400 protein-coding genes, 10 tRNA genes, 2 rRNA genes, 12 pseudogenes, 1 riboswitch and 2 other annotated features (1 of these 427 only partly in view) are annotated in these 449520 nt (G+C 65.0%); of the genes and pseudogenes, 223 read left to right on the top strand and 201 right to left on the bottom strand.

Going from position 1 to position 449520, the window contains the following annotated elements; genetic code table 11:
* A protein-coding gene (locus tag RSPPHO_RS04190) for a PAS domain-containing sensor histidine kinase (RefSeq protein ID WP_081581641.1) crosses the window boundary here: on the bottom strand, positions 1–735 show its 5' portion. 1620 nt of this gene lie to the left of the window's left edge; the window shows 735 of its 2355 coding nt (coding positions 1–735); its start codon is at positions 733–735; its stop codon lies off the left edge, out of view.
* Between the two features lie 306 nt (positions 736–1041).
* On the opposite strand from RSPPHO_RS04190, the gene RSPPHO_RS04185 reads away from it, so the two are divergent.
* The gene (locus tag RSPPHO_RS04185) at positions 1042–1938 is read left to right on the top strand and encodes a branched-chain amino acid aminotransferase (protein ID WP_041794128.1); all 897 of its coding nucleotides are present in this window, start codon (positions 1042–1044) and stop codon (positions 1936–1938) included.
* 109 nt (positions 1939–2047) lie between these two features.
* Here the strand turns inward: RSPPHO_RS04185 and RSPPHO_RS04180 are convergent, their stop codons facing one another.
* Complete coding sequence (locus RSPPHO_RS04180) at positions 2048–2401, bottom strand: phasin family protein (RefSeq protein ID WP_041794126.1); 354 nt, start codon at positions 2399–2401, stop codon at positions 2048–2050.
* A 272-nt stretch (positions 2402–2673) separates the two neighbouring features.
* Here RSPPHO_RS04180 and RSPPHO_RS04175 point away from each other — a divergent pair, with 272 nt between their 5' ends.
* The gene (locus tag RSPPHO_RS04175; RefSeq protein WP_041794123.1) at positions 2674–3126 is read left to right on the top strand and encodes a hypothetical protein; all 453 of its coding nucleotides are present in this window, start codon (positions 2674–2676) and stop codon (positions 3124–3126) included.
* Positions 3127–3235: 109 nt separating this feature from the next.
* On the opposite strand, the gene RSPPHO_RS04170 is transcribed toward RSPPHO_RS04175, so the two are convergent.
* The 3 genes from RSPPHO_RS04170 to RSPPHO_RS04160 all read right to left on the bottom strand — a co-directional run bounded on the left by RSPPHO_RS04170 (position 3236) and on the right by RSPPHO_RS04160 (position 6317).
* Positions 3236–4594: a cobyrinic acid a,c-diamide synthase CobB gene (locus tag RSPPHO_RS04170; protein ID WP_014414024.1), complete on the bottom strand. Its 1359-nt coding sequence runs from the start codon at positions 4592–4594 to the stop codon at positions 3236–3238.
* Positions 4591–5217: an SCO family protein gene (locus tag RSPPHO_RS04165; protein WP_014414023.1), complete on the bottom strand. Its 627-nt coding sequence runs from the start codon at positions 5215–5217 to the stop codon at positions 4591–4593. The genes RSPPHO_RS04170 and RSPPHO_RS04165 overlap by 4 nt, the downstream gene beginning before the upstream one ends.
* Positions 5218–5456: 239 nt before the next feature.
* Positions 5457–6317 carry a glucosaminidase domain-containing protein gene (locus tag RSPPHO_RS04160; protein ID WP_157879079.1) on the bottom strand — a complete coding sequence of 287 codons (861 nt, stop codon included), beginning with the start codon at positions 6315–6317 and terminating at the stop codon, positions 5457–5459.
* A 466-nt stretch (positions 6318–6783) separates the two neighbouring features.
* On the opposite strand from RSPPHO_RS04160, the gene cysD reads away from it, so the two are divergent.
* From cysD to RSPPHO_RS04145, 3 genes are all read left to right on the top strand, one after another.
* Positions 6784–7677, top strand: coding sequence for a sulfate adenylyltransferase subunit CysD (gene cysD, locus RSPPHO_RS04155; protein WP_422610589.1), 894 nt, complete (start codon positions 6784–6786; stop codon positions 7675–7677).
* Positions 7677–9584 (top strand): adenylyl-sulfate kinase, encoded by a 1908-nt coding sequence (gene cysC / locus RSPPHO_RS04150; RefSeq protein WP_014414019.1) that lies wholly within the window; start codon positions 7677–7679, stop codon positions 9582–9584. Before cysD ends, cysC begins: the two co-directional genes overlap by 1 nt.
* Before the next feature lie 68 nt (positions 9585–9652).
* The gene (locus RSPPHO_RS04145; RefSeq protein ID WP_051013638.1) at positions 9653–10333 is read left to right on the top strand and encodes an HAD-IA family hydrolase; all 681 of its coding nucleotides are present in this window, start codon (positions 9653–9655) and stop codon (positions 10331–10333) included.
* 38 nt (positions 10334–10371) lie between these two features.
* On the opposite strand, the gene cml is transcribed toward RSPPHO_RS04145, so the two are convergent.
* A complete protein-coding gene (gene cml / locus RSPPHO_RS04140; protein WP_014414017.1) occupies positions 10372–11574 on the bottom strand; it encodes a CmlA/FloR family chloramphenicol efflux MFS transporter in 1203 nt (400 codons plus the stop codon).
* 203 nt (positions 11575–11777) lie between these two features.
* Positions 11778–12857, bottom strand: coding sequence for a hypothetical protein (locus tag RSPPHO_RS04135; protein ID WP_041794107.1), 1080 nt, complete (start codon positions 12855–12857; stop codon positions 11778–11780).
* Positions 12858–13306: 449 nt separating this feature from the next.
* Here RSPPHO_RS04135 and RSPPHO_RS04130 point away from each other — a divergent pair.
* The 3 genes from RSPPHO_RS04130 to RSPPHO_RS04120 all read left to right on the top strand — a co-directional run bounded on the left by RSPPHO_RS04130 (position 13307) and on the right by RSPPHO_RS04120 (position 13616).
* Positions 13307–13383, top strand: a tRNA-Arg gene (locus RSPPHO_RS04130).
* A gap of 44 nt (positions 13384–13427) precedes the next feature.
* Positions 13428–13504, top strand: a tRNA-Arg gene (locus tag RSPPHO_RS04125).
* 35 nt (positions 13505–13539) lie between these two features.
* Positions 13540–13616 (top strand) — tRNA-Arg (locus RSPPHO_RS04120).
* 93 nt (positions 13617–13709) lie between these two features.
* Here the strand turns inward: RSPPHO_RS04120 and RSPPHO_RS04115 are convergent.
* Together RSPPHO_RS04115 and RSPPHO_RS04110 are read right to left on the bottom strand one after the other, a co-directional pair.
* A complete protein-coding gene (locus RSPPHO_RS04115; RefSeq protein ID WP_051013994.1) occupies positions 13710–15245 on the bottom strand; it encodes a Fic family protein in 1536 nt (511 codons plus the stop codon).
* Positions 15246–15365: 120 nt separating this feature from the next.
* Positions 15366–15977, bottom strand: coding sequence for an FMN-dependent NADH-azoreductase (locus tag RSPPHO_RS04110; protein WP_014414014.1), 612 nt, complete (start codon positions 15975–15977; stop codon positions 15366–15368).
* 107 nt (positions 15978–16084) lie between these two features.
* On the opposite strand from RSPPHO_RS04110, the gene RSPPHO_RS04105 reads away from it, so the two are divergent.
* Complete coding sequence (locus RSPPHO_RS04105) at positions 16085–16999, top strand: LysR family transcriptional regulator (protein WP_014414013.1); 915 nt, start codon at positions 16085–16087, stop codon at positions 16997–16999.
* Positions 17000–17229: 230 nt separating this feature from the next.
* A complete protein-coding gene (locus RSPPHO_RS04100) occupies positions 17230–18918 on the top strand; it encodes a methyl-accepting chemotaxis protein (protein WP_014414012.1) in 1689 nt (562 codons plus the stop codon).
* A gap of 48 nt (positions 18919–18966) precedes the next feature.
* Here the strand turns inward: RSPPHO_RS04100 and RSPPHO_RS04095 are convergent, their stop codons facing one another.
* From RSPPHO_RS04095 to RSPPHO_RS04075, 5 genes are all read right to left on the bottom strand, one after another.
* Positions 18967–21582 (bottom strand): MMPL family transporter, encoded by a 2616-nt coding sequence (locus RSPPHO_RS04095; RefSeq protein ID WP_041794102.1) that lies wholly within the window; start codon positions 21580–21582, stop codon positions 18967–18969.
* 99 nt (positions 21583–21681) lie between these two features.
* Positions 21682–22290 carry a hypothetical protein gene (locus tag RSPPHO_RS04090; RefSeq protein ID WP_041794099.1) on the bottom strand — a complete coding sequence of 203 codons (609 nt, stop codon included), beginning with the start codon at positions 22288–22290 and terminating at the stop codon, positions 21682–21684.
* Positions 22291–22476: 186 nt separating this feature from the next.
* Positions 22477–23574: a site-specific DNA-methyltransferase gene (locus RSPPHO_RS04085; protein ID WP_041796567.1), complete on the bottom strand. Its 1098-nt coding sequence runs from the start codon at positions 23572–23574 to the stop codon at positions 22477–22479.
* A 361-nt stretch (positions 23575–23935) separates the two neighbouring features.
* Positions 23936–24580 (bottom strand): ribonuclease HII, encoded by a 645-nt coding sequence (locus RSPPHO_RS04080; protein ID WP_041796564.1) that lies wholly within the window; start codon positions 24578–24580, stop codon positions 23936–23938.
* Between the two features lie 598 nt (positions 24581–25178).
* Complete coding sequence (locus RSPPHO_RS04075) at positions 25179–27023, bottom strand: O-linked N-acetylglucosamine transferase, SPINDLY family protein (protein ID WP_051013636.1); 1845 nt, start codon at positions 27021–27023, stop codon at positions 25179–25181.
* Between the two features lie 87 nt (positions 27024–27110).
* On the opposite strand from RSPPHO_RS04075, the gene cobA reads away from it, so the two are divergent.
* From cobA to RSPPHO_RS21455, 3 genes and pseudogenes are all read left to right on the top strand, one after another.
* Positions 27111–27974 carry a uroporphyrinogen-III C-methyltransferase gene (gene cobA, locus RSPPHO_RS04070; RefSeq protein ID WP_014414006.1) on the top strand — a complete coding sequence of 288 codons (864 nt, stop codon included), beginning with the start codon at positions 27111–27113 and terminating at the stop codon, positions 27972–27974.
* A gap of 2 nt (positions 27975–27976) precedes the next feature.
* Positions 27977–28303: pseudogene (locus tag RSPPHO_RS21660) on the top strand (urease accessory protein UreH domain-containing protein); the annotation flags it as partial.
* A complete protein-coding gene (locus RSPPHO_RS21455) occupies positions 28195–29040 on the top strand; it encodes an urease accessory protein UreH domain-containing protein (protein WP_339325408.1) in 846 nt (281 codons plus the stop codon). The pseudogene RSPPHO_RS21660 and the gene RSPPHO_RS21455, both read left to right, overlap by 109 nt.
* Here the strand turns inward: RSPPHO_RS21455 and RSPPHO_RS04060 are convergent.
* The gene (locus RSPPHO_RS04060) at positions 28979–30244 is read right to left on the bottom strand and encodes a M16 family metallopeptidase (protein ID WP_014414005.1); all 1266 of its coding nucleotides are present in this window, start codon (positions 30242–30244) and stop codon (positions 28979–28981) included. The two genes, RSPPHO_RS21455 and RSPPHO_RS04060, sit on opposite strands and share 62 nt — an antisense overlap.
* Complete coding sequence (gene thrC / locus RSPPHO_RS04055; protein ID WP_014414004.1) at positions 30241–31647, bottom strand: threonine synthase; 1407 nt, start codon at positions 31645–31647, stop codon at positions 30241–30243. The genes RSPPHO_RS04060 and thrC overlap by 4 nt, the downstream gene beginning before the upstream one ends.
* A 323-nt stretch (positions 31648–31970) precedes the next feature.
* Between thrC and RSPPHO_RS04050 the strand changes: the two genes are divergently transcribed.
* The 5 genes from RSPPHO_RS04050 to smpB all read left to right on the top strand — a co-directional run bounded on the left by RSPPHO_RS04050 (position 31971) and on the right by smpB (position 35418).
* The gene (locus RSPPHO_RS04050) at positions 31971–32333 is read left to right on the top strand and encodes a hypothetical protein (RefSeq protein ID WP_014414003.1); all 363 of its coding nucleotides are present in this window, start codon (positions 31971–31973) and stop codon (positions 32331–32333) included.
* Between the two features lie 122 nt (positions 32334–32455).
* Positions 32456–32749 (top strand): hypothetical protein, encoded by a 294-nt coding sequence (locus tag RSPPHO_RS04045; RefSeq protein WP_014414002.1) that lies wholly within the window; start codon positions 32456–32458, stop codon positions 32747–32749.
* A 2-nt stretch (positions 32750–32751) separates the two neighbouring features.
* Positions 32752–33882: an HD-GYP domain-containing protein gene (locus tag RSPPHO_RS04040; RefSeq protein ID WP_014414001.1), complete on the top strand. Its 1131-nt coding sequence runs from the start codon at positions 32752–32754 to the stop codon at positions 33880–33882.
* 161 nt (positions 33883–34043) lie between these two features.
* Positions 34044–34922 carry a 4-hydroxy-tetrahydrodipicolinate synthase gene (gene dapA / locus RSPPHO_RS04035; RefSeq protein ID WP_014414000.1) on the top strand — a complete coding sequence of 293 codons (879 nt, stop codon included), beginning with the start codon at positions 34044–34046 and terminating at the stop codon, positions 34920–34922.
* A 7-nt stretch (positions 34923–34929) separates the two neighbouring features.
* Entirely contained in the window at positions 34930–35418 is a 489-nt protein-coding gene (gene smpB, locus RSPPHO_RS04030; protein ID WP_014413999.1) for an SsrA-binding protein SmpB, read from the top strand.
* A 43-nt stretch (positions 35419–35461) separates the two neighbouring features.
* On the opposite strand, the gene recO is transcribed toward smpB, so the two are convergent.
* From recO to RSPPHO_RS04005, 6 genes and pseudogenes are all read right to left on the bottom strand, one after another.
* Complete coding sequence (recO, locus tag RSPPHO_RS04025; protein WP_041794091.1) at positions 35462–36181, bottom strand: DNA repair protein RecO; 720 nt, start codon at positions 36179–36181, stop codon at positions 35462–35464.
* Positions 36178–36336 (bottom strand): hypothetical protein, encoded by a 159-nt coding sequence (locus tag RSPPHO_RS19680; protein WP_014413997.1) that lies wholly within the window; start codon positions 36334–36336, stop codon positions 36178–36180. Before RSPPHO_RS19680 ends, recO begins: the two co-directional genes overlap by 4 nt.
* Before the next feature lie 36 nt (positions 36337–36372).
* Positions 36373–37290, bottom strand: a complete 918-nt coding sequence (gene era, locus RSPPHO_RS04020; RefSeq protein WP_041794089.1) for a GTPase Era — start codon at positions 37288–37290, stop codon at positions 36373–36375.
* Entirely contained in the window at positions 37280–37972 is a 693-nt protein-coding gene (rnc, locus tag RSPPHO_RS04015) for a ribonuclease III (protein WP_041794086.1), read from the bottom strand. Before rnc ends, era begins: the two co-directional genes overlap by 11 nt.
* A 2-nt stretch (positions 37973–37974) precedes the next feature.
* Positions 37975–38712, bottom strand: a complete 738-nt coding sequence (lepB, locus tag RSPPHO_RS04010) for a signal peptidase I (protein ID WP_041794084.1) — start codon at positions 38710–38712, stop codon at positions 37975–37977.
* Positions 38713–38867: 155 nt separating this feature from the next.
* Positions 38868–39542 (bottom strand): annotated as a pseudogene (locus RSPPHO_RS04005) (pyridoxine 5'-phosphate synthase); the annotation flags it as partial.
* A 132-nt stretch (positions 39543–39674) separates the two neighbouring features.
* Here RSPPHO_RS04005 and RSPPHO_RS04000 point away from each other — a divergent pair.
* From RSPPHO_RS04000 to RSPPHO_RS03985, 4 genes are read left to right on the top strand one after another with little or no spacing between them, the layout of a single operon-like run.
* Positions 39675–39890, top strand: a complete 216-nt coding sequence (locus tag RSPPHO_RS04000) for a hypothetical protein (RefSeq protein ID WP_041794081.1) — start codon at positions 39675–39677, stop codon at positions 39888–39890.
* Entirely contained in the window at positions 39887–41356 is a 1470-nt protein-coding gene (locus RSPPHO_RS03995) for a phage portal protein (RefSeq protein ID WP_014413991.1), read from the top strand. The genes RSPPHO_RS04000 and RSPPHO_RS03995 overlap by 4 nt, the downstream gene beginning before the upstream one ends.
* Entirely contained in the window at positions 41356–42501 is a 1146-nt protein-coding gene (locus RSPPHO_RS17540) for a head maturation protease, ClpP-related (RefSeq protein WP_014413990.1), read from the top strand. The genes RSPPHO_RS03995 and RSPPHO_RS17540 overlap by 1 nt, the downstream gene beginning before the upstream one ends.
* Before the next feature lie 9 nt (positions 42502–42510).
* On the top strand, positions 42511–42885 hold the full coding sequence (locus RSPPHO_RS03985) for a head decoration protein (RefSeq protein WP_041794078.1): 375 nt from the start codon (positions 42511–42513) through the stop codon (positions 42883–42885).
* On the opposite strand, the gene RSPPHO_RS03980 is transcribed toward RSPPHO_RS03985, so the two are convergent.
* The 22 genes from RSPPHO_RS03980 to RSPPHO_RS03875 all read right to left on the bottom strand — a co-directional run bounded on the left by RSPPHO_RS03980 (position 42837) and on the right by RSPPHO_RS03875 (position 58846).
* Positions 42837–43217, bottom strand: coding sequence for a Mu-like prophage major head subunit gpT family protein (locus RSPPHO_RS03980; RefSeq protein ID WP_157879078.1), 381 nt, complete (start codon positions 43215–43217; stop codon positions 42837–42839). The two genes, RSPPHO_RS03985 and RSPPHO_RS03980, sit on opposite strands and share 49 nt — an antisense overlap.
* A 3-nt stretch (positions 43218–43220) precedes the next feature.
* Positions 43221–43610 (bottom strand): hypothetical protein, encoded by a 390-nt coding sequence (locus RSPPHO_RS03975; RefSeq protein ID WP_014413989.1) that lies wholly within the window; start codon positions 43608–43610, stop codon positions 43221–43223.
* A 3-nt stretch (positions 43611–43613) separates the two neighbouring features.
* Entirely contained in the window at positions 43614–44636 is a 1023-nt protein-coding gene (locus RSPPHO_RS17535) for a Mu-like prophage FluMu I protein (RefSeq protein ID WP_014413988.1), read from the bottom strand.
* Between the two features lie 351 nt (positions 44637–44987).
* Positions 44988–46313, bottom strand: a complete 1326-nt coding sequence (locus RSPPHO_RS03965) for a PBECR2 nuclease fold domain-containing protein (protein ID WP_041794076.1) — start codon at positions 46311–46313, stop codon at positions 44988–44990.
* Positions 46306–47850 (bottom strand): DUF935 domain-containing protein, encoded by a 1545-nt coding sequence (locus RSPPHO_RS03960; RefSeq protein WP_014413986.1) that lies wholly within the window; start codon positions 47848–47850, stop codon positions 46306–46308. Before RSPPHO_RS03960 ends, RSPPHO_RS03965 begins: the two co-directional genes overlap by 8 nt.
* A gap of 12 nt (positions 47851–47862) precedes the next feature.
* Positions 47863–49260 (bottom strand): terminase large subunit domain-containing protein, encoded by a 1398-nt coding sequence (locus RSPPHO_RS03955; RefSeq protein WP_157879077.1) that lies wholly within the window; start codon positions 49258–49260, stop codon positions 47863–47865.
* Positions 49260–49811, bottom strand: a complete 552-nt coding sequence (locus RSPPHO_RS17530; RefSeq protein WP_051013633.1) for a phage protein Gp27 family protein — start codon at positions 49809–49811, stop codon at positions 49260–49262. The genes RSPPHO_RS03955 and RSPPHO_RS17530 overlap by 1 nt, the downstream gene beginning before the upstream one ends.
* Before the next feature lie 4 nt (positions 49812–49815).
* Positions 49816–50118 carry a VpaChn25_0724 family phage protein gene (locus RSPPHO_RS03945; protein ID WP_014413983.1) on the bottom strand — a complete coding sequence of 101 codons (303 nt, stop codon included), beginning with the start codon at positions 50116–50118 and terminating at the stop codon, positions 49816–49818.
* Complete coding sequence (locus RSPPHO_RS03940; RefSeq protein WP_041794074.1) at positions 50115–50534, bottom strand: DUF2730 family protein; 420 nt, start codon at positions 50532–50534, stop codon at positions 50115–50117. Before RSPPHO_RS03940 ends, RSPPHO_RS03945 begins: the two co-directional genes overlap by 4 nt.
* A complete protein-coding gene (locus tag RSPPHO_RS03935) occupies positions 50531–51148 on the bottom strand; it encodes a 3TM-type holin (protein WP_014413982.1) in 618 nt (205 codons plus the stop codon). Before RSPPHO_RS03935 ends, RSPPHO_RS03940 begins: the two co-directional genes overlap by 4 nt.
* 16 nt (positions 51149–51164) lie before the next feature.
* Complete coding sequence (locus RSPPHO_RS03930) at positions 51165–51725, bottom strand: glycoside hydrolase family 108 protein (protein WP_014413981.1); 561 nt, start codon at positions 51723–51725, stop codon at positions 51165–51167.
* An 81-nt stretch (positions 51726–51806) separates the two neighbouring features.
* Positions 51807–52241, bottom strand: a complete 435-nt coding sequence (locus RSPPHO_RS03925; RefSeq protein ID WP_014413980.1) for a hypothetical protein — start codon at positions 52239–52241, stop codon at positions 51807–51809.
* The gene (locus RSPPHO_RS03920; RefSeq protein WP_014413979.1) at positions 52238–52678 is read right to left on the bottom strand and encodes a gp16 family protein; all 441 of its coding nucleotides are present in this window, start codon (positions 52676–52678) and stop codon (positions 52238–52240) included. Before RSPPHO_RS03920 ends, RSPPHO_RS03925 begins: the two co-directional genes overlap by 4 nt.
* Before the next feature lie 231 nt (positions 52679–52909).
* Entirely contained in the window at positions 52910–53167 is a 258-nt protein-coding gene (locus RSPPHO_RS03915; protein WP_014413978.1) for a hypothetical protein, read from the bottom strand.
* A gap of 9 nt (positions 53168–53176) precedes the next feature.
* Positions 53177–53794, bottom strand: a complete 618-nt coding sequence (locus RSPPHO_RS03910; protein ID WP_014413977.1) for a DUF3164 family protein — start codon at positions 53792–53794, stop codon at positions 53177–53179.
* 1 nt (position 53795) lies between these two features.
* Positions 53796–54263, bottom strand: coding sequence for a hypothetical protein (locus RSPPHO_RS03905; RefSeq protein ID WP_041794071.1), 468 nt, complete (start codon positions 54261–54263; stop codon positions 53796–53798).
* Positions 54256–54534, bottom strand: a complete 279-nt coding sequence (locus tag RSPPHO_RS03900) for a hypothetical protein (protein WP_014413976.1) — start codon at positions 54532–54534, stop codon at positions 54256–54258. Before RSPPHO_RS03900 ends, RSPPHO_RS03905 begins: the two co-directional genes overlap by 8 nt.
* A complete protein-coding gene (locus tag RSPPHO_RS03895) occupies positions 54527–54859 on the bottom strand; it encodes a hypothetical protein (protein WP_041794064.1) in 333 nt (110 codons plus the stop codon). Before RSPPHO_RS03895 ends, RSPPHO_RS03900 begins: the two co-directional genes overlap by 8 nt.
* Positions 54852–55496 (bottom strand): hypothetical protein, encoded by a 645-nt coding sequence (locus RSPPHO_RS03890; protein ID WP_014413975.1) that lies wholly within the window; start codon positions 55494–55496, stop codon positions 54852–54854. Before RSPPHO_RS03890 ends, RSPPHO_RS03895 begins: the two co-directional genes overlap by 8 nt.
* A complete protein-coding gene (locus RSPPHO_RS03885) occupies positions 55496–56245 on the bottom strand; it encodes an AAA family ATPase (RefSeq protein WP_041794062.1) in 750 nt (249 codons plus the stop codon). Before RSPPHO_RS03885 ends, RSPPHO_RS03890 begins: the two co-directional genes overlap by 1 nt.
* 64 nt (positions 56246–56309) lie before the next feature.
* Positions 56310–58412 (bottom strand): Mu transposase C-terminal domain-containing protein, encoded by a 2103-nt coding sequence (locus tag RSPPHO_RS03880; RefSeq protein WP_014413973.1) that lies wholly within the window; start codon positions 58410–58412, stop codon positions 56310–56312.
* Entirely contained in the window at positions 58394–58846 is a 453-nt protein-coding gene (locus RSPPHO_RS03875; protein ID WP_041794059.1) for a hypothetical protein, read from the bottom strand. Before RSPPHO_RS03875 ends, RSPPHO_RS03880 begins: the two co-directional genes overlap by 19 nt.
* A 145-nt stretch (positions 58847–58991) precedes the next feature.
* Here RSPPHO_RS03875 and RSPPHO_RS19675 point away from each other — a divergent pair, with 145 nt between their 5' ends.
* Positions 58992–59639, top strand: a complete 648-nt coding sequence (locus tag RSPPHO_RS19675; RefSeq protein ID WP_157879076.1) for a hypothetical protein — start codon at positions 58992–58994, stop codon at positions 59637–59639.
* A 270-nt stretch (positions 59640–59909) separates the two neighbouring features.
* Here RSPPHO_RS19675 and RSPPHO_RS21450 read toward each other — a convergent pair whose 3' ends face one another.
* The 3 genes from RSPPHO_RS21450 to RSPPHO_RS21880 are packed head-to-tail and all read right to left on the bottom strand — an operon-like array spanning position 59910 to position 60819.
* The gene (locus RSPPHO_RS21450) at positions 59910–60041 is read right to left on the bottom strand and encodes a hypothetical protein (protein WP_014413972.1); all 132 of its coding nucleotides are present in this window, start codon (positions 60039–60041) and stop codon (positions 59910–59912) included.
* Positions 60038–60277: a helix-turn-helix domain-containing protein gene (locus RSPPHO_RS03865; protein ID WP_014413971.1), complete on the bottom strand. Its 240-nt coding sequence runs from the start codon at positions 60275–60277 to the stop codon at positions 60038–60040. The genes RSPPHO_RS21450 and RSPPHO_RS03865 overlap by 4 nt, the downstream gene beginning before the upstream one ends.
* The gene (locus RSPPHO_RS21880) at positions 60274–60819 is read right to left on the bottom strand and encodes a helix-turn-helix domain-containing protein (protein ID WP_081581837.1); all 546 of its coding nucleotides are present in this window, start codon (positions 60817–60819) and stop codon (positions 60274–60276) included. Before RSPPHO_RS21880 ends, RSPPHO_RS03865 begins: the two co-directional genes overlap by 4 nt.
* Here RSPPHO_RS21880 and RSPPHO_RS17525 point away from each other — a divergent pair.
* Positions 60720–61256: a helix-turn-helix domain-containing protein gene (locus tag RSPPHO_RS17525; RefSeq protein ID WP_081581639.1), complete on the top strand. Its 537-nt coding sequence runs from the start codon at positions 60720–60722 to the stop codon at positions 61254–61256. The genes RSPPHO_RS21880 and RSPPHO_RS17525 overlap by 100 nt on opposite strands.
* Before the next feature lie 144 nt (positions 61257–61400).
* Here RSPPHO_RS17525 and RSPPHO_RS03855 read toward each other — a convergent pair.
* From RSPPHO_RS03855 to rplM, 4 genes are all read right to left on the bottom strand, one after another.
* Positions 61401–61477: transfer RNA gene (locus RSPPHO_RS03855), tRNA-Pro, on the bottom strand.
* Positions 61478–61653: 176 nt separating this feature from the next.
* Entirely contained in the window at positions 61654–62265 is a 612-nt protein-coding gene (locus tag RSPPHO_RS03850) for a LysE family translocator (RefSeq protein ID WP_014413969.1), read from the bottom strand.
* Between the two features lie 68 nt (positions 62266–62333).
* Positions 62334–62801, bottom strand: coding sequence for a 30S ribosomal protein S9 (gene rpsI / locus RSPPHO_RS03845; protein ID WP_014413968.1), 468 nt, complete (start codon positions 62799–62801; stop codon positions 62334–62336).
* A gap of 3 nt (positions 62802–62804) precedes the next feature.
* Positions 62805–63269 carry a 50S ribosomal protein L13 gene (rplM, locus tag RSPPHO_RS03840; protein ID WP_041794050.1) on the bottom strand — a complete coding sequence of 155 codons (465 nt, stop codon included), beginning with the start codon at positions 63267–63269 and terminating at the stop codon, positions 62805–62807.
* A gap of 340 nt (positions 63270–63609) precedes the next feature.
* Between rplM and RSPPHO_RS03835 the strand changes: the two genes are divergently transcribed.
* A complete protein-coding gene (locus RSPPHO_RS03835) occupies positions 63610–64395 on the top strand; it encodes an enoyl-CoA hydratase (protein WP_041794048.1) in 786 nt (261 codons plus the stop codon).
* A 91-nt stretch (positions 64396–64486) separates the two neighbouring features.
* On the top strand, positions 64487–65008 hold the full coding sequence (locus tag RSPPHO_RS03830; protein WP_014413965.1) for a CHAP domain-containing protein: 522 nt from the start codon (positions 64487–64489) through the stop codon (positions 65006–65008).
* Positions 65009–65025: 17 nt separating this feature from the next.
* Here RSPPHO_RS03830 and RSPPHO_RS03825 read toward each other — a convergent pair whose 3' ends face one another.
* The 15 genes from RSPPHO_RS03825 to RSPPHO_RS03755 all read right to left on the bottom strand — a co-directional run bounded on the left by RSPPHO_RS03825 (position 65026) and on the right by RSPPHO_RS03755 (position 81296).
* Positions 65026–66441: a sigma-54-dependent transcriptional regulator gene (locus tag RSPPHO_RS03825; protein ID WP_014413964.1), complete on the bottom strand. Its 1416-nt coding sequence runs from the start codon at positions 66439–66441 to the stop codon at positions 65026–65028.
* Between the two features lie 650 nt (positions 66442–67091).
* Positions 67092–68894, bottom strand: a complete 1803-nt coding sequence (locus RSPPHO_RS03820) for an LTA synthase family protein (RefSeq protein ID WP_051013629.1) — start codon at positions 68892–68894, stop codon at positions 67092–67094.
* 76 nt (positions 68895–68970) lie between these two features.
* Positions 68971–69765, bottom strand: coding sequence for an ABC transporter ATP-binding protein (locus RSPPHO_RS03815; RefSeq protein ID WP_041794045.1), 795 nt, complete (start codon positions 69763–69765; stop codon positions 68971–68973).
* Positions 69762–70676 carry an ABC transporter permease gene (locus RSPPHO_RS03810; RefSeq protein ID WP_014413961.1) on the bottom strand — a complete coding sequence of 305 codons (915 nt, stop codon included), beginning with the start codon at positions 70674–70676 and terminating at the stop codon, positions 69762–69764. The genes RSPPHO_RS03815 and RSPPHO_RS03810 overlap by 4 nt, the downstream gene beginning before the upstream one ends.
* A 10-nt stretch (positions 70677–70686) precedes the next feature.
* Positions 70687–71658, bottom strand: coding sequence for an ABC transporter substrate-binding protein (locus tag RSPPHO_RS03805; RefSeq protein WP_041794043.1), 972 nt, complete (start codon positions 71656–71658; stop codon positions 70687–70689).
* 177 nt (positions 71659–71835) lie between these two features.
* Positions 71836–72315, bottom strand: a complete 480-nt coding sequence (locus tag RSPPHO_RS03800) for a CreA family protein (RefSeq protein ID WP_041794041.1) — start codon at positions 72313–72315, stop codon at positions 71836–71838.
* 81 nt (positions 72316–72396) lie between these two features.
* Positions 72397–72473: transfer RNA gene (locus RSPPHO_RS03795), tRNA-His, on the bottom strand.
* Between the two features lie 88 nt (positions 72474–72561).
* A complete protein-coding gene (locus RSPPHO_RS03790) occupies positions 72562–73368 on the bottom strand; it encodes a phosphoadenylyl-sulfate reductase (protein ID WP_014413957.1) in 807 nt (268 codons plus the stop codon).
* Complete coding sequence (locus tag RSPPHO_RS03785; protein WP_014413956.1) at positions 73365–73868, bottom strand: DUF934 domain-containing protein; 504 nt, start codon at positions 73866–73868, stop codon at positions 73365–73367. Before RSPPHO_RS03785 ends, RSPPHO_RS03790 begins: the two co-directional genes overlap by 4 nt.
* Positions 73855–75522 (bottom strand): nitrite/sulfite reductase, encoded by a 1668-nt coding sequence (locus tag RSPPHO_RS03780; protein ID WP_041794038.1) that lies wholly within the window; start codon positions 75520–75522, stop codon positions 73855–73857. Before RSPPHO_RS03780 ends, RSPPHO_RS03785 begins: the two co-directional genes overlap by 14 nt.
* Complete coding sequence (locus RSPPHO_RS03775) at positions 75509–75853, bottom strand: DUF2849 domain-containing protein (RefSeq protein WP_051013626.1); 345 nt, start codon at positions 75851–75853, stop codon at positions 75509–75511. The genes RSPPHO_RS03780 and RSPPHO_RS03775 overlap by 14 nt, the downstream gene beginning before the upstream one ends.
* Before the next feature lies 1 nt (position 75854).
* On the bottom strand, positions 75855–76793 hold the full coding sequence (locus tag RSPPHO_RS03770; RefSeq protein WP_014413953.1) for an SAM-dependent methyltransferase: 939 nt from the start codon (positions 76791–76793) through the stop codon (positions 75855–75857).
* 393 nt (positions 76794–77186) lie between these two features.
* Positions 77187–77480 (bottom strand): hypothetical protein, encoded by a 294-nt coding sequence (locus RSPPHO_RS03765; RefSeq protein ID WP_157879074.1) that lies wholly within the window; start codon positions 77478–77480, stop codon positions 77187–77189.
* A 323-nt stretch (positions 77481–77803) separates the two neighbouring features.
* A complete protein-coding gene (locus RSPPHO_RS17520) occupies positions 77804–80098 on the bottom strand; it encodes a methyl-accepting chemotaxis protein (RefSeq protein ID WP_014413951.1) in 2295 nt (764 codons plus the stop codon).
* A gap of 172 nt (positions 80099–80270) precedes the next feature.
* Positions 80271–81296 (bottom strand): MBL fold metallo-hydrolase, encoded by a 1026-nt coding sequence (locus RSPPHO_RS03755; protein WP_041794036.1) that lies wholly within the window; start codon positions 81294–81296, stop codon positions 80271–80273.
* Between the two features lie 183 nt (positions 81297–81479).
* Here RSPPHO_RS03755 and RSPPHO_RS03750 point away from each other — a divergent pair, with 183 nt between their 5' ends.
* The gene (locus tag RSPPHO_RS03750) at positions 81480–82403 is read left to right on the top strand and encodes an ROK family protein (RefSeq protein ID WP_014413949.1); all 924 of its coding nucleotides are present in this window, start codon (positions 81480–81482) and stop codon (positions 82401–82403) included.
* An 8-nt stretch (positions 82404–82411) separates the two neighbouring features.
* Here the strand turns inward: RSPPHO_RS03750 and RSPPHO_RS03745 are convergent, their stop codons facing one another.
* The 5 genes from RSPPHO_RS03745 to RSPPHO_RS03725 form a co-directional block, all read right to left on the bottom strand.
* On the bottom strand, positions 82412–82846 hold the full coding sequence (locus RSPPHO_RS03745) for a PaaI family thioesterase (protein WP_041794033.1): 435 nt from the start codon (positions 82844–82846) through the stop codon (positions 82412–82414).
* A gap of 81 nt (positions 82847–82927) precedes the next feature.
* Positions 82928–83179 (bottom strand): hypothetical protein, encoded by a 252-nt coding sequence (locus RSPPHO_RS03740; RefSeq protein WP_014413947.1) that lies wholly within the window; start codon positions 83177–83179, stop codon positions 82928–82930.
* A gap of 163 nt (positions 83180–83342) precedes the next feature.
* On the bottom strand, positions 83343–84536 hold the full coding sequence (locus RSPPHO_RS03735) for a ParA family protein (protein ID WP_051013623.1): 1194 nt from the start codon (positions 84534–84536) through the stop codon (positions 83343–83345).
* Positions 84533–85087 carry a pseudouridine synthase gene (locus RSPPHO_RS03730; RefSeq protein WP_014413945.1) on the bottom strand — a complete coding sequence of 185 codons (555 nt, stop codon included), beginning with the start codon at positions 85085–85087 and terminating at the stop codon, positions 84533–84535. Before RSPPHO_RS03730 ends, RSPPHO_RS03735 begins: the two co-directional genes overlap by 4 nt.
* Positions 85088–85103: 16 nt before the next feature.
* Positions 85104–85949 (bottom strand): 23S rRNA (adenine(2030)-N(6))-methyltransferase RlmJ, encoded by an 846-nt coding sequence (locus RSPPHO_RS03725; protein ID WP_041794032.1) that lies wholly within the window; start codon positions 85947–85949, stop codon positions 85104–85106.
* Positions 85950–86141: 192 nt separating this feature from the next.
* Here RSPPHO_RS03725 and RSPPHO_RS03720 point away from each other — a divergent pair, with 192 nt between their 5' ends.
* From RSPPHO_RS03720 to RSPPHO_RS03710, 3 genes are all read left to right on the top strand, one after another.
* Complete coding sequence (locus RSPPHO_RS03720) at positions 86142–87215, top strand: sulfotransferase (protein ID WP_157879073.1); 1074 nt, start codon at positions 86142–86144, stop codon at positions 87213–87215.
* Between the two features lie 420 nt (positions 87216–87635).
* Complete coding sequence (locus tag RSPPHO_RS03715; RefSeq protein WP_051013620.1) at positions 87636–89267, top strand: L,D-transpeptidase family protein; 1632 nt, start codon at positions 87636–87638, stop codon at positions 89265–89267.
* 241 nt (positions 89268–89508) lie between these two features.
* Positions 89509–90351, top strand: coding sequence for a LuxR family transcriptional regulator (locus tag RSPPHO_RS03710; protein WP_014413941.1), 843 nt, complete (start codon positions 89509–89511; stop codon positions 90349–90351).
* 129 nt (positions 90352–90480) lie between these two features.
* Here the strand turns inward: RSPPHO_RS03710 and RSPPHO_RS03705 are convergent, their stop codons facing one another.
* Genes RSPPHO_RS03705 through glgX form a run of 3 tightly spaced genes read right to left on the bottom strand, consistent with a single transcriptional unit; the run spans position 90481 to position 97376 of the window.
* A complete protein-coding gene (locus tag RSPPHO_RS03705; RefSeq protein ID WP_157879072.1) occupies positions 90481–92997 on the bottom strand; it encodes a DUF3772 domain-containing protein in 2517 nt (838 codons plus the stop codon).
* Positions 92994–95186: a 4-alpha-glucanotransferase gene (malQ, locus tag RSPPHO_RS03700; protein WP_014413939.1), complete on the bottom strand. Its 2193-nt coding sequence runs from the start codon at positions 95184–95186 to the stop codon at positions 92994–92996. Before malQ ends, RSPPHO_RS03705 begins: the two co-directional genes overlap by 4 nt.
* 18 nt (positions 95187–95204) lie before the next feature.
* A complete protein-coding gene (gene glgX, locus RSPPHO_RS03695) occupies positions 95205–97376 on the bottom strand; it encodes a glycogen debranching protein GlgX (protein WP_014413938.1) in 2172 nt (723 codons plus the stop codon).
* A gap of 312 nt (positions 97377–97688) precedes the next feature.
* On the opposite strand from glgX, the gene RSPPHO_RS03690 reads away from it, so the two are divergent.
* Positions 97689–98432 carry a PhoH family protein gene (locus RSPPHO_RS03690; protein ID WP_041794029.1) on the top strand — a complete coding sequence of 248 codons (744 nt, stop codon included), beginning with the start codon at positions 97689–97691 and terminating at the stop codon, positions 98430–98432.
* A gap of 81 nt (positions 98433–98513) precedes the next feature.
* Here RSPPHO_RS03690 and RSPPHO_RS03685 read toward each other — a convergent pair whose 3' ends face one another.
* Together RSPPHO_RS03685 and RSPPHO_RS03680 are read right to left on the bottom strand one after the other, a co-directional pair.
* Positions 98514–100088 (bottom strand): alpha/beta hydrolase, encoded by a 1575-nt coding sequence (locus tag RSPPHO_RS03685; protein WP_014413936.1) that lies wholly within the window; start codon positions 100086–100088, stop codon positions 98514–98516.
* Between the two features lie 93 nt (positions 100089–100181).
* The gene (locus RSPPHO_RS03680; protein WP_014413935.1) at positions 100182–100490 is read right to left on the bottom strand and encodes a cysteine-rich small domain-containing protein; all 309 of its coding nucleotides are present in this window, start codon (positions 100488–100490) and stop codon (positions 100182–100184) included.
* Between the two features lie 165 nt (positions 100491–100655).
* Here RSPPHO_RS03680 and RSPPHO_RS03675 point away from each other — a divergent pair, with 165 nt between their 5' ends.
* The 8 genes from RSPPHO_RS03675 (at position 100656) to RSPPHO_RS03635 (ending at position 113490) form a co-directional block, all read left to right on the top strand.
* The gene (locus RSPPHO_RS03675; RefSeq protein ID WP_157879071.1) at positions 100656–101411 is read left to right on the top strand and encodes a glycosyltransferase family 25 protein; all 756 of its coding nucleotides are present in this window, start codon (positions 100656–100658) and stop codon (positions 101409–101411) included.
* Between the two features lie 93 nt (positions 101412–101504).
* Complete coding sequence (locus RSPPHO_RS03670) at positions 101505–102485, top strand: TRAP transporter substrate-binding protein (RefSeq protein ID WP_014413933.1); 981 nt, start codon at positions 101505–101507, stop codon at positions 102483–102485.
* 61 nt (positions 102486–102546) lie between these two features.
* Complete coding sequence (locus RSPPHO_RS03665; RefSeq protein ID WP_157879070.1) at positions 102547–103518, top strand: TRAP transporter substrate-binding protein; 972 nt, start codon at positions 102547–102549, stop codon at positions 103516–103518.
* A gap of 46 nt (positions 103519–103564) precedes the next feature.
* Positions 103565–106906, top strand: a complete 3342-nt coding sequence (locus tag RSPPHO_RS17515; RefSeq protein ID WP_051013616.1) for a response regulator — start codon at positions 103565–103567, stop codon at positions 106904–106906.
* Between the two features lie 631 nt (positions 106907–107537).
* Positions 107538–107827: a sequence feature (16S ribosomal RNA rRNA prediction is too short), on the top strand.
* A gap of 163 nt (positions 107828–107990) precedes the next feature.
* Positions 107991–108551, top strand: a complete 561-nt coding sequence (locus tag RSPPHO_RS03650; protein WP_014413929.1) for a L,D-transpeptidase family protein — start codon at positions 107991–107993, stop codon at positions 108549–108551.
* A complete protein-coding gene (locus tag RSPPHO_RS03645) occupies positions 108548–109111 on the top strand; it encodes a GNAT family N-acetyltransferase (RefSeq protein WP_041794023.1) in 564 nt (187 codons plus the stop codon). Before RSPPHO_RS03650 ends, RSPPHO_RS03645 begins: the two co-directional genes overlap by 4 nt.
* 143 nt (positions 109112–109254) lie before the next feature.
* Positions 109255–110304: an efflux RND transporter periplasmic adaptor subunit gene (locus tag RSPPHO_RS03640; RefSeq protein ID WP_041794021.1), complete on the top strand. Its 1050-nt coding sequence runs from the start codon at positions 109255–109257 to the stop codon at positions 110302–110304.
* 90 nt (positions 110305–110394) lie between these two features.
* Positions 110395–113490 carry an efflux RND transporter permease subunit gene (locus RSPPHO_RS03635; protein WP_014413926.1) on the top strand — a complete coding sequence of 1032 codons (3096 nt, stop codon included), beginning with the start codon at positions 110395–110397 and terminating at the stop codon, positions 113488–113490.
* Between the two features lie 42 nt (positions 113491–113532).
* Here RSPPHO_RS03635 and RSPPHO_RS03630 read toward each other — a convergent pair whose 3' ends face one another.
* Positions 113533–114540 carry an ATP-grasp domain-containing protein gene (locus RSPPHO_RS03630; protein WP_041794018.1) on the bottom strand — a complete coding sequence of 336 codons (1008 nt, stop codon included), beginning with the start codon at positions 114538–114540 and terminating at the stop codon, positions 113533–113535.
* 210 nt (positions 114541–114750) lie between these two features.
* Here RSPPHO_RS03630 and RSPPHO_RS03625 point away from each other — a divergent pair, with 210 nt between their 5' ends.
* From RSPPHO_RS03625 to RSPPHO_RS03600, 6 genes are all read left to right on the top strand, one after another.
* The gene (locus tag RSPPHO_RS03625; RefSeq protein ID WP_014413924.1) at positions 114751–115329 is read left to right on the top strand and encodes a TerD family protein; all 579 of its coding nucleotides are present in this window, start codon (positions 114751–114753) and stop codon (positions 115327–115329) included.
* Positions 115330–115341: 12 nt separating this feature from the next.
* Positions 115342–115926, top strand: a complete 585-nt coding sequence (locus tag RSPPHO_RS03620) for a TerD family protein (RefSeq protein ID WP_014413923.1) — start codon at positions 115342–115344, stop codon at positions 115924–115926.
* A 28-nt stretch (positions 115927–115954) separates the two neighbouring features.
* Positions 115955–116842: a TerD family protein gene (locus RSPPHO_RS17510; protein ID WP_242390564.1), complete on the top strand. Its 888-nt coding sequence runs from the start codon at positions 115955–115957 to the stop codon at positions 116840–116842.
* Entirely contained in the window at positions 116817–117209 is a 393-nt protein-coding gene (locus RSPPHO_RS20850; RefSeq protein ID WP_242390563.1) for a hypothetical protein, read from the top strand. The genes RSPPHO_RS17510 and RSPPHO_RS20850 overlap by 26 nt, the downstream gene beginning before the upstream one ends.
* 28 nt (positions 117210–117237) lie before the next feature.
* A complete protein-coding gene (locus RSPPHO_RS03605) occupies positions 117238–117690 on the top strand; it encodes a tellurite resistance TerB family protein (protein ID WP_041794016.1) in 453 nt (150 codons plus the stop codon).
* 192 nt (positions 117691–117882) lie between these two features.
* Complete coding sequence (locus tag RSPPHO_RS03600; protein WP_014413920.1) at positions 117883–118896, top strand: TerC/Alx family metal homeostasis membrane protein; 1014 nt, start codon at positions 117883–117885, stop codon at positions 118894–118896.
* Between the two features lie 42 nt (positions 118897–118938).
* On the opposite strand, the gene RSPPHO_RS20420 is transcribed toward RSPPHO_RS03600, so the two are convergent.
* Together RSPPHO_RS20420 and RSPPHO_RS17505 are read right to left on the bottom strand one after the other, a co-directional pair.
* A complete protein-coding gene (locus tag RSPPHO_RS20420; protein ID WP_014413919.1) occupies positions 118939–120462 on the bottom strand; it encodes a methyl-accepting chemotaxis protein in 1524 nt (507 codons plus the stop codon).
* The gene (locus tag RSPPHO_RS17505) at positions 120459–120848 is read right to left on the bottom strand and encodes a hypothetical protein (RefSeq protein WP_014413918.1); all 390 of its coding nucleotides are present in this window, start codon (positions 120846–120848) and stop codon (positions 120459–120461) included. The genes RSPPHO_RS20420 and RSPPHO_RS17505 overlap by 4 nt, the downstream gene beginning before the upstream one ends.
* A 284-nt stretch (positions 120849–121132) precedes the next feature.
* Between RSPPHO_RS17505 and RSPPHO_RS03585 the strand changes: the two genes are divergently transcribed.
* From RSPPHO_RS03585 to RSPPHO_RS17500, 4 genes are all read left to right on the top strand, one after another.
* Positions 121133–122797 carry an NAD+ synthase gene (locus tag RSPPHO_RS03585; RefSeq protein WP_041794013.1) on the top strand — a complete coding sequence of 555 codons (1665 nt, stop codon included), beginning with the start codon at positions 121133–121135 and terminating at the stop codon, positions 122795–122797.
* Positions 122798–122806: 9 nt separating this feature from the next.
* Complete coding sequence (locus tag RSPPHO_RS03580) at positions 122807–124159, top strand: glutamate--tRNA ligase (protein WP_041794011.1); 1353 nt, start codon at positions 122807–122809, stop codon at positions 124157–124159.
* A 28-nt stretch (positions 124160–124187) separates the two neighbouring features.
* Positions 124188–125597, top strand: a complete 1410-nt coding sequence (gene cysS / locus RSPPHO_RS03575; protein ID WP_041796495.1) for a cysteine--tRNA ligase — start codon at positions 124188–124190, stop codon at positions 125595–125597.
* Between the two features lie 218 nt (positions 125598–125815).
* Entirely contained in the window at positions 125816–128515 is a 2700-nt protein-coding gene (locus tag RSPPHO_RS17500) for a putative bifunctional diguanylate cyclase/phosphodiesterase (protein WP_014413914.1), read from the top strand.
* Between the two features lie 39 nt (positions 128516–128554).
* On the opposite strand, the gene RSPPHO_RS03565 is transcribed toward RSPPHO_RS17500, so the two are convergent.
* The 5 genes from RSPPHO_RS03565 to RSPPHO_RS17495 form a co-directional block, all read right to left on the bottom strand.
* Positions 128555–129169, bottom strand: a complete 615-nt coding sequence (locus RSPPHO_RS03565; RefSeq protein WP_051013614.1) for a phosphatase PAP2 family protein — start codon at positions 129167–129169, stop codon at positions 128555–128557.
* A gap of 81 nt (positions 129170–129250) precedes the next feature.
* Positions 129251–130123: a 3-hydroxybutyryl-CoA dehydrogenase gene (locus RSPPHO_RS03560; RefSeq protein WP_014413912.1), complete on the bottom strand. Its 873-nt coding sequence runs from the start codon at positions 130121–130123 to the stop codon at positions 129251–129253.
* Positions 130124–130164: 41 nt separating this feature from the next.
* A complete protein-coding gene (locus tag RSPPHO_RS03555) occupies positions 130165–131100 on the bottom strand; it encodes an electron transfer flavoprotein subunit alpha/FixB family protein (RefSeq protein WP_014413911.1) in 936 nt (311 codons plus the stop codon).
* A gap of 2 nt (positions 131101–131102) precedes the next feature.
* Complete coding sequence (locus tag RSPPHO_RS03550; RefSeq protein WP_041794009.1) at positions 131103–131852, bottom strand: electron transfer flavoprotein subunit beta/FixA family protein; 750 nt, start codon at positions 131850–131852, stop codon at positions 131103–131105.
* A 261-nt stretch (positions 131853–132113) separates the two neighbouring features.
* Positions 132114–132404, bottom strand: a complete 291-nt coding sequence (locus RSPPHO_RS17495) for a hypothetical protein (RefSeq protein WP_014413909.1) — start codon at positions 132402–132404, stop codon at positions 132114–132116.
* A 384-nt stretch (positions 132405–132788) separates the two neighbouring features.
* On the opposite strand from RSPPHO_RS17495, the gene RSPPHO_RS18675 reads away from it, so the two are divergent.
* Together RSPPHO_RS18675 and RSPPHO_RS03540 are read left to right on the top strand one after the other, a co-directional pair.
* On the top strand, positions 132789–133289 hold the full coding sequence (locus RSPPHO_RS18675) for a toll/interleukin-1 receptor domain-containing protein (RefSeq protein WP_157879069.1): 501 nt from the start codon (positions 132789–132791) through the stop codon (positions 133287–133289).
* 404 nt (positions 133290–133693) lie between these two features.
* Entirely contained in the window at positions 133694–134119 is a 426-nt protein-coding gene (locus RSPPHO_RS03540) for a response regulator (protein WP_041794006.1), read from the top strand.
* Positions 134120–134153: 34 nt separating this feature from the next.
* Here RSPPHO_RS03540 and RSPPHO_RS03535 read toward each other — a convergent pair whose 3' ends face one another.
* From RSPPHO_RS03535 to RSPPHO_RS22135, 3 genes are all read right to left on the bottom strand, one after another.
* Entirely contained in the window at positions 134154–134732 is a 579-nt protein-coding gene (locus RSPPHO_RS03535; RefSeq protein ID WP_051013613.1) for a TetR/AcrR family transcriptional regulator, read from the bottom strand.
* Between the two features lie 222 nt (positions 134733–134954).
* Positions 134955–136316 carry a glutathione-disulfide reductase gene (gene gor, locus RSPPHO_RS03530; protein WP_014413907.1) on the bottom strand — a complete coding sequence of 454 codons (1362 nt, stop codon included), beginning with the start codon at positions 136314–136316 and terminating at the stop codon, positions 134955–134957.
* Between the two features lie 118 nt (positions 136317–136434).
* Positions 136435–139692: a methylmalonyl-CoA mutase family protein gene (locus tag RSPPHO_RS22135; RefSeq protein WP_081581636.1), complete on the bottom strand. Its 3258-nt coding sequence runs from the start codon at positions 139690–139692 to the stop codon at positions 136435–136437.
* A gap of 259 nt (positions 139693–139951) precedes the next feature.
* Between RSPPHO_RS22135 and ccrA the strand changes: the two are divergent.
* Both ccrA and RSPPHO_RS03515 read left to right on the top strand, forming a co-directional pair.
* A pseudogene (gene ccrA, locus RSPPHO_RS03520) lies at positions 139952–141233 on the top strand (crotonyl-CoA carboxylase/reductase).
* Positions 141234–141351: 118 nt separating this feature from the next.
* Entirely contained in the window at positions 141352–143043 is a 1692-nt protein-coding gene (locus RSPPHO_RS03515; RefSeq protein ID WP_041794003.1) for an acyl-CoA dehydrogenase family protein, read from the top strand.
* Here the strand turns inward: RSPPHO_RS03515 and RSPPHO_RS17490 are convergent.
* From RSPPHO_RS17490 to RSPPHO_RS03500, 3 genes are all read right to left on the bottom strand, one after another.
* Positions 142976–143599 carry a DUF924 family protein gene (locus RSPPHO_RS17490; RefSeq protein WP_014413902.1) on the bottom strand — a complete coding sequence of 208 codons (624 nt, stop codon included), beginning with the start codon at positions 143597–143599 and terminating at the stop codon, positions 142976–142978. The genes RSPPHO_RS03515 and RSPPHO_RS17490 overlap by 68 nt on opposite strands.
* Positions 143596–144765 carry a GNAT family N-acetyltransferase gene (locus tag RSPPHO_RS03505; protein WP_041793996.1) on the bottom strand — a complete coding sequence of 390 codons (1170 nt, stop codon included), beginning with the start codon at positions 144763–144765 and terminating at the stop codon, positions 143596–143598. Before RSPPHO_RS03505 ends, RSPPHO_RS17490 begins: the two co-directional genes overlap by 4 nt.
* 101 nt (positions 144766–144866) lie before the next feature.
* Entirely contained in the window at positions 144867–145328 is a 462-nt protein-coding gene (locus tag RSPPHO_RS03500) for a RidA family protein (RefSeq protein ID WP_041796479.1), read from the bottom strand.
* 100 nt (positions 145329–145428) lie between these two features.
* Here RSPPHO_RS03500 and serA point away from each other — a divergent pair, with 100 nt between their 5' ends.
* Positions 145429–146664: a phosphoglycerate dehydrogenase gene (gene serA, locus RSPPHO_RS03495; protein ID WP_041793993.1), complete on the top strand. Its 1236-nt coding sequence runs from the start codon at positions 145429–145431 to the stop codon at positions 146662–146664.
* A gap of 51 nt (positions 146665–146715) precedes the next feature.
* On the opposite strand, the gene RSPPHO_RS03490 is transcribed toward serA, so the two are convergent.
* The gene (locus RSPPHO_RS03490) at positions 146716–147246 is read right to left on the bottom strand and encodes a coiled-coil domain-containing protein (protein ID WP_041793991.1); all 531 of its coding nucleotides are present in this window, start codon (positions 147244–147246) and stop codon (positions 146716–146718) included.
* A gap of 224 nt (positions 147247–147470) precedes the next feature.
* Between RSPPHO_RS03490 and RSPPHO_RS03485 the strand changes: the two genes are divergently transcribed.
* From RSPPHO_RS03485 to RSPPHO_RS03465, 5 genes are all read left to right on the top strand, one after another.
* Positions 147471–148682, top strand: a complete 1212-nt coding sequence (locus tag RSPPHO_RS03485; protein ID WP_014413897.1) for a bifunctional cobalt-precorrin-7 (C(5))-methyltransferase/cobalt-precorrin-6B (C(15))-methyltransferase — start codon at positions 147471–147473, stop codon at positions 148680–148682.
* Positions 148683–148805: 123 nt separating this feature from the next.
* Entirely contained in the window at positions 148806–150368 is a 1563-nt protein-coding gene (locus RSPPHO_RS03480) for a cobyric acid synthase (RefSeq protein ID WP_041793985.1), read from the top strand.
* A 75-nt stretch (positions 150369–150443) separates the two neighbouring features.
* A complete protein-coding gene (gene cobF / locus RSPPHO_RS03475; RefSeq protein ID WP_014413895.1) occupies positions 150444–151202 on the top strand; it encodes a precorrin-6A synthase (deacetylating) in 759 nt (252 codons plus the stop codon).
* A gap of 196 nt (positions 151203–151398) precedes the next feature.
* A complete protein-coding gene (locus RSPPHO_RS03470; protein WP_014413894.1) occupies positions 151399–151608 on the top strand; it encodes a DUF3126 family protein in 210 nt (69 codons plus the stop codon).
* 46 nt (positions 151609–151654) lie between these two features.
* Positions 151655–152752, top strand: a complete 1098-nt coding sequence (locus RSPPHO_RS03465; RefSeq protein ID WP_014413893.1) for a M14 family metallopeptidase — start codon at positions 151655–151657, stop codon at positions 152750–152752.
* Positions 152753–152814: 62 nt separating this feature from the next.
* Here the strand turns inward: RSPPHO_RS03465 and RSPPHO_RS03460 are convergent, their stop codons facing one another.
* The 3 genes from RSPPHO_RS03460 to ettA form a co-directional block, all read right to left on the bottom strand.
* Positions 152815–153537 carry a PaeR7I family type II restriction endonuclease gene (locus RSPPHO_RS03460; protein ID WP_041793982.1) on the bottom strand — a complete coding sequence of 241 codons (723 nt, stop codon included), beginning with the start codon at positions 153535–153537 and terminating at the stop codon, positions 152815–152817.
* Positions 153538–153570: 33 nt separating this feature from the next.
* A complete protein-coding gene (locus tag RSPPHO_RS03455) occupies positions 153571–155178 on the bottom strand; it encodes an Eco57I restriction-modification methylase domain-containing protein (protein WP_157879068.1) in 1608 nt (535 codons plus the stop codon).
* Positions 155179–155276: 98 nt separating this feature from the next.
* Positions 155277–156956 carry an energy-dependent translational throttle protein EttA gene (gene ettA, locus RSPPHO_RS03450; protein ID WP_041793980.1) on the bottom strand — a complete coding sequence of 560 codons (1680 nt, stop codon included), beginning with the start codon at positions 156954–156956 and terminating at the stop codon, positions 155277–155279.
* 293 nt (positions 156957–157249) lie between these two features.
* Here ettA and parA point away from each other — a divergent pair, with 293 nt between their 5' ends.
* The 7 genes from parA to RSPPHO_RS03415 all read left to right on the top strand — a co-directional run bounded on the left by parA (position 157250) and on the right by RSPPHO_RS03415 (position 164522).
* The gene (gene parA, locus RSPPHO_RS03445) at positions 157250–157897 is read left to right on the top strand and encodes a ParA family partition ATPase (protein WP_014413889.1); all 648 of its coding nucleotides are present in this window, start codon (positions 157250–157252) and stop codon (positions 157895–157897) included.
* A 119-nt stretch (positions 157898–158016) separates the two neighbouring features.
* Entirely contained in the window at positions 158017–158793 is a 777-nt protein-coding gene (gene tpiA, locus RSPPHO_RS03440; protein WP_041793976.1) for a triose-phosphate isomerase, read from the top strand.
* Positions 158794–158832: 39 nt separating this feature from the next.
* Positions 158833–159471, top strand: coding sequence for a preprotein translocase subunit SecG (gene secG / locus RSPPHO_RS03435; protein WP_014413887.1), 639 nt, complete (start codon positions 158833–158835; stop codon positions 159469–159471).
* Between the two features lie 130 nt (positions 159472–159601).
* Complete coding sequence (locus RSPPHO_RS03430; RefSeq protein WP_014413886.1) at positions 159602–161230, top strand: CTP synthase; 1629 nt, start codon at positions 159602–159604, stop codon at positions 161228–161230.
* Between the two features lie 134 nt (positions 161231–161364).
* The gene (gene kdsA, locus RSPPHO_RS03425) at positions 161365–162207 is read left to right on the top strand and encodes a 3-deoxy-8-phosphooctulonate synthase (RefSeq protein ID WP_041793971.1); all 843 of its coding nucleotides are present in this window, start codon (positions 161365–161367) and stop codon (positions 162205–162207) included.
* A gap of 18 nt (positions 162208–162225) precedes the next feature.
* On the top strand, positions 162226–163503 hold the full coding sequence (gene eno / locus RSPPHO_RS03420) for a phosphopyruvate hydratase (protein WP_014413884.1): 1278 nt from the start codon (positions 162226–162228) through the stop codon (positions 163501–163503).
* 137 nt (positions 163504–163640) lie between these two features.
* Positions 163641–164522 carry a TSUP family transporter gene (locus RSPPHO_RS03415; RefSeq protein ID WP_081581635.1) on the top strand — a complete coding sequence of 294 codons (882 nt, stop codon included), beginning with the start codon at positions 163641–163643 and terminating at the stop codon, positions 164520–164522.
* A gap of 34 nt (positions 164523–164556) precedes the next feature.
* Here the strand turns inward: RSPPHO_RS03415 and RSPPHO_RS03410 are convergent, their stop codons facing one another.
* On the bottom strand, positions 164557–165423 hold the full coding sequence (locus RSPPHO_RS03410) for a LysR substrate-binding domain-containing protein (protein WP_014413882.1): 867 nt from the start codon (positions 165421–165423) through the stop codon (positions 164557–164559).
* Between the two features lie 106 nt (positions 165424–165529).
* Here RSPPHO_RS03410 and RSPPHO_RS03405 point away from each other — a divergent pair, with 106 nt between their 5' ends.
* The 3 genes from RSPPHO_RS03405 to RSPPHO_RS03400 all read left to right on the top strand — a co-directional run bounded on the left by RSPPHO_RS03405 (position 165530) and on the right by RSPPHO_RS03400 (position 167602).
* Positions 165530–166273: a TSUP family transporter gene (locus tag RSPPHO_RS03405; RefSeq protein WP_041793970.1), complete on the top strand. Its 744-nt coding sequence runs from the start codon at positions 165530–165532 to the stop codon at positions 166271–166273.
* 478 nt (positions 166274–166751) lie between these two features.
* Complete coding sequence (locus tag RSPPHO_RS19660) at positions 166752–166985, top strand: hypothetical protein (RefSeq protein ID WP_014413880.1); 234 nt, start codon at positions 166752–166754, stop codon at positions 166983–166985.
* A gap of 188 nt (positions 166986–167173) precedes the next feature.
* Complete coding sequence (locus RSPPHO_RS03400) at positions 167174–167602, top strand: Spy/CpxP family protein refolding chaperone (RefSeq protein WP_014413879.1); 429 nt, start codon at positions 167174–167176, stop codon at positions 167600–167602.
* 81 nt (positions 167603–167683) lie between these two features.
* Here the strand turns inward: RSPPHO_RS03400 and htpG are convergent, their stop codons facing one another.
* A complete protein-coding gene (gene htpG / locus RSPPHO_RS03395; RefSeq protein WP_041793967.1) occupies positions 167684–169609 on the bottom strand; it encodes a molecular chaperone HtpG in 1926 nt (641 codons plus the stop codon).
* A gap of 219 nt (positions 169610–169828) precedes the next feature.
* Here htpG and RSPPHO_RS03390 point away from each other — a divergent pair, with 219 nt between their 5' ends.
* From RSPPHO_RS03390 to RSPPHO_RS03365, 7 genes are all read left to right on the top strand, one after another.
* A complete protein-coding gene (locus RSPPHO_RS03390; protein WP_041793964.1) occupies positions 169829–170215 on the top strand; it encodes an HPF/RaiA family ribosome-associated protein in 387 nt (128 codons plus the stop codon).
* A 71-nt stretch (positions 170216–170286) separates the two neighbouring features.
* On the top strand, positions 170287–172251 hold the full coding sequence (locus RSPPHO_RS03385; RefSeq protein ID WP_242390561.1) for a helicase-related protein: 1965 nt from the start codon (positions 170287–170289) through the stop codon (positions 172249–172251).
* Complete coding sequence (locus tag RSPPHO_RS20835) at positions 172199–173281, top strand: Helicase-like (protein ID WP_014413874.1); 1083 nt, start codon at positions 172199–172201, stop codon at positions 173279–173281. Before RSPPHO_RS03385 ends, RSPPHO_RS20835 begins: the two co-directional genes overlap by 53 nt.
* A 9-nt stretch (positions 173282–173290) precedes the next feature.
* Positions 173291–173689, top strand: a complete 399-nt coding sequence (locus RSPPHO_RS03380) for an RNA-binding S4 domain-containing protein (protein ID WP_014413873.1) — start codon at positions 173291–173293, stop codon at positions 173687–173689.
* A 150-nt stretch (positions 173690–173839) separates the two neighbouring features.
* Positions 173840–174355: a coiled-coil domain-containing protein gene (locus RSPPHO_RS03375; RefSeq protein ID WP_014413872.1), complete on the top strand. Its 516-nt coding sequence runs from the start codon at positions 173840–173842 to the stop codon at positions 174353–174355.
* A gap of 73 nt (positions 174356–174428) precedes the next feature.
* A complete protein-coding gene (gene fdxA / locus RSPPHO_RS03370) occupies positions 174429–174767 on the top strand; it encodes a ferredoxin FdxA (protein WP_014413871.1) in 339 nt (112 codons plus the stop codon).
* A gap of 526 nt (positions 174768–175293) precedes the next feature.
* Entirely contained in the window at positions 175294–175791 is a 498-nt protein-coding gene (locus RSPPHO_RS03365) for a CarD family transcriptional regulator (protein ID WP_041793962.1), read from the top strand.
* Between the two features lie 174 nt (positions 175792–175965).
* Here the strand turns inward: RSPPHO_RS03365 and RSPPHO_RS03360 are convergent, their stop codons facing one another.
* From RSPPHO_RS03360 to RSPPHO_RS03345, 4 genes and pseudogenes are all read right to left on the bottom strand, one after another.
* Positions 175966–176208, bottom strand: coding sequence for an Lrp/AsnC ligand binding domain-containing protein (locus RSPPHO_RS03360; RefSeq protein ID WP_041793955.1), 243 nt, complete (start codon positions 176206–176208; stop codon positions 175966–175968).
* A gap of 216 nt (positions 176209–176424) precedes the next feature.
* Positions 176425–176910: a cold-shock protein gene (locus tag RSPPHO_RS03355; RefSeq protein WP_014413869.1), complete on the bottom strand. Its 486-nt coding sequence runs from the start codon at positions 176908–176910 to the stop codon at positions 176425–176427.
* A gap of 192 nt (positions 176911–177102) precedes the next feature.
* Positions 177103–178592, bottom strand: a pseudogene (glpK, locus tag RSPPHO_RS21445) (glycerol kinase GlpK).
* Between the two features lie 73 nt (positions 178593–178665).
* Positions 178666–180348, bottom strand: a complete 1683-nt coding sequence (locus RSPPHO_RS03345; RefSeq protein WP_014413865.1) for a tetratricopeptide repeat protein — start codon at positions 180346–180348, stop codon at positions 178666–178668.
* Between RSPPHO_RS03345 and RSPPHO_RS03340 the strand changes: the two genes are divergently transcribed.
* The 5 genes from RSPPHO_RS03340 to RSPPHO_RS22125 all read left to right on the top strand — a co-directional run bounded on the left by RSPPHO_RS03340 (position 180278) and on the right by RSPPHO_RS22125 (position 186728).
* Entirely contained in the window at positions 180278–181645 is a 1368-nt protein-coding gene (locus tag RSPPHO_RS03340; RefSeq protein WP_242390560.1) for an efflux transporter outer membrane subunit, read from the top strand. The two genes, RSPPHO_RS03345 and RSPPHO_RS03340, sit on opposite strands and share 71 nt — an antisense overlap.
* On the top strand, positions 181642–182742 hold the full coding sequence (locus tag RSPPHO_RS03335) for an HlyD family secretion protein (RefSeq protein ID WP_014413863.1): 1101 nt from the start codon (positions 181642–181644) through the stop codon (positions 182740–182742). The genes RSPPHO_RS03340 and RSPPHO_RS03335 overlap by 4 nt, the downstream gene beginning before the upstream one ends.
* A gap of 80 nt (positions 182743–182822) precedes the next feature.
* On the top strand, positions 182823–185609 hold the full coding sequence (gene rbbA / locus RSPPHO_RS03330) for a ribosome-associated ATPase/putative transporter RbbA (protein WP_041793952.1): 2787 nt from the start codon (positions 182823–182825) through the stop codon (positions 185607–185609).
* A gap of 4 nt (positions 185610–185613) precedes the next feature.
* Positions 185614–186117: an ABC transporter permease gene (locus tag RSPPHO_RS22130; RefSeq protein ID WP_479687244.1), complete on the top strand. Its 504-nt coding sequence runs from the start codon at positions 185614–185616 to the stop codon at positions 186115–186117.
* The gene (locus RSPPHO_RS22125) at positions 186090–186728 is read left to right on the top strand and encodes an ABC transporter permease (protein WP_479687243.1); all 639 of its coding nucleotides are present in this window, start codon (positions 186090–186092) and stop codon (positions 186726–186728) included. The genes RSPPHO_RS22130 and RSPPHO_RS22125 overlap by 28 nt, the downstream gene beginning before the upstream one ends.
* Positions 186729–186848: 120 nt before the next feature.
* Here the strand turns inward: RSPPHO_RS22125 and RSPPHO_RS03320 are convergent, their stop codons facing one another.
* A complete protein-coding gene (locus tag RSPPHO_RS03320) occupies positions 186849–187154 on the bottom strand; it encodes a BON domain-containing protein (RefSeq protein WP_041793949.1) in 306 nt (101 codons plus the stop codon).
* 58 nt (positions 187155–187212) lie between these two features.
* Positions 187213–187368 carry a DUF3309 family protein gene (locus RSPPHO_RS18320; RefSeq protein WP_041793946.1) on the bottom strand — a complete coding sequence of 52 codons (156 nt, stop codon included), beginning with the start codon at positions 187366–187368 and terminating at the stop codon, positions 187213–187215.
* Between the two features lie 764 nt (positions 187369–188132).
* Here RSPPHO_RS18320 and RSPPHO_RS03310 point away from each other — a divergent pair.
* Both RSPPHO_RS03310 and RSPPHO_RS03305 read left to right on the top strand, forming a co-directional pair.
* Positions 188133–188564, top strand: a complete 432-nt coding sequence (locus RSPPHO_RS03310) for a hypothetical protein (RefSeq protein WP_041793945.1) — start codon at positions 188133–188135, stop codon at positions 188562–188564.
* Positions 188565–188931: 367 nt separating this feature from the next.
* On the top strand, positions 188932–190038 hold the full coding sequence (locus RSPPHO_RS03305) for a lipid A deacylase LpxR family protein (RefSeq protein WP_081581632.1): 1107 nt from the start codon (positions 188932–188934) through the stop codon (positions 190036–190038).
* Between the two features lie 151 nt (positions 190039–190189).
* On the opposite strand, the gene RSPPHO_RS17485 is transcribed toward RSPPHO_RS03305, so the two are convergent.
* On the bottom strand, positions 190190–191068 hold the full coding sequence (locus tag RSPPHO_RS17485) for an OmpA family protein (RefSeq protein ID WP_014413858.1): 879 nt from the start codon (positions 191066–191068) through the stop codon (positions 190190–190192).
* Positions 191069–191083: 15 nt separating this feature from the next.
* On the bottom strand, positions 191084–191485 hold the full coding sequence (locus tag RSPPHO_RS03295; RefSeq protein WP_041793939.1) for a hypothetical protein: 402 nt from the start codon (positions 191483–191485) through the stop codon (positions 191084–191086).
* Between the two features lie 644 nt (positions 191486–192129).
* Between RSPPHO_RS03295 and RSPPHO_RS03290 the strand changes: the two genes are divergently transcribed.
* Together RSPPHO_RS03290 and RSPPHO_RS03285 are read left to right on the top strand one after the other, a co-directional pair.
* The gene (locus RSPPHO_RS03290) at positions 192130–192300 is read left to right on the top strand and encodes a CsbD family protein (protein ID WP_041793938.1); all 171 of its coding nucleotides are present in this window, start codon (positions 192130–192132) and stop codon (positions 192298–192300) included.
* A gap of 134 nt (positions 192301–192434) precedes the next feature.
* Entirely contained in the window at positions 192435–192824 is a 390-nt protein-coding gene (locus RSPPHO_RS03285; protein WP_041793936.1) for a PRC-barrel domain-containing protein, read from the top strand.
* Between the two features lie 67 nt (positions 192825–192891).
* Here RSPPHO_RS03285 and RSPPHO_RS03280 read toward each other — a convergent pair whose 3' ends face one another.
* Genes RSPPHO_RS03280 through RSPPHO_RS03270 form a run of 3 tightly spaced genes read right to left on the bottom strand, consistent with a single transcriptional unit; the run spans position 192892 to position 194750 of the window.
* Positions 192892–193242, bottom strand: a complete 351-nt coding sequence (locus RSPPHO_RS03280; protein ID WP_041793933.1) for a chaperone modulator CbpM — start codon at positions 193240–193242, stop codon at positions 192892–192894.
* The gene (locus tag RSPPHO_RS03275; RefSeq protein ID WP_041793931.1) at positions 193235–194188 is read right to left on the bottom strand and encodes a DnaJ C-terminal domain-containing protein; all 954 of its coding nucleotides are present in this window, start codon (positions 194186–194188) and stop codon (positions 193235–193237) included. The genes RSPPHO_RS03280 and RSPPHO_RS03275 overlap by 8 nt, the downstream gene beginning before the upstream one ends.
* Positions 194189–194192: 4 nt before the next feature.
* Positions 194193–194750 (bottom strand): general stress protein, encoded by a 558-nt coding sequence (locus tag RSPPHO_RS03270; RefSeq protein ID WP_014413853.1) that lies wholly within the window; start codon positions 194748–194750, stop codon positions 194193–194195.
* A 1198-nt stretch (positions 194751–195948) separates the two neighbouring features.
* Positions 195949–196196: a sequence feature (23S ribosomal RNA rRNA prediction is too short), on the top strand.
* 82 nt (positions 196197–196278) lie between these two features.
* Between RSPPHO_RS03270 and rrf (RSPPHO_RS03260) the strand changes: the two genes are divergently transcribed.
* A 5S ribosomal RNA gene (gene rrf / locus RSPPHO_RS03260) occupies positions 196279–196393 on the top strand.
* Positions 196394–196554: 161 nt separating this feature from the next.
* Here rrf (RSPPHO_RS03260) and hydE read toward each other — a convergent pair.
* The 7 genes from hydE to RSPPHO_RS03225 form a co-directional block, all read right to left on the bottom strand.
* Positions 196555–197586, bottom strand: a complete 1032-nt coding sequence (hydE, locus tag RSPPHO_RS03255) for a [FeFe] hydrogenase H-cluster radical SAM maturase HydE (RefSeq protein ID WP_277905262.1) — start codon at positions 197584–197586, stop codon at positions 196555–196557.
* A gap of 101 nt (positions 197587–197687) precedes the next feature.
* Entirely contained in the window at positions 197688–198917 is a 1230-nt protein-coding gene (gene hydF / locus RSPPHO_RS03250) for a [FeFe] hydrogenase H-cluster maturation GTPase HydF (protein WP_041793928.1), read from the bottom strand.
* Positions 198914–200329 carry an aspartate ammonia-lyase gene (locus tag RSPPHO_RS03245; protein WP_014413850.1) on the bottom strand — a complete coding sequence of 472 codons (1416 nt, stop codon included), beginning with the start codon at positions 200327–200329 and terminating at the stop codon, positions 198914–198916. The genes hydF and RSPPHO_RS03245 overlap by 4 nt, the downstream gene beginning before the upstream one ends.
* The gene (gene hydG, locus RSPPHO_RS03240; RefSeq protein ID WP_041793926.1) at positions 200316–201719 is read right to left on the bottom strand and encodes a [FeFe] hydrogenase H-cluster radical SAM maturase HydG; all 1404 of its coding nucleotides are present in this window, start codon (positions 201717–201719) and stop codon (positions 200316–200318) included. Before hydG ends, RSPPHO_RS03245 begins: the two co-directional genes overlap by 14 nt.
* A gap of 80 nt (positions 201720–201799) precedes the next feature.
* Positions 201800–203662 (bottom strand): NADH-dependent [FeFe] hydrogenase, group A6, encoded by a 1863-nt coding sequence (locus tag RSPPHO_RS03235; RefSeq protein ID WP_051013609.1) that lies wholly within the window; start codon positions 203660–203662, stop codon positions 201800–201802.
* 47 nt (positions 203663–203709) lie between these two features.
* Positions 203710–205410, bottom strand: coding sequence for an NAD(P)H-dependent oxidoreductase subunit E (locus RSPPHO_RS18665; protein ID WP_041793924.1), 1701 nt, complete (start codon positions 205408–205410; stop codon positions 203710–203712).
* Between the two features lie 371 nt (positions 205411–205781).
* The gene (locus RSPPHO_RS03225; RefSeq protein WP_014413846.1) at positions 205782–207482 is read right to left on the bottom strand and encodes a methyl-accepting chemotaxis protein; all 1701 of its coding nucleotides are present in this window, start codon (positions 207480–207482) and stop codon (positions 205782–205784) included.
* 122 nt (positions 207483–207604) lie between these two features.
* Here RSPPHO_RS03225 and RSPPHO_RS03220 point away from each other — a divergent pair, with 122 nt between their 5' ends.
* Positions 207605–209482: a mechanosensitive ion channel family protein gene (locus RSPPHO_RS03220; protein WP_162138082.1), complete on the top strand. Its 1878-nt coding sequence runs from the start codon at positions 207605–207607 to the stop codon at positions 209480–209482.
* A gap of 41 nt (positions 209483–209523) precedes the next feature.
* On the opposite strand, the gene RSPPHO_RS03215 is transcribed toward RSPPHO_RS03220, so the two are convergent.
* From RSPPHO_RS03215 to RSPPHO_RS03205, 3 genes are all read right to left on the bottom strand, one after another.
* Positions 209524–210141 (bottom strand): class I SAM-dependent methyltransferase, encoded by a 618-nt coding sequence (locus RSPPHO_RS03215; RefSeq protein WP_051013607.1) that lies wholly within the window; start codon positions 210139–210141, stop codon positions 209524–209526.
* A gap of 89 nt (positions 210142–210230) precedes the next feature.
* The gene (locus RSPPHO_RS03210; protein ID WP_051013606.1) at positions 210231–211448 is read right to left on the bottom strand and encodes an MFS transporter; all 1218 of its coding nucleotides are present in this window, start codon (positions 211446–211448) and stop codon (positions 210231–210233) included.
* On the bottom strand, positions 211448–213568 hold the full coding sequence (locus RSPPHO_RS03205; RefSeq protein WP_014413842.1) for a TonB-dependent receptor: 2121 nt from the start codon (positions 213566–213568) through the stop codon (positions 211448–211450). Before RSPPHO_RS03205 ends, RSPPHO_RS03210 begins: the two co-directional genes overlap by 1 nt.
* Before the next feature lie 228 nt (positions 213569–213796).
* Between RSPPHO_RS03205 and RSPPHO_RS03200 the strand changes: the two genes are divergently transcribed.
* The 8 genes from RSPPHO_RS03200 (at position 213797) to RSPPHO_RS03165 (ending at position 221706) form a co-directional block, all read left to right on the top strand.
* Positions 213797–214075: a hypothetical protein gene (locus RSPPHO_RS03200; protein WP_041793922.1), complete on the top strand. Its 279-nt coding sequence runs from the start codon at positions 213797–213799 to the stop codon at positions 214073–214075.
* A gap of 111 nt (positions 214076–214186) precedes the next feature.
* Positions 214187–215554 carry a phenylacetate--CoA ligase family protein gene (locus RSPPHO_RS03195; RefSeq protein ID WP_014413841.1) on the top strand — a complete coding sequence of 456 codons (1368 nt, stop codon included), beginning with the start codon at positions 214187–214189 and terminating at the stop codon, positions 215552–215554.
* 36 nt (positions 215555–215590) lie between these two features.
* On the top strand, positions 215591–216373 hold the full coding sequence (locus tag RSPPHO_RS03190) for a MetQ/NlpA family ABC transporter substrate-binding protein (protein ID WP_014413839.1): 783 nt from the start codon (positions 215591–215593) through the stop codon (positions 216371–216373).
* A gap of 304 nt (positions 216374–216677) precedes the next feature.
* The gene (locus RSPPHO_RS03185) at positions 216678–217016 is read left to right on the top strand and encodes a P-II family nitrogen regulator (RefSeq protein ID WP_014413838.1); all 339 of its coding nucleotides are present in this window, start codon (positions 216678–216680) and stop codon (positions 217014–217016) included.
* Between the two features lie 214 nt (positions 217017–217230).
* Positions 217231–218529, top strand: a complete 1299-nt coding sequence (locus RSPPHO_RS03180; protein WP_014413837.1) for an ammonium transporter — start codon at positions 217231–217233, stop codon at positions 218527–218529.
* A 333-nt stretch (positions 218530–218862) separates the two neighbouring features.
* Positions 218863–220881, top strand: a complete 2019-nt coding sequence (locus RSPPHO_RS03175) for a ribonucleoside triphosphate reductase (protein WP_014413836.1) — start codon at positions 218863–218865, stop codon at positions 220879–220881.
* Between the two features lie 41 nt (positions 220882–220922).
* Positions 220923–221111, top strand: a complete 189-nt coding sequence (gene nrdD, locus RSPPHO_RS03170; protein WP_041796452.1) for an anaerobic ribonucleoside-triphosphate reductase — start codon at positions 220923–220925, stop codon at positions 221109–221111.
* On the top strand, positions 221104–221706 hold the full coding sequence (locus RSPPHO_RS03165) for an anaerobic ribonucleoside-triphosphate reductase activating protein (protein WP_041793920.1): 603 nt from the start codon (positions 221104–221106) through the stop codon (positions 221704–221706). The genes nrdD and RSPPHO_RS03165 overlap by 8 nt, the downstream gene beginning before the upstream one ends.
* A 30-nt stretch (positions 221707–221736) precedes the next feature.
* On the opposite strand, the gene RSPPHO_RS17480 is transcribed toward RSPPHO_RS03165, so the two are convergent.
* Positions 221737–222693 (bottom strand): response regulator transcription factor, encoded by a 957-nt coding sequence (locus RSPPHO_RS17480; RefSeq protein WP_157879066.1) that lies wholly within the window; start codon positions 222691–222693, stop codon positions 221737–221739.
* Between the two features lie 173 nt (positions 222694–222866).
* On the opposite strand from RSPPHO_RS17480, the gene RSPPHO_RS17475 reads away from it, so the two are divergent.
* The 20 genes from RSPPHO_RS17475 (at position 222867) to RSPPHO_RS03060 (ending at position 242224) form a co-directional block, all read left to right on the top strand.
* A complete protein-coding gene (locus RSPPHO_RS17475) occupies positions 222867–224753 on the top strand; it encodes a diguanylate cyclase domain-containing protein (RefSeq protein ID WP_162138081.1) in 1887 nt (628 codons plus the stop codon).
* 437 nt (positions 224754–225190) lie between these two features.
* Complete coding sequence (locus RSPPHO_RS03150; RefSeq protein ID WP_014413831.1) at positions 225191–227116, top strand: methyl-accepting chemotaxis protein; 1926 nt, start codon at positions 225191–225193, stop codon at positions 227114–227116.
* A gap of 23 nt (positions 227117–227139) precedes the next feature.
* Positions 227140–228729, top strand: coding sequence for a chemotaxis protein CheW (locus RSPPHO_RS03145; protein ID WP_041793918.1), 1590 nt, complete (start codon positions 227140–227142; stop codon positions 228727–228729).
* A 65-nt stretch (positions 228730–228794) separates the two neighbouring features.
* Positions 228795–229895 (top strand): chemotaxis-specific protein-glutamate methyltransferase CheB, encoded by a 1101-nt coding sequence (gene cheB, locus RSPPHO_RS03140; RefSeq protein ID WP_014413829.1) that lies wholly within the window; start codon positions 228795–228797, stop codon positions 229893–229895.
* Positions 229876–230508: a HEAT repeat domain-containing protein gene (locus tag RSPPHO_RS03135; protein ID WP_041793916.1), complete on the top strand. Its 633-nt coding sequence runs from the start codon at positions 229876–229878 to the stop codon at positions 230506–230508. Before cheB ends, RSPPHO_RS03135 begins: the two co-directional genes overlap by 20 nt.
* 2 nt (positions 230509–230510) lie before the next feature.
* Positions 230511–231374, top strand: a complete 864-nt coding sequence (locus tag RSPPHO_RS03130) for a CheR family methyltransferase (RefSeq protein ID WP_014413827.1) — start codon at positions 230511–230513, stop codon at positions 231372–231374.
* Positions 231375–231379: 5 nt separating this feature from the next.
* Positions 231380–231811, top strand: a complete 432-nt coding sequence (locus RSPPHO_RS03125; protein WP_014413826.1) for a response regulator — start codon at positions 231380–231382, stop codon at positions 231809–231811.
* Complete coding sequence (locus tag RSPPHO_RS03120) at positions 231808–234387, top strand: chemotaxis protein CheA (RefSeq protein ID WP_014413825.1); 2580 nt, start codon at positions 231808–231810, stop codon at positions 234385–234387. The genes RSPPHO_RS03125 and RSPPHO_RS03120 overlap by 4 nt, the downstream gene beginning before the upstream one ends.
* Positions 234387–234623: a hypothetical protein gene (locus RSPPHO_RS03115; protein WP_041793913.1), complete on the top strand. Its 237-nt coding sequence runs from the start codon at positions 234387–234389 to the stop codon at positions 234621–234623. Before RSPPHO_RS03120 ends, RSPPHO_RS03115 begins: the two co-directional genes overlap by 1 nt.
* Complete coding sequence (locus RSPPHO_RS03110; RefSeq protein WP_014413823.1) at positions 234620–235420, top strand: ParA family protein; 801 nt, start codon at positions 234620–234622, stop codon at positions 235418–235420. The genes RSPPHO_RS03115 and RSPPHO_RS03110 overlap by 4 nt, the downstream gene beginning before the upstream one ends.
* Positions 235417–235791 carry a response regulator gene (locus RSPPHO_RS03105; protein ID WP_041793912.1) on the top strand — a complete coding sequence of 125 codons (375 nt, stop codon included), beginning with the start codon at positions 235417–235419 and terminating at the stop codon, positions 235789–235791. The genes RSPPHO_RS03110 and RSPPHO_RS03105 overlap by 4 nt, the downstream gene beginning before the upstream one ends.
* Positions 235792–235808: 17 nt before the next feature.
* Complete coding sequence (locus tag RSPPHO_RS03100; RefSeq protein WP_051013603.1) at positions 235809–236507, top strand: hypothetical protein; 699 nt, start codon at positions 235809–235811, stop codon at positions 236505–236507.
* Positions 236504–236905, top strand: a complete 402-nt coding sequence (locus RSPPHO_RS03095) for a response regulator (RefSeq protein ID WP_014413820.1) — start codon at positions 236504–236506, stop codon at positions 236903–236905. The genes RSPPHO_RS03100 and RSPPHO_RS03095 overlap by 4 nt, the downstream gene beginning before the upstream one ends.
* Positions 236902–237702, top strand: coding sequence for an STAS domain-containing protein (locus RSPPHO_RS03090; protein WP_014413819.1), 801 nt, complete (start codon positions 236902–236904; stop codon positions 237700–237702). Before RSPPHO_RS03095 ends, RSPPHO_RS03090 begins: the two co-directional genes overlap by 4 nt.
* Before the next feature lie 12 nt (positions 237703–237714).
* Positions 237715–238107, top strand: a complete 393-nt coding sequence (locus RSPPHO_RS03085) for an STAS domain-containing protein (protein WP_014413818.1) — start codon at positions 237715–237717, stop codon at positions 238105–238107.
* On the top strand, positions 238094–238507 hold the full coding sequence (locus RSPPHO_RS03080; RefSeq protein ID WP_041793909.1) for an anti-sigma regulatory factor: 414 nt from the start codon (positions 238094–238096) through the stop codon (positions 238505–238507). The genes RSPPHO_RS03085 and RSPPHO_RS03080 overlap by 14 nt, the downstream gene beginning before the upstream one ends.
* Entirely contained in the window at positions 238504–238932 is a 429-nt protein-coding gene (locus RSPPHO_RS03075; RefSeq protein ID WP_014413816.1) for an anti-sigma regulatory factor, read from the top strand. Before RSPPHO_RS03080 ends, RSPPHO_RS03075 begins: the two co-directional genes overlap by 4 nt.
* The gene (locus tag RSPPHO_RS17470; protein WP_051013602.1) at positions 238923–239513 is read left to right on the top strand and encodes a SpoIIE family protein phosphatase; all 591 of its coding nucleotides are present in this window, start codon (positions 238923–238925) and stop codon (positions 239511–239513) included. The genes RSPPHO_RS03075 and RSPPHO_RS17470 overlap by 10 nt, the downstream gene beginning before the upstream one ends.
* A 4-nt stretch (positions 239514–239517) precedes the next feature.
* A complete protein-coding gene (locus RSPPHO_RS03065; RefSeq protein ID WP_014413815.1) occupies positions 239518–240939 on the top strand; it encodes a sensor histidine kinase in 1422 nt (473 codons plus the stop codon).
* A gap of 4 nt (positions 240940–240943) precedes the next feature.
* Positions 240944–242224 (top strand): methyl-accepting chemotaxis protein, encoded by a 1281-nt coding sequence (locus RSPPHO_RS03060; RefSeq protein ID WP_051013601.1) that lies wholly within the window; start codon positions 240944–240946, stop codon positions 242222–242224.
* A gap of 51 nt (positions 242225–242275) precedes the next feature.
* Here RSPPHO_RS03060 and RSPPHO_RS21440 read toward each other — a convergent pair whose 3' ends face one another.
* From RSPPHO_RS21440 to RSPPHO_RS20820, 4 genes and pseudogenes are all read right to left on the bottom strand, one after another.
* Positions 242276–242614, bottom strand: a complete 339-nt coding sequence (locus RSPPHO_RS21440) for a divergent polysaccharide deacetylase family protein (RefSeq protein ID WP_081581630.1) — start codon at positions 242612–242614, stop codon at positions 242276–242278.
* 52 nt (positions 242615–242666) lie between these two features.
* Positions 242667–243173: pseudogene (locus tag RSPPHO_RS21435) on the bottom strand (divergent polysaccharide deacetylase family protein); the annotation flags it as partial.
* A 670-nt stretch (positions 243174–243843) separates the two neighbouring features.
* Positions 243844–245697, bottom strand: coding sequence for a copper-translocating P-type ATPase (locus RSPPHO_RS03050; RefSeq protein ID WP_157879064.1), 1854 nt, complete (start codon positions 245695–245697; stop codon positions 243844–243846).
* 32 nt (positions 245698–245729) lie between these two features.
* The gene (locus RSPPHO_RS20820) at positions 245730–246041 is read right to left on the bottom strand and encodes a cation transporter (RefSeq protein WP_014413811.1); all 312 of its coding nucleotides are present in this window, start codon (positions 246039–246041) and stop codon (positions 245730–245732) included.
* Between the two features lie 282 nt (positions 246042–246323).
* Here RSPPHO_RS20820 and RSPPHO_RS03045 point away from each other — a divergent pair, with 282 nt between their 5' ends.
* From RSPPHO_RS03045 to lexA, 4 genes are all read left to right on the top strand, one after another.
* Positions 246324–246899: an anthranilate synthase component II gene (locus RSPPHO_RS03045; RefSeq protein WP_014413810.1), complete on the top strand. Its 576-nt coding sequence runs from the start codon at positions 246324–246326 to the stop codon at positions 246897–246899.
* Between the two features lie 48 nt (positions 246900–246947).
* Positions 246948–247985, top strand: coding sequence for an anthranilate phosphoribosyltransferase (gene trpD / locus RSPPHO_RS03040; protein ID WP_014413809.1), 1038 nt, complete (start codon positions 246948–246950; stop codon positions 247983–247985).
* Positions 247982–248779: an indole-3-glycerol phosphate synthase TrpC gene (gene trpC, locus RSPPHO_RS03035; protein ID WP_014413808.1), complete on the top strand. Its 798-nt coding sequence runs from the start codon at positions 247982–247984 to the stop codon at positions 248777–248779. The genes trpD and trpC overlap by 4 nt, the downstream gene beginning before the upstream one ends.
* A gap of 141 nt (positions 248780–248920) precedes the next feature.
* Positions 248921–249646, top strand: coding sequence for a transcriptional repressor LexA (gene lexA, locus RSPPHO_RS03030; protein ID WP_014413807.1), 726 nt, complete (start codon positions 248921–248923; stop codon positions 249644–249646).
* Between the two features lie 42 nt (positions 249647–249688).
* On the opposite strand, the gene RSPPHO_RS21430 is transcribed toward lexA, so the two are convergent.
* On the bottom strand, positions 249689–250012 hold the full coding sequence (locus RSPPHO_RS21430; RefSeq protein ID WP_014413806.1) for a LysR substrate-binding domain-containing protein: 324 nt from the start codon (positions 250010–250012) through the stop codon (positions 249689–249691).
* Positions 249984–250571, bottom strand: coding sequence for a LysR family transcriptional regulator (locus RSPPHO_RS21425; protein WP_173391145.1), 588 nt, complete (start codon positions 250569–250571; stop codon positions 249984–249986). Before RSPPHO_RS21425 ends, RSPPHO_RS21430 begins: the two co-directional genes overlap by 29 nt.
* 133 nt (positions 250572–250704) lie before the next feature.
* Here RSPPHO_RS21425 and RSPPHO_RS03020 point away from each other — a divergent pair, with 133 nt between their 5' ends.
* The 4 genes from RSPPHO_RS03020 (at position 250705) to RSPPHO_RS03005 (ending at position 255754) form a co-directional block, all read left to right on the top strand.
* Positions 250705–252123 (top strand): form I ribulose bisphosphate carboxylase large subunit, encoded by a 1419-nt coding sequence (locus tag RSPPHO_RS03020; RefSeq protein ID WP_014413804.1) that lies wholly within the window; start codon positions 250705–250707, stop codon positions 252121–252123.
* Between the two features lie 33 nt (positions 252124–252156).
* The gene (locus RSPPHO_RS03015) at positions 252157–252513 is read left to right on the top strand and encodes a ribulose bisphosphate carboxylase small subunit (RefSeq protein WP_014413803.1); all 357 of its coding nucleotides are present in this window, start codon (positions 252157–252159) and stop codon (positions 252511–252513) included.
* Between the two features lie 71 nt (positions 252514–252584).
* On the top strand, positions 252585–253403 hold the full coding sequence (locus RSPPHO_RS03010) for a CbbQ/NirQ/NorQ/GpvN family protein (protein ID WP_041793908.1): 819 nt from the start codon (positions 252585–252587) through the stop codon (positions 253401–253403).
* A 44-nt stretch (positions 253404–253447) separates the two neighbouring features.
* The gene (locus tag RSPPHO_RS03005) at positions 253448–255754 is read left to right on the top strand and encodes a nitric oxide reductase activation protein NorD (RefSeq protein ID WP_014413801.1); all 2307 of its coding nucleotides are present in this window, start codon (positions 253448–253450) and stop codon (positions 255752–255754) included.
* 114 nt (positions 255755–255868) lie between these two features.
* Here RSPPHO_RS03005 and rrf (RSPPHO_RS03000) read toward each other — a convergent pair.
* Positions 255869–255983: ribosomal RNA gene (rrf, locus tag RSPPHO_RS03000) — 5S ribosomal RNA — on the bottom strand.
* A gap of 196 nt (positions 255984–256179) precedes the next feature.
* Here rrf (RSPPHO_RS03000) and RSPPHO_RS21420 point away from each other — a divergent pair.
* Positions 256180–256350, top strand: a pseudogene (locus RSPPHO_RS21420) (double zinc ribbon domain-containing protein); the annotation flags it as partial.
* Between the two features lie 9 nt (positions 256351–256359).
* A complete protein-coding gene (locus tag RSPPHO_RS02995; protein ID WP_242390635.1) occupies positions 256360–256875 on the top strand; it encodes a ComF family protein in 516 nt (171 codons plus the stop codon).
* 83 nt (positions 256876–256958) lie between these two features.
* On the opposite strand, the gene RSPPHO_RS02990 is transcribed toward RSPPHO_RS02995, so the two are convergent.
* Positions 256959–258626: a diguanylate cyclase domain-containing protein gene (locus tag RSPPHO_RS02990; protein ID WP_014413800.1), complete on the bottom strand. Its 1668-nt coding sequence runs from the start codon at positions 258624–258626 to the stop codon at positions 256959–256961.
* Between the two features lie 221 nt (positions 258627–258847).
* On the opposite strand from RSPPHO_RS02990, the gene RSPPHO_RS02985 reads away from it, so the two are divergent.
* Entirely contained in the window at positions 258848–260515 is a 1668-nt protein-coding gene (locus RSPPHO_RS02985) for a methyl-accepting chemotaxis protein (RefSeq protein ID WP_162138080.1), read from the top strand.
* A gap of 5 nt (positions 260516–260520) precedes the next feature.
* Here RSPPHO_RS02985 and RSPPHO_RS02980 read toward each other — a convergent pair whose 3' ends face one another.
* Positions 260521–261705: an alpha/beta hydrolase gene (locus RSPPHO_RS02980; protein WP_051013598.1), complete on the bottom strand. Its 1185-nt coding sequence runs from the start codon at positions 261703–261705 to the stop codon at positions 260521–260523.
* Positions 261702–262118, bottom strand: a complete 417-nt coding sequence (locus RSPPHO_RS18655; RefSeq protein WP_051013991.1) for an NUDIX hydrolase — start codon at positions 262116–262118, stop codon at positions 261702–261704. The genes RSPPHO_RS02980 and RSPPHO_RS18655 overlap by 4 nt, the downstream gene beginning before the upstream one ends.
* Positions 262119–262313: 195 nt before the next feature.
* On the opposite strand from RSPPHO_RS18655, the gene RSPPHO_RS02970 reads away from it, so the two are divergent.
* The 5 genes from RSPPHO_RS02970 (at position 262314) to RSPPHO_RS02950 (ending at position 265608) form a co-directional block, all read left to right on the top strand.
* Positions 262314–262388: transfer RNA gene (locus RSPPHO_RS02970), tRNA-Val, on the top strand.
* Between the two features lie 25 nt (positions 262389–262413).
* A tRNA-Val gene (locus RSPPHO_RS02965) sits at positions 262414–262488 on the top strand.
* A gap of 323 nt (positions 262489–262811) precedes the next feature.
* Positions 262812–263765, top strand: coding sequence for a cation diffusion facilitator family transporter (locus RSPPHO_RS02960; protein WP_014413796.1), 954 nt, complete (start codon positions 262812–262814; stop codon positions 263763–263765).
* A 35-nt stretch (positions 263766–263800) separates the two neighbouring features.
* A complete protein-coding gene (locus RSPPHO_RS02955; RefSeq protein WP_041793902.1) occupies positions 263801–264448 on the top strand; it encodes a TetR/AcrR family transcriptional regulator in 648 nt (215 codons plus the stop codon).
* A 248-nt stretch (positions 264449–264696) separates the two neighbouring features.
* Positions 264697–265608 (top strand): SphA family protein, encoded by a 912-nt coding sequence (locus tag RSPPHO_RS02950; RefSeq protein ID WP_041793895.1) that lies wholly within the window; start codon positions 264697–264699, stop codon positions 265606–265608.
* Positions 265609–265671: 63 nt separating this feature from the next.
* Here RSPPHO_RS02950 and RSPPHO_RS02945 read toward each other — a convergent pair whose 3' ends face one another.
* Complete coding sequence (locus RSPPHO_RS02945) at positions 265672–269172, bottom strand: FAD-dependent oxidoreductase (protein ID WP_014413794.1); 3501 nt, start codon at positions 269170–269172, stop codon at positions 265672–265674.
* 240 nt (positions 269173–269412) lie between these two features.
* Here RSPPHO_RS02945 and RSPPHO_RS18650 point away from each other — a divergent pair, with 240 nt between their 5' ends.
* Positions 269413–269826, top strand: a complete 414-nt coding sequence (locus RSPPHO_RS18650) for a methyltransferase domain-containing protein (RefSeq protein WP_014413793.1) — start codon at positions 269413–269415, stop codon at positions 269824–269826.
* The gene (locus RSPPHO_RS18645) at positions 269804–270214 is read left to right on the top strand and encodes a class I SAM-dependent methyltransferase (RefSeq protein WP_157879063.1); all 411 of its coding nucleotides are present in this window, start codon (positions 269804–269806) and stop codon (positions 270212–270214) included. Before RSPPHO_RS18650 ends, RSPPHO_RS18645 begins: the two co-directional genes overlap by 23 nt.
* A gap of 131 nt (positions 270215–270345) precedes the next feature.
* On the opposite strand, the gene RSPPHO_RS02935 is transcribed toward RSPPHO_RS18645, so the two are convergent.
* The 7 genes from RSPPHO_RS02935 to hisG all read right to left on the bottom strand — a co-directional run bounded on the left by RSPPHO_RS02935 (position 270346) and on the right by hisG (position 275488).
* Positions 270346–271491: a ribonuclease E/G gene (locus tag RSPPHO_RS02935; RefSeq protein WP_014413791.1), complete on the bottom strand. Its 1146-nt coding sequence runs from the start codon at positions 271489–271491 to the stop codon at positions 270346–270348.
* Positions 271469–272107 (bottom strand): Maf family protein, encoded by a 639-nt coding sequence (locus RSPPHO_RS02930; protein ID WP_014413790.1) that lies wholly within the window; start codon positions 272105–272107, stop codon positions 271469–271471. The genes RSPPHO_RS02935 and RSPPHO_RS02930 overlap by 23 nt, the downstream gene beginning before the upstream one ends.
* An 8-nt stretch (positions 272108–272115) precedes the next feature.
* Positions 272116–272334: a translation initiation factor IF-1 gene (gene infA, locus RSPPHO_RS02925; protein ID WP_014413789.1), complete on the bottom strand. Its 219-nt coding sequence runs from the start codon at positions 272332–272334 to the stop codon at positions 272116–272118.
* A gap of 147 nt (positions 272335–272481) precedes the next feature.
* Positions 272482–272967 (bottom strand): arsenate-mycothiol transferase ArsC, encoded by a 486-nt coding sequence (locus tag RSPPHO_RS02920; protein WP_051013596.1) that lies wholly within the window; start codon positions 272965–272967, stop codon positions 272482–272484.
* A gap of 28 nt (positions 272968–272995) precedes the next feature.
* On the bottom strand, positions 272996–273499 hold the full coding sequence (locus RSPPHO_RS02915) for a UPF0262 family protein (RefSeq protein ID WP_041796424.1): 504 nt from the start codon (positions 273497–273499) through the stop codon (positions 272996–272998).
* A gap of 17 nt (positions 273500–273516) precedes the next feature.
* Positions 273517–274821 (bottom strand): histidinol dehydrogenase, encoded by a 1305-nt coding sequence (hisD, locus tag RSPPHO_RS02910; protein WP_014413786.1) that lies wholly within the window; start codon positions 274819–274821, stop codon positions 273517–273519.
* Positions 274805–275488, bottom strand: a complete 684-nt coding sequence (gene hisG, locus RSPPHO_RS02905) for an ATP phosphoribosyltransferase (RefSeq protein ID WP_041796421.1) — start codon at positions 275486–275488, stop codon at positions 274805–274807. The genes hisD and hisG overlap by 17 nt, the downstream gene beginning before the upstream one ends.
* A 402-nt stretch (positions 275489–275890) precedes the next feature.
* On the opposite strand from hisG, the gene RSPPHO_RS02900 reads away from it, so the two are divergent.
* From RSPPHO_RS02900 to RSPPHO_RS02885, 4 genes are all read left to right on the top strand, one after another.
* Positions 275891–276241, top strand: a complete 351-nt coding sequence (locus tag RSPPHO_RS02900) for an NADH:ubiquinone oxidoreductase subunit NDUFA12 (protein ID WP_041793894.1) — start codon at positions 275891–275893, stop codon at positions 276239–276241.
* Between the two features lie 73 nt (positions 276242–276314).
* Positions 276315–276971, top strand: coding sequence for an MlaD family protein (locus RSPPHO_RS02895; RefSeq protein WP_051013594.1), 657 nt, complete (start codon positions 276315–276317; stop codon positions 276969–276971).
* Between the two features lie 2 nt (positions 276972–276973).
* Positions 276974–277462: an outer membrane lipid asymmetry maintenance protein MlaD gene (gene mlaD / locus RSPPHO_RS02890; RefSeq protein ID WP_014413782.1), complete on the top strand. Its 489-nt coding sequence runs from the start codon at positions 276974–276976 to the stop codon at positions 277460–277462.
* Positions 277459–277923 (top strand): DUF2155 domain-containing protein, encoded by a 465-nt coding sequence (locus RSPPHO_RS02885; protein ID WP_014413781.1) that lies wholly within the window; start codon positions 277459–277461, stop codon positions 277921–277923. The genes mlaD and RSPPHO_RS02885 overlap by 4 nt, the downstream gene beginning before the upstream one ends.
* A 57-nt stretch (positions 277924–277980) precedes the next feature.
* On the opposite strand, the gene RSPPHO_RS02880 is transcribed toward RSPPHO_RS02885, so the two are convergent.
* From RSPPHO_RS02880 to kdpF, 6 genes and pseudogenes are all read right to left on the bottom strand, one after another.
* Complete coding sequence (locus tag RSPPHO_RS02880; RefSeq protein WP_014413780.1) at positions 277981–278673, bottom strand: response regulator; 693 nt, start codon at positions 278671–278673, stop codon at positions 277981–277983.
* Positions 278651–281362, bottom strand: coding sequence for a sensor histidine kinase (locus tag RSPPHO_RS02875; RefSeq protein ID WP_041793891.1), 2712 nt, complete (start codon positions 281360–281362; stop codon positions 278651–278653). The genes RSPPHO_RS02880 and RSPPHO_RS02875 overlap by 23 nt, the downstream gene beginning before the upstream one ends.
* Before the next feature lie 141 nt (positions 281363–281503).
* The gene (gene kdpC / locus RSPPHO_RS02870) at positions 281504–282076 is read right to left on the bottom strand and encodes a potassium-transporting ATPase subunit KdpC (RefSeq protein WP_014413778.1); all 573 of its coding nucleotides are present in this window, start codon (positions 282074–282076) and stop codon (positions 281504–281506) included.
* Positions 282077–282103: 27 nt separating this feature from the next.
* Positions 282104–284088 (bottom strand): annotated as a pseudogene (gene kdpB / locus RSPPHO_RS02865) (potassium-transporting ATPase subunit KdpB).
* A 77-nt stretch (positions 284089–284165) separates the two neighbouring features.
* The gene (gene kdpA, locus RSPPHO_RS02860; protein WP_014413775.1) at positions 284166–285872 is read right to left on the bottom strand and encodes a potassium-transporting ATPase subunit KdpA; all 1707 of its coding nucleotides are present in this window, start codon (positions 285870–285872) and stop codon (positions 284166–284168) included.
* A 9-nt stretch (positions 285873–285881) separates the two neighbouring features.
* Positions 285882–285971: a K(+)-transporting ATPase subunit F gene (gene kdpF / locus RSPPHO_RS21875; RefSeq protein WP_041793890.1), complete on the bottom strand. Its 90-nt coding sequence runs from the start codon at positions 285969–285971 to the stop codon at positions 285882–285884.
* A gap of 213 nt (positions 285972–286184) precedes the next feature.
* Between kdpF and RSPPHO_RS02850 the strand changes: the two genes are divergently transcribed.
* Positions 286185–286964 carry an N-formylglutamate amidohydrolase gene (locus RSPPHO_RS02850; protein WP_014413774.1) on the top strand — a complete coding sequence of 260 codons (780 nt, stop codon included), beginning with the start codon at positions 286185–286187 and terminating at the stop codon, positions 286962–286964.
* A gap of 648 nt (positions 286965–287612) precedes the next feature.
* Here RSPPHO_RS02850 and RSPPHO_RS02845 read toward each other — a convergent pair.
* Positions 287613–287687: transfer RNA gene (locus tag RSPPHO_RS02845), tRNA-Val, on the bottom strand.
* Between the two features lie 106 nt (positions 287688–287793).
* Positions 287794–288681 carry an N-formylglutamate amidohydrolase gene (locus tag RSPPHO_RS02840; protein ID WP_041793888.1) on the bottom strand — a complete coding sequence of 296 codons (888 nt, stop codon included), beginning with the start codon at positions 288679–288681 and terminating at the stop codon, positions 287794–287796.
* A gap of 155 nt (positions 288682–288836) precedes the next feature.
* On the opposite strand from RSPPHO_RS02840, the gene RSPPHO_RS02835 reads away from it, so the two are divergent.
* From RSPPHO_RS02835 to RSPPHO_RS02805, 7 genes are all read left to right on the top strand, one after another.
* Positions 288837–288911 (top strand) — tRNA-Val (locus RSPPHO_RS02835).
* 110 nt (positions 288912–289021) lie between these two features.
* Positions 289022–289486, top strand: a complete 465-nt coding sequence (locus RSPPHO_RS02830) for a GNAT family N-acetyltransferase (RefSeq protein ID WP_014413772.1) — start codon at positions 289022–289024, stop codon at positions 289484–289486.
* Positions 289487–289526: 40 nt separating this feature from the next.
* Positions 289527–291035, top strand: a complete 1509-nt coding sequence (locus tag RSPPHO_RS02825; RefSeq protein WP_014413771.1) for a YifB family Mg chelatase-like AAA ATPase — start codon at positions 289527–289529, stop codon at positions 291033–291035.
* 81 nt (positions 291036–291116) lie between these two features.
* Positions 291117–292589: an MFS transporter gene (locus RSPPHO_RS02820; protein ID WP_041793887.1), complete on the top strand. Its 1473-nt coding sequence runs from the start codon at positions 291117–291119 to the stop codon at positions 292587–292589.
* Between the two features lie 198 nt (positions 292590–292787).
* Positions 292788–293345 carry a biotin transporter BioY gene (locus tag RSPPHO_RS02815; protein ID WP_041796417.1) on the top strand — a complete coding sequence of 186 codons (558 nt, stop codon included), beginning with the start codon at positions 292788–292790 and terminating at the stop codon, positions 293343–293345.
* A gap of 17 nt (positions 293346–293362) precedes the next feature.
* Complete coding sequence (locus RSPPHO_RS02810; RefSeq protein ID WP_041793885.1) at positions 293363–294508, top strand: thiolase family protein; 1146 nt, start codon at positions 293363–293365, stop codon at positions 294506–294508.
* Between the two features lie 2 nt (positions 294509–294510).
* Positions 294511–295758 carry an MFS transporter gene (locus RSPPHO_RS02805; protein ID WP_014413767.1) on the top strand — a complete coding sequence of 416 codons (1248 nt, stop codon included), beginning with the start codon at positions 294511–294513 and terminating at the stop codon, positions 295756–295758.
* Between the two features lie 29 nt (positions 295759–295787).
* On the opposite strand, the gene RSPPHO_RS02800 is transcribed toward RSPPHO_RS02805, so the two are convergent.
* Positions 295788–296345 (bottom strand): HNH endonuclease, encoded by a 558-nt coding sequence (locus tag RSPPHO_RS02800; RefSeq protein ID WP_041796415.1) that lies wholly within the window; start codon positions 296343–296345, stop codon positions 295788–295790.
* A gap of 142 nt (positions 296346–296487) precedes the next feature.
* Here RSPPHO_RS02800 and gluQRS point away from each other — a divergent pair, with 142 nt between their 5' ends.
* A complete protein-coding gene (gene gluQRS / locus RSPPHO_RS02795; RefSeq protein ID WP_051013990.1) occupies positions 296488–297393 on the top strand; it encodes a tRNA glutamyl-Q(34) synthetase GluQRS in 906 nt (301 codons plus the stop codon).
* 3 nt (positions 297394–297396) lie between these two features.
* Here the strand turns inward: gluQRS and RSPPHO_RS02790 are convergent.
* The 5 genes and pseudogenes from RSPPHO_RS02790 to RSPPHO_RS02770 form a co-directional block, all read right to left on the bottom strand.
* A pseudogene (locus RSPPHO_RS02790) lies at positions 297397–297913 on the bottom strand (Lrp/AsnC family transcriptional regulator).
* A 221-nt stretch (positions 297914–298134) separates the two neighbouring features.
* Complete coding sequence (gene groL, locus RSPPHO_RS02785) at positions 298135–299775, bottom strand: chaperonin GroEL (protein ID WP_014413763.1); 1641 nt, start codon at positions 299773–299775, stop codon at positions 298135–298137.
* Positions 299776–299842: 67 nt separating this feature from the next.
* Positions 299843–300130 carry a co-chaperone GroES gene (gene groES, locus RSPPHO_RS02780; protein ID WP_014413762.1) on the bottom strand — a complete coding sequence of 96 codons (288 nt, stop codon included), beginning with the start codon at positions 300128–300130 and terminating at the stop codon, positions 299843–299845.
* Between the two features lie 414 nt (positions 300131–300544).
* Positions 300545–300901: a cupin domain-containing protein gene (locus RSPPHO_RS20800; protein WP_014413761.1), complete on the bottom strand. Its 357-nt coding sequence runs from the start codon at positions 300899–300901 to the stop codon at positions 300545–300547.
* Positions 300902–301240: 339 nt separating this feature from the next.
* A complete protein-coding gene (locus tag RSPPHO_RS02770) occupies positions 301241–301807 on the bottom strand; it encodes a sigma-70 family RNA polymerase sigma factor (RefSeq protein ID WP_041793884.1) in 567 nt (188 codons plus the stop codon).
* 144 nt (positions 301808–301951) lie between these two features.
* Between RSPPHO_RS02770 and RSPPHO_RS02765 the strand changes: the two genes are divergently transcribed.
* Positions 301952–303289 carry an NAD(P)/FAD-dependent oxidoreductase gene (locus tag RSPPHO_RS02765; RefSeq protein WP_041793882.1) on the top strand — a complete coding sequence of 446 codons (1338 nt, stop codon included), beginning with the start codon at positions 301952–301954 and terminating at the stop codon, positions 303287–303289.
* Between the two features lie 845 nt (positions 303290–304134).
* Here the strand turns inward: RSPPHO_RS02765 and RSPPHO_RS02760 are convergent.
* Positions 304135–307788: a hydantoinase B/oxoprolinase family protein gene (locus tag RSPPHO_RS02760; RefSeq protein WP_014413758.1), complete on the bottom strand. Its 3654-nt coding sequence runs from the start codon at positions 307786–307788 to the stop codon at positions 304135–304137.
* Positions 307789–308085: 297 nt separating this feature from the next.
* On the opposite strand from RSPPHO_RS02760, the gene guaA reads away from it, so the two are divergent.
* The 8 genes from guaA to RSPPHO_RS02720 all read left to right on the top strand — a co-directional run bounded on the left by guaA (position 308086) and on the right by RSPPHO_RS02720 (position 316402).
* Positions 308086–309651, top strand: coding sequence for a glutamine-hydrolyzing GMP synthase (gene guaA / locus RSPPHO_RS02755; RefSeq protein WP_014413757.1), 1566 nt, complete (start codon positions 308086–308088; stop codon positions 309649–309651).
* A gap of 323 nt (positions 309652–309974) precedes the next feature.
* Positions 309975–310802 carry a nitrogenase iron protein gene (nifH, locus tag RSPPHO_RS02750; protein WP_041793880.1) on the top strand — a complete coding sequence of 276 codons (828 nt, stop codon included), beginning with the start codon at positions 309975–309977 and terminating at the stop codon, positions 310800–310802.
* A gap of 142 nt (positions 310803–310944) precedes the next feature.
* Positions 310945–312507 (top strand): nitrogenase iron-iron protein, alpha chain, encoded by a 1563-nt coding sequence (anfD, locus tag RSPPHO_RS02745; protein ID WP_014413755.1) that lies wholly within the window; start codon positions 310945–310947, stop codon positions 312505–312507.
* 29 nt (positions 312508–312536) lie between these two features.
* Positions 312537–312887: a Fe-only nitrogenase subunit delta gene (gene anfG / locus RSPPHO_RS02740; protein WP_014413754.1), complete on the top strand. Its 351-nt coding sequence runs from the start codon at positions 312537–312539 to the stop codon at positions 312885–312887.
* Positions 312888–312904: 17 nt separating this feature from the next.
* Positions 312905–314290: a Fe-only nitrogenase subunit beta gene (gene anfK, locus RSPPHO_RS02735; RefSeq protein ID WP_014413753.1), complete on the top strand. Its 1386-nt coding sequence runs from the start codon at positions 312905–312907 to the stop codon at positions 314288–314290.
* A gap of 96 nt (positions 314291–314386) precedes the next feature.
* A complete protein-coding gene (gene anfO / locus RSPPHO_RS02730; protein WP_051013593.1) occupies positions 314387–315073 on the top strand; it encodes a Fe-only nitrogenase accessory protein AnfO in 687 nt (228 codons plus the stop codon).
* Positions 315070–315459, top strand: coding sequence for a hypothetical protein (locus RSPPHO_RS02725; protein ID WP_041793878.1), 390 nt, complete (start codon positions 315070–315072; stop codon positions 315457–315459). Before anfO ends, RSPPHO_RS02725 begins: the two co-directional genes overlap by 4 nt.
* 139 nt (positions 315460–315598) lie before the next feature.
* A complete protein-coding gene (locus tag RSPPHO_RS02720) occupies positions 315599–316402 on the top strand; it encodes an NAD(+)--dinitrogen-reductase ADP-D-ribosyltransferase (RefSeq protein WP_242390558.1) in 804 nt (267 codons plus the stop codon).
* Between the two features lie 131 nt (positions 316403–316533).
* Here RSPPHO_RS02720 and RSPPHO_RS17440 read toward each other — a convergent pair whose 3' ends face one another.
* Complete coding sequence (locus RSPPHO_RS17440; RefSeq protein ID WP_051013592.1) at positions 316534–317277, bottom strand: helix-turn-helix transcriptional regulator; 744 nt, start codon at positions 317275–317277, stop codon at positions 316534–316536.
* Between the two features lie 528 nt (positions 317278–317805).
* On the opposite strand from RSPPHO_RS17440, the gene RSPPHO_RS17435 reads away from it, so the two are divergent.
* Positions 317806–319920, top strand: coding sequence for a methyl-accepting chemotaxis protein (locus tag RSPPHO_RS17435; protein WP_051013591.1), 2115 nt, complete (start codon positions 317806–317808; stop codon positions 319918–319920).
* A 59-nt stretch (positions 319921–319979) separates the two neighbouring features.
* Here the strand turns inward: RSPPHO_RS17435 and RSPPHO_RS02705 are convergent, their stop codons facing one another.
* From RSPPHO_RS02705 to RSPPHO_RS02695, 3 genes are all read right to left on the bottom strand, one after another.
* A complete protein-coding gene (locus tag RSPPHO_RS02705) occupies positions 319980–321605 on the bottom strand; it encodes a sigma-54 interaction domain-containing protein (RefSeq protein ID WP_014413748.1) in 1626 nt (541 codons plus the stop codon).
* Between the two features lie 158 nt (positions 321606–321763).
* Positions 321764–321970, bottom strand: coding sequence for a hypothetical protein (locus RSPPHO_RS02700; RefSeq protein ID WP_041793876.1), 207 nt, complete (start codon positions 321968–321970; stop codon positions 321764–321766).
* A 166-nt stretch (positions 321971–322136) separates the two neighbouring features.
* The gene (locus RSPPHO_RS02695) at positions 322137–323450 is read right to left on the bottom strand and encodes a DUF2125 domain-containing protein (protein ID WP_051013590.1); all 1314 of its coding nucleotides are present in this window, start codon (positions 323448–323450) and stop codon (positions 322137–322139) included.
* A gap of 56 nt (positions 323451–323506) precedes the next feature.
* Here RSPPHO_RS02695 and RSPPHO_RS02690 point away from each other — a divergent pair, with 56 nt between their 5' ends.
* The 3 genes from RSPPHO_RS02690 (at position 323507) to RSPPHO_RS02680 (ending at position 326314) form a co-directional block, all read left to right on the top strand.
* Complete coding sequence (locus RSPPHO_RS02690) at positions 323507–324076, top strand: gamma-glutamylcyclotransferase (RefSeq protein WP_051013589.1); 570 nt, start codon at positions 323507–323509, stop codon at positions 324074–324076.
* A gap of 434 nt (positions 324077–324510) precedes the next feature.
* Positions 324511–325035: a PAS domain-containing protein gene (locus RSPPHO_RS02685; protein WP_041793874.1), complete on the top strand. Its 525-nt coding sequence runs from the start codon at positions 324511–324513 to the stop codon at positions 325033–325035.
* Positions 325010–326314, top strand: coding sequence for a methyl-accepting chemotaxis protein (locus RSPPHO_RS02680; protein WP_014413746.1), 1305 nt, complete (start codon positions 325010–325012; stop codon positions 326312–326314). The genes RSPPHO_RS02685 and RSPPHO_RS02680 overlap by 26 nt, the downstream gene beginning before the upstream one ends.
* Before the next feature lie 80 nt (positions 326315–326394).
* On the opposite strand, the gene metZ is transcribed toward RSPPHO_RS02680, so the two are convergent.
* The 4 genes from metZ to RSPPHO_RS02660 form a co-directional block, all read right to left on the bottom strand.
* On the bottom strand, positions 326395–327591 hold the full coding sequence (gene metZ / locus RSPPHO_RS02675) for an O-succinylhomoserine sulfhydrylase (protein WP_014413745.1): 1197 nt from the start codon (positions 327589–327591) through the stop codon (positions 326395–326397).
* Positions 327592–327636: 45 nt separating this feature from the next.
* Positions 327637–327713: riboswitch (SAM riboswitch) on the bottom strand.
* An 82-nt stretch (positions 327714–327795) separates the two neighbouring features.
* The gene (locus RSPPHO_RS02670) at positions 327796–328779 is read right to left on the bottom strand and encodes an alpha-E domain-containing protein (protein ID WP_041793871.1); all 984 of its coding nucleotides are present in this window, start codon (positions 328777–328779) and stop codon (positions 327796–327798) included.
* 4 nt (positions 328780–328783) lie between these two features.
* Positions 328784–330202, bottom strand: coding sequence for a circularly permuted type 2 ATP-grasp protein (locus RSPPHO_RS02665; protein ID WP_041796394.1), 1419 nt, complete (start codon positions 330200–330202; stop codon positions 328784–328786).
* Positions 330203–330309: 107 nt separating this feature from the next.
* Entirely contained in the window at positions 330310–330504 is a 195-nt protein-coding gene (locus tag RSPPHO_RS02660; RefSeq protein WP_041793869.1) for a hypothetical protein, read from the bottom strand.
* Between the two features lie 253 nt (positions 330505–330757).
* On the opposite strand from RSPPHO_RS02660, the gene RSPPHO_RS02655 reads away from it, so the two are divergent.
* The 3 genes from RSPPHO_RS02655 (at position 330758) to RSPPHO_RS02645 (ending at position 334000) form a co-directional block, all read left to right on the top strand.
* Positions 330758–332719 (top strand): transglycosylase domain-containing protein, encoded by a 1962-nt coding sequence (locus RSPPHO_RS02655; protein WP_014413741.1) that lies wholly within the window; start codon positions 330758–330760, stop codon positions 332717–332719.
* 234 nt (positions 332720–332953) lie between these two features.
* A complete protein-coding gene (locus RSPPHO_RS02650) occupies positions 332954–333616 on the top strand; it encodes a hypothetical protein (RefSeq protein ID WP_041793866.1) in 663 nt (220 codons plus the stop codon).
* 174 nt (positions 333617–333790) lie between these two features.
* Positions 333791–334000: a hypothetical protein gene (locus tag RSPPHO_RS02645; RefSeq protein WP_014413740.1), complete on the top strand. Its 210-nt coding sequence runs from the start codon at positions 333791–333793 to the stop codon at positions 333998–334000.
* Between the two features lie 51 nt (positions 334001–334051).
* On the opposite strand, the gene RSPPHO_RS02640 is transcribed toward RSPPHO_RS02645, so the two are convergent.
* From RSPPHO_RS02640 to RSPPHO_RS02630, 3 genes are all read right to left on the bottom strand, one after another.
* Complete coding sequence (locus tag RSPPHO_RS02640; RefSeq protein WP_014413739.1) at positions 334052–334546, bottom strand: DUF721 domain-containing protein; 495 nt, start codon at positions 334544–334546, stop codon at positions 334052–334054.
* Between the two features lie 5 nt (positions 334547–334551).
* Complete coding sequence (locus RSPPHO_RS02635; protein WP_014413738.1) at positions 334552–335595, bottom strand: glycosyltransferase family 4 protein; 1044 nt, start codon at positions 335593–335595, stop codon at positions 334552–334554.
* Positions 335596–335967: 372 nt separating this feature from the next.
* Positions 335968–336237 carry a hypothetical protein gene (locus RSPPHO_RS02630; RefSeq protein ID WP_041793863.1) on the bottom strand — a complete coding sequence of 90 codons (270 nt, stop codon included), beginning with the start codon at positions 336235–336237 and terminating at the stop codon, positions 335968–335970.
* Here RSPPHO_RS02630 and dacB point away from each other — a divergent pair.
* Entirely contained in the window at positions 336223–337689 is a 1467-nt protein-coding gene (dacB, locus tag RSPPHO_RS02625; RefSeq protein WP_014413736.1) for a D-alanyl-D-alanine carboxypeptidase/D-alanyl-D-alanine endopeptidase, read from the top strand. The genes RSPPHO_RS02630 and dacB overlap by 15 nt on opposite strands.
* A 53-nt stretch (positions 337690–337742) precedes the next feature.
* On the opposite strand, the gene RSPPHO_RS02620 is transcribed toward dacB, so the two are convergent.
* Positions 337743–338564, bottom strand: coding sequence for an undecaprenyl-diphosphate phosphatase (locus RSPPHO_RS02620; RefSeq protein WP_014413735.1), 822 nt, complete (start codon positions 338562–338564; stop codon positions 337743–337745).
* A 392-nt stretch (positions 338565–338956) separates the two neighbouring features.
* Between RSPPHO_RS02620 and RSPPHO_RS02615 the strand changes: the two genes are divergently transcribed.
* The 3 genes from RSPPHO_RS02615 to RSPPHO_RS02605 all read left to right on the top strand — a co-directional run bounded on the left by RSPPHO_RS02615 (position 338957) and on the right by RSPPHO_RS02605 (position 346364).
* Complete coding sequence (locus tag RSPPHO_RS02615; RefSeq protein ID WP_041793861.1) at positions 338957–340405, top strand: NAD(P)-dependent oxidoreductase; 1449 nt, start codon at positions 338957–338959, stop codon at positions 340403–340405.
* 15 nt (positions 340406–340420) lie between these two features.
* The gene (gene gltB / locus RSPPHO_RS02610) at positions 340421–344992 is read left to right on the top strand and encodes a glutamate synthase large subunit (RefSeq protein WP_014413733.1); all 4572 of its coding nucleotides are present in this window, start codon (positions 340421–340423) and stop codon (positions 344990–344992) included.
* 160 nt (positions 344993–345152) lie between these two features.
* Positions 345153–346364 (top strand): NAD(P)/FAD-dependent oxidoreductase, encoded by a 1212-nt coding sequence (locus tag RSPPHO_RS02605; protein ID WP_242390557.1) that lies wholly within the window; start codon positions 345153–345155, stop codon positions 346362–346364.
* Positions 346365–346409: 45 nt separating this feature from the next.
* Here RSPPHO_RS02605 and rnd read toward each other — a convergent pair whose 3' ends face one another.
* Both rnd and RSPPHO_RS17430 read right to left on the bottom strand, forming a co-directional pair.
* On the bottom strand, positions 346410–347570 hold the full coding sequence (gene rnd / locus RSPPHO_RS02600) for a ribonuclease D (protein WP_014413731.1): 1161 nt from the start codon (positions 347568–347570) through the stop codon (positions 346410–346412).
* Between the two features lie 126 nt (positions 347571–347696).
* Entirely contained in the window at positions 347697–351986 is a 4290-nt protein-coding gene (locus RSPPHO_RS17430; protein ID WP_051013588.1) for a hypothetical protein, read from the bottom strand.
* 578 nt (positions 351987–352564) lie between these two features.
* Here RSPPHO_RS17430 and RSPPHO_RS02590 point away from each other — a divergent pair.
* From RSPPHO_RS02590 to RSPPHO_RS02540, 11 genes are all read left to right on the top strand, one after another.
* Positions 352565–352948, top strand: a complete 384-nt coding sequence (locus RSPPHO_RS02590; protein ID WP_157879061.1) for an STAS domain-containing protein — start codon at positions 352565–352567, stop codon at positions 352946–352948.
* 8 nt (positions 352949–352956) lie between these two features.
* Positions 352957–353322, top strand: coding sequence for a response regulator (locus RSPPHO_RS02585; RefSeq protein WP_041793856.1), 366 nt, complete (start codon positions 352957–352959; stop codon positions 353320–353322).
* A gap of 12 nt (positions 353323–353334) precedes the next feature.
* Positions 353335–355431 (top strand): chemotaxis protein CheA, encoded by a 2097-nt coding sequence (locus RSPPHO_RS02580; RefSeq protein ID WP_014413727.1) that lies wholly within the window; start codon positions 353335–353337, stop codon positions 355429–355431.
* Positions 355431–355958, top strand: coding sequence for a chemotaxis protein CheW (locus tag RSPPHO_RS02575; RefSeq protein WP_014413726.1), 528 nt, complete (start codon positions 355431–355433; stop codon positions 355956–355958). The genes RSPPHO_RS02580 and RSPPHO_RS02575 overlap by 1 nt, the downstream gene beginning before the upstream one ends.
* 184 nt (positions 355959–356142) lie before the next feature.
* On the top strand, positions 356143–358317 hold the full coding sequence (locus RSPPHO_RS02570; RefSeq protein WP_041796387.1) for a HAMP domain-containing methyl-accepting chemotaxis protein: 2175 nt from the start codon (positions 356143–356145) through the stop codon (positions 358315–358317).
* 256 nt (positions 358318–358573) lie between these two features.
* A complete protein-coding gene (locus RSPPHO_RS02565; protein WP_051013586.1) occupies positions 358574–360640 on the top strand; it encodes a HAMP domain-containing methyl-accepting chemotaxis protein in 2067 nt (688 codons plus the stop codon).
* Between the two features lie 72 nt (positions 360641–360712).
* Positions 360713–361237 carry a chemotaxis protein CheW gene (locus RSPPHO_RS02560; protein ID WP_069187537.1) on the top strand — a complete coding sequence of 175 codons (525 nt, stop codon included), beginning with the start codon at positions 360713–360715 and terminating at the stop codon, positions 361235–361237.
* Positions 361221–362096, top strand: coding sequence for a CheR family methyltransferase (locus RSPPHO_RS18640; RefSeq protein ID WP_014413722.1), 876 nt, complete (start codon positions 361221–361223; stop codon positions 362094–362096). Before RSPPHO_RS02560 ends, RSPPHO_RS18640 begins: the two co-directional genes overlap by 17 nt.
* 13 nt (positions 362097–362109) lie before the next feature.
* Entirely contained in the window at positions 362110–363240 is a 1131-nt protein-coding gene (locus tag RSPPHO_RS02550) for a protein-glutamate methylesterase/protein-glutamine glutaminase (RefSeq protein WP_041793855.1), read from the top strand.
* 56 nt (positions 363241–363296) lie between these two features.
* Entirely contained in the window at positions 363297–363803 is a 507-nt protein-coding gene (locus tag RSPPHO_RS02545; protein WP_157879060.1) for a chemotaxis protein CheD, read from the top strand.
* 129 nt (positions 363804–363932) lie between these two features.
* Positions 363933–365741, top strand: coding sequence for a methyl-accepting chemotaxis sensory transducer (locus tag RSPPHO_RS02540; RefSeq protein WP_014413719.1), 1809 nt, complete (start codon positions 363933–363935; stop codon positions 365739–365741).
* A 43-nt stretch (positions 365742–365784) separates the two neighbouring features.
* On the opposite strand, the gene RSPPHO_RS02535 is transcribed toward RSPPHO_RS02540, so the two are convergent.
* Positions 365785–366702, bottom strand: coding sequence for a cation diffusion facilitator family transporter (locus RSPPHO_RS02535; protein WP_242390634.1), 918 nt, complete (start codon positions 366700–366702; stop codon positions 365785–365787).
* 50 nt (positions 366703–366752) lie between these two features.
* Positions 366753–367357 (bottom strand): annotated as a pseudogene (pdxH, locus tag RSPPHO_RS18635) (pyridoxamine 5'-phosphate oxidase).
* Between the two features lie 141 nt (positions 367358–367498).
* Here pdxH and RSPPHO_RS02530 point away from each other — a divergent pair.
* The 5 genes from RSPPHO_RS02530 (at position 367499) to RSPPHO_RS02510 (ending at position 373256) form a co-directional block, all read left to right on the top strand.
* Complete coding sequence (locus tag RSPPHO_RS02530) at positions 367499–368437, top strand: DnaJ C-terminal domain-containing protein (RefSeq protein ID WP_041793854.1); 939 nt, start codon at positions 367499–367501, stop codon at positions 368435–368437.
* Between the two features lie 217 nt (positions 368438–368654).
* On the top strand, positions 368655–369497 hold the full coding sequence (locus RSPPHO_RS02525; protein ID WP_051013584.1) for a hypothetical protein: 843 nt from the start codon (positions 368655–368657) through the stop codon (positions 369495–369497).
* Complete coding sequence (locus RSPPHO_RS02520; RefSeq protein WP_014413715.1) at positions 369494–369775, top strand: circadian clock KaiB family protein; 282 nt, start codon at positions 369494–369496, stop codon at positions 369773–369775. Before RSPPHO_RS02525 ends, RSPPHO_RS02520 begins: the two co-directional genes overlap by 4 nt.
* Before the next feature lie 23 nt (positions 369776–369798).
* Positions 369799–371322 carry a circadian clock protein KaiC gene (kaiC, locus tag RSPPHO_RS02515; protein ID WP_014413714.1) on the top strand — a complete coding sequence of 508 codons (1524 nt, stop codon included), beginning with the start codon at positions 369799–369801 and terminating at the stop codon, positions 371320–371322.
* Positions 371322–373256 carry an ATP-binding protein gene (locus tag RSPPHO_RS02510; protein WP_014413713.1) on the top strand — a complete coding sequence of 645 codons (1935 nt, stop codon included), beginning with the start codon at positions 371322–371324 and terminating at the stop codon, positions 373254–373256. Before kaiC ends, RSPPHO_RS02510 begins: the two co-directional genes overlap by 1 nt.
* A 113-nt stretch (positions 373257–373369) precedes the next feature.
* On the opposite strand, the gene RSPPHO_RS19645 is transcribed toward RSPPHO_RS02510, so the two are convergent.
* A complete protein-coding gene (locus RSPPHO_RS19645; RefSeq protein ID WP_157879059.1) occupies positions 373370–373969 on the bottom strand; it encodes a hypothetical protein in 600 nt (199 codons plus the stop codon).
* Between the two features lie 196 nt (positions 373970–374165).
* Positions 374166–374753 carry an XRE family transcriptional regulator gene (locus tag RSPPHO_RS02505; protein WP_041796377.1) on the bottom strand — a complete coding sequence of 196 codons (588 nt, stop codon included), beginning with the start codon at positions 374751–374753 and terminating at the stop codon, positions 374166–374168.
* Between the two features lie 677 nt (positions 374754–375430).
* Here RSPPHO_RS02505 and RSPPHO_RS02495 point away from each other — a divergent pair.
* Both RSPPHO_RS02495 and RSPPHO_RS02490 read left to right on the top strand, forming a co-directional pair.
* The gene (locus RSPPHO_RS02495; protein WP_014413710.1) at positions 375431–376006 is read left to right on the top strand and encodes a glycoside hydrolase family 108 protein; all 576 of its coding nucleotides are present in this window, start codon (positions 375431–375433) and stop codon (positions 376004–376006) included.
* On the top strand, positions 376003–376368 hold the full coding sequence (locus RSPPHO_RS02490; RefSeq protein WP_051013583.1) for a 3TM-type holin: 366 nt from the start codon (positions 376003–376005) through the stop codon (positions 376366–376368). The genes RSPPHO_RS02495 and RSPPHO_RS02490 overlap by 4 nt, the downstream gene beginning before the upstream one ends.
* A 49-nt stretch (positions 376369–376417) precedes the next feature.
* On the opposite strand, the gene RSPPHO_RS02485 is transcribed toward RSPPHO_RS02490, so the two are convergent.
* From RSPPHO_RS02485 to RSPPHO_RS02470, 4 genes are all read right to left on the bottom strand, one after another.
* Positions 376418–377890 carry a cobyric acid synthase gene (locus RSPPHO_RS02485; protein ID WP_081581628.1) on the bottom strand — a complete coding sequence of 491 codons (1473 nt, stop codon included), beginning with the start codon at positions 377888–377890 and terminating at the stop codon, positions 376418–376420.
* Between the two features lie 190 nt (positions 377891–378080).
* Positions 378081–379733 (bottom strand): magnesium-protoporphyrin IX monomethyl ester anaerobic oxidative cyclase, encoded by a 1653-nt coding sequence (bchE, locus tag RSPPHO_RS02480; protein ID WP_041793852.1) that lies wholly within the window; start codon positions 379731–379733, stop codon positions 378081–378083.
* Between the two features lie 287 nt (positions 379734–380020).
* Positions 380021–380860: a cell envelope integrity EipB family protein gene (locus RSPPHO_RS02475; protein WP_041793851.1), complete on the bottom strand. Its 840-nt coding sequence runs from the start codon at positions 380858–380860 to the stop codon at positions 380021–380023.
* Positions 380861–381120: 260 nt separating this feature from the next.
* Positions 381121–381570, bottom strand: coding sequence for a c-type cytochrome (locus RSPPHO_RS02470; RefSeq protein WP_041793848.1), 450 nt, complete (start codon positions 381568–381570; stop codon positions 381121–381123).
* Positions 381571–381799: 229 nt separating this feature from the next.
* Here RSPPHO_RS02470 and RSPPHO_RS02465 point away from each other — a divergent pair, with 229 nt between their 5' ends.
* Both RSPPHO_RS02465 and RSPPHO_RS02460 read left to right on the top strand, forming a co-directional pair.
* The gene (locus RSPPHO_RS02465; RefSeq protein WP_014413704.1) at positions 381800–383572 is read left to right on the top strand and encodes a peptidase domain-containing ABC transporter; all 1773 of its coding nucleotides are present in this window, start codon (positions 381800–381802) and stop codon (positions 383570–383572) included.
* Positions 383569–384891 (top strand): HlyD family type I secretion periplasmic adaptor subunit, encoded by a 1323-nt coding sequence (locus RSPPHO_RS02460; RefSeq protein ID WP_014413703.1) that lies wholly within the window; start codon positions 383569–383571, stop codon positions 384889–384891. The genes RSPPHO_RS02465 and RSPPHO_RS02460 overlap by 4 nt, the downstream gene beginning before the upstream one ends.
* A 44-nt stretch (positions 384892–384935) precedes the next feature.
* Here RSPPHO_RS02460 and RSPPHO_RS02455 read toward each other — a convergent pair whose 3' ends face one another.
* Complete coding sequence (locus RSPPHO_RS02455; RefSeq protein WP_041793846.1) at positions 384936–386255, bottom strand: magnesium and cobalt transport protein CorA; 1320 nt, start codon at positions 386253–386255, stop codon at positions 384936–384938.
* 531 nt (positions 386256–386786) lie between these two features.
* Here RSPPHO_RS02455 and RSPPHO_RS19640 point away from each other — a divergent pair.
* Positions 386787–387005, top strand: a complete 219-nt coding sequence (locus tag RSPPHO_RS19640) for a hypothetical protein (RefSeq protein ID WP_157879058.1) — start codon at positions 386787–386789, stop codon at positions 387003–387005.
* 80 nt (positions 387006–387085) lie between these two features.
* Here the strand turns inward: RSPPHO_RS19640 and RSPPHO_RS02450 are convergent, their stop codons facing one another.
* A complete protein-coding gene (locus RSPPHO_RS02450; RefSeq protein ID WP_014413701.1) occupies positions 387086–390157 on the bottom strand; it encodes a sensor histidine kinase in 3072 nt (1023 codons plus the stop codon).
* A 315-nt stretch (positions 390158–390472) separates the two neighbouring features.
* On the opposite strand from RSPPHO_RS02450, the gene hpnC reads away from it, so the two are divergent.
* The 5 genes from hpnC (at position 390473) to RSPPHO_RS02425 (ending at position 397468) form a co-directional block, all read left to right on the top strand.
* Complete coding sequence (gene hpnC, locus RSPPHO_RS02445) at positions 390473–391396, top strand: squalene synthase HpnC (protein ID WP_157879057.1); 924 nt, start codon at positions 390473–390475, stop codon at positions 391394–391396.
* On the top strand, positions 391393–393456 hold the full coding sequence (gene hpnD / locus RSPPHO_RS02440) for a presqualene diphosphate synthase HpnD (protein ID WP_041793844.1): 2064 nt from the start codon (positions 391393–391395) through the stop codon (positions 393454–393456). The genes hpnC and hpnD overlap by 4 nt, the downstream gene beginning before the upstream one ends.
* Positions 393457–393460: 4 nt before the next feature.
* Positions 393461–394720, top strand: coding sequence for a hydroxysqualene dehydroxylase HpnE (gene hpnE, locus RSPPHO_RS02435; protein ID WP_014413698.1), 1260 nt, complete (start codon positions 393461–393463; stop codon positions 394718–394720).
* A gap of 104 nt (positions 394721–394824) precedes the next feature.
* A complete protein-coding gene (gene shc, locus RSPPHO_RS02430) occupies positions 394825–396798 on the top strand; it encodes a squalene--hopene cyclase (protein WP_242390555.1) in 1974 nt (657 codons plus the stop codon).
* A gap of 4 nt (positions 396799–396802) precedes the next feature.
* On the top strand, positions 396803–397468 hold the full coding sequence (locus RSPPHO_RS02425; protein WP_014413696.1) for a phosphorylase family protein: 666 nt from the start codon (positions 396803–396805) through the stop codon (positions 397466–397468).
* A 56-nt stretch (positions 397469–397524) separates the two neighbouring features.
* Here the strand turns inward: RSPPHO_RS02425 and RSPPHO_RS02420 are convergent, their stop codons facing one another.
* On the bottom strand, positions 397525–398508 hold the full coding sequence (locus RSPPHO_RS02420) for a LysR family transcriptional regulator (RefSeq protein WP_339325396.1): 984 nt from the start codon (positions 398506–398508) through the stop codon (positions 397525–397527).
* Positions 398505–398645 (bottom strand): hypothetical protein, encoded by a 141-nt coding sequence (locus tag RSPPHO_RS19635; protein WP_157879056.1) that lies wholly within the window; start codon positions 398643–398645, stop codon positions 398505–398507. Before RSPPHO_RS19635 ends, RSPPHO_RS02420 begins: the two co-directional genes overlap by 4 nt.
* An 87-nt stretch (positions 398646–398732) precedes the next feature.
* Between RSPPHO_RS19635 and RSPPHO_RS21870 the strand changes: the two genes are divergently transcribed.
* Genes RSPPHO_RS21870 through RSPPHO_RS21655 form a run of 5 tightly spaced genes read left to right on the top strand, consistent with a single transcriptional unit; the run spans position 398733 to position 403051 of the window.
* The gene (locus RSPPHO_RS21870; protein WP_157879055.1) at positions 398733–399302 is read left to right on the top strand and encodes a toll/interleukin-1 receptor domain-containing protein; all 570 of its coding nucleotides are present in this window, start codon (positions 398733–398735) and stop codon (positions 399300–399302) included.
* On the top strand, positions 399221–401629 hold the full coding sequence (locus tag RSPPHO_RS21415; RefSeq protein WP_051013582.1) for a phage tail tape measure protein: 2409 nt from the start codon (positions 399221–399223) through the stop codon (positions 401627–401629). Before RSPPHO_RS21870 ends, RSPPHO_RS21415 begins: the two co-directional genes overlap by 82 nt.
* A 3-nt stretch (positions 401630–401632) precedes the next feature.
* On the top strand, positions 401633–402061 hold the full coding sequence (locus tag RSPPHO_RS02410) for a phage tail protein (protein ID WP_041793833.1): 429 nt from the start codon (positions 401633–401635) through the stop codon (positions 402059–402061).
* Positions 402058–402738, top strand: coding sequence for a contractile injection system protein, VgrG/Pvc8 family (locus tag RSPPHO_RS20785; RefSeq protein ID WP_051013581.1), 681 nt, complete (start codon positions 402058–402060; stop codon positions 402736–402738). The genes RSPPHO_RS02410 and RSPPHO_RS20785 overlap by 4 nt, the downstream gene beginning before the upstream one ends.
* A complete protein-coding gene (locus RSPPHO_RS21655; protein WP_339325395.1) occupies positions 402695–403051 on the top strand; it encodes a hypothetical protein in 357 nt (118 codons plus the stop codon). The genes RSPPHO_RS20785 and RSPPHO_RS21655 overlap by 44 nt, the downstream gene beginning before the upstream one ends.
* Positions 403052–403496: 445 nt before the next feature.
* Here the strand turns inward: RSPPHO_RS21655 and RSPPHO_RS02400 are convergent, their stop codons facing one another.
* A complete protein-coding gene (locus RSPPHO_RS02400) occupies positions 403497–404018 on the bottom strand; it encodes a helix-turn-helix domain-containing protein (RefSeq protein ID WP_041793824.1) in 522 nt (173 codons plus the stop codon).
* 143 nt (positions 404019–404161) lie between these two features.
* Between RSPPHO_RS02400 and RSPPHO_RS02395 the strand changes: the two genes are divergently transcribed.
* Both RSPPHO_RS02395 and RSPPHO_RS02390 read left to right on the top strand, forming a co-directional pair.
* Positions 404162–404461, top strand: a complete 300-nt coding sequence (locus tag RSPPHO_RS02395; protein ID WP_041793819.1) for a helix-turn-helix domain-containing protein — start codon at positions 404162–404164, stop codon at positions 404459–404461.
* Positions 404458–404712, top strand: a complete 255-nt coding sequence (locus RSPPHO_RS02390) for an ogr/Delta-like zinc finger family protein (RefSeq protein ID WP_041793816.1) — start codon at positions 404458–404460, stop codon at positions 404710–404712. The genes RSPPHO_RS02395 and RSPPHO_RS02390 overlap by 4 nt, the downstream gene beginning before the upstream one ends.
* A gap of 21 nt (positions 404713–404733) precedes the next feature.
* Here RSPPHO_RS02390 and RSPPHO_RS19625 read toward each other — a convergent pair whose 3' ends face one another.
* The 4 genes from RSPPHO_RS19625 to RSPPHO_RS02370 form a co-directional block, all read right to left on the bottom strand.
* A complete protein-coding gene (locus tag RSPPHO_RS19625; protein ID WP_157879053.1) occupies positions 404734–405210 on the bottom strand; it encodes a hypothetical protein in 477 nt (158 codons plus the stop codon).
* Between the two features lie 15 nt (positions 405211–405225).
* Entirely contained in the window at positions 405226–405669 is a 444-nt protein-coding gene (locus RSPPHO_RS02380; RefSeq protein ID WP_014413692.1) for a hypothetical protein, read from the bottom strand.
* A 129-nt stretch (positions 405670–405798) separates the two neighbouring features.
* Positions 405799–406089 carry a HigA family addiction module antitoxin gene (locus RSPPHO_RS02375; protein ID WP_014413691.1) on the bottom strand — a complete coding sequence of 97 codons (291 nt, stop codon included), beginning with the start codon at positions 406087–406089 and terminating at the stop codon, positions 405799–405801.
* A 12-nt stretch (positions 406090–406101) separates the two neighbouring features.
* Complete coding sequence (locus tag RSPPHO_RS02370; protein ID WP_014413690.1) at positions 406102–406383, bottom strand: type II toxin-antitoxin system RelE/ParE family toxin; 282 nt, start codon at positions 406381–406383, stop codon at positions 406102–406104.
* 428 nt (positions 406384–406811) lie between these two features.
* Between RSPPHO_RS02370 and RSPPHO_RS02365 the strand changes: the two genes are divergently transcribed.
* The 5 genes from RSPPHO_RS02365 to RSPPHO_RS17415 are packed head-to-tail and all read left to right on the top strand — an operon-like array spanning position 406812 to position 411257.
* The gene (locus RSPPHO_RS02365; protein ID WP_041793810.1) at positions 406812–407057 is read left to right on the top strand and encodes a hypothetical protein; all 246 of its coding nucleotides are present in this window, start codon (positions 406812–406814) and stop codon (positions 407055–407057) included.
* Entirely contained in the window at positions 407054–409693 is a 2640-nt protein-coding gene (locus RSPPHO_RS02360; protein ID WP_014413689.1) for a toprim domain-containing protein, read from the top strand. Before RSPPHO_RS02365 ends, RSPPHO_RS02360 begins: the two co-directional genes overlap by 4 nt.
* Positions 409690–409920, top strand: coding sequence for a hypothetical protein (locus RSPPHO_RS02355; protein WP_014413688.1), 231 nt, complete (start codon positions 409690–409692; stop codon positions 409918–409920). The genes RSPPHO_RS02360 and RSPPHO_RS02355 overlap by 4 nt, the downstream gene beginning before the upstream one ends.
* 12 nt (positions 409921–409932) lie before the next feature.
* The gene (locus RSPPHO_RS02350; RefSeq protein ID WP_014413687.1) at positions 409933–410169 is read left to right on the top strand and encodes a MerR family transcriptional regulator; all 237 of its coding nucleotides are present in this window, start codon (positions 409933–409935) and stop codon (positions 410167–410169) included.
* A 5-nt stretch (positions 410170–410174) separates the two neighbouring features.
* A complete protein-coding gene (locus RSPPHO_RS17415; protein WP_051013579.1) occupies positions 410175–411257 on the top strand; it encodes a tyrosine-type recombinase/integrase in 1083 nt (360 codons plus the stop codon).
* A 92-nt stretch (positions 411258–411349) separates the two neighbouring features.
* On the opposite strand, the gene RSPPHO_RS02340 is transcribed toward RSPPHO_RS17415, so the two are convergent.
* Positions 411350–411424, bottom strand: a tRNA-Thr gene (locus RSPPHO_RS02340).
* A gap of 367 nt (positions 411425–411791) precedes the next feature.
* On the opposite strand from RSPPHO_RS02340, the gene pgi reads away from it, so the two are divergent.
* The 5 genes from pgi (at position 411792) to RSPPHO_RS02315 (ending at position 417280) form a co-directional block, all read left to right on the top strand.
* Positions 411792–413432 (top strand): glucose-6-phosphate isomerase, encoded by a 1641-nt coding sequence (gene pgi / locus RSPPHO_RS02335; RefSeq protein WP_041793809.1) that lies wholly within the window; start codon positions 411792–411794, stop codon positions 413430–413432.
* 36 nt (positions 413433–413468) lie between these two features.
* Positions 413469–415313 carry a DNA mismatch repair endonuclease MutL gene (gene mutL, locus RSPPHO_RS02330; RefSeq protein WP_014413683.1) on the top strand — a complete coding sequence of 615 codons (1845 nt, stop codon included), beginning with the start codon at positions 413469–413471 and terminating at the stop codon, positions 415311–415313.
* Between the two features lie 62 nt (positions 415314–415375).
* Positions 415376–415852, top strand: coding sequence for a hypothetical protein (locus tag RSPPHO_RS02325; protein ID WP_014413682.1), 477 nt, complete (start codon positions 415376–415378; stop codon positions 415850–415852).
* Positions 415853–415925: 73 nt separating this feature from the next.
* Entirely contained in the window at positions 415926–416729 is an 804-nt protein-coding gene (locus RSPPHO_RS02320) for a hypothetical protein (protein WP_041793806.1), read from the top strand.
* Complete coding sequence (locus RSPPHO_RS02315; protein ID WP_041793803.1) at positions 416726–417280, top strand: D-glycero-alpha-D-manno-heptose-1,7-bisphosphate 7-phosphatase; 555 nt, start codon at positions 416726–416728, stop codon at positions 417278–417280. The genes RSPPHO_RS02320 and RSPPHO_RS02315 overlap by 4 nt, the downstream gene beginning before the upstream one ends.
* Here the strand turns inward: RSPPHO_RS02315 and RSPPHO_RS19620 are convergent.
* From RSPPHO_RS19620 to RSPPHO_RS02290, 6 genes and pseudogenes are all read right to left on the bottom strand, one after another.
* Positions 417263–417694: a hypothetical protein gene (locus tag RSPPHO_RS19620; protein ID WP_051013578.1), complete on the bottom strand. Its 432-nt coding sequence runs from the start codon at positions 417692–417694 to the stop codon at positions 417263–417265. The genes RSPPHO_RS02315 and RSPPHO_RS19620 overlap by 18 nt on opposite strands.
* Entirely contained in the window at positions 417681–418481 is an 801-nt protein-coding gene (locus RSPPHO_RS02305; protein ID WP_014413679.1) for a HesA/MoeB/ThiF family protein, read from the bottom strand. Before RSPPHO_RS02305 ends, RSPPHO_RS19620 begins: the two co-directional genes overlap by 14 nt.
* 76 nt (positions 418482–418557) lie before the next feature.
* Positions 418558–419256: pseudogene (locus tag RSPPHO_RS20780) on the bottom strand (competence/damage-inducible protein A); the annotation flags it as partial.
* 129 nt (positions 419257–419385) lie between these two features.
* Positions 419386–419850, bottom strand: coding sequence for a (deoxy)nucleoside triphosphate pyrophosphohydrolase (locus RSPPHO_RS02300; protein ID WP_014413678.1), 465 nt, complete (start codon positions 419848–419850; stop codon positions 419386–419388).
* Position 419851: 1 nt separating this feature from the next.
* Positions 419852–421093, bottom strand: coding sequence for a bifunctional glutamate N-acetyltransferase/amino-acid acetyltransferase ArgJ (argJ, locus tag RSPPHO_RS02295; protein WP_041793801.1), 1242 nt, complete (start codon positions 421091–421093; stop codon positions 419852–419854).
* An 82-nt stretch (positions 421094–421175) separates the two neighbouring features.
* On the bottom strand, positions 421176–422033 hold the full coding sequence (locus tag RSPPHO_RS02290; RefSeq protein ID WP_014413676.1) for a peptidylprolyl isomerase: 858 nt from the start codon (positions 422031–422033) through the stop codon (positions 421176–421178).
* Positions 422034–422387: 354 nt separating this feature from the next.
* On the opposite strand from RSPPHO_RS02290, the gene lgt reads away from it, so the two are divergent.
* The 4 genes from lgt (at position 422388) to RSPPHO_RS02270 (ending at position 426411) form a co-directional block, all read left to right on the top strand.
* Positions 422388–423200 (top strand): prolipoprotein diacylglyceryl transferase, encoded by an 813-nt coding sequence (gene lgt, locus RSPPHO_RS02285; RefSeq protein WP_041793800.1) that lies wholly within the window; start codon positions 422388–422390, stop codon positions 423198–423200.
* Entirely contained in the window at positions 423197–424246 is a 1050-nt protein-coding gene (locus RSPPHO_RS02280; protein ID WP_014413674.1) for a class I SAM-dependent methyltransferase, read from the top strand. The genes lgt and RSPPHO_RS02280 overlap by 4 nt, the downstream gene beginning before the upstream one ends.
* A 301-nt stretch (positions 424247–424547) precedes the next feature.
* Complete coding sequence (pgeF, locus tag RSPPHO_RS02275; RefSeq protein WP_014413673.1) at positions 424548–425312, top strand: peptidoglycan editing factor PgeF; 765 nt, start codon at positions 424548–424550, stop codon at positions 425310–425312.
* 4 nt (positions 425313–425316) lie between these two features.
* The gene (locus RSPPHO_RS02270; protein WP_014413672.1) at positions 425317–426411 is read left to right on the top strand and encodes a hypothetical protein; all 1095 of its coding nucleotides are present in this window, start codon (positions 425317–425319) and stop codon (positions 426409–426411) included.
* Between the two features lie 39 nt (positions 426412–426450).
* Here RSPPHO_RS02270 and RSPPHO_RS02265 read toward each other — a convergent pair whose 3' ends face one another.
* From RSPPHO_RS02265 to RSPPHO_RS02255, 3 genes are all read right to left on the bottom strand, one after another.
* Positions 426451–426915 carry an Hsp20 family protein gene (locus tag RSPPHO_RS02265; RefSeq protein ID WP_041796352.1) on the bottom strand — a complete coding sequence of 155 codons (465 nt, stop codon included), beginning with the start codon at positions 426913–426915 and terminating at the stop codon, positions 426451–426453.
* 302 nt (positions 426916–427217) lie between these two features.
* On the bottom strand, positions 427218–428081 hold the full coding sequence (locus RSPPHO_RS02260; protein ID WP_041793799.1) for a DUF4743 domain-containing protein: 864 nt from the start codon (positions 428079–428081) through the stop codon (positions 427218–427220).
* Between the two features lie 290 nt (positions 428082–428371).
* The gene (locus tag RSPPHO_RS02255) at positions 428372–429208 is read right to left on the bottom strand and encodes a universal stress protein (RefSeq protein WP_014413669.1); all 837 of its coding nucleotides are present in this window, start codon (positions 429206–429208) and stop codon (positions 428372–428374) included.
* A 514-nt stretch (positions 429209–429722) separates the two neighbouring features.
* Between RSPPHO_RS02255 and hemA the strand changes: the two genes are divergently transcribed.
* A complete protein-coding gene (hemA, locus tag RSPPHO_RS02250; protein ID WP_041793797.1) occupies positions 429723–430940 on the top strand; it encodes a 5-aminolevulinate synthase in 1218 nt (405 codons plus the stop codon).
* 134 nt (positions 430941–431074) lie between these two features.
* Here the strand turns inward: hemA and RSPPHO_RS02245 are convergent, their stop codons facing one another.
* The gene (locus RSPPHO_RS02245) at positions 431075–432400 is read right to left on the bottom strand and encodes an ammonium transporter (protein WP_014413667.1); all 1326 of its coding nucleotides are present in this window, start codon (positions 432398–432400) and stop codon (positions 431075–431077) included.
* Positions 432401–432411: 11 nt separating this feature from the next.
* Positions 432412–432750 (bottom strand): P-II family nitrogen regulator, encoded by a 339-nt coding sequence (locus tag RSPPHO_RS02240; RefSeq protein WP_014413666.1) that lies wholly within the window; start codon positions 432748–432750, stop codon positions 432412–432414.
* A gap of 378 nt (positions 432751–433128) precedes the next feature.
* Between RSPPHO_RS02240 and RSPPHO_RS02235 the strand changes: the two genes are divergently transcribed.
* From RSPPHO_RS02235 to RSPPHO_RS17410, 4 genes are all read left to right on the top strand, one after another.
* Positions 433129–433902, top strand: coding sequence for a TerB family tellurite resistance protein (locus RSPPHO_RS02235; protein ID WP_041793795.1), 774 nt, complete (start codon positions 433129–433131; stop codon positions 433900–433902).
* 185 nt (positions 433903–434087) lie between these two features.
* Positions 434088–434945: a DMT family transporter gene (locus RSPPHO_RS02230; RefSeq protein WP_014413664.1), complete on the top strand. Its 858-nt coding sequence runs from the start codon at positions 434088–434090 to the stop codon at positions 434943–434945.
* Complete coding sequence (locus RSPPHO_RS02225; protein ID WP_014413663.1) at positions 434942–435658, top strand: N-acetylmuramoyl-L-alanine amidase; 717 nt, start codon at positions 434942–434944, stop codon at positions 435656–435658. The genes RSPPHO_RS02230 and RSPPHO_RS02225 overlap by 4 nt, the downstream gene beginning before the upstream one ends.
* Positions 435659–435812: 154 nt before the next feature.
* Entirely contained in the window at positions 435813–436367 is a 555-nt protein-coding gene (locus RSPPHO_RS17410; protein ID WP_157879052.1) for a Uma2 family endonuclease, read from the top strand.
* Positions 436368–436414: 47 nt separating this feature from the next.
* Here RSPPHO_RS17410 and RSPPHO_RS02215 read toward each other — a convergent pair whose 3' ends face one another.
* The 3 genes from RSPPHO_RS02215 to RSPPHO_RS02205 are packed head-to-tail and all read right to left on the bottom strand — an operon-like array spanning position 436415 to position 439002.
* A complete protein-coding gene (locus RSPPHO_RS02215; RefSeq protein ID WP_041793793.1) occupies positions 436415–437383 on the bottom strand; it encodes an ABC transporter substrate-binding protein in 969 nt (322 codons plus the stop codon).
* A gap of 24 nt (positions 437384–437407) precedes the next feature.
* Positions 437408–438184, bottom strand: a complete 777-nt coding sequence (locus RSPPHO_RS02210) for an ABC transporter permease (protein WP_014413660.1) — start codon at positions 438182–438184, stop codon at positions 437408–437410.
* Positions 438157–439002, bottom strand: coding sequence for an ABC transporter ATP-binding protein (locus RSPPHO_RS02205; protein ID WP_051013574.1), 846 nt, complete (start codon positions 439000–439002; stop codon positions 438157–438159). Before RSPPHO_RS02205 ends, RSPPHO_RS02210 begins: the two co-directional genes overlap by 28 nt.
* A 414-nt stretch (positions 439003–439416) precedes the next feature.
* On the opposite strand from RSPPHO_RS02205, the gene RSPPHO_RS20775 reads away from it, so the two are divergent.
* Positions 439417–439947, top strand: a complete 531-nt coding sequence (locus RSPPHO_RS20775; RefSeq protein WP_014413658.1) for a DUF192 domain-containing protein — start codon at positions 439417–439419, stop codon at positions 439945–439947.
* Positions 439948–439964: 17 nt separating this feature from the next.
* Positions 439965–440246 carry a hypothetical protein gene (locus RSPPHO_RS02190; protein ID WP_157879051.1) on the top strand — a complete coding sequence of 94 codons (282 nt, stop codon included), beginning with the start codon at positions 439965–439967 and terminating at the stop codon, positions 440244–440246.
* A gap of 129 nt (positions 440247–440375) precedes the next feature.
* Here RSPPHO_RS02190 and RSPPHO_RS02185 read toward each other — a convergent pair whose 3' ends face one another.
* Complete coding sequence (locus RSPPHO_RS02185; protein WP_051013573.1) at positions 440376–441002, bottom strand: SIS domain-containing protein; 627 nt, start codon at positions 441000–441002, stop codon at positions 440376–440378.
* A 210-nt stretch (positions 441003–441212) separates the two neighbouring features.
* On the opposite strand from RSPPHO_RS02185, the gene RSPPHO_RS02180 reads away from it, so the two are divergent.
* Both RSPPHO_RS02180 and RSPPHO_RS20770 read left to right on the top strand, forming a co-directional pair.
* The gene (locus RSPPHO_RS02180; protein ID WP_041793789.1) at positions 441213–441518 is read left to right on the top strand and encodes a hypothetical protein; all 306 of its coding nucleotides are present in this window, start codon (positions 441213–441215) and stop codon (positions 441516–441518) included.
* 48 nt (positions 441519–441566) lie between these two features.
* Complete coding sequence (locus RSPPHO_RS20770) at positions 441567–442721, top strand: divergent polysaccharide deacetylase family protein (RefSeq protein WP_041793786.1); 1155 nt, start codon at positions 441567–441569, stop codon at positions 442719–442721.
* Between the two features lie 947 nt (positions 442722–443668).
* On the opposite strand, the pseudogene RSPPHO_RS20765 reads toward RSPPHO_RS20770, so the two are convergent.
* Positions 443669–444430, bottom strand: a pseudogene (locus RSPPHO_RS20765) (glycosyltransferase family 39 protein); the annotation flags it as partial.
* Complete coding sequence (locus tag RSPPHO_RS02170; RefSeq protein ID WP_041793785.1) at positions 444396–445697, bottom strand: RsmB/NOP family class I SAM-dependent RNA methyltransferase; 1302 nt, start codon at positions 445695–445697, stop codon at positions 444396–444398. The gene RSPPHO_RS02170 and the pseudogene RSPPHO_RS20765, both read right to left, overlap by 35 nt.
* Positions 445698–446359: 662 nt before the next feature.
* On the opposite strand from RSPPHO_RS02170, the pseudogene RSPPHO_RS02165 reads away from it, so the two are divergent.
* A pseudogene (locus tag RSPPHO_RS02165) lies at positions 446360–447977 on the top strand (lysine--tRNA ligase).
* A 52-nt stretch (positions 447978–448029) separates the two neighbouring features.
* Here RSPPHO_RS02165 and RSPPHO_RS02160 read toward each other — a convergent pair.
* Entirely contained in the window at positions 448030–449481 is a 1452-nt protein-coding gene (locus RSPPHO_RS02160) for a glycosyltransferase (protein ID WP_157879050.1), read from the bottom strand.
* Between the last annotated feature and the right edge of the window lie 39 nt (positions 449482–449520).

The following is a 449520-nucleotide window of genomic DNA, read 5'->3' as shown; positions in this document are numbered from 1 at the left end:
CAGGGCCCGCATTTCTTGGCCCGCTCCCCCCGTTGCCAGTTCGCGGCGCTGGGCGGGGACCTCGTCGTCTTCGGGCTGATCGAGGGCCCGGGCAAAAGCCCAGTTGCAGTCTTGGATGGTCAGGCTGTCGTCCCGGGTCCACACCGGGGTGGGCAAGGTGTCGAGAACGGCGCGCAGGCGATCGCGTTCGGCTTGCAACGACGCCACGCGCTGTTCCAACTCGCCACTCACCCGGGCTTCATCCGTGACATCACGCATCCACACCACGTCGGCCACGGTTCGGCCATCCTGGCCGGTGGCGGCGACGCCGACGGTGCGCAACCATCGGCCGCTGGTCTCGCGCTCCAGGTCCAGCACGAAGCCCACGCCGGTGTCGCGCAGGCCGGCGATGGCGCGGCGCAAGGCCTCGGCATGGGGGGCCGTGAAGCCCGACAGCACATCCTCGAACGTGGAGGTCTCGCCCCCCGCCAAGCGCAGCAAGACGGCCAAACGGCGCGAACAGACAAAATCGTCCCCGACGGTCCACATCATGTAGCCGTCGGCACTGGTGACGAGGGTTTCGCGCAGGATTTCCACCTGACCCTCGACCCCCTGGCGCTCTTCTTGGACGGCAAGCCACGCCTGGCGCCAGTGCCACGCCAGCCCTCCGACCCCCACCACGACAAGGGCCAAGCCGATCAAAGGCGCCAACGCGGCCCAAACGGCAAGGTCGAGAACAAAATCATAGGGATACATGGATAGGCGGTCCCCGTCGCAAGCCAGAGGAAAGGCCCTGAACGCCAAAGGCACCCAACCCGGGCCCCAGCGCCTCAGACCGTTGTCATGACGCTCGATGGCTTGGAAGAGCGGTCCCCCTCCTCGAGTCTCGGGTCAAGGGTTGCCCGGTCCGACGTAAAACGCAAGGCCGCTCTCGTCAAAACCAAGCCGTGCCCTCCCCGAGCCCCATGGCCCGGTGGACAAAAAGCGAGCAGCCCGGCTACTCTCAAGGCAGAACGGAGCGCGGCGCGACGCGCCCTCGGGACGCGCAAGGAGGATCACCCCATGGCAGGTCATGGCACCGCACACGGGCGGCAACGGACCCTGGTATGCGTGGACGGCGACTGGCAGGAAGGCAACCCAGCTCTGCTTGGCCCCACCACTCACGGCGTATGGATGGCCTCTACCGTCTTTGATGGCGCCCGCTATTTCGACGGGATGGCTCCCGACCTTTTGCCCCATTGCGAGCGCCTGACCCAGTCGGCTCGGCTCATGGGGTTGGAGCCCTGCCTGACCGGCGCCGAGATCGCTGAACTGGCCTGGGAGGGCATCCGCCGCTTTCAGAGCCGTTTTGAGGCCGACGCCGATCTCTATATCTGCCCCATGGTGTATGGCGAGACCGGCTTTATCTTGCCCGACGCCGAGAGTGCCCGACTCGTGCTCTCAATCTGGGAGGCTCCCCTGCCCGCCCCAGACGGCTTCTCGGCGTGCCTGACCCCCTTCCGGCGTCCTGCCCGCGACCAAGCCCCCACCGGCGCCAAGGCCAGTTGCTTGTATCCCAACGTGGGGCGGGGCTTGCGCTGGGCGCGCGAGCGGGGGTTCGATACCGGGGTCGTGCTCGATCCCGCCGGGAACGTTGCCGAATTCAGCTACACGAATCTGTTCTTTGCTCGGGGCTCCCAGGTGATCAGCCCGGTGCCCAACGGCACGTTCCTAAACGGCCTGACCCGCCAGCGGGTCATCCGCCTGCTGCGTGACGCGGGGGTGGATGTGGTCGAGCGCGCCGTGGAGTTTGCCGAACTGCGCGATGCCGACGAAATTTTTGCCACCGGCAACTATTTCAAGGTCGGCCCCTGCCGCCGCCTGGAGGATCGCGACTTGCCCCAGGGCCCCTGGTATCGCAAAGCGCGTGACCTCTACTGGGCGTTTGCCCGCGACACCGCTCTGACACCGGCGAGCTGAACCAGCCGGGAGCGCCTGGACCCCATGGTGTCCGATAACCAGAGGGGTCCAGACAGCTTCGTCCCCCGGGGGCCTTGAGGGGGGGAGGTTCCGTAACCGTCGTAAGGTCTCACGCGGCCTTGACGGCAAACAGGGTCATCGCTTCCTTGGCGCGGGCGTTCACCGGCTCTAGCGCGGCCTTCAGGGCCTCGGAGGTCAGCTCGGTGACCTTACGCGACTGAGCAACAAGGGCCTCGACCGTCTCGCGGGCCACCTTGGTCTGCACGCTGGCCACATCCACCGGAGACTTGGCGGCGGCGATTTCCTTGCCGGCCTCAACGGCGGTCTCCAGGGCCTTGCCGGCAAAGCCGACGTTCTCGCGGTACAGGTCTTCCAGACCCTTGGTCAGGGTAGTGTTAAAGGCAACGGCAGCGTTAAGATTGTCCTTGCTGAACTTCAGCAGATCTTCATAGGTCTTCAACATCACGTGTTCCTTTTCATCTAGAAGCGCGGCGGGGACCGCCTAGTTTGGCGTGACGCCGCTCTTGTGCGGCGCAACATAACGCTAAAATGTGCATTGCCAGGGCGCCTGTCAAGAATATTGTGCGTCGCACAAATATACCCTCCCCGACACTCTCGTAGCGGCGCCGCACACGCATGTCGAGTTATTTGCTGCTTGACCAACTAAGGTTTTAATTTACGCTTCCTCGGTATCCAAGAGCATCCCTTGCTGGCATCGGCGCGCGGAGAAGCACCATGATCCTAGACCAACAGCTTCAGTCTYCCCCCTTTCTTGTCATCGCTCTCGCCTTTTGTGTTTTTTTTGTTGCGCCGTTTGTGATCATTAAACATCGACAAGCATCGCCGCCCATCATCCGCCAGCAAAATACCAGCTCATACAAGATAAATGCGCTAAACCTCTGGGAATCTGGAAATCAAACAGCGTTTAATGTCGTGACGCTTAGTCTATTAATTCAGTCACTGTTCTGGGTAGTGCTGGCAATAATGGTGGTGGTTGAAGCGTTTTTACTTGAAGGTGCGCTGCCAGCAGCCATCGCTCTGATCTCGCCGCTGTCGCCTCAGGAACTGAATGGGCTACGGATCCTTGGGAGCGGGCTTGCGGCTTTCCTTGAGATCCTGGCCTTGGTGTTTTTGGGGCGCGGCTTGGCGTGGCTGATCTGGTACCACGGCAAACGACCGTCCATCTGAGGGGGAAGCCCCCAGAAAGCGCATCGGTGCGGCAGGACAGGGCGGGGCGTTCCCCCCTCGCTTCCTGCCGACACCGGTGCCGCTCCTGGCCGCCGGCCGCAAGACGACCTCACGCCCGCAAGACCTCGAACGGTCCGGCGACCACATGGAGAAAACTCCCGGCCACCCGCCCGGCAAAGTGTCCCGCCGCCCCCAGGTCGGTTCCGGCCGCATCGCTCAGGCGCACCAAGCGGCCGACCGAGGCCTCGGCGGTCACGCTGGCATAATGGAACTCGTGCCCGCGAAAGATCTGCCCGGGCCGCCCCGGTCCAGCGTCGGTCAGCCAGCGTCCGACCCGATAGCCCAAGCACCGCTTGCGCACCTTAAAACTGGTCTCGACCGGCAACAGACCCGCCATGGCGTGGGCCTTGCCCTCGGCGTCGGTCAGGGTGCGGCCCAGCACCATATAGCCCCCGCACTCGCCATAAACCCGGGCCCCCCGCGCGGCGGCGCGGCGCAGGCCGCTGAGGAAGGTGGCGGCGGCGGCGAGCCGCCCGGCGTGTAGTTCCGGGTAGCCCCCCGGCAGATAGACCGCATCGGCGCTGTCCGGGGGGGCCTCGTCGGCCAGGGGTGAGAAAAACACCACCTCCGCCCCGGCGGCGCGCCACCCCTCCAGCAAGGCCGGGTAACAAAAGGCAAAGGCATCGTCGCGCGCCACGGCCACGGTTTGTCCCAGCGGCGGCCACATCAGGCGGGCCGCATCGCTTTCGCCATCGCGCAAGGGGCGGGCCAGGGCGGCCAGTCCTTCGAGATCGAGATGGCGTTCCACAAGGTCGGCGGCCTGCTCCAGATAGGCGTCCAAAGCGGGATGCTCGCCGGCCTGAACCAGCCCCAAATGGCGCTCCGGCACCGTAAGCGCCGGCGCGTGGGGCAGCCCGCCGAGGACACGCCCCTCGGGGACCGCTGCGACAACCGCCTGGGTCAGCGCCTCCAGGTGACGCGCCGAGCCCACCCGGTTGAAGATCACCCCCGCCAGCGAAACGTCGGGCCGATGCCGGGCAAAACCGGCAACCAGGGCGCCGGCGCTGGCGCTCATCCCCTTGGCCGGCACCACCAAGACCACGGGCCAGCCGGTAAGCGCGGCCAGCGCGGCCGACGAGCCATCGGCCAGGGGATCACCGACCCCCAGCGCCCCGTCGAACAGCCCCATGACCCCCTCGGCGATCACGAGGCCAAGGTCGGGGCGGCTGCCGGCTAGGGCGCGGACCAGCGGCCCCGGCATGGCCCAGGTATCCAGGGTCAGGCAGGGACGCCGGCTGGCGGCGGCATGAAAGGCGGGGTCGATGTAATCCGGCCCGGCCTTGGCGCCGGCCACGGCCACGCCACGCCGGGCGAGGGCCCGCAAGAGGCCCAAGGTCACGGTGGTTTTGCCCGACCCCGAGGCCGGGGCGGCGATTATGAGTCCGGGAGTGCGGGAGATCGGCGTCACGATGCGGGCAATCCCATCACCTTGCGCAGGACGGCTGCCATGGTCTCGGGCCGTGTGGCGTGCTCGAAGTGCGCAAGAAACCGGCCGTCGGGCCCCATCAGGTAGGTGTAGGCCGAGTGATCGATGGTATAAACCCCGCCGTTTTGCGCTTCTACCCGCTGATACTGGGCCCGATAGGCTCGGGTTACTGCCGCCACCTGCTCTGGGGTGCCGGTAAGGCCGATCAGGGCCGGGTGAAAGGCCTTGGCATACTGGCTCACGCTTTCAGGGGTGTCGCGCTCGGGATCAACCGAGATGAACAGCGGTGCCACCCGGCCCCGGGCTTCAGGGGGCAGCAGGTCCAAGGTACGCCCCAGAATGGCGAGATCAGTCGGGCACACGTCCGGGCAGAAGGTGTACCCGAAGAAGACCAGCAAGAAGCGTCCGGCATAGGTTTTTTCGGTCACGGTGGTCCCGCTCCCGTCCACCAGGGTAAAGGGCCCGCCAATGCCGGTCTGGGGCCCCAGGTCGAACCCGGGCAACAAAAAGGCGCGTCCCGCGAACGCGACGCCAAACAAAACAAGGAGGGCGAAAACGGCGCCGCCCAGGCGCCGGGCCAGCCCGGCCAATCGGCCTTGAGACATGCAAGATACTCCCCGCGAGGACCTGTCTGCTTCGCCTGAAAGCCTAAGGCTCTGGAGCGTGTTGGTCGAGTCTGCCGTCGCGCGGGAGCCCGGGGGGCGAAGGGAAGTCTGGGGAGGCGAGCCTCCCCAGACCCCTCGTTCCCTGAGGGCGTGGGCGGGTTACCAGGCCTGGGCCCAGCGCCGTGGCGTGACCCGACCGAGGCGGGCCCCATCGAGGCTGGCCATGGTGTTGTCGCGCATCAAGGCGCGCAGGTCGGCGACATAGGCCATGCCGCGGGTGGAGTAGCCCCGAAGGGTGGCGGCGAGGCGATCGCCGTCGAGGGTTTTTTCGCCCTCGGCTCGGGCCTGGGACCGCGCGAGGCGGAACCCCTCGTACTGCGGATGGGTGTTGAGGTTGTGGACGTAGGCGTGGACCGCGTCCAGCAAGGTGTCAAAGCGCCCGCCCCCGACGTGTCCGAAGAGGTTTTGGGTTTCCAGCACAAGGCGGGCGCCCCCCAGCCGGTTTCGAGGGCGGACTGCCCCAGGGCAAGAGAGGGGGGAACCGCATCAACCCGGATCAGGAGGGCCTCGGGGCTGGGGCTCGCGATCTCGTAGCGGTCGGCAAGGCGGGCCAGCCAGTCCTGGTCCAAGCGGGTGAGGGGCTGTCCCTGGGCGAGGCTGGCCTGAAGATCCAACAGGCGGGCCCGCTCCTCGGTGATGTCGGCGTTAACGGCCAGGATCAGGGGCAGCAGCACTTTTTGAAAGGTGGTCTTGCGGGTCTCTCCCCACCCCAGGGTGTTGAGGTCGGTGGGAACCCGGGCGAGGAACACCGGCGGCACTTCAACGAAACCATCGCGCACCGCGTCCAGACTATAGTCCAGGGCCTGGAGGGCTTCCTCGACGATGGCGGGATGATCCTCGGGGGCGATGCTCTCGCCTTGGATCAAGGGGGTCAGGGAGGCTTCCGGCGAGAGAGCCCGGAAGGTCTCGCCATTGGCGGCCCGGGCGGTCCCCAGTCCGGGGAGGGTCAGGGCAAGGGCTATAACGAAAGGCATAAGGCGGCGAGGAAGAGAGGCTCCTCTAGGCACTACGAAGAATCCAGCAACGCGAAGATCGCGCATGGCCGTATTCCTTCCAACAGGCGACCGCTCAGACAAAAACAGGGGGTCGTGAGAGGAGAGCTGACGGTCTGCGTGAATGGGGGGCAAGGATATCGCGTTGCTTATCCTTGCCTGGACGACGGGTGGGGTCCAACGAGCCGAAGATACGACTTTACGGACTTGGGGACCATTTGCCGGAAAGCGTCCTGTTCCGGCCCGGATTTATCCCGAGATTTATTTTCGATAAAAGACGATACGTTTCTCGGGATACCGCGTCAACCCTGACGCATGGCCAGGGCAGGGCATTGGGAAAAAAAGCGTAAAAAAGTAAAGAGAAGACAGGGGGGGCGGGGCCTCCTCAGACCCCGCCTTTCCTGGGGCATCAAAAGGGTGGGGCATGGACAAAATAGGCGCTAAGGCGCACAACAAGCGCTCCTCCAAGACAGCCAAGGCAGCCTGTTTCATGTCGGCGTCCCCCCCGGCCCCCCTGCCCTCCCTGCGCCAGCTTGAAGCCGAGAGCATCCACATCTTGCGCGAGGTGGTCGCTCAGTGTCGCGCACCGGTGTTGCTCTACTCCATCGGCAAGGACAGCTCGGTTCTGCTCCATCTGGCGCGCAAGGCGTTTTATCCGGGGCGTCTGCCGTTCCCGGTCTTGCATGTGGACACAACCTGGAAGTTTCGCGAGATGATCGCCTTTCGCGACGACCAGGCCCGGGCGCTCGATCTCGACTTGATCGTGCACATCAATGAAGACGGCGTGCGTCAGGGGATCGGGCCGGTCAGCCACGGCGGGGCGGTCCATACCGCCGTCATGAAAACCGAGGCGCTGAAGCAGGCCCTGGAGCGCCACGGCTTTGATGCCGCGTTGGGTGGCGCGCGGCGCGACGAGGAAAAGAGCCGGGCCAAGGAGCGGGTCTTTTCCTTTCGGACCCGCACCCACGCCTGGGAGCCGCGCGCCCAGCGCCCCGAGCTGTGGCGGCTGTACAATGGCCACGTCGCCCCGGGTGAGAGTCTGCGGGTATTCCCCTTGTCCAACTGGACCGAACTTGATGTCTGGTTGTACATTTATCAGGAAAACATTCCGGTGGTTCCTCTCTACTTCGCCCGGCCGCGGCCGGTGGTGAAGCGGGATGGGGCCTGGATCCTGGTTGATGACGAGCGCTTGCCGCTTCAGCCCGGCGAGATCCCGCAACAGCGCTGGGTTCGCTTTCGCACCCTGGGCTGCTACCCCCTGACCGGTGCCATTGAGAGCCACGCCGAGACCCTGGAAGCCGTGATCGAGGAAATGCTGGCCACCCGCACCAGCGAGCGCCAGGGCCGCTTGATCGACGGCGAGGGCGGCGCCTCAATGGAAGCCAAGAAAAAGGAGGGCTACTTCTGATGCGCGCCGGCTCTCCCCCCTCCCCCTCTTCCCCCTCCCTTGCCGCGCGCCTGGCTCAACGGGAGCAACGGCCCTTGCTGCGGGTGCTGACCTGCGGCTCGGTCGATGACGGCAAATCGACCCTGATCGGCCGCCTGCTCCACGACGCCCAAGCCCTCTATGATGACCAACTGGCAGCCCTGCGCACGGACTCGGCCCGCCACGGCACCACCGGCCCCGACCACTTGGATTTCGCCTTGCTGGTGGACGGCCTCGCCGCCGAGCGCGAGCAGGGCATTACCATCGACGTCGCCTACCGCTATTTTTCCACGCCTCGGCGCCGTTTCATCCTGGCCGACACCCCGGGCCACCCGCAATACACCCGCAACATGGCCACGGCCGCCTCAACGGCCGACGTGGCGGTGTTGCTGGTGGACGCCCGCCTGGGCCTGCTGGCGCAAACCCATCGCCACGCCGTGCTGCTGTCGCTGATGGGCCTGCGCCACGCGGTGGTGGCGGTCAATAAGATGGATCTGGTGGGCTGGGACGAGGCGGTGTTCCGGCGCATTGCCGACGACGCCCGGGCTTTTGCCGCCCGCCTGGATCTGCCCGATCTCACCTGTTTGCCGCTGTCGGCCCTGACGGGGGCCAATGTGACCCGGCCGGCCGACGAAGCCCCCTGGCATGCCGGCCCCTCCTTGCTGGACCACCTGGAAACCCTGGCGCCGCTCACCGACCCGGTGCTGGGGCCGTTTCGCTTTCCCGTGCAAGGGGTCAGCCGACCCGATGCCGGGTTTCGCGGACAGACCGGCTTGATTGTTGGCGGCATGGTCTCGGTCGGGGACCCCCTGGCGGTGTGGCCCTCGGGACAAACCTCGCGACTGGCCCGCATCGTCACCGCCGACGGCGACTTGGAAAGCGCCCGCGCCGGGCAGTCGGTGACCTTGGTGTTGCAGGACCCGGTCGATGTGGCACGCGGCGATGTCCTGACCCTGGCCCGGGCACCGTGCCCGGTTAGCGATCAGGTGTCGGCCCATGTGGTGTGGATGGACCCGGCCCCGCTGTTGCCCGGCCGCCCCTACTTGGCGCGGATTGGCACCGCCGAGACCGGAGCCAAGGTGACGGCGCTCAAACACCGCCTGGACGTCTCAACCCTCACCCCATTGGCGGCCCGGACCTTGGACATGAACGAGGTCGGGGTGTGTACCTTGTCCTTTGACCGGGCAGTGGCCTTCGATCCCTACCGGGAAAACCGGGACATGGGCGGTTTCATCCTGATTGACCGCCTGAGCAATGCCACCGTGGGGTGTGGCATGATCGACTTCCCGCTGCGCCGCGCCGCCAATATCCACTGGCAGCCAACCCGCATTGATCGTACCGCCCGCGCCGCCGCCAAGGGACAGAAGCCGGCCGTACTGTGGTTCACCGGGCTGTCGGGCTCGGGCAAATCCACCTTGGCCGATCGGGTCGAACAGCGCTTGCATGGGCTGGGGCACCACACCATGTTGTTGGACGGTGACAATGTGCGCCATGGATTAAACCGGGATCTTGGCTTCACCGACGCCGATCGCGTGGAAAACATCCGTCGCGTGGCCGAGGTGGCCCGGCTGATGACCGAGGCCGGGCTGATCACCCTGGTGAGCTTCATTTCGCCTTTCCGAGCCGAGCGGCAGATGGCGCGGGATCTGATGGACGAGGGCCTGTTCGTGGAGATTTTTGTCGATGCCCCGCTGGCGGTCTGCGAGGCGCGCGATCCCAAGGGGCTCTATGCCAAGGCCCGCGCCGGGCTGATTCCCAACTTTACCGGCCTGGGCAGTCCTTACGAGCCGCCCGAGGCGCCGGACTTGCGGGTCGCGACGGATCAGCAGGATCCTGACGTGTTAGCCGACGAGGTGATTGCGTTGTTGCGGGCGCGGGCGATGATTTGAGGACGGGCAAGGAAGGGAGTTCCCTCCTTTCCCTCCTCCCTGGGCGCCCCCCAAACGAAAGGACCCCCATGCGAGCGTTGTTGTTTGATTGCGATGGCGTGTTGGCCGACACCGAACGCGACGGCCATCGGGTGGCCTTTAACCATGCCTTTACCGATGCCGGCCTGACCGATCATTGGTCGGTGGACCACTACGGCAGCTTGCTCGACACCGGAGGCGGGCGTCATCGCCTGCGCCGCCACTTCGGCCCCGAACTCCCCGAACCGGTGATTGCCGATCTGCACCAGCGCAAAACCGACCACTTCATCGCCCTGGTGGCGAGAGGGGCGGTTCCCTTGCGGCCCGGCGTCGAGCGGCTGGTGGACGAGGCTCTGGCGGCTGGCTTGGACATTGGGGTGTGCTCAACGTCGGAGGAACGCTCGGTGCGGGCCGTGGTCGCTGGCCTGGGACCGGCCCGGGCCCAGCGGATCCACATTTTTGCCGGCGATCAGGTGGCACGGCGCAAGCCCGACCCCGCCATCTATCGCCTCGCCCTCTCCAGTTTGGGCCTGGACCCTGACCAAGCCCTGGCCATTGAGGACAGCGCGATTGGCCTGGCCGCTGCAAGGGCGGCTGGCTTGCAGTGCTTGGTCACCCGCGCCACCTACAGCCGGCATGAGCGTTTTCCCGGAGCGGCCCGGGTGGTGGACAGCCTGGAGGATATCCGCCTCGCCGACTGCCGGGCCCTGCTCACCGATCAACGGCGCTAGAAAACCACGGGGAGACGCGCCGTCCTGTCGGCCCCCGCTCAGGCGGGCCGCTCGCCGGGACGGACGCGCAGCAGCGCCAGCCCCGCCAGGACCAGCCCCGCCATCGTCACGGCGTACCCGATGATCGGCCATGCCGTGTCGCCGTTGAGCAGGGCGACCGCCCCCGTCCCGGCGAGGCTGACGATCAGGCTTTGGAAACAGAAGTAGAGGGCGACAGCCGATCCGGCGGTGTCGTCGAACCGTGCGAGGGCCCCGTTGGCGGTCACGGACACCGTAACCACAATGCCAACCGCCATCCCCCCCATGGGCAGAATGAAGGTCAGGACCGAGGGCGAGCCGAAGAGTTCACCGAGAGCCAGGAAGACGGCCCCGCACACAAGCAGCACCATCCCGCGCGCAACGCATCCCGCGATGCCCCAGCGGGCGACAAAGGCTTTAGCGAAACGGGTTGTCACGATCATGACGACCGCGACGCCCGCAAAAGCCACGCTGAAGCCGACCTCGGAAAAGCCCGCTTGGCCGATGAGCACACGAGGGGCGGTTGAAAAGAAGACGAAGAAGGTGCCCATGCCGGCACTGAAGCCCAGCGTGTAAACCCAAAAGGCCACGCTGGTGACGATCGGCAGAACGAAGCGGCGCGTCTTGGCGGCCACCACCGGGCGGGTTTCAGGCCATTGGACCCCAGCATTCACCAGCGCCGGCACGGCCAGGACAGCCAGCACCACAAAAATCGCCCGCCACCCGCAACACGCCCCGATCAACGCGCCCACAAGGGGGCCAAGGGCGGGCACGAAAGCCAGAATCGAACTGAAAAGACCGTAAATGACAACGCCCTCGGGCCGGCGGCCATAAACATCGCGAACCGTCGCGAAGGTCGCCACCAAGGCCGCCGAGGCCCCCATCGCTTGCAGCAGACGAAACGCGACAAAGGCCGTGGCCGTGGACGAGCACGCCGCGCCGAGAGAGGCGACAACGAAAACCGATCCACCGACCAACAGCACGGGCCGCCGCCCCAGCCGATCCGACATCGGGCCGAAGATCACCTGCCCCACACCGAGCATCCCCATGTACAGGCTCAGGGTGAGTTGGATGAGAAAGGGTGTCGTGTTCAAAAGACCGGGCATCGCGGGAACGACGGGGAGATACAGGTCCATCGCTAGCGACGCGAGAACGTCAAAAGGCGCCATCAGCAGCAAAGCCGCCGACAGCGAGAAAGCCCATGTCGGGCGCGGGGTGCTCATGAGATATCGTCCGCTCGATCAAGATACCGGGCGGCGTCTGTTGGTCGGTCATCGGAGAAAAAGAATCGAACAGAACGCCGCAACGACCCTCCTGGGTGTTGCGGCTTACCTGTCTGCTGACTTGGCGTTTCCCATGTGATGCTCCCTCACGGGCCCGAAGGGAAAGCCTGGGAAGGAGGACGGCCTCCCCAGACCCCTTGGTCTCAGCGGACGAAAACGCGGACTTCGTCGGTGCCCGAGCTGGTGGTCGCCGTCTGGGTGATGCGCCCGGGCGGGATACCAAGGCGCGAGAGCACACGCACGACCTGTTCGGCGCCCCGGGCGGCGGTGCCGGCGGCGCCGCTGGAAACGGCCACCACCGAGAACGACGCGTTGGGATTGCGGGCCAGCGCCGCCTGGGCGGCCCGGGTCAGGGGCTCCTCGAAGCGGACATTGGGTTGGTCGAAGCGCACGACGACCAGCGGCACGCCCGACGGCGCCATGGCGGCCGGGGTCGGGGAGGGGCCGGCCATGACCGGGGCGGTGCTGTACCCATCGGGCCCAACGGCGCCGAAGAGCTGACCATTGCGAATGGCGGTAGACAACGAGCCCAGGTTGATCTTTTCGTTGCCAACGTAGGCCGTCTGGCGGCGGATATCGGAGTTGAGTTCGCTCAACAAGCGGTCGATGAGCACGGCGGTTTGCTGGGCCTCGTCCTCGACGATGCGCAACTGGCGGTGATCCTCGTCCACGGCGCCGGGGATGGCATAGGACGAGCGCACGCTGGTCAACAGATAGGTCGCGGTGTCCTGGTTGACGGCGATCATCTGGCCCAACTGATCCATCAAGACCACATCTTGGTTGATGGTGTTGAGCTGGGCCTGGGCCGTTTCCCACCGGTTCATGAGAATGGGGTTGCCCGGGGTGGTCCCGAGCTGCAAGCGCGCGCGCATGCTGGCCACGTTTTCGTGGTAGCCATTGCTATCTTGAATGGTCTTATTGCGCAGGGCCTGCAACTGGGTGTTCTGGTTGCGAATGGTTTCCTGAAGCTGGGCCAGTTCCTGGCGATAGGAGACAACCTTCTGTCCCACGAAGGTGCCCGTGGGCTCGCCGGGAGTGACCCCCTCGGGTTCAAAGTAGGTGCTGCCGAGTTGCGGCGGCCCTCCCTCAATCGCGGTGGCGATGGACGAACCACCGGATGACCCACTGAGCGAGGGGAACAGGACGTTGTTCCCCGACTGACACGCCGCCAGGGCGAGACCAGCCGTGACGAGAACAAAATGCTTCCGTTTAAAGAACGCCATCGACCACGACCTTTTTTCCCCAGGGCTGCGCACCCCCTCGTAGCGAGAGCGGTGCGCGACGTCCGCACGTGCCGGGGGAGAACGACCACCGGGCACGGTTTGCCACCACACCGCGGACCGGCTCCGATCCCACGGCCCAGGGGACATGGCCGCCGGTGCGCGGGACGGCCGAGGTGGCCCGTAAATTTTTGCGGCAGTGTACTCAGAAGCCTTGGGGGTCACAAGCGGGAAGTGACCGGCCCGCCGGGCAATTGGGTGGCGCAGGGTGTGAAGGAAACGAGGGGGCTGGGCCCGCCGCGCCTTCCCAGCGTACCCTTCCTCCTGGCGCCGGCCGTGAAAAAAAGAGAGGGGGCGTGATTTTTTTCTTGCCTGCTCGGAGCCGTGCGGGTACAAAGCGCTCCTTCCAACGACGACCCCCCTCGGGGAGCGCGACGGAAGGCACCAAGAAAGCGCCCGTAGCTCAACTGGATAGAGCATCTGACTACGGATCAGAAGGTTAGGAGTTCGAATCTTCTCGGGCGCGCCACTGGTTTCAGGGCCGCGTCTTGGTGTGAGAAACCTGTGTGCAAGGCGCCCGTAGCTCAACTGGATAGAGCATCTGACTACGGATCAGAAGGTTAGGAGTTCGAATCTTCTCGGGCGCGCCATTGCCCCATCGGTTTTCGCGGTTGTCCCTGAGGTTGCGCCCGTAGCTCAACTGGATAGAGCATCTGACTACGGATCAGAAGGTTAGGAGTTCGAATCTTCTCGGGCGCGCCACCTCATTTCCCTCCCTGTCTGCTTTTGGAACGGTCCGCAATCGTGGGGCCGTTTTTTGCATTTGGGCGTTGATCGGGCCCCGGGATGACGCCCTCAGAAGACGCTCTGATACAGGTCCTCGATTTTTTGGACCTCCTCCGGGGTGAGGGCTCGGAATTCGTTGTCTCGTGCCCGCTTCGAGAGGACCCCGTTATTCTGCCGAAGGAAACGCAGCAGCCTCTCAAGGGTCCGCTCCGGCATGTCCACCAGCGCCGCCACCCCGTCCCGAAACGCATCATAGTTTTTGAGATAAGCGGTTTCCGCCGGGAGATCGACTTCAATGGTCCGCTGAACGCACTCATACAGAAACTCGGCATGGGGTGTGGCGTCGAAGTAGCGATAAAAATCTGCCGTGTCGTTGAGGACATGGACATTGCCCGTGGGTGTTGGTTCCCATTGGATATGCGGCAGGAGTCGGGCCGAGTAGCTCTCCAAGGTGAGGCGGTACGCATGCAGTTGGTCCAAAATGGCTGCGGAGACCGGAAACACCATGTCTGGCGGATTGAAGCCCCGCTCGCTCAGGGCATGATGGATCAAGTAGCGATGTAGGCGCCCATTTCCGTCTTCAAACGGATGGGTATAGACGAAGCCAAAGGCCAGCCCGGCCGCCGCAATGACCGGATCAAGGGTGCGACCGGCTGTTCGACTGAACCGGGTGATCCCTTCCATCAGGGAAAGGAGGTCCTCTGGCTTGGCACTGATATGGTCGGGCAAGGGGGCGCCGGTATTGCGTTCGTGTTCCCCGACAAAACCGCCTTCCTTGCGCAGTCCCAGCCGGACAAATCGGGCGTCGCCGATGACGATTCTTTGCAGCCGCAACAACTCGTCCAGATCCAGAGCGCGCCGCCCCGCTTCGCCAATGGCCTTGCCCCAGCGCTGGACGCGGTCATGAGCCGGATACTCCCGTTCAATGGCGAAGCTGGATCTCGAATCCTTGAGCAACAAAAAAGCGGCTGTTCGCGCCAGCAAATCCTTTGGCACGCTGGCGAGGGTGGCCCGGGCTTGGTCGGCGAGGTCAAGCGCCTGGAAAGCGCGGAGCTTGTCGGTGGTGAACACCAGGGGGCAGAAGGCCGGCGTTCCCGGCAGATTGTTTTTCACCCGGTGCCGGGAGGAGAGGAGGGCGGCGGCGCCCCATTGCTGTCGGGGATCGAGGACCTCGACATAGGCTCCCGCCGTGGCATTCGGCAGGTCGAGGGGGGTGCCGATCAGCCATTCGTACAAGAACCAGAGACGCCGGGCATAGCTCCCGGTGGGCGTGGCTTTGACCAAGGCCATGATCGGGCCGGGGCCGACGGCCTTGAAGAGCGCCTTGAGCACAAGAAGATCCACCCCCTCGTATTTGAGGGCAAAGGTCAGGTGCCCCTCAAGACTGGCGGGGCGAGCGTGCCGGGGGGTGAACAAGCGCCAGCCCTCCCGGTCATAGAGTTTGTGCTGGGAGCCGATGGCGGCCAGCGTTCGGGGCAGCGGGACCGCAAGCTGAAAGGCATCGATCAACGCGGCATAGCCCGTCAGGACCGCCCGTTCCGGCAACGCCCGATCCTGAAAAGCCGTCACCGGCCCTGAAAAACGATCCTGAAATCCGTCTGCCATGAAAACCAATACCGCGTCATGAATTCCTGTAACGAGCCCAGCGTATCATGAAAGACCATTCCCGCTCGATCTACCTCGAGAGGGGTCTGGGGAGGCCGCGCCTCCCCGGCCTTTTTCCCCTCAGACCAAAGCCTGAATCTGCGCCTCGGCGGCGGCCAGAGCGGCGGCGCGTGCCTCGTCGCCCATGGCAACCCCCTCGGCCCGAATGATCTCGACCTCGGGAATGCCAAAAAAGGTCATCACGGCCTTCAGGTAAGCTTCCTGGTGATCGAACGCGGTTTCGGCCGGTGTGCCGGCATAGCGTCCGCCGCGGGCCGAAGCGATGATCACCCGGCGTCCGCCCGCCAACCCCTGGGGCCCTGTTTCGGTGTAGCGGAAGGTGCGACCGGGCTGGGCCACGCGGTCGATCCAGGCCTTGAGGGGGGTGGGGATCGAAAAATTATACATGGGGGCGCCGATCACCACCGTTTCGGCCGCCAGAAACTCGTCCACCAAGGTGTCGGTCAGGGCCAATTCGGCTTGCTGGCGCGCGGTCAAATCGGTGAGGTCACGGAACTTGACCACCTTGATCAACTCGGCGTCGAGGGGGGCGGGCGGCTGGGCGGCCAAGTCGCGCCGAACGACCGTGGTCCCGGGGTGGGCCGCCGTCAGGGTGGCGACAATGCGCTGGGTCAGGTGGCGGGTGACCGAGGCGTCGCCGAGCAAGCTGGAATCAAGGTGTAAAAGGGTCATGGGGGCGGTCCTTTCGGGGAGCGGGTGAACACGCTAGAAACATGGCTTGTGGAGCGGTTCGCAACAATTCATCGTAGCAGCAAGACACTATTGCTGGATACGCAACAATGACCGACCGCTTGTTTCCCTTGCAGGCTTTCGTCCGCGTGGTTGAGGAGGGGTCGTTTTCCGGGGCGGCGCGCCGGCTGGGCAGTTCGACCTCGGCGATCAGCCGGCAGGTTGCCCAGTTGGAGGCGGGGCTGGGGGTTCGTCTGCTCCAGCGCACCACCCGCTCCTTGACCCTGACCGAAGCCGGCCAGGGCTATTATCAGCGGGTCTCGCAGGCCTTGTCCGATCTCGACGACGCTGATCGGGCGGTGCGTCAGCTTCAGGCCAGCCCGCGCGGCGTGTTGCGGATTAATGCTCCGGTCAGTTTTGGGGTGCGGCATCTGGTGCCGGCGCTGGGGGCCTTTCGGGAGGTGGCGCCCGAGATCACGCTGGATCTCACCTTGAACGACCACTTCGTGGATTTGATCGACGAGGGGGTGGATGTGGCGGTGCGCATTGGTCGCCTGCCAGAATCCGACCTCGTGGCGCGGCGCTTGGCCCCGGTGCGTCGGATGGTCTGTGGCAGCCCCGCCTATCTCGCGGCCCATGGCACGCCGGCCACCCCGGACGACCTCACCGGGCACGCCTGTCTGAGCTATGCCAATGTGAGCATGACCGAGGAGTGGCGGTTTGTGCGCTCCGACGGCACGTCCTGGCCGCTGACGCTCTCGGGTCCGCTGCGCGCCAACAACGGCGATGCCTTGCTGGAAGCGGCGCTGGCCGGACTGGGGCTGGCTGTTCTCCCGACCTTTATTGCCGGACCTGCCGTGCAGGCCGGGCGGGTGGTGGAGGTTTTGCCCGGGTTTTTGCCAGACCATGGCGCGGTGCATGCGGTGTACCCGACGCCTCGCCACTTATCGCCGAAGGTGCGGTGCTTTGTTGATTTTCTTGTGGAGCGTTTTTCGCCGGTGCCGCCTTGGGATCGGGGGGGGTGAAGACGCCGAGGAGGGRAAAAAAAGCAAGGCTGGGGAGGCGAGGCCTCCCCAGACCCCTCTCTCCCTTGAAAGCACCGGAGCATGACCCAAAGTATGCACTCAAAAGGTTCTTTCCCCGCGCCGCCAGGGGGAACCGTTATAAAGAAAAAATACACAGCGGTATTTGGGACATCGGAAGCAGGCCAGGGAGGGGATCCCAAAGGCCCGCCTCCTAACAAGGGTGCATCACCATGGCCATGCTGGATCATCTCAAGATTTCCCGCAAGCTCTTCTTGGTTTTCGGTGTGCTGATCGGTCTGATCGGCCTCAACGCGGCGGTTATTCTGGCGCTGGTCAATGAAATGGACCGGGCGACCAGCGAAATCACCGACAATTGGTTGCCCAGCGTGGTCACGGCCGGGGCGATGAAGACGCAAATGCTCGATACCCGCCGCCATGAACTGACCCACATCATGCTGACCGACGCCGAGGCCATGGCCAAAACCGATGTGATTATTACCGCCGGACGGCAAAAACTTCAGGAGATCCAGCGCGGCTACGAAATGCTGCAAGCGCTTGACGAGGAAAAGCTGGCCTACGATCGGTTCAAGGCTTTGTACGCGCAATACATTACGTTGAGCGATCAGGCGCTCGATCATTCCCGCAAAAACGAGAACGACGACGCCTTTCGCGTTCAAATCCAGGAAGCCCGGCCCGCGTTCCAAGGCGCCTTGGCCGAGCTTGACAAAATCGTTGACCTCAACGTGAGCGGCGCCAAAGAGGCCAGCACCCACCAGCGCGACATCGCCGGAACTGCCAAGGCGGGGATGTTGGGCGCCGTGGCGGTCTTTGTGGTTCTTGCCGTTGTCCTGGGCATGCTCTTGTATCGCGCCTTGGCCCTGCCCTTGGGGGCGATGACCGAGGCCATGCGTCGCCTTGCCCAGGGCGATCGCACCGTCGCCATCCCGGCCCAAGGTCGCCAGGACGAAATCGGGACCATGGCCGCCGCCGTTGCGATCTTTAAAGAGAACGCCATGGAAGCCGAGCGTTTGGCCGTCGCGCAGGAGACCCAACGGGTCCAGCGCGAGCGTCGGGCTAAGACCCTGGAAACCTTGACCCAGGGCTTCGATCAGGCGGTGGGCAGCATGCTTCAGGTCGTGGCCGGCGCCGCCACTCAGATGGAAGCCACCGCCCAAACCATGTCCGGCACCGCCGATGTTACCAGCGCAAAGGCCTCGACCGTGGCCGGGGCAACCGAGGAAATGTCCCACAGCGTTCAAACGGTGGCCAGCGCGTCGGAAGAACTGTCGTCGTCCATCAACGAAATCGGGCGCCAAGTCGAACAGTCCATCCGCATCACCCGCGCCGCCTCCGAGGACGCGGAGCGGACCAACACCACCGTGCAAAGCCTTGCCGAAGCGTCGTCGCGCATTGGGACCGTGGTCAGCCTCATCAACTCGATCGCCTCACAAACCAACCTGCTGGCCCTCAACGCCACCATCGAGGCGGCGCGAGCCGGTGAAGCGGGCAAGGGCTTCGCCGTGGTGGCCGGGGAAGTCAAGTCGCTGGCCAACCAGACCGCCAAGGCTACCGACGAGATCGCCAGCCAGATTGGCACCGTGCAATCGGCCACCGCCAGCGCCGTGACCGCCATCAGCGGCATTGTTGGGCGCATCGTCGAAATCAACGAAATCGCCACCGCCATCGCGTCCGCCGTCGAGGAGCAGTCCGCCGCCACCGCCGAAATTGCCCGCAACGTTCAGCAGACCTCGGAAGCGACTCACCTGATCGCCGGCAACATCGGCACCGTTCATCAAGCGTCGTCCGAAACCGGTGCCGCAGCCGGCGAAGTGCTGTCCTCTGCCCGCGCCCTGTCGCGCGAGGCCAACGATCTGAAGGGGGTCGTGGACCGCTTCCTGCGCGATGTGAAATCCGCCTGATTCGGCCAGGATCGAGGGATCTGGGGAGGCAAGCCTCCCCAGCCTTATTTACCGACGCAGCAAGGCCAGGATCGCCGGCAAAATCCCCAGGGTGCACACCAAGCCCAAGGTCAGGGCCAGGGTCAGCAAAATGCCCATGCTGGCGGTGCCCGGGTGGTCGGAGAGTATGAGCGAGCTGAACGACGCGACGGTGGTCAGGGCGCTGAACACGACGGCGCGCGGCGTTGAGCTGTCGAGCACGGCGCCAGCGGTTTCGTGGGCCCGGCCAATCACGTGGATGGCCCCGGCGACGCCCAGGCCCACCAGCAAGGGCAACACGATGACATTGGCCAAGTTGAGCGCCTGACCGATCAGAACCGCCGAGCCCAGGGTGAACAGCCCCGAGAGCAAAACCGGCACGAACACCAGCAGAATATCCCGGCGCCGGCGCATCACGGCTGCCAGCATGGCGGTGATCAACACCGTGGCCAGGGCGGCGGCCTCGGCAAAAGCGCCGATCACGGTGCGGCCGGCCTCGACAATGATCACCGGGGCGCCGGTGGCGTGCGGGGCCACGGGCCGCACCGCCGCAACAAAGGCCTGAAGAGCCCGGGGGTCGCGCAGGTCATCGCGCGGGAACACTTGCAGGCGCATCTGACCATCGGCGGCGCCGTAGCGCGCGCGCAGGTCGGGCGGAATGTCGGCCAAGCTGACCGGGCCAGCGCTCAGGCTGTCGCGCAAACGGGCGATCTGGTCGGGCAGGCCGTCGAGCAGCCGGGCCTGAAGGCGCTCCAACCCCGTCGGGTCGTCGCCCAGGGCGCCCAGGGCGGTGGCCAAAGCCTGGGCCGCCGGCGCCGCCGTCCCGGCGTGCACGTCCGCCAGCCGCGCGATCAACCGACGTCGGGCCTCGACCAAGCCGGCCGCATCGGGCGGCGCTTCTTGCGGCAGACTGAGCGAGGGCCCCACGGTGAAGGCGAGATCCTCAATGACTTGCAGCTTTTGGTCCTGCTCGGCCGGCACCAGGGCAGGCAGGCTGGCCACGCTGCGCACCGCCTCCAACTGGTTTAGCGCCTCGGTCAAGCGGGCCGCTTCGGCGGCATCAGCGGCCAGGATGTCGATGGAATAAGGATCGAGCCCCGGCTCCTTCATCACGTCATATAAGGTCGAGAGGGATTCGGTGGCCGGGTCCTTGAGGGCCAGCGGATCCACATCGAAGCGGATCTGCACCGCCAGCCACAGGGCCCCACCGACCAGGACGCTCGTCATCGCCAAGGTGGCGCGCGGCCGGCGCTCGGGCAGGTGCAACAGGGAAAACCGCAAGGCGCCGGCCGGCACACCGATCGGCTTGACCGGCCTAGCCGGCATCAAGGTCAAAATGGCCGGGAGCAAGGTCAGGTTCAGGAGCAGAGCAATGGCCATGCCGGCGCCGGAGATCAGGCCAAGCTGGGCCAGCCCCAGGTAGTCGGTGGGCAAAAACGACAGAAAAGCCAGCATCGCCGCCAGCGCCGAGAGCACCAAGGAGGTGCCCGTGCTGCTCGCCGCCTCGTCCAGCGCCGCCGCGTTGGCCAGCCCGGCCACTCGGGCCTCGCGATAGCGCAAGCCATAGTGCAGGCCAAAATCCACCGACAGGCCAATGAACAAGACGGCAAACGCCACCGAGATCAAGTTCAAGGTACCCACCGTGACGGCGGCAAAGCCGGCGGTGATCACCAAACCAGCGACCAGGGCCGCGTTGGTCGCCAAGATCAGCCGCCCGGAGCGCAATCCCCAAACCAGCAGCAGTGCCACAATGCCGAAGGACACGAGGTTGGACACCCCCATGCTGCTGCGCACCGTTCCCAGTTCTTCCTGGGCCAAGGCGGCCGAGCCGGTGAGGCGCACCCGCACCCCGGTGGCCTCGCTGAGTCCCGCCTCGGCGGCCGCCGCGCGCACCGCCGCCATGGCCGCTCCGGCCGGCGACAAGGAGGCGTTGTTCAGCACCGGCTTGATCAGCAAGAACCGCCGGGTGGCGGTGCCCCGCGCCGGCGAGGTGCCAAAAGCCGCCGACCAGTCCATGAGGGCCATCTCGTTGTGCTGGGTGGCGGTGGTCACCGCGGTCATGCGCTCCAGCACCGCGATCAAGATCGGGTCGCTCGGTGCCTCGGTGTGCCCCAGGGCCAGATCCATGAGGTCGGCGAGGCCGCGCAAGGACGGGTCCCGCCCCAGCCCGGCCAAGAAGGGCTGGGCCTGGGTCAAGGTGCCGGCCAGGGTATCAAGGGCCGCAGGGGAGAGGTAGAGCAGGCCGTTGCGACGAAAGAACGGCAGGCCGGCCAAGTCAACGGCGCGGGCAATCACGTCGGGGCGTTGGGTCAAGGCCTGGGACAAAGTCTGGGCCGCCCGCTCGGCCACCGCCGGGGTCAGGCCATCAATCACCACCACCAGATCGTCGCCGAGGTCGGGAAAGGCGGCCTTGAGGCGGGCGTGGTCTTGCTGAAAGGGCAGATCCGGCGACAGCATGGCCGAGGTATCGGTGCGGATCGACAGGTGGGTGGCGATTGCCCAGCCCGAGAGCAGCATCAAGCCCAGCGTGAGCCCCAGGGCCAGCCGGGGGCGGCGTTCGACGCCACGCACCCAGGCCCGCACCAGCGCGGTCATAAACAAATCCACCCGCCGCGCGGGATCGGGGGGAGGAGAGGCGGCAACCATCGGGGGCTCCTTCAAGCGGCGGATGGAGGGACGTGGGCCATAAAAAAAAGAAGGGCTGGGGAGGTTCGCCTCCCCAGACCCCTCATGACGGGTGTCCGATCAGCGGGATTGTCCCTGGGCGCCGAGCGGGCCGGGGAAATCGTCGAGCAAGCGTCGGGACAGCGGCGACAAGGCGGCCACGAGATCACGCGAGGGATCGAACAACACGGCGCGGCCCTGATACACCGTTTTGCCATCGGCGCTGATGGTCACAGCCAAGCGCTTTTCCACCGACGAGGCGGCGCCGGCCTGAGCACTCGCCGAGGTCACTTCCTGCCCGCCGCCCAGCACGCGCAAAGGCGGTTGGCCCCAGCCAAAGCCATAGGTCAGGCCGCTGCCAGCCGTGGCACCGCCGGCGCTGATCGAGGTCTCGAGGGAGATTTTCCAGGCGGCGCGCGCCGCCCCATCGCCCACGATACGGCGATGGCCCAAGCGCTCTAATTGCGCGGCCACCAGATTGGCCGCCACCTGAAAGGCCGGATCGGCGCTTTGGGCGCGGCTCGCTGGGACAATGGTGAACAGGGTCGGCGGCGGGGCCGACGCAAGCATGTGACTGCGCTCGACCTTGACGGCGGCTACGGGGGAGGGGGGCTCCTCGGCGCACCCTCCCACGACCAGCCCCAGCACCAGCGGAGCGATCACGAACAGAAAACGGGACGGACGGGACATGGCGACGATCTGAGCAACAGGAGGAACGGAGGATATCAAGCAACACCGTGCACCCGCAGCATACCGCGTCCTCCCACGGGAACCCAAGCCAGGACATCACGGAGGCCTGGTTTTCCCCGGCTCGAACGCCGCCCTTAACGACCACAAGCGGCAAACCTCCAAAGGTTCTCGCTTGGGCTCGAATTTTTACGCCACCGTCTCCAGTTCGGCCCGCACCTGCTGGCGCAGGACATCGAGCGGCACCGCCCCGTTCGGGCGATCGACATACCAGAACGTCCACCCATTGCAGGCCGGCGCGCCTTGCACGGCAGCCCCCACTTGATGGATCGACCCCTTGTGGTCGCCCCGCGCCGAAGTGGCGACCAAGGTGCCATCGGCCCGTACCCGGGCGGTCCAACGCTTGCCGGCGTCGCGCAGCACGGCGCCGGGCGACAGCAAGCCGCGCTCGACCACGGTGCCAAACGGAATGCGCGGCTCGGCTCGCTTGGACGGCGTGCGCAGCAAGTCGGGATCGGCGACCGGCTCCACGGCGTTAAGGCGCGCCTGGGCGGCCTCAATATAGCGGGTCTCTCGCTCGATGCCGAGCCAACGCCGGCCCAAACGCTTGGCCACCGCCGCCGTGGTGCCGCTGCCCAGGAAGGGGTCGAGCACCAAGTCGCCCGGCCGCGTCGAGGACAAGATCACCCGGTGGAGCAGGCTCTCCGGCTTTTGGGTGGCGTGCACCTTTTGGCCGTCGGCGTTGCGTAGACGCTCGGTCCCGCCGCACAGAGGCAAGGTCCAGTCGCTGCGCATCTGCACGCCTTCATTGAGGTTTTTCATGGCCTCGTAGTTGAAGGTGTACTTGGCATCGGCGGATTTGGCACACCAGAGCAGGGTCTCGTGAGCGTTGGTAAAGCGCGTGCCCTTGAAATTGGGCATGGGGTTGGATTTGCGCCAGACCACGTCGTTGAGGATCCAGAAGCCCAGGTCCTGAAGCTCCGCGCCCACGCGATAGATATTGTGATAGCTGCCGATCACCCAGAGCGTGCCGTTATCCTTCAACACACGCCGGGCCTCGGCCAACCACTCCCGCGTGAACGTGGCGTAGGCCTGGGGGCTTTCAAAGCGGTCCCAGTCGTCGTCCACGCCATCCACGCGGCTGTTATCGGGGCGGTGCAGTTCGCCCCCGAGCATGAGGTTGTAGGGAGGATCCGCGAAGATCATGTCTACGGATCCGGCGGAGAGCGTCCGCATCATGTCGATGCAGTCACCCTGGAGAATGCGGTTGCTGAGTGGTGCGTTCATCATGAGGCGACTGTGCCAGCCAAACCCTTACCGAGATATTAATGAGGAGAATCAGTCTGTTGGCGTCCTATCCACATAAATTGAGACCACCTCGGGCTCATCTCACGATGTTGTGTCCACAGAACCGTGTCGCCTACCGGATCTCGTGGTCAAGGACAAAGAGATATCCACAGAAAATTAACGAGAATCCTGTTTTTTTTAACCACCCTCTGGACGCGGAGCCGATTCTTATCCTGGAATATGATTTTACAAAACGTCTTTTTATTCTTTTAAATCAAATAGGTGTGGCGTTTTTCTAATAATACCCCCAGGAACCGGGGGGGCGCGACGCGGCCCGTGGGCTCCTTCGGCACCTGATACCTCACTCCTCCCGATTCTCCCCCCTCCCCTCCTCCAAGGCGGCCCGCACCGGGGCAAAGGAACGGCGATGATGAGGGGTCGCCCCAAGGGTGTTTAAACCCTCTTTATGCACGCGGGTTCCGTAGCCCGCGTTATGCTCCCACCCATACCCGGGATAGCGGCCGGCCAGGGTCCTCATGAGGTCATCGCGAACAACTTTAGCGATAATGCTGGCGGCGGCAATGGATAACGAAATGCCATCGCCCCCCACCACCGCCCGCGCCGGACAGGGCAAGACCGGCACGTGCCGGCCATCGACCAAGGCCGCCTCCACCCGCCCGCCCGTTGCCTCCAGTCGCCAGAAGGCCCGGCGCATGGCCAGCAAGGACGCCTGCAAAATGTTGAGTTGGTCGATTTCCGCCACCGACGCAGCCCCCAGGGCAAAGGCAATCCCCTCGGTCTGGCGCAAGGCCTGCGCCAGGGTTCGGCGGGCCCGATCGGTGAGCCGTTTGGAATCATCAATAGCCGCGGCCAGATCGCCGGCGAGGCCGCCTTGCGGCAAGACCACGGCCGCCGCGACCACGGGGCCGGCCAGAGGCCCCCGTCCCACCTCGTCCAACCCCGCCACGCGTCCGCCCAGGGCCCGCTCCAAGCTCAGATCCGGCATAGCGCCTCGCTTTGTTCGATATTGTTCATGATAAAACACGTCCTCATCGGTGTTTCGGTTTTCATTGTCCGATTTTGTCGGCGCCACAACGAGCAGGTCGAAACTCAATGACCAAAAGTGGCGCATCCCCCCCATTCCACTCTTGTGTTGGCCGCAAAATGTCCTAATGCTGTCATGAGATCCAATCCAAGAAGCGCTCTAGGATTGGGGGGTATTCCGGCCCTCTCGGCGAGAGGGCTGGGGTTAGGAAAGGGATCCGCTGCCTGGGAGGGACCACTGATGGACCCATTCGCCGCCGCCCACCCCGTGCACCTCGGCCCGTCGTCTCTTGACGGTGAGTCGGTTCGTCTTGATCTCGGCGACAACAGGACGGTGACCGTCCCGCGCGCCCTTTATACGCTCACGCTATGCTGTCCACCGGTGGAGCGCGATGCCTGGGAGACTGCAACGCCTCCTTCCTTCGCCGCGCCCTTCGATCCGCCTCCCGGCGTGAGATACGCCCCCTGACCCACGGGAGTTCCCGCCCCGGCCAGACGCGCTGTCCCCAAGGGAGCGTGGGGTCTGGGGAGGCCTGCCTCCCCAGCCTGTTTTTTTATCTTTAGTGCCGGCTTGCCCCGCCCCATCCCGGAGCCAGGGACAAGGCATGTGCCTGCCGGTAGAAGTCTTCCAGCGCCCGCACCGCGCCATTGTCTTCAAAAACATGCGCCCGGCGCGCCACGACGGCCTCGCGCATCTGGCGGCGCCACGACGAATCCTGACCCAGGCGCACGGCGATGCGCACATAGTCGTCAAGATCGCGGGCAATCAACTCGTTTAGTCCCATCAGCGACAGCATGGCGGCCGTATGGCGCCCGCGCATGAACCCCCGCGGCAAGGTCACGGGGGGCACGCCCCGCGAGAGCGCCTCTAAGGTGGTGTTACCGCCCGACCACTCGACGGAATCCAGGAAAACGTCGCCGGCGCCGTTGAGCGCCAAGTAGTCGCGCCAGTCCAGCCAGGGCAGGAACACCAAGTGCGCCGCCGGGTCGAGGCCCGCCGCCCGAAAGGCGCGCTCCAAGCGCTCGCGAAACAGGCGGTTGGCGACACTCATGGTGCCGTGCTCGATAAAGACAAAACGAGCCTCGGGCACGTGCCGGGCAATGGCCGGGAACAGGCCGTCGTAGGCCGGCAAGTATTTTTGCAGGGCCTGGACGCAGAGGTAGAGCACCCCCGAAGGCAGTCCGAGGGCGGCGCGGCTCTTTTCATTGTCAACCGGAGTCGGGGTATAGGCGATCGACAGGCGGGGCAGCCGCACAAGGCGCTCGGAATAAAACGCCTCCGCCCCGGCCGGCTCCATGGCCTCGGAGCTTAGGAACCAGTCGATCGACGGCAGGCCCGTGGTCACCGGGTGGCCCCACGACACCCCCTGAACCGGCGCCAGCGGCAGCGAGGCCAGCAGAAAACTGCGCGCATCCATGCCAAGGTCAGGATAAATCAGGATATCCAATTCATCGGCCCGCAGGGTTCGGGCATCGTCGCCGAGCGGCGCGGCCCGGAGATCCCGCCCCACGTCGGCCGCGTTGAGCAGGATTTCGGTGGCGCTGTCGCGCTTGCCGCCCAACACGTACACATGGACCTTGAAGGCCGAGCGGTCGAGCCGCCGGATCCAGGAATTGAACAGCAACGCGATGGTGTGGCTGCTGAAACACGACGAGGCATAGCCAATCCGCAGCCGGGGGTCGGCGCGCCCGGCCAGGGGACGGGCGGCGGGCCGCTGGGCCAGATCGGGAAAGGCGGCGGCCGTCACCCGTGTGACCAGCCGCCCCCACACCTCTTGCAAAGGGCGATCGTCTTGCCCCTGGTAGGCCAGCTCGAAGTTACTGCGCAGCAGCAAGGCGCGCAGCAGGGGCTCGGCCTCTTGCGGCGATTGCGGGTGCAAGGCAGCATCCAATCCCTGGACCGCCGTGGCAAAGCGCGCCCGCCAGCGCGCCATGTCTTCCGCCGACTGGTACACCCTGGGGAGTTGACGGTTGACCAGAAAGCGGGCCTCCGTCGTGAGTGGGTCGCGTACCAGGGCAGCCACGTAGGCTTCTCGGGCGCCGTGGGCGTCGCCGGCCTCGGCCAAGGCTCGTCCCAAGCGCATCAACCCCACCGGATCCTCGGGCCGCACGGTGCGCGCCACCGCCTCCAGCAACGCCTCGCGCGCGCGTGCGTCGCGGGGGTCCAGGCGCAGCGCCTGCTCCAGCAGGGCCTGGGCCGGCTCCCCCTGCCCCGCCCGCAAGGCAACGAGGCCTAGGCCGGTCAGGGCGCGCGGCGTCTGGGGGGCCTGCGTCAACACGGCGCGAAAGCACTGCTCCGCCTGGGCCACCTGTCCAGCGTCCAAAAAAGAAAATCCGTTTGCCAGAGTTGTCTCAAGATCCGCCATGGGGATTTCGCTCGCAAGGCCAAAGGAAGGCCGGATCATGGCGTACTTGCCCCCGCTTTTCCAGGAAGCGGATTTCCGCCACGCTGACCCTGGAAACCAGCCGTCGGGGCGTGTACGTATACCGCTATGGAACACTGTCTCTCTCTGTCGCGCCTGTCCCCCGTCCTGCCGCCGCTCAAGCCCGGCTGGGTGTGGCTGGTCGGCGCTGGTCCAGGCGATCCCGGCCTGTTGACCCTTCTTGCCGTCCACGCCCTGGCCGAGGCCGACGTGGTGGTCCACGATGCCCTGATCGACGGTCGGGTGCTAGGGCTGGCCCGTCCCGGGGCCACCTTGATCCACGCGGGCAAGCGCGGGGGCCAGCCCTCGCCCAGTCAGCCCGACATCTCGCAGCGCCTCGTCGAACTGGCCCGCGCCAACCTGCGCGTCGTGCGCTTGAAAGGCGGCGATCCGTTCATTTTCGGACGCGGCGCCGAGGAGGCCCAGGTTCTGGCCCAGGCTGGCGTGCCGTTTCGTGTGGTGCCCGGCGTCACGGCTGGCATCGGTGGGCTGGCCTATGCCGGCATCCCGGCCACCACCCGCGATACCAACGCGGCCGTGACCTTTGTCACCGGCCATGCCGCCAGCGGCGACGTCCCCGATGCGCTGGACTGGGCGGCCCTGGCCCGCCTGCCCGTCCTGGTCTTTTACATGGCCCACAAGCATCTGGCGACCATCGTCGGCCACCTGAAGGCCGGGGGCCGCTCCGGCGACGCGCCGGCCGCCTTCCTCGTCGATGCCACGACCGCCACCCAAAAGGTCTATCGCACGACCCTGGATCAGGCGGTGGCCGATCGTGACCGCCTGGGCGTGGTCCCCCCGGCCCTCTTCGTGGTCGGCGATGTCGTTCCGTTGGCCGATCGCTTGGCGTGGTGGACGCCGCCCGAGCCCGTGGGCGCCGAGGCCTGGGCCTCGCCCTTCCTCTCCCACGGCGCCCCAGGCTTGGATCCCTGAGCATGGGCGAGGTTGCGGCCCTTGTCGCTCTGGCCGGGGCCGGCCTCGCTCACTGTCGCGCCGTTGTCACCGGCCAGGAAGGCCTGTTTCTGGGGCTGGCCGGAGCGGGTTTTGCTGGCGGCCTCATGCACTGCACCGGCATGTGCGGCCCCTTCGTTCTGTCCTTCGTCACCTCCCGCCTGCAAGCCGTGCCGGCCGCGCGCATGCGCGAACACACCCGATGGCTCGGCGCCTTGCTGCTTGGCTACCATCTCGGGCGCTTGACCACTTACATGACCCTCGGCGCCCTGGCCGGCGGCGTCGCCGGGCTCATCGCGCGCGGGCTGGACGGCGTGTCGTCGCTCCTGATGCTGGGGGCGGCCGGCGTGTTCGTGGTCCAGGCCCTCGGTCGTCTCGGCGTCCCCCTGCCCCGCTGGAGGCGCGGCGCCCCCCCCCAAGGCCGCCCCCCGTCCTGGGCCGCCTCTTGCCCCGGGCCGGTCGCGGCTACGCCGTGGGCGTCGTCCTCGGCTTTCTCCCCTGCGGCCTCCTCTACGGCGCCATCGCCGCCGCCGCCGCCAGCGGCAGCGCCCTGGGGGGCGCCTTGGGCATGGCCGCCTTCACCCTGGGCACCCTGCCCGGCCTCTGGGCCATCGGCCTCATCGGCCACGTCGTCTCTCAGCACTGGAAAGCCTCCGTCACCCGCTGGGCCCCCGGCCTCCTCCTGCTCAACGCCGGGGGTTCTGGTTTGGCTGGCTCTCTGAGGCGGGGGCGTGGTGCTTCGCTTCGGCGATGCGGGGCTGCCGCCCCGCGCCCCGCCTGGGGCGATGCCCCAGCCCCCCTTTTTCTTCTGTTCATGGTCCTCCCATCCCCCCTCCCCTTTGAAAAGCGCGGCTTTTCAAAGGGGAGGGGGGAGTGGGAGGGACCAATTAATAAAAAGAAAGCGGAGGTCTGGAGGCGTCAGCCTCCAGGTGGGGTCCGGGGCGACAGTCCCCCGCGTTACCGAAGCGAAGAACCGCCTCCCCGCCCTAGAGCGTCAGCCGCGCCAGCATCCGGTCGTTGTCCTCGACGCGGGACAGGGGGCCGATGACGGCGAGGGTGGGGGCGGAGGCGAACAGGCGGCGGGCGCAGGCTTCCACGTCGGCGACCTGGACGGCGTCGAGTTTTTCCAGGGTTTCGGCCATGGGCACGGGGCGGCCGTGGACTTGGAGTTGGCGGGCGAGGTGCTCGCAGCGTGACGAGGTGCTTTCCATCGACATCAGCAAGCTGGCTTTGAGCTGGGCGCGGGCGCGGTTGACCTCTTCCGCCGTGATGCCCTCGACCACCCGCAGGGTTTCCTCGCACAGCACCGGGATCAGCTCGGCGACCTCGGCTTCGCCGGTTCCGGCATACACGCCGTACAGGCCAGTGTCCTGGTAGCACGATGAAAAGCTGTACACCGAGTAGGCAAGGCCGCGCTTTTCCCGGATTTCCTGGAACAAGCGCGAGGACATGCCGCCACCGTGCAAGGTGGCAAGGACCGACAGGGGATAGTAGGCGTCGTCGAGGTTGGAGACGCCCTCGAAGCCCAGTACCACGTGGACCTGCTCCAGGTCGCGTTCCTCGCGGTAGCAGCCGCCGCGATAGCGCCCGGGTTCCTCGACCAATGGCCCGCCGGTGGGCAAGGCGTCGAAATGCCGGGCGACCGCCTCAACGAAGGCGTCGTGCTCCAGGCGGCCCGAGGCGGCGACCACCATGCGCTCCGGGGCGTAGGTCGAGCGCAGGTAGCCATCCACGCAGTCACGGGTCAGGCTGCGCACGACCGGCACCGTTCCCAGCACCGGCCGCCCTAAAGCTTGGTCTGGGAAGGCCGCTTCTTGGAAGTAGTCGAAGATAATATCGTCGGGGGTGTCGAGCGCTTGGTGGATTTCCTGCACCACCACTTCGCGCTCGCGCCCCAGTTCTTCGGCATCAAATACCGAGTTCTGGAGAATATCCCCGAGGATATCGAGGGCTAGCCCCGTATCCTCGCGCAGGACCCGGGCGTAGTAGGCCGTGTTGTCGCGACTGGTGTAGGCGTTGAGATGCCCGCCCACCGCCTCGATCTCCTCGGCAATCTGGCGGGCATCGCGCCGACGCGTCCCCTTGAAGGCCATGTGCTCCAAAAGATGCGACACGCCATTAACCGCCGGCGCCTCGTGGCGGGTTCCGGTGGCCACCCAGGCCCCCAGGGTCACGCTTTCCACCGTGGGCACCACGTCGGTGGCCACGACCAGACCGCTGGGAAGGGTGGTGACCCGCACGTCCTCAATCATGCCCGGCCTCCGGCGATCCGCTGGCGCACCAAGGCCTTCACGGCCTCGACATCATTGGGCAGGTCGGTGAGCCGTTCGGGACGGGTCATCAGGTCGGCGAGTCTGGGCGGCAGGGCCGGGCGCACCCCGGTCGCGCGCTCGACAACCTCGGGGAACTTGGCGGGATGGGCGGTGGCCAGCGCCACCATGGGGGTGCCCAGGTCCCGATGCCCGGCCACCCGCCCGGCCATCACGCCGATGGCACTGTGGGGGTCGAGGATCTCGCCGGTCGCGGCATAGAGATCGGCGATGGCCTGCTCGGTGCCGGGATCGTCGAGGCGATAGCCCCGGAACAGACCCAGCAGCTCCTGATGCAGGGGCTCGGCCACCTTGTAGCTGCCGGTGGCGGCGAACTGGCGCAGCATGCGCTCGACCTCGGGAGCGTCACGGTCCACGATCTCGAACAACAGGCGCTCGAAGTTGCTGGAGACCTGGATGTCCATCGAGGGACTATAGCTCTGCTCCACCGGGCGGCGGCTCATGGTCCCGGTTTCCAGGAAGCGGGCCAGGATGTCGTTGCGGTTGGAGCCAACCACCAGACGCTCGATGGGCAGCCCCATCTGCCGCGCCACCCAGCCGGCGAGCACGTTGCCAAAGTTACCGGTGGGCACGGCAAAGCCCAAGGTCCGGTCGGGGGCGCCCAGGCGCAGGGCCGCCCAGAAATAGTAGACAGTCTGGGCCATCACCCGAGCCCAGTTGATGGAATTCACCGCCCCCAGGCCAACCTCGTCACGGAAGGCGACATCGGCAAACAAGGACTTCACCAGGGCCTGACAGTCGTCAAAGGTGCCGTCCACCGCCACGACATGGACGTTGGGGCTCTCGACCGTGGTCATCTGCCGGCGCTGCACCTCGGAGACCCGGCCCTTGGGCAGCAAGATCACCACATCGACGGCCGCGCGGTCGCGCAGGGCGGCAATGGCGGCGCTGCCGGTGTCGCCACTGGTGGCGCCCACCACCGTGACGCGCTCGCCCCGGCGCGCCAAGATCAGGTCGAACAGGCCGCCCACGACCTGCAAGGCGTAGTCCTTAAACGCCAGAGTCGGCCCATGGAACAACTCCATGACCCAATCATCGGGCCCCAGTTGGCGCAAGGGGGCAATGGCCGGGTGGGTAAAGCTGGCATAGGCGTCCTCGACGACCTGAGTCAGTTCGTCGTCGGTCAGCGCCCCGGCCACAAACGGCCCCATCACCTGGACCGCCAGCTCCTGATAGGACAGGCCACGCATGTCCCGGATGTCGTCGGGGGTGAAGGTCGGCCAATGGCTGGGCACGTACAGGCCACCGTCCTCGGCGAGCCCAGCCAGCAGAACGTCATCAAAGGTCAAGACGGGGGCGCGGCCCCGGGTGCTCACGTATCTCACCGGAAAAACTCCGATTGGGGACGGCGATCATGGAACCTCTTAGGATAAGCGTCCCGCCCGCCGCCGGCAAGCAAGGACAGCCGGGGGAAGGGTTAAGGCAGGCTGGGGAGGCGCGGCCTCCCCAGACCGCTTCGTTCCTCTCCCCCCCTTTGGTTCCAGGAGGGCGGGACGCGGGAAGCATGTCCCGCAGGGCGAGACCCAGACCAAAGCCCCCAAGCTCATCCTTTTGTAGCCCGACCGCTCAAGATCAGTTAGACTTCAGTTGGTTCCGTGGCCGCCATTTCCACGGGAAATAAACAATCAATGACGTGGGGAGTGAATAAATGGTTCGCAGAACTTTAGCTCTTGCGGCTGTTTTGGCGTGTGTTTCGACAGGCGCGCTGGCTCAATCCAAGCAGGATTTCGTTCTGGTCAACAAGACAGGCTATACCATTGACCAAGTCTACGTCTCTCCCTCGCGCAGCAGCGACTGGGAAGAGGATGTTCTCGGCCAGGATCAGCTCGGCAACGGCGAGTTTGTCACCATCCGGTTCAACCGGGCGACTAAAACCTGCAAATGGGACGTGAAGGTCGTTTACGACGACAACGAAAGCGCCGAGTGGGACGAGTTCGATCTGTGCACCACGTCGAAGATCACCATCAAGTACAACAAAAGCAGCGGCGAGACCTCGGCGGAATACGAGTAAAACCAACCCGAGACACCTCGTCTCCGGGGGCAAGGGGGGGGCGCAAGACCTGCGTCTTCCTCCTCCCCTCTCTGGGGCTGCCGCCCCAGACCCCGCCCGGCCTCATCGCGGCGCTGCGCCCCGTGCTTGACGCGATCACCAGCCTCCCTGTGCCGGCGCCGATCGCTTCGACAGCACGCCTCGGTCTTGAGGGGATCTGGTCGTTGATCGATCGTTTGCAAGGCCTGCTCACCAACGGCGATCCTCTGGCCGAGGATGTGGCGCGGGAGCTGTGTCCCCATCTTGAGGGGGAGGCGCGCGACGCGGCCGAGCGTCTGGCGACGGCCACCGCCGCCTTTGATTTCACGGATGCCCTGGTGGCGCTGGCGACCTTGATCCGTCCCGGGGGACCCCTTCCTCGCATTCCGGAGGCCTGATCATGATTCCGGCTGTTCTTGCGCCCCTCTCCGACCGCCCTCGCTTGTTGATTGTTGATGACGAGGCTATGAACATCAAGGTGTTGGTCGAAATGCTGCGCGACGATTATGCCCTCACCGTCGCCAAGAACGGCGTCCAGGCCCTGGAACGCATGGCCATGGACCCGGCTCCTGATCTGGTCTTGCTTGATGTCATGATGCCGGGCATGGACGGTCACGAGGTCTGTCGGCGCATGAAGCAAGATCCCCGGTTGGCGGACGTGCCCGTGATTTTTGTCACCGCCTTGGGCGATCCGAATGACGAGCTGCATGGCTTCGACCTGGGCGCCGTGGACTACCTGACCAAGCCCTTGACCCCCTTGTTGGCGAAGGCCCGGGTCCGCACCCACGTTCAGTTGGCCCGGGCCCAGCGCGCCCTTGAAAACTACAGCCATACCCTGGAGGCCCGGGTGGCCGAGCGCACCCAGGAGGTGGAGCGGGTGCAAGCGGTGACCATCCGCGCCCTGGCCTCGCTGGCCGAAACCCGGGACAACGAAACCGGCAACCATATCCGGCGCACCCAGCACTATGTCCGAGCCTTGGCCCTGCACCTGCATGCTCACCCGCGCTTTGCCGGACAGCTCGATGATCGCACCATTGACTTGTTGTTCAAGTCGGCGCCGCTGCACGACGTCGGCAAGGTGGGGATTCCTGATCGAATTTTGCTTAAGCCGGGGCCGCTCACCGACGAGGAATTCACCATCATGAAGACTCACACGGTGCTGGGGCGCTCGGCCCTGCGCGCTGCCGTGGAGGAGGGGGGCGAAAGCGAAATCGCCTTCTTGCGTCATGCCTGCGACATCGCCGCCTATCACCATGAAAAATGGGATGGAACCGGCTATCCCGAAGGCTTGGCCGGCGAGGCGATTCCTTTGTCGGCCCGCTTGATGGCCGTGGCCGATGTTTACGATGCCTTGATCAGTCGGCGGGTCTACAAGCCGCCGTTTCCCCATGCTCGCGCTCGGGAGCTGATTGTTGCGGATCGGGGCGCGCGGTTTGACCCCGACATTGTTGATGCCTTCCTCGCCCTCGAAGACGTGTTTCGCGATATCCGCAACCGGTATTGCGACGAAGACGAGATTGATCCGTCGTGAAAGGGAAGGCTGGGGGCCAGACCCCTCCCTTCCTTGGCACCGATCCTCGATTGTTTGTGTGACAAACCCGGGCTTGCCGGCGAGTGGGGGTGTGCTAAAACATCCCCTCCCCGATACGACCGCGTGCGGGGACAAGGATCACGCCCCCAGGGGAGAAGGCCATGCTTCAGGGCTCCATCACCGCCCTTATTACGCCGTTTAAGGACGGCGCCGTTGACGAGCGCGCCTTTCAGGACTTCGTGGCCTGGCAGATCGCCGAGGGCTCGGACGGCATCGTGCCCGTGGGCACGACCGGCGAGTCGCCGACGCTCAGCCACGAAGAGCACAAGCGCGTTGTCTCCCTGGCGGTGGAGGTGGCTAAAGGGAAAATTCCTGTGATCGCAGGGGCGGGGTCCAACTCGACCGCCGAGGCCATGGACTTCACCCGCTTTGCTGTCAAGGCCGGGGCCGATGCCGTGCTGGTGGTCACGCCCTATTACAACAAGCCGACCCAGGAAGGCCTCTACCAGCACTTCAAGGCCGTGGCCGAGGCCGCCGATGGCTTGCCGGTGATTGTTTACAACATCCCGGGCCGCTCGGTGATCGACATGAGCCTGGAGACCATGGAGCGCTTGGTCCGCGATCTCCCCAACATCCGGGGCGTCAAGGATGCCACCGCTGATCTGGCCCGCCCCCTCGCCACCCGCGTGGCCCTGGGCCCCTCGTTCATCCAGCTCTCGGGCGAGGATGCCACCGCCACCGCCTTCCTGGCCCAGGGTGGCGTGGGCTGCATCTCGGTGACCTCTAATGTCGCGCCGCGTCTGTGCGCCGACATGCAGCGCGCATGGCGCACCGGCGACCTTGAGACCTGCTTTGCCCTTCGCGACAAGCTGGCGCCGCTCCATGCCGTCATGTTCTGTGAAACCAGTCCGGGGCCGGTCAAGTACGGCGTCAGCCTGCTGGGCCGGGCCTCGGCCGAAACCCGTTTGCCCATGGTGCCCATCGCCGCCTCTTCGCGCGAGCGCGTTGAAGCGGCGATGCGCGACCTGGGCCTGATCTGAGGCAGCCATGGCCGAGCGCGGCGGATCTACCCTCATCTCCCATGGTCGGGTCGCGGAAAACCGCCGCGCCCGCCATGAGTATTCCATCGAGGAAACCCTGGAAGCGGGGCTTGTCCTTGCCGGAACCGAGGTCAAGTCCTTGCGCACCGGCCGGGCCAACATCGCCGATGCGTTTGCCGGCGCCGGTAAGGATGGCGACCTCTACCTCTACAACGCCTATATTCCCGACTGGCGCCAGGCGGTGAAGGCGTTCGCCCACGAAACCCGCCGGCCGCGCAAGCTGTTGGTCCACCGGCGCGAGGCGCGGCGCCTGTTGGCGGCCATCACTCGCGACGGCATGACCTTGGTTCCGCTGTTGGTGTATTTCAGCGATCGTGGCTACGCCAAGGTCCAGCTCGGTCTTGCCAAGGGCCGCAAGGCCCACGACAAGCGCCACGCAATAAAGGAGCGGGAATGGAACCGCGACAAGGCGCGGGTCCTGCGCGATAAAGGCTGAACGGAAGCAGGGGTCTGGGGAGGCAAGCCTCCCCAGCCTTTTTTTAACGCACAAGGCGGCCCACAAAACGCGTCCGAGCCTCGGGCAAGGGCACCTCGCTGACACGGCCCAAGAAGTGCCCGGTCAAGGTCAGGGCGGCGCCCACCGCCTCGGGCGTCTCGGGAACGCTGTCATCGCGTAAAAAGGCGGGCAGCACCAGCAGCCGCTCGATCCACGGCCCCGCCGCCGCGCGGGTGACGGCCCGCCCGGTGCGCGGCGATACATAAGCAAGATCCTCAAGGGCCCCGGTCAGGGCACAACTTTCCAGATCCAGGCCAAAGCCCAGGGCATCCAGCAGGTCGCGCTCGAAACAGGCCAGCGCCCCGGCCCACACCAAAAACTCCTCTTCCTCGGCCAGGAGGCCCAGGACCAGACGCAGTCCGTCAAAAACCTCGGGGAAGGGATCGCGCTCGGGCAAGAATACCTCGCACAGCGCACACACAGACGCCAAGGCGGCCAGCCGGTCCCGGTCGTTGAGCACGCGCGGAGCGACACTCTCCAAGGCCTCCAGGCGCCACGTGCCCAGGTGTTCTTCCAGCCGAGCTTGCCATGTCACCTGGACCACGGTGCCGGTCTGGGTCTGCGGCCGCAAAACCCGACCCTGGCCGCCGGGCAGGGCGCCGGCGTGGCGGCCATGCTCGGCGGTGAGGATCACCACCATGGTGTCGGTTTCACCCAGGGGGCGGGTCGAGAGCACCAGTCCCTCATCATCCCAGGCGGTCATGGCAAAATCAACACCAAGCCCAAAACAAGACACAGCGCCGCCGTGAACACCGCCGCCGCCAGGGCCCAGACGGGCAGGGGACGGCGGCGCCGGGCCCCAAGGAAGCCGACCACGGCCAACGCCCCCCACAGGAGGAAAATGCCGGTGACGTTCATCGAAGGGGGGGCATTGAGGGGGGGGCGCCGCTCAGGTTAGACATCGTACTCCAGGCCCCAAGCGGCGTACTGCTCCCGATCTTCCCAGAGGCGCTCGCTCACCTTGACGTGTAAGAAGAGGTGCACGGGGCGTTCCAGGATTTCCATCAGCTCGCGGCGGGCGGCTTGCCCCAGAGCCTTGATGCGCTGGCCCCCCTTGCCCAGGACGATGGCGCGCTGGGTGTCGCGTTCCACCAAGATGAGTTGTTCCAGGCGGACCGAGCCATCCGCGCGCTCTTCCCAGGTTTCCGTGACCACGGCGGCGGCGTAGGGGAGTTCGTCGTGGAGCTGGAGGTAGACTTTTTCGCGCGTGATCTCGGCGGCCAACAGGCGTTGCGACAGGTCGGAGAGATCGTCCTCGTCGAACATCCACGGGCCTTCCGGGGCGTGGGCCGCGAGGTACGACAAAATGTCCTCGCAGCCGCTCCCGGTGAGCGCGCTGATCATGAAAATGCGCTCGAAGGGTAAGACCGCGTTAAACTGGGCCGCGATCTCCAGGAGGCGCGGGCGTTCGATCACATCCACCTTGTTAAGGGCGAGCAGGCACGGGCGCCCCGCGTCCTTCAGGCGTTCCAAGATGCCCACGACCCCGTCGGTCAGCCCTTTGCGGGCATCGACCACCAACAAGACGCGATCGGCTTCCAAGGTGCCTTCCCAGGCGGCGGCGACCATGGCCCGATCGAAGCGCTTTTGTGGATTAAAAATACCCGGGGTGTCGATCAACACCACCTGGGACGACCCCCGCACGATCACACCGCGGACTCGCGAGCGGGTGGTCTGGGCCTTGTGGGTCACGATGGTGACCTTGGCCCCCACCAACTGGTTGACCAAAGTGCTTTTGCCCGCGTTCGGTGGGCCGATGACGGCGGTAAAGCCGCATCGCATCACGTCGGCAGAGGCGGTTTCAGGAGACATCAAGGGTCAGCCTTTCAAGGAGACATCGGGCAGCGGCCTGCTCGGCGATACGTTTGGAGGGGCCGCTGGCGGCTTCCGCCCCATGGCCCTGGACGGACACCCGCACGGTAAAGACGGGCTTGTGGGCGGGGCCTTCCCGGCTTTCCTCATCGTAGGCGGGCAGGGGCAGGCCTCGTCCCTGGGCCCATTCCTGCAAGGCGGTTTTGGCGTCGCGCGGCGGGGTGGGATCTTCCTCAACCAAAGGCGACCACCATTGGCTGATCACGCGCCGGGCCTGCTCCATGCCGCCATCGCGATACAGGGCCCCCAGAACCGCTTCGCACACATCACAGAGCAAGGAGGGGTTGGACTGAGCCCCCAGGTCGGCTTCGCCTCGCGCAACGCGCATGCGCTCGCCCAGGCCAAGAGCGCTTGCCACACGCGCCACCGTGTCTTGGCGCACGAGGTGAGCGTGGCGTCGGGCCAAGGCGCCCTCGTCCTCGTTGGGGAAGCGGGTGTAGAGGAGGTCGGCGACCACCAAGCTCAACACCCGGTCCCCCAGGAACTCCAAGCGCTCATACGACGGCCGTCCCTCGCGGGAGCGATGGGTCAAGGCCCGGTCGAGGAGAGTCACATCGGTGAAGCGATGGCCCAGCACGTTCTGGAGCGAGGCCAGATCCGCCGTCGTGTTTTTGGTGCTCATGGTCAGTGTATCGCCTGGAAGAAACGATCCCAGCGGATGGCATGAGGCCACTTCCAAGGTTCCCACAACGCGGCCGAGCCGTCATGTGAGAAAAACAGAAACTCGGCCCGACCCACGAGATTTTCGGCGGGCACGAAGCCGACCGACGTGCGGCTGTCCTGGCTGCTGTCCCGGTTGTCACCCATCATGAAATAGTGACCCTCGGGGACGAGAAAGACCCGGGTGTTATCCAGGAAGTAGTCATCCCCATGGATTTCCAAGATGGGATGAGACAGTCCCTCGGGCAAGGTTTCCAGATAGCGAGTCTGACGCAGGACACTGCCAGAGGGATCGCGGCGCACATAGTCTTCCATGCGCTCGCGTCGCACCGGCTCGCCGTTAACATGCAAGATGCCGTTGAGCACCTGAATCCGGTCGCCGGGCAGTCCTACCACGCGCTTGATGAAATCAACGCTGGTGTCGCTGGGCTCCTTGAACACGACCACGTCGCCCCGCTGTGGGGCCGATCCGAAGACCCGACCCTCGAAAGGAATCAAGCCAAACGGAAATGAATGGCGAGAATACCCATAGGCATATTTTGAGACAAACAAATAGTCGCCCACCAACAAGGTGGGGATCATCGAGCCCGAGGGGATTCGGAAAGGCTCGTAGGCGAAGGTGCGGATCAAGATGGCGATGAGAAAGGCATACGCCACCGTCTTGATGGTTTCCCCGAGGCCGCCGCCTTTTTTTCGATTCATGTACGGGCTCTCGTAACGCATAGAGAAAAAAGATGACGACGCTGGGGCTCCGGCCGCCGGGGGGGATCAAGCCCTCTACCACCGGCCTTGTCAAGAAGCCCGGCCCGAGGGAAGGAGGGGACTGGGGAGGCCGCGCCTCCCCAGCCGTCCCTTTTTCAGACCCGCCCCTGGTCCATTGCGGCCCGCATCCGCTTGATCGACTCGCTCAGACCGACAAACAAGGCCTCACCCATCAGGAAATGCCCAATGTTCAGCTCAACAAGGGTGGGAATGGCCGCGACCGCGCCCACGGTGTCATAGGTCAGGCCATGGCCGGCGTGGCATTCCAGCCCCAAGGCCTCGGCGTGGCGGGCGGCTTGTTGCAACCGGCGCAGTTCGGCCTCGCGCGCCGGGCCTGCGGGGGCGTCGCAGTAGGCCCCGGTGTGCAGTTCCACCACCGGCGCTCCCAAGGTTTTCGCCATTTCCAGGACGGCTGCCTCGGGCTCCACGAACAGCGAGACCCGGATCCCCGCGTCGCTCAGGGAGCGGATCACCGGCGCCAGGGAGGCGCGACCGCCGATGACATCAAGGCCCCCTTCCGTGGTGCGTTCCTCGCGCTTTTCGGGCACCAGACAAACGGCATGCGGCTGCACCGCAAGGGCGATGGCTTGCATCTCCGGGGTGGCGGCCATTTCCATGTTCAAAGGAAGGGCGATCTCGGCCTTCAGACGCTCAATGTCCCGATCGCGGATGTGGCGGCGGTCTTCGCGCAGGTGGGCGGTGATCCCGTCAGCCCCGGCCGCTGCCGCCAGGGCCGCCGCCGCCACCGGGTCGGGAAGACAGCCCCCCTGCCGACGAAGCTTTTGAGGGGCTCGTGCGCCACGCTGTCAGGCACGGTGACCCCGACGCTTGGCGCGCAATGGAAATGCACGCGCAGTTTGTTCGGCCGATGGCGCGCTCGAACTGGATGAATAGGTGATTTGATGGCAACGCTTGAAGAGTTGGAAGCGCAGCTTGCCGAGGCGCGGAACATTCGGCGGTCGCTGGTTAGTCAGATGAGTTATGCCGATGGATCGTCGGTGTCGTATCGAATCAGCGGCCAGGACGCGATCATCCGGGAGATTGAGGCGGAGATCGGCCGCCTCCAGTCGGTGAAACGTGTGCGCACGGTGCGCTTTTACGGAGGATCCGGGCTTTGAGCCTCCTTCGCCGCACCAAGGCCGCGTGGCGTGCCTTCACCGCCTCCTATGACGCCACCTCAACAGGGCGGCGTTCTCGTTCCTGGGGCGGGGTGAATGGTGGGCCAAACGCGCCAGCGGCCAGCCTCCCGACCTTGCGCAACCGCTCGCGCGATGCGGTGCGCAACGACCCTCTCGCCGATGCCGCCATCGACGTGGCTGTGACCAACGTCATCGGCACCGGGATCAAGCCTCAGTTCGCAACATCGGACGCGGGATTGAACAAGGATTTGGCGGCCCTATGGCTGGACTGGACGGACGAGGCCGACCCGGCCGGGCAACTGGACTTTTACGGCCTCCAGGCCTTGGCCGTGCGGTCGATGATTGAGGGAGGCGACGCCTTTGGCCGCTTCCGACTGCGCCGACCCGAAGATGGCTTGGACGTGCCTCTGCAAATCCAGGTCCTTGAGGGCGAGTTTTGCCCCGCTGAAAAGTCGGAGATGAACGGCGCCAACAGCATCATCTCGGGTGTCGAGTTCACGCCGTTCGGGTCGCGCACCGCTTACTGGTTTTACCGCGAGCACCCCTACGACGGCACCAATCCGCGTATGCAGGCCGGATTACCGGTGCGCGTCCCCGCAAGCGAGGTTTTCCACCTGATGCAGGTGCGCCGCCCCGGGCAGGTTCGGGGTGAGCCGTGGCTGACGCGCGCTCTGGTGAAGCTGAACGAACTGGCCCAGTACGACGACGCCGAGCTGAAGCGCAAGCAGATTGCCGCCATGTTCGTCGGCTTCCGCCGCCGGCCGGTACCCGAGGGCATGACGCCTGAGGATCTGGCCGAAGCCTGGGGTGGTGGCGCTGAGATCGAGGACGGGATCGGGCATGTGTCCTTGGAGCCTGGCACCATGCAAGACCTGGAGCCGGGCGAGGATGTCGAGTTCACGGCGCCCGTTGATGTCGGTGGGAATTACGAGGTCTTTTTGCGCGCGCAACGGCGCCTCGTGGCTTCGGCGGCGGGGGTTCTGTACGAGCAGTTGACCGGCGATTACAGCCAAGTCAACGACCGTACTTTCCGGGCCTCCGTCAATGAGTTCCGCCGCCGCTGCCAGGCGTGGCAGCACCACCTCGCGGTTTTCCAAATGTGCCGCCCGACGCATCGCCAATGGATGGCGGCGGCCGTTTTGTCGGGCGCTGTCCGACCCCCGCGCAGCATGACCGAACGCGACCTGTTGCGGGTCAAGTGGGTGCCGCAGGGCTGGAGCTATATTCACCCGGTCCAGGACGTGCAGTCGCAGCAAATGGCGGTGCGCAACGGCTTCAAGAGCCGGGCCGAGGTGGTCAGCGAGCAGGGCTATGACGCGGAGCAAATCGACGCGGAACAGGCGGCCGACAACGCTCGCGCCGATGCGGTTGGTCTGTCCTACGACAGCGACGGGCGTCGCGCGGTGAGCGACCCGACAAAGACGACAGAGACGGAGGGCGTCTGATGGCGTGCGTGGTGAATGGTACCGAGATCGTGCTGACTGGCACGGTCGGCCGGCTCTGGGAGGAGGATGATTGCTTCACCTTCGCCGATGTGCTGGCCGCTCTGGCTCAGGTCGGACGTGCCACGGACATCAGGGTGCGCCTGAATAGCGGCGGCGGGCTGGCAACCGAGGGCGCCGCCATCCACTCCGCCTTGTCGATGCACCGGGGCGCGGTTGAAATCGTGATCGAGGGCTGGGCGGCTTCTGCGGCTTCCTTGTTGGCGATGGCGGGCAAGACGGTGATGCGGCCTGGCGCTGTCATGATGATCCACGACCCCAGCGGGTGCACGTGGGGGACCGCCGAAGAGCACCGCGCATCCGCTGATGCCCTAGACGCGCTGGGCGACGCTTATGCTCAGGTCTACGCCGACAAGACCGGCAAGCCCGTGACCGAAATGCGCGCCCTGATGAAGCGTGAAGTCTGGTTGGGGCCTGAAGAGGCCGTGGCCCAAGGGTTCGCCGACCGCGCCGATGGCGCAACCAATGACAACAAGCCTGCGGACCCGGTCGCCTTTGGCGGCTGGCATCGGTACGCACACGTGCCCAAGGGCATTGCCGCGGTGGCGTCGGCGAACAAGTGGCCGGCGCGTGCCCTCATGACGACTCCCGCCCCCCAAACCGTCCACCCCCAGGAGACCCCCAATATGTCGGAAAACGGCACACCGCCGACGCCGGCCGCTGCCAGCGCCACCCCCGACCCCCTGGCCGCCGAGCGTGATCGATGCGCGACCATCGCCAAGATGTGCACCGCCGCCGGCGCTCCGGCCCTGGCGGACGGCTTCATGGCGGCCGGCCTGAGTGTCGCCGAGGTTAAGGCGAAGCTCGATGCGACCGGCGAGATCAGGGCGACCTGCGCCACGGCCAAGCGCCTGAGCCCGTCGCTCGATGCACAGGCGCTGGAGCGCGAGTTCCTGGCGGCCGGCACGTCGCCCGAGGCGGCGCGCAAGGCGTTGTGGGATCGCCTCGCCGCCGATAGCACGGCCACGGCCATCGTCAACACGCTGACGCCCGAAGCGGCGGCGGGAGTGGCCGCTGGAGGTGGCGCGACACACTCCCACGCCGACGCCATTGCGCGGGCCAATAAGCTGGCTGGCTTTGCCGGGTAAGGAGGCATCATGACAACTCTCACTGAAACCCTGCATGCCGGCGCGTTCCTCGTCTCCGAGGGCAATGGCTCCATTTCCCGTGAGCGCATTACTGTCGTATCCGGCCAGGATCTCCAGGCCGGCGCTGTGCTGGGTAAGGTCACGGCCTCGGGCAAATACGCCGCTTACGACAACGGCGCTTCCGATGGCACCCAAGCCGCTGCTGGCATTTTGTTTGCCTCTGTGGACGCTTCGGGCGGGGATGCTCACGGGGTGGCTGTCGTGCGCCTCGCTGAGGTTGCCAAGGCGGCCCTCGTCTTTGGCTCAGGCCAGGACGCCACGGCCAAAACGGCGGCCTACGCCGACCTGGCCGCCCTCACCATTAACACCAGCTCGTCGGGGTGAGTCTTGGCGTCTTGCGCCAATTGAGTGACCAGTGGCCTGTAGACACCAAGCTGATCGTCCTCGATGTCGTCACGGTTTACTTCGATGCTGTTTTCCCACGACTTGTTGGGAATCGCATACTGGTGCGCGCCCAGGTTCTGGTACACACGATCGCCGACCCACTCCCGGAAGCGGGTCGTGGTGCCCAGCCAGGCATAGGTCTGCTGGCGGGTGGTGCTGGGCACCTCGGTGGCGATCTTGTCCCAATCCGACGGCGCCGCATCAAAGGCTCCCTGGTACAGCACCCGAAAACCGGTCGTGATAGCGGACAGGCTGGCTTGGCTGATAATCATGGGTCAGACCTCCACCCACACGCCTAAGGCGTCGATGTCGCGGATAACACCACACGCTGACCGTCCGGTCGCGGTGGCGGAGACGGTCTGGTCATCGACGGCGTAAGCGGCGGACCCGGTGTGGGTGCGGGTGATGTCGCCGGCATTGCCCCACCGGAAACACCCGCGCTCGACCGTGACCGATGCGTCGCCGTCAGCCGAGCCACCCGTCATGGCGTAAGCCGCTCGGCCCGCCGGCTTGAGGGTGGTGGCGGCACTCGCCGGCACGGCGGCGCCGGTCGCATCAAGCATGACCAAAGCCCCGGCGTAGATCGCCACACCCGCCTTGACGGGGTGAACAAACAGCCGGCCGTCGCGGGCGGGCGTGTCGCGGTCAGAGGTGAGGGCAGCCATGACTTACGCCTCCTTGGTGGCGGGGGTGGTGAGCGCCTTGGGGTCGAGGCCAAGCTGAGAGCACACCGCCGTAACCGCCTGGTCGCCGACCCCGGGAGCGGCCGGGGCCGGGCCGGACGGCGCAAGCGTGCCTGGGGCCACCAAGACCGGCGCCGCGCTGCACCAAGCGGTAAACCCCTGTGGGTCCTTGGCGGCATAGCCCAGAGCCCAGTCGCGCATAGCCGGCGTCACCTTGCCCTGCGCCTGGGCGGCCGTGACCGCTTGGCCGGCCGCGTCGGTATCCAGCCGCTGGCGCATGGCGGCCAAATCGGCGGACAAGGCGGTAAACTGGCTCATTGGCACGTACTGACTGGGGTCGGGCGGGTTGGAAGCGGCGGGGGGCGAGGTCCGCGCCTGGGTGGCGGCGGTGATCTGGTCGGGCGTGGCAGCGTCGGGGAGACCGAGCGCCCGCGCCACCCCCGTCAGTGTCTGCGCTGCCTGACGGCTCTGGGCGGCGGCGGCGGTGATCTGGTCGGGTGTGGCGCTATCGGGCAGGCCGAGCGCGGCCCGGATCGGGACAAGGAGATCCATGGCGTCCAGTTGCTCCTGTGAGGCAAGGGCCGTGAGGGCGGACAGGTTGGGGGTGTTGGTGAGGCCGGCCATGCGCAAGCGCAGCACGTCGCCGGAGCGGGTGTGGTCAATCACAGGAGAGAGGTAGCGGTACTCGCGGGCGGTCAGGTGCGCCGCCGCCGCCGTGGTCCACTCGACCCTCCCCCAGATCCCATCGGGTCGGGCGTCCAGGGCCTTGATCCAGCCCGCTGCAATGGGCCGGCGCCCGTTGGGCAAAATGGCGTCGTGGTCATAATCAATGGGCAGATCCACGCCGGTGCCACTGGCAGCAATCACCTGGGCGGCATGGGCTTGGTCGCGCAGCACATAAGGGCCGCGCCCGTCCACCCCGCGCACCGTCCCCATGGGCAGTAGGTGCACCCACTCCGGGGGAGTGCTCTGGTCGGGCAGGCTCACTTGGCAGACGGCACGGGGCATGGGTCGGCTCCCTGGTAGCGGTGAGCCGACACTAGCGGGGGGCGGGAGGTGGGGGAGCCCTGAAGCCGTTCAGGGGGTGGTCACGGGGAGGAGGGGGGGAGGAGGGCGATAACGTCGCCGCTGACGGGGGTCTGACGGGGGCTGTGTGCGCCTCAGACCGGGAGGCTAGGCAACCCCACTTCAAAGGGGGCGCACGCGCCAGGGACGGATTTTTTGAGGGGGACACCCGGTATTGCCCGCCGGGCGGTGGTGCGGTATATTGATCCCCAGAGATCGCCCTATGCCGAAGCCGCTGTCGGCTGCCCTAGGGGGGCGATTTGGCCCGCACGGGGGCAGCACCGCCGGGCCAATTTACCTGCCGCCATCTATCCTCTTGCACCATAGCAAGACACCGTGTCGCTGGCCTTCTGTTTGTTGGTTGCGGGCCGAGGGGTGGATGGTGGTGCCCGTCCACCCAAGATGGGTCCACTCAAACGCCGCAACAGCACCGGCTGTCATGGGCGCTTCAGGGGGGAGCAACAGCCCCTCGAAGCGGCGCAGGTAACGCCGCCGCAATACCGAGCCACCCTTGGCCTCGAACCAGTCCAGCCAGATTTCGTCGGGGTCTTTTAAGGCATAGGCCAGTAGCGGTAAAATCAGGTGCCGGCCATTTTTCTCGACCTTCCACACAGGCGGCGCGTCAGGAGATATCTTCCGCGCGGCCGAAGTTGCCCTGCGATCAATAAACAACTCCTCCCCGATCGCCAGCAAATTCCCGACGGCATCCCGAAAAGGCACGGGCTTGCCGATATCACCCCCAAACACGCCCAAAAACGCCTTGATATAAGCCTCGTCGCCCAGCCCATCCGCGAGCGGTGTGGTAACCTCAGGCGGCACCGGGCGCGGGGGAGGCAACGGGGGGAGGTCTGGGGCGGGCCGCAGGGGCGCGGCGGGTGGCGGCAGTGGCCCTGACAGCGGCGGAGGCACCGCGCCCTCAAGCCAGCTCTGGCCGACGTTATAGTCAAACCCCGGGTCGATGCCGCGCGGGGTCTCCCAGGTCTCATAGGACCCGTCCGCCAGTCGCACTTGGCGCGGCACCAACTCGGTGGGCGGGACTTGGTCCTCAGGCGTCGGGGTGATGCCGTAGCGCTTGAGGTCGCGCTCGGTCAGGGATTGGACGTCACACCGGCAGTTCCAGCCGTTCGGCGGATAATGCGCCCGCCACCACGGGTGATCGTGCGGCAGCGTGACCCCGTGCCATGCTGCGTGCTCGGGTCGGGTGTGACCGTCCAACAGCGCCACATAACGCAAGTAGAGGGGCCGTCCGGCCTGCGCCTCACGGTCTGCCTGGGCTTGGATTTGCTCCCAGCGGCCCGCCGCGTGGGCCATGCGGAGGTTCGTGTCGTAGATCAGCGCCGCCCGCCACCGTCGCTCGCCATAAAAATCCCAGCCATGATGCGCAACGATGGCGTCGAAATCCTCCAAAAAATCGTCCTTGGTGTGCCCAGACTTGAATGTGGCAATCAAGGCACGGTGCATGTCTGACAACAAAGCATCGCGCGTGGCGCCGGCCATGGTGAAACTGCGGGCGTGGGCACCGCCTTTGATGTCGGTATAGGCGCGGGTTGGCAGGCGAGTCTTTGACTCGAAAAAGCGGATCGCCTCCTTGAAGGGAAGCCCATCGGACACCTCAGGCATCCCCACCTCCCGGGACCTCGGCCGCTCCTCCCAGAGCCTGGGCCAGCAAGGCGTCTTGCATCAGGCGTTGCAGAGCCTCAAGGGACGCGTCCGGTCTCAGGGCTGACAAGCGGTCGATCGCTGTTTCGAGGTCCGGCGAAGCCTCGACCAGGGCACGGATCTCGCCGAGCCAGCCCTGGAGGGTGGGGGTGCTCGCCTCCAAAAGCTGCGCCACCGCTCGGTCGGAGCTATCTCGGGGAGCGGTGGAGGTGGGGAGGGGTGGCTTTTGGGAGTGGGCCGCCGTCAGCACGGGCGCCGGGGGCGTCAACACCGCCTCGTCAGCATCGGGGTCGGCCAACCCGAGCTTATCGCGCACTTCGGACGCACTGACCCGCAGCCCCAGAGGGACTAGGACCTGGAGGGCTCCGGTCAGCTGGGCAAGGTCGGTCTCCTCAGTCCGCCCGATGCGGACGCGGGGGTATGCGTCACGCGGTCCGAGGTTGATATCCACCAAGGGACGCACCGCGTCTCGGTTAAGCGTCCCAGCCAACGCCTTGGCGTCCGCGCGCTCAATGTCCTCGCGCACGCCGTCATGCACCTTGCCTACGGCGTACCCCCCGGCGATGGCGTCGGTAGTGCCCACCTGCCCGAGCACTAACTTGGAGACCTGCTGGTCCCAGTACGTGACCAACCGCTCATACAACTGGCCGCTCGACGTAATCTTGGTGTCGATAAACTCGATCTCCACCCCCTGGGGGATGATCGCGGCAGTGTCCTGGGCGATGCCTCGCACTGCGCGCATCAGCGTGTCTTTGTCCTTCTCGCTGGCGCCGGTGTCGTACTTACCAAGACGCAAGGGGTGGCCATAGACCTCGCAGAGGATCAGCCACGCCTTAAGATCGAAACTCTTGAAGCACCACGCCCAAGCGGCGGCCCGAGCCAAGCCGGAGCGCAAGGGGATTCCGGTTTTGAAACGCCCTCGGTGGATTACGAACTTCCAAGGCGGTAACGGGCGCTCTTGCCCACCATCGTCGAGGAGCAGGGGGGTGCGGCCGTCGCGGCGGTCGAAGCGAAACCAAGCGGGGTCGCGGGCCTCTAGCCGGGGCCACAGGCGCTGCCCTCCCGCCGACAGCTCCCATAGCAGCTCCGCCACGGCGTAGCCCTTGCCCAGCGCATCGAGCAAGTCGAATAGGTCATCCTCCAACTCATCGCGGGCCAGCCACTCCCGCACCAAGTCGGCAGCGGCTACGTCGTCGCGCGCATCGCTGGCGGCCTCGACCGCGATCGGGAGCTGGGAGACTTGGCGCTTGCGCACCCCGAGCACCGCCGCGTAGTGCAGGTCGCGCTCCTCAATGTCGTCGGCCAGGGCTAGATAGGCGGCGCCATCACCTTGGTCGGCAGCACGCAGCAGCCGCGCCACCTTGCGCGGCGTCACGTCAGAGGCCATGGCCTCACGCCAGGGCGAGCGCACGCCCGTCAGCGTCGGGCCGCTGATCTCGTCTTGCAGGTCTCGGCGCCGGATCGGCTCGCCATCGGGGCCGTAAATCGTCGCAGGCATGGCGACTCCTTGTTAATAAGTCCCCGGGCCAAACAGGCCGGGGGCGTCGTCTTGGTCGTCACCGTCTGGCGTGGGGGCGGGTGGGGGAGCGGGGTCGTAGGCGTAGGTAATGCCCCCTCCAGCGGCAGCGGCTAGAGCCATGAAACAGGCCCACGCCCGGTCAGCGTGACCCGCTCCATCCCGGTCAGCCAACAGGCGCGGTGCGCCAGTCGCTCCCACCACTTTTTTGATCTTGTGCAGGTCGGCGCGCAGCACGACGTTGCCTGCTGGGATGCGGATCTTGCGATCCTCGAACGCCTGCCGGGCGGTCGTAGCAACATTCAGGGGTGTCGCGCCGGTCATCAGCACACCTTCAACCCGCAAGCTACCGTACCGCCGCTTGGCGTCTTCCACCGGCTTTTCGCCCATGCCGGTCTGGTCCATGGCGATCCGCCGCACCCGGTAGCGGGCAACAAGGTCATCCAGGATAGCGTCTTGTTCCGCGAAGCTGATGCCTTTGCACTCGACGATCTCGCGCGTCCAAAGCACATCCCCCACCCGCTCCAGGACCCACGCCACCCAAAGGTCCCGGCGCCGCGCAATGTCATTGCCGATGTACACGTCGCCGCCCTGGTAGGCAGTGGCTTGACCGGCGTCGGCGTGTTCAACGGCCGTAATCAAGTCAAAGGACAGCCACGCCCCGGCCTCCTCAAGAAACTGTAATTCGTACTCCTGCGCCCAAGCGTCGTCATCGTTCAAGGCCGCCCGCAGGGCCTCAATGTCCCGGTCCAGACCCTCGGTGACAGCCTGCCTCAACGACACCTCATGCCGGCTCCATCCCGTGTCCTGGGCCGTCCAAAGCTCGTAAAATTTGTTGGCCTTACCGTTGGGCGTTGACGTGATGCGCAGGCGCAGCCCAGCCTTGGACACCACCGGGAACAAGGCTCGCCAGATCTCGCGACTGTCTTTATGGAAGGCGAATTCGTCTAAGAAGACATTGGCTGAGTAGCCGCGTGCCGTATCGGGATTGGCGGGTAGGGCGGTGATCCGCGACCCTGACGGGAAGCGCACCTCAAGTGCCTTGTAGGTCACGCTGCCACCTTCCGGCTTGTCTACTACGAACGCCTCAGTCGAGAACGTGGGGGCCTGCCGACCCGCCAACACCGTGCGGTAAACAGCGTAAAAGGCTTTGCAGAATGGCTTAATAGCCTCATCCATGGCCTCGGCCGCCTGCCGCTCGCCGCGCGACAGAATGACCCATCGCACGCGCCGCCCCTTGATTTCGGCTTGGATGCAGTCGTCCACAATTTCGGCGCAGGTGGTGTATGTTTTGCCTGTCTGGCGCGCGAACATCCCGATTTTGAAGCGGGCGCGGTCTTCCAGCCATTGCCGCTGATAGGGCAGGAACGCGATCAGTGGTGGCGCAGCCATCACGCAAACCCAAGAATGCGCCGCGCCTCCTCGGCGGCGGCGGCGTCGAAACCGCCCTTGCCGGCCGCCTCCTCGATCTTGCGCTTTAGCTCCGCCTCATACTCCCGGCGCGTCTGTTCCTTGAGTTTGGCCACCTTCTCTTCAAAGTCCTGATCCAACCTCGCCGCCCGGCCCAACTCGGCGAACGCTTTGCCCAGGGCCTGGATATCTTTGGGCGCGGCGTCGCCCTCGGCTTGCATGCGCTCCAAAAGGTCGAAGGCGAGCCCTCTGGTCATCTCGACCAAAAGACGGCCTTGCTTGCCTTGGGTGGCGGCATCGGGTAGTTCACGGGCCAAAGCCTCGACCACCTCGCGCGACTGGCGCAGGCGCTCCGCGACTTGGGAGTAGGATTTGACATGGCGCCCGACCGCCGACCGACTGATGTCGTAGCCCCGTGCCTCCAGCCAGTCTTGCAGGTCGTCAATGGTCAAACGTCCACCCGCCAGCAGACGGTTGAAGGCCTCCAAATCCTCCGCCGACAAGTCGGTTTGAATGCGCGATTTCCGGGGCATCCAGTCAGCCTCCGGGCCTAGGGCGCTTGACGCCGGGCACCGTCGCCTTGCCCTGGGCCACGTCGAGCCCCCTCCCAAGCAGGCGCACCACAATGACCTTACCGCCGCCGAGACTTTCTCGGGATACTAAACCCTGCTCCTCCAGCCAAGCCGCATCGCTTTCGACCACGTCGCGCGCGATGCCGTGGCCCAGATCGGTCAAGGCGGACTGCAAAATGGAGGTGTTGAGGGTGTAGTCGGCATCCTCGGCAAGGAGGCGCAGCACACACAAGCGGCGGTCCTCGCGCACACGCTCTTCCAGGGTCATGGCCGGCGCTCCTGCTGCAAGTGGTGCTCGGTCAGCATATCAACGACCCTCTCCAGCCGAGCGGTCAGACCCTGGGCCCCCTCCAGTTGACCGGCCAGCCGCGCCACATCGGCACGCAGGTCGGCCACTTGCTGGCCCAGAGCACGGACATCCGCTTGCGAAGGGAGCGCGTTGATCGTTGCCTCCAGGACAGCAAATCGCCGGGCCCCTTGGTCGAGGCGCTCCGCCACCTCTTCGTACCGGGCGTCGTGCGTACCTCGCCACGCCGCTTCGTGTTCGGCGTGGCGGTCCAGCGCTTCACGCGTCACAAATACCCGAGACAGACGCCAGAGCACCGCCCCCCCGAGGACCGTTGTCCCCAAGGAGACGAGCGGCACCGCCTGAGTCAGTAGGTCCCATGCTTCGTGCATGCTCATCCCTTCCCCCCTTTGCGGGTCAGGACTCCTCCCACCACCTCCCACATCGTGGGCGGCGGCGAGCCCTGGGCGGCCTCTTTGTCACGGGTGCGCTGCTGGACAGCCACGCCCAGCACCGCCAACGCCACACCCCACTGGAGCGTCAGTGCGCCCGCCAGCTCTGACGCCCCGGTCAGGAGCGCCGTGACGGCGGCGGTCTTGCCCTCGAGGGTGGCGACCACGGCACCGACTAGGGCGGCAAGCACCCCCACGCCCTGGACCGCCCAGGTGGCGGCGGTGACGTACCCCCAAGTCGGGCGCCAGCGCCGGACATAAGGGTCTTCGGACCGACTCTCGGTGCGGGCCGTCTCGTTGATGGCTTGGAGTCGGGCCGTGTCCTCGCGGGCCAAGTCAGCTTCGAGCCGCGCTAAGGCCTCTTGCACTCGGGCGGCGGTCTCGGGGGTGGCGCGGACGGCTGCAAGAGCCTCATCGGGCGACGCGGCACCTGTGGTCCCTTGGGCGGCCTGGACCACCCGGCTTGCAACAAGCCCGGCCTCGTCACCCAAGACCCTAGAGACTAGCCAGGGCGCGGCGGCCTGGGCGATGCCCAGGGCAATGGGGATCAGGGGGAGCATTGGACTCTCCTCACACCTAAGGGCGCCAGCGCGCGCGGCGCGTCCAGCCTATGAGGTAGACAGCGCGGGCCGGTATGCGAGCGACCAGGGTGCGGTAATAGGCCTCTTGGGCGACGCACATATCCGCCACCACATCGGCAATCCTGATCGGCAAGATGCCTTGGGCCTTGCCCAGCGTCTCCGGCCCTACCTTGCCGTCCACCGCGACCGGCGGCAGTCCCCCGGTCACGTTGAGAGCGGTCTGCAAGATCGTGATCGCGGGGCGCGGGCCGACATTGACGGCCGTGTCAAAGAGTTTGATGGCGATGGGAGGAGGCATTGCCGCGCACCGCAGGGGTACCCACCACTCCTTATAATACAGGGCGCCAGCCTGGGTCGGCGTCAGCGCCTTGACGTCGTCGGCGTCCACATCGCCGTCGCCGTCGGTGTCGCCAGCACCGCCTTCAAGGGCGCGCAACCAGCGCAGCGAGACCCCCCATTTTGTCGCGCCTCCAGGGTCGCGAGGGTCATTGACGTAGCCCCCCTCGTGGGCGAGCACCGCCGCCAGTGCGGCGGCCCAGACTTGGTCGTCGGCCATGACACCCCCTCCTCTATACCAAGGGGAGTGTGCGTGGGTGGCGGTGTCGGACTGAGCCTGAAGCCGTTCAGGGGGCGGGGGTTAGTCGCCAAACAGGGTGAGCTGACGGCTATCGGGCCGGGCCGCCCTGGCCCGAGCCAAGGCAGCCCACACCCCCCGCTCGGTCATGCCGACGCGCTGGGCGATGGCGGCGATGGTGGCGCCATCCCGCCGGAGCTGCTCGATGTGGCGCCGCCGTTGGAGCGCCCAGGCGTGCCCTAACATAGGGACAGCCACGCGGCTATAGCCCTGCGCCCGCAAAGCGTGCACGACGGCATAGGCCGCCACCGGGTCGGCGATGGCCTGACCCAAAACACTGGACTCAACGTGGTCGTCGCGCGCGGGGACGGTAATCTCCCGCCCCCGGCACGCGGAGACTAACCGCAACATTACCTCGTCGCCAGCCGCCTCCACCACCGTCACGAGGACGGCGGGGAGGTACCCCCAGCGGTCGCGGTAAGAGGGCGTGGTCATCATGCGTCCTCAGGCTGCGACGGACACCCCCGCGCCCGCCACGCCTTGAGCGCCTCGGCGCAGGCGCGGGCCTGCGCCACCGTCAGCCAGTCGGGGTCAGAGACGCCGGTCTGACGCTCGACCCATGCCCGGCAGGCGCGGGGGGAGGCATCGCGGATCAGCCCGGCCTCGTGCAGCCCGCGCCACAGGCCAAAGAGCAGCCGCACGTCCGCCCGCGCGCTCGTCGGCCGTCGCCACGCCTTGCGTACTTCCGGCCCGCGCAGCCGGTCATACTCGGCCAGCACCGCCCGGAGCTGGCCGGCCGACATGTCCTTGCTGCTGTCCAGGCCCGTCACCCGGCGCATCAGTCCGCGCCTGGCCTCCTCGTCCAGGCCCAAGGTGCGCGCGCCGGCGTGGAGGGCGCGGCGTAAGGCGGGGAGATCGTCAGCGGGGCAGGTCATGACGTTGCAACTCCGGGCAGGGCGGGCGACTAGTAATGATGGTCACCAAGTCCAAGAGGGGACCCGCTAAAGCAGCTCTACTTACCCCAACAAGTACGCATTGCTTGGCCATCAGGGCAGTAGCAGCCAACAAGAGAGCATAGGCACGGACGGACCCGCAGGGAGTAAGGCTCCCCCCAACTTCCACCCAAACTGACGCAGCAACGCGAGACGCAGCATTCCGGTAATCGCTCATCGCACCCTCCCCACCAGCACCGCCCGGCCCTCATCCGTCAGCACCAGCCGGTCCAGATGATCGGCCAAGAGCCCGCTCTCAATGAGGGCGAGCAAGGTGGCGGGGGCGTAAGCCCCTCCACTTGGGGGGGGCTTGGGGCTCCGCAGGTGGCCCGACGACGTCAGCGTGACGGCGAGGGGTGCGGCAGCGGCTTGCCGCAGAGCGCGGCGCCGGGCGCGAGTGAGGTGGGGGTGGCGCTTAAAGGGGTGGGACATGGGGACCTCCTACGCCGACGCCAAATCGACGGTGATCGCTTGCCACGGCGCTTGCGCGTTCGCGCGGCGGTAGAACCGGATGTAGCTCTTGCTGCCCACAATGCGGATGCTGTCGGTGATCGCCTCCATCGCCCGCTGCCAACGATCATCGCCGATCTCGACCCGACGCAGGGCCAACACTGCGTCGGGGCTGACTTGGCCCTCCTTGTCGGGCCGGAAGGCGTGCTCTACCAGGGCGCAGATCTCATCTCGCGCGCCCTTGCTCCAGTCCACAATGCACTCGTCGATCAACGCCTTGGCGACCTGCAACTCGGGGCCAAACGTCAGTCGGTCCGCTACCGCAACCTGGACCTTGAGGGTGCCGTCATAGCTGGTCAGGGTGATATTGCCCTTGGCGCCGCCGATCTTGGCGCCGTATTGGTCAGCGGCGATCGACAAAAACGATGCGATATCGTCGAACGAATGGCCACGGAACCGAGCAATCTGGGCGCTTAACGCCTCGGCATGACCGATCAGGGCGCGCACGGCCTGATCCATTAGCGAGTCCAGGGGTTTGACCAGATGCTCGGGCACCAAACGTCCCTTGGCATCGCGCATATACCCGGCAGGGGTGTCTTGGTTGCTCATCTCAGTGTCCTTGCATAATCGGAGGCACAGCCTCTCCCGGCAGGGTCGCCAGGAGAGTGAGGACGCGCAGGGCCCCGGGCAGCCGCTCGGGGTGGTCCTGGGCGATGACGTCGAGGGCGTCGTGCCCTCGCGTCAGGTCAGGCAGTCCGCTGACGGGACCCTGGGGGGTGGTCAACGCTAGGACGGCCAGGGCCAGGGCTGGGGCGTCGCACGCCAGCCGGCCGGCCAGCACTCCCTCGGCGTGGCGCCGGGCCTCGGCTGGGCTCGGGGCGTGAGCGTGGACGCGCAGGGCGCCACGCTCGCGCGCCAGCAGCGCTTGGCGCCGACCGGCGGAGGTGTCGAGCGTGGCCACGACGTAGCGGCCCAGGTCGAGGTAGCTGCGCAGGGTCCCCGACAGAGGGGCGCCGGCCTCGGTCGGGAGGTCGAGGGGCTCGCCCAAGCGGAGGTGGAGCGCCGGGGGGTTACTCATGGGCGCCCCCCCAGATCGGGATGGCGCGTGGCAGGACCCGCTCGACGGCGCGCGGCCCCAGCTCGGCACCCAGCAGGCCCGTAGCGCACAGCAAGCGCCACAGCCGCTCGGCCTCCACGCGAGCGTCACCGAGTGCCCACAGCAGGGCAACAGCCTCCCCCGCAGGCAGGGGCACCACGGTGACGCCGCCGGGTGCGAGGGCGGCCTCGGCGACGAGGTCGTCCAGCGTGTGATAGGCTTGGGAGAGGGTGCGGCGCAGATCGTTAGACATCGCCTTGGCCCTCCCAGTGGGGGCAGGCGCGGCAGGCGCGGTACATCGCCACCCGCTGTCCGTTGGTTGCTACTAACGCCCAGGCCTTGTCTCGCCAGTCGGCGCAGACCTCTGGCGCCACCTCGCCCCCGAGACCTGGGCAGACCCGGACGTCCAGCGCAGCCAACACCCGGGCCGCCATAGCAGCGGTGCTGGTGGCAGGGTAGGTGCCACTCAGGAGGGACGAGGCGGCCGACCTCGAGACACCGACCCGCCGGGCGGCGGCGGCGATGGAGCTGCGCTCGGCCTCGGCCCGCAGCAGGACCAGCCAGCGGGGGTCAGTCATGGCCACCCTCCACCACGCCCTCGCCCATATGGCAGGAGAGGTTAGGGTCCCACACGGCCCTGATCCGTTGGATCTGCGGGGCAAGAGGCCCCGTGCACCGGGTCAGCCGGTAGACCGTCCGCTTGCCGGTGCCCGGCTTGTGGCCAGGGCGCCCCGCCTCGACCACCGCCAGATAGCCGGCGTGGTGCAGCGCACGGAGGTAGGCCGCCGCCGCTCCGAGGGCGACAGGGTGCTCCTCGGTCGAGGCAGTCACCGACAACTCGCGCGCGTCCAGGCCAGGCGATGCCATGCGCAACACCCGCCACATCTGCTCCGTCCCCAAGCACAGGGCGGCCGGGCTGCCGTCGCGGCGCAGACGCGGCGCCTCGGGGCCGGGGTCGGCCACGAGGCGGTAACGCATCGCACCACCATCCACCGCTAGACCCTCGCGCACCACGATACCTCCGGCCTCCAGGCAGCGCAGATATGTCCGCACCGTCTCTTTGGACCGCTCGGCGCTGCGAGCCATGACCTCAGGAAGCGTAAACGCCCCTCCACCACCACCAGCCAGGGCCCGGATCGTCTGCCATATTCCCTGTCGTCCGCGCGGCACCCGCACCGAGAGCCGCGCCACCTCGTCCACCGGTAGCCGCCCCATTACTCAGCCCTCCGGCGACCTGGGACGGCCCCGGTATACAACTCCCGCCCTCCCCACAGGGCGGCGTCAACACGAGTCCAGCCTTGCACAGCGGCCTCGTCGGCGACCTTTTGCAGGTTGACAGCCACGCGGCGCGCGCGCCCGCCAGATGCCCGCACCAGCACATCCAGCAGATCCGGGGTGAGAGTGAGACCCGGGTGGTAGAGGCGGGCCAGCACGGCAGCATCGTCGGCCCCCATGGGCTGGGCAGCCTCGGACACCAAGATGCGGTTGTGGAACCGCTCGGACCTCTGGGCGATCAGCGACGGCGAGAGCTCTTCGCCGATCAGAGCGAACGGCGACCCGCTTTTGTCGTGGACCTCCCGCAAGGTCTCGAGGTACCCCCGGCGGATGACGTGGTCGCACTCGTCCACGATCACCGGGCGGCAGTTAAGGGCCAGGGCCTCGATCGCCTGCTCGACCATATCGGCGGCGGTACCTCGGGGCTGACGGCCCAACTCGGCCAGCAAGGCGCGCAAGAACTTAGCTTTCGTCCAGCTTTCACCGACCTCCAGGTAGTAAGCGCGGTGCTTATTGGCGGCGTACCGGGCGGCAAACGTCTTGCCGTAGCCCGAGAACCCGTAGAAAAGCCCGATGCCGGGCAAGTGACGCTGACGATCAACAATCCGGGTCACAACAGACCCAAACAGGGCCACATTCGTGAGCGGTGCGATCGTGCCCGTGTTGACAGGGGGTGTTTGGTCTGACATATCCATCCTCAGTTAGGTTTGGTTTTGCTCGGTGCGGTTGCCTCCCGCTCCCGGCGTTCTTTATTCAGGCCCTGACTGCCGTTTCCTCCGGCAGGTACAGCGCGCCAAAATCCTTGTGCATCTCCTCTTGCGTGCGGTATTCCGGGGTCCGGCGGTATCCGTCCGCCCAGGTCAGGGCGGCCGTGTCCACCGGCCGCCCGCCCGCGTGGGCCGCCGTGATCATCAGACACTTGCGGTACCTTTCCTTAGGCGTGGCCGGCACCCCGGCTGCGATCTCTGGCGCCGCCATCTCGGCACGCAGGTCGGCCAGGGCGCGGGCCGTCTCGGCCGAGACCAGCGGCACCACGGTCGGCTCGGCTATCAGCGCCGGCAAGGCGTCCTCACCTCGCCGCGCGCGCAGGTCCACGGCCGTGGCGCGGGTGGCGCGGGCCAAGGCGACGTCCTCGTCTTGCTGGTAGGGAGTAGCGTTGCCGTCGCGGATCGCCTCGCAGATCAACCGCCCCTCCAGGTCACGCACCCACACCCGGCCGAGGTCGTGGGCGTCGTAGCAGACTTGGACCCGCACCCCGTGCAGGTCGCACTCCTCCAGCACCCGGCTGTAATAGGTGGCGCCACCCAGGCTGACGGTGGCCCGGCGCACCGTGCGCTCCTCGTGCGGCCTAAACAGGTCGCGGGCCTCGGCCTCATCCACTCGGGTTGGTGCCACCCCTTGGGCCTCGGCCTCCACCGTCTTGGCGGCCCACGCCTCGGCGGGGGTCTGATGGCGCACCTTGCCGGTCTCAGGGTCGCGCACTTTGGGGAGCGACGAGTGAGGCCGGGCGTTGTAGCGGACCTGCATTTCGTCAACCCACCCGACAAACTCGTCCCAGGGTTGAACGATGGGGCTGGAACCGTACAACCGCAGGTCCCGGCGCGAGGTCTTGTAGGCCAGCTGCCGGGCTTGCCGATCCATATCAACACCCATGTAGGCCATCGACTCTTTGGCCGGCGCGACAAGGGCGGTTTTGTGAAACCGCTCGATGACGCCCCGCGCCTGGGAGTTGTAGGGGATGGAGTGCTTGGGAGTGACACCCAGTCGCCCCAACAGCCCCGTGACCGGTGCTGCGTGCGCGCGATTGCGGAAACCGCACCCATTGTCCACGTACCAGATCGCCGGGACCCCATAGGCCAGGGTGGCCACACGGAGCGCCGCCGCCACCAGCCACGCCGCCTCGTCTAGCCACGCTGACCACCCCACCCACAAACGGGTGGAGACATCGACAATGCTCACCACCTCGGGTCGAGCCGGCTTGCCGGTCAGCGGGTGCATGACCTCGCGGTCCAGGCAGTGGCCGTCCGCCGTCCACACATCCCCAGGTAACAGGTGCTCAAATGTCCGCACCCGGTGCGCCCGCAGCGACTTGAGCTCGCGCGGCCCCATGCGGCCCGCATTGCGCGCGAGCGCGCCCAGGCCGCCGATAAACCGGCGCGCTTGGTCGTAGCTGGGGGCCGGTCCAGCGCCCTCAGGCCACAGGGAGAGGGCGGCGGCGATCGCCGGCTTCTGGGGGCGACGGTAGAGGTCGAGAAGCGTCCCCGCCCAGTCCGGCCACTCCGGCGGGGCCGGCGCGGCGGGCGCCAAGGCGGCAATGCCCCCCGCGTCACGCTCGGCCAGCCAGCGGTAGAGCGTCCGATACGATAGTGTGCGCGCCCCGACCTTGCCTCCCCGGGCGTTGGCAGCCGGGGCCAGGGCGGCCAGATCGGGACGCAACGTCCCGGCCTGAGCGTGCTCGACCAGCACCAGCACGGCTTGGCGTGCCGACAGCCCACCCTCGGCCCGCAGGCGGTCCACCTCTGTCAAGAGGGCCGCTCGTGCCGCCATGGTAGCCCGGGCCGCGTCGGTCAGGCGGCCAGGGTCTACGGCCACCAGGGGCGGGGCCGCATCCACCGCCGTCACCGCCCGCGCCTCGCTCACCCGCCGCTTGCCCAGTGCCACCCGGGCCACCTCCGGCAGCGCCGAGGCGGGGTACTCCCGCCCGCCGCCCCGGCCCTGACGGTCGCGCGCAGGCCAGGACTCGCGGGTGGCCAGCTTGTTCACGCCCTGTTTGGTCCTCGGCAGCCCGGGCAGCCCGAGCGCCGCTAGCTCGGCGGTGGTGTAGTAGCGCTCGGCTGTCACGACACAGTCCGCCACAACGCTTCTTCCTGGCGCGCCAATCGCGTCAGCTCCGCTGCCCGCTGACGGGCGAGGCTCGCACGGACCGCGTGCAAGTGCCTCGTCTCGACCACAGCCCAGCCTAGCGGAGCCAGCTCATCGGCCAGAGGTCGCGGGTCGTGGGTGGCGGCAACTAAAGCCACTGCCCGGGCCAGACTAATGCAGTGCCCTTCCTGGCCGGCGCTCGCGTAATTGTTGAGGGTGGCCACGGGGACCGGTCGCCCAAGGTATGCCGCCATGGCGGCGGCGACCTCGTCACGCGGCCGGCCGCAGTCGCGCAACGTCTGGGCGACGGCAAGACTAACTCGCGCGTCCACGTCCGGGTGTGCCCGCACCACCTCACCCCCCACCGCCACGCGCGGCGGGGTCCAGTCGGCAAAGAGGTCGAGCGTCCGTTTATCTAGCTGCGCCATAGTACCCCCCAAACGAGACGATTGCTCGTTGCTGTGGTATTGGTGATGGTAGTGGCGGAGGGGTGCTCGCAACACCCACTCCGCCCGTCCCCTAACCCCTTGAACGACCAGGAGACGTTTCGATGAGCAACGACAGGACACCCCCATGCCCGCCAAGCAGGACCACGACAACAGGGACGCAGCAGCTTCCTCGGGATGGGGTTGCGATCAACACGATGCTGATCGTTCCCCCGCCCCCACCCCCACCCCCACCCTCTCCACCGAGCAAAGAGAAGTAGGTCGAGCAAAGGCTTGGGATGCTGGTTTTCGACTTGGTGTTTCGCGTCGCTACAATGCGCGCTTGGCTGCCCATTATGCTGGCCTGGCTAACTTGGCGACGGTCACGTCCCTGGTCGGCGGTAGCATGGCATTCGCCAATGCAGTGGGGGGCGTGTCCGGCGCCCCCATTGCCGCCAGCTTGGCCGTCGCCTTGGCCTCTGCGTTTAGCCTGGTGTTTCGTTGGGCCGACAAGGCCCGGTCTCACACAGACCTGTATCGGCAATATACTCGCCTGCAAGAACGCCTTGTTCGAGCCGGAGATCAGCCAGAACCAAGTATTGTTCATGAGGTGTTGGCCGACTTTTTGCTGGTCGAAGAAAGCGAACCCGCGCCCAAGGCTGCCCTGATTGTCTTGTGTCAGGCGGAAGAGGCGCGCAGCCTTGGTGCGCAGCCGGACCCCCGCCTGAATTTGCGTTGGTGGCAGCGGTGGGCTGCGCCCTTTATCACTTTGCCTCCCAAGGGGTGGGAAAAGTGAAGTTGCTGCCCGCGCCTCAAGCATCTTCGCGGCCTCCGCGCAGGTAATGCCGCAGATCTTGGTTGAATGACGGCGCGGATAGGTAGCTCAACAGAACCAACCAGCCATCTCTGGTGATAGCTCCTCCATCCGCCCAAGCGAGGAAGGCGCCGCACTCATCTCCGCAAGCCAAACAAGCCAGCACCTCTTCTGGTAGGTTGGGCAAGTGAGAGCCAGACTTACGCAGAGCTGCAATAAGGGGCGAATCATCCGTCCGTTCTTTGTCACCCATTACACCAACCCCCAAAGCACCGCGTCATGGCGGCGCAAGTTCCAAACGTCACGCCACACCCTGGCGACGTACCGGGCGGCGCGGCGGTTGCCGCGATAGGCGCGGCGCAGTAGAGGCCGCCCCACCGTCACGACACACCCTCCAGGCGGTAGACGGCCACGCCGTCAACCATGGTCCGGGCGACCGCGTAACCGTCTTCCTTTAGCTCCGAGACCCGCGCGGCCAGCCGGCGGACGCCGTATGCGGCGCGAGCCTCGTCGGCCGTCAGGGGGCCGACGTGCCGCAGGTGGCCGAGGATCAGGTCTTTTTGGGGTTGCCTCCGCCGCCGGGGGAGTGGTGGCTGGGCAAAGTCCATGCTCGTGCTCATGAGTCCCTCCGCTTTTGACTGGTCGTCCGGCGGCGCGGCGGGGCATAGTTGGCCGGTGGTTGAGGGCGGCGACGCGCTCCATCCGCTCGGTACCGCGAGGGCCACAGCTCGCGAGGGGACCGCGCCAGCGTTTCGGCGAGGGCGAGCTCTCCAGCAAACACGGGGTACCGGGCTGCCTTGCGGCAGGTCCCTTCGGGGAGCCCATAAGCTCGGTCCACGTCAGCGTAGGTCAGCCCCTGACGGTCCAAGAGCCACCTAACTGTCTCCGGTGGCAGGTCTCCCCTCGGGGTGTCCGCAGTGTCCGGGGTGTCCGATAGGTGCGGGTGCGTGCGTGTCACGGGTCCTCCTCCGCCAGCCGGCCCCGCAGGCCGGTTAATTTTGGGTGTCTGTTTTGACGTTCGGGATATGACAATGGCACCAAAAAAGCTCTCAGGCAAGAGCGATGAAACCTTTTTTGGTGTTTCCACTTGTTTTGTTTGGGTGTGCGGCGTCGGAAATGATTTTGTTTTTAAAAACAAAGGCTTATCTGATGTGTAAACCATTTACAGATAGCGATGCGGGAGTTTCCAGAATGACTTTGGAACCGGAAACGGTCGGTTCTCGCCTGCGCTCGGTGCGAGGCGATATGAGCCAAGATGACTTTGCTACCTTATTGGGTGTCCACAAGCAGACGATCGGCAAGTATGAGCGTGGTATCGTCGTGCCTGGAGGCGACGTTTTGGCGCGCTTGCGCGCCGTGCTGGGGATAGATGTCAACTGGCTCCTGACGGGGAGGGCAGTAAAGGATGCGTACGAGCCGACTCTCGAGGTAGGCGCCGTAACTCGCGCGGCGCCGTCTCAGCTCCTGGATGAGGATCTGTTTTCCCAAGTTATCGACGGTATTTCAAAGGTTTATAAAGATGCCGGTGCTCGCATCGCCCCTGTGGATTTGGGGCGACTTGCCGCTCGCGTCGTCCATTTTGGAGGGAGTCTTGCCTAAAAACTTAGAACGCACCCTAGAATTAATCAATATCAAGAGCAGCTAAGTTACAATGCCCGAGGTTCCCTCAAGAATCCTTAAAAAAATTGGAAGATTCCATGAAAAAAGGCAGGCCCCCAGAGGGATCTGCCTTTTCATAAAAAATGGTCGGAGCGACTGGATTCGAACCAGCGACCCCTTGACCCCCAGTCAAGTGCGCTACCAGGCTGCGCCACGCTCCGACCGAAGAAGCACCGAAAAACCGAGGAATTTCGGTGACTTGGGGGCGGACAGCGAAGCCGCCGTCCGTCGGGAGGCGCAATGTAGCCAGCCCCCCTTCTCCAATCAAGCACAAAATGCGGGGCCTTGGAAAAAAGGCCGGGGAGGTTGGCCTCCCCAGACCCCTTGATCCCTGGGCTCAGGTCAGGGCGAGACGCAGGGAAAACAGGACGAACACGGCGGCGAAGCCTCGGCGCAAGGCGGTCATGACCGAGGGGCGGGTGAGGATCGCCTGACGGAGCCGGGCTGCCAAGCAGCCATACATCAGCAACACCGCCCCCATGATCGCCATGAAGATCAGGCCCAAGCCCAGCACGGCTGTTGCTGTCGCGGTTTCAGCCGGGAGAAACTGGGGCAGGAAGGCAAAGAAGAAGAGAGGAATCTTGGGGTTGAGGAGGTTGATCACCGCGCCCCGCCCCACCACACGCCCCCAGCGTTCGGGCACGGTGGCCGGACTCAAGGTCAAGCCGCCGCGTTGGCGCCACAAGCCCCAGGCCAGGGATAGCAAAAACACCACCCCCACCCCCTTCATCACCAACAAAGCGGTGGAATTGGTCTGGAGCAGGGCCGTTACTCCTCCCAGAGCCGCCACCCCATGGGGGAGGATGCCCAGCACGCACCCGAAGGCGGCCAGCAGACCGCCCCGAGTCCCTCCGGCCAGACTGCTGACCAGGGTATAGACCACTCCGGTGCCGGGCAGCAGGGCCAACACCAAGCAGGTCAGCAAAAACTCCGGCGATGGCAGCGGCATGACCGTCTCCTCGACGAAAAAAAAAGGCCCGCCAGGGAGGGCGGGCCTTTTCGCTTCGGGGATCCCCGTTAGCGCTTCGAGAACTGGAAGGAACGACGCGCCTTGGCGCGGCCGTACTTCTTACGCTCGACGGCGCGCGGGTCACGGGTCAGGAAGCCCACGGCCTTCAGCGCCTTGCGCATTTCGGGATCGTAGTCGCACAGGGCGCGGCTCAGGCCATGACGCAGGGCGCCGGCCTGACCCGACAGACCACCACCGGTCACGGTGCATTCCACGTCGAAGTGATTGACCGTGTTGGTCACCACGAACGGCTGGTTGATGACCATGCGCAGCACGGGACGCGGGAAGTAGGTTTCCAGGTCACGGCCGTTCACGGTGATGCGGCCGCTACCGGCCTTGATCCACACGCGGGCCACGGCGTCCTTGCGTCGGCCGGTGGCATAGCTGCGGCCCAGGGCATCGCGCTTGGGCTCGCGCACTTCAGTCGCCGATCCGGCCGCCTTCAGATCCTCGAAGGACTTGATTTCGTCGGCCATGGATCAGGCGCTCCTCTTGTTCTTCGCATTCAGGGCGGCGACGTCGATCACCTCGGGCTGCTGCGCCTCGTGCGGGTGCTGGTCGCCACCGTACACACGCAGCTTGCTGAACTGGGCGCGGGCCAGCGGACCGCGGGGCATCATGCGCTGCACGGCCTTGAGGATCAGACGATCCGGGTGCGCGCCGTCGCGGATCTGGCCGAGAGTGCGGCTCTTGATCCCGCCAGGATGCCCGGTATGCCAGAAGAAGCGCTCGTTGGCGGCCTTGTTGCCGGTCAGGTGAACCTTCTCGGCATTGATGACGATCACGTGGTCGCCGGTGTCGATGTGCGGAGTGTACATCGGCTTGTTCTTGCCACGCAGGATATCAGCCACGATCACGGCAAGACGGCCGAGAACGACGCCCTCGGCGTCGATCACGTACCACTTCCTTTCCACCTCGGAGGGCTTCGCGGAATAGGTTTTCATCGGTTCTTTCTTTTTCCTTGCCCCCCTCTCGGAGGCTTCCCTTGAGGGAAGCTCCCAGGCAGGACGGCGCGGCGGTGAAGGGACGATCCCCTTCGCAAAAAGCGGGGGGATGTGGCGGGGGAGTATGCCAGGATCTGTGTGGCTGTCAAACAAATTTAATTGTTTTATATCAATGAGTTAATTGATTGGTATCAATTTACCTCACTCCCAACACCTTGATCTCACCCTCTTTTGCCCTGTCGCGGCTGCCCCTTGCGGATCCGGGAGTGACGTTGTCTTGGATCACCTAGCGGCGCTATCCTCGCTCTCCCCCCAAAAATGCAATGCAGGTGAGGACCAGATGACACCAGGGGATCCGATTCTCCTCTCCCGGCTCCAAGACGGCCTCCTGACCCTGACCTTGAACCGGCCCGACGCCCGCAATGCGCTCTCCCGCGCCTTGATGAGCGCCTTGGAAGACGCTTTGGAGCAGGCCGCCGCCTCTTCCGAGGTCCGGGTGGTGGTACTCGCCGCCAACGGCCCCGCGTTTTGCGCCGGTCACGACCTGCGCGAGATGCGCGCCGATCCGTCGCTCGCCTCCTGTGAAGCGCTGTTCACGCAATGTTCGCGCCTGATGACCCGCCTTGTCCGCCTGCCCCAGCCCGTGATTGCCCGGGTACAAGGCATGGCCACGGCGGCGGGCTGTCAGCTTGTGGCCTCTTGCGATCTTGCCCTGGCCGGCGACAGTGCCCGCTTTGCCACGCCGGGCGTGGCCATTGGCCTGTTTTGTTCCACGCCGATGGTCGCCCTATCCCGCGCGGTAGGCCGCAAGAAAGCCTTGGAGATGCTCTTCACCGGCCACCCGGTGTCAGCGGCCGAGGCCCTGACGCACGGGCTGGTCAACGCAGTGGTTCCCGACGCGACCCTGGAGGCCGAGACCCAGGCCCTGGCCCGCGAAATCGCCGCCAAGTCGCCGCTGACTCTGCGTTTGGGCAAAGCGGCCTTCTATCGGCAACTTGAGATGCCCCTCGATGACGCCTACGCCTATGCGAGCGCCATCATGACCCGGAACATGATGGCCGAGGATGCCCGCGAGGGCATTGATGCCTTCTTGGAAAAGCGTCCCGCCGTCTGGCGCGGGGTGTAGGAGAGACGGCAGCGGCGAAAAGGAAGCCTGGGGACAAGCACACCTCCCCAGGCCCCTCGTCCTCTATGAGAGATGACGTATTGAAGGAGATATGATGCGTGCCTTCCGCTCTCCCAGCTCTCTCGCCCGCGTCGCAGGGGTGGCGGGACTGCTCGGGCTCGCGGCCTGCGCCCAGCAGCCCAGCCTTCCCGCCTCCCCTCGCATGGCCGTGCCCCCCTATCCGGCCCAGGGTTTTGTGTGGTGCGTTCCCTATGCGCGCTATGTTTCGGGCCTCAACCTTCAGGGCAACGCCCGCACGTGGTGGGATCAGGCCGAGGGGCGCTATCGCCGGGGGCGCGAGCCGCGTCTGGGCTCCGTCTTGGTCTTGCGCCCTTCCCCGCGCCTTCCCGATGGCCACGTTGCGGTGGTGACCACCCTTGAGGGCCCCCGCAGCCTGCGGGTCAGTCATGCCAACTGGGGCTGGGACGGCAAAACCCGGGGGCGGGTGTATGAAAACATGCCCGTTGTCGATGCCTCTGCCGCCAATGACTGGACCGAGGTTCGCTTTTTGCACCCGGAGATCGGCAGTTATGGCCGGTCCTATGCCGCCTATGGTTTTATTCACGGGGACTAATCCCCGCGGCCTCCCTTTTAGGAAGGCTGGGGCTTGCGAGTGCCCGAAGAGAAGGCGGCGTGCTTGCGATAAATGGTTGAAGGCGACACATCCAGAATGCGCGCCGCTCGTGTGACGTTGTTGTCCGTCAGGCGCAAGGCGGCCTCAATGGCCATCGCCTCCAACTCGGCCAAGGGGCGGGCCAGGAGGGTATCGAAGGCGAGGCGGGCGTCGGCCACCTCGCCGCGCAGCTCCTCCCCCTGGTCGAGCGGGGGCGGGAGCATGGTGAGATCAACCACGGGCCCTTCGTTCAACACGACGATGTTGCGCACAACGTTTTCAAGCTGGCGCACATTGCCAGGCCAGCGAAACCCCTTGATCCGAAGCAGGGCCTCTGGGGTAAAATCATGAAAGACCTTGCCTTCCAGGCGACCGAAATCGGCCAGAAAACGTCGGGCCAACAAAACAATGTCCTCGCCACGCTCACGTAAAGGGGGCAAGTGGATGGGGACGACGTAAAGACGGTAGTATAAATCCTCGCGGAAGCGTCCTGCCTTGACCTCCGCCAAGGGGTCGCGGTTGGTGGCGCACACAAAGCGGATATCGGCCGGTCGATCGGCGCCATCGCCGACGCGGTGATAGGTGCCCGTCTGGATGAAGCGCAGGAGCTTGACCTGGAGTTCCAGGTCCATTTCACAGATTTCGTCAAGGAACAAGGTCCCACCATCGGCCCGGCTGGCGGCCCCTTCGCGATCGGCAACCGCCCCGGTGAACGCGCCCTTGCGATGACCGAAGACCTCGCTCTCCATCAGTTCCCGGGGGATGGCCCCGCAATTCAGCGCGATAAAGGGGCCATTGCGCCGGTCCGAGAGATTATGAATGGCATTGGCACACAGCTCCTTGCCGGTGCCAGTTTCCCCGGTGATGAACACGCTGGCGCTGCTGGAGCTGGCCGCCGCTTCAATCAGGCTGAAGACGTTGGACATGGCGGGCGAGGTGCCGAGAAATCCCGAGGGCCCGCGGCGCGGGCGGGTGCGGCCCGGCTCCGGCGGCTCTTCTGGCGCCGTGGTGCGGGTGTGATGCGGACGTCGCCGCTCCAGCGCGTCATCAACGGCGTTGCGCAGCTTATCCGGCGCGCAGGGTTTGACGAGAAAATCAAGGGCGCCTTCGCGCATGGCCTCCACGGCCCGCCGTACCGAGCCAGTTCCGGTGAGCACAATGGTTGGAGGCGTGGTGTCCGGGTCCAGGCGGCGCAAAATGTCAAGGCCATCCATGTCGGGCAGCCCCAAATCCAGGACCATCAGATCATAGCGGTCCTCAGGGGCCGAGAGGCAGGCCAAGGCCTGTTCGCCTGTCGTGGCAACCCGAACCGTCATGCCGACGGTTCGCAAGAAGGCGGCGTAAAGTTCGGCGTTAGAGGGAGAATCCTCCACCATCAGGATCGTGCGCGCCATGCCCCAGTGCCTCGCCGCTTGCTTCAGAGAGAGACCAACCCTCCTTTATAGATAGCGACGCCTCCCTCGTCCTGTCCACCATCCTCGCCCCGAAGTGGAGGATCCGGGCTTTCCTCGGTAAAAAAAAGGCTCCCCGGAGGGAGCCTGATTTTTTATCGACGAATGCCGGAAACGGCGACGTACTGGGCTCGCCGGAAGGCGTTATCCAGTCTGGCCTGCCGTTTGTCCAACCTCTCCTCGATCAGACGGACCACAACGGCCATAAGAAAGACAACAAGGAGCAGTTCAACCATAAGACTTCCCCAATGCCCCAATGCGCGCAAATTATTTATGGGAGGACTGTGGGTGTTTGAAACCCATCCACAGGGCACCCTGCCCGCTCCCCAACCATCACCGAAATTCCGGCAATTGATCGAGAACGAGAGACACGGCAGCCCCTTTTTCAGTTGCCCCCGATCCTAAAGGGGGAAAGCCCAGGTTTCAAGGCACGGAGGCGGCGCCATAAAAGATTCAATAACCCCTTAACACCGCCTCCCCCAAAAAGAGGGAAAAACAGCGATCCGTCCCCCGAAAAATACAGCCGAAGATCCTATAATCCGAAGGGATGCACCCCCCAGAACTGAAGGCGGTCTCGCCTGCCCAGCCTATCTTCATCCCCCTGAGATCCCCTGCCCTCCTTCCCCTGACAAGACATATCCGTGTCCCGAAAAAAGATCGCGCGAAAGGGTCCCCACTGCGTCCAGCCACGCCTGGTCCTCGGCGCACCTGTCGGAGACCAGCGCGGAACGGCATACCGTGAGGCTATCGTCTTGATGTTGCACAAAGTGCATTCCCGGCAAGGGACGGAGGCTCCCCTCGGCCCTGTGCAGCAGATCCATGGGGGCGGAGGTTGTCAGACCGGCCAGGGTGCGAATCAGCCCCGGAACCTGATAGAGGGCCAGCGTTCCCACCGGCAGGGCCCCCCGGGGACCATCGATGATCAGCAAAGGGGTCGCAACGAGATCGCGGAACATCCGGTCATCAAAGTCGGCGCGGTCAGCGGCAAGCACCCCGGACTCGCGGTATCCTCCAAAGTTTGGCCCCAGAAAAGGCAGATGATCGCCGACAGCCACGACCAGAGCTTCTGGATCGCGCGCTTGAAGTTCTTCAAGGAAGTCCATAAAAGAGCGCGATTTTTCCAAAACCGTCGAAGCATAGCGCTCCACCAAGGGGTCGGCGCTGGTGGCCCGGACGCGCACCAAGGCGTCGTCGAGGGGATAATCAAGGTGACCGAAAAACGTGAGGATATAGGTAAAGCTGGGCGTTCCTGACTCCTGCACGGGTTTCAGGGTTTCCAACACCTGCCGGTACAAGGACGCATCGCTCAGGTACTCGCCGTGCATCTCGTCGAGGGTGAAATCGGCCAACGAGCGGTAGACGTCAAAACCGATGCGGCGATAAGCGTTCACCCGGTTCCAGAACACCGGCACATTGGGGTGGGACGCCGTGGCGGCATAGCCCGCATCGCTGAACAGGCGCGGCAGACAGGGCACGTCGTTGTGCAGGCGCGTTTCAAAGAACACCGTGTCCTCGGCCACGGGAAACCCACACAGGACCTCAAACTCGGAATTTGCCGTATAACCGCCAAATACCGGCACCAGGGCCCGCGAGTCCCCCGCTTGTCGCCACAGGGCACGAAAGCGAGGATCCAGGGGGTCGTCCGACAGACCGGCCGCCGACAGAGCCGAGGGATCCCAAAACGATTCCAAAACAACCAGCACTACCGAACGGGGCTTGCCCGCCGCCATGCTGTCCAGGGCCGACGCCTGGGCCGGCTGAACATCGGAGCGCAAGGCCGCAACGGCATTGCGCACGCCGGTATCATCCGGGGGGGGCTTTTGCCGGGAGCCGTGGCGGGCCAACTCTTGCACCAGATGCACAAGAGGCCCCCGGCTTTCGTAATTGGTCCGTTGGTTCCACACAACGTTGCCGAAGTGATCATCGAGCAGCGCCACCACCGCGGACGGTGCCACGATTCCCGGAACCGGTAACGCCAACAGCAGCAACAACGCGATCCCGGCGCCGCGCGCCTTCAAGGAAATCGTCCGCCCCAAGGCCAGGGCCAGGACAAGTGCTCCCCCCAACGCCATCACGCGCTGGCCATCGGTCATGATCAGGAACAACGAGCGGGCGGCAAAGAGATCGTCGGGCATCAAGGGGCCACCGAGAATGCGGATCTTCACCGCATTTCCCCCATGGAGCAGCGCAAGTCCCAGGGTCATCAGCAGCAAAAAGTGTCGGCGCGAGCGCGATAGCCATAGCAAGGGAATCGCCAGCCCCAAGGTTAAAAGCAGATCGACGCCCAAGGCCTGGGTCCATAAAGCGACTCCCGTCGCTTGCTCGACGATGGCCACGATCAGGACGTAAAGCCCCGTGAGATACAGCAGGGTCTCGACCCGTCCTCGGATGGTCACAAACACTCCTCCGGTGTCAAAAAGAGAGCAACGGCTGGGGAAGCACGCCCTCCCCAGCCCCTTCGTCGCGAGAGGGTTACCCCAACAGCAAGGCGTCGTCGTCGAGGTCCTCGCCGCGCTGGTGGGAGAATTGGGCGAGCAATCCTTCCACCGTCATGCCGGCTCGTTCCGCGCCGGTGAGGTCGAGGACCACCTTGCCCTCGTGCAACATGACGGTACGGTCCCCAAAGTGCAGGGCCTGCTTCATGGAGTGGGTGACCATCAAGGCTGTGAGGTTCAGCTCGCGAATCAGGTCTTGGGTCAGCCGCAAGATAAGATCGGCGGTCCGGGGATCGAGGGCCGCCGTATGCTCGTCGAGCAGCAAGATGCGTAAAGGCGCCAAGGTGGCCATCAGCAGGCTGACCGCCTGACGCTGCCCGCCCGACAGCAGGCCCATGCGGTCCTTGAGTCGGTTTTCGAGGCCCAGCCCCAGGCGGGACAGGCGCTCGCGCAGGTACTCGCGCTCGTGACGCCCGAGCGCGGGCCGCAAGCCCCGCACCCCGCCCCGGCGCAAGGCCAGGGCCATGTTTTCCTCAATGGTCAAGCGCTCGCACGTCCCGGCCAGGGGATCTTGGAACACCCGGGCCACCAGGGCCGAGCGCTGGTGGGTCGGCCAACGGGTTACGTCCTGGGAGCCGATGAGAATCCGCCCGGCGCTAAGGCGGATGTCGCCGGACAAGGCATTGAGCAAGGTGCTCTTGCCCGCACCGTTCGAGCCGATCACCGTCAGCCACTGGCCCTCGGGAATGTCGAGAGTCAGGCCGCGCAGGGCGTGGTTTTCCAGCGGCGTACCGGGATTGAACACCACCTGAAGGGCATCCGCGGAAATCATCGGGGACCTCCTTGGGCCAAACGGGCCACCCAACGCCGCAAGGGGCCTTTCCAGCGCGGCAACACCAACGCCAAGGCCACCAGAGCCGCCGTGATCAGGTTAAGGTCCTGCGCCTGCAAGCCGAGAAACTCGGCGTTGAGGGCCAAGGCGACGGCCAAGCGATACAAAATGGCGCCCACGACGCATGCGATGGTCGCCAGCACAATGGTCCGCGTGGACATCACCGCCTCGCCGACGATGACCGAGGCCAAGCCGATCACAATACAGCCCACGCCCATGGAAATGTCGGCCCCTCCCTGGGACTGGGCAAACAAGGCCCCGGCCAGGGCCACCAGAGCATTGCTCATGGCCATGCCGAGGATGATGGCGCTCCCGGTGGCGATGCCCTGGGCGGCCGCCATCCGGGCGTTGGCCCCGGTCGCCCGCAAAGCCAGCCCGGCTCGGGACGCCAAGAACAGATTGAGTACCACTACGGCCACGACCACAACACCAAGCAAGAGGCCCGGCGTGGTCCACTGGGCCGCCGGCCACCCCGGCCCCTGAACCCAGGTGAAGACGGTGGTGTCGTTGAGCAGGGCCACGTTGGGGCGGCCCATGATGCGCAGGTTGATGGAGTAAAGCGCGATCATGCTGAGAATCGAGGCAAGAAGATGCAAGATCTTCAAGCGAACGTTCAGCAGAGCGGTCACGCTCCCGGCCACGGCGCCGGCCATCACGGCAACCAGGGTGGCCGTGAGCGGGTTCCAGCCCCCGGCGATCAGGGTCGCCGCCACGGCGCCGCCCAAGGGGAAGCTGCCATCAACGGTCAGGTCGGGAAAATCCAGGACCCTGAACGACAAGAACACGCCAAGCGCCACGAGACCAAACACCAGCCCGGTTTCAATGGCGCCAAGAAAGGCTATGAGGCTCACCGCACGTCCCTCAACGGATCACGGTGGCGGCTTCGGCGACCATGTCTTCCGGCAGAGCCAGTCCCATCCGGGCGGCCGAGCCGGGATTGACGTAAAGGTCGAGCTTCTGAACCATTTCCACCGGCATGGTCCGGGGATCGGCGCCCTTCAGGATACGCGCCACCATCCGGCCGGTTTGCAAGCCCAACTCGTGGTAATCAAAACCAATGGCCGCCGCCGCGCCGCGCTCGACCGAGGCGGTGTCGCCGGTGAAAACGGGCAGCTTGTTGTCGATCCCCACCTTAATAACCGCCTCCAAGGAGGAGATCACGGTGTTGTCGGTGGGCACATAAACGGCATCGGCCTTGCCCACCAAGGAGCGGGCGGCGCCGAGAACGTCGGAGGAACGCGGCGCAGTGGCCTCGACCAGGGTCAGACCGGCTTCCTTGGTCAAGCCCTTGAGGGTTTCGACCAGGGTGACCGAGTTCGCCTCGCCATTGTTATAAATGACGCCCAGGCGGGTCAGGCCCGGCATGGCCCGGCGAATCATGGCCAGTTGCTTGTCGAGGGGCAGCATGTCGCTGGTGCCGGTGACGGGCCCGCCCGGCTCTTGCAAGGAGCGCACGAGCTTCGCGCCCACGGGGTCCGTCACGGCCGAGAACACCACGGGAATGCTGCCGGCGCTGGCGGCAACGGTCTGGGCCGAGGGGGTGGCAATCGCCACGATCACATCGGGGGCCTGGCCCGCGAATTTTTTGGCAATCTGCGCGGCGGTGGACACCGAGCCCTGAGCCGACTCGTAGCTCCAGTCCAGGTTCTTGCCCACGGTCCAGCCGGACTCGGCCAGGGCGTCTTGCACCCCTTGGCGGGTGGCGTCGAGGGCCGGATGCTCGACAATCTGGGTGACGGCGACCCGCTTGGCCGGGGCGTCCTGCGCCAGGGCGGGAGGAAGGGTGGCAAGCGAGAACGTGAACGCGGCGGCGATCGCGGCTGCAAGGCGCATGATCTTCTCCGGAAAATTGGGCAAAGGGAGGTCGCTACGGTGCCCGAGGATCGGGGCTGGGGTCAAGCAAGGCAGAAGGCTGGGGAGGCCCTCCTCCCCAGCCCCCTCTCGTTCCGTTGATTCCTTGGAACGGGGCAGCCTTCCCTTCCCTCCCGGAAGCGAGGCGGCCCTTTGGTGTCAGGGCGTCGCCGTCCAGGGCATGATCGGCACGGAACTGATGGAACTCTTGGGGCTTCCCTCGACCAGCTTATCGCTGACAACAAGATAGATCAGAACGTTACGATCTTTATCGAAGAAGCGGCGCACCCGCAAACGCTTGAACAACGCCGAGCGACGCTCGGAAAAGACCACAGCCCCCTGCTCGAAGTCCTTGAGGACCTTGATGGGACCGATCTGCCGGCAGGCCAGGGAGCTTTCCGAGGGATCCTCAGCCAGCCCGACCATGCCCTCCAGGCCGCCGGTTTGGGCCCGACTCAGGTGGCAGGCCACGCCCTGAACGTCGGGGTCGTCGAAGGCCTCGATACAAATCTTGTGGTTCGGTCCCAACATCTTGAAGGCGGTGGAAACACAGCCGATCTCATCGGCCAGCGCGGTACCGGGCAACAGGAGCGCCAACGCGACAGCCACCCCCTGCCCTGTTTTGCCAAAAATAGTCATGTTCGCTCCCCGATCTGGCGGAGTCTGACCTCCGCGCCAAAGGAAAAAGGCCGGGTTCCTGAGAACCCGGCCTTCATGACTTGGGGCGAGAGATGGGACTCGAACCCACGACCTCATGGACCACAACCACGCGCTCTAACCAACTGAGCTACACCCGCCATCAGCAGAGGGGAATTTTTTAACGGTTTGCGATCAGTCCGTCAACAAAAAAATTTTTGGGGCGATGCCCCAAACCCCCTTTGATTTTTATCGAGAAAAAGAAAAGGGGGTCTGGGGCATCGCCCCAGGCCGGGGCCCGGGGCGGCAGCCCCGCGTTACCAAATCTGGCGGCCAGCCCCGCGTTACCAGCCCCGCGTCAACAGCGCCCCAGCGGGTCGATGAAATCCCACACTCGGTCTTGGCCTGCCCACGCCAACGCCCGTCCCGCGCGTTCTCCCCCGCCTCGGCCCGCGTCGAGCAGGTATAGCAACCCACCGAAGCAAAGCCCTCCTCGGCCAGCGGATGCGCCGGCAGAGCATGACGGGCGGCATAGGCATCCAGGTCAGCCCGTGACCAGCGCGCCAGGGGGTTGAACTTGATCTTGCCGTCGATGTCCTGCTCGCCTTGGGGCAGGGCGGCGCGCGTGCCGCCGTGATGGCGCTTGCGGCCGTTGATCCAGGCGTCAAACCCGGTCAACGCCTCGCCCAACGGCTCGACCTTGCGCACCCGGCAGCAGGCATCGGCATCGCGCTGCCAGAGCATGCCATCGCCATCCACGGCCGCCACCGCCGCCGGGTCGGGCCGTAGGGTCCGCACATCGCAAAGGCCCAAGGTCTCGGTCAGGGTATCGCGATAGCGCAGGGTTTCGCCAAACAGCTTGCCGGTCTCCAGAAACAACACCGGGGTGGCCGGGGCGATGCCCGCGACCAAATGCAGCAGCACGGCGGATTCGATGCCAAACGACGACACCAAGGCGATGCGGCCCGGGAACCACTCGGTCAAGGCCAGGGTCAACAGGGCGTGGGTGTCCAGACTCTCGATCTCGGGACGCAGCGGGAACGGCACCGCGGTCATGACTGGCCTCCTTGCCGGCGCCGACGTTCGCCAATGGTCACCGCGCCATCGGCAGCGCCTTGATAGACAAACGGATAAGAGGGCAGGGGAGCGGTCAGCCAGGGCGTGTCCGCCGCCAGCTCCAGGGCGTCAAAACCGCAGCGCCGGATCAGGGGAATCTGATCGCGTCCCAGGGCCCCGGTGGCGCGCACCTGTCCGCGATAGCCAAGACACTCGCGCAGCAGCCGCGCTTGGCTATAGGCCCGGCCATCACGAAACACCGGAAACGACAGGGCGATCACCTGCGGCGGCTCCAGGCCCAAGGCGAAGAGGTCGTGCGGGTCCACGGTGTTGGGCAGGCTCACCCCCCATGCCGACCGGCCGGCCACGGCATCGGGCGCCGTGCTCAGACGCGCCCAGCTCACAAGAAGGGCGACGGAGGAGGCGGGCAGGGGCTCCTCGTCCCCTAACGTCCGCCACGGATCGGCCAGCGGCTGGCCCTCCAGGTCAAACAGCGGCATAAAGACTCTCCCGGAACGTCTCGAAGCCCACCCGGCGCACGGTGTCGATGAAGGTTTCGCCGGGCTGGCGCAGGGTCAGCGAGGTTTGAATCAAGGTGTGGATCTGTTCGACCACTGCCTCGGCTGGCACAGCGGGGCCGAGGGGGCGGGCCAGGGACGGGGTGTTCCCCGCCGCGCCGCCCAGCACGATCTGGTAGGCCTCCTCCCCCTGGCGATTCACGCCCAGCACCCCGATGTTGCCAATGTGATGATGGGCGCAGGCGTTGATGCAGCCCGACACGTTGAGCGTGATCGGCCCGATGGCGTGGGCCAGGGTGGTGTCGGCAAAGCGCCGTGCCAAGGCCTGGGCCAGCGGGATCGAGCGCGCGTTGGACAAGGCGCAGTAGTCGAGGCCAGGGCAGGCGATGATGTCGGTGATCAGCCCGAGCACCGGCCGCGCCAGCCCCACCGGGGCCAGCACCCGCCACACCCGCCCGAGATCGGCCAGACGCACCGAGGGCAGCACCAGATTTTGCTCGTGGGTGACGCGGATTTCGCCACCGGTGAAGCGCTCGGCCACCTCGGCCACGTACTCCATCTGGCTGGCCGTCGCATCGCCGGGGGCCGTTTCGCCGGCCTTGAGGGGAATGTTGACCAYCCCATAGCCCGCGACCTTGTGGGCGACCACGTTGGCCTTCACCCACACGGCAAAGGCCGGGTCGGTCTCCAAGGCGTCGAGCGCCGCGTGGTCCAGATCCTCCAGGCGCCGGGGGTCGTCGAGGGCTGGGGGCGGCGGGAAGGCGTGGGTGAAAAACGCCAAGGTGTCGGGCGTCAAGGTCAGCGGCCCGTCCTTCAACGCCTGCCACTCGGCCTCGACCCGCTCGCGGAAGGCCTCCAGGCCCATCTCGGTGACCAGGATCTTGATCCGTGCCTTGTACTTGTTGTCGCGACGCCCGAGAAGGTTGTAAACCCGCAAGATCGCCTCAAGGTAGGACAGCAGGTGGCGCTGGGGTAAAAAGCCTCGCAGTTGCTGCCCGATCACCGGCGTGCGCCCGAGACCGCCGCCCACGAACACCTCGTAGCCCGGCCCTTCCTCGGCGTCCTCGACCAGACGCAGGCCGATGTCATGCACCCGGATGGCCGCCCGATCGGTGGGCGCCCCCGTCACCGCGATCTTGAACTTGCGCGGCAGGTAGGTGAACTCGGGGTGCTGGGTGGACCACTGGCGGATGATCTCGCAGGTCGGGCGCGGGTCCGTCCCTTCGTCCGCCGCCACACCGGCCCAGGGGTCGGTGGTGACGTTGCGAATGCACGCTCCGCTGGTTTGCATGGCGTGCAGGCCGACTTTCGCCAGATCGGCCAGGGCATCTGGAATGTCGGCCAAGGCCATCCAATTAAACTGAACGTTCTGTCTCGTTGTAAAGTGCCCATAGCCCCGGTCATAGCGTCGGGCCACGGCGGCGAGCGCCCGCAACTGTGCGGCCCCCAGCGTGCCGTAAGGAATGGCAACGCGCAGAAGGTAGGAGTGCAGTTCAAGATAGACGCCATTCATCAGGCGCAGGGGCTGGAAGGCGTCCTCGCTCAAGGCGCCAGACAGGCGGCGCTGGACCTGATCGCGGAACTGGGCGACCCGCTCGTCCACCAGGGCTTGATCGAAGGCGTCATACCGATACATCGCGCAGCTCTCCAGGGCGGGGCAGAGGGGTGTCATGCGGCAAAGCGAGGGACGGTCCCTCGGCCCGCAGGCGTTCGCGCAGGCTTAGGGGCCGGGGGCGGCCCTGGTCCTCGGCGACCGGGATCAAGGTGGGCGCGACCACTCGGGCGGCGGCGACATCGGCGTCGGCCTCGGCCAGCAGGGCCTCGCGGGCGGCCAGCGGGCTTTCAATCCGCGCGTCCTCCAGGGACCGGGACCATTGCCCGTCTTGGGTCCGATAGAGAACGGCGCCATCGTGCAGCCGGTTGGCGGTTAGGACGTGGGGCTGATCGAGAGGGGGGCGGCGGGCCATGTCAGCGGCCTCCCCGCACGCGGGTTCGCACGGACACCGCACCGGTGCGGCGACGGATCAAGACAGCAGGCCGCCCGCTCCCCCGCCGCGCCAGTCCCTCCTGGCGCTCGCGGGGCGAGACCCCCGGGACGATCTCCACGGCAAGATCAGCGGCTTTCAGGGCGGCGATCTCGGGGCCGGTGTCGGCGGCGCCGACGGTGATCCTGACCACGGTCAGCCCGGCCCGGGCCGCTTCCACCACGCGGCCGACCACCTCGGCGCTGGAGAGGCCGGCCCGAGGGCTACCGTGACTCACTACGGGCACCTTGAGAGCCTCGCGGCGGGCCAGGGCCACGATCTCGGGGGGAACCGAGCGATCATACACCACCAGATCGGCCCCCAGCAGCACGCGCTGGGCCCGCAAGGTGAGGAGGTCGGGGGCGCCCGGGCCGGCGCTGAGGCGGTAAACCACGCCGGTCGGGGCGCTCAGGATGCCGTGTTCGGCTTGGTCCAGCAGCCGCTCAAAGCGCCGGTGGGCGCCGGTCTCGTCACCGCTCAGGATCCGTTCGGCGACCACCCCGCGAAACACTTCGTCCCACAAGGCGCGCCGGGCTGCGAATGTCGCCACCCGCTCCTTGACCACCGGGCGCGCCGCTGCCGCAAAGCGGACCAGGGCGTCCAGGCGCTCGGGCAGGGCGGCTTCCAGGCGTCCGCGCAGCAGCCGGGCCAAGGCCGGGGCCGCTCCCTTGGTGGACAGGCCGATCTCGATGTCGCCCCGGCGCAGGCGGGCCGGAAAGGCGATGTCTGAGAGAGACGGAAAATCAACGGCATAGACCAGGGAGCGGGCGGCCCGGGCCAGCGAAACGGCGGCGCGGGTCCGCGCTTCGTCCCCCGGATAAGCCACCACCACCAAGGCCGCCTCGGCCAGGTCTTTCGTTTGCGGATCACATGTCTCGCACACCCGGGCCCCAGCCTCCCTCCAGAGCGTGGGCCTTGGCGATGGCGGCCGGTCCGTCGCCCACCACCACCACGGGGCGATCGGTCAGGGTCAGCGAGACGAGCATGGGTCCCTCTTTCGCGATGCAAGAACGATGAGACAGACCATTTCACGGCGTCTGAGCGCCGTCAACCAAATTACAACACCGGTGCTATGTGTTAAATAGATCTATAACGTTGTGCTAGTGTAGTTTAGGAAAACTAAATTGACTTCTGGGTTATAATGTGAACGAGCAGGGGGAAAGGAAAGGCTGGGGAGGCGCGGCCTCCCCAGACCCCTCGATTCCCGGGCCGCACCAAGGGAAGGAGGGGTCTGGGGAGGCCGCGCCTCCCCAGCCTTCTCTTATAAAAAAAGCGGTTATCCCAGCGCTTTGGCAGAGCGGCGGGTTTCATAGCGCACCGGGACTCCTCGGAATACCGAGGGCATGCGCTCTAGGGGCAATCGAGTGCCAGGAGCCAGAAACACCACAATCTCATCCCCCCGCGGGGTGGGGTGACGGGCAATAGTCACCGTCCCCGCCGGAGCGCGCAGGCTAACGCCAAAGCGTTCGAGAATTGGCCTCAAGGGGAGGATATAAGAGACATCGGGAACGGTTCCAGCAAATACCAGCCCAATGGCGTGGCGCTCGCCGTTTTGGTCAAGGGTTGTCACCAGGGATCCCGAATCTCCCCCCAAGGAAAAGGGCCCCGAGTTGCCGCGCACGAGGTAAGCCGGCTCGAAATGAACCGTTCCCACAAACAGGGAAAACTCGTCCGACGAGTGTTATGAGGCGTCCTTTGTGGCACGAGGGGGTGTACCCCTCTTAGGCATTGTGGAGCCTCATAAGTTACCTTAAGTCACAAAAGTTCGTAAAGGGCGGAACCCGACACCCAGGGGGATCGAAAAAGAGAAGGCTGGGGAGGCTCGCCTCCCCAGGCCCCACGGTAACGTTGGCCCTGCCCCGAAGGGACCGGCATGTCCGCTCGCAACGCGTCTTACTGCCGCATCTTTCGCAAGAACTCCTCGACGCGCATCCCCAGTTCTCCGGCCTGTTGGGCCAATTCGGCGGCCGCGCCTTCCACCTGTTGGGCGGAGTGGCGGGTTTCCTGGGCGCCTTCATTGACAATCTGGATGCTGGTGGTGACCTCGGTCGTTCCCTGGGACGCCTGTTCGACGTTGCGGGCGATTTCCCGGGTGGCCGCGCCTTGTTCTTCAACAGCGGCGGCAATGCCCGAGGTAATCTGATTGATGCGGCTGATGGTGCCGCCGATGCTTTGGATGGCATCGACCGCGCGGCGGGTTTCGGTTTGAATCCCGGCGATCTGGGTGCCGATTTCGTCGGTGGCCCGGGCGGTTTGATTGGCCAGCGTCTTGACCTCGCCGGCGACCACCGCGAAGCCCTTGCCCATTTCACCGGCGCGGGCTGCCTCAATGGTGGCGTTGAGCGCGAGCAGGTTAGTTTGGCTGGCGATGTCGGTAATCAGACTGACCACCTCGCCAATGCGCTGAGCCGCATCGGCCAAGCCTTGGACCATTTCGTCGGTGCGTCGGGCTTCGACCACCGCATCACTGGCGATGCGGGCCGACTCCTGGACTTGCCGGCTGATTTCGGTGATGGAGGCGCTCAACTCCTCGGTGGCGCTGGCCACAGTCTGGACATTGACCGCAGCCTGTTCAGCGGCGGCAGCCACGGCGGTGGAGCGCTCGCCCGTCTGGTCCGAGGTTTCGGCCATGGCGCGCGACGAGGCCTGAAGCTCGGTCGCCGCCGCCCCGACCACGCCGACCACGGCCTTGACCGTGCCCTCGAAGTCCTCGGACAGCCTGACGTATTCGGTCACGTCCTTCCAGGCGAGCATGGTGCCGATGACTTGGCCGCGTCGATCGCGGATCGCCTTCACCTCGTTTTCAATGGTCACGCCCCCCATGGAGAACTTGCCGCGGTAGGGCAGCTTATCCGTTTGGGTCAGGATCTTATCGACGAACTCGGGGTTGGCGTGGAAATGGGTCACCTTCTGCCCGATCACTGCATCGGGATTACTGACTCTGGGGTGGTTCATGGCCCGGAAAATGTCGCGGGTTGCTTCGTTGAGGTACGAGATTTTCATCTCGGGGTCGCAGAGCATCACCGCGGTGGGCAGGATGTCCACCATCTGATTGAGGCGGAAGGCATCGGCCACAGTACCGCGCAGAGCGTCGAGCCCGCGTGCCATGGTGCCCAGTTCGCCACCATCTTGGGTTCCCTCCACCGTGAAGCGGGCCTCGCCCCGTGAAATGGCCTCCATGGCCTGCGTAAGGCGGCGGATCGGCTGAGTCAGGCTGCGGGCAATCACAAAAGCAGCCAGCAAGGCGAGCAAAACCGCCACGGCGGAGACCACGCTGCCCATGGTCTTGACTTCGGCGACCGAGGCCTGGATCTGCTCACGCAAGGTGGCCAGCCCGGAATTTTGCGTGTCTTTGATCTGGCGGGCCAGCTCGCCAAACGCATTGGCGTCGCGGGCCATGGGGCCCATCACCAGGGTTTCCGCATCAAAGGCGGCCTTGGATAGGACGTCAAACGCGGCTTGATAGGTCCGGGCCTCCTTTTCGGCGGCCAAGGCCTGATCGCGCAAGGAAGCATCGGTCAGGGTTTCGCGGATTTGGGTACTCCGCTGCACAAAGAGGGTGATATAGTCCTTGGTCTTGGTGACCAACTCGGCCGAGGGCTTGGACATGAAGGTGGCCGCAGCGACACGGGCCATCATCAGGGCTTCCTCGGCGCGGGCCACCGCCACCGCCGTCTGGAAATCGCCGTTGGCAGCCGCCTTATCGACCATGCTCGAGAGCAGGCCCAAGGCGCGGGGGCCGACCACGGTCAGGCCATCGCCGCCCATGCTGGCCTTGTCGCGGGCCTTGATCAAGGTTTGTAACTGACCAAACTGTGTCTCGTAGCTGACAACCAAGTCAAGAAGGCGCTGGGTGTCCTGGCGATTGTTGTTGTCCTGGGCATGGGACAACAAGGTATTCAGATCGGTCTTGAGCTGCCCCAGGATGGTTTGCACCAGGGTCGCATACTGGTCGCTGGCGGTTGAGGAAAACAGGTAGACGTTCCGCCGCAGGCGATTGACATTGCTGTCCACCTCGCTGATCAGCAAGGTTCGGCTCGATGTATCCTGGTAAATACCAAGCTGCCGTCCAATAAAAGCGCTGTCACGGTACGAGAGGAGGGCAACTGTCAGGAGCAAGGCCAGGACGATGGCGAAGCCCAAAAGAATTCTGACACCCACGGACAGCCGGTTGAGGAAGGCGGTCATGAATGGTTTTCCTTTACCCGGTTGACTGGCGCAAAAGAGTGCTTCTGCTTACGGATGTTTCACCCAAAATGAACCGTCATAAAGCAGAAGCAATGAGCCTTTTGATCCGAACGATTATAGTGTAATCGGCCCTCCCAGGGAACGCCATAGAAAGTATGGTCGTAAAAAGCAACTATATCCCTTTGAAGGTGTTTTTTTCGAGGAGTCCTTGGCGCTCTACCAGTCCTCGCTCCTCCAACCAGTGGAGATGGGCAATCGCTTCGCCCAGCGCGAAGAAAACCTGATGGGAATCCAAAGGACGCCGGAACAACACATCCACGGCCTCCAACGGCGACAAGGCCTGGGTCCGGCATGCACACAACACCTCGTCCAAGCGGTCTTGATGGTGGCCGGCTAGGGTTTCTAGGCGGTCATGCAGACCGAAAAACGGGCTGCCATGACTGGGCAAGACCAACGTGTCCGCATCCAAGGGCGCAAAACGGCCCAAGCTGGTGAGAAAGCCCTCCAGGGGATTGGCCCAGGGCTCGTTCGGCCAAACGCTCACGTTGGGGCTGATCCGCGGTAGGATCTGGTCGCCGCTGATCAGGATCTGGTCGTCGGCACACCACAGCGCCGCATGCTCGGGGGCGTGGCCGAGCCCCACGATCACCCGCCAGGACCGCCCGCCGATCGTCAGGCTTTCCCCGTGCTGAAGGCGGCGCACCTGCGTGGGAGGCGCAACGATGCCTCGGGCATAGGCGTTGCCCCGCTTGTCCACCAAGGCGAGGCGCGCCTCGTCAAGGCCGGCCCGGGCGTAAAAAGCCCGCGCCAGCCCCACGTAGGTCTCGTCTTGCTCCAGCCACAGCATGCGCGCGTAGGTCCATTCGCCCAGCGTCGCCCACAGCGGCACCTGATAGTCCCGCTCCAGCCACCCGGCGAGCCCCATGTGGTCGGGGTGAAAATGGGTGCAGATCAGCCGCGTGACCGGGCGACCGGCCAGGGGGCCGGCGAGGAGGGTGCGCCAGAGATCGCGCGTGGTCTCCGAGGCGAGGCCGGTGTCGATCAGCGTCCAGCCCGGCCCGTCCTCCAGCACCCAGAGATTGATATGATCCAGGGCAAACGGCAGAGGCATGCGCAGCCAGAAAACCCCGGGGGCCACGGGCCGCAGCGTTCCAGGGGGCGGGGCGTCGGCGTGGGGAAAAGTCAGGGTGTCGCTCATTATGGGGCCTGTCGGTGTGAAAGCGAAACAGCTTGCCTGTCTCGCCTGGGCGGTGCAAGTCTGCCTCAGGACGGTCGGGCAATCGGGTGAGTGGGGCATCCGGCGAAGGCAGGAAACGAGGGGCCTGGGGAGGCCGCGCCTCCCCAGCCTTAACCCTAAAGACAGGGCTCCAGGAGAACAGGGATGGGGTTGCGATTCGGTATAGATTTGGGCGGCACCAAGATCGAAATCGTGGCCCTTACCCCCGATGGCCAGGAGTGCCTGCGCCGGCGCATCCCGACCCCGCGTCACGACTACCCGGGGACCCTGGCCGCCATCACCGCCCTGGTCACCGACGCCGAGGTCGAACTGGGCCAGCGCGCCCCGGTGGGGGTGGCGATTCCCGGTGCGATCAGTCCCGCCACCGGTCTGGTGAAAAATGCCAATTCCACGTGGCTCAACGGTCGGGCGCTGGACAAGGATCTGGCCGCTTGCCTGGGTCGGCCGGTGCGGCTCGCCAACGATGCCGACTGTTTTGCCCTATCCGAAGCCCACGATGGTGCGGCCACCGGGGCGGCCACGGTGTTCGGGGTCATTCTGGGTACCGGGGTGGGCGCCGGCGTGGTGGTGAACGGGCGCTTACTCCAGGGGCCCAACGCCATTGCCGGCGAATGGGGCCACATGCCCTTGCCCTGGCCCACCGACGGCGAACGGCCCGGCCCGGCCTGCTATTGCGGCCGCCAGGGGTGCGTTGAGACCTTCTGTTCCGGCCCTGGGATGGCGGCCGATCACGCCTTGCACACCGGGCAAACGGCCAGCGCTCAGGAGATTGCCCAGGCAGCCGAGGCGGGCGATCGGACGGCCCAGGCCACGCTGGAGCGTCATGCCCACCGTCTGGCCCGGGCGCTTGCCGTGGTGATCGATCTCCTGGACCCCCATGTCATCGTCTTGGGGGGTGGGGTCGGCGCCATGCCCCACCTGACCGAGGTCTTGCCCCGCTTGTGGGCGCCCTTGGTGTTCAGTGATGCCATCGTGACCCGGGTGGTGCGGCCTCGCCATGGCGATTCCAGCGGGGTGCGCGGGGCCGCTTGGCTGTGGCCGTCAGACCCGGAAATGAAGGGACGCTAGGCTTTCCCTCACACAGCCAAACGGATCATGGTTGCTTGCATCAGGGCCACCTCGGTGATCCTTTCGCCCTGAAAGGCCAGGACCTCGGCCCGCACGACCGTAAGGGTGCGGCCCGGTCGATCCACCCGGGCCCGGGCCTCGAAGGCCTCGCCGATTGCCGGGGCCAGCAGGTTGATCTTGAATTCCACCGACACCACCCCCGAGTCAGCGGGCATCAGGGAAAAGGCGGCGTAGCCACAGGCGGTATCGGCCAAGGTGGTGGTGATGCCCGCGTGCACATACCCGTTTTGTTGGCAGAGGTCGGGGCGAAAGGGCAGGCGTACGGTGCAGGTGCCCGGCCCCACCTCCGTCAACTCGGCACCGATCAGGGTCATGACGGTTTGGCGGGCGAAATTGTCGCGCACGCGCTGCGCGTAGTTGGGATCTCGCGGCTCAAAGGCCATGGGTCTGTTCTCCGGGTGGCGCCGACTGAAGAGCCCCCTGCGGGAGTCCCCAAAACCGAGTGAGGACAAGATCGCGTGATGTCACGTCTTGCGCTCGCACCACTGAGTATAGCGAAAATGCCCCACGGTGGTCAGCCGAAAGGCTTCGCGGGTGACGGCGCCCGTGGGCTTGTACCCCGTGACGAACAGCGCCTCTTCCACCAGCCCTTTTTCGGCAAGCGCCATGCCAACCCGGCGGGGGATAGGCGCCGGACGTCCCGTGATCTCCTGCATGAACAGGTCCTCGATCACTCGGATCTCTGCCCGGCTCAACGTCTCAAGACTGGCGGTCATCGGAGGGGTTCTCCCTTGGCACGTCTGTCTCCCGCGTCCTCGCGGCGCATGCTGACCGGCTGCCGGTTCAGCTTCAAGAAAAAACTAGGATGGGGGGGGCGGGGCATCAAGGCGTCAGGACGGGAAAAAAAGCGGGTCTGGGGGTTTTCTTCCATTTTTATCGCTATGCGGGTGTCTCTTGCCAGAGACGCCAGAAGAGCAGGCCGAGCCCGAGGGTCACGCCCAGGCCCAGGAAAATCCACCAGCGCAGCCGTCGTAGCCAGGATTGGTCTGGATCCCACGCGAGGTCATCCTCCAGCAGATCCAGACTCGAAAGAGGGATGTCGGCATCGTCAAGCCCCGGGGGCATCTCGGGAGGGGGCTGGGGCGCGGTGTTGAGCGGGGGCAGGGAGGCGGGCTTGACGGGGTCCTTGCCCTCCCAGGTCAGCAAACGCTCGCGCGCCCGGCTCACGGCGTACTCGGGATCGCTGAGTGCCCCGGGCAGGGGGCCCGGGATCAGGGGCGGGACCGGGGCGTCCGTCAACGGCGGCAGGCGTTGGGCTAGTCGGTCGCGTAGGCGCTGCTCGCGCTTGAGGATTTCCACCGCGGCGGCAAGATAGGCGCGGCCTGCCGGGCTGTCCGGGTCGTGGGTGACCACCGGCCGGTCGGCCTCGGCGGCTCGGCCCACTTCAGGGTCGCGGGGGATCATCGCGGTGAGGACTTGGCGCTCAAAGGTGGCTCTTAGGGTCTGTTCCAGGGTCAGACCCACCCCTTCCGTGGAGCGCATGGTGATCAGGATGCCCAGGGTTTCCAGACCCGGGTTGAAGGTGGCTTGCAGGCGGTTCAGGCTGAAAACGGCATTGACCAAGCCGTCGTGGGCGAAGGTCTCGCATTGCACGGGCAGCAACACCGCATGCGCCGCCACCAGGGCATTGATAGGCAGGAGCCCCAGGGCCGGCGGGCAATCGATGATTACATGATCAATGGGGGCCCGCGCCAAGCCGAGGGCGCGGCGCAAGGCGTATTGGGGATGAGGGTGTTGGGTCAGTTCCAAGTCGAGTCCGGCCAGGAGCCGGGAGGCCGAAAGCAGGCGCAGTCGGGGATAGCGCGTTTTTTGCCACGCCTTCTCCAGGGGCTCGGTCCCCACCATGAACTCGTAGCTGCCGGGGCCCTGGTTGAACGGCCGCCCCAGCGCCGTCGTGGCGTTGCCCTGGGAATCTAGGTCGATCAGCAGGACCCGGCTTCCCGCCGCCGCCAAGATGGCAGCCAGCGAGGCCGCTGTGGTGGTTTTGCCAACGCCGCCTTTCTGGTTATAGACCGCAAGAACCCAGGGGACAGAGGGGGAAGAGGCAGGGGGAGAAGAGGAAGAGGCGTTCACGCTTTTGGTCTCCCCGTTGCCTCGCGCCAAGCGCCACTGTCGAGCCCGTCCAAGGTCCAGTCCCCCACCGACCAGCGGATCAGGCGCAGGGTTGGCAGGCCCACGGCGGCGGTCATGCGCCGGATCATCCGGTTGCGCCCTTCGGTCACGCTCAGGCTGATCCAGGTGGTGGGAATGCGGGCCCGGAAGCGAATGGGAGGGGTGCGCGGCCACAGTCCGGCCGGCTCGTCCATCACCGTCACCTCGTGCGCTCGGGCCGGGCCGTCGTTGAGGGTGACGCCTCGGCGCAAGGTTTCCAGGGCCGCGGGTGTGGGCACCCCTTCAACCTGGGCCCAATAGGTCTTGGGGGTTTTGTGGCGGGGGTGGCTCAGGCGGTGCTGCAAGGCGCCGTCGTCGGTGAGCAGGAGGAGGCCCTCGCTGTCACGGTCCAGCCGGCCGCACACGTACACGCCCGGCACCGGGATATGCTGGGCCAAGGTGGCGCGTCCCTCGCCATCGGTAAACTGGCTCAAGACATCAAAGGGTTTGTTGAAGAGGATCAGGCGGGCCATGCGGGGCCTTTTCGGGTCAGGGGCGGCCGAGGTCGGACAAATGCCAAGTCCCCTGTCCCGCTTCCCCCAGGGTCTCGGCCAGCCAGGGCAGCAAGGAAGGCAGGGCTTCGCTCAGGGCGAACGGCGGGTTGAGCACCAGGAGGCCCGTGCCCGCCAGACCGCTCCCCGCCGTGGCGGGTCGCACCTGTAAGCGGGCCACCAACCCGGGACAAGGCGCTTCCTCAGCGACGCTCGCGAGAAAGGCCGCCACCGCCGCCTCGTCCTTGATGGGATACCAGACCAGATAGGTTCCGCTGGCCCAGCGCTTCAAGGACTCGCGCAGCGCCCGCGCCAGGGCGGTAAACTCGTCGCGCCGTTCAAACGGGGGGTCGATCAGCACCAAGCCGCGCCGCTCGGTGGGCGGCAGCAGCGCCTTGAGCACGCTATAGCCATCGCGGGCCTCGACGCGCGTCTGCGCCCGTCCGCCCAGCAAGGCGCCCAGGGCCCGGACATGGACCGGATGCAGCTCGGCCACCACCAGCCGGTCACGCGGACGCATCAGGTGGTGCGCCAGCAAGGGACTGCCCGGATAAGCCCGAAGGGCGCCATTGACCCATCCCAGGGCGCGGACCGCGTCCACATAAGGGATAAGCGCGTCGGGGCGGGGGCCCGGCCGCGTCAGCAAGCGAACGATGCCGCGCGCCGCCTCTTGCGTTTTTTGCGCCTGGGGGCCAGCAAGATCGAAGCGTCCCTGACCCGCATGGGTGTCGAAGACCACGAAGGGCTTGTCCTTCTGGCGCAGGTGAACAAGGCACAGGCACAGGCAGGCATGCTTCAAGACATCGGCGAAGTTGCCGGCGTGGAAGGCATGATCATAATTCATGGAACAATCCGGGGGACAGACGATAAAAACAAGAGATAAACACCAGGACAGACCCTGCGTGACGCCTTGGCGACCCGGGCCGACCTCGTTACCATGACCCAGCCAGAGACAAGGGGCAAGGTGCCGGTGCGAGGGCGCAAGGCAAGAACGCACAGGGCGAGGGTGGGGGCGCGGGGCAGGGATGCGCGGAGTATGAGCCAGGACCAGACGGAACCGGAAGGGGAAGCAAGGCTGTTCGAGGGAATCGCGCCGCACGCCGTGGCTTGCCCGCTCGATCCTGGGGGCTTGGCCGCGCGGGCCAGGAGAATCATGGCCTCCCAGACACCGGTCTTTTTCGCCGCCCGGCGCAGCCATGGCGATCCCTCCCGCTTGCCGGTGTTTCTGGTCGGTCTGGCCACGCCCACGGCCAAGCGGATTCGGGCCGTTTTGTCGGCCCATTCCCACATTCACGGCGCTCCGTCGCTGGGGCTTATCCCCGCCTTGGTCGCAAGCCTCGAATCCTGGGATCGCCATTATGGCCGGGCACGTGTGTTCCCGGAAAGCTTGGAGGCCCTGTCGGCCGACGATTCCCTCAAAGCGGCGCAATGGGTTCTTCAGCGTCTGCAAGAAGAGGCTCCGGGGGCCGACCATGTCCTTGATGGCCAGGGGCTTGATGCTGCCTTGGTGGGACTGGTCCATCTCTTGTTGCCTCAGGCCCCCTTGATCGTCTGCCTGGACGCCGCTCACGCCGGCAACGCCGACACGAGGCCAAGGGAGTGGCGCCGCTTGCAGGCCGTTCAACAGCGTTTGCTCCATCACTGGCGGGCCGTGTTGCCCGGTCGGTTGATCGAGGTGTCCGGGGAGGACCTGCACGCGCAGCCGCGCGAGACCCTTCACAGCTTGTTCGCGCGCCTTGGCTTGGGGTTTGAGGAGCGCCTGCTCCAGGTCATGACGCCGCCGGCCGGGCCCGAAGTGCCAGGAGCGTTTGTGGGAGCCGCCGTCGCCCATATCCGGGCCGGGCGTCTTGCCCAGGCCGAAGCCACGTTGGGCGAGGTTTTACGCCAAGTGCCAGGCCATCCCGCCGCCGTTCATCTTCTTGGGGTTGTTCACTTTCGCCAGGGGCATCCCGAATCGGCGCTGCATCTGATGCGACAGTCTCTCGAGCTTATCGGCACGCCGGTGCGCGAGTGGCAACACAATCTGGCCGTCGTGCGCAAGGCGCTCAAGGCCCGGCTTCAGAAAGGAGCGGGGGAAGATCTTCCAGAGATCTCTGAGCCTCCGGGCTAGGTGTGTCGCGCTTCTTTGGGGAGCGGCCCCCAAAGGTCCCAAAGGCCTTAAAGAGTGTTGCCAATACGCATCATGGTGCCAAAAAGGCACGGGGCTCACGATCCAGGCTCCGACTACCCTGGACACCCCCTTCTTTACACCCCATTCTCCCCTCGTATCGTTCCACCGTTTTTTTGATGGTGTCGCCGGACGTCTATCGTCTGGTTTTTTTCGTGTCTCTAACGATCGCCCCTCAAGGGAGCGGACACGACGACAAGCGGATCCTTCCGTCCGCTGATCGGAGGTAGCCCATGTGGTATGGTCTTGGTTCTCAATCGGCGGGGTCTTCCGAGGCGCGTGGCGTGGTCCGGCGGCGTCTGGGCCGGGGCTCGCGGGGCTTGGTGGTGGGCTGTTTCCTGGTTGGAACCGCCTGGGGCGGGAATGCCGGTGCCACGGCCGCCGCCCCCGCCCCCGCCCCCGATCCGGCCCCCCCCCTCCGAGGCTCCGGCTCCCCTCAGTGTGCCCGAGGCCACCAGTGTGAGTGCCGCCCCACTGCTGGGCGCCCTGGGGCAAGATCCCCTGGGCAGTCATCTCGCCGCTCTGTATGCCGAGCGCCTCTACGCGCCGTTTTGGGTTGAGCCGGCTGGCTTGACCCCACGGGGGCGCTTGCTGCTCGACACCTTGGGCCGAGCCCCCGAGGAAGGCCTGGATTCTGGCGCCTATGATTTGGAGAGCATCGGCCAGCGTTTGCAAAGCGGAACGGTCGAGGATCGGCTGGTTGCCGAGGCCCTGATCAGCCGGGCCACCGCCCGCTTCTTTCTCGATCGCCTCCTGGGCCAGACCCGCCGTCTTGTCTCCTTTGACGAACAGCGCTCTCTCTTGCAGCGCGAGGAAGGCCGCACTCTCCAGGGCTTGCTGGCGGACGCCGCCGCCGCACCGTCTCTCCCGGCGATGTTGGCCAGCCTCGAACCCCGCTCGCTCCAGTACCGCCGCCTTATCGGCGCCCTCGCTCACGCCCATAAGCAACATGCCGCCGGCGCCCGGCGCCCGGCCTCGGGGGGCGAACCCGCCTTGGCCACCATGCCCGGCCCCTCCATTCGGCCCGGCGATCAGGATCCCCGAGTGCCCCTGGTGCGTCGGCGTCTGGGGGGAGGAGGCGGGGCTTCGCCCGTGTACGACGCCACCCTTGTGGACGCCGTGCGAGCCTTTCAAAGCGTCCATGGCCTGACCCCCGATGGCATCTTGGGCCGCGAAACCTTGAGCGAACTGGCGCATGGCCCGGCCGTGGGGGTCGATCGTCTGCGCCTTGCCCTGGAGCGCTGGCGCCTGCTGCCGCGCAACCTGGGGTCGATTCATCTCTTGGTCAATGTGCCGCAGTACGAGCTTTTTGTGTATGAGGGCCAGCGCGAGGCCTTGCGCATGCGCGTTGCGGTCGGCCGGCCCAATGACCCGACGCCGCTGTTCAGCGACGACATTGATTATATGGAATTCAACCCCTACTGGAATGTTCCCGCCTCCATCGCCCGGGAGGAAGTCTTGCCGCGTCAGGCCGAGGATCCGGCCTATCTCGCGCGCCGCGGCTTCACGTTGGTACCACGCGACGCCGGCCAACGCGAGGAGGACGCCGAGGCCGTGTCTGCCCGCTCCTACCGTCTGCGCCAGGATCCGGGCCCCAACAACCCCTTGGGAACGGTCAAGTTCATGTTCCCGAACAAATACGCGGTCTACCTTCACGACACCAACGCCCCAAGGGTCTTCGGGCGGTCCTTTCGGGCGGTGAGCCATGGCTGCGTCCGCGTTCAGGAGCCGGCAGCCCTCGCCGATTACCTCCTGGGGCGCTTTACGGCGCGACCGGGGCAAACGGCTCTGTCCTTTAAGGGGACGCGCCCCCGGGTGGTTCGGCTGGCTTGGCCGGCCCCCGTGCATTTGACCTACTTCACAGCCTGGATCGATGCCCCGGGCGGCCCCGTGCGCTATAGCCCGGATGTCTACGAACAAGATCCGCCGCTGGTGCGGCGCCTGGAAGACTCGGTCGCCAAGCCCGGCAGCAAGGAGACCATGGCTGCGCGCTGAAGAGAACGGAAGGCGGGGCGAGAGGCTGATCTCCCCAGCCCCGCCTTTGAACGAAAAAAGAGAGCCCTCTCGCCCTTAAAGGGCTTTCTTCTAACGAGAGGTTTCTTTACAAATGTTCCCTCCACATGGGTCGCATGACCCTGCGGACGGTATTGGTCCCTTGCTCCTGTTTCCCCCTCAGGGCAAAGTCCAAGAGCCGTGCCGTCGTGGGGGTGGTCGGTGAGGGAGCAGGGGAGCCGCCATGATCTCGGACGCTCCGATTGAACTGATCGTTACCACCTTTCAGACCCGTCTGGCCCGGTGCCAGTCCTCGGCGGCCTGCTGGAGCCTGATGCGCGCCAGCTTCGCCGATCTGGGCTTTCCGCATGTCTCCTATGGGGGGCTCTTCGCGCCCCATCATCGCGCCGATCTCCAGCGCGAAACCCTCTATCAATCTCACTTTCCAGAAGATTTCATCGCCCATTACGATCAGGCCCAGCATGTGCGCCACGATGTGGCCGTCCAGTGGGCCTTTCGGTTCGATGAGGCGGTCTCGTGGCTGCATTTGCGCACCAAGACCACGCAAACGCCGCGCCAAGCCGAGGTATGGCGCGATGGCATAGGGTTTGGCGTGCGCAATGGCATCAGCCTGCCCTTGCGCTTTGGGCGGGAAGCCAGCCCCGGCGGTCTGTTCCTGAGCGCCACTGGCCTTGATGATGCGGGGTGGGAGGCCTTGAATCGCACCCAGGGCCGCGCCGTCGTCGTCATGAGCCACGCCTTTCACGAGGCCATGCAGCGCTTCCCTTTGTTCAGCGACCGGGTCAATCCCTTCGACAAAGTCGTCCAGTTGAGCGAGCGTGAGCGTGAATGCCTGTTATGGGCGGCGCGTGGCTGCCAAGTGGGGGAGGTTGCCGATTGCCTGGGGGTGGCCGATCGCACCGTTGAGCACCATCTGGGCTCGGCCCGGCGCCGACTGGCCGCCCGCACCACTGCCCAGGCGGTGGCGCGAGCCATGGGTCTGGGTTTGCTCTATGATGGCATCGCCAGTCCGGCCCTTCCGGCTTTGTGGGAATCCGCTATTTCGGACGAACCATTGGCCGTATAGACTCCCGGACATGATGTGCGACGCTGCGTGCCGCTCATCGTGACTGCACTCTCTATCATCCCATGATACCTTGAAGGGGCCCTCTCGGACCCCTTCCTTTTTTTGCGCGGGGTCCCTGCCTCCCCCGCCTTATACCGTTTCCGCGTCCATCTCCCAGTCACCCGGCGGCCGTGACGCTGCCACCGGCCCCTCGACCGGATCGCCGGGGCGCGGCTGCCGGTGCAGTTGGACCGTATGCGGATAGGGAATAACGATCTTCTCCTCATTGAACCGCCGATTGATCTCCAGGCGAATGTCGCTGGCAATCGACCCCCGGTTCATGACGTTCGAGGTGTAGGCCCGCACCTCGAAGATGAGGGCGCTGTCGCCAAAGTCGGTCAACACGGCCCAAGGCGCCGGCAAGGACAGGACATGTTCGTGGGCCCGGGCAATCTCGGTCAGGATCTCCTTCACCCTCACCGGATCGGCGTCGTAGGCCACCCCCACCTTGACGTCCACCCGGCCCAGCCGGTTGCGGTGGGTCAGGTTAATAAAGGGGCGCGACAGGATTTCGGCGTTGGGCAGAATGATCGAGGCTTGGGTGAAGGTTTCAAGTTCGGTCGCCCGGAAGCTGATGCGCTTCACCAACCCTTCATGCTGGGCAATGATCACCCAGTCACCCACCTTGATCGGCCGCTCCACCAGAATGATCAGGCCCGAGACGAAGTTGTTGACGATGTTTTGCAGGCCAAAACCAATGCCAACCGACAAGGCGCCGGCGATGAGGGCGACGTTGGTCAGGTCAATGCCCATGGTCGCCACTGCCAGGGCCGAGGCGACCACGGCGCCCAGATAGCCAAGGCCGGTGGTCAGGGAGTGGCGGACCCCGGGGTCCATGCCGGTCTGTACCAACACCTTGCGTTGCAAGGTGCCCTGAACCATCCGGGTCAGGGCCATGGCCGCCAGGAACACCCCGATGCCGACCGAAATGTTGAGCACCGAAATGGTGACCGATCCCACCTTGATGCCGGTGAGTAAGGTCACCACGGTGTCAAAAACTTCCATCGCGGGGATGCCCCAAACCGGCGCAACCAGCAACGTGTAGCCCGACACCAAAAGAAGATCGAGGGCCGCATTCAGCCAAAACCGCGTGCGTCCCAGGGCCGTTTCTTCCCAGCCCAGGCGTGCCCGCAGCCAGGGGGCTCGGCTTAACAGGCCAAGAACATCGCGCAATACACCCCGGATCACCAGCCCCACGCCGGTCAGGGCGCAGGTGGCCAGCAGGCCGTTGATCAGGAAAGAGCCCAGGCGTCCATACCCGAACAGGCCGGCTCCCATGCCCACCAGGGCCACCAGAATCACCACCCCGCGTCCCAGGAGCAACAGCAAGCGGCCCTGACGGGCATCGTCGTCCTCAGCGACGGCGGCCACCTGGGCCACGGCCTCGCCCTCGGGGCCGGCTTGGCGCCGCCACAGATCGCGTCCGCTCAACCGGACCAGGATCACCCCCTCGGCCAGTTTGAGGGCTGACGTCACCAGCCACAGGGTTTCCGGCGCCGGATCCAAGTCGCCGGTGGTCTGCCACAGCATCAGGTCCACGGCCAACACCAGGGCGAGCCCCTGGATGATGCGGGCCAGTTTGCGGGCCTGAGTATCATCGTGGCCCGTCAGGCGCCAGTCTGGCAGGCCTGGCGCCAGGGCGGCCCGGGTGAAGGCCCGGGCAATCACCGTGATCAAGATCGCCGCTACCGTGCTCGTCATCAGATGGCGCAGCAGGTCCTGGTCGGCGAGCGCGCCTTGCGCCCACAAGATCACGCCCCCCAGCACCATGGAGGGCAGCAGCCCATTGCCCAGGCCCTCGGCCAGGGCCCCCAAGGTGCGCTGCGAGTAGGTGGGATGGACTAGGCCCGGCTTGCGTCCAAACTGGCGCAACACCAGCCAGCGTCCCAGCAGCCCTAGAACAATCCCCCCCAGCCCCCACAAGGCCACGAGGCCCAGGGTTTGTCCGCGGGGCTGGTCGGGCGGCGCCGAGGCGAACCAAGCGTCGGGAGCATCACCGATCTGGCCAAGTGCTCGCAGGGCGTCGTTGCCCGCCGTGGCGAGAACGCTCGCCGACCACGGCACAGGGGTGGGGTCGAACAAGGTTGTGACCAGGGTGCTGCGCCGCAAGGCGGCGATGCGTCCCATCAGGGCCTCGGCCCGGGTGGCGGCCAGTTCGGCCTTGGCCACTCGGGCTCGCCACGCGGTCAACTCGGTGGTGTAGGTGGTGCGACGCTGGCGAATGTCGGTGGGTTCGGTGGTCTTATCGCCCTCAGGGGCCGGCCCCAGGGCCGCCAGCAGCCGCTCGGCCTCGCCAACGCGCTCGGTTGCCTCCGTCAAAAGCGACGGCACCTGCTCGCGGATTTGGCGCAGCTTGGCCGCATAGTCATCCAAGCTGGTGTCGGTGGCCGCCACTCCGGGCTTGTTGAGCGCCGCATCAATGGCGTTGAGGGCTTTTTCCCAGGCTTTGACGCCGGTGTCCATGCGCTCCGCCAAGGGCGCGGCCGGCTTGGCCTCATCTTGGGCCCAAACCGGGGTGCCCCCGCCGGGCCCAACGGAACAAAGCGTTAACAAGACCACAAAACAGGCAAGGGGAGCAAAGCCCCTTGGTAACAATGGTAGGCTCATCCAGGCCACTCCACGGTGCCGCGTCGCGATGCGGCGAACAGGCGTGCGATCCGGTCCAAGCGGCCGTCCGCCTCCAGGTCTTCGACGGCCACCCCAACCCGGCGGCGCCAGTTGGGGTGCTCGTCCAAGGTGCCCGGAAGGTTCGCCTGCTCGCGTTCTTCCAAAACGTCCTCAATCTGAACCGTCACCAGCAAGCTGGGCGTGCGAGCCAGCCAAGCCGTGACCGCAGGCACCAGATTGGCCGGCGGTGTGAACCCCTCGGACGGGTCCAGCGGCTGTCCGGCCTGCGCCAGGGTCTCGCGGATCAAGGGACGGTCGTTGTGCCGCTCCATGCTCTCCATGTCCCGGATGGCGGGCGACGGAAACAGGCCCAGGGTGTTTTTCCACGCCAGATCCGTTCCCGACCAGAACCCGTGCAGGGTCGGCAGGTCGTGGGTCGAGGCCGACACCGCCGCCAGCCGGGGATAGGCCTCCGGGGCAATGAGCGCCCGGTGGTCCTGGCGCTCGAAATAGAACAAACGGCATGACAAGATGGCCGCTTCATGCATGCGGTCGCGAAAGCCATCGGGCACCGTGCCCAGGTCCTCGCCCACCACCAAGCACCGCGCCCGATGGCTCTCCAGGGCCAGCACCGCCAGCAAATCGTCAAAGGGCATCCGCAGGTAGAGGCCGTCGCGTCCGGCCATGCCGCGCGGGATGCAAAACAGCCGCAACTGCCCCAGCACATGGTCGATGCGCAAGGCGCCCGCGTGGCGCATGGTGGCCCGGATCATGCGGGCGAAAGGCTCGTAGCCAGCCCGGCGCAGCCGCTCGGGATGAAACGGCGAAAAGCCCCAGTTCTGGCCCGCCGCGTTCCACGGATCGGGGGGCGCCCCCACGGCCAGCCCGTTCACCAGCATGTCGCCCAGCATCCAGCTATCCGCGCCCGTGGGGTCCGAGCCCAAGGCTAGATCGCGATACAGGCCAAGGCGTTGTCCCGATTGGGCCGCCACTTCGGCCACCCGTCCCAACTGCCGGTCCGCCTCGAACTGGCACCACAAATGGAAATCCACCCGCTGCCGATGCTCCAAGGCGATCTGGGCGACGGCCGGGCTTTCGGGATCGTGCACCTCGGCCGGCCAGTCCCGCCACGAACAGCCCCGCTCGGCATACAGGTCGCCCAGGGTCAAGAACACGGCAAAGCGTTCCAGAATCACGCCCCCCGCGGCCACGAACTGGGCATAGGCCTGGGCCCGGGGGGTTGAGCGGCCCTGCTCGGTCGCAACAAAGCGGGCGTGGGCCGCTTCCAGCGCGGGCCCCTTGCGGGCCGCGACGGCTTCGTGGTCCACCAGATCGGGCGCGCGCACCTCTTCCAAGTCGGCGGCCAGACGGGCGATTTCCGGGCAGCCCGCCGCCTCGGGAATGTCATCGATACAAATGTACAACGGGTTGAGAAACAGGCGGGAATTGGGCGAATACGGGCTCGCGTGCAGCGGTCGGGTTGGGAACAAGGCGTGCACCGGGTTGATTCCCAGCACGTCACCGCCCTCGCGCCCCACCTGCCGGGCCAGCGCCGCCAGGGTGCCGAAATCTCCCATGCCCCAGTCGCGCCGACCGCGCAGGCCGTGCACTTGGCAGGTCAGTCCCCAGAGCCGGGTGGGGGTTTCAGGGTCTTCGGTCCCCTCGGGCAGCCAGCACCGTTCGGGCGTCAGAATCAAGGGGATGTCCTGCGCCGGCACTCCCAGGCCCTGCACCCGCAAGCGGTGGTAGCCCCAAGGCGTCGAAGGCAAGGAGAGCTCCAGCCGCCGGCAGCCGTCGTGATCCGGTCCCGCCGCCATCCAGGGCAGGGTCGCCGGATCGAAGAACCCCTCCGTGGCCGGCAGGGCAAGGCTCGCCTCCCACAAGATACTCCAGTGCCCGGGACCCGCCGTCTCCGGCCAGCCCAACGGTACCACCACCGGTCCCCGACCCACCCGGTGGACGATGACCGGTGGCAACAAGGGGACAGGGCGCGCGAGGTCCCAGTCATGCAGCACGCGCGGGGCGTCCTCCACCGCGGTCAGGGGCCAGCCCAACGCGGTGAGTGCCGCCATCAGCGCCGCGTCGGACGTGACCATGTGCTGGCCGAAGGCGTCATGATAGGTGTCGATCACTCCGGCCCGCGCGGCCAGACGGCGCAAGGCGCCCGAGGCGTCGTCAGACATCACCATGGTCTTTCTCGTTTAGGTTTAACCCCAAGGCCTGGATTCGTCGTCGCCGTGGTGGGGGCCGGGATCCCGGCGGAAGATGGTCAAGGAGCGGGACTCCACCGCATAGGTGTGTCCGTCGAGCGGAGCGGCAATGCGTTCCATCCCGGGGCGGGCCGTATCGAGCAGCAAGGACCACGCCGTGCCTGCGCTCAAAGGCGGCAACACCATGTCCACCGTGCGTGGGTGGGCATTGAACGCCACAAGGAAGCTGTAGTCGGGTTCGGGCTGGCCCATCTCGGTCAGGAAGTAGTCGCCCGCCTCGCCCCGGATCAGGAAGGCCAGGAAACGGTCCTCGGGGTCGCTCCAGTGCTCGGGTTTGAGCCGCTCGCGGCCCTGGGCATCGAGCCACGTCAAATCCTTGACGTCGGTTCCGCGCAGGGTCACGCCGTGGAAAAACCGGTTGCGATGGAACACCCGGTGCCGCTTGCGCAGCCGCAACAGCCAGCGCACGAGCCGGATCATCTGCCGTCCCTTGGGCCCGATCGCGCCCCAGTTGATCCATGAGATCTCGTTGTCCTGGCAATAGGGGTTGTTGTTGCCTTTTTGGGAGCGCCCAAATTCGTCGCCGGCCACCAACATCGGGACGCCCTGGGACAGGAGCAAGGTGGCCAGGAAATTTCGCATCTGCCGTAAACGCAACTCCTGAATGTTGACGTCGTTTGACGGGCCTTCCTCGCCATGGTTCCAGGAGTGGTTGTTGTCGGTGCCGTCGCGACCGTCCTCGCCGTTGGCCTGATTGTGCTTGTAGTTGTAAGCTGTCAGGTCGGCCAGGGTGAACCCGTCGTGGGCCGTCACGTAGTTGATGCTCGCCCAGGGACACCGCCCCCGGCGGTCGAAGAGGTCCGACGACCCGGTCACCCGTGTGGCCAGTTCGGCCACCTGGCCCCGGTCGCCTTTCCAGAATCGGCGCACGGTGTCGCGGTAGCGGTCGTTCCATTCAGCGAAGCCCGGCGGGAACCCTCCCAGACGATAGCCGCCATCCCCCACGTCCCAGGGTTCGGCGATCAACTTCACCGTCGAGAGCACCGGGTCCTGGCGCACGGCCTCGATGAATCCGGCATGGGGATCAAACGGCCCCTTGTCGCGCGCCAAGGTCGTGGCGAGGTCAAAGCGGAAGCCATCGACCCGCATTTCCTCGACCCAATAGCGCAGCGAATCCATCACCAGCTGTAAAACTCGAGGGTGACGCAAATTAAGAGTGTTACCGCATCCGGTGCTATCCTGATAATAGCGTTCGCGTCCCGGGACAAGGCGATAGTAGCTCGCGTTATCGATGCCTTTGAAGCTAAGGGTCGGCCCCAGGTGGTTGCCTTCCGCGGTATGGTTGTACACGACGTCCAAGATCACCTCGATTCCGGCGTCGTGCATGACCTGGACAAAAGTCTTAAATTCCCCCAATTTTCCACTGGCGAGATATTCTGTGTGCGGGGCAAAGAAACCGAGAGTATTATAGCCCCAGTAGTTGGAGAGGCCCTTCTTGACCAGATGGCGGTCATGGATGAACGCCTGCACCGGCAACAGCTCGATGGAGGTCACCCCCAGGGCCTTGAGGTAGCTTACGATCGCCTGATCCGCCATCCCGGCAAAGGTACCGCGATGCGGGCGGGGCACGTCTGGGTGCCGCACCGTGTAGCCCTTGACGTGCAGTTCATAGAGAATCGTTTCGTGCCAGGGCACCCGGGGCTTGCGATCCTCTCCCCAGGTAAAAGCCGTGTCCACCACCACGCACTTGGGCATGTAGGGAGCGTTGTCCCGGGTGTCGAAGGTCAGATCCTCGGCCGCCGCCCCCAGGCGGTAGCCGAAATGAGCATCCGTCCATTCCAAGCGCCCCCCCCACGCTTTGGCGTAGGGGTCGAGTACCAGCTTGTTGGCATTAAACCGGTGGCCGGCATCGGGGGCATAGGGGCCGTGGACCCGGTAGCCGTAGCGCTGCCCTGGTCGGGCATCGGGCAAGTAGCCGTGCCAGATTTCGTGCGTGTATTCGGGCAAGACCACGCGGGCGGTTTCCCGGCCGCCGTCTCCCTCGAACAGGCACAGCTCCACCTTTTCGGCGTTTTCCGAAAACAGGGCGAAATTGACCCCCCGGCCATCCCACGTGGCCCCGAGGGGGTAGGGGCGTCCCGGCCATACCCGGGGGCGGGTCAGAGTCATGGCTCAGGTTCCCTCTGTCATCATGGCATCACGGTTTCGCCACCAAAACGAGCCGGGCGAAACCCCGCGCTTGGTTCTTTGTACAGCGCCTTTCGCACAGTGACCAGGGGCCGTGCGCGGGGGGGCTTTGCGGTTTTGCGGATTGTGCGACCGCAGCATGATCAATGGTGCGGTCGCACAATTATCATGCGAGGGACGGGGCGGAGATCTGCTAGGGTGGGCGTGCAAGAGGCCGTCCCTCGCTTGGCCGGGGCGCTTGCGTCGTGTTCGCTGATACCCTGCCTCGTTTTCGGTAATGTCAGAGAGGTCGTTATGGCCAAACGCTCCCGCGCCGTTCCTTTCCGGCCCGACTCCGGCGACGATGCCACCGCGCCCGTGCATCCCCTCGGCCTGTGGGATCCCTTGCGCGGGGAGGAGGAGCGCCGCGACCAGAGTTTTCGCCGCACGGTGCGTCCCCATAACGAGAACCAGCGCCGATTGCTGGAAGCCATGGAGCGCTTTCCCCTGACCCTGGCCTTGGGACCGGCCGGGACGGGCAAAACCTATTTGGCCATTGCTCGGGCGGTGGAAGCCCTGGAGGAAGGCTCGGTCGATCGGTTGGTGCTCTCGCGCCCTGCCGTCGAGGCCGGCGAAAGCCTGGGCTACCTGCCCGGGACCTTGGAAGACAAGCTTCTGCCCTACCTGCGCCCGCTCTACGACGCCCTGGCCGATCGCCTGGGCGGCAAGCGACTGCGTACCTTGCTGGGCGACGGCACCTTGGAAATCGCCCCGCTCGCCTACATGCGCGGGCGTACCCTCAATCGAAGCTTTATCGTCGTTGATGAAGCCCAAAACTGCACCTATGCCCAAATCAAGATGGTCCTGACCCGGCTTGGCTGGCATTCGCGCATGGTGATCACCGGTGACCCGGATCAGACCGATCTCCTGCCCGGCCTTTCCGGTCTGGCCGAGGTCGCCCAGCGCTTGCAGGCCCTGGACGAGGTGGGGGTTGTGCGGTTGACCCAACACGATGTAGTCCGCCATCCCCTGGTGGCCTGCTTGCTGGAGCTGTTGTAGGGAAGGGCGTGTCTGTTCGAAGGACGCGGGGGGCTACCGCGCGCCCCGTGTCCCCCGAAACAAGCGCCCCGCCTGCGTCTCCTAATCCCCCACCACAGGAAAGATCGCGGCGATGGCCAGGGCGAACGCCACGGCCAGAGCCCCGGCCCCTCCCGCCACATGGCCGGTGCGTTGCCAAGTCCAGCGTCCGAACAGGCCAAAGACGATCAGCATCACTGCCAAGGCCGGGACCAGAATGATCAGAAAGAACAAAGACTCGAAATCGAGGGCAATGGCGAGTCCCAGCGAGAACAGGAACAAAACGCGCGTGAGGATGGACCGGCCTGTGTGGCGCCGGGGGCCGCGGACCAGGGTTTCATCGGCGAGGAAGTAAAGCCCGGTGCCCACCAGGGCAATCGGGATCAGGGGCAGGCGCGAGGCGCTGGGAGCAACCGCGGTGACAAACGTGTCAACCGGTCCCCCGAAGGCCAGCAGGGTATAAGCGCACACGAGGCTTCCCCCCACGCCCAGGCGGATCCAGCCCGCCCGGTCAAGACGCGGCCAGCCGGGCGGGATCCACCCGTGGGTGTGATGGAGCCACCAAAGGCCACCAGCAGTCAGCAGGCCATACACGGCGCAATGAACAATCAGATAGTCGCCGACCAGAGTGGGCAGAAAGTCGGTCGGCAGAGGGCGTAGAATAAGCGGGGTGAGGACCGCCGGTCCCAGCGCTACCGGGAGAAAATGGCGCCACGCCAGGGCGGGCCCGCTGGGCGGCGGGGCGACTTTGGGAAGAAGGGAAGCCAGCGGCCACGCCAGCAGGAGAACGCCGCCCAGCAAGAGCCCAATCCACGGGAGGCGGGCCGGGGCCGGACGCGCCTCGCCCCGGTGGAACACGTCGTTGAGCCAAGCAACCGCTTCGGCCGACGCGGCCCGGCTGAACAGCACCCCAATATGCTCGACCCCCGGGGCAATGGCGTAGCGTCGGGCGGTCCCTTTATCGCGGTTGCCATAGGTCACCGCCGGCTGGGGGGCGGCGAGACCCGCGACCATCGCAACCGCGCGCAGGGCCTCGCCTTTCACAAGGTCGGACTCCAGCCCGCCCACGAGGACCAGCAGGTTGGCAGGAGAGGTTTCGGTCACGGCGGGAGAGAACATGGAAACGGCGATGGTCGCCGCCACCGCCGGATCCTCGTTGGCGTAGCGGACCACGATGTCCGAGGCCATGGAGTGGCCCAAAACCGCCAAGCGGGGCTGGTCAGGCACCAAGGTGAGGGCATACTGGGCGACCTGATGCAATTGATTCAACAGGTAGACCGTGGCCCCATCAATGAGGGCGAGGTCGCCGCTCAACGGCTCCGGGTCGCGACCATGACCCAGGGCATCGAACGTCACCGCGACGTAGCCGTTGCGCGCAAGGGCAATGGCAAAGCTGTCCATCAATTGCTGGGATCCAGCAAAGCCATGAGCGATCACGACCGCCGGCCCCGAAGGACCCGCCGCAGGTCGGAAAATGGTGACCGGCGTCTGATCGACAACGGTTTTTTCGATGCTCAGATCGGCCAGGGGGGCGAGTAGCCGGGTCAGCCCAAGAACGATCAAGACCAAGCCGATCGCCGCAACCACGGCACGTCGTGCCCAAGAGGGCAGCGGAACGGCCCTGCGGGGTGGCGTCATTCCGTCATCCCATCCGTAGGCCCCATAAGGGGCGGGTGAAGCTGGGGAGGCGTCCCCAGGGGGATATCGTTGTTGCCCCCGGGCCGCGTCAAGTCAACGCCGCCGGCGGGTTTGGGGGTGACCGGCCCAGGGAACCGGTTTTGCCAGCCACTTCTGAATGAAGTTCCAGGAGGCATGGTAGCCATCGTGGGGGAGGGTGCAGGCGGTACAATTCTTGCGCACCAGTCCGTTACGATCGGTATACAGCTCATAGGGGCCCGGACACTCGTAGGCGATGAGCGGGCAATAGCAAAACAAACAATTGAACTCGCGCTTGATCCCCTGGTGGCATGGCAAAAAAGGACAGTTTGAATTCGTAAAACCCTTGTAAGCCTCGTTAAGGGTTGTGTCCTTGGGTTCCATGGCGCACTCCAGCAGGGCCTGGGGGAAGGCGATCCCGCACTGTCGCCTACCCCCCGCCCCGGTTCAAGGGGGATGACCGCCGTCAGACCAGGGGCCGCCGATTGACGCCACCGCCCGGTCCGGGCTATGGCCCCGCGCCAGGAAAGCCATCAGAGGGTGTCCACCATGACCTTCGGCCTATTTGTCATTAATCTGGCCCGCTCCACGCAGCGGCGCGAACGCATCTTGGGCTCTTTGGCCGAGGTTGGCCTGGAGGCCCAGATTTGGGAGGCGGTGGACGGGGCCACACTCGATCCGGCTCACGCTCCCCGGTATGACCAACACGAACGACGTCGGCGCTTTGGCCACGACCTTACCCCCAATGAGATCGCCTGTGCCTTGAGCCACCTTGGCTGTATCGAGGCAGCCTGGAAATCAGGACTCGAGAAGGTCTGCATCCTGGAAGACGATGTCACCGTGGTGCCCGAGTTCCCCGACGTTCTCAAAGCCTGTCTGGCCCTGCCGCCTGGGGTGGATATGGTGAAATTTTATGGGCTGCGCCACCGCCGTCACCGCGTGGTGTGTTCTCTCACCCCGACGCATTCCCTGATTCGCCCCCTGCACGCCACCTGTGGGACCCAGGGGTATTTGCTCGATCGGGTAGGGATGGAAAAAGCCCTGGCGGCGTGCTCGCCTCTGGTGATGCAGATCGATATCTCCTTGGATCGCTACTGGGAGAACGGGATGCGGTTGTTCGCGGTCTCGCCCGCCCCCTTGATCGAACCAGGCAGCCTGCCCTCGGACATCCAGGCCCCGCGGGTGGACCCCTGGCGGGCCGATCGGGACCATCGCCTGCGGCTACGGCTGAAGGCTCACAAACTTCAAGACAGCATTCGCCGTCACTGGAGCAATCTGACGGGGGGGTTTAATCGTCTGCCGTGATTTTCGCGGTATGACCCCACGCGGCTAGCGCGTGCTTGGAAAAAAGGGTGTATCCTTTCCCCTGGGCATGCACAGCCAGGGAGGCCAACCATCATGAAGCACTGTGCCGTTTTGGCGGTCATTGTGGTGCTTCTTGGAGGAGGCGTGGGTTTGGCGCGCGAGGAGAGCCGCCTGGAGACTCTGGGAGTCGGCTGTCTGGGGCAGGGCGACAGCGCCTTGCATCGGGTTGTTCATTCCTTCATCGCCGATGTCGCCTTGCGGTTATCGGACGCCTTGACCTTGGAGGATCGCTGCACCACGGCCCTTGGGAACGAGGGCGATCTTTGGCAGGCGGTTCGCCTGGGGGCCATGGATCTCGCGGTTCAAACAACCTCCGGCCTTGTCCCGTTTGTTCCCGAACTCGGGATCTTGGATATCCCCTATCTGTTTCGTGACGCCGGCCACGCCGGGCGGGTGCTCGACGGGCCGGTGGGCGAACTTCTGGCGGCCCGACTGCGCGACCAAGGGGTGGTGGTGCTGGGCTTTTTCGAACAAGGCCTGCGGCATATCACCACCCGGCATCGCCCCGTGCGCGAGCCGTCCGACCTGAAGGGGCTGACGTTACGCATTGTGCCCACGCCCGTGTTCGAGACCATGTTTCGCAGTCTGGGAGCCGAGGTGGTCACTCTGAATTGGGGAAGCCTCTATACCGCCTTACGGGATGGTTGGGTGGAGGGGCATGACAATGCCGTGCTGACCCTTTCCGCGTTTCACCTGAACGAGGTCCAGTCCGTGGTGTCCCTCACCGGCCACGTCCGGTCTCAAGGGGTTATTTTAATTAATTCAGAGTTGTTTTCTGGCTTGTCGGGAGCAAAACGGGCGGCCTTGCTTGCTGCCGCTCGGACAGCGGGCCAGCACTCGCGCGAAAACCAGGAAATGCGCGACGCGGCGATCCTCGCAACCTTCAAAGCGAACGGGATGGACGTCGTGACGGTGGACCGACAAGCCTTCGCTCACGCCCTGGCCCCGCTGGAAGGAGAATGGGAGCGACGGTTCGGTCGCGACATTCTTCACCTGATCCGCGAGACCCCCTGACAACGGAAAGGACACCATGGGACGCCTTATGAAGGCTCTGACTTTGGTTGGGGGGGGGTCCGTGACGCTTTCCCTCATGGGACAGGACATGCCGGCCCGGGCACAGCCTCCCCAAGATCGCACCTTGATTCTTGGGCATATGGGGGGCAGCCGTAGTCCGCAGCATCTTTTGACCCAGGTCCTTGGCGACACCCTCAAGGGCCACCCAGCCACGCGCCAAGTCACCCTCGAAGAGCATGGCGGTGGGACCATGGGGGATGACCTGGACCTGTGGCGCGCCGTTAGCCTGGGGGCGATCGATCTGGCGGTGGTCACTGTGCCAGCCATCTCTTCCCATGTCCCAGAGCTTGGGGTGCTCCTGGTTCCGTTCTTGTTTCGGGACATGCGTCATGCGGCCAAGGTCTTCCATGGGCCTCTGGGGGAGGGGGTCGGGCAGGCCGTGGGGCGGGAGGGGCTGGTCCTGCTGAGTTTTGTCGTGCGCGGATTTAACCGCCTGACCAATGCCCGCCGTCCGGTGCGTCGCGCCGAAGATGTCAGGGGGCTGCGGGTGCGGATTATTCCCAATCCGATTTACAACCTGACCTATGCCGCCCTTGGAGCCCAGGTGGTGCCCATGGCTTGGCCCGCGGTCTACGGCGCCCTCGACGATGGACGGATCGATGGCCAGGAAAACCCCCTTCTGTCGCTGGCCGGCCAGGACTTTTCGCGTGTGCAAAAGTACCTGTCGCTGACAACCATCAGCCAAAACCCCCAGATCCTGGTCATGAACGCAGAGGCTTTCAGGGCGTTGTCGCCCCAGGAACAGGAGGCCCTGACCTCCGCCGCGCGAACGGCGGCTCGAAGCATTGATGCCCGGCTGGAGGAGGGAGAGGCCGCTGTTTTGGAAGGTTTCCGGCAAGAGGGAATGGAGCTGATAGAAAACGTTGATCACGATACCTTTCGGGTTGCCTTGGCACCCCTGGAGCCAGAATGGGAGGCCCGATTTGGGGCAGATCTCCTGCGCCGGCTGCGTGCAGCGGCGGATGAACCGTGAAGATCAAAGGGCCCGGATAACCCTATGATGAAAATCAGGAGGGGACGTGGATTCGGTTGATCGACTTTTTTCTTTTTTTGGCATAACGGCACGGACCCTGGGGGGCTTTTTTGTCCTCGTGGTTTTCATGGCCGGTCTGTCCGTGTTGTCCTGGCACCATCTGGTCGAGATCGAGCGCACGACCCAACTGGTCACCCAGGCTGCGACGGCCGAGGCCGTGGCCGGGCGCATTGCCACACGGATTGATCGCATGAACCGCTCGGCGCGGGTTTTTTTGCGTTCGCGTGATATGGCCGACGTGGCAGCAGCGCGAGAAGCCTCCCTGGAAACCGGGAGCGCTCTTGACGCTGCCGTCGCTGAAGTCGCTGGCGTTTCCGTGTTGGGAGAACAATCATCGGTTTTGCGCGAGGGGTTAGCCCGCTATGCCCGCGCCTTGGAACGAGCCGCATATGCCACCGAGCGGCAAAGTCGGGCCATCGACGATGTTCTGGCCAAAGGGGCGCCGCTGGCAACCCTGACCCGGGCCTTAACCGAGGCCGGCTTCCGGGAAGGCGATCCGTCGATGGTGCGGTCCTACGCTCACCTTGAAGCGTTGTTTCAAAACAGCCGGGCGGCTCTGTCTCGCTACATCATGACGGTCCAGCCCAATGACGCCGAGAGCGCACGCGACGAAATGGACCGCTTTATGGCGGCCCTCGGAAGCATGCGCCCTACGGGTTTGCCCAGAGTTGACCGGTTTTTAACAGCACTCTCGATCAGTACGCCCGCTTACCGGTTGGCTGGGGATGCCGTTTTTGAAGCCTTTGTGGCGAAGCAGCGGGCTGAAGCTGAACTGGGGCAGACCACAGATATCCTGGATACGGTGATCCGGGGCGTGAAACAAACCCTTGCCCGCGCCCGCGACGAGGCCACCACGGCGCAAGGCGAACGGATCGCGGCCTTGCAACGCCTTGCAATCAATGCAGCCGTGCTGGCTTTGATCGTGGCAGTGGGCTTGACGTGGTTGATCGGGGGATCTGTGACCCGCCCGATCCGGCGGATGACCCACGCCATGCAAGCCCTGGCGGGGGGGGCTTTGGATTTTCCCATCCCAGCCCTCGGGCATCGTGACGAGATCGGTCATATGGCCAAGGCGTTGGAGGTTTTCCGCGAAAACGCAAAGAGAGTCCGCTGGGCCCGCGAGGAGGCTGAGGCCGCTACGTTAGCGAAAAGCGAGTTTCTGGCCAACATGAGTCATGAAATTCGGACTCCCATGAATGCGGTTATCGGTATGACCAGTCTCACTCTCAAGACCTCTCTGTCCGATGGCCAGCGTGATTATTTGAACAAAGCTCTGGGGGCGGCAAAAATTCTTATGATTATTTTAAATGACATTCTTGATTTTTCAAAGATCGAAGCGCGGCAAATGAGTGTGGAGTCCATCCCGTTCGATTTGGATGCCGTTGTCGATACGGTCGTCACCGTGGTGGGATTGGCGGCGGAACAGAAGGGGCTTGATCTGGTGGTGGCGGTGGACGCTGACGTGCCGCGTCACCTGATCGGGGATCCGCTACGCCTGGGGCAGATTTTAATTAATCTTGTAAATAATGGAATTAAATTTACCCAGCAGGGAGAAGTGGAGGTCGCTATCTCTGTAAAAGGTATCAAAGAAGAAAGGGGAGGGATCACCCTGTCTTTTGCGATACGTGATACAGGAATCGGCATGACTAGCGACCAGCACGATAAACTTTTCAAGCCATTCCATCAAGGTGACAGTTCTATTACCCGCCGCTACGGTGGCACCGGCCTCGGCTTGGCCATCGTCCGCTCCTTGGTCACCCTCATGGGAGGCACCCTCTCTGTGGACTCAGTTTTCGGGGGCGGCAGCGTGTTTACCGTCGAGCTCTCTTTTGATTCCCTTGTGGACACCCCAGAGTTCCAGGACGATCAGATCCCAGCAAGAGGGCAGGCGGTCCTGATTCTTATCAAGAACGAGACACGTCGGCGCGCTGTCGAAAACTATCTTGCCGCCTTGCGTTTCTTTCCCCTGGGCGTGGCTACGGAAGCAGAAGCTGTTACCGCCCTCGAAAAAGGACGGGACGTGGCTCTGATGGTGATCGATGCGGACCCGGGGCAGGGGGGCTCCATGATGCGGCGCCTGCATGCGGTGCCTCAGGCCGGTACAGCGGCGTGCATCTTCTTGGTCCCCTTGGAGCACGAGATGGCGCCGCACGACCTCACCCACGAGGCCCGGGTCGCGCTGCTGACGAAGCCTGTGACGGCGCCGCGCCTTGCGCATGCGGTTCGTCTGGTATTGGGAGAGGAGGGGGAGGGCGTCTCTTCAACTCGGCCGGTCGCGCTGCGTCGCTGCCTGGAAGGGGTAAGGATTTTGATTGTTGAGGACAATCCCCTCAACCTTCAAGTTTTAACAGAAGTTCTGATCGACGCCGGTGCTCATGTCGAGGGCGCCAGCGGCGGAGAGATGGGGTGGCATAAAGCAAGGGAGCTGCTCCCAGACGTTGTCCTTATGGATATTCAGATGCCCGATGTCGATGGTTTGGAGGTTACAAGGCGCCTGCGCGTCGCCCCCCTCACGCGGGACTTGTTGATTTTTGCCATGACGGCCCACGCGTTACAAAGTGACCGCGACCGGTGCTTCGCCGTGGGAATGAATGATCATTTGAGTAAACCGGTCGATCCCGACACGCTGGTGGCGATGATACGGCGTTGGATATCTCCTTCCATCAAAGAAGGAACGGGGGGGGTGGGATCTCTTGGGGGCGTGCCAGCCTCTGTGCCGTTTGTTGTGCCAGGGTTGAACGTGGAGCGGGCTTTGGAATTAACCGGGGGACAGGTCGATCGCCTAAGGCGGGTGATGCACGAGTTTCCCCGTCAAAATAATGATATTGCGGATCGGCTCGCTTTGTTTTTTGCCCAGGGCCACTTTAGCGAAGTTGCCCGCTGTGCCCACGGGCTAGCATCCAGTGCAGCCTATATTGGCGCCGAAGCTCTCTCCAGCCAAGCTCAGGCTTTAGCTCAAGCGGCCCAAGCCGAAGATACACGCGATGTCGGGGTGATCCTGGCAGGGGTAACGCGAGAACTTGTGCATGTTATTGATATTCTCCACCGGAGTGAGCCGGTTCTCTTCCTGTATAAAGGTGAGAAACTTTCAGACCCTGTTGTCGTGCGGGATAAAATCGAGAGGCTTTTCCCGTTGGTCATGGCAGGAGACTATGCCGCAGAAGAAATAATTAATTCATTGATGGTCGATTTGGCAGAGACGTCAGCTTCTATCTTTGTTGAAAGGCTTCGGGAGCGTTTTTTTGATCTTGATATTGAATCGTCGATACATTTTCTCAAGGAGCTTCAGGAGATGATAAGCGACGTTGAGTTGGAGAGGCGGTCTTGAGGCGAGGCTGCCCCCTCAGTTTTTTTTGCTTGCAGTAGCCGGGGGAGACCTCTATAACCCGCCCTCTCGACGCACCGACAACGGCGCCGAGGGGGTTCGGGGGCAGGCTCCTCGGGTGGTGTAGCGGCTTTTTTCCTTTTGGAAACAACAGCTAAACGGATCCGGGAAAAAGGCCTTGACGCTGGAACGGGGCGGGGAGTAGTTTCCTTGCCTTCCGGGTTGACCGCCCGGGGCGCCTTGCTGGTTTTGGCCGGTGTGGCGGCCCTGAAAAAAGCGGTTGACACGATGGGGCGGTGCTAGTAAAAACCGCCGCCTTGGTGACGACGAACGAAGCATCGGACGATGTGACGGTAGTCGAAACTAAGTGGTTAGTCAATATTGCCGGTTCGCCGGTCTGCTGTTTGACATTGTAAAAGAAAACGCGATCGAAAGAGATGGGCGGGCGGCTCTCGGGGAACCGGGGCTGTCGGAAGAGAGATCTTCCTCAACCGCTCATCTTGAGTAAGACGAAAAGAATATCGACTCGTTCGATACCTTTGAAGTTCTTATGGCCAAGTATAAGTGATTGAGAAAAGGCTCGGCTTTCGAGGTTAACTTGAGAGTTTGATCCTGGCTCAGGACGAACGCTGGCGGCAGGCCTAACACATGCAAGTCGAACGCATCCTTCGGGATGAGTGGCGCACGGGTGAGTAACACGTGGGAACGTACCTTGGGAGTACGGGAATAAGTCCCTTGGAAACGAGGGACTAATACCCGGTATACGCCCTTCGGGGAAGGAAGTTCGCTCCAAGATCGGCCCGCGTCCGATTAGCTAGTTGGCGGGGTAACCTCCGTGCCGGCGCCGTCGCTCAACCCGGCTTTGGTGAGCGCCCCCGCTCCGACCTCGACCCCGGCGGCGACGGGGATGCCGAGTGCCACGCCCGCCGCCGCCACCACCGGCAAGGACGAGCCCCTGGCCACGTCGGGGGATCAGGGCTGGTACGTGGGGCGGATGATGAAAAATCTGGAAAAGTACCAGAAGGCCCGCGATTTGAGCGATCGGACCAAGCCAGCCACCGACGCCTGATCAACCCGGGACGCAAAGATGCAACTGAACGAGATTGTGGTGGAAGCCCCGGGCACCCTGCACGCGGGCGACGTTGTGATGTCCTGCCGCCTGGGGCGTGGGGGCGTGCGCGAGGACAAGCACGAGGGCGACGGGGCCACCCCGGTGGGGCGCTACGCGCTGCGCCGGGTGTATTACCGGCCCGATCGCGAGGCGCCGCCGGCCACGGCCTTGCCGGTGGTGGCCCTGGATCCGGGCTTGGGCTGGTGTGACGATCCGGCCCATCCGGCGTATAACCAGCCGGTGCGCCTTCCCTTTCCGGCAAGCGCCGAGACGATGTGGCGCGAGGATGGCCTGTACGATTTGGTGGTGGTGATCGGTCACAACGACGACCCCGTGGTTCCCGGGGCGGGCTCGGCGATTTTCATGCACGTTGCCGCGCCCGAAGGAACCCCCACGGCGGGCTGTGTGGCTTTGCCGGTCGAGGCCCTGCGGGCGTTGTTGCCGCGCTGTGGCCTTGAAACGGTCCTGGTCGTGGCCTCGCCTTGTTCCTCCACCCCTCTCCCCCCCTCTTGTGTCACAGGAAAAGAGCCCGAATGACGGTAATCCGGGCGGCCTCGTTGGCGGATGCGGCCGCGTTTCAAGCCATCTATGCCCCGTATGTGCTGGAGAGCACGGCGACCTTGGAAAACGTGCCGCCCACGGTCGAGGAAATGCGCGGGCGTCTGGCGCCGATGCTGGACCAGGGCTACCCGGTCCTTGCCGCCGAGCGCGACGGCCGGGTGATCGGCTATGCCTATGCCGGCCCGGCCCACAAGCGACCGGCCTATCGGCCCACGGTAGAGAACACCATTTATCTGGCCCAGGGAGAGACGCGCGGCGGCGTCGGCGCGGCCTTGATGGCCGAGTTGTTCGCGGCGGCCGAGGCGGCGGGGTTTCGCCAGATGATCGCGGTCATTGCCGACGCCGAGAACCGGGCCTCGCTGTCGTTTCATGCCCGCCAGGGGTTCGAGCAAGTCGCGCACTGGCGCGCGGTGGCCTGGAAGTTCGGGCGCTGGCTCGATGTCTTCCATTATCAGAAGACGTTGGGGGGTGGCGATCGCGTGGCGCCGGTCGAGGATGGTCCGGCGTGTCCGGCGGGACCGCCGACGTTTCGGTAAGAAAAAAGGATAAGGCTGGGGAGGCGCGGCCTCCCCAGGCCCCTCGGTCTCTTTGGGGGGGCTAACCCGCTTGTAACTTGACCCTTGGTCGGGCGACGGGGACCCTGAAGGCTCTCTCTTGCCGAAAAGGGATACTGCGGTTCATGACACGGATGGGTCAGGTTCTGTTGTCCTTGCTGATGGTTGCGGCCGTGGGTGGGGGGATGGTGGGGTGGAACACGGTCGGGCCGGCGGCGCCACCAGGGGGATCCAAGGCCCCGGGCGCGCCGCTGGTTCAAGTGGTTAGCGTCGCCCGCCAGCCGGTTCAGGATCTGATCGAGGCGGTGGGGACAACGCGGGCCCAGGCGGCCATCGACATTCGGCCCCTGGGCAGCGGCCGGCTGGTCGAGGTGGCCTTTTCTCCCGGGGCAGCGGTGGCGGCCGGGGCGGTGTTGGCCCGGCTTGATGACGAGACAGAGCGGGCCGACCTTCGGGAAGCCGAGGCCACCGTGGTCCAGGCCACCCAGGCCTTGGATCGGGCGCGGCGACTGCGTGCCACCCAGGCCCTGGCCCAAGTCTCCCTCGACGACGCCCAAGCCCGGGCGCAAGCCGCCCAAGCCGGGGTGGAACGGGCCCGCAAGGCGTTGGCCGAGCGGGTGATCCGGGCCCCGTTTGCCGGGGTGGTGGGATTTCGCGAACTGGATGAAGGGGCGCGGGTGTCGGCCGGGGATCTGCTGACCACCTTGGATGACCTGTCGGTGGTCGAAATCACCTTCGCCGTGCCCGAGCGGCACTATGGCCTGCTGCGCGTCGACCAGCGGGTGGAGGCCACCACCCCGGCGTTTCCCGGCCGGGTCTTTGCCGGCACCGTGATGCACATCGACACCCGCGTGGGCGAGACCTCGCGGGCATTTCGCGTGCGGGCTTCGCTGCCCAACCCCGAGCGGCTGCTGCCGGCTGGGCTTTCGGTCAATGTCTCGGTGGAGGTCGCGGCGCGCGAGGCCCTGATGGTGCCGGAAGGGGCGGTGATCGCCGAGGCCGGTGGCGGCGCGGTGTATGTGCTCGACGGCGACCGGGTCCGGCGGCGCTCGGTGCGCCTAGGCTTGCGCCGCGCCGAGACGGTCGAGATCGTCGAGGGCTTGAGCGCCGGCGACACGGTGGTGGCCCAGGGCCTTCAGCGCCTGCGCGACGGCAGTGCGGTGCGCCTGCGCTAATGAAAAAAGGGGAGGTCTGGAGGCGTCCGCCTCCAGGCAGGAGTTTGAGGGCGGCAGCCCTCAAGTCACCGTCATCCCGGGAGAGACCCCATGGATTTCAGCACGTTTTTTCTCCGGCGCCCCGTCTTCGCGACGGTGGTGTGTTTGTTGATTGTCTTGCTGGGGGTGGCGGCCATGGGGCGGCTGCCGCTGCGCGAACTGCCCGATGTGGACGCGGCCATTGTGACCGTGACCACCGAGTATACCGGCGCGGCGCCCGAGATCGTCGATACCGATGTCACCGAGGTGGTCGAGAGCGCGGTGGCCGGGGTGTCGGGGGTGCGCACCCTGACCTCGCAAAGCCGGCGCGGTCTGGGCCGCACGGTGATCGAGTTCGAGCCCGGGGTGGACATCGACGCGGCGGTCAACGACGTGCGCGATGTGGTGGCCCGGGTGCGCGGCGACCTGCCGGAAGATGCCGACGAGCCGCGCATTGCCAAGAGCGACACGGATTCCGACCCGGTGATGCGCCTGAGTTTGACCAGCGCCTCCCTGTCGCCCTTGCAGTTGAACGACATCGCCGATCGCTTCATCGTTGATCGCTTGTCCACCCTGGAGGGGGTGGCGGAGGTGGATTTGTATGGCGAGCGGCGCCAGGCCATGCGGATCTGGCTCGACCGCCGTGCCCTGGCGGCCCGCGCCCTGACGGTGCAGGACGTGGAAAGCGCCTTGCGTCGCAACAACGTCGAACTGCCGGCCGGTGATTTGGAGAGTGCCAGCCGCCTGTTCACGGTGCGCACCGAAACCCTGCTGCGCTCGCCCGAGCAGTTTGCGGCCATCGTCATCCGGGTGGTGGAAGGCTATCCGGTTCGCCTGCGCGACGTGGCCCAGGTGGAGCTGGGGGTGGAAAGCGACGACACGGCGGTACGCTCGGCGGGCAAGGCGGCGATTGGCCTGGGGATTTTGCGCCAGTCCACGGCCAACACGGTGGCGATCTCCGAGCGGGTGCGGGCCGAGGTGGAGAGGATCGGCGCGATCTTGCCCGAGGGGACGAGCCTGACGGTCAATTCGGATGAGGCGATCTTTATCAACCGCTCGATCCATGAGGTGGTGCTGACCTTGGTGATTGCCGTGGTCATCGTGGTGCTGGTCAACTTTGCCTTTTTGGGCTCGGTGCGCGCGACCTTGGTCCCCAGCGTGACCATTCCCGTGGCCTTGATCGGCAGCTTTGCCGGCATCTGGCTGCTGGGATTTTCCATCAACATCCTCACCTTGCTGGCGCTGATCCTGGCCATTGGCATTGTGGTCGATGACGCCATTGTGGTGTTGGAGAACATCCAGCGGCGGATTGAACACGGCGAAAGCCCGCTGGCGGCGGCGGCTCTGGGCACCCGGCAGGTGACGTTTGCGGTGATTGCCACCACCTTGACCCTGATTGCGGTGTTTGTGCCGCTGTCGTTCAGTGGGGGGGCGGTGGGGCGCCTGTTCACCGAGTTCGGGGTGGTTATGGCGTGCTCGGTGGCGTTGTCCATGGTGGTGGCCCTGGTGTTTTGCCCGCCGCTGGCGGCCGGGGTGTTGAGCGACGCTAGCCACGAGGGCCGGCTGGCGCGCGCCGTCAACCGGGTCTTGAGCGGCCTCACGGCGGGCTATCGGCGGGCCCTGACGGTGGCCCTTAACATGCCGCTGGTGGTGCTGGTGGTCGGGGCCTTGTGTGCCGGGTCGTCGTGGGCGCTGTACGAAGCCTTGCCGCGTGAGCTGACCCCGGCCGAGGATCGCGGGGTGTTTTTTGTCGCGCTGACGGCGCCGCAGGGCTCCAACACCGCCTACACCGATGCGCAAGTCGCCCGGATTGAAACGGCCGTGGCCCCCCTGATGGAAAGCGGGGTGGCAGAAAGCGTGATGGCGATCATCGGGGCCGGGCGCCGGCCCAACCGGGGCACCGTGGTGGTGCGGCTCAAGGACTGGAGCGAGCGCGAGCAAAGCGCGATGGCAGTGACCCAGCAGATCAGGCGCGATCTGGGGCAAATGACCGGGGCCCTGGCGACGCCGCAACTGCCGGCTGGCCTGGGCCTGCGGGGCAGCCGCACGCCTTTGCAGGTGGTGGTGGGAGGACCTGACTTCGAGCAGGTCAAGTGCTGGGCCGATGCCCTGCTGCGCCGCGCCCAGGAGAACCCCCGCCTGATCAATCCCGAACTGGACTACGAGCCCAACCAACCGCAGATTTCGGTGAGCATCGACCGCGACCGGGCCGATGATCTGGGCATTGGCGTCGAGACGGTGGGCCAGACCCTGCAAACCATGATGGCCAGCCGCGAGGTTACGCGCTTTGTCGATCGGGGCCGGGAATACGAGGTAATCGTCCAGGCGAGGGCCGAGGATCGCAGCACGCCGGCCGATCTGTCTCATACCTTTGTGCGGGTGGGCCGGGGCGAGGCCCTGGTACCCTTGGACGCCCTGGTGAGCCTGACCGAGACGACCAGCGCGCCCGAACTCAACCGCTATGGGCGCATGCCGGCCATCACCTTGTCGGCGGCTCTGGTGCCGGGCTACGACATCGGCTCGGCGATCAACGACCTTCGGGCGGCGGCTCTGGAGGTTTTGCCCCCCGAGGCAACCTTGTCGTATGCCGGCCAATCCAAGGAGTTCCTGGAGACCTCCGGGGGAGTGATGACCACCTTCCTGATGGCCCTGCTGATCGTCTATCTGGTGTTGGCCGCCCAGTTCGAGAGCTTTATTCATCCATTCATTATTCTCCTCTCGGTGCCGCTCGCGGTATCGGGGGCATTGTTCTCGCTGTGGGTCTCGGACAACTCCTTGAATGTCTACAGCCAAATCGGCATTATTTTGTTAATCGGTCTGATGGCCAAGAACGGCATCTTGATCGTTGAATTCGCCAACCAGCTTCGTGACGAAGGCCTCTCGGTGCGCGAGGCCATCCTCGAGGGAGCGGCGTTGCGGCTGCGGCCCATTTTGATGACGGTGGTGTGCACGGTGCTGGGTGCGGTGCCGCTGGCGGTGTCGTCGGGAGCGGGGGCGGAAAGCCGGGAGGCCATTGGGGTGGTGATCATCGGCGGGCTGGGCATCGCCTCCCTGCTGACCTTGTTCCTGACCCCAGTCCTCTACGACCGGCTAGCCCGCTTCACCCGCTCGGCCGGCGCCGCCGGAGAAGCCCTGGAGGCCGCCCTGGCCGAAGCCGCCCAAAAATGAGGGGTCTGGGGAGGCCCGCCTCCCCAGCCTTGCTTCTTTTTTTTAAACCACACAACACCCTTGCGTCGGCGCCACCCGTATCCCCCCCTTCGGCCACGGGATCTCCTGAGGATCGACATCCCCAGCCGCAAGACGGACCGCCCAGTAAGGAAAAGCGACCCCGGACTGACAGCTATAAAGAAGACCGCCCGACATCCGACTATTGATCTCCAGCAAAAAGGGGAGGCCCTCCCCTTCTTTGGTCTGAATGTTGAACAGTCCGTTGAGACCAAAGCGACGGCAAAGTTTTTCCGCCATGACCAACGAGGGTCCTTCGACTTCCAGGTTTTGGTAAGAGCCCATCTTGACTCGGGCGACAGCCCGCACCATCTCCCCGTCATGAGCAAGGACATCCACACTGCGTTCAACACCGGGCAAATAGGCCATGAGCAGCATGGGTCGTTTTTGTGCAGAGTCGGCCAGCGCCTGGCGAAAAGCGGTCAGGCCCAAACGGTCGGTACCCCCTGAGACGAGTCGGGAGAATTCCTTGTCGTTCGTTTCCAGCCGACGAAACCCCGCGCCGTATACGCCGACGCAGGGCTTGACGCACAGGCGTTCGATCTGGGGGCTGAGGGCTTCCCAGGCGGCATCAAACTCCTCAAGGGTGCAAAAGCGGCGGTAGGGAGGCAAGGCAATGTCGCTCCCGGCGAGGGCGTCGTAGAGGCGGTCCTTGTGTTCGGCGAGCGCCATGAGGGCGGGGGGCCCCATCACCGACAAGGCAACGCCCTGGGCCACGAACTGGTCGCGGGCGGCTGCGAGGACCGTGCGGCGATGTTGGGGCAGAAAGACCTTCACGTCATGGATCCGGCATTGCTCCAAGCACCACGCGGCATAGGCGTCGTCGGGGAGGTCGCGGGGTTCCAGATCGATTTCGTCGGCGATGGTGGACAAGGCCGAGGGCAGGGAGGGCACGGTGGTGCGGAGGCGAAAGCGGCTCTCACGATCCTGAGCCCGGATCTGACACAGGGCATCGTAGGTATTGGAGAGTCCCTTATTGAACCAGACTTTCATGCGCGGATCTTTCATCGGGCAAGAGCATCGATAGGCATTGTATCAAAAAACACTGTTACAAGAGATTAATCAATTTGGGGTTGACAGGGAAATACTTGCTGTTGATCATCCCGGTTGATCGGGGCGGACCAGTTTTTTGCCTCGTGGTTTTAGCATGGCTTTCCTGACGGCACTGTGCCGCAAGAAGCCTCTTCAAGGAAGGAGTGACGCATGGCTGTTTCGCTGTCCAAGGGCGGGAACGTCTCGTTGAGCAAGGAAGCGCCGGGTCTGACCGCGATCGACGTGGGTCTGGGCTGGGATCTGCGCGCCACCGATGGCACCGATTTCGACCTGGACGCCTCGGTCTTCCTGCTGTCCGCCGCCGGCAAGGTGCGGTCCGACGCGGATTTCATTTTTTACAACAACAAGAGCACGGCCGATGGCTCGGTGGTGCACAAGGGCGACAACCGCACCGGCGAGGGCGCGGGCGACGACGAAGTGGTGTTCATCGACCTGGCCAAGGTCGCGGCCGATGTGCAGAAGGTGGCCTTTAGCGTCACCATCCACGACGCCGAAGCGCGCAAGCAGAACTTCGGTCAGGTGAGCAACGCCTATATCCGCGTGCTCAACAAGGCCAACGGCGCGGAAATCACCCGCTACGATCTCTCCGAGGATGCCTCGACCGAAACGGCGATGATCTTCGGCGAACTCTATCGCCACGGCGAGGAGTGGAAGTTCAAGGCGGTGGGTCAGGGCTTTGCCGGCGGTCTCGGCCCCCTGGCGCAGAATTTCGGCGTGAACCTCGGCTAAGGAGAAGCCCACATGAGCGTGTCCCTGAGCAAGGGTCAGAAGATCAGCCTGTCCAAGGACGGCGCCGCCTTGCAGCGTCTGTTCATGGGTCTGGGCTGGGACGTGGCCAAGAAAGGCGGTTTCCTGGGCGGCCTCTTTGGGGGCGGCGGCGAGGAGATTGATCTGGACGCGTCCTGTCTGGTGTTCGACGACGCGGGCGCTCTTGTGGATCAAATCTGGTTTCGCCAGCTCAAGGGCCTAAACGGCGCCATTGTCCACACGGGCGACAACCGCACCGGCGAGGGCGACGGCGACGACGAGGTCATCAAGGTGGACTTGGCCGCCCTGCCCGCAGAGGTCAAGGCGCTGGTGTTCACCGTCAATTCGTTCCGGGGGCAGACCTTCGACAAGATCGCCAACGCGACCTGTCGGGTGGTCGATGACCAGAGCGGGCAGGAACTGGCCCGCTTTACCCTGAGCGAAGCCGGGTCCCACACCGGGTTGGTGATGGCCAAGCTCTATCGCCATAACGGCGAATGGAAGGTCCATGCGATCGGGGAAAAGACCACGGGTCGCACCTTCCACGACATGATGCCGGCCATTCAGGCCGCGCTGTAACCGCGCCATTGGGGAGGAGAGCGCACGGATGAGTGTCATAACCTTGACCCCCGGAGCCAACGCTTCGGTTCCTGACCTGCCGGGCCTGATTTTGGCGGTGGGCTGGATGCCGCAGGCCCCGGCCGGCATGGACATCGATGCCTCGGCCTTTTTGGTCACCGAGGCGGGGACGGTGCCGTCGGATGAACACTTTGTGTTCTACGGCGCCCAGACCGCTCCGGGGGGCGCCGTGCGCTTTCTTCCCACGGCGACCACCGGGGATGCGGGGGATCGACAGGCCTTTGTCATCACCCCGGCCAGCGTGGCGCCGGAGGTCGCGTCGATTGATATCTGCCTGACCATCCACGAAGGTCAGGCGCGGCGGCAATCCTTTGGCCAGTTGACGGGGCTGCGGGCGCGCTTGCTCAATGCCGCCGACAACAGCGAGATCGCCCGCTTTGCCCTGCCCGCGGCCGGCATGACCGAGACGGCCATTACCTTGGTGCGCCTGTACCGGCGGGCCGGGGCGTGGAAGATCCGCGCCGTGGGCCAGGGCTTTGTCGGCGGTTTGGCGCCGCTGGCGCGTCAGTATGGCGTGGATGTGGCCGAGGACGCGGCGCCTCCCTCGCCGCCCCCTGCCGCTCCTCCTCCCCCTCCCCCCGCCCCTCCCCCCCGCCCGCCCGGTGTCCCTGAGCAAGGTGACCTTGGAAAAGCGCGGCCAGTCGATTTCCCTGGAAAAAAAGCAAGAGCGGGGCTTCGGCGAGATCCGTATCAATCTCAACTGGTCGCGGGGCGAGGCCAAGCGCTCGGGCGGTCTGTTGGGCGGTCTGTTCGGCGGCAATCGTGGCATCGACCTGGATCTGGGCTGCCTGTGGGAGGCTGCCGACGGAAACAAGGGGTGCGTTCAAGCGTTGGGCGGCACCCTTGGCGCCTATGACGAGCCGCCCTATGTTCGCCATGCGGGCGACGATCGCACCGGCGATCGGCCCGAGGGGGAGAACATGACCGTCAACGGCGACCATCTGCCGCGTCTGCGCCGTATCCTCATCTACGCCTTTATTTACGAGGGAGTTCCCAACTGGGCGGCGGCTGATGGCGTGGCCATGGTGCGCATGGCCGGGCATCCCGATATTGAGGTGCGCCTGGACAGTCCCGAGGCGAACCAGGGCCTGTGCGCGATTGCCATGCTGGAAAACGACGGCGGGCGGCTCAAGCTGACCAAGGAAGAGCGGTACTTCCGCGATCACCGGGAGCTGGACATGGCCTATGGCTGGGGTCTGCGCTGGGTCGCCGGATCGAAATAGGCCGGATCGCAAGAAGAAGGATGAAGAGATGTCGTTTACCGATTGGTTGAAGCGCAACGTTACCGAAGCGCGCGACACCATGAATGCCGAGATCACCAAGTTTAAGTCCAAGGATTTCCTTGAGGCGGTGGTGGCCGGCTGTGTTCTGGTGGCGTATGCCGACGGCAACATCACGCCGGAAGAAAAGCAGAAGATGATGGGTTACATGAAGACTTCAGACCAACTGAAGTTCTTCGAGCAGGGCGATATCATCAAGCTGTTTCAGTCTTACGTCGAAAAGTTTGATTTCGATCCCACGATCGGCACCGGCGAGGTGATGCAGGTCATCGGCAAGTTCAAGGGCAAGCCCCAGGCGCAGTTGATCGTGCGCGTGTGCTGTGCCATTGGTGCCGCCGATGGCGACTTCAGCGCGCCCGAGCAGGCCGTGGTACGGCGGATGTGCTCCGAATTGGGCCTGACACCGTCGGACTTTGGGTTGTAAACTCGCGTTTGTTTTTGTGCGTTCCGCTGCCCTCGGTCCCGCCTGGGACCGGGGGTTTTGGTGTAGGCTCTTTTCCTCAAGGGGAACCTGAGAGACGGGTGGTCCCTCAGGAAGAGGAAAGGCTGGGGAGGCGAGCCTCCCCAGACCCCTCGATCCTTGGGGGATAAAAACTCACTCTAGCCGGGAACATCCATGGCTCACTTTGGTTTTCCTCTGGAAACCGTGATCATCTTCTTCGTTGCGATCGCGTTTTCCGTTTTCATGGATCTCTTTGCCCATCGCCACGCCAAGGAGATCACCCTGCGCGATGCCGGGCTGTGGTCCTTGTTCTGGGTTGCTTTGGCGCTGACTTTTTACGGCTACCTGTGGCTGCGCTTTGAAAAGCAATGGGCTGACCTCTATCTCGCCGGCTACGCCCTGGAAAAGGCGCTGTCGGTCGATAACCTGATGGTGTTTATGGCGATCTTTGCCTCGTTTGGCATCCGGGGCGCCTTGCAGCACCGCATTTTGTACTGGGGCATCATCGGCGCCTTGGTCTTTCGGGCGGCGTTTGTCGGTGTGGGCTCCAGCTTGTACATGCTCGCGCCGTGGGTGGGTTTCGTGTTTGCCGCCATCGTGGCGTGGACCGGCTGGAAGATGCTGACCGCCAAGGATGCCGAGGAGGACGTCCACGACTACTCCGACCATTGGTCGGTGCGGCTGACCCAAAAGGTCATGCCGGTGTTTCCCCGTCTGAATGGCGAGCATTTCTTTGTGCCGCACAAGACGGCCGAGGCCCTGGTCCAGGCCAACCCGGCGATCAAGCTACCGGCCAAGGCGGCTCTTTATGCCACCCCGGCCTTTTTGTGCTTGATGGCCATCGAGACCTCCGACGTCATGTTTGCCTTCGACTCGGTGCCGGCGGTGATTGCCGTGACCCAGGAACCCCTCCTGGTCTACGCGGCGATGATTTTTGCCGTTCTTGGTCTGCGCTCGCTCTACTTCGTGCTGGCGGCCCTGACCCGCTATCTGGTGCACCTGGAAAAGGCGGTGATCGCCTTGTTGTTCTTCATCGCCTTCAAGCTGACGCTTCAGGCCGGCGAACACGCCTTTGGGTGGGACTTCCTGCACATCAGCCCGATGGTCAGCCTGTTGATTGTTTTGGGGACTCTGGCCGCGGGGGTTATTGCCTCCTTCATCTGGCCGGAGCAAGAAGAGCAGGCCTAAAAAGACCGAGGGGTCCGGGGAGGTGTGCCTCCCCGGCCTTCTCTACCCCTTGCGAACTTCCTCCAGGAAATCCCCCACCTGTTTTTGAAGCGTCCCCGCTTCCATCCCCAAGGTCGCGCCGGCGTCGGCCACGGTACGCGACATGGCGGCGGCCTGCTGGACGGCCGTTTCAATCCCCACCATATTTTCCGACACCTCCCGGGCGGCGGCGGCGGTTTGGCGCAGCGTTCCCGCAATTTCCCGTGTTGCGGCACCTTGGGTCTGAACGGCGGTGGCGACGCGCCCGGTAATGCCGTCCATTTCGCGAATGGTGGCGCCGATCCGGCCGATGGCGGTCACTGCCTCCTGGGTCGCGCTTTGGACGCCCCGGATCTGAGAGCCGATTTCGTCGGTGGCCCGCGCGGTCTGGGTGGCCAGGGACTTCACCTCGTTGGCGACCACAGCGAACCCTTTGCCGGCGTCGCCGGCCCGGGCCGCCTCAATGGTGGCGTTGAGGGCCAGGAGGTTGGTTTGCGAGGCGATATCGTTGATCAGGCCGATGACCTCGCCGATTTTTTGCGACGCTTCCGCCAACCCGCGCACCTTGTCGTTGGTTTCCTTGACCGAGGCCACGGCCTCGGAGGCGATCCCGGAGGAGCGATTGACCTGTTGGTCGATGTCGCCCAACGACGCGCTCAAGGTCTCGACGGTGTCGGAGACGGTGCGCACGCTTGAGGACAATTCTTCAAAGGCGGCGGCGACGACGGTGACACGCTCGCGGGCTCCGGCCACGGCATTCGAGAGGGTTTGCGAGGCACCGCCCAGATCCTGGGTCGAGCGGGTGACGGTGGTGATGACGCTTCCCACCTTGTTCTGGAACCCATCGGCCAAGGTGCGGGTGTCGCGCATCCGCTGGGCTTCGGCCTCGGCTGTTTTGGCTTCGTCAAGCCGGGCGAGGCGGGAAGCCTCGGCGCTGGCGGCCTGGGCGTGTTGAATGGCGGCGTGCGAGTCGTTGAACAAACGGTAAAGCCGCACCGAGAGCCACAGCAACGGCCCGCCCACCAAGACGACATAGGCGGCATGGATGAGAAAGTGGCCCAGGACAAAGCTGTCGCTGGGCCACACCAAAAGCGGGAACCCAAGCGACAGGATAACGTGGTGGACGGTGGCCATGAGATTGACGATCAGAATGCTCCGCCAGCAAAAATAGGCCAGCAGTTGAGCGTTCAAGACAAAAAAGACCATGTGGCCATCAAGGATGAACCCGTCGGGGGTCCCTCCCAGCGTGTAGAGCAGGACCATCCACTGGGCCGTGAGAACGGTGGCGATCGTGGTGCGGGTTCGTCGGCCCACCGCATCCTTGAGCCAGAGCCCGGTCGCCACGATCGCGAAGCCCACCCCGATCCCCAGCGCCCCGATCAGCGACTTGTCGAGATAAACCGCAAGGCCGGGGAGGACGGCGGCGAACACCCAGGTCAGCCCGATAAAAAACCGACTGGCCACCCGGCGGATGGCGATGAGGTCGGGGGACATGCCGCCTTCGGCGGAAGGGGGCGAGAAGGAAGAGGGGGAAGAAGATACACTCATGAGCGCTCTCCGGCACCGGAGGAGGACGACAAGCCCACGGTGGAAACGGGTGTGGGCACGCCACAGCCACCGACCACCCGGGGATCAAGAAGGACCCACGCGCCCGACGCCAGGGCGCGCAGGGCGTAATCCGAGCGCTCGGGAACCACGACAAGGACACTGGGAAGGGCGCCTTGCCGGACAATCCGCGCCCCGGCGGCGGCGGCGGCGCTAAACGCCTCGGTGGCGGAGGTCCAGGGCGGATACACCACGGCCACCGCCTTGGCCCCGGGGTCGGGAAAAACCGTGAGAGGAATCACCACAAGAAAGGCCGCAACAGCCAGGAAAGCCGGGCAAATCCACCAGCGGCCAGGCTCATGGTCAGTTCTTGGCACAACAGCGGACATGGCATGCCCCCTTGGCGTCAGAGAAAGTCCAAAAATAACTAATAATCCATAGACGCAGTAGAATGCTAGCCCCTCATGGTGAGGGATGCCCCAGGATCGGAGGGGTCCGGGGAGGCCCCGTCTCCCCGGCCTTCCCTTCTTCTCTTGTCCACTTTCCCTGCCTCCCCCCGATTGCCCAGGGAAACATCGGCCCTGCGCTTGACGCCCCGCCGCCTGGGGCCTTAGCCTGATTCCCCCGACCTTCCCAGGAGGCCGGGCCGTCCGTCGTGCCCCAAGAGGACCTCATGGTTGACAAGATCCGCCTTGCGCTTTGGCAATCCAATCCCACCGTGGGCGATATCGCGGGGAACCTGCGCAAACTGCGCGCCGCCCGGACCATGGCCGCCGCCCAAGGGGTGGACCTGCTGGTCGGTAGCGAACTGGGCCTGCTGGGATATGCGCCGGAAGACCTCGTCCTGCGCGATGTGGTGCTGGATGCCGCGCGTGACGCCCTGGAAGCCCTGGCCCGCGAAACGGCCGATGGCGGGCCGGCGGTGTTGGTGGGCACGCCTTGGCGCTTGCCCGAGGGGCGGGTGAACGCCGCGCTTTTGCTGCAAGAGGGCCGGATTTCCGGCGTGGTGGTCAAGCACCGTCTGCCCAACTACGGTGTCTTCGACGAAATGCGGGTGTTTACCCCGGGCCCCCTGCCCGTTCCCGTGCTGTTTCGCGGCTTGCGCCTGGGCGTCATGATCTGCGAGGACATGTGGTATCCCGAGCCGGCCCGGCATTTGAAAGATCATGGTGCCGATTTCCTGGTGGTGATGAACGGATCGCCCTTTGACCTTGGCAAGTCGGGCGATCGCCTGACCCATGCCCGGGCTCGGGCCGGCGAAACGGCCCTCTCCTTGATGTATGTCAATCAGGTGGGCGGACAAGATGAGCTGGTCTTTGACGGCGGCTCTTTTGTGATTGGCGCCGATGGCGACGTGGATGTGGCGGCGCCCCAGTGGGACGAGGCGCTGGTGGTGACCGACTGGGCCCCGACCGGCCCGGTCAAGTCCTGGCAGTGCGTTCCCCAACCCCGGCCCCGCCCCCTGGGACGCTGGGAAGAGATTTATCATGCCCTGTGCGTGGGTCTGCGCGACTACGTGGAAAAGAACCGCTTTCCCGGCGTTCTTTTGGGCTTGTCGGGCGGGGTAGACAGCGCCCTGTCGGCGGCCATTGCCGTGGATGCCCTGGGGCCGGAGCGGGTGCGGGCCGTGATGATGCCCAGCCCCTACACCAGCGCCGAGAGCCTGGAGGATGCCGCCGCCTGCGCCCGCTTGCTGGGGATCGAGTTGGAGACCATCGACATTACCCCCGCCATGACCGCCTTTGCCACCATGCTAGCCCCGGCCTTCGCCGGGCGGGCCCCCGACCTGACCGAGGAAAACATCCAGTCGCGGGCGCGTGGCCTGACCTTGATGGCGCTGTCCAACAAGCTGGGCCCCATGGTTTTGTCCACCGGCAACAAGTCGGAAATGAGCGTGGGCTACGCGACCTTGTATGGCGACATGTGCGGCGGGTTCGCCGTTTTGAAGGATGTGTACAAGACCTCGGTGTTTGCTCTGTCGCGGTGGCGCAACGCCCAGCGGCCGGAGGGGAGCCTGGGGCCGGCCGGGCCGGTGATGCCCGAGCGGGTGATCACCAAGCCACCCAGCGCCGAGTTGCGGCCCGACCAAAAGGACGAAGACAGCCTGCCGCCCTATGATCAACTTGACCAAGTGCTCCAACTGTTGATCGAAGGGCAGGCCGGGGTGGTCGAGGCCAGTCAGCGCAGCAAGCTCCCCCAGGATCTGGTGGAGCGGGTGTGGGCGATGCTGGGCCGGGCCGAATACAAGCGGCGTCAGGCGCCGCCGGGGGTCAAGATCACCCGGCTGGCCTTTGGTCGCGACCGTCGTTATCCCATTACCAATGCCTTTCCGGGGTAAGTGCCCGTCATGGTTCTTGATTCTTCCTCTGGGGCGGTGGTCGTCCGCTTTGCCCCCTCGCCCACCGGGCGCTTGCATCTGGGTAACGTGCGCGTTGCCGTGATCAATGCCTTGTTCGCGCTGGCCCAGGGCGGGTCCCTGATCTTGCGCATGGACGACACCGACACGGCGCGCGGCTCGGCGGCCCTGGCCCAAGGGATCCGCGAGGACCTGACGTGGCTGGGCCTGACCTGGGACCGCGAGGAAAGCCAACTGGCCCGTGCCGCCCGCCATGCCGAGGCGCTCGACCAGTTGCGCCGGGCGGGGCGGCTTTATCCCTGCTACGAGACCCCCGAGGAACTGGAATTCCGGCGTCGGCGCCAGCGTCAGCGCGGCCTGCCACCGGTCTATGACCGGGCCGCCCTGGCTCTGGGCGCCGACGAGCGGGCCGCCTTGGAGGCGGCGGGCCGGCGGCCGCACTGGCGCTTCTTGCTCGATCACGTGGACATTCAGTGGACCGATCTGGTGCGCGGCCCCTGCCATTACCACGGCGCCCACCTGTCCGATCCGGTGGTGGTGCGCGAGGATGGCGGGCTGCTCTACACCCTGCCCTCGGTGGTTGATGATCTCGACTTTGGCGTGACTCACGTGTTGCGTGGCGAGGACCACGTGGTCAACACGGCGGTGCAAATCCAGATCGCCCGCGCTCTGGATGGCACGCCACCGGCCTGGGGGCATTTTCCCTTGGTGCTGGGCGCTGAGGGCGGGCCGTTGTCCAAGCGCGATGGCGCCCTGGCGGTGGCCGATCTGCGCGCCCAGGGAATCCAGCCCGAGGCCATCAACGCCCTGCTCGCTGCCCTGGGCACCGGCGAGGCCCCGGATCCGACCCACGATCTGGCGACACTGGCCCAGCATTTCCGGGTGGAGGCCTATGGCCGGGCCTCGCCGCGCCTGGATCCGGCCGAACTGGAGCGCCTGAGCGCCCGGGTTTTGCACACTTTGCCCTTCGCCACGGCCGAGGCCCGGGGGTTGGTGAGCGATCCCACGCTTTGGCAGGCCATTCAGGCCAACCTGACCTGCCCGGCCGATGTCGGGCTTTGGCGTCAGGTGATTGAGGGCCCCATCGCCCCGGTGATCGACGAGGCCGATCAGGGGTTCCTGGCCGAGGCGTTGGCCCTGCTGCCCCCAGCGCCTTGGGACGCCACGACCTGGAGCACCTGGACCAAGGCGCTTAAGACCACGAGCGGGCGGTCGGGCCGGGCCTTGTTCAAGCCACTGCGCTTGGCCCTGACCGGGGTGGATCACGGCCCCGACATGGCGACCTTGCTGCCCCTGATCGGTTCCGAGCGGGGACGGGCGCGGCTTGCCGGCCTGCCCCAGTGACGCCCCCCTGCTGCCCCGCCTGCCGACGATGGAGAGTTTCGTGAGCCAGACCGCCGCCGTTCTGACCCTTCATAATACCCTGACGGGGCTCAAGGCGCCGTTTGTGCCGTTGGATCCCGCTCATGTGCGGCTTTATGTGTGTGGCCCCACGGTGTACGACCGCGCTCACATCGGCAATGCCCGGCCCGTGGTGGTGTTCGATGTTCTGACGCGGGTGTTGCGGCGCCTGTATCCGCGCGTCACCTACGTGCGCAACATCACCGACGTGGACGACAAGATCAACGCCCGCGCCCGCGAGGAAGCGGTGTCGATCGACACCATCACCGCTCGGACCATCGAGCATTTTCACACCGACATGGCGGCCCTGGGCGCCCTGCCCCCCGATGAGGAGCCCCGGGCGACCCGGCATATCGCCGACATGGTGGCGATGATCGCGCGCCTGATCGCGCGCGGTCATGCCTACGAGGCCGAGGGGCATGTGCTGTTCAGCGTGCCCTCGATGCCCGACTATGGCCGGCTGTCCAAGCGTTCGCGCGATGACATGATCGCCGGGGCGCGAGTCGAGGTGGCGCCTTACAAGCGTGATCCCGCCGACTTTGTGCTGTGGAAGCCCTCCGACGCCACCCTGCCCGGCTGGGACAGTCCCTGGGGCCGGGGGCGGCCGGGCTGGCATATCGAATGCTCGGCCATGAGCGCGCGCTATCTGGGCGAAAGCTTTGATATTCACGGCGGCGGCCTGGATCTGGTCTTTCCCCACCACGAGAACGAGATTGCCCAGAGCGTGTGCTGCAACGGGCCCGGCACCTTCGCTCGGGTGTGGATGCACAACGGCTACCTGATGGTGGACGGCGAAAAGATGTCCAAGTCCCTGGGCAACTTCCGCACCGTTCAGGATTTGCTGGCCCAGGCGCCGGGCGAGGCGGTGCGGCTGGGGCTGCTGTCCAGCCACTACCGCCAGCCGCTCGACTGGACCGACGCGGCCCTGGAGCAGGCGCGCCGGACCCTGGACCGCTTTTATGCCGCGCTCGACCGGGTGCGCGCCGTGCCCGTCGAGTCCGGGGCGGAAGTTCCCGCCGGCGTGCTGGAGGCTCTGTGCGACGACCTGAACACGCCGCGCGCCCTGGCCGAGCTGCACGCCCTGGTCGGCGCCTTGAACAAGGCCGAGGATCCGGTGGAGCAGGCCCGGCTCAAGGGGCAAATCCTGGCGGCCGGCGCCCTTCTGGGGCTGTTGGGCCAGGATCCGGTGGTCTGGCGTGGCGCCGATGGGGCGGCCGATGCCGAGTTGGCGGCGCGGGTGGAAGCCCAGATTGCAGCGCGCCGCGCCGCGCGGGCCGCACGCGATTTCGCCCAGGCCGATGCCATTCGCGATGCGTTGGCTGCCGAGGGGATCGTTCTGGAGGATGGTCCCGGAGGCACCCAGTGGCGTCGTCTGTCCTGACCCCTGGCTCTTTGGCCGCGAGTCCCCTCGCTGGAAGGTCGTCTTACCAGAACAGCGCCCGGACAAAAGGATAGGGAGAGGAATAGAGGCCCCCTATGACCTTCGGAATTCGATACCCAGGCCACACGGAGCCGCGTATACAGGTACAAGCGCAATACAACGAATAAGAGGAAGTCGAGAGTCGTTATGCGCGCGCGACGGCTCGGACGGGAGGCCTGATGCTCAAAGTAGTGTTGATCGAGGCCAGAAGCGCGTCTCGCGAGGTCATGAGTGCCTTGCAAAGCGGGGGCGAGACGTGGGGCCTCGCGGTCACCACAAGCCCCTCGCCCGCCGCTGCGGCAGCCCTCTTAACGCGCGAGATCCCCTCTGTCCTGGTGGCGGGGGTGGACGCCTTGGTGTCTCCCGAGGGAGTCAGTCTTATGGCGGTGGCCCTGGCCCAAGGGGTGGCCGTCATGGCTCTGGCCGAGACCGACCGCGATCCCCGGGGGGAGCAGGTGCTCGACCAGGGGGCCTACGAGTGCCTGTCTTTGGAGACCCTGACCCGCGAGGCTCTGCACCGGGCGATCCGCCAAACCGCTTTGCGCGCCGCGCTCGATACCTTGCAAGAAACCGGCGACGCGGGGCACCGCTTGCTTGGGGTGTTGGGACGTGATGTTCGGGCGGCACTGTCCACCATCGTGGCGTGTACCGAACGCCTGATGGAAGAAGCCGACCCCGAGGCCCGACGCGGGCTCGGCAGTCGGATCGGCGCGGCGGCCACCGCCTTGGAAGCGCCCTTGGCCGACCTGTCGGCGCTGGAGCGCTCGCGCCGCCACGCCGGCGATCTGGTCCAGGCCCTGGGCGGCGGCGGGGTGGTCATCGACATGGCGCCCGACCTTGTGTGCATCTTGCAAGGGGGCGTCATCCGCCATGTCAACCCGGCCGGGGCTGCCTTGCTTGGGGTGTCGCCGGCGGCGCTGATCGGGCGGCGGATCGAGGTTCTGATCCATCCGGATGCCCTGGGACGTCTGCGCGATGTGCTCGACCGGCCCCGAGGGGGGCGCCGGCCGGTGCCGGCGGTTTTGCTGCAAGGCGACGGCGGCGAAGTGGATGTGGTGGTCAGCGTGGCGCCGTTGGGCGGACGCGAGCGCAAGTCTCTGGGGACCTTGGTGTTCCTGGCGCGTGACGTGTCGGATCGGGCTCGGGCCCACCGCGAGGCCGATCGGCAGGCCGCTTTCTTGCGCGCCGTCACCGATACCATGGTGGACGCCCTGATCGTCGCCGACGAGGGCGGACGTATCGAGCGGTTCAACAAGGCGGCCGAGCGTCTGTTCGGCGTGACGGCCGAGGACATGATCGGGCGATCCATCAACCTGTTGATGCCGGCCCAGGAAGCCCGCGGCCACGATCGCCACCTGCGCACCTTCATGAAAAGCGGCTGCGCGCGGGTTATCGGCCTGGGGCGCGAACTGCGGGCGCGGCGGCTGGACGGCTCAGAGTTCCCTATCGAACTGGCCTTGTCGGTGGTGGAGCAGGAAGGGCGGCGGCGCTTTGTCGCCGTGGTGCGCGATATCACCGAGCGCAAGGAGCACGAGGCCCAACTGGTGACCCTGGCCACCCGCGACCCCTTGACCGGCCTGCCCAACCGGGTGCTGCTGCGCGAGCACATGGAGCAGGCCTTGGGCACCGGGGTTCCCTTTGCCGTGCTGTTCGTGGACATCGACCATTTCAAAAAGATCAACGATACCCTGGGGCACGTGGTCGGCGATCAGGTGATCCGGGCGATGGCCCAGCGGCTGGAAAGTCATTGTCAGCCCCATGAGGGCGACATGGTGGCCCATCTGGGCGGTGACGAGTTCACGGTGATCGTGGGGCAGGTCCACGATGCCGAGGCTGTGTGCGCCCGGGCCGAAGCCCTGATGGCCGATCTGATCCGCCCTTATGATGTGGCGGGGCGCGAGGTGTTTACCACCGTGTCGGTCGGCGCGGTCTGTTCGCCGCAAGACGGGATCGACGTGGCCACACTGTTACGCAATGTCGATACGGCGGTGCATCATGCCAAGCGCCAGCGGCGCAGCAGCGTGGTGCTGTACACGCCCAAGCTCTCGGCGGATGCGGTGCGGCGCCTGCACATCGAAACCGGTCTGCGCCGGGCCCTGGAGCGCAACGAGTTCGATGTGCACTACCAGCCCAAGGTTGACTTGATGAACGGCGACATTCTGGGCGCCGAGGCCTTGTTGCGCTGGGATGGTCGCGACGTGGGCAAGGTCTCGCCCATGGAGTTTGTGCCGGTGGCCGAGGAAACCGGGCTGGTCCAGCCGATCGGCGAGTGGGTGTTGCGCCGGGCCTGCACGCAAGCGGCCCTGTGGCGCGACCGGGGCCTGGGGCCGGTGCGTATGGGGGTGAACCTGTCGGCCCGCCAGTTCAACGACCCTGATCTGGTGACCAAGGTTCGCACCATTTTGGAGGAAACGGGCCTGGACCCCTCCATGCTTGACCTTGAGTTGACCGAGAGCATGTTGGTTGAGGATGGTGATCAGGTGGTGGCCGTGCTCAGGCGCTTGAAAGCCTTGGGGATCACCCTGTCGATCGATGATTTTGGCACGGGCTACTCATCGTTTGGCTATTTGAAACGCTTTCCCATTGATTTCATCAAGATCGACCGGTCGTTTGTTGTCGATCTCCCCAACAACATCGACGACATGGCCATCACCCGGGCGATCGCCTCCATGGCCTCGGCCTTGCGGCTGCGCTTGGTGGCCGAAGGCGTGGAAACCAACGAGCAGGTGGCGTTCCTGCGCACCTTGGGGTGTGACCAGGGCCAGGGCTTCCTGTACAGCCGCCCCGTGCCGGCCGTCGCCTTCGAGGCCCTGCTGCGGCCGCGTCATCTCAGGATTGAGGGGTCTGGGGAGGCCGCGCCTCCCCAGACTTCTCTTTAAGGAAGGCAAGGCTGGGGAGGCGCGGCCTCCCCAGACCCCTCAGTCCTTGAAGAACGGTCGCAAGACGACCACCGTCGTCCAGCCGATGAAGGCGCCGGCCACCACGTCGCTGAGGAAGTGAGCGGTGACCATAAGTCGGCTCAAGGAGACGGCGACGGCCAGGGCGAGGGCGGGCAGGCGCAGCCGGGGGTACAGAACCATCAAAGTGCCCATGGCGGCGCAGATGGTTTGGGCATGGCCCGAGGGAAACGAGTTCCAATTGCTGGAAAAGACGAACGGGTCAAAGCCATAAACGCCGTCATGAAACAAGACGCGCGGGCGTGCCCGTCCGACCATCGCCTTTAGGGCGGTGACCAAAAGGCCCGATGTCACGAGCACGGCCAGCAGATAAAAGCCGTTGCGCACCAGGGCGAGCCCGGCCAGTACTCGGGTGCGGGCCGCGATGACCGCTCCGACCGCGATCAGCCCGCCGGCCAGCAGGTACCACCAGCCGGCTTCGCCGATGACCGAGAGGGCATGGCCGAGCGCCAGTCCCCCCTCCCCCACCCGGGCTTTCAAAAAGAGGGCGAGCGGGCGGTCCACGATCAGCATGGACAGGAAGCAAAACGCCAGAACCGGGAGGAGGAGCCGGCGGGGCGCTAGGGACTGGGGCATGGGAGGGATCCGGCAAAAAGACAAGGGAAGGCTGGGGAGGCACGGCCTCCCCAGACCCCTCGGCGTGGGAGGGCCGGGATGTTAGCGGGTGGGCACCGGCTTGGGGCCGGAGTAGTCGTAGAAGCCCTTGTTGGTCTTGCGGCCCAGCCAGCCCGCCTCGACATACTTCACCAGCAAGGGGCACGGACGGTACTTGGTATCGGCCAAGCCCTCGTGCAGGACCTGCATGACCGAGAGGCACACGTCGAGGCCGATGAAGTCGGCGAGTTCGAGCGGCCCCATCGGGTGGTTGGCGCCGAGCCGCATCGCGGTGTCGATGGCATCCACCGAGCCGACGCCCTCATAGAGGGTGTAGACCGCCTCGTTGATCATGGGCAGCAAAATGCGGTTGACGATGAAGGCCGGAAAATCTTCGGCCGAGACCGGGATTTTTTCGAGCGTCAAGGTCAGCGTGCGCACGGCGGAATATGTCTCTTCCGCCGTGGCGATGCCCCGGATCAATTCCACCAGCTTCATGACCGGCACGGGGTTCATGAAGTGCATGCCGATGAACTTTTCCGGGCGGTCGGTGGCCGCGCCCAACCGGGTGATGGAAATCGAGGAGGTATTGGAGGCCAGGAGGCACGAAGGCTTGAGCAAGGGGCACAGCTCGGTGAGGATGCGCCGCTTGATGCCTTCGTTTTCCGAAGCCGCCTCGATCACAAGGTCGCTGTCGGCGAACACCTTCATGGTGGTGGCGGTATCGATGCGACCCAGCGCCGCCGTTGCGTCGGCCTCCGAGATCTTGCCTTTGCTGCTCTGGCGCGCCAGGTTTTTGCCGATGGTGGTCCGCGCGTTATCAAGCGCGGCTTCGTTGACATCCATCAACTTGACCTGAAAGCCGGCCAGCGCAAACACATGCGCGATGCCGTTGCCCATTTGTCCGGCGCCGATGACGCCAATCTGTTCGACCATGCTGCGACCTTTCGGGGTTGGGGGGCAGGTCGGCTGCGGGGTCAGGCCTTCAGCGCGGCTGAAAGCTCGGGAACGGCCTGGAACAGGTCCGCCACCAGCCCGTAGTCGGCCACCTGGAAGATGGGCGCTTCCTCGTCTTTATTAATTGCCACGATCACCTTGCTGTCTTTCATGCCGGCAAGGTGCTGGATGGCGCCGGAGATGCCTACGGCGACATAGAGGTCGGGGGCGACGATCTTGCCGGTTTGACCGACTTGATAGTCGTTGGGCACGAAGCCGGCGTCCACGGCGGCGCGCGAGGCGCCCACGGCGGCGCCCAGGCCATCGGCCAGCCCCTCGATGAGGGCGAAGTTTTCCTTGGAGCCGACGCCGCGGCCGCCCGACACGATGATCCGGGCGCTGGTCAGCTCGGGCCGCTCGGACTTGGAAAGCTCCTGGCCCAGGTAGGTCGAGGCGCCGGGGGCCACGGTGACGCTCACGCTCTCGACGACGGCAGCGCCGCCGGTGGCCGGGGCGGCATCAAAAGCGGTGGCGCGCACGGTCAACACCTTGAGGGCATCGGCGCTTTTGACGGTGGCGAGCGCGTTGCCGGCGTAGATGGGGCGCACGAAGGTGTCGTCGGCGACCACGTTGGTCACTTCCGAGATCTGGGCCACATCGAGCAAGGCGGCGACGCGCGGCAGAACGTTCTTTCCGGTGGTGGTGGCCGGGGCCAGCACGTGGGTATAGGCCGGGGCCAGGGCGACCACCACGGGGGCCAGGGTTTCGGCCAGGGGGTGAGCCAGGGCGGGGTCGTCGGCCACCAGAACCTTGGTCACGCCGGGCACGGCGGCGGCGGCCTGGGCCACGCCTTGGCAGCCGGAGCCGGCGACGAGCACGTGGACCTCGCCGGTCAGCCGGCTGGCGGCGGTGATGGTGTTGAGGGTGGCGGGGCGCAGGTGGGTGTTGTCGTGATCGGCAAGAACGAGTTGAGCCATGGTCAGATCACCTTCGCCTCGGTACGGAGCTTCTCGATCAGGGTGGCGACGTCGGGGACCTTGACGCCGGCCTGGCGGGTGGCCGGTTCCTCGACCTTGAGGACCGTCAGACGCGGGCTGGGATCCACGCCAAGATCGGCCGGCGAGACGGTGTCGATCGGCTTTTTCTTGGCCTTCATGATGTTGGGCAGGCTGGCGTAGCGCGGGGTGTTGAGGCGCAGGTCGGCGGTGACGATGGCGGGCAGGGTCAACGCCAGGGTTTCCAGGCCGCCGTCGATCTCGCGGGTCACGGTGATGCCCTGGTCGGTCACGTCCAACTTGGACAAGAAGGTGCCCTGGGCCCAGCCCAGCAGGCCGGCCAGCATCTGGCCCGTCTGGTTGGCGTCGTCGTCGATGGCCTGCTTGCCCAGGAGGACGAGGTCGGGCTTCTCGCGCTCGACCAGCACGCGCAGCATCTTGGCGACGGCCAGCGGCTGAAGGTCGGCCTCGGACTGGACCAAGATGCCGCGATCGGCGCCCATGGCCAGGGCGGTGCGCAGGGTTTCCTGGCACTGGGCCACGCCCAGGGAGACGGCCACGACCTCGGTTGCCTTGCCGGCTTCCTTGAGGCGGACGGCCTCCTCGACGGCGATCTCGTCGAAGGGGTTCATGGACATTTTCACGTTGGCCAACTCGACCCCCGTGTTGTCCGCTTTCACACGGATCTTGACGTTGTAGTCAACGACCCGCTTCACCGCGACCAGTACTTTCATGGAGTTCCTGTCTTCCAAGTGTGGGCGTTGACCGTGGCGGGAGGCGATCCCGCCCCGGCGTGGTCCCTTGGATCCCTTCACCTCCGGTCCAGGGCCGGATCTCTCCCTTGACCGGTCCCAGCCAACGGCCGAGTGCAGCGCAAAATACGAAACACAAGCGGCGAAGTCAATGAAACCCCGGGTTGGCCTCCCGGGGAAGGAGGGGTCTGGGGAGGCCCCGCCTCCCCAGTCTTGTCCTTTTTTTGGGGGGGCGACGGCCCCTCAGCGGGATCGGGACTTCGGCTCCGGTGCGGGAGGCGGCTCCCCTTCCTCGCGCAACAAGGTCCGCATGGCGGTGAGCATGAGCTTCTGTCGTTGCTCATCGGTCAGGGAGTCAAGAATTTTGGCTTTGGCCCGGCGCACCGCCATGGCTTGTTGCAACAAGGCCTCGCGCTCGGGAGTCAGGAGGGTTTCCCGAACTTCGTTGAGGTTGGACAGGGCCTGGGTGCGGGCATCACGCGGCCCCCCCTTTGCCTTGGGCTTGCGTTTGCCAAAAAAAGAAAACCATCCCATGGGTCAGGCTCCTGGCGCGGGCCGGGTCAGCGGCGGGGCGGGCGGGGGCGGGGTGGACGGGGCGGCGGGGGCTCGCCGGCGTCGCCCCCCTGTGTCGGGTCTCTCCACGCTATAAATAAATTATTTTCTGAAAAAACGCATATACCTCCGGAAGATTCCCATCCATTTTGCGAGCTTTACAATATTGGACTTCTTGGGCACGTAAGGCAGGATGTTGCTGGAGGGGGGTTCTATCAATACTTTAGAAAGCCGCAGGATTTTGACTGGACTCTTGAAAATATAATCCCAGAAAATTCGGTATTTTTATTACATCCAGGGCTAGCTAGCGCTATAAGTACGATGAGATTTATACACCTTAACAGGGTAAACGTTATAGGACCAGATTTGCCCTGGCAAAAGATCGGGGGAAAAGATGGAATTCCAAATATATTTATTTCATATTCTTCGGAGGACCTTAAATATGTGGAAGAAATACTAAATACCCTAAGGGATCGCGTCAATATTAAGTTGCCGTCCACTTTTTGGATGGATAAATGGAAAATTCGTCATGGTTCCGTTATTGTCCAGGAAGTCTCTAAAGGCGTTAATGAAGCGGATCTTGTTGTTCTGTTTGCGTCTCAAAACAGCCTAAAATCAGGTTGGGTAAAAAACGAATGGATGAAAAAATACAAAGAAGAAATCGAAACTGACTCAGTGAAGGTAATAACGGCTATAATAGACGATTTAAACCAATCGAACCTTCCTTCAGAACTCACTGGAAAACTCGCGATAACAATGTCTGAATATGAAAAAAGTGCATCAATAGATCAGTTGGCAGAGAGTATATGCTATCACTTGAGTAATTCATTAGAGATGGATGCCAAAAAAAATCGGGAAAATAAGTAATATCGACAAAAATCCATCAGCCTGAGAACCTGTTGGGAGAGCAGCCGACGCTAGATGCGTCGGCTGTGATTGCCTGTCTCTCAGGAGGCATTTGGGGGCGGGAAGTGGAGGCAGGAAAACCGGCAGCGGACGGTCACCTTCCGCGAGGTTCTCAATGGCGTGTTCTTTCCGCCCTCTCCCTTCCCCTCAACGGCTCTGCAAGAGTCTTCCCTCCTTCGCCCCCCTTTTTCAAGAAACGAGGGGTCTGGGGAGGCGAGCCTCCCCAGCCTTTCTTCTTTTCTGCTCTTCCTCGTCTTCCCTGCACATTCCCTGGTGGCATGACGCCTGCATTATGGTGAGAGAACGGTTTTTACACCGCCTTGTGGTCCCCCAGACTGCAAGACCTCGTCAGAAAGAGCGGCAAAATGCGAAACCTCTCCTCTCCCTCTCCGGCCCCTGTCGTGCTGTTCGCCGAGGACAACCTCTATGATCGCGAGGCCGTTTCCCACTACCTTCGCCACGAAGGCTGGACGGTGATTCCCGTGGAAACGGGGGACGCGATCCTGGAGGAGGCGGCCTTGCTCCGTCCTCCCGTGATTGTCGTGGATATTGATTTGCCGGGGTTTGACGGCTGGCGTGCCTTGCACGGCCTGCGCGACATCCCGGATTATCATCCTCGGGTTGTTGCCCTGAGTGCCTTTGGTTTTCTTGAAGTGGAGGCCGAGCGTCAAGGCCTGGGCTGCACGGGGTTTTTTGCCAAGCCGGTTAATCCGCGGACCATCGCTAGTTTTGTCGGGTTGCCGCCCGAGCCCGTGTGGGGCGATGCCCCAAACCCCTTTTTTGTTTTATAAATCAACAACGAAAGGGGGCTGGAGGCATCATCGTTCAGACGGGCACCGACGTCCCGTGGAGCATGCGTCGGGCCGCGTCCTTGCCCCGATCGAACACCTGGGGATCGCGGTACATCTGGGCCGACACCAAAGAGCCGATGACAACGAGGCCCAGACGCTCCGTTAGGTCCTCGGACAAGCCGGCGGCGCGCACCGCCGTGTCGATCACCCCTTCCAGGGACGCCACGTGCGCGGCGGCGGCCTTGTGGACGGGGTGGCTGGGGTGGGCGAACTCGATGGATGCGTTGACCAGCAAGCAGCCGCGAAAGGGCAGGCCGGGCAGGGCTCGACCCGTGTACCAGTCATGGAGGCGGTCAAAAAGTGCCAAGATCCGCTCTTCGGAACTGGCGCCTGCCAAATCAAAAATCGAATCGAGCCATCCCGCGATTTCGTTACGATAGCGCTCCATTGCCGCGAGGATGAGATCATCCTTGGAGCGAAAGTGCCGGTACAGCGTCATTTTGGCCACGCCGGCCTCGGCCAGGATTCGATCCACGCCGGTGGCGTGGAAGCCATCTCGGAAGAAAAGCCGAAGAGCGGTCTCAACGAGGCGTTCCCGAGGCTTTTGCTGCACCGCTGGTCCTCCTGCTCCAGAACACGTTTTGCCCGACGTGCGATCAAGAACGCGTCTCGCCCGACGCGATGACAAGAAGCGAACTGTACACAACCGTACAGGCAGTGACCAGTGCGCCTTCTTGCCACCGTGGGCGAAGCCTCGTGCGAACGAACACCGCAAACGAGGGGTCTGGGGAGGCCGCGCCTCCCCAGCCTGTCCTTATTCCCCCCCCCACAAGGCTTAGGGCTCGGGAACAGGTTGACGCATCGTGACAAATTCCTCGGCCGCCGTCGGGTGGACCCCCAAGGTGGCGTCGAACTGGGCCTTGGTCGCGCCACAGCGCAAGGCCACGGCGAGGCCCTGAATAATCTCCGGGGCATCAGCGCCGACCATGTGGCAGCCCAGCACGCGGTCGGTCCGGGCATCGACCACCAGTTTGACCAGCGTTTGCTCCTCGCGGCCCGAGAGGGTGTGGCGCATGGGGCGAAAGCGTGAGCGGAAAATGCGCACGGGGCCGCGTGCCCGGGCCTGGGCCTCGGTCAGGCCGACGGTGCCGATGGTCGGGTGGCTGAAGACGGCCGAGGGGATCAGGTCGTAGTCCATGACCCGGGGGTTGTCGTTGAACTGGGTCTCGGCGAAGTTCAGGCCTTCGTTGAGGGCGACCGGGGTCAGTTCGACCCGGCCTGTCACGTCGCCCACGGCGAAGATGCTGGGGATATTGGTGGTGTGCCACTCGTCCACCGGGATGGCGCCGCTGGCATCAACGCGCACGCCCACGTCTTCCAGGCCGAGGCCCGAGGTGTTGGGGGCGCGACCGGTGGCGTACATGACCAGATCGGCGTCCATGTCGGGCCCCGGGGTGCGGCGCACGCGGTAGGAGCCATCGGCCAGTTTGTCGATGCGGGCGATCTGGGTTTCGCTGAGAATGGTGATGCCCTGGCGGGTCATCTCGGCGGTCAGGGCGTCGCGGACATCCTCGTCAAAGCCGCGCAGGATCTTGTCCTTGCGAATCACCAAGGTGACTTCGGCGCCAAAGGCGCGGAACAGCCCGGCAAATTCCACCGCAATATAGCCGCCGCCCACGATGATAATCCGCCGGGGCAAGATCATCAGGTCAAGGGCCTCGTTGGAGGTGATGGCGTGCTCGATGCCGGGAATCGCCGGCATGCTCGGCCAGCCGCCCACCGAGATCAGGATCTTTTCGCCGGTCAGCCGCTTGCCATCCACATCGACCGTGAACGGATCAACAAGGCGACCGTGGCCTTCGATCAACGTGACCCGGCTGGTCTTGAGCAAGGAACGATAGACGGTTTCCAGGCGCTCCAACTCGCGGTTCTTGGCGGCGATCAGGGCCGGCCAGTCGAAGGCGGCTTCCTTGACCGACCAGCCATAGCCGGCCATGTCGGCGAGGTCGTGGGCGTAGTGGGCGCCGTAGACCAGCAGCTTTTTCGGCACGCAACCGCGCATGACGCAGGTTCCGCCGACGCGGCTGCTTTCGATCAGGGCGACCCGGGCCCCATAGCTTCCCGCCACCCGTGCCGCGCGCACACCGCCGGACCCGGCCCCAATGACAATCAGATCGTAATCATAAGAGGTCGTCATCCGGGTTCCTTTCCGTGGTCATCCCTGGGAGCTTCCAATATAGGGTGGATTTGTTTTCTGTCCCAGAGAGAGAAGGCCGGGGAGGCGGGGCCTCCCCAGACCCCTCCCTTCCTTTTCCTCAGTTTTCCACCAGATCGGCCGCCCGGCGCAGGTCCACCGACACCAGCGATGACACCCCGCGCTCGGCCATGGTCACACCAAACAGCCGATCCATGCGCGCCATGGTCATCCGGTGATGGGTCACCACCAGGAAGCGGGTCCGGGTGGTGTCGGTCAATTCGCGCAGCATGGTGCAAAAGCGATCCACGTTAGCGTCGTCAAGGGGGGCGTCCACTTCGTCGAGCACGCAGATCGGCGCCGGGTTGGTCAAGAACACGGCAAACAACAAGGCGGTGGCCGTCAGGGCCTGCTCGCCGCCCGACAGCAAGGACAGGCTTTGCAGCCGCTTGCCGGGCGGGCTGGCCATGATCTCCAAGCCGGCCTCCAGGGGATCTTCGGCCTCGACCAGGGTCAAATGGGCCCGCCCGCCGCCAAACAGGCGCTGGAACAGGCCCTGGAAGTGCTGGTCCACTTGCCGAAACGACTCCAGCAGCCGCGCCCGGCCCTCCTTGTTGAGTTCGTTGATGCCCTGGCGCAAGCGGGCAATGGCCGCCACCAGATCGTCGCGCTCCAAGGTCAGGGTGCTGACCTGCTCCTCCAACTCGCGCGCCTCTTGCTCGGCGCGCAGGTTGACCGGCCCCAGGGCGTCGCGTTCGCGCAACACCTGGGCCAGCGCCGTTTCGGCCTCGGCCAGGGGGGGGAGGGAAGCGTCATCGGGCAGGTCGGCGGCCAGGGCTTCGGGGGTGCAGTCGCGTTTTTCGGCAATGGTGGTGGCGACCGTGCGGCACTCGGCCCGCGCCGCCTCCACGCTGGCCTCGGCTCGCACCAGCCCTTCGCGCGCCTGGGCCTCGCCGCGTTCGATGTCGCGCAGGGCTTTGTCGGCGGCGCGGGCGGCGCGTTCGCCCTCGACCAGGGCGTCGGCGGCGGCGCGGCGCTCGATCTCGGCGTCTTCCAGGGCTTGGCTCAGAACCTCGCGCTGCTCGGCCAGGGCCTCGGGCCGGCCGGCCAGATCCTCCAGGGCCTCCTCGGCCGTCTGCTGGCGTCCTTCCAATTCCTCGGCTTGGGCCAGGGCCTCGGCCTGACGGCCTTTCCAGGAGGTTTCGTCGCGCAGCAGGGCGTCGAGCTGCCGGCGGATCTCCTCAGTCTCGCGGCGCAGGCGGTCGTGCTCCGCCTGGGCGCTCACCTGGGCGCTGCGGGCCCGGGCGAGGTCGGTGCGCAGGCTTTCGGCCTCGGCCTGGGTTGGCGGCGCGTCGCCCAGGGTGTCTAGGGCCGCCTCGCTCTCCAGGACCTGGGTCTCGGCTTCTTCGCGGTCGGCGTCGGCCTGGGCCAGGGCGTCATCGAGCCCGGCCAGACGGCTGGCCGCCGCGGCGGCGTCGCGCTCCAGGGCGGCAAGACGGCTGCGGGCCTCGCTCGCCGCCCGATCCGCAGCCCGCAGGGCGTCGCGGGCCTCGCGTTCCGCGCTGGCCAGGGTGTCCTGACGGTCCCGCTGGATCTGGGCCTCGGCGCGGGCCAGGGCCAGACGCTCCTCGGCCTCGTTGATGGCTTCTTCCAGATCGGCCAGCCGGCGCCGGGTTTCCAGGCGGGCGGCGGCGGCGCCGTCCTGGGCTTCGGGCCGGCGCACCAGACCGTCCCAGCGCCACAGGCCGCCCTCGGGATCGACCAGCCGTTGGCCGGGCTGCAATGAGGCTTGCAAGGCCTGGGCGGTGTCGGCATCGGCCACCACGCCGATCAGGGCCAAGCGGCGATCGAGCGCGGCCGGGCCGCCGGTGGGGGCGCGGAATTCGCCGAAGACGTCGCGCAGAGTCTGGGACCACTCGCCGGTGGTGACGCCGGCGTGGGCGCAGGCGATGGTGGGTTCCATGATGTTGCTGCCGTCGGCGGCGGCACGGCGCAGGGCGGCGAGGGTCTCGGCGACCTTAGCGGCGTCGCGGCTTTGGCGCCAGGCGACGAGGGAGGCGATCTGGTCGCGTTCCACGGCCGGATCGACGGTCATGATGGCGCCGTCGCCGGCGGTGAGGGGGCTGGGGGCGGCTTCGGTGAACTTGTTGACGCCGACCACGATCTGCTCGCCGCTTTCGATGGCGGCGAGGCGGGCCGAGTTCGACTCGACGAGGCGGCGCTTCATGTAGCCCGATTCGACGGCGGCAATGGCGCCGCCCATGGCCTCAATGTGGGCCAGTTCGGCGCGGGCGCCGTCCTTGAGGGCCTCGACCTTGGCGGCGACAACGGGGGAGCCGTCGAACAGATCGCCGTATTCGAGCAGGTCTGTTTCGTAGGCAACGATCTGTTGCAGGCGCAAGGACCATTGCTGGTCCCAGGGCCGGGGCAGGCCGAGGGCTTCGTTCCAGGCGGGGAGCTGGACGGCGCGGGCGCGGGCGTTTTTGGAGAGCACGACCGAGAGCATTTCCAGCAAGATGCGGTAGACGTTGTTTTCCGGCTGGGGCTCGGTCAACCCCAGGCTGTTGACCTGGACGCCGTAGCGGAAGCGACGGTAGGCCTCGTCTTCGACCCCGTAGCGCTCGCGGCAGATTTCGTCCCACAGCTCGGTGAAGGCGCGCATTTTACACAACTCGGTGACGAAGCGAATGCCCGCGTTCACGAAAAAGCTGATGCGGCCGACCACCTGGGGGAACTCGGCCGGCGGCACCTGCCCGCCGGCGCGCACGGCATCCAGCACGGCGATGGCGGTGGCCAGGGCGTAGGCGAGTTCCTGCTCCGGGGTCGCGCCGGCTTCCTGGAGGTGGTAGGAGCACACGTTGGTCGGGTTCCACTTGGGAACCTCGCGGTAGGTGAAGGCGATGACGTCGTTGATCAGGCGCACGCTGGGTTGCGGCGGGAAGATGTAGGTGCCGCGACTGAGGTATTCCTTGATGAGGTCGTTTTGCACCGTGCCTTGCAAGGCGGCGCGCGACGCCCCTTGGCGTTCGGCGGCGGCGATGTAGAGCGCCAGCAGCCAGGGCGCCGGGGCGTTGATGGTCATCGAGGTGTTCATCTTTTCGAGGGGGATGCCATCGAAAAGGGTCATCATATCGCCTAAATGACACAGGGGCACCCCGACCTTGCCGACCTCGCCGGTGGCCAGCACGTGGTCGCTGTCGTAGCCGGTTTGGGTGGGCAGGTCGAAGGCGACCGAGAGGCCGGTCTGGCCCCGCGCAAGATTCGTTCGATAGAGCGCGTTGGACGCCTTGGCCGACGAATGGCCCGAGTAGGTCCGAAAAAGCCAAGGTTTGTCGCGGGTCTGGGCGGCAGGGACGGGGGCAACGGGCCTGTCGGTCATGGTCGTCTCCTTGGTGGGGGCGCCCCCGAGGCCGGGGGTTATCCGGTTCCAGAGGGCGGTTTACTGAATTAAAATTACCGAACCTATTATCCCTACGCAAGAAACTATCATTTTGTGCATTGCAGTGAAAGGGCGCATTCGCTATCTGTGACTCCAGGACGTCCAGAGGGCGTGCAACGAAAGCCAAACCGGGATGGGGCCCCACGCGCCAGGACGCCGCCCCTCTGCCCCTCCCGAGATGGAACAGGAGATGACGAGCATGGCCGCAGAGGCTCTTTCCCTGGTTTCGAACGCCGACGAAACGCGCAAGGATCTCTATGAGTTGGGGGAGATCCCGCCGCTCGGCCATGTGCCCAAAACCATGTACGCCTGGGTGATCCGGCGCGAACGTCACGGCGAGCCGGAGAAGTCGTTCCAGCTTGAGGTCGTGGAGACCCCGGTGCTGGACAGCCACGACGTTCTCGTGATGGTGATGGCGGCTGGCGTCAACTACAACGGGATCTGGGCCGGCTTGGGCCAGCCGATCAGCCCGTTCGACGTGCACAAGGCGCCCTACCACATCGCGGGCTCGGATGCGGCGGGCATCGTGTGGGCGGTGGGGTCCAAGGTCACGCGCTGGAAGGTCGGCGACGAGGTGGTGGTCCACTGCAATCAGGACGACGGCGACGACGAGGAGTGCAACGGCGGCGATCCGATGTTCTCGCCCAGCCAGCGCATTTGGGGCTACGAGACCGCGGACGGCTCGTTTGGCCAGTTCACCCGGGTGCAGTCGCGCCAGTTGATGACGCGGCCGCGTCACCTGACCTGGGAGGAGAGCGCCTGTTACGTCCTGGTGTTGGCGACGGCCTACCGCATGCTGTTCGGCCACCGCCCGCACGTTCTGCGGCCCGGCCATAACGTTTTGGTGTGGGGCGCCTCGGGCGGTCTGGGCTCGATGGCGGTGCAGTTGTGCGCCACGGCGGGCGCCAATGCGATCGGCGTGATTTCCGACGAGAGCAAGCGCGACTTCGTGATGAGCCTGGGGGCCAAGGGCGTTCTCAACCGCCAGGACTTCAACTGCTGGGGCCAGTTGCCCAAGGTCAACGGCGAGGGCTTTGGCGACTACATGAAGGAAGTGCGCAAGTTCGGCAAGGCGATCTGGGACATCACCGGCAAGGGCAACGATGTCGATTTCGTCTTCGAGCACCCGGGCGAGCAGACCTTCCCGGTGTCGTGCAACGTGGTTAAGCGCGGCGGCATGGTGGTGTTCTGCGCCGGCACCACGGGCTTTAACCTGACCTTTGATGCCCGCTTTGTGTGGATGCGGCAAAAGCGCATTCAGGGCAGCCACTTTGCCAACCTGTTGCAGGCGAGCCAAGCCAACCAACTGGTGGTCGAGCGGCGGATTGACCCGTGCATGAGCGAAGTCTTCTCGTGGGATGACATCCCCAAGGCGCACACCGAAGATGCTGCGCAACCTGCACAAGCCCGGCAACATGGCGGTGCTTGTCCAGGCCAAGCGCCCCGGCCGGCGCACCCTGGAAGACTGCCGCGAGGGCTAACCCCCCAAACGCTCAGGTCTTCAGACCGAACCAAACTCCCGGGACGGAGGGGTCTGGGGAGGCCCCGCCTCCCCAGCCTTCCCTTCCTCCTCCTTCTTCATTCAGGGACGTTTCCAGCATGAGCGCAGCGACCAAGGTTAAGGCTTCCTCCTCCCAGCCGGTGTTCCCGCTGGTGTTGCAGGATCTGTTGTACACCTGTGAACGGGCTTACCAGACCGCCAACCAGACGTTGATCGTGATCCGCGAGAACGTCACGAAAATGGTCAGCGTCAACGGCAAGCTCGATGCCGAGGCTCTGGAGCAGCACCAATATGCGGTGCACGGCCTCGCTTGGTTCGCCACCTACGTGACCGCGCTGTCGTGCATGCTGGAGTGGGCGCGCCGTCTTGAGGCGACCGATCGCCTGGGCGAACTGGAATGCCTGATCTTGCAGGCGTCCTACTCCGAATACCTGCACCAGATTTACGGCGGCCTGCCGATGAGCCAAAGCGAGTTCGTGCGCTTGGCCGACTTTGGCATTGAGGTGCGCGAGCGTCACCTGCTGCAAAGCCCCTACACCACTTTGTTGCGTGAGCACGGCTTTACCGAGGCGGTCAAGGCGCGGCTGGCAGAGTTGGCGCAAGACGGCCACTTTGGCGATCTCGGCCTTGATGACGAGACCTTGGTTCTGGTGCGCGACCAGTTCCGGCGCTTTGCCGAAGAGCAGGTGATGCCCCATTGCCACGGCTGGCACCTGCGCGACGAGCTGATCCCGCTGGAGGTCGTCGAGCAGATGGCCGAGCTGGGCGTGTTCGGCCTGACCGTGCCCGAGGCCTACGGCGGCTTAGGCATGGGCAAGATGGCGATGTGCGTGGTGACCGAGGAGTTGTCGCGCGGCTACATCGGCGTGGGCTCGCTGGGCACCCGCTCGGAAATCGCGGCCGAGCTGATCCGTCTCGGCGGCACCGAGGAGCAAAAGCAGCACTATCTGCCCCTGCTGGCCACCGGCCAGATTCTGCCGACCGCCGTGTTCACCGAGCCCAACACCGGCTCCGATCTGGCCTCGCTGCGTACCCGGGCGGTGCGCGACGGCGAGGACTATGTGGTCACGGGCTCCAAGACCTGGATCACCCACGCCGCGCGCTCCGACCTGATGACCCTGTTGGTGCGCACCAACCCGGACGAGCCGGGCTACAAGGGCCTGTCGATGCTGCTGGCCGAAAAGCCGCGCGGCACCGAGGCCGAGCCGTTCCCGGCCGAGGGCATGACCGGCGGTGAGATCAAGGTGCTGGGCTATCGCGGCATGAAGGAATACGAACTGGGCTTCGATGGCTTCCGGGTGCCGGCGTCGGCGCTGTTGGGCGGCGTTGAGGGCCAGGGCTTCAAGCAGTTGATGGCCACCTTCGAGAGTGCCCGCATCCAAACGGCGGCCCGGGCGGTGGGCGTGGCCCAAAGCGCCCTGGAGACCGGCCTGCGCTATGCCCAGGAGCGCCAGCAGTTCGGCAAGGCGCTGTTTGCCTTCCCGCGCGTGCACGGCAAGCTGGCGTGGATGGTGGTGGAAACCATGGTGGCGCGCCAGTTGACCTACTTCGCCGGTCGCGAAAAGGACAGCGATCTGCGCTGCGACATCGAGGCCGGCATGGCCAAGCTGCTGGCGGCTCGCGTTGCCTGGAGCAATGCCGACAACGCCTTGCAGATCCACGGCGGCAACGGCTACGCCGAGGAATATACCATCAGCCGCCTGCTGTGCGACGCACGTATTCTCAATATTTTCGAGGGCGCGGCGGAGATTCAGGCGCAGGTGGTGGCGCGGGGTATTTTGACGCGCTGAGGGGTGAAAGGGGGGGGGCTTTCCCCGGCGGAGTGCCCGGAAAGTTAAGGCTGGGGAGGCGAGCCTCCCCAGCCTTTCCTTTTTGCAACGCCCAAGCGAGCCAATCCGGGCGCCCCAAGGCGTCTACCAGGGCGAAGCCGCGTTCCTGGTCGATGGGGTCGGGGCTGCGCAGGAAGCACAGGCCGGCCAGCAGGCGTCCGGCCGGGGGCCAATGCCGATCGTGGCCCTGGCGGAGGCTGTCGATCACCAAGGCGCGGGCCGCCGCGTTGCCGGCGCTGGCCTTGTCGTGGCCGGCCCACAGGCGTCGGGGCAGGGCATCGAGCAAGATGAGCAAGGCTAGGGCGCCTTCGGGAGTGGCCCGCAGAGCGTCATGGGCGCCGGTGAGGGCGAGGCCGGTGTCTTTGCTGAACAGGGCGATGAGCACCGCGTCCACGGTGTCGGCCGGGGTGAACCACCAGGGGCGGGGGCTGCCGTCCGGGGCGAACCACACGCGGCGCACCCGATCGCTCAGGGGCAGGGCAGGGTCAAGGTCGAGGAGGTCGCGGGCAACCGTCATGAACAGGGATCCTCGGCGCGAAACGGGCCGTCGTCGGCCAGCGCCACCATGGCTTGGGCCACCAAGGCCCGCTCGTGGGTGATGAACTCGGCGACCGCTCGGCCGAGGGCCGGATCGGCCAGCCAGTGGGCCGACCACGTGGCACGGGGGCGGTAGCCCCGGCTGATCTTGTGCTCGCCTTGGGCCCCGGCTTCGACCCGGTTCAGGCCGTGGGCGATGGCGTAGTCGAGGGCGCGGTAATAGCAGGCCTCGAAGTGCAGGAAGCGAGCGTCGCCGGCAGCGCCCCAGGTCCGGCCATAGAGGGTGTCTCCGCCCACCAGATTGAGGGCGCCGCATACCAAGGCGCCGTTGGGCCGGTCTTCCTCGCCCATCACCAGCACCACCCGATCGCCCATCGTGGCGCCGAGCCGCAAGAAGAAATCTCGGGTCAGGTAGGCGCCGCCCCATTTGCGATCGACGGTATCGCGATAAAAGCGGTCGAAGGCGTCCCAGTGGCGTTCGGTGATCGCCGCGCCTTGCAAGGTCAGGAAGCGGATGCCCTGACGGTTGGCCCGCTCGCGCTCCTTGCGCAGGGCCTTGCGCTTGCGCGACGTCAGGCTGGCGAGAAAATCGTCGAAGTCGCGGTAGCCTGGGTTCTCCCAATGGTATTGGAAGCCCTGGCGCAGCAGCAGGCCCTTGTCGGCCAGAAGCGGGGTCTCGTCGTCGGGGACAAAGGTCAGGTGCAGGCCCGAGACGTTGAGGCGCCGGGCGAAATCTAGGAGGCCCTCAAGCAAGGCCGCTTGCCAGTCCCGCCGCTCGGGATCTTGGGGCGGGGCCAGCAGGCGCGGGCCTGTCACCGGGGTGAAGGGCACCGCCCCTTGCAGCTTGGGATAATAGCGCCCTCCCGCCCGCTGATAGGCACGCGCCCACTCCCAATCGAACACGTATTCGCCGTAAGAGTGGCTTTTGGCGTAGAGCGGGGCACAGGCCCGGACCCGGCCGCGGGCATCTTCCAAGACGGCATGGAGCGGCCCCCAGCCGGTACCTTCGCCGACCGAGCCCGAGGCCTCCAGGGCGTGGAGAAAGGCATGGGAGACAAACGGGTTATCCGGCCCGGCACAGGCATCCCACGCGGGCGCCGGGACTTCCGTGATCGACGGACAAAAGCGCAAGCGCCCCGCAGCCATGGACTTCTCCCGTCCGGGAAGGGAATGAGGGGTCTGGGGAGGCTGCGCCTCCCCAGCCTTAAAAAAGAGAAGGCTGGGGAGGCGCAGCCTCCCCAGACCCCTCATTCAATCGCGAACAGGCCCTCGACCTCGACGGGCACACCCAAGGGCAAGCTGGCGACACCAACCGCGACGCGGACATGGCGTCCCTTTTCCCGCAGCACCTCGACCATGAGGTCGGAGGCGCCGTTGAGGATCTGGGGATGCTGGGTGAAGCCCGGAACAGCGTTAACGAAACCGGCCAGCCGCACCACTTGGCGCACCCGGTCCAAGCTGCCGCCGCAGGCGACGCGGACCTGGGCTAAGAGGTTGACGGCGCACAGGCGGGCGGCATCGCGCGCCGCCTCAACGCTCACCGTGTCGCCGACCACGCCCACACTCTGCGGCGTGCCGTCGAGAAGCGGCAATTGCCCGGAGACATAAACCAACCCGCCCTGGACCTGCCAAGGAACGTAGTTGGCGACCGGGGCGGCCGGGGTGGGCAAGGTGATTCCCAGGGCTTGCAGACGGGCCTCGACCGACATCGGCGATTCTCCTTGTTTCTCGGGCCAGGGATCCATGATACCCAAGACCGGCGCCGCCCGGCAATCGGGGCGGCGGGCTTGCAGGAAAAAGGGTTCGGTCGTGAGCAATCTGTCGCTGCCCAAGGACAAGATCCGCATTGTCCTTCTGGAGAACATCCACGATACTGCTGTTGCGTACCTCCAGAGCCGGGGCTACCACAACATTGAGCGTCTCAAGGGCGCGCTTGATGGGGACGCCCTGATCGACAAGATCCGCGACGCCCACATGATCGGCATCCGCTCGCGGACCCACCTCACCCGCGAGGTCTTGGACGGCGCCGAAAAGCTCCTGACCGTGGGCTGTTTTTGTATCGGCACCAATCAGGTGGATCTCGACGCCGCCAAGGAAAAGGGCGTTCCCGTCTTTAACGCCCCTTATTCCAACACCCGCTCGGTGGCCGAACTGGTGGTGGCCGAGGCCATCATGCTGATACGCGGCATTCCCCAGCGCAATTGGGGTTGTCACGAAGGCGGCTGGGACAAGTCGGCCGATGGCAGCCACGAGGTGCGCGGCAAGACCCTGGGGCTGGTTGGCTACGGTCACATCGGTTCCCAGGTCTCGGTGCTTGCCGAGTCCTTCGGCATGTCGGTGATCTATTACGATATCGTCGAAAAGCTGGCGATCGGCAATGCCCGGCCCTGCGACAGTCTGACCGCCTTGTTGGAACAGGCCGACGTGGTCAGCCTGCATGTGCCCGACACCCCGGAGACCCGTGGCCTGATCGGGGCCAACGAGATCGCCGCCATGAAACAAGGCGCCCACTTGATCAACGCCTCGCGCGGCCTTGTAGTGGATATCGACGCGCTCGCCACCGCCTTGAAGAGCGAAAAGCTGGCCGGCGCTGCCATCGATGTGTTCCCCAAGGAGCCGGCGTCGGCCAAGGAGATATTTGAAAGCCCGCTGCGCGGTCTGCGCAACGTTCTCCTGACCCCCCATGTCGGCGGCTCGACCGTCGAGGCCCAGGCCGGGATCGGGCGCGAGGTCGCGGAAAAGCTGGTCAAGTACTCGGACGATGGCTCGACCCTGGGCGCGGTCAACTTCCCCGAAGTGGCCTTGCCGCAGCAGGCCAAGGTCACACGGTTCTTGCACATCCACCGCAATGTCCCGGGCGTGATGAGCCAGATCAACGATCTGTTCTCGCGTCACGATATCAATATTAGTGGCCAGTACCTGATGACCGATCCCCAGGTCGGCTATGTGGTGGTGGACGTGCAGAAGGACCTGAAGGCGGGCGAGGGGTTCCGTAAGGCCCTGGCCGCCATTCCCGGCACTTTGCGCTTTCGTTTCCTGAACTAACAAAAAGCAAAAGGCTGGGGAGGCGCGGCCTCCCCAGACCCCGCGGCAGAGTTAGGGCTGGAGGAGCTTGGCCAGTCCCAGCATGCCGCCCAAGACAACGCCGGCGTTGATCAAGACCGCGCCGAAGATCATGCCGACCATCCACTTCAAAATGTCGGCCTTGGCTTCGGCAATCTCGACTTTGACGCTGGCGCGGGTTTCCGCCATCTCCGTCGTGATCCGGGTGTTGGTGGCGGCAATCTGATCGCGCAAGTTTGATCTGGTTTGGGTGATCTCGGCACGCAGGTCGGTTGAGACCTGAGCGATCTCGGCACGGAGATCGACGGTGCTCTGAGCAATTTCGGCGCGCAGGTCGGCGGTGGTCTGGGCGATCTCGGCGCGCAGTTCGGTCGTGACCTGAGCGATCTCTGTGCGCAGGACGGTGGTCGCCTGCGCGAGATCCGCCTTGGTGGCGAGGTCGCTGGTCGAGATCTGTTGGGCTTCACGGATGAGGGCCGTCACGACCTCGGCTTGCGCTTCTGCCATGCCGGTGGCGGTCATGCGCTTGACGTAAGCGTGGGTATCGAGGCCGATGGCGTTCATGAGCAGGATCCTCCCTGACACCGCTATGATGGGGCGCTCCGTCTTGGAACGCAACGGCGGCCCCAGGGCAATCGGGTGACTGGGGCTTCTGGCGGGGCAAAGACGAAAAGAAACAGGCTGGGGAGGCGCGGCCTCCCCAGACCCCACCTTCCCTGTATGCCCGCGCTTGCCCTGGCCCGCGCTCTGCCGTAATCACCACCCGGCGCAAACGGGAGGAAACGGCGATGACGGCATGGCTGACGCTGGTCGGGCTGGGCGAGGACGGCTGGGAGGGCTTGGGCGAGCCGGCCCGCCGGGCTGTGCGCGAGGCTCGCTTGGTTTTGGGCGGCGAGCGGCACCTCAAGCTGATCCCCGCGTGGGACGGGCAGGAGCGCGCCGCGTGGCCCCATCCCTTTACCACCGCCTTAGAGAACCTGCTGGCCCGGCGCGGCTCACCGGTGTGCGTGCTGGCCTCGGGCGATCCTATGCACTATGGCCTGGGCGCCACTTTGGCCCGCTCGCTCGACGAGGGGGAGATGCGGGTATTCTCGGCGCCGTCGTCCTTCGCCCTGGCTGCCGCTCGCCTGGGCTGGGCGATGCAAGACTGCGTGCCCCTGACCGTGCATGGCCGGCCGCTGGCCCTGGTCCAGCCCCATCTGGTGCAAGGCGCTCGGCTGCTGATCTTGAGTGAAAACGGCGCGACCCCAGCAGCACTGGCCCAGATGTTGGTGGAACGGGGCTTTGGCGCGAGTGGGCTGACGGTGTTGGAGCACATGGGCGGTCCCTTGGAGCGCCGGGTTGACGGCACGGCGGCCACCTGGGCCCACCCCGAGGGGGCAGCGCTCAATGTGGTGGGGGTGCGGGTGGTGGCCGATCCCGGGGCAAGCAGCGGCTGGTCCACCCTGGCCGGCCTGCCCGAGGAGGCCTTCCATCACGATGGCCAGATTACCAAGCGCGATGTACGGGCGATGACCTTGGCCCATCTGGGGCCCCGCCCGGGCGAGCTGTTGTGGGACGTGGGGGCCGGCTGCGGGTCGATTGGCATTGAGTGGATGCGCGCTCATCCCCGCTGCCGGGCTATCGCCATCGAGGACCGGGCCGACCGCCGCACCCATATCGAGATCAACCGCGATCGCCTGGGAGTCCCTGGGTTACAGATCGTAGCCGGCAGCGCGCCAGCAGCCTTGGCCGGGCTGGCGCCTCCTGACGCTATCTTTATCGGCGGCGGCCTGACCGATGAAGGAGTGTTCGACGCCTGCTGGGCGGCCTTGCCGCTCGGAGGACGCTTGGTAGCCAATGCGGTGACCTTGCAAAGCGAGGCGCGGGTCGCGGCGCTGCATGATCGCCTGGGCGGGACACTCACCCGGGTGGCGGTGGCCCAGGCCCGACCGCTGGGCGGCTTTGACGGCTGGCGCTGTGCCATGCCAGTGACGATTTTTACCGTTACCAAAGTTTAAGGCCGCGCGACGGCCGATCAGAGAGAAACAGGACGGAGGGGTCTGGGGAGGCAAGCCTCCCCAGCCTTCCCTTTTTTGACTCCCAAGAGGCCCTGAGCCTCTCTTGTGTAAAGGGGTTGGGTGATGCCTGTACCGCCGTTGCCGTCCGATCTGCCCACCGTGCCCGCCCTGGGGCCCCGGCGGGCTCGCGCCTTGATGATCCAGGGCACCAGTTCCGACGTGGGCAAAAGCATGCTCGTCGCTGGCTTGTGCCGGGCCTATACCCGGCGCGGTCTGGCGGTGCGGCCGTTCAAGGCCCAGAACATGAGCAACAACGCCGCCATCGCCCAGGACAGCGACGCCCCTCCGGGACCCGATGGCAGCGTGGTCAAGGGCGAGATCGGCCGGGCCCAGGCCTTGCAGGCCCGAGCCTGCGGCGTGGTGCCCTCTATCCACATGAACCCGGTGCTGCTCAAGCCCCAGACCGAAATCGGCTCGCAGGTGGTGCTGCGCGGTCGGGTGCTGGGCAACTGCCCGGCCCGCGAATACCACCTGATGCGCCGCTCGTTGATGCCGGCGGTTCTCGACAGCTTCTATCGCCTGACCACCGAGGCCGATTTGGTGCTGGTCGAAGGGGCGGGCAGCGGGGCCGAGGTGTATTTGCGCAGCACCGACATCACCAACATGCGTTTGGCCGAGTCCGCCGACCTGCCGGTGATCTTTTTGTCCGACATCGACCGGGGCGGTACCATGGGGGCGATTGTCGGCAGTCATGCCCTGTTGAGTGCCCCCGATCGCGAACGGGTGGTGGGCTATCTGATCAACAAGTTTCGCGGCGACTGGTCGATCTTTGAGCCGGCCTGCGCGACCATCACCCAGCATACCGGTTGGCCGTGCCTGGGCATGCTGCGCTGGTTCCCCGAGGCCGACCGCCTGCCGGCCGAGGACTCCCTAGCCTTGGAGCGTCCGGTTGATGGCGGCGGGCGCGGTCTGGTGATCTCGGTGCCGCGTTTGCTGCGCACCGCCAACTTTGATGACCTGGATCCCCTGTCGGCCGAACCCGGAGTGGAATTGCGCTGGGTGCAGCCGGGCCAGCCGATCTTGGCCGATACCGATGTGGTGATCCTGCCGGGTTCTAAGGCGACCCGTACCGATCTGGCGTACTTGCGCGAAAACGGCTGGGACATCGACATCCAGGCCCATGTCCGGCGCGGCGGCCGGGTGGTGGGCTTGTGTGCGGGGTATCAGATGCTGGGCCGGGTACTGCGCGATCCCGACGGCCTCGAGGGACCAGCCGGCGAGACCCCGGGCCTGGGGCTGCTCGATCTGGAGACCACCATCGGCCGGGAAAAGACCCTGATCGACATGGACGTCACCGACACCCTGAGCGGCTGCCGCGTCACCGGCTACGAAATGCACATGGGCCGGACCCAGGGTCCCGGCTTGGCCCGGCCTTGGCTGCGGCTTGACGACGGCCAGGGTCTGGTGCGCGACGAGGGGGCCGTGTCGGCCGATGGCCGGGTGATGGGGGGCTATGTGCATGGTGTTTTCTGTGCCGATGCCTTCCGCTCTCATTGGTTGGGCTTGGTGGGAGCGCGGGCGTCGGCGTTGGACTATGAACACCGGGTTGAAGCGGCGCTCGACGCGCTGGCCGACCATATCGAGGCCAGTCTCGATCTTGATGCCCTGCTGGCTCTCGCACGGTAAGAGCAAAAGAAGGAAAGGCTGGGGAGGCGCGGCCTCCCCAGACCCCTCGTTTCCATCGACAAGGCAACAGCATTCATGAAAACCGTTCATTTGATCGGCATCGGTCCCGGGGACCCGGAGATGGTGACCGTGCAGGCTATCAACACCATGAAGACTGTGGATGTCTTCTTTCTGCTGGAGAAAGCCGGGCGCGGTAAAGAATCATTGCTGGCGGTGCGCCGGGACATTCTGGAGCGCTATGCCGGTGAGCGGCCCTACCGGGTGGTGACGGCGGCCAGCCCGCAGCGCAACCGCGAAAACCCCAATTATGCCGAAGGGGTGATCGAGTGGCGCGACGAGCGGCTGACGATCATTGGCGACCTGATCGCCAACGAACTGACCGAGGGTCAGGTCGGGGCCTTCCTGGTCTGGGGCGACCCTTCTTTGTATGATGGGATGATCGAATCCCTGTCGTTGTTGCAGCGCCAGGGGCGGCAGGATTTCGACTTTACCGTGATTCCTGGGATCACCTCGGTGCAGGTGCTCACCGCGCGCCATCGCATCCCGCTCAACCGGATCGCCGAGACCATCACCATCACTACCGGTCGCTTGCTGGAGGATGTGGCTCCGGCGGATGTGACCAACGCTGTGGTGATGCTCGATTCCCGTCAGGCTTTTCGTCGCTTCGCCGAGACCGGCCACGAGGTCTATTGGGGCGCCTTGCTGGGCAGCCCGGACGAGCGCCTGATTGCTGGGCCGGTGGCCGAGGTGGCTGATGCCATCGAGGGTGAGTTGGAGGCCGTGCGGGCGCAGAACGGTTGGGTGATGGATACGTATATTTTGCGTAAGCCGTAAGGCAGGAAAAGCAAGGCTGGGGAGGCGCGGCCTCCCCAGACCCCTCGTTGCCTGGGGCCTGACGAGCGTGGGGTCTGGGGAGGCCGCGCCTCCCCAGCCTTCCCTTTCAAACCAACCGGCGCCCCGAAAATCATTGTCGCCGCCCCCGCCGACGCCTACCCTCTGCACCTGATTCGTTAGGGAAGGAACGCTGTTAATGACGCCCGCAGAAGTACGGAAGGTTGAGGCTTATCTGCGTCGCACCTTCGGCCACGATGGCCTGACGGTGACGCCGCCCCCTGGCAAGAGCAAGGGCTCGTGCGAGGTGGCCATTGATGGGGAGTTCATCGGCACCATCAATCGCGACGAGGACGAGGGGGAAGTCTCTTACGCCTTCAACATGGTGATCCTCGATATGGATCTCTAACAGTCTCTCCTCGGTCTCGCGGCGGCGGGGAAAGAAGGGGAACGAGATGGCCAGAACCCGCAAGATCGCTCTGCCCCCCACCGACCCGGGGACCGATCGCTTTCTCATCGTGCAGGAGTGGGGCGAGACCGGCCCAACCGCCTACCTTCAGGCCGGTCTGCACGCCGACGAGCCCCCCGGTCGCTTGGTCTTGCACCATTTGGCGGCCCTGCTGGCCGACGCCGAGCGCGACGGACGCCTGAGCGGCCGGGTGATCTTGGTGCCCATCGCCAACCCCGTGGGGCTTGGGCAGCGCCTGCGCGACGGTCTGTCTGGGCGCTTTCACTTCGACACCGGGGTGAACTTCAATCGCCTGCATCTTGATCTTGAGGCCGCCCTTACGGCCGCGCTGCCGTCCACCGGACCGTTGGCCGTGGCCGAGGGGCGGCGCGCCTTGCGACAGGCTTGGGCGGCGCGGCCCCAGCCGGTGGAAGAGTCGGCGGCCCTCAAGCATCTCTTGTTTGGCTTGGCCCTCGATGCCGATCTGGTTTTGGATCTGCACTGCGATAGCGAGGCCATCTTGCATGTCTACGGCGCGGCCAGCCAAGCGGCGGCGGTGCGCGAGATTGCCGCTTTTGTTGGGGCGCCGGTGGTGCTGCTGGCCGATACCTCCGGCGACCGCCCCTTTGACGAGGCCCTTTCCGCTCCCTGGGGTGCGGTGCGCGAGCGTCTGGCACCGGGCGAGTTTGGCACGGTGGCGGTGACCCTTGAGCTGCGCGGCGCCACCGACGTAGACGATACCCTGGCACGGGCCGATGCCTTGGCCTTGCTGGCCTTGTTGGCCCGCTATGGCATCGTGCGCGACGCCTCCCCGGTTCCTGTGTTTGCCGGCCAGAGTGGACCTTTGGAGGGCGTGGACATGATTGCCGCGCCGTGCCCTGGTTTGGTGATTTATGGCGCCGCTCTTGGCGAACGCGTGGCGGCGGGGGCGGTGGTGGCCGAGGTGCTTGATGCCGAGGGGCGGCGCCATCCGGTGGTGTCCCGGGCGTCTGGCGTGGTGTTCGCCCGGCTGTCTCGTCGGCTGGTGCGTCCTGGGGACATTATCGTCAAGGTCGCGGGAGAGGAGCCGTTGGCGCATCGTCAGGGGGTGTTGTTGACGGCGTGAGAAAAAGGAAGGCTGGGGAGGCTGGCCTCCCCAGACCCCTCATTGCCTGGGGCCTTCCCTTCCTACCCAAGCGCCTGCGCCGCCGCGTGCCCGGCCAACGCCGCCAGAAAAGCCCGCAAGCTGGTCTCAGGGCTGAGATCGCGGTAGCTGTCCGTGTCACGCGGGCTGGCCATCACCCCGGCCGCCGTATAAAGCCGCTCTTGCATCAGGCGTTGGCACAGCACGGTATAGCGCTCCAGGTAGGAGGCGCCGGTGAAGGCGGGATCAAGCGGAAAGTGGGGGCAGGTGTCGCGCACCGGCGCGCGCGAGCCCGGGGCGTCCTCCACCAGCATCAGCCAGCCGACAAAGGGTCGGGCCCCCGGGCCAAACGCGCCCTCGCGGCACGCCGTCCAAAGATCCAGGGCCGTGCCGATCGCCTCCTCACAGCGGTTGTTGAAGTTGCTGCTGAACGACGGCCCGGCCTGACTCTTGAACTCCAGGGCAGCGATCAACCGCTTTTCCTGAAAGATCAGCACATCCCATTGCTTGGTGGCGCGGAAGTGGCCGGGCAGGGTGAGCAAAGCGCGTTGGCGGTGGACCAAGGCATCGCCAAGGCCATTGGCCCGCACCAAATCGGTGACGAGATCGACAAAGGCATCCATGTTCTTGCCGGCGGTGACACCGGCCCGCTCACCCTGATCGCGGCTGCCGCCTTCTTGCTGGCGGGCGTGGGCGTAGCCTCGGGCCTGCCAGAAGGCGCGCACCGCAGCGCGGGCCCGCCCCTCATACGCGACAAGATCGAGCATGCTCCCTCCCCTGAAAACCGTGCACAAAAAAGGTCAGGAGGGGTCTGGGGAGGCCAGCCTCCCCAGCCTTCCCATCACCTGCCGCTCGCTTCGAGTCATCTCATAGACCGCGCCCACCGCCTCGTGGTCGCCCTCGGTCAAGCGCCGCCGCAGGGCCTCGTCCACGCTTTCCCAACGCGGCAGGCGGATGCGCCGAAGATACTGGGCCTGAAACCGCAAGAAATCACCGCGCAGGCGAGGCGAATAGGCGCCGACGAACAGGGAGGCGATGCCAGCCGACAACACGGTGCGCAAGGCTCGCAAATCCCAGGTGTCGCTGGTTAGGTGATAAAGGTTGTGATGAGGATAATACCGCCCTTCCTCCAAGACGATGTGGGCCGACCCCTTGATGTCGGGGATCAGGAGCTTGGGTCGCGTGGTGAGGCTCGCGTGCAGGCGGTCGATGGGGCGATACCAAGCAGCGGGCTGGCGCTTGGCGACATGGCGGGCGCTCAGGCGGGCGCGGTGGCGCTCCAGGTAGGCGGCCAGCCGGGGATAGGCGGCGAGGGGGACCAGGGTCTCGCCGGTGGCAAAGGGATTGACGACGCCAAGGCCGCGCCACGCCACCCGCCCTTCCACCAGATCGCGGGTCATCACCAGGGGCAGCTTGCAGGCGGGCTCGACGTCGAGGCTGTCGTAGGGCGCGATGAACACCGCATCGGCCCCGGTAGCCACGCCGATGCCGACGGCGACCCCGGCCTCTTCCAGCGGGGGAAACGCGGCTTCCAGGCGGCGGACCAGAGCCGTTTGGTCGGCGTGGCCGAGGATCCACGGCGCCTTGCCGCGTCCGCTCTCCTCCACCTCCTGCACGGGCGGGCGGGGCGTGGGCGCCGTCAGGGCGCGGGCTAGAGGCCGCAGGACCTCGGGGGTGGCGGCCGGGCGATGGGCCAGACGGGTGGGACCCGGGGTCTCGCGGCTGAGAATGGTCACGGCCGGATAGGCGATGACCGGCGCCAGAAAGGCATCGGTGTCGGTCATGTCCACCACCACCTTCAGCCGGTAGTCGCGGCTGACCAGGGCCCGCAGCGGGCCGCCGTAGCGGTTTTTCATCCAGCGGTCGGCGCAGATGAAGCCCAGATGGCCGCCCGGGGCCAGCAGGCTCAAGGCGCGTTCGTAAAAAGGCACGTAGAGGTCGGCGCGATCGTACAAGGTCTTGTAGCGCGCGCGGTAGGCGGCCAAGCGCTGGGGGTCCAGCCGCTCCTGGCGGACATAGGGGGGGTTGCCCACCACACTCTCGAACGGTCCGGCCAGCGGCTCCAGCAGGAAATCCCCCTCGCGGATCCAGTGGCCGGCGAGGTCGCGGGCCACGCCCGGGGGATGGCCGTGGACTTCCAAAACAGCGGCGACGCGCTGGCGGGCCAGGGCGGCGGTTGGGCCGTGCAGTTCCATGCCGGTGATCAGGGGGGCCAGGGCTTCGGCCGACAGTGAGCCCGCCGTGGCCAGCAGGCGTTCGACGAGGGGGACGATGAAATCGCCCTCGCCGACCGCCGGCTCCAGCACGTGGCGTTGCTCTAGGGCGTGGTCGGTGGTGTAGCCGACCAGATCGAGAATGAACTCGACCACAGCCCGCTTTGTAAAAAACGCACCACGCTCCAGACTCACACTGGGGACTTTCTCATGGGGGAGGGAGCATCGCACGGGATAAGAAACAAGGCTGGGGAGGCGTGGCCTCCCCAGGCCCCTCGGTTTTGGGGGAGTCCTTAGCGCGACAGGGGCTTGTACTTGATCCGGTGCGGTTGGTCGGCATCGGCGCCCAGGCGGCGCTTCTTGTCCTCTTCATAGGACTCGAAGTTGCCCTCGAACCATTCCACGTGGGAATCGCCCTCGAAGGCGAGGATGTGGGTGGCGATGCGATCGAGGAACCAGCGATCGTGCGAGATGACCACGGCGCAGCCGGCGAATTCCAGAAGGGCTTCTTCCAGGGCGCGCAGGGTTTCCACGTCGAGGTCGTTGGTCGGTTCGTCGAGCAGCAGGACGTTAGCGCCCGACTTCAGCATCTTGGCCAAGTGGACGCGGTTGCGCTCACCGCCCGAGAGCAGGCCCACCTTCTTTTGCTGGTCGGCGCCCTTGAAGTTGAACTGGCCGACATAGGCGCGGCTCGGGATCTTGCGCTTGCCCAGTTCCAGTTCGTCGAGGCCGTCGGAGATTTCCTGCCAGACGGTCTTGGTGGCATCCAGGGCGTCGCGGCTCTGATCGACATAGCCCAGGCGCACGGTCTCACCGACCCGGATCAAGCCCTTGTCCGGGGTGTCCTGGCCGGTGATCATGCGAAACAAGGTGGTCTTACCGGCACCGTTGGCACCGATGACGCCGACAATGCCGCCGGGCGGCAGGCGGAAGGACAGATCGTCGATGAGCAGGCGATCGCCAAAGCCCTTGCACAGGCCCTCGGCCTCGATGACCACACCGCCCAGGCGCTCGGCCACGGGGATGACGATCTGGGCCATTTCCTGCTTTTGCATTCCGGCTTCGGCAACCAAGGATTCGTAGGCCGACACACGGGCCTTGCTCTTCGCTTGGCGCGCCTTGGGCGACTGACGGATCCACTCCAGTTCGCGGGCGATGACCTTCTGGCGCGCCCCTTCCTCGCGGGACTCCTGCTCCAGACGCTTTTGCTTGTTCTCCAGGTAGGTGGAGTAGTTGCCCTCGTAGGGAATGCCGCGGCCGCGGTCGATTTCGAGAATCCAGCCGGCCACGTTGTCGAGGAAGTAGCGATCGTGGGTGACGGCCACCACGGTGCCCGGGTATTCGTGCAAGAACCGCTCCAGCCAGCCCACCGACTCGGCGTCGAGGTGGTTGGTCGGTTCGTCGAGCAGCAGCATGTCGGGGCGCGAGAGCAGCAGGCGGCACAGGGCCACGCGGCGCCGCTCGCCGCCCGAGAGCTTGGTCACGTCGGCATCGCCGGCCGGGCAGCGCAGGGCGTCCATGGCGATTTCGACCTGACGCTGGAGGTCCCAGCCGTCGGCGGCGTCGATCTTTTCTTGCAGTTCGCCCTGTTCGGCGATGAGGGCATTCATCTCATCGTCGTCGCTGACCTCGGCGAACTTGGCGCTGACCTCTTCAAAGCGATCGAGGAGCGTCTTGAGCGGCCCAACGCCGTCCATGATGTTGCCCATCACGTCCTTGGCCGGATCCAACTCCGGCTCCTGGGACAAGTAGCCAACGCGCACGCCCTCGGCGGCCCAGGCCTCGCCGCCAATATCGGTATCCAGACCGGCCATGATCCGCAGCACGGTCGATTTACCGGCGCCGTTGGGGCCCAGCACGCCGATCTTCGCTCCGGGAAGAAAAGCCAGGGTCAGGTCTTTGAGGATTTCCCGCCCTCCGGGATAAACCTTGCTCAGGTTCTTCATGACGAAGATGTACTGGTAGGAAGCCATGGACCGCTCCGGCTCGTGTTCGGGATAAAAATGAAAAGCGTGGTGCCGTTGTAGCCCACCCCCCGACCCGATGCAACGGACCCCCCGGGACGGAGGGGAGAAGGAAGAAGGCTGGGGAGGCGGGCCTCCCCAGACCCCTGCGTTCCTGGGGCCAAAGTGAACGAGGGGTCTGGGGAGGCCCGCCTCCCCAGCCTTCTCTTCTTCCTCTCCCCAAATAATCGTTTTTGTCTTCCTCCAAGCTTGCGTAGCCTCAAGCCCCGACATCCCTCGGGGACACCGCGAGAGAGGGGCCGATGACCGCGCGCATCATCACCATTGCCCAGCAAAAGGGCGGGGCGGGCAAGACCACCCTCGCCATCCATCTCGCCGTCGCCCTGCGGGAACGCGGTCCGCGCGTCGCCCTGATCGACATCGATCCTCAAGGCAGCCTGAGCGCCTGGCATGCCCAGCGCTGCCGCACCTTAGGGGCGGAGGCCGGGGGCTTGGGCCTCTCCGACATCGCCGGCTGGCGCCTGGGCCCCGAACTGGACCGGCTCAAGACCGCCGCCGACCTGATCGTGATCGACACCCCGCCCCACGCCGAAACCGAAGCCCGCGCCGCCGTGCGCGTCGCCCACCTGCTGCTGATTCCGCTGCAACCGAGCCCGATGGATCTGTGGGCCAGCGCCGCCACCGTGGCGCTCGCGCAAAAGGAGAAGGTGACACCGCTGGTGGTCCTCAACCGGGTTCCGCCGCGCGGCCGTCTGCCCGGGGTGATCGAGGAGCGCCTGAAGGCCGACGCCTTGCCGCTGTGCTCCGCGCGGCTTGGCAACCGCACCGCCTTTGCCGCCAGCGTACTGGAAGGCTTGGGCGTGGTCGAAAGCGAGCCAACGGGCACCGCCGCCAAGGAAATCCGAGCCCTCACCGCCGAGGTGTTGAACCGTCTGGGCCGCCCCGACTAAGGCCCCGAGGGGTCTGGGGAGGCCGCACCTCCCCAGCCTTTCCTTTTTTGCCGCCTGCCCCTCTTTTGTGCTAAGAAGATTTTTTATATTCCTCAAAAAAAGACAGGAGAGCGTTGTCCATGATCGCACGTCGCCCGCTGATCGCCGGAAACTGGAAGATGAACGGCCTGAAGGCCGAGGCCCGCGCCCTGGCCGAGGCGATGGCGGCGCGCTTCAACAGCGTGGGGTCGGTGGGCTTTGACATGCTGTTGTGCCCGCCCTTTCCGGTGATTGGCACGGTGGTGGGGGCGGTGGCCGGCACCGGGATCGCGGTCGGGGGGCAGGACTGCCATGCCAAGGTGTCAGGCGCCCATACCGGCGACGTCTCGGCCGCTATGCTGGCCGACCAGGGCTGTCAGTTCGTGATTGTCGGCCACTCGGAGCGGCGCGCCGATCATGGCGAGAGCGATGCCCAGGTGCGCGCCAAGGCCGAGGCCGCCCTGGCCGCCGGGTTGGTCGCCGTGATCTGTGTCGGCGAGACCGAGGCCCAGCGCGATGCCGGCCAGACCCTGCGGGTGGTCGAGACCCAGTTGGAAGGCTCGCTACCGGCCGGCGCTACGGCGCAGACTGTGGTCATCGCCTATGAGCCCGTCTGGGCCATCGGCACCGGGCGCACGCCGACTCTCAACGACGTGGCCCAGGTGCATGGGGCGATCCGGGCCAAGGTGGCGCGGGTGCTGTCGGCCGAGGCGGCGGCCGAGATGCGGGTGCTTTATGGGGGGTCGGTCAAACCCGACAACGCCCGCGCCCTGCTGGGCTTGGCCGATGTCGATGGCGCGTTGGTCGGCGGCGCCAGCCTCAAGGCCGAAGATTTTTGGGCCATCGGCTGCGCCACTCCCGGCCCGGACGCCGACTGATCTCTCGGTCCTTGAGAGGGGGGGCAGAAGTTTTTTKTCTTGCCTCTGGTCAAGGAAGGCGCGCCGGGCTACAACGACCCAGCACGGCGCGCCCAGATCGGGGCGCCGCCTCCGGCTGGATTTTTGTCCGGCCCAAAGTTCGTCACGGTCAGGGTTCCGCCGCCGCGCGGTCGGACCCCCAAGGGGCACTGTACGCGCATGATTACGGTCATCCTGGTCATCCATCTCATTATCGCCATCGCCATGGTTGCTCTTATTTTGTTGCAGCGGGCGGAAGGTGGCGCGCTGGGCATCGGCGGCGGCGGGGGTGGGTTGATGACCGGACGGCAGGCCGGCAACCTGCTCACCCGTTTGACCGGTCTGTTGGCCGCGGCTTTCATGATCACCAGTCTGGCGTTGGCCATGCTGTCGGGGCATCATAATAAGGAGTCGGGTCGCTCATCGGTGCTCGACGGGGCCGAGGTGCCCATGACCCCGCCGGCCACGCCGGCCCTCCCGGCTCCGCCCGTGGCGACCGATGCCGTTCCGGCCCCTGCCTCGCCGGCTCCCGCTTCGGAGACCGCCGCGCCGCAGACCGCCCCGAGCGCCCCGGTGAGCGAGGCGGCTCCTGTCGCCCCCGCGACCGAAGCCGCTCCCGCGCCGGGATCGTCCGGCACGCCGGCGCCGCAGGGTCAGTAAGGCCGGGTGCGTCAAGATCCGGTCCCTGCCCTGGGGTGGGGACCACCAAATCATCGCTTTCCAGAGGGTGCCCCCGGGTGGGATGGCGCCCCTGGTGACGTTCCGAGTTTAGGTCAGCGGGCTTGCGGACATGACACGCTTTATTTTCATCACCGGTGGTGTGGTCTCTTCCCTGGGCAAGGGGCTGGCCTCGGCGGCGCTTGGCGCCTTGTTGCAAGCCCGGGGCTACCGGGTGCGGCTGCGCAAGCTCGACCCGTATCTCAACGTGGATCCGGGAACCATGAGCCCGACCCAGCACGGCGAGGTGTTCGTGACCGACGACGGGGCCGAAACCGACCTCGACCTCGGGCACTACGAGCGCTTTACCGGGGTGGCAGCGCGGCGCGGCGATAACGTGACCACGGGCCGCATCTATTCCGATGTCATTGCCCGCGAGCGGCGTGGCGACTACCTGGGCAAGACGGTCCAGGTCATCCCGCATGTGACCGACGCCATCAAGGCCTTCGCCACCGCCGACGTGGAAGACGAAGACTTTGTGTTGTGCGAGATTGGCGGCACGGTTGGCGACATCGAAAGCCTTCCCTTCCTCGAAGCCATCCGCCAGTTGCGCAACGAGATGGGCGCCGAGCGCGCCATGATCATCCATCTCACCTTGTTGCCCTACATTCCCTCGGCCGGTGAACTCAAGACCAAGCCGACCCAGCACTCGGTCAAGGAGCTGTTGAGCGTCGGCATCCAGCCCGATGTCTTGATGTGTCGCTCCGACCGCCCGATCCCCGAGGCCGAGCGGGCCAAGATCGCCCTGTTTTGCAACGTGCGGCCCGAGGCGGTGATCCCGGCCTTGGATGTGGACACTATTTATCAGGTGCCGGTCAGCTATCACGCGCAAGGGCTTGATATTCAGGTGTGTCGCTACTTCCGCTTGCCCCAAGATGCGGCGCTGGACCTGTCGCGCTGGCATGGCATCGTGGACCGGGTGCGCAATCCCGAGGGCGGGGTGACCATCGCTGTGGTCGGCAAGTACACCAGCTTGATCGACAGCTACAAGTCGCTGGCCGAGGCGCTGGTTCATGGTGGCATCGCCAACAATGTGAAAGTGCGGCTGACCTGGATCGATAGCCAGATTTTCGAGCGCGAAGATACCGTGTTGCACCTGGAAGGGGTGCATGGCATCCTCGTGCCGGGCGGCTTTGGCGAGCGCGGCTCCGAGGGCATGATCAACGCCGCCCGTTTTGCTCGCGAGCGCGACGTGCCCTATCTTGGGATCTGTTTTGGCATGCAGATGGCCGTCATCGAGTTCGCTCGCCACAAGGCCGGGCTGACCGAGGCCGGATCGTCCGAGTTCGGCGAGCAAACGGCCCCCCTGGTCGGCCTGATGACCGAGTGGACCCGGGGCAACGAGCGGGTCGAACGCACCCAAGACGGCGATCTGGGCGGCACCATGCGTTTGGGCGCCTATCCCTGCCATCTGGTGCCCGGGACGCGGGCTCGGGAAATTTATGGTCGGGACGTGATTTCCGAGCGGCACCGCCATCGCTACGAAGTCAACATTGACTATCGGGAAACCCTGGAAGCGGCGGGGCTGGTGTTTTCCGGGTTGTCGCCGGACGGGGTGTTGCCCGAGATTGTTGAAATTCCTGGGCATTCGTGGTTCGTCGGCGTGCAGTTTCACCCGGAGCTGAAGTCCAAGCCGTTTGATCCGCATCCCTTGTTTACGTCTTTTGTTCAGGCGGCGGTGGCGAAGTCCCGGTTGGTTTAAGGGCAGAGAGATAGGCTGGGGAGGCGGGGCCTCCCCAGGCCCCTCCGTCCCGAGAGGGCTGGGTGTGCAAGCTCGTATGAGTCAAACCGGACATCGTGTGCTATAAACCGGCTCGCAACAAACAAGGAGGGCCGATGGAGCCCCGTCACGTGAAGGTGGGCCCGGTCACGTTCGGCAACGATCTGCCGTTCGTGCTGATTGCCGGGCCCTGCCAGATGGAAAGCCGTGCCCACGCCTTGGAGGTGGCGAGCGCGCTTCAGGCGATGACCCAGGCGGCCGGCGTGCCCCTGGTGTTCAAGACCTCGTTCGACAAGGCCAACCGCACCTCGCTCTCGGGGAAGCGCGGCCTGGGGCTGGAGGCCGCGCTGCCGGTCTTCGCCGAGATCCGTGAGAGCCTGGGCCTGCCGGTGCTGACCGATGTCCACGAGGCCAGCCAATGCGCCCCGGTGGCCGAGGCCGTCGATATCTTGCAAATTCCTGCCTTCCTCAGCCGTCAGACCGACTTGTTGCTGGCCGCTGGGGCCACCCGGGCGGCTGTGAATATCAAGAAGGGCCAGTTCCTGGCGCCTTGGGACATGCCGCACGGCGTCGCCAAGGTCGAGAGCACCGGCAATGACCGCATCCTTCTGACCGAGCGCGGCGTCTCGTTTGGCTACAACACCTTGGTGGCCGACATGCGCAGCCTGCCTCTCATGGCCCGCGACACCGGCTGTCCGGTGATCATGGATGCCACCCATGCCGTGCAGGCCCCGGGCGGCCTGGGCGGTGCCTCGGGCGGCGACCGCGCCTTTGCCCCGGTGTTGGCTCGCGCCGCCGTGGCGGTGGGGGTCGCCGGGGTGTTCATCGAGACCCATCCCAACCCCGATCAGGCGCCGTCCGATGGGGCTACCATGCTGGCGCTCAAGGATATGCCGGACCTGCTGACGGTCTTGAGCGCCCTTGATGCCCTTGCCAAACGTCATCCCGTCCATCTCTGAGCGTTAGGAGAGACTGTCGTGGCCGAGATCGTAGACATCCACGCCCGCGAAATTTTGGACTCGCGCGGCAACCCCACCGTCGAAGTGGACGTCCTGCTGGACGACGGCGCCTTCGGGCGGGCCGCCGTGCCGTCGGGCGCCTCGACCGGGGCCCACGAGGCCGTGGAACTGCGCGATGGTGACCCCGCCCGCTACAAGGGCAAGGGCGTGCTGCGCGCCGTCGAGGCCGTCAACGGCGAGCTGTTCTCGGCTCTCGTCGGCCTGGATGCCATGGACCAGCTCGTGATCGATCAGGCGATGATTGATCTCGACGGCACCCCCAACAAGAGCCGCCTCGGCGCCAACGCCATCCTCGGCGTGTCCTTGGCCATTGCCAAGGCCGCCGCCCAGGCCGCCGAGCTGCCGCTCTACCGCTACATCGGCGGCGCCCGCGCCCATGTCCTGCCGGTGCCGATGATGAACATCATCAACGGTGGCCAGCACGCCGATAACCCGATCGACATCCAGGAATTCATGATCATGCCGGTGGCGGCCGATACGGTGGCCGATGCCATCCGCATGGGCGCCGAGGTGTTCCACGCCCTCAAGAAGCAACTGAAGGACGCTGGCCACAACACCAACGTCGGCGACGAGGGCGGCTTTGCCCCCAACCTCAAGAGCGCCGACGAGGCCCTGTCCTTCATCATGCGCGCCATTGAGGCCGCCGGCTATGCTCCGGGCGAGGACATCATGCTGGCCCTCGACGCGGCGTCGAGCGAGTTCTTCAAGGACGGTCGCTATGTCATGGAAGGCGAGGGCAAGACCTTCGATGCCGCCGGCATCGTCGCGTACTACGCCGATCTTGCCGCCCGCTTCCCCATCTTGTCCATTGAGGATGGCTGCGCCGAGGACGATTGGGAGGGCTGGCGCCTGCTGACCGAGGAACTGGGCGAGCGCGTCCAGTTGGTCGGTGACGACCTGTTCGTGACCAACCCCGAGCGTCTGGCCCAGGGCATTAGCGAGGGCGTGGCCAACTCCATCTTGGTCAAGGTCAATCAGATCGGCTCCCTGTCCGAGACCTTGGAAGCGGTCGAGATGGCTCACAAGGCCGCCTATACCGCCGTGCTTTCCCACCGGTCGGGCGAGACCGAGGACTCCACCATCGCCGACATCGCCGTGGCCACCAACTGCGGCCAGATCAAGACCGGCTCCCTGTCGCGTTCCGACCGTTTGGCTAAGTACAACCAGCTGATCCGCATTGAGGAAGAGCTGGGCTCGGCCGCCGTTTACGCCGGCAAGTCCATCTTGCGTGGGTAATCTGCGAACACGAAGGCTGGGGAGGCGGGGCCTCCCCAGACCCCTCCTTTCCTGAAGAGCCGTCTCTTTTTTCAGCGGATGTCATTCAGCAGGAAAGACACATTGTCTGGCTGGTCCACTCCGGCCACACTCTTTCCATGACAGATCCCTCTTCTCTTCTCTCCCCACTGCTAATTTTCCTGGCCACCGGGATGCTCAAGGGCTTCTTGGGCCTAGGTCTGGGCCTGCCGACGCTGGCCATGGGGCTGGTGGGCTTGCTCCTGGACCCGGCGGCGAGCGCCGCGCTTTTGCTGCTGCCCTCGCTGGTCACCGACGTTTGGCAAACCGGCCCCAGAGGACCGGTCGGCCCCGTGCTGCGCCGGTTGGCCCCGTTCCTTGGCGGCATCGTGGTCGGGGCGGCGCTGGGAGCCCCCTTGATGGAGGGGGATCCCCGCCTGGTCCGGGGGGTGCTGGGTCTGACCATGATGGTCTATGCCGTGAGAGGTCTGCGCCCTTCCCGCTCTTCCCGCTCTTCCCGGCCGTCCCGCTCCTCCCGACGCTCCCGACGCTCCCGGGTCCCCTGGGGATGGCGCACCTGGGGCGGGGTGATCACCGGCGTTCTGACCGGGGCGACTGGGGTATTCATACTGTCTGCGGTGCCGTCTCTGGCCCCCTTGGTGGGGGAGTGGGAACGGCTGGTGCAGTCCTCGGGGATGTCGCGTGTTTCCCCCCTCGCCCTGGCCGGCGTTCTGGCTGGGGGCGATCGCTTGCCGGGGGCGGGGGCGGGGCGTGGGGGGGGGCGCGCTCGCGCTGGTGCCGGCCCTGGCGGGCATGATGATGGGGGTCCGGCTGCGGCGCTTGGCGTCGAAGGTCACCTTCCGCCGGTTGTTTTTTGGCGGGCTGCTGGTGCTCGGAGGCGCGATGCTTCTCAGTGCCGTCGTTGTTTGAAGGGAGGCTGTTGGTGGCGCCCCTCGGCCCTGCCGCGTCCCCTGCCTTCCTACCTCCTGGTTCGGCCCCGGGTCAGGGAGGCGACGGTCTGAACGGCGGGGACACAGGGGGAGAGGGGGCCTCGCCTCAGGTCAGCAAGAAATGCCGAAGCGTTTGCGCCGGGCGGGAAAGGTGCTCGAGAGGTCCCGAGGCCAACAGGAGACGGCGCGTGGCCCAGGGATCGGACAGGGGGACAAGAACCACGGGCAGGGCCAGCGGGTGGGCCGGGTTGGGCACCACCGCCACCCCCGCCTGACCGGCGACCAGACGGCACACCCCCTCCAGGGAGGGCAGGCGGGCCCGGAGATGCAGCGGATGCCCCAGGCGCCGGGCCTGGGCGCTCAAATGGCGCTGCAAGGCCCGCTCGGCGCCCAGGCCAAGGAACGGATTGTCCAGCGCCTCGGCAAAGGCCACCTGGGCGCGCGCCGCCAGAGGATGGCCGGACGGGACCGCCAGCATCAGCCGGTCGAGATGAAACAAGGCGGTCGTCAGGCCCTCGGTGTCGGCGCTGTCGGCGATGATCGCCAGATCGGCCCGTCCCTCGCGCACGTCACGCGCCCCTTCCACGCTGGGGCGCTCTTCCAGATCCAAGGTCAGGGACGGGGAGGCGCGCAGGAACGCGGCCAGCCGCTCGGGCAGGGCCTCGGCCAGGGCTGCCGTGTTGGCCACCAGTCGCACCGCCCCGCTCAGGCGGCGCGCTTCGTCGTCGAGGGCGTCGTGCAGGTCGCGCATCTGGCGCAAGATCACCCGAGCGTGGCGCAGCAAGGTGAGGCCGGCCGGGGTCGGCACCACGCCGCGCCGCTGGCGCTCCAGCAGCACCACGCCGGCCTCGGCCTCCAAGGCGCGGATCCGGGCGCTGGCCGCCGGCAGCGACAGGCCGACGTCCTGCGCACCCCGGGTGATCGAGCCTTGGTCCACCACCCGGACGAACACCCTCAGATCCACAAGATCCATCCGCCGCCTCCTTGCCGCCGTTTCCGTCCCACCCTCTTGCTACGGCAGAGGCTCCCTCAAGGAAAGACGCATTGTCTGCCTACCCAAGGGTGCTCACACTCTTGCCATGACAGATCCTTCTCTTCTTCTCCCCCTGACCGTGATCTTCCTGGCCGCCGGGATGGTCAAGGGTCTCCTCGGGTTGGGGCTGCCGACGCTGGCGATGGGCCTGCTGGGCCTGTTCCTCGACCCGGCGGCGAGCGCGGCGCTTTTGCTGCTGCCCTCGCTGCTCACCAACCTCTGGCAAGCCGGCCATGGCGGGCCGGTGGGCCCCTTGCTGCGCCGCCTGGCTCCGCTGCTGGCCGGCATCGTGGTCGGGACCGTCCTGGGCGCTCCCTTGATGGGGGGCGATCCCCGCTTGGTCCGGGGGCTCCTGGGCCTGACCTTGATGATCTATGCCGGGGGCGGCCTGCGGGGTCCCCGACCCTCCCGCCGCCCCCGGGAAGGATGGGGGTGGAGTGCTGGCGTCGGGGGACTCACCGGTCTTCTCACCGGGGCGACCGGGGTGTTCGTCCTGCCGGCGGTGCCCTATCTGGCGACCTTGGGACTCGACCGGGGCCGTCTGGTCCAGGCTTTGGGGCTGTCCTTCAGTGTCTCCACCCTGGCCCTGGCCGCGGTGCTGGCGGCGGGCGGGCGTTTGCCGGTGTCGGCCCTGGGCTGGTCGGCGCTGGCGGTGGGGCCGGCCTTGGTTGGCATGGCGCTGGGGGCTCGCCTGCGGCGTCTGGCCTCGCCCGCGACCTTCCGGCGGTTGTTTTTTGGGGGGCTGTTGGCGCTGGGCGGCGAGATGGTCTTGCGGGCCGCCGTCGGGTGAGGGGACTTTCCGGGGGGGGGATCTTGGGGCATGTTTCGCCCTCGCGCCCGGACGTCCCCCCAGGGGGCAGACCCTAACCCCATATTACAAAATGGTTATTTTAAATCGCGTCCCGTCGTCTAAGCACCCGGAACGTCGTTTCCCCCCTTGACGGGAGGGGAGGGCGTGCCCTACCTCATCCCCAACGTGATGACGGAAAGACTGGGCCGGTTCATGACATCTATAGCCCTTTGTTCATTTGCATCGCTCGACCAACTATCCTATGATGGTTTTAATTTCGAGTCCTAATTAATCCAGTCTTTGACTGGAGATCTGGTATCGCGGCGAATTCAGACCATATGAGGCAGTGCTGGTCCTCGCCGGGGTGACGGCCCTCTGAGGAGAGGGGCGCGCACGTTTGGTTGGACCGGCCACAGGCCGTGGCCTCGAAGCTGCGGTGCATTGGGCTCCTCGATGAGCCCCAAGGGAGGACGAGACAATGAAACAGGCAGCCGTGCGCGTTCACCGGGATTCCGGTGTTGGCGCCCCTTCCCGGGAGCGGGGAGGAGCCAAGCGGAGCCTCTGGCCCGACCCTTATCCCGGGACGGAGGAGCCTCGTTTGCGCGATCTGTTCGAGGATGACGTGATGCGGTCCCTGATGGTGAGCGACCGTGTTGCCCACGAGAGCCTGGCTTCGCTGATCCAGGATACCCGCGGACGCCTCGGTCTCTAGGAGACCCGTCCAGAGGACCGCCCCCGCGAGGGCGTGGCGGTCCTCCCTGGGGGCATCGTTCCCCCTGACGATCTTGAAATAGGCCGATTTTGAGTCGTGACGATTTGGAGTCACGACAATTCGCAATGTGGCTTTGCAAAAACTCTGAGATACTCTGTGCGTCCCAACCTTGAGATCTGGAGGGTGTCATGATCGCAGCTTGTTGGGGGAGAATGGCTCTGGTTTTGGCCATCGCCATCGTGCCGTCCGTGGTGTTGGCTCAGGGAATGGGCCAGGGAATGGGAATGACGGGGCAGGGGAGGGGAGCCATGTTGCCCGATCCGGCCCAACTGCCGGCGCTCAAAACCAAATTGGGGATTACGGCGGCACAGACCCAGGCTTGGCAAGACTACGCCGACGCCTTAACGAGCGTCGTGGCAATGCGCGCCCAGATGCGCTCGTCCTTGCAAGGAGCGTCCCCCGCCGAGCGGCTCGAAGGCCGGGCCGAGCGGCAGGCGATGGGCGGGCAGGTGCACGACGAAGTCAATCAGAAGCGCTCGGCCCTGGCCGCCCTGATGACCGCCGGCCAACGCCAACTTCTCGATCGCGAACTGCCGGCCTTGCCCTCGATGCGCTGAAGCCTGGGGCTTCTGGAAGGCAGAGATAAAAAGACAAGGCTGGGGAGGCGGCGGCCTCCCCAGACCTTTCGGTTGTTGGGGTTACAGGGCGTTTTGGAGAACGTCGGTGAGGCGCCGGGCAAAGCCCAGGGCATCAGCCGGGGGCTCGCCTTCCAGAATGCGCGCCTGATCCATCAGCAAGTGGGCGGCATCGCTCACCCGGGCGTCATGGGCCGTCCCCTCGCCCGAGCAGCGCTCGGCCAGGGCCCGGATCAGGGCATGACGCGGATTGATCTCCAGCACCCGGTCGTCGGGCAGGTCGGTCTTCTGGTTGGCTTGGCTCAGGAGCTTGCGCAGATGCGGACTGAGCGAGCCTTCCTTGGCCACCAAGCACACCGGGCTGTCGGTGAGACGGCTCGACGCACGGACATCAGCCACTTCGTCGCCGAGTGCCGCCTTCAGTGCGGCGATGAGGCGGTCGAGCTTGTCGCCCTCGGTGGCCGGGGCCTCGTCTTTCTTGGCGCCGTCTTCGTCCACCAGCGGCAGGGCCTCCAGGTCGGCCCCGGCCGCCGCGACCGGGCGCAGTGGCTTGTCGTGCGCGCTGGGCACGGCACTGACCCAGAACTCGTCGATGGGATCGGTGAGCAACAGCACCTCGATGCCGCGCGCCCGGAAGCCTTCGACCTGCGGGCTGCGGGCCAGGGCGTCGCCGTCTTCGCCGGTGACGTAGTACAGGGCCTGCTGCCCCTCCTTCATCCGTCCGGCGATGGTCTCCAGGCTCACGGGGGTGGGCGAGAGGGTGGTGCGGAAGCGGGCCAGCTTCAGCAGATCCTCCTTGCGCTCGAAATCCTCGTAGAGCCCTTCCTTGAGCACGGCGCCGAAGGCGGACCAGAAGCTCAGGTACTCTTCCTCGTCGTCCTTGGCGCGCTTGGCCAAGTCGTCGAGCAGGCGCCGCGTCAACGTGGAGCGCACCTTGCGCAGACGCGGGTCCTCCTGAAGCATCTCGCGGCTGACGTTGAGCGGCAAGTCGGTGGAATCGACAATGCCGCGCACGAAGCGCAGATAAGACGGCAGCAGGCTCTCGCACTCCTCGGTGATGAACACCCGGTTGACGTAGAGCTTGATGCGCGGCTTGCGCTCGGGCGTGTAGAGATCAAACGGCTTGTCCTTGGGCACGAACAGGAGCGCCGTGTACTCCATGACCCCTTCAGCCCGGAAGTGCAAGGTGTGCCAGGGTTCGTCGAAGCCGTGGGCCACGTGGCGATAGAAGGCCGTGTATTGCTCGGGCGTGATGGTGTCACGCGGGCGGGTCCACAGCGCGCTGGCCTCGTTCAGGGTTTCCAAGCGCGGCTCGGCCGGGGCGTCGCTGTCGTCGTCGTCGTCCTTGTCCGCCGGCAGGGCCAAGATCACGGGAATGGCGATGTGATCTGAGTAGGTCCGCACAATGGTGCGCAGCCGATGCTCCTCCAGGAACTCGCGGGCGTCATCGCGCAGGTGCAAGGTAATCGCGGCGCCGCGCGTCGCGTCGGGGGCCTCGCTGATGCTGAACGCCCCCTTGCCGTCGGACGACCAGCGCCAGCCATGGCCCTCCCCAGCCCGGCGGGTCACCACCTCGACTTTTTCGGCGACCATGAACGAGGAGTAGAAGCCTACGCCGAACTGCCCGATCAGCGATAGGTCGGTCCCTTCCTCCTTGCGCGCCTTGAGGGCCTCGGCAAAGGCCTGGGTGCCCGAGCGGGCGATGGTCCCCAGGTTATCGATCAATTCCTGACGGCTCATGCCGATGCCATTGTCGGCGATGGTCAGGGTTCCTGCGTCCTTGTCCACCGCGAGGCGGATGGTGAATCCGGCCTCGCCTTCCAGGAGGGCTGGGTCGGTCAGCCCCTCGTAGCGCAGCTTGTCGCAGGCGTCGGAGGCGTTGGAGATCAGTTCGCGTAGGAAGATCTGCCGGTCGGAATACAGGGAGTGAACAACAATATCGAGAAGCTTGGAAACTTCGGCCTGGAACGAAAGCGTTTCCTCGGACATGACCGGGACACTCTTCTGGTTGAGGGTGATCCTAAGGGCCGTGAGCCCTGTGCGGGCCTTCATATGAGGGGAGCGCGCCTGACGCGCAAGCCGCTGGTGCATCTGGGCGTCCCACGCCCTGAAATCAGTGAATAGTTTCGCCGAAGGGCTTGACCCGCGTCACAAAAGGGTCTTGGCTGAAGGGGTCCGTTGTTGTTGACCTCTCTCAGGGAGAGCTCCATGCAGAGTCCCGCCCAGATCGTCTTTCACGGAATCGACCACTCCGACGCCGTCGAAGAGCGGATTCGTGAAAAGCTTGCCAAGCTGGAGCAGTTCCACAAGAACATCACGTCGTCTCGCGTCGTTGTGGAACTTCACCACAAGAACACGTCTCACGTTCACAAGCGGGGAGAGCCGTTCCTGATCAGTGTGTTCGTTGCCGTCCCCGGCGAGGACCTGGTGGCGCGCAGCGATCGCGGGAAGGAGAGCGATGAGCTGAAGGCTCACGAAGATATCGGTGTCGCCCTGCGCGATGCCTTCGATTCCATGGAGCGCCAGTTGCGCGATCTTGCCGACCGACGCAAGACCGAACTGAAGTCCGTCGATCAGAAGGTGATCGCCGAGTAAACGCTTTCCCGGCGGGGGGGTGGCGTTCGGGCTTGCTTTTTCGAGCGCCCCCACGTAACGGTGTGTCTGTCATGACGGACCCAGACACACCGGCCCGCATCACGGCCGTTCTCGGCCCCACCAACACCGGCAAGACCCACTTGGCCATGGAGCGGATGCTCGGCCATGCCTCGGGAATGATCGGGTTTCCGTTGCGCCTGCTGGCGCGCGAAAACTACGACAAGGCCGTGCGGCGCGTGGGGGCTTCTCGGGTGGCTCTGATCACGGGCGAAGAAAAAATTCTTCCCCCCCGGCCGCTCTACACCCTGTGCACGGTCGAGAGCATGCCCCTGGACCGACGGGTGGAGTTCCTGGCCATCGACGAGATCCAGCTCTGCGGGGATCCCGATCGCGGGCATGTATTCACCGATCGCTTGCTGCATGCGCGCGGCCGCGTCGAGACCATGTTTTTGGGGGCCGAGACCATGGCACCCCTGATCCGGCGGTTGGTGCCGGGCTGTCTGTTTGATACCCGGCCGCGCTATTCTCGGTTAACGTGTTCCGGTCACCTTCGCTTGCAGCGTCTGCCCCGCCGTTCGGCGGTGGTGGCCTTTTCCGCCGACGATGTCTATGCCCTGGGCGAGATGGTCCGGCGTCAGCGCGGCGGCGCCGCCGTGGTCATGGGCGCGTTGAGCCCGCGCACCCGCAACGCTCAGGTGGAAATGTACCAGTCGGGCGAGGTGGATTATCTCGTGGCGACCGACGCCATCGGCATGGGGCTGAACATGGACATCGACCATGTGGCCTTCGCCGCCCTGGAAAAGTTCGATGGCACCTGGATGCGTCGCTTGGCCCCGCAGGAGGTGGCCCAAATTGCCGGGCGGGCCGGGCGTCATCACAACGACGGAACCTTCGGCACCACCGCCGATGCCCCGCCCTTGTCCGAGGATGTGATTGCCCGCGTCGAGGCCCATGAGTTTCCGGCCCTTAAACAGATCTTCTGGCGCAATTCAGCGCTTGACTTTCGCTCCGTGCGCGCTTTGCTGGCATCATTGTCGGCACCACCGCCGGCAGAGGGGTTGATGCGGGTGCGAGAGGCCGAGGATCAGCAGGCGCTCGAAGCCCTGGCCCGCGAGGCTGATATCCAGGCCGCTGCCAGCGGCGTTGACCGGGTCGCGCTCCTGTGGGATGTGTGCCGGGTCCCAGATTTTCGGAAGCTGCGCGCGCAAACCCATGTGCGGCTTCTGGGGCAGATCTACCGCCATCTTGTCGGATTGGCGGGAAAACTCCCCGATGACTTCGTCGCGGGCCATGTTCGGCGCGTGGACCGGATGGACGGGGATATTCACGCCCTGGTCGATCGTATTGCCGCCATCCGGGTGTGGACCTACGTGTCCCATCAAAACGGGTGGACGACCGACCCGGGGCATTGGCAAGGCGTCACACGCTCGGTCGAAGACCGACTGTCGGACGCCCTGCATGACCGACTCACGCAGCGGTTCGTCGATCGACGGACCGCGATCCTCCTGCGCCGTTTGGGAGAACGCGCAATGCTCGAAGCCGAAGTGGCGGCCGACGATGGCCGCGTCCTAGTGGAAGGCCAAGACGTGGGCCGGCTGGTGGGGTTGACCTTTCATCCGGAAACGACCGGAGAACGGGAGGGAGACCGCGCCTTGCTCAACGCCGCCCACCAGGCGCTGCGTCGCGAGATCAGCGAGCGGGTCGGCCGACTGGCCGCCGAAGGGGACGAGGCGTTCTCCCTTGACCCCTCGGGTCGCGTGCTGTGGCGCGGCGATCCCGTCGCCCGTCTGGAAAAAGGCCCTCACCCCCTGCGGCCGGGCGTCACCCGCCCCAGCAATCCCTTCCTCGACGAGAGCCAACTCGACACCGTGACCTTGCGTCTTAAGGTGTGGCTCGATGGTCAGCTTCAACTGCGCCTGAAGCCCTTGATGGACCTGGAAACCGCCCCCCTGCAAGGCCCGGCCCGGGGGACTTGCCTATCAGGTGGCGGAAAATCTGGGCACCTTGCCCCGCACCGGCGGCGCCGAGCAGATTGACCAGCAGGTCCGTGCCCTCGGGGAAGCCGACCGCAAGGCCCTGGCCCGCGCCGGGGTGCGGCTGGGCGTCGAATGTCTGTTTATGCCCGAGCTGCTCAAGCCCGAACCCCAGCGCTGGCTTGCGGTGCTCTGGCGGTTGCATCATGGCCGCTCGGGGGGCGACGTGCCCACCGATGGGCGGGTCTCCTTCCCCGCCGACAAGCGGGCGCCCCACGCCTTTTACTTGGCCATCGGCTATCGCGTGATCGGTGCCAAGGCGCTGCGCGTTGATATGCTGGAGCGTTTCGCCGCCGATGTTCGCCGCCTTGTGCGCGAGGGCCTGCGCAAGCCTGAGGGGGCCGAGCCGGGCCTGGAAGACGAGACTCCCCCGGGCGCCCTGTCTGGCACCGAGACCCCGGAGGACGCCGATCCAGAAGGGCACGCCCCGGAAGAGCCCGATCAGGAGGGGCCGGAGCCGGCCTTGACGCAAGGGGGCTGCGACGATGACGTCCCCCTTGCGGGCGAGGCCAACGAGGCCGTGTCCCCCTCGGGCGAGGCCGATGAGGTTTCCGAAGAGGGCGACGCTTCCCCCGCGCGTCCGGCGCGTGAACCCCGGGTTATTCCCGACCCCCGGCCCGGCGAGGTGCGGTTGCCGCCCGAGATTTTGCCCCAGTTGGGCATTGGTCTGGAGGAAGGCTCCCACGTGCTCCTGGCCTTGGGCTATCGTGCTCGCCTGGAGGAAGGCGCCGTCTTCCTGCGGCCCGGCCGCCGCAAGCCGCAAGGCCCGGCCCGCGGGCCAGGGCGTGGTCGCGGACGGGGCGCAGACGCCACAGAAGCGCCCGAAACCGAGGCGGGGCGGCGGCCAGGACGGGGCCGCGCTGAAGGCGCCCGTCCGCCTCGCGATAAAGAGCGCGACCGTGATCGGGATCGTGAGGGGGAGCGCGCCGCCAAGGGACGCGGACCCAAGCGGTCGGGGCCGTCCGAACGCGCGCCCCAGGCGATTGATCCCGACAGCCCGTTTGCCGTCCTGGGCACGCTGTTCAAGCGCTGAGGTCGGCGAATGAGCGACGCAGCGGCGGGCGAGGCCCAGCGACTGGACAAGTGGCTGTGGTTCGCCCGCTTTTGCAAAACGCGAACCCTGGCGCAGGCGTTGTGCGGGAGCGGCCACGTCCGCCGCAACGGGGAAACGGTGCTCAAGGCCGCGGCCTTGGTGCGCCCGGGGGATGAGTTGACCCTGGTGCTGGGTTCCGTTCGGCGCCGGGTCGTCGTGCGGGCTCCGGGCGTGCGCCGGGGGCCGGCACCCGAGGCTCAGACCTTGTACGACGAGCCCGATCCGCCCCAGCGGTTGGTCGATCCGGTGTTGGAGGCGCCTGCGGTGCGTTTGCCGGGCAGTGGGCGTCCGACCAAGAAGGATCGCCGGGCCCTGGATCGTCTGCGTGACGAGGGGCCCTGGGACTGAAAAAAAGGAAGGCTGGGGAGGCTTGCCTCCCCAGGCCCCTCCGTTCCTGGCATCGAAGGGATCGAGGGGGTTGGGGAGGCAAGCCTCCCCAGCCTTCCTTCTTCCCGCTCCCAAGCGCTTCTGGCATGCTGGAGCGCAGGAGGATCGGTCATGGCGCGCTATGAACTCACCGGCTTTGGCACCTTGAAACTCGCCCGGCATCTGCGCGAGCGCGCCGGTTTTACCCCTGAATCTGCGGAAGCCACCGCCGAAGCGGTCGCCGAGGCGTTTGTGGACGCCCTCAACGGCGCCGACCTCGTCTCGCGTGCCTATCTCGACGCCCGCCTCTCCGACCTGCGCGCCGAACTGAAAGGCGACATGGCCGAACTGCGGGCCGAGGTGAAGACAGAGATCGCCGAGCTGCGGGCCGAGGTGAAGACGGAGATCGCCGAGCTGCGGGCCGAGATGAAGGCGGAGATCGCCGAGCTGCGGGCCGAGATGAAGGCGGAGATCGCCGGGCTACGAACCGAGATGACGGCGGAGATCGGCGCGCTACGGACCGAGGTGGCCGAGACCAAGGCCGAGTTGCTGAAATGGGTGGTGGGGCTGGTTTTGGCGGCGGTGCTGATCAATGCCGGGGTGGTTGTGGGGACCATGCTGACCTTGGTGCGCGTTCTCGAGCATTGAGCCGGTGACGCGCCTTGGGTGCTGATGGTATGACCCCGGGGAGTCTCCCCGTTTCCTGATCAGGAGGACGTCCATGGCCTATGTGGTGACCGAGAATTGCATCAAGTGCAAATATCAGGATTGTGTGGACGTGTGCCCCGTGGACTGCTTCTACGAGGGAGAGAATTTTCTCGTCATCAATCCCGATGAGTGCATTGACTGCGGGGTGTGCGAGCCCGAGTGCCCGGCCGAGGCCATCATGCCCGACTCGGAGGAGGCCGCCGCGCCCTGGCGCGAGATTAACCGCAAGTATGCGGACCTGTGGCCCAACATCTCCCGGAAGGGAACGGTCCCGGAAGAGGCCAGTCTCTGGAACGGCAAGCCTGATAAAGCCCGTCTGTTCAGTGAAAAGCCCGGGGAAGGTACCGTCTAAAGTCTTGGTATTCCCTCGGCGAAAGGCGCTAATGCCCCTATCACGTGTTTGGTCAAGGGGGCTTAATGACCGTTTCGCGACTTTGATCTGTCATTTCGGGGTCTCTTGTGATACAAGTCACAGTCCGCTGCGCAAGTCGCGGCGGACCAGACCTGTGGCGCCGATGCGCTGACAGGGAAAAGGGGGCGTTCCCGTGATCGTCTCCGCCAATCCCCGGGCTTCCGGGACTGCCTGCGAAGGGCAAAGGGGAGGGGATCCGGGAGATCCGGTTCTCTCCTGCCTGAGTGCCTCTGATTGAAGCGTCCGTGCCCCGGAGGGACGGCGCGTGGAATGGTATTTCGTCGAGGCTGGATCGCAAAGGGTGGCGAGCCGGCCTGTGACCCGGCGTTGCAGCAAGGCATGCGGATCTTGTGGAGAGTCTCATTTCCCCCCCCTGACGACAACAGGCCTTCACCCGGCGATAGAGAGCGTCGGGCGGAGTCGTAAAGGGGCGGGTGTCGGCTCTTGAATGGAGAGAAAGAACAACATGACCAACTCTTGTCAGTACGCACCCGGCGACTTTGTGGTTTACCCGGCGCATGGCGTTGGGCAGGTTCTGGCGATCGAACATCAGACCATCGGAGGGCACTCCCTGGACCTGCTGGTCATCGCTTTTGACCGGGACCGCATGAAGCTGCGCATTCCCATGACCAAGGTCCGGGAGTCCGGACTGCGCCGTCTCTCGACGCGCAAGACGATGGAAAGCGCCCTGGTGACGTTGCGCGGCAAGGCCCGAGTCAAGCGCACGATGTGGAGCCGTCGCGCCCAGGAGTACGAGGCCAAGATCAACTCGGGCGACCCCGTCTCGATCGCCGAAGTGGTCCGCGATTTGTACCGCAGTGCCACCCAGCCTGAACAGTCCTATTCCGAACGTCAGATCTACGAGTTGGCCCTGGAGCGCCTGACCTGTGAGTTGGCCGCGATCGAGGAGATCGACGCCAACCAAGCCGCCCAGAAGCTTGAAAAACTGCTCAACGCTGCCTGACCCCGCCCGGCCTCCGGGGATGGGTGCCATCCCCGGGGCCTGCCTTCTGGCCCGCGTTCCCCGCCGGTCTTCGAGAGCGCCCTGCGTTCGATCGGGTCCTGTCACGGCGCTCTAGATCTTTGCTGTTGCACGCGAGCGGATCCGAAAAGAGGTTTTCCTTTTTTGGAACTCGCTCTAGGTAAAGGCGTTAAAGGCCACCAGGGTGAAGGTGTCGGTGATGCCTGGAACGGTCTGAACTTTTTCGGTGACAAAACGGCCAATGTCAGTCCCAGGCGGGAGGTAAAACTTCGCCATCAGGTCATATTGGCCGGAAATACTGTCTACCTCGGACACTTCCTCAATGTCTTCCACCATATCGGCGGCGACATCGTAGGCGCGACCTCGGTCGCATTTGATCATGACGTAAATTTTTTGCATGGCGGTCTTCTCTCGCTCGGGCCCGGCCCGGCGACCGGAAAAGGGTCTGCCGGGGGAGCGTTGTCGTGAGGCGTCCCCGAAACAGGGGGCGCGCCGATGCGGGTCAAGGCGTCCTTCGGGCAGGCGGACGAACGCCTTGACCGCGTTCCGCGACCGACAAGACCGTGCCGGCAAGACCGAGCCGGATCGTCGGTCGAGGGTGTCCGCCGCCGCGCCTTACAGCAAGGAAATGTTGCCGACCATGGGACCTTTCTTGCCTTGGCGGATGGTCATGCGCACCCGCTGGCCCTGTTCCAGGACATCCAGACCGCAATCTTGGAGCGTGCGCGACCCCACATAAACGTCCTTGCCGCCGCTTTCAGGCACAACGAAGCCGAAGCCCTTGTCCGCGCTGAAGAACTTGACGACGCCGATGATCTCGCGATCCCCCTCGGCCCCGTAGCCTCCCCGATCGCTGCCCCGACTCAGGCCGCCACCCGCGCCGGCGCCCTCGACCTGATGAATCTGGGTCACTTGCATGCCCTTTTGTCCAGGGCCGAGGTCGCAGACAATGACCGCGCCCTCTGGAAGCTCATCGTAGCCCGCCCGCTGGAGGACGGAAATGTGCAAGAAGGCGTCGGGCTCGCCATCGTTGACGCGCACGAACCCAAAACCCTTGGTGGCGTTGAACCACTTGACGGTAGCCGTAATACGAGACTGCATGATCGGTCAATTACCCCAGAAAAGACCCTGCCACCCCTTGGTGATACTCCAAACACCCCCTCGGGCCAAGCGCGAACGTGCCTGCCGGCGCAGGCTCTGGCGAAGATCCGTCTTCCCCCTACGGAAGCCTGAGGGCGTGAGGGGGAGATTTTCGACGGGGGAGGGGGAACATCAACCAAGGGAGAGGGGGTGTCAGGCGGTCTCGCGGACCCGACTCACGGCCTTGCGCCAGCCGGCCACCAGAGGAGCGCGCTCTGCCGACGACAAGGTGGGCTCAAAGCGCGCCTCGCCTTGCCACGCCCAAGAGGCGTCGGTCAGGGAGGAGATCAGCCCCAGGCTCAGGGCCGCCAGAATCGCGGCGCCGCGGGCGGTGGTTTCGGTCTCGGCGGGGCGCTCGACCGCCACGCCCAGAATGTCGGCGAGAAAGCCGAGCATCCAGGTATTGGCGGCCATGCCGCCGTCCACGCGGACCACCGGGGGACGCGGCAGGCCATCGGCCGCCATGGCATCAAGCAGGTCAACCGACTGGTAACACACGCTCTCCAGGGCGGCGCGGACCAGTTCGGCCACGCCGGTATCGCGTGCCAACCCAAAAATCGCGCCCCGCGCCAGCGGGTCCCAGTAGGGGGCGGCCCAAGCCGGTGAAGGCGGGCACAAAATACACGCCCCGATTGTTTTTGAGACCCCGGGCCAGGACCTCGCTGGTCGCGGCCTGTCCGATCACCCCCAACTCGTCACGCAGCCACTGCACCGAGGTTCCGGCGTTGAAAATCGAGCCCTCCAGGGCGTAGGTCGGTTCGCCCTGGAGGCGATAGGCCAAGGTGGTGAGCAGGCGATGGTGGGAGGGCAGGGGCTTGGGGCCCGTGTTGGCTAGCATGAAGCAGCCCGTGCCATAGGTGCTCTTGACCATGCCCCGGTTGACACAGCCCTGGCCGATCAGCGCCGCGTGCTGGTCGCCGGCGATCCCGCCGATGGGCACGGGCCGGCCATAGATCTCGGGATCGGTGTGGCCAAACAGCGCGGCGCTGTCTCGGACCTCGGGCATCATGGCCAGCGGCACCCCAAACAACTCCAGAAGGTCGGGGGTCCCAGCGCTGGTTGTGGATGTTGAACAGCATGGTGCGCGACGCGTTGGTGGCATCGGTCGCATGCACCCGTCCGCCCGTCAGGCGCCAAAGCAGGTAGCTGTCCACCGTGCCAAAGGCCAGATGCCCGGCGCGAGCCGCCTCGCGGGCACCCGCCACGGAGTTTAAGATCCACTCAACCTTGGTGGCTGAAAAATAGCTATCGAGCAGCAAGCCGGTCCGCGCCTGGATCAGGCCTTCATGGCCCTGGGCGGCGAGCGCCTTGCACCGAGGGGCGCCGCGCCGGTCCTGCCAGGAAATGGCGTTGTAGACCGGAGCGCCGGTGCGCCGGTCCCACACCAAGGTGGTCTCACGCTGGTTGGTGATACCGATGGCCCCCAACGGCCGGCCGCCACACGGCTCCAGGACTTGGCGCCAGACCGTCAGGGTGTCACACTAGAGGTCGTCGGGGTTTTGTTCCACCCAGCCATCTTGGGGATAAAGCTGGCTAAGTTCCCGCTGCGCGGTGGCCAGGGTGCGGCCCTGGGCGTCGAAAACCAGGGCGCGGGTGCTGGTAGTGCCCTGGTCGAGGGCCAGGATGACGGTCTCGCGATCCACGCTGCGGCTCTCCTATTGACGGTTCGGAAGGTAAAAAAGGACAGGCCGAGGTGGCTGCCCCCCAGACCTCGCGTCACGCCGAGGGGGAGGGCGCCGCGCGGTCTCCCTTGTCGGGCTCGTCCTCGTCTTCGTCCAGATCCTCTTTCTCGGCCCGCCGCCGCGCCCCACGCGCCGCCGCCGATACGGGATCCCAATCGACGCGGCTGTTGATGGCACCCGGTCGTTCGGCCCAGGCCGGATCGGCCAGCAGGCGCGGGCCGGTGGTCCGTTTGAGCATGTCCTCGACGCGGCGCAGATTGCTTTCGGCGACGCTGGCGGCGCGCTCCAGGCTCATCATGCGGTAGGTGCCCAGCGCCTTGCGAAAAGCCTCGGCGGCATCTTCCAGGGGCGCGCGCTTCTGGGCGTGCTTGGCAAGCAGGAACAGAGCCGAGCCCAAGGTGTTCTGGGTGGCGGCCCAGGCCAGGGGGGCCGCCTCGTAGGTGCGCACGCTGAGGGCTTGTTTGCAGGCATCGACGGCCCGCTCCAAAATCGCCACCGAGCGCATATGGTCGCCGTAGACCTGCAAGACCTGGGAAATGGTGTTCATCAGATCGGCCCACTTGCCCGGATGCTCGGCGCGGGTGAACAGCTGCATGGCGCCTTGCAGGCATTGCAGCGGCTCCTTGAGCGACTCCACCGCGCCATCGAGCAAGGCGTGCTTGTAGAGCACCATGCCCAGGCGGACTTGAAGGCCGGCCCAGTCGCGGGGATGCTCCGCGCGGGGCAGGGCGTCGAGCGCGCCACGGTAGGCTTCCGCTGCCCGGGTGAGGGCGTCGAGAGAATCGGTGCGTTCGCCCATCCCCTGCAAAGCGAGACCGATGGAGCGATGCAAAAAGGCCCACTCCAAATCGGCGTCGGGCGGCAGCAGGCCCAGGGCCGTGCCGTAGGCATCCACGGCGGTTTCGCTCCACACCGTGTCGCGGGCCAGATGGCCGAGGGCGGCGCAGGCGTGGCCGTAGCACGACAAGATGGCGGTCTGCTCGGCCGGGCCGAAGCCGGCGGGGGGCTCCAGGCCCAGGGGGCGCGCGTCCTCGACTGCCGCCGGCAGTACGGCCAGCAGGGAACTGGCCTGCCCTTCGCCCCGGGGTTCAATGGCGGCCAGCGTGATGGCGCGCACCAAAGGCGTCCACTCGGGGCCGAAGTCAAGCGGCAGGGCAAGCCACGTCAGGGCGTGGGGCAGGCCGGGCCGGTCATCGTCGGCCTGGGCCAAGCCGGTGAAATGCAGTTCCACCAAGGCGGCGGCGGGATCAACGAGGCCCCAGACGACCAAGTCCGCGTTTTCGCGATCGAGCAAGGCGCGCGCCTGACGGCCGGCCTGGGCCAGGGCGGTGAGCGGATCGTCCTCGTTTGTGACCTCGACGGCGCGTGAGACGCCCTTGACGCTGATCCCGCCCAGAGGCTCCAAGGCGGCGAGGAGGCGGGCGCGCTGGGCATCACCGTCGTCGTTGGGCAAGCTGGCGACCACCAGACGCAAGGGTTGCTCCAGCCGTGAGGCCGAGACCACCCACATGGCTCCGGCATTGGAGCGGCGCCGGCCGGGCAGCAGGCGGCCCAGCCAGCGCAGCCAGCGGGGCCCCGAGGCGGCGGCCAGGGCGTCGCGGGTCAACGCCGAGGGCTCGGGGCCGCCGACCCGTTCGCTCAAGGTGGTGAGGCGCCGGGCGAGGCGGGTCATCAGGCGCAGGCCGCTGTCGGGATCCTCGGCCAGATGGTCGCGCAAGGCTCACTGGCGACAGTTTTTTGTCGCCCCCGCCCTAATCGCCACCCTCGACGCCGCGCTGGCCCACAACCGCGACCTGCGGATCGCCCTCCAGCGGGTGGAAAGCGCCCGAAGTCAGACGCGGATCCAACAGGCCGACCTCTGGCCACAGATCACGGCGGGATCAACGCTGGAGCGCTCGCGAACCCCGGCCGACTTGTCTCCCTCCGGCAAGGTTATGGCCGCCAATACCGTTCAGGCCTCGGTGCAGGCCCGTTGGGAACTGGATTTATGGGGTCGAGTACACAATCTCGAAGCGAGTGCCCTGGCGCGATGGCTGGCGAGCGACGAGGCACGCCGTGCCGTGGCCCTCACGGTGGTGGCCGAAGTGGCCCACACTTGGCTGCTAGGCCGTGACCTGGACGAGCGCATCGCCCTGGCGCGGCGCACGACGGCCAGTCGCCGCGACTCCGCACGCATCGCACGGCGCCGCTACGAGGTCGGGGCGGCGCCGCGTTTGGACATGACCCAGGCCGACACCTTGCTGGGCCAAGCCGAAAGCGCAGTGATTGCCCTGGAGCAGCGGCGCGACGAGACCCTTCATGCCCTAGCACTCCTGGTGGGGCGTCCGGTGGAAGACACCGTGGTGCCGCTGTCGGCGTTGGATGCGGTGGTGGTCCGCGACCTGCCTCCCGGCGTGCCCTCCGACCTGCTGGAGCAGCGGCCCGATATTCGAGCCGCCGAAAGCCGCCTGCGTGCCGCCGAGGCCGATATCGGCGTGGCCCGGGCGGCTTTTTTCCCGCGCATTGCCCTTACCGGCAGCATGGGAACGGCCAGCGCGGCCCTGGACGGCTTGTTTTCACCGGGAAGCGGAGCGTGGACCCTGGCCGAGAGCATTCTGACCCCGGTTTTCGACGCAGGCCGCCTGCACGGGGCCCTGAGCGACGCCAAGGCCCAACGCGCCGCCGCCGTGGCTGACTACGAGCGGACGGTCCAAGGCGCTTTTCGCGATGTCGCCGATGCCTTGGCGGCGCGGCACTGGTTGGGCCGCCAAGTGGAGGCGCAAAACCGCACCTTGGCGGCGTTGACCGAACGCGCCCGCCTGTCCGACCTGCGCTACCGCAACGGGGCGGCGCCACACCTGGAGGTGCTGGAGGCCCAACGCGACCTGTTTGCCATCGAGCAGACCTTGATCGAGACCCGCCGGGCGCGTCTGTCGAGCGAGGTGACGCTGTTCACCGCCCTGGGCGGCGGACCGGATGCCCCCTCCGCCCCCCCGACGCCCGTCTTCGAGACCCCAACCGGGACGACCCCATGACCGATCCAGACGCCCCTTCAGCCCCCCCGCCCCGCCGCCGGCCCTGGATCCTTGGTGGCGTGCTCTTGCTGCTGGGCCTGGGCGCCGCCGGCGCCGTGGGGTGGGCGGTGACCCCCCGGGGGCTGGCCGAGGGATTTGCGAGTGGGAACGGGCGGATTGAAGCCGTCGAGATTGACGTCGCGGCCAAAACACCCGGTCGGCTGGCTGATATCCTGGTGAATGAGGGGGAGATGGTCCAGCGCGGGCAGGTGGTCGCGCGGATGGATACCTCGGTCCTTGAGGCCACCCACGACGCGGCGCAAGCCGACCTGAGCAAAGCCCAAAGCGCCATTGCCATTGCCGCAAGTCAGGTCGCCCAGCGCCGCAGCGAGCACGCGGCAGCCCTCGCCGTGCTGACCCAGCGCAAGGCCGAGTTGAAGGTGGCCACCAAGCGCCTCGCGCGCTCACGCACCCTGTCGCGCGAAGGGGCGGTCGCGGTACAGGAGTACGACGACGATCTGGCGCTCCAAGAGGGGAGCCAGGCCGCGGTGGGGGTGGCCGTGGCCCAGGTGGCAGCGGCCGACGCCGCCATCGTCACCGCCCAAGCCCAGGTAGGGGGCGCCAACGCCGGTGCCGACGCCGCCCGAGCCACGGTGGCCCGCATCCAGGCCGATCTCGACGACAGCGCCCTCAAAGCGCCGCGCGACGGGCGGGTTCAATATCGCGTGGCACAACCCTCCGAGGTGGTGGCGGCGGGCGGCAAGGTTCTGAACCTTGTCGATCTTTCAGATGTGTACATGACCTTTTTCCTGCCTGAAACCGCGGTCGGCACCTTGAGGCTGGGCAGCGAGGTCCGGCTGATCTTGGATGCCGCTCCCCAATGGGTGATCCCGGCGCGGGTGTCCTTCGTCGCCGACGTTGCCCAGTTCACGCCCAAATCGGTGGAAACCGCCAGCGAGCGTCAGAAGCTGATGTTCCGGGTGCGCGGACAGCTCGACCCGGCCTTGCTGCGCAAATTCAGCCGCTCCGTGAAAACCGGCTTGCCCGGGATGGCCTATGTTCGGATCGATCCCACCCAGGCGTGGCCGGCATCGCTGGCCCTGCATGTGCCGGACTAACCCTCCCGCCCTCTTGAGTCTCCCCCGGATGAGTCACGGCGGACGTCGTGCGGTCCCAGATCAGCGGAGCGGAACCCCGGATGAGTCAACTCGGACGTCGCGCGGTCTTGTCTCCTCCCCCCCCTGCCCTCTCCTCGGAGATCCGGCTTGAGGGCGTCAGTCTGCGCTATGGGGCAACCCTGGCGCTCGATGGCGTAAGCCTTTGCTTGCCCGGGGGACAAACCATCGGCGTGATCGGCCCGGACGGGGTGGGGAAATCAACCCTGTTCAGCCTGATCGCCGGGGCACGGCGGGGGCAGGTGGGGGGGGTGCGGGTCCTGGGCGGCGACATGGCCGATGCCCGGCACCGGGCCCGGGTGTGCCCCCGGATCGCCTTCATGCCCCAGGGGCTGGGGCGCAATCTGTATGCAACCTTGTCGGTGGTCGAGAATCTCGAGTTCTTTGCCGGGCTGTTCGGTCAGGGCAAGGACGAGAGGGCGAGCCGGATCGATACCTTGCTGACCAAAACCGGCTTACAGGCGTTTCGCGAGCGACCTGCGGGCAAGCTGTCGGGTGGCATGAAGCAGAAGCTGGGCTTGTGCTGTGCCCTGATTCATGACCCGGACCTGCTGATCCTTGACGAGCCCACGACCGGGGTCGATCCCTTGTCGCGCGGGCAGTTCTGGGACTTGGTGGAACAGATCCGTGCCACGCGACCGGGCATGAGCATCCTGGTCGCCACCGCATACATGGAAGAAGCGGCCCGCTTCGAGCTTCTGGTTGCGATGCATGCGGGCCGGATTATCGCCCAGGGCTCCCCCGCGGCCTTGCTGGCCCGCACCGAGGCCGCGACCTTGGAAGAGGCCTTCATCGCCTTGATGCCCGAGGAGCAGCGCCGACGGCACCGCCCCGTCGTGATTGGCCCGCGCCCGGCCGACACGGCGCACGATGTGGTGATCGAGGCGCGGGGACTCACGGCCCGCTTTGGGACTTTTACCGCCGTCGATCATGTCGATTTTCGGATTGAGCGTGGGGAGATCTTTGGTTTTCTCGGCTCGAACGGGTGCGGCAAGACCACCACCATGAAAATGCTGACCGGCTTGCTCAAGGCCAGCGACGGCGAGGCGTGGTTGTTTGGGGGGCGCGTGGCCACGGTGGACCGGGCCCTGCGTCGGCGGGTCGGCTACATGACCCAGGCTTTTTCCCTGTATGCGGAACTGAGCGTCAAGAACAACCTCTTTTTGCACGCGCAACTTTTCAGCGTTCCGGCGGATGAGATCCCAGCCCGGGTCCACGAGATGATTGAACGCTTCGACCTGGGGGGGGTGGTGGATGCCCTGCCCGACAGCTTGCCCCTGGGGGTCCGCCAACGGCTGTCTCTGGCTGTGGCCATGGTGCACAAACCAGACGTGCTGATCTTGGACGAGCCGACCTCGGGCGTTGACCCCATCGCCCGCGACCAGTTTTGGCAAAGGATCGCCGACCTGTCGCGCCACGACCACGTCACCATTTTTATCTCGACCCACTTCATGAACGAAGCGGCGCGCTGTGACCGGATCTCCTTGATGCATGCCGGGCGGGTCTTGGTGTGCGACACCCCGGCGGGGGTCATGGCCCGCGAGGGCGCGACCACCTTGGAAGCCGCGTTCATCGGCGCCTTGACGGCGGCCGGGGGGAACGCCCCCCCTCCCCAGGCTGCCCCAAACACGGCCAAAGACGGGGCGCCGGCTCCCTTCCCCTGGGGGGCGGCGGGGAGCGCGAGGTTCAGCATGCGCCGTCTGGGGTGCTATACGCGCTGCGAAACGCTGGAACTGCGCCGTGACCCGCTCCGGGCCACCTTGGCGTTGCTGGGCACCGTGATTTTGATGTTGATCATGGGCTATGGCCTCAGCCTTGATGTGGACAACGTCCCTTTTGCCGTTCTCGACCACGATGACACCGCGTTGAGCCGGGATTATGTCTTGGCTCTGGCTGGGTCCTCCTCCTTCGTTGAACAGCCGCCGCTCCTCGACGAAGCGGACCTGGAACGGCGTTTACGAAGCGGCACGATTGCCGTCGCCATCGAATTCCCGCCAGGCTTCGGTCGCTCCGTGGACCGTGCAACCCCGGTCGAGATCGGAGTATGGGTGGATGGCGCCATGCCCCAACGCGGCGAGACCATCCAATCCTACCTGCAAGCCCTGCACGCCGGTTGGGTGAGCGACACAGCGCGTCGTCGGCTGGGAACCAGGCCGAAGGGAAGTCCGGTCGTCGTCGAAATACGATTTCGATACAACCCAGATGTGATCAGCGTCGTGGCCCTGGCCCCGGCCATGATCCCGCTGTTGCTGCTGATGATTCCCGCCATGCTAACGGCCTTAAGCGTGGTGCGGGAAAAAGAGCTGGGCTCCATCGTCAATCTGTATGTCACGCCGGTGACACGCAGCGAATTCCTGATCGGCAAGCAGCTTCCCTACCTCGCGTTAAGCATGGTCAATTTTGCCCTCATGACCCTTTTGGTCACCGTGGTGTTCCAGGTTCCCCTGACCGGCAGCCTGATGTTCCTCAGCACGGCGGCCCTGATTTACGGAGTGGCGGCCACGGCCTTGGGGCTGGTGATGTCCACGTTCATGCGCAGCCAGATTTCCGCCGTTCTGGGCACGGCCATCGGCACCCTCATCCCGGCGCTTCAATACGCTGGGCTGATCAATCCGGTGTCGTCGTTGGAAGGCGTGGGGGCGGTGATCGGGCGGATCTTTCCCGCCACGTATTTTCTGATCATTACGCGCGGAACCTTTTCCAAAGCCCTGGGCTTTGCCGACCTCTGGCCGTTTTTGCTCCCTCTGGCCGCCAGCGCCGTGGTCTTGATGGGCCTGTGCATTGCTCTCCTCAAGAAACAGGAGAAATGACACCATGGCGATCGCCTCAATTTTTCGTCTTGGTGTCAAGGAGTTGCGCGGTCTGGCCGGTGACCGCATCATGATAATTTTGATTCTCCATGTCTTCAGCCTGGGGATTTACGTGGCGGCCACCGCCATTCCGGACACGCTCCACCATGCTCCGATCGCCATCGCGGACGAGGATGCCTCTCCCTTGTCCCAGCGGCTCGCGGCGGCGTTCTACCCCCCGCATTTCCGCCCCCCCGACCTGATCTCGGTCGCGGCCATCGATCGCGGCCTGGACACCGGAACCTATACCTTCGTTCTGGATATCCCCCCGGGGTTTCAGCGCGATGTCCTGGCTGGGCGGCAGCCGGCGGTTCAACTGAATGTCGATGCCAACATGATCAGCCAAGCCTTCACGGGCAGCCTCTCCATCCAGACGATGATCACCCAAGAGGTCACGCGCTTCGTCGCCCGCCCCGTCCCCCGGCCCCGGTCACGTTGGCGTTGCGCGCACGATACAACCCAAGCCTGATCCAGGCGTGGTTCGGCGCCGTGATGGAGATCATCAACGGTGTCACCATGCTGTCGATCGTTCTGACCGGCGCGGCCCTGATCCGCGAACGGGAACGGGRCACCCTTGAGCACCTTCTGGCCATGCCGGTCTCGCCGTTGGAGATCATGGCCGCCAAGATCTGGTCGATGGGCTTGGTGGTTCTGGGGGCCTCGACCGGATCCTTGCTGATCATGGCCCGGGGCATCCTGGGGATCCCGCTGGCCGGTTCGCTGCCTTTGTTTCTGGTCGGGGCGACGTTAAACATTTTCGCGACCACGGCCCTGGGCATAGCCATGGGCACCATCGCCCGCTCAATGCAGCAATTCGGGATCATGATCATCCTGGTCTTGATCCCGCTTCAGGTCCTGTCCGGGGGGGTGAGCGCGCGCGACAGCATGCCCGAGGCCGTGCAAGCCCTCATGACCCTAGCGCCGACCACCCATTTCGTCATTCTGGCCCAAGCGATCTTGTTTCGCGGGGCGGGAATCGAGAGTGTGTGGCCCCACCTCCTGGCACTGGCCGCCCTGGGCAGCGTCTTTTTCAGTGCGGCGCTGTGGTATTTCCGCCGCTCGATGACGTCCATGGGGTGATCTGTTGTCAGAAAGCCGAGCGTCCCCGCCTGGGCGTCTTGTGATAAACGCCAAACCAAAAATCCCGGTCGTTTTATGACCGGGATTTTCGGGGTCTTGARGAAAAAGAGGTGAAGATCTTTATTTAACGATCAGGTTATTGCGTACAGATCGTACACCGCTCACTTGGCGCGCCACCGCTCCGGCGTGTGAAACCATTCGGGACGAGTCAACAAAGCCGCTAAGCTGTACAACATTATCCTGAGTCGTCACATCGATCTGCATGACCTTCAAGGCGTCGTCTTTCAGGATTTCCATCTTTACCTTTGCTGTTATGGCGGAGTCGTCAATATAGGTTCCCGTACTATCGCTGCTCGCCGTTTCCGCACAAGCGCCCAGGGCGAGCGCTGCGGCCAGAAGGCTACGAGCAAAAACGAGGCTGCTCATCGGCTCTCTCCTTTTCACAGGGATTAGGACAGGCATTCAAGGGCCAAAACCTCGCCGTTCAGATCCGCCCGAGGAGAAGGAGGATGATCAAAACAACAAGAAGAATCGAAAGCCCACCACTGGGATAGTACCCCCAGTTACTGCTATGATTCCACCTGGGCAAAGCACCGATAATCAGGAGGATAACGATGATAAGAAGAATAGTACCAGCCATTGGATTTCCCTTTCTTTATTTGAACACGCGTTGTTCCACTCGATCTTTTCTGTAAACATAGCCAAAAAACGACAGCAATTTTTTATTGACATTATCATTGTAAAATTATACTGCGCATCTAAAATAATTCACTTGGTCGATGCCCTTCAATAATATGAACGTACAAAAATAATTCTATTTTTATCGTGTAAGTGAACTTTTGTTGAGATTGCCAGAACCTTTCTCTTGAGGAAGCGGCCGTGGAATAGCGCCCCCCTTCTGTCAAAGGCTTCATGGCAGAGCCTCAATCCGCTCTCTTTTTTGTTCCGGCCTCCAGAACGGGGAAGGAGGTTTGATCGCCATCAACACAATGCGCAAAATCAAGTGTTCTGAATAGAATCGGAAAATACCTATCGCTGAATAGAGGAATGTTACAACCAGACCACAAGCAGGACGCAGTCTCTTGAGGGTCACCTCCTTGAGGCATGAAAATAAATGATAAATGGGGAGGATAGCGTCTCAAGGGAGAATGAATCTGGGAAAGCCAGCTTCTCCGACCTTCATTTTTTCTCAATTTTTGGTGTCGTAACGGTTTTTCCAACGGGCGACCGTTATCAATTGGGTATTTTCCGACCCTTCTTTCGGCTCGATGTTTGAAATAAATTCAATGATCTTGACGCAAACTCACCTTATGCGGTCGTCAAATCAATTCACCTTCCGATGTGGTTTTCGTTAATTTCATGAACATATCGGAGATACCCCTCATCTTTCTTGGAGTCTGTTCGATGAACTATCTTGGCATTGCAACGCTGATGGTTCTTGGCGTGCTGTCGGTGCCGGTACAGGCACAGATGCGCTCCGATAGTAACCGCCATGAGGAGACGACGCCGTTCCGGGGAGACGGCCCGCGGGAGCACCGGGAGTTTCCCGCCGCCCCCTCTCACCGCTTACCCCCGTCTCCCATCGGGCAGAACGCCTCTGCCGAGGACTACCTGAGATCGGCCCGGGATTCCCTCGCGGCCGGTCGGACCGGCCAAGCCCAGCAGTCTCTTGAAATGGCCGAAACCCGGGGGCTCAGTCGCACCGTCGTTCAAGGGCACGCCAACGAACGGACGCAAGAGAAGGTCAGCCTCCAGATTGCCGAGGCCCGCCGGGCTTTGGGGAACGGGCAGCGCCGCGAGGCCCTGCGCCTCATCGACAGTATTCTGATGCCCTAGAGGACTAGGCGCTACACCGGATTCAGTCACGATACTCTAGCTCTTTGTTTTTCCCTCGACGCTCTCCGAAAAACGGTTCCCTCTTTTCGGGCCTCACCCTAGGCAGGGTCCGCTTCACCGGAAAGCAGGCCGGCTCTCTTCTTTTTTGATTGAGGGTGTCTGCTCGGAACAACCGGTCCTCCTCTTTCTCTGACCCACGCTCCCCCGGAGAGAGGCCAGGCAGAGCCTCTTCCGGCTGAGTATTTTCCGATCCTCTGCCTCGACATGCCCCGGAAGTACCTTCGGGGCGCGTTGGGGGGGGCGAAAGAGTCCCAGAGCGGCCCTTTCTAAAACTGCCAAAATCACGGCCATCAAGAGGTGAGCGGACATGGGAACAAAGAAAAGTTTTTTGAGAAAATATCAAAATAAAAATCCCACTCTATGGCGGAATAGCTATAAAAAATCAGCGCTTTTAAAGTGTGTTTTGCTTACTGCTGTGGGGATTTTTACAGAAGCAACCGCGGTCCATGCCGAAGACAACGGCCGCCTTTCCGTGGTCGAAGAGAATGATTATTTTTCCTCCGGCGGTCGGGATCAGCACTACACCCAGGGGATCCAGCTTGATTATCTCTCCCCGGATCTTGGACCCGACGGGATCGCGCTCCCCATGAAATGGATCGCCTCCTTCAGTCCGATTTTCTCCGATGGAAAGACAACAACCTCGCGCAAGCTAGATTTTTCCTTAGCTCAAAAGCTGTACACCCCTCGTGACACAACCCTAAACACACCTGATCCGCGTGATCGTCCGTACGCCGGGTGGATCAATGCCGGCGTGAGCCTGCTCAAGGACGCCGATCAAAAGGTTTTGGATCACCTTCAGATCCAGATTGGTCTGGTTGGGCCTGGAGCTCTGGGGCGCGAAACACAAAACCACTATCATATCGGCATCAACTCCCCCATCTCCCATGGCTGGAGTTCCCAGCTCGATAATGAACCCACTTTCAATTTATATTACGATCGTCATTACCGCTTTTCACATGACCTGACCCATGCGCTGTCGGTCGAGGTCTTGCCGTCGGCTGGGGTGGCGGTTGGGAATGTCTATGACTATGCCGCAATGGGGGGGCGGGTACGCGTGGGCCGAAACCTGAAGGTGGACTATGGTCCAAACCGGATTGCCCCGGGCCCGACGGGAACAGCTTACTTCAACAAGGACAACTTTGCCCCGGACACGCTCTTTGGGTGGTATGTGTCGGTAGGGGTGGAAGGGCGGGCGATGGCCCACAATATGTTTCTTAATGGAAACAGTTTCTCGTCAGGCCCCTCGGTCCCCATGCGTCCCCTGGTTGGAGATCTTGAGGGGAGTATCGCGATTTTTTACTCAGACTGGGCCAAGTTATCGTATTCTCATATTCTAAGATCTCAAGAGTTTTATACCCATGAAGACCCTGATAATTTTGGGTCATTCCAGCTTTCTGTTGGCTTGAATTTTTAGGGAAACCATTCAAGGGGCCGTGAAGCCACGACGGTTCTTCACATAAAAAGAAGAAGGCTGGGGAGGCGCGGCCTCCCCAGGCCCCTCGGTCTCTTGAGTCTTTCGGACGAGGGGCCCCAGCCTGCCCTTTTTTGGGTGCCGGTTTGCGGGCTTACTGAACCAAAATGATCTCAACGCGCCGGTTCTGTTCCCGCCCCGCCGGGGTGGTATTGGTGGCGACGGGCTGGGTTTGGCCAAAACCATACGCCTGAACCTGGTTGGTCAGCGTACCGTCTTGGGTCAGGGCTCTGGCCACCGCATTGGCCCGTTCCACGGACAGATCGTCATTTTGCGCCGTGGAGCCGACGCTGTCGGTATGGCCTTCCACGCGAACCAAGGTGGCGGGGTTGGCGCGCAGATAGGTCATCAGGGGCGCAAGGCGAGCGCTGGACCCAGAGCGCAGAGCCGCACTGCCCGTTTCAAACATAACGTCTTGCAAGACAAGAGAGGCGCCGTACTCGCCAAACCTCAAATCGTAGTCACGCAACTGTTCACGCATCGCCTGGGCGGTCTGCTCCGGGGTCCGGGGCATCGGCGTCGGAAACTGCTGCAGGTCCCGCGCGTGACGCCTGTCGAGCGGACGCAGCCCCGATGCATTTCTGGCACGCTCGGCGTCACGGTCGCGCGCGGCAATCATGATCTGGCTTTGCTGCGCTTTAAGCGCGACAGTCTCTGTTTTTGCCCGCTCCTGACGCCCGTGGATCTGGGCAAGGGTGATGTAGCCCTCGGCCAAGGTCAGGTCATGCGTCACTTCGGCGGCGGTGTCGGGCTGGGTCAGAGCCTTGCGCGCCGCGGCAAGGAAAGTTTCGGCCCGAGCAAGGTCGGTATGGCCATATTCAGCGGTGTATTTATCGCCATAGGCCTCCTTCAGCTCCTGCTCGATACGGCGCAACTCTGTCGTATCCTGGGGGGGAGGGATCGTGCAACCCGCCAGGACGCCGGCAACCGCCAGAGCCGCGATCGCCAAACCCGTTTTTGTCTTGATGATCATAGGGAGCTCTCCTGACTATTTGTGTTCGGAGGTCAGCATCTTGATGCTATGGCTGGTTTCAGTGCGGATCCTTTCCAAAGAGGACAGGCGAGAGGTGCCCGCGGTGGTGTCAGCGAGCAACTCGGCTTCCGACGCCCGCCATTGGGCCTGTTGATCATTCCCGCGCGCCGAGGCTGCCCGAGCCTCCTTCAGCTTCTCCTGGGCCATGGAAAACGACGGATATTGCGTCGCGGCCGGAGATTCACGCGACACCAGCTCGATTTTCGCTTCGGCCCGGGCGATCGCCGTCCGGGCATCCGGGCGGGTATTCAGATCATCGGCATAAGCGCTGCCTAGGCTGGCCGTGCAGGCCACTGCGGCAAGCCCGGCGGCCAGCAGCCACCGCGACGTGGTCTTGGGAGGGAGGGGGTGGGTCATGTCATCTCCTGGAGACAAGGAGGAGAGGAGAGGCTGGCAGCCGTGCGCCATCGCAGGCCGGAGCCCTCCCGAATGGTGGGTGGGCAGAAATAATGAAATCGATTCGATAGTAAAAAGCCCATCAAGAGGAATATAGAAAATACGAGCCTGATGACTAGCGCGGGCCCATAAGTTAATTTTGGGGCTTCTCCATCGATTATCAATAATTAAACGATATAATACGAGGGAGATAGACTCGGAATATACTCACAGGCTTTTTCGTCTGGTGGGGCAGAAAGGGGAAGCTCCCTCCGGGAGGACACCTGGCGCACCACGTCCGATCCCGATCAGCGGATGACATGACCGTCTCGCCTTAGGGAGAAAAGGAAAGAACGAGGAGGCCAAGCCCCGCAAACTCTTCATTCTTTAGGGGCGGAATGGAAAGCCATGGGTATATTCCGATACTAACGCCATTCATTCATCGTGCTTAGGATAAAAAATGTCGCAAGAAAGTCGCGCCAGATCCAATAAAAGCGCGCCTCTTTCATCCTTTGCGACACCGCGGAATCCACTGCGACTCTGGTCCGCGCAACTATTTTTCCAATAAAGGGGCGATGATGACTGGATTTTCGTCGTGGAGCAACAAGCAAAAAGAGGGAACTGATATGGATAAGGACCGGATCGCCGGCGCCGCCAAGCAAGCCAAGGGTGCCGTCAAGGAGGCCACGGGCAAGGTCCTCGGCGACGCCAAGATGAGCCAGGAGGGCAAGCTGGAGAAGGTTGAGGGCAAGGTCCAAAACGCCATCGGTGGCGCTCGGGACAAACTCAAGGAGTAAACGGTACCGAGAGAGCGGGGCTGAAACTGACTCCCATTTCACTCCGTTCTCTCGTCAAAAGGATCTCCTTCGGAGTTTTGCACATGACATGTCATCAAGGTTTCATCTGGACTCCACGCGAGGGGAGAGGCCCCATGAAAATCAATTTGATCTTTATCTGGGTCGCCGCTGTTTTGACGGTAACCGGGGTCAATGAAGGGTACGCCCAAGGGGTGCCCCAGACCCTTGCCACAGTCCAGGTCGATATGAGCACGCTGGCAACCGGCTATCGGGTTTCCAAGGTGGTGGGCGGCTCTGTTGTCAATAAGGCCAACGAGACGGTGGGCACCGTTGATGACTTGATTGTGACCCCCGACGAAAAGGTCCCCTTTGCGGTTTTGTCGGTCGGTGGATTCCTGGGGGTAGGGGCCAAGTACGTTGTGGTTCCCTTCAGCGCGATCCAGGTCACCGAAAACAAGATGGTCCTGCCAGAGGCGACAAAAAAGTCTCTGGAAGACCTTCCCAGCTACAAATACAGTAAGTAGCCAAAATCTATATTTTTAAAATTAATGAAGGGGAACCCGGCATATTCGGGCTCCCCTTTTTTATTTCTTAATCTTCATTATCATTATAATAAACATCGTCGGACATCAGGTGACAGGTCAGAATACGGTGCATTTCGTCGGGCGGCATGTGGAGCAAAGCATGCCGCAAATCACGCAGACGCCGGCGCAGGTCGTAAAGCTGGTCGAGCAACGACAGCACGATGGGCAGGGCGTCCTCGTTGACCAACATCTCATCGCGCAACTCCCGGATCAGCCTGACCCGGGCGACATCAATATCCCTGAACACATAGGTTCCGTCCTCTTCATCCGGTCGCACCCACTCGTTGTCGATCCATCGCTTCAGATCTTCTTGGGTGAGGCCGGAGAGCTGAATGATGAGGACGTCGAGACTAATCATGGGGTGTCTCCATCGCCTGGCGGGGAGTGAGAGGGGGCTCTGGCGTCCATGCGCGCAAAAACGTTTCCAAGGCAGCGTCTGCGGGGCCAATCACCACGCGCAGCGTGGCGAGGAGATCCCCCGCCGCGTCGCCGCCCCAAGCCGGAACGCCCCGTTGGCGCAAGCGAAGGGTCGTGCCGCTTTCCGAATAGGGAGCCAGCCGGACGCTCACAGGGCCACCGGGCGTCGGCACGGTGACCGCTCCCCCAAGAACCGCCTCGGGCAGCGAGATCGGCAGATCCAACCGGAGGTCTTGGCCACTGCGGCGAAAGAACGGGTGAGACCCAACGCGAATGGTGATCAGGGCATCCCCCGGTGCCCCGCCGTGGGATCCAGCCCCCCCCTGGCCGCGCAAGCGTAAGGTCTGCCCATCGGGGGTTCCCGGTGCAATTTTGATGTCCAAAACGCGTCCCCCGGGAACCTCCACACGCTGGGAGGCGCCGCGAAGGGCATCAAGAAACCCAACATCCAAAAAGGACGAGACGTCGCGCCCGCGCCGTGCCCGAGCCCCGCCCGGACGCGACGCAGGATCGTCAAACAGGGAGTTCAACAGGTCGTTGAGATCGCCGGGGTCCCAGCTCTGGGACGGGCCCTGTGTCGCAGAGGGCCGGCGCCGGCTATAGCGGCGCTCTGGATCCGTCTCGGCAAAGTCGCGGTAAAACGCAGAGGTCGGTTGCTCCAGCCCGGTAGCATTGATTTCGCCCCGGTCAAAACGCCCGCGCCTTTCCGGGTCCGACAGAACGTCGTGAGCCACCGAGACATTCTTGAACCGCTCTTCGGCCAGGGCATTGCCCGGGTTCAGGTCGGGATGATGCTCCTTGGCCAACGCGCGATAAGCACGATGGATCTCGTCTTGGCTCGCGGTCCGGGCCACGCCAAGCGTCGCGTACGGATCAGGCGCCGCCACCTCCTTAGGTCTCCGCGGGCAGCAGAGGGGAAGGCTGGGCCGCGGTCACGCCGACGTGAACCGTCAAGTGGGTGGGCTCCAGGGAGGCGAGAAGAGCGCGGGCCCGAGCGATATCCTCAGGGGATCCATGGGCCATCACCAAAAAGTTGTCGGCGATCACGGCGGCCTCATACTCGATCACGCTGTCCTTGGGGAGCCCAAGACTGTAAAGCGCAGCCCCGAGCGCGCTGAGGCCACCCACCACGATGGCGTTCTCCACCACGGCGACGGCGGTCGCGGCCAGTCCCCCTAAAACCATCACAGGCCCGGTGACCGGCAAGGTCAGCAGCAAACCGCCAAGAAACAAGGCCCACAGCCCCCCCCAAAAGGCGCCCCGCAGGCCCCAGAACTTCACCCGGTCTCCGGTATTGTAAAAGCCAACCACCTTCTCTTCTGTATGGTATCCTTTTCCAACAACACTGATCGCGTTCATTTGAAAGCCGTTGGCGCTCAAAATCTTGACTGCATTCTCCGCCGCCAGATGATCGGAAAAGACAGCAATCGTCACGTCCGGTGAAGTCATTGTAGTGTCCTTCCGGGTTTGGAGAGAAGCGCACTCTCCCCGGCTGGGGCCGCTGTCTCTCTCTGGTCAGCGTATCCGCTTGGGCTTGACGACCGGGAGGATCGGAAAATACTTATTTTTGGGAGAAAAATGACATCAGTCGATCTCTGAAATGACCGCCTTGATCAGAGAGATCCCCTTCAGCAGGGAAGGCCAAGCAGCCCGCCGCCCCCCAAGGGCTCGTGGGCGATAAAACCTCAAAAACGCAGGAGACTGACGTGCCGATCCTTGCCCCCCTCCCTAAAAACCTTTGTAAAACGCCACAACATTGATCTGGTGACAACAAAGCCCAAGACCCCTGAAAGTCCTTGACTCAATCCCCCATTCCGGTCAATCCCTTACAAAGAGGGTATCCCCTGCATGCGCAGGGATGAACCCAGGGCGGCAACAGCAGCGGAAAGGGTAGTAACGTATCCCCTGCATGCGCAGGGATGAACCCTTGCCGGGGCGGGAGCCACTCGACGCGGTGATGTATCCCCTGCATGCGCAGGGATGAACCCTCGATCTCCATCCCCTGGGGGATAATCGCGGCGTATCCCCTGCCGCTGACGAGGTCTGTGTGCGCCTCACGCCCCCGACCTAGGCAACCCCTACCCCAACCCCGCCGCCGCACCAGGGCGCCGTTTTTTGGGGAGTGCTTGATCCCGGGCGGTCGCCGTCCGATAATACCTCTTGAAAGTTGGGGGTGCGGGTGTGGGGAGGTGATCGGTTTGGCAAAGGTGGGGAGGTGGGATTAGGCGGGAAATGGTGAGATAAAACGGGACGTTAGACTGAAATGGCCCCGAAGGGCGGTTTGGCACAGATTGATCGGCTCTGATCGTAATTAGCAGGTGATTTGGCACACGAAGCGAGAGGGAATGGCCGAGGGTGGCATGGGTTTTGGCGCAGCCACCCTCGTACCGGCAACGACCTACCTAGTGGCCGCAAGCAGCAATAATGCCAGCGTTTATGGAATTTTGGACGTCGGAGATTTTATTCTCGTAAAACGATACAATAACACCATCTGATACAAATTTATTATAGCCTACGTATGCTCCGTACGAATTTTTTGCATTATATTTTCCACACACAACCTTGCCATCTTCAAATCCAACGATGCTAACATCTTTGAATTTTACACTTTCAGGATCTTTCATGTCTCTTCTAACTCTATCAATAGCGTCAAACTTGAGAGGAGCTGTCCCTAGTACGAGAGGACCGGGATGGACATCCCTCTGGTGTACCAGTTGTCACGCCCGTGGCATCGCTGGGTAGCTAAGGATGGACAGGATAACCGCTGAAAGCATCTAAGCGGGAAGCCTCCCTCGAAACCAGGTTTCCCTATCAGGACCGTGGTAGACCACCACGTTGATAGGCCGGGTGTGGAAGCGCAGTAATGCGTGAAGCTAACCGGTACTAATCGTCCGATCGGCTTGATAAACGCGCAGAGGCCAGGCCGGCCCTAGCGCTTGTAAATTCCCATAACGACATCATCAGACGGCTTCGATGGCTTGGTGGTCATGGCGAACAGGAAACACCCGATCCCATCCCGAACTCGGCCGTGAAACTGTTCAGCGCCAATGGTACTGCGTCTTAAGGCGTGGGAGAGTCGGTCGCCGCCAGGCCTTCAAAGCCGTCTGTCAAAGAAATCCTCTTAGAAAGCCCGCTCCGGTGATTCCGGGGCGGGTTTTTTCGTTTGCGCGAAAATTAAGGCTGGGGAGGCGAGCCTCCCCAGGCCCCTCCATTCCATTGATCGTGGGGTCTGGGGAGGCCGTGCCTCCCGGCCTTAATTTGTGGCACTCCGGCGCGCATGCGCCGGCGCGTCGCCCCAGGCGTTCCAGCCGACTCGCCGACCAGTGCGGCGCACCCGCGATTCCAGGCACAGCCGGCAGTCGGCGCGGGCTTCGTCGAGGCAGGGTTTGCCGTCGTAGAGTTGATAATTGCGCCGAACCGCGCGCGGGGTCAGGCTGGGCATGGTGACGTTGGCGCCGAACGAGATGCCGCGTTCGCGTCCGTCGGGGACCAGGGCTTGTAAGGCGGTGGTGGCGGCGATGTTGACGTCACGCAGCACCAGACGGCACACCGCGATCATTTTGAGAGCCAGGGCCAAGCGTTGGTCCGGGGGCAACAGCGGGGCGTCTGGCATGGCGTTGCCTGGTGCCGGCAAGTAGGGGCCCATGCCGATCATGTCGATGGCTTCGCGGGCAAAAAAGCGGATGTCGGCGACGAGATCGGCCAAGGTTTGCCCGGGCAGACCAATCATCACCCCGGTGCCGACCTGAAAACCGACCGCGCGCAGATCCTTCAGCGCCTGCAAGCGGGTTTCTAGGCGTTGGCTGGGCGGATGCAGGCGGGCGAACAGGGCGGGGTTGGTGGTCTCGATGCGCAGCAAATAACGATGGGCCCCGGCCGCATGCCAGCGGGCGAAGGTGTCGCGGTCCTGTTCGCCGAGCGACAAGGTGATGCCCAGGCCCTCGGGCAAGGCGGAACTCACCGAACGCTCCTTGATGGTCCGCACACAGTCCTCGATGAACGCGACAAAGGCCGGGTCGCGACGCTCGCCGGCTTGCAACACACAGGAGCCATAGCCGGCGTCCGCCGCCCACAACGCCGCCTCGACCACCTCTTCCCGGCTCAGGGTGTAGCGCTCGACCGCCTTATTCCCCTTGCGAATCCCACAATAATAACAGTCGAGGGTACAAATATTGGAAAGCTCAACAAGCCCCCGGTAATGAACGACATCCCCCAAAACGCGGGTCGTCACCTCATACGCTGCCCGCCGCAAACTCTCCAGCTCCTCCYCCTCCCCGACCCCCAACCAGTACTCAATCTCCGCATCACTGCCCCCCCCAACCTCTAGGGATCGAGGGGTCTGGGGAGGCCCCGCCTCCCCAGCCTTCCTTTTTCCTTTCTCGCCCTTCATCCCCTTCCCTCCCCCCGATGCGCTCGATAGGCCTCATACACCCCGGGAAACGGCCGCAACGCCCGCTCGAACAGCCCCAAACTATAAGCAATCGTCAATCCATAGTTGGTCAGCGGAACGCCAGCCTGACGCGCCTGCAAAATACGGTTCAACATCGCCTTACGGTTAAACGTGCACCCCCCACAATGAACCACGAGCTTATACGGCGACAGATCCTCGGGATACTCGTGCCCCGCCACCGTGGTGAACTCCAAGGCGCCGCCCACGTACTGGGTCAGCCAGCGCGGGATCTTGACCCGGCCAATGTCCTCGGCGATCGGATGATGGGTGCAGGCCTCGGCAATCAGCACGCGGTCGCCGGGACGTAGGGTGTCGATGGCCAGGGCGCCCAGGGTCTGACTCAGCAAGTCGCCCTTGAAGCGCGAGAACAGAATGGAAAAACTGGTCAGCGGCACCTCGGGCGGGGTATCCGCCGCGACTTTAAGAAACACCTGGGAGTCGGTAACGACCAGCTTGGGCGGGCTTTTCAACTGGTCGAGGGCGGCGGCCAACTCGCGCTCCTTGACCACCAGACAGAAGGCATCGTTGTCGAGCAGATCGCGAATGGCCTGGACCTGGGGCAAGATCAGACGGCCTTTCGGCGCTTCCTTGTCGATGGGGACCACCAACACCGCAAGGTTTCCCGGGCCCACGAGGTCGCCCAGGATGTCGGGCTGGCTGATGACGTCGGCTGGGGCGTGATCGACCAGGGCATGGCGCAGGGCGTTGAGGCCGTCGCCGGTCTGGGCCGAGACGGCGACAACGGGCAGATCGGGCGGCAGGGCGACCTCGGGTGCCGGCAGGTCGGCCTTGCTGCGCACCACGATCACCGGGGTTTGGCGCTCGGCCATGGCGGCGGCGATGCCCTGCTCATAGGGGCCCCAGGCGCCATCGGTGACGAGGAGGGCAAGGTCGGTGCGCTCGAAGGCTTGCCGGGTCTTGGCCACCCGCTGGTCGCCCAGGGCGCTGTCGTCGTCGAGGCCGGCCGTGTCGATGAACACCACGGGGCCGAGCGGCAGCAGTTCCATGGGCTTTTCCACCGGATCGGTGGTGGTGCCGGCCTGGGCCGAGACGATGGCGACCTGCTGACGGGTCAACGCATTGAGTAGGCTCGATTTGCCAACATTACGGCGACCAAACAGGCCGATGTGCAGGCGCAGGCCGCGCGGGGCGTTTGCGTGGGTCATGGGCGAATGTCCGGGGTGCCAAGGCGGCACACCGCCTCGGGGGAGAGCAAGGCGTCGAACTGGGCTTCGTCGAGCAGGCCGGCCTCGCGGACCAAGGCGCGCACCGGGCGGCCTTCGCGCGTGGCCCGTTCGGCCAGGGCTTGGGCGGTGGCGTAGCCCAGCACCGGGACCAGGGCGGTGACGCTGGCGGTGGTGCTTTCCACGTGCTGGCGGCAGCGCGCCGGGTCGGCCTCCAGGCCCTCGACGCAGTGGCGGGCCAGGATGTCGCAGGCGTTGGCCAGCAAGGCGAGGCTGTCGAGTAGGCTATCGGCGATCAGGGGCAGGAAGGGGTTGAGTTCCAGCGAGCCGAGGCCGGCGGCGGTGGTGATCGCCTGATCGTGGGCCATGACCCTGAGGGCGGCCTGAGTCACCGCCTCGGGAATCACCGGGTTGACCTTGCCGGGCATCATGCTGGAGCCGGCTTGGCGCGGCGGTAGGCGCAGCTCGCCCAGGCCAGCGGCCGGGCCCGAGGCCAGCAGCCGCAGGTCGCCGGCGATCTTGAGCAAGGTGGCGGCGCCGGTTTTGACGAGGCCCGAGACTTCCACGAACACGTCGGCGTTCTGGGTGGCGTCCACCAGATTTTCGGCCCGGGCCACCCCGACGCCCGAGAGGCGGCGCAAGGTGTCCACGACCTGGAAGATGTAGGCCCGGGGCGCGCCGGTGCCGGTGCCGATGGCGGTGCCGCCCAGGGGGACGACGCGCAGGCGCTCGACACATTTATAAAGACGCCAGCGGTCGCGGGCCAGGGCCTCGGCGTAGGCGCCCATCTCGCGGCCGAGGGTGATGAGCACCGCATCTTGCAATTGGGTGCGGCCGACCTTGACCACCGAGGCCAAGCGCTGTTCCTGGCGTTGGAAGCTCTCTTGCAAGAAAACCAGCCGGTCCTCCAGGCGCTTGATCCCCTCGATGGCGGCGAGGCGCAGGGCGGTGGGATAGGTGTCGTTGGTCGATTGCCAGCGGTTGACGTCATCGAGCGGCGACAGGCGAGAGGAGGGACCGGGGGCGTCGCCCAGAATCTGCAAGGCGCGGTTGGTCAGGACCTCGTTGACGTTCATGTTGAGGCTGGTGCCGGCCCCGCCTTGCAGGGCATCGACAACAATATGCGCGGTCAAGGCACCGGCCGCCATCTCGCGGGCCGCCTGGAGCACGGCCTCGGCCTCGGCCTCGCGTCCATCCCAGGCCCCGAGATCGCGCTGGGTCTGGAGGCAGGCCTGTTTGACCAGACCATAGGCGCGCACCAGTCCCGGGGCGACCGGGCGGCCGCTGAGGGGGAAGTTCTCCTGGGCCCGCAGGGTATGCACGCCCCACAAGACGTCGGCGGGCAGCACGCGCTCGCCCAGGGCGTCGGTTTCGCGGCGGTTAGCGATAGACATCGCGGCGGCCTTGCCGAACCTTGGCGACCATGGTGCGGGCGTAGCGGGCGGCGCTGTCGCCCATGCCGGCGATAAAGCCGTCCAAAGCCTGTTCGCCCTGGGCCCGGGTGGCCGGGGTGGCGTAGTCCATCAGGTATTCCTGAAACGTCGAGGCGGCGTTGGGGTCGCAGTGGTCCTTGATGTCGCCGGGGCGAGCCAAGTCCATGAAATCGGCGCCGGTGCGGCCCAGGCGGTAACAGCCGGTGCAAAACGACGGCACATAGCCAAGGCGGGTGATGTCCTGGATCACTTCGTCCAAGGAGCGGTGGTCGCCGAGCGAGAACTGGCTCATGTCGTCGCGCCGGTCGGCGGTGTAGCCCCCGGGGTTGGTGCGGCTGCCCGCCGAAATCTGCGACACGCCAAGCGCCAGGGTCTCGCGGCGCAGGGCCGCTGTTTCGCGGGTGGACATGATGAGGCCGGTATAGGGAACGGCCAGCCGCAGCAGCGCGACGATCTTTAAGAAACTGCGGTCATCGACCGGGGCCGGGGGCTGCTGGGCCAAGGGGGCGCCGGTCGCCGGCTCCAGGCGCGGCACGCTGATGGTGTGAGGACCGACGCCGAAAGTTGTTTCCAGGTGGCGGATGTGGGTCATCAGGGCCAGCAGCTCGAAGCGCCAATCGGCCAGACCGAACAAAACCCCCAGGCCGCAATCGTCAAGGCCGGCGGTCATGGCGCGGTCAATGGCTTGCACCCGCCAGCGGTAGTCCGTCTTGCGCCCGCCCAGATGAACCTGGGCGTAGGTGTCGTGGTGATAGGTTTCTTGGAAAATCTGATAGGTGCCGATGCCGGCTCCCTTGAGGCGGCGGAAGTCCTCGGTGGTCAGCGGTGCGATGTTGACGTTGACGCGGCGGATTTCGCCCGGGCCTTCCTTAACGCCGTACACCGTGGCAATGGATTCCAAGATATAGTCGAGGCTGTCGCGCGCGTGCGATTCGCCGGCCACCAGCAACACCCGCTTATGGCCATCGCGGATCAGGATGCGGGTTTCCTCGGCAATCTCCTCTTGGCTCAGGGCGCGGCGCACGACCTCTTGGTTGCGGGCGCGAAAGGCGCAGTAGCTGCACTCGTTGGAACAGCGGTTGGAGACATAAAGCGGGGCGAACAGCACCAGCCGCCGGCCATAAATGCTTTCCTTGACGAAGCGGGCGGTGGCGAACAGCTCGGCCAGCAGCTCCGGGTCTTCCACGGCCATCAGAGGCACCAGATCCTCAAGATCCAGCCCCCCCAGATCCCGCGCCTTGTCGAGAAGAGCCCGCACGTGGTGTGAGTCAGGCTCGGACGTGGTGGCCAGATACTCCCACAGCGGAGCCTCATGGAGATCAAAGCCGGCGGACGACTGCACGATGGTCATAAAACGCCCCTTTGTAACCATCAAAAAGAAGGTGGGGTCTGGGGAGGCCCTCGCCTCCCCAGCCTTTTTTCTTCCCTCACTCAGGAAATAAACTTCCCGCGCGGCGTATAGCTGGTGTGCAACAAGTCATGCGACTTGTGCCCACAGGGGCCATCCTCCAGGAACTCGTTGTAAATCTTGAGAACCTGCGGGTTTTCGTGGGACTTGCGCACCACGTAGCTGGCATCCTCGCCATAAATGGCCTGGGCCCGCTTGGCGCGGATCTCCGGGCTGGTGGGAATGGGCTGGCCGCCGCCGCCCAGGCAGCCGCCCGAGCACGCCATCAACTCGATAAAGTGACACGTGCTGAACGGCCCGCCGGCCTTGATGTCGTCGAGCACCTTGCGGGCGTTGCCGGTACCGTGAGCGACGCCAACCCGCAAAGTCGCCCCCTTGAGCCACTCGAAGTCCGAGAAGTGGCGTTGCAGCAGATCGGGGACCGGCCCGACCTCGGGGATGGGGATCTCAACGAGCCGCACGCCCTCGAAGCCGCGCACCGGCACGATGTCGGCATGGTCGTAGAAGTCCTCGACCTTTTTGCCGGTCACGATCTCGATGACCGTGCGCAAGGCCGCTTCCATGACGCCCCCGGTGGCGGCAAAGATCACCCCGGAGCCGCTGGGCGTCTCGAAGGGATCATCGAAGTCGCTCTTGGGAAGCTGGGGCAGATTGAGGCCGGCCTCGCGGATCATCTTGGTCAGCTCCCGCGTGGTCACGGCATAATCCACGTCGCGAAAGCCGCTATCGTTCATTTCCGGCCGGCTGCACTCGAACTTCTTGGCCACGCAGGGCATGAGGGCGACGGACACGATATCGCGCGGGTCAATGCCCTTGAGTTTGGCGTAGTAGGTCTTGATCACTGCGCCGAACATCTGCTGCGGGCTTTTGGCCGAGGACAATAGCGGCAACTGGTCGGGATAAAAGTGCTCGATGTACTTGATCCAGCCCGGCGAGCAACTGGTCAACTGGGGCAGGGCCGGGGCCGGATCCTTGCCGGTCAGAGCCTGATGCAAGCGCAGCAACAACTCGGTGCCTTCTTCCAAAATGGTCAGGTCGGCCGAGAAGTTGGTGTCGAACACCGCATCGAAGCCCAGGCGCTTGATTGCCGTGTTCATCTGGAAGGTCATCGGCGTGCCCGGCTCCAGGCCGAAGCCCTCGCCAATGGCGGCGCGCGGCGCCGGGGCGGTCTGGATCACCACGTGCTTGGTCGGATCGTCGAGCACGCTCCACAGGTCGTCGGTCTGGTCCACCTCGGTCAGGGCGCCGGTCGGGCAGCGGTTGAGGCACTGGCCGCAGTTGATGCAGGCCACAGCGCCCAGCGGCTTGTCGCCGAAGGTCGTGACCTTGGACTTGGCGCCCCGGTCTTGAATGGCGAGGCAGGCCACGTCCTGGTTTTCCAGGCAGGTGCGCACACAGCGCCGGCACAGCACGCACTTGTTCATGTCGCGCACGATGGAGGGGCTGGAGCGGTCAATGGCGTGTTTGGGGGCGCTGGGCGTGCCAAACCGGAAGGAATCGACCCCGTATTCGTGGGCCAACGCCTGCAATTCGCAATTATTGTTGCGCTTGCAGGTGTTGCAGTCGCCATAATGATTGGCCAGCAGCAGGTCGATGACATGGCGCCGGGCCTTGCGGATCGCCGGGCTGCTGGTGGTGATCTCGATTGGTCGCTCGATCGGGAAGGTGCAGGCGGGTTGCAAGGTGCGCTGTCCCTTGACCTCGACCATGCACACCCGGCACACGCCGGCGGCGCGCAGGTCGGGATGAGCGCACAGGCTGGGAATGCGCAGGCCAAGGCGGCGCGCCGCCGCCAAAATGGTGGTACCGGCCGGCACCTCGACCTCGAGGCCATCAATGGTCACGGGGACAAGCGCGGTTTCAACGCTGACAGCAGGGGTGGACATGGCAGAAGGGTTCCCTGGACTCGTGCAACACGGGGGCTCGGACGCGCTCAATGGACGGCCTCGATCGGGCGGGACATGATCTCGTCGCGGAAGTGCTCGGCGATCGCCAGCAAGGCCTTGGGGCTCGACTGGCCCAGGCCGCACTTCGAGGCCAACTGAATGGTTCGGCCCAAATCGATCAGCTCGTTCAACTGCCGCGAGGAGCAGCGCCCCTTCAACAGAACCCGAACGCCCTCCAGCAGCTTGATGTTGCCTTCGCGGCACGGCGTGCACTGGCCGCACGATTCCTCGATGAAGAACTCCAGGTAATTCTCGACCACCTCCAGAAGGTCGCGGTGCTGGCCGTAGACGATCACCGAGCCGCCTAGGCCCAGGTCCTCGTAGGCGAGGCGCCGCCCGTACTCGGAGGGCGGCACCAAGGCTCCCGAGTAGCCGCCGACCTGCACCGCCTTGGCGCCCTCGCCGCCCACCAGGGTCAGCAGTTCTTGCACCGACAGGCCCCAAGGCAACTCGTACACGCCCGGGCGCGCGCAATCGCCGGACACGCTGAACAGCTTGAAGCCCTTGGAGCGCTCGGTGCCCAAGCTGGTGAACCACGAGGCGCCGCGATCAAGGATGGTGCTGATCGAGGCCAGGGTTTCGACGTTGTTGACCACCGTCGGCTGGCCGTTGAAGCCCGATTCCACCGGATACGGCGGGCGGTTGCGGGGCTCGCCGCGCAACCCCTCCAGCGAGTCGATCAGCGCCGTTTCCTCGCCGCAGATGTAGGCCCCCGCCCCCATCCGGATCCGAATATCGAAATTAAAGCCGGCCACCCCCAGGATATCGGTGCCCAGCAGCGACGCCTCGCGCCGGGCGCGTAGGATTTCATCGAGCCAGGGGCGGATATAGGTGTACTCGGCGCGCAGGTAGACAATGCCCTCGCGCGCCMCCACGGCGCGGGCGGCGATGGTCATGCCCTCGAACACCAGATCGGCGTAGTGGGTGAGGATGATGCGGTCCTTGAAGGTCCCGGGCTCGCCCTCGTCGGCATTGCAGATAATGTATTTGGTCTCGCCCTTGGCCTGGGCCGCCAGCTTCCACTTGAAGCCGGTGGGGAAGCCGGCGCCGCCGCGGCCGCGAATGTCGGAGGCCGTCACCTCGGCGATGATCTCCTCGGGCGTCAGGGCGATGGCCTTCTTGAGCCCGGCGTTCACCGGATGACTGGCATAGGTCAAGGTGTTGGTGAAGGTGTCGCCCACGCTGCCCACGTTGGGTCGGCGCGAGCGGAAGCCCTCGGCGCAGTCTTCCAAAATGCGATGGGCGCGCTGGGGAGTGAGGTTGGAATAGACCTCGTTGTTGACCATCATGGCCGGGGCCTGATGGTTCATGCCGATGCAGCTTGTCCACTCCAGGGTGAACATGCCGTCGGGTGTGGTTTCGCCAAACTTGATGCCAAGCTCGTTCTCGAGCTGGCGGGCGATAATCTTGGCGCCCTTCATGATCGACGACATGTCGCGGGCCAAACGGATGATGAACTTGCCCTTGGGCTTGGTATTGATGAAGTGATAAAAGGTTGCGACGCTATACACTTGGGTCGCGTGAAGACCCAAAACATCCCCCACGTACTGCATGGCAAATTCCGAAACAAAGCCATGCTCGGTCTGGACGGCCTGTAAAATAGGAATAAGGGCCGAATTATCTTTGCCGTATTTCTCTGCCAGCCCGGAAACCAGGGCTTTGACCTTCTCCTGCTCGGTCAACAGCATTGTCGTCTGTCTCCTCCACGCGCCCATGGGCGGTCGCGGCCTCGGTGCGAGGCCTGCCAAGATAGAGCAGAGACGGATCCCCCCTCGAAACGTCCCGCCGACCCTTCCGGCCAACGCCTGAAAAGTCGGGGACTGGAACGACGCGCTACCCAGAGGGGGGGTGGGAGCGGTCAGGAGCCAGCCTGCCCGTGGGTGCATGGGGTAGCGGGAATCGTTGCGTCCCGCAAGAGTGTTGCGCGATTTCGGTGCGGGAAGGCATAATTTTTCGCGGACCCCAAAAAATCGAGGGGTCTAGGGAGGCCGCGCCTCCCCGGCCTTAAAAAAAGAGAAGGCTGGGGAGGCGCGGCCTCCCCAGACCCCTCGTTTCCTGATCAGCTTCGGACTTGGCGCAAGAAGCCTTCGACTTCGCGGCTCAGGGCCTCGGATTGCCGGCTCAAGGTGTGGGTGGCCGCCAGAACGCGTCCGGCAGCCGCCTCGGAGGACTCAACGGCGCCGGACACCGTGGTGATGCGGGTGTTGACATCGCGGGTCTCGGCCAGGGCGCGCTCGACGCTTGCCGTGATCTCGCGCCGGGCTTGGTCCTGCTCGGCCGCCGCCTCCGAGACGGCGGCGGTGTTCTCGCTCACCGAGCGGATGCTCTCGGCAATGGCTTCGATCGCCCCGGCCGTATCCTGGGCCACGTCGCGGATGGCGGCGATCTGGCGCGCGATGTCGTCGGTGGCCCGCGCGGTCTGGTTGGCCAGATTTTTCACCTCGCCGGCCACCACGGCAAAGCCCTTGCCCGCCTCGCCGGCCCGCGCCGCCTCAATGGTGGCATTGAGGGCCAGGAGATTGGTCTGGCTGGCCACGCTGGAAATCAGGCTCACCACCTCGCCGATGCGCTCGGCCGAGCCCATCAGCTTGCTCACGGTCTCGCGCGAGTGGGCGGCTTTGGTCACGGCGTCGTCGCCGGCCGAGCGGGTGAGCGCCACCTGACGGGTGATGTCGGCAATGGCTCGCGACAGTCGGTCGGTGGCCTCGGCCACGCTTTCGACGTTGGTGGCCGCACGGCGGGAGGCCTCGCTGATGCCGGCGGTCTGCTGGGCCACGTCGTGGGACAAGGTTTCCATCTCCTGGCCCGCCGCCCCCATGGCGGTGGCTGCCGCCGACACCGACTGCACCACCTGACTGACCGTGCCCTCAAAGGAATCGGCCAGACCGTTCATCAGCCGCACCCGCTCGCGCTCGCTTTCCGCCTGACGACGGGCCTGGGCCTCCTCCAGGGCCACGCGTTCCTCGGCTCCCTTCTTGAACACCCGCAGGCTGCGGAAGATCGCCCCGACCTCGTTGGTTGCGGTGGCCGGCGGTATGTCCACGCTCAGATCGTTGTCGGCCAATCGCAGCATGATGGTCGTGGAGTGGCGCAGGGGCAAAATCCCCCGGATGGTCCACACCGCCACCGAGCCGCCCACCACCAAAGCCAGACCCGTGAGGGCTAGCATCAACGAGGCAAAACCGGTCGCGGTTTCCAGGGCGCTCTTGGTCTCCTGGGCGTTCTGCGCCTCCTGGTAATCGATGAACTGGTTGATCTGGGCCAGCCACGTGATGAAGGCCTCGCGGGCCGGGCCGGTGGCCAGGGTTTGGGCCGACGCGCGCGCCCCGCCTTGTGCCTGGGCGATCACCTGACGGATCAAGGGCACCGCGCGCTGCTCGGTGGCCTTGATGTCGGCCAGGATGCGGCGCTCCTCGGGATGGGTATCAGTGCGCTCATTCATGATCCGATCCAGCGGACCGGCCGACTCCTGGTAAAACCGCTCCAGGCGCTCGATGTTGGCGAGAATGGCCTTGAGCTGGCCCGGATCCTCAATCAAGGTCACGTCGCGCAGGTCGATCGCTCGATCATGCACGCTGCCTCGAAAATTGATGGCGTAGCGCTGCTTGACGGCGTTCACCTGGTTGATCCTCACCAGACTGTCGCTGATCGCGTTGACCTGTCCGATGCCGTACAAGGTGAGGCCGATCATCATGGCCAGGACAAGCACGATCCCGACGACAACGCGGGTCACCAGGCTGGTGTTGGAAATCCAGTTCACGTTTGCTTCCTTCCTTGAACCGCGCGGAGCGGCGCTGTCGCGCCCTCTGGTTAGCTCGCCATCGGGGGGGCTTCTTGCAAGCCTTTTTCTCCGTCGTGCTGTTTTCTGGAGAATCGTTACCCATGAGTTCCTCGACGCCGCGTTGCCTCCTCTCCCGGCTTGTCCTGGGGATTGTTATGGTTTTGGCTTTGGCGCCCGGATCGGCCCGGGCGGTGGATCCCCTGCCCACGGCCCCCGCCGCCCCCGCTGCCCCCGTGGTGCGCGATGCTCTGGGGCGGGAAACGCCTGAGGGCATGGTGCGCGGCCTGCTCAAGGCCATGGCCGAGGAGGATTACGGGCGGGCCGCCGCCTATCTCGATGTGCCGACTCGTCGGGCCGCCCGCAAGGGGTTAAGCGGCCCTGATCTTGCCTTGGCCTTACAGCGCATCCTCGACAAGGGGGGCTTTTTGGAGCCGGCCTCGCGCCTGAGCACGGCCCCCGAGGGCCGTCTCGATGACGGGCTGGACCCCAATCTGGAGCGCTTTGCCACCGTGCGCACCGCCGACGGTCCGGTGGATCTGTTGGCCCAGCGCCTTCCCGGCCCCGACGACACCCTGATCTGGCTGGTCTCCAGCACCACCGTCACCCAGCTTCCCGCCCTCACCGACCAAGTGGCCTCTGGTCTTCTCGAGCGGCTGCTACCCTCTGGCCTCGACGAGGGGCCGCGCTTTCGCGGGGTGCCCCTCACCCACTGGGGTGCCCTTCTGGGGCTTGCGGTGGTGGCCTATCTGGCGAGCAGCCTGCTCACCGCCTTGATCCGGCTGGGGGCGGCCGTGGCCTTGCGCCGCGAGGAACAGGGCTTGTATCGCCGCTTGATCGAGGCGGCGCTGGCGCCCTTTCGGGTGTGTCTCGCGGTCTGGGCCTTTGCCCTGGGCGGCCTGTACCTTGGGGTGTCGGTGGTGGCGCGCCAGACCCTGGGGGCCTTGGCCGAGATGGTGGGCTGGATCGGTCTGGCTTGGTTCTTGTGGCGTATCGTTGATGCCTTCAGCGCCGCTAGTTTGGATCGCATGTCGCGCCAGGGCAAAACCGGCGCCCTGGCCGCCGTGCGCTTTTTTCAGCGTACCGGCAAGGTGGTCATTCTGGCCGGTGCGGTCATCGTGGTGATGGACACCTCGGGCTTTGATGTCAGCGCCGGCTTGGCCGCGCTGGGCATCGGCGGTCTGGCCGTGGCGCTGGGGGCGCAAAAGACCATCGAAAATCTGGTGGGCAGCCTGATGCTGATCGCCGACCGACCGATCCGCGAAGGTGATTTCTGCAAAGTCGGGACCACCTTGGGGACTGTCGAAGACATTGGCTTGCGCTCGACACGGATTCGCACCTTGGCCCGCACCGTGGTCAGTATTCCTAATGGCGAGTTGGCGGCAGTGTCGATCGAGAACTATTCGCGCCGCGATATGTTCTGGTTTCACCCTATTCTCAGTCTGCGTCTCGATACCACGCCGGACCAGATCCGTTACTTGCTGGTCACGCTGCGCGAGTTGCTCTATGCCCACCCCAGGGTCGATCCGACCCCGGCCCGGGTTCGCTTTCGCGGGGTGAGTCGCGATTGTGTGGATCTCGAGATGTTCGCCTATGTCCGTGCCGAGGACTATGCGGACTTTCTCGAGGTCCAGGAGGATTTGACCCTTCAGGTGATGGATGTGGTGGCCGCCAGTGGCGCCGCCTTTGCCCTGCCCGGGCAAACCCTCCATCTGGGCCGCGACACCCCCACGGATCCCGGTTTGCGCGAGACGGCCGAGGCCCAGGTGCGGGCGTGGCGCGAGGCGGGCAGCCTGCCCCTGCCCCGTTTCCCGGACGAGCGCATTGCTGAGTTGAAGGGGTCGATCCCGTATCCGCCGCCTGGGTCGGTCCATCACCAACCCGTCGAACCGGCCGCCGATCCGCCGGTGGTCGAGGGGGAGACACCGGCGGTGGCGGTGGCGAGTGCGTGGATGTGGCGGCCGTGGCGTAAGGGGAGTTAGAGGGAAGGCTGGGGAGGCGGGGCCTCCCCAGACCCCTCCGTTTATTTGTGGGCGAGGAGGAGGAGGCTGTCGCCGGGTAAGGGGATGACGGTGTCCACGCTAAGGCCGGCGGTGCGGGCTAGGGCGGCCAGGGAGTCGGGGGTGTAGAAGCGCATGCGCGTCACCACCGGGCCAAAGGCCCAGGCCATCCAGCCCTGGCCACTGTCGGCCGCCGTCACCAGGGCGAGGCGGCCGCCAGGGCGCAGGGCCCGGGCCATCTCGGCCAGGGCGGCCTCGGGCTCGGGGAAAAAGAAAAAGGCGTTGAAGCAGAAGACCCGCTCAACGCTGGCATCGGCGACCGGCAGGTGGGCGGCGTCGGCCTGCTCGACCGTCAGGCGTTTGGTGGCGACGGCCAGGGCATTGGCGCGCACGGTTTCGGCCAGCATGTCGGAGCTATGATCAACCCCCAGCGCCGTGGCGCCTTGGGCCAGCACCCGCTTCAAGAACACGCCGGCCCCGCATCCGACCTCCAGCACCCGATCCCCCGGGCCCACCGGCACGGCAGCCAAGGCGCGGCGAAAGCCGACCTCGTGCCCCACGGGATGGCGGTACAACAACCGCCCGATGACCCCACCGGGACGGCGGGCCACGGTATCGACAAAAGATTCAACCAAGCTCATCCAAGACTCTCCCAACAAGAACAAGGGGGACGCAGGACCACCAGGACCGAGGGGTCTGGGGAGGCCCGCCTCCCCAGCCTTCCCTTCCTTCATCCGATTGCCGGAGGGGGCAGGCGGTGGCGCACCGCCACCATCACCCCACCGGCCCCCAACGCAGCACCCACCGCCAGGGCAAACCCGGCGCCATAGCCGGCCCGGGCGGTGAGCAAGGTGGCCAGCGGCAAAACCAGGGCCTCCCCCAGGCCGTGCAGACACTGCAACACGGTCATATCAGTGCCCGCTTGGATGCCCGCGTGAGCAAAGCGAAAGGCCAAGGTGAACACGGCAACGCTGGCTAGCCCGTTGCCCATGCCGCCCAGGGCCACGAGACCGGCCCCCAGCCCCGTCGGCACGGCCTCACCACTGAGGGCCAGCCCGGCCCAGGCGGCGCTGGAGGCGCAGACCAACGCCAAGCCCAGCAGCGTGACCCGCAGCGGCCCCCAGCGCCGGACCAACGGCGGGGCCACCCCGGCGCCAACGATGACGGCGACCGCGTTGCCCGTGGCCACCACCAGCCCGATGCTGGCCAGCGACCACCCGAGATCGACCAGCAGCAAGCGAGCCAAGGCCATCTCAATGGCTCGCCCCAGGGCAAACACCGCCAGCACTAAGCCCAGGGCGCCGGCGCCGGGGCGGCGAATATAGGCGCCCAGGCGGGCCGGCTCGGGCGGGCGGGCCAGAGGAGCGGCGGTTTCCCGCCAAGCCAGCACCGGCCCCAGGGTCAGGGCCACCACCCCGGCCAGCAGACCTAAGGTCGTGGGCAGGCCCCAGGGCTCGACCACGGCCAGGGCGCCCGCCCCGCCCAGCAGCATGCCGGCCATCATGCCCMCGACCTGCAAACCGTTGGCGGTGGCTTGCGCGTCCGCTCCCAGACGCTCGGCGGCCAAGCCATCGGTGGCGATGTCTTGGGTGGCGGCGGCCAGACAGCCAAGCGCCAGCAGCCCCAGCATCACGCCGCCGTGGGACGTCGGTACCCAGGCCAGCCCGAGCAGGCAGGCAATCAACAAGACCTGGGTGGGCAGCAGCCATGTGCGGCGCCGACCCACCCGGGCGAGGCCGTGGTTGTCCACCAAGGGCGCCCAAAAGACCTTGAGCATCCAGGGCAGGAGGGCCAGGGGCAGCAGGGACAGCAACTCCAAAGAGGCGCCCTGGGCCCGCAGCACGGTGGGCAGGGTTTCCAACACGAGGCCTAGGGAGAGCCCTTGGGCCACATAGAGCCCGCCAATCAGGCGCAGCAGGGAACGGGAGGAAGAGGGCTGGGTCATCATCAAAACGCCAGCGAGCCTTCCAGGCCGATCACCCGGCCCTCGCCGGCGATAGCCATGGCCTCGTTCATGTAACTGATGGCCTGCACCCGATAGCGCTCGTCGGTGGCGTTGCGCACAAAGGCGCTGAGGGTCCAGCGGTCGCCGCCCAGCCCGGCCCGCAGATCGAGCAGGCCGTAGCCCGGTTCCTTCAAGGTGTTGGTGATGTCATAGTAATAGGTCGAACGGTGGGTGTAGTCGGCGCGCGCCGTGACCTCCAGGCCCTCGGCCACCGGCTGGCGCACCTGGGCATTGACCCCCCAGGTAAAGCGCGGCGCGTTGGGCTGGCGCAGGCCGTCGCCCGAGCTTAGGCTGGCGGACGGCGAGGGGAAATCAACGAAGGTCGCCTCGGTCCAGCCGAACTGTCCGCCCAGCGTCAGGGCGCGGGTCAGGTGGGCTTCCACCTCCAGCTCGGCGCCGTAGCTACGCGAGTGCGGGACGTTGGCGATGTCGTTGTAGGTACCGTGCCAGGACGTGACCTGCTGGTTTTTCCAGTCGGTGTAAAACAAGGTCCCGGCCACATCCAGCCGGCCGTCGAACAGGCGGCCCTTGCTGCCCAGTTCGTAATTCCAGGCATGTTCTGGTTTAAAATCAAGTTTGGTCGTGGGGACAAACTGGCGGTTGAAGCCGCCACTCTTGTAGCCCCGGCTCACCGTGGCATAAAAGCGCAGGTCCTGGTCGGGTTTGAGGATCAGGCTAACCTTGGGCGAGGCGTCAAAGGCGTCAATCTCGTCGTCTAGGGTTTGGCTGGGGGCCATGCCGATCTGCGACACATGGGTGTAGTCGGTGCTCTTGTGATCGTGGGTCAGGCGGGCCCCGGCCGTGATGTCCAGCCACGGGGTCAGACCGTAGGTCACGTCGCCAAACGCCGCTTGGCTGTTGGTCGTGACCGTGGAGTTCGAGACCTCGCGCTCGCCGTTGCGGAACATCCCCCACAACGCCGAGCCGCCCCGACGATGGCCGTAGTAGTTGGTTTCGTCTTCTTTGTTGTGGAAGAAGAACAGGCCGCTGACCCAGCGCCAGCGCGCGTCATCGGGCGACATCAGGCGCAGTTCCTGGGAAAGCTGGCGCTGGCGGCGGTCGTAGCCTTGCTGCAAGGCATCGCTGGCGCTCCAGTCGCCGCCATCAAGCCGGCTGTCCGAGCCCCGCCACGCCGTGATGCTCTGCAAGGTCAGCGATCCCAGGCGCAACCGGGCGTTGGCCGAGACGCCAAAGTTCTGGACCTCGTACTCAAAGGGATTGACGTAGGCGACCTTCCGTTTGGGCGCATCGGCAAACGGGGCCAGGGCCCAGGGGTGGCCATCTTGATCGAGATAATCGGCGCTGATCACCGCGTCGAGCGTCTCGGTGGTGAGTCGGGTCTGGGCCCGGGCCCCGGTTTGGTCGGTGTCGCCGACGTCATCGTCCAGGCTGTTTTTGACGGTGGTTCCCTGCCCGCCCTGAACCGCGTTGATGCGGGCCGACACCGTGGCGTCGCGGCCCTTGAACAGGGCGCCGTTGGCCATGGCCTTGAGGTCATACAGGGCATGGGAGCCGATCGACCCCTCGACCTTGGCCTCGGTTTCCGGCTCGGGCGTGTTGGTGTGGAGGTTGATCGCCCCGCCCAAGGTGTTGCGGCCATACAAGGTGCCCTGGGGACCACGCAGCACCTCGACCCGGGCCACGTCGCCGAGCAAGGGGTTCATGGCCGTTTGCGCGCCCATGAACACATCGTCCACATACACGCCGATCGCCTGATCGCCGCCGGCCATTGCTCCGCCCTGGTTGCCCAGGCCGCGGATGGTGATGTTGGCAAAGCCGATGGATCCCGTGTCGCTGCGCAGCCAGACGTTGGCCGTGCGGTTGAGGGCATCGGACAGGGTCTTGAGGCCCTGTTCCTCGACATCGGCTTGCTCAAACACCTTCAGGCTGATCGGCACGTCCTGGGCCTTCTCGCTGCGGTGCTGGGCGGTCACTTCGAGGGGGGCGAGTTCCCACACCGGCTCTGGCGCGGGCGTCTCGTCGGCGTGGACCACCGCCGAGAGGGTTAAAGATGAAAATGCGACGCATGAGCACGTCGCAAGCAAGGGGCGTCTCAGGGGCATGCAAGGACCTCCTCGTGGGGCGTCGTGTCAGGAAAGAAGGCCCTATTGTTTCCGGGGGCGTCAGGCTCGGCAAGGGGCGGGGCTTTAGCGATCCGGCCAATAGGCTTGGCGGTTGCGCCCGCCGCCCGATCGCCTGTGGGCCCAGTTTTTGGTCTTGCGTCTCACCCGCACTTGCCGGAGCGCGTGGCCCGGTGTTTCCTGCCGGGGTCGCAGCAAGGGAGGCCCCGCATGGACTGTGTGCGCGCCGCAGGCTTGGAAATCATCATGAGCCACGAGCGATTGGTTCCGGGCCACACCTGGACCACCCTGATGCCCGAGGGCTATTGGTGCGGCTATGTGGGCCAGGGCATGGTCCGCTGCGCCTTGTCCGATCGGGGCGGCGAATGCTGCGCCCGCGCCGACAGCCTGATGGTCCTGCACTGCCCCCCAGCGGTTGAACAAACGCGCACCGCAGGGACGACAGGCGGCCTGAGCGCCAGACCCTGCCCCCCCTTTTCGGTATTTTGATTTTACAAAAACAAAAAATGGGGTCTGGGGCATCGCCCCCAGGCGGGGCTTCGGGGTGGCAACCCCCGAAGGGTCTCCCCACGCGCCCCCTGTCCTGGAAGGGTCTCTTCGATGAATGCCATCCTCCCGCCCCGTCCAGTCCGGGGACAAGCCTCCGACAGCCCCTACTGGGCCCCGGTCCTGGAAACCCAATCGCGCGAGGCCTGGGACGCCCAAACCCTGGCCCTGCTGCGGGCCCACCTGCGCCACGCCTACAGCAACAGCCCCTACTACCGCCGCCGCTTCGATGCCGCCGGCCTGAGGCCGGAAGACCTGCGCACCCTCGAGGATCTGCGCCACTTCCCCACCCTGGACAAGGCGGTCCTGCGCGAGCGCCAGGAAGCGGTGCCCCTGCTTGGCGATCTCGCGGCCGTGCCCGAGGAAGAGGTGGTGTATGTGTCGGCCTCGTCGGGCTCGACCGGGGTGCCCACGGTGTCGCCGTTCACGGCCCACGACTTCGAGGAATGGATCGACTTCGAGGCCCGGCTGTTCTGGGCTTCGGGCCTGCGGCCGGTGGACCGTTACGCCCACTCACTGAACTTCTCGCTGTTTGTCGGTGGCCCCTGCGTTCTGGGGGCCCAGAAGCTCGGCGCCTTGTCGATCCACGCCGGCACGGTGCCCTCGGAACGGCTGCTCACCATCTTGCGGCAGTTTCAGGCCACGGCGCTGTGGACCACGCCGTCCTATGCCTGGTACCTGGGCGAAACGGCGGAAAAGGAGGGCATTGATCCGCGCCGCGATCTGGCGGTCAAGCGGATTTTCGTGGCGGGCGAACCCGGCGGCTCGATCCCCGAGACGCGCCAGCGTATCGAGGATCTCTGGGGGGCGCGGGTTTACGACTACTACGGCCTCTCCGACGTGTTCGGGGCGTGCGCCGGCATGTGCGAGGAACGCCACGGCCTGCACTGGGCCGAAGACCACATTCACGTCGAGGTCCTGGATCCCGTGACCGGGGCCCCGGTGGCCGAAGGAGAGCGCGGCGAACTGGTGTTGACCACCTTGCGCAAGCGGGCGCGACCGCTGATCCGCTTTCGGGTGGGCGACATTGTGTCGTTTACCACCGAGCGCTGCGCCTGCGGCCGAACTTCGAAGCGCCTGCTGGGGGTGCATGGCCGGGTCGATGACATGCTGATCATTCGCGGCGTGAACATTTTCCCAAGCGATGTCGAAGCCCTGGTACGCAAGGACCCAGACTTTACCGGCGAGTACCGGCTGGTGGTGGAACGCAAGGATCACTTGGACGCCCTAACGGTGGAGGTCGAGCACCGGGCCAATTCCCAGGTCCCGCTGGAGACCCTGGCCGAGCGCCTGCGGGGTCACCTGAAGGCGGTAACGGGCGTGGGAGCCCGGGTGGTGGTCCTGCCGCCCGACACCTTGCCCCGGGCAACCCACAAGGCCAAACGCCTGGACGACCGGCGCGGCGCCGTCTGGACCGCCTGACCCTCCTCTCTCTCATCCCACAAAAAGGACTTCACCATGCGCGCGATGATAACCGGCGCCTTGATGGCGCTCGCCTTGGCGACAACGACGGCCGGCGCCACCGAACCCCTGAAAATCGGTGTCTCGGCAGGCCCTTACGCTGAGATCTTGGAGTACGTTGGCAAGCTCTACGAACAGAAGGAAGGCCGACCGGTCAAGGTGGTGGAATTTTCTGACTACACCTTGCCCAACGCGGCGTTGGCGCAAGGGGACATCGACGTCAACAACTTCCAGCACAAGCCCTACCTGGACAATCAGATTAAGACACGGGGCTACGAGCTTACGGCTGTTGAAAAAAGCATCGTAGTGCCCCTCGGGCTCTATTCCAAGCCGCTCAAGACCCTGAGCGATCTTCCCGAGGGCGCGGCCGTCGCGATTCCCAACGACCCCTCGAACGGGGCTCGCGCCTTGCTGCTGCTGCAACAAGCCGGACTGCTGAAGATCAACCCGGCGGTCGGCATCTCCGCGACACCGGGCGACATCGTGGAAAACCCGAAAAACCTCAAGATCCGCGAGATCGACGCAGCCCAGTTGCCGCGCTCGCTCGAGGATGTGCCGCTGGCCGCCGTAACCTTGAACTATGCGGTCGCGGCGGGCCTGAACCCCAAAGACTCCCTGTTCTTGGAGGGGGTGGACACGCCGTGGGGCCTGTGGTTCGTCACCCAGACGGCGCGCAAGGATGACCCGGCGATCCGGCAGTACATTGCCCTTTATCGCAGCCCCGAGACCAAGGCTTTTATCGAGAAGCGTTTTGGCGGGACCATCCTTCCCACGTGGTAAGGAAAGGATCGGAGGGGGCTGGGGAGGTAAGCCTCCCCAGCCTTCTTTTTTCCTCTCGCTCGCTTCCCGACCACCCCCCTTGGAAGACGGGACAAGATTCGGGCGATTGCTGTTATTTTAGGCAATTTTACATCTGAACCACGAGGCCATCGGGAGCAGAATCGGGGAAATCCCCCTCTCGCGCCGCGTGGCATGATCCTTGAATATCCCCTGACGGGAGCGTCGTCCGGCCAAGCCGCCGGACAGGACCGGAACCTTCCGCGGGGCATGGCTCCCGGAGGCCATCAAAGACTGGGGAGAGACCATGAAGTTCGTGATGGCGATCATCAAGCCCTTCAAGCTGGACGAAGTGCGCGAGGCCCTCGGCACCCTGGGCATCCAGGGGATGACGGTCACCGAGGTCAAAGGCTTCGGCCGGCAAAAGGGCCAGACGGAAGTGTACCGCGGCGCGGAATACGTCGTGAACTTCCTGCCCAAGGTCAAAATCGAACTGGCCGTGCCCGATGCGCTGGTGGCGCAGGTGGTGGAAGCCATTCAGGCCGCCGCCCAAACCGGCAAGATCGGCGACGGCAAGATTTTCGTTTTCGCCCTCAACGAATCGGTGCGCATCCGCACCGGAGAGCGCGGCGACGAAGCCCTTTGAAGGCACCGCCCGGGTCCCTCTCCCACCCTTTCCTCGTCGGCGCTGCCATCCAGCGCGCCTCCCCGGGAGAAAGGGTGACGCGAGGACATTTTCCAGAAGACCCGGAGGCCTGCCTGGGATATAGGCAACCTCGGGGCCCCCGCAAGGGACCCGCCTAAGAAAAARGCCGTGGAAGCGATCGACGGATCCGCCAGCTTTCGAGAGACACGTAAACATGATGAAAAAAATCGGCTACGCGACCGCCGCCTTGGCGGTTTCCTTAGCGCCAACGGCGGCCTTTGCCCAGACCCCAACCCCAACCATTGACACCGGCAACACCGCCTGGATGATCACCGCCACCGCCTTGGTGCTGCTGATGACCATCCCTGGCCTTGCGTTGTTTTATGGCGGCATGGTCCGCAAAAAGAACGTGCTGGCCACCATGATGCAGAGCTTTGCCATCTGCGCCCTGGCGTCCGTGGTGTGGATGGTCATCGGCTATTCACTGGCCTTTGGCACCGGCAACGCCCTGATCGGCGACCTCTCGCGGTTCATGTTGATGGGCCTTGATGTCACCAGCGTGCGCGACGCGACGACCATTCCTGAAAGCGTGTTCGTCACCTTTCAGATGACCTTCGCCATCATTACCCCGGCCCTCATCGCCGGCGCCTTCGCCGAGCGCATGAAGTTCTCGTCCATGCTGTGGTTCATGGGCGCTTGGGTGGTGCTGGTCTACGCCCCGGTCTGTCACTGGGTGTGGGGCGGCGGCTTCCTGGGCAGCGATGGCGTGCTCGACTACGCGGGCGGCACGGTGGTTCACATCAACGCCGGTGTCGCGGGCTTGGTCTGCGCCTTGGTGCTGGGCCGGCGCCAGGGCTTTGGCTCCGAGAACATGGCGCCCTATAACCTGTCCCTGGCCGTGATCGGCGCCTCCTTGCTGTGGGTGGGCTGGTTCGGCTTCAACGCCGGCTCCGCCGTGGCCGCCGATGGCCGCGCCGGCATGGCCATGCTGGTGACGCAGATCGCTACCGCCGCCGCCACCTTGGCCTGGATCGGCGCCGAGTGGGTCGTGCGCGGCAAGCCCAGCGTGCTGGGGGCGGTGTCCGGCGCCGTGGCCGGTCTGGTCGCTGTTACCCCGGCCTCGGGCTTTGTGCTGCCCTTTGGCGGCTTGGTGATTGGTCTGGTGGCCGGCGTGGTTTGCTTCTGGGCCGCCACGTGGCTCAAGAAGACCCTGGGTTACGACGACAGCCTGGACGCCTTCGGCGTGCATGGTGTCGGCGGTCTGGTGGGCGCCATCCTGACCGGTGTCTTTGCCGCCCAGAGCGTGGGCGGCGACGCCGCCGTGGGCCTGCTGGAAGGCAACCCGGGTCAGGTCATCACCCAGATCGTGGGCTGCGCCGCCACCGTGGTGTGGTCGGCGGTGGTCACCTACCTGATCTTGCGGGTTATCGACTTGGCGATTGGCCTACGCGTGACTCCGGAACAGGAGAGCGACGGCCTCGATATCGCGCTGCACGGCGAACGCTTGCAGTAAACACCTCCCCACCCTTGCCACGAAAGGGCGCTCCTCGGAGCGCCCTTTTTTTGCGCGGACGCCATGGGCGAGGGGCCTGGAAAGAGCGCGCTTCCCCCAGTTTTTTTTTCTGCGAAATCAAATCGCCCCGGCCGGCTCGCGGCGACGAGGTCACGGAGGGCTTGACTTGGAGGGGGTGGAAGGCCTACCGTATCTAGCGTTACAGCACCCTACAATACACACAATATAGTACATTTCCCTGTTTCTCGCCAGCCCTGGCTGGGCGCGGGGTCGGGGACTTTTTGTGAGGCAGGGTAAGCTGGAGCGCCGCATCGGCAGAATCAGGGACGCATCATGGCCGAGTACACCGACCTCCCTCCACGCGCCGTCATCAAGCGCAGTGGGGTTCTCGCTTTCTTTGACGGCGGGAAGATCCGCTCAGCCATCGAGCGAGCAGGCAAGGCGACGGGGGAACTTGATGCCCTGGAAGCCGACCGTCTCGCCACCGAGGTTTTGCGCGCTCTTGCCGACCAGTTCAAGGACGGTGCGCCCCACATCGAGCAGATTCAAGATGTGGTGGAAAAGGTCCTGGTCACCGCCAATCACTTCGCCACGGCCCGGGCCTATATTGTTTACCGGGAGTTGCGCTCCCGCCTGCGGGCCGATCGGAAGACGGTGGTCGATGTCGAATCCTCGATCAACGAATACCTGGAACAGGCGGACTGGCGGGTCAATGCCAACGCCAACCAGGGCTATTCGCTGGGCGGGTTGATTCTCAACGTCTCGGGCAAGGTTGTCGCGAACTACTGGCTGTCGCACGTCTACCCGCCCGAGGTGGGACGGGCGCACCGCGAGGCCGACATCCACATCCACGACCTGGACATGCTGGCCGGCTACTGCGCGGGCTGGTCCTTGCGCACCTTGCTCGCCGAGGGCCTGAATGGGGTTCCGGGCAAGGTGGAGGCCGCGCCGCCGCGCCATCTGTCGAGCGCGGTCGGGCAGATCGTGAACTTTCTGGGGACTTTGCAAAACGAATGGGCCGGGGCCCAGGCCTTCAGTTCTTTCGACACCTACCTGGCGCCGTTTGTGCGGCTCGACCAGCTTTCCTATACGGAGGTGAAGCAGTTCATCCAGGAGCTTGTTTACAACCTTAACGTTCCTTCGCGGTGGGGCACCCAAACCCCTTTCACCAACCTGACCTTTGACTGGACCTGCCCCGAGGACCTGCGCGACCAAGTGCCCGTGATCGGCGGCGAGGAAGTGGATTTCACCTACGGTGATCTCCAAGCCGAAATGGACATGATCAACCGGGCTTACATCGAGGTCATGACCCGGGGCGATGCCAAGGGACGGGTTTTTACCTTCCCCATCCCCACCTACAACATCACACCCGATTTTCCCTGGGACGATGAGAACACGGATCTTCTGTTTGAAATGACGGCCAAGTACGGCCTGCCTTATTTCCAGAACTTCGTGAACTCCGAGCTGAAGCCCCACATGGTGCGCTCGATGTGCTGTCGCCTGCAACTCGACCTGACCGAGTTGCTCAAGCGTGGCAACGGCTTGTTTGGCAGCGCCGAGCAGACGGGCTCGGTCGGCGTGGTGACGGTCAACTGCGCCCGCCTGGGCTACCTGCACCAAGGGGACGAGGCCGGCTTGTTTGCGCGGCTCGACGAGCTGTTGGAGATTGCGCGCACCAGCTTGGAGATCAAGCGCAAGGTCATTCAGCGCCATATGGACAATGGGTTGTTCCCCTACACCCGGCGGTATCTGGGAACGCTGCGCAATCATTTTTCGACGCTCGGTGTGAACGGCGTCAACGAGATGATCAGGAATTTCTCGGAAGATCGTGAGGACATTACCACCCCTTGGGGCGAGGCGTTTGCGCTGCGCTTCTTGGATCATGTCCGCGCCCGCATTGTCCGCTTCCAGGAGGAAACCGGCAGCATGTACAACCTGGAGGCAACTCCAGCGGAAGGTACCACCTACCGCTTCGCCAAGGAGGACCAAAAGCGGTTTCCCAAGATCCTCCAGGCGGGCACGTCCGATCAACCCTATTACACCAACTCCAGCCAGCTTCCGGTTGGCTTCACCGATGATCCCTTCGAGGCCCTGGAGCGTCAAGAAGCCCTCCAGGCCAAATATACGGGCGGTACGGTCTTGCACCTGTACATGGGCGAGCGCCTGTCCTCGGCCGACGCCTGTAAAAAGCTGGTTCGCCGTGCTTTGGAAACCTACCGCCTACCCTATTTGACCATTACTCCTACGTTCTCCATTTGCCCCAAGCACGGCTATATCCCGGGCGAACATGCGTTCTGCCCCAAGTGTGACGCCGAATTGCTCGCCCGCAAGCGGCGCGATAGTGCCTCGTGATGGTGCGGCAAGAAGCCGCCTTGAATTGGAAAGAAATCACCATGAACCACATGCCGACCGCTGACGCTCTGGAAAGCCTGATCGTTCTCAAGGACGAAGAGCGCCAGCCCTGCGAAATCTGGACCCGCGTCATGGGCTACCATCGCCCGGTCTCATCCTTTAATCATGGCAAGAAAGGTGAATTCCTGGAGCGCGTTTGCTTCAACGAAACGCGGGTGCGGCTTGACTGAGCTGCGCGTAGGCGGGCTGGCCCGGCTTTCGACATGCGATTGGCCGGGTCAGCTTGTGGCGACCGTGTTTTGCCAGGGGTGCGGCTGGCGCTGCGCCTACTGCCATAACCCCCACCTTCTCCCGGCCCAGAGCGACACCCTTGTGCCCTGGGCCGAGGTCCAGGCCTTTCTGGCACGCCGGCGGGGCGTTCTCGACGGCGTGGTGTTTTCCGGGGGCGAACCGCTGGGGCAAACCGGCCTGCCCGATGCCGTGGCCGAGGTTAGGGACGCTGGGTTTTTGATTGGCCTGCACACGGCGGGCCCCCTCCCCCAGCGTCTCGCCGAGGTGCTGCCCGGGTTGTCCTGGGTGGGGTTCGACGTCAAGGTGCCCTTTGACCGCTACGATACCTTGACCGGCGTACCGGGAAGCGGCGAAGCGGCACGCGAGAGCCTGCGGATGGTGCGTGACAGCGGGGTGGCCTTTGAAACCCGCACGACCGTTGATCCGGCGTGTGTAGATGCCGAGTCCTTGGCGGCGATTGATGCCGACTTGGCGGCGCTTGGCTTACCTCCCTCGCGGCGCCAAGCATATCGCCCGCCGCCCGGCCCCCGATGAATAGAAGGCTGGGGAGGCGGGCCCCAGCCCTCAGTCCTGAGCAACGAAAGCGCGCTCGACGGCGGCGACCAGTTGTTCGGCTAACTCCACGTCGGTGACACTGGGATTGGCATCGTCCAGTCGATCGGTGACATCGCGCAGAGCGATACACAAATCGGCGTGCCCGGCGAAGGGGGTCCCCTCGATGCGTTCGGCGATCTCGTGGGCCAGGGTTCCGACCTGCCGACTGAGGGTTCGGACCCGTTCGTCCTGGGTTCCCAAATGCAGGCGCGGCAAAATGGCGCCGGCGATGGCAACGATCCGCTCGGCGTGGCGTTCGATCTTGCGGAGATTGAGCTCGCCGCGCAGGGCGTCAATCTGACGGGTAACAACTTCGGCATTATATTGCCCCAGAGCTTTCAACCTCAAGGTATTCGGCGGCTCGATCAACAGTCGGGGCGGCGTGTCGGCACGGCGCGAAGCATGGCGCCGGTCGGGACCGATATAGTCGCTCGTCACCACGAAAGGGCGGCGACGGTCAATGAGGGACAAGGTGCGCGCCACCACGGCCCGGGGCGCTACCGGCAATGAAATCAGGTCGTCTACCCCAGAATCAATCAGAACACGAACCTTGTCGGCGACAGGCAGCCCGGACAAAGTGGCGACAACCAAAAAGGGACTCGCCCCCACCGCCCCTTGCCGCAAGCCGTGGATCAGCGACGCGACCTCGGTCTCTCCCATCACTTCATCGCAGATGATGAGGTCGGGCTGGCGGGCAATAATCTGATGGCGCAGGTCCTCAAGACGGATCGCCTCGAAGACATTGCCGATTCCCCTCTCCCCCAAGGCCATGCGCAAAATCATGCGTCGCTGGAGATCGACAACTCCGAGCAGACAAACCACATGCCTTAAATCATGGCTCGGGCCGCCGCCGGGAAATGCACTCAAGCCGGCAAAGGGATCAAACGAAAAGGACGGCACCACACCGTCTCTCGAGTCTGCGGCCATGCGAGGGTATCCTCTGAAAGAAGGTATGAGGATTGTAAGGAGCGGAGTAGGATCCGGCAAAAGGGGATTTAAGATCATCGACCGTCCGCGACCATCCCGTTGGAGCCTGATTGCAACAAAGAGGGACGCGCAGGGTCATCTTGGTTGAGAACATGCCGGAAGGGATATCGACCGTGGTTCCGGGACCCGCCCCCCGGCTGGAGCGCCCCCTGGCTCGGCGAACGCTTGGCCTGATCCTTGGGCTTGGCGTCGTCCTGGCCTCTTTGTTGGGGCTTGACCTCCATCACACGTACCAGAGCACCCACCGCGCGGCCCTGGAAAATGCCCGCTTGGCCGCTGGCCTCGTCGAGGGAACGCTGACTCGAACCTTCGAGTCGGTGGAAACCACCTTGCTGGCCCTCAGCGATCACATCGTCTCGGGAAGCCACAAGCTTTCCTCGGATGACGAAGCCCAACTGCGCCAAACCCTCCAGCGCACCTTGGAGTTCGCTCCGCATATCCGCCAGATCGTTCTCGCCCGCCCCGATGGCTTGGTTCTTTTCGACAGCAACATCCGCCTTGTGGGACGCCCTCTTGATCTTGATCTTCTGGCTCTCGCCGACCTGAGCCAAGACGCGGTCGAACGGGGGGGGACCACCCGAAGCCTGCGTTTTGGCCTCCCGGTAGCGGGACGTTTCTTGCCGGCGACTCATGGGCAACCCGTCCCCTCGCCCAGCCGTCTCCTCCCCGTGGGCCTCAAGGTACGCGACGATCTGATTGCCGTGGCGGCCCTCAACCCTATCGCCTTGGAAGATATCCTGGGACTGCCTGACGTTGGCCCGCATGGCGCGATGCGTCTGGCCCGCTTCGACGGCCTCCCCCTTCTTGAATCGGCGCAAGGCTCCTCTTTTTTGTCTGGAAAGCGCGTATCGGCTGAAGAAGCCATCGCCCGAGAACAAGCCTCTGGTCAGATTCCGCTGGGTTGGACGACGCCCCAGGGGACGGTAATGTTTCAGGTCTCGGAGCGCTATCCGATGGTGATCCAAGCGGGCGTGGCCCGGGAGGACGTTCTGCGCACGTGGCTGGGCAGCGAGAGCACGGTTATCTACTGGAGCCTGACGGCTTTTGGGGGATTTTTCCTCTTAGGGGGCCTGCTGGTGCGGGAGATATCGCGCCGTTCTGACCTGGAGAGCCAAGTCCGCTTGTTATCCTTGACCCAGAAGGTCTTCGCGAACTCGGCGGAAGCCATCCTGATTACCGACGCGGCCCCTCGCATCATTGCTGTCAATCCTGTCTTTACCGACGTAACGGGCTATACCTCCGACGAAGTGATCGGCAAGAACCCAAATATCCTTGCCTCTGGCCGCCACGACAAAGGCTTTTACCGGGACATGTGGCATTCCCTTGAAACAAAAAATCTCTGGCGCGGCGAAATCTGGAACCGCAAACGCGACGGCACCCTCTATGCCCAGCGCGTCGCGATATCCCGCCTCACCGACGAAGCCGGCACGCCTCTGAACTACATCGCCATTTTCAATGATGTGACCGACCAGCGCCGTCGGGCCGAAGTCCTACACCATCAAGCGCACCACGATGCCCTGACTAATCTTCCCAACCGCAGCCTCCTTATGGACCGCCTGGAGCAGGCATTGTTTCGCGCCGACCAGGATGGAACATCAGTTGCTGTTTTGTTTCTTGATCTTGATCGCTTCAAACCCATCAACGACACCCATGGTCATCGAGTGGGCGACAAGGTCTTGGAAGAGGTTGCCCGCCGCCTGCTCACAGCCGTTCGCCAAAGCGACACCGTCGCCCGGCTCGGGGGGGACGAGTTTGTCATCTTGGTTCACAACGTCAGTGGTCCCCCCTCGGTGGCACGTATCGCCACCAAACTGGTGGACAGCCTGAAGGCCCCGATCCTCGTGGACGAGCACCTCTTCTTAAGCGTGGGGGCCAGCATTGGGATTGCACTATGCCCTCGCCATGGCACGGAGGCCCGGTCCCTTTTGGCCGCCGCCGATGCCGCCATGTATGAGGCCAAGCGATCGGGCGGCGACCAATGGCATTTTTTCCCGGATTAACCACCGGTTGGGCGAGGGCCGAGAAAAGAGAAGGCTGGGGAGCCTCCCCAGCCTTCTCTTTTGCTGACAGCCATGGAAAAACTAACACCCCACGATACCACAAATTCTCAACTAAAAATAGGAAAATCCCATCAGTTTGGATCGCGCGCGTTTAACTCTTCAACCAAGAAGATACAGACCATGGCTTGAAACTGTTGGAACAGAAGATATATACTTAGGAATTCGTCCCCCCGAAGGGGATGAGATCCCCTCTCCTGTGACCGGGGAAAAAAACACGGAAGAAAGCCGCACTCAAACACCTCATCGCCCATCATTTTTGTAGAGTTTCCGAGCCCCACATGACCCTCTGAACACGCTGCGGACAGGTCGCTTGAAGCTGTTTCACCCAGGGGAGCCCTGTCCCTCAACCGTGAGACACCGTCGCTGAGGAAAGCGCCATGGCACTCGTCAAGAAGAACCAAGTCGGGAGCGTCGGTCCCAAGACCGAACCGATGGAAGAGGGAGGCGGGGGCAGCCGCCTTCTAGCCGAGGCCCAGAAGCGAAAAGCGCGCACCTTCGCCCGGCAACAAAAGGCGGCGGAACGGATCGCGGCGGCGACGTCCCAACTGGCCAGCGGCATTGCCGAGGCCGCCTCGGCGGCTGAGGAACTGCGCAAGGCCTCGGAACAGATTGCCTCGGGGGCGGAAGAAGCGGCGGGGGCGGCGCAGGAGTCTCTCAAGGCGGTGAACCAGGGCGCGGTCCTGATTTCGCGCGGGCGCGAAACAGCCGATCTGGCCATGACCAAGACGGATACGTTGCGCACTCTGGTCAACAGCGTCTCAGCCCAGGTCACCAATTCGATCCAGGCCATCAGCCGCGCCGCCGAGCGTCAGACGGCGTCGGTGGAAATGGTCGAGGAACTGGAACGCCAGGCAGCGGCGATCTCCGAAGTGGTCAAGGCCGTCGCACGAATCGCCGACCAGACCAACCTCCTGGCCCTCAATGCCGCCATTGAAGCGGCCCGGGCTGGCCAGCATGGCAAGGGCTTTGCCGTGGTGGCCGACGAAGTCCGAACTTTGGCCGAAACCTCGGAAAAAAGCGCCCGCGAGATCCAAGATCTGGTCGGGCAGATCCAGAAAGACGTGAAGGCCATCGCTGAGGGCATCACCGAGTCGGCGGAAACGGCCAAGCGCGAGGTTGAAAAAGGCAAGCAGATCACCAACCAACTAGGCCAGATCCTCGACAACATGGGCCAGATTTCCGACGGGGCGCGCCAGATCGCCAAGGTCAACGAAGAGTCGGATGCCGCCTCCAAGGAAGCCCTGAAGGGCGCGGAGATCATTGCTGCCGCCGCCGAGGAACAAAGTGCAGCCTGCCAGGAAGCGCTCAAGACCATCGACCAACAGACTCTGGCTCTGAGCCAATCGGAACAGGCGGCCCAGGAACTCTCCGAGCTGGCCGACGAATTGAAAAACTCGACAGACATCAGCAAAAGCAGCGAGGAAGTCGCCTCGGCGGCCGAGGAACTTTCTTCGGCGGTGGAGGAAATCAATCGGGCTTCTTCCCAAATCCAAATTGCGCTCGAACAAATTCAGAAGGGGGCCCAGCAACAGGCGGCGGCTACCCAGCAGTCCTCGACGGCCATTGCCCAGATTGAACGGGGTGCCCAGGTAGCGGCCACCCAGTCCTCGCGCGCTGTCGAGAGCGGTTCAACCATTGCCGATCTTCTGACCGGCAACGTGGCCGCGGTAAACGAGCTGATCGAAGGGGTTCTGGCCTCGGTGGAAGCGAGCAAGCAAAGCCGCGAACAGATCGGAGCCCTGGAGCAGATCAGCCGGCGCATTGACAAGATCGTGGACGCCATCACCACGGTTTCGATCCAAACGAACATGCTGGCGGTCAATGGCTCGGTCGAGGCGGCGCGGGCCGGCGAATTCGGCAAAGGGTTCGCCGTTGTCTCCACCGACATCAGGAACCTCGCGCGCGACTCCGCCGAAAACGCCGATCGCATCAAGGACACGGTGAAGGCCATTCAAGACCAGATTGCCTCGGTGCGGCGCGACCTGGACGAGAACGCGGCATCGGCGGCCCTGGAAGTGGAGAAAAACAAGGCCATCTCCAACGACCTTGACACGGTGATCAAGGAAATGGGCGGGGTTCTTGATGGCAGCAAGAGCATCTTCGATGGATCCGAAGGGATCGTGCGCATGGTCAAGGAGGTTCAAGTCGGGGTGGAGCAGATCGCCGCAGCGGCCCAGCAGACCACCCGGGCCACCGGCGAGGCCACCACAGCGGCGCGCGAGCAGTCGAAGGGAACCGAGGAACTGGCGGCCGCCATTGAGGAAATCGCCTCGTTGGCCGATGAGTTGCAAGCGGGGGCGTGACGGCGCACCGAAGGAGGACGTCTATGTCCGAAATCCTGGAAGCAGAAGCGCTGCCCGGTCGTGAGGCCTCACTCCCGGCCCTGGCCGCCGACGAGCCGCAAACCCGACGCTCCGAAAACGTGCGCCAGTTCGTGATCTTTCATGTGGAACGGGAGATGTTTGCTGTGCCTCTGTCCGAGGTCCAGGAAATCATCCGCATGCCCGAGATGGTGCGCGTGCCCCTTAGCCCGCCGGCCCTAGAGGGGCTGGCTAATCTGCGGGGCTCGGTGCTGCCGGTGATTCGGCTGCGCCGGGTGTTCTCCCTCGGCGACATTGAGCACGACGACGCAACGCGGGTGGTGGTGCTCGATCAAGGCCGCCCGGTGGGCTTGGTGGTGGATCGAGTAGCCAACGTGGTGACGGTCGAAGAAGACCGGATCGAGGCGGCGCAGAGCATCGGTGCGTCCATCGACACCGACTTGCTCACCGGGATGATCAAGGGCAACGACGGGGCCTCGATGGTCATGATCCTGGACGCCGGCAAAGTGGTTGCGCGCGAGTTCGCCTTGCAGGCCGGGAGCCGCGACCGCTTGGGCGAACTGACCAAGGGCAGCGCTTTGGAGCATGGGGAGACCGAGCAGGCCGACGATGAAAGCCAACTCGTAAGCTTTGATGTGGCCGGACAGGAATATGCCCTGCCCATCGAGCGGGTTCAGGAGATTGTCCAGGTTCCCGAGCGCATCACCGATGTTCCCAACACGCCGTCCCATGTTCTGGGGGTCATGACCCTGCGCAACCGCTTATTGCCCCTAGTTTCCTTGCGCGAACTTTTTGGCTTGCCGCCCAAGGCCCTCGACGAGGCCAACAAGATTGTCGTGGTGTCCCTCGACACGACCGGGGGCGGTCAGGCGGTGGGCGTGGTCATGGATAGCGTCAAGGAAGTGCTGCGGGTGGGCCGCTCCGTGATCGACCCCATGCCGGCGCTTTTGGCGCGCTCGGGACATCTTAACGAGATCGAGGCGATTTGCCGGTTGCAGGGCGGTCGGCGGCTCGTTTCGATTTTGTCGGCAGAGCGGATGTTCAACGGGAGCGACCTGCGCGCCGTCACGGCCGGCGCTTTGGAAGAGGACGAGGAAACCATGGCGGAGCGGGACCTGCGCCAACGTTTGGGCGAGAGCGACGAAGAGGAACAGGTGGTCGTGTTCCGGCTGATGAACGAAGAGTACGGCGTTCCCATTGAATCGGTTCAAGAGATCGTGCGGGTTCCGGACGAACTGACCAAGGTGCCGAAGACCCCCGACTTTATCGAAGGCGTGGTCAACCTGCGTGGTGTTGTGCTGCCCGTGGTGGATCAGCGCCGGCGCTTCGGCCTGCCGACCATGGAGCGCAGCGACCGCCAGCGGATCATGGTTTACACCATCCGGGGTGTGCGGACCGGCTTTATCGTGGACTCGGTATCGGAGGTCATGCGCCTGCCGGGCTCGGCCATTGGCCCGGCCCCGGCCTTGTCGGAAGAACAGCGCCGCCTGATCCGCCGGGTGGCCAATATCGAACGCCAAAACAGGATGATCTTGCTGTTGGACATCGACCAGCTGCTCGACGTGCGCGAACTAGCCGCCATGACGGCGGCGTGATAACCGGCGGCGTCGGGCGCTCAACGGGGCCGGGTGCTGTGATTGGACCAGTGAAAGGCTTGTGAATGACCCGCGTGTTGATTGTCGATGATTCTGCCCTGATGCGTCGCCATCTCAAGGAGATCCTGGAAGGGGCGGGCTTTGAGACACGCTCGGCGCGCAACGGAACCGAGGCCCTGGAGGCTCTGGAAGCCGATCCCCCCGATGTGATCACTCTCGACATCAACATGCCCGAGATGGATGGCTTGACCTGCCTCGCGCGGCTGATGACCGTGCGCCCCACGCCGGTGGTGATGGTGTCCTCGCTGACCGAAAAGGGGGCGGAGGCGACGTTCGAAGCCCTGGCTCTGGGAGCTGTTGATTTCATTCACAAGCCCGAGGGAACGATCTCGCTCAATGTGGCCCGCATTGAGCGGGAAATCCTGGACAAGGTTCGCGCGGCAAGCCGGGCGCGGATCCGGCGCTCCCTGGGCCTTCAGGGGCGGCGGCGCGCGGCCTCCTTGCAAGGGGCGCGCAAGACAGAACGCCCGGTGGCGCAGGCCACCTTGGATCCCCAGTCCCTGGGAGTCGTGCTGGTCGGGGTCTCCACGGGCGGGCCGGGCACGTTGGAAGACATTCTCCCGGCCCTGCCGGCCGACTTCCCCTGGCCGGTGGTGGTGGCCCAGCACATGCCGGGCAGCTTCACGACGGTGTTTGCCCGCCGGCTTGACACGTTGTGTGCCCTGACGGTGATCGAGGCTTCGTCTCAAATGCCGCTGGAACCGGGCACGGTCTACATCGCTAAGGGCGATGCCGACGTTGTGGTGGGGCGGCGGGCCACCCGGCTGGTGGTCAACCCCATGCCCTCGGCGGACCAGTATCCCTGGCACCCGAGCGTGGGGCGGCTGGTGGAAAGCGCCTTGCATGCCCTGCCGGCCGAGCGGCTGGTGGGTGTTTTGCTGACGGGCATGGGGGACGACGGGGCGGCGGCGATGACCGAACTGCGCCAGCGCGGTGGGAAGACCATTGCGCAAGACGAAGAGAGCAGCGTGATTTTTGGCATGCCGGGGGAGTTGGTGCGACGGGGAGGAGCCGATGTGGTTTTGCCGGCCTCGCGCATTGCGGGCCAGCTCTGTGGTTGGCTTGGTCTGGACAAGGGGGTGCATCATGGGACTCGTCAAAGGTAAGCCCTCCCCCACCGGGAAACGCCCGGCCAAGGGGCCCCGGGATCTGGACGCCTTGTTGCTGGACCTGGAGGACGAGGACTCGGGGGTTCGTCGTGCGGCGGTGCGGGCGTTGGCCCACCAGGAAGCGGCGAATCCCGTGGTGGCGGGCGCGCTTTGTGACCGGCTGGACGAGGAGCGCAGCCCAAGTGTGCGGGCGGTGTTGTTTACCGCGCTGATCCGGCTGGCCTCACCAGAGGTCGCGGGACGACTGGCAATGTTGTTGCGCAGTGATGACGCCCCCTTGCGCAATGGAGCGATTGAGGCCTTGCAGGCGATGCCGGAGGCGGTGACGCCGCATCTGCGTCGCCTTTTGACCGATCCCGATAGTGATATCCGTATTTTTGCTGTGAATATCCTGGGGGCGCTCAGTCTCGCCGAGGCGCCAGACCTGTTGGCCGAGGTCTTGACCAACGACGATCATGTGAACGTGTGTGGGGCGGCGGTCGATGCCCTGGCCGAAGTTGGGACACCGAACCACATTGAAATCCTGGAGGGAGTGCGCGTGCGCTTTGCCGGCGATGGCTTCATGACCTTCGCGATCGACACGGCGCTGCGCCGGATCCGGGGGCACTAGCCATGACCCAGATGCATCGCATCGATAAGGTCCCCGCACCTCTGACGAACGAAGAATACGCGAAATTTTGTGAGTTTTTTTACCGAAAAACGGGAATGCACTTTCTTGACAACAAAAAATACTATGTAGAGCGTCGAATTCACGACAGAATAGCCAAGACGAATTCCGATAATTTTCGCGACTACTTTACATTGGTCCGATTCCAGGCATCAGGAGAAGAGTTGCAAGCCCTGGTCAATATCATGACCGTGAATGAAACTTATTTTTTCCGCGAGGAATACCAGTTCGAGGCTTTGGTTTATGGGATGCTCCCCAACCTTGCCAAGATCAAGTCGTCCAAGAACCCGATCCGCTTGTGGTCTGTCCCTTGTTCGTCAGGCGAGGAACCCTATTCGATTGCCTTGTCGATCCTTGAAAAATGGGACCAAGCGGATCGCTGGGATATTGAGATCCTGGCCTCTGACATCGATTCCAAGATTTTGGCGGAGGCACGGGCCGGGATTTTTGGCAGTCGATCCCTGACCCGTGTCCCCGCCGCATTGATTTCAAAGTATTTTAACGCCAAAGGAGACGGAAATTATCAGATATGCTCGGAGCTTCGGGAGTCCATTGACTTTTCCTTGATCAATATCATGGATCCGCTCCAGACCCGTCGCTTTCGCAACCTTGATGTTATTTTTTGCCGCAACCTCCTGATCTACTTTGACGATGTTGCCCGTCGCGAGACCGTGGAAATGTTTTACGAGCTTCTTGTGCCGGGGGGCTATGTCTGCCTTGGTCATTCCGAAAGCATGAGCCGGATGACATCGATTTTTATCCCGCGCAAGTTTGGCGACACCATCGTCTACCAAAAGCCCCAGGAATAAGCGCCATGACCGAGATCGCATCGCCCTCGGGCGCTTCCGCCTTGTCGTCTCCCCCCACCGGGCCCTCCCGGGTCCTGGTCATCGACGACGGCATCACCATGCGGCTGTTTTACCGGACCGTCTTGGAAGCTGCCGGGTTCGTGGTCGAGGAGGCCACCAACGGGATCGAGGGCTACGAAAAGGTTCTGGCGGGATCGTTCGATCTTCTGATCGTCGATATCAACATGCCCAAGATGGACGGCTACACCATGATGCGCGCCATCCGCCGCGATACGGCGGTGCGTGGCGTTCCGGCCGTGACCATCAGCACCGAGTCATCCGACGAGGACGCCCGCCAAGCGTTTGAATCGGGGGCCAACTTTTATCTGGTCAAGCCTGTCGCTCCCGACACCCTGACACGGGTCGCCCGGTTGATGACGGGGGAGGTCGCGCCATGAGCACGCCTTTGCTGCTGCGTTTTGTCTCGGAAGCCCGCGACCTCCTGCAAACGGCCGCGAGTGGGTTGTTGGCCTTGGAGCGCACCCCCGACGACGCTGTGCTCAACGAGGTGTTCCGCGCTGTTCACACGATTAAGGGATCGGTGGGGCTTTTTGATTTTCCAGCGTTTTCCCGATTGGTCCACGCGGGGGAGGATGTGTTGAGCGCGGTCCGGGCCCAGGAAATGAGCCTGGACTCGGAGCTGGTGGACCATCTCTTGGACTCCCTTGACCGCATGGGGGCCTGGATCGATGAAATCGAGCAAGGCGGCTCCCTGAGCCCAGAGGCTGAGGGGGTCTCGCGCGCTCTGACCGAGGTGCTGCGCGCCGCCTTGCCCCAGAAGGCCGAGGCTCTTCAGGAACAAGCCCCCGCCCGGGCCGGAACCCTGGATACCCTTGACTGGCTGGCCGCCTTGCCCGAGCGCGACCGCTTGGCCGCCTTTGCCGAAGCGGCCCGGGGGACAGAGGTCCTGGCCCTGGTCTATACCCCGGTTGAGGATTGTTTCTTCAGCGGCGAAGACCCCCTCAACCTCCTACGCCAACTCCCCCTTTTGGCCCTGGACCTGACGCCCCGGGCGTCCTGGCCCCCCCCCGAGAGCCTGGATCCCTACACCTGCCTGCTCTGCTTTCGGGCTCTCACCCCCCTGCCCCGCCTTGAGGTAGAAACCCTGTTCCGCTACGTCTTGGAACAGGTTGCCCTGATACCGATTACGCCCGACGCCTTGATGCTGCCTCACGGCGAGGACAGCGCCGGACCGGTGTTTGAGGATTTTACCCGGCAGGCCCGCACCCTGATCGCGGCGGGGGACCTTGTCCGCCTGGAAAGGGCGGTGAGCGCCCTCCTGGAACTGAGCGGCCCCGAGACGCGGGCCGCCTCGGCCTTGCGCTGGATGCAAGCCACCCTGGCCCTGCCCGCTCCCCCTGTGGCTTGGCTGGAGCGCTTGGTGTTGGCCATTTCCGGGGAGGGTGAGATCGCCTTTCCCTCGCCCCGACCTCCTGTCAGGGCACCGACCCCGCTGGACCCCTTGTCCCGGCGCTTGCTGGAGAGCCAGCGGACCTTGCTCATGGTCCGCGACAGCGCTTCCTTCCAGAGCCGCTTGGCGTCAGTCGCCCGGACCGGGGGCAACATCTTGCGGGCTCTCGGGCTCCCCACGGAACCCTGGGAGGAGGTGACGGCGGGGGGGCAGGCGGACCGCATACTGGCCGAGCTCTCCCGTCTCCTGGAAGAGGCTCCCCCTCCCGCGCCGGCGGCTCCGACCTCATCGCCCCTGGTTGAAACCGGCCCGGCGCCTGCTTCCTTGGGCGGGGGAAACGAGCCCGCCGCGAGCCCGGAAGCCCGCAGCGGCGCCTCCCGGGTCCTGAAGGTGGATCAGGCGCGCATTGATGGGCTGATGAACCTTATTGGCGAACTGGTCGTTTCCAAAAACAGCTTGCCCTTCCTGGCCCGCCGGGCGGAAAACGTCCATGGGTCACGGGAAATGGCTAGAGAAATCAAAGATTTGTACGCCGTTGTGGATCGCTTGGCGCAGGAGATGCAAACGGCGATCATGGCGGTGCGGATGCTGCCGGTGTCCGAGGTTTTCGAGCGTTTCCCCCGCTTGGTTCGCGACGTGGCGCGGCGACTGGGCAAGCAGGTCGAGTTGGTGATTGAGGGCGAAGAAACAGCGGCCGACAAAAACATCATCGAGGTGATGGGCGACCCGCTGTTGCACATCGTGCGCAATGCCTTGGATCACGGCCTGGAAGGGCCGGCGGAACGGGTGGCGGCGGGAAAGCCGGCCACGGCGCGCCTGTTGGTGCGCGCTTTTCAGGAAAGTGATCAGGTGGTCATTGAGGTTGCAGACGATGGACGGGGGATTGATCCGGTCCGCATCCGCGAGGCGGCGGTCGCCAAGGGGGCGGTGAGTGCGGACCGGGCGGCGCACCTGACGGAGCAAGAAGCGGTCAATCTGGTCTTTTTGCCCGGCTTTTCGACGGCCAGCGCGGTGACGGATCTGTCGGGCCGAGGGGTGGGCATGGACGTGGTCGCGACCACGGTGGAAAAGGCGGCGGGAAGCGTGACCCTGACCTCGGTTCTGGGTCAAGGCACGACGGTGCGCCTCGCCTTACCCCTCAGCATGGCCGTGACCCGGGTAATGATGGTGGAAACGGGAGGGGGCATGCTGTTTGGCATTCCCATGGACCACATCGCCGAAACGGTGCGCATTCCCCATACGGCCATTCGCCGCATCAAGCGCTCCGAGGCCTTTGTCTTGCGTGATGCCATCGTCCCCCTGCTGCGCCTGGACGAGCTTTTGGGCCTTGCCCCACGGTATTCCCCCCACGCCCCTCAAGAAGAAGAGGCCGAGGACGCGGTTTTGGTGGTAAGATTAGGGGGAACACTGACCGGTCTGGTCGTCGATCATTTCCGTGAGGGGATGGACATCATCCTCAAACCGTTCGACGGCATCTTGAGCGGAATCAGGGGGTATGCGGGAACAGCCCTCCTGGGAGACGGCCGGGTCTTGCTGGTTCTTAACCTGAAAGAGCTTCTGTGATGACGCTCCGCCTTGAAGACACGATTGTTCGCTTGGAAGGGGTGTGCACGGTCGAGGAAGCCCTGCCGTTGCTAGAAGCCCTGCAAGGGGCTCAGGCGGTGGCCTTGGCTGACTGCACGGGCTTGCACACGGCGGCCCTTCAGGTCTTGCTGGCCCTGCGACCTCCCCTCGTCTCCTTGCCCACCGAGCCTTTCCTCACGCGCTGGATTGCGCCTTTATTGAGCGATCCGAGATGACCGGGCCTTGCCCCATTGTGTCGGTCTCCAACCGGAAAGGGGGCAGCGGCAAGAGCACCACCGTCGTCAACCTGGGCGCCGAATGGGCGGCGCGTGGGGCCCAGGTTCTGGTGGTGGATCTGGATACGCAGGGCCATGCGGGGCTGGGCTTGGGCCTGCGCTTGGCGGCGGCGCACCCAAGCGCCCATGATGTGTTTCGGGCACCGGGGTTCGAGCTGGCGCGGGCCATCCGCCCGACGGCGTGGCCTGGGCTGTTTTGTGCCGGAGCGGATCCGTTGTTTGAAGCGGAGGGGCCACGCGAGTTGACCGTGCTGTCGCGCGCGCTGCGCCGCCCCGAGATTGCAGAACGCTTTGACGTTGTTCTGATTGATACGCCGCCCTCCCTGGATTTTCTGCTGCTGAATGCCCTGGCAGCGGCAGATGGGGTTTTGGTTCCGGTGTTACCGCACGCTTTGTCGGCGGAGGGGGTGCGGCAATTGTCGCGGCTGTTTTTTCGCATTGCCACCAACGAAAACCCTGGGTTGCGCCTGATTGGCGTTTTGCCGATCACCATGGATCCCCGCGTGACACATCATCGCACGGTCCTTGACGAGCTACGGCGGCAGTATGGCGGGCAGCGGATTTTGCGGGGAATCCGTAAGGACGTGGCGCTCGCCGAATCGTTTGCCTCGGGACAGCCGGCCCGGGCCTACGCGCCCCGGTCGCGTGGCGTTTTGGATTATCACCTTCTTGCCGACGAGTTGGGGACGCTTTGGCCGCCGGCGTCGGCTCTTTCACAACGGGAACTTCTTGCATGACGAGCACCATTCTTCTGATTGACGACTCGGCCACCGTGCTCATGAGCATGGAAACTATCTTGCACCGGGCCGGCTTCGTCATCGCCAAGGCATCGTCGGGTGAGGATGCCTTGGCCCAACTGCAAAAAGGCCTCAAGCCGGGTCTAGTGATCACCGATGTGCACATGCCCGGAATGAACGGCATTGATGTGATCCGCAAGGTCCGCGCCCTGCCCGGCTACCAGTTTGTCCCCATCTTGGTGGTGACCACGGAGTCCCAGCAGGTCAAACGCGAAGAAGCCCGGGCGGCCAAAGCCACGGGGTGGTTGGTCAAGCCGGTACAACCGGACGATCTTCTCAAGGTTGTTCGCCAGATCCTGCCCAATGGCTGATGAGAAAGGGCACGACCATGAGGTCGGGGCAAACCGAGGGCGTCTGGACGCTGGGAACGACACTGGGGCTGGTGGCGCTTGGACTATGGGGAACCCTGGTCCTGGAGAGCGTGGCCCCGGTGTTTGCCGGCGCCCTGGCGGGAACCGCGTTTTGGCTGGGACGCTGGCACGCGCAAGCACAGGGGACGGCGTCCCGGCGCCTTCATTACCGCATTGCCGATGAATTGGTTCAATATCGGGTATTCACACGCCTTCTGCGCGACCAGAATACCCGGGTCTGCGCCACCAGCGAGGAGGCGGCTCTGACGTTGGCTCTTGGACTACGCCAGATGAGCGACCAGTTGGAGACCCTGTCACACCATGCCCGCAGCGGTGCCGATCCGGCCGCCATGCTGGCCGAACTCGAGGCCTTGAACGAGCCGTTGAGCGATCTTCTGGGACGGTTGCAGTTTCAGGATATCACCCAGCAGCAACTCATGTTCCTTTCCCGTCTTTCCGTGCTGCTCGACGACCACATTGCCGAACTTCTCCATGCCCTGGGCGATCGCCGGTCGCTGGAACGCACGACGCGGTTCAAGGAATTGTTCGACAAGGCCTTTGAACATACGGTGATGGCTTCACAACGCCACGATCATTCGGTGGCGGTGGGACTGTCGCCGTTGGATGCCCCCCTGGGACAGGTGGTTGAACTCTTCGAGGCGGAGGAACGCGCATGATCACGGCCCTGGTTGTCGATGACGTTGCGGTTGTCCGCATGGTCATCACAAAAATTCTCAAACGGGCGGGACATCAAGCACTTACGGCGGAAACCGGGGCCGAGGCCCTGACGCTGGCTCAGAGCCACGCGGTTGATGTGCTGATCACCGACATCTGGATGCCGGACATGGACGGTATCGAGCTTTTAAAGCAGTTCAAAACGCGCTTTCCCCGGGTAGGACGTGTGGCCATGAGCGGCGGTTCGCCGATCAACGCGCTGGATGACTCCCTCTCCACGGCCGTGTCGGCTGGGGCGTCGGTGGTTATCATGAAGCCTGTCGATAAAAATGAACTCCTCCTGGCCATCGACAACGCCCTGGCCGCCGTAGGCGCCAACCCGGAAAGGGGGCAGCCATGAAAGAACTCTCCAACCGCTTGGCAGCGCACCGTGTTGACTTGCTCCAAGCCTGGACAGAGCGTCTGCGCGACAGCGAAGACGGGGGGATCGGTGCCTCCCCCATCGTGGAGCGGATTTTTGACAGCTTGATCCCGGCGCTGGATCGGGCGGGGTCGCTGCGCCTGGACGACGTGGCCTTCGTTCCCTTGCGCACCTGCGTGGAGGCCATGAGTTCCGAACGAGCCCGGGACGGATACTCCCCCTCTTCGACCGGACGCTTGGTGATGGCCTTCAAGAGCGCGGTCCGTCTTGTCGTGGGCGAGACACCGGAAACGGTTGGCCTGTTCGACCTCATGGATCAGCTCTGCTTTTGCGTCTTTGAGGCCCACATGCGAGCCCGCGAGGACTTCATCGTCCGACAAAGCGATGCGATCTTGGAAATTTCCACGCCGGCGCTGCGGGTGTGGGATAGCATCGTCTTGATGCCCTTGATTGGGGTGATCGACACCAACCGGGCACAACACATCATGGAGCACCTCTTAGGTGCGGTTGCCCGTGATGAAGCGCGCGTGGCGATTTTGGACGTGACGGGTGTTCCGGTGATCGACACCCGGGTGGCCCTGCATCTGACCAAGGTAGTGAGCGCGGCGCGCATGCTGGGGGCCGAGGTGATTATCACCGGCTTCAGCCCCGAAGCGGCCCAGACCCTGGTGAAACTGGATGTAGACCTTAGCTGTATTCGGACGCGGGGAACGCTGCGCGCCGGGGTGGCCGAGGCTTTGCGCCTGGTCAATCGCCGTGTCGCGCCCCTCACCTAAAAGGAGAAGGCCATGCGCCTCCCGGTTCTCAAGTTGGGGCAGATCCTTCTGACCTCGATTCAGTCGGACATCACGGATGAACAGGCTCGCACGCTGCAAACCGATCTGCTGACGCATCTGGAACAAAGCCGCGCAACCGGGGTGGTGCTGGATATCAGCGCGCTCGACATCATTGATTCCTATATGGCGCGGGTCCTTTCCGAGATCGCGGCCATGGCGCGTCTCATGGGTGGCGACGTGGTGATCTCGGGCATGAACCCGATGGTTGCCCTGACCTTGGTGGAGATGGGCCGCGAGTTGGTTCAGGTGGAAACCACCCTCACCCTGGAACAAGGCGTGGAAAAGCTGCGGGCGCGGCAAGCCGCCCGACCCCTGGGGTGGGACAGTGATCATGACGGGTCCTGAAACGGTTCGGATGGCCTTGCTACGGCCCGAGGACATCGTGCGGGCCCGTCAGGCGGGCCGTGACGTTGCCTCCCGGCTGGGCTTTGGCATGGCGGACCAAACCCGGCTTGCGACCGCCATCTCTGAAATCGCGCGTAACGCCTTGCACTATGGCGGGGGAGGCAGTTGCGAGATTGCTGGAACGATGGAAGGGACAAGCCGGGAAATTCGGGTATCGATCGTTGATCACGGTCCTGGCATTCCCAACTTGGAACAAGCCATGCAACCCGGATTCAGCACGGGTCATAGCCTGGGCATGGGCCTGCCGGGGGCCCGCAAACTGGTGGACCTGATGACCGTCGAAACCGGGCCGGGCCTGACCCGGATCGACCTCGTCATGCGGCGGGGAGGTCGGGTATGAATGGGACGAGTTTTCATCACAGCGGGTCGGACATTTCGGTGTGCATCCGCCAGGAACTGGACATTGCCCAGGCGCGTCAAGCGGCCCAGCGGCTCGCCACCCATGTGGGCTTGTCGCGCTCCCAGGCCTACCGCTTGATGACAACGGTCAGCGAACTGGGATACAACCTTTTTTTGCATGCTCGGCCAGGAGGAACGGTTACACTCAGCGTGCTCAGCCGGACCAGCGGGCAAGCGGGGATCGAAGTGGTGGCAGAAGACCAGGGCCCCGGGATTGCCGATCTCGATCTGGCCTTGCTGGATGGCTACTCCACCAACCACGGCCTGGGAGGCGGTCTTCCGGGAAGCCGGCGTTTGATGGACGAATTTTGCATCCGCTCCCAGGTGGGAGAAGGCACCTGCGTGGTGGCCCGGCTATGGCGTTAGAAGTTGGGATCGCCCGAGCGGCCATGAACGCCACGGAAATCTGCGGCGATATCGCCCACGCTTGGTGCACGCCAGACCATGAGGTGGTGGCGATTGCCGATGGCTTGGGCCACGGGCCCGACGCGGCCCAAGCGGCCGGTGTGGCCATGGAGCATATTGGGCACCATCTGGACGTGGAGATGGAAGCCCTGTTCTTGGGGTTGGGACAGGCCCTCGCGTCAACACGCGGCGCGGCGGTCGGCGTGGCCCGGATTGAGCCCCGAACGGGGGCCTGTTGCTACGGCGCGCTTGGCAACACCCGGGCTGGGGTGTTCGGGTGGCGGGTGATGCGCCTGGATGCCAAGCCCGGCATTGTGGGAGCCGGCATGAGAGGAAACCTTCAACCGCTCTCATTTCAGTTGCACCCCGGGGACCATCTGGTGATGTGGACCGATGGCCTGGAAGAACGGTTAGGGCTGCCATCCGACCTCCTGGCGTCCGAGCCCCCCCCCCGGATGGCTGAAACCTTGTTGCACCGTCATTATCAGGGAAAAGATGACGGCTGTGTCCTTGTCGCGCGCTTTTCTCTGACCAGAGGGTGAGCTCATGAACTCGGTGCACGCCATCTCAAACCCGCTCGACTGGTACGGCTCGCTGCAACGGGCCTATATGGCGGGCCGGAACGAGGCCGTCCTTGACGAAGCCAGTGACATCGGTCGGTTGATGGCGATTGCCCGGCAACCCCTGGAGAGCCTTCTCGATCTCCATAGCGTTGTTCTGGCCGAGGGGATCGCCCATTGCCCTGAAGAGGCCGGGGCTTTGGTCGCGGCGGCCGATGTCTGCTTGGCCCACGCCATTGTGGGCTGGCGGCTAGCCTACGACGGCGTGCCCAGTGCCAGTGCGGACGTTGTGCCCGAGGCCTCGTTGATCGTTTTCTTGCATTTTGAGCACGGCGGTCGGCTGACCCCGATTCAACAGACCAAGGGCAACGAAACTCTGCGCGTGCCGCCTTGGATGCAAGCACGTGATTTGCAGAGTTTTGTCGTGGATCTATGCGGTCCCCACCGGTTGGACGACGTCCTCCAGGCCGTGGCCCAACGGCGCATGATGGCGTTTGACCTCACAGCGGGGGCGCTGGGTCAACGCCAATACCGGGCTTTGCTGTGTCCCTTCCATGACGGCAGCGGCATTCTTGGCCTCCAGGATGTGACAGCCCAACATTTAGCGCGCAACGCCGATTTCCAGCGCCGCAAGCTCGAAAGCCTGGGGCAGTTGGCGGGGGGCATCGCGCACGAGATCAACAACCTACTCCAACCCATTGTCACTCTTACCCAAATGACGTTGGATGATCATGCCGACGATAAGGAAATGAGCGGAGACTTGGGAGTGGTTCTTGACTGCGCGCGCCGGGCCGCAGACGTGGTGCGCGATATCCTGGCCTTTGCCCGACGCAGCGCACCGGCCCTGACGCCCCTGCCCCTGGTCGATACCTTGCGCCACGAGTTGGTGGATCTCATGGAAACACTGCCGGCGTCGGTGCGGGTGGTGGAGACCCACGACACGGCAGGACCGCTGGCGATCCATGGGAATCGGCCCGAGTTGGGGCAGATCTTGCGCAACCTGATCAAGAACGCCGTGGATGCGATTGATGGGCAGGGGACCATTACCATTTCGGCGGATCTGTTTGACCTCGCCGAGGCCGAGGCCTTTCTCGTGGCGCTTCCGGCGGGACGCTATGCCCGGGTGAGCATTGCGGATGACGGTCCTGGGATCGACCCGCCTCTGTTGCATCGCATTTTCGATCCGTTTTTCACGACCAAGGACATTGGCAAGGGGACGGGTCTGGGCCTTGCCATCGTGAGGAGCATCATTCAATCCTGGGGAGGCGGGATTGTGGCCCGGAATGGGGAAACAGGAGCGGTCTTTGACCTGTTCTTGCGCCTCGCCCCCCTTCCTTCCGTCGAACAAGGGGAGTTTTCCGATCCCCCGTGCTGGGATGGACTGTGGCAGTCCCCCCAGGAGGAGTGACATCATGAGCGCCCCTGCTTTGCCAGGACACGCGCCTGGACACTTTGTTGTTTATCGTTTGCTGGCTCCCCTGGGGATCTTAGGGGCGATTGTCTTTGGCGAGATCGCAGCCGGCGTGATCGCAGAACCGCCGGCCCTGGAGAGTCTGGCCTTACGAGGCGGAGTTGGCGTGGTGCTGGCGCTCGGGGTATTTTGGGGCCAGGGCCGCTTGATGCCGGTATCGACCCCTGGCGATCTGGCGCGCCGCGCCGCACCGGTCGCCTCCCCCATGCCACCGCCCCTCCCGTCCAGCGACCCATCCCGCGACCTGTGCGGTAGCTGTCTGACCGAATATTCCGACTCTTTTGCCCGGTTTTCCCAGTCCATGCGCGAGGAAACCCTGTCGGTGGTCAGCGACTCCGACAAGAACGCCGAACAGCTCATGAACGAGCTTCACAACGTGGAGACCAGTATTGAGGGGTTGCTGAGTTTTATTGCCTCGACCAACACCAACGAGCGCGTGGTCCAAATCATCGAAAGCGCTGAAGCTCAGTTGGCGCGCAGCCAAGCCTTGATTGACGAATTCGCCGGCGAGCGCAGCCACCAAGCGGATCGGGTTGGTATGGCGATGGATCAGATCTCCCAGGAGGTCGAGGCTCTGGGCAGCGCCATCCAGGCCGTGCGCGGCATTGCCCACCAAACCCGCATGCTGGCCTTGAATGCCACCATTGAGGCGGTGCGGGCCGGCGATGCGGGACGCGGGTTCGCCATTGTGGCGGCCGAGGTCAAAACCCTCTCTCAGGAATCGGACCGGGCGGCCATTGCCATCGCCGATGGCATCTCACGCCTGCAACACGCTGTACAAACCAGCCTGATCTCCCTGGTCGGCGAGCGGATCAGCAAGGAGGAAAACGGGTTCGCGGTTATCTCGGAAGCGGTCAAGGAACTGACCGACAACCTGGAAAAGCTCATCACCCACCAGCGCGACACCCTGACCAAAGTGCAATACGAAAACCGACGGCTGGCCACCCCGATCCTGGAAATGATCGGCTCCATCCAGTTTCAAGATGTGGTCAAGCGTCGGTTACTGGCCCTGGTGACCTGTTTTGAGCGGACCGCGACCGATATTGAGGAGTTGGCCCGGCACCTCCCGGCCATGGATGCCGTCACGGCGGCGGATCTGCGCAACGCCTACCAGCGCAGTATGACCGAAACGCTTCAGTTTGTGGTGGATGAACTGCGCAACAGTCATCGTAATACCGATGCGAATGCCACGGGACAGGGGGCCGCGATTGAGCTGTTTTAAGGCTGGGGAGGCGCGGCCTCCCCAAACCCCTCGAAAAGAGAAGGGCAGCCTTTAGGGCCGTCGCGCCACCGTCGTGGTCTCGACACGCATCAAGGCGCTCACGGGTACCAGGGTAATCCCCTTACGGGCAAGGCTAGGCAGCCAAGCGCGCAACCCCTGGATGGTGGCATCCTTGGGGTGACCAATGCCAATGGCGACCCCATTGCGGCGGGCGGCGGCTTCGAGGTTGGCCAATTGCCGATCCACCGCAGCGCGCTCGGGCACATTATCGAGAAAAACCGCCCGTCCCGCATGGGGGACCCCGGCGGCCCGGGCCAGGGAGAGGCCCACGGTCTGGGGCGAGGTAACCGAGTCCAGCCACACCAGCCCCCGGCGCTTGAGTTCGGCCATCACCACGGACATCCCCCGGGCATCGGTGGTAAAAACGGCTGCCCATATGGTTGTTAATGCCAACATAGCCCGCACCACGGTCAAGATTGCGCCGGACCCTGGCCAAAATTTCGTCGTCCGACAGACCGACCTTGAGGGCATCCGGGCCTGGATTGATGCTGCTGTTTTGTGGCTCCATGGGCATGTGGATCAGAAGCTCGTGGCCTTGCTTGCGCCCATCGCGCATTTGATCGGGCAAGATCTCGGCGTAGGGCAGAAAGGCCATGGTGATCGGCCCTGGCAGGGCGGCCACAGCACGCGTGCGGGTGCGATCCACGCCGAGGTCATCAATGACCACGGCGATGGCCGGCGGATGCCACGCCGCCACCGGCACGGCGTTACGCCGCCATGGCGTGCCTTCAGGCCCAGGGGCCACCACCGGCGGAAAGGCGGCCAGTGTTGAGGTCAACGGCACCGCGACACCGGGCAGGGAGTCGCGCACCTCGCCTTCCAGCCTTTCTTCAAGAACGTGTCCGCCCTCGCCGTCTTCCGCAAGAAAAGCACCCGCAGGCGCCGCCATGGCAAGACCCTCGACGGACGCTGCGGGCGCCGCCTCCGCAGAGGGGGCCGCCAGCGCTGAAGCGCCGGAAATCGGCGGGGAGACGCCTCGGGTGGCCCAGCGCGCGGGCGGCGGCGGCGGTGGCGGCGGCACCGGCCGGCTGATCTCCACCGCGGCCCCGGGGGCGGGGGAAAGCTCGGGGGATGGAAGGTCGGGTGCTGCCGCCTGCTTGTCTTCGAGAGGTAAAGGCGGCAAGGCGGTGAGGACGCTGGGCATCAGGGCGGGCGCAGAGGGATCCAGGGCCACGGGTGCCCCCGAATCGTTGATCCCGGGCCCACTGGAGCCCGGCGCGGGCGGGGCAACGGCCACAACAGGGGCGAGCCCGGCAGACGAGGGCGCCGGGCCGGGCAGTGGCGGCGGCGTGTACTGGGCCACCGTCCGTTCGGAGGGGACGGCTACCGGGGCGGGAGCCTGGGCAACGACAGCGGGCGCCTGGGGCCGCTGGGCCGCAGGGGGAGGATCGGCCGGGCGGGCCCAAAACACGCCAAGCGCAAGCCCGGCCCCAATGCCCACCCCCAGGGTCCCCAGGGCCGTAAGGGTCAAGGTAACGGGGGACAGGCCCGCAACGAAAAGGGCAAAGCGGTCCAGCGGTCCCTGATGACCGTTGTCTCCGGGAAGCAACATCAGGCATTTACTCCGGTCGCCACCGACGCAACCACAGCGAGCTGGCGACCACCGACACGCTGGACAAAGCCATGGCCGCACCGGCGATCATGGGCGAAAGAATCCCAGCCGCCGCGAGCGGCAAGGCAATCACGTTATACGCAAAAGCCCAAAAAAGATTGACGCGAATGCGTCGCACGGTGGCCCGCGACAGGCTAAGGGCCTCCACGAGCAAGGCGGGATCTCCCCGCATCAAGGTCATGCCGGCGGTTTCCATGGCGGCATCGGCCCCGGTGCCCATGGCGATGCCCACATCGGCCTCGGCCAGCGCGGGGGCATCGTTGACTCCGTCGCCCACCATGGCCACCCCGGGGCCGGTGCGGCGCAGCTCGGCCACCACGCGGGCCTTGTCCTCGGGGGGCACACCCGCGCGATAGTCATCAATGCCCAGACGCTCGGCCACGACCTTGGCGACCCGCTCGGCATCGCCGGTTAGCAAAATGACGTCCAACCCCCGGGCCTTGAGGCGGGCAACCGCTTCGCGAGCGGTGGGCCGCAGAGAATCCGCCAACCCAAACAGAGCCACGAGACGCCGAGGAGGATTGCCCACGGCCATCCAGACGGCCGAGGCCCCCTCTTCTTCCAGCGAAACGGCGAGGGTGTCCAGAGGCGACGGATCAAGGCCCAAGTTTTCAATAAAACGGCGACTGCCCAGCCACACCCGGACCTCCCCCACCTGAGCCCCGACCCCCTGCCCCGGCACCGAGGTGAAGGCCGAAAACGGCTCCAAGGTCACCCCCCGGTCTTGAGCGGCGTCACGCAGGGCCCGGGCCAGCGGGTGGGCGCTGCCTTGCTGGGCGCTGGCGGCCAACCGCAGCACGGTCTCGTCAGCGTCGCCCGGATCGGCGACCACGAGACGGGTTAGCGCCGGCCGCCCGGCGGTCAGAGTCCCGGTTTTATCGAAAACCACCGTCTTCACGGCGCAAATCTGCTCCAAGGCGCTGGCATCGCGAATCAGGATACCCCGGCGGGCCGCCAAGCCAGTCCCGACCATCACGGCGGTGGGCGTGGCCAAACCCAGGGCACACGGACAGGCCACGACCAAAACGGAAATGGCAGCACTAAGGGCCGGCTCGGTGGCTCCCGCCAGCCCCCACCACCCCAAGAAGGTGAGGCCAGCCAGCACGATGACCACAGGCACGAAAATTGCGGCCACGCGATCGACAAGACGCTGGACGGGAGCCTTGGCGGCTTGGGCGGCCTCGACTAGGCGGATCAGGCGGGCCAGCACGGCGGCGTCGCCGGCGGCCTCGACCCGGACCCGCAGCAAGCCATCGGTCACCACGGCGCCGCCAATGACGCGATCTCCCGGCCCCCGGGCGACGGGCAGGCTTTCGCCGGTGACCAGACTCTCATCAAGGGCGGCGGTGCCCTCCTCAATGCGCCCATCGGCGGGCAAGGCCTCCCCCGGCCGCACCACCACCCGATCCCCAGGCCGCAGGCGCTCGGCCTCCACGTCCTCCAACTGGCCGTCGCGTTCGAGATGGGCCAGGGTCGGACGCAAAGCCATCAAGGCGCGGATCATGGAGGCGGCCTTGTGGCGGGCCCGGGTTTCCAGGCCCTTGCCGAGCAGGACCAGGGTGATGACCACGGCGGCACTCTCAAAGTAGAGGCCCTGCCCCTCTTGCCCCATCACCACCCGGTAGGCCGACAGCCCCCAAGCGGCCGTCGTGCCCAGGGCCACCAGGGTATCCATGGTGCCGGCCCCCCCTTTAAGGGCGCTCCAGGCCCCCCGATAAAAGCGCAAGCCCGCCGTGACCTGCACAAGGGTGCCCAGCACCAGTTGGCCCACCGGACCGACCCGCCCCGGCATCCCGGTCATGGCCGCGACCATGTCCCAGAGCAAAGGGACGCTCAACAGGGCGGACAGAGCGAAAAAAAGAAAAAACCGTCGGCCGAGGCATCGCGCGACGGCTCGGGTCGGTCATCCGCCAAGCGAGCCCCGAACCCGGCGCCGGTGACAGCCGCCACCAAGTCGTCGAGCCGGGCCGCCCCGCCCGCGACCACCACCCGGGCGCGTTCGGTGGCCAGATTGACGCTGGCCTCGCTGACCCCGGGCACCTTGCCGAGAACCCGTTCGAGCCGGGTGGAGCACGCAGCACAGCTCATGCCGGAAATGACGAGATCCACCGTCTGCGGCGGCGATGATACAAGCTCGGTGGACATGTTCTGCCTCTCCTGAGTTGGCCGAGGGAAACACCCCGGAGCGCATCCCGTTTGGGGAAGGGAGAGCCGGGGAGACACAACCTCCCCAGCCCCTCGGTCTCAGGCCCCTCGGACCGAGGGATGCCCCAGCCTTGCCTGTGCCGTCCTTCCCCCGATTGCCTTAGGAAACCTTGATGGGGTGCTTGACGCCCCGGTCCGGGAGCGGCACTCTTTGCCGCCTCTGGCCCGGCGCACCCTTGACGGGCGCGTCTTCACTGTAGTGTCCTGAACCGGGTTTCGTAAATGTTCCTGCTGATCGATAACTACGACAGCTTCACGTATAACCTTTGGCACTACCTGGGAGACCTGGGCGCCGAGGTCGTCGTGCGGCGCAACGATGCCTTGACCGCCGACGAGGCCCTGGCCCTGCGGCCGCAAGGCGTGGTCATCTCCCCGGGGCCCTGCGATCCCGACCGGGCCGGCATCTGCTTGGACCTCGTGCGCAAAGCCGCGACGGCCCAGGTGCCGGTGATGGGGGTCTGCCTGGGACATCAAACCATCGGGCAAGTGTTCGGCGGCAAAGTCGTTCGCGCCCCCAAGCCGATGCACGGCAAGGTCAGCGAAATTCATCATGCCGATGGTGGCGTTTTCACAGGCTTGCCCAAGCCGTTTCGCGGCACGCGCTATCATTCCTTGGTGGTGCGGCGCGACGACCTGCCCGAGTGCCTGGAGATCACAGCCTGGAGCGACGACGGCCTGATCATGGGCCTGTCGCACAAGAGCCTGCCGGTCCACGGGGTGCAGTTTCATCCCGAAAGCATTGAGACACAAGGCGGTCACGCGCTTTTGCAGAATTTCCTGACGGCTGCGGCGCGTTAGGGCGCAAGGAGCGATTAAGGTCAGAAAAAGGGGGGGAAGACTCGGGCGATGAGCAGCACGGACGACATAGACATGAAACCCCTGATCGCCATGGTGGCGACAGGACGTCCCTTGAGCGAAGCCGATGCGGCCCGGGCCTTTGAGGCCATCATGTCGGGCAATGCCACGCCCGCCCAGATGGGAGCCTTCCTGATGGCTCTGCGGGTACGGGGCGAGACGGTGGAGGAAATTACCGCCGCCGCTCGGATCATGCGGGCCAAGGCAACGCCGATCACCGCCCCCGAGGGCGCCATTGATCTGGTGGGCACCGGGGGCGACTGTGCCGGGACTTACAACATCTCCACCGCCGCCGCCCTGGTGACGGCGGCCTGTGGCGTGCCGGTGGCCAAGCACGGCAACCGGGCGGCCTCCTCCAAGAGCGGCTCGGCCGACGTTCTGGCGGCTCTGGGGATCAATCTGGAGGCCGAGCCAACCCGGGTCGAGGCCTCGTTGCGGGAGGTAGGCATCGGGTTCATGTTCGCCCAGCGCCACCACAGCGCCATGAAGCATGTGGCGCCGGTTCGCGGGGAACTGGGAACCCGGACTTTGTTCAACCTCCTGGGGCCACTGGCCAACCCGGCCGGGGCTCGCTTTGAGCTGATGGGGGTTTTTGCCGATACCTGGGTGGAACCCTTGGCCCAGGTGCTGGGCCGTCTGGGCGCCGAACGGGCCTGGGTCGTGCACGGCTCGGATGGCCTGGACGAAGTCACCACCACGGGACCAACCCTGGTCGCCGAGTACCGGGCGGGTGTGGTTCGTCGTTTCACCATTACGCCCGGTGATGCGGGCCTCCCCGTGGCCAAACCCGAGGACCTGAAGGGGGGCGATCCGGCCACCAATGCCGACGCGGTGCGGGCCTTGCTGGCGGGGCAGCCCGGTCCTTACCGGGATATCGTGGTGCTGAATGCGGCGGCGGCCCTGGTGGTGGCGGGACGGGCAAGCTCCTTGAGCGAGGGGGCGGCTCAGGCCCAGGCGGCGATTGATAGCGGCAAGGCCCTTGATGTCCTGACGCGCATGGTCGCGGTAACCAATGGGACGGGATCGTGAGCGACGTTCTGCGAGCCATTTGCAACGACACCCGCGACAGCGTGGCGCGTCGGCGCCTTGCGCGCCCCGAGTCCGTCTTGCGCCAGCACATCGCCGACGCCAACGATCAAACGCGCGGCTTTGCCCAGGCGTTGAGTGCGGTGGCCGATCGCGGGCACTGGGCCCTGATTGCCGAGATCAAAAAGGCGTCCCCCTCGGCGGGCTTGATCCGGCCAGATTTCGACCCGGTGACCTTGGCCCAAGCCTATCACCGGGCTGGCGCGGCGTGCTTGTCGATTCTGACCGAAGAGACCCGTTTTTTGGGAGCCGAGGAGTATTTGGTGGCGGCGCGGGCGGCGGTCCCCCTGCCCGTCTTGCGCAAGGATTTTATGATCGATCCCTGGCAGGTGCTGGAAGCCCGGGCCATGGGCGCCGATTGCATCTTGTTGATCCTCGCCGCCCTTGACAACGCCCAGGCCGCCGAAATGGAAGCCCTGGCCCATGACCTCGACATGGATGTCTTGGCCGAGGTCCACGACGAGGGAGAAATGGAGCGGGCTCTGGCCTGCCTGACCACCCCGTTGATCGGGGTCAACAACCGCAACCTCAAAACCCTGGTCACCGACCTGACCACCACCGAGCGTCTGGCCCGGATGCTGCCAGAGGGCCGGGTGTTGGTTGCGGAAAGCGGCCTGCGAACCCGGGATGATCTGGCCCGCATGGGCGCCGTGGGGGCTCGGCGCTTCCTTATTGGCGAGCATTTTATGCGGCAACCCGACGTGGAAGCCGCAACTCGGGCCCTGATCGCCCCCTAACCGGGGAGGCGGGCGCAGGCTCAACCAAGACGACGCGAAGGGGGGCCACCTGCCCCCCTTTTTTCTTGACCCTGAGCAGGAACCAAAGTAGAACTTTTTAGCATATTCACGTTTAGTTCCTCGCGCCAGGGAGTCACGGTCATGCTGACGCGCAAACAATACCTGCTGCTGTCCTTTATCGATCAGCGGCTGCGCACGACCGGGGTATCCCCCTCGTTTGACGAAATGCGTGATGCCCTTGAACTGAAATCGAAATCCGGGATCCATCGCCTGATCAAGGGACTGGAGGAACGGGGCTTTTTGCGTCGCCTTCCCCACCGGGCCCGCGCGCTGGAAGTCTTGCGCCTGCCCGACAATCAAGTGCCGGAAGAGGCTCTGCCACGCGCCCGGGATCCTGAAACACGCTTTTCGCCCAAAGTGATCGAGGGAAACTTTACCCCGTCGCTCCCCGCCGCAGTGGTCACAGAAGCCACACCGGCCTCATCGGTCACCCTCCCCCTTTTGGGAAAGATCGCAGCCGGCACTCCCGTCGCAGCGCTCAATGATCCCACCGCCCATATCGACGTCCCCACCGCCTTGCTCACGGGCGGAGGAGAACACTTCGCGTTGACCGTCGAGGGAGAGTCGATGATTGAAGCCGGGATCTTGAACGGCGACATCGCCATCTTGCGCCGCTGCGACACCGCCGAAAACGGTACCATCGTCGTGGCTTTGGTGGATGAAGAAGAGGCGACGTTAAAGCGACTGCGGCGCAAGGGAGATTCCATCGCCCTGGAGCCGGCCAACAAAGCCTTCAAAACCATGATCCATGGGCCCGACCGGGTGCGGATCCAAGGAAGGCTTGTTGGCATCATCCGCCAGTATTGAAGGGAGGGGCCTGGGGAAGCCCCGCTTCCCCAGATTTACTTTTTAGTTCCCCAACAAAAAGCCAAGAAAAGTCCGCGCAACCGTCGAGAGGGTTTTTCCCTTCAGATGGACCACATTCCATCGCCGTACCAACGGGAACCCTTCGACGTCGAGACAGATCAAACGCCCGGTCTCCCGCTCCAGTTCCATGCTTTTGAGCGGTAAAAGAGAAATCCCCAGGTTGGCCATCACGGCCTGCTTGATCGCTTCGGTGCTGCCCAACTCCATATAAGGGGCTAAGGCAATCCCCGCCTCTGAGAGGGCCTGTTCCAACGCCTTGCGGGTCCCGGACCCCCGTTCACGCACCAAGAAGCGCTCCCCGGCCAAGGCCGGGGCGGCAAGACCGCGCTGCCCGACGAGAGGATGGCGGGGGGTGAGCGACGATCATCAGCAGGTTATCCAAAAACGGATGGGCCTCAACCTCCAGCTCCGGCGGGATTTGGCCCATGATGACAAAATCGTCTCGGTTGTCGGCAAGGCGTTCGATAACCCGGGCCCGGTTGGTGACGATCAAGCGCGGGGTCACGGCGGGGTGATCGGCAATAAAGGCCCCAAGGAGGGGGGGGATAATGTACTTCGCCGACGTGACCACCGACAACTCCAAGGGCCCGCGTACATCGGCGCGAAGATCATCAAGAGCCTGATCAAGCAGGCGCAGCCGCCCAAGAATATCGACACACGCCTCGTAAACGGCATGCCCCGCCGGCGTGAGAAACAGACGCTTGCCCATGTGCTCGACGAGAATGCTGCCGGCATTTTCTTCCAGCCGCTTCACCTGAATTGAGACCGCCGGCTGGGTCAGATGGAGTTCTTGCGCGGCACGGGTAAAACTCCGGTGCCGCGCCACGGCCTCGAACAAACGCATTTGCTGCAAGGTCAGGTGCATGCGAGATCCATAAACAAGTGTATATCCTGGAAATAAAATCAATTAATTTTTGTTTATGGTTAGCTCTTCGTAAAGTCAAGCCCAACGACGCCCCACCCCTCTTAGGCGCATCGTTGGCAACGAGGAGAGAACCATGGGAAAGACGTACCAGGCCGGCGTCAAGGAATACCGGGAGACCTATTGGGATCCGAATTACACCCCAAAAGACAGTGACATTCTGGCCTGTTTCAAGGTTGTTCCCCAGCCTGGAGTGCCCCGTGAGGAAGCGGCAGCCGCTGTTTGCGCTGAATCCTCCACCGCCACCTGGACCACGGTGTGGACCGACCTTCTGACTGATCTCGATTATTACAAGGGTCGGGCCTACGCCATTGAAGACGTCCCTGGTCATGACGAGGCGTTCTACGCTTTTATTGCCTATCCGATGGGTCTCTTCGAGGAGGGCTCGATCGTCAACGTGTTCACCTCCCTGGTGGGCAACGTCTTTGGCTTCAAGGCGGTGCGCTCGCTACGCCTGGAAGACGTGCGGTTTCCGCTGTGGTTTGTCACGACGTGCGACGGACCGCCGCATGGCATCCAGGTCGAGCGCGATCTCCTGGATAAGTATGGCCGCCCCTTGCTGGGCTGCACCATCAAGCCAAAACTTGGTCTTTCCGCCAAAAACTACGGCCGCGCTGTCTATGAGTGCCTGCGCGGCGGGCTTGATTTCACCAAGGATGACGAGAACGTCAATTCTCAGCCGTTCATGCGTTGGCGTGACCGCTTTTTGTTTTGCCAGGAGGCCATCGAAAAGGCCGAGGCGGAGACAGGAGAGCGCAAGGGCCATTATCTCAACGTCACCGCGCCGACCATGGAGGACATCTATCAGCGGGCCGCGTTCGCCAAGGAGATCGGCACGCCGATCATTATGAGCGACTACCTGACCATCGGCTGGGCCGCGCATGCCAGTTTGTCGCGATGGTGCCGGAACAACGGCATGCTTTTGCACGTTCACCGGGCGATGCACGCCGTGATCGATCGCAACCCCATGCACGGCATCAACTTTCGTGTTCTGGCCAAGCTGCTGCGCCTGCTGGGGGGTGACCATCTGCACTCGGGCACCGTGGTTGGCAAGCTGGAGGGCGACCGGGACGCCACCTTGGGCTGGATCGACCTCATGCGCGAGCGTCACGTCAAGGAAGACCGGTCGCGCGGCATTTTCTTCGACCAGGACTGGGGGCATATGCCTTCCGTGATGCCGGTCGCCTCGGGAGGGATCCACGTTTGGCACATGCCGGCCCTTCTGGCGATCTTCGGCGACGATGCGGTGTTCCAGTTTGGCGGCGGCACCTTGGGGCATCCCTGGGGGAATGCGGCGGGCGCAGCGGCCAATCGGGTGGCCCTGGAGGCCTGCGTCCAGGCGCGAAACGAGGGACGGTCGCTGGAGAGCGAAGGCAAGGCCATCCTGACGGCGGCGGCTCGCCACAGCCCAGAACTGAAAATGGCGATGGAGACCTGGAAGGAAGTAAAATTTGAGTTTGAGACCGTAGACACCCTGGACGTTTCCCACAAATAAGCCCCCCAACCGTCTCAAGTTCAGAGAAACATCATGACCCTGCAAGATTATGCGTCCAGCCTCTCGGATCCCAACAGTCGGAAATTGGGGACGTTCTCCTATCTTCCACCAATGGATGCCGCCCAGCTTCGCAAGCAAATCGACTATATTGTTGCCAAGGGCTGGAACCCGGCCATTGAACACACCGAGCCGCACCATGCCCGGAGCCACTACTGGTATATGTGGAAGCTGCCCCTTTTTGGCGAAACCAATGTCGATCGCATTCTGAGCGAAATCGACGCCTGCAAGACCGCCCATCCCGGGCATCACGTGCGGCTGATCGGATACGACACGATCAAGCAAAGCCAGGGCACCGCCTTGATCGTCCATCGGGCCGCGTGTCCCTCCTGATCCCCAAGGCCAGGAGCGCCGCCACGACTTCCCGGCGCTCCACTTTCCTTCGCCACGATGAGGACCCGACGATGAGCGAGCCGCAACGCGAGCCCTATCTCCTCCGGCGCGAGCCGTACTATTGCCCGGTGGGCAATGAAATCGACGTGTTTGAAGCCGCCCACGCCGTGCGCATGCCGGTGATGCTGAAGGGACCGACCGGGTGCGGCAAGTCGCGCTTCGTGGCCCACATGGCTTGGCGGCTGGGCAAACCCCTGATCACGGTGGCCTGCCACGAAGACATGACCGCCTCGGATCTGGTGGGACGTTTCCTGATCGACCGAGACGGCACCCGCTGGCAAGACGGACCGCTCACCCTTGCCGCCCGCCTCGGCGCGCTTTGCTACCTGGATGAGGTAGTTGAAGCCCGTCAAGACACCACTGTGGTGATCCATCCGCTGACGGACCACCGCCGTGTCCTCCCCTTGGACAAAAAGGGGGAGGTGGTCGAGGCCCATCCCGATTTCCAACTCGTCATCAGCTACAACCCCGGATATCAGAGCCTGACCAAGGACCTCAAAACGTCTACCCGTCAGCGTTTCGGGGGCATGGTCTTCGGCTATCCGCCTGCAGCGATCGAGGCAGAGATTGTGCGTCACGAAAGCGGCGTCTCGCTGGTGCTGGCCGAGCGCTTGGTCCAGATGGCCGAAAGGAGCCGCAACCTCAAAGGACACGGTCTCGATGAGGGGATCTCGACGCGGTTGCTCGTCTACGCGGGGCAACTCATCACCCAAGGCGTCTCGCCGCTCGAAGCCTGCCGGATGGCCTTGGTGCGTCCCCTGACCGACGACCCCGACATGCTCGACACGCTCGACGCCGCCCTCACCACGCTGTTTGGGAGCCCCCCCTGACCGCCGCCCAGCCCCCTCCCCGTCCTGATTGTAAAGAGCCTCTCATGAAGATCTCTGAAGAAGATCGGGGCTTCCTGGCCGCGCAGGCGCCGGGCCTTGACCCAACCCTTGACACGACCCTCGACGAGGCGAGCCGCCTGTTCTCTCCCGGCGGCTTGCGACAATACCTCGCCGGGGCTCGCGCCTTGGCCGCCCTGGGCAAAGAGCCATCTCTCGTCGAAATATACCTTCAGGCACTACCTCAGGTCGCGCGCGAGTGCGGCGAAGAGGTCGTGGAAGACAGCGTGGGAGCCGTGATGCGGCTTGCCTCCATGACCTCGGGGGAGGTGCTGGCGCTGGTCTTCGCGACTTTGCCCATCGCGGCGGCACGCCTGGGCGACCTTAATCTGGTACGCGCCTACTTGCAGCTTTTACACCGCACTGCGGCGAAGGCCCCCCGAGGCCTGCGCCCCATGCTGGAGCATCTAGACGAGCTTTTGCGCCAACTCACGGTATCGGGCTTGGGGCGCTGGGCCGACTTTGGGGCGGAGACGCATCGACGCGACCCGGCGCGCCAGAGCGCCTATTTCGCCCTCCAGTCCCAAGACAGCCTTGCCGTGCTCCAGCGTGAGCGCCGGGGAACGCTGCTCATCAACAGCCAACGCCGGCTGTCTTCTTATCTGCGCGCACTGTGGGGGCGGGATTTCCCTCTGCGCCCCCTCGCCGCCCAAACGGCCCACACGCGGCCCTTCCTTGAGGACGAGATTCTGTCCCTCCCCGATGCGGTGGACGATATCCGGGGCCGAAGCGGCTTTGACCTCTACCGAGCGATGGCCGCCCACCTTGCCGCGCATCAGCTTTATGCCGTCCCCCTGCCAGATGCCGCCCTCTTTTCACCCAGCCAACGATTTTTGATTGGCGTGATGGAAGATGCCCGCGTCGAAGCACGGGCCTGGACCTTGTTTCCGGGGTTGCGCCAGCTCTGGCGCTCCCTGATGCCCGAAGGCTTGCCTCCCCCCGAGCACCCAGGCCTCGACCTGATCGAACGCTGCGCCCTGGCATTGCTCGATCCCGCTTGCCTGCCCGGCGATCCAGAGTTGGAGGCCATTGCCACCCGGTTTCACGCGGCCTTTGCCCAAGGCCAGGGGGACCTCTCCCTGCCCCTTGGTCTGGCTCTGCATGAAGCGCTCGCGAAGCGCCAGGCGGTCCCCAGTGTGCGCCTCCTGGAGACCCTGAGGATCCCGTATCGCGATGACAACCGCTGCCTTTGGATCCCTCTCGTACCAGGGCCAGCGGCCTCTGCGCCGCAAGTGCGTCGGCGTGTGGGGCTGATGGAATTCATCAACGAATGCGATGTTGAAACAGCGGGCGATGACGCCCAAGAAATCTGGGTTCTGCGAACCGAGCTTTTCCCTTATGAGGACGAGGGAATTTCGTACAATCAACGGGACGGCAAGCCCGCGGTTTCCGACCCCGTCCTCTACCCCGAATGGGACTACCGAACGCAACGCTATCGGCCGCAGTGGGTCAGTGTGAGCGAACGCCGTCCACCGGCCGGGGATCCAACACGCATTGATACTGTGTTAAGCGAGCATCGGGGCGTTGGTCACCAGATCAAGCGCCTCATTGACCGCCTGCGCCCGCACGGTGCCACACGTCAGCGCAAACTCGAAGACGGCGATGTCCTCGACCTTAATGCGGCCGTGGAAGCCATGGTGGATCTGCGCCTAGGCTTCCCCCCCGACCCCCGGATCACCCAACGGATCATCCTCCACCGGCGAGACCTTTGCGTCCTGGTCCTGCTTGATCTATCGGCGTCCACCAACGAGCGGGTGCGGGGGGACGATGACAAAACCGTGCTTGATCTCTCCCGCGAGGCAGCTACCCTGTTAGCGACAGCCCTAGAAGGGATCGGCGATCCTTACGCCTTACATGGGTTCGCCTCGAATGGCCGGCACGACGTGCGCTACTCCCTCTTCAAGGGGTTTGAACAACGCTTTGACGATCAAGCGAAAAGCCGTCTGGCGGGCATGAGCGGCGACCTCTCCACACGCATGGGGGCGGCCCTGCGCCACGCCGGGGCCCACCTTCGGCATCGGCGCGAACGACGCAAGCTGCTGCTGTTGGTGACCGATGGTGAACCGGCCGATGTCGATGAACGCGACCCCCAAACACTACGCCAAGATGCCCGTAAGGCCGTGGACGAACTCCGAGAGTCTGGTGTCCACACCTACTGCCTCACGCTCGACCCTCTGGCCGATCAGTATGTCGAAAGGATTTTTGGCCCGGGACACTACACCATTGTCGATCACCTTCGCCGCCTCCCGGAACGCCTCCCCCTCCTCTTCGCCCGCCTCACCCAAACCCCATGAGGGGTCTGGGGTGGCGAGCCTCCCCAGCCTTAATTTTCGCGCAAGCGAAAAACCCGCCCCGGAATCACCGGAGCGGGCTTTCTTAAGAGGGTTTTTTGACAGACGGCTTTGAAGGCCTGGCGGCGACCGACTCTCCCACGCCTTAAGACGCAGTACCATTGGCGCTGAACAGTTTCACGGCCGAGTTCGGGATGGGATCGGGTGTTTCCTGTTCGCCATGACCACCAAGCCATCGAAGCCGTCTGATGATGTCGTTATGGGAATTTACAAGCGCTAGGGCCGGCCTGGCCTCTGCGCGTTTATCAAGCCGATCGGACGATTAGTACCGGTTAGCTTCACGCATTACTGCGCTTCCACACCCGGCCTATCAACCGTGGTGGTCTACCACGGTCCTGATAGGGAAACCTGGTTTCGAGGGAGGAGGCTTGCTGAATGCGCTCCTGCCGCCTCGGTGCGTGGTCTGCGGCGCTCTCTTGGGGACGGGGCAGGGAGTTTGTCCGACCTGTTTTCCCAGGTTGTCATTTTTGACGGAGCCTTTGTGCGCCCTGTGCGGATGCCCTCTGCCCGGGCGGCCGGCCGTGCCAGGAGAGCGCTGCGGCGCCTGCTTGGCTCAACCTCCCGTCTTCGATACGGCCCGCGCGGTCCTCCTCTATAATGAGGGAGCGGCGTCGGTGATCTTGGGGTTCAAGTATGCGGATCGCACCGACGCTGCGCCGGTCCTTGCGCGCTGGATGGCGCGAGCGGGCCAGGAGCTTTTGGCGCCGGGGGCGGTTCTGGTGCCCGTGCCATTGCACTGGACACGGCTTTTTGGTCGGCGCTACAACCAGTCCGTCTTGCTGGCCCAGGCCTTGGCCCGGGGCACCGGGCTTGGGGTGGCGCCAGATGCCCTACGCCGCCTTCGGCGCACCCCCCCTCAGCAAAGCCTGACGCGAGAAGAGCGCCACGACAACGTGCGCGGGGCTTTTGCCGTGGCCAGACCGGCCGTGATCGGCGACCGGCCGGTGGTGCTGGTGGACGATGTGCTCACCACGGGGGCGACGGCGGCGGCCTGCGCCCGAGCCCTGAAGGCGGCCGGAGCCCCGCGCGTTGACCTGCTGACCCTGGCTCGGGTGTCGTCCTAGCAGTCTGTTCGAGTCGCCATGAGGCTGTTTTGATGGGATGGCGCCTCAACGCAAGGCGAGGGAGAACGGCGCGGCCTTACGGCTCACGCGGGCACAGGATCCCCATGCACGACGGCGCGGTGTTTGCCCCGATGCTTGGCTTCATACAAGGCATCGTCGGCCAGTTCCTGGACCACGAGATACTCCTGCGACTGCACGGGCCACGCGGCGATTCCGATGGAACACCCAATCTGGACCGTATGACCATCGATGTCGAAGGGCTCCTGTAACGCAACGAGCAGGCGGTGGGCGACACCCTGGGCCTCGTCGCGCCAGCCCTGCCGAGGGCTTTGGATCAAGACCAGGAACTCGTCGCCTCCAAGGCGCGCGGCGAGGTCTTCGGCCCGCACGCCGAGGTCAAGGCGCTGCGCCACCTTTTGCAGCAGCAGGTCGCCGGCGGCATGCCCCAAGGTGTCGTTGACGGCTTTGAAGCCGTCGAGGTCCAGGCACAGACACGCCAACGCCGAGCCCTGGGCCAGGACGGTGGGCTGGATGCGGGTGAGATAAGCCGAGACACCGGCCCGGTTGGGCAAACCGGTGAGGGGGTCGTGGGTGGCCTGCTCGGCCAGCACTCCGGCCCGGGATTCACTATGGGTCAGGGCTTCGACCAGCCGGCGCAAGGACGCCGACAGGCGCAGAATCTCGGAGGAACCGGTCACCCGAGGGAGTTGATCGGCAAGACCGGCCCGTAACCGATCGGCGGCGTCGGCGATGGCCTCCAGGGGCTGGGCAATCCGTCGCGAGATCACGCCGCCGAGCAAGGCAAAGGCCAGGGCAAGACCAAACCCCACCAGCAAAATCGCCCCTTGCAAGGCTCGCACCGGGGCATAGGCTTCGGTCAGCGGGACGCGGGCGAAAAACAGCCAGCCCATCCCCGGGTAGGCGGCGTGTCCGCGTTCGACCCCATAGCCGACCAGAGCCGGCTCGCCCTTGGGCCAGGAGGTCACGGCCCAACCGTTGAGGTTCTGCCGGGCCGTCGCGATCAAGGGGGCCGGGACGGTTTCGGGAGAGCCGACCGGGCCCAGGCGGGGGGAGCCATCTGCCCCCAGAATGAACAAGTCCACCCGGCGCCGATCCTGAAGGTTGGTGATCAAGGAGCGCTCGATCTCGCGGGCCCAGTCGAAGCTTAAATGGCTGGCCAGCACGCCTGCCAAGATGCCATCCGTCCGATAGACGGGGAAACCGAGATCGACAAACCGGGGGGGCTCGCCGCTGGCTGTGGGAAAATAGGGGGCCAGGAGTACGGCCTCGTGCACATCGCCCATGAAAGCGCCCCGGCGGCCCTCGGTATACACAGGGCGGTGGGCGATGTTGGTGCCAACCAGGAGCCCGTCGCTGGCGGCGAGAACCTTGCCTTCGGGATCTAAAAACCCGACCCACGTGAACACGGGGAGAACGGTATGGAGGTGATCGAGGAGGCGCTGGAGAGCGGGAATGTCTTGGGGGGTGCGCAGCGTCTCAAGCTCGGTGAGCACGCTTAACTCCGCCATGCGGGCGCTCATCCCCCGGTCGAATTTATCGCCCATGTGAAAGGCTAACTCGGAAAGCTCAAAGCCCAGGGCATCCTCGACGCGGCTCGCTGCCAGTTGGCCGACGACCACGCTCATGACAACCGCGAAAGAGGCAATCAAGGCGGCAAACACGAGAGAAAACTGTAGCCGCAAACTCTTGGTGCGAAAGCCCATGCCTTTCCCCGTCTTTTCGGTGATCATCTTTTCCCGATGATAACACTCTGTCTCATCGAGGGCCAGGGGGGCTTGCTGTTCCGACGGGCTCGTGCGGCCTGGCTCGGGCCACGTCGGGGCCCCCTCCTTTCAGACAGACTTGTCTCTTCTGGTTGGTCACGGTACTGTCATTTACTTTTTACGCAGGCAAAGAAATCAATTTTATGATTTCTTTCCACAACGAGCCTGCCAGGGCGACCAAGGTTGGTATGAAAATATCTCTGCGTCTTCTTTTGATTGTGATGGCCGCCTTGCTCGGCATGACCGTCTCTGGCCTCTTGAGCCTTTATGATGCGCGCGACGGTTTGCTGGAGGAGCGCAAAATCAAAACCCGCGAGTTCGTGGAACTGGCGGTGAGTCTGGTCCAGGCGGCGCATGAGCGGGTTCGCGCCGGCGTGCCCGAGGCCACGGCAAAGGCGGACGCGTTGGCCCGCCTCCAGGAGTTGCGCTACGACAAGACCAACTATTTCTGGATCAATGATCTCGACGGCATCTTGCTCATGCACCCCCATCGCGCCAACGCGGTGGGGACGTCGGTTCTGGGTCTCAAGGACGCGGCCGGCGATTTTATGTATCGCAAGTTTGTTGCGGTGGCGCGCGCCCAGGGCCAGGGCTTTGTCGGCTATATGGGCCGGCGTCCGGGAACGGAGATCAACGCCCCCAAAATTTCCTATCTCCAGGTGTTCGCTCCTTGGGGCTGGGTGATTGGCACCGGGATCTATATCGACGATGTGGACGCCGCGTTTACCCGGCGCGGCCTCGTGTTGCTGGCCGGTGTTGGCGCCCTGAGCTTGGTGATCGTTGGTATTGCCCTCGTTATCTCCCGCTCCATCGTGCGTCCTTTGGGGCAGATGATCACCGTGATGCCGCGTCTGGCCGAGGGCGACCAGAGCTGCCTTCTGCCCTGCGGCCACCAGCGCAGCGAGATCGGCGCGTTGTCCCGCGCCCTGGCCGGGTTTCGCGATGCCGCCCACGCCCATGCCCAGTTGCGGGCCCAGGCCGCTCAAGCCGACCAGGAGGCCCACGACAAACAACGCGCGGCGGTGCTGGCAGTGGCCGCAGCGTTCGAGGAGACCGCGACGCCGCTGATCGCCTCCCTGGCGCGCCACAGCGGCGAGGTTGAAACCGGAACAGCCGGCGTGGCGCGGACCGCGCTCGCCGAAACCCGGCGCGCCACCACCGCCGCCCAGGCCTCGGCCGAGACCGCCCAAGCGGTGCAGCGGGGGGCCGAGGCGACAAGGGCACTGGCGGCGTCGATCGGTGACATCCACGATCAGGTGCACCGCTCCACCCAGATCGCCGCCCAGGCCGTTGACCAAGCCGCGGCCGGCGAGCACCAGATCGCCAGCCTGACCACCGCGACAGAGCGTATTGGCCAGATCATGGATTTGATCGCAACCATTGCCGCCCAAACCAATCTGCTGGCCCTCAATGCCACCATCGAAGCGGCGCGGGCCGGCGAGGCTGGCAAAGGGTTTTCGGTGGTGGCCGGCGAGGTCAAGGTCCTGGCCAGCCAGACCGCCCGGGCCACCGACGAGATCGCCCAGCAGATCGCCGGCATTCGCGGCGAAGCCCAGGGGGTCGCGACGGCCATGGGCACCATCCGCGCCACCATCGGCGCCCTGCACGAGACAGACGAAGCCATCGCCCGGGCGATCGATACCCAGAACACAGCGGCTGCCGATCTTGCGCGCTCGCTTCAGGTGGCGGCCCAAGGCACCACGGTCGTGCGCGATGCCCTGGCCACCCTGAGCGAGAACATTGCCGCCAGTGGAGCCGCGGCCCACAGTCTGCAAGACAGCGCGCTCCAGGCTGTTCGCGAGACCGAGACCCTGCGCGAGGCGGTGGAGGCGTTGGTGACGCGGGTACGGGGCTGAGGCCTTTATTCCCCCGGGGCCGGCGGTGGGCCTTGGTCCTCTAGGTCGGCCAGGATCCGGGCCACGTAGTCGTCGTTGATCCGATGGTCGGGGCTGGTGGTGTTGAGGTGAACGTCAAAGCGGCCGCCCAAGCGCTGGGCGGCGTCGCGCACGGCCGGGGCATAGAGCTCGGACAGGCGGTTGTTTTGGCAACAGCGGTCGTACTGGCCAAAAAACTGAATCTGAGCCCGGCCCTCGCCCACCGCCCCCATAACAAACAGCTCAAGGTAATTGGCGGCCTGAAGCAACGGGCGATAATACTGTTCTTCCGAGGGCGGGTGGTCGTCTTGCTGCTGAAGGTAGAGGGGATAGGCCCCGGCCATGGGATAAGAGCGGCGCACCCGTGACTCCACGGCGGCAAAAACCACCGTCGCCCAGCCCCCCGCCGAAATCCCGGCCATGTCGGCAACCAAGGCGCCGGTCTCGGCCAGCCCGTGGTTGAGCCCGGCCAACAACGGCAGAAAAAAGCGCCGCAAGGGCAGGGGGTCCAGGGCCATGTGCTCGCGCAAGGAGGGCTCGAACACCCCATAGCCGGGGTAAGACCGTCGGGTCAGCACATTCTCACCATAGCCGGGATAATTGAAGGCCACGATGGTGACGCCCCGCTCCAGCAGCGGCCCCAGGAGAGAGGCGGCATTGGCGATGGTGGCGGCATTGCCCTGCTGATAGAGCAGCACGGGACCCCGGGGATGGCGGGGATGCAGCACGTAAAAGCGGGCGGTGAAGCCCTCATCGACCGTCAGGCTCAGGCGGTCAATCGAGGCCACGCGATCGTCTCGATAGGGGGCCAGGGCGGCGACCCCTTGGGGATCCACGCCCCGCTCCACCCGATCGGGCCGCAGGTCGGCCGGCGGCGTGGTGACGCCCGGACCAAAGATGACTTCGGCCAGGGCGGCGCGGCGCGGGACCATGTCCTCGGGGCCAGCAAAGCGAATCAACGAGGCCGGGTCGGTCTCCCGATACACGGGCCGGATCCCCTCGTAGCGATAGGGCTCGGCGCGCAGCACGTTGTACCAGCGGCGGAAGTCGGCATTGCCGCGAAACAGCGCGTCGCCCGCCCAAAAAACCCCGCCGCCCAGCAGGCCCCCAACGACCAGGACAAGTAACAGCCCCTTTAGAACACCGCAGCAGCGACTCTGCCCCCGTCTCATGCCCCGGTCTCCCTCGGTGGGCCCGCGTGCAAGATTGCCGCAAGGCCGTCGCAGAGCGGCGTGGGCAAGGCATCGGGGGGAAACCACCCGGCCTGATCGACATCGGAGGCCGCGACCGGCACCCCGCTTTCCCAAGCGCACAGCACCGGCACCAAAACCCAGTGCATTCCCTCGCCCATCGCCTCGACCACCTCAAGCAGGGCAACCGGCCGGGCGCGGATCCCGGTTTCCTCCCAAAGCTCGCGCTGGGCGGCGGCCCGCACGGACTCCCCCGGCTCGACCCGCCCCCCCGGAAAGCCCCAGCGTCCGGCCTGCGGGGCATTGCGCCGCCGCACCAGCACGACCCGACCAGCGTGCCACACTACCGCCAGCACCCCCACCCCGGGCGGCGCGTAAACAGACCTCGTCCCCATGAAAGCCCTCTGTTTCCTCCTCACCAACCACGCCCCCACTGTGCGCCGCTGCCGCCCTTCGACCAAGGTCTTTCGCCCGAAAAACACCCCCCGGAAAAAACCCGTTGACACCCCGCCGATCCTGTCATAAAAACCGCGCCCTGGCCGGATGGTTCGGTGAACAACCGAGGCGGCGGCGAGAGACCGACGTGGAATGGGCGATTAGCTCAGCGGGAGAGCACACCCTTCACACGGGTGGGGTCGTAGGTTCAATCCCTACATCGCCCACCATTCCCCCTCGGTGCAAAGAGTAGATGGGCGATTAGCTCAGCGGGAGAGCACACCCTTCACACGGGTGGGGTCGTAGGTTCAATCCCTACATCGCCCACCATCTACTCCTCCTTCCAGGAATCGCATCCATTTTCGGGCCGTGCTGAGGCCGAAAACAGAGCATGCGTCTGGAGGCATTTTCTCCTTCATATTTAGTGGGTTGGCGTGGTTTTGTCGTGCGTCCTGCCTTTGAAAAGGCGGGGTGGTCGCGATGTGGGGGCCCGAAAAAAGGAAGGCTGGGGAGGCGCGCCTCCCCAGACCCCTCATTCCTTTCTGAGCCGTTGGGGAGCTTGACCGGATTATTTCTACGTTGTAGAAATCATTCCGTCCGGATACGGCTGTAGCGCTGACCGGTGCCTGGATGGGCAGACGATTGGCAGAGACATGACCGCGAAGCCCCGCTTTTTCGACCTGAGTGACGAACGTGGTGTGCTGAGAACGTCCATCGCCGTGACGCTGGTGATCTCGTCACTCGGCATTGGCTTCGGCCTTATCTCTGGTTCGTTCTCCATTGTCTTCGATGGGGTTTATTCGCTCGTCGATGCCAGCATGAGCTTGCTGTCCCTGATCGTGGTTAATCTCATCACCGCTCATACCGTTTCCAAGAACCTATCGCGGAAGGTGCGGGAGCGGTTTTCGATGGGGTTTTGGCATCTGGAGCCGATGGTGCTGGGGCTGAATGGGACGCTGCTGATCGGCGTGGCGGTCTATGCGCTGGTCAATGCGCTGAGCAGTCTGCTTGAAGGCGGGCGTGACCTCGAATTCGGTTGGGCTGTTGTCTATGCCGTCATCACGCTGATCGCCTGCGCCGCCGTTGCCATTGTCGAGGTGCGCGCCAACCGTAAAATCGGCTCCGAGTTCGTCCGGCTCGACGTCAAGGCCTGGGTCATGTCTGCCGGAATTACGGCGGCGCTTTTGATGGCCTTTTGCCTTGGCTATGCGGTCCAGGATACGAAATGGCAGTGGATTTCGCCCTATATCGACCCGGCGGTTCTGGCGTTTGTCTGCCTGCTTATCATCCCGCTGCCGATCTCGACCGTCCGCCAAGCGCTGGCTGATATGTTCCTCGTGACGCCGGCCGACCTCAAGGCGCATATCGACACGGTGGCGCGGGCCTTCGTCGAAAAGCACGGCCTTGACTCGTACCGCGCCTATGTTGCCCGGGTCGGCCGCTCGAAGGAGATCGAGCTTTACTTCATCGTTCCAGCCGATGCACCGGCGCGGACCATCGGCGAATGGGACGCGCTGCGTGTCGAGATCGGCGACGCGGTCGGTGGCGAAGGGCCGGATCGCTGGCTTACGATCGTCTTTACCGGAGACCCCGAGTGGGCGGAATGAGCCGCCCGGCACGACGAACAAAGGAAGGCATTGCAATGCCGAGAAAGACCAGCCGCGTCGGAGCTGGCCCGCGTAGCTTATCGAAAGACGCCATTCTCCAGACCGCCATAGACTTCCTGGAAGAAGCCGGCGAAAGCGTTTTCAGTGTTCGCAAACTTGGCGAGCGCGTCGGTTGTGATCCGATGGCGATCCTCTATCACTTTAAAAATAAAGACGGCCTGTTCCGAGCGATGGCCGATGCGCTGACAGCGCGGCTGGAAAGCGTGGACGAGTCAAAAGTGTGGCATGAGCGACTGCGCGATCACGCCCGTCATTATCGCGCGCTGGCGCTGGGCCATCCCAACACCTTCGGCCTGATCCAGCGGTTCCTCAACACCGGTGTCTCAGATTTCGCTCCGATCGAGATGGTGCATCGCGCACTGGCGGAGGCCGGAGTAGCGGACGCGGACGCTCCGGCCGTCTGTCTCGCGTGGTATGCGAGTGTGATCGGCCTGTGCATGGGCGAAATCGGCGGGCTGATCCGACCCGCGACCGCAGGCGAGGCGCGGGAGATCTTGGAAACGCCGGAGGGACAATACCCGCGCCTGCGGACGCTCGCCCCCTCTTATCAGTCTCTCGATCCCGAAGCAGTCTTCGAAATCGCCAGCGATATCCTGATCCAGGGGATTGCGCGGCGGCGTTGATCGCCCTCCCTATGCCCGAGGGGTCTGGGGAGGCCGTGCCTCCCCGGCCGTTCTTTTTTTCGACACATTTTCGCCCCCAAGGGTTTGCGGGGGATTCTCTTTACGTTTATGCTCCCATCCTTGAGTACACAAAGCATCGCAGACGCAAGACCCGCCCAAGTCTGGAGGGACGGTTCGCTCGGTATTACAGGGGCGTGCCGAGGGGGGCTTGTCTTCATCACAGAGAAAGACTTATGGAGGGAAGCGGAATGAAAAAGATCCTGGCTGCGGCGGCCTTGATGGGGGCTGTGATGGCGTCTTCCACGGCGTCCGCCACGGAATTGTGGGACCCCCAACTCAAGGGGGTGAACGAAGGATTGGCGGCGGGGGCTTTGCCGCCGAAAGGGGTCTATTTCATTCTGAATAACTACTGGGCGAACTACCAGAAGCGGGATGCGGACGGCAATCGGGTGCATGGCACCAACTTGACGGCGTTGGTGGAAGTGCCGGTGTTGTTGTGGTCCACCGGGCTAAAGGTGTTCGGGGCTGACTATGCTGTAGGCATTGCCCAGCCCATTGCCTATACGGACTTTGAGGCCCAGGGCAAGGGCTCGGGCAACTGGGGCTTTTACAACACGATTTTGATTCCGGGCCAGCTTTCCTGGAAGATCGACGACTTTTTCATCAAGCCCGGCCTGTCGATTTATCTTGATGACGCCAGTACGACGCCGGCTGATCTGGTCAAGGGCAAGCGGTTGAATGGCGGGCTGCCCTCGGGCAACGGCTACACCGCTGTTCAGCCTGACTTGGGCCTGAGCTGGCTGCATGACGGCTGGAACCTGAGCGCGGATCTACACCTGACCATTCCGGTCGATGCCACCCATGCGCCGGGCTATGAGTACAAATCCGGGGTTCAGTTCTCGGGCGACTATACGGCAACCAAGACCCTCGACAAGTGGACCTTTGGCCTGGGCGCCCACCAGCAAAACCAGTTGAATTCCGACACCCTGAACGGCCGGGAGGTCAAGGACAGCATCGTGGCGTCCTATGGCATTGGCCCGATTATTGGCTATCAGTTCGGCGGCCTGTCAGTGATGGCGACTTGGAACCACAACGTCTATACCCAGAACGACGTCGGCGGCGACTTCCTGAACCTCCGCTTCGTCGCCCCCCTCTTCTAACTCCTTCCTTTCAGAGCTGAGGGGTCTGGGGAGGCCACGCCTCCCCAGCCTTCCCTTCGACCTCTACGCCTCAACCCGCTTGCCCAACCGCTTCAAACAACGGTCGATCCACTGACGGGTCAGCTTTTCGGGCACGCTGTTTTGCCCCAGCCGTTGGGCGAGGGCGGCGAAATCGACCTTGTCCAGGGGTTGGTCCTGGTTAAAGCAGGTAAAGACAATCACCGTCTCTCCCGTTACCGGATCCACTTGGGGCTGGAGGCACTGCCCGCAAATCTCCTTCATCATGCACTGCATCGGCGAGTTGATGGAGCCGATGGCGATATGGCCTTCACGCAGGAAGGGGGCGAGAACCGTGTGGCGGGCTTTGGTGACGGCTTGCATCATGCGATCCGAGCCGATGGCCAGGATCCGACTGACGTCGCCGAGGGGCAGGGGCTGGGCGCCCAGGCGTCCGTCGCCATAGGCCACCATGGCATCGACGATGGTGCCGACGAAGCTCAGGTCCTGGGGCCGCTCGGGCACGAAGCCCGGGGCTTGGTCGCAGCACCACACGACCACATCGGCGGCGGCGTGGAGATCGTCCAGGCGGTAGCGGTCGTGCAGGCCCTTGTAGCCGGCGAAGTACAGGACCTTGTTGTCGCGGGCCCGCAAGGCGCGGCCGATCGAGAACAAGACGGCGTTGCCCAAGCCGCCGCCGGCCAGCAGCACGGTTTCGTGCTTGGGTAAGGTGGTGGGGGCGCCGGTCGGCCCCATGACGACGACCGGCTCGCCGGGGGCGAGGTGGGCGACCAGATCGGAGGAGCCGCCCATTTCCAGCACGATCATCGAGAGCAGACCGGCTTCCTTATCCACCCAGGCTCCGGTCAGGGCGACGCCTTCCATGGCTAAGGTCGTGTCGTCGATGCGGTGGGCGAAGCGCTCGAAGTTTTGCAGGCGGTAGAACTGGCCGGGCTCGAAGCGTCGGGCCGCCGCTGGGGCACGCACCACCAGTTCGATGATGGTCGGGGTGTGGCGGACCAGGGCATGCACCGTGGGCCGGAACTGATCAATGACCAGGGCTTGCAGGGCCGGCCCCTTGTCCTCGCCGGCCGGGCGTTGGGCGAGCAGGCGGGAGATCACCCCATAGCCCTGGCGGGCCGAGGCCATGGCCGCCACCACGTTGCCGGCATAGGACGGGTGTTGGTCGCCGAAAAAGCTGATGGCCGTGCCGTCGGGGTTGATCCGGGTCAGCACTTGGGCCTCGGCCGGCTTGGGCCGGGGCTCGGGCTGGACCTTGGTGCCGGTCTCGTCCACCGCCTGGAAATACTTGCCATCCAGGGTCAGGGTGCTGCCCCCGGGTTCGCGGGCCAGCACGGTGTTGGGGACGGTACCGGCCGCGACAATCACGGTGCGGGCTGGCACGATGTGCTCTTTGCGGGTGTTGACGTGGCGCAGGCGCAAGAAGGCGGCATGGCCGAAGCGATCGAGTTCGACTTCTTCGGGGGTCAGGCGCTCGGCGACGGCGATGCCCTCCTCGAAGGCCTTTTGGATCTCCTCGTGATTGTTGCGATAGGCCGGGGCATCGAGCAGGCGGCGGCGGTAGTAAAGGGTGGCGCCGCCCCAGCTTTGCACCATGGACCGCAGGCGGGGCGGGCGGCCCTGGCGCCGGGCGTTGACCCGTTCGGCGCGCAGCGCCCGGGCGTGGACCAGGAACTCCTCGGCGATTTCGCGCTCTTCCTCGCTCCAACTGGCGCGCACCGAGGCCTCGCCGCGTTCTGCCACCAAGATCTCGTAGCGCGCCAGGAACTTTTCCACCTGGATGGGGTAATAGGCTAGGGCTTCCGTGCAGGCATCAATGGCGGTCAGGCCGCCGCCGATCACCGCCACGGGCAGGCGCACTTGAAGATTGGCCACCGAATCGCGCCGGCCGGCCCCGGTCAACTGCAAGGCCATCAAGAAGTCGCTGGCTTGGCGGACCCCCCGTGCCAGGCCGTTTTTCATGGGCACGATGGTCGGCCGCCCGGCGCCCAGGCACAGGGCCACGTGGTCGAAGCCAAGCGCGAAAGCGTCCTCGGGGGTGAGGGTGCCGCCCAGGCGCACGCCGCCCACCATGGTGAAGCGCGCCCGGCGTTCCAGCAGCAGCCGGATGATGGTGAGGAAATTTTTGTCCCAGCGCACGGTGATGCCATACTCGGCCACCCCGCCAAAGCCGCCCATCACCCGGCGATCAAGCGGCTCATAAAACTCGGCCCAGCGCTCGATGGCCCGAAACGGCACCCGCCGCCCCAGGGAATCCACCCCGCTCAAATGAGGGTCGAGGGGTTCGATCTTGAGGCCGTCGATCGCCACCACGGTGTGGCCGTCGTTGAGCAAGTGATGGGCGAGGGTGTATCCGGCTGGCCCCAAGCCGGCGACCAGAACGGTGCGGCCCGAGGCCGGCCGGGGCAGGGGGCGCTCCAGGTTGAGCGGATTCCAGCGCGTGAGCAGGCTGTACATCTCGAAGCCCCAGGGCAGGTCGAGCACGTCCTTGAGCACGCGGGTTTCCACCTCGGGAATGTTGACCGGATCCCGAGCTTGGTTCTGATAAACGCACGACACCATGCAGTCATTGCAAATGCGGTGCCCGGTGCCGGCACACAGGGGATTGTCTACCACGATCAGAGCCAAGGCACCGATGACATGCCCCTGGCCCTTGGCCTCGTTCATTTCCGAGATGCGCATGGACAAGGGGCAGCCCAGCATCTCCCGGCCCAGCGCATTGACGGCGATCCCGCCGGTCTTGCGGTCGGGCATGCCGTGGGAGCAACTGTCGTGGCCGGTGTGATGGCAAGACAGGCAATAGCTGGTCTCGTAGAGGCCATGGGCCAGATCGCAGCCCGTATCAGTGAGGGCAAAGCCATCGCGGTTGCGCAACTGGGCCTCGGGCAGCCTTTGGCGGCAGACCCCATCCTCCACGACCTCATGGGTCGGCACCAGCCGTTCCATGTCATGCTGGCGCGGCAGGCGGAACAAGACGCCGCCGGCGAAGCGGGCCTGCCCTTCGGGCGTCTCGGCGGCCCAGGCGGCGAAGTGGGTGGCAAGGTCCAGGGCTTCGCTGTGGGCCTTGTCGTTGTCCAGCCAGCGCAGCACGGCCCGGGCGAAGGCGCGTTCGTCGTCAAGCGGCGCGCCGATCAGGGGGGCCAGCGCCGCTTCCAGGCTGGCTGGGTTTTCCAAGCGGGCTTCGGCCTCCCGGATCCGCTTGATGGCAATACGCTGCACGAAGCTTCGCTTGCAGGCGTAGAGGGGGGCCAGCGCGTGGTGGCGCTCGGCAGCCGCGGCCAGGGCCTCGCTGATCTTGAACAACCGCCCGAGAAAGTCGTCAACATACGGGGCCAGGGCCAGCATCAAGGCCGAGAGAGCCTTGGGCTCCAAGCTGTCGGGGGCCGCGCGCGCGGTGCGCAGGGCCTGGGCCAGATCGGGTGCTGTGTCGCTCAGGGTGTCCAGGAAGGCCGCGTCCGCTCGCGCGAGCCCATCGTCGGTGTAGAGGTCGGCGACGGTAAAGCCCAGGGCAAGAGGGGTCTCCAGCGAGGGGAAGGGGTGGGTCATGACATCGTCCTGCCTGTGCGGTGAGGCGCTCCGGGCGGTCGGTCGGGGAGGAGCGCGCCCTCACCCTACCCCCAAAAGCCCCAGCAAGGCCAGGGGTGAGCCCCGGGGAATCGACGGGCTTTCCGATTTTATTCAGCCTGTTATGCAGTTTTTTGGTTTGACTGGAAAAAAGACCTTGAGCCGCTCGCCCAAGGCTTCCATAAAGCGAGACACGGCGAAACGGTCCATTGGGAGCGAAGCATGGATCCCCGGGACCCGGAACAGTTCCAAGCCTATCACGGCCCTAAACAGCGGGCGGCACGCGACCTTCTGGAGCGTGTCCCCTTGAAGGCCCCCTTGCGCATCGTCGATCTGGGGTGCGCGGAAGGCGACGGCGCCCGCCTGCTCGCCCAGCGCTACGCCGAGGCCCGCGTCACCGCCGTGGATGCCAGCTCCGCCGATCTCGACGAGGCCCAGGCCCGGGGCGATGCCGAGGGCCGGATCACCTTTGTCGCCGCCGACCCCGGGCAGTGGGTCCCCGAGCGCACGGTGGACCTGTTATACTCCAGCTTTGCCCTGCATCTGGTGCCCGACCACGAAACCTTGTTTCCCCGGCTGGTCCAGATGTTGGCCCCGTGGGGGGGTGCTGGCCGTGCAGATGCCCCACGCCTTTGATGAGCCCGCCTATCGCTGCATCACCGAAGCGGTGCGGGCGGGGCCGTGGCGGGATCTCCTGGAGCCTTTGTTGCGGCCCATGCCGGTGACATCGGCGCTCAAGTACTCCCGCCTGCTCGCGGTTCGGGTGCGTCACCTCGATATTTGGGAGACGGTGTATCATTTGCTGCTGCGCGGGCCCGACCCCGTGGCGGCCTGGATGCGGGCCAGCGCGCTTGCCCCTTTTCTGCGGCGCTTGAGCGACGAGGAGACGCGCGCGGCCTTTTATGAGGAGTATCGCCGCCCGCGTCGGCCCGTGCCGTACCCCGAGGATCGCCCACGTTGGGGGGGACGATCTTTCCGTTTCGGCGGCTTTTTGATCGCGCAGGGGCCGGTGATGCGCTCGTAAGGGAAGGCTGGGGAGGCGGGCCTCCCCAGACCCCCTCATTTGATTGGCCCCTCAGGTCGAACCGATAGCGCAGCCGGCGCAAGGCGGCCAGCACCTCGGCCTCGGCGCTGGGGCGGGGCGCCGCCCGGGGATCAAGCAGCAGGGCTGAGAGGGGCGGCTGGCGACGGGGCCGCACCACTTCGACGAGGCCGCCCCGGGTCGCCCCCCAAAACCCGGGCTCCGGCCGGATCCTGGGCCAACGCCTCGGCCAGGGCCGTGACCAAGGCAGGATCGGGCGGGCCGCGCCGTCGAGGAAAATCAATGACGATCTGCCCGGCCAGACCGCGCAGACGGATATGACGGGCGATAAGAGGCACCGCCGCCTGGGCCACGAGGTCCGGGGCTTGCCCCTGAGCGTCGATGTCCACGGCACTGACCGCCTGGGTCTCGGCAAAGTGGACAAACCCGCCCCCCGGCACGGCCACCCCAGGCTCCAGCGCTTCCTCCAGGGCGGCTTCCACCCCGTAAGCCTCGAACAAAGCGGTGGCGGGATCGTGATGCACCGTGACCTGTGGCCCGCCTCCGGGGAAGCGCGCGTGCACCAGGGCCTGAACGAAAGGAAAACGGCCCCCCGAGTCTACAACAATCCGGGCCTGGGCCCCGCCCGGCTCCTCCAGCCACGCCGCCAGCGGGGACGGCGCTTCTTGCAGCAGCCCGAGGTTCGACGTGGCCGAGAACCGTCGGGCCACCTCGGCGGCCAGGGTCCGCAAGGCCTCCAGATCGGCCTGCAAGGCGTCGTCGCCGGCCTCGGCAATCTCCGAGCGGGCAATAACGCCTTCACCCGGGGCCAAAAAAGACTCGAAATGGGCGCGCAGCGCCTTGCGATTGCCGGGAATCTTGGTGGACATCCCCAGGCCGGGCCGCCCGGGCGTCAACACCCAAAAGCGCCCGGGCCACGAGAGGGCCAAAGTCAGCTTGGGCCCCTTGGTCTCCACGGCCGGGCGCAACACCTGGACCAAAACCCGCGTCCCTAGAGGCGGCAGCCCTCCGGCCGCGTCCTCGGCCGCCAAAAAGCCCCAGGGCGGCGCCCCCAGATCAACAAACACCGCTGCGTGCCCGGGCACCCGCTCGCGCACCCGGCCGGCCAGGCAGGCGCCCGCTTCCGGGCGATGGGCCCGGCTCAAGACCACCTCGCGCAAGGCACCCTGGGCATCGCACAAGGCCCAGCGCGTTTCGCCGGGGCCGTCATCGACCAGAATCAGGGACCCCAACGGGTCAGAGGGGAGAGCGATAGCCATTGCCGGTCAGCAAGGACACGGCCTCATGGACCGCCAGTCCCACCACATTGGCATAGGAGCCGGAGAGAAAAGGCACAAAAGCCGCCGCCTTGCCCTGGATGGCATAGCCTCCCGCCTTGCCATGCCACTCGCCACTGGCCAGATAGGCGGCCATCTCCGGCTCGGACAGGCGTTTGAAGGCAACCTGGGTCACAACCACCCGGCTGATCAGCCGCCCCGAGGGGGTGACCAAGGCTAGACCGCCATACACCCGGTGGCGCGCGCCAGAAAGCAGATCGAGACAGCGCCGGGCCGTCTTTTCGTCCAGCGCCTTGGGGAGAATACGCCGGCCTCGGGCGACCACGGTGTCGCCGGCCAACACAAAGGCCCCCGGGTGACGCCCGGCCACCGCCTGCGCCTTGGCTTCGGCAATGCGCAGAGCATAGGGTCGCGGCAATTCGTCGCGCAGGGGCGTTTCATCGAGATCGGCGGGATCGACCCGGTCAGGGCGCACGCCCACTTGGGCCAGGAGATCCAGACGCCGGGGAGACGCTGAGGCCAGCACGAAAAGAGGCTGGGAGGCGTCTGCCGGGGGGTCCTGATCCGCGCCGGCCGCCGTGAAGGAGGAAAGGGACACGGACGCCGTTACTTGAAGCGGAAGGTGATGCGACCTTTGGTCAGGTCGTAGGGTGTCATTTCGACGGTCACACGATCACCCACAAGAACGCGAATGCGATTCTTGCGCATCTTGCCCGAGGTGTGGGCAAGGACCTGATGATCGTTGTCCAGTTTGACCCGGAACATGGCGTTGGGCAAAAGCTCAACCACCACGCCGGAAAATTCGAGTACGTCTTCTTTGGCCATGACCCCAACTGGTTCCCGGTTTCGAGGGACCCCCGTTATGAGTGCCCTCGGGAAGCATCGTCAAGGAATTTTCGTATTTTTATGAAGGGGGCGCAGCGCAAGCCAGGGGGGACGGGCCGGATTGCCCGAGCCCCCGTGTTTGCGGGACTATCCCGCAGGTCCGAGCGAGACCGGGAAGCGTTGCAACAGGCGGGTCATCAGGGAGTCGCGCACCGTGCGATAGGCCTCCAGGCGCGTTTCGCGCGATCCCTCGACCAAGCTGGGATCAAAGGTGTTCCAAAACGTCACCTCGCAGGCCATCCAGCGGGTCATCTCCACCGCCTTGTGCTGGGCCTCGGGCGAGAGGGAAATCACCTCATCAAAGCTCCCATCCTCGAGGTCCTCGAAAGTGCGCGTGATATGGCGGCGCAGGTCCACGCCGATCTCCTCCATCACGGCAATCGCGAAGCCATCAATCTCGACCCCGGCCCGCACCCCCACCGACTGAACATAAATGCGCGTGCCATGCAGGCGCTTCAAAATCCCCTCGGCCATGGGGGACCGCACCGCATTCATGGTGCAGCAAAACAACACGGCGGACGGCAGGGGAGCCCCCAAGGAACGATCGGCAAACGACCCCGGAAGACATGTCATCAGGCCGAGCCCCCCCAGCCTTTCTTTCTTAAGCCCGCACGTGGAGCACGCACAGCAACGTAAACAGCCGCCGCCCGGTGTCATGATCAATCACCGCCCGCTCACGCAACCGCTGGCGCAAGAAGGAGCCGCCTTCGTTGTGCAAGGCGCGGCGTCCCATGTCGATCGCCTCGATCTGGGAGGGCGACATCGTGCGGATGGCACTAAAATAACTCTCACACACCATAAAATAATCTTTCACAAGGGTGCGAAACGCCGTCATCCCCAGGCCAAAACGGACCAACTCCCGATTGGCCTCGTCGCGGATATCAAAAATAAGGCGATTGTCTTCCAAGCTGAGAACCAGCCGAAAGGGCCCCTCCAGGCCGGGCACGGCAAAGCGGTTGTCTTCCAGAAGATCGAAAATGGCCACGGCGCGTTCGTGCTCCACCTCGGGGCGGCGGCGCACGAACACCCGTTCGTCCAAGGTGATGCCCACCAGCCGGTCCGTCTCTTTGAGGAGCGGTTCCTCGGGCGGGGGATCGGGGGGCATCATGACGGCCAATCCCGCTAGAACCGAGGGATGTTCAGGCGGGTCGCCACCGACAAGCCGTGGGCTTCCAATCCCTCCGCCTGGGCCAGACGCACGGCGGCCCTGCCCAGGGCCCCCAGAGCGCCGGGGGAACACCCGACCAACGTGGTCCGCTTCATGAAGTCAAGCACCCCCAATCCCGAGGAGAAGCGCGCGGTACGCGAGGTCGGCAGCACGTGGTTGGGTCCGGCCACATAATCGCCGATGGCCTCCGGGGTATGGCGCCCCAGGAAGATGGCCCCGGCATGCTTCACACGCTCGGCCAGGGCATCGGGATCGGTGACGGCGAGTTCCAGGTGCTCGGGCGCCACGCGATCGACCAGGGCCGGCGCGTCAGCCAGCAGGTCCCCCACCACGATGACCGCCCCGTGATCGCGCCACGACGCCGAGGCAATGTCCACGCGCGACAACGAGGCCAACTGGATCGCGACGGCCCGCTCCACCGCATCGGCGAAAGCCTCGTCGTCGGTGATCAGGATCGACTGGGCGGCGGCGTCGTGCTCGGCCTGGGACAACAGATCCATGGCAATCCAGTCGGGATCGTTGCTGGCATCGGCCACCACCAAAATTTCCGAGGGACCGGCGATCATGTCGATGCCCACCGTGCCAAACACTTGGCGCTTGGCGGCCGCCACATAGGCATTGCCCGGCCCCACGATCTTATCGACGGGAGCGATGGTCGCGGTGCCGTAGGCCAGGGCGCCCACGGCCTGGGCCCCCCCAATCCGGTAGATCTCATCGACCCCGGCCATGCGCGCCGCCACCAGCACCAGCGGGTTGAGCACGCCGCCGGGGGTGGGCACCACCATGACCACGCGCTCGACGCCGGCCACCTTGGCGGGCACGGCGTTCATGAGCACCGACGAGGGATAGGCCGCCGTGCCGCCCGGCACATACAGGCCGACCGCCGAGACCGGCGTCCAGCGCTGGCCCAGGCGCACCCCAGCCTGATCGGTGTAGCTAAAGCCCTGCGGCACCTGACGGCCATGAAACGAGGCAATGCGATCGGCGGCCAGGGCCAGGGCGTCGCGCACGTCGGGATCAACGGTGGCCACGGCCGTGTCGATCTCGCCAAGGCTGACCCGCAATCCCTGGGGCTCCAGGGTCAGGCGGTCAAAGCGCGCGGTATACTCCAAAACGGCCGCATCGCCTCGACGGCGCACGTCGTCGAGGATCGCGGCCACGGTGTCGTTGACGTCTTGCGCCGACTCACGCTTGCCGCCCAGCAAGGTCGTGAACGCCGCCTCAAACCCGGGATCTCTCGCGTCAAGCCGCACGGGCATGGCACACCTCCCGGAAGCGATCGAGCCAAAACGCCATTTCGCGGGCCCGCACCTTCATCGCCGTGCGGTTGACGACCAGACGGGACGTGACCTGGGTAATGGTCTCGACCTCGACAAGACCGTTGGCCCGCAAGGTAGAGCCGGTCGAAACCAAATCGACAATACGCCGGCACAAGCCCAGAACCGGCGCCAGTTCCATGGCCCCGTTCAGCTTGATGCACTCGGCCTGGACGCCGCGCGCGGCAAAGTGACGCCGCGTGATCTCGGGATACTTGGTCGCGACACGGATGTGGGACCAACGCTGGGGATCGTCCTGGGCCAGCAAGGACGCGGACTCGGCCACGGCCAGCTTGCACGCGCCAATGCCCAGATCCAGCGGCGCATGCAGCTCGGGATAATTGAACTCCATGATGACGTCGTTACCCGCGATGCCCAGATGCGCCGCCCCGAACGCCACGAAGGTTGCCACATCAAAACTGCGCACCCGGATGATATCCACGTCCGGGTGGTTGGTGGCGAAGCGAAGCTGGCGGCTTCGCGGATCATCGAAAGCGGGTTCGGGGATAAGGCCCGTGGCCCGCACGAGAGGCATGGCCTCATCGAGAATGCGACCCTTGGGCAGGGCAAGGACCAGCTTGTCTGCGCTGTCGCGCGCATCAAACGCCATGGAACCGGTGTCCTCCATGTCTCTCGGACGGAGGACGCAGACCGCCCTCCCCGGCCGGTTTTAGCCTTTCTCGCGCTCGCATACCACTCTTTTGGTCGCGCCCAGTGTTCTGGCGGCGGGGCAAGGATCGTAAGGGGGAGATCACGGCCGGGGAGGCGCGGCCTCCCCCAGACCCCCTCGGGTCTGGGGGAGGCGGGCCTCCCCAGACCCCACCGTCACAGAAGTCCCAGGAACGGAGGGGTCTGGGGGAGGCCCGCCTCCCCAGCCTTCCCTTCTCTTCCCCATGAACCCGTCTGGACGCCGGCCGACGCTTGCGCCATAGTGCCCCCCTCCCCCGCGTTCCTCGCGGCCCTGGGCTGGCCTGCGCTGGATCCAGGCCGACCACCCAGGAGACGTGTCACAATGAACTTTGGCACCCGGCTGTACACCCGTCTCAACGGCGAATTCGTGGGCGAGGATGTCCACGGCAACCGCTATTATCAAAGCCGCGAGAGCCGGACGGCCTCCCTGTATCGACGCAAGCGTTGGGTGGATTACAAGGGGAAGGTCGAGGCCTCCAAGGTTCCGCCCGAGTGGCATGCGTGGCTGCATCACACCGCCGAGGCCCCCCTGCCTGTGAGCGACCGACCCTGGGGCCAACCGCATCTGCCCAACCTGACCGGCACCGCCCATGCCCGGGTGCCCCAAGGAGACGAACGCGCCGGCGGCCAACGTCCAGCCGCCACCGGCGACTATCAGGCGTGGCGTCCCTGATCCCTTTCCTTTCACGCACCCGGTCCTTGTCATGCCGTCGCGAAGTCGTTCCAGGGAAACCCTGATCGGAGCCGTGGTTGTTGCCGCGGGCGCCCTCCTTGTGGTGGCGACCACCATCAACCGTCATGAAGGCGCCGTTCCCTCGGGGCTTTACGAGGTCACGGCCTTGTTCAACCGGGCCGATGGCATTGGCGTGGGCAGCGAGGTTCGACTGGCCGGCATTCCCGTGGGCAAGGTGGTGGGCCACACCCTGGCCGACGGCTACCGGGCCCTGGTCACCATGCGCCTCGATGTCACCGAGGACCTGCCCGACGACACCGCCGCCGTGATCCATACCGAGGGCTTTCTGGGCGGCAAGTACATCGAGCTGCGCACCGGCGGCGGCGGCATGGGCACCATCCCCTCGGGCGAGCGCCTGGATTACACCCAGGACTCGGTGGTGATGGAGGACCTGCTGGCCAAGGTGGTGGCCATGGCCAAAACCCGCCGCGGCCTCGACCCCAACCGGCCCGCCGCCCCCCAGGTGCAAGAGCAGGAACAGGCCCGCCGCGCCGCCCAGGATAAGGCCCGGCAGGAAGAACGGGCCCGCAAGCTGGAAGAAGAGCGTCAGCAAGAAGAGGCGCGCCTCGCCCGGGAGCGCGAGGTCGCGTCACCGAGCCCGGAAGCGCCCGCAAGCCTTCCGGCTTCTTCCGAGAGCCTCCCGGCGCCCGCCGCCACAGAAGGAAACTAAGCATGGAACGCAACCCGATCGAGACCATCATGGGGGCCGTGGTCTTGGGCGTCGCGGCAGTGTTTCTCGCTTTCGCCTACACCACCGCCGATCTTCGCCCCGTGGCCGGTTATCCCGTTCAGGCGATCTTTCTCAAAATCGGCGGCCTGGAAGCGGGCTCGGATGTGCGCATCAACGGCGTCAAGGTCGGCACCGTCACCGGGCGCCGCCTGGATCCCACCACCTATCAGGCGATTGTCGATCTCTCCCTTTCGTCAGCGGTACGCGTGCCCCAGGATACCCGGGCGGCCATCGTCAACGACGGCATGCTGGGGGGGAAGTACATCCGCCTCGAACCCGGCCAGTCCCCCACCATGATCGCAGCCGGCGGGCGACTGTCCAACACCCAGGATTTCCAATCGATGGAAGAACTGGTTGGCGAAATCATTTTCCTGGCGACCCAGGCGCCCGCCTCCGGCTCTGAGGATCGGCACAGGACACGAACACCATGAGGCGCTTTGTTTGGAGCGGCGCGGGCGCGATGGCCGGGCTGGTCAGCTTGGCTTTACAGGCCGGGGCCGAGGAAATCCAGGCGGACACGGCCCGCCTGGGCTGGCTCGACAAAATCACGGCCCGTGTCGGTGAAATCGCCGTGCCCGTCGGCACCCAGACCCACTTGGGGGTGTTGGCGATCACCGTCAAATCCTGCGTGCGTCGCCTGCCGCCCGATGAACCGGAAAGCGCCGGTTTCCTGGAAGTCGAGGAACAGGGCGACACTGCGGGGCCGACGCCGGTCTTCCATGGCTGGATGTTCGCCTCCAGCCCGTCGCTGTCGTCGATGGACCATGGCGTTTACGACGTTTGGGTCTTGCAATGCGTGGTGCCGGCCGATCGGGACACCTCGGAGACGCCGGCGACCGACGACACCCCGGCCCTGCCCGCGCCGGGCGATGGGGCGCCGCCGCTTGATTAAAAGGGAGGCTGGGGAGGCGGGGGCCTCCCCAGACCCCTCTGTTCCTGGGGCCTTGCCTCACTCGTCGGACGGCGCCGCCCGGAAGCGGTAGCCGACCCCCAGTTCGGTAATCAGGATTTGCGGCAAGGCCGGGTCGGTTTCGATCTTCTGGCGCAACTGCTTGATATACACCCGCAGGTAGGCCGTATCGTGCACATGGGCCTCGCCCCACACCGAGCGCAGGATTTCGTTGTGGGTGAGCACATGATCGGCGTGGCGGGCCAACAGCGAGAGCAAGTCGTATTCTTTGCGTGATAAATGCACCGGCTGGCCGTCGCGCGTCACTAACCGCCGGGTGAGATCGAGGCGCACGCGGCCCGCCGTGATCACCGCGCTAGCGCCGGTATCGCTGGGGCGCTGGCGAAGCGCGGCGCGGATGCGGGCCATCAGTTCGGCAATGCCAAAGGGCTTGGTCACGTAGTCGTCGGCCCCCCGGTCGAGGGCCTCGACCTTGTCGCGCTCGCTGGCGCGCACCGAGAGCACCAAGATCGGCACCGGCCCCTGGGAGCGCAGGGCCGTGATGACCTCCTGGCCGTCGAGATCGGGCAAGCCGAGATCCAAGATCACGAGATCGGGCCGCTCGGCAGCACAGCACGCGATCCCGGCCTGACCGCCGTCGCTTTCAACCACGGTGTACCCGTTGGCACTCAGGCTGATGCCCAGAAAACGCCGGATCTGGGGTTCGTCGTCAATCACCAGAATCTTGGGCATCCGCTTCCCCCTGGTCGGGCAGGTCCGGGGCGTCCCCCACCGGCACGGTGATCACAATACAGGTCCCGGCATCGTTGATGCCCGACTGAGCCGAGATCGTGCCGCCGTGGGCCTCGATAATTCCTCGGCAGATGGCGAGGCCAAGGCCGGTCCCCGCGGTTTGGCCGTCGCCCGCCTGCACCCGGTAAAACATATCAAAAACCCGCTCGCGGTCACGCTCGGGAATGCCGGGACCCAGATCGCATACCTCGATGACCACATGGCGGTCACGCCGCCGGGCCCAAATCGTAACCGCCGAGCCATCGGGAGAATACTTGCAGGCATTGTCGATCAGATTAAAAAAGACCTGCTCCAGCAAGATCGGATCCAGGGCCAACAAGGGCAGATCGGGATCGAGATCAAGGCGCAAGGGGCGATGGCGCAACATGCGCTTGGCGCGGCCGGTGGCGGCCCCCACCACGTCGGCCAGATCCACCCAGTCGGTCTTGGGGGTCAAGGCGCCGGCCCCGATGCGGGTCATGTCGAGAAGGTTTTGAACAAAGCGGTTAAGCCGCTCCGCCTCCTCCTGGATGGTTTGCACCAGATCCAGGCGCTGGGCCGGCTTGAGGGTTTCCTCGTAGGCGTGCAGACTCGACGCCGCCCCCAGGATGGACACCAACGGGGTGCGCAGGTCATGCGACAACGAGGACAGCAAGGCCGTGCGCAGGCGCTCGGTCTCGGCATCGACCCGGGCTTTTTCGATGTCGGCGGCCAGGGTGGTTCGCTCGATGGCCACTGCCCCTTGGTCGGCCAGGGTCCCGACCAGCCGGCTTTGCTCGGGCGAGATCAGGGCCTCGTCCTCGCCCAGCCGGACCCCCAACACCCCCACCAGTCCCCGCCCCGTGCGCATGGGCAAGAACAGCCAATCGGCGGCCGGCAAGGTGGCCGAGCCGCGCCCGGCCGGGCTGCCGTGCTCCCAGGCCCAGCGCGCCGCCGCCTGGGATTTTTCGTCCAGGCTGTCCTCGGGGGGGTAGCCGGCCATCACCCCCAGGGTCTCGCCTTGCGGCATCAAGACCAGCGACTGCCCGCCGATGGTGGCCGCCACGTGATGGACCACCGCCCAGAGCACGTCGTCAAGGCCGGCGGCCCCGGCAATGCGGCGATTGAAATCATAAAGGTTGGTCATGCGCCGATTGCCGGTGCGGGTCATGTCCATCTGGTCGCGCACCCGCGCGGCAATGTTCGAGGTCAGAATCGAGAGGACCAGGAAAAAGACCACGGTCGCGATGTTATGGGCATCGTGAATGCGCAACGTGAAATGCGGCGCCGTGAAGCAGAAATCGAGGGCCACCACCCCCAGCAGCGAGGCGAAAATCGAGGGCCCCAGGCGATAGCGCATGGCCACCAGCAAGACCCCGGCCAGATAGGCCATGGAGAGACCGGGAACCGGCACCCACAAGTCGATCACCAAGCCAAGCGCCGTGATCAGGGCCACCACCAGAAAGGCAAACGCATAGCCACGCCAGCCCTCGCGCCGTCGCGGCAGCCGCCACGCGCGGTCCCGCCCTTCCACACGCGGCTCGCCCGCCACCACCAAGATGTCGATGCCCTCGCCCCGGCGCAGCAGCTCGGCCGGCAAACGCGGCACCCGGCGATGCGGGCGGCGCCGGCTCTGCCCGACGATGATCTGGCTCACATTGCGCTCGCGGGCAACGGCCAGGATCTCCTCGGCCACCCGCTCGCCCTGCACGACGGCGCTCTCGCCGCCCAATTGCTCCGCCAGACGCAGGGCCGCCGACAGGCCGTCCTTGTCCTCCTCGCTCAACCCCGCCTCGGCGGGGGTTTCGACGTGGAGGGCGATCCAGGGCGCGCCGCGCCGTTCCGCCGCCCGTTTGGCCGCGCGCACCAAGCGCAGAGCCGAAGCGCCCCGCCCCACCCCCACCAACAAGCGCTCGCGGGTCGGCCAGGGCCCGGCGATGGCGTGGGTGCGCATGTAGCGCATCATCTGGGCATCGACCCGCTCGGCGGCCTGACGCAAGGCCATTTCGCGCAGAGCCGTCAAGGTGCCCTGGGAAAAGAAGTGATGCAGCGCCCGCTGGGCCTGCTCGGGGACATAAACCTTGCCCTCGTTCAAGCGCTGGATGAGCGCCTGGGGCGGCAGGTCGATCAGTTCGATGTCGTCGGCCTTGTGCAAAACGCTGTCGGGCAGGGTCTCGCGCACCGTGATGCCGGCAATGCGCTCGACGACATCGTTCAGGCTCTCCAGATGCTGGATGTTGAGGGTGGAGTACACATCCAGCCCGGCCTCCAGCAGCTCGTCCACGTCCTGCCAGCGCTTGAGATGGCGCGAGCCCGGCACATTGGTGTGGGCCAGCTCATCGACCAGCACCAGCCCCGGCCGCCGCTGGAGCAGGGCGTCCAGGTCCATTTCCAAAAAGCTGCGCTCGCGATAGGCCTGGGCCCGCAGAGGCTGGACCTCCAGACCGTCGAGCAAGGCGGCGGTTTCGCTGCGACCGTGGGTTTCCACCACGCCCACCACCACGTCCACGCCATCGCGCTTGCGGGCGTGGGCGTCTTGCAGCATGGCGTAGGTTTTGCCGACCCCGGGCGCGGCGCCCAGGAAGATTTTCAGCCGACCGCGATGCTCGCGGTTGGCTTCTTCCAGCAGGGCTTCGGGCGAGGGCCGGCGGGCCGCTCCCAGGGGGGGCATGGGGATCTCCTCTTGTAGCGCCGAGAGTCCATCCGCTTCATCCTGAAGCAAATGGACTCTGGATTCCTTTGTTTGAGTTTGTCTTTTCGGGAAAAGTGCTGCCCACTTTTCCCTGACAAACTCTAGCGACGAAACAGGGTCCTACGATCGGGCGAGCGCGTCGAGAGCCAGGTTGAGTTTCAGCACATTGACCCGAGGCTGCCCAAACACCCCAAGGGTTGGGCCCTCCTGAACCTCGGCGATGACCTCGCGCACCTGCTTTTCCGGCAGGGCCCGGGCCCGGGCCACACGCGGCACCTGCCACAAGGCGGCGGCGGGCGAAATGTGGGGGTCGAGGCCGCTGGCCGACGCCGTCACCAGATCGGCCGGGACCGGCTCGGGCGCGTGCGGATTGGCAGAGCGCAGAGCCTGGAGCCTTTGCTCCAAGATCGTCACCAAGTCCTTGGATCCGGGAGCCAGGTTACTCGCGCCCGAGCCGGCGCCATCGTACCGAACCACCGAGGGGCGGCTGTGGAAATAGCGGGCCTCGCCGAAGGCCTGCCCGATCAGGGCCGAGCCCACCGGTCGGCCCTCGCCATCCCGGATCAGGCTGCCGTGCGCTTGGTCGGGAAACAAAAGCTGCCCCAGCCCCTGCACGGCCAGCGGGTAGCCCAGGCCCAACAGCACGGTCATGACCGCAAGAAAGACCCCCACGGCCCGGAGTTCGCGTCCCATTCTTTTTCTCCCTCTCTTCGGCCGGGCTCACACCAGCCCCACGGCAACCACCACGACATCAATCAGTTTGATGCCCAGGAAGGGGGCAATCAGCCCGCCCCCGCCATAGAGCAGGCCATGGCGGGCCAGCAGCACCGAAGCCGGGGCCGGGCGGTAACGCACCCCCTTCAACGCCAGCGGAACCAGCGCAATAATAATCAAGGCGTTAAAAATCAGGGCCGACAGGATGGCGCTTTCCGGGCTGTGCAGTCCCATGATGTTGAGCCCCTGAAGCTGTGGCAGAGCCGGCAGAAACAGGGCCGGAAGGATCGCGAAGTACTTGGCCACGTCATTGGCGATGGAAAACGTGGTCAGGGCGCCCCGGCTCATGAGAAGCTGTTTGCCGATCATGACAATTTCGATCAGCTTGGTCGGGTCGCTGTCGAGATCAATCATGTTGCCGGCCTCGCGCGCCGCCTGGGTGCCCGTGTTCATGGCCACCCCCACGTCGGCCTGGGCCAGGGCCGGGGCATCGTTGGCGCCGTCGCCGCACATGGCGACCAGACGGCCGTCGCCTTGATACTCTCTGATCAGCTCCAGCTTGCGCTCCGGCGTCGCCTCGGCCAGGAAATCGTCCACCCCAGCCTCGGCGGCGATGGCGGCGGCGGTGAGCGGGTTGTCGCCCGTCACCATCACCGTCTTGATCCCCATGCGCCGCAGGGTCTGGAAGCGCTCGCGCAGCCCCGGCTTGACGATGTCCTTCAGATCCACCACCCCCAGCGGCCGGCGATCGCGCGCCACCACCAAGGGGGTGCCGCCCTCCTTGGCCACCTTTTCCACCGCGCGGATCAGGTCACGCGGCGCCGGCTCGGCGAGCAGGGCGAGGAGACGATCAGGGGCCCCCTTGCGAATCGCGCTGCCGTCGGGCAGGTCCACGCCACTCATGCGCGATTGCGCCGTGAAGGGCTGAAAGACCATGCCGGTGCGGTCCAGGGACTCGGCCCCCCGCCAAAGCGCTCGGTCGCCAGGGCGACGATCGAGCGCCCCTCGGCGGTGTCGTCGGCCAGCGAGGCCAGCCGGGCCGCTTCCGCCAACTCGCGCTCGCTCACCCCCGACACCGGCCAAAACGCCGCCGCCTGCCGGTTGCCCAAGGTGATGGTGCCGGTCTTGTCCAAGAGCAGCACGTCCACGTCGCCAGCCGCCTCCACCGCGCGCCCCGATTTGGCGATGACATTGAAGCGGACCAGCCGGTCCATGCCGGCAATGCCAATCGCCGAGAGCAGGCCGCCGATGGTCGTGGGGATCAAGGTGACGAACAAGGCCGCCAGGAAGGCCACCGGCACGCTGACCCCGGCCAGCCCGGCAAAAGCCGGCAAGCTCAACACCACCAGCAAGAACACCAAGGTCAGGCCGACCAGCAAAATGCCCAGGGCGATCTCGTTGGGGGTTTTCTGGCGCTTGGCGTTTTCGACCAGGGCAATCATCCGGTCGAGGACGCTTTCGCCCGGGTTGGTGGTGATGCGCACGACAATGCTGTCGGAAACGATCCGGGTGCCGCCGGTGACCGCCGAGCGATCGCCGCCCGACTCGCGAATCACCGGAGCCGATTCGCCGGTGATGGCGCTTTCATCGACCAGGGCAATGCCTTCGACCACGTCGCCGTCGCCGGGGATCAGATCCCCCGCCTCGACCAGCACCCGGTCTCCCGCCCGCAGGGACGGGGCCGGCACGATTTCGCGCTCGCCCGAGGCCAACAGGCGCTTGGCCTGGGTGTCGGTGCGGGCCCGACGCAGGCTCGACGCCTGAGCCTGCCCCCGGCCCTCGGCCAGGGCCTCGGCAAAGGTGGCAAACAGCACCGTGCCCCACAGCCACACCACAATTTGCAGCAGCACGCCGGGCGCCAGGGCGGTGTCGCCCACCACCAGGGCCTTGATCAGCAAAACGGTACACAGCAGGGCGATCACCGCTGTGGTGAACAGCACCGGGTTATGGGCCAACCGTCGGGGATCAAGCTTGCGCACCGCTTCCCCCAGGGCATGCGTGGCCGCCGGGGAGAAGGCTGGGGAGGGATGGCCCTCCCAGGCCCCTCGTTTCCTCGAGTGCCCTGTCGTCATGGCGTCGCCCCCTGGAGCAAGGTCAAATGATCAGCAATCGGTCCCAGCACCAGGACCGGCGTGAAGGTCAGGCCCCCCACCACCACGATTACGCCGAGCAGCAAAGCGGCAAACACCGGGCCGTGGGTGGGAAAGGTGCCGCTGGTTTCGGGGGCTGCCCGCTTGGCGGCCAAGCTGCCGGCAATCGCCAGCACCGGGACAATCACCAAAAACCGCCCCAGCAGCATCGCAAGACCCAGCAGGATGTTTTGCCAAGGCGTGTTGGCGCCAAAGCCGGCAAAGGCCGAGCCGTTGTTGGCGGTGGCCGAGGCGTAGGCATAGATCAACTGGGACAGCCCGTGCGGCCCCTCGGCGGTCATTGAAGCCGCCGCCGAGGGCACCAACGCCGACACCGCCCCCAGGACCAGCACCCCCAGCGGCATAGCGAGGATGGCCAGAACCGCTAAGGTGATCTCGCGCGCCTCAATCTTCTTGCCGCGATACTCAGGGGTACGCCCGACCATCAGACCGGCCAGGAACAAGGTCAGCAGTACAAACAGCATCATGCCGTAATAGCCGGCTCCGACGCCGCCCACGATGATCTCGCCCAACAGCATGTTGACCAGCGAGACCATGCCGGCCAACGGCATCAGGCTGTCGTGCATGGCATTGACCGCCCCGCACGACGCCGCCGTGGTCACCACCGCAAACAAGGTCGAGTCGCCCAGGCCAAAGCGCACCTCCTTGCCCTCCAGGGCCAGGGGCGGACTGAGGCCCAGGGAGGCCAGAGCCGGGTTGGCCTGATGCTCGGCCACGCCAGCGATCCCAACCCCCGCCACGAACAAAACCCCCATCACCCCCAGCAGGACCCAGCCCTGGCGCTGGTCACCGACCATGCGGCCGTAGGTATTGGTCAGGGCCGCCCCCAGGGCAAAGATCGCGACCACCGTGAGGAAATTGCTCACCGGGGTGGGGTTCTCGAAGGGATGGGCGGCGTTCTGGCCATAAAAGCCGCCGCCGTTGGTACCGAGCGTCTTGATGGCGATTTGCGAGGCCACCGGGCCCAGGGCCAGGGTCTGCGCGGACCCCTCCAGCGTGGTGATCTCGGTGCGGGCCTCCAGGGTTTGGGGCACGCCCTGCTGCACGAGGATCAAGGCCCCGACCAGCGACAGGGGCAGCAGCACGTACAGAACCCCTCGGGTCATATCGACATAGAAATTCCCCAGCGTGCGCGCCGAGCGCCGGGCGATGCCGCGCATAAGAGCGACGGCCACCGCAAGCCCGGTCGCCGCCGACAGGAAGTTCTGCACCCCCAACCCGGCCATCTGCGACAGCAAGGACAGCGTGGTCTCGCCGGAATAGGCCTGCCAGTTGGTGTTGGTGACAAAACTGACCGCCGTGTTGAACGCCAGATCCGGCGCCATCGGCCCCAGACCCACCGGATTCAACGGCAGCACGCCTTGCAGCCGCAGCAGCCCAAACAGCAGCAAGAAGCCACCAAGATTGAGGGCAAGCACCGACACCGCATAGGCGGACCAAGATTGCTCCTGCTCCGGTCGCACGCCGAGCAGGCGATAGATCAGGCGCTCCACCGGCCCCACGACGACCGCCATCACGGTTCGCTCGCCAGAGAACACCCGAAATAAAAAGCGCCCCAACACCGGGGTTAGCCCGGCAATGACGGCCAAAAACAGAAGAAGCGTGAGTATTTCATGGGCATCCATGGCACTTCCCTAGAATCTCTCGGGGAAAAATAGGGCGTACCCCAGATAGACGAACAGTCCGACACCCGTTAGGGCGCCCAGAACGAGGTCAATCGACATGATATTGATCTTTCAAAAAGACCGTACTCGCGGGATCATGCGTCTTCAGGAGACAGGGGTCTGGGCAGGCCGCGCCTTCCCGACCTTCTCCTCAGCGTGCCCCCAACCGCCGTAAGGGATCGAGACGGATTTTGCCCTAAGGAATAAAGGGCCTGTAAAAGCAGGATATCCGAATTAAAATATGAGTTTTCGCCCCTAACCACAGGCGCCAGCATGTCCCTCCTGACCCCCGAGGATCCACCGCCCTTCACACTTCTGACCCCCGAGAGCCCCCGCCCGCTGCTGTTCGTCTGCGATCACGCGGGCCAGCAGGTGCCCCGGGCGCTTGACCTGGGGGTGGGCGACGAGGTGCTCGCTCAACACGTGGGCTGGGATATTGGCGCCGCCGCCGTCACCCGCTTTTTGGCCGACGCCTTTCAGGCAAGCGCCGTGCTCGCGGCCTATTCCCGCTTGGTGATTGACCTGAACCGGGCGCCCGGCGATCCCAGCGCCTTCCCGGTCGAGGCCGACGGACACCTCATCCCCGGCAACGCCGCCCTCACAGAGTCCCAGCAAGAAGCCCGCCGCGACGCCTTGTTCTGGCCCTACCATTTTGCCGTGGCCGAGCGCCTGGCCCATCTGTGGCACGGCGGCAAGGCGCCGGTTCTGGTCTGCGTGCACACCTTCACGCCTGTGTTCCAAGGGCTCACGCGGCCCTGGCACATCGGCTTGCTCTATAACCACGACCGACGCCTGACCGACGCCGTGGGCCGACCGCTTCAGGAAAACAATCCCGACATCATCGTGGGCGACAACCAGCCCTACTCCGGCAAGGAGGTCGGCTACACCGCCACCGTCCATGCCGAACCGGCCGGCCTCGCCCATCTGGGGGTCGAAATCCGCCAAGACCTCGTCGCCACCCCGGCCGGCGTGGCCACCTGGGGCCGACTGTTCGCCGACAGCCTTGACATTGCCCTGCAAGACGAAAGCTTGTTCCGCCAGCGCCTCGCCTGAGCCTTGCGAACGCCACAATCCCCAGCATTATGGTCGGATTAAGATCTTGACCTCGGGGCCGAAAAGAGAGAAAAAAGACCCATGAGGACGTGACCCCACCGCCTCCCTCCCGGTGACCCGGCCCCGCCCTCAACGATCAACACCGTCCCTGGCTCGCATGGCCCCGGTGGCGGAGTACCCGGGGTATCCCCGGCCCCAAGGGTTCTAGCCCAACCCCTGGTTCTGTTGGTCCCTCAAGGCCCCCGACCCCGGAAACCCCCGGGCGGGGGCCTTCTAATTTTTCCAAGGCCGTCTCATCGCCGCCACAATTCCCAGCATTATGGTCGGATTAAGATCTTGACCTCGGGACGAAAAAGGAAGATAAAAGACCCATGAGGTCGAAGCCCCCACCGCTCCCTCCCGGTGATCTGGTTCCGCCCTCAACGATCAACACCGCCCCTGGCTCGCATGGCCCCGGTGGTGGAGTCCCCGGGAGAAATCCCGGCCCCAAGGGTTCTAGCCCAACCCGTGGTTCTGTTGATCCCTCAAGGCCCCCGACCCCGGAAACCCCCGGGCGGGGGCCTTCTAACGTTTGGGCCCTTGCCTGCGCTGCCCGCCGTTCGCGCAAAGCAAAAGGGGCTCCGACGGTCTCGGAACCCCTTTTGGAATTGGTGGGCGCGACTGGGATTGAACCAGTGACCCCTACGATGTCAACGTAGTGCTCTCCCGCTGAGCTACGCGCCCGCCGCAGCGGAGGTCGGCTTTTTACTCATCCAGCGTGGGGCTGGCAAGAGGTTTTTTGCAAAAAAAGTTTCAAGCTCCCCAGCCCCTTCGGAACGCTAAGGCGGCGTCAAGGCGGCATGCGGGGCAGCAAGGATAACGGCGGCATCTCCCCCAGAAGCGCGACCAAGCGCGTTAGCAAGGCACTCAAGGGGGCAAAGCCGCCGTTGGGCGCGTGGGTAAGCTCGTCCATGTACAAGCGCCGGGCCAATTCGATTTGCAGCACATGCACGCCATCGGCCGGCCGGCCATAGAAGCCCGTGGTGAACCCGCCGGCATAGGGGGTGTTGCGCACCACGCGCAGGCCGGCCGCGCTCAGGAAGCGGGCGGCCACCTGGGTAATGTCCCCCACGCACGACAGCCCATGCCGGTCGCCCAGCACCACATCGGCCACACAGGCCCCGGCATCGGGCCCGGTCGAGGGCATAGAGTGGCAATCCAGCAGCACACAGAACCCAAAGCGGGTCCGGGTGCGGGCAATCAGTTCGCTCAGGGCCGCGTGATACGGGCGATAAACGCCATCAATGCGTCGGCAGGCCTCGGTAAAGGGTAGGCGGTCACGATAGATCTCGGCCCCCACCCCGACCACCCGGGGAATCGTCCCCAGCCCCGCCGCGACCCGGGGGCTGGCCGGGTTGACATAGCCGGGCAGCGGATCGGTGAACATCTGCGGGTCGAGTTCATAGGGCTCGCGGTTCACATCGATGTAGGCCCGGGGATACAAGGCGTGCAGCAGCGGAGCGCCCAGGGCCGGCGCCTCACCAAACAGGCGATCGACGAAGGTGTCCTCGGAGCGACGCAAGGTCTCGGGATCCAAGGCGGCCTGGGCGAGAAAGGACTCGGGGTAATGGGTGCCGGAGTGGGGCGAGGACAGCACAAGGGGAAGGGTCTGGCGTTGCGGCGAACGCACCAGATAGGGGGGAATCTCCAAAGCGGGATCGCGCGGGCTCGTGTCCATCCCCTGACTATAGGGAGGCCTCCCGCCCCCCGCCACTGCCCAGAAACAGCAAGGCCCCAAGGTTGCGGAGCCGGTCCGGGAAATTTTCATCAAGCGTCCAAAAATCTCTTGCCAGCCCCGCGTCAGATGGGTAAAAAGCCGACCTCCGCTGCGGCGGGCGCGTAGCTCAGCGGGAGAGCACTACGTTGACATCGTAGGGGTCACTGGTTCAATCCCAGTCGCGCCCACCAGTTCGAGAAGGGGTTCCGAGAGCATCGGGACCCCTTCGTCGTTTGGGGTCTCGACCCCGCTTGGTCGTTGGGCGTCACCCCCTGTCCCCCCCGGGGAGGAGCGTTTCCTCATGAGTTCCCTCACGTTTCGTTTGTTGCAGGCGGCCGATACGCCGGCGTTTGCCGTGTTGCTGGCCGGCTATTCCCACGCCTTGAGCCATGCCGAGACCGCGCCGGCGGTGGATCCCGAGCGGGCCCGGGCCTTGCTGGACGACCCGGCGGTCGAGATCCTGGGGGCGTTCGAGGCTGACCAGCTTCTGGCCTTCGCCCTGTTCATGGACATTCCCGAGGCCATTTCCGGCCGGCGCGCCTGCCAGATTGATGACCTGTTCGTCGATCCGGCCGCGCGCGGACGCGGGCTGGCCCAGGCCGTGGTCGAGGAAATCGCCCGCCTGGGAGCCGAGCGCGACTGGATGCAAGTCCGCTGGATCGTGCCGGCCGACAACACGGTGGCGCGGCGGACCTATCAACGTTTCAGCGAACAAGCGCCCTGGGTCAACCATGTGATCTGGCTGGACCCGACTCAACGCTGGTAGCTGCGCGCCCAACGGGTATACTCTCGCCAGAGAGGGGCCCATGATCGCGCACATCGCCACCACCGCCTTCCAGGGGATCGAGACCCTGGCCATTGATGTTCAAGTCTCGATCACCGGGGGCTTGCCGGCGTTCACCATCGTCGGCCTCCCCGACAAGGCGGTGGCGGAAAGCCGCGAACGGGTGCGCAGCGCCTTGAGCGCCATCGGCCTCGCCCTGCCGCCCAAGCGCATCACCGTCAATCTCGCCCCCGCCGATGTCTTGAAGGAAGGCAGCCATTTCGACCTGCCGATCGCTCTGGGCTTGCTGGTCGGCATGCAGATCCTCGAGGCCGGCTTGGTCAGCCGCTATGTCGTGCTGGGCGAGTTGGGCCTGGACGGCTCCATCGCCGCCGTGGCCGGTGTCTTGCCAGCGGCGCTGGCCGCCCAAGGGGCCGACAAGGGCCTGATCTGTCCGGCAGCCCAGGGCGGCGAGGCGGCGTGGGCCGGGGCCAACGAGATTCTTGCGCCCCCCGGCCTCCTCGACCTACTCAACCACCTCAAGGGCGTCACCACGCTGGCCCGGCCGCAGCCCGAGATCAACACCAGCAATCCCCCCCTGCCCGACCTTGCCGATGTGCGCGGCCAAGAATCGGCGCGCCGGGCCCTGGAGGTCGCGGCGGCGGGCGGCCATAACCTGCTGATGATCGGCCCCCCCGGAGCCGGCAAGTCGATGCTGGCCCAGCGCCTGCCCAGCCTGCTGCCCCCCCTGACCCCGGCCGAGGCGCTGGAGGTCTCGATGATCCACTCGGTGGCCGGGCGGCTGGAGGGGGGACGTTTGCTGCGGCGCCGACCGTTTCGCGACCCTCACCACACCGCGACTCCGGCTGCCCTGACCGGGGGCGGCCCGCGCGCGCGACCGGGCGAGATCAGCCTCGCGCACAATGGCGTCTTGTTTCTCGATGAGCTGCCCGAGTTCCAGCGCCCGGCCCTGGAGGCCCTGCGCCAACCCCTGGAGAGCGGGCGAGTCAGCGTGGCCCGCGCCGCGCAAAGCGTGACCTATCCCGCGCGGTTTCAGTTGGTGGCCGCCATGAACCCCTGCCGCTGCGGCTGGCTCGACGACCCGGCCCGGGCCTGCTCGCGGGCGCCGCGCTGTGCCGAGGAGTATCAAAACCGCCTGTCCGGCCCCTTGCTCGACCGCCTCGACCTGACCGTCGAGGTGCCGGCGGTGCACCCCCTGGACTTGGTCCGCCTAACCCCGGGCGAGGCCTCGGCCAGCGTGGCGGCCCGGGTGGCCCAGGCGCGGGCGCGCCAAGCCGAGCGCTACGCCGGCCTTGGTATCCTGGTCAACGCCCTGGCCGACGGCGACCTCCTCACCCAGGTCGCCACCCCCGACGCAGCAGGGTTGGCCTTGCTGGCCGAGGCAACCGAACACCTGCACCTTTCGGCCCGGGCCTATCACCGGGTGCTGCGGGTCGCCCGAACCCTGGCCGACCTGGAAGGGGCCGACAGCGTGCAACGCCCCCATATCGCCGAGGCCCTCGCCTACCGACGCCGCTCGGCAAAGCTTTAACCTCTCGTCCCCTTTTTTTGGAACGAGGGGTCTGGGGAGGCGAGCCTCCCCAGCCTTCCCTCCCCCGAAAGGCCGTTGTTCATGCCTCCCCTCTCCCCGACCCGCCGCTGGCTCGTCCTGGTCCTGGTGTCCTCCGCGCTTTTCCTGATCGTTGTGGACATGACCGTCCTCTACACCGCGCTGCCTCGCCTCACCGCAGCCCTGGAAGCGTCGGCGGTCGAGAGCCTGTGGATTGTCAACACCTATGGGCTGGTGGTGGCCGGCTTGCTCCCGGGCACCGGCACCCTGGGCGACCGGTTAGGACCCAAACCTTTGTTTCTCCTGGGCCTTGTCGTGTTTGGCCTCGCCTCCCTCCTGGCCGCGTTTGCCCCGAGTCCAGCCCTCCTTATCGGCGCGCGGGCCTGCCTTGCGGTCGGCGCCGCTTTGATGATGCCGGCCACGTTGTCGATCATCCGCCACACCTTCACCGACGAGCGCGAACGCGCCTTGGCCATTGGCGTGTGGTCGGCGGTCGCTTCGGGCGGCGCCATGCTGGGGCCGGTGCTGGGGGGGCTGCTGCTGGAAGAGTTCTGGTGGGGCTCGGTGTTCCTGATCAACGTGCCGATCGTGCTGCTGGTGTTGCTGCCAGCGCTTACCCTGGTGCCCCGGGTCGCGCCGTGTAGTGACCGGCCCTGGGATGGCATGGGGTCGGGGCTGATCCTCATCACCTTGGTTGCCCTGACCTATGCGTTGAAGGAGGCGAGCCGTCCCGTGCCCTCGGGGACCGCCGCCCTGGTGGCCCTGGCCATCGGCGGGCTGGCCGGGGTGGTTTTCGTGCGCCGTCAGGCCCGGCAGGCCTCGCCTCTCATCGACTTTGGCCTGTTTCGCCACACCGCGTTTGCCGGCGGGGTGCTGGGGGCGGTTGTTGCCTCGATCGCGCTGATCGGAGCGGAGTACCTGTTTGTTCAGCATGTGCAGTTGGTGGGGGGGCTGTCGCCGCTGGAGGCCGCTTTGTTGCTTCTGCCGCTGCCGTTGGCCTCGCTGGTCGCCGGGCCGGTGGCGGGGCTGGGGGTGACGCGCTGGGGCAGTGAGCGGGTGTTGATTGTGGCCTTGGCGCTGTGTGCCCTGGGCAGCGCCGGATTGGGGCTGTTGCATGGCCGGGCCGAGGCGGGGACGCTGGTTTCGCTCACCCTCTTGGGCCTGGGGTTCGGCGCGGCGGCCACCGGCGCGTCGAGCGCCATTTTGGCCAACGCGCCGCCGAGCCGGGCCGGCATGGCCGCGTCGATCGAGGAGGTGTCGTACGAGTTGGGCGGCGCCTTGGGGGTGGCCTTGCTGGGCTGCTTGCTATCGGTCCTTTATGCGGCGGCGCTGATCTTGCCGCCGGAGGTCCCGGTCGTGGCCCGCGAGAGCCTTGACGACGCGCTGCGCGTGGCGGCGGGGCTTCCCGATGGCGATGCGTTGGTCGAGGCCGCCCGGCTGGCGTTTGATCGGGCTTTTTCCATTGTTATGCTGTCGGCGACGGCTCTTTTGGGCGGGACCGTGCTGGTACTCACCCACTGGACTTTGAGGAAATGAAGGCTGGGGAGGCTTGCCTCCCCAGACCCCTCCATTCATAGAGCTTCGCTTCGATCGCAGGGCCAAAGGGAAGGTGGGGTCTGGGGAGGCTCGCCTCCCCAGCCTTACTCTTTCCCACTGATGACTGGACGATGACGAACCAACGGCGGCATGATACCCGAACCGGCCTTTCCTTCTGCCGTGGAGATCCCCCGCGCCATGCCGCGCCTCAGCCTCACCCCCCGTGACCTCGTTCTTATGGGCCTGTTCGCCGCCATCATCGCGGCACTCGGCCTGCTCCCCAAAATCACCCTGCCGCTCGGCTTGTTCATCTCGGCTCAGACCATGGGCGTCATGCTGGCCGGCCTGATCCTGGGCGCGCGCCGGGGTGCGGGGGCCATGCTCTTGTTTGTGCTGCTCGTTTTGATCGGCCTGCCCCTGCTGGCGGGCGGGCGCGGCGGCCTGGGCGTGGTGGCCGGGCCGACGGGCGGCTTTTTTCTGGGCTTTCCCGTGGCTGCCTTTGCCGTTGGCGCCTTGAGCCACCTGATGGGCCGCCCGGGCTCGGTAGTTCGCGGCACCTTGGCCTGCCTGGGCGGCGGCATCGGTGTGCTATACCTGTGCGGCATTCCCTACTGGATGGCGGTCAGCGGCCTGTCGCTGGAGGCGGTCTTGCAGGTTGCCGTCCTTTTCCTGCCCGGCGATGTGATCAAGGCCGTCCTGTCCGGCGTGGTCGCCGCCACCGTTCATCGGGGCCTGCCGGCTCTCAGAACTCGTTAACCCGGGGAGAACACCCCATGCCCGAAGCGGTCATCCTTGCGGCCCGGCGCACGGCCATTGGTCGTGCCGGCGGTCAGTTTCGCACCCTCTCGGCGCCTCGGCTGATGGCGCCGGTCCTGCGCGCCTTGCTCGACGACTGCGGCTTGCAGGAAGCCGAAGTGGACCGGGTCATCGTGGGCAATGCCCGCTCCGGCGGCAACATCGCCCGCGCCTGTGCCCTGGAGGCCGGCCTGCCGCCCGAGGTGCCCGCCGTGAGCGTGGACATGCAATGCGCCTCGGGTCTGGAAGCCATCTTGCAAGCGCTGTGGATGATCCAGGCCGGGGCGGCCCGGTTGATCCTGGCTGGTGGCGTTGAAAGCACCAGCACCGCGCCATGGATGGTCGAGCGCCCGCTCTCGGCCACGGCCACGCCACGTTTCATGGTCCAAACGCCGTTTTGCGGCGATGCCGGCGCCGACAGCTCGGTGGTTCAGGCCGCCGAAGCCATGATCCGGGCTTGCGGCATCGATCGGGCCCAGCAAGATGCCTACACCGCCGCCAGCCACACCCGCACCCTTGCCGCCCGCGAGGCCGGCCGCTTCGACTTCGAGATCGTCTCGGTCCTGGGCGGCGACCCCGAGGGCGACGAGGCGCCGCGGGCCGGCCTGGGCGTGGACCGACTGGCCCGTCTACCTCCCCTGGCCGCCGAAGGCACCGTAACCACCGGCAACAGCGCCGTCCCCGCCGATGGCGCCGCCGCCGTTGTGGTCATGGAGGCCACCTTGGCCCGCGCCTTGGGTGCACCGGGGGCGATGCGCCTGATTGATGGCGTGGCCGGCGGGGTGGATCCCGGGCTCTCGGGCCTAGGCGCCGTCCCGGCCGCGCGCCGGCTGTGTCGCCGGGCCGGCGACCTGGGGCTCGACAGCCTGGACCAGATTGAAATCAATGAAGTGTATGCTGGGCAGGTGCTGTCTTGCCTCAACCAGTTGGGCCTTGGCACCGACACGGTGAATCCGGGAGGCGGCACCTTGGCGTTGGGCCACCCGGTGGGGGCCGTCGGCGCCTTGCTGACCGTTCGGTTGTTTCACGACCTGATGAGCGCTCCGGGACGACGTGGGGCCGTCCTGGTCTCCAGCGCGGCCGGCCTGGGTCTCGCGGCCTTGTTTGAAACCGGAGCCTTGTAGCCATGGCCCCCCGCCCTGCCGCCGCGGTCGCCTGGGCTTTGTTCGATTTCGCCAACTCGGCCTATCCCACCGTCATCACCACCTTTGTTTTTTCGGCCTATGTCACCCGGGCCCTCGCGCCCGATCCGGCAACGGGGACCGCTGCTTGGGGCTATGCCATGGCGGCGGCCGGGCTGGCTATTGCCGTCCTGGCCCCGTGGGCCGGGGCCCGCGCCGATCGCCGGGGGCAGCGCAAGCCGTGGTTGGCGGTGACCATGAGCGTGGTGGTGAGTGGCACGGCGCTCATGGCCTTGGTGCGGCCCGATCCGGCGTTATTGCTGCCGGCCTTGATCCTGGCCGGGGTCACAACCGTGGCTTTTGAGGTCGGCTGTGTCTTCTATAATGCCATGCTGCCCGATCTCGGCCCGGCGCACCGGCTGGGCCGCCTGTCGGGCTGGGCCTGGGGCCTGGGCTATGCCGGCGGCTTGGCCTGCTTGCTGGGCGCGTTGGCCCTGATCCAAAGCCAACCGCCGCCGTGGGGGCTGGATCCCGCGGTGGCCGAGCCAGTTCGGGCCACCTGCCTGCTGGTCGCGGTCTGGATTGTGGTGTTCGGCTGGCCCTTGTTCGTTTTTGTGCCCGAGGGGCCGCCTCGCCTCGCGCCGCCCCCGGAACGCCGCTCGGTGCGGGCCGTTTTGCGGCAATCGCCGGCGCTGGCGTGGTTCTTGCTGGCCTCGTTGCTCTATACCGATGGCATCACCACCTTGTTCGCCTTTGGTGGCATTTACGCGGCGGGAACCTTTGGTCTTGGCTTTGATCAGATCATCTTGTTTGGCATCGCGCTCAACGTCAGTGCCGGCCTTGGCGCCGCCGCCTTCGGGTGGATCGACGACCGCCTGGGCTCGGGGCGCACCATCGTGCTGGGGCTGGCTGGCCTTCTGGGCTTTGGCACGGCGGTTTTGCTGGTGCGCGAGGCGGCGTGGTTTGTCGGCTTGGCGGTGGGGATGGGGACTTTCTTCGGGCCGGTCCAAGCGGCCGGGCGGACTTGGCTGGCCCGCACCGCTGCGCCAGAGCACCGCAGCCAGATCTTTGGTCTTTATGCCATGACCGGTCGGGTCACCGCGTTTCTCGGGCCGCTCGGGGTGGCGGTGGTCACCGACCTCAGCGGCTCGCAGCGCGCTGGGATGGCGGTGGTTTTGGTGTTTTTGGGCGGCGGGCTGCTGGCCTTGCTGCGAGCGCTCGCGTTGGAAAAAAAGCACGTCTGGGGAGGCTAGCCTCCCCAGACCCCTCGGTTCCGTAGGGGTCAGGTTTCGAGTTCCACGTCCCAATAAAGAAAATCCCGCCAGCTTTCGTGAAGATAGCCTGGCGGGAAGGAACGTCCAACGTTGCGCAGCCAATGGGCGGTGGGCTCAATGGCCGGTTTTCGCAACGGCATACTGGCCTCGCGCGGGGTTCGGTTGGCCTTGCGCATGTTGCAAGGCCCGCACGCCGCCACAACGTTATCCCAGGTGGTGCGCCCCCCCTTGGAGCGCGGCACCACATGGTCAAAGGTCAGATCGTGGGCGGGCAGGCGCGTGCCGCAGTACTGGCAGGTAAAACCATCGCGCAAAAAGACGTTAAAGCGCGTAAAAGCCGCCCGAGGCGCGGTGGGAACGTATTCCTTGAGGGAAATGACGCTGGGAAGGCGCATCTCCAGGGTGGGAGAGCGGATGATAAAGTCGTATTCACTGACCACGTTGACCCGGTCCATGAACACGGCCTTAACGGCCTCTTGCCAGGACCACAGGGACAGCGGCAGATAACTGAGCGGCTGAAAGTCCGCGTTCAGCACCAACGCCGGGCAGGCATCCATCTTTGACATCCGCAAGGCCACCATCCTTTCCCAGGCATGGTTTTCCGTCGCTCGGGCATGGTACCTTGTACTGACTCTGGTGAAAAGCGGGGATGACAGTTTTGTCAAGAACGTGGTGCGATTTTTGGATCCGTTTTCGTTCGCTTCCGAGATGAGTGTGGGTGTGATCAGCCGCTTTGCCCCCAGCCCGACCGGTCTCTTGCACCTTGGGCACGCCTATTCCGCCCTTCTCGCGCACGAGCTTGCCCAACGCGCGCAGGGGCGGTTTCTGCTGCGCCTGGAAGACATCGACTCCAGCCGCTGCCGTCCCGCTTTTGTCCAGGCGATTTTCGAGGATTTGGCGTGGCTTGGCCTGCGCTGGGAGGAGCCGCCTTGGATCCAGTCCCGGCGCTTTGCTGTCTACCGGGCCGCGCTTGATCGGCTGGACGCGATGGGCTTGCTGTACCCGTGTTTTTGCACCCGCAAGGAGATTGAGGCCGAGGCGGCGCGGCGGCTGTCAGCGCCCCATGGCCCCGAGGGGCCGCCCTATCCCGGCACCTGTCGCGCCCTCTCGGCCGAGGAGCGCGCGGCCCGCCACCAAGCGGGGCAGCCGGCTTGCCTGCGTCTGGATGTCGCGGCGGCGTTGGCGCGCACCGGCCCCCTGACGTGGCACGACGCCACGGCCGGCGAGGTCGAGGCGACGCCCCTGCTGTTTGGCGACGTGGTGCTCGCCCGCAAGGATACCCCCACTAGCTACCATCTGGCCGTGACCGTGGACGATGCCGCCCAGGGCGTCACCGACGTGGTGCGCGGCCGCGATCTGTTCGAGGCGACCCACGTGCATCGGCTGCTCCAGGCCCTGCTCGGCCTGCCAACGCCGCGCTATCATCACCATGCCCTGCTGGTCGGCCCGGATGGCAAGCGCTACGCCAAGCGTGACCAGTCTTTGACTTTGGCAGCGTTGCGGGCGGCGGGGGAGAGGGCGGAGGATATTTGGCGGCGGGTGGGCGTGGGACCGGGCGAGCAGGAGAAAAGGAAGGCTGGGGAGGCGGGCCTCCCCAGACCCCTCGGTCCCTGAGGCTTACTCGGGGGCGGGCTCGTCGCCCGGTGGGTCCTCGGCATCGTGCACCGGGACGCCGGGCAGGAGTTTGGCGGTGCGGATCGCTAAAGCCGATTTGACATGCGCCACGTTGGGGGCCGGGGTCAGGCGGGAGGTGAGGAAGCGCTGATAGTCGTCCCAGTCCTGGGCCACGATCTTCAGCAAAAAGTCGGTCTCGCCGGCCAGCATATGGCACTCGCGCACCTCAGGCCAGCCGCCGACCAAGGTCTCAAAGGCCTTGAGGTCCGACTCGGCTTGGCTGTTAAGCCCCACCTGTGCAAACACCGTGACGTGAAAGCCCAGGGCGTTCACATCCAGATCGGCGTGGTAGCCCTTGATAAACCCGGCTTCTTCCAAGGCGCGTACCCGGCGGCAGGCAGGGCGGGGCCGAAATGCCAGCCCGGCGCGCCAGTTCGACGTTGGTCATGCGCCCGTCGTTTTGAAGATCGGCTAGGATCCTGCGGTCGATGCGGTCCAGCTTAACCCGCTGCGTCGCCATCACCCCTCCCGATGGACGTTCCGACGGACGGCGAGCCCCAAGGGCCGCCGAGACGAAAGGAAATTACACATAATGGGGGCGAGAACGCAACGCAAGCCTGGACCATGCTGTCTTGTTTCGGTCGCCCCCAATAACGCGAGGCCGCCCCCGTTACCGGGAGCGGCCCCTGATCCTTGCAGATCGGCGTCACGCGACACCCCGAAGACGGGGCGGGCTTGGTCTTAGAAGCCCATGTCGCCCATGCCGCCCATGCCACCGCCGACCGGAGCAGCGTCCTTCTTCTCCGGAATGTCGGCGATCATCGCTTCGGTGGTGATCAGCAGGCCGGCCACGGAAGCGGCGTCCTGCAGGGCAGCGCGCACGACCTTGGTCGGGTCGATCACGCCGGCCTTCACCAGATCCTCGTACACGCCAGTCTGGGCGTTGAAGCCGAAGTTGCTGTCGGAGTTCTCCAGCAGCTTGCCGGCAACCACGGCACCATCAACACCGGCGTTCTCGGCGATCTGACGCACCGGCGACTGGAGAGCGCGGCGGATGATCTCGATGCCGACATCCTGGTCGGAGTTGGCGCCCTTCAGGGACGCCAGGGCGCGGGTGGCATACAGCAGAGCCACGCCACCACCGGCAACCACGCCTTCTTCCACCGCAGCGCGGGTGGCGTGCATGGCGTCGTCCACGCGGTCCTTCTTCTCCTTCACCTCGACCTCGGTGGCGCCGCCAACCTTGATCACGGCCACGCCGCCCGCCAGCTTCGCCAGACGCTCCTGGAGCTTCTCGCGGTCGTAGTCGCTGGAGGTCTCTTCGATCTGAGCGCGGATCTGGGTGCAACGGGCCTCGATGTCGGCCTTGTCGCCAGCGCCATCAACGATGGTGGTGTCATCCTTCGTCAGGGACACGCGCTTGGCGGTGCCCAGCATGTCGATGGTGACGCTCTCCAGCTTGATGCCCAGGTCTTCGCTGATGACCTGGCCACCGGTCAGGATGGCGATGTCTTCCAGCATGGCCTTGCGGCGATCGCCGAAGCCCGGCGCCTTGACGGCCGCGACCTTCAGGCCACCGCGCAGCTTGTTGACCACCAAGGTGGCCAGGGCTTCGCCCTCGATGTCCTCGGCGATGATCAGCAGCGGACGACCGGACTGAACGACGGTCTCCAGAACCGGCAGCAGCGGCTGCAGGCCAGAGAGCTTCTTCTCGTGGAGCAGGATGTAGGGATTATCCAGCTCGGCGATCATCTTCTCGGCGTTGGTGATGAAGTACGGCGACAGGTAGCCGCGGTCGAACTGCATCCCCTCGACGACGTCCAGCTCGGTCTCCAGGCCCTTGGCCTCTTCAACCGTGATGACGCCCTCGTTGCCAACCTTTTCCATGGCGGTGGCAATGATCTTGCCCACCTCGGTGTCGCCGTTGGCGGAAATGGTGCCAACCTGGGCCACTTCGTCCGAGGTCTTGATCTTCTTGGAGCGGGACTGAACGTCGGCCACCACAGCGGCCACGGCCAGATCAATACCGCGCTTCAGATCCATCGGGTTCATGCCGGCGGCCACCGACTTCACGCCCTCGCGGACGATCGCCTGGGCCAGCACGGTGGCGGTGGTGGTGCCATCGCCAGCGATATCAGCGGTCTTGGAGGCGACCTCCTTAACCATCTGGGCGCCCATGTTCTCGAACTTGTCCTGAAGGACAATTTCCTTGGCCACGGACACGCCGTCCTTCGTGATGCGCGGCGCGCCGAAGGACTTCTCAATCACAACATTGCGGCCCTTGGGACCCAGCGTCACCTTAACAGCGTGCGCCAGAATGTCCACACCGCGCAGCATACGCTCACGGGCGTCGGCAGAGAACTTGACGTCTTTGGCAGACATATCGGTTTTTCCCTTATCTCATCAGTCAGTCGGACAGGTCTTCGGAAACGTCGGTTCTCGCGCGGCCTTAGCCGACGATGCCCATAATGTCCGATTCCTTCATGATGAGGTACTCGACCCCATTCAGCTTCACTTCAGTGCCGGACCACTTGCCGAACAGAATGCGGTCACCCGGCTTGACATCCAGCGCAACCAGCTTGCCGTCGTCGCCACGCACTCCGGAGCCAACCGCGATCACCTCGCCCTCCTGGGGCTTTTCCTTGGCGGTGTCGGGGATGATGATGCCACCAGCGGTCTTTTCCTCGCTCTCCAGACGCTTGATGAGAACGCGGTCATGCAGCGGGCGGAAGTTCATGTATAGGCCTCCGTGAATTCCCCCTTGCGGGGCTTTGGGACCCGAGGCGAGAGCCTGTTGTTAGCACTCCCCCTCGGTGAGTGCTACATAGCGCGCCCTCCCCCTTTTTGTCAAGCGCACCCCACCCGTTCCGCCCCCGTTGGCTGTTTTTTTTCCACAGCCCTCGCGCATTGGACGGGGGTGCTTCGCTTCGGCGACGCGGGGCTGCCGACCCGGGCCCCGCCTGGGGCGATGCCCCAGACCCCTTTTTCTTCTGTTCATGGCCCTCCCCTCCCCCTCCTTTTGAAAAGCGTGCTTTTCAAAAGGAGGGGGAGGGGAGGGCCAATTAATAAAAGAAAGCGGAGGTCTGGAGGCGTCAGCCTCCAGGTGGGGTCCGGGGCGACAGCCCCGTGTTCCCGAAGCGAAACACCCCCTTCAAAGCCCGAACAGCGGCTGAAGCAGGCGCGGCAGGGCTTGGGTGAAGCGCAGGGGGGCGCCGGTGACGACGAGGCAGAGGCAGGGCTCGTTGCCGACCACGGGGCGGTGGGTGACGTTTTCGTCAAGCTCGGCGACGTCACCTTGGGTGTAGGTCCCGGTTTCGTCGGCGAAGCCGCCTTGCAGAACAATGGTGTATTCGTTGCCGCCGTGCCCATGCTCGGGCAGAGGGGTGCGGGGATCGACGGCGAGCAGGCGGGCGCTGGTGCCGTCGGCTTGGCGGCCGATCAGGGGGAGGTGGCGGATGCCGGGCCCCATCCGCCGCCAGGGCAGACGCCCCTTGACCAAGGCCGGCAAAAAAGGCCCGCACGGGCGCCGGCAGCAAGGCGGCCTCGCCCACGGGGGCCACGGCGGCCTGGATCACCGTCGGCGCGACCGGTTGGTCAAGCCGCGCCAGCACCGCGTCCAAGGCGTCCTCCGCCAAGGCCACAGGCTCCAGGCTCTCCACCAGCGCGCCGCCCAAAGCCTCCATGTCCGTCACCGCCGAGCGGCAGTTGGTGCAAAAGGTGATGTGGGTCGCGACCAGCAGGGAGGGGGCCTGTGTCAAGGTCCCAGCGGCGTAGGCGGTCAGCAAGACACTGCTCGGGTGATGCTTCATGATCAGCCGCGGCGCGTCGGCCCCAAAGAGAGACTCGGTCATGACGGATCGTCTCCTACGTGGCCGCGGACCTTGGCAAAGGCCAGCCGCAACCGGGATTTCACGGTTCCCAGCGGAATTCCCAACTTTTCCGCCACATCGGCGTGAGTCAGGTCCTCAAAAAAGGCAAGGCGCACCACTTCGGCCTGCTCGGCGGGCAAATGGCCCAGGGCCACGCGCACGCGGTTCTCGCGCCGCTGCGTCTCCAAGGCGTGGTCGGCCGCCACCGGCGCCTCGGGCACCAACACTGGGTCCTCAGGATCCAGGTCGGGTCGCTGTTCCCTACGCAACAGATCAATGCGCAGATTTCTCGCGATGGTGAAAATCCACGTGCTGGCCCCGGCCTTCGTCGCGTCATAGCGATCCGCCTTGCGCCACACCGACAGCAAGGTCTCCTGAGCCAGCTCTTCCGCCACCGCATCGGGAGCCCCCAGCCGGCGCAGATAGGCTTTCACCCGGGGGGCGAAATAGCGAAACAACTCGGCAAACGCCGTGCGGTCGCGATCACGGGCGATGGCCTCGATCAAGGCCGCGTGATCCTGGGCGGGAAGGACCAAACTGGTCATGCGCCCCCTCCCCCGTTCAAGGAAACCAACACGCCTTACCTCTCTGTAAACCATGGCTCCCCTGGTGGCCCCCAGGGCGCCCTTGCGATACTCTCATGATCCGCCATGGGGATCGACCGTGCAACAGAGGAGCGCGACCGCGTCATGACCTCTTCCGCCCCACTCAACATCGCCGTCATCGGTTCGGGTATCGCCGGAATGGCCGCCGCTTGGCTGCTGGCCAAACGCCATACCGTTACCGTTTTAGAAAAGGACTTCCGCCCCGGAGGGCATACCAACACCGTGGAAGCGCCCTTGGGCAAAGGGGCGCGCGTGCCGGTTGATGCCGGATTTATTCTTTATAATGAAAGTAATTATCGAAATCTCTCGGCCCTGTTCGCCCACCTCGGCGTCCCCACCCAAGCCGCCGACCTGTCGTTCTCAGTGTCCATCGACGACGGCCGAGTCGAATACGCCCGCAACAACGGTCTCGTCGGCCTCCTGGCCCAGCCAACCAATCTGGTCAAGCCCCGCTTCTGGTCCATGCTGCGCGGCTGGCTCCGCTTTTACCGCGAAGCCCCCGCCTTCCTCAAGGATCCCCAGGCCGATACCCTCACCCTGGCCCAGTACCTCCTCTTGCAAAACTATCCCCCCGCCCTCGTCGAAGACCACCTGCTGCCGCTCGGCGCCGCCGTCTGGTCGTGCCCGCCCCAGGACATGGAAGCCCACCCCGCCGCCGCCTTCATCCGCTTCTTCCAAAGCCACGGCCTGCTCTCGCTGCGCCCCAACCCAGGCTGGCGCACCGTCACCGGCGGCGCTCGCGAATACCTCCAGCGCCTCACCGCCCCCTACGTCACCGAGATCAAGCTCCACACCGGGGCCAAGCGCCTGATCCGCTGCGCCGGCGGCGTATTGGTCGAGGACGAGCGCGGCGGCTCCCACCTCTACGACCACGTCGTGGTCGCCACCCACGCCCCCCAGGCCCTCGCCCTGCTCGACGAGCCCACCCCCGACGAACGCCGCCTCCTCAGCCCCTTCCACACCCGCGCCAACGAAGTGTGGCTGCACCAAGACCTCGCTCTCATGCCCCACCGGGCCGAGGCCTGGGCCGCGTGGAATGCCCTGGTTCAACGCCAGCGCTCGGTGGAGTGGACCGCCTCCGTCACCACCTGGCTCAACCACCTGCACGGCTTCGACCGCTCCCACCCCCTGTTCCTCAGCCTCAATCCCCCCTTGCGCCCCGACGCCGAGGGCGTTCTCGGCCGGATGGTCTACCACCACCCCCTGATTACCCTCGACACCCTCGCCGCCCGCAAGGAACTGTGGAAGCTCCAGGGCCAAGGCAACATCTGGTACTGCGGCGCTTGGTGCGGCGACGGCTTCCACGAAGACGGCCTCCAAGCCGCCCTTTGGGTCGCCGAACGCCTCGGCCACCACCGCCGCCCCTGGTCCCTCCCAGAGCCCAGCGATCGCCTCACGGGGTGGCCTGAGAGTTTGCCGTAGAGGTAAGGGAGGGGGAGGAAAGGGAAGGGGGAAAAGGAAAGGGTGGGGGACGGTCGTCCCCCACGCCCCCTGTTCATTTTGTCGGCTGCATTGTGGTTCAGACGCCCCAAGGTGTGTTTCGTCAAACTTAGAAGTTATAAAAATACCAGTACATTAATCGACGATTTCGGTGGCAGGGGCGGCGGCAAAAAGGCGCGCACGATTTTCACCCACACCAGGGGGCTCGACGAAGCGGCCTCGCCGAGGGTTTGGGGGGAGTCTGCCATCCCCCCTTATGCGGCTGGATCGTTATTTAAGCCATGATGACTTGGCTTAAATAGGGAAGGAGCTAAGGTAAGCGCCCTTAATTAACGGGCGATACCCTCTGAGGGGATGACCACGGGAGGGATGAGCTATCTAAACTCTAAGTAATAAGTCTACCGACTGCATTTCACGAATGGTCCTTCTCCGACACCTGGCTCTCCATAAAGGCGCTCATGGCTTTATTATATGCCAAAAAGTCGTTATTAAATCTGCTTCAATGGCTCAATCTTTTTTTCATTCTGTAGCAATTGTAAATATGAGAGATGAAAATCTTGGTACTTATGGATTAAGTCATTAGCCATACTTTCTTCCGAAAATAAATAGCCTATTACAACAAGAATAAGCATCTTCTTTATACAAAACAAACGAATCGTTGAATATTCGTCTAAACTTACTTCTTCCTCTGTATGAAGTATAGCTGACCTAAACCTTGATAGGCTTGCCCCAAATAATTGAAGCAATTTATTTTCGTATTCTTTCAATTCACTCCATTCTTTTTAAACTCTGTCCTGTCGTCAGGCTCTCCTTTCCTTAAAAAGGAATCAAAGCGTTTGGGGGTCGTCTTGTTCGCCCACCCGGCCAAAGCCGCCGCCGCCCGGGGTTTCAATCACCAAAGTGTCGCCGGCGTTCAGGAGGAGCCGAGTGGTCGCCGGCAGGAACTCCAACTGGCCGGTCACCCGCTCCACCCGGTTGACGCCACACAGGCCCGGTTCGCCCCCGGCCAATCCATGGGGCGGGTAGTCCCGCCGGTTGGAGACGACCGCCGCCATCATCGGCTTGCGGAAGCACAACCGACGCACGACGCCGTCGCCTCCGCGCCAGTGGCCCTCGCCGCCAGAGCCCCGGCGCAGGGCAAAGGCATCGACAAGCACCGGGAAGCGCAGTTCCAAAATCTCGGGATCGGTCAGGCGGCTGTTGGTCATGTGGGTATGCACCCCCGACGCGCCCTCGAACCCCGGCCCGGCCCCCGCCCCGCCGCACAGCGTTTCATAATACTGCACGGTGTCGTCGCCGAAGGTCAGGTTGTTCATGGTGCCCTGGCTGCCGGCCAGGAGGCCTAAAGCCCCATACAAGGCATCGACCACCAACTGGCTGGTCTCCACATTGCCGGCCACCACCGCCGCCGGAGGCACCGGATTGAGCAGACAGCCCCGGGGGACCACGAGGGTGATCGGCTTGAGACAGCCCTCGTTGAGGGGAATCGGCGCCTCCACCAAGGTGCGGATCACATACAAGACAGCAGCCCGGGTAACGGCCAGCGGGGCGTTGGTGTTGCCGCTGCTTTGCGGTGAGGTGCCGGTGAAGTCGATCACCGCGCTGCGCTCGCCCGGATCAACGGACAGTGTCACCCGAATCAGGCCGCCGTCGTCGAGGCGGGTCTCAAAGGTGCCACCGCCCAGGCCGACCAGCACCCGGCGGACCAGTTCCTCGGCGTTGTCCTGGACATGCCTCATGGCCGCCTCGACCACCTCCATCCCCATGTCGGTGATCATGCGCTCGATCTCGAGAATGCCGGCCCGGTTGGCCGCCACCTGGGCCCGCAGGTCGGCGATGTTCTGGTCGGGATTGCGGGCCGGCCACGGTCCCGCCGCCAAGCGCCGGCGCAGATCCTGCTCGAGAAACACACCGTCTTTCATCAGGGGGACGGCATCAAGGAGCACGCCTTCGTCGGTCAGCACCCGGCTGTCTGGCGGCATGGAGCCCGGGGTGGTGCCGCCCACGTCGGCGTGATGCCCCCGGCTTGCCACCCAGAACACCACTTGGCGACCGTGGAACACCGGCGTGACCACCGTCAGGTCGGGCAGGTGGGTGCCGCCATTGTAGGGGGCATTGGTCACGAAAACGTCGCCCGGCGCCAGGGTGTGGAGATGGGCGGCACGCACCGCCCGCACGCTTTCGCCCATCGAGCCCAGGTGGACTGGAACATGCGGCGCATTGGCAATGAGGGCGCCCGTGGCGTCGAACAGGGCACAGGAAAAATCGAGCCGTTCCTTGATGTTGACCGAGTGGGCGGTGTTGCGCAGGACCGCGCCCATCTGCTCGGCAATGGCCATGAAGCGGGCGTTGAACAGTTCCAGGCGCAGGGGGTCGGGCGCCGTGCCCAACGAGGCCCGCAGCGGTCGTGCACTCCGGCGCGTGAGTTCCAGATGCCCAACCGGAGTCACCGTGGCTTGCCAGTCCAAATCCACCACCGTGGTCGAGCCCGGATCCACCAACAGCGCCGGCCCCGGGATCACCACGCCCACGGTCAGCGATGGTCGGTCATAAATCGGGGTTGTGACCCAGCGGCCCCCCTTGAACAAGGTCACGTGATCAATGGCCTCGGGCGTTTGGGCCGCGYCCCGGGTGCTTCGTTCCGCCCCAAGGCTGGGCGCCGGGGTGGCAAAGGCGTCCTCGGCCTGGGCCACCACCTCGACCAACACCGTGGCGGCCACCATCGGGCGGTCGAGATCGAAGCCAAAGCGGGCGCGATGGAGCGCGCAAAAGGCCTCGGCCATGGTTTCCAGGCTGCCGGCCGGCACCTCCAACGCGGTATCGGCCCCGGCATAGCGGATCTGCAAGCGCCGTTCGGCCCGGGTCCGGTCCATGGGCGCGCCTTGAAGAGCCAGGGCTTGGCGGCCCTTGCTCTCTAGCCGGGTCCACGCGGCCGTCACGATCGGCAGGGTCTCGGCCGACAGGGGAACCTCCAGGCTTTGTTCGTTCAAGATCCGCAGATCGGCAAAGCCCATGCCCCACGCCGACAACAACCCCGCCAGCGGATGAATCAGGACCCGGTCCATCCCCAGGGCATCGGCCACCAACGTGGCGTGCTGGCCACCGGCCCCCCAAAACACACCAAGGCATGGGTGGCCACATCGTGGCCCCGCGCCGTGGTCAGGGTCCGAATGGCGCCGGCCACTGGTTTCCACCGCCAAATCCAACACGGCCTCGGCCACCGCTTCCGGCGGGCGGCCATCGCCCAGCGCGACTGCTAAATGGGCAAAGGCCCGACGCGCCGCCCCGGCATCCAGGGGCTGGTCGCCATCGGGGCCAAACACCGCCGGGAAGTGCGCCGGTTGCAGCCGGCCGAGAACCGCATTGGCATCGGTCACGGTCGGCGGCCCGCCCCGGCGATAACAGGCCGGCCCCGGATCCGCCCCCGCCGAGCGCGGGCCCACGCACAACCGGGCGCCATCATAGTGGACGATCGAGCCGCCTCCCGCCGCCACCGTGTGGATCCGCATCATGGGCGCGCGCACCCGCACCCCGGCCAGCCGGGTTTCGAACACGCGCTCCAAGGTGCCGGCGTAATGGGAGACGTCGGTCGAGGTGCCGCCCATGTCAAAGCCGATGACCCGGTCCACCCCGGCCTCGGCCGCCATGCGCACACAGCCCACCACCCCGCCGGCCGGCCCCGAGAGCAAGGCGTCCTTGCCCTGGAACAACGGCGCCTCCACCAAGCCGCCGTTCGACTGCATGAACAGCAGCCGGGTGCCGTTCAAGGCCACCGAGAGGCGCTCGACATGCTGGCGCAAGGGCGGCGACAAGCTGGCATCGACAATGGTGGTGTCGGTACGGCCCACCAGCTTGATGAGCGGGCTCACCCGGTGACTGACCGAAATCTGAGTAAAGCCGATCCGCTCGGCCAGGGCGGCGGCCTTTTGCTCATGGGCCGGATGCCGGTAGCCGTGCAAAAAGGCAATGGCACAGGCCCGCAGGCCATCGTCGAAGGCCGCCTGGAGGCCATCGCGCAGGGCGTATTCGTCGAGGACCTCCAGCACGTGGCCCTCGACGGTCACGCGCTCGCGGGCCTCGATCACCCGTTCATGCAGCAAGTCGGGCAGAAGGATCTCGCGGGCAAACAGGTCGGGCCGGTCCTGGTCCCCAATGCGCGGCAGATCGGCAAACCCCCGGGTGATCACCAGAACGCAGCGCGCGCCCTTGCGTTCTAGCAAGGCATTGGTGGCCACCGTGGTTCCCATGCGCACGGACTCGATGCTGCCCTCGGGAATGTCGTGCCCCGGGCCCAGGCCCAGCAGGGAACGAATGCCGGCCAGGGCAGCGTCGGCATATTGGCTGGGGTTGTCCGAGAGCAGCTTTCGGGTGTGGATGGTGCCCCAAGGATCCCGCGCCACGATGTCGGTGAAGGTGCCCCCGCGATCGATCCAGAACGACCAGCGGCCGGTGGCCTGGGCGGTTGCGGTGGTATCCGTCATGGGGAATCTCCCTCGCGCGGGGGCATGTCTTTGAAAGATAGGATATTTTGGCGGAGGTTAGAAGCCCTGAGACAGACTGGGGAAGCGGGGCCTCCCCAGGCCCCACCGTCATGGAGCCCCTTTGCGTGAAACATCCCCCCCAAAGGGAGGGGCCTGGGGAGGCCTCGCTTCCCCAGCCTTCCTTTTCTCTCGCCCGCTTTTCCCCGTGAAAGCGGTTTTCCCAAGGGGGCAAACACGGTAATCTCCCCTCCCGAGGGGCTCTAGCCCCTTTTCCCTCTTCCAAAGAACGGCGAGACCATGGCGGATACTCCCTCCGAACGGATTCTCATCATCGATTTCGGGTCCCAGGTGACGCAGCTCATCGCGCGCCGGGTGCGGGAAAGCGGTGTGTATTGCGAGGTCCATCCTTTTAATAAGGTCAGCGAGGACAGCATCCGCGCGTTCGGACCGGCGGGCGTCATCCTTTCGGGAGGGCCGGCCTCGGTCATCGGCGAAGGCTCGCCCCGCGCCCCCCAGGCGCTTTTCACCCTGGGCTTGCCCGTGCTCGGCATCTGCTACGGCCAGCAAACCATGGTCGCCCAGTTGGGCGGACGCGTCGAAGCCCCAGATCACCGTGAATTCGGCCGCGCCTTCGTCGAGGTCACCGGGACCTGCGCCTTGTTCGAGGACGTCTGGGCCTCGGGCCAGCGCGAACAGGTGTGGATGAGCCACGGCGATCGCGTCATCGCCCTGCCCGAGGGCTTCGCCGTGGTCGCCACCAGCGAGGGCGCCCCGTTCGCCGCCATCGCCGACGAAGCCCGCCGCTTCTATGGCGTGCAGTTCCACCCCGAGGTAGTCCATACGCCCCACGGCGCCCAATTGCTGCGCACCTTTACCCACACGATTTGCGGGTGTCAGGGGACCTGGACCATGGCCGCCTTCCGCGACCAAGCCATTGCCCGCATCCGCCAGCAGGTCGGCTCCAAGCGCGTACTGTGCGGCCTGTCGGGCGGCGTGGATAGCTCGGTCGCCGCCGCCCTCATCCACGAGGCCATCGGCGACCAACTGGTGTGCGTGCTCGTCGATCACGGCTTCATGCGGGCCGGCGAGGCCGAGGAAGTGGTGAGCGTCTTTCGCGACCGCTTCAACATCCGCCTCGTCCACCGCGAAGCCTCGGACCTGTTCTTGCAGCGCCTCGACGGCCTCACCGACCCCGAGCAAAAGCGCAAGATCATCGGCGCCACGTTTATCGACGTGTTCGAGGAAGAAGCCAAAAAGGTCGGCGGCGCCGACTTCCTGGCCCAGGGCACCCTCTATCCCGACGTTATCGAGAGCGTCTCGTTTGCCGGCGGCCCCAGCGTCACCATCAAGAGCCACCACAACGTCGGCGGCCTGCCCGAGCGCATGAATATGGCCCTGGTCGAGCCCCTGCGCGACCTGTTCAAGGACGAGGTCCGGGCCCTGGGCCGCGAATTGGGCCTGCCCGACACCATGGTCGGCCGCCACCCCTTCCCGGGCCCCGGCCTCGCCATCCGCATCCCCGGCCAGCCGCTAACCCGCGAACTGCTCGACCTGCTGCGCAAGGCCGACGCCATTTATCTGGAAGAAATCCGCGCCGCCGGCCTCTACGATGCCATCTGGCAGGCCTTCGCCGTGCTGTTGCCGGTGCGCACCGTCGGCGTCATGGGCGATTCCCGCAGCTACGACTACGCCCTGGCCCTGCGCGCCGTCACCTCCACCGACGGCATGACCGCCGACTTCTTCCCCTTCGACGCCGCCTTCCTCTCCCGCGTCTCCAACCGTATCATCAACGAAGTCAAGGGCATCAACCGCGTCACCTACGACGTGACCTCGAAGCCGCCGGGGACGATTGAGTGGGAGTGATCGAGGGATTGGTTGGGAAGACGGAAGAAAAATAAGGAAAGAAGGCTGGGGAGGCGCGGCCTCCCCAGGCCCCTAAACGGGAAGTTTACCGTTTCGGTACAAGGAGCGCTTTGGTTTACCGGGAGGGGAAAAAGCTCATGTAATAATTCCACGGCGCAACGCAAGGGGGCCCCGGCGAAAACGGCGGATTTCTGGGGTTTCAGGCGATAAGCGCTTCGCGGGACTGCTCTAAAAGTCTTTGGCACGGGCCTTGCTATTAAGAGGGCGTGGAGACGACGCGGGGATGTCGTCCAGTAAAAACCCGGCCAAAGGAGCCCCTCATCATGACGCGCAAGGTTGCCATTTACGGAAAAGGCGGGATCGGCAAGTCCACCACGACGCAGAATACCGCCGCTGCCCTTGCCTATTACCATGATAAGAACGTCTTTATTCATGGCTGCGACCCCAAGGCGGACTCCACCCGCCTGATCCTGGGCGGTCTGCCCCAGGAGACGGTGATGGACACCTTGCGCCAAGTTGGCGCCGAAAAGGTGACCTTGGACAAGGTGGTCAAGACCGGCTTTCGTGACATTCGCTGCGTGGAATCGGGCGGTCCCGAGCCCGGCGTGGGCTGCGCTGGCCGCGGCGTGATCACCGCCATCGACCTGATGGAAGCCAACGAAGCGTATACCGATGACCTGGACTTCATTTTCTTCGACGTTTTGGGCGACGTGGTGTGCGGCGGGTTCGCCATGCCGATCCGCGATGGCAAGGCGCAGGAAGTGTACGTGGTGGCCTCCGGCGAAATGATGGCCATCTATGCCGCCAACAACATCTGCAAGGGTCTGGTCAAGTACGCCAAGCAAAGCGGCGTGCGTCTGGGCGGCGTGATCTGTAACAGCCGCAAGGTCGATGGTGAGTACGAGTTCCTCCAGGAATTCACCGCCGCCATTGGCACCAAGATGATCCACTTCGTGCCGCGCGACAACATCGTGCAAAAGGCCGAATTCAACAAGAAGACCGTGACGGAATATGATCCGGCGGCCAATCAGGCCATGGAATACAAGCAACTGGCTCAGGCCATCATGGACAATACCGACTTCGTCATTCCCAAGCCGCTCACCATGGACGAGCTGGAGAAGATGGTCGTCAAGTACGGCATCGCGGACTGAAGTCGAGCGCCACGTGTCTTCGCGCGGGGTCTTCCCTTGGGGGAGGGAAGGGTCCGGCCCGTAGGGGACGTCCTGGGAGGCGCGCGAAGACACCCCCCTTCAAGCAAAAAATTCGATAGGCCGGCACAAGGAAGGGCGGATCATGCCATACCATGAGTTTGAGTGCAGCACCTGCATCCCGGAGCGCAAGAAGCACGCCGTCACCAAGGTGGAAGGCGAGGACCTGACGTCCTGTTTGCCGCTGGGATACCTCAACACCATTCCCGGCTCGATCTCGGAGCGCGGCTGCGCCTACTGCGGCGCCAAGCACGTGATCGGCACCCCGATGAAGGACGTGATCCACATCAGCCACGGTCCCATCGGCTGCACCTACGACACTTGGCAGACCAAGCGCTACATCTCGGACAACGGCAACTTCCAGCTCAAGTATACCTTTGCCACCGACGTGCGCGAGAAGCATATCGTGTTCGGGGCCGAGAAGCTGCTCAAGCAGAACATCATTGAGGCCTTTAAGGCCTGTCCCGACATCAAGCGCATGACCATCTACCAAACCTGCGCCACCGCGCTGATCGGCGACGACATCAATGCCATCGCCGAAGAAGTGATGGAAGAACTGCCCGATGTGGATATTTTTGTCTGCAACTCCCCGGGCTTTGCCGGCCCCAGCCAGTCGGGCGGCCACCACAAGATCAATATCGCCTGGATCAATCAGAAGGTCGGCACGGTCGAGCCCGAGATCACCAGCGATTACGTGATCAACTACGTGGGCGAGTACAATATCCAGGGCGACCAGGAGGTCATGCAAGACTTCTTCAAGCGCATGGGCATCCAGGTCCTTTCGACCTTTACCGGCAATGGCTCCTACGACGACCTGCGTTCGATGCACCGCGCCCATCTGAACGTGCTCGAATGCGCCCGCTCGGCCGAATACATCTGTAACGAACTGCGGGTGCGCTACGGCATCCCCCGTCTCGACATCGACGGCTTCGGCTTCGAGCCGCTGTCGGCCTCGTTGCGCAAGGTCGGTCTGTTCTTCGGGATTGAAGACCGCGCCCAGGCGATCATCGAGGAAGAAACGAAGAAGTGGAAGCCCCACCTCGACTGGTACAAAGAGCGTCTCCAGGGCAAGAAGGTCTGCCTGTGGCCGGGCGGGTCCAAGCTCTGGCACTGGGCCAATGTGATTGAAGAAGAAATGGGGCTGAAAGTCGTCTCGGTCTATACCAAGTTCGGCCACCAGGGCGACATGGAAAAGGGCATCGCCCGCTGCTCCGAAGGCGCGCTGGCCATTGACGATCCCAACGAGCTGGAAGGCCTGGAGGCGCTGGAAAAGCTCAAGCCCGACATCATCTTCACCGGCAAGCGCCCGGGCGAGGTCGCGAAAAAGGTGGGCGTGCCCTACCTCAACGCCCACGCCTACCACAACGGTCCGTGGAAGGGCTACGAGGGCTGGGTGCGCTTCGCTCGCGACATCTATAACGCGATTTACTCGCCAATTCACCAGCTTTCCAAGATCGATATCAGCAAGGACCCGATCGCGACCGATCGCGGCTTCCTGACCCCGACCCTGATCTCGGACGCCAGCCTCGACGACGCCGTGCGCGGCCGGACCGACCTCCAGCCCTACACCGGCAAGTACGACATCGTGCCCGACCTTCGGGCCCGGATCCATCCCGAATTCCCGCGCCGCCAGTCGGCCGCCCAGTAAGTCGCCAGACCCAGAGGAAGCCCCTGACCATGACCGACATGACCAAGGACCGGGTCGAGCAGCTGATCGACTATATTATGAAGAAGTGCCTCTGGCAGTTTCACTCGCGTAATTGGGATCGCGAGCGCCAGAACAAGGGTGTTCTCGGCATGACCACGCAGATCTTGTGTGAGGAGCCGTGTGATATCGAGGACCCCAAGGAAAAGTGCTACTGGGTCGATGCCGTGGTTTTGGCCGAGGCCTATCGCGAGCGTTTCCCTTGGATCAACACCCTGAGTAAGGATGAGATCCGCGCCCTCATGGCGGCGGTCCACGCCCGGCTCGACCACCTGACCATCACCGGATCGCTCAACGAAGAACTGACCGACAAAAACTACTAAGCGGGAGTCGCCCTATCATGACGTGTGAAGTAAAGCTCAAAGACCGCGTCGGGACGATCAACCCGATTTTTACCTGCCAGCCGGCCGGCGCTCAGGTGGCCTCCATTGGCATTAAGGATTGCATCGGCATCGTTCACGGCGGCCAGGGCTGCGTGATGTTCGTGCGTCTGTTGATCTCGCAGCACTACAAGGAGAGCTTCGAAATCGCCTCCTCCTCGGTGCACGAGGACGGTGCGGTGTTCGGCGCCTTGAACCGGGTCGAGGAGGCGGTGGACGTTCTCCTCATGCGCTACCCTCACGTTAAGGTCGTGCCGATCATCACCACTTGCTCGACCGAAGTCATCGGCGACGATGTGGACGGCGTGATCACCAAGTTGCAAGAAGAACTGCTGGATGTGAAGTACCCGGACCGCGAGGTTCATCTCATTCCCATCCACACCCCGAGCTTCGTTGGCTCCATGGTGTCCGGGTATGATGTGGCGGTACGCGACTTCGTCAAGCACTTCTCCAAGAAGACCAAGCCCAGCCTCAAGATCAACCTGATCACCGGCTGGGTGAACCCGGGCGACGTCAAGGAGATCAAGCATCTTTTGGCCGAGATGAAGGTCGAGGCCAACGTGCTCTTCGAGATCGAGGGCTTTGATTCGCCCCTGATGCCCGATGGCAGCGCCGTCTCCCACGGCAACACCACCATCGCCGACCTGGAGGCCACCGCCGACGCCCAGGGAACCATCGCCCTCAACCGCTACGAAGGCGGTCTGGCCGCGAAGTGGCTGCAAAAGCGTTGGGACGTGCCGGCGGTGATCGGGCCCTCGCCGATCGGGATCCGTAACACCGATACTTTCTTGCAAAACCTCAAGACCATGACCGGGCACCCGATCCCCGAGTCCCTGGTTCGCGAACGCGGCATTGCCATCGACGCCATCACCGATTTGGCCCACATGTTCCTGGCCGACAAGCGCGTGGCGATCTATGGCAACCCCGATCTGGTGCTGGGGCTGGCCGAGTTCTGCCTGGATCTCGAGATGAAGCCGGTCCTTCTGCTGCTGGGCGACGAAAACGCCGAGTATGAAAAGGACCCGCGCATCAAGGCCTTGCAGGAAAACGTCGCCCACGACATGGAGATCATCACCAACGCCGACCTCTTCGAGTTGGAAAGCCGGCTCAAGGACGGGTTGGAGGTGGATTTGATCCTGGGGCATTCCAAGGGCCGCTTTGTCGCCATCGACAACAAGGTGCCTATGCTGCGCGTTGGTTTCCCGACCTACGACCGTGCTGGTCTCTACCGCTATCCGGTGATGGGGTATGCCGGGGCGACTTGGCTGGCCGAGCAGATGGCCAATACGCTGTTCACCGACATGGAATACAAGAACAACAAGGAGTGGGTCCTCAATATGTGGTGAGCAGTTCCCCGGAAGTTGGGAAGAAAAAGGCTGGGGAGGCGCGGCCTCCCCAGGCCCCTCGGGACGTTTTGGGCGATAGCCAGGGAGGAGCGGCTCATGAAAATCGCGGTTTGTGTGGATCGAGACGGCGAGCCGGCGGCCCTCTTCAAGGGGCAGGCGGTGCGGCTTTATCAGCAAAGCGGTGATACCTGGGTTTTGCGTCGGGAAATTCTTCTTGATTTGCGAGCTGACGAGGGGTTGGCCGCTCTCAAGCTCGCCTTGCACACCGTGTGGTCCCGGCTGGAGGACTGTCGGGAGGTTTTGCTTCGGGAGGTGCGGGGCATTGGCTGCGTGATCTTGCAAGACGACATGGGCGTGCGCCTGTGGCGGTCCGAGGGGGCGCTCGCCGAGCAACTCGACAACGTGGGGCGCAAGATCCAAGAGACACCTCGGGTCGAGGCCAGTGGCTGCGGCTGTGGCGGGCGCGGCCGGGCTCCCGAGGCGTCGGGCCAACCCGACCCGGCGCCCGATCCCGAGGTGGTGGCGCCCGGCCATCTGCGTGTCGATCTTGCTGCCCTGTTGGCCGCTGACACCCGGCGCAATTCCCGCGATCTTCTGGCTCCGCTCCTGGAGGCTCGCGCTTTTGAACGTCTCGACATTGTCTGCGAGCATCTGCCGCGCTGGTTCGACAGCACCCTCGCACGTCTTGATCTTCAAGCCGACGTGCAGCCCGAGGGGGCTTTTCTGTGCGCGCGCGTGGTGCCCGTTCCCGCTGCTGCCCAAGGAGGGTGTTCGCGCTCATGACCCCCACTCCCCAAGATCGCAAGGTCTTTGATCGGCTCGACGAAGCCGCCCGCGGCTATCAGGCCCGGGCCGAGCAGTTCATCACCCAGGGACAACGGCCTAGTTTGGTCTTTAACGTCGGCTCGGTGGCCCTGGAACACACCTTAGTTGCTCTGTGCGCCTTTCATGGTCGCATGCCTCTCAATCACACCTATACCGACCTTCTGGAGACCGTTGAGGAGGTTATGGATCTGCCCGCCGCCTTGGCCGAGGAAATCCGTGCGCTGGATGGGGCGTTTGGCTTGTGTTCTCTCGACGAGGCGTGCACCACCACGCCGGGGCCCGAGGATGCTGTGCGGGTGTTGCGGCTGTGCCGGGACGTCCGGGCCTTGATACCGGTCTCTTGAAAGGGACGTGGAAAAAGAGAAGGCTGGGGAAGCGCGACCTCCCCAGACCCCACCTTCCCTTGTGGATGGAGCGCCCAGGAAGCGAGGGGTCTGGGGAGGCCGCGCCTCCCCAGCCTTCTCTTTCGCCGAGAGGATCCGCGTGACCGATGACGATCCCGACCGCTGGTATTCCACCAACAGCGTTGGCGTGCCCTCCTGGCTGCTGGCCAGTCCCTTGTTCAACGCCCGTGCCCCCGCCCTGACCTTACACGGCACCCGCGAGACCCACCCCGGTCTGTTCCGGGTTCTCGACGAGGCGGGATCTCAGGAGGAGGCGGCGGAAATCTTTGATCATTATATGACCGTGCAGTTTGGCCCTATTTTTGAAGGGCAAAACGGGCCGTCTTGGCGCCGGACCTACCTAGACCTCCTGCGCGGCTGGGGCGTGGACTCCAGTTCGCCGCACGGCGCGGTGCTCAAGGGGTGGGTCGAGAGCCGGTTTGGGTTGGTCCCCACCTATCATAAGGAAACCCTGGGAGGCTTCCCGTCCGAGGCCTGGGCCGTTTATTTCGAGGAAAAGGCCAGCCGATGCTATCACGCGAGCGGCATCAATTTTCAGCTCGATCTTTTATACGAATACGCCCAGTGGTGCTTGCGTCGTTTCGCGCATCCGGGGCCGCGCCGGGTGACCCTGTGGCGCGGGTCGAACGATTGCGAGCAGCAGTTGCTTGAAGGAACGCTGCGTGATCCCTGGTGCGTGTTACGCCTCAACAACGTGATTTCTTTTACCTCGTCGCGCGAGCGGGCCGATGAGTTTGGCGACTGGGTTCTGGAAGTTGATATTCCCACGTGCAAGCTACTGTATTTTCCCGGGTTGATTCGAGAGCCCGTCTTTAATAGTGAGCGGGAGTATTTGGTTTTGGGAGGGGCCTATTTGGTGGCAGCTCGACGGTCTCTCTATTAGATCGGGGAAGGCAAGGCTGGGGAGGCTCGCCTCCCCAGACCCCTCGTTTGATTGGCCCCTAAGCTCGAAATGAAGCGCCCGGAATGGAGGGGTCTGGGGAGGCAAGCCTCCCCAGCCTTCCCGTATCTTTTTTAAGGGGAGATCAAGCCTTTTTGGAGCGCGAGGCACAGGGCTTGTTCGTTGGTCGTTGCGCCCAGTTTGGTGCGGCTGTTGCCCAAGTGATAGTGGACCGTCCATTCACTGATGCCAAGTCGGTGGGCGATTTCCTTGCTGCGCAGACCCGACGCCAGCCATAGCAGGCACTCGACCTCGCGTTTGGTCAATGGGCACGCCAGGGGGCGGGGGTGAGCCTCGTGAGCGCTCACTCGAACGGCCATGGCCGTGGCAATCCCCAAGAGCGCGTTTGCGTGGTGGCGGGCGACCTCGGCGTGGGCCGAGGGGGAAAGGTCGGAGAAAAAATTCACGATGATCTGCTGGCGCCGGTCGGGGTGCCAGATCGGCACTGATAAGTTACGCCGGAAGCCCAGGCCTTCCAGGGCTTCGTAAAAAGCCCTCCAACGCGGATCCTTACTATGGCGGATCGCTACATCCTTGTCCCACCTCAGCAGGTGAAGGGTCTTGGTATTCATAGCGCGCCAACTCAGGGTTTCCTGCGGGTCTGTGTCCGCCAGCGAATACCAGGGCGCGCCCCGGTCTGAAGGGCTGGTACTAATAACCTGCCGTTTGCTGTTTGCATAAGGGGCGAGGATCAGAGAGGCTCCACAAAAACCATACTGAGCCGATAGAATTTCTGTGGTGAAACGCAAAACATCATCGCTGGAGGCGGATGAAGACAGGGCGGTAATCAAATCAAAAGAATTCGATTCGAAGATCATGGGTTTTTCCGTCCCCAACGGGAGTGTGGGGATTTTTTGAAACTGTGCTGGCTCGCCAAAGGATGAAAAGACAACGGGCCTCCCATGAGAATGTTCCAGGTCTGAATGTCGTTGAAGATGAAGGAACCTTACTATAAATTGGTGATAACAGTACCTTGGCGGTCTGTTGTGCGTCAAGGTGAGAACGCATTTTGTCAGCCTTCGTAGGGAGGCTGTGGCGTGCTCGTCACTTTATACTAAATGATATAAGCGATAAGGGAGTGCCTCCGTTGAGAGGATGGCCTTTTGTACCGATTTGGAGAGGCCCTTTAAAAACGACGAGAAGGGCAGCGGGGTAAGAAGGTGGGAGGGTGCCTAAAAAAGGAGAATAATCTCGGGGAAAATCGCCTTTTTGGGGAGTCCCCCATTTGTTGGGCTGTCTCTTCGAGTGACGGTTTTGTTATGGTGTAAATACATCCGGTTTGGATGGTAGCGGTATGTCCGGGAGAGCGAGGGTGCGAGGGGCTTCCTCGCTCAGGAGGTCCCATCGTGAACAACAAAAAACTGAGCCTTTCGCTTCTTTTGACCCTGGTATTGGTCAGCTTTTCCCTGTTCCTGGGGGGACTTATCCTTCGCGATGTTGGCAAGGATGTCGGTCGTTTGCTCGCCAACACCGAAGCGCGCCAACGGGTCCGAGCATCGATCGATGTTCTCAAGGCCATGCAGGCCCTGCGCAACGAGCGGGGCCATACCTTGCGTCTGCTGCGTGCCCCCCAGCCTCCGTCGCCGGATGTCTTGGCCCCGGTGCTGGCCTTGCGGGCTGGAACAAGCAACGTGTCCCAGAATGTGGAGGCGTTCTGTCAAGCCTTGACGTGTGCCCCCGGCCTGGGGGCGTCGGAGGTGAGGGCCGCCTTGGATCGGGTTGCCGATCTGCGCCGCCCCGTAGATGCGGCCTTGGCGCAGGAGCTGGGCGCTCGGCCTGCCGAGCTGAGTGCCACCTGGAGCAAGGAAACCCTGAATGCGGCCACGGTGCTGGTTCGGCTGGGCAAGGGCTTTCTTGAGGCCTTGCGGGCGCAAGATTCGCGCTACGAGGCGATTGTCGCCTTCCAGGATATCGCCCTTGCGGCGCGTGGAGCCTATGGCGCGGCGCGCGTGAGCTTTGATGCCCTGATGGCCGAGGGCAAGGGGGGAGGGGAGGCAGCGGCTCACCTGCGCACGGCCCTGGGCCAACTGGACAGTGCCTGGACCTTGTTGCGCGAGCGTTTGGCGGCTCCCGGTGCCCCGGTCCCCTTACAGGCGGCGGCGGCCCGGGTCGAGCAGGTTTTCTTCCAAACCTATATTCCGGCCATCCTGACGAGCCTTGAGGCGCTGGAAGCCGGTCGCCCCTTGCCCCTGCCGTCTGCCGAAATGAATAAGCTGGGCGATCAGGCCGGGGAGGCCATGGACGGCATGGGCACGGCCATTCTCCAGGTGCTGGGCGCCCAAGCCGACGCCTGGGTCAGCGAGAGCGAAGTCGAGGTGGCTTTTGGGGGGGCTGAACTGCTGGTCGCCTTGCTCTTGAGTGTCGGGGGGATCTGGGTGGTGCGCCAGCGCGTTTCCTCTCCCTTGCATCACTTGGCAGCCGCCACCCGTCGCGTGGCCGAGGGCGATCTGACCGGGCCGGTCCCGTTTGCCGGGCGGGGAGACGAGGTGGGGGCCCTGGCCGATGCCTTGGTGACCTTCAAGGAAAACGCCGTCGAGCGCGAACGGCTCGAAGCCCTTCAGGTCGCCGAGCGCACCGCCCGCGAGCACCGGGCCCGCGAGGTGGAGCGCCTCGTGAGCGGCTTTGGCGAGCGGATCAGCGACATTTTGGGGATTGTGAACGTCGCCGCCTCCGACATGAAGCAGACGGCTCAAAGCATGGCCGGCATTGCCGAGCAAACCCAGGCCCAATCGGGGGCTTCAGCGGCGGCAGCCGAGCAGACCTCGGCCAACGTGCAGACCGTTGCCGCGGCGGCGGAGCAGATGGCGGCGTCGATCCACGAGATCAGTCGGATCATGGCGATGTCGAGCCAGATTGTGAGCGAGGCCTCGCATCGGGCCGGTGAAACCACCGCCACCGTCGAGGGCTTGGCCGAGGCCGTGGGGCGGATTGGCGAGGTGGTGGCCCTGATTCAGGATATCGCCGCCCAGACCAACCTGCTGGCCCTCAATGCCACCATCGAGGCGGCACGGGCCGGCGACGTGGGCAAGGGCTTTGCCGTCGTCGCCCACGAAGTCAAGGCGCTGGCCACTCAGACGGCACGGGCTACCGGCGAGATCTCCGGCCATATCGCCGCCGTCGAGGGCGCAACAAGCCGCACGGTCGAGGCCATCGGGGCGGTGGGCGGCACCATTTCCAGGTTGAGTGACATCGCCACGACCATTGCCTCGGCGATTGAGGAGCAAAGCGCCACCACCGCCGAGATCAGCCGAAACGCGCAAGAAGCCGCCAGCGGAACCCGTGAGGTCTCATTGACCGTGACGCGGGTCAGCGACGCCGCTACCCGAACCGGGGAAGCCGGGTCCCAAGTTCTCGGCGCGTCCGAAGCTGTGGCCCGCGAGGCCCAAGCCTTGCACCGAGAAATTGATGTCTTCCTGTCGGGGATTCGCAGCCTGGGTCGCCAAGCGCGCACCGGGCCTTAACGACACGAGGGGTCTGGGGAGGCTCGGCCAGCCTCCCCAGCCTTCCCTTTTTGTCTGTCTCACGCCTTGCGCTGCAATCCCGCCATGCGAAACGTTTTGTAATTCAGAGTGTACTTTTCCATCCGGACCCCCAGCATCCGACGCGACAGTCCCAACTCCCGCGCTGCCTCGCCCACATTGCCATTGGTGTTCTTGAGCGCCTCAACGATCATCTCGTATTCCAACGCCCGCATCCGGGCCTCCAGGGTGCCGCCCAGCACGGTGCCGCTTTCGCGCGGGGTCTGGAGGGAGGGGGGCAGGTCATAGGCGTGAATGACCTCGCCCTCGCTTAAGATCACCGCCCGCTCCATCACGTTTTCCAGCTCGCGGACGTTGCCGGGCCAGTGATAACTCATGAGCATGTTGAGAGCCGGGGTGGAGATCCGCTTGACGCTCTTGTTGTTCTCGGTGGCAAACACCGTGACGAAGTGATCGGCGAGGGTGATGACATCCGTCCCCCGGTCCCGCAGGGCGGGAATGGTTAGGGGGAAGACATTGAGGCGGTAAAACAGGTCTTCGCGGAACGTTCCGTTTTGTACCATCTCGCCCAGGTCGCGGTTGGTAGCGGCGATGATGCGTACGTCGATCTTGACCGGCCGGCTGCCGCCCACGCGCTCGAACACTTTTTCTTGAAGAACGCGAAGGAGTTTGGCTTGCATGGTCAGGCTCAGTTCGCCCACCTCATCGAGGAAGATGGTGCCGCCGTCAGCTTGCTCAAAATAGCCCTTGTGCAGGCCAAGGGCCCCGGTGAACGATCCCTTTTCGTGACCAAACAGCTCGCTTTCGGCGAGGCTTTCGGGCAGGGCGGCGCAGTTGGCCTTGATGAAGGGGCCCTCGGCACTGGGGCTGTTGTAGTGGATGGCGTTTGCCACCAACTCCTTGCCCACCCCGCTTTCGCCCAGGATCAGCACCGTGGCCTTGGTGGCCGCCACCTTTTGGATCAGGTCGTAGACGTCTTGCATCGGCTTGGCGTTGCCGATGATGTTGGAGGGCTTGAAGCGCTGGCGCAGGGCGTTTTTGAGGCGGCGATTTTCGTTCTCCAGGCGGACCTTATCGACATTTTCAATCAGATAAAGCTCAACCGCCGGCGCGATCAGCGAGGCGAGCATGCCCAGGATTTCCGCGTCCTGACGCATCAGGCGCTGGTTCATGTAAACCCGCTCGGCGCAGATTGTTCCCAGAACTTTTTGGGCGTGGACAATGGGGACGCAAAAAAAGGCGCAATTGGACAGGCGCTTGTCGGTGTGAGATCGGGTGCGGTCCAGGAAATCGGTGCTCTCCCCCAGGCGCGGCACGATGATTGCCTTGCCGGTTTCAACCACTCTTCCTGTGATTCCCTCCCCTGGCGCGTAGATTCCGCGCCCTTTTTCCTCTTCAGTTAGGCCAAAGCTTTCGTGGATAAAAATGGTCTCCGAGGACCGATCATAAAGCATCATGATCCCGCGGGCCATGCGCAGGCGTTGGCGCATGACATCAAGGGTGATGGCCACCAACGTGGCCAGATCGGCGCTGTCGGTAATGACCTTATTGATTTGCGCAAGAATAGGAAGAATGCTGACACGACATTCTCCTGTAAAACAATGCGTAAATTCGTCAACAAAATCTTTGACATCGAAGTCGGTGTTCAGCGGGGTATCGGGGGTCATGCGCAGCGTCCGGCCATGAAAGGGGGCCCGGGGGCGAGCCGTTCAGGTCGGGTCATTGCAAGCGCGGGGCCACAAGAAAATGTACAATTTCGGGGCTTTGGCCCTCGGAGATGTTACAGGGGGGTACATTTTCTGCGGTTTGTACGGATTGTGTACATTTATCGTTGGCACGCCACCAGGGACAAGCGGGTGCGGCCGGGCACAGGGGCCCGGGCGATATGGTCCTCCAGGGCCCGTGCCAGATCATGGCTCATCAGCACCAAGTCGGGGTCTTCACACTGTAGGGCCCGCAGGCGGCGGGCCAGATCTGCCAGGGTATCGGGACCAGAAGCGGATGGGGAAAAAACGTGGGAAAGGGGGGACATGATCGCTCACCGTGTCGAACCGCTCCCCGAAAAAACCGGAGAGGGGACAAAAACCATGCCCCCTGAAGCCGCCTGACGCACGGGAAAACTTTATGACATCTCACGCCAAGGAAGAAGGGGGGGAAGGCCGTGCCTCCCCAGCCTTTTCTCTCGTCCAGCGCCAGTTCTACTGCTCGTCTTCCTCGGTTGGCTGGTTTGGGCGTACCGGCTTGCCGTCGCGGTTGATCTCGAAGCCCGGGGCGATGCGGTTGGGATCCTTCTCGCCTTTGCCCCAGGGCAGGGCGGGAACTCGGGCTAGCGGGGCGGTGCCAAGGAAGAGGCGGCCTCCCCGAACACTCACGGGCAGGTTGAAGGTGGTCGAGCCCCGGGCAAACCCGGCAATCAGTAAGCGGGCCACACCGGCCTCCGCATCCCCCACCCACCCCTGCCGGGCCAAGCCTTCGATCAGGGGAAAGAGACCATCGGTCTGCGCCGACAGGCTGCCCTCGGGCTGAAGGCTCTTGTCGAGGCTGAAAGAGCCCGAGGCCCGAAGGGTGAAGGGCTTCCAGTCCAGGGCCAAGCCATCAACCCGAACGCCGCCCCGGTTATCCCGCCACGCTGGCAGGGCGTCGGCCCAGCGACCGGGAGGAAGTTTGCCAAAAGCCCGCAAATCAAGGCCAACCCGCTCGATCTTGGGAGCAAGGCCCAAGCGCAGCCCCGAAGGGGGCGTGATGTCGGTGGCCGCCAGCATCAAGCTCCCCGTCACCTCATCCTTGGGGGAGTCGCCATAGAGGGCCCCGTTCAGGGTGCGCAAACTGAATGTGCCGATCCGCAGGCTCTCCGGGGCCAAGCCATCAATGCGCAGATCCTTGCCGGTGATTTCGGTGCGTTCAAGGCGTCCGGCACCATCCAGAGCCATCTGGGCGGTCATCTGTGCCGCTCCGATGCCGACCGGCACCAGGGTTCCGCCAAAGGGCAGGCGCAGGGCATGGGGTCCCCGAGCGTCCAGGGTGAAGGTGGAGGGGGTCAGGGGAAAAATCTCGGCCTGGGCACGGGGCGACGACCACGACCACCCACCCAGCGCCTCCGGGGCCGTAAGGCTTGGGGTCTCCAACCGGACTTTAACCCGCAGGGGAAAGCCCTCAACCGCCAGTTCGCTGAACGAAACTTGGTAGCCCTCGGCTCGGCGATCTGCCACCCAGGTCTCGAAGCCTCGGCGAGCCATCACCGCCGTATAAATCCAGAACCCGATATAGGTGACCATCAACAAGGCCATCACCGCGGGCACGGCCGTGAGCAGCCAGCGGTAGCGTCGGCGTGGCGCTGGGGCCGGGGCGGGGCGCTCCAGGCTGTCCGGTGAGTGAAAACGAGGATCGCGTCCCGACAGGGGCCGGCCCTGGGGATTGCGCTCGGCCTCGGCCTTGATGTCCCGGCGCCCGCCTCCAGCCTGGGCGCGGCCAGCAGGGGGAGGCTGCGACTTTCCCTTGTTCCGTGTCGCCATGGCGTGATCTCCTGCCTCCACCCTTGTTCCCGATTGCCCCAGCAGGATACCATGGAATGATCACAAGCACGGACAAAGATAACATTGACCCCAGTCAGGTCAGTTGGGTTTTTGGCTATGGTTCCCTCATGTGGCGCCCTGATTTCCCTTTTGAGGAAACGTGCCCGGCCTTGTTGCAGGGCTATCATCGCTCTGCTTGCATTCTTTCGACCCAGTATCGGGGCACTCCGCAAAGCCCGGGACTTGTCCTTGGCCTGGAACCCGGCGGCACCTGCCATGGCCGGGCCTTTCGCCTTACTCCCGCCTTGCGGCCCGCCATTGTGGCCAAGGTGCGTGAGCGGGAATTAATCACGGGCGTCTACCACGAACGCCTCTTGCCCGTGGCCCTGAACGACGGGCGGAGCGTTGAGGCCCTGTGCTACGTCGCCGATCCCGCCCACCCCCAGTTTCGCGGCGGCCTTGCCCTGGGGGAGGCGGCTCGCCTTGTTCGGCACGGTCGGGGCACTCAGGGAGCCGCCCGCGATTATCTGGCGTCTTGCGTTGCTCATCTCGAGGACCTCAACGTGAGTGACCCCGCCTTGCATCAACTCCTGAGGGCTGTGGACGCTCTGGGCGAGTCACCCTAAAAAAACGTTTCCTAAGAGATTAAGACGGGTAATACTCCTTCAACGAGCCTTTGCGCCGCACAAAGGGAGGGACCAGTCTTTATCATCCCTTGGGGGGACTTGCGTCTCGAAACCTCGTCCATCCTCCTCCCAAGGATGGGGTCGTTGTTGAACGGCAAGCGCGATGCGGTATGATCCGGCCTCGCGTTCGGGGGGCGAGAGCGAGGAGGGGGAGAGGAAGGGGGGCGGAAATATGTGAGGCCTTCCCTTGTTCCTACGGGGCTCCCGGCATCATCTTTTTTGGGAGAGGCCTCGTCTCCTTCTGCTCGTTTTGATTGAGATGACGACCAGGGGAAAGGAGGGCCTTTGGGTCCCTCCGGTGAGACTCCAGACGATCCGGACGTTTTCCCGAGACTGTGAACGGTGGAGTGCTGGAGTGGTGGAGTGGAAGCAGGATGTCTAGGTCAACCGTTAGACCAACCAATGTCGAACGCTATTTTTCCGAAGATGATGTGATTGTCTCAAAGACAGATCCCAAAGGCATTATCACCTACGCCAACAAGATATTTTTAACTATTGCGGATTATTCAGAAGAAGAGGTCTTGGGTAAGCCTCATAACATCATTCGACATCCCGATATGCCCGCGGGGGTCTTTCGCCTGATGTGGAATAGAATCCAGTCTGGTAACGAAATATTTGCCTATGTCTGTAACATGGCAAAAAATGGGGATCATTACTGGGTTCTCGCCCACGTGACGCCGAACTTTGACCGAGATCGCCGGATCGTCGGCTACCATTCAAACCGCCGGGTCCCGGACAAGCATATCCTGCCTGTCATCAAGGACCTGTACGCGCAGATGCGAGCCGAAGAACGCCGTCACGCCTCCTCCAAAGAGGGCGCCGCCGCCAGTGTGGGGATTATCAACGCGATGCTCGATCGCAAGGGGTTGACCTATGATGAATACATCCACGGTCTCTAAGCTCGCCGGGGCCGGGGGGCTCACCCTGGTCGCGGCCCTCGCGGCCGTCGTCCTTAGTGTGCTCGGGGGCGATTGGGGGGGCGCTGCAGCGGCCGGGGTTGCCTCACTTTCGGCGGGTCTGACCTTGCTTTTCCTCGTGACCCTCATGAAGGAAATCGACAAGGCGGCAGATTCGGCGCAGGCCGCCGCCCGGGGGCAGTTGGGGACCCGCATCCTTAACATTCGTGATCCAGGCCGCATCGGGCGGATGCAGCATAATATCAACCACCTGCTCGATGTGACCGAGGCCTTCGCCCGGGAGGCCGGTGCCGCCCTCGAATATGCGAGCCGGGGCGACTACTTCCGCAAGATCCTCCGCCGGGGCATGGTGGGCGACTTCGGCCTCTATTCCGATACCGTGAATCGGGGGCTGGAAGCCATGGACCAGAAAACCTCGGGCTTTAAAGAAAGCGCCGCGCGGGTGGGGGCGCGGATCATGGATGTGGTGCAAACGGTCTCGGCCGCCGCCCAGCAACTCCAGGCCTCAGCGGAAAGCCTCTCCGCCGTGGCCAGCGAAACCGACCGCCAGTCCTCGCGCGTTGCTGGCGCGGCCCGTGATGCGTCTTCCAACGTTTCGAGCGTGGCCGCTGCGACCGAGGAGTTCTCGGCCTCCATCAACGAGGTGGCGAATCAGGTGGCTCACACCTCCGACGTCGCTAATGCTGCTGTCCACACGGCCCGCGATGCGGAGCGCACCATCACCACGCTCTCGGAGGCCTCGGCCCGCATCGGCGAGGTTGTCGGACTCATCAACAATATCGCCAACCAGACCAATCTTCTCGCTCTCAACGCCACCATCGAGGCCGCGCGCGCCGGCGAAGCGGGCAAGGGCTTTGCCGTGGTGGCCGGCGAAGTGAAAAACCTTGCTAACCAGACGGCCCGCGCCACCGACGAAATCGTGAGCCAGATCGAGGGCATGCGCTCCGCCACCGATGAAGCGGTCCGCGCCATCCAGGGCATTGCCTCCACCATCCGCGATATCAGTGGCGCCGCCCAGTCGATCCACGCTACCATCGACGAACAACGCGGCGTCGTTGGCGAAATTGCCGGCAATATTCACCGCGCCGTCGATGGCGTCCATGTCGTCGCCGACAGTATTGCCAACGTCGCCGATGGCGTGAGCGAGTCCACCCATGCGGTCAGCGAGATCACCCGCGCCGCCGGCGACCTCTCCCACCAAAGCGACGGCCTCTCCGTCGATGTCCGCCAGTTCATCGACCAAGTCGCCGCTATGCGATAAACGCCCCGGGGGGGTGTTCCGTTGGGGGAAAACGGGGCTGCCGCCCCGTTTTCCCCCAACGAACACCCCCCAAGCGTTTCTCAAGACGCGGCGGCGTCGAGGGCGCGGGTCAGGTCTTCGGCGAGATCCTCGGGATCTTCCAGACCCACCGACAGGCGCAGCAAGCCTTCGGTGATTCCCTGGGTTTCTTTTTCCTCGACGGTCAGGCGCTGGTGGGTGGTGGTCCAGGGGTGGCAGGCCAGGGACTTGGCATCTCCCAGGTTGTTACTGATATCCACCACCCGCAAGGCGTTCAAGAAGCGGTAGGCCGCCTCCTTGCCGCCCGCCAAGTTGAGGGCCAGCAAGCCGCCGCCCGACGTCATTTGCTTTTGTGCCAAGGCGTGCTGCGGGTGGCTGGCCAGACCGGGATAATGGACGGCAGCGGTCGCCGGATGGGCCTCGGCCAGTTCCGCCAGACGTTGGGCCGTGCTGGCGTGGCGGGCGAGGCGCAGGCCCAAGGTCTCCAGGCCCTTAAGGAACACCCAGGCATTAAAGGGCGACAGGCAGGGCCCGGTATGGCGCAGGAAGGGCCCCAAATACTCTTCGTTGAAGGCCTCGGAGCACAAGATCGCCCCGCCCAGGCACCGGCCCTGACCGTCGATCCACTTGGTCGCCGAGTGGATGACCACATCGGCCCCGTGGGCCAGTGGTTGCTGCACGATGGGCGAAGCCACCGCATTGTCCACAATCACCACTGCTCCGGCGGCATGGGCCAGATCGGCCACGGCTTGCAGATCGACAAGGCGCAAGGTGGGGTTCGAGGGCGTCTCGAAAAACACGGCGCGGGTCGGGCGCGACAACGCCGCTTCCCAGCCAGCGAGATCGTCCGCCGCCACCACGGCCACCTCGACGCCGTAGCGGGGCAGCAGATCGCAAGCGACCCAGGTGCACGAGCCAAAAAGCTCGCGACCGACCACCACCCGATCCCCGGCGCGCACCAGGGACAGCAAGGCCGAGGTCACGGCGGCCATGCCGCTCGCCACCGCCTTGCCCACGGGGGCCCCTTCCAGGGCTGCCAGCCGCTCTTCGAACACACTCAAAGTAGGGTTGCGAAAGCGCGAATAAACGTAGCGTTCCAAAGTGCCGTCAAACGACGCCTCTGCTTCGGCCGCCGTGTCATAGACGTAGCCGGAATTCAGGAACAAAGCCTCGCTGGTTTCGTGAAACCCGGTGCGGCTTAGGCCGCCGCGCACCAGAAGCGTTTCGGGGCGCAGATGGGGCGAGGTCTTTTTGGTCATGATTGAGTCTCCGCGACATAAAAAAATCCCGGCTATCAGGCCGGGACGTCACGTCACGCGACCCTTTTAGCGGTTTATTTTACGTGGGCGCAAGCCGGTCTCAAATCCCCACGAACCGTCGTCACGATAAGTCCCCTCAGCCGATCGGGTCAAGGGGAAAAGGTTTCGCGGGGTCTGGGGAGGCAAGCCTCCCCAGCCTTTCCTTTAGGCCGTCTGTCGTTGGCTTTGGCCGGGCGTGGCGAGCAAGGCGGTCGCCGGATCGAGGTAGAAGGTCCGCGCCACCTCGTCGCTGATCAGGGCGTTGCGGGTAATGAACTCGGTCAGGAACTCATGCAAGCCGCGCCGGGTGATGTCTTGGACCCGGCCATAGCGCAGGCGGGCGTTCATTTCGCCGGCCAAGCGCGCTCCTTCCGACTCCGGGGCCATGGCCTCCAACAACGCGGTGGCCTGAGCCGTGCAGTGGTGCAAGGAGCGGGGAAACTCGCCGCGCAGCGTGAGAAGCTCGATCACCTGACGCGGCTTGATGGAATCGCGATAGGTGATGCGGTAGGCCTTGAACGCCGACATGGCCCGCAGCACCGCGCCCCACTGATAGTAATCCACCGCCTCGTCGAGCTTATTCTCGTCGGGGGCCAGGACGTGATACTTCACATCAAGCAAGCGAGCGGTATTGTCGGCCCGTTCGATGAAAATCCCAAGGCGGGTAAAGTGATAGGCGTCGGTTTGCATCATGGTGCTGACCATGGTGCCGTGAAACTGGTGACAGCGTTCCTTGACCCACTCGAAAAATTCTCGAAAGCCCCAGTCGAGCAGCCGTTTATAGTTCACCGACTGAAGCTCTAGCCACGTGGCATTGAGGCTTTCAAAGATCTCGATCGGCAGGACAAAGCGCTCGGCCCGGGCGTTTTCGCGCGCGGCCCCCAGGGTCGACACGATACTCGATGGATTCTCGGGATCCAGCGCCATGAACGCGATCACGTGGCTCGCCGAGATCACATCAAAGCGCGCCTCATAAAAAGGCTTTTGGCCGGCAATGATCAAGGCCGGCTCCCACTGCGCCCCCGAGCCCTCGCCGTTATGGGGGAGCTGGTGCATGCGATGGGAGACGTCAAGGATGCGCGCCATGTTCTCGGCCCGCTCCACATAGCGCGCCATCCAATACAGGTTGTCGGCGGTACGGCTCAACATGGCATCAATCCTCCAGAACCCAGGTATCCTTGGTGCCGCCCCCCTGAGAGGAGTTGACCACCAGCGAGCCTTCCTTGAGCGCAACTCGGGTTAAGCCGCCCGGGACCACCTGCGTCGTTTCTCCGGTCAACACATACGGGCGCAGGTCCACGTGGCGGGGCACAAGGCCATCGCTGACAAAGGTTGGGCAGGTGGAAAGCGCCAGCGTCGGCTGGGCGATGAAGTTGCCGGGGTTGGCCAGGATCCGGTCCTTGTAGGCCAGGATCTCGGCTTTCGAGGCCTTGGGCCCCACCAGCATGCCGTACCCGCCCGAGCCGTGGACTTCCTTGACCACCAACTCGGAAAGACGATCAAGGACGTATTTCTGGTCTTCGGCGTCGTCCAGGTGATAGGTCGGCACGTTGCGCAAGATGGGCTTCTCGCCGAGATAAAACTCGATCATGGCCGGCACGTAATCGTAGACCGCCTTGTCGTCGGCAATGCCGGTGCCAATGGCATTGGCTAGCGTCACCCGGCCGCGCTTGTAGGCCTCGAACAAGCCGGGCACGCCCAGCATGCTGTCCTTGCGGAAGGCTCGGGGATCGAGGAAATCGTCGTCGATGCGCCGATAGATCACGTCCACCCGCTGCGGCCCGTCCACGGTGCGCATGTACACAAAACCGTCGTCCTCGACGAACAGATCCTGACCTTGCACGAGTTCCACGCCCATCTCATCAGCTAGAAAGGCGTGTTCAAAATAAGCGCTGTTAAACTGCCCCGGAGTGAGCAGAACCACCGTTGGGTTGGGCGCGTGGGCGGGCGCGGCGTGCTTCAGGGTCTTGAGAAGCTCTTGCGGGTAGTGGTTGACCGGAGCCACGCGGTATTTGTCGAACAAGTCGGGAAACAACCGCATCATCATGTCCCGGTTTTCCAGCATGTAGGAAACCCCGGATGGTGTGCGCAGGTTGTCTTCCAGAACGTGGAATTCGTCCTCGGCCGTTCGCACCACGTCGATGCCGGCAATCTGTACATAAACATCGTGCGGTGGGTCAAAGCCGATCATCTCGGCGCGGAACTGGTCATTGTGCTCCACCAGGGCGCGGGGAACTTTGCCGGCCCGCACAATTTCCTGATCATGGTAAATATCATGAATGAATTTATTAAGGGCAACGACCCGCTGGCACACACCGCGCGACAGATTATCCCATTCGCGGGCACTGATGATGCGGGGCACAACGTCAAAAGGAATCAGGCGCTCGCCGCCCTGGGTATCGCCATAAACGGCAAAAGTGATGCCAATGCGCTTGAAAAGAAGGTCGGCTTGCGTGTGTTTTTGTCTCAAAAGCTCGGCTGGGATGTGTTCGCTCCACCGGTCATAGACCTCGTAGGGCGCGCGAATGGTCCCGTCCGGCCGGGTCATTTCGTCGAAGGGTTTGCTGGGCATGAAGGTCTCCGCGAGGGCCAGGGCACTCTCCACGCTTATGCCTTGACCGATTCCTCGTCAACAAGCGTTTATACCCGCAAGATCCGCTCGGTAAACAGGCAATGTGCCTACTCGTTGACCGCTTTCAGGACAGGGCGGACCTCCTCTTCCTGGAGAGTTTCAATCGTCCGGTGGTATTCTTCCCATCCTTCGACGAAATCTGCCACGGCCTGGAGTAGGCATTCTTCCCAGGTTTTGCCCGTTTTCTGTGCGATGGCTTCCAGCCGGGTGGTGAGCGCTTGAGGAAACTCAGGAAGGAGCATGGTGGGATCTTCCTTTGGACACATCGGACCGCCCCCTGGTTTCATGGCTCGTTCCAGGATAAAGACAATGGGCCCGCGCTTCAAGGGAGGGGCGCTCCGGTGTTGTCAAGTCTTGGATTTTGCTTGTGTTTCCTTCATTTTTATCGAGGCCTCGCGGGGAAGCGTCCGTTTCCTTGGGAGCGTTTCAACCTTTTGGTATCATTTTGGTTTTCTATTCTCCCATTCCAGTGTGATTTCAGTGTGAAAGACGGTCATGGACAGCAGTCCCCGGAACCCGCAGGACCTGCGCGCCTCTCTCGATTCCCGTCCCTCGGTCTCCAGTGTTGACGACTCCGAGCCCCCGGGGACCCGCCGCCGGTCCAAGCATCCCGGGCCGCCGTCTCGTTCCGCCCGGCGCGCGCGCAAGCCTGCCGCTTCCCGCTCCCCCCGGCGCCGGCGCGGCGGCTTCCCCTGGCGTGCCCTGCGCCTGTTCCTGGTGCTTTTTACCTGGATGCTGATTCTAGGTATCGGCGTTGTCGGCTGGTTTGCCCACGACCTCCCCGACCCCGAGGCCGAGGCCCGCGTGACCCGGCGTCCCTCCGTCACCCTGCTCGCCGCCGACGGCCGCGAGATCGCCGCCTTTGGCGATCTCCACGGCGAAACCGTGCGCGCCCGCGATGCTCCCCCGGCCTTGATCCGCGCCATCCTTGCCACCGAGGACCGCCGCTTTCTTGAGCACTTCGGCGTCGATGTCTGGGGCATCCTGCGGGCCATGATCACCAACCTGCGCGCCGGCCACGTCGTCCAGGGCGGTTCGACCATCACCCAACAGGTCGCCAAGAACCTTTTCTTGACCCAGGAGCGCACCTTCCGCCGCAAGATCCAGGAGGTTCTCCTCTCCATCTGGCTAGAGCGGTCCTTCACCAAGGAGCAAATTCTCACCCTCTATATCAACCGCGTCTATCTCGGCGCCGGCACCCATGGCGTCGATGCCGCCGCCCGGCGTTACTTCCAGGTGGGCGTGCGCGATATCAGCATCTATCAGGCGGCCTTGCTCGCGGGCCTGCCCAAGGCGCCGTCGCGTTTCAATCCCGTGGCCAGTCCCGAGCGCGCCCATTCCCGCACGTTGGAGGTGCTCCAGAACATGGTCGAGGCCGGCTGGCTCACTCCCGAAGCCGCCAAAGCCGCCGCCGCCGAAGCCCCCAAYGCCATCCCCGGCATCCGCCGCGCCGCCGCCAGCACCTATTTCGCCGACTGGGTTCTGGAGCAGGTGGACGACTACGCGGGCGCGCGCGACCGCGACCTCATCGTTCAGACTACCTTGGATCTCGCCGCCCAGCAGGCCGCCGAAAAAGCCGTGACCGAGGTCATGGACGCCGAAGCCGGTTCTCTCAACGCCAAGCAGGCCGCCCTCGTCGCCCTCAACTTCGATGGCGCCGTGCGGGCCATGGTCGGCGGTCGCGACCACGGCCAAGCCCCCTTCAACCGCGCCGCCCAAGCCCGCCGCCAGCCCGGCAGTGCGTTCAAACCCTTCGTCTTCCTCGCCGGCCTCGAATCCGGCCTAGCCCCCGAAAGCCGGCTCGAAGACACACCCATCACCGTKGGGACGTGGTCACCCGGCAACTACACTAAGCGCTATCGCGGCAACGTCAGTATGACCGAGGCCCTCGCCCTGTCGCTTAACACCGTCTCGGTGCGCATCACCGAGCAGGCCGGGCGTGGCCACGTCGTCAAGGTCGCCAAGCGTCTGGGTGTGGTCGGCGATCTCGCCCCCCATCCCTCCATCGCCCTCGGCGTCTTTGAAATCTCCCCCCTCGACCTCACCACCGCCTACGCCCCCTTCGCCAACGGCGGCCAAGCCGTCGCCCCCTACGGCATCGTCACCATCACCGATCGCGACGGCGCCTTGCTCTATCAGCGCCAGCCCAGCGGCGACCGCCCCGTCATGACCCCCGAGCAGATCGAAGCCATGAACAAAATGCTCGAAGCCGTGGTCAGTTGGGGCACCGGCAAAGGCGCCGCCCTGCCGGGCAAGGTCGTGCGTGGCAAAACCGGCACAACCCAGGAATACCGCGATGCTTGGTTCGTCGGCTACACCAACGCCACCCTGGCTGGCGTCTGGGTCGGCAACGACGACAGCACCCCCCATGAAAAACGTCACCGGCGGGTCCTTGCCGACGCATATCTGGCGACGGTTTATGGAGACGCAGCCGTGAGGGGGGAGGGGGCCCGGTAAAAAAAGGAAGGCTGGGGAGGCGCGGCCTCCCCAGACCCCTCGGTTCCTTTGGTTCCGAAGCGGTGGCTGCGGAAAAGGCCGAACCGAAATCGACGTAACGAGATGATAATAATAGAAAAACCCCGCACAAGGCGGGGCTTCTCATTAAGTTATCTGCTGTCCTCGGGGGGAGGCTTGCGCCAACAAAGCCCGTGGCTAGTAGGCGGAATATAGGATCGCCGGGCCGTGCTGTCAATGAAAGATCAGATCACCGCTGTGAAGGGGGCTCTGTCAGCTCCCCGCATCAGCGCATATGAGGCTGCTGCGGGAACCAACGGGGACGAAGACCCGTCAGCACTGAATCTCTACCTTTGGAACGCTCAAATTTCAGGCGTTTTCCTCGCGCCATTGGGAATCTGCGAGGTTGTGATACGAAATGCGGTGGCGGATGTCCTTGAGTCAAAATACGGGGCTCGATGGGCATGGGCGCCGGCGTTTGAACAAAGCCTCCCTTCTCCGCGTGTTGGGTACAGCCCGCGTCAAGATTTGTTGAAGGCACGGCGGAACGCGCAAACCGTCGGAAAAGTGATCCCTGAACTTAAATTCGTGTTCTGGCAGCATATGTTTACCAGCCGTCACGATGCCCGATTGTGGGACACCTACCTTTTGCAGGTGATGCCCGGCCTTGATGCATCAAAGTCCGTGAGACAGCTTCGCAAAGATATCTATGATGACCTTGAAAAGATCCGCGCCCTACGAAACCGCATTGCACACCATGAACCCATTCTGACGCGCAATCTCGCTGACGACTTCACCCGCATTACCCAGTTGATAGCTTGTCGCTCGCAGTTAACGGCGGATTGGATGGCTTCATACTATGAGGAGCAGGTACAAAGGATGTTGCAGAGTAGGCCGTAAACTCCGCCCTTCACCGCCCGCCGCGCTGTTTTTCCTGCCCCCCCCCCATGTAAAAACGAACACCGGCTGGAGACCAAGATCACCGGGGTCAGAGGAGATCTGGACGCCGTTGAACATCGTTTAGAGAGCAAGATCAACGGGGTCAGAGGGGATCTGGACGCCGTTGAACATCGTTTGGAAACCAAGATCAACGGGGTCAAAACTGACCTGGAAGCCAAGATCAACGGGGTCAAAACCGATCTGGAAACCAAGATCGCCGAGGCTAAGGCCGAACTGAAAGCCGAGATCGCCCCCTTGAAGACCGAGACCGTGGTGGTGCGCTGGATCCTCGGCGTGGTTTTGACCTTGCAGGTGGCCACCTTTATCAAGCTGATGGTCGCTTGAACGTGACAGCGGGGGAGGCTGGCCTCTCCAGCTTTCCTTTCCTTCGGTGCTTCAGCCGCCCCGACCCGCCTGAAGGCGGCCGATGGCGTGGCCCAGGCGGCCCAGGGCTTCGCGCAGGGCGGGGTCATCCACGCTTTCCAGGGCCTTGTCGATCTGGGCGCGGCGTTCGGGGGGCAGGGGCGGCGGGGCCGGGCGGCGCGGGGCCCGTTTGGCATAGCCCCGGCCTTGGCGAACGCTGAGGCGCTCGACCGCCGGCCGTCCCAGAAAGGTGTTGATGCGGTCGATGACCAAGGGGGCACGGTGCTGGAGTTCCAGGGCCACGCCGCCGCTCTCGGCCTTGACGTGCAGCACCCCCTTGGTGAGGCGCACCGGGTGAACCCGCGCCGCCAGCACCGGTCCCAGGATGTCGGTCCAGTGGGTCAGGAGCGACTGTTCGGCCAAGCCCCGTCGCCCGAGCCAGGGGAGAGCGGCCTGGATCACGGTTTCGGCCAGCGGGCGCGGCGCGTTGCTGCGGCGGGGCTTCTCCGAGGGGGGCCTTTGGGACATGGGATCTAGATCTCCAAGGCGGCCTGATCCTCCTCGGGCGCGCGGGCGTGGCCGGGCAGGGGGGCCAGAAAGCCCAGGAACTCGTCTGCCACCCGGTCCCAGGAAAAGGTCAGGGCGTGGGCGCGGGCCTGGGCTGGATCAATCTTTATCGCGGCCAAGGCGGCGGCTCGCAAGTCGGTATCCATGATGCCGGCGCGCGAGGTGCCGATGACATCGCGCGGCCCCGTTACCGGGAACGCCGCCACCGGCACCCCCGAGGCCATGGCTTCGAGCATCACCAGCCCAAAGGTATCGGTGGTGCTGGGGAAGACAAACACGTCGCCACTGGCGAAATAGCGCGACAATTCCCGGTCGCCGAAGGCGGTGCGGAAATGGACCTGGGGATAGCGCTTTTCCAGGGCTTCGCGCTGGGGGCCGGTGCCCACCACCACCTTGCTGCCGGACAGGTCGAGATCCAGGAAGGCTGGCAGGTTCTTCTCGACCGTGATGCGTCCCACATACAGGTAAATCGGCCGGGGCAGGTCGAGGAAGTCCTTGGGCTGGGGGTGGAACAGCTCGGTGTCCACGCCATGGCTCCAGGCGCGGGCGTTGGTGAAGCCCCGGGCTGCGAGGTCGCGCTGCACCGAGGGGGACGGGCACAGCACCGCCGCCGAGGGGCCATGGAACCAGCGCATGAGGGCGTAGAGGTGCTTGAGCGGTAGACGCGTGCGCTGGGCGATGTATTCGGGAAATTTGGTGTGGTAGGCCGTGGTGAACGGCCATCCCCGCCGCCGGCACAGGCCACGCGCCGCCAGGCCCAGGGGGCCTTCGGTCGCGATGTGGATGGCGTCGGGGTGAAACTCGGTAATCATGGCCGCCACCTTCCGCCCGGGCAGCACGGCTAGGGGAATATCGGGGTAGGTGGGGCAGGGCACCGTGCGAAACAGCGAGGGTTCGACGATCTGGACCTCATGGCCCCGCCGTTCCAAGGTTTGGCGCAAGGTATCATTGACGCGCACCACCCCATTGGGTTGAGGGTGCCAGGCGTCGGTCACGATGGTGATTCGCAAGAGAGCTCCCCCTTCCCGGGTCCACGATTAGGGGAACCTGATATAGACTGCCGCGCTTCCTGACGCCACGACCTGCCGGGTAGGTCATAAAAGTTTCACCGCCTTGGCGACGCGAGAGACTCTTGCTGGGCGAAGGCAAGAAAAAGAGAAGGCTGAAGAGGCGGGGTCTCCCCAGGCCCTCCTTTCCTGGGGCATGTCACGGCGCCCCTTTTCCGCCGGGCCGGTCCGTGCCAGACTCCTCCCCCTTCACGCCAACAACGAGGCAAGCGCAATGCGGTGGGATGGGAAGCCCTGGGGCGGGCGCGTGGGACGCCTGATTCTGGGGGGGGTGCTGGGGCTCGCGCTCTCTTGCGGGCCGGTCTGGGCTGAAACTCAAGGCAAGCCCGGGTCCAAGCCGGTCGCCGTCCAGACCAAGAAGCCGGGCAAGGCCGAGGTCAAGCCGACCCGGCCCGCCCCGACCAAAGCCGCCCCCGCCGCGCCGGGCAAGGGGAAGGACGCCGCTCGGGCCACGCCCAAGAACATCCCAAGGAACAAAGGGAAGAAAGGGAGCGTCAAAAAAACCTCGCCAAGGGAGCCGCCCTGGCGGCGGCGGGCGGCGCCGCAGCGGTCGCCGCCGATGGTCTGACCGTGCCCCGCGCCCATGCCCAGCAGGGCCCCCTGGATGCCGATGCGCTGATTGCCCGCTACGGCTTTCGCCCCGATCAGGTGGGGTTCGCCGTGTTCGATCCCCAGGCCAATGCCTGGATCGAAACCCATATGCCGGATCAGCCCTTCTTGCCGGCCTCGGTGTCCAAGGTGCCGACCACGGTGGCGGCCCTCGAAATGCTGGGGCCCACCTTCCGCTGGCAAACCCGCTTTGTCAGTGCCGCCCCGGTGGTGGACGGGGTGTTGAAGGGCGATCTTTATTTGGTGGGGGACGGCGACCCGACCTTGGATGGCCCGACCCTGGCGCGTCTCGTGCGGGGGCTGGAGGGGGCCGGGATTCGGGCGGTGCAGGGCAATTTTTATTACGATGACACCTTGGTGGCGACTGGCCCGGTCATTGAAGCCACCCAGCCCGACGATCTGGCCTATAATCCCGGTTATGGCGCCTTGTCTTTGGATTTCAACCGTGCCTTGCTCAGTTGGGATCCGAAGGCCGGGCCCCGGTTCATCGAGGCCGGGGGCACCCCGGTGGGCGAGGGGCAGCGCGTGCGCGTGGCCCGGCCCGGCGATCCCGATGCGCCGCCTCCGGGGCTGCGTCCCCACTTCGAGGGGGTGCAAGGCGTGGTGCCGGCCTCCCTCGCCGGGGCCGGGGAAGCCTGGGTGTTGCCCTCGTCGTGGAAGGGGACGGGCTCCTTGTGGTTGCCGGTCAAGCATCCGGGGGCCTATACCGCCAACGCCGCCCGGGTCATGATCCAGCGCCGGGGGATTGCCCTGGGCTCGCCCCGGCCCGCTGCCGCCCCGCCGCAGGCCCGCATTCTGGCCGTCATCGAAAGCGCACCGCTCTACGACGTCGTGGCCAAGGTGCTTAAGACGTCCAACAATCTGGTGGCCGAGATGATTGGTCTGGCCACCACCCGGCGCCTGACGGGGCAGGTCCTGCCGCTGGCCGAGAGTGCTGCCGTGGTCAACCGCTTGTTCGCCGGGTCGCTGGCCGGCGTTGACTGGTCGAGCTTCCGTCTTGCTAATCACTCTGGCCTCAGCCCGGAAAGCCGGGCGACACCGCGGCAGATTGCCACCATCTTGGACTACGCCCAGCGCCACGCCTTCCACGGCCTTGATTACGCCGCGCTGCTGCCGCGTCGCCCGTGGCACAACAGCGACGACGACGAGGGCCCTGCGCCCGGATCGGTGGGGACCACCGGACAGGTACCGGTCTGGGCCAAAACCGGCACGGTGTATTATGGACGGGGGCTGGCCGGCTTCCTGGTCGCCGGCTCTGGCCGGTTGCTGACCTTTGCGATTTTTGTTTCGGATTTCGACAAACGCGAGGCCTTTGACCGGCTCAACCGCCACGACTCGGCGGCCGATGTTCGCGCCGCTCGCGCTTGGTTGGGCCGGGCACGGGCCCTGGAGCGCGACCTCGCCGACCTGTGGCGGGCCCGGCATTAAAAACGCCAGGAATGGAGGGGTCTGGGGAGGCCGCGCTTCCCCAGCCTTCCTTTCTACCAAGGCCAGAGCGGCGCGATGTAAGCGAGCAGCAGCAACACCGTCCCCAGCCCGACCCGATAATGGGCAAAGGGGGCGAAGGTTCGCCGGCGCAGCCACGCCCACAGGGCACCGAGACAGATCAGCCCGCTCCCCACGCCGAGGGCGCCGGCGATCCCGACCACCGGACTCCATAGCGACAGGCCAGCGCTGACCACTCGGGTGCCCTCCAGGCCAGCCACGCCGACAAGTACGGGCAGGGCGAGGAGGGAGGCCAGCCGAAAGGCAGCCCGGCGCTCGCAACCGACAAAGCGCGCTGCGGTCATCACGGCGGCCGCCCGTCCCACGCCCGGCACCAGGGCCAGGGCCTGGAAGACGCCGACCAGCAGGAGATCCAGGCCGTTCAGGTGCTCGACGCGCTTGACGGTCATGTTCATCCAGTCGGCGACCCAGAGCAAGACCCCGACGATCAGGGTAGTCCAGCCGACCAAGGCCAAGGAGATGACCCCGTCGAGCAGGGCATAACGTTCGACCAAGGCCCCCACCAGGGCGACGGGCAGGGACGCTAGGGCCAGTTGTCCCGCCAACGTGGCGCCTGGGTTGCGCTTGCCTTTGATCAGGCGCCGTGCCGTGCCGCGGACCATCATCGTGAGATCGGCGTGAAAGAACAGCCCAAGAGCGAGGAGGCCGCCCAGCGCCACGCCGAACGCACCTTGGGGGCCCAGGGTGGGGGCCCATCCGACCGCGGCCAGACCCAGGACGTGGGAAGAGGCACTCACGGGCAGAAACTCGCTCAAGCCCTGCAAGAGGGTGGCGATCACAAAAAGAAGGAGAGTCACGGGTCAGACTCGCAGGTCAGGGAAGCGGCGACGTTATACCATTGGGCCTTTCGTCCTGCCCAGGGGCTTGATAGGTCAGGATTGGTGACCCTTAGCCTTGATTCTGCCTAGTTTGGAATGGAATGAAGGTGCGTAAACCGAGGTATGTCAAAAATTTAGTTCATCTCCGATAACTATGTGTGCGAATTCGCTTGGTGCGCAAGGGAAACGGGCTTACAAAGGCACGCTTGCCCGGTTTGCGCGGAACCTGGGCTTTGGCTTGTCGTCTCCCGGCGCTCTCACGCCTCGACAGGACAAGTCTGGACACGATCAAGACGCCTCGACGCGACCCCGGCTCTGAACCGACCCGGGTCCCGATTCGACCAAGGCCCGACACGAAGGAGACTCGTCCGATGGCCCGCCCCATGCTCCAGTTTACGCGGCTGGACCAGAAAACGCCCGCAAAGCGCGATGCCGAGACCCGGCGACGGGACTTCGACGAGATTTATACCGGGTTCTCGACCGAGGCCGCCGGTGATCAGGCCTCGCGCTGCGAACAATGCGGCATTCCCTTTTGCCACCTCCATTGCCCCCTGGCCAACAACATTCCCGATTGGCTGATGCTGACCGCGGCGGGACGTCTGGAAGAGGCCTATGCCCTGTCGTCGTCCACCAACTCCATGCCCGAGATCTGCGGGCGCATCTGCCCCCAAGATCGTCTGTGCGAGGGCTTGTGCGTTCTGGAGCAGTCTCGCCATCGCTCGGTGACCATCGGTGCGGTGGAACGCTATATCACCGACACCGCCTGGGAAAACGGCTGGGTGACGCCCCTTCGTCCCGTGCGCGAGCTGTCCCAGAGTGTGGGGATCGTAGGGGGTGGCCCCGGTGGGCTGGCCGCGGCCGGGCAACTGCGCAAGATGGGCTATCAGGTCACGGTTTATGACCGCCACGACCGCTTTGGTGGCTTGTTGATGTACGGCATTCCCGGCTTCAAGCTGGAAAAAGACGTGGTGCAGCGCCGCATCGACCACCTCGCGGCCTCGGGCGTGACCCTGAAGGCCGGCTTTGAGGTGGGCCGCGACGCCACCTTGGCCGACCTACGCCAGAAGCATGACGCGGTGCTGATCGCCACCGGGGTGTACAAGGCCCGCGCCCTTGGCTTGGCCGGAGCCGAGACGCTACAGGGCGTGATCAAGGCGCTGGATTACCTGATTACCGCCAACAAGGTGGGCCTGGGCGACCGGGTGCCGGCCTTCGAGGAGGGCACCCTCAATGCCCAGGGCAAGAAGGTCGTGGTCATCGGCGGCGGCGACACCGCCATGGACTGCCTGCGGACCGCCATTCGCCAGGGCGCGTCCTCGGTGACCTGCCTCTATCGCCGCGACCGCGCCAACATGCCGGGCTCGCAGCGCGAGGTCGATAATGCCATTGACGAGGGCGTGACCTTCGAGTGGCTGTCGGCGCCCGAGGCTTTGCTGGGCACGGGCACGGTCAGCGGTGTGCAGGCCTCGCGCATGTACCTCGGCATGGCCGATGGCAGCGGGCGTCAGACGCCCAAGCCCCTGCCGGGCAGCGGCTTCACCGTCGAGGCCGATCTGGTGATCGAGGCCCTGGGCTTCGAGCCGGAGAACATGCCCACCACCTTGGGTGATCCCGATCTCGCGGTGGGCCGCGACGGCACCATCGGGGTGGATGCCAACAAGATGAGTTCGATCGAGGGTGTTTTTGCCGCCGGCGATATTGTTCGCGGCGCATCGCTGGTGGTCTGGGCCATCCGCGATGGCCGGGACGCCGCCGAGGGCATCCGCCGTTATCTGGAAACGAAAGCCGCCGGCGTCGCCGGCTCGGCCCGGGCCTCCTGAAGGAGGAAACGAGACATGCACAAGCCCCTGACCCCCCCCGTTTCTCCCGCGCCTGAGTCCGGCGAGGCTTTTGTCGCGCGCTGGCAGAAGGATGTGGCACGCCTGAGCGCCGCCCACGCCTATGACCCGGCGTTTGAGCACGACGCCTGCGGCGTTGGTCTGGTCGCGGCGATTGATGGCAAGCCCCGGCGCGCCGTCGTCGAGGCCGGCATCGAGGCCCTTAAGGTCCTGTTCCACCGCGGCGCCGTGGATGCCGACGGCAAGACCGGCGATGGCGCGGGCATTCACATCCAGATTCCCCAGGACTTCTTCAAGGAGCACATCCGTCGCACCAGCGCCGAGCCCCTGGACGGGCCGCTGGGCGTTGGCATGGTGTTCCTGCCCAAAACCGACCTGAACGCCCAGGAAGTGTGCCGGACCATCGTCGAGAGCGAGATCCTCTCCGAGGGCTACACGATCTATGGCTGGCGTCAGGTGCCGGTGAACACCGCCATCATCGGCGAGAAGGCCAACGCCACCCGGCCCGAGATCGAGCAGATCATGATCGGCAATCCGCGGGGCGTGGACGACGAGCAGTTCGAGCGCGACCTGTTTGTCATCCGCCGGCGCATCGAGCGCCGCGCCCTGGCCGAGCACGTGCCCGAGCTGTACCTGTGCTCGCTGTCGTGCCGCTCGATCATCTACAAGGGCATGTTCCTGGCCGAGCAGCTCACCAGCTTCTATCCCGACCTGCTCCACGAGCTGTTCGTTTCCAACTTCGCCATCTATCACCAGCGCTACTCGACCAACACCTTCCCGACCTGGCGCTTGGCCCAGCCGTTTCGCATGCTCGCCCACAACGGCGAGATCAACACCCTGAGCGGCAACGTCAACTGGATGAAGGCGCACGAGACCCGCATGGGCTCGGCCCTGTTTGGCAAGCGCATTGAAGACCTGAAGCCGGTGGTGCAGCCGGGCGGTTCGGACTCGGCGGCCCTCGACAACGTGTTCGAGCTGATGTGCCGGGCCGGGCGGCCGGCGCCCATGGTCAAGGCCATGCTCATTCCCGAGAGCCTGACCCAAAATGCCTTGATGCCCGATCACCACAAGGCCCTGATCGGCTACTGCAACTGCGTGATGGAGCCCTGGGATGGTCCGGCCGCCATCGCCGCCACCGATGGCCGCTGGGTGGTCGCCGGCATGGACCGCAACGGCCTGCGCCCCATGCGCTATACCCTGACCAGCGACAACCTGCTGATCGTCGGCTCCGAGGCCGGCATGGTCCGGGTGCCGGAATCCGAGATTCTGCGCAAAGGTCGCCTGGGGCCTGGGGCGATCATTGCCGTCGATCTGGCCGAGGGCTGCTTCTACGACGACACCGGCCTTAAGGACCTGCTGGCCGGGCGTCAGGACTATGGTCGCTGGGTCAAGCGCATCACCGAGCTTGAAACCCGCATCAGCAAGGACCTGTCCGAGCCCGCCGCCCTGGCGGCCGAGGACCTGCGCCGGCGTCAGCTCTCCTTTGGCCAGTCGCTGGAGGACATGGAGCTGATCTTGCACCCCATGGTTGCCGACGCCAAGGAGGCGGTGGGCTCCATGGGCGATGATGCGCCGCTGGCGGTGCTGTCGTCGCACTACCGTGCCTTGCACCACTTCTTCCGCCAGAACTTCAGCCAGGTGACCAACCCGCCCATCGACCCGTTGCGCGAGACGCGGGTGATGAGCCTCAAGACCCGCCTGGGCAACCTTGGCAACATTCTGGACGAGGCCGAGAGCCAGTGCGATCTGCTCCAGCTCGAGAGCCCGGTTCTGACCACGGCCGAGTTCGAGGCCATGCGCGCCGACATGGGCGCCACGGCGGCCGAGGTGGATTGCACCTTTGATCCTAAGGCCGGCCCCGGCGCCTTGCGCGACGCCATCGCCCGCGTCCAGCGCGAGGCCGAGGTGGCGGTGCGCGGCGGCTGCACCCATGTGATCTTGACCGACACGGCGCTCGGCCCCGATCGCTGCGCCATTCCCATGATCCTGGCGGCTGGGGCGGTGCACACCCACCTGATCCACGAGCAGCTGCGGACCTTTACCTCGCTTAACGTCCGCTCGGCCGAGGTGCTTGACACCCACTATTTCGCCGTGCTGATCGGGGTGGGCGCGACCACGGTCAACCCGTGGCTGGCTCAGGAGTCGATCGCCGACCGTCACCGGCGCGGCCTGTTCGAGCCCGGCCTGAGCCTGGAAAAGGCGATGGCCCGCTACAAGAAGGCGGTCAACGAGGGCCTGCTCAAGATCATGAGCAAGATGGGCATCTCGGTGATCTCCAGCTATCGCGGTGGGCGCAACTTCGAGGCCATCGGCCTGTCGCGGGCCCTGGTCGCCGAGTTCTTCCCGGGGCTGTCGAGCCGCATTTCGGGCCTGGGGCTGGCCGGCATCCAGAAGAAGGTGTTGGAGCAGCATGCCAAGGCCTTTGGCGCGACCGATGTGGTGCTGCCGGTTGGCGGCTTCTACCGCGTGCGCAAGCAAGGCGGCGAGGCCCACTCCTTTGATGGTGAACTGATCCACCTGCTGCAAAAGGCGGTGGGCAGCGATAGCTACCAGACCTTCAAGGCTTATACTGCCGGTCTGCGCAAGCTGCCGCCGATCAATCTGCGCGACCTGCTCGACATCCGGCTGGCCACCCGCCCGACCCCGGTCGAGGAGGTGGAAAGCATCACGGCGATTCGCAAGCGCTTCGTCACTCCGGCCATGTCGCTGGGCGCCCTATCGCCCGAGGCGCACGGCACCTTGAACATCGCCATGAACCGCATCGGCGCCAAGTCCGACAGCGGCGAGGGCGGCGAGGATCCGGCGCGCTACAAGCCCAATCCCAACGGCGACAACGCCAACTCGGCGATCAAGCAGGTGGCCTCGGGGCGTTTCGGCGTGACCGCCGAGTACCTGAACCAGTGCCGCGAGATCGAGATCAAGGTGGCCCAGGGCGCCAAGCCCGGCGAGGGCGGCCAGTTGCCCGGCTTCAAGGTGACCGAGGCCATTGCGCGCCTGCGCCACGCCACCCCCGGCGTGACCCTGATCAGCCCGCCGCCGCACCACGACATCTACTCGATTGAAGATCTGGCCCAGCTCATCTATGACCTGAAGCAGATCAATCCCCGGGCCAAGGTGTGCGTCAAGCTGGTGTCGCGCTCGGGCATCGGCACCATTGCTGCCGGCGTGGCCAAGGCCAATGCCGACGTTATCTTGATCTCGGGTCACAACGGCGGCACCGGTGCCAGCCCGCAGACCTCGATTAAGCATGCCGGCTTGCCCTGGGAAATCGGTCTGGCCGAGGTGCATCAGGTCCTGACCCTCAACCGCCTGCGTCACCGCGTCACCTTGCGCGTGGACGGCGGCATCAAGTCGGGCCGCGATGTGGTGATCGCTGCCATGCTGGGCGCCGAGGAGTTCGGCGTGGGCACCACCTCGCTGGTCGCCATGGGCTGTATCATGGTGCGTCAGTGCCACTCCAACACCTGCCCGGTCGGCGTGTGCACCCAGGACGAAAAGCTGCGCGCCAAGTTCAACGGCACGGCCGAGAAGGTGGTGAACCTGTTCACCTTCATGGCCGAGGAAGTGAAGGAAATCCTGGGCCAACTGGGCGTGCGCACCCTCAACGAGATCGTGGGTCGCACCGACTTGCTGGTGCAGTCGAGCCGCGGCGCCGCTCACCTCGACGACCTCGACCTCAACCCGATCCTGGTCCAGCCCGACACCGGGACCGGCCTCAACATCTGTACCCTCGAAGGTCGCAACGAGGTGCCGGAGACGCTGGACGCCCAGATGATCGCCGACGCCCGCCCCGCCCTCGAGGACGGCGAAAAGATGCAGCTCACCTACATGGTGCGCAACACCCAGCGCGCCATTGGGACCAAGTTGAGCCATCGCATCGTGACCCGCTACGGCATGAACGGCCTGGAGCCGGGCCATATCACCGTGCGGCTGCGCGGCTCGTGCGGTCAGTCGCTGGGCGCCTTCGCGGTCCAGGGTCTGAAGCTCGAAGTGTTCGGCGATGCCAACGACTACGTCGGCAAGGGGCTGTCGGGCGGTACCATCGTCGTGCGTCCGGCCGTCTCTAGCCCGCTGCGCACCAACGAGAACACCATCATTGGCAACACGGTGCTCTATGGCGCCACCTCCGGGGCCTTGTTCGCCGCCGGTCAGGCGGGCGAGCGCTTCGCGGTGCGTAACTCCGGGGCCACGGTGGTGATCGAGGGCTGCGGCTCCAACGGCTGCGAGTACATGACCAACGGCGTGGCCGTGATCTTGGGGGCGGTCGGGGCCAACTTTGGCGCCGGCATGACCGGTGGCATGGCCTTCATCTACGACGCTGACGGCACCTTCCCGCTGCGGGTCAATCCCGACGCGGTGATCTGGCAGCGCATCGAGGTGCCCCACTATGCCGAGATGCTCAAGGACCTGATCAAGCGCCACGTGGCCGAGACCCAGTCCAAGTACGCCGAGCATCTGTTGGTTGATTGGGAGCGGGAGTTGGGCCGCTTCTGGCAAGTGGTGCCCAAGGAGATGCTGGCGCGTTTGCCGGTGCCGGTGACGCTGGCGCCTGCGGCGGCGGCGGAGTAAAAAACACACAGCAGGCTGGGGAGGCGGGGCCTCCCCAGACCCCTTCTTTTCTTTTGTGTGGTTTGGGTGTCATGGATTTCTTGCGGGTCGAGGGGGGGGCGGGGCGCCGCCGCCGTCGTACTATGTCGATACCGCGACGCCTTGGGAGTCTTTTCCCGCTTTGGATCAGGATGAGCAGGCCGATGTCTGTATCATCGGGGCGGGGTATACGGGGCTGTCGGCGGCCTTGCATCTGGCGCGCCAAGGGCGTGACGTTCTCGTCCTTGATGCCCACCGGGTGGGCTGGGGCGCTTCGGGGCGCAACGGCGGGCAGGTCGGCTCAGGCCAGCGCTTGCCCCAGCAGGTGCTGGAGCGCATGGTGGGCGAAGAAGATGCCCGCCGCTTGTGGGACATGGCCGAAGACGCCAAGGCCTTGGTGCGCGAGCTGATCAAGCGTCACGCCATCGCTTGTGACGATCATCCGGGGATTTTGTACGCCGACCATCGCCCCCGCCATCTCAAGCACACCATGGCCACGGTGCGCCATTTACGCGATGTCTATGGTTATGATCAGGTACATTTCGTCGATGGCACCGAGATCCGGGCCATGCTGGGGTCGCCGGTCTATCATGGCGGCATGCTTGATCTGGGCGCGCTCCATCTGCATCCGCTGAATTTTGCCTTGGGGCTGGCGCGGGCCGCCGCCGAGGCCGGGGTTCGCCTCCGCGAGCGGACTCGGGTGACCCGGCTAGAGCCCGGGGCTCCGGTGCGCCTGACGACCACCGGGGGCACGGTGCTTGCCCGGGAGGTCGTGTTGGCCTGTAACGGCTATTTGGGCCGGCTCCATCCGGGGGTGGCCGCGCGTGTGATGCCGATCAACAGCTACATGGTCGCCACCGAGCCCTTGGGGGCGGAGCGGGCCCGGGCTTTGATTCGCGATAATGTCGCCGTGGCGGACTCGCGCTTTGTGGTGAATTATTTCCGCCTGTCAGCCGATCATCGGCTGCTGTTTGGCGGCGGCGAGCGCTATGGCTATGCCTTCCCCCAGGACATCAAGGCCTTTGTCCGTCCTATCTTGGAGGGGATCTTCCCGTCGTTGGCGGGGGTAGGGCTGGACTATGGCTGGGGCGGGACCCTGGGCATCACCCGCTCGCGCCTGCCCCATGTGGGGCGGGTGGCGCCGGGGGTGGTATCCGCGTCGGGCTTTTCCGGCCACGGGGTGGCCCTCGCGACCTTGAGCGGGGCGGTGGTGGCCGAGGCTCTAACAGGCTCGACCGCTCGCTTCGACCTGCTGGCCGGGCTGCCGACCCCGGCTTTCCCCGGCGGCACACGGCTACGCCGGCCTTTGCTGGCCCTCGCCATGATGTGGTTCGCGCTACGCGACCGGCTATAGGAATGGAGGGGCCTGGGGAGGCTCGCCTCCCCAGCCTTCCCTTTTTTATCCTTCGAGCGGAATCACCCGCAATCCCTGCCCATCCGCCGTCAAGGCCAGCGCCAACTGGCCATGCTTCAAGCGCAGGGCATCCTCGCCAAACAAGGCGCGGCGCCAGCCTTCCATTGCGGGGACATCGGCGGCGTCGTCGGCGGCAATGCGCTCCAGATCGCCAATCGTCGCCACCAGCTTCTGGGCAACCCCCGACTCCTCGCACTTCATCTTGAGCAGCACCCGCAGCAGATCCACCACAGGACCCAAGCCCTGAGGGAGGTCGTCGCGCTGGGGCGGGCGCGGCAAGCCGGACTCGGGCAGGGCCTGGGCGCGCAATACCGCCTCCAAGATGCCTTGGCCCATGGGGCCATCGGCCAGCCCGCGTGAGATGCTGCGCAACTGGGCCAGAGCCTCGGGGGTGGTGGGGGCGCTGGCGGCGATTTCCAGCAAGCCCTCGTCGCGGATCACCCGATTGCGCGGCAAGTCGCGCTCCTGGGCGGTCCGCTCGCGCCACGCCGCCAACTCCTTGAGCAAGGCGAGGAAGCGTGATGACCGGGAGCGGGCCTTGATCCGCAGCCATGCTTCGTCGGGTTCGACCCGGTACTGGGCCGGATCGGTGAGCACGGCCATTTCCTGGTCCAGCCAGCCGGCTCGGCCCGAGACGGTCAACTGTTCTTGAAGCCGCTGGTAGACGGTGCGCAGATGGATCACATCGCCCAGGGCATACTCGACCTGCCGCGGGGTGAGGGGGCGCCGTGACCAGTCGGTGAAGCGCATAGACTTGTCGATGCGCGCCCGGGTCAGGCTGCTAACCAGGGTTTCGTAGCCCACGGAGTCCCCATAGCCGCAGACCATGGCCGCCACCTGACTGTCAAACAGGGGGTGGGGCAGGCGCCCGGATTCGTGGAGAAAGATCTCCAGATCCTGACGGGCGGCATGAAAAACCTTGAGGACCTGCGGGGCGTCCATCAGGGCGAAGAGCGGCTCCAGACTGAGCCCGGGGGCCAGGGGATCGACGCACGCGGCTTCGCTCTCCCCCGCGACCTGGATCAGGCACAGCTTGGGCCAGTAGGTCTTTTCGCGCATGAACTCGGTGTCCACCGCGACAAACGGCTCGCGGGACAGGCGGTCACAAAACGCGGCAAGGTCATCGGTGGTGGAAATCAAAGACATGACGGTACCGTATAGCCCTTGGTAAGGGATCCGACAAGGGGCAGAACAGCGCGCCCCCCGGTGAAGAGCGTCCCGAGAAGGAAGGCGGGGGCTTCGGGCGAGGACCCGGCTCCCCCCGCTGGCCGGTTAGGGATCAAGCCGACCCAAGGCCTTGGCAAGAACCATGTACAACTTGCCAAGGTCGGAGCCAACGAACAAGGCGGTGAGCACGTCGGGGCGGGGCGACCGCCGCGTGTTCTCCAACAAAGCCTCGTACTCACTGACGTAGGACTGGACATAATCGCGCAAGCCCCGGTCGCGGGTCATGGCCTGGCGGACGGCCTCGGCGTGGGCCGGGGTGACGGCGCGGGCGAGATGACGCAAGAAAACCCCCTGGTCGCCCTTGTGATACCGGCGCCAGAGATCCTCTTCCTTGCTGGGGGCGAAAATGCGCGCAATATCCACCGACAAGGACGTCAAGCGTTCGATAACTTTGGTTGAGGCATTGAGGAAGGTCTCGACATCGTGCATGTCGCGACGTTTTTCCATGTCGGCCATGCGCTTCTCTGCCTCGACCGACACGGCCACCAGGGTTTCGGCCTGCTTGGCGTAGGCGGTAGTATTTTTGCGCAGGGTTTCCACCAAACCTTGGCCCAAGGTGCCCAGGGTTTCGGCGTCTTGACGGATGATCCCCATCGCGTCGCGGTAGGGCCCAAGGAGAGCTTGGGCCGCGCCATCGCCCACCCCGGCCAAAGCGGCGGTTTCGGCCCGCACCTGCTCCATGGCCTCGCGGAACGACGACAACGACAGTTCCGCGGCCATCGGTCCCAACCGCCCCAGGGTCTCGATTTCCTGATGCACGCTCTCCAGGGCCCCGCGCATGGGCTCTAGCACCTGCTCGGCGGTTTGTCCGCCAAAGGCGGCCAGGGCCTCGGTCTCGCGTCGCAACTCGGCCAGGGCTGCCTGGAAGGGCCGCAGCAAGCGCTCGGCCAACTGGTCGCCCACCCGGGGCACCTGCTCGGCCTCGCCGCGCAGGCTGGCCACGGCGGCGCGCACGGTCTCGACCGCGTGATCGGCCGCCCCCACCGTAAAGTCCGACATCTGGGCCGCATCCTCGCGCAGTCGTTCGAAGGCGCTTTGGACCGGGGCCAGGGTTTGCTCGGCGATGCGAACCCCGAGACCGGGCAAACGCTCGCTTTCGTCGCGCAACGAGGCCATCGCCGCGCGGAACGGGGTCAGGGTCTGCTCGGCCGCCCGGGCCCCCAGGCTTCCCAGATGCTTGGTCTCGGCTTCCAACTCGGCCAGGGCGGCGCGGGTCGGGCCAAAGGCGTTTTCGGCTGCCACCTCGCCCAAGCCGGCCAGGGCGTTGGTTTCCTCCTGCAAGCTGGCCAGGGCATCGCGAAACGGCCCCCAGGCCCGCTCGGCCGCCTCGGCGCCAAAGGCGGCCAGACGCTCGGCGTCCTCGCGCACCTCGCCCAAGGTGGTCTGGAAGGTGGTCAGGGCGGTGTCGCTGGCCGCCAGGGCCCGGGGGCCCAGGCCTTCGATCTCGGCTTCCAGCACACCCAGGGCCGCCTGGAAGGGCTTGAGCGCGCCTTGCGCCGCCGCCTCGCCGACGTTGCCCAGGCGCTCGGCCTCGGCCCGCATGGTTTCCAGGGCGGCACGCACGATGGCCACGGCCTGGGACGCCGCCCCCGAGGTGGTCTCGGCCACGTTCAGGGTCTCCTCGCGCACCCGGTCCAGGGCTGCCTTGAACGGGGCCAAGGTCTCGTCGGCGGCACGCGCCCCCACCTGCGGCAAGCGCTCGCTTTCCTCGCGAATGGCGTTGAGGGCGGCCCGAAATGGCGTCAACGTGCGCTCGGCCACCCGGGTGCCCAAGGAGCCCAGGCGCTCGGTCTCGGCTTCCAGTTCGGCGAGGGCGGCGCGGGCCGGGGCCAGGGCGTTTTCCGCCGCGCTCTCGCCCAAGGTGGCAAGCGCGCTGGTTTCCTCGTGCAGACCGGCCAGCACCTCGCGAAACGGCCCCAAGGCCCGCTCGGCGGCCTGGGCGCCCATCTGGGCCAGCCGCTCGGTTTCGTCGCGGGCCTGGGCCAAGGCGGCCTGGAAGGGGGTTAGGGTTTGTTGGGCCGCCGTCTGGCCCCGCACGCCCAGGGTCTCGATCTCCTTGGCCAGGGCCGCGAGGGCGGCACGGAAGGACTTGAAGGTTCCCTGGGCTGCGCCTTCGCCGGCCGCGCCCAGGCGTTCGGTCTCACTGCGCAGCGCTTTTAGGGTATCGAGCAGGGGGGCAAGCACCGCTTCCGCCTCGGCCGATCCGGYCCCCATCTCGCGGCGGAACTCGCCGGCGGCGGCGCGCACCGCCCCCGTCACCCGCTCGGCCCCGGTCGAGACTTCCTCGACCACGGCATGGAGGCGCTCGCCCACCTGGGCGGCCTGGGTCATGCTGCGGCCCACCCGCTCCTCGAAGGCCAGCCCGGCCTTGCCCAAGGCCTCGGACAAGGTGCCCACCCGGCCTGTGGCCGTCTCGGCGGTTTCGGCCAGGGCTTGGGCGCGGGCATCAAGCTGTCCCAGGGACTGGCCGACCGTCTCTCCCAAGGTGTCGAGAACCTGGGTGACCCGCTCGCTCCCGGCCTCGACGCGCAAGGCGGTGTTTTCAAGGGTCTGGCAAGCGGTTTGACCGATGGTGGTCAAGGTCGCGGCCTGAGCGCGCAACACGCCCTCGGCCTCGCTGACCGCCGCCGCCGCCAGCCCGCCCGCGTCCTTGATCACCCCGGCTTGATCCATCAAGCTGCGGCCGGCCCCGCGCAGGCCGTCGATGGCGCCCTTGCCGGCGAGGCCAACCTCCAACGCGCTCTGGCGCAAGGCCGAGACGACGCCCTCGAGGTCGCCGGAAATCTTGCCCGAGGCCTCGGTCATCTCGGCGGCGCTGTCGCGCAGCAAGCTGGCGGTCTCGCGAATGGCCCGGGTGGCGCCCTCGGCGGTTTCGTTGAGGTCGCGCGATTGGCGCCCCATGGCTTGGGACGCAAGGTCAATCTGCTCGCGAATGCGCAAGACAATCCCCGAGAGGTCCTCGGTCTGGCCCTTCAAGGTGCCGCGAATGGTTTCGGTCTGGGTAGCGGTTTGGGTCACGAGGCGATCCAGGTCGCGGGCATGGCCGGCCACGGCCTCGCTGGCACCGGCACTCTTCTCGCGCACCACGCCCATGGCGAGGCCCAGGGCCTTGAGGGCGTTTTCTGTCAGCTCGCTGGTGGCGCGCAAGCCGCGACCGGCCTCGTTGGCGGCGCCGGCGAGGTCGCGGGTGCGCTGGCCCAGGGCATCGGTGGTGTCTTCCAGGCGGCCCAGGCTTTCGTCGATGACCTTGTTCAGGTCCTCGGCATGGCGGGCCAGCACCCCATCAACGGCCTTGAGCCGCCCCAGGGCGGCCTCTGAGGTTTCGGCAAGATCGCGGCCGCGCATGGCCAGGGTCTCGTCGGCCAAGCGCACCCGACTGACCAGCCCCTCCATCACCTGGGTCAGGGACACGGCCTGCTTGCCCAGGGTGTCGGTGATGCGTTGGGTCTCCTCCGTCCCTTGGCGAGACAAGGCGCCCAAGGCTTGGTTTTGCTCCGCATACAGGTCCTTGAGGGTGCTGGCCCGGGTCTCCAGGCTGGCGGCCACGCCCGAGGCTCCTTGCACCAACTCGGCGATGGACTCGCGCAAGGCCTCGAGGGCGCGGGTCTGATCGACGGCGTGACGGATCAGCAGATCGGCCTGTTCCAGATCGCCGCCCAGCGCCTCGCGAAACAGGCGTGTCTCCTCGGCGCTCTGGCGCACGGTATCCTTGAAGCGCCCTTCCAGCCGCTCCATGAGGGTTTCGATCTCGCGGGCCCGTTCCACGGCCTTGGCCTGGGCGGTGTCGAGCCCCTCGACCCGCCGGGCGATGCCGGTGGCGGCCTGAGTGGTCTGGGTCCCCAGGCGCTCGGCCGCGGCCTCCAGGGCCTCGGTCTCGCGGCGCAGCGCCGTGCGCATCTCGACGCCGCGCTGGATGGCGTGATCAGTGGCCTCGTGCAACACCCGGGCCTGGGCCTCCAGGGCCTGGGTGATGTCGCGCACCCGCCCGACTGCTCCCTCCCCCGGGTAGGTCAGTTGCTCCAACGTGGCATGCAAGCGCCGGGCTTCGCGCTCGAAGCGTTGCCCCCGGTCCACGACCATGCCCCCCAGGGCCAGCAGCAAAACCGGCATCAAGGCTCCCGAGAGCAGGCCGGACACCTCCAGGGGCTGGTACAGAAGGACGTTCTCCCACCCGACCGCCGTCACGACATACACAACAAAGCCACTCAGCCACACGGTGCTGGCCGCCGTGACGACAAGAACCGGCCAACGCTCGGCCAGTCCCGGTCCCAAAGAGGGCTCGGATCCCCGGCGAGGGGGACGCGACGGGGACGCCTTGGGGGGGAAGTCGGTCATGGGAAGAAAGGGAATCCGGCAAGGGACAGGGCAGGGGATCGGGGAGAGCCTAAGGCATTTCCCATCAAAGGGGAAACCGCTTCTCGAGTCGGCGGCTTTCCTGGGCGATGGCAGGAGCAGCGGCACGCATTTAAAGAAAAACCATCAACAAATAACGCGTAAAGCCGGAGATCCTCCAACAAAATATGGGGAATTAAAGGGGTAAGTGTGAATTTTTTGCTGTTTCAACCCCTAAATGCCCCCTGTCGTGCCGGCCTCCCTCCTGTCGCGATTATCACTTCTGGCACATGACCAAGAGGCTACGGGGGTTTTGCTGGACATCCAAAACATTGAAACGTTATCCCTAAGGAACGGACGGTAAAGTCGCAATCCGCACGCGCCATCCCCTTCCGGTCAGAAGCGATGCCAGTAAATTCGATCATACGCCCCGGTGGGGCTTCCGGCCTACAGCGTTATGATGATATCCTCCCTCGTCGGATTCCGTGGTTAAAAGACGGAGGGAGGTACCGCCGTAAGTTTTTATTGGGCAGTCCCGGGGCCTGTCCTCAATGGTTTTTGCGGAGCGGGAGTGCGTGGCCATGACCTCAGTCCCAGGGGACGGTGCGTCCCCCTTGATGAAAGCGGTCCCCTTGGAGCCCCCGGCCGGCCGGGGCAAGCGCGTTCGCTTTGTTGGCGCGTGCACCATCGCCCAGGCCGAGGAAATTCGCGACACCTTGCTGGAAGCGCTGGCATCGTGCCCAGGCGAAGGCCTTGTCATCGCTTGCGACGAGGCCTCGGAGGTCGATTTGACGTTCATTCAGATCCTGATCGCCGCACGGCGTAGTGGTGAAACCCAGGGCAAGAGCGTCACCCTCGCGGCGCCTGCCCAGGGAGCCCTGGCGCAGGCCTTGGTGTCGGCGGGTCTTGCGCATCCGGGGGGCGTGGCGTTGGGCTGGGTCAATCCATTTTGGGCAGGGGAGTAAGCAAGGTTATGGGGAAGACAATTCTTACGGTCGATGATTCGGCCAGCATTCGCCAGATGGTGGCCTTTACGCTGGAATCCGCCGGCTATCAGGTCAAGACCGCCGTGGACGGCAAGGATGCCCTGGACAAACTGGGGGCGGGCGGCGCCGACATGATCATCACCGACCTTAACATGCCCAACATGGATGGCCTGCAACTCATTACCGAGGTGCGCAAGCTGCCCTCGCACAAATTCTCACCGATTATTTTCCTGACCACAGAGTCGGAAGAATCAAAAAAGGCGCAGGCCAAGGCCGCCGGCGCGTCGGGCTGGATCGTCAAGCCGTTTCAGCAAGACCAACTGCTGGCCGTTGTCAAAAAATTCCTGGGGTGAAAGGCCTGAGCCATGAACGCCGGACCCTCCTCGCATGCCGAAGTCTATCTCGCCGAGGCGGAAGACCTCCTGGCGGACATGGAAACCGGCCTTCTCGACCTGGAAACCAATCCCGACGCCCCCGACCAAATCAATCGGGTGTTCCGAGCCCTGCACACCATCAAGGGCTCGGGCGCGGTGTTTGGCTTCACGCAAGTGGCGGACTTCACCCACCACGTCGAGACGGCGTTTCAACGAGCCCGGGACGGCGAAATCCCCGTCTCCCCGGGCCTCCTGGAAGTGACCCTGGCCGCGCTGGACCATATCCGCGACCTGCTGGCCGGCCAGGAAAACAAAGAGCGCGAGCGCGATCTGCTTGCCCGGCTGGCGACCCATGTGCCCCAGACCAAAAAGGACAAAGGGCCCAGTGCGTCCCCGCCGCCGCCGCCGTCCGACGAGGGCCCGCGGCACTGGCGCATCCGCCTGAAACTCGCCCCGCAGGTCATGGCCTTCGGCACCAACTGCCTGCGCCTTCTCGATGAACTGCGGGCCCTGGGCGAAACCGTGGTGGTGGCGCTGCCCGAGGCGATCCCGCCGCTGGAGCACCTGGATCCGGTGGCCTGCTATATGGAGTGGGACATCGTTCTCACCACCAACGAGCCGCGCAGCGCCCTTGATGACGTCTTTTTATTTGTGGCCGACGACGCCACCATCAGCATCGAGCCCCTGGTCGTTGAAGCCGGCCCCAAGCGGCTGGGCGAGATCTTGGTGGCGCGCGGCGATGTGGACAAGGAGCACCTGGAAGCTGCCCTGGTGCAACAACGCCCGGTGGGCGAACTCCTGATCCAGGCGGGGCAGGTCTCGCCGGAAAAAGTGGTCTCGGCCTTGGTCGAACAGGCCAAGGGCCGCGAGGACACGCGAGCCGCCGCCCAGGCCGACAGCGGGCACGGCAGTTTGCGCGTCCAGGCCGAGCGGCTGGACAGCTTGATGGATCAGGTGGGCGAACTGGTGATCGCCCAGGCCCGGCTGCGTCAGCTCGTCGCCCGCAGCGAGGACCTGAACCTGCGCGCGGTCGCCGAGGAAATCGAACGCCTGTCCTCGGACTTGCGCGAGACGACCATGAGCATCCGCATGGTCCCCATTGGCACCTTGTTCGGCCGCTTCCGCCGCGTGGTGCGCGACGTGTCGCGCTCCTTGGGCAAGATGGTCGAACTGACTATGGATGGCGAAGAGTCGGAACTCGACAAGACGGTGATCGAGCGCCTCAACGACCCCCTGGTCCATTTGGTGCGCAACTGCATCGATCACGGTCTGGAAGCCGCCGACGAACGCCGCCGGGTCGGCAAGCCCGAGGTTGGAAGCATCCATCTTTCTGCCGTGCACTCGGGCGCGCAAGTGCTGATCAGCATCACCGACGACGGCCGGGGCATGAACCGGGCCGCCATTCGGGCCAAGGCCGAGGAGCGCGGCTTGCTGGCGCCAGACACCCAGATCTCGGACAGTGATCTGCTGGCCTTCGTTTTTCACCCCGGGTTTTCGACGGCACGCGAGGTCAGTGCGGTGTCGGGCCGGGGCGTGGGGATGGATGTGGTCAAGCGCACCATCGACGCCCTGCGCGGCACCATTGAAGTTCGCTCAACCCCGGGACAGGGAACGGTGATCCTTCTGAAGCTGCCGCTGACCCTGGCCATCATCGATGGCCTGCTGGTGCGGGTGGGCCGGGGGCTGTATGTCCTGCCGCTCTCGACGGTTGAGGAGTGCGTGGAACTTTCGGTCGATGCCCACGACAATGACGGGGGCTGCGATTTCCTCAACATCCGCGGCGCGTTGGTGCCCTTCTTGCGCCTGCGCGAGCGCTTCCGCGTCGGGACACCGCCCGATCCTTATCCAAAAGTCGTGGTGGTGTCCTCGGGCACGGCCCGGATTGGATTGGTGGTCGATCAGGTGGTGGGCCAGCACCAGACGGTGATCAAAAGCCTGGGCAAGCTGCTGGCCGACGTGCGGGAGTTCTCCGGGGCAACCATCTTGGGGGACGGCACCGTCGCTTTGATCATGGATGTGCCGCGCCTGATCGAAATGGGTCAAGGCGTGGGCGAGGACCGTCGGCTCGCTCTTGGGGAGACACGCTGATGACCGGACCTTCCTCCAGCCTTCCCGTTCCCCAGGGCGGGCGGGCCGTTGTCGCCTCGGGCACCGGCTCGGGACAGACGACCTCGGTGTTGTCCATGGCCCTGGCTGGCAACGTTTTTGCCCTGGATGCCGGCATTGTTTTGGAAATCCTTGATGTGGTCGCCCTCACCGAGGTTCCCAACAGCAGCACCTTTATCAAGGGATTGCTCAACGTCCGGGGCAAGGTGGTGCCTGTGGTGGACCTCAAGGTCCGCCTGGGGCTCTCGGGGCGCGACGAGATTACCCTGGATTCGCGCATTGTCGTTTTGTCCATCCGTCTCGACGGGGAAGAAACCCTGGTGGGCATCCTGGCCGACAAGGTCTTTGGGGTCATGGAAATCGATTTCTCGACCCTGGAAGACGCGCCGTCGGTGGGCATTGTCTGGCGCTCGGAGTTTATCCGCGGCATCGGCAAGTCTGAGCAGGGCTTTATCGTCATCCTCGATATGGACCGTGTGTTTGCCAGCCCCGACCGGGCGGCATCGTAACCAACGTCAAAGCGGGCTCTGGTCACCGTGGGAACGGGTGTGTGGCAGGGGGTGCCAGGATAAAGGCCGGGGAGGTGCCTCCTTCCCAGTCCCCCGTCGCGAAAAGAGCCTTGAAAAACAAGCCTTGGCCTGAAGGCGCCCCGCCAGAACGGGGGGAGCCATCACTCCACCGATGGGGATGAAGATGCGCATCACTATCAAACTAAAATTGGCCGCCGCGTTCGCACTTATCATCGTTCTGGCCGGCGTTTCGTCGATCTTTGGCCTGTCGTCCATGGCCGGCATGAACAACCGCACCACCTTTATTATCGAGAACGCCGCCGAAAAGGCGATGCGCACGCTGGAAATTCAAAGCCTGTTTTTTCAAACGGCTCGGGCGTTGCGCAATGTACTGATAACCAACGATGAATCAGAAATGCTCCGCTTCAAGGATGAAGTTGAAACAAAAATTGTAGCTATTGAAGCTAAGTTGGACTCTATTCGCCCCTTGATTATTTCTCCGGAGGGACGAAAAGCTATCACTTCTATTGAGGCGGCAATTGTAGAATACAAGGCAATGACCAACAAAGTTATTGGCCTGTCTTTAGAAAACTCTAATTTTAAAGCAAGCCAACTCATCAAGGCGCGCGGTAATGATTTGTTCGCCCAGGTTTCTGGGGCGTTGAATACATTGATTAAGAATGCTGAAAGCCGAGGGAACTCGCAAGGCGCCCTTGTTCTAACATCGATCCTGGCCCAGCTTAATCATCTCCAGGTTTTGGAGCGTTCCATCATTTTGTCCCCGAACGAGCGCGAAATGGAAGGGCTCAATGCCGAGGCGAATGCTCTCCTAGCGGGCTTCAAGGAGTTCGTCTTGGAAATCGAGCAGGTGGCAAGCAGCACCGACCAAGGCGACGTCCGGGTTCTGCGCGCAGCGTTGCCGGCCTACGCCGCCTTTTCCCAAGAAGTTCGTGCCCTCGCCTCCCTTAACACCAACGACAAGGCTTTCACCTTATTAACCACCGATGGCCAGCGCTTGGGCAACGCCGTGGAGGTGCCCATCAACGACTTGGTCACCGTATCGCGCTCCCAAATGACGGGAGAGATGGAGAATAATGTTGAAGCCTACAACCTGACCACGGTGGTGATGATCACCATCTTGGTCGCCACCATTGTGATCAGCTTGAGTGTTGCGACCTGGATTGCGTTGTCGATCAGTCGCGGACTGTCCAAGGCGGTGGGGCTTGCCAACGCGGTGGCGCTGGGGGATCTATCGCAGACGATCCACGTGACCACCAACGACGAAATCAAGGACGTGGTCTCGGCGCTCAACGGCATGACGGCTAATTTGAATGCGGTGGCGCAGGTCGCCGATGAGATTGCGCGGGGCAACCTGACGGTCAATGCCCAGCGCCTGTCGGACCGCGATGTGCTGGGCATTGCCTTGGAAACCATGCTGGAGCGCTTGCGCACGGTGGTGACCGAGGCCCTGACGGCGGCGGGGCAGGTCTCCTCGGGCAGCCAGCAACTGTCATCCACCTCCGAGCAGATGGCTCAGGGCGCCACCGAGCAGGCCTCGGCGGCCGAGGAAGCCTCGTCGTCGATGGAAGAGATGGTCTCGACCATCAAGCAAAGCTCGGACAATGCCAGCGAAACGGAAAAGATCGCGCGGCAGTCGGCTTCGGATGCGGAACTGAGCGGCCAGTCGGTGACCAAGGCGGTGGAAGCTATGCGCACCATCGCCCAGAAGATCAACATTGTGCAGGAAATCGCCCGTCAGACCGACCTGCTGGCCCTCAACGCGGCCATTGAGGCGGCCCGGGCCGGCGAGCACGGCAAGGGCTTTGCCGTGGTGGCCTCCGAGGTGCGCAAACTGGCCGAGCGGAGCCAAGCGGCCGCCTCCGAAATCATGGTCCTCTCCTCGGACACCCTCGCCATTTCGGCCGAGGCCGGCCAGATGCTGACCAAGCTGGTGCCCGATATCCGGCGCACCGCCGATCTGGTCGAGGAGATCAGCGCGGCGGCCCGCGAGCAAAACGTGGGCGCTGAACAAATCAACACGGCCATCCGCCAACTCGATCAGGTGACCCAGCAAAACGCCAGCGCTTCGGAGCAGATGTCGGCTACATCGGAGGAACTGGCGGCCCAAGCCGAGCAACTGGAAGCCACCATGGCCTTCTTCCGTATTGGCGACGAGGGCGCCCGCTCGGTCCGCCGGGCGCAAAAGGCGCCGGCCCGCAAGCCTAAAATCTCTCACTTAGGGCAGGACAAGGCGGCCAAGCCTGCGGCAGCGAAAGAAAATGTGCCGACGAATGCCAAGGGCTTTGTTCTGGCACTTGACGACAGTGATACGGAGGATGAACACTACCAGCGTTATTGAGCGCACGTCTTCCCCGCCACCCCATACAGCCCAGTTCGTCTAGATTTGTTATGATGACGCGTTGGACCCTGAGTGGGATTTAGTTGGTTGGTGCCGTATCCCCTACGGTTAAGGGAAATATCCCCGGTTCTCTTGCCCCCCAAGGACAAGGGAACCGGCAGAGCCTCTCCCTGTCGGGGAAGACAAGGTAAAGCCCGGACGGTTTTCGGGCGGGTCCCCCTTGCCACCGATCCCCTCAGACCAGGGAACAGAGACCATGCGCATCACCATCAAGGCCAAGCTGGCCGCCTCTTTTGCCCTTGTCATCGTACTGGCCGGTATTTCCTCCTTGCTGGGCCTGAGTGCCATGGAAGGGATGAACAGTCGCACGGTCTTTATTGTTGAAAACGCCGCCGAGAAAGCCGTGTTATCTTTGGAGGCTGAGGCGGATTTTCTGGCTTTGACCCGGGCCGTGCGGAATGCCTTGCTCTCCAATGACGAGGATGAAATCCACCGGTTCCAGCAGGAGTTGGAAGACCGTCTCAAGGATATGCGCACCCACGTTGAAGGGATCCGTCCCTTGATCGTCACCGAGGAAGGACGCAAGGCTTTGGTCGCGATCGAGACGCTTCTAGAGCAGTATGAAGATATGGCCGAAAAGATCCTCGACTTTGCCTTGCAAAACAGCGACTACCGGGCTGGGCGGCTTCTGGCGACGCGAGGACGGGAGCTTTCGGGCCAACTCTCGGAGACCCTAGAGGGAATGATCAAAAGCGCCCAGCTCCGAGGCAACACGGACGTGGCGTTGACCCTTTACCACCTCCTTGATGACTTCCGCATGCTCAAGGATCAAGACCAGTCGGTGACCATTAGTCGTGATGACAAGGCGATTCAGGCTTTTAACGCCGAGGCGGAGCGGCTGGGGGGGAGCCTCAAGGAGTCCTTGGCCGCCCTGGAGAAAATACCCGGTCTGTTGGATCAACCCGAGGGGCGAGCCCTGCGTCAATTGGTATCGGCCTACTGGAATTTTTCGGTCGAGGTGCGGACCCTTGGGGGGCAGAAGTCCATGGATCGGGCCTATGCTCTGCTGTCTACGGAAGGGATGCGTCTGGGGCGGGCGATCGAAGAGCCGATCCAGGCTTTGGTGTCTCTGGCCCGCAATCAAATGGCCCAGGAGATGAAGAGTAATTTCCAAGCCTACGACACCATGATGGTGGTCTTGGTCTCGATCTTGGGGGCGACCATCGTGGTGAGTGCGGGCGTGGCGTTTTGGATGGCCAGCTCGATCGGTCGGGGTTTGGGCAAGGTGGTGGGGCTCGCCCATGCCGTGGCCCACGGCGATCTGGAACAAACCCTGGAAGTGAACAGCAACGACGAGATCAAGGACTTGGTGGTCTCCCTCAACGCCATGACCGCCAACCTGCGCACCATGGTCTCCGAGGCGCTCAAGGCGTCGGCCCAGGTGGCGGCGGGCAGTCAGCAACTCTCCTCCACCTCCGAGCAGATGGCCCAAGGTGCGACCGAGCAGGCCTCGGCGGCGGAGGAAGCCTCGTCGTCGATGGAGGAAATGGTCTCGACCATCAAGCAAAGCGCCGACAACGCCACCGAAACCGAGCGGATCGCCCGCCAGTCGGCGGTGGACGCCGACACCAGCGGGCAGGCGGTGAGCAAGGCAGTGGAGGCCATGCAGACCATCGCCCAGAAGATCAACATCGTCCAGGAAATCGCCCGCCAGACCGACTTGCTGGCCCTCAACGCGGCTATTGAGGCGGCGCGGGCCGGCGAGCACGGCAAGGGCTTTGCCGTTGTGGCCTCCGAGGTGCGCAAGTTGGCCGAGCGCAGTCAGGCCGCCGCCTCCGAGATCATGACCTTGTCGTCTGATACCCTGGCGATCTCGGCCGAGGCCGGCCAGATGCTGACCAAACTGGTGCCAGCGATCAAGCGCACGGCCGAGTTGGTTGAGGAGATCAGTGCAGCGGCCCGCGAGCAGAATGTGGGCGCCGAGCAGATCAATACGGCGATCCGCCAACTCGATCAGGTGACCCAGCAAAACGCCAGCGCCTCGGAAGAGATGTCGGCCACCTCCGAGGAACTGGCGGCCCAGGCCGAGCAGTTGGAAACCAGCATGGCCTTCTTTCGCATCTCCCACGAGACCCTTGGCGGTTCTGTCCGTTCCAGAACATCTGTCGCCACAGCGCGTAAGACCGGTCGGGCAACGCGGGAAACCCCAGAGCGGGCCGCCAAGGCCAAAGTCACCGCGTCCCGGGAGATCACCGCTCCCAAAGGCGTCCGGCTGTCCCTTGACGCCGGGGACACCGAAGATGAACACTACGAGCGCTATTGAACTTTTCTAAGGTCGGGGCCACGTCTTCAAGACGGGAAAGGCCCCCTTTCTTGGGTGAGAAGGAGGGATAAGATGAGTCTTCCGTTGCCTGTTCCCCCCCGAAGCGGCGGTGCTGCCCTCCCTTCCCCGGATCGCTCCTATGTTACGGTGGGGGTGGACCAGGAAGTGTTTGCTCTGGATGTGGGGCATGTGCGGGAAGTCCTCGACCCCCAGCCCTTCACGCGGCTGCCCGACATGCCGCCCTCGGTTCGGGGCGTGATTGACGTGCGCGGTCAGAGCCTCCCGGTGTTTGATCTGCGGGTCAAGTTCGGCCTGCCCCCCGGCGAGCAAACGGCCCACACCCGGGTGGTTGTTCTCGAGGTGCCTTTTGCCGGCCAGCCCGTGGTGTTGGGCGCTTTGACCGACCGGGTGTTCGAGGTGACGGCCCTTGACGACACCGGGATTGAGCGCCCGGCGGAGCTGGGCATGCGCTGGCGCTCCGAGGCGGTGGCGGGACTCGGCCGCCGCCATGGTCGGCTGGTCATTATTTTGGATGTCGCCCACGTTTTCAGCCTGACCGACCTGTCCCTGGCGGCCCCCGATGTCCCGGGCTCCTGAACCGGGCTCCTATCTTCAGTCCTTGGCCGGCGATACCTTGCCGCCTAAGGTCTATCAAACCTTGGCGGACCTGATCGAGGAGCAGATCGGGATTCGCCTTCCAGAATCAAAGAAGACTCTGGTGGAAAGCCGATTGCGTCGGCGTGTCCGGGCTTTGGGTCTGGATAATCTACGGCAATATGCCCAGGAATATCTGGAAACCGAAAGGATATCCGAAGAGTTCGCCGATCTTGTCAACGCGCTGACCACCAACAAAACCGATTTTTATCGGGAGCCCTCGCACTTCGATCTTTTGGTACAGACCGTTCTTCCGGCCATGCTCCGCGACGGCTTGGGCCGCACCCGTCCCTTGCGGATCTGGAGCGCGGCCTGCTCCATCGGCGCCGAGCCTTACACGCTGGCCATGGTGTTGTCGGACTATGCCCGGTTGGTCGGGGGCTTGCAGTTTAGCTTGCGCGGTTTTGACATTGATTCCGAGGCCTTGTTCAAGGCACGCCGGGCGATTTACGACCTCGCCTATCTCGGCCCCATTCCCGAGGAGGCGCGGCGGCGCTACATCTTGCGCGCTCGGGTACACGGCAACCACACCTTCCGCATTGCGCCGGAGGTGCGGCGCATGGTGGAATTTTTCCCACTAAATCTTTTAAGCCCGGAGTGGCCGGATGATCAACATCCCGATATAATCTTCTGCCGTAATGTGCTTATATACTTTAATAGACCTAACCAACAGCGGGCTCTGGAGGGGTTGTGCGAGCGTTTGCGCCCCAAGGGGGTTCTCTTCGTCGGGCATTCGGAATCGCTGCATGGGTTGTCCTTGCCTGTTCAGCCTCTTGCCCCCGCCACCTATCAACGTGTGTGATCAGGGACCGCCCATGACCGCCGATCCCAAGCGTATCAAGGTACTCGTTGTCGATGATTCCGCCTCGGTGCGGCAGACGATGACCGACCTTCTGAACGAGGATCCCGAGATTGAAGTCATCGGGACCGCCGCCGATCCCTATGTGGCGGCCAAGCGCCTCAGCCAGATCGTTCCCGATGTCATCACCCTCGACATCGAAATGCCGCGCATGGACGGAATCACCTTTTTGCACAAGCTGATGGAGCAGCATCCCCTGCCCGTGGTCATCTGTTCCTCGCTGGCTGCCGATGGCACCCAGGCCTTGTCCCAGGCTTTGGATGCCGGGGCGGTCAGTGTGATCGCCAAGCCTCTGACCGGCACCCGTCAGTTTCTTCTGGAATCGAGTATTGGTATTCGCGATGCGGTCAAGGCGGCGGCCCAGGTGGATGTCGGGCGTTTTCGGGCCCTGCGCCGGGCCAAGGTTGAGGGGCCAGCGCCCAAGCTCACCGCCGATGCGATCATCCCTCGGCCGTTGAGTCGTAAAATTGCTAAAACAACCGATAAGGTCGTGTGTATCGGCGCCTCCACCGGCGGGACGGAAGCGCTGCGGGTGGTCTTGCAGGACCTGCCGCTTGACTCCCCCGGCGTGGTTATTGTCCAGCATATGCCCGAGCATTTTACTCGGGCTTTTGCCAACCGCCTCAACGGCATTTGCACCATCGACGTCAAGGAAGCCGAGGATGGCGACCCGGTGTTGCGCGGGCGCGCCCTGATCGCCCCGGGCAATCGCCATATGTTGTTGCGCCGCGACGGAGCGCGCTATTCGGTCCAGGTCAAGGACGGCCCACTGGTCAGCCGGCACCGCCCCTCGGTGGATGTGTTGTTTCGCTCGGCCGCCGCTGCCGCCGGCGCCAATGCCTTGGGGGTGATCCTGACCGGCATGGGGGATGACGGGTCCCGGGGGATGCTGGAAATGCATCAAGCGGGGGCGTTGACCCTGGCTGAAGACGAATCGACCTGCATTGTCTTTGGCATGCCCAAGGAAGCCATTGCCGCCGGGGCTGTGGACCGTGTGATCCCCCTGGACCGGATGGGCCGCGAAATCATGCGCGGCTACGCCGACCTCAACGCGGCCCTGATCCGTCCCGAGGAGGTGCCGCGGTGATGGAAGGGGGGGACAGACCATGGGGGCTCGATACCCTAAAGGCCGTGGAGGGCTCGGTGCCCTCGCGGTTTATTGGGCCGGGGGATGTCTATTGCAGCCGCATTCCTCATCTGGTGACGACGATTTTGGGATCGTGCGTGGCGGTGTGCTTGTTTGACCCCGCCGTGGGGATTGGGGGCATGAACCACTTTGTTCTGCCGTTTCACCCCAGCGGGGAGGCGCCCTCGACCCGGCATGGCGACTATGCCACGGCCACGTTGATTCGGCGCCTGGGGAATCTGGGGGCTGATCCTGAGCGGCTGCGGGCCAAGGTGTTCGGCGGCTCCGTCATGCTGATGGGCGGCAAGAACGGGGTGCCCTCGCCGTTGAGTGTGGGCGCGCGCAATGTCGCCCTTACCCGGGGCCTCCTGGCCGAGCGGGGAATCCCGATCGAGCGCGAGCGGGTCTTGGAAACCTCGGGCCTGATGATCAAAATGCTGACGTCCACCGGGGATGTCTGGGTGCGCAAAGTGGGAACGGCCTCTTTTGCGCACGTGGTCCCCCGGGTCGAGGCCACCTCCTGAGGGGGCCGCGGATGAGGGAAGGAGGGGCCAGGGGAGGTCCGCCTCCCCAGCCTTCTTCTTTTTTCAGGCCCTTCAACACCCGCCTGTCGATGCCATGCAGGGACGCCGATCCACTCCTGGAGATCCGCGATGAACCAGATACCGTCTCTCCCCGCCCTCTCCGGGTCCTCGTCCTCCTGGTCAAACCAGGAGGACGAGGCGCGCACCTGGTCGCGGCGCATTGAGCAGATCGAGGCCAGTCTGGACGCCTTGCGCGAGCCGTGCGAACAGAGCTTTCTGGCGCTGGGCGAGGCCCTGAGTTCGGCCCACAAGACCGCCCGCGCCATGGGCGACAGCGCCGCCGTCCTCACCGACGCCCTGACCTCACGGGGCCTGACCGATCAGGCCCGCGCCCTGGAGCTTGACTTGCACGTGCTGGATCAGGCGTTGGCCGCGGCGCGTACCGAAACCGGTCTGCAAACCATCGACGACGCTGCCCAGGCCATTGGCGGCTCGGTCCAGACCTTGGGCAAGCTGCTGGTCCAGGTTCGCATGCTGGCCATGAACGCCCGTATCGAGGCGGCGCAGTTATCCGGCCTGGGGATGGATTTCACGGTCTTCACCCGAGAGATCGGTCGTCTTGCCCAACGGGGTGAACAGAGCATAGGCATTATTGTCGGAACCTTGCGCACCCTGAGGGATGTTTTGTCCCAGGCTCTCAACTTGCAAGGCGCTTTGGGCGACCAACATCGCCTGGACCTTGAGGGTATCAAGCGCCGGCTCCATAGCGCCATGAACACCTTGCAGCAGCGCCAGGAGGCGGCACGGCGCACCCTGGGGAGCTTGCCCACTCACCTCGACCAAGCCCACCGGTCGGTCTCCGAGGTGGTGAGCGCGTTGCAGATTGCCGACATGACCCGTCAACGCGTCGAGCATGTGGACGAGGCTCTGGCCACCGTCCTTGGGGTCCTCAACACTCAGGGCAGCGACCAGGACATGGGGGGGACCCGGCGTCACATCATGGTCAACGCCCTGTGCGACCTGCAAGCCCGCCAGCTTACGGTGATCCGGGATGACTTCGAGGCCAAGGCTCGCATCATCGAGACCAATTTGCGCGCGCTGGGGACCGGGGTCCAGGGGCTGCGCGAGGGGGTAACCCGCCTACATGCCACCAGTACCGAGGACAGGACCGACTTCCTGGACACCCTGGCCAACGACCTCAAGACCGCTCTGTCCATCCTGGAGCGCTATCGCAGCGCCCGGCGCGAAACTGAGGACAGCATGGGCACCGTCGTTTCCATGACCAGCGAGATTGCCGAGGCCGTCACGGCCATCAACGAGATTGATGCCGAAATGCACTTGATCGGCCTTAACGCCTCGATCAAGTGCGGCAATCTGGGAAGCCGGGGCCGGGTTCTTACGGTGATCGCCAGCGAACTCCAGGCCTTTGCCCGTCAAACCCGCGCTTTGGCCCTGGAGATCGGCTCTCGCCTCGATCGGATTGCCGCGTGTTCCTCGGACCTGGGCCGCCAGAACGCCGGCACCGACTCTGGCAAGCTTGATGACCTTGACCAAGCGATCCAGACCTTCCTCGATACCCTGGATCGCCTCACCGGCGAAAGCAGCGAGCGTCTCAATGAGGTCCGGGCGCAAACCGAAACCCTGGAGCGTTCGCTGAATGTCACCTTGACCAATTTCACCATCCGCAAGCGCATGACCGAGGTTTTCACAACGGCCGCCCGCGAGCTTGGGGCCATCGCCCAGGCCTGTCGCCCGGATTTGACCGGCCCCGCCCTGGACGACGCCCGCCGCGAGGTTCTGGAGTTCCTACACAAGCACTATACTATGGTGGACGAGCGCGAGGTTCACGAGGCCATGTTTGGGGGAACCCCGCGTGCTGCGGCCGCCGTGACTCCGTCCAAGGCGGCCACAACCGATATTTCCGACTTGTTGTTTTGAGCGGGAGAAAGGGTCGGCTGGGGAGGGGACCTCCCCAGACTCCTCATTTTTTTGGCGCCCTGTCCTGCGTCAAGGAGGCGTCTTGATAGGCCAGCGGGGGGTGATTTCCTTCCTGGAGGCCGGCCGGGTCCTGGTGGATCAAGACATCCGCCTGGGGATAGAGGGCGCGCAGGCGGTCCTCGACGTCCACGGCGATGGTATGGGCGGCGAGCAGGGTTTGGTTGGGGTCCAGTTCCAGGTGGAGCTGGATAAAGGAGAGCGGGCCAGAGCGGCGGGTGCGCAGGTCATGGACATCCCGGACCTCGGGGTGTTCCAAGCAGGTGGCAATGATCCGCTCCCGGTCCTGGGCCGGCAGCTCTTTGTCCATGAGCAGGTCGATGCTTTCCAGGCCGATGTGCCACGCATTGACCATCAGATAGGCGGCGATGCCCATGCCGAGTAAGGGGTCGAGCAGCGGCAGGTCTACCAGCATGCCCACGGTCAGCGAGCCGATGACGGCAAGGTTGGCCAGGAGGTCGCCGGTGTAATGCAAGCTGTCGGCGCCGATGGCCACCGAGTCGGTCTGGCGGACCACATAACGCTGAAAACTTACCAAAGCCAGGGTCAGGGCGATGGAGAGGACCATGACGGCGATCCCGATGGCCCCATCGCGCACCGGTTCGGGGGCGAGCAGGCGGCTAATCGCCTGGATTAGCAGCAAGGCCCCGGATCCCGCAATGAAGGCGGATTGACCCAATCCAGCCAGGGGCTCGGCCTTGCCATGGCCGAAGCGGTGATCCTCGTCGGCCGGGGTGAGGGCTTGGCGCACGGCAAAAAGGGTCACAAGGGAGGCGGCGCCATCAAGCAGGCTGTCGATCAAGGTGGACAGCACGGCCACCGACCCGGTGACGAGCCAAGCGGCCAACTTGGCCACGACCAAAATCGCGGCCACACCGACCGAGGCCAAGCTGGCCCGGCGCATGAGACGGGCTTTGCGCTCGAGGGGAGAGGTGGGGGCAGAGGGGGCGGCGCTCATGGGAAGAGACGCTCGGTGCGCCAGCCCTCGGGGACGGCGTGGAAAACGACCCGGTCGTGTAAACGAAACGGGCGGTCGTGCCAGAACTCAATGCTCTGCGGCACGACCCGAAAGCCCGACCAGTGGGGGGGCGGGGCACCGGCCCCAGGCCATAGCGGGCGGTGGTGAGGGCGAGGCGCTTTTCCAGGGCCCAGCGGCCTTCCAGCGGGCGCGACTGATCCGAGGCCCAAGCCCCCAGGCGGCTTTCGCGCGAGCGCGACGCGAAGTAGGCATCGGCGCGGGCGTCTTCGACGGGCACCACGGCGCCCTCGACCCGAACCTGCCGGCGCAACGACTTCCAGTGCCAGCACAAGGCGGCAAAGGGGTTGGCGCGCAACTCAGACCCCTTGCGGCTTTCGAGATTGGTGTAGAAAATGAACCCGCCGCTCGGCCCGGGGGTCGGGATAACTTCCTTGAGCAAGACCATGCGTACGCTGGGGTGCCCGTCGGGGGTGCAGGTGGCCAGCGCCATGGCCGTGGGGTCGTTGGGCTCGCTGCCCTCGGCGTCGGTCATCCAGGCCGAGAACAGGGCGTAGGGGTCTTTTTCGTCGAGGGTGCTCATGATGATCCAGGCGGTTGGGTCCGCACCAGTGCGGTCAGTTCCACAGTGGGCCAACACCCGCTGGATCACAAGAGCCGGGGCGGCTACCATGGCCGGTCGGCCGGCCCCCCTCTGGCCGGTCGGCCACGAACGGAACCAATGATGAAAGATCCCTATACCGTGCTGGGGGTGGCGCGCACCGCCACCCAGGACGAGATCAAAAACGCCTATCGCAAGCTAGCCCGGAGCATGCATCCCGACGTCAATCCCGAGGATCCCCGGGCCGAGGAGCGTTTCAAAGAGGTCTCCTCGGCCTATGCCCTCTTGGGGGATCCGGCCCGCCGGACCCGCTATGACAAGGGGGAAATTGATGCCCAAGGCAACGAGCGGGGGGCTCGGACCCACAGCAGCCGGGGCTATAATTCGCGTTGGACGGGCGGTGCTCGGTCCGAGGGATTCGGCTTTGAGTCGGCGTTTGGCGAGGAAGACGTGTTTTCCGACGTGTTTCGCCGCTCAAGCCGAGGCAGTGGGGCCAGCAGTGGCGCCGGAGCGGGGATCCGGCCCCAGCGTGGCCAGGATGCCCAGTACCGGTTGAAGGTTACCTTCGAGGAGGCAGCCCTGGGGTGCACCAAACGCATCACCCTGACCAACCGCAAGACCTTGGATGTGCGCATTCCCCCGGGCTGGGAGGATGGTCGGACCTTGCGCTTGAAGGGGCAGGGGGCGGCCGGCATCGCCGGCGGACCAGCCGGGGACGCCTTGGTCGAGATCGGGGTGCGGGAACATCCGGTGTTCCGGCGCGAGGGGCGTAACGTCATCGCCGACATTCCCGTCACCTTGCGCGAGGCCGTCCTCGGCGCGCGCATCACCGTCCCTACCTTGGAGGGCAAGGCGGTGGTCACCGTGCCCGAGGACTCCAACACAGGCACGCTCCTGCGGCTGCGAGGCAAGGGGATTCCGGCCGATGACGCGGTGCGTGGTGACTTATTGGTGCGTCTGTCCATCACGTTGCCCGATCCCTCCGACCCCCGGTTGAAGGCGATGGTGCGCAAGCTCAAGGACCCGGATGCCGACCCGAGGGAGAAGGCGGGTCTCATTTGATTCGCGTTTAACGGGAGGTCGGTACGCGCGAGGCGTTAGGGCTTGGTCAGACTTTCGCGTGCCTTCCGTTTTCGGTAGGGTCTATGCCCCTCCCGTGGTACCCTTATGAAGATGAGGGCATGCCTACGGGATGGGGTGCCCTAAAAGCTTCCCCTTCCTCAACAGATCAGACCGTGATACCGCCCATGCTCTCTTCTCGCTGGCGATTGGATACGCCATGAATACCGCCAAGGGTGAACCGCCCGATCGATTGTATGTGTTCGTTGCCGACGTGGGGCAAGGGCAGGCCGGGCTGCTTGCAACTCGGATCCGCACCGCCTTGCCGACGGCCCAGGTCGTGATCCGGCCGGAAGAGGCCCGCGAGGTTGTCGATCTGGTGGTTTTGGCGGTGGGAGAGGCGTGCTTGCCCGACGATCTAACCGTCATGATCGAGCGCTGCGTCGGGCTGGGGCCCGTTTTGGTGGTGCTGGAAGGAGGCGACGACGATCTCGGCCTAGTGGCCTTGTCCGCCGGTGCCGACGACTGGGTGGCCGCCGCCGGCTTCGATCCCCTGGCCTTGATCCATCGCGTGGTGCTGCGTCACCGCGCCCAGGAAAGTGCCCGCACCAATCAGGCCCGCGCCCGTCTGGAAGGCGAAACCGACCGCCTGGGGCGCTTGTTGTCTGGAGGCTCCACGTCCATCACGGCCCGCAGTTTTGGCAGTGCGACCTTGCGGGATGCGCTGCCCGACCTTTACATCTCTTCCCTGCGGCGGTTGAATGATCTGGTCGATCAGGCTGTGGAGGAAAGAATCTATGGTGACGGAACCAACCTGGATCCCGAACTCCAGTCCCTCGCGGAAACGCTGGGCTTCGCCCGGGCCGGGCCCCGCGATGTGATCGATTTGTATGTGACCGTTTTGCGGGCTCGGGATGCCTCGGGCCCCGCTCGGCGGCGGGCCGTGATGATGGAGGAGTCGCGGTTGCTGGTTTTGCAGTTGATGGGCCATCTTGCCAACCATTACCGTTTGCGCGTTATGGGCGCGCCCGTCAGGCGGGGGGAAAAGGGGACTCAGCGATGACCGAACCTATTCGTCTGACCCTTTATATCTGTGGCGAGACCATCCGGTCCCAAAACGCCCTGCGCGCCCTGGACCGGATCCGGATGACCTTGGGCCAAGCGTGCGAGGCCCGGGTCGTTGATGTGGTGCTCAATCCCGCCGAAGCCGAGCTGGTCCGTATCCTGGCCACCCCCACCTTGGTTCGCGACTATCCGCTGCCCACGCGGCGGGTCGTTGGAGACCTGGACGATCTCGACCAGGTCCGCCGAATCCTCAGCCTTCCTTCCGTCCCTTCCTGACGCGCCTGAGCGGGAACCCTATCATGAAGCAACCTTCCGCCAACGAAATCGAAAAGCAATCGACGGGTATCCCCGGCTTCGACCTGATCGCGTATGGTGGTTTGCCCAAGGGACGCACGACCTTGCTCGTCGGCACGGCCGGCAGTGCGAAGACGATTTTTTCCGTGCAATTCCTGGCCGCCGGCATTGAGCAGTTCGGCCAAGGGGCCGTGTTTGTCACCTTCGAGGAAATGCTCGACGACATCAGGCACAATGTGGCCGGCTTCGGCTGGAACATCGAGCGCTGGGAGGCAGAGGGTAACTGGGCCTTCGTCGATGCCGCCCCGCGTCCGCTGGACGATGGCGAGATTGTCGGCGCCTTCGACCTCGGTGCCCTTTTGGCCCGGATCGAGCATGCCGTGCGCACCACCAATGCCAAGCGGGTGGTGCTTGATTCCTTGGGGGCGGTGTTTATCCGCCTGGGCGAGGCCTCGACTTTGCGCAACGAGCTTTTGCGCATCTCGGCCGCCCTCAAGGTCATGGGCGTGACGACCATCATGACCGCCGAGCGCGAAAGCGACGAAGGACCGTTGACCCGTCAGGGCATTGAGGAATTCGTGGCGGACAACGTGGTCATTTTGCGCAATGTCAAGGATGGCGAACGCCGACGCCGTACGTGCGAAATTCTCAAATTCAGAGGGGCGTTTCACCAAAAGGGCGAGTTCCCCTTTGCCATCTTGCCGGGCTCGGGCATTCAGGTGATCCCGCTCTCGGCGATCGAGCTGCGCCAGAGTTCGTCGGAGCTGCGCATTCCTTCTGGCTCGGCCGATCTCGACGAAATGTGCGGCGGCGGTTTTTTCCGGGACTCCATCGTTCTGGTTTCGGGCGCCACCGGGACCGGCAAGACCCTGATGTGTACCCACTTCCTGAATGGCGGCCTGTTGGCCGGCGAGCGCTGCTTGCTGTTCGCTTTTGAGGAAAGCCGCCAGCAGTTGTTCCGTAATGCGAGCGGCTGGGGGGTTGACTTCAAGACCGCCGAGGAATCGGGGCGCCTGCGCGTGGTCTGCGATTACCCCGAAGTGGCCTCCATTGAAGACCACATGATCACGATCAAGCAGATCATCGAGGACTTCAAGCCAGACCGTCTGGCGATCGACAGCCTCTCGGCCATCGAGCGCATTTCCTCGGATCGGGGCTTTCGCGAGTTTGTCATCGGGCTCACCTCGTTTATCAAACATGGTGAGATCGCGACCTTGTTCACCTCCAACACCCCGACCCTGATGGGTGGGTCGTCGGTGACCGAGACCCATATCTCGTCGATCACCGACAGCATTATTCTGCTGCGCTATGTCGAAACCTTCGGCGAGATCAGCCGTGGCGTCATGGTGCTCAAGATGCGCGGCTCGTTCCACGACAAGGAAATTCGCGAGTTCAACATCGACGGCAAGGGGATGCACATCGGCCGGCCCTTCCGTAACATGACGGGCATCCTGGCGGGCAACCCTCACCACGTCACAACGTCGGAAGCCGATCGGCTTGAGGGGCTGTTTACCGAGGGGCCGCGGTAATGATCTCCAACGGCTCGGGGGAACAGGGCTTCCGGGCGTTGGTCGAAGCGGCCACCGATGCCATCTTGGTGATTGGCAGCAGTGGTGACATTTTATATGCCAATGACGCCGCTGGAGACTTGTTCCGCCAGACCCCGGCGACTCTCCACGGAGCACCCTTTGGGTATCCCGTGGTGCTGGGTCAGACCGTCGAAGTCGATCTCCCAGCGGCAGAGGGCGTGCGCATCGCCGAGATGCGGGTTTCTTCCGTATGCTGGGAGGGAGGGCCGGCTGCCGTCGCCATTTTACGCGATGTGAGTGAGCGGGTGACCCTGACCGCGTATTTGCGCGATCGCCTGCATCTGGAAGAGCTGATGCTCGATATTTCAGCCGGCTTCGCCCGGGCGACGCTGGCCGACGAAGAGGAAGTCAGCGGCCGGGCCCTGACCCGTATTGCCGCCTATCTCCACGCCGATCACGCCTGCCTCGTCGTCTGGCAGGACGACGGTGATATTCGCTTGACAGCCTGCCATCCCGGGCCGCCGCGCGCCATGACCAAAGTTGCGTTTTTGCCGCTTCTGCGGGCCGTGGTCCTGAGTGCGCGGGGACGGATCGATCCGCGGCCCTTTGAACGAGGCAGGGAGGGGGAGCCAAACGAGGCGGTTCAGGCGCTTCTTCAGCGCGCCAACATGGCGTGGCTGGGCCTGCTGCCCCTTGCCGCCGGCCACGAAGAGGTGGGTTGGTTGCTGGTAATGCGCGCGCGCCCTCCCGACCCCGACGGGGTGGGAAGTGACCTGGATGTGTTGCGCCCCGTGGCGGCAGTGCTGGTCGATTCCTTGCGGCGCCTGCGGGCCGAGGCCTTGCTCAACGATGTTCTGGCCAAACAAGCCGCGGTGTTTCAGCAGGCCGTCGAGGGGCTCGTTTTGGTGCGTCAGGGCCGCATCCTGCGGGCCAACCAAGCCATGGCCCAGATGCTGGGCTATCCAGTGGACGCCCTGGTGGGGATGGAAACCCGCGCCTTGTTTGCTTCCGACGAAGGGTACGACGCCCTGGAGCCCCCAGCCTCCCTCGCCAACGGGCAGGTGTTCACGGGGGAGCACCTGTTTCAGCGCCGCTCGGGCGAGCGCTTTTGGGTGGAGCTCAAGGGCGTTCACGTGGATACCTTCAGCGATCCCCCAGATGCGGTATGGGTGTTGCGCGACATCAGCGAGCAGCGCGAGGAGCGTCGTCGCAAGGAGCAGTTGATCGATGAGCTGCGCCGCTCCAACGCCGAACTGGAGCGCTTCGCCTTCATCACCTCCCATGATCTCAAAGAGCCGGTGCGCATGGTGGCGTCTTACGTCAACCTGTTAAGCCGGCGCTATGGCGAGCGCCTGGATGAGGAAGGCCGGGAGTTCCTCGCCTTTGCCCTGGAAGGCGCTCGCCGCATTCATCAAATGATTGAGGGGATCTTGGACTATGCCCGGATCGAAAAAGCCGGCGCCGATGTCGAGGCCGTCAGTTTGATGGAGAGCGTGCAACGCGTCCAGGAGGATCTCAAGGATAGCCTGCGGGAGTCCGGGGCCCATCTCGACGTGGACCCCTTGCCCTCGGTGCTGGGCGTCACCTCCGAGATCGACCGCCTGTTCGCCAACCTCATCGGCAACGCCATCAAGTTTGCCAAGCCTAAGGAAGCACCGGTGATTCGCATTACCTGCGTGCCAGAAGACGAGGCAACGTGGCACCTGAAGGTCAGCGATCAGGGCATCGGCATCCCCGCGCGCGACCGCGAACGGGTGTTCGATCTGTTCTGGCGGCTGCATGCCCGCGAAAATTTCGACGGCAATGGGCTGGGGCTGGCCATCGTCAAGCGCATCGTCGAACGCCGGGGCGGGCATATCTGGCTCGACTCTCGGGAAAATGACGGAACAACCGTCCATGTCCTCCTGCCGGCGGTTCCGGGGCGGGAGGCGTAGTGGCGGTTTTGGAAGAGAGAAGACTGGGGGAGGCTCGCCTCCCCACGACCCCTCCATTCCTTGAAGGAAGTGCTAAGGGGGAGGGGGCTTTCGGTGGGGCAGGGGGGAACGATCTATTTTTCCCAGCCAAAGATAAAAGTGGGAATTTTTGTGAATTCTTCTTCTAGTTGATCGCACAGGTTTGATATAGATTTCTTAAAATCTGAACTACCGTAAATTGATTCCATTAATTTATCGGTGATAGCCTCCACTTTCTCCTCAATCAACGTCACGTCATTCCTGACTTGATTTATTCCATTAATCAAATGGAGTGATGATGGTTCTGAAAATAGCTTAGGGGATTCTTCCCGAAAGAAATGATGGGCAAAATAGTTTCTTGTTTTATTGATAGATCTAAGGTTATCGATAAGGGGTGACATCTCATCACAATCAGAGACAAAATTGATTAAGCTTCCTAATGTTGCAGAAAATGCTTTTTGTTCATATTTTTCAAAAAGAATCAACCAGTCCTGCTTTGTTTTTATCTTTCCAGTCATCATAGAGTTTTTTAGTTGATAAAAAATGTAAAAATTATGTATCGATGCCTCTAGCTGGGCGTATTGTGAAAAAAGAAGTCCGAAATGAGATAAGACTTCTTTGTGCAAATTACGGTCATCAGAGAGTAGTTCAGGAAATTCAAGGAACAAAGAAGAATATTTTTCTGATTCTTTCATGCTTTCCCTCAGGGGCAATGACGTTACAATATTATTTTTTGATGATTACTCAATTATAAGGATCCTTTCGCATGGTATTGTCGGACGGGATCGCTTTGGAGTTCAAATAAAAAAGGGGGTCTGGGGCATCGCCCCAGGCGGGGTCGGGGCGGCAGTCCCGCGTTCCCACATCACGCGGCAGCTCCGCATTTCCCTGTCAGGCGCGGCGGATCCATCGGATGGGGGCGGCGGTATCGAGGGCGACATCTTCTTCGTCAGGGGCGTTGAAGGCGGCCAGGGTAAACAGGGCCTTGGTGCGTCCGCGTTTGACGTGGCGGACCAGGGTTTGGCCGTCGCTGGTTCGCACGATGCAATCGCGGCCGTAGAGGTCTTCGGGCATGCGGTGGGGATCAACGGCGGCATGGAAGAGGAGATCTCCTGCCCGATAGACGGGCCAGAGTCCGTCTCCTTCGACACGCACGGCCTGGGTCCGGCTGGAGGCCCCCGGGGGGGGCTGGGTGAGATCCAGGGGGAGCTCGGAGGGATAGGTGATCACGCCACCAGCACCAACGGTTCCGACGACGGGGACGGGCGGGTCTTCGGCGTCTCGGCCATAGAGGAGGTAGGAGGCCGAGACGTTGAGGAGGCGAGCGATGTCCTCGACGATCCACGGCTTGGGCGTATTGCGGCCGCGTTCGTAGTAGGCGATGGTGGATTGATTGACGCCCAAGAGCTTGGCCAGGGCGTACTGGGACAGCCCCTGATCCTTGCGTGAGTCGGCGATTCTTTTTCCGATGTCGTTCATGCTTGCAACATATGCCATCGCGTCATAGTCGGCAAGAAAAATTCCCCCATTTTATGACCAAACGCCCTTTATGGCTGGCCCTCCCATCAAATGACGATAAATCATTTTTTTCAATATCCGCAGAGATCTGGTGGGGGGCGAGCGGGGAGGCTATTATTCTCGCTCGGGGGGTCGAAAAATTTTAAGTTCTCGTAGAAGATGTATCGCGCCGCACGTGTCTTTCTGATCATTCCAGGGATGGGCGAATTTTCTTCCTCCCTTTGTCTGGGGTCTCGCCGCCCCAAGGCGTCTAATTCCCGCAACACGAGTGATGAAAGGAGTTGACTTCCAATGGGGGCGGTGCCAAAAAGATGACGAAACGACATAGCGCGACCGGGAAGGGATGCGCCCCAACAGGGGGTGACGGCCTCGCGGGGGCAGCGACACAAAAGGGGTAGGATGATGGAAGGACTGGGAGCCCCGGGCGGGGGTTATGACGGGATGCCCGAAGCGTGGCGCCCACACGGGCAATTGCTCGACGCGCTACATGCGGCCCTTGAAGCGGCGGAGCGTCTCGATCCCCTCAGCGATCCGCGGGGATTGGCCGTCCTTGACCGGGCGTTGTCACAGGCCTCCCAGGCCTCCCAGGCCTTGGCCGGCCTTGGGCGGGGTGCCGCCTGCGAGCAGGAGGGGGAGGCATGACCCCCCAAGAGGAGGTGTGGCTTCGGGCCGTTCTGGCTGGGGTGATTCGGCGCGAGGGGGGCTTTGTCGATCACTCCGCCGATCCGGGAGGGGCCACCAACCACGGCATCTCCCTGCGCTATGCCCAAAGCATTGGTCTGGATCTCGATGGCGATGGCGATACCGACCGGCACGACATCGAGCGCCTGTCCCCTGAGCGGGCCCTGGCCCTGTATCGGCGGGACTTTTTTGAAAAGCCAGGGATCAGCCATCTGCCTCCCCCCCTGTGGCCGGTGGTGCTCGATTGGGCTGTGACCAGCGGCCCCGCCGTGGCCGTGCGGGCCGTGCAACGGGTTGCCGCCGCTCTGGGCGAGGCGTCGGTGCGGGAGGATGGGCGCCTGGGGCCGCACACCATCGGAGCGTGCGAGCGCCTCGTGCACTGGCTGGGCGCGACGGCTGTGGTGAATGCCCTGTGCGACGAGCGGGAAGCCTGGCTGCGCGCTCTTGTCGCCCGGGCCCCCCGCCGGGGGGTTTTTCTCACCGGCTGGATCGCGCGGGCGGGCAGCTTTCGTCTCAAGGAGAGAGGATCATGATGTCACTTTTGCTCAAGGGCTTGCTGGGGAGTGGTCGTTTGGCTCTCGAAACCCTGGCGGCGGCCGAGTCCACCGCCGTCGAGAGCGCCCCCGTTAGCAAGGGCCGCTATGATGCCACCGTCAACGCGCTCAACCGCCTGCCGCGTCCGGCCCTGGCGCTGGGGGTGCTGGGCATCCTGGGGTGGGCCCCCCTTGACCCCGAGGGCTTCGCCCAGGCCATGCAGGCTTATGCCCTGGTCCCGGAGTGGCTGGCCGGCACATGGTTCGGCGTGGTGGCGTTCTACTTCACCTCACGCCATTTCGAACGCCGCCTGGAACTCAAGAGCCGGGGAGACGCCCCTCCACCGCCCCCCGCTCCCTGATCAAGGAATCGAGGGGTCTGGGGAGGCCGCGCCTCCCCAGCCTTCCTTGTCACCCCAAAGCCATGGGCCGCGACAAGGCCAAAAAAGCATCGAGATCGAGGCAGACCTCCAAATGATCGGCCCAGGTCTCCAAGGCGATCTCCAGCCGCACCGCCTGATCAGCCAACACAGCGGCCGCCCCCAGCGAGGCCAGCCAGTGGGCGCGGAACTCGGCCGAGGCAAACAGGCCGTGCACATAACTACCCCGGACCCGGCCATCGGCCGACACCGCGCCCTCGGGACGCGGAGCCCCCCCCGAGGAGAGCAACCGCAACCACGGTCGCTCCAGCCCGCCCCCCCCGGTGACGCCCATGTGCATCTCGTAGCCCGTGACTCGGCAGCCGCTGGTTTCATCTACCGCATCAAGGGCCAGCAGGGTTTTGCTCGGACCGATGGTGGTGTCGAGGTCGAGCAGGCCCAGGCCCGGGACGGCGCCCGGCGGACCCTCAATGCCCTCGGGATCGCGCACCACGTGGCCCAGCATCTGATAACCGCCACACACCCCGACCACCCGGCCGCCCTGGCGGACATGCGCCTGGATATCCAGGTCCCACCCCTGGTCGCGCAAGGCCCGCAAGTCGCTGAGGGTGGCCTTGGAGCCGGGCAGGAGAATCACGTCGGCATCACGGGGCAAGGGGCGGCCGGGGTCGATCCAGCGCAAGGCCACCTCAGGCTCGGCGCGCAGGGGATCAATATCGTCAAAATTGGCGAGGTGGGGCAAGCGGGGCACCACGATCCTGACCGGCGCCTCGCCGGCCGGCGGGCGGACCAGGGCTTGGGTGTCCTCGGCGGGAAAATCAGCGGCTCCGGCATGCCAGCGCACCACCCCCTGGCAGGGCCAACCGGTCTGGCGGGTGATGATCTCGCAGGCCGGTTCGAACAGGGCAAGGTCGCCGCGAAACTTGTTGATGAGGTAGCCCTTGACCCGGCCCCGTTCGGCCGGGGTCAGCAAGGCGTGGGTGCCAATCAGGGCGGCCAGCACGCCGCCGCGATCAATGTCGCCCAGCAGCAGCACCGGCAGGTCAGCGGCGTTGGCGAGGGCCATGTTGACGATATCGGCGGCGCGCAGGTGCATCTCGACCGGGCTGCCGGCGCCCTCGACCAAGATCAGGTCGGCCTCGCGTCCCAGGCGGGCCAGGGAGTCGAGCACCCCGGGCATCAACTGGTCACGCATCAGGGGGTAATCCCGGGCCTTGCATCGCCCGATCACCCGTCCTTGGAGCACGACCTGGGAGCCGACGCCGGCCTGGGGCTTGAGCAGCACCGGGTTCATGTGGAGGGAGGGGGGGACCTTGCACGCGCGGGCTTGCAGGGCTTGGGCGCGGCCGATCTCGCCGGGCGGCGTGTCGGCGGTGACGGCGCTGTTGTTGCTGATGTTCTGGGCCTTGAACGGCCGCACGGCCAAGCCACGCCGGGCGAACGCGCGAGCCAAGCCGGCGACCAGAAGGCTTTTGCCCACGTCTGATCCCGTGCCTTGGATCATCAAACATCGCGGCTTGCGCACGAAGACCTCGAAGGAAAAGAAAGGCTGGGGAGGCTTGCCTCCCCAGACCCCTCGTCTACTGTGAGGTGATCCCCCAGGAGCGGAGGGGTCTGGGGAGGCTTGCCTCCCCAGCCTTTCTCGTTGATAAAAAAAGGGGAGGACTTTGGGGTCCTCCCCAGGGGGGTGTTGATTAGGCGCGCGGGGTCACGGTGTTTTCGGGCAACTGCTGGTCGCCGCCGCCGCAGGCCATGACCTTGGTCGGCTGCGGGGCGTCGTCGAGTTGCTCATCCCCGCCGCCGCAGGCCTTCATGGCAGCGGCCGGGCGCTTGTGCTTGGGGGCGCTCTTCCAGGTGTCCTCGACCGTGACATCCATCTTGCGGGACTTGTCGAAGTCGAACTTCACCCACTTCTTGGATTGCGGTCCCCAGTAGTTGAACTTGCCGAGGTCGTAGAACTTGCGCTGGAAGGCACTGAGCAAGAACGCCTTCAGGCAGCCCAGCAGGTACTTGCGCCGGGTCGGCTCACGCACCCAGGGGTAGCCCAGGAAGGACTTGTACATATAGAACCGGCGGTAGTTGCTCATGACGCGGTCGAGCAACTCGGCGCGGTCCATGGCGTTGGGCTTCATGATCGGGGTCACGAAGTTGTACTTCTCAAAGTCGAAGACCTCGACCTTGTCGCCCAGCTCATGGAACAGGTCGGAGAACGGCCAGGGCGTGAACATGGACCAGTTGGCCATGTCCGGCTTCCAGTCCATGACCATCTTGTAGGTTTCTTCCAGGGTTTCGGCGGTCTCGTTTTCCAGACCGACGATGAACTGGGCTTCGGTGACGATGCCATTCTGGCGCAACAGGTCGATGGCGCGCTTGTTCTGGGCGACCGTCGTTTCCTTGTTGAACAGGTCCAGCTTGAGCTGGGCCGCGGCCTCGGTGCCAAGCGAGATGTGGACCAGACCCGCCTTACGATAGAAGGGCAGCAGCTCTTCGTCGCGCAGGATGTCGGTCACGCGGGTGTTGATACCCCACAAGATCCCCAGGTCGCGGTCGATCAGTTCCTGGCAGAATTCGATGAACTTGTTGCGGTTGATGGTCGGCTCTTCGTCGGCCAAAATAAAGAAGCCGACCCCGTGCTCGCGCACCAGAACTTCGATTTCGTCCACGACCTTCTTGGGGTCGCGCACGCGATAATCGCGCCAGAACTTCCACTGGGAGCAGAAGGAACAGGTGAACGGGCAGCCGCGCGCCATGTTGGGGGTGGCCACGGGCACGCCCATGGGGATGTAAATGTACTTCTTCCAGTCCAGCACCGACCAGTCCGCCACGATGGAATCAACGTCGCGGATCGAGGGTTCGGCCGGGGTGGAGACGATCTTGTCGTCCTGGAGATAGGCAATGCCGCGAATGGACTCGCGCTCGGCCGGCCAGCGGCCCTCGTCGATGGCGCGTACCAGATTGAGGGTTACCGCCTCGCCTTCGCCGCGCACGATCACGTCGATCCACGGCGCTTCCAAGAGCACCTGCTGGAACATGAACGTGGCGTGAATGCCCCCCAGCACCGTCACGGCGTCGGGGCACTCTTCCTTGGCGATCTGCAACAGGCGCTCGGCCTTGTAGATGGCCGGGGTAACGGCGGTGGCTCCGATAACGGCGGGCTTTTCCTCGCGGAAGATCCGGCGCAGGTCCTCCTCGGTCAAGTCATCCGTCATGGCATCGACGAAGCGCAGATCGGAGTAACCGCCGGTCTTCAAATAGCCGGCCAGGTAGGCCACCCAGGCCGGGGACCACTTACCCGCGACCTCGGCGCCGCCGGAGTGGTAGTTCGGATGGACCATGAGGATCCGCATGACAGGACTCCTGCGCGAACGGCGCCCGGCCGCATCCCTCGTCAAAAAAAAGCAGCCCGGGCTTTGGGTTGCAGAAGCCGGGAATTTGGCCGGAGGGCGGCACCCTGTCAACCCTCCAATCTATGCTTCAAAAGGCCACTTTCTTCGGGGGGAGATGCTCAAAAACAAGGCCTTCCCGCGAAGGAGGCGATCCTCCCCGAGGGGAGGGGAGAGAGCCCGGCCTGAGAAGGTGGCAAGAAAGGCTGGGGGGCGGCCTTCCCAGACCCCTTGGGCTTTTTTTGGGGGGGCTAGCAATCGGGCTCGGGCAGGCGCTTCAAGGTGCGCAGGCGCGAGGTCAGGCTGAAAAAGCCGAAATCCTGGATCATGTCCTGGGCCACGCCGTTGTCGTGGTAGCGGACATTGACCTCGTAGGACGGGGTGCCTTCCCCTGACTCTCCCTCGGTGGTCGAGGGAGGTGGGAAGAAGGCGATGGACATGCGCCACGATGGGGTTTTGAGGAGGTCATCAACCTTGGCGCTCTTGGGGTCGGCCGCGAGTGGCGCGCCGATGGCGGCGCTGACCAAGGAGGGGCCTTCCTCTGATCCGCCGTCGAAGACCGGGCGCCCGATAAAGCGCTCGCCCTTGCGGGCCGCTTCGAGGATGGCGATGGTGTGGGCGTTCGGGAACAAGGTGCCCGAGGGGAGAGACACAGAGTCCGGGCGCGGCTTGCGAAACCGGGCCGAGCCGACCGGCGGCACGCCGTTAAGTGCGGCTGCGCCCTCCAGAACTTCCTGGACCGCACCGTTATGGGTGTTGCGGATAAAGAAGGTGTAATCGCTGCCGTCGCGGGCTTCAAACGCCACGAACTCCCACAAGGTCTCGACCTCGTTGCCCTCGGCATAATTCAAGGTGAGGGCGGTGCGGGTTTCCATGGTCCAGCCGGTGCAGGTGCCTTCGAGCTTGTAGCTCATCTCGCCCCGCGCCCCCACCACGCCGCCCGGTTCGGCTCGGGACAGCGAGAGGTCATACGTAGCTTCGTGCGGCACCAGATGGATGGGCCCGGCCCAGGTGGGGGCGGGCGCAAGGAGGAGGGCCCCTATCGCCAGCAGGCTCTTCGCCAGGACCGACGCTTGCGCACGTGTTCTCATTCCCGCCTCTCTTAAGACCAGTCCGGTCGCTTGCGTATTCCGCCGTTCGGGCGTTGCGTATTCCGCCGTTCGGGCGTTGGGGATTCCGCCGTTCGGGCGTTGGGGATCAAGATATGGCGGTGAGTCGCGTCGGGAAACAAGAGGGATGCGAAGGACCACGGTGTCCCGACCCGCGAAAAAAAGGCCGGAAGAGGGCGCTCCCTTCCGGCCCGCACAAGACCCCTCCGGCGGCGGGGGACGCCGGAGGGTCGGTGAGGTCACTACTCGCGGAACGTCTCGTGGCAGCCCTTGCAGGTGCCGCCCAGGGCCGCAAGCGCCTTGCCCATCTGGGCGGTGTCGCCGCTGGCAGCGGCCTGAGCCAAGGCCTTGGCCGCGTCGGCCGATTTCTGGGCATTGGCTTTGAACTCGTCGGGCTTGCTCCAGACCACAGCCTTAGCCTCGGTCTTGGCGATGCCGGCCGTGCCCTCGGGGAAGGCGGCCGGGAGGGTCTCCATGATCGCGGCAATGGCTTCGGCGTGCTTGGCCGCTTCGGCGCTCAGGGGCAACTCGCCCTTCACAATCGCCGAGAGAGCCTTCATGTGATCGCCCGACGCCTTCAGAGCCTGCTTGCGATACTCCACATAAGCCTCGGGGCTGGCGGCGTGCGCCACGCCAAACCCGGTCACGGCAACGGTCACGGCGGCGGCGGCCGCCATCAGAAGACGCTTCATCAGCTGCTTCCCTCTCAAAAAATACGGTCGGTAGGGTACCCGTAAAACGCTAGGCCCTGGCCATGGTATGAGGCTTCCGACCCAGGGTTTCAAGGGATGGCATATTAAACATCGTTCATGTTTGCCGCGATCTTGACCCGCGGTAAAGCTCCCGGGGCGCCTGTGAGCGAGCCTGTCCTCCCGTCTCTGGTCATGGTAAGGTCTCACGATCTGACCAGGAACCATTCCCATGGAAGCTCAAAAGCCTTTTGTCGCCCCGCCGTCCGGGAAACCCTCCTGGCTTCGGGATCTTCTGGCGCCCCTTTTTCCCAGCTTTCGCGAAGTGCTGGCGCTCTCCTTGTTCGTTAATATTGCGGCGCTCGCCACTCCAGTATTTTCCTTACAGATTTACGACCGTGTCGTGTATCACAATGGTCTTTCCACCCTTCAGGGGCTGGCGATCGGCATGGCGGTCTTGCTGGTGTTTGATTTCATCATGCGCCAAGCCCGGGCTCGCATCTTACAAACCGTGGCTCTGCGCCTCGAAGCCCAGGTGGGCCAGCGGTTGTTTGACAAGATGACCGCCCTGCCGCTGCGGGTGCTGGAATCGCGTCCGGCCGAAGAGTGGCTGCGCTTGTTCCGCGACGTCGATGTGGTGCGCAACACCCTCTCCGGGGCTTCGGCGTTGCTGGTTTGCGACCTGCCGTTTACCGTGCTGTTTTTGGGCACGGTCTTCCTTCTGGCCCCGCCGGTGGGCTGGGTGGTGGTGGTGGCCCTGGTTTTGTTCGTGGGGCTGGCCCTAATGTCGGGGCGGGCTATTGATCAGGCCGCGCTGCGCGAGCGCGAAACCTTGGGCGGGCGCGACGGCCTGCTGGCGGAAATCGTGCGCGGGCGCGCTACCGTCAAGGCCTTGGCCCTGGAGACCACCCTGGCCGACGTCTACCGCCAGCATCTGGCGGCCCAGGTCCAGGGGTCGGTGCGACGGGGGGGCTTGGTGGACCATTTCACCAATCTCGGCATGGTCTTGTCGATGACCACCACCGTCGCCATGACCACGGTGGGCGCCCTGGCCATTTTGGACCACTCCTTGACCGTGGGCGGGCTGATCGCCGCCAACATGCTGGGCGGGCGCCTGATGTCGCCGCTCAATCAGTTGATGGGCACATGGCGCGGGTTTGCGGGCTTTCGCCAGTCGGCCCAGCGCCTGGGGCAAGTCCTGGCCCTGCCCGAAGACCGCCGGGTCAGTGCCCTCAGGCTGCCGCCGCCCTCGGGGCGTCTGACGGTGGTCAAGGCCTCGTTCCACTACACCCCCGATGGCCCCCCGTGTCTGGAGGAGATCTCCCTGGATCTTCAGCCCGGCGGCATCACCGCCCTGGTCGGGCCCAACGGCAGTGGCAAAACCACCTTGTTGAAGCTGCTGGTCGGCCTCTATCCGCCCGCGTCGGGCCGCGTGTTGCTCGACGGGGCCGATCTGGCCCAGTTCACCCGCGCCGAACTGGCCGGCTGGATCGGCACCTTGCCGCAAGACATCACCTTGTTCGATGGCACAGTGCGCGAGGCCATCGCCATGGGCCATCCCGGGCTCGACGACGAAGCGGTGCGCGAGGCCGCGCAAACCGCAGGGGTTCACGAGATGATCTTGGACCTTCCCCAGGGCTACGCCACCCGGGTGGGCGAGGGAGGAGGCTTGCTGTCCGGCGGCATGCGTCAGCGTTTGGCGCTCGCCCGCGCCTTGGCCGGCAAACCGCCTGTGCTGCTGCTCGACGAACCGTCCTCCTCCCTTGATCGCGCCGCCGAGGAAGCCCTGGTGGAAACCCTGGCCCGCCTCGCTACCCAGCGCAGCGTGATTGTCGTGACCCACAGTCCCCTGCTGCTGGCCCGCTGCCAACGCGTGGTCGTGCTCAACAAAGGCCGCGTCCTAGCCCATGGGCCGGCCGGCGAGATCCTGCCACGTCTGTTCCCGGCGCGTCGCCCCGTTGTCCCGCCTGCCGGAGCGGCCCCGCCCGCCGGAGTTGCCTCATGACCGCCGCCGCTGCGCCGCCCCCGCCGTCCGCTCCCTCCCTGGAAACGCTGGTCGAACGTCATCCCCTGCCGACCTGGAAGGGGCCGGCCCGGCTGGTCATGCTTTTGTTCGCCTCCTTGCTGATTTGGTCCTCCCAGGCCCAACTCGACGAGGTGTCCATCGCCCCCGGCGAGGTCATGCCCGAAGGCAAGACCAAGATCATTCAGCACCTGGAAGGGGGGATCGTCACCGATCTTTACGTAGGTGAGGGCGATAGCGTCGAGGAAGGCGCGCCGCTTCTGCGCCTCGCCCTGCCCACCACCTCCATGAGCAGTCCCGAGATCGAGGCCCGCCTCGATGGCCTGCGCCTGACGCTTGCCCGTCTCAACGCCGAGGCCGCCGATACCGCGCTGGCCTTCCCCGCCGATGTGGCCAGCCGCCGCCCCGACTTGGCCAAAACCGAGGACGCCGTCCACCGCGCCCGCCTCTCCGAACTCGAAAGCTCGCTTAAGGTGCTGCGCGAGCMAAAAACCCAGCGTCTCAACGAAGGGCGCGAACTGCGCGCTCAATTAGAGTCGGCCCGCAGCAACCTCGCCATCACTCAAAAACGCTACGATATCTCGTCCAGCCTGCTGCGCGACGGCCTGACCCACCAGATGGCCCACCTCGACATCGCCGCTCAGATCCAAGACCTGAAAGGGCGGATGGAGGCCCTGGCCCCCGCCCTCGAACGCTCGGAAGCCGCCATCAACGAAACCCTGGAACGCGAACGCGAAGCGGCGCTGTCGTTTCGTCGCGAGGCCCGCGAGCACATCGGCGAGGTTGAGCGCGAAATGGTCCAGTTGACCGAGCGCCTCACCCGCGCCGAGGACCAGGACCAGCGCACCTTGATACGCAGCCCCGCCAAGGGCGTGGTCAAAAACATCAAGCACACCACCCACGGCGCCGTGGTTAATCCCGGCGAGCCCATCTTGGAAATCGTCCCGGTGGAGGATGTGCTGATTGTCTCGGCGCGGCTTAATCCGGTGGATCGCGGCTACGTCCACGAGGGGCAGGCCGCCACCGTCAAGGTCACGACCTTCGATTATGCCCGCTACGGCGGCCTAGAGGGCGCCGTCACCCAGGTGGCCCCCGATACCACCATCGACGACAAGGGCCTCGCCTACTACCGGGTGTTGGTGCGCACTGAAAAAACGTGGCTCGGCGATGCCCAGGGGCAATACGACATCAAACCCGGCATGGAAGCCATCGTCGATATCCATACCGGCACCCGCAGCGTTCTTGATTACCTGATTCGGCCAGTGCTGAAGCTCCGGCACGAGGCGTTTCGCGAGCGATAAGGGAAGAAGGGAAGGCTGGGGAGGCTCGCCTCCCCAGCCTTCCCTCACTCCGACCGCACCCGGTCTTGCGCCTCGCGACGTTGGCGGCGCTTTTCGTAGAAGCGCACGGCGACGTAAGTGCCCCAGCCCAGCAAGATCATGCCAAGGATCAAGGCGCTGTAGGCGACGGGCCAGGGGACGCTGTGGGTCATCATGGAAAATTCCGACATGCCGCCGATGCTGGCGAGCACGTTGAGGGGCATGAAGATGACGCCGGCGACGGTAAGCTGGGACACCCGCTTGTTCTGGTTGACGTTGATGAAGCCAACGGTGGCGTCCATCAGGAAGTTGATCTTTTCAAACAAGAACGCGGTGTGGGTGTTCAGGGATTCGATGTCGCGGATGATCTCGCGCGCGTCTTCCAGTTGGATGGGGGACAGGAAGCGGCCGCGCATCAGGAAGGAGACGGCGCGCTGGGTATCGAGCATGTTGCCCCGAATGCGGCTGTTGAGGTCCTCTTCCTCGGCGATGGCGCTCAGGATGCTGGCGGCGGCCTCGTCGCTGACCTTCTCGCTCAACACTTGCTGGCTGACTTGGCGCAAGGTGGCGTAGGTGTCTTCCAAGGAGTCGGCAGAGTATTCGACGTCGGCGGCATAGAGGGCCAGCATGAGGTCCATGCAGTCCGAGATCTCGCCCGGATGATTGCGCATGCGCAGGCGCTGGAGACGAAAGACCGGGAGTTCCTCGTTGCGCACGGCAAACAAGATGCCCTTGTGGACCACGAAGGCCACGGGGACGCTGCGCGAGGTGCCTTCGCGGTCGAGCAGGAAGTTGGAGTGAAGGTGGATCTCGTCCTTCTCTTCCTCGTAATAGCGGGCGCTGACTTCCAGGTCGGTGAGTTTGTCGGGGTTGGGCAGTTCCAGGCCGTAGCGCCGGGCGATCCAGCCGCGTTCGGAATCCGAGACGCCGAGCAGATCGATCCAGATCGGCTTTAGGTTTTCCAGGTCGCGACTCGACGTGATGGTGACCACGTGCATGCGGCCATTCTTGATTTCGTAGGCGCAGACTTGGCCCTGGCGGAAGCGCGGTTCGCGTGAGCCGGCCAGTTGTCGGGCGAGGTCGGTCGAGACCTCCCACAAGATGTCGTCCTCGCGCGCCTCGCCCACTAGGTCCCACAGGCGCTGGGCATCTTCTGCCGAAAGGCTTTCCAGGAGTTCGCCGATTTCCGCCGCCGACAAGCGGCCCAGGGTGGCCTGGACCTCGGCCGTATGTTGTTTTTGCACCACCGCCGTCACCAGCTCGTGGCGCCGCATCCCTTGGGTGCGCACCATGTTTTCCACGATTTTCTGCCTGTTCAACATGTCGGTGATGGTGTGCAGCGGCATCGGGGTCCTCCCAGAACCTTCCCGCAAGAAGCACGAAAGGCTGACCGCGTGGACCGGGCCAGCGGGACCTGGGGTCTTGTCCTTGCCTGCCGGGACAAGAGACCCCCCAGGGGATCAGGACGGGCCGCTGGGAGCCTCGGAAACCGTGATGATCATCGTCCAGACCCCTTCCTGGCGGCGACATTTTGCGCGTGGCACGACGTGGACGGCCAGGGGGGGTGAAAAACGCCAGGGCATCTCTCAAAACGGGGGGACTGGCCTGTCCAGGGAGCCAGGGCCTCGTGCGCACCGATGAGCCCCGCCCGGCGCGTATCGCATCGCCCGGGAAGGCGGTCAACCAAAAAGACGAGACACGCCCAGCCTGCGGGAGGTGGGGTCGGGGTCTTCACCCTTAGGGGGAAATAAGGGGTGGGGTAATGCGCGGGTGTGTTGACATGTACATCGTTATGGATTAATACAAAGGTATGTGTTTTTCGCAGGATCGTTCCTGCTGTCGTTCCCTTTGGCTCTTTGGGTGGAGGAAGAGAAATCATGTGGGAGCGTCTGTTCTTTTCGTCTCGACCGGCGGCGCGCCATGAGGATACCGAGATGCTCTGGGACACGGCGGCGCGCGCGTGGCGGGAATACCGTTTGGTCTGCGATCGGGCGGCCCGGACGGGAACGTGCCGCGAGTGCTTGTCTTCCCTGTCGCCGGAGGTTTCACCTCACTGTGCCATTGCGCGCGGGCTCCCGGAAGGGGTGTTGTCCTGACCCCGTCCCTTCCTCTCCCCGACAGCCCGAGTGGGGGCTGCCGGGGAGGGGGGSCTCCCCAGCCTTCGTCTGTCCTTTGTTTAATTCACCCCCGGCCAGATCGTTCGGGCCGAGGGAAACAGAGCGCTGACGGTGGTTCCCCGCCCCGGGCTGCTCTGGATCTCCAGGAGACCGTCGTGGGCATCGACCAGTTTTGCGGTCAAGGGTAGGCCCAGGCCGGTCCCCCCTTGGCGGCGGGTATAGGTGCTTTCCACTTGTCCAAAGGGGGTTAGGGCGATGCGGATGCCCTCCGCATCCATGCCGATGCCGTTGTCCTCGACGCTCAGGGTCACGCCGCCCTCGGGGCGGACGCTTGCGCGGACCACCACTTCACCGCCTTCTGGGGTGTATTTGACCGCATTGGTCATCAGGTTGATCAGAATCTGCTTGAGCCGCAACGCATCGGCCCACAGGGCGGGAAGGTCGGGGGCGATGGCGTTTAACAGGTGGATGCCCTTGAGTTCGGCGCGGGTGAGCAGCATCTGGCGGGTTTCCTCGCCCAGGGGGGCCAGGGCCACCGGGGCTTCTTCCAAGGTCAGCTCGCCCGCTTCGATTTTCGACAAGTCGAGGATGTCGCTGATGATATCCAGGAGATGCAGCCCGGATTCATGGATCCGCCGGGCATATTCGGCGTACACCGGGTTGCCGATGGCGCCGAACATCGTGTTTTGGATGATGTCGGAAAAGCCAATGATGGCGTTCAGCGGGGTGCGCAACTCGTGGCTCATGTTGGCCAGGAATTCGCTCTTGGCCCGGTTGGCCAGTTCCGCCGCTTCCTTGGCCGAGGCCAAGGTGTGCTCGCGGGTCTTGAGGTCGGTGATGTCCGAGCCCAGCACCAAGGTGTAGCCGGCGCCGGTGCGGCTGGTGCGCACGAGATACCAGCGCCCGTCGGGCCGGCGAAATTCCCGGGGGGCCGAGGTTCGGGGCCCCATGCCGGGCAGCGGCATATGATCAATGGTGCTTTCGGTTTGGTCCTCCTGCGCCTCGAGGGGGTCGGGACTCACAAACAACAAGCCGTCATCCACCACCCGGCGCACAATCGTTTCCCGCGAGACGCCGGGGTGCACAACGTCGGTCAGTTCGGGCATCTGGCGGAGGTAGGCTTCGTTGTAAAGAACCAGGCGATTGTCCTCGTCGAAGAGCAACAAGCCCTCTGACATCAAGGCGGCCGCCTCAAGCAAATGGCTCTCGGCGGTGCGGGCCCGCTTTTCCGCCTGTCGGCGTAACGTGATGTCCTGGACGTGAACAACAACATGAAGGGGAGTGTTGTCTTCGGCGCGCACGATGGAGCCGGCCACGTGGATCCAAGCCTCTGTCCCATCGGGGCGTTGCAGGCGCCGCTCCACGGAACAATCGGGGCTGCGTCCGCCCAGTAGGGCGTCCAGGGGGTCCTCGTCGTGCTCCGGGTCAGGCTGGCCCAGCACACTGTGGTCGGCACTCAGCAGCAAGGCGGCCTCCTGGCCGACAATGCGGCACAGCGCGCCATTGACCCTAAGGAAGCCGCCTTGCAAGGACAGCAGGGCAATGCCGTGCACGGCACTGTCGAAGGCCCCGCGCAGCCGTGCCTCGTTGTCCTGGAGACGCTGCTCGGTTTCGCGCCGTCGGGTGACGTCACGGGCATACAAGGTCAGGCCCATGGCCTTGCCGTTGCCGTCGAGGACCGGAAAAACCACAATGTCCATCCAGCGCTCCCCCCAACGCTCCTCACGGTTTACCGGAAGCTGGGTGGACAGCACGTCGTGGAATACATGGCGGTGGGTCACGGCCCGGCCCCGGTCCAAAAAGCCATAGAAGCTGCGGCCCAAGGCTTGGCGGCTGGTGGTGCCCAGCAGTCGCGCCCCGGCGCGGTTGAGCACGCGAATGGTTCCATCGGGGTCGAGGAGGGCAATGGCATCGGTGGTGGCGTTGATCAGCGAGCGCAGGCGGGCTTCGCTTTCGGCTTTGGCCGCCTCCCAGGCCCGGCGCTCCGACAGGTCCTGGACCAGCAAGATGTACTGGGGGGCCAGACCATCGCCGCCGCGCGCCGCTCCCATGGACAGCCGCACCGGCACCGGCCGGCCCCGGGCATCGCGCAGATGCAGATCCACGGCATAGGACGAGCGGCCCTCGCGGCTCATATCACGCCAGAGCTGGTCCTCGCGCAGGCGGTCCTCGGCGTCGAGCACCGCGCTCCACGAACGGCCAATCAACTCGGCCCGCTCCCGCCCCAGCAAGGTCAGCAGTACGTCGTTGACCTCCAGCCAGCGGCGGGTGGTGTCCAAAACGCCAACGCCGATCAGGTCCAGGTCGAAAATGGCCCGGAAGCGCTGGGCGGCCAGGGTGGTTTCGCGCACAATGCGCTGGCGCTCGCTGATGTCGCGGGCGATGGCCACAAAGTGCCGCTCGCCGCTACTAACGAACACGCCGACCCGGACCTCCACCGGGTATTCCGAGCCATCCTTACGCCGATGCACGCCTTGGCGGGTCACCGGCCGGCCCGGGATCAACTCGCGCCAGGAGCGGATCACCTCGGCTTCGGCAATGTAGGGGGAGATGAAGCTGATGGGGCGACCGCGCAGCTCCTCCAGGGTGTAGGCCGTAGCGGCGCAGGCCTGGGGGTTGGCGTCGATGACCTTGCCGTCCTGGTCATAGACAAAAATCGGGTCTCCGGCGCTTTCCAAGATGCCCCGATAGCGGGTTTCCGACGCCGCCAGGGCGAGGGCCGCTTCCACCTGCCGGGTGACATCCTGGCCCAGCCCCAGCAACGAGCCCAAGCGACCGGTCTGGTCCCGGTCGGCGACGGCCAGGGCCCGCAGATGCAGCCAGGAGCCGTTGGGACGACGCACGCGAATGGTCAGGCGCAACGTTTGGGCGCCATCGCGCACCCGGCGCAGGGCGCGCCAGAGCAGGCGACGATCCTCGACGGGGATGCGCCGCAGGAGGGTGCGTAGCGGTACGATCCCCTCCAGATCGTCCCCATCCAGGAGCGCGCGCATGGCATCGCAGCACGCCAGCGTCCGCTGGGGTTGATCCCAGTGCCAACGGCCGATCCCCGCCAACCGGTCCACCGCGCTCGCCCTCAAGGGCAAGGGATCTTGGGAGGCGGGCCGGGGGTTCTTGGTCGCGTCGTGCATCCCTCACTCCGTTGCCGTACCCGTCATAAGGTCCTAGCTTCGACGAGACGAAGCAAGACCAAGGGAGGGTGGATGGACCATCCGTTCCCCCCTCTCCCCTTTCAGTAAGGGGCGGAGATGCCCGAGTGCAAGCATGCCGCCGAGTCAAGTCGGCGCCGAGCCCCCCGTTTTGGCCGGACCCCCAAGGAAGGAAGGGGCCGGGGCGGTCCCGCCTCCCCCGTCTTCCATGGGGCGCCAAAGGGCGGATGGGTGGCATTGGGCCGGGGCCTGTGGTACAGGCGAGGCATCCCTTTCCCCTTGTCGCGGTTGGCGTCCATGCACTCCTCCACCCCCCCGCCTTCGTCCACCTCGGCCGTTGAAGCGCCGTCGGGCAAGTCGGCGGCCACCGAGAACTTTCCCGTGGGCTCGGTCTTGCTGTCGGCGCGGGTCCGGCCCCATGTGGCTTGCTTTTACGCCTTCGCCCGCGCCATCGACGACATCGCCGATGCCCCCGGTCTGTCGGGGCCCGACAAAGTGGCCCGCCTCAAGGGCTTTGAGGCCGCGCTGACCGGCCAGGGCCCCGACGATCCGGCCTACGCCAAGGCCCTGGCCTTGCGCGCGAGCTTGGCAGCGACCACCGTGCCGGCTCGCCACGGCGTTGATCTGATTGCGGCGTTTTGCCGCGATGCCGTCAAGAACCGAACCGACTCCTGGGCCGATCTCATGGACTACTGTGCCCTGTCGGCGGCCCCCGTTGGGCGTTACCTGATTGATCTGCACGGCGGTGCTCGCTCGGGGACCACCACCGCCTCCGATGCCCTGTGCGCCGCCTTGCAGGTGATCAACCACCTGCAAGACTGCGCCGACGACTATCGCGATCTCGACCGCGTCTATCTGCCGGCCGACTGGATGGCCGCCGAGGGGGCTCGGGTCGAGGATCTGGCGGCGCCGGCCTGCTCGCCTGCTCTGCGCCGAGTGATCGACCGCTGCCTTGCCGCGACGCGGGAGCTGATGGTCACGGCCCAGGCCCTGCCGGTGGACATCAAGGACCGCCGCCTCGCCCTGGAGGCCGGGGTCATCGTCGAGATCGCCGTCGCCTTGCTCGACCGCCTGGAGCGGGAGGATCCCCTGGCCCGTCGGGTCAAACTGTCCAAAAGCGCCCTGGCCCTGGTCACGCTGCGCGGGCTCGGGCGCGGGGGCAAAGCCCTGCTGGCCGGCGGGCTCGCCTCCTGGGGGCATGCGAAAGGAACCGGTCGATGAGCCTTCCCCTTCTCCTGGCCGCCGTGTCCTTGCTGGCGTGGGCGGTGGTCTTGGTGTCGCGCCGGGGCTTCTGGCGGGCCGACCAGCGCCTGGACACCCTGACCACCTTGCCCACGCCGGCTCCGGCCCTGGTCGCGGTGATCCCCGCGCGCGACGAGGCCCAGACCATTGCCGTGACCGTGCGTTCGCTGCTGAACCAAAGCTACCTCGGCACCCTCAAGGTCGTTGTGGTCGATGACAACAGCATCGACAACACAGCCCAAGCCGCCCTGGAAGGGGCCGTGGGCATTTCGGATGGCCTCAAGCGCTTGTCGGTCATCAAGGGACGGCCGTTGCCGCCCGGCTGGTCGGGCAAGCTGTGGGCCCTGCGCCAAGGCCTCGACGAAGCCAAGCGCCTGTCGCCCGAGGCCCGCTATGTCCTGTTGACCGATGCCGACATCGAGCACGCGCCGGGCAATATCACCCGCCTGATCAGCCAAGCCGAACGCCAGGGGCTGGTGCTGGCCTCCATGATGGTCAAGCTACGCTGCCGCAGCCCGTGGGAACACCTGCTGATCCCGGCCTTTGTCTTCTTTTTTCAGAAGCTTTACCCTTTTCCCCAGGTCAACAATCCTGACCGCGACATCGCCGCGGCCGCCGGGGGCTGCATGCTGGTGCGGCGGGAGGCCCTGGACGCCATCGGCGGCATCGAGTCCATTCGCGGAGCCCTGATCGACGACTGTGCCCTGGCCGCCCGCCTCAAGGAAAAGGGGCCGATCTGGCTGGGGTTGGCCGGTCGGACCCGCTCCTTGCGGGTCTATGACAGTCTGGGCGACATCTGGGGCATGGTGGCGCGCACCGCTTATGTCCAACTGCGGCGCTCGCCCTGGATGCTGCTGGCCACTGTCTTGGGCATGACCATCCTTTATCTGTTTCCCCCTGTCTTGACGGTGCTTGGTCTCGCGCTCGGTGACTGGCTGGCCGCCGGATTGGGAGGCTTGGGCTGGGTGGGCATGGCGTTCTTGTACCGGCCCACGTTGCGCCTGTACCGCCGCCCTCCGATCGCCGGCCTTGCCTTGCCGGTCGCGGCCTTGCTCTACACCCTGATGACCCTCGATTCGGCACGGCGCCATTATCGCGGCCGGGGCGGGGAGTGGAAAGGCCGTGCCTATGGCGGGGACGGTCTGGAAGGGGCCTCGGCGGCCCAGGCCGAGGGGCTGCGCGAGGCCGCCGAGACCCGGGCCCTGGTCGCCCATGTCGAGGCCATCACCCGGACATCCGGCACCTCGTTCTATGGCGCCATGCGCATTTTGCCGCGCGAGCGCCGAGAATCCATGTACGCCCTTTATGCCTTCTGCCGCGTGGTCGATGACATTGCCGACGGCACCGAGCCGGAAGGCGACAAGCGCGCCGCCCTGGCCCGCTGGCGCGACGAGATCGCCGCCCTTTACGATCCAAGACGCGAGCCGACCCACCCCGTCGCCCGCGCCCTGGAGGGGCCGCGCTGGCGCCATGCCCTGCGCCAGGAGGATTTCCTCGCGGTGATCGAGGGCATGGAAATGGATGCCGGCCAGCGCGTGCGCCTGGAGGACGTGCCGGCCCTGGAGCTCTACTGCGACCGGGTGGCCTGTGCCGTGGGGCGTTTGTCCAACCGAATCTTCGGCGTCGAGCCGGCCCTGATCGACGATATCGCCCACCACACCGGCTTGGCCTTGCAGTTGATCAACGTGCTGCGCGACGTGGCCGAGGACGCCGAGCGCGACCGGCTCTACTTGCCGCTCAACCGTCTGCGCGCCCACGGGGTCACCGACACCCATGACCTCAAGGCCGTGCTGGCCCATCCCGGCACCGCCCAGGTGTGCGCCGAACTGGCGGGCAAGGCGGCGGCCGAGCTGGCCGAGGCCGACCGTCTTCACGCCCAGTGCCACCGTCGCACCATCCGCCCGGCGGTGATCATGAAAGAGGTGTATCGCCGGTATCTCATCGCCCTCAACGCCCGGGGCTGGGAGCACCTGGACCAGCCGGTCAAGGTTTCGGCCTGGGTCAAGATGCTCATCGCCTTACGCCACGGGATGGGGTGAGCCCATGCCTTGCGTTCACGTGATTGGCGCCGGTGTCGCCGGTTTGGCGGCGGCCGTGCGCGCGCAAGAAGCCGGACAGCGGGTGTGCCTGCACGAGGCCGCCCCCCAGGCCGGGGGGCGCTGCCGGTCCTTCCTGGATCGCGCCTTGGATCGGGTCATCGACAACGGCACGCACCTTTTGCTCTCGGGCAACACCCGGGTGCGGGCCTATCTTGAAACCGTGGGCGCCGCCGAGACCTTGGTCGGGCCGTCGCGCGCCCGCCTCGACTTCGTGGATCTGGGCAGCGGGGCACGCTGGCGCTTGGCGCCCACGCCGGGCCGTCTGCCCTGGTGGATCCTTGATCCTGGGCGGCGGGTTCCCGGCACCCGGGCCCGCGACTATCTGGGGGCATGGCGGCTGCTGCGGGCCAGGCCCGAGGACACTGTGGCGGGGGTGCTCGATCCCGGGTCCGCCCTGTACCGCCGGCTGTGGGCGCCGTTGTGCGTGGGCGTGCTCAACACGCCGCCCGAGACCGCCGCCGCCCGTCTGTTGGCTCCGGTGCTGATCGAAACCTTTGGTCGGGGCGAGGCCGCCTGCCGTCCGCGGCTGGCCCGCGACTCCTTGTCGGCAACCTTCGTCGATCCCGCCGTGGCGTGGCTGCGCGCGCGTGGCGCCGAGGTTTGCTTCGGTCGCCGTTTGGTGGCCCTGGAGCCCGGCCTACTGCGTTTTGCCGACGGCGAGAGCCTTCCCCTGGGCCCGCGTGATCGGGTGATCTTGGCGGTGCCGCCGGGGGGGGCTGCCGCCTTGGTGCCGGGGCTCATTGTGCCCGAGGTCTTTCATCCCATCGTCAACGTCCACTTCCGCCTGGAGGCCCCGCCACCGGGAGCCGATGACCCGGAACACCGGGTGCCGCTTGGCATCTTGGGGGGACTCTCGGAATGGCTGTTCGTGCGCCGGGATGTTCTCTCCGTCACCATGAGCGCCGCCCTGGTCACCGATGCCTTGGATCCCGAGACCTTGGGTCCCCGGGTCTGGGCCGAGGTCGTGAAGGCCCGTCCCGACCTTGACCCCGGGCTGCCGCCGTTTCGCGTCATTAAGGAGCGGCGCGCCACCGTGGCCCAGACACCAGACCAGACTCGGCGCCGGCCCGGCGTGCGGGGAGGACCCCCCGCCGTGTTTCTGGCAGGGGATTGGACGGATACAAAGCTCCCCGCTACCCTCGAAGGAGCGATTCGATCGGGTGAAGCAGCGGCCTTTGCTGCGCTGCACCAAGGGTGCACTTGACTTAGGTGGCGCTTTTCTTCACAAAGACCACGTTTTTCGGGCGTCGGCGTGCGGCGCCCTGTTCGCATGCCGCGAACCCAGCCCTTCGAGTGAGTATGGATGCCATGATGGACGCGAGTGTATACCTGCGGGAAACCGGGGCCCCGGCCACGGAAGGAAACCCTGTCGGTGACGGCGAGCTGAACGCCATTATCGACGAGGCGACCCGCTGGCTGACCGACCGTCAGAACGCGGATGGCCACTGGGTGTTCGAGCTTGAGGCCGATGCCACCATTCCGGCCGAGTATATTCTGCTCAACCATTTCCTCGACGAGATCGACGACGAGCGCGAACATCGGCTCGCCCGGTACTTGCGCCGCATCCAGGGCAAGCACGGCGGCTGGCCCTTGTTCCATGACGGCGACTTCGACATGTCGGCCAGCGTCAAGGCCTATTATGCCTTGAAGCTGGTGGGTGACAGTGTCGAAGCCCCGCACATGCGCCGCGCCCGCGCCGCCATCTTGGCCCACGGCGGCGCCGAGCGGGCCAACGTCTTTACCCGCTTCACCCTGGCCATGTTTGGTCAGGTGCCCTGGCGCGCCTGCCCGGTGACTCCCATCGAGGCCGTGCTGCTGCCGCGCTGGTCACCCTTCCACACGACCAAGGTCAGCTATTGGTCGCGCACGGTCATGACGCCGCTCATGGTCCTCTACTCGCGCCGTGCCCGCGCCATCAATCCGCGCGGTATCGGCGTTCAGGAGCTGTTCCGCCGAAACCCGGAGGACGTGCGCGACTGGATGAAAAACCCCACCGGCCACTGGATCGGCGAAACCCTGATTCAGGTGGATAAGGTGCTGCGCGTCATTGAGCCCGCCGTCCATCGCCTGTTTCGCGGCAAGGCTGAGGCCTGGGCTCTCGACTTCATCGAAAAGCGCCTCAACGGCAAGGATGGCCTGGGCGGCATTTATCCGGCCATCGCCAACACCTTGATGGTCTATCAGACCCTGGGCTACGCCAAGGACCATCCCCACTACCGCATCGCCCGCGAGGCGGTGGACGGCCTGTGCGTCCGGCACGGCGACATCGAATACGTCCAGCCCTGCCTGTCGCCGGTGTGGGACACCTGCCTCGCCAGCCATGCCCTTCAGGAAGCCGGCCTCAAGGCCAACGACCCCGCCATCGCCAAGTCAAATGAGTGGCTGCGCGGTCGTCAGGTGCTGTCCGTGGTTGGCGACTGGGCCCACAATCGCGGCCATCTCGAGCCGGGTGGCTGGGCCTTCCAGTACTGGAACGACTATTACCCCGACGTCGATGACACCGCCGTGGTCGTCATGGCTCTCGATCGCGCCAACGAAGGCGACGTCAACCGCGAGGCCATCAAGCGCGCCGAAGCCTGGATCAAGGGCATGCAGTCCGCCAACGGTGGCTGGGGCGCCTTCGATGCCGAAAACAACACCGAGTTCCTGAACCACATCCCGTTCGCCGACCACGGCGCGCTGCTCGATCCGCCCACCGTGGACGTCTCGGCCCGCTGCCTTGGCATGCTGGCCCAGATCGGCTGCCCGCTCACCGACCCGGTCGTCCAAAAGGGCGTCGAGTTCCTGTGGAGCGAGCAGGAAGAGGACGGCTCCTGGTTCGGGCGCTGGGGCACCAACTACATTTACGGCACGTGGTCGGCCCTCAACGCCTTGAACGCCGTCGATGTGGATATGCAAGACCCCCGCGTGCGCAAGGCCGTCCAGTGGCTCAAGGATCGCCAGCAGCCCGACGGCGGCTGGGGCGAGGATTGCGCCACCTATTGGAAGGAGCGCAAGGGCGAGGTCAAGGGCAGCACCCCGACCCAAACCGCCTGGGCCGTGCTCGGCCTCATGGCGGCCGGCGAGGTTGACAGCCCCGAAGTGGAACGGGGCATCCGCTACCTCCTCGATGCCCCGCGCGACGGCGGCAAGTGGCAAGAAGAGCTGTACAACGCGGTCGGCTTCCCCCGCATCTTCTACCTGCGCTACCACGGCTACTCGGCCTACTTCCCGCTGTGGGCGCTGGCGCGCTATCGCTCGCTCAGTCAGGGTAACAGCAAGTTCCCCCTGACCGGGATGTAACCGCGTGGAGCGGGTTGGGGTGGTCTGCGGGCTGGCTCTCGAAGCCGCCCTGATCCCGGCCTCGGGGCCTTGGCGCGCCTTGTGCCTTGGCCCCGGCCCCGCCGCCGCCGAGCAGGCCGCCCATCGCCTGCTCGACGAGGGCTGTGCCGCCTTGCTCAGTTTCGGTACGGCCGGCGGTCTCGATCCCGCCCTGGCCCCCGGCACCCTTGTGCTGGCCCGCGCCGTCATCGCCGATCAGGAAGACGGCAGTCTGGTTCCCCCCTATCGGCCCGACGACACCCTGAGCGCGGCTTTGTGCGGTCGCGGGAGCGGGGTCCATGAGGGCACCGTGGTCGGCGTCTCCCACCCCGTGACCTCCCCCGAGGCTAAGGCCCGCTTGGCCCGGCGGACCGGGGCTTGCATCGTTGATATGGAAAGTCACGCCGTCGCCCGCGTCGCCCAGGCTCGCGGCGTGCCCTTTGCCGTGCTGCGTGCCGTCGCCGATCCGGCCACCCGCAGCGTGCCCGCCTGGGCCGTGGCGGGCGTCGATGCCTTGGGCCGGACGCGGGCCGGGGCTGTTTTGGCGGCGGTTGCCGTGCGGCCTGATCGCTGGGCCGATCTTGTCGCCTTGGCCCGCGATGCCGGGGCGGCGAAGCGGGCCTTGCGCGGGGTGTGGCGCGGGGAGGGGTAAGGGGAAGAGTAAGGGAAGGCTGGGGAGGCGGGGGCCTCCCCAGACCCCTCCATTCCTTAGAGGTCCCAGGAGGGGGGGGTGCCGAAGCGGTCGATCAGGAACGCGATAAAGGCTCTGACCTTGGGAGAGACCACCTTTTTCGGGACGTAAACCGCCCAGATCGAGCGGATCCCGTCCGGGCCGAGGGTCCATTCATACGCCGGCAGCAACGAGATCAGGCGACCAGCGCGGAGGTCGCCCGAGACCAGCCACGTGGGAAGCAGGGCGATGCCCAGGCCGGCCAGGGTCGCGTCGCGCAAGACGTCGGTGTCGTTGGTGCGCAGTCGGCCTTGGATCGCGATCGGGCAGGGCGCTTGCCCGGGGGCGCGGGCGTACCACGTTGGAGAAGGCTGGCCGCTTAAGCTCAGGCAGGCGTGCTGGCTCAGGTCGTCCGGCCGGGTTAAAGCCGGGTGAGCCGCCCCATATGCCGGGCTCGCCACCAACACCCGATGCTGTGGCGCCAGCTTGCGCGCCACCAGAGACGAGTCCTCCAGGCTGCCAATCCGCACCGCCACATCGGTGGCCGTCTCAATCAAGTCCACGGTTACGTCGGTAAGCACCGCGTCCAGGCTGATGTCGGGATAGGTGGCCAAAAAATCCTGCATGTGCGGCATCACATGGCGCCGCCCAAAGGCGCTCGGCAAATTCACCCGCAGCACCCCCCGGGGCGTGGTGTTCAGCGCCGTCGTCTGCCCCCGCGCCTCCTCCAGATCCGCCAAGATTCGCGTCGCCCGCCCCTGAAACAGCCGCCCCGCCTCGGTCAGGTGCAGTCCCCGGGTCGAGCGGTTAAACAACGCCACCCCCAGGTCGGCCTCCAGCCCCGCCACATACCGCGACACCGTCGAGACCTTCAGCCCCATCTCCCCCGCCGCCCGCGAAAAACTCCCGAGCGCTGCGGTGCGGACAAACGCGGTCATGGCTGCCAAATAGTCCATGGTGCTACTTTCGTTCTTTAGAGTGTCCCCTACCACCGCCAAGCTGATGGTTTTCAAGCTGGTCATTGTTGCTGCAGAAGCATAGCGTCGTCTAACAGGCAAAATCGGTTGCCCAAGATCATCAGCGGGATCGTATCAAGTTCGTCGATGGTATCCAGCGCCGAGGCCGTTTCACAAACCACCGCCTGATCAAGCGGCGTCACACAGGTACCCACATAGCTCCGGTTGAGCTGGGCTCGACGATATTTTATAGGTGAACCCCCGTTTTTTCAGAGCGATTGGAGGGTGTCGTGAACGCGAAGAGGGTGTTTCTGTGCCATTGTTCTGAAGACAAAGAGTTCGTAAGACGTCTCGCTAAGAGCCTTGACTCACTCGGCATTGCCCCGTGGCTCGACGAGGTCGAGATCAAGCCGGGCGACTCGCTCTTCGGCAAAATTGGGGAAGGTCTAGCATCCTGCGACTATCTTTTCGCTGTTGTATCGGCAAACTCGATCACCTCGCCGTGGGTCGACGAAGAGCTTCGGTCGATGATGTACACTCAACTGAAGAGTAGTCAGGTTCGGGTCATTCCAATCAAGATCGATGACGCGGAAATGCCCTGGTTTCTGACCGAGAAGAAGTACGTTGATTTTCGGAGTTGGTATTGCAAAAGTTCTTACCTCCTAGCATTTGATAAGCTAATTAAATCATTTAAATGGATTTCTTCGGTAAAGTGTAAGAAAACAGGCTTGGATTTTGTGAAGATTGAGGATGGTGTTTTTCAATACGGTCGGTATCGTTGGCTGGCACGGCAGCCCTGGCCATGCCCGGCATCGAGTTTGAAGCCATCATGTCTAAAGTGGCAGCGGTGGGCCGGTTAGACACCGCCGGGACAGAGTTTGCTGAACTTCAGGCTAAAGCCGAAGCGCTCGGGGCCTCTACGGCCTTTTCGGCCACCCAGGCCGGCGAGGGCATGACCTACCTCGGCATGGCCGGCTTTTCAGCAAAGCAAATTCTGGCAGCTATTCCAGGAACGCTAGATTTGGCCGCCGCCGCCGGGACCGACTTGGGGGAGACGGCCAATATCGCCAGCAATATTTTGTCAGGCTTTGGGCTTGAGGCCGGCGAAATGGGGCGTGTGGGGGATGTTCTTGTAGGGACCTTCACAAGGTCGAATACATCTCTCTCGTCCCTGGGGGAGACGATGAAGTACCTCGCGCCGATCGCCAAGCAGGCCGGTATGAGCCTGGAAGAGTCCGCGGCGATGGCGGGGCTGTTGGGCAATATCGGCATCCAAGGATCGGATGCGGGTACCGCCCTGAAGGCGATTGTCAACCGCATGGCGGCGTTGCCGAAGTCGGCGGCTGACGCCTTGGACGGGTTGAAAATCAAAACCACGGACGCCGAAGGCAATATGCGCCCGATCATCGACGTCCTTGATGAGCTGGCGCAGAAGACGGAGAAAATGGGGTCCGGCCAGCGCTTGGCTCTCTTCGCCGGAGTGGCGGGCGAAGAGGCGGGAGGGGCGCTGGCGGCCCTGATCGACCAAGCCGGTGCCGGCGCTATCGCCAAATTTCGGGATGTTTTGAAGGGCACGGCCGGGGAAGCCAAACAGGTTGCCAAGACGATGGCGGACAACGTCCGGGGCGATTTGGACGGCCTGAGCAGCGCCTGGGAAGGGTTGAATATTGCCCTGTTGTTCACGAGCAAAGGACCGCTACGTGAGTTGGTGCAAAGCGCGTCCGAGGTTCTCAGCGTTGCAACGACATGGGTCAAGACCAACCCTGAGCTGGCCAGTACTCTCCTCAAAGTCGGGGTCGGCTTGGCCACAGCTTCGGTTGCCGGCGGAGCCCTGGCCCTGACCGTGGCCGGGCTGCTGGGGCCGTTTGCTGTTTTGCGCTACTCCATCACCACCCTTGGTCTCCTAACCCCGGGTCTCAGAGGTTTGGGGGGAGCGTTGTTATCCGGCCTGGGCCGAGCGCTCCCCGTGGTGCTGGGGGGCTTGCGCACCCTGAGCATGGCTTTGCTGGCCAACCCCCTTGGCTTGGCCTTGACGGCCCTCACCGTTGGCGCAGGCCTTCTGATCGCGTATTGGGAGCCGGTCAAAGCCTTCTTTGCGGGCCTCTGGGAGGGGCTCTCTGCGGGGGTTGCCCCGGTGGTTGCTGCTCTCAGGACCGCCTTCGCCCCTGTCGCGTCCTTTTTTGCGCCTGTCGTGGACGCCCTTGTGCCTCTCGTCCAGTGGTTTGGGGCCCTGGTCTCTCCAGTGACCGCAACAACGGAGTCATTGGCCGGCGCGAGATCGGCCGGCATTGCCTTGGGGCAGGCGCTGGGCGCGATCCCTGCTCTGCTCAACGACGCATGGACAGGTGTGCAAAACTGGTTTGCCAGCGTGACAGAGACAGCGGGGACGGCTTGGGACGGGGTCAAGACGCTGTTCTCTTGGTCTCCCCTCGGGCTCATTGAAGCTACCTGGGGGCCTCTGCGCGAGTTCTTCGCCCAACTCTGGGACGGGGTTTTGGGTGGGCTCTCTCGGACCCTCGGGGCCCTGCGGGACGGCTTGGGCGCCGTTAAGGGGTGGTTCGGGGGGGAAACAAAACCGTCGCCAGGGGTGCCCTCGGTAGCCACGACACCGTTCGTTGCGCCCAAACCTCTGACACCGCCGGCGGCGCCGATCCCCATCGAGCGGGCCGCGCTGACACCGCTTGCCCCTCCCCCAAGCCGGCCCCTCAACACGCCTCCGGCACCGTTCGTTGCGCCCAAACCCCTGACACCGCCGGCGGCGCCGATCCCCATCGAGCGGGCCACACTCACACCGCTTGCCCCACCCCCAAGCCGGTCCCTCAACACGCCTCCGGCACCGTTCATCGCGCCCAAACCCCTGGCAGCACCGACAACGTCGATCCCCATCGAGCGGGCAGCCCAGGGCCCGGCTTTGCCGCAGTCCATACCGTTCGAGGTGCCCAAGGTCACCATTGCGCCGACCGTGCGGCCCGAGGTCGTTGTGCAAACAACGGGTCGGGGACCTGTCACAGAGGCCCCTTCGAACACCGTAACCTACAACCAGAAATACGAGATCGTCATTCAGGCAGCGCCGGGGATGGACCCGCAGGCTGTGGCTCAGGCTGTGCGCCGGGAGTTGGCTGCCCGAGAGGCGGCCGATCGCTCTCGGTCCCGAGCCGCGCTGCATGATGGCGTGGAAGGATGGTAAAAAATGCCCTTGGCAACCCTCGGGCTCTTTGTCTTCGACTTGACCACGGCACCATGGGACAACCGGCAGCGGGCCACGCCCCACCGCTGGGGCAGCAAAGAGCGGGCCGGCGCCGCGCCAGCGTACCAGTACCTGGGGCCAGGAGAAGAGACTCTGACTTTGTCCGGCGCCCTCATGCCGGAACTGACCGGTGGGGTGGCGTGCCTCGACCGGCTCAGGGCCATGGCGGCCGAAGGGAAATCATGGATCCTGGTGGACGGGATTGGGCGCAACGCGGGACGTTGGTTTATACGGGAGGTCAACGAGACCTCGACCTACCACCTCCCCAACGGCGTGGCGAGACGGGTCGAGTTTACCCTGTCTCTTGTCCGCTACCCTGACGGAGACAGAGACCCGAGCCAGGCCGGCGACTTGCTGGCCAGCTTACCATGAAGGCCCGCTGGTCCCTGACGGCCGACGCCCAAGACGTGACCGAAGCGGTGGCGCGCTCTTTGGTCAGTTTGACGCTATCCGATAAGCCAGGCCTCGATTCAGACGAACTATCTTTGGTCATTGCCGACCCTGACGGCCGGGTGGCCCTGCCTCGACGCGGTGTTGTCCTGCGCTTGGCGCTGGGCTGGGACGGTGAGCGATTGGTTGATAAGGGGACCTACCGGGTGGATCAAGTCGGCCACTCGGGCCCGCCCGATCAAATCACCATCAAAGCCAGAGCGGCCGATTTTACCGCAGGGCTCAAAACCCAACGCGAGCTGGCCTACGACGGCCAGACCGTGGGGGAGATCATCGCTCAAATCGCCGAGCGCAATGGACTTCACCCCGCCGTCGCGTCGTCGCTGGCCGGGACCGCCATCCCCCACGTGGACCAGACAAATGAGAGCGACGCCCACTTTCTCACCCGGCTCGGTGAACGCTTTGACGCGGTCGCCACGGTCAAGGACAGCCGGTTGCTGTTTACGCCACGCGGCGGTGGGGGTGACCGCCAGCGGGGGACGCTTGCCAACCCTGACCCTCCAGAGGACCGAGACCGTCACGCACGATTTCGAGGTCACCGACCGCGAGGGAAGTGTGAGTGGAGTCCAAGCCAAGTGGCAGGCATGGGGGGAGGCTAAAACCAAAACCGTGCTGGCCGGAGCCGAGAAGCAGCCCAAGACCCTCAAAAAGACCTACCCCAGCGAAGCCGAGGCCAAGGCAGCCGCAGAGGCTCATTGGGCAGCGTTGCAGCGCTCGCAAATGTCCCTGCGCCTCTCTCTGGCGCGGGGGCGTGCTGATGTGGTGGCCGGGCAGACGTTTCGCGTTGCCGGCTTTAGACCCGAGCTCGATGCGGTCGAGTGGTGGGTGCATGAAGTGACCCACGCTGTTGATGGGAGCGGTGGCTATACCACCTCACTGTCGGCCGAGAGCGCCGCTCCCGAAGAACCCTAAGCACGGAAAACCTCGGTACAGGGGGGTGTACACGCATGGCGCGTAACTTCCAAAGATGCCGGGACGCCCACCGGAAAAGAGTTACCTAAGTTACCTTATTGATATAAAAGAGATATTTCCGTTACCAAAAGGGCACTTTCGGGTTACGAGGTAACCGTTTTTGAAAGGCACTTTTCCAAAATAAAATATGCAATAAAAACAGAGACGTAACTGAATTACCCCCTAGGAGGTAACCCCAAGTGTCTCTGTCCGAGTTACGAAAAAAACGTTTTTTATCAAACGGTTAAAGTGGTCTCGCCCCGGAGGTAACCGAGGTAACTCTTTTCCGGTGGGCGTCCCGGCATCGGTGGAGCGGCACGGCCATTCCCGATCAATCTGATGGAAAAGCTCTCTTGACGGGATTTTCTTGTTCTGATTGATCGCACACCCTAGGGACGCACCAACCTCAGGCCGAGTGTTTACGAGCCTCGGGGCTGTCGGGGGCGGCGCGGAGGTCCTGGCGCAAGCGCGTCAACAGCACTCGCAAGCCCACCTCCCGCTCGACGGGGTCGCTATAGGTCCCAACGAGGTCGTTGACGAGACGGCCCGAGAGGCGGCCCAGGTCACGAGGGGACAGCCGGGCCGCTTCCTCGGCATAGACCGAGGCGATGCCATCAGCGACATGAGCCAGAAAGGCCTCGTCCAAGGTCGGGGGAGAGGGGCTGGGATCTGTCCCGTTTTTGGGACAAGACCCCCCACCGCCCTGCTGATCGCTCCCCGTTGCCAGCCAATCCAAACTTACCTTTGCCGCAACGGCAAGACGAGACAGCGCCTCGAAACCAGGGTCGCTCTCGCCCGCAACCCACCGGGCCCAGGTTGATCGGCCCACACCGGCCACCTCACAGACCCGGGCTTGACTGCCCAAGCGGGTTTCCACCTCCCGCAGTCGCACGGCCAAAGCGAGCCGGAAAGGACCTGGGGTTGGCATGGGGTGGAAAAACCTCCCTTTTCGTGTTGGTTCTAAACTTCCGCCGAGTCCACGGCGGGAGTGAGGCGAGCCTGTGGCAAAAATCGCCTCTATGTCCCATAATCGGGGTTGCTCGCTCCCCAAAAACGGGACATGGTGAGGTCATGGTGATTAAAACTGTAACCGTCATACCACAGAGTCCACGCCTGCGGCGCGCCTGGATCCTCTTCCAACTAAAGGAGAAGGGTCTGAGTTTTACGGCGCTGGCCCGGGAAGAAGGCGTCTCGCCGGCGGCCGTGTGCGTGGCCGCTCAGGGTCGCCGCTCCCGGCCTCTCATGGCGCGAATGGCCCAGGCGGTCGATGTGGCACCGGGTGTCCTGTTTCCAGAGCACTTCAACCCCGATGGCTCCCTGAAGCGCCCGGCCCGTTCGGCCCAGCGCCCCCTTAAGGAACAGGCTCCATGATCTCGCAAAAGCCCATGCTCGAAAACAGACGCCCTCCCTACGATGGGGCCCGCACGGCCTGCCCGGCGTGCCGCACCTTGGCCCGCACCGTCAAGACCGAGCAACTCACGGAGATCGTGCGCGAAGTCACCTACCGGTGCTCAAACCCGGACTGCCTGTGCTCCTTCAAGGCGCAAATCACCGTCATCCGCGTCTTGCACCCTTCTCTCTGCGCGTCTCTTCCAGACGCGCTATCCCCCATTCGCCGGTAGTATGGTGTTGAGATGATACGGTTAGTGGACAGGAGAGATCGTGATGGTGGTCATTCCCATTTCCTTAACAACTGTCATGGAAATCTCCTTTCCATCTCTTATTTCTTTCCCACCTTGCTCTTTAATAGCTTGAGCAAGCCACGCCCTCATTTCTTTAACATCCCAACTAGGGACAACAATATTCACAAAAGACATGGCCACGATGAACTTATGGAGGTTACGCTCTTTATCCTGATCAAAAGCTTGCATCAAGGAAACCTCACCAAGATCTTTCTTGGGACCGATCAATTGGATGACGCTATCTTTTCCGTTACCAACCCAGTTCTCGGCCCCTTTTACATCAGAACCCTTTTCAAAAGAGAAGCCGATTGGGGTGAATTTATCAATGAATACATCTCTAGAAACTCCAACATCGGCATGGGAGTTAGAAGCAAAGGCGATAAAACAAATAAAATATGCAAAACCGAACAATGTTTGTCGTTTTTTTATCAGAGACATAAGGGGCTCCATCCTCTAAGGGGAAACATAGACTTCGTTTTTGTACGGCCTTCCACGGCGTGCCACGCTCACCCGGTCAACAGAAGGGGCTTTCGGAGACGGACCAGCCGGATAGGGATCCATGATCTTGATGCGCAAGCCGTAGCGACCGAAGAAGGTGCGCCCTGCCAACACCTCTCCGTTGGTATCAAAGACGTCATAGACGCGCTCGAAGCGAAACGAGCGGGCTGCGTGCTTGTGCCAGCAGAAGGTCATGAACTTTTCCGGGGGGTCCCCCTCCAACTGGCGGATCGTGACCCATCTTCGGGACAAGATCCCCAGGGGATCGGCGTAGAGCATCCCGAATGTCAGACCGATCAAAAACGAGGGCTGCAACCCCTCAGGTTCCAGATCGAGACGCAGCCCTCGGGACTTTCCTTGCGCCACATGGTCCATGGCCGCCGCGAACCCATCCTCCATCGAAATTCTCCCGTTCCCGGTGTACGGGGGCAGGATGCCTCGGCTGGGACAGGAAATCGAGTCGTTTCAGCCCTGTTGATGGTTAAAACTTTCCCCTCACGCGGCCTTGGCCCCCAAGCCAACCTCCCCTTAAGCCGCCCGCTCCACGGGGGTGATGTCGTCAAGGTCTGGCGTTGCCCGCTCGGCAACGGCCAGATCGTAAAGCACCTGCATGTTCATCCAGAATTCCGGCCCGGTGCCCAGCAGGCGGCCCAGGCGCAACGCGGTGTCGGCCGTGATCGGGGTCTTTTCCGCGACCAACCGCTCAATGCGGGTGCGTGGCACATGGCACGCCTTCGCCGCAGCGCCAGCACTCAGGCCCAGGGGGACCAGGAATTCCTCGCGCAGCACTTCCCCGGGGTGGATAACGGGACCGGCCATGATTGGTTCTCCTTAGTGATAATCGACGATTTCAACGTCTTCGGCGGCGCCATCGCCCCAACGAAAGCAAATGCGCCACTGATCGTTGATGCGAATACTGTGCTGTCCCTTCCGGTTCCCCTTCAGGGCTTCCAGGCGATTGCCCGGCGGTTGGCGCAAGGTGTTGAGATCAATGGCCGCCGCAAGCATGATCAGTTTGCGTTGAGCCGGGTGAAGCAGGTCCGCCGGAAAGCCCTTGGTGGCCTGGCCTTCCCACACCGCCCGAGCCAGTTTGCCTTTGAAGCTGCGGATCATCGCGTTCTCCCGTCTTGCTTGGTTCTTTTTGTATCATGCTGTGATACAAATAACAAGATATATGTATCACGCCAAGATACATTTCCCCGCTTGACGCCCACCGCGTCCCGCCGTACCCTTAGCGATACGGGCCTCGAAAACCCGCATATCGAAGGCGGTGACGCCTCCCGACAGCATGGCGTTTCTCGCTATGCCCAGGGTCCGCACGTGCATGTCCAAGGCGCGAGCCTAAAGACGTGCGGGCACGACCTTCGACGTGTTTTCGAGCCCTGGGCGCCAGCGGCGAGCCTCGAAAACTTCCGCTGCGCTCTGCGCAACGATGATCGAAGGAGTTTCGCCATGGCTTGCCTGGGCGACAACGGGCCTCGTGTGCCCGAACCCTCCCCCTTTGCCTTCTCTCAGACTGCCTCGCGCGCGGGAGGCCGGTCATGAGCCTCGTCCGCGTCCCCTTTGAGTCCTTGACCGAATGCCTTGCTGCCGCCGACGCCCTGGCCGGTGTCTGCGACAGCCTGCGCACCTTGGCCGCTGCTCGGCTGTCCGATGAGCCCCAGTTGGCCGGTGAACTGCTGGAGGTTACCGGCCAACTGGAGCATTTGGCGACCCGCGCCCGCTACCGCGTGTTTACGCTGGCCGGTGTTGTGCCCCTCCCCCCAGCCGAGGAGGGGGCGCCATGACCACCGAGATGCGCGACGATGTGCGGGCCGAGGTCGTTGCCCGGCTCAAGACCGACTACAAAATGCAGGCGGAAGGGGAGTGGCTGCGCAAGGGCGTGTGTCCCGGGTGCGGCCACAAGGAGCTGTACGTCAACGCCCTGGCGCCCTGGGTGGTCCGGTGCGGCCGCTTGAACCGGTGCGGTTGGTCGGCCCCGACCAAGGAACTGTTCCCCGACGCCTTCGGACGGTTCAACGAGCGTTTTCCGGCCACCTCCGAGCGGCCCAACGCGACGGCCGAGGCCTACCTGGACTTCGTGCGCGGCCTCTCGCCGTTGGCCGTGGCCGGGTGCTATCGGCAGGGGTCCTTTGCTCACCCACGCGGCGACCGACGCACCGCCACGGTCCTGTTCGATGTGGCGCCGGGCGTGTGGATGGAACGGCTCATCGATGTCGTTCGGATCACCGGCGACGATGGAGAGGTCGAGGAGCGACGGGCCCATTTTCATGGGTCTTTTCAAGGCCTCTGGTGGGCTCCCCCCGACTTAACCCTGACCCCAGGGGACACGCTTTGGCTGGCCGAGGGCTGCATTGATGCGCTCTCCTTGCGCAAGGCGGGCCTCAAGGCGGTGGCCACCCTCTCGTGTTCCAACTACCCCTCCAAGAGCCTTGCGAGCCTCCCCCCGGGGGTGACCCTGGTATGGGCGCTCGACAACGACAAAGCCGGGCTTAGCGCCATCCGCAAGCACGTGGCGCGGGCCAAGGCCGACGGCTGGACCTGCGAAGCCGCCCTGGTGCCCCAAAAGGGACGGCGGAAAACCGACTGGAACGACCTGCTGCTGGCCGAGGGTCTGGACGAGAAAGGCTTGGACGACGCTCGCCACCAGGGGGCCTTGCTCCTGGCCGAGAGCCCGCTCGAGAAAGGTCTGCTGGTCTGGCGCCGCCGCCCGTCGTCCGGTTTCGCCGTGGAGCATGGTCGCAAGACGTGGTGGTGGTCCCTCTCGGCCGATGAGCTCCAAGCGATGACCACCATCTTGGTCGCAAATGGCCAGGAGGAAGACGAAGCAAAGATCGAAGCCGCCCGAAGTTGCGCCAAGGTCAAGGAGATTATCAACTGCGAAGTCCGCTTCCTCTATTTCCAAAAGCGGGAAAGCACGGACGAAAGTTGGTATTATGCCGCCGTCCTCCAAGGAGATGAGCGCAAAAACCGAAAACTCACCTTTACCGGACCGCAACTGGCGACCGCTTCCGAGTTTAAAAAGCGGCTCTTATCGGCTAATGGCGCCGTGTACTCCGGCGTTACCGACCACCTGAACTGGATCCTCCAGCACTCCTTGCGCGACGTGGCGACGGTGGAAACTATCGACTTCATCGGCTACTCGAACGAACACCAAACATATATCTTCCCCGACCTCGCAGTGCATAAGGGAAAAGTGATCCCGATCAACGAAGAGGACTTCTTCGAGATCGGTCGTAACATCTACCTCAAAACCTTGAGCGGGGCCGTGTCCCTGAATATCGGCCGCCGCGCCGACTACCGCCCGGAGTGGACCGACCTTCTCTACCGCGCTTTTGGGGCAAAGGGTCTGGTCGCTACCGCCTTTTTCTTGGGCAGCCTGTTCGCCGAACAAATCCGGGGCCTTCATAAATCCTTCCCCTTCCTGGAAATCGTCGGCGAGGCCGGCTCGGGCAAATCGACCCTTATCGAGTTTCTGTGGAAGCTCATGGGGCGCGACTCTTACGAAGGCTTCGACCCCAACAAAGCAACCCTGGCAGCGCGAGCCCGCATTTTTTCCCAAGTCTCCAACCTGCCCGTGTCGCTGATCGAAAGTGACCGCGACGGCAAAGAGGATGGCTTGCGCCAGCGCCAGTTTGACTGGGACGAACTGAAAACCGCGTACAACGGTCGCGCCTCGCGGGCCCGCGGGGTGCGCAACGGCGGCAACGACACCTACGAGCCACCGTTCAAAGGGGCGATCTTGATTTCCCAGAATGCCCCGGTGAACGCCTCCGAGGCGATCTTGCAGCGGATTGTTCACCTCTACTACTCGTGCGGGACCCACACCCGGGACAGCAAAGAGGCCGCCGCCGCCTTGGGGAGCCTCCCCGTAGAGGCCGTCTCGCATTTCCTGATCTTGGCGACCACCGCCGAGGCCCAGGTGATGGCGACCGTCAAGGCGCGCACCGTCGTGCATGAGGCGGCCCTTCTGGCGCGACCTGACGTCCGCTCGAACCGCCTTGCCAAAAACCACGCCCAAATTATGGCGCTCGTCGAGGCGCTGGGCACCTTGGTGGGGCTCCCCGAGTCATGGGTCGCCGAAACCCTCGACACCCTCAGCGTGGCCACGGCCGAACGGCAACAGGCGGTCGCCTCCGATCACCCCGTGGTCGAGGAATTCTGGGAGCTGCTCGACTGGCTCGGACTCTCAATGGTTAACCATTCCCGCGACCCCGGCCTCCTCGCGATAAACCTGAATATGGTGGTCGAATTGGCGGGGCGCTCAAGCCAAGCTATGCCGCCCCTGATCGACTTAAAACGCCACCTCAAGGGCTCGCGAACCCGCCGATTTATCGCAATAAAAACCGTCAACTCTTGCCTCGACGACTTTGTTGACAAGCGAGTGAAGTGTTGGGTCTTTGAGAAAGGGGTGCCGTCATGACGACTCTTCCTTCTTCCTCCAGCGGCCGCCTTACGGTGAACGTCCCGGCGTTGGTCGATGCCGTCAACATCCTGCGCTCGTGCTCTCGCGAGGCGCCGGAAGGCTTCTACCGCAGCGTGGTCGGCGTGTTCGAGGGCGTCGAATACCACCTCATCGCCGTTGGCGACCCCACGCACCAGTTGCACTCCGACCAGGGTGCTGACCAGTTGCCTCTGCAGTTTGGGTAGAGAGGTGCCGCCATGACCGCCCGCGTTGAGGATCTCAGCCACCTCCCTGGTTGGCCGCGCCTACTGTCTCCCGAACAAGCGGCGGCTTATATGGCCCTGTCGCCCAGCAGTTTCCGAAAGCATGTGACGGTTAAGGCTTTACGGTTGGGGGGGATCGTGCGGTATGACCGGCTTCAGTTGGACCGGTACGTGGAGGCCCTGGGCCAAGCGGGCCCGGTGCCCGATTGGGCGGATACCCTGTTCAAGTAGGAACCATGCCTGTCTATCGCCTGAAAGGCATCAAGCGGGTGACCAACCCCAAGACCGGGGTGGTCTACCTGTACCATCGAGCCAGCGGGAAGCGCTTGTGCGAGCCTGAGGGCACCGCCGCTTTTATCGCCGAAGTCGCTGCCTTGGAGGCCCGGGCCAAAGATCCGGCCGAACCAACATCCCCACCCGGCACCTGGGGCTGGCTGAAGCAAAAATACCTCGCCAGCCCGAAATATGGAGACTTGGCCGACGCCACCAAACAAAGCTACCGGTCTGTGCTGGACTACTTGGCCGAGCCGAACCCGGACAAGCCAGGGCATGGGGTGGACACGGTCCCCCTCACTCAAATCGCCACGCCCTCTATCATGAAATTGAGGGACGCCACCTACAAAAACCATGGATGGCGCCAAGCCAACGTGATGCTGGCGGTCGTCTCCCTGGTTTGGAACTGGGGGCGGCCCTACGGCTACACCACCACGCCAAACCCGGCCGAGAAAGTGCCGCGCATCAAACGCCCGCGCGACCTTCCCAACGCCAACCGCGCCTGGACGGACGATGAACTGGCGGCGGTCCTGGGTGCCGCTTCCCAAGGGGTCCGGGCAGCGGTTGCTCTGGGAGCCTACACCGGCCTGCGCCAAGGGGATGTCCTGATCCTGCCGTGGTCAGCCCTTGAAGACGGATGGATCCGGCACACCCAGGGCAAGACGCAAGAGCCGGTCTGGATCCCGATCCACAGCGACCTTGCCTCCCTCTTGTCCACGATCGAACGGCGCACGCCGACGATCGTCACCAGCCCGCGTGACGGCAAGCCCTATACGGGGGATGGGTTTCGGACCTTATTCTTCCGGCTGGTTCGCGCCCTGGAAGCGCAAGGAAAGATCGGCCCCGGCCTGACCTTCCACGGCCTCCGCCACGGCCTTGCCACCCGCCTGGCAGATGCCGGCGCCGACGATCGAACCATTGCCGCCATCACCGGTCACGAACAGGTTTCCATGGTCCAGCGCTACACCCAAGACGCAGACCAACGCCGCCGGGCACGGGCCGGCATGGACCTGCTGGAAGCCAAGACGGGGGGCGAAAAGGAGTAACGCTGTCTGATGATTTGGAAAATTTTCTAAAGGGCTTTGGAAAATTAGGACAGGAAAGGCGACCTAATCACGCCTTATCCCCTTGAAAAAGCTGGTGCCGTGGAGAGGATTTGAACCTCCGACCTACTGATTACGAATCAGTTGCTCTACCCCTGAGCTACCACGGCGCTGCAAGCCGGTGGGATTTGTCACCACCGCCGAGAGGTGCGCTTTATAGACACCGCTCTCATGCAAGGCAAGACCTTTTTTCGCATCAGTCTTTGCCCGTGTCGAGGGATCAAGGTCCCTGCACGGCGGCCGACGTCCGCATGGGGCGGGAGATACGGTGTTTGTGGCCCAAGGTCAAGGGGCCGGGCCTGGGTGCGGCGGGGAAAAGTGTGATCAATATTTCACATTCATTCTCAGGAAAACTTTAACAGATTGAGGCCATGCGTTCCAGGCTACACGCCGAGGCCGGCCTGGGCTAAGGTGCGGCCTCGAAAGCAGGCCCGTTGCTTCTGTCTCCACTTGTCGATAGCGCGCTGGAGAGTGCCCATGCTCGATCTTCCCTCCCTGCCCCAGTGGCAGGCCCTGGCCGCCCACGCCAAGACGCTGGAAGGCACGCCGATGCGCGACCTGTTCGCGGCGGATCCCCAGCGTTTCGAGCGCTTCCATCTGCGGCTGGAAGATCTGGTCCTCGACTACGCCAAAAACCGTCTCACCGAGGAAACCCGGCGCCTGCTCGTTGATCTCGCCCGCGCCACCGGGGTGGAGGCGCGGCGCGACGCCATGGTTGCCGGCGAGCCCATCAACACCACCGAGGGCCGGGCGGTGTTGCATGTCGCCCTGCGCGATCCGACGGACACCCCGATCCGGGTGGACGGCCACGACGTGAAGCCCGACATCCGGGCCGTGAAAGCGCGCCTTGCCGCCTTCACCGCCGCCGTGCACGAGGGCCGCTGGACCGGGGCGACGGGGCAGCGCCTCACCGATGTGGTCAACATCGGCATCGGCGGCTCCGATCTCGGCCCGGTGATGGTGGTGGAGGCCCTCAAGCCCTATGCCCGGCCCGATCTGCGGGTGCATTTTGTCTCCAACGTCGATGCGACCCACATCGCCACCACGCTGGCTGGCCTCAATCCCGCCACCACGTTGTTCCTGGTGGCCTCCAAGACCTTTACCACCCAAGAAACCCTGACCAACGCCCACACCGCCCGCGCCTGGATCGTCGAGGCCCTGGGCGAGGCGGCGGTGCGCCACCATTTCGCGGCACTGTCCACCAATGCCGCAGCGGTGGCGGCGTTTGGCATCGATCCCGAGGCCATGTTCGGGTTCTGGGACTGGGTGGGCGGGCGCTATTCCCTGTGGTCGGCGATCGGCCTGCCCATTGCCCTGGCGGTTGGCTTCGACAACTTCCAGGCCCTGCTCGACGGCGCCCACGCCCTCGACCAGCACTTTTGTACCGCACCGTTGGAAGAAAACATGCCGGTGCTGCTGGCCTTGCTGGGCGTTTGGTACACCGGCTTCCATGGGGCCCGCGCCCATGCCGTGCTGCCCTATGACCAGTCTTTGCATCGCCTGCCCGCCTACTTGCAGCAGGCCGACATGGAGAGCAACGGCAAGAGCGTGACTCTGGACGGTCGGCCGGTGACGTGGGCTACCGGGCCGGTGCTGTTTGGCGAGCCCGGCACCAACGGCCAGCATTCCTTTTACCAGCTCATCCACCAGGGCACCCACCTGATCCCCTGCGATTTCCTGGCACCGGCTCACAGTTTCCATCCGCTGGGTCGCCATCATGCCATCTTGCTGTCCAATGTCCTGGCCCAGGCCGAGGCCTTGATGCGCGGGCGCACCGAAGCCGAGGCGCGAGCCGAGTTGGAGGCGCGCGGCCTGAGCGGCGCGGCGCTGGAAAGCCTGCTGCCCCACATCGTGTTCCCGGGCAACCGCCCCTCGAACACGCTGTTGTTCCGCCAGCTCGACCCGCGCACCCTCGGCATGATCATTGCTCTTTACGAGCACAAGATCCATGTTCAAGCCACGATCTGGGGGATCAATGCCTACGATCAATGGGGGGTGGAACTGGGCAAGCGCCTGGCCGGGGCCATCTTGCCCGAACTCGAAGATTCCAGCCGCCCGCTGGCCCACGATGCCTCGACCAACGCCTTGATCGCGTTGATCCGGGCTTTTCGGGCCTGACCCCAGAGGGGCCGGGCGGCCGCCGTTGGAGATGGTATGAGCATCCGCCTTCTGCCGCCCACCCTTATCAACCAGATTGCCGCCGGTGAGGTGGTGGAGCGCCCCGCCTCGGCCCTCAAGGAACTGGTCGAAAACGCCATCGACGCCGGGGCGCGGCGCATTGATGTCCAGATGACCGATGGCGGCCGGGCCCGTCTGGTGGTGGTGGACGACGGGCGCGGCATGACCCCCGACGACATGCTGCTGGCCGTCGAGCGCCACGCCACCTCCAAGCTGCCCTCCGATGACCTGCTCGATATCCACAGCCTGGGCTTTCGCGGCGAGGCCCTGCCGGCCATCGGTTCGGTGGCCCGCCTGACCCTGACCAGCCGCCCGCCCGGGGCCGACAGCGCTTGGAGCCTCAGCGTCGAGGGCGGCCACAAGGGCGAGCCCCAGCCGGCCAGCCATCCGCCGGGCACCCGAGTCGAGGTGCGCGACCTGTTTTATGCCACCCCGGCCCGGCTCAAGTTCCTCAAAGCGCCGCGTACCGAAATGGGCCACGCCATCGACGTGATCCACCGTCTGGCCCTGGCCCACCCCCACATCGGCTTCACCCTGACGGAGGGCGAGCGCCAGCCGGTGCGTCTGGCCGCCACCCAAGGGGATTTATTCCGGGGCCGGCTGTCGCGGTTGGGGGCTATCTTGGGGCGTGATGTGGCCGACAACGCCCTGCCCGTCGAGGCCGAGCGCGAAGGCCATCGGTTGTCGGGAGCGATCGGCCTGCCCACCTGCAACCGCGCCACCAACGCCGGGCAATACCTGTTCGTCAACGGCCGGCCGGTGCGCGACCGCCTGTTGCACGGCGCGGTACGAGCCGCCTATGCCGATGTCCTGCCCCATGACCGCCACGCCGTCGTCGCCCTCTATTTGGACCTGCCGCCCGATCAGGTGGATGTCAACGTCCACCCGGCCAAGGCCGAGGTCCGCTTTCGCGATGCCGCCTTGGTGCGCGGGCTGATCGTCGGCGCCTTGCGCCATGCCCTGGCCGCCGCCGGGCCGCGCTCCAGCACGGCGATGACCGCCGCCACGCTCGACGCCCTGACCCCCGATCCGGCGCCGGGGCCCGAGTCGGCCTCCCCGGGATCGCGCCTGTTGAGCGGCCCCTCCCGCTCCAGTTCTTGGCGCGGCGGTTGGACGCCGCCGCCGCCGCCCAGCCAATCCGCCCTGCGCTTTGCCTACGAGGCCCAAACCCCGGCCGCTTCAGGCGTGGCGGAGGCCCCCCTGCTTGCCCCGCCGCCCGAGGCGATCCCCGATGCCCGGGAGTTTCCCCTGGGGCTGGCGGTTGGGCAGATCCATGCCACCTACATCGTGGCGCAAACCCAAGACGGCATGGTGATCGTCGATCAGCACGCCGCCCACGAGCGGCTGGTGATGGAGCGCATGAACGCCGCCCTGGCCGAGGGCGAGGTCAAGCGCCAGGGCTTGCTGTTGCCCGAGGTGATCGAGCTGGACGAACCCTCGGCCGAGCGGCTGGTGGCCGCCGCCCCCGACCTAGCGCGCCTGGGGCTGGTGCTGGAGGGCTTTGGGCCGGGTGCCGTGGTGGTGCGAGAACTGCCGGCGTTGCTGGGCGATACCGACGTCAAAGGGCTGGTCCGCGATCTCGCCGACGGCTTGGCCGAATGGGGCACGCCCCAGGTGCTGCAAGACCGCCTGGGCGACGTGGTGGCCACCCTGGCCTGCCATGGCTCGGTGCGCGCCGGGCGCCGGTTGGGTCTTGCCGAAATGAACGCCTTGTTGCGCGCCATGGAGACCACGCCTCGCTCGGGGCAATGCAACCATGGCCGACCCACGCATGTCGCGCTAAAATTGGCCGACATTGAACGCCTGTTCGGACGCCGCTAACCCAGCCGGGAGCGGGGGGGACGGACAAGATCTCGTGACCTCAGCGCGGAAGGAGGGGCGCCATGCGGCGTGTGGTGGGAGGGGGGCTCGGCATGACCTTGGGATTGGTCCTAATTCAAGGGGCCCAGGCCGGCCCGCTGGATCCCAAAACCTTCGCGCAACTCGACGCGGTGCCCGACCGGCTGGCCGCCTGTGCCGCCGGCGACAGCGCCGCCGAGGATTCCGGTGATCCCGAGCGCCTGAAAACGGTGATGGCGACCGAGATCGTCTGCCTGCGCGCCTTGGCCGTCGAGGTGGCGAGCACCTTCTACCCCGCCGACGCGTTTGGTCCGGGCGGTCTCAAAGCGGTTCTTGGTCAGCTCGACGAGCCGCTCAGTCGGGTCTTCAACGCCGTGCAAACCAAACCCCAGGCCTGTGCCCCGGCCTGCGACCCGTTTTATGCGGTTCAGGCCCAGGACATGACCCGGCGGTTTCTCACCACCTTGATTCTCGACATGACCGAACGCCTGAAGGACGATAGTCCGCTGCATTCGCAATAAAGAAAAAAAGGGGATCAGGAAGGCTGGGGAGGCGGGCTTCCCCAGACCCCTCGGTCTCTTGGGAGGGGGGCCGATGCTGCGGGAGCTTTTCGAGACACTGCTGACCCCGGCCTCGCGGGAGGCGCAGCGTCTGGGGTTGGTGCATGAGCAGGTGGCGTTTGCCGCCCGGGCTCGGCGCTTGGCGGCGGCGTGGGCGCCTCACCGCGAGGCGGCTCGGGCCGCCGTCTGGCGGGTGGCGGAGACCACGCCGGGCCAGGAACTGGCGGTGGTTCTGGGCGCCGGGATCTTGCTGGAGATTCCCCTGGAGGCCCTGGTGGCGCGCTATCGCCGGGTGGTGCTGGTCGATGTCGTGTTGTCGCGGGCCGTGCGTGCCGCCCAGCGCCATCATCCGGGGGTCGAGGCGGTGGCGATGGATCTGAGCGGCCTGTTGCCAGCCCTCCAGCCCGGTGTTGACCGGCTGGTCCCGCCCAGTCCGGCGCCTTTGCCGCCTGAGGCGGGCGAGGCCGATCTGGTGGTTTCGGCCAATCTCTTAAGCCAGCTTGCCATCGTGCCGCGCCGCTTCCTCGACCAGCACGGCGTCGCCTGGGAGGCCCAAGATGCCGTGGCCCGCGCCCTGATCGACGCCCATCTGGCCGCCCTGGCCTGCTGCTCCGGCACGGTGTGTCTGATCACCGATTTCGAGCGCGAGGAACGCCCGACCACCGGCGAGGAGGGGGCGACGCGCTACGATATCTTGTACGGGGCCCGGCCCCGGATCGAGGGCAGCCGTTGGCTTTGGGATCTGGCGCCGCCCGGCGAGGAGGACCGCACCCTTCAGGTCCGCCACCGCGTCATGGGCGGCTTGTTCATCAACCCCCAAGGGGAGGAGAGCGTGTGAGCGTTGCAAGCGACCGCCGCGTGGTTCTGCTGGATCGGGATGGAACCATCAACGAGGAAGTCCACTATCTGGCCCACCCGGACCAACTCCGCTTGCTGCCCGGGGTTGCCTCGGGCCTGCGGCGGTTGGCCCAGGCCGGCTTTGCCCTGGTGGTGGTCACCAACCAGTCGGGGATCGCGCGCGGCCTGATCACCCCCGCCGCCCTCGACGCCATCCATGCCCGCCTGCGTGACCTGTTGGCCGCCGAGGGCGTGGTGCTGGAGGGCATCCACGCCTGCCCCCACGGTCCCGACGACGGCTGCGCCTGCCGCAAGCCCCGCCCCGGGCTGGTCGAGGCGGCGCAAAAACAGAACCCGTTCGACCCCCGCCGGGCTTTCATGGTCGGCGACAAGAAGGCCGATCTCGACCTGGGGCGCACGGTTGGCGCCTTTTCCATCCTGGTGCGCACCGGCTATGGCCGACAGGTCGAGGCGACCAGTGGCTACCGCGATGCCCCGATTGTCGATGACCTCGACGCCGCCGCCCGCTTGATCCTACAGCGCTCCTCGTAACGAGGGGTCTGGGGAGGCCGCGCCTCCCCAGCCTTTCCTTGTTTTTTTTAAGGCTGGGGAGGCGCGGCCTCCCCACGACCCCTCGGGCAGACCCGCTTCGCACACCAAGACGGCCCCGCCCAAGGCGACCACCGAGGTTAGCAGGGTCTCGAGATCGGCGACGCCCCGAGCCTTAAGGGCGGCGTCCTCGGCGGCGGCCGAGGGATGGGAGGGGGTGGGGGTGAGGCGGTGCCAGCCCGGCGTTCCGTCCGTATCCCGGGTCACGGTGGTGCAGCCGCTCATGGTGAAGAACAAGGCGGTGGGGCGGCCGAGGGCGGCGGCGGTGGCGGCGAGGACCAGGGCGTGGTGGACGCGTTCGTAGGCGCCCGACAGCACCACGGCGCGGAAGGCAGGACCGACGTCAGGAGGCGGCATGGGAGGGGCGCCGGTGGATGTCGAGGCCTTTCAAGGTCGGGTGGGGACCGCACAGGGCGCATTCGGGGTCGGGCTTGAGGCGCACGGTGCGGATTTCGCCTTCCAGGGCATCGACGATCATCAAGCGCCCGGCCATGGAGCGGCCGATGTCGAGGAGTTCTTTGATCACTTCCGTGGCTTGCAGGCTGCCGAGCACGCCGACGACCGAGCCCAGCACGCCGGCTTCGGCACAAGTAGGGCGGCTGGAGGGGAGAGCGGGGACTAGGCAGCGGTAACAGGGGCCGCCGCGATGGGGGCGGTACGTTGAAAGCTGGCCCTCAAAGCCCAGGACGGCGGCGCTGACCAGGGGACGGCGGGCCATGTAGCAGGCGTCGTTGACCAGGAAGCGGGTGGCGAAGTTGTCGGAGCAGTCGGCGACCAGATCGCAGTCCTCGACCAAGGCCTGGACGTTATCCACGCTCAGGCGGTCGTGGTGCAATTCCAGTCGGACATCGGGATTGAGGGCGCGCAGGGCCTCGGCGGCGCTTTCCACTTTGGGGTGATCGACGCGGGCTGTGGTGTGGAGAATCTGGCGCTGGAGGTTGGAGAGGTCCACGTAGTCGCCATCGACCACCACCAAGGTGCCGATTCCGACCGCCGCCAAGTAATAGAGCAGCGGCGAGCCCAAGCCCCCGGCCCCGACCACCAGGACCCGAGCCTGTCGCAAGCGGTCCTGACCCCGGCCGCCCACTTCGGGCAACAGGATGTGGCGGGAGTAGCGCAGGATCTGGTCGTCGGTCAGGGTCATGGGCGCGGGCTTTCCGGGGGGGGGGCGGGGGCAGGGGGGTGATCTCCAAGGCGTCGTCGTGAGGGCGCATCAAGGCTTCCAGGGCTTCGCACACCGTGTGCAGGAGGGCGGCATCGGTGCCGCGCGCCACCAAACTGGTACCGATGCGATCCCCCTGGGCAAAGGGGTAGCTGCCGAGGTCCACGCTGGGATACTGGGCTTGCAGGTCGCGCAGGGCGTCGGCGATGTCGCCTTCGCGCACGTGGCCGCGCACCGACACCGAGAGCACGGGCGGGCCGCCCACCAGGGTGTGGGCGAGGCCTTCAAACATGGCTTGCATGATGCGTGGCACGCCGGGCAGCACGTGGACATTGCCCAGGCGGAAGCCGGGGGCGACGCTGACCGGGTTGTCGATCAGGTCGGCGCCTTCGGGAATATCGGCCATGCGCAGGCGTGCCGCGTTGGCCTCGGTGCCGCGCTCGTCGAAGTAGGCGCGCAGGCGGCGCTCGGCCTCGGGGTGACGCAGGACCGGCACGCCGAAGGCGGCGGCGACGCAGGCGGTGGTGATGTCGTCGTGGGTGGGGCCGATGCCGCCGGTGGTGAACACATAGGCATGCTGCGGGCGCAGGGCGTTGACCGCCGCGACGATGGCCTCTGGCACGTCGGCCACCACGCGGATTTCCCGCACCGGGATGCCCAACTCGCCCAGGCGGCGCGTCAACCAGGGAATATTGGCGTCGGTCGTGCGACCGGAGAGGATTTCGTTGCCGATGATGATCAACGCGGCGCTGGGCATGGCACACCTCTGGAAGACAAAGGACCGTCAGGATTCAACAAGGAATCGAGGGGTCTGGGGAGGCCGCGCCTCCCCAGCCTTAAAAAAAGGAAGGCCGGGGAGGCGCGGCCTCCCCAGACCCCTCGATCCTTAGAGCCAGTCCTGGAGGATCGGGATCAAAGGGAGGTCGGCCGGGGGCATGGGGTAGTCGCGCAGCCGGTTGGGCCGGACCCAGGCCAGGGCTTGGCCTTCGCGCCCCACCGGGGTGCCGTGCCAGCGGCGACAGGCGTAGAGGGGCATCAGCAGATGAAACTCGGGGGTGCTGTGCGAGGCGAAGGCCAGGGGGGCGAGGCAGCTATGGCGGGTGTCGATGCCCAGTTCCTCGTCGAGTTCGCGCACCAGGGCGGCCTCGGGGGTTTCGCCCTCGGCCAGCTTGCCGCCCGGGAATTCCCACAAGCCGGCCAAGGAGCGGCCCGGGGGGCGCTGGGCCAGCAGCACGCGGCCATCGGCATCAATGAGCGCGGCGGCCACCACCAGCAGCAGCGGCAGGCCGTGGGGCGGGGGAACGCGCCCCGCCGCCCGGCAGCCGTCGTCTTCGTCGTCGTCGGCGTTCATGTCAGGTCCGGTAATCGGCGTTGATGTCGATGTAGCGGTGGGTCAGGTCGCAGGTCCACACTTGGGAGCGGCCCTCGGCCAAGCCAAGATCCACCTCGATGTCGATCTCGCGGCCTTGCATGTGCTGGGCGACCGGGGTTTCGTCGTAGTCGGCGACCGGCTCGCCCTCGGCGGCGATCAGCACGCCGCCGACCCGGACCTGGAGCCGGTCGCGGTCGGCTTCCTCGCCCGACTTGCCCACGGCCATGACGATGCGGCCCCAGTTGGCGTCGGCGCCGGCGATGGCGGTCTTGACCAGGGGTGAGTTGGCGATGGCGAGAGCAATGCGCCGCGCCGCCTGATCGCTGCGGGCGCCGGTGACGCGCACGCTGACAAAACGGGTGGCGCCTTCGCCGTCGCGCACCACCTGATGGGCGAGATCAAGCAGGACCTCGAACAGGGCGGCGCGCAAGGCGGCGGCGCGCGGGTCGTCATCGGCGACCACGGGGGCATGACCGGCGGCGCCGGTGGCGAACAGCATCAAGGTGTCGGAGGTCGAGGTGTCGCTGTCCACGGTGATGGCGTTGAACGAGCGGTCCACGCCCTCGCGCAGCCACGCCTGGAGTACGGCGGGGCTCACGGCGGCGTCGGTGAAGACGTAGGCGAGCATGGTGGCCATGTCGGGGGCGATCATGCCCGAGCCCTTGGCGATGCCGCACACCGAGACCGTGACGCCGTCCACCGTGGCCGAGCGGGTGGCGCCCTTGGCGAAGGTGTCGGTGGTCATGATGGCCGAGGCGGCGTCGTGCCACGAGGCCGAGCCGGCTTGGGCCGGGGCCGGGCCTTCGAGCAAGGCGGTGATCTTGCTATCGTCGAGGGTCACGCCGATGGTGCCGGTGGAGGCGATGAACACCTCGGCGGCACGACAGTCAAAGGCGCGGGCGGCGGCGGCCGCAGTGCGCTCGACGGTTTCAACACCCTTGCGGCCGGTGAAGGCGTTGGCGTTGCCGGCGTTGACCACCAGCACGCGGCCCAGGCCCTGGCCGTCGGCGAGGGCTTGGCGGCACCAGTCCACGGGGGCCGAGCGGGTGAGCGAGCGGGTGAAGACGCCGGCCGCCGTGGTGCCGGGCGCCAGACGGGCCACCAGCAGGTCGGGGCGCCCCTGGTAGCGCAGGCCGGTGTTGAACACGCAAAGCGCGACGCCGGACACGGGCGGCATGGCGGGGAACTGCGCGGGCGCGAGGGGCGAAACGGGCTGGGCCATGGCGGTCTTCACCAAGAATAGGGGCAGGGGGTTTTGCAGGAAGAGTAAGGCTGGGGAGGCGCGGCCTCCCCAGACCCCTCGGTTACTGGGCGGGCTGGGCGGGCAGCGGCTTGCCGTCCATGCCGAACAGGTCGATCTTGGCCTTTTCCTTGAGGGCTTTGACCTTGGCGTCCACGGCTTCGCCAGCCAGTTCGCTGTGGATCTGGCCCTTGATGTCGTTGAGCTCGGGGAACTTGGTGTCGCGGAGGTCTTCGACCTTGATCACGTGCCAGCCGAATTCGCTTTTGACCGGGGCCTTGGAGTAGGTGCCGGGCTGAAGGGCGAAAGCGGCGTCGGCAAATTCCTTGACCATGCGGTCCTTGGTGAAATAGCCAAGATCGCCGCCGCTGGCACCGCTCGCGCTATCGGCCGAGTCCTTGGCCAGTTCGGCGAAGTCGGCCTTGGCGTCGAGCTTCTTGATGATTTCCTTGGCCTTGTCCTCGCTGTCCACCAGGATGTGACGGGCGTGGACTTCTTTTTCCGGGGTAAACTTGGCCTTCATTTCGTCGTAGCGCTTCTGGAGGGCGGCGTCGGTGACTTCCTTGTCCACCACCTTTTCCAGATAGGCGCCACCGATCAGGCGATCCAGCAGCTCGGCCAGGCGCTTTTGCACCACTGGGTCTTTTTCCAGCCCGGCTTCACGACCGGCGGCCGTGACGATCTCCGAGCCGACCACCGAGTCGAGAAGCTGCTCGTAGACGACCTGCAAGGGCAGGGCGGCGAGCTGGGGCTGTCCCGCCTTCATGGTCTCAAAGCGCTCCTGGACGGCGGAGAGGTGGATCTCCTTGCCGTTGACCTTCGCCACCACCGGATCCGGGTCCGCTGCCAGGGCGGTGCCGGCAAGCATCGGCAGGGCGAGAGCACCAGCCAGGGCAAGGCGATGCGCGCGGAAAGACCTCATGGGAATAGGTTCCTTGTCATGAATGATCTGGTCCTGGGGGATCCGCCAGGGCCGCCCGCCGCGCTCAAGCCGTTGGGGCCGGCTGGAGAGGGCGACGGAGAGAGGCCTCGAACATCAGCACATTGTGCACGGCGACTCAAGGGCGGCCGCAGGGCAGGGGCATCGGGGGATTGGGGATTCCGGCTAGGGAAAGACAAAAAAGAGAAGGCTGGGGAGGCGGGGATTCCCCAGGCCCCTCCCATCCTGGGGCTTCTTTCAAGGCTCTCCGGCGGCGTCCCGAAAACGACTCCCCGGCCTGACCCTCCCCTGTGCTACAAGGGCCCGCCCCTGGCCTTTGTATGAGGTTTGCGTGTCATGGTCCTTGCTGTGCCTTATCCCGTCATCGACCCTGTTTTGGTCGAGATCGGTCCGTTTGCCGTGCGCTGGTATGCGCTGGCCTACATTGCCGGGCTGACCTTGGGCTGGGGGCTGGTCCGCGCCCTGGCTCGGGCCTCCCAGCCATCGGTTCTGAGTGATGCCCAGGTGGATGACCTGTTGGTCTGGGCGACCTTGGGGACCATTCTGGGCGGGCGCCTGGGGTATGTGATTTTTTATAACCCGCTCTATTTCCTGGCCAATCCCCTTGAGATTCCCATGATGTGGCATGGGGGCATGAGCTTTCACGGCGGCTTGCTGGGGGTGTGCTTGGCCGTCATCGCCTTTTGCCGGTTGCGCGGGTTGTCCTTGCTCAGGGTGGGCGATCGGGTGGCCGTGGCGGCGCCGATTGGGCTGTTTTTCGGGCGGCTGGCCAACTTCATCAACGGCGAGCTGTTTGGACGCGTGGCCCCCGATGTGCCCTGGGCCATGGTGTTTCCCCGGGGCGGCGACGTGCCGCGTCACCCGAGCCAGCTGTACGAGGCCGGTCTGGAGGGCGTGGTGCTGTTTGTCCTGCTGCTGGGCGTCTGGCGCTTCACGGCGCTCAAGAATCGGGCCGGCGCCTTGGTGGGCTTGTTCCTGATCGGCTATGGCATGGCGCGCACCACGGCCGAGTTGTTCCGCGAGCCCGATGCCCATATCGGCTTCTTGTCGATGGGAGTGACCATGGGGCAGGTGTTGTCCCTGCCGATGATTGTCATCGGCCTCGTGTTTCTGGTCCGGGCTTTGCGCCGGCCGGCCCTCGACGCATGAGTGGGCCGGTCCTACCGCCCGAGGGGCTTCCTCTCGAAACCTGGATGGGTCAGGCCCTGGCGGCGTACTACGCCCGGGGTACGGCGCTCGGGGCTCGGGGCGACTTCATCACCGCCCCCGAGGTTTCGCAGATGGTGGGCGAACTTTTGGGTCTGTGGGCGGCGGTGGTCTGGCAGGGTTTGGGCCAGCCCTCGGCCCTGTCCCTGGTCGAGTTGGGGCCTGGGCGCGGCACCTTGATGGCCGATGCATGGCGGGCCCTGGCCGTGGTGCCGGCCTGTCGTGCCGCCCTCTCGATCCATCTGGTCGAAACCAGCCCAGGCTTGCGGGCGCTTCAGGCCCGGGCTTTGGCCGACGCGCCGGTGACGTGGCACGACAGCTTGGACAGCGTGCCCCAAGGCCAGCCCCAGATTTTTTTGGCCAACGAGTTTCTCGATGCCCTGCCCATTCGCTCCCTGGCCCGCGATGAGGCCGGCGCGTGGCACGAGCGCTGGGTGGTCCGGGACGGCCAGGGCGCCCTCGCGTTCGCCTGGGGACCGGCCCTCGACGCTCCGCCGGCCGAGGTGCAACCGGCCCACCGGGCGGCGCGTCCGGGGGAGATCTGCGAGATCTGTCCCGCCGCCCATCGACTCGTTGCGGCGCTGGCCCAGCGTCTGTGCGCGGCGGGCGGAGCGGCCTTGTTTCTGGATTACGGCCCGGCGGCCAGCGCCCCCGGCGACAGCCTTCAGGCCCTGCGCGCCCATCGGTTTGTCCCCGTCTTGGAGACTCCGGGCGAGGCCGACCTCACCGCCCATGTCGATTTCGCCGCGCTCGCCGCCACCGCCGCCGCCCACGGCGCCCAGGTGGCCGGGGTGGTCGGGCAGGGTGAGTTCCTGTGCGCCCTGGGCTTGCGCGAGCGTGCCGGCGTTTTGATGAGCGCCGCCGATCCCGCGCAACAGCGCGATATTGCGGCGGCGGTGCGTCGGCTGGTTGACCCGACAGCCATGGGCACCCATTTCAAGGTCATGGGGCTGGCCTCTCCGACCCTGGGCGGTCTGCCCGGCTTTTGATGGGCCCCGGGCCGTTGTCGGGCCAGGGGGCGGGCCGATCAGGGCAATCGGGCGAGAGATAAAGGGAAGGCTGGGGAGGCAGGGCCTGCCCAGACCCCTCGTTGACGGTGGCCCTTCGCGTTGAGGGATGCCCCCGTCACCCGATCGCCGTGCAGGCCGACCCACCGGCATTGACGCCCCCTCTTGCATCAGGCATCAATGTTCCTAGGTCTTTGTTGGACTTAACGTCATACCTTGTCCTAACGCATCAAGCGGGGCGGGTCCGTCCGCGCCAAGCTGGGGCACCAGGGAAGCCACACCGATGATCACTGTGTCCTCGCTCAACGCCCTGACCAACGTCCGCCATGGGTTTTTTACTCGCAACCGAGGTATTTCAAAGGGTGAGTACAACTCCCTGAATTGTGGCGCCGGCTCGGGGGATGATCCCGAAAACGTGCGGCGCAATCGGGAACGCGCCCTGGCCGAAATCGAGATGCCGCCCGAGGCCCTGGTCACCGTGAGCCAGCGCCACACCAGCGACGTTTTGGCCGTCACCGCTCCCTGGGAGGGGGAGCCCCCCATCGCCGATGGCCTTGTCACCGCCACGCCCCGGTTGGTGCTGGGCGTGCTGACCGCCGACTGTGCCCCGGTCCTGTTCGCCGACCCCAAGGCGCGGGTGGTCGGGGCCGCTCATGCCGGCTGGCGCGGCGCCCTGGCCGGGGTTCTCGACAACACCGTGGCGGCCATGGAAACCCTGGGCGCCAAGCGTCGCGATATTTTGGTGGGCATTGGCCCGTGCATCGCCCAGCGCTCCTATGAGGTGGGTCCTGAGTTTCCGGCGGCCTTTTTGGCCGAGGACGAGACCAACCAGATGTTTTTTGCCAACGCGCGCCGCGAGGGGCATTTCCTGTTCGACCTGCCTGGGTATATCGCCAAGCGTCTGGTGCGGTTGGGGGTGACCGAGGTCATGCCCACGCCGTGCGATACCTATCGCGAGGAAGCCCGGTTTTTCAGCTACCGCCGCTCCAGCCAGCGCGGTGTGACCGACTACGGGCGCCTGTTGTCGGTGATCGTGCTGGAGCGCTGACATCGTGTGCCGGCGCTGGGGGAAGCTGCGGCTCCCAGGGGTTGGGCTCCTGGGGCTGGCGATGGTCGGGCTGTCGGCCTGTGGCAGCGTGCCCCGGCCGTTTGCCCACGGCGACGATACCGTGGCCGCCGCCCTCAACCCCCTCGTCGCCTTGCGCTCGGGGACGGGAGTCACCGTCGCCCCGGCCGAGGGGGTGCCCCTGCCGTGGAACCGGTTGATCGCCCTGGAAACCGCCGAGCTTCTTCGCGCCGAGGGAGTTCCGGCCGATGTCAACGCCAGCGGCAGTTTGGGCCATCGCCTGGGGCTCTCGGTCCATCCCTTGATTGGCCTTGAGGCGGGCTTTGCCCCCCCGGGTACCCTGGCTCTTCAGGTCGCTTGGCGCTTACTTGACGAAAATGGCCGAGCCCTCGCCGAGGAAATCCGCACCGTGACGGTGCCCGCCTCCCTGTGGGAAACCGCCGCGCCCGAAGCGGCCCAGGCGGTGGGGGTGCCCATCGTGCGGCGGGTCGAGGCCGTGCTGGGCGTTGATCCCGGCCTGGGCAGCGTGTCACCGGAAGGCGCGTTGGCGGCCGTCCAGGCGCGGGGGCCGCGCAACGACATCGCCGCACCCCCGGGGCGCAAGGCGCCGCCACCGCCCTCGGCCCTGGACGAGGTGCCGCCCACGCCCACCGCCGTCAAGGCGCGGCCGGTGGAAACGGAAAAAGAGGCGAAGGAAGCCCAGCGTCAGGCCGCCGCGGCCCAGGTGGTGGCCTTCAGGCCGACCATTACCGAGGCTCCGGGCGACGGGGTCACGGCCCTTGGGGAAGCCTTGACCACCCTTATGCGCGCGGCTGGGGTGCGGGTGACCGATGATCCCAAGCGCGCCACCTTTGGTTTGGTCGCCACCATTACCAGTGTCCCGGCGCCGGGGGGGCGCGACAAGATCGAACTGGTCTGGGAGGTCACCGATCCCGGGAGCGGGAAGGTCGTGGGCTCGGTGCGCCAGCAGAACTTTGTGCCGTCGGGCCTGCTGGCCAAGCCGTGGGGCAGGCTGGCGTATGATATTGCCCAGGGAGCGTTGGAGGGGGTGGGGGCGATTCTGGCGGGGGGGAAGAAGTAAGGCTGGGGAGGCGTGGGCCTCCCCAGACCCCTCGGAAGACTAGGCCGCTTGGCTCTCGATTCCCTTGGGTGCGGACGCGCTCTGGATGGCGATGCGGCGCGGCTGCTTTTCCTCGGGCACCTCGCGCACAAGATCAACGTGCAGCAGGCCATTCACGAAGCTGGCCCCCTCCACCCGAAGATGATCGGCAAGCTCGAACTTCCGTTCGAAGGCCCGGCCGGCGATGCCCCGGTGCAGGAAACGCGATGGGGCGTCGTCGGCCCGATCGAGGCGTCCGGCAATGACCAGGGTGTTTTCCGTGAGGACCACACTCAGGTCATCCTCGGCAAAGCCCGCCACCGCCATGGTGATGCGGTACTGGGTCTCACCGGTCTTCTCGATGTTATAGGGGGGGTAGGCAACCGCCTGATCATCCAGGCGCGAGGCCGCATCCAGCAGCCGGCTGACGTTGTCAAAGCCGATGGCAAAGCGATGAAGCGGCGACAGGTCTAAAGAGGTCCGCATGATCATATCCTCCGTCGAGCGACATGGGGTGGACGCATCCTTTGTGGACTGCATCCTTGACGCGAGAGGATGACGCACCGGTCGGGCCAGGATCAGGACCGCTTATGCGCCCCCTGATCCCGGGAACAGCCCGCCCGGCGGCACCATCCCCACTGTTGGTCGCCGTCCCTGAGGGCCCGGCTTCCTGGGGAATGATGTTGGGGGCCGGGTGCCCTGTGTCAACAGGGGGCGGTAAAAAAGCAGCGGGGAAAGGAAGGCTGGGGAGGCGCGGCCTCCCTAGACCCCTCGTTCTCTTGAGGCCTTTAAAGAGGCAAGGGGGCGTGCAGGCCGGCGCGCAGGGTCATGTAATCGGGGTCGCGGTCGGGGTCGATGAGGCCGTGGCGCAAGGCGAAGTCAATAATCACCAAGGCGACGTTGAACTTGAAGAGGTCCGTGTCCCGCACCGTTTCCAAAACGCGGGCGATGGGCCACAGCATGAATTCGGCGATCTCGCCATCGGTGTTGCGGGGCGTGAACGACGCGGGCAGGCTGATATCGTAAACAAACAAGGTGTCGGGACGCAGGCCGGCCGGCGTTTCCACGCAATAAGTCAGCGCCCCCACGGGATGGGCCTGCTCGACCAGGGCGCGGGGCATGTCAGCCTCCTCGGCGCACTCTTTGACCAGATTGTCGCGCAGGGAAAGGCCGGCCGGCTGGCCTCCAGCCACGAGATTGTCGAGCTTGCCCGGGGCCACCGATTTGTCGGGGCTGCGCCGGCTGATCCACATTTTCATGGCCGGGCCGCTGCCGACGATGCCGTTGAGATGAACGCCATAGGCCCGCACGCCGAAGGTCGGGACAAAGGCACGATCCAGAAGCATCAAGGTGGGCTCGCTCCAGCCCCGGTTGACCCGGTACATTTCGCCGCGCGGTCCGGGCACCACCCCGTCATCGGCCAACTGAGCAAGGACCTCGGCGACGGCGCGGGTGCGGGCCTCGGGGCCGCGCAAGGAGGGATGAAGGCCGAGTCCCTGGGGCGTGGTAACAAAAACGCGGTCAAAGGCCTGAAGACGCCGGGCCAAGCCAGGACGCAGCCAGCCCACCCGCTGATCCTCGATGAAAAACCCGGTCAAACCCGTGAGATCGTGCGTGTTGCACGCCTCCACATGCCGCAAATACCCAAGCACCGTTGCTTTCCTTTTTCTGGTCCGGGCGTCCGGGGGCCCTGGATGCACCGCACTGTATCGGCCCCGGCCGGGGAAAGGCAATGCAGCGGCAAGGATGTGACGGCTGTCACTGCGCTGGCGTGCACTGTGAGTCAAGGTGCCGCGTCCCATCGTTTCTCTCGTCTCCGGACGGCCCCGTCCCCAAGCCGGGAAGGAATCCCGGTGCCCGCCCGTCCAGCGTCGGGCGGGACGCGAGGCCAGGGCTTGACCGGCCGGGGGGGAGCCTCGTGCTCCCTCCCGGACGTTGGCCCTTAGTGGCTCATCAGCACCGGCAGGGTCATGTGCCGCAGCAAGTGGCTGGTGACGCCCCCCAGGATCAACTGGCGCAGCCGCGAGTGGCCCCAGGCTCCCATCACCAGGAGATCGGCCCCTTCCTCGGCGGCCCGCGAGAGGATCATGGCGCCAACGTCCATGTCCTCGGCATGCAAGGCGTGGGCGGTGGCCCGGATCCCATGGCGTGCCAAGTGCAAGCACAGGTCGGCCCCCGGCAGGTCGCCCTCGTCGCTGGTGCCCAAATGGGGATTGACCACGCTCACCTCCACCCGCTTGGCGTCGCGCAGGAAGGGCAGGGCGTCGTGGACCGCCCGTGTGGCCTCGCGGCTGCCATTCCAGGCGATCATCACCGTTTGGCCGATCGTTGGGAGGGTTCCGACATAGGGAATCACCAGCACGGGGCGGCCCGCTTCCAGCAGCAAAGTATCGGTCAGGCCCTCCAAGCCGAGGGGAGCGTCGTCGCGCGGGTCGGCTTGGCCCACGATCACGAGGTCGGCGTAGCGGGCATGCAGGCGGAAGGTTTCCGTCGCGTCGGCCTCCGCGTCGCGCCATTCCGCCGCGATGGAGGCCTGTCGGACGGTAGTTTCGAACAAAGTGCGCGCGGCATCTAGGGCATGGTCGGCATGGCGACGCTGGGCGTCTGCCACCTCCGAGCCCAATTGTGACAGGATAAAGCCCGGGACTTGAGGGACGATCCTGACTCCGAGACCCGTCAAATGCGCCCCATGCCGACCCGCCAGGGTCACGGCGGCGTCGAGCCGGGCCCGGCTTGGGACAGAGTTGTCTACGTGAACCAGGATGTCTTTGAATGACATGGTATTTCTCCTCCTGAACCGACCACGTCACCCCTTTGAGGGAAGGCGGGCCGGCGCCACCCTACTTATTGAATAATTCTAGGCAGAGGACCGCCGAAGTCAAATCGCGAAGTGTTTTGATCGGGATTACCGGCGGGCTGGACGATTCCACACCCTGGAGAGGGACAATAATGCGTCGGAAGTGGGCCGTTCGTGTCGGAAAAAAGACGGGCTCCAGAACGCATCCACACTGGACAACGCCGCGTACACCTTTATCCTCCGTTCCCGCGACACAGGGGAAACGGCGCGTGACGCGCGGAAGACGTGGTGGTGGGATCCCGGGGCAGGCGAGTCTTTCCGGGAGAAGCGAGAGCCTTTCCGAAGGGGTTTTCGGATCCGGGCGCTGGCTCACCCGTCTTATCGGGCACTGGCCTCTCCTGTCCGCGGAGCCGAGGGGCTCTGGGGGAAGGGATCTACCGGGAAAAATCACCGGCTGGGCCCCGTCCAGGGAAATGAGATCAGGAGAAATCCGGCAATGGATTATGAAGGCTATTTCGCCGACAGGCTGTCCGGTCTGAAGAACGAGGGGCGCTATCGCGTCTTCGCCGATCTCGAACGCCAGGTGGGGGCGTTCCCCAAGGCACGTAACTACCGAGATGGCAAGCCGCACGACGTCACGATCTGGTGCTCCAATGACTATTTGGGCATGGGCATCCATCCGGTGGTTCTGGAAGCTATGGCCGAAGCCGTGCAGAGCAATGGCGCCGGCGCTGGGGGCACCCGGAACATCAGCGGCACCAACCATTATCACGTTCTGCTGGAAGACGAGCTGGCCTCCTGGTGCAAAAAGGATGCGGCCCTGCTGTTTACCAGCGGCTACGTCGCCAACATGACCACCTTGATGACCCTCGGAGCCCAGATTCCCAATCTGGTGATCTTCTCCGACTCCGACAACCACAATTCCATGATCGAGGGCATCCGGCACTCCCGGGCCGCCAAGGAAGTGTTCCGTCACAACGACGTCGAGCACCTGGAGACGCTCCTCAAGAAGTACCCGAAGGAGCATCCCAAGCTGATCGCCTTCGAGTCCGTATACTCGATGGATGGCGACATCTCCCCGATCGAAAAGATCTGCGATCTGGCCGATCAGTACAACGCCATGACCTATCTGGATGAAGTCCACGCGGTCGGCATGTATGGCGAGACCGGCTCGGGCGTCGCCGAGCGCGATGGCCAGCGCGAGCGCATCACCATCATCCAGGCCACCATGGGCAAGGCCATCGGCGTGGTTGGCGGCTACATCGCCGGCTCGGCCAATCTGGTGGATTTCGTGCGCTCCTTCGGCGCCGGCTTCATCTTCACCACCTCCCTGCCGCCCGCCGTGGCTGCCGGGGCTCTGGCCAGCGTGCGCTTCCTCAAGGAGCACAACGAGCTGCGCGTCTTGCATCAGGAGCGCGCCGCTACCGTGATGCGCCGCCTGCGCGAAGTCGGCCTGCCCGTCATGCCTTCGGTGAGCCACATCGTCCCCGTGATGGTGGGCGACGCCACCCAGTGCAAGATGGCCAGCGACCTGTTGCTCCAGAAGCACGATATCTATGTGCAGCCCATCAACTACCCGACCGTGCCCAAGGGCACCGAGCGGCTTCGCATCACCCCGACGCCGCTGCACAGCGATGCCCACATTGATCATCTCGTGCGGGCCCTACTGGATGTGTGGCAGCACCTGGGGATCGAGCGTCGCGCCGCGGCCTAACGCTTTTTCCTTCGATCGTCGTTCCTCCCCCTCCCGGTTTGGGAGGGGGTTTTTTTTGTCGCGCGTTGGGCAGCAGGCMAAAAAAAGCTGGGGAAGCGTCGCCTCCCCAGCCCCTTGGTCTCAAGTGGCCACGGTTAGTCGTGGATGCGTTCGCCGTGCAAGGCGTAGTCCAAGCCTTCGATTTCGACTTCCTTGGAGACGCGCAGGCCGATGGTCTTGTCGATCACGAAGAGAAGAATCGCGCTCACTAGGCCCGACCAGACCAGGGTGACGAGGACGCCTTCGATCTGGGTGATGATTTGGCCGGGGTTGCCGTCGATGAGGCCGGACTTGCCTTCGCCCCCGATGGCAGCCACGGCGAACACGCCAGTGAGGATAGCGCCGATGATGCCGCCGACCCCGTGGACACCCCAGACGTCGAGGGCGTCGTCATAGCCCAGCGCGCTCTTGAGGCTGGAAACGGCGAAGAAGCAGGCCGGCCCGACGATCAGGCCCATGAGCAGGGCGCCCGAAGGGGTGACGAAGCCGCAGGCCGGGGTGATGACGACGAGACCAGCGACGGCGCCCGAGGCCGCGCCCAGGAGCGAGGGCTTGCCGCGCAGGATCCATTCAGCGACCGACCAAGCGACGACGGCGGCCGCGGTGGCGACCTGGGTGTTGATCATGGCAACGCCCGCCGAGGCGCCCGCCGACAGGGCCGAGCCGGCATTGAACCCGAACCAGCCCACCCACAGCAAGGACGCGCCGATCATGGTCAGGGACAGATTGTGCGGGGCGAGGTTTTCGGTGCCGTAGCCCGTGCGCTTGCCGATCATGAGGGCGGCGACGAGGCCGGCGATGCCCGAGTTGATGTGCACCACGGTGCCGCCCGCGTAGTCCAGCACGCCGGCACCGGCCAGGAAGCCGCCCGGTCCCCAGACCATATGGGCCATGGGCGCATAGACCAGCACCACCCACAGGCCGATGAACAGCATGGCGGCGCTGAATTTCATCCGATCGGCCGGGCCGCCCAGGATGATCACGCCGGTAATAATGGCGAAGGTCATCTGGAACATGGCAAAGACGAATTCGGGGATGGTGCCAAATAGGGTGGACGGGGTAATGCCCGACAGGAACGCCTTCGATAGATCGCCAAAGAACGGGTTGCCCTCGGCGAACGCTAGGCTGTAGCCCACGACAACCCAGATCACCGACAGCAGGCCGGCGCCGAACATCGACTGCATCAAGACCGATAGAACGTTCTTTTTACGCACCATGCCGGCATAGAACAGGGCAAGGCCCGGCACCAGCATCATGAGGACGAGAACGGAGGAGGTGAGCATCCAGGCGGTATCGCCGGCGGACAGAGGGGGGGCCTCCGGCGCGGCGTCCTGAGCCCAGGCCGCACTGGCGGCCAGGAAGGGGAGGGAGACCGCGAGGGCGCCTCCAATCTTGCGAGACACGAACTGCATGGGCATCATCCCTTTTTATCTTAAAGCGCTTCGGCGCCGGTTTCGCCGGTGCGAATACGAATGGCGTTTTCGAGACTAAAGACGAAAATCTTGCCGTCACCGATTTTTCCAGTCCGAGCGACCTGAGAAATGGTTTCGATCACTTGTTCGACGCGGTCATCTGCCACGGCAATTTCAATTTTGAGCTTGGGTAAGAAGTTCACGACATATTCGGCGCCGCGGTAAATTTCTGTCTGGCCCTTTTGGCGGCCGTAGCCTTTGCACTCGGCGACGGTCATGCCTTCAATGCCGATGGCCGTCAGGGCCTCGCGGACCTCGTCGAGCTTGAAGGTCTTGATGATGGCGGTAATGAGCTTCATGAAATCCCCCTTGGTCCTGCGCGCCGCCGGCCCGATGGGACGGCGCCATGATCATTCGATGACAAAGCAAGCGCCGTGCCGGAGCGGCTATCCCCTGAAGACCAGGGGTTTTTCTCGCAACGCGCGCTCTTTACGGCCAAGGTTTCGCCTGATTTTCGGACGTTTGCCCATCGCATGGGCAGGGGGCCGGGGCCTCTCCCGGGCGCTGGGGCCGCCCCTTCCCCTCGTGGTGTCGTTGCGCGAACAGCCAAGGGGCCGAGAACAGCCAAGGGGGATTCCACCTCTGGGCGCGACGGGTCTTGTTTTTGCCCGGGCGTCGGGTATTGTCGAAAGTGTCCAGACAAGGATCCACCCCGCCAGGGAGGTAAGACGCCAGTCATGAGCATCTTTGGAAAGATTGTGGGCGGGGTCGGCGGGTTCATCGTCGGCGGGCCGCTGGGCGCTGTCCTCGGCGCCGCGGCGGGTCACGCGTACGACCGCATGCGCGAGGAAGGCGTGGAGACCTACGGTCCCGAAGAGGGGGTGAAGTCCGGGGCGACCTTCGAGCGCGCCAACGACGCCGCACGGCAGATGGCCTTTACCGTGGCCGTGGTCGCCCTTTCGGCCAAGATGGCCAAGGCCGATGGCGTGGTCAACCGCGAGGAAATCGACGCCTTCAAACGGGCGTTTCGCGTTCCCCCCGGGGACATGGCCGCCGTGGGGCGCCTGTTTGATCAGGCCCGGCACAGCCCCGATGGCTATGAAGCCTATGCCCGCCAGATTGCCCGCATGTTTGCCGACACTCCCCAGGTTTTGGAGGAGTTGCTGGGAGCTTTGTTCGTGATCGCTCAGGCAGACGGCCGCTTGCATCCCAACGAGGTGGCCTTTTTGCATCGGGTGGCCGACATTTTCGGCCTGCCGCCGCGCGATTTCGAGCGGATCCGCGCCACCCATGCGGTGGGCGATGCCGACCCCTATCATATCCTGGGCGTGCCCCCCGACGCCGACGAGGCAACGCTGCAAAGCGCCTATCGCCAACTGGTGCGCGAGAACCATCCCGACCGCCTGATCGCCCAGGGCATGCCCCCGGACTTCATTGATTTGGCGACCCAAAAAATGGCCACGATCAACGCCGCCTATGATGCCGTCAGCCGGCGTCGCCTCAAGTCCTGAGGGGGGCGGTCCGGCCCAGGGGAATCGGGGGCGGTGGTGAGTGAGAGAAGAAAGGGAAGGCTGGGGAGGCGTGGCTTCCCCAGACCCCTCATTGACTTTGGCCCTCCGGACGCGGCTGGGCCCCAGGAATCGAGGGGTCTGGGGAGGCCACGCCTCCCCAGCCTTCCCTTACGCACGGTGACCCCATGAGCCCGCGAGATATCGGCATCGCCCTCGTGGTCGTCTTGGTGTGGGGCCTCAATTTCGTGGTGGTCAAGCTGGGCACCCAGGACTTGCCCCCCTTGCTTTTGGTGTCCTTGCGCTTCGCCCTGGCGGCGGCGCTGATCGTGCCCTTTTGCCCGGTGCGTCGCGAGCATCTGCCGGGCTTGGCCTTGCTCTCGTTTACCTTTGGCTTTTTGCATTTCGGCTTGTTGTTCCTGGCCCTGGGGCAGGTGGACGCGGCCACGGCGGCGATTTTTGTCCAGCTTGGCGTGCCGCTCTCGACTTTGGCGGGGGTTGTTTTTCTGGGCGAGCGCTTGGGCCTTGGGCGGTGGCTGGGCTTGGCGCTGGCCTTTGGCGGGGTGGTCGTGGTTGCGGGGGAGCCCCATCTGGCGGGCGGGCTGCCGACCGTTTTGTTGTTGCTGTGTGCCATGGGGTGGGCGGCGGCCAATCTGGTGATCAAGCGGCTCAAGGGGATCTCCCCGGTGGCCACGACCGGCTGGCTGTGCCTGCTGGCTTTGCCGCAAACCCTGGTCTTGTCCGTATTGGTCGAGGGCAACCCCTGGCCGGCCCTTCAGGCGGCGGGGGTGGCGGGGTGGGGCGCCGTGGTCTACACGGCACTCGGGGCCAGTTTGCTGGCGCATTCGCTTTGGTATGTGCTGCTGGGCCGCTACCCGGTCTCGCGGGTGGCGCCGTTTTCCTTACTTGCCCCGGTGCTGGGGGTGGTGGGGGGCATTGTCTTGCTGGGCGAGCCGGCGACGGTTCATAAAATCCTGGGCGGGGTCATCACCTTGGCCGGAGTGGCGCTGATTGAGGTGGCCGGACGCCGGGAGCGCCGGGCATGAGCCCTCTGCCCTATACCGTGATGGAAAGCCCCAACCAAGACGACCGCCCCGAGGGGCAGGGTATCGACACCTTGGTGTTGCACTATACTGGCATGCCCACCGCCCAGGCCGCCCTGGCCCGGATGCTCGACCCCGCCGCCCAGGTCAGCGCCCATTGGCTGGTCCATGAAGAGGGCCGGCTTGTTGCCCTGGTGCCCGAGGCCCGCCGCGCTTGGCATGCCGGACGCTCGTTCTGGCGGGGCCACACGGCCTTAAATACCCGCTCGATCGGCATTGAGATTGTCAATCCCGGGCATGAGTTCGGCTACCGGCCTTTTCCCGAGGCCCAGATGCGCAGTGTGGTCGCGCTATGCCGGGAGATCTTGCGGCGCCATCCGGCGATTGTGCCGGTGAATGTGGTGGCCCATGCCGATATCGCGCCCACCCGCAAGGAGGATCCGGGCGAGCTGTTCGACTGGCCACGCCTAGCGGCGGCTGGGGTCGGGCTGTGGCCCGGGGGCGACGAAGCACCGCCACCGAAGCCCGAGGGGAGCGCCGACGACGCGGCCGCCCTGCTGGCGCATATCGGCTATGATGTCAGCGACCTTGCGGCGGCCCTGAAAGCCTTTCAACGTCATTACCTCCCGGCGTCGCTGGGTCAGGCCCCCGTGGGCCCAACCTGGGCCCGCCTGTGGGCCGTGGCGCGGGCGTCCGGCCCGATCGAGCGCGACTAGGGGAGCGATCGCCCCCGGGGAAAGCATCTTCAAGTTTCTTTGCTCGACGGGAAATGAACGGTGTCTGCGTGCTTGGAGCCGATTCGGTTTGCGCCTGGGTGCCTTGTCCCCCTATCGTTAACGTCATCTTCCGATGGAGGCAGGGATGCGCGTCATGAGTTCTCCGATCAGACCCCAGTCCTGGTCGTGGGCCGAGTTCGTGAGCTATGCCGACTCCGTTCAGGAGCGCGCCGAGTTCATTGACGGCCTGCCTGTTTTGCAGGCGGCCGGCACGCGCGAACACGCCCAGGCCGTTTTGGGAACGGCGACCTCCCTCAGAGTATCCCTTGAAAACACCGGCTGCACGGCGGTGACCGATGGGGTGTGGCTGCGGGTGGGAGAAGACCGCTTTTTGCCTGATGTCATGGTGTTGCCGGCCGGCGAACCAGCGGACGGTGCCCGGGAGGTGACCGAGGCCTTGATGATTGCCGAGGTCATGTCGGGCAGCACCGAGTTGCGCGACCGGGGTCGCAAGTGGGTCGCCTACCGCCGCCTGCCTTCCTTGCGGGCCTATCTTCTGATCGACACCGTCAACCACCATGTCGAACTTTTCACCCAGCGCAAGGAAGCCTGGAGCGTCGTGTTTTTGGAGGAATACCACTCCATTACCTTGCCATGGCCGGCCGAGGTGACCTTGCCGGTTCACCTGCTGCTGGGGTTGAGCGGATAAAAGGGAAAGGCCGGGGAGGCGCGGCCTCTCCAGGCCCCTTCGATTTGTCAGCCTTTCAAGGTCAGGACGTAGCGCTCGACCGGTGGGACGGTGTCGATCAGGCCCTCGCCCTTAAGGTATTCGGCAAAGCGCTGGTAGCGGCTGGGGGCGAGGGCGGCGGGCGCGGCGGCAAAGCGGCGCACGGTGTCGGCCCAGGCCCGGCGGTTGAGGGCATCGTCCAGGTCGGGGGCGGCGCGGCGGAAGACCTCCCAGGTGTCCTCGGGATGGTTGAGGATGGCCATGACCCCGCGTTCCACCCCTTCCAGGAAGGCTTGGAGCTTGGGGTCGTCGTGGCGCGTGGCATTGGCCAAAAAGATCAGTTCATCGTAGCTGGGCACGCCGTGGTCTTCGGGCAGGAAGGCCACGCCCGGGTGTCCGGCCAGATCCATTTGATTCAATTCAAAATTACGAAACGGACCGATCACCGCGTCCACTTGGCCGGAAATCACGGCCGGTGATAGGGAAAAGTTGACATTGATCTTCTCGACGTCCGAGGGATTGACCCCGGCGTGGCGCAGCATGGTGCCCAGCAAGACATCCTCGAAGCCCGCCACCGAATAGCCCACCTTGCGGCCCTTGAGATCGGCCATCGACTTGATCGGGCCATCGCGCAGGGCCACCACGCAGTTGAGCGGGGTGTCGATCAGGCTGCCGAAGCGCAACAAGGGCAGGCCCTCGGCGACCTGGAGGTGGAGTTGGGGCTGGTAGCCGATGGCCACATCGGCCTGTCCGGCTGCGACCAGCTTGGGGGGATCGTTGGGATCGGACGGGGCCACCAAGGTGACGTCGAGCCCGACATCGCGGAAGTAGCCCAGTTGCCGCGCGATGACCAGGGGGCCGTGGTCCGGGTTGATGAACCAGTCGAGTAAAACGGTCAGGGGCTGGACAGGCGCGGCGCGGCCGGGGCGCGCGCTCAACAGCGCGGGCGTCAGGGCCGCGAGGGCGAGAAAGGAACGGCGGGACAAGGAGGAGGACATCAAGGGCTCCAGCCAGAAACACTCTCAGGGCAAGGTTTCGTGCTGCCACGGCACCAGGGCGCGCAACAGGCGATCCATGAGAGCGTACAGGCTTACGGCGAAGAGGGCGAGAATGAGAAGGGCAGCAAACATCACCGGGACCTGCATGCGCGCATTGGCCTGGAGCATCAGGTAGCCCAACCCGGCGCTGGAGCCGACCCACTCGCCGATCACCGCCCCGATGGGGGCCAGCGCCGTGGCGACCCGCAAGCCCGAGGCCAGAGCCGGCAAGGCGGCGGGCAGGCGCACCCGCAAAAGGGTGACAAGGCGCGAGGCCCCCATGACCTGGGCCTGATCGAGCCACGCGCTCTCGGTGCGGCGCAGGCCATCGAGAAAGGCGGCGGCCACAGGAAAAAAGATAACGAGAACCGCCATGGCAATCTTGCTGGCCAAGCCATAGCCCAGCCACAACACCAGTAAGGGCGCCAGCGCGAACACCGGGATCGCCTGGCTGATGACCAGCAAGGGCAGAAGCACCCGGCGGGCCCCGGGGAACAAGGCAATGCCGAGTGCGGCGCTGACTCCGGCCGTGGTGCCCAGGCCCAGGCCCAGGACAATCTCCAAGGCGGTGATCCCGGCGTGGCGGACCAGCACATCAAAGCGGCCAATCAGGGCATCAAGGGTGGCCAGCGGGCCGGGCAGCAAATAGGCCCGGTCCCCGGCCAGCACGGCCGCGCCCTGCCACAGAGCCAGCAAGACCGCGACACTGGCCAGCGGTGGGAGAAGGCGTTGGATCAAACGCAAGGGGAGGGAGAGGCGCATGGGGCGGTGGGGAACTCTTCCAGGGCTTGGGACAAACGCAGCAGCAAATCGGCGTGGCGGGTGGCGAGGCCGGGGGCATCGGGCGGACGGGGTGGCGTGCCCTCGGGGATCAGGGGCTCCCCGGGGCTGGCCGGGCGGCCGCCCAGCACCAGCACTTGGTGGCCCAGGCGCAGGGCCTCCAACGGGTCGTGGGTGACATGGATCACCGTGCGGCCGCGCAAAAGCTCCGCCGCCAGATCGCCCAGGCGTAAGCGGGTGGGGGGGTCCAGGGCACTGAACGGCTCGTCCATCAGCACCACGGGGCGGTTTTCCATTAAGGTTCGGGCCAGGGCGACCCGCTGGCGCATGCCGCCCGACAGGGCAGCCGGGCGGGCGGCGGCCCGCTCCCCCAACCCCACAGCGGCCAACAACGCCTGGGCCCGATCGCGGTCGGCCCGAGTCGCACCGCCGCGCAGACGCGGCCCCAAGGCCACGTTGTCGCGGGCCGAGAGCCACGGCAGCAGGCCGTCTTGCTGGCCCATGTAGGCGCACAGACCGGGGAGCGCGAGGCCATCGGGTCCTTCGACCCGGGTGTGGGGGCCTTGGGTGCTCTGGGTATCCAGGCCGGCGATCAGGCGCAACAAGGTGCTTTTGCCCACGCCGCTGGGGCCCAAAACGCAGGTCCATCCCCCCGCCGCAAAGGTGAGGTCGAGGTCCTGGAACAGCACGTGGTCGCCATGTCCCAGGGTATCAATGCGCACCCGAACCGGCACGCCGGGGCAAGACCGGAGCGCAAGCCGGGAAGCGGTGGGCCAAGACGCAGGGGGAGAAGCAGCCATGGGGCCCTGGATCACGAGAGAGGGGAGCCTTCTTCCCTACGCGTCCGCGTCCCCCAAGACCAGCAAAATTCCCTACGCCCAGGGCTTGGCAGACCCGCCCGKGGGCGTCAGACTCAAGAAACGAAAGAACGCCGCGTGGGCGATGCCACGCGGCGTTCACTCGGCCGGGAAACAGGGGCAGTCGGGGGCGTTTCCCGGCTGAACCGATCTCCGCCCCCTGAAAGAACAGCCCCCGTTTTTCCGTCGGTTCCGGGGGTGTCCGTTCTGGTCTGGCGGAACACCTGAACAGTATCGTTTGGTTTTGTTGGAATCAAGGATAAAAACAGGTGGCGATGGATGAAAGTGCTCCGAGAAATACTTGTCGTTTTTTGAGTTCTTTTATCAGTAATTTTTCGGAAAAATGAGGAGGCAGCCGTGGACCGCTTTTGGAAAAACCGGATCCGATCCCTGGGGGGCTCCCTGACCCTGGCGCTGGCCTTGGCCCTGGTGCCGGGGACGCCGGCGGCCCTGGCCCAATCCGATCCGGTGGCAGCCCGCGCGGCCCTGACGGTCAAGTTTCCCCGGTCCCATCTGACGATCGAAACCCGCGACGGCCGCCGTCTGCCTTTCGAGATCGAGGAAGCCAATACGCCCCAGCGGCGCATGGTGGGCCTCATGTTCCGCAAAACGCTGGCCGCCGATGCCGGCATGCTCTTTTTGTGGGGGGAGCCGGGGGAGCGGACCATGTGGATGAAAAACACTTTCATCCCCCTCGACATGCTTTTTCTCGACGATCGCGGCTGGATCGTGCATGTGGCGCACAATGCCGAACCGAAGAGCGAAGCCATCATCGCCTCGCCGGTGCCGGCCTCGGCGGTTCTCGAGATTGCCGGCGGCACGTCCCAGCTCTTTTCCATCGAAGAGGGCGACCGTGTTTTGCATCCCCTTTTGAGTGATCAGCGTTGACCCTGGGAGACAGCAACGTGAGTTTGACGGACGACGAGCGCCGCATTTTGGAGGGCGCGCCTTTCCCCGGCCTGCGCCCCGGCGACAACCTTTGGCCCGAGATCGAGATCGTGGACGCGCGCACCGGCGCCTATGTCGGTGACGGCGCGGTGGTCGATCTGTTGATTCGCCGCCAGCTTCTTGTGGGGAAAAAAATGTGGGCGCCGAAGGTGGATCGGCATCCTGAGGGGTTTCGTATTGATTTTTCTTACCTTTATGATGTGACAGACGCGGGGCGGGCGGCTCTCGGTAAGGCGTAAGAAGGGGAAGGCTGGGGAGGCTCGCCTCCCCAGACCCTCAAAGGGGAGGTCTGGAGGCGTCAGCCTCCAGGCGGGGCGCGGGGCGGCAGCCCCGCATTCCCCGACGGCGCAGCACCCCGCCCCCGCCCCTCACAGGCGCGTGATATGGCGTCGGGCGAGGAGGGCGTCTTCGACGAGTTCGACGAGGGCGTGGCCGGCGGTGATGTGGACTTCTTGGACGCGTCCGGTTTCGCTGGAGGGGACGACGAGGGCTTCGTCGCACAGGGCGAGGGCGGGTTGGCCGGTGCCGCCTAGGAGGCCCAAGGGGTGGAGGCCGCGGCGGCGGGCGATTTCCAGGGCCCGCACCACGTTAGGGGAGCGGCCCGAGGTGGTGATGCCGATCAGGACGTCGCCGGGCTGGCCCAGGGTTTCGACCATGCGGGCGAAGTAGCCCTCGAAGCCATAATCGTTGCCGCAGGCGGTCAGCGAGGAGGGATCGAGGGCGAGGGCCAGGGCGGCGAGGCCCGGTCGGTTGACCTCGGAGCGCAGGCGCACGAGGAACTCGGCGGCGAGATGCTGGGCGTCGGCGGCCGATCCGCCGTTGCCGCACAGCAGGATTTTTCCTCCCATGGCCAGGGCTTCCTCGCACACCCCGGCCATGCGCACGATGACCGGGGCATGGTCGTGCAGGACCTCGGTCTTGAGGGCGATGGAGCGCTGGAACAGGGCCCGGACGTGATCCAGGGAGGCTTCAAAGGACCGGGGAGAGGAGGTCATGGCAAGGCATCTCATTGTCGGGGAACCAGAGGAGCACGATACACCGCGCCCACCGCTCGGACCAAAGATGTCGCAAGACCTGGGCAAAAACCGCGGCCGGGCGCCCCCCAAACGGGTTATTGTTTCGTGACATCCCGGTATAGGCGTTGCGCGCGACCACGAGGAATGGAACCAAGGGAGCCCTGTCCCTCCCTTTTGAGACGGCTTCCCATGACCACGACCTACACCGCCGTAATGTTTGATGCCGCCACCGGCGCCCAGAACACCTATACCTTCAGCACCGAGACCGACCTGATGGAAGCGTCACGGATCCGTCTGGTCGAGGCCTTCATGGACTATGTGGACCACGTGCAACTCCCCAAGGAGGGAATCCGCTACGATGTCCAGACGGCGCTTAAAAACCACGCTCTGGGCGTTGTGACCGCCACCGGGGTTCTCAAGGTGCAGCGCGGCGACATTCCGTTCATGGTGATGATCAGCCGCGCCGATCCCTCGGAGCAAGTAACCGGGTCTTAAGCGAAGACGTGGCAGGCTAGGGTTCCTCCTTTGGCTGGATCCGTGTCGATGCCCGCAAAAAAGCGCAAAAAGCCCGCCCCTCCCCGCGACCCCTTCGGACGCCGCGCCTTCTTGGCGGCGGCGGGAACCTTGCTGGTTGGCGTGGTCGGCGGGGCCAGCGCCGGCCGCTTGCTGGGGGGGGCAGGCTTGGCGCCCACGGCGGCCCCCTCTCCAGCCCCGCCCGTGCCGGCCGAGCGCTTGACGGTGGTCACCCCCGAGGAACTGGCCCGCGCGCAGGCCCAGTCCCAGCGCTTGGCGCGCGGCCTTGTGCCCGGACCCGAGGCCGAAGGGGCCCTGCCCTCGGTGATGGCGCCGCCCCCCCAGGCCCCGCGCGTCATTGCGCCGCCGCCCGAGTCGGCCGAACTCGCTGAACTCCCCGCCGAACCGCCCAGCGTGCCGCCAGCGGCTGCCGTCGCGCCCCAGCTGCCGGCCCAGCCCCGGCGCTCGGGCACGCCGTGGCGCGACAATGCCCTGGCGATCAGCGATCCCGGCGCCCGCCCCAAAATCGCGGTGGTGATCGACGACGTGGGGGTCGATCGCTCCTGGAGCCAGGCCATGATCGCCCTGCCCGGCCCTCTTACCATTTCGTGTATGGCCTATGCCGGCGACCCCCGGGGTTTGGCCAACGCGGTTCGCGCCTTTGGCCACGAAACCATGCTCCATCTGCCCATGGAGCCGCGCGACGCCGGGGTTGATCCCGGGCCGGGGGCCCTCAAGGTCAGCCAGCCGCCAGACACCCAGCGCCGCTTGCTGGCCGAGGCGCTGGAGCGCTTCCCCGGCGTGGTCGGTCTCAACAATCACATGGGCAGCCGCTTTACCGCCGATGCCGCCGGCATGCGGGTGGTGCTGGAGGACATGGGCCGGCGCGGCCTGATGTTCCTGGACAGCCGCACCACCGACCGCTCGGTGGCCGCCGATCTGGCCCGGACCTACCGCGTGCCCTTTGCCGAGCGGGCGGTGTTTATTGATCACGTCAACGACCCAGCCGTGATCGCCCGGCAGTTGGCCCAGGCCGAGCAGATTGCCCAGCGCCACGGCCACGCGGTGGCCATCGGCCATCCCCGGCCGGCGACCCATGCCGCCTTGGCCCAATGGCTGCCGACGCTGGCCGGTCGCGGGATTGCGTTGATTCCCTCCAGCGCCGTCATTCGCTGGCGGGCCTGAGGCGGAAGGCGCCCCTTCAGGACCGGAGGGGGCCCCGGCCTTCTAACGCGATGCGGCCAGCGCCCCGCAGCTCTCCAGAACCTTGAACGCCAAGGTCGGCCCCGGACGGCCGGACAGAGCGAGCGGGACCGGAAACCTCGTCGCCCCGGGGCTTGGCTCGAGGGGCACCCAGGGGGAGGGCGTCCCACACCGGGGGGGAGTCCGGCTTCCCAAACCACAAGACAGGCCGGCCCCGCTGTCCCCACTGGCGGCACCACCTCGCGGGCCTGGGGATCCAGGGGACGCACGAAGCGGCTGTTGGGAAACCATGGCCGCAGGGCGGTCAAGGGGACTGCGTGCACCGAGGTCAACTGAACCACCGTGCCTCCCTCGAAGCCCGCCGCGCGGAAGCCCTCGGCATACCGCTCATAAGGCAAGACGATGCCGCACTTTCGCGTACAGGTGGCGGCGGTCTTCCAGGTGAAATGCCCCAGGGCCACCACCCCCGCCACGCCCAGCGCGATGGCCAGCCCGCCAAACAGCCGCCGCTCGGGGGCCGTCTCGGGCACCCCCTCGGTCAACCACACCAGCAAGGGCACCATGCCCAGGCCCAGCGGCAGCAGATGGTGCGGGCTGAAGCCACGGGACAGCCCCGTCATGATCAACCCGGCCATCAGCGCCAGGGTAAGCCCGGGGACCAGGGCGGCCACCCGCCACGCCGGCCGGGCGACCACCGTCTCCTGGCGCCATTGGCGGGGCCAGCGCCGGGCAAACACCACCAAGGCCAGGGCGGCGCCGGGCATGAGGATCGCAAGGCCTTGCCCGCCCAGGGAGAGCAGCGCGGCCCCGATCCCGGCGGGCCAGGGCGGCCGGGCCGGGGCGAGGCCCATCTTGCCCTGATACAAGGCCACAAAGGCCGGCCAGTGGGCCAGCAGGTCGGCATACACCGGACCAGCGACCAGCACGGCCGCACCGAGGCTCCACCCGAGGCGAGGCCGCACCACGGCACGGCGCGCGGGAGCCACCAGCATGACCGCGCCGGCCATCGCCGCCAAGATCAGCACCGCGTTGAACTTGGTCAGCAGCAGGAGTCCGGCGCTCAGGCCAAGCAGCCCAAAGTGCCGGCGGCGGCCCTCGGCCATCACGTCGAGCAGCGCGCACAAGGTGAGGACACTGAACAGGGTCAGGAACACGCTGTGCGACAGGTTGATGTAGGGGTAAAAGCCCTGATGCAGCAGGGTCAGGGGGGCCAGAGTCGCGAGAGTGCGGGTCGAGGCTCCGGCGCCCAGACGCTGGGCCAGCGCGCCAAACGCCCCGGCGCAGCCCAGCAGCCCCAAGGTAACGAGCAGCCGCACGGCGAGCAGCGTGGGTCCGAAAGCCTGCTGGACCAGCCAGCCCGCCCAGGCCACCAGGGGCGGGTTGAGGGCATCGTAGCGCGTGGCCAGAAACTGCCCGTGCAGCAGCAGCTCGGCATCGTCGTTGCGCCCGCCGGTCCACAGCCCCGCTTGCAGGGCCAGCGCGGCGGCCAGCAGCCCGGCCACCACGAGCAGGGCGCCTTGCGGGCCAGGGCGGGGGGGAGAGGAGGGGGGAGAGGGAGATTCAGCCGTCCTGTTTTTGTTCCTTTCTCCGGCTGTCACACCGTCGTCCTCCCGATTGCCCGAGGTGCCCCCGACACCGCCTCCCCGGGGGCAGGGGTCATGTTTTGACCAGCCGGGCCACGAAAAACCCATCCATGCCGCCCAGGTCCTCAAGATGGCAGGGCAGTAGGCGGGCGTCGCCCTCGGGGGTGATCATGTCGGGGCGCAGGCCGGTCTCGCCGGGGGTCAGGGGGCGGCGGGCGAGGTCGGCATGGCGGGCCAGCGCGGCGGCCACGCGCGGGGCGCCTTCCTCGGGTTGCAGCGAGCACACGCCATAAATGAGGACGCCGCCCGGAGCCAGCAGACGATGGGCGGCATCAAGCAGGCCGTCTTGGGTCTGGGTCAGCCCGGCGGCATCGGTGGGGCGCTTGATCCAGGGCGCATCGGGGTGACGGCGCACCGTGCCGGTGGCGCTGCACGGCGCATCAACCAAAACGACATCGAACAGGGCGCCGTCGGTGGGGGCCCAGGTTGTGGCATCGGCGGCGATCAGGGTGACCGCCTCGCCCAGCTTGGTGCGGGTCAGGTTTTCGCGCACCCGGGCCAGCCGGGCCTCGGCGCGATCCAGGGCGACCACATGGGCGCCGGCGGCGGCCAGTTGCAAGGTCTTGCCCCCGGGAGCGGCGCACAGGTCAGCGGCACGCTTGCCGGCCAGGGGCCCGGCCAGACGCACGGGCAGAGCGGCGGCGGCATCTTGGACCCACCAGGTGCCGTCGCGATAGCCGGGCAGCTCGGGCACGGCGGTGCCGACGGGCAGTCGAACCGAGCCGGTGGGCAAGACGGTGCCGCCAACGAGTTGGGCCAGAGCCTCGGCGTTGCCGTCGCGCGCTGTCAAGTCGAGGGGGGCCTCGCAGCCGCTGGCCCGGGCGATGGCGGCGGCTTGGTCGGGGCCATAGGCTTGGCTCCAGCTTTCGGTCAACCAAGCCGGCAGGTCGGCGAAGGGATCGTCGAGGGCGGCGAGGCGGGCCGGGCCTTCCTTGGCCACCTTGCGCAAGACGGCGTTGATGAGGCCGGCATAGGGGTGGAGCTGGCGGCGCCGGGCCGCTTCCACGGCGGTGGCGACGGCGGCGTGGGCGGGGGTTCCCAAAAAGAGCATCTGGGCGGCGCCAAGGCGCAGCAGGTGGCGGGCGCCGGAGGCTCGTTTGGGCAGGGGCTTGTCGAGAAAGCCCTTCAAGATCCGGTCAAGCCGTCCCAGCCGGCGCAAGGTGGTGGCCACCAGCAGGCGCGTAAACGCCCGATCGCGCGGCCCCAAGGCCCGCACGGCGGCATCAAAGGCTTCCTCCAGCGGCCGGCCCTGATCAAGGACGGCCGCCATCACGTCGAGGGCGGCGGCCCTCGTGGCGGTGGCGGTTTCTGTCATGGTACCGGTTTTTACGCCTCCCGCGCGGGCGGAGCAATGGTTGCTTGGGGAAAAGAGAAGGCTGGGGAGGCTTGCCTCCCCAGACCCCTCGTTCCCGCTGGCCCTTCGCATCAAGGGAAGTCCCAGGATCGGAGGGGTCTGGGGAGGCGAGCCTCCCCAGCCTTCTCTCAGTCTCAACACCGCCCCGGAAGGGAAAGACCCCTCCATGACGATACGGTGAATTTTGGGGTAACTCCAAATGCGGCGTGCCGAGTCCCGAGGCAAAAGGGGCTGTTTCACAGAAGTTTTGGGAAAGAAGGATGGGTTTTTCTTAAACAAATCTTGACCCTTTTGGGGGACCATGAGAGCGTGTCGTCGAGCTTTACGTGTTTGCCGACCCTCTGTCAGACCCGGGCTGAGAGGTCTCGCTCCTTGAGGGTCGATGGTGCCGAGGCATGCCGCGTCTTGGTGTGGGCCTGGGGAGAACTCCGGCTTTCCAGGTCCCCGGGCCGGCGTGTGCCCCTCGTCCTGGCTCCCCACTTGAACAGGACGACGGGGGACGGGACGGAGGCGGGGCTCCCGCTTCCGTCCCCTACCTTTTCCTCCGCTTGCCTTTCCTTGACGGACGCCAGGGATCGTCCTAGCGTCGACGTCTTTTCTTCCACCCCTTGAGAGACCGTTCCATGCCCATGATGAGCCCCGTTCTTCCGCCCGTGGATCGCGAGACCGCGCTGTCGTCCAGCGCTTGGCCGTTCCAGGAAGCCCGGGCGCTGTTGGAGAAACGGTTGCAGGGCAAAGTGCCCGACAAGGGGTATGTTCTGTTTGAAACGGGCTATGGCCCGTCGGGCCTGCCCCACATCGGCACCTTCGGCGAGGTGGTGCGGACCACCATGGTGCGCAACGCCTTTCGCGTGCTGGCCCCCGACATGCCGACCCGGTTGTTTTGCTTTTCCGACGACATGGACGGCCTGCGCAAGGTGCCCGACAACATCCCCAACAAGGCGATGGTCGCGCAGCACCTGGGCAAGCCGCTCACCCGGATCCCCGATCCGTTTGGGCAGTATGAAAGCTTCGGCCACCACAACAATGCCCGGCTGCGGGCGTTTCTGGATGGCTTTGGCTTTGAATACGAGTTCCAGTCGGCCAGCGACTGGTACACCTCGGGGCGCTTCGACGCGGCCTTGCTGCGGGTGTTGAGCCAGTTCGAGGCGGTGCGCGATGTCGTGCTGCCGACTCTGGGCGAGGAGCGCCGCGCCACCTATGCGCCGTTCTTGCCGGTGTGTCCCGAGACCGGCGTGGTGTTGCAAGTTCCCGTGGTCGAGACCAACGCCGCCGCCGGGACCTTGGTGTATCGCCGCGACGACGGCACGCTGGTGGAAACCTCTGTTACCGGCGGGGCGTGCAAGCTGCAATGGAAGGCCGATTGGGGCATGCGCTGGTTTGCGCTCGGCGTGGACTACGAAATGTCGGGCAAGGACCTGATCCCCTCGGTGGTCCTGTCCAGCCGGATTTGCCGCCTGCTCGGGGCCGAGCCGCCGCAAACCCTCAGCTACGAGCTGTTCTTGGATGGCGAGGGCCAGAAAATTTCCAAGTCCAAGGGCAATGGCCTCGCGGTCGAGGAGTGGCTGCGCTACGCCAATCCCGAAAGCCTCGCTCTGTTCATGTTCCAAAAGCCCAAGACGGCCAAGCGCCTCCACTTTGATGTGATTCCGCGCGCCGTCGATGAATACACCGCCTTTGTCGAGGCCTTCCCCGGGCAGGACGACAAGGCGCGCCTGACCAATCCGGCTTGGCACATTCATGCCGGTGTGCCGCCCGAGGAAAAGGCGCACCTGTCGTTCTCGAWTTTTGCTCAACCTCGTGAGTGTCTGCCACTCCGACGATCCGGCGGTGATTTGGCACTACATCGGGCGCTATGCCCCCGGCGCCACCCCGCAAAACGCCCCCACCCTGGGGGTGCTGGTCGCACGGGCCATTGCCTATTACCGGGATTTCGTGCTGCCAACCAAGCGCTACCGCAAGGCCACCGTCGAGGAAACGGCGGCGCTGGCCGACCTGCGCGCCACCCTGGCCGGCCTCGCCCAGCCGGCCGACGCCTCGGCCCTGCAAGACGCGGTCTACGAAACCGGCAAGCGTCACGAGGGGCTGGGCGACCTCAAGGCGTGGTTCCAGGTGCTCTACCAAGTGCTGCTGGGCCAGGACCAGGGGCCGCGCATGGGGACCTTTATCGCCCTCTATGGTCTCGACGAGACCCTGGCCCTGCTTGATCGCGCCATCGCCGGCGAGGATTTGGCGGGCTGACGGCAAAAGAAGGAAGGCTGGGGAGGCAGGCCTCCCCAGACCCCTCGGCGCCTCAAGAGGAGCGGGGGCGGCTGAGGCCAAGGTCGGGGAGTCCCAAGAGCAGGAGGCCGACGCCGCCCAGCGCGACAAAGGGGGCGTTCCAGGCCTGCTCCACGAAAAACAAGGTGATGAGGGCCAAGCCGCTCAGAAGCTCAGGCAGCTTGGGCGGGTTGAAGGGGCGGTCCGCCGCCTTGGGCGTGCGGATGAACGGGCTGCGCCGGCGTAGTGCCGCCTCAAGGACCGCCCGCGAGTTGGACAGCATCAAGCCACTGGTGAAGACCATGGCCAAGACCACGTCTCGCGGGGTCTGCCAGGGATGCAGGCGTCCGGCCAGCGCCTGGGCCCGACCCAGGAAGGCCAGCACCCCGACCACTCCCAGGGCGCCGCCCGCCCCCACGATTTCGCCCAGCGGCGAAGACAGCGGCCGGTCGAGAACCAGGGCCGGCAGAGCCAGCAGCAGGCTCAACAAGGCCAGGGGAAAAAAGCACGCCTGAACCAACTGGACCGTCACCGCCAGCCGCCACGTCAGCGGCCAGGGGCTGCGCCAGACCCGAGCGCCCAGCTTGACCAACACCTCGGCAAAGCCCTTGGTCCAGCGGTATTGCTGGGTTTGCCACGCCCGCACCGAGGCCGGCAGTTCGCCCGGCACCACCACGTCGGGCAGGTAGGCCCCCCGATAGCCGGCGAGCGCGGCGCGCAAGGAAAGGTCCAGGTCTTCCGTCAAGGTGTCGCCTTGCCAGCCTCCGGCCTCCTCCAACGCCGCGCGGCGCCACACGCCGCAGGTGCCGTTAAAGGCCAACGGCAGACCGGCGCGGGCCCGCGCCGTTTGCTCCACCAAAAAGTGAGCATCCAAGATCGCCGCCTGGGCGCGGGTCAGCAGGCTCTCGTCGCGGTTGGCATGGCCCCAGCGGGTTTGGACAAACCCCACCGAAGAATCGGTGAACAACGGCATCGTCCGCTTGAGGAAGTCGGGCGGAGGCACGAAGTCGGCATCGAAAACCGCCACAAACGGACTGTCGAGGCCAGCTAGGCCCTGGGCCAGCGATCCCGCCTTGTAGCCATGCCGCTCGACCCGATGACGCAGCAGGAGGGCCGTGTGGGTTTCGGTCGCGATCCGCCGGGCCAGGGCGGCGTTGGCCGGGGGCGAGCCGTCGTCGCTGTCGTCAAGAAACTGCACGGTGAGCCGGTCGCGCGGGTAATCGAGCGCACAGGCCGCCCTGAGCGCCCGCTCCACCAACGGCCCTTCGTTCATCGCCGGAATCTGCACCAAGACCGGGGGCAGGGCCGTCTCGTCGGTCGCCCGCGGCGGGACCGGGCGCGGCGCACGAAACGTGAGGGCCGTAAGCCACAGGTAATGGAGGCCAAGCATGGCAAAAACCAAAACCGGGAGAAGTGTGGCCCCTTGCAGCATTCCGGGAAGCCCCGAGGAGACCGACAGGGAAACGGGATCAAGACTCTGGATCATGGACGGCACCGGTGTTGATCAGCCCGCGCGAAAAGAGGG

Source organism: Pararhodospirillum photometricum DSM 122, assembly GCF_000284415.1.
GTDB classification, from domain to species: Bacteria; Pseudomonadota; Alphaproteobacteria; order Rhodospirillales; family Rhodospirillaceae; genus Pararhodospirillum; species Pararhodospirillum photometricum.
The sequence above is the reverse complement of the archived record's forward strand: the minus strand, read 5'-3'. Positions and strand labels throughout refer to the sequence as shown.

What these genes read in the sequence shown, in the direction of transcription:
- RSPPHO_RS04185 (WP_041794128.1), top strand. Translation starts at nt 1,042, where the DNA reads ATGGCAGGTCATGGCACCGCACACGGGCGGCAACGGACCCTGGTATGC.
- RSPPHO_RS04180 (WP_041794126.1), bottom strand. Translation starts at nt 2,401, where the DNA reads ATGTTGAAGACCTATGAAGATCTGCTGAAGTTCAGCAAGGACAATCTT.
- RSPPHO_RS04165 (WP_014414023.1), bottom strand. Translation starts at nt 5,217, where the DNA reads ATGTCTCAAGGCCGATTGGCCGGGCTGGCCCGGCGCCTGGGCGGCGCC.
- RSPPHO_RS04160 (WP_157879079.1), bottom strand. Translation starts at nt 6,317, where the DNA reads ATGCGCGATCTTCGCGTTGCTGGATTCTTCGTAGTGCCTAGAGGAGCC.
- cysC (WP_014414019.1), top strand. Translation starts at nt 7,677, where the DNA reads ATGCGCGCCGGCTCTCCCCCCTCCCCCTCTTCCCCCTCCCTTGCCGCG.
- RSPPHO_RS04145 (WP_051013638.1), top strand. Translation starts at nt 9,653, where the DNA reads ATGCGAGCGTTGTTGTTTGATTGCGATGGCGTGTTGGCCGACACCGAA.
- cml (WP_014414017.1), bottom strand. Translation starts at nt 11,574, where the DNA reads ATGAGCACCCCGCGCCCGACATGGGCTTTCTCGCTGTCGGCGGCTTTG.
- RSPPHO_RS04135 (WP_041794107.1), bottom strand. Translation starts at nt 12,857, where the DNA reads ATGGCGTTCTTTAAACGGAAGCATTTTGTTCTCGTCACGGCTGGTCTC.
- RSPPHO_RS04115 (WP_051013994.1), bottom strand. Translation starts at nt 15,245, where the DNA reads ATGGCAGACGGATTTCAGGATCGTTTTTCAGGGCCGGTGACGGCTTTT.
- RSPPHO_RS04110 (WP_014414014.1), bottom strand. Translation starts at nt 15,977, where the DNA reads ATGACCCTTTTACACCTTGATTCCAGCTTGCTCGGCGACGCCTCGGTC.
- RSPPHO_RS04105 (WP_014414013.1), top strand. Translation starts at nt 16,085, where the DNA reads ATGACCGACCGCTTGTTTCCCTTGCAGGCTTTCGTCCGCGTGGTTGAG.
- RSPPHO_RS04100 (WP_014414012.1), top strand. Translation starts at nt 17,230, where the DNA reads ATGGCCATGCTGGATCATCTCAAGATTTCCCGCAAGCTCTTCTTGGTT.
- RSPPHO_RS04095 (WP_041794102.1), bottom strand. Translation starts at nt 21,582, where the DNA reads ATGGTTGCCGCCTCTCCTCCCCCCGATCCCGCGCGGCGGGTGGATTTG.
- RSPPHO_RS04090 (WP_041794099.1), bottom strand. Translation starts at nt 22,290, where the DNA reads ATGTCCCGTCCGTCCCGTTTTCTGTTCGTGATCGCTCCGCTGGTGCTG.
- RSPPHO_RS04085 (WP_041796567.1), bottom strand. Translation starts at nt 23,574, where the DNA reads ATGAACGCACCACTCAGCAACCGCATTCTCCAGGGTGACTGCATCGAC.
- RSPPHO_RS04080 (WP_041796564.1), bottom strand. Translation starts at nt 24,580, where the DNA reads ATGCCGGATCTGAGCTTGGAGCGGGCCCTGGGCGGACGCGTGGCGGGG.
- RSPPHO_RS04075 (WP_051013636.1), bottom strand. Translation starts at nt 27,023, where the DNA reads ATGATCCGGCCTTCCTTTGGCCTTGCGAGCGAAATCCCCATGGCGGAT.
- cobA (WP_014414006.1), top strand. Translation starts at nt 27,111, where the DNA reads ATGGAACACTGTCTCTCTCTGTCGCGCCTGTCCCCCGTCCTGCCGCCG.
- RSPPHO_RS21455 (WP_339325408.1), top strand. Translation starts at nt 28,195, where the DNA reads ATGGCTCGGCGCCTTGCTGCTTGGCTACCATCTCGGGCGCTTGACCAC.
- RSPPHO_RS04060 (WP_014414005.1), bottom strand. Translation starts at nt 30,244, where the DNA reads ATGATTGAGGACGTGCGGGTCACCACCCTTCCCAGCGGTCTGGTCGTG.
- RSPPHO_RS04050 (WP_014414003.1), top strand. Translation starts at nt 31,971, where the DNA reads ATGGTTCGCAGAACTTTAGCTCTTGCGGCTGTTTTGGCGTGTGTTTCG.
- RSPPHO_RS04040 (WP_014414001.1), top strand. Translation starts at nt 32,752, where the DNA reads ATGATTCCGGCTGTTCTTGCGCCCCTCTCCGACCGCCCTCGCTTGTTG.
- dapA (WP_014414000.1), top strand. Translation starts at nt 34,044, where the DNA reads ATGCTTCAGGGCTCCATCACCGCCCTTATTACGCCGTTTAAGGACGGC.
- smpB (WP_014413999.1), top strand. Translation starts at nt 34,930, where the DNA reads ATGGCCGAGCGCGGCGGATCTACCCTCATCTCCCATGGTCGGGTCGCG.
- recO (WP_041794091.1), bottom strand. Translation starts at nt 36,181, where the DNA reads ATGACCGCCTGGGATGATGAGGGACTGGTGCTCTCGACCCGCCCCCTG.
- RSPPHO_RS19680 (WP_014413997.1), bottom strand. Translation starts at nt 36,336, where the DNA reads ATGAACGTCACCGGCATTTTCCTCCTGTGGGGGGCGTTGGCCGTGGTC.
- era (WP_041794089.1), bottom strand. Translation starts at nt 37,290, where the DNA reads ATGTCTCCTGAAACCGCCTCTGCCGACGTGATGCGATGCGGCTTTACC.
- rnc (WP_041794086.1), bottom strand. Translation starts at nt 37,972, where the DNA reads ATGAGCACCAAAAACACGACGGCGGATCTGGCCTCGCTCCAGAACGTG.
- lepB (WP_041794084.1), bottom strand. Translation starts at nt 38,712, where the DNA reads ATGAATCGAAAAAAAGGCGGCGGCCTCGGGGAAACCATCAAGACGGTG.
- RSPPHO_RS04000 (WP_041794081.1), top strand. Translation starts at nt 39,675, where the DNA reads ATGGCAACGCTTGAAGAGTTGGAAGCGCAGCTTGCCGAGGCGCGGAAC.
- RSPPHO_RS17540 (WP_014413990.1), top strand. Translation starts at nt 41,356, where the DNA reads ATGGCGTGCGTGGTGAATGGTACCGAGATCGTGCTGACTGGCACGGTC.
- RSPPHO_RS03985 (WP_041794078.1), top strand. Translation starts at nt 42,511, where the DNA reads ATGACAACTCTCACTGAAACCCTGCATGCCGGCGCGTTCCTCGTCTCC.
- RSPPHO_RS03980 (WP_157879078.1), bottom strand. Translation starts at nt 43,217, where the DNA reads ATGATTATCAGCCAAGCCAGCCTGTCCGCTATCACGACCGGTTTTCGG.
- RSPPHO_RS03975 (WP_014413989.1), bottom strand. Translation starts at nt 43,610, where the DNA reads ATGGCTGCCCTCACCTCTGACCGCGACACGCCCGCCCGCGACGGCCGG.
- RSPPHO_RS17535 (WP_014413988.1), bottom strand. Translation starts at nt 44,636, where the DNA reads ATGCCCCGTGCCGTCTGCCAAGTGAGCCTGCCCGACCAGAGCACTCCC.
- RSPPHO_RS03965 (WP_041794076.1), bottom strand. Translation starts at nt 46,313, where the DNA reads ATGCCTGAGGTGTCCGATGGGCTTCCCTTCAAGGAGGCGATCCGCTTT.
- RSPPHO_RS03960 (WP_014413986.1), bottom strand. Translation starts at nt 47,850, where the DNA reads ATGCCTGCGACGATTTACGGCCCCGATGGCGAGCCGATCCGGCGCCGA.
- RSPPHO_RS03955 (WP_157879077.1), bottom strand. Translation starts at nt 49,260, where the DNA reads ATGGCTGCGCCACCACTGATCGCGTTCCTGCCCTATCAGCGGCAATGG.
- RSPPHO_RS17530 (WP_051013633.1), bottom strand. Translation starts at nt 49,811, where the DNA reads ATGCCCCGGAAATCGCGCATTCAAACCGACTTGTCGGCGGAGGATTTG.
- RSPPHO_RS03945 (WP_014413983.1), bottom strand. Translation starts at nt 50,118, where the DNA reads ATGACCCTGGAAGAGCGTGTGCGCGAGGACCGCCGCTTGTGTGTGCTG.
- RSPPHO_RS03940 (WP_041794074.1), bottom strand. Translation starts at nt 50,534, where the DNA reads ATGAGCATGCACGAAGCATGGGACCTACTGACTCAGGCGGTGCCGCTC.
- RSPPHO_RS03935 (WP_014413982.1), bottom strand. Translation starts at nt 51,148, where the DNA reads ATGCTCCCCCTGATCCCCATTGCCCTGGGCATCGCCCAGGCCGCCGCG.
- RSPPHO_RS03930 (WP_014413981.1), bottom strand. Translation starts at nt 51,725, where the DNA reads ATGGCCGACGACCAAGTCTGGGCCGCCGCACTGGCGGCGGTGCTCGCC.
- RSPPHO_RS03925 (WP_014413980.1), bottom strand. Translation starts at nt 52,241, where the DNA reads ATGATGACCACGCCCTCTTACCGCGACCGCTGGGGGTACCTCCCCGCC.
- RSPPHO_RS03920 (WP_014413979.1), bottom strand. Translation starts at nt 52,678, where the DNA reads ATGACCTGCCCCGCTGACGATCTCCCCGCCTTACGCCGCGCCCTCCAC.
- RSPPHO_RS03915 (WP_014413978.1), bottom strand. Translation starts at nt 53,167, where the DNA reads ATGTCCCACCCCTTTAAGCGCCACCCCCACCTCACTCGCGCCCGGCGC.
- RSPPHO_RS03910 (WP_014413977.1), bottom strand. Translation starts at nt 53,794, where the DNA reads ATGAGCAACCAAGACACCCCTGCCGGGTATATGCGCGATGCCAAGGGA.
- RSPPHO_RS03905 (WP_041794071.1), bottom strand. Translation starts at nt 54,263, where the DNA reads ATGAGTAACCCCCCGGCGCTCCACCTCCGCTTGGGCGAGCCCCTCGAC.
- RSPPHO_RS03900 (WP_014413976.1), bottom strand. Translation starts at nt 54,534, where the DNA reads ATGTCTAACGATCTGCGCCGCACCCTCTCCCAAGCCTATCACACGCTG.
- RSPPHO_RS03895 (WP_041794064.1), bottom strand. Translation starts at nt 54,859, where the DNA reads ATGACTGACCCCCGCTGGCTGGTCCTGCTGCGGGCCGAGGCCGAGCGC.
- RSPPHO_RS03890 (WP_014413975.1), bottom strand. Translation starts at nt 55,496, where the DNA reads ATGGGGCGGCTACCGGTGGACGAGGTGGCGCGGCTCTCGGTGCGGGTG.
- RSPPHO_RS03885 (WP_041794062.1), bottom strand. Translation starts at nt 56,245, where the DNA reads ATGTCAGACCAAACACCCCCTGTCAACACGGGCACGATCGCACCGCTC.
- RSPPHO_RS03875 (WP_041794059.1), bottom strand. Translation starts at nt 58,846, where the DNA reads ATGGCGCAGCTAGATAAACGGACGCTCGACCTCTTTGCCGACTGGACC.
- RSPPHO_RS19675 (WP_157879076.1), top strand. Translation starts at nt 58,992, where the DNA reads ATGCCCGCCAAGCAGGACCACGACAACAGGGACGCAGCAGCTTCCTCG.
- RSPPHO_RS03865 (WP_014413971.1), bottom strand. Translation starts at nt 60,277, where the DNA reads ATGAGCACGAGCATGGACTTTGCCCAGCCACCACTCCCCCGGCGGCGG.
- RSPPHO_RS17525 (WP_081581639.1), top strand. Translation starts at nt 60,720, where the DNA reads ATGAAACCTTTTTTGGTGTTTCCACTTGTTTTGTTTGGGTGTGCGGCG.
- RSPPHO_RS21880 (WP_081581837.1), bottom strand. Translation starts at nt 60,819, where the DNA reads ATGGTTTACACATCAGATAAGCCTTTGTTTTTAAAAACAAAATCATTT.
- RSPPHO_RS03850 (WP_014413969.1), bottom strand. Translation starts at nt 62,265, where the DNA reads ATGCCGCTGCCATCGCCGGAGTTTTTGCTGACCTGCTTGGTGTTGGCC.
- rpsI (WP_014413968.1), bottom strand. Translation starts at nt 62,801, where the DNA reads ATGGCCGACGAAATCAAGTCCTTCGAGGATCTGAAGGCGGCCGGATCG.
- rplM (WP_041794050.1), bottom strand. Translation starts at nt 63,269, where the DNA reads ATGAAAACCTATTCCGCGAAGCCCTCCGAGGTGGAAAGGAAGTGGTAC.
- RSPPHO_RS03835 (WP_041794048.1), top strand. Translation starts at nt 63,610, where the DNA reads ATGACACCAGGGGATCCGATTCTCCTCTCCCGGCTCCAAGACGGCCTC.
- RSPPHO_RS03830 (WP_014413965.1), top strand. Translation starts at nt 64,487, where the DNA reads ATGATGCGTGCCTTCCGCTCTCCCAGCTCTCTCGCCCGCGTCGCAGGG.
- RSPPHO_RS03825 (WP_014413964.1), bottom strand. Translation starts at nt 66,441, where the DNA reads ATGGCGCGCACGATCCTGATGGTGGAGGATTCTCCCTCTAACGCCGAA.
- RSPPHO_RS03815 (WP_041794045.1), bottom strand. Translation starts at nt 69,765, where the DNA reads ATGATTTCCGCGGATGCCCTTCAGGTGGTGTTCAATCCCGGTACGCCG.
- RSPPHO_RS03805 (WP_041794043.1), bottom strand. Translation starts at nt 71,658, where the DNA reads ATGCGCCTTGCAGCCGCGATCGCCGCCGCGTTCACGTTCTCGCTTGCC.
- RSPPHO_RS03800 (WP_041794041.1), bottom strand. Translation starts at nt 72,315, where the DNA reads ATGACTATTTTTGGCAAAACAGGGCAGGGGGTGGCTGTCGCGTTGGCG.
- RSPPHO_RS03790 (WP_014413957.1), bottom strand. Translation starts at nt 73,368, where the DNA reads ATGACCGCGGTGCCGTTCCCGCTGCGTCCCGAGATCGAGAGTCTGGAC.
- RSPPHO_RS03785 (WP_014413956.1), bottom strand. Translation starts at nt 73,868, where the DNA reads ATGCCGCTGTTTGACCTGGAGGGCCAGCCGCTGGCCGATCCGTGGCGG.
- RSPPHO_RS03775 (WP_051013626.1), bottom strand. Translation starts at nt 75,853, where the DNA reads ATGGCCCGCCGCCCCCCTCTCGATCAGCCCCACGTCCTAACCGCCAAC.
- RSPPHO_RS17520 (WP_014413951.1), bottom strand. Translation starts at nt 80,098, where the DNA reads ATGACCGCCTTCCTCAACCGGCTGTCCGTGGGTGTCAGAATTCTTTTG.
- RSPPHO_RS03755 (WP_041794036.1), bottom strand. Translation starts at nt 81,296, where the DNA reads ATGAGCGACACCCTGACTTTTCCCCACGCCGACGCCCCGCCCCCTGGA.
- RSPPHO_RS03750 (WP_014413949.1), top strand. Translation starts at nt 81,480, where the DNA reads ATGGGGTTGCGATTCGGTATAGATTTGGGCGGCACCAAGATCGAAATC.
- RSPPHO_RS03745 (WP_041794033.1), bottom strand. Translation starts at nt 82,846, where the DNA reads ATGGCCTTTGAGCCGCGAGATCCCAACTACGCGCAGCGCGTGCGCGAC.
- RSPPHO_RS03740 (WP_014413947.1), bottom strand. Translation starts at nt 83,179, where the DNA reads ATGACCGCCAGTCTTGAGACGTTGAGCCGGGCAGAGATCCGAGTGATC.
- RSPPHO_RS03730 (WP_014413945.1), bottom strand. Translation starts at nt 85,087, where the DNA reads ATGGCCCGCCTGATCCTCTTCAACAAACCCTTTGATGTCTTGAGCCAG.
- RSPPHO_RS03725 (WP_041794032.1), bottom strand. Translation starts at nt 85,949, where the DNA reads ATGAATTATGATCATGCCTTCCACGCCGGCAACTTCGCCGATGTCTTG.
- RSPPHO_RS03720 (WP_157879073.1), top strand. Translation starts at nt 86,142, where the DNA reads ATGAGCCAGGACCAGACGGAACCGGAAGGGGAAGCAAGGCTGTTCGAG.
- RSPPHO_RS03715 (WP_051013620.1), top strand. Translation starts at nt 87,636, where the DNA reads ATGCCGGTGCCACGGCCGCCGCCCCCGCCCCCGCCCCCGATCCGGCCC.
- RSPPHO_RS03710 (WP_014413941.1), top strand. Translation starts at nt 89,509, where the DNA reads ATGATCTCGGACGCTCCGATTGAACTGATCGTTACCACCTTTCAGACC.
- RSPPHO_RS03705 (WP_157879072.1), bottom strand. Translation starts at nt 92,997, where the DNA reads ATGAGCCTACCATTGTTACCAAGGGGCTTTGCTCCCCTTGCCTGTTTT.
- malQ (WP_014413939.1), bottom strand. Translation starts at nt 95,186, where the DNA reads ATGGTGATGTCTGACGACGCCTCGGGCGCCTTGCGCCGTCTGGCCGCG.
- glgX (WP_014413938.1), bottom strand. Translation starts at nt 97,376, where the DNA reads ATGACTCTGACCCGCCCCCGGGTATGGCCGGGACGCCCCTACCCCCTC.
- RSPPHO_RS03690 (WP_041794029.1), top strand. Translation starts at nt 97,689, where the DNA reads ATGGCCAAACGCTCCCGCGCCGTTCCTTTCCGGCCCGACTCCGGCGAC.
- RSPPHO_RS03685 (WP_014413936.1), bottom strand. Translation starts at nt 100,088, where the DNA reads ATGACGCCACCCCGCAGGGCCGTTCCGCTGCCCTCTTGGGCACGACGT.
- RSPPHO_RS03680 (WP_014413935.1), bottom strand. Translation starts at nt 100,490, where the DNA reads ATGGAACCCAAGGACACAACCCTTAACGAGGCTTACAAGGGTTTTACG.
- RSPPHO_RS03675 (WP_157879071.1), top strand. Translation starts at nt 100,656, where the DNA reads ATGACCTTCGGCCTATTTGTCATTAATCTGGCCCGCTCCACGCAGCGG.
- RSPPHO_RS03670 (WP_014413933.1), top strand. Translation starts at nt 101,505, where the DNA reads ATGAAGCACTGTGCCGTTTTGGCGGTCATTGTGGTGCTTCTTGGAGGA.
- RSPPHO_RS03650 (WP_014413929.1), top strand. Translation starts at nt 107,991, where the DNA reads ATGCAACTGAACGAGATTGTGGTGGAAGCCCCGGGCACCCTGCACGCG.
- RSPPHO_RS03645 (WP_041794023.1), top strand. Translation starts at nt 108,548, where the DNA reads ATGACGGTAATCCGGGCGGCCTCGTTGGCGGATGCGGCCGCGTTTCAA.
- RSPPHO_RS03640 (WP_041794021.1), top strand. Translation starts at nt 109,255, where the DNA reads ATGACACGGATGGGTCAGGTTCTGTTGTCCTTGCTGATGGTTGCGGCC.
- RSPPHO_RS03635 (WP_014413926.1), top strand. Translation starts at nt 110,395, where the DNA reads ATGGATTTCAGCACGTTTTTTCTCCGGCGCCCCGTCTTCGCGACGGTG.
- RSPPHO_RS03630 (WP_041794018.1), bottom strand. Translation starts at nt 114,540, where the DNA reads ATGAAAGTCTGGTTCAATAAGGGACTCTCCAATACCTACGATGCCCTG.
- RSPPHO_RS03625 (WP_014413924.1), top strand. Translation starts at nt 114,751, where the DNA reads ATGGCTGTTTCGCTGTCCAAGGGCGGGAACGTCTCGTTGAGCAAGGAA.
- RSPPHO_RS03620 (WP_014413923.1), top strand. Translation starts at nt 115,342, where the DNA reads ATGAGCGTGTCCCTGAGCAAGGGTCAGAAGATCAGCCTGTCCAAGGAC.
- RSPPHO_RS17510 (WP_242390564.1), top strand. Translation starts at nt 115,955, where the DNA reads ATGAGTGTCATAACCTTGACCCCCGGAGCCAACGCTTCGGTTCCTGAC.
- RSPPHO_RS03605 (WP_041794016.1), top strand. Translation starts at nt 117,238, where the DNA reads ATGTCGTTTACCGATTGGTTGAAGCGCAACGTTACCGAAGCGCGCGAC.
- RSPPHO_RS03600 (WP_014413920.1), top strand. Translation starts at nt 117,883, where the DNA reads ATGGCTCACTTTGGTTTTCCTCTGGAAACCGTGATCATCTTCTTCGTT.
- RSPPHO_RS20420 (WP_014413919.1), bottom strand. Translation starts at nt 120,462, where the DNA reads ATGAGTGTATCTTCTTCCCCCTCTTCCTTCTCGCCCCCTTCCGCCGAA.
- RSPPHO_RS17505 (WP_014413918.1), bottom strand. Translation starts at nt 120,848, where the DNA reads ATGTCCGCTGTTGTGCCAAGAACTGACCATGAGCCTGGCCGCTGGTGG.
- RSPPHO_RS03585 (WP_041794013.1), top strand. Translation starts at nt 121,133, where the DNA reads ATGGTTGACAAGATCCGCCTTGCGCTTTGGCAATCCAATCCCACCGTG.
- RSPPHO_RS03580 (WP_041794011.1), top strand. Translation starts at nt 122,807, where the DNA reads ATGGTTCTTGATTCTTCCTCTGGGGCGGTGGTCGTCCGCTTTGCCCCC.
- cysS (WP_041796495.1), top strand. Translation starts at nt 124,188, where the DNA reads ATGGAGAGTTTCGTGAGCCAGACCGCCGCCGTTCTGACCCTTCATAAT.
- RSPPHO_RS17500 (WP_014413914.1), top strand. Translation starts at nt 125,816, where the DNA reads ATGCTCAAAGTAGTGTTGATCGAGGCCAGAAGCGCGTCTCGCGAGGTC.
- RSPPHO_RS03565 (WP_051013614.1), bottom strand. Translation starts at nt 129,169, where the DNA reads ATGCCCCAGTCCCTAGCGCCCCGCCGGCTCCTCCTCCCGGTTCTGGCG.
- RSPPHO_RS03560 (WP_014413912.1), bottom strand. Translation starts at nt 130,123, where the DNA reads ATGGTCGAACAGATTGGCGTCATCGGCGCCGGACAAATGGGCAACGGC.
- RSPPHO_RS03555 (WP_014413911.1), bottom strand. Translation starts at nt 131,100, where the DNA reads ATGGCTCAACTCGTTCTTGCCGATCACGACAACACCCACCTGCGCCCC.
- RSPPHO_RS03550 (WP_041794009.1), bottom strand. Translation starts at nt 131,852, where the DNA reads ATGAAAGTACTGGTCGCGGTGAAGCGGGTCGTTGACTACAACGTCAAG.
- RSPPHO_RS17495 (WP_014413909.1), bottom strand. Translation starts at nt 132,404, where the DNA reads ATGGGATGGTTTTCTTTTTTTGGCAAACGCAAGCCCAAGGCAAAGGGG.
- RSPPHO_RS03540 (WP_041794006.1), top strand. Translation starts at nt 133,694, where the DNA reads ATGCGAAACCTCTCCTCTCCCTCTCCGGCCCCTGTCGTGCTGTTCGCC.
- gor (WP_014413907.1), bottom strand. Translation starts at nt 136,316, where the DNA reads ATGACGACCTCTTATGATTACGATCTGATTGTCATTGGGGCCGGGTCC.
- RSPPHO_RS22135 (WP_081581636.1), bottom strand. Translation starts at nt 139,692, where the DNA reads ATGACCGACAGGCCCGTTGCCCCCGTCCCTGCCGCCCAGACCCGCGAC.
- RSPPHO_RS03515 (WP_041794003.1), top strand. Translation starts at nt 141,352, where the DNA reads ATGAGCGCAGCGACCAAGGTTAAGGCTTCCTCCTCCCAGCCGGTGTTC.
- RSPPHO_RS17490 (WP_014413902.1), bottom strand. Translation starts at nt 143,599, where the DNA reads ATGACGGTTGCCCGCGACCTCCTCGACCTTGACCCTGCCCTGCCCCTG.
- RSPPHO_RS03505 (WP_041793996.1), bottom strand. Translation starts at nt 144,765, where the DNA reads ATGGCTGCGGGGCGCTTGCGCTTTTGTCCGTCGATCACGGAAGTCCCG.
- RSPPHO_RS03500 (WP_041796479.1), bottom strand. Translation starts at nt 145,328, where the DNA reads ATGTCGGTCGAGGCCCGTCTGCAAGCCCTGGGAATCACCTTGCCCACC.
- RSPPHO_RS03490 (WP_041793991.1), bottom strand. Translation starts at nt 147,246, where the DNA reads ATGAACGCCATCGGCCTCGATACCCACGCTTACGTCAAGCGCATGACC.
- RSPPHO_RS03485 (WP_014413897.1), top strand. Translation starts at nt 147,471, where the DNA reads ATGACGGCATGGCTGACGCTGGTCGGGCTGGGCGAGGACGGCTGGGAG.
- RSPPHO_RS03480 (WP_041793985.1), top strand. Translation starts at nt 148,806, where the DNA reads ATGCCTGTACCGCCGTTGCCGTCCGATCTGCCCACCGTGCCCGCCCTG.
- cobF (WP_014413895.1), top strand. Translation starts at nt 150,444, where the DNA reads ATGAAAACCGTTCATTTGATCGGCATCGGTCCCGGGGACCCGGAGATG.
- RSPPHO_RS03470 (WP_014413894.1), top strand. Translation starts at nt 151,399, where the DNA reads ATGACGCCCGCAGAAGTACGGAAGGTTGAGGCTTATCTGCGTCGCACC.
- RSPPHO_RS03465 (WP_014413893.1), top strand. Translation starts at nt 151,655, where the DNA reads ATGGCCAGAACCCGCAAGATCGCTCTGCCCCCCACCGACCCGGGGACC.
- RSPPHO_RS03460 (WP_041793982.1), bottom strand. Translation starts at nt 153,537, where the DNA reads ATGCTCGATCTTGTCGCGTATGAGGGGCGGGCCCGCGCTGCGGTGCGC.
- ettA (WP_041793980.1), bottom strand. Translation starts at nt 156,956, where the DNA reads ATGGCTTCCTACCAGTACATCTTCGTCATGAAGAACCTGAGCAAGGTT.
- parA (WP_014413889.1), top strand. Translation starts at nt 157,250, where the DNA reads ATGACCGCGCGCATCATCACCATTGCCCAGCAAAAGGGCGGGGCGGGC.
- tpiA (WP_041793976.1), top strand. Translation starts at nt 158,017, where the DNA reads ATGATCGCACGTCGCCCGCTGATCGCCGGAAACTGGAAGATGAACGGC.
- RSPPHO_RS03430 (WP_014413886.1), top strand. Translation starts at nt 159,602, where the DNA reads ATGACACGCTTTATTTTCATCACCGGTGGTGTGGTCTCTTCCCTGGGC.
- kdsA (WP_041793971.1), top strand. Translation starts at nt 161,365, where the DNA reads ATGGAGCCCCGTCACGTGAAGGTGGGCCCGGTCACGTTCGGCAACGAT.
- RSPPHO_RS03415 (WP_081581635.1), top strand. Translation starts at nt 163,641, where the DNA reads ATGACAGATCCCTCTTCTCTTCTCTCCCCACTGCTAATTTTCCTGGCC.
- RSPPHO_RS03410 (WP_014413882.1), bottom strand. Translation starts at nt 165,423, where the DNA reads ATGGATCTTGTGGATCTGAGGGTGTTCGTCCGGGTGGTGGACCAAGGC.
- RSPPHO_RS03405 (WP_041793970.1), top strand. Translation starts at nt 165,530, where the DNA reads ATGACAGATCCTTCTCTTCTTCTCCCCCTGACCGTGATCTTCCTGGCC.
- RSPPHO_RS19660 (WP_014413880.1), top strand. Translation starts at nt 166,752, where the DNA reads ATGAAACAGGCAGCCGTGCGCGTTCACCGGGATTCCGGTGTTGGCGCC.
- RSPPHO_RS03400 (WP_014413879.1), top strand. Translation starts at nt 167,174, where the DNA reads ATGATCGCAGCTTGTTGGGGGAGAATGGCTCTGGTTTTGGCCATCGCC.
- htpG (WP_041793967.1), bottom strand. Translation starts at nt 169,609, where the DNA reads ATGTCCGAGGAAACGCTTTCGTTCCAGGCCGAAGTTTCCAAGCTTCTC.
- RSPPHO_RS03390 (WP_041793964.1), top strand. Translation starts at nt 169,829, where the DNA reads ATGCAGAGTCCCGCCCAGATCGTCTTTCACGGAATCGACCACTCCGAC.
- RSPPHO_RS03385 (WP_242390561.1), top strand. Translation starts at nt 170,287, where the DNA reads ATGACGGACCCAGACACACCGGCCCGCATCACGGCCGTTCTCGGCCCC.
- RSPPHO_RS03380 (WP_014413873.1), top strand. Translation starts at nt 173,291, where the DNA reads ATGAGCGACGCAGCGGCGGGCGAGGCCCAGCGACTGGACAAGTGGCTG.
- RSPPHO_RS03375 (WP_014413872.1), top strand. Translation starts at nt 173,840, where the DNA reads ATGGCGCGCTATGAACTCACCGGCTTTGGCACCTTGAAACTCGCCCGG.
- fdxA (WP_014413871.1), top strand. Translation starts at nt 174,429, where the DNA reads ATGGCCTATGTGGTGACCGAGAATTGCATCAAGTGCAAATATCAGGAT.
- RSPPHO_RS03365 (WP_041793962.1), top strand. Translation starts at nt 175,294, where the DNA reads ATGACCAACTCTTGTCAGTACGCACCCGGCGACTTTGTGGTTTACCCG.
- RSPPHO_RS03360 (WP_041793955.1), bottom strand. Translation starts at nt 176,208, where the DNA reads ATGCAAAAAATTTACGTCATGATCAAATGCGACCGAGGTCGCGCCTAC.
- RSPPHO_RS03355 (WP_014413869.1), bottom strand. Translation starts at nt 176,910, where the DNA reads ATGCAGTCTCGTATTACGGCTACCGTCAAGTGGTTCAACGCCACCAAG.
- RSPPHO_RS03335 (WP_014413863.1), top strand. Translation starts at nt 181,642, where the DNA reads ATGACCGATCCAGACGCCCCTTCAGCCCCCCCGCCCCGCCGCCGGCCC.
- rbbA (WP_041793952.1), top strand. Translation starts at nt 182,823, where the DNA reads ATGAGTCAACTCGGACGTCGCGCGGTCTTGTCTCCTCCCCCCCCTGCC.
- RSPPHO_RS22130 (WP_479687244.1), top strand. Translation starts at nt 185,614, where the DNA reads ATGGCGATCGCCTCAATTTTTCGTCTTGGTGTCAAGGAGTTGCGCGGT.
- RSPPHO_RS03320 (WP_041793949.1), bottom strand. Translation starts at nt 187,154, where the DNA reads ATGAGCAGCCTCGTTTTTGCTCGTAGCCTTCTGGCCGCAGCGCTCGCC.
- RSPPHO_RS18320 (WP_041793946.1), bottom strand. Translation starts at nt 187,368, where the DNA reads ATGGCTGGTACTATTCTTCTTATCATCGTTATCCTCCTGATTATCGGT.
- RSPPHO_RS03310 (WP_041793945.1), top strand. Translation starts at nt 188,133, where the DNA reads ATGAACTATCTTGGCATTGCAACGCTGATGGTTCTTGGCGTGCTGTCG.
- RSPPHO_RS03305 (WP_081581632.1), top strand. Translation starts at nt 188,932, where the DNA reads ATGGGAACAAAGAAAAGTTTTTTGAGAAAATATCAAAATAAAAATCCC.
- RSPPHO_RS17485 (WP_014413858.1), bottom strand. Translation starts at nt 191,068, where the DNA reads ATGATCATCAAGACAAAAACGGGTTTGGCGATCGCGGCTCTGGCGGTT.
- RSPPHO_RS03295 (WP_041793939.1), bottom strand. Translation starts at nt 191,485, where the DNA reads ATGACCCACCCCCTCCCTCCCAAGACCACGTCGCGGTGGCTGCTGGCC.
- RSPPHO_RS03290 (WP_041793938.1), top strand. Translation starts at nt 192,130, where the DNA reads ATGGATAAGGACCGGATCGCCGGCGCCGCCAAGCAAGCCAAGGGTGCC.
- RSPPHO_RS03285 (WP_041793936.1), top strand. Translation starts at nt 192,435, where the DNA reads ATGAAAATCAATTTGATCTTTATCTGGGTCGCCGCTGTTTTGACGGTA.
- RSPPHO_RS03280 (WP_041793933.1), bottom strand. Translation starts at nt 193,242, where the DNA reads ATGATTAGTCTCGACGTCCTCATCATTCAGCTCTCCGGCCTCACCCAA.
- RSPPHO_RS03270 (WP_014413853.1), bottom strand. Translation starts at nt 194,750, where the DNA reads ATGACTTCACCGGACGTGACGATTGCTGTCTTTTCCGATCATCTGGCG.
- hydF (WP_041793928.1), bottom strand. Translation starts at nt 198,917, where the DNA reads ATGACCCACGCAAACGCCCCGCGCGGCCTGCGCCTGCACATCGGCCTG.
- RSPPHO_RS03245 (WP_014413850.1), bottom strand. Translation starts at nt 200,329, where the DNA reads ATGTCTATCGCTAACCGCCGCGAAACCGACGCCCTGGGCGAGCGCGTG.
- hydG (WP_041793926.1), bottom strand. Translation starts at nt 201,719, where the DNA reads ATGACCATCGTGCAGTCGTCCGCCGGCTTTGATCTCCATGAGGCTCCG.
- RSPPHO_RS03235 (WP_051013609.1), bottom strand. Translation starts at nt 203,662, where the DNA reads ATGTCCACCCCTGCTGTCAGCGTTGAAACCGCGCTTGTCCCCGTGACC.
- RSPPHO_RS03220 (WP_162138082.1), top strand. Translation starts at nt 207,605, where the DNA reads ATGAGTTCCTCGACGCCGCGTTGCCTCCTCTCCCGGCTTGTCCTGGGG.
- RSPPHO_RS03215 (WP_051013607.1), bottom strand. Translation starts at nt 210,141, where the DNA reads ATGAGCTTGGTTGAATCTTTTGTCGATACCGTGGCCCGCCGTCCCGGT.
- RSPPHO_RS03205 (WP_014413842.1), bottom strand. Translation starts at nt 213,568, where the DNA reads ATGCCCCTGAGACGCCCCTTGCTTGCGACGTGCTCATGCGTCGCATTT.
- RSPPHO_RS03200 (WP_041793922.1), top strand. Translation starts at nt 213,797, where the DNA reads ATGGACTGTGTGCGCGCCGCAGGCTTGGAAATCATCATGAGCCACGAG.
- RSPPHO_RS03195 (WP_014413841.1), top strand. Translation starts at nt 214,187, where the DNA reads ATGAATGCCATCCTCCCGCCCCGTCCAGTCCGGGGACAAGCCTCCGAC.
- RSPPHO_RS03190 (WP_014413839.1), top strand. Translation starts at nt 215,591, where the DNA reads ATGCGCGCGATGATAACCGGCGCCTTGATGGCGCTCGCCTTGGCGACA.
- RSPPHO_RS03185 (WP_014413838.1), top strand. Translation starts at nt 216,678, where the DNA reads ATGAAGTTCGTGATGGCGATCATCAAGCCCTTCAAGCTGGACGAAGTG.
- RSPPHO_RS03180 (WP_014413837.1), top strand. Translation starts at nt 217,231, where the DNA reads ATGATGAAAAAAATCGGCTACGCGACCGCCGCCTTGGCGGTTTCCTTA.
- RSPPHO_RS03175 (WP_014413836.1), top strand. Translation starts at nt 218,863, where the DNA reads ATGGCCGAGTACACCGACCTCCCTCCACGCGCCGTCATCAAGCGCAGT.
- nrdD (WP_041796452.1), top strand. Translation starts at nt 220,923, where the DNA reads ATGAACCACATGCCGACCGCTGACGCTCTGGAAAGCCTGATCGTTCTC.
- RSPPHO_RS17480 (WP_157879066.1), bottom strand. Translation starts at nt 222,693, where the DNA reads ATGGCCGCAGACTCGAGAGACGGTGTGGTGCCGTCCTTTTCGTTTGAT.
- RSPPHO_RS03150 (WP_014413831.1), top strand. Translation starts at nt 225,191, where the DNA reads ATGGCACTCGTCAAGAAGAACCAAGTCGGGAGCGTCGGTCCCAAGACC.
- RSPPHO_RS03145 (WP_041793918.1), top strand. Translation starts at nt 227,140, where the DNA reads ATGTCCGAAATCCTGGAAGCAGAAGCGCTGCCCGGTCGTGAGGCCTCA.
- cheB (WP_014413829.1), top strand. Translation starts at nt 228,795, where the DNA reads ATGACCCGCGTGTTGATTGTCGATGATTCTGCCCTGATGCGTCGCCAT.
- RSPPHO_RS03135 (WP_041793916.1), top strand. Translation starts at nt 229,876, where the DNA reads ATGGGACTCGTCAAAGGTAAGCCCTCCCCCACCGGGAAACGCCCGGCC.
- RSPPHO_RS03130 (WP_014413827.1), top strand. Translation starts at nt 230,511, where the DNA reads ATGACCCAGATGCATCGCATCGATAAGGTCCCCGCACCTCTGACGAAC.
- RSPPHO_RS03125 (WP_014413826.1), top strand. Translation starts at nt 231,380, where the DNA reads ATGACCGAGATCGCATCGCCCTCGGGCGCTTCCGCCTTGTCGTCTCCC.
- RSPPHO_RS03120 (WP_014413825.1), top strand. Translation starts at nt 231,808, where the DNA reads ATGAGCACGCCTTTGCTGCTGCGTTTTGTCTCGGAAGCCCGCGACCTC.
- RSPPHO_RS03115 (WP_041793913.1), top strand. Translation starts at nt 234,387, where the DNA reads ATGACGCTCCGCCTTGAAGACACGATTGTTCGCTTGGAAGGGGTGTGC.
- RSPPHO_RS03110 (WP_014413823.1), top strand. Translation starts at nt 234,620, where the DNA reads ATGACCGGGCCTTGCCCCATTGTGTCGGTCTCCAACCGGAAAGGGGGC.
- RSPPHO_RS03105 (WP_041793912.1), top strand. Translation starts at nt 235,417, where the DNA reads ATGACGAGCACCATTCTTCTGATTGACGACTCGGCCACCGTGCTCATG.
- RSPPHO_RS03100 (WP_051013603.1), top strand. Translation starts at nt 235,809, where the DNA reads ATGAGGTCGGGGCAAACCGAGGGCGTCTGGACGCTGGGAACGACACTG.
- RSPPHO_RS03095 (WP_014413820.1), top strand. Translation starts at nt 236,504, where the DNA reads ATGATCACGGCCCTGGTTGTCGATGACGTTGCGGTTGTCCGCATGGTC.
- RSPPHO_RS03090 (WP_014413819.1), top strand. Translation starts at nt 236,902, where the DNA reads ATGAAAGAACTCTCCAACCGCTTGGCAGCGCACCGTGTTGACTTGCTC.
- RSPPHO_RS03085 (WP_014413818.1), top strand. Translation starts at nt 237,715, where the DNA reads ATGCGCCTCCCGGTTCTCAAGTTGGGGCAGATCCTTCTGACCTCGATT.
- RSPPHO_RS03080 (WP_041793909.1), top strand. Translation starts at nt 238,094, where the DNA reads ATGACGGGTCCTGAAACGGTTCGGATGGCCTTGCTACGGCCCGAGGAC.
- RSPPHO_RS03075 (WP_014413816.1), top strand. Translation starts at nt 238,504, where the DNA reads ATGAATGGGACGAGTTTTCATCACAGCGGGTCGGACATTTCGGTGTGC.
- RSPPHO_RS17470 (WP_051013602.1), top strand. Translation starts at nt 238,923, where the DNA reads ATGGCGTTAGAAGTTGGGATCGCCCGAGCGGCCATGAACGCCACGGAA.
- RSPPHO_RS03065 (WP_014413815.1), top strand. Translation starts at nt 239,518, where the DNA reads ATGAACTCGGTGCACGCCATCTCAAACCCGCTCGACTGGTACGGCTCG.
- RSPPHO_RS03060 (WP_051013601.1), top strand. Translation starts at nt 240,944, where the DNA reads ATGAGCGCCCCTGCTTTGCCAGGACACGCGCCTGGACACTTTGTTGTT.
- RSPPHO_RS21440 (WP_081581630.1), bottom strand. Translation starts at nt 242,614, where the DNA reads ATGGCCGAACTCAAGCGCCGGGGGCTGGTGTGGCTGGACTCGGTTACC.
- RSPPHO_RS03050 (WP_157879064.1), bottom strand. Translation starts at nt 245,697, where the DNA reads ATGACCGGGATGCCGGGGCGGGTCGGTCCGGTGGGCCAACTGGTGCTG.
- RSPPHO_RS20820 (WP_014413811.1), bottom strand. Translation starts at nt 246,041, where the DNA reads ATGTCCACCGAGCTTGTATCATCGCCGCCGCAGACGGTGGATCTCGTC.
- RSPPHO_RS03045 (WP_014413810.1), top strand. Translation starts at nt 246,324, where the DNA reads ATGTTCCTGCTGATCGATAACTACGACAGCTTCACGTATAACCTTTGG.
- trpD (WP_014413809.1), top strand. Translation starts at nt 246,948, where the DNA reads ATGAGCAGCACGGACGACATAGACATGAAACCCCTGATCGCCATGGTG.
- lexA (WP_014413807.1), top strand. Translation starts at nt 248,921, where the DNA reads ATGCTGACGCGCAAACAATACCTGCTGCTGTCCTTTATCGATCAGCGG.
- RSPPHO_RS21425 (WP_173391145.1), bottom strand. Translation starts at nt 250,571, where the DNA reads ATGCACCTGACCTTGCAGCAAATGCGTTTGTTCGAGGCCGTGGCGCGG.
- RSPPHO_RS03020 (WP_014413804.1), top strand. Translation starts at nt 250,705, where the DNA reads ATGGGAAAGACGTACCAGGCCGGCGTCAAGGAATACCGGGAGACCTAT.
- RSPPHO_RS03015 (WP_014413803.1), top strand. Translation starts at nt 252,157, where the DNA reads ATGACCCTGCAAGATTATGCGTCCAGCCTCTCGGATCCCAACAGTCGG.
- RSPPHO_RS03010 (WP_041793908.1), top strand. Translation starts at nt 252,585, where the DNA reads ATGAGCGAGCCGCAACGCGAGCCCTATCTCCTCCGGCGCGAGCCGTAC.
- RSPPHO_RS03005 (WP_014413801.1), top strand. Translation starts at nt 253,448, where the DNA reads ATGAAGATCTCTGAAGAAGATCGGGGCTTCCTGGCCGCGCAGGCGCCG.
- RSPPHO_RS02990 (WP_014413800.1), bottom strand. Translation starts at nt 258,626, where the DNA reads ATGATCACCGAAAAGACGGGGAAAGGCATGGGCTTTCGCACCAAGAGT.
- RSPPHO_RS02985 (WP_162138080.1), top strand. Translation starts at nt 258,848, where the DNA reads ATGAAAATATCTCTGCGTCTTCTTTTGATTGTGATGGCCGCCTTGCTC.
- RSPPHO_RS02980 (WP_051013598.1), bottom strand. Translation starts at nt 261,705, where the DNA reads ATGAGACGGGGGCAGAGTCGCTGCTGCGGTGTTCTAAAGGGGCTGTTA.
- RSPPHO_RS18655 (WP_051013991.1), bottom strand. Translation starts at nt 262,118, where the DNA reads ATGGGGACGAGGTCTGTTTACGCGCCGCCCGGGGTGGGGGTGCTGGCG.
- RSPPHO_RS02960 (WP_014413796.1), top strand. Translation starts at nt 262,812, where the DNA reads ATGACCGCGAAGCCCCGCTTTTTCGACCTGAGTGACGAACGTGGTGTG.
- RSPPHO_RS02955 (WP_041793902.1), top strand. Translation starts at nt 263,801, where the DNA reads ATGCCGAGAAAGACCAGCCGCGTCGGAGCTGGCCCGCGTAGCTTATCG.
- RSPPHO_RS02950 (WP_041793895.1), top strand. Translation starts at nt 264,697, where the DNA reads ATGAAAAAGATCCTGGCTGCGGCGGCCTTGATGGGGGCTGTGATGGCG.
- RSPPHO_RS02945 (WP_014413794.1), bottom strand. Translation starts at nt 269,172, where the DNA reads ATGACCCACCCCTTCCCCTCGCTGGAGACCCCTCTTGCCCTGGGCTTT.
- RSPPHO_RS18650 (WP_014413793.1), top strand. Translation starts at nt 269,413, where the DNA reads ATGGATCCCCGGGACCCGGAACAGTTCCAAGCCTATCACGGCCCTAAA.
- RSPPHO_RS02935 (WP_014413791.1), bottom strand. Translation starts at nt 271,491, where the DNA reads ATGGCTATCGCTCTCCCCTCTGACCCGTTGGGGTCCCTGATTCTGGTC.
- infA (WP_014413789.1), bottom strand. Translation starts at nt 272,334, where the DNA reads ATGGCCAAAGAAGACGTACTCGAATTTTCCGGCGTGGTGGTTGAGCTT.
- RSPPHO_RS02920 (WP_051013596.1), bottom strand. Translation starts at nt 272,967, where the DNA reads ATGACATGTCTTCCGGGGTCGTTTGCCGATCGTTCCTTGGGGGCTCCC.
- RSPPHO_RS02915 (WP_041796424.1), bottom strand. Translation starts at nt 273,499, where the DNA reads ATGCCCCCCGATCCCCCGCCCGAGGAACCGCTCCTCAAAGAGACGGAC.
- hisD (WP_014413786.1), bottom strand. Translation starts at nt 274,821, where the DNA reads ATGCCCGTGCGGCTTGACGCGAGAGATCCCGGGTTTGAGGCGGCGTTC.
- hisG (WP_041796421.1), bottom strand. Translation starts at nt 275,488, where the DNA reads ATGGCGTTTGATGCGCGCGACAGCGCAGACAAGCTGGTCCTTGCCCTG.
- RSPPHO_RS02900 (WP_041793894.1), top strand. Translation starts at nt 275,891, where the DNA reads ATGAACTTTGGCACCCGGCTGTACACCCGTCTCAACGGCGAATTCGTG.
- mlaD (WP_014413782.1), top strand. Translation starts at nt 276,974, where the DNA reads ATGGAACGCAACCCGATCGAGACCATCATGGGGGCCGTGGTCTTGGGC.
- RSPPHO_RS02885 (WP_014413781.1), top strand. Translation starts at nt 277,459, where the DNA reads ATGAGGCGCTTTGTTTGGAGCGGCGCGGGCGCGATGGCCGGGCTGGTC.
- RSPPHO_RS02880 (WP_014413780.1), bottom strand. Translation starts at nt 278,673, where the DNA reads ATGCCCAAGATTCTGGTGATTGACGACGAACCCCAGATCCGGCGTTTT.
- RSPPHO_RS02875 (WP_041793891.1), bottom strand. Translation starts at nt 281,362, where the DNA reads ATGCCCCCCCTGGGAGCGGCCCGCCGGCCCTCGCCCGAAGCCCTGCTG.
- kdpC (WP_014413778.1), bottom strand. Translation starts at nt 282,076, where the DNA reads ATGGGACGCGAACTCCGGGCCGTGGGGGTCTTTCTTGCGGTCATGACC.
- kdpA (WP_014413775.1), bottom strand. Translation starts at nt 285,872, where the DNA reads ATGGATGCCCATGAAATACTCACGCTTCTTCTGTTTTTGGCCGTCATT.
- kdpF (WP_041793890.1), bottom strand. Translation starts at nt 285,971, where the DNA reads ATGTCGATTGACCTCGTTCTGGGCGCCCTAACGGGTGTCGGACTGTTC.
- RSPPHO_RS02850 (WP_014413774.1), top strand. Translation starts at nt 286,185, where the DNA reads ATGTCCCTCCTGACCCCCGAGGATCCACCGCCCTTCACACTTCTGACC.
- RSPPHO_RS02840 (WP_041793888.1), bottom strand. Translation starts at nt 288,681, where the DNA reads ATGGACACGAGCCCGCGCGATCCCGCTTTGGAGATTCCCCCCTATCTG.
- RSPPHO_RS02830 (WP_014413772.1), top strand. Translation starts at nt 289,022, where the DNA reads ATGAGTTCCCTCACGTTTCGTTTGTTGCAGGCGGCCGATACGCCGGCG.
- RSPPHO_RS02825 (WP_014413771.1), top strand. Translation starts at nt 289,527, where the DNA reads ATGATCGCGCACATCGCCACCACCGCCTTCCAGGGGATCGAGACCCTG.
- RSPPHO_RS02820 (WP_041793887.1), top strand. Translation starts at nt 291,117, where the DNA reads ATGCCTCCCCTCTCCCCGACCCGCCGCTGGCTCGTCCTGGTCCTGGTG.
- RSPPHO_RS02815 (WP_041796417.1), top strand. Translation starts at nt 292,788, where the DNA reads ATGCCGCGCCTCAGCCTCACCCCCCGTGACCTCGTTCTTATGGGCCTG.
- RSPPHO_RS02810 (WP_041793885.1), top strand. Translation starts at nt 293,363, where the DNA reads ATGCCCGAAGCGGTCATCCTTGCGGCCCGGCGCACGGCCATTGGTCGT.
- RSPPHO_RS02805 (WP_014413767.1), top strand. Translation starts at nt 294,511, where the DNA reads ATGGCCCCCCGCCCTGCCGCCGCGGTCGCCTGGGCTTTGTTCGATTTC.
- RSPPHO_RS02800 (WP_041796415.1), bottom strand. Translation starts at nt 296,345, where the DNA reads ATGTCAAAGATGGATGCCTGCCCGGCGTTGGTGCTGAACGCGGACTTT.
- gluQRS (WP_051013990.1), top strand. Translation starts at nt 296,488, where the DNA reads ATGAGTGTGGGTGTGATCAGCCGCTTTGCCCCCAGCCCGACCGGTCTC.
- groL (WP_014413763.1), bottom strand. Translation starts at nt 299,775, where the DNA reads ATGTCTGCCAAAGACGTCAAGTTCTCTGCCGACGCCCGTGAGCGTATG.
- groES (WP_014413762.1), bottom strand. Translation starts at nt 300,130, where the DNA reads ATGAACTTCCGCCCGCTGCATGACCGCGTTCTCATCAAGCGTCTGGAG.
- RSPPHO_RS02770 (WP_041793884.1), bottom strand. Translation starts at nt 301,807, where the DNA reads ATGACCAGTTTGGTCCTTCCCGCCCAGGATCACGCGGCCTTGATCGAG.
- RSPPHO_RS02765 (WP_041793882.1), top strand. Translation starts at nt 301,952, where the DNA reads ATGACCTCTTCCGCCCCACTCAACATCGCCGTCATCGGTTCGGGTATC.
- guaA (WP_014413757.1), top strand. Translation starts at nt 308,086, where the DNA reads ATGGCGGATACTCCCTCCGAACGGATTCTCATCATCGATTTCGGGTCC.
- nifH (WP_041793880.1), top strand. Translation starts at nt 309,975, where the DNA reads ATGACGCGCAAGGTTGCCATTTACGGAAAAGGCGGGATCGGCAAGTCC.
- anfD (WP_014413755.1), top strand. Translation starts at nt 310,945, where the DNA reads ATGCCATACCATGAGTTTGAGTGCAGCACCTGCATCCCGGAGCGCAAG.
- anfG (WP_014413754.1), top strand. Translation starts at nt 312,537, where the DNA reads ATGACCGACATGACCAAGGACCGGGTCGAGCAGCTGATCGACTATATT.
- anfK (WP_014413753.1), top strand. Translation starts at nt 312,905, where the DNA reads ATGACGTGTGAAGTAAAGCTCAAAGACCGCGTCGGGACGATCAACCCG.
- anfO (WP_051013593.1), top strand. Translation starts at nt 314,387, where the DNA reads ATGAAAATCGCGGTTTGTGTGGATCGAGACGGCGAGCCGGCGGCCCTC.
- RSPPHO_RS02725 (WP_041793878.1), top strand. Translation starts at nt 315,070, where the DNA reads ATGACCCCCACTCCCCAAGATCGCAAGGTCTTTGATCGGCTCGACGAA.
- RSPPHO_RS17440 (WP_051013592.1), bottom strand. Translation starts at nt 317,277, where the DNA reads ATGATCTTCGAATCGAATTCTTTTGATTTGATTACCGCCCTGTCTTCA.
- RSPPHO_RS02705 (WP_014413748.1), bottom strand. Translation starts at nt 321,605, where the DNA reads ATGACCCCCGATACCCCGCTGAACACCGACTTCGATGTCAAAGATTTT.
- RSPPHO_RS02700 (WP_041793876.1), bottom strand. Translation starts at nt 321,970, where the DNA reads ATGTCCCCCCTTTCCCACGTTTTTTCCCCATCCGCTTCTGGTCCCGAT.
- RSPPHO_RS02695 (WP_051013590.1), bottom strand. Translation starts at nt 323,450, where the DNA reads ATGGCGACACGGAACAAGGGAAAGTCGCAGCCTCCCCCTGCTGGCCGC.
- RSPPHO_RS02690 (WP_051013589.1), top strand. Translation starts at nt 323,507, where the DNA reads ATGATCACAAGCACGGACAAAGATAACATTGACCCCAGTCAGGTCAGT.
- RSPPHO_RS02685 (WP_041793874.1), top strand. Translation starts at nt 324,511, where the DNA reads ATGTCTAGGTCAACCGTTAGACCAACCAATGTCGAACGCTATTTTTCC.
- RSPPHO_RS02680 (WP_014413746.1), top strand. Translation starts at nt 325,010, where the DNA reads ATGATGAATACATCCACGGTCTCTAAGCTCGCCGGGGCCGGGGGGCTC.
- metZ (WP_014413745.1), bottom strand. Translation starts at nt 327,591, where the DNA reads ATGACCAAAAAGACCTCGCCCCATCTGCGCCCCGAAACGCTTCTGGTG.
- RSPPHO_RS02670 (WP_041793871.1), bottom strand. Translation starts at nt 328,779, where the DNA reads ATGTTGAGCCGTACCGCCGACAACCTGTATTGGATGGCGCGCTATGTG.
- RSPPHO_RS02665 (WP_041796394.1), bottom strand. Translation starts at nt 330,202, where the DNA reads ATGCCCAGCAAACCCTTCGACGAAATGACCCGGCCGGACGGGACCATT.
- RSPPHO_RS02660 (WP_041793869.1), bottom strand. Translation starts at nt 330,504, where the DNA reads ATGCTCCTTCCTGAGTTTCCTCAAGCGCTCACCACCCGGCTGGAAGCC.
- RSPPHO_RS02650 (WP_041793866.1), top strand. Translation starts at nt 332,954, where the DNA reads ATGAAAGATCAGATCACCGCTGTGAAGGGGGCTCTGTCAGCTCCCCGC.
- RSPPHO_RS02640 (WP_014413739.1), bottom strand. Translation starts at nt 334,546, where the DNA reads ATGTCCCAAAGGCCCCCCTCGGAGAAGCCCCGCCGCAGCAACGCGCCG.
- RSPPHO_RS02630 (WP_041793863.1), bottom strand. Translation starts at nt 336,237, where the DNA reads ATGGGCGCGGGGCACGGTCAGACCATCGGCGGCGACCGCTGCGGCGCC.
- RSPPHO_RS02615 (WP_041793861.1), top strand. Translation starts at nt 338,957, where the DNA reads ATGGCCCGCCCCATGCTCCAGTTTACGCGGCTGGACCAGAAAACGCCC.
- gltB (WP_014413733.1), top strand. Translation starts at nt 340,421, where the DNA reads ATGCACAAGCCCCTGACCCCCCCCGTTTCTCCCGCGCCTGAGTCCGGC.
- rnd (WP_014413731.1), bottom strand. Translation starts at nt 347,570, where the DNA reads ATGTCTTTGATTTCCACCACCGATGACCTTGCCGCGTTTTGTGACCGC.
- RSPPHO_RS02590 (WP_157879061.1), top strand. Translation starts at nt 352,565, where the DNA reads ATGACCTCAGTCCCAGGGGACGGTGCGTCCCCCTTGATGAAAGCGGTC.
- RSPPHO_RS02585 (WP_041793856.1), top strand. Translation starts at nt 352,957, where the DNA reads ATGGGGAAGACAATTCTTACGGTCGATGATTCGGCCAGCATTCGCCAG.
- RSPPHO_RS02580 (WP_014413727.1), top strand. Translation starts at nt 353,335, where the DNA reads ATGAACGCCGGACCCTCCTCGCATGCCGAAGTCTATCTCGCCGAGGCG.
- RSPPHO_RS02575 (WP_014413726.1), top strand. Translation starts at nt 355,431, where the DNA reads ATGACCGGACCTTCCTCCAGCCTTCCCGTTCCCCAGGGCGGGCGGGCC.
- RSPPHO_RS02570 (WP_041796387.1), top strand. Translation starts at nt 356,143, where the DNA reads ATGCGCATCACTATCAAACTAAAATTGGCCGCCGCGTTCGCACTTATC.
- RSPPHO_RS02565 (WP_051013586.1), top strand. Translation starts at nt 358,574, where the DNA reads ATGCGCATCACCATCAAGGCCAAGCTGGCCGCCTCTTTTGCCCTTGTC.
- RSPPHO_RS02560 (WP_069187537.1), top strand. Translation starts at nt 360,713, where the DNA reads ATGAGTCTTCCGTTGCCTGTTCCCCCCCGAAGCGGCGGTGCTGCCCTC.
- RSPPHO_RS18640 (WP_014413722.1), top strand. Translation starts at nt 361,221, where the DNA reads ATGTCCCGGGCTCCTGAACCGGGCTCCTATCTTCAGTCCTTGGCCGGC.
- RSPPHO_RS02550 (WP_041793855.1), top strand. Translation starts at nt 362,110, where the DNA reads ATGACCGCCGATCCCAAGCGTATCAAGGTACTCGTTGTCGATGATTCC.
- RSPPHO_RS02540 (WP_014413719.1), top strand. Translation starts at nt 363,933, where the DNA reads ATGAACCAGATACCGTCTCTCCCCGCCCTCTCCGGGTCCTCGTCCTCC.
- RSPPHO_RS02535 (WP_242390634.1), bottom strand. Translation starts at nt 366,702, where the DNA reads ATGCGCCGGGCCAGCTTGGCCTCGGTCGGTGTGGCCGCGATTTTGGTC.
- RSPPHO_RS02530 (WP_041793854.1), top strand. Translation starts at nt 367,499, where the DNA reads ATGAAAGATCCCTATACCGTGCTGGGGGTGGCGCGCACCGCCACCCAG.
- RSPPHO_RS02525 (WP_051013584.1), top strand. Translation starts at nt 368,655, where the DNA reads ATGAATACCGCCAAGGGTGAACCGCCCGATCGATTGTATGTGTTCGTT.
- RSPPHO_RS02520 (WP_014413715.1), top strand. Translation starts at nt 369,494, where the DNA reads ATGACCGAACCTATTCGTCTGACCCTTTATATCTGTGGCGAGACCATC.
- kaiC (WP_014413714.1), top strand. Translation starts at nt 369,799, where the DNA reads ATGAAGCAACCTTCCGCCAACGAAATCGAAAAGCAATCGACGGGTATC.
- RSPPHO_RS02510 (WP_014413713.1), top strand. Translation starts at nt 371,322, where the DNA reads ATGATCTCCAACGGCTCGGGGGAACAGGGCTTCCGGGCGTTGGTCGAA.
- RSPPHO_RS19645 (WP_157879059.1), bottom strand. Translation starts at nt 373,969, where the DNA reads ATGAAAGAATCAGAAAAATATTCTTCTTTGTTCCTTGAATTTCCTGAA.
- RSPPHO_RS02505 (WP_041796377.1), bottom strand. Translation starts at nt 374,753, where the DNA reads ATGAACGACATCGGAAAAAGAATCGCCGACTCACGCAAGGATCAGGGG.
- RSPPHO_RS02495 (WP_014413710.1), top strand. Translation starts at nt 375,431, where the DNA reads ATGACCCCCCAAGAGGAGGTGTGGCTTCGGGCCGTTCTGGCTGGGGTG.
- RSPPHO_RS02490 (WP_051013583.1), top strand. Translation starts at nt 376,003, where the DNA reads ATGATGTCACTTTTGCTCAAGGGCTTGCTGGGGAGTGGTCGTTTGGCT.
- RSPPHO_RS02485 (WP_081581628.1), bottom strand. Translation starts at nt 377,890, where the DNA reads ATGATCCAAGGCACGGGATCAGACGTGGGCAAAAGCCTTCTGGTCGCC.
- bchE (WP_041793852.1), bottom strand. Translation starts at nt 379,733, where the DNA reads ATGCGGATCCTCATGGTCCATCCGAACTACCACTCCGGCGGCGCCGAG.
- RSPPHO_RS02475 (WP_041793851.1), bottom strand. Translation starts at nt 380,860, where the DNA reads ATGAGAACACGTGCGCAAGCGTCGGTCCTGGCGAAGAGCCTGCTGGCG.
- RSPPHO_RS02470 (WP_041793848.1), bottom strand. Translation starts at nt 381,570, where the DNA reads ATGAAGCGTCTTCTGATGGCGGCCGCCGCCGCCGTGACCGTTGCCGTG.
- RSPPHO_RS02465 (WP_014413704.1), top strand. Translation starts at nt 381,800, where the DNA reads ATGGAAGCTCAAAAGCCTTTTGTCGCCCCGCCGTCCGGGAAACCCTCC.
- RSPPHO_RS02455 (WP_041793846.1), bottom strand. Translation starts at nt 386,255, where the DNA reads ATGCCGCTGCACACCATCACCGACATGTTGAACAGGCAGAAAATCGTG.
- RSPPHO_RS19640 (WP_157879058.1), top strand. Translation starts at nt 386,787, where the DNA reads ATGTGGGAGCGTCTGTTCTTTTCGTCTCGACCGGCGGCGCGCCATGAG.
- RSPPHO_RS02450 (WP_014413701.1), bottom strand. Translation starts at nt 390,157, where the DNA reads ATGCACGACGCGACCAAGAACCCCCGGCCCGCCTCCCAAGATCCCTTG.
- hpnC (WP_157879057.1), top strand. Translation starts at nt 390,473, where the DNA reads ATGCACTCCTCCACCCCCCCGCCTTCGTCCACCTCGGCCGTTGAAGCG.
- hpnD (WP_041793844.1), top strand. Translation starts at nt 391,393, where the DNA reads ATGAGCCTTCCCCTTCTCCTGGCCGCCGTGTCCTTGCTGGCGTGGGCG.
- hpnE (WP_014413698.1), top strand. Translation starts at nt 393,461, where the DNA reads ATGCCTTGCGTTCACGTGATTGGCGCCGGTGTCGCCGGTTTGGCGGCG.
- shc (WP_242390555.1), top strand. Translation starts at nt 394,825, where the DNA reads ATGATGGACGCGAGTGTATACCTGCGGGAAACCGGGGCCCCGGCCACG.
- RSPPHO_RS02420 (WP_339325396.1), bottom strand. Translation starts at nt 398,508, where the DNA reads ATGACCAGCTTGAAAACCATCAGCTTGGCGGTGGTAGGGGACACTCTA.
- RSPPHO_RS02410 (WP_041793833.1), top strand. Translation starts at nt 401,633, where the DNA reads ATGCCCTTGGCAACCCTCGGGCTCTTTGTCTTCGACTTGACCACGGCA.
- RSPPHO_RS20785 (WP_051013581.1), top strand. Translation starts at nt 402,058, where the DNA reads ATGAAGGCCCGCTGGTCCCTGACGGCCGACGCCCAAGACGTGACCGAA.
- RSPPHO_RS02400 (WP_041793824.1), bottom strand. Translation starts at nt 404,018, where the DNA reads ATGCCAACCCCAGGTCCTTTCCGGCTCGCTTTGGCCGTGCGACTGCGG.
- RSPPHO_RS02395 (WP_041793819.1), top strand. Translation starts at nt 404,162, where the DNA reads ATGGTGATTAAAACTGTAACCGTCATACCACAGAGTCCACGCCTGCGG.
- RSPPHO_RS02390 (WP_041793816.1), top strand. Translation starts at nt 404,458, where the DNA reads ATGATCTCGCAAAAGCCCATGCTCGAAAACAGACGCCCTCCCTACGAT.
- RSPPHO_RS19625 (WP_157879053.1), bottom strand. Translation starts at nt 405,210, where the DNA reads ATGTCTCTGATAAAAAAACGACAAACATTGTTCGGTTTTGCATATTTT.
- RSPPHO_RS02380 (WP_014413692.1), bottom strand. Translation starts at nt 405,669, where the DNA reads ATGGAGGATGGGTTCGCGGCGGCCATGGACCATGTGGCGCAAGGAAAG.
- RSPPHO_RS02375 (WP_014413691.1), bottom strand. Translation starts at nt 406,089, where the DNA reads ATGGCCGGTCCCGTTATCCACCCCGGGGAAGTGCTGCGCGAGGAATTC.
- RSPPHO_RS02370 (WP_014413690.1), bottom strand. Translation starts at nt 406,383, where the DNA reads ATGATCCGCAGCTTCAAAGGCAAACTGGCTCGGGCGGTGTGGGAAGGC.
- RSPPHO_RS02365 (WP_041793810.1), top strand. Translation starts at nt 406,812, where the DNA reads ATGAGCCTCGTCCGCGTCCCCTTTGAGTCCTTGACCGAATGCCTTGCT.
- RSPPHO_RS02360 (WP_014413689.1), top strand. Translation starts at nt 407,054, where the DNA reads ATGACCACCGAGATGCGCGACGATGTGCGGGCCGAGGTCGTTGCCCGG.
- RSPPHO_RS02355 (WP_014413688.1), top strand. Translation starts at nt 409,690, where the DNA reads ATGACGACTCTTCCTTCTTCCTCCAGCGGCCGCCTTACGGTGAACGTC.
- RSPPHO_RS02350 (WP_014413687.1), top strand. Translation starts at nt 409,933, where the DNA reads ATGACCGCCCGCGTTGAGGATCTCAGCCACCTCCCTGGTTGGCCGCGC.
- RSPPHO_RS17415 (WP_051013579.1), top strand. Translation starts at nt 410,175, where the DNA reads ATGCCTGTCTATCGCCTGAAAGGCATCAAGCGGGTGACCAACCCCAAG.
- pgi (WP_041793809.1), top strand. Translation starts at nt 411,792, where the DNA reads ATGCTCGATCTTCCCTCCCTGCCCCAGTGGCAGGCCCTGGCCGCCCAC.
- mutL (WP_014413683.1), top strand. Translation starts at nt 413,469, where the DNA reads ATGAGCATCCGCCTTCTGCCGCCCACCCTTATCAACCAGATTGCCGCC.
- RSPPHO_RS02325 (WP_014413682.1), top strand. Translation starts at nt 415,376, where the DNA reads ATGCGGCGTGTGGTGGGAGGGGGGCTCGGCATGACCTTGGGATTGGTC.
- RSPPHO_RS02320 (WP_041793806.1), top strand. Translation starts at nt 415,926, where the DNA reads ATGCTGCGGGAGCTTTTCGAGACACTGCTGACCCCGGCCTCGCGGGAG.
- RSPPHO_RS19620 (WP_051013578.1), bottom strand. Translation starts at nt 417,694, where the DNA reads ATGCCGCCTCCTGACGTCGGTCCTGCCTTCCGCGCCGTGGTGCTGTCG.
- RSPPHO_RS02305 (WP_014413679.1), bottom strand. Translation starts at nt 418,481, where the DNA reads ATGACCCTGACCGACGACCAGATCCTGCGCTACTCCCGCCACATCCTG.
- RSPPHO_RS02300 (WP_014413678.1), bottom strand. Translation starts at nt 419,850, where the DNA reads ATGAACGCCGACGACGACGAAGACGACGGCTGCCGGGCGGCGGGGCGC.
- argJ (WP_041793801.1), bottom strand. Translation starts at nt 421,093, where the DNA reads ATGGCCCAGCCCGTTTCGCCCCTCGCGCCCGCGCAGTTCCCCGCCATG.
- RSPPHO_RS02290 (WP_014413676.1), bottom strand. Translation starts at nt 422,033, where the DNA reads ATGAGGTCTTTCCGCGCGCATCGCCTTGCCCTGGCTGGTGCTCTCGCC.
- lgt (WP_041793800.1), top strand. Translation starts at nt 422,388, where the DNA reads ATGGTCCTTGCTGTGCCTTATCCCGTCATCGACCCTGTTTTGGTCGAG.
- RSPPHO_RS02280 (WP_014413674.1), top strand. Translation starts at nt 423,197, where the DNA reads ATGAGTGGGCCGGTCCTACCGCCCGAGGGGCTTCCTCTCGAAACCTGG.
- pgeF (WP_014413673.1), top strand. Translation starts at nt 424,548, where the DNA reads ATGATCACTGTGTCCTCGCTCAACGCCCTGACCAACGTCCGCCATGGG.
- RSPPHO_RS02265 (WP_041796352.1), bottom strand. Translation starts at nt 426,915, where the DNA reads ATGCGGACCTCTTTAGACCTGTCGCCGCTTCATCGCTTTGCCATCGGC.
- RSPPHO_RS02255 (WP_014413669.1), bottom strand. Translation starts at nt 429,208, where the DNA reads ATGTCATTCAAAGACATCCTGGTTCACGTAGACAACTCTGTCCCAAGC.
- hemA (WP_041793797.1), top strand. Translation starts at nt 429,723, where the DNA reads ATGGATTATGAAGGCTATTTCGCCGACAGGCTGTCCGGTCTGAAGAAC.
- RSPPHO_RS02245 (WP_014413667.1), bottom strand. Translation starts at nt 432,400, where the DNA reads ATGATGCCCATGCAGTTCGTGTCTCGCAAGATTGGAGGCGCCCTCGCG.
- RSPPHO_RS02240 (WP_014413666.1), bottom strand. Translation starts at nt 432,750, where the DNA reads ATGAAGCTCATTACCGCCATCATCAAGACCTTCAAGCTCGACGAGGTC.
- RSPPHO_RS02235 (WP_041793795.1), top strand. Translation starts at nt 433,129, where the DNA reads ATGAGCATCTTTGGAAAGATTGTGGGCGGGGTCGGCGGGTTCATCGTC.
- RSPPHO_RS02230 (WP_014413664.1), top strand. Translation starts at nt 434,088, where the DNA reads ATGAGCCCGCGAGATATCGGCATCGCCCTCGTGGTCGTCTTGGTGTGG.
- RSPPHO_RS02225 (WP_014413663.1), top strand. Translation starts at nt 434,942, where the DNA reads ATGAGCCCTCTGCCCTATACCGTGATGGAAAGCCCCAACCAAGACGAC.
- RSPPHO_RS17410 (WP_157879052.1), top strand. Translation starts at nt 435,813, where the DNA reads ATGAGTTCTCCGATCAGACCCCAGTCCTGGTCGTGGGCCGAGTTCGTG.
- RSPPHO_RS02215 (WP_041793793.1), bottom strand. Translation starts at nt 437,383, where the DNA reads ATGTCCTCCTCCTTGTCCCGCCGTTCCTTTCTCGCCCTCGCGGCCCTG.
- RSPPHO_RS02210 (WP_014413660.1), bottom strand. Translation starts at nt 438,184, where the DNA reads ATGCGCCTCTCCCTCCCCTTGCGTTTGATCCAACGCCTTCTCCCACCG.
- RSPPHO_RS02205 (WP_051013574.1), bottom strand. Translation starts at nt 439,002, where the DNA reads ATGGCTGCTTCTCCCCCTGCGTCTTGGCCCACCGCTTCCCGGCTTGCG.
- RSPPHO_RS02185 (WP_051013573.1), bottom strand. Translation starts at nt 441,002, where the DNA reads ATGACCTCCTCTCCCCGGTCCTTTGAAGCCTCCCTGGATCACGTCCGG.
- RSPPHO_RS02180 (WP_041793789.1), top strand. Translation starts at nt 441,213, where the DNA reads ATGACCACGACCTACACCGCCGTAATGTTTGATGCCGCCACCGGCGCC.
- RSPPHO_RS20770 (WP_041793786.1), top strand. Translation starts at nt 441,567, where the DNA reads ATGCCCGCAAAAAAGCGCAAAAAGCCCGCCCCTCCCCGCGACCCCTTC.
- RSPPHO_RS02170 (WP_041793785.1), bottom strand. Translation starts at nt 445,697, where the DNA reads ATGACAGAAACCGCCACCGCCACGAGGGCCGCCGCCCTCGACGTGATG.
- RSPPHO_RS02160 (WP_157879050.1), bottom strand. Translation starts at nt 449,481, where the DNA reads ATGATCCAGAGTCTTGATCCCGTTTCCCTGTCGGTCTCCTCGGGGCTT.